General features: G+C 57.7%; 406 protein-coding genes, 8 tRNA genes and 2 riboswitches (1 of these 416 only partly in view). Of the genes, 212 read left to right on the top strand and 202 right to left on the bottom strand.

Annotated features, from left to right (window positions below):
* Positions 1 to 305: 305 nt before the first annotated feature.
* The 7 genes from RDA78_RS23165 (at position 306) to RDA78_RS23135 (ending at position 7838) form a co-directional block, all read left to right on the top strand.
* Complete coding sequence (locus RDA78_RS23165) at positions 306 to 1661, top strand: substrate-binding protein (RefSeq protein WP_306146133.1); 1356 nt, start codon at positions 306 to 308, stop codon at positions 1659 to 1661.
* Between the two features lie 106 nt (positions 1662 to 1767).
* Complete coding sequence (locus tag RDA78_RS23160) at positions 1768 to 2799, top strand: branched-chain amino acid ABC transporter permease (protein WP_434052127.1); 1032 nt, start codon at positions 1768 to 1770, stop codon at positions 2797 to 2799.
* Positions 2800 to 2802: 3 nt separating this feature from the next.
* Positions 2803 to 4008, top strand: a complete 1206-nt coding sequence (locus RDA78_RS23155; RefSeq protein WP_434052126.1) for a branched-chain amino acid ABC transporter permease — start codon at positions 2803 to 2805, stop codon at positions 4006 to 4008.
* A gap of 11 nt (positions 4009 to 4019) precedes the next feature.
* Positions 4020 to 4775 (top strand): ABC transporter ATP-binding protein, encoded by a 756-nt coding sequence (locus tag RDA78_RS23150; protein ID WP_434052125.1) that lies wholly within the window; start codon positions 4020 to 4022, stop codon positions 4773 to 4775.
* Positions 4772 to 5551 carry an ABC transporter ATP-binding protein gene (locus RDA78_RS23145; RefSeq protein ID WP_434052124.1) on the top strand — a complete coding sequence of 260 codons (780 nt, stop codon included), beginning with the start codon at positions 4772 to 4774 and terminating at the stop codon, positions 5549 to 5551. The genes RDA78_RS23150 and RDA78_RS23145 overlap by 4 nt, the downstream gene beginning before the upstream one ends.
* 140 nt (positions 5552 to 5691) lie before the next feature.
* A complete protein-coding gene (locus RDA78_RS23140) occupies positions 5692 to 6792 on the top strand; it encodes a calcium:proton antiporter (RefSeq protein WP_434052123.1) in 1101 nt (366 codons plus the stop codon).
* Positions 6793 to 6893: 101 nt separating this feature from the next.
* Positions 6894 to 7838, top strand: coding sequence for an ornithine cyclodeaminase family protein (locus RDA78_RS23135; protein WP_434052122.1), 945 nt, complete (start codon positions 6894 to 6896; stop codon positions 7836 to 7838).
* 19 nt (positions 7839 to 7857) lie between these two features.
* Here the strand turns inward: RDA78_RS23135 and RDA78_RS23130 are convergent, their stop codons facing one another.
* On the bottom strand, positions 7858 to 8709 hold the full coding sequence (locus RDA78_RS23130) for a GNAT family N-acetyltransferase (RefSeq protein ID WP_434052121.1): 852 nt from the start codon (positions 8707 to 8709) through the stop codon (positions 7858 to 7860).
* A 366-nt stretch (positions 8710 to 9075) separates the two neighbouring features.
* Between RDA78_RS23130 and RDA78_RS23125 the strand changes: the two genes are divergently transcribed.
* From RDA78_RS23125 to RDA78_RS23100, 6 genes are all read left to right on the top strand, one after another.
* Positions 9076 to 11718: a caspase family protein gene (locus RDA78_RS23125; protein WP_434052120.1), complete on the top strand. Its 2643-nt coding sequence runs from the start codon at positions 9076 to 9078 to the stop codon at positions 11716 to 11718.
* A gap of 18 nt (positions 11719 to 11736) precedes the next feature.
* Entirely contained in the window at positions 11737 to 12027 is a 291-nt protein-coding gene (locus tag RDA78_RS23120; protein WP_434052119.1) for a hypothetical protein, read from the top strand.
* A 24-nt stretch (positions 12028 to 12051) separates the two neighbouring features.
* Positions 12052 to 13674 carry a caspase family protein gene (locus RDA78_RS23115; protein WP_434052118.1) on the top strand — a complete coding sequence of 541 codons (1623 nt, stop codon included), beginning with the start codon at positions 12052 to 12054 and terminating at the stop codon, positions 13672 to 13674.
* Positions 13675 to 13810: 136 nt separating this feature from the next.
* Entirely contained in the window at positions 13811 to 14491 is a 681-nt protein-coding gene (locus RDA78_RS23110) for a hypothetical protein (protein WP_434052117.1), read from the top strand.
* A gap of 2 nt (positions 14492 to 14493) precedes the next feature.
* Positions 14494 to 16422 (top strand): adenylate/guanylate cyclase domain-containing protein, encoded by a 1929-nt coding sequence (locus RDA78_RS23105; protein ID WP_434052116.1) that lies wholly within the window; start codon positions 14494 to 14496, stop codon positions 16420 to 16422.
* A 274-nt stretch (positions 16423 to 16696) separates the two neighbouring features.
* Positions 16697 to 18691, top strand: a complete 1995-nt coding sequence (locus RDA78_RS23100; RefSeq protein ID WP_434052115.1) for a M23 family metallopeptidase — start codon at positions 16697 to 16699, stop codon at positions 18689 to 18691.
* Between the two features lie 135 nt (positions 18692 to 18826).
* Here RDA78_RS23100 and tssH read toward each other — a convergent pair whose 3' ends face one another.
* The 9 genes from tssH to RDA78_RS23055 all read right to left on the bottom strand — a co-directional run bounded on the left by tssH (position 18827) and on the right by RDA78_RS23055 (position 31015).
* The gene (gene tssH, locus RDA78_RS23095; protein WP_434052114.1) at positions 18827 to 21637 is read right to left on the bottom strand and encodes a type VI secretion system ATPase TssH; all 2811 of its coding nucleotides are present in this window, start codon (positions 21635 to 21637) and stop codon (positions 18827 to 18829) included.
* A 25-nt stretch (positions 21638 to 21662) separates the two neighbouring features.
* The gene (gene tssG, locus RDA78_RS23090) at positions 21663 to 23216 is read right to left on the bottom strand and encodes a type VI secretion system baseplate subunit TssG (protein WP_434052113.1); all 1554 of its coding nucleotides are present in this window, start codon (positions 23214 to 23216) and stop codon (positions 21663 to 21665) included.
* Positions 23213 to 25210 carry a type VI secretion system baseplate subunit TssF gene (tssF, locus tag RDA78_RS23085; RefSeq protein ID WP_434052112.1) on the bottom strand — a complete coding sequence of 666 codons (1998 nt, stop codon included), beginning with the start codon at positions 25208 to 25210 and terminating at the stop codon, positions 23213 to 23215. Before tssF ends, tssG begins: the two co-directional genes overlap by 4 nt.
* Positions 25207 to 25758 carry a type VI secretion system baseplate subunit TssE gene (gene tssE / locus RDA78_RS23080; protein WP_434052111.1) on the bottom strand — a complete coding sequence of 184 codons (552 nt, stop codon included), beginning with the start codon at positions 25756 to 25758 and terminating at the stop codon, positions 25207 to 25209. Before tssE ends, tssF begins: the two co-directional genes overlap by 4 nt.
* Positions 25759 to 25897: 139 nt before the next feature.
* A complete protein-coding gene (locus RDA78_RS23075; protein ID WP_434052110.1) occupies positions 25898 to 26383 on the bottom strand; it encodes an Hcp family type VI secretion system effector in 486 nt (161 codons plus the stop codon).
* A gap of 200 nt (positions 26384 to 26583) precedes the next feature.
* Positions 26584 to 28107 carry a type VI secretion system contractile sheath large subunit gene (gene tssC, locus RDA78_RS23070; protein WP_434052109.1) on the bottom strand — a complete coding sequence of 508 codons (1524 nt, stop codon included), beginning with the start codon at positions 28105 to 28107 and terminating at the stop codon, positions 26584 to 26586.
* Positions 28108 to 28662: a type VI secretion system contractile sheath small subunit gene (tssB, locus tag RDA78_RS23065; RefSeq protein WP_434052108.1), complete on the bottom strand. Its 555-nt coding sequence runs from the start codon at positions 28660 to 28662 to the stop codon at positions 28108 to 28110. It abuts the gene before it with no gap.
* A 278-nt stretch (positions 28663 to 28940) separates the two neighbouring features.
* On the bottom strand, positions 28941 to 30227 hold the full coding sequence (locus RDA78_RS23060) for an ImpA family type VI secretion system protein (RefSeq protein ID WP_434052107.1): 1287 nt from the start codon (positions 30225 to 30227) through the stop codon (positions 28941 to 28943).
* A gap of 68 nt (positions 30228 to 30295) precedes the next feature.
* Complete coding sequence (locus tag RDA78_RS23055) at positions 30296 to 31015, bottom strand: OmpA family protein (protein WP_434052106.1); 720 nt, start codon at positions 31013 to 31015, stop codon at positions 30296 to 30298.
* A gap of 387 nt (positions 31016 to 31402) precedes the next feature.
* Between RDA78_RS23055 and RDA78_RS23050 the strand changes: the two genes are divergently transcribed.
* The 11 genes from RDA78_RS23050 to RDA78_RS23000 all read left to right on the top strand — a co-directional run bounded on the left by RDA78_RS23050 (position 31403) and on the right by RDA78_RS23000 (position 48048).
* Complete coding sequence (locus RDA78_RS23050; RefSeq protein ID WP_434052105.1) at positions 31403 to 33229, top strand: type VI secretion system Vgr family protein; 1827 nt, start codon at positions 31403 to 31405, stop codon at positions 33227 to 33229.
* Positions 33230 to 33275: 46 nt separating this feature from the next.
* The gene (locus RDA78_RS23045) at positions 33276 to 33866 is read left to right on the top strand and encodes a DUF6931 family protein (protein ID WP_434052104.1); all 591 of its coding nucleotides are present in this window, start codon (positions 33276 to 33278) and stop codon (positions 33864 to 33866) included.
* A gap of 22 nt (positions 33867 to 33888) precedes the next feature.
* Positions 33889 to 35604 carry a type VI secretion system-associated FHA domain protein TagH gene (tagH, locus tag RDA78_RS23040; RefSeq protein WP_434052103.1) on the top strand — a complete coding sequence of 572 codons (1716 nt, stop codon included), beginning with the start codon at positions 33889 to 33891 and terminating at the stop codon, positions 35602 to 35604.
* 74 nt (positions 35605 to 35678) lie between these two features.
* Positions 35679 to 37013, top strand: a complete 1335-nt coding sequence (gene tssK, locus RDA78_RS23035) for a type VI secretion system baseplate subunit TssK (RefSeq protein WP_434052102.1) — start codon at positions 35679 to 35681, stop codon at positions 37011 to 37013.
* Positions 37013 to 38638, top strand: coding sequence for a type IVB secretion system protein IcmH/DotU (gene icmH, locus RDA78_RS23030; RefSeq protein WP_434052101.1), 1626 nt, complete (start codon positions 37013 to 37015; stop codon positions 38636 to 38638). Before tssK ends, icmH begins: the two co-directional genes overlap by 1 nt.
* 40 nt (positions 38639 to 38678) lie before the next feature.
* A complete protein-coding gene (tssM, locus tag RDA78_RS23025) occupies positions 38679 to 42332 on the top strand; it encodes a type VI secretion system membrane subunit TssM (RefSeq protein WP_434052100.1) in 3654 nt (1217 codons plus the stop codon).
* Positions 42333 to 42342: 10 nt separating this feature from the next.
* On the top strand, positions 42343 to 43029 hold the full coding sequence (gene tagF / locus RDA78_RS23020) for a type VI secretion system-associated protein TagF (RefSeq protein WP_434052099.1): 687 nt from the start codon (positions 42343 to 42345) through the stop codon (positions 43027 to 43029).
* The gene (locus RDA78_RS23015) at positions 43026 to 43793 is read left to right on the top strand and encodes a PP2C family protein-serine/threonine phosphatase (protein ID WP_434052098.1); all 768 of its coding nucleotides are present in this window, start codon (positions 43026 to 43028) and stop codon (positions 43791 to 43793) included. The genes tagF and RDA78_RS23015 overlap by 4 nt, the downstream gene beginning before the upstream one ends.
* The gene (locus tag RDA78_RS23010) at positions 43790 to 45688 is read left to right on the top strand and encodes a serine/threonine-protein kinase (RefSeq protein WP_434052097.1); all 1899 of its coding nucleotides are present in this window, start codon (positions 43790 to 43792) and stop codon (positions 45686 to 45688) included. The genes RDA78_RS23015 and RDA78_RS23010 overlap by 4 nt, the downstream gene beginning before the upstream one ends.
* 36 nt (positions 45689 to 45724) lie before the next feature.
* Entirely contained in the window at positions 45725 to 46147 is a 423-nt protein-coding gene (locus RDA78_RS23005) for an ExbD/TolR family protein (protein WP_434052096.1), read from the top strand.
* On the top strand, positions 46144 to 48048 hold the full coding sequence (locus tag RDA78_RS23000) for a hypothetical protein (protein ID WP_434052095.1): 1905 nt from the start codon (positions 46144 to 46146) through the stop codon (positions 48046 to 48048). The genes RDA78_RS23005 and RDA78_RS23000 overlap by 4 nt, the downstream gene beginning before the upstream one ends.
* On the opposite strand, the gene RDA78_RS22995 is transcribed toward RDA78_RS23000, so the two are convergent.
* The 3 genes from RDA78_RS22995 to RDA78_RS22985 all read right to left on the bottom strand — a co-directional run bounded on the left by RDA78_RS22995 (position 48040) and on the right by RDA78_RS22985 (position 49676).
* The gene (locus tag RDA78_RS22995) at positions 48040 to 48711 is read right to left on the bottom strand and encodes a MotA/TolQ/ExbB proton channel family protein (RefSeq protein ID WP_434052094.1); all 672 of its coding nucleotides are present in this window, start codon (positions 48709 to 48711) and stop codon (positions 48040 to 48042) included. The genes RDA78_RS23000 and RDA78_RS22995 overlap by 9 nt on opposite strands.
* A 35-nt stretch (positions 48712 to 48746) precedes the next feature.
* Entirely contained in the window at positions 48747 to 49178 is a 432-nt protein-coding gene (locus tag RDA78_RS22990) for a hypothetical protein (RefSeq protein ID WP_434052093.1), read from the bottom strand.
* A gap of 69 nt (positions 49179 to 49247) precedes the next feature.
* Positions 49248 to 49676 (bottom strand): DUF1036 domain-containing protein, encoded by a 429-nt coding sequence (locus RDA78_RS22985; protein WP_434052092.1) that lies wholly within the window; start codon positions 49674 to 49676, stop codon positions 49248 to 49250.
* A gap of 176 nt (positions 49677 to 49852) precedes the next feature.
* Between RDA78_RS22985 and RDA78_RS22980 the strand changes: the two genes are divergently transcribed.
* On the top strand, positions 49853 to 50278 hold the full coding sequence (locus tag RDA78_RS22980; RefSeq protein ID WP_434052091.1) for an ExbD/TolR family protein: 426 nt from the start codon (positions 49853 to 49855) through the stop codon (positions 50276 to 50278).
* 55 nt (positions 50279 to 50333) lie between these two features.
* Here RDA78_RS22980 and RDA78_RS22975 read toward each other — a convergent pair whose 3' ends face one another.
* Positions 50334 to 51905: a caspase family protein gene (locus RDA78_RS22975; RefSeq protein ID WP_434052090.1), complete on the bottom strand. Its 1572-nt coding sequence runs from the start codon at positions 51903 to 51905 to the stop codon at positions 50334 to 50336.
* A 476-nt stretch (positions 51906 to 52381) separates the two neighbouring features.
* Between RDA78_RS22975 and RDA78_RS22970 the strand changes: the two genes are divergently transcribed.
* Positions 52382 to 53233 (top strand): hypothetical protein, encoded by an 852-nt coding sequence (locus RDA78_RS22970; RefSeq protein ID WP_434052089.1) that lies wholly within the window; start codon positions 52382 to 52384, stop codon positions 53231 to 53233.
* A 49-nt stretch (positions 53234 to 53282) separates the two neighbouring features.
* On the opposite strand, the gene RDA78_RS22965 is transcribed toward RDA78_RS22970, so the two are convergent.
* Together RDA78_RS22965 and gloA are read right to left on the bottom strand one after the other, a co-directional pair.
* Positions 53283 to 53358 (bottom strand) — tRNA-Glu (locus tag RDA78_RS22965).
* Positions 53359 to 53483: 125 nt separating this feature from the next.
* The gene (gene gloA / locus RDA78_RS22960; RefSeq protein WP_434052088.1) at positions 53484 to 53924 is read right to left on the bottom strand and encodes a lactoylglutathione lyase; all 441 of its coding nucleotides are present in this window, start codon (positions 53922 to 53924) and stop codon (positions 53484 to 53486) included.
* Positions 53925 to 53962: 38 nt separating this feature from the next.
* Here gloA and RDA78_RS22955 point away from each other — a divergent pair, with 38 nt between their 5' ends.
* The 5 genes from RDA78_RS22955 to RDA78_RS22935 all read left to right on the top strand — a co-directional run bounded on the left by RDA78_RS22955 (position 53963) and on the right by RDA78_RS22935 (position 57381).
* Positions 53963 to 54739, top strand: a complete 777-nt coding sequence (locus RDA78_RS22955) for an SIR2 family NAD-dependent protein deacylase (RefSeq protein ID WP_434052087.1) — start codon at positions 53963 to 53965, stop codon at positions 54737 to 54739.
* A 155-nt stretch (positions 54740 to 54894) separates the two neighbouring features.
* A complete protein-coding gene (locus tag RDA78_RS22950; protein ID WP_434052086.1) occupies positions 54895 to 55476 on the top strand; it encodes a cold-shock protein in 582 nt (193 codons plus the stop codon).
* A gap of 176 nt (positions 55477 to 55652) precedes the next feature.
* On the top strand, positions 55653 to 56135 hold the full coding sequence (locus RDA78_RS22945) for a DUF192 domain-containing protein (RefSeq protein ID WP_434052085.1): 483 nt from the start codon (positions 55653 to 55655) through the stop codon (positions 56133 to 56135).
* 97 nt (positions 56136 to 56232) lie between these two features.
* Positions 56233 to 56309 (top strand) — tRNA-Pro (locus RDA78_RS22940).
* A gap of 730 nt (positions 56310 to 57039) precedes the next feature.
* On the top strand, positions 57040 to 57381 hold the full coding sequence (locus RDA78_RS22935; RefSeq protein WP_434052084.1) for a hypothetical protein: 342 nt from the start codon (positions 57040 to 57042) through the stop codon (positions 57379 to 57381).
* Positions 57382 to 57807: 426 nt separating this feature from the next.
* Here RDA78_RS22935 and RDA78_RS22930 read toward each other — a convergent pair whose 3' ends face one another.
* The 16 genes from RDA78_RS22930 to RDA78_RS22855 all read right to left on the bottom strand — a co-directional run bounded on the left by RDA78_RS22930 (position 57808) and on the right by RDA78_RS22855 (position 73015).
* Positions 57808 to 58113, bottom strand: a complete 306-nt coding sequence (locus RDA78_RS22930; protein WP_434052083.1) for a YciI family protein — start codon at positions 58111 to 58113, stop codon at positions 57808 to 57810.
* Positions 58114 to 58121: 8 nt separating this feature from the next.
* Positions 58122 to 60083 carry a TRAP transporter large permease subunit gene (locus RDA78_RS22925; RefSeq protein WP_434052082.1) on the bottom strand — a complete coding sequence of 654 codons (1962 nt, stop codon included), beginning with the start codon at positions 60081 to 60083 and terminating at the stop codon, positions 58122 to 58124.
* A 14-nt stretch (positions 60084 to 60097) separates the two neighbouring features.
* Positions 60098 to 61150 (bottom strand): C4-dicarboxylate TRAP transporter substrate-binding protein, encoded by a 1053-nt coding sequence (locus tag RDA78_RS22920; RefSeq protein WP_434052081.1) that lies wholly within the window; start codon positions 61148 to 61150, stop codon positions 60098 to 60100.
* A gap of 26 nt (positions 61151 to 61176) precedes the next feature.
* Positions 61177 to 61569, bottom strand: coding sequence for a YciI family protein (locus tag RDA78_RS22915; RefSeq protein WP_434052080.1), 393 nt, complete (start codon positions 61567 to 61569; stop codon positions 61177 to 61179).
* A gap of 12 nt (positions 61570 to 61581) precedes the next feature.
* On the bottom strand, positions 61582 to 62175 hold the full coding sequence (locus tag RDA78_RS22910) for a malonic semialdehyde reductase (RefSeq protein ID WP_434056198.1): 594 nt from the start codon (positions 62173 to 62175) through the stop codon (positions 61582 to 61584).
* Between the two features lie 82 nt (positions 62176 to 62257).
* Positions 62258 to 63094, bottom strand: coding sequence for a 3-keto-5-aminohexanoate cleavage protein (locus tag RDA78_RS22905; protein WP_434052079.1), 837 nt, complete (start codon positions 63092 to 63094; stop codon positions 62258 to 62260).
* 1 nt (position 63095) lies between these two features.
* Positions 63096 to 63983 carry an intradiol ring-cleavage dioxygenase gene (locus RDA78_RS22900; RefSeq protein WP_434052078.1) on the bottom strand — a complete coding sequence of 296 codons (888 nt, stop codon included), beginning with the start codon at positions 63981 to 63983 and terminating at the stop codon, positions 63096 to 63098.
* Between the two features lie 10 nt (positions 63984 to 63993).
* Positions 63994 to 65751, bottom strand: a complete 1758-nt coding sequence (locus RDA78_RS22895; RefSeq protein WP_434052077.1) for an FAD-dependent oxidoreductase — start codon at positions 65749 to 65751, stop codon at positions 63994 to 63996.
* Positions 65752 to 65772: 21 nt separating this feature from the next.
* Entirely contained in the window at positions 65773 to 66351 is a 579-nt protein-coding gene (locus tag RDA78_RS22890; protein ID WP_434052076.1) for a VOC family protein, read from the bottom strand.
* Position 66352: 1 nt separating this feature from the next.
* Positions 66353 to 67426 (bottom strand): branched-chain amino acid ABC transporter permease, encoded by a 1074-nt coding sequence (locus RDA78_RS22885; protein WP_434052075.1) that lies wholly within the window; start codon positions 67424 to 67426, stop codon positions 66353 to 66355.
* A 12-nt stretch (positions 67427 to 67438) separates the two neighbouring features.
* Positions 67439 to 68302 (bottom strand): branched-chain amino acid ABC transporter permease, encoded by an 864-nt coding sequence (locus RDA78_RS22880; RefSeq protein WP_434052074.1) that lies wholly within the window; start codon positions 68300 to 68302, stop codon positions 67439 to 67441.
* Positions 68299 to 69006 (bottom strand): ABC transporter ATP-binding protein, encoded by a 708-nt coding sequence (locus RDA78_RS22875; RefSeq protein ID WP_434052073.1) that lies wholly within the window; start codon positions 69004 to 69006, stop codon positions 68299 to 68301. Before RDA78_RS22875 ends, RDA78_RS22880 begins: the two co-directional genes overlap by 4 nt.
* The gene (locus tag RDA78_RS22870) at positions 69006 to 69725 is read right to left on the bottom strand and encodes an ABC transporter ATP-binding protein (protein ID WP_434052072.1); all 720 of its coding nucleotides are present in this window, start codon (positions 69723 to 69725) and stop codon (positions 69006 to 69008) included. The genes RDA78_RS22875 and RDA78_RS22870 overlap by 1 nt, the downstream gene beginning before the upstream one ends.
* Positions 69726 to 69776: 51 nt before the next feature.
* The gene (locus RDA78_RS22865; RefSeq protein ID WP_434052071.1) at positions 69777 to 71057 is read right to left on the bottom strand and encodes an ABC transporter substrate-binding protein; all 1281 of its coding nucleotides are present in this window, start codon (positions 71055 to 71057) and stop codon (positions 69777 to 69779) included.
* Positions 71058 to 71081: 24 nt separating this feature from the next.
* On the bottom strand, positions 71082 to 72143 hold the full coding sequence (locus RDA78_RS22860) for a maleylacetate reductase (protein WP_434052070.1): 1062 nt from the start codon (positions 72141 to 72143) through the stop codon (positions 71082 to 71084).
* Positions 72140 to 73015, bottom strand: coding sequence for a dioxygenase (locus RDA78_RS22855; RefSeq protein WP_434052069.1), 876 nt, complete (start codon positions 73013 to 73015; stop codon positions 72140 to 72142). The genes RDA78_RS22860 and RDA78_RS22855 overlap by 4 nt, the downstream gene beginning before the upstream one ends.
* A 97-nt stretch (positions 73016 to 73112) precedes the next feature.
* Between RDA78_RS22855 and RDA78_RS22850 the strand changes: the two genes are divergently transcribed.
* Positions 73113 to 74063, top strand: coding sequence for a LysR family transcriptional regulator (locus tag RDA78_RS22850; protein WP_434052068.1), 951 nt, complete (start codon positions 73113 to 73115; stop codon positions 74061 to 74063).
* 159 nt (positions 74064 to 74222) lie between these two features.
* On the opposite strand, the gene RDA78_RS22845 is transcribed toward RDA78_RS22850, so the two are convergent.
* The gene (locus RDA78_RS22845) at positions 74223 to 74642 is read right to left on the bottom strand and encodes a hypothetical protein (RefSeq protein ID WP_434052067.1); all 420 of its coding nucleotides are present in this window, start codon (positions 74640 to 74642) and stop codon (positions 74223 to 74225) included.
* Between the two features lie 225 nt (positions 74643 to 74867).
* Here RDA78_RS22845 and RDA78_RS22840 point away from each other — a divergent pair, with 225 nt between their 5' ends.
* The gene (locus RDA78_RS22840; protein ID WP_434052066.1) at positions 74868 to 75272 is read left to right on the top strand and encodes a RidA family protein; all 405 of its coding nucleotides are present in this window, start codon (positions 74868 to 74870) and stop codon (positions 75270 to 75272) included.
* Between the two features lie 47 nt (positions 75273 to 75319).
* Here RDA78_RS22840 and RDA78_RS22835 read toward each other — a convergent pair whose 3' ends face one another.
* The 6 genes from RDA78_RS22835 to RDA78_RS22810 all read right to left on the bottom strand — a co-directional run bounded on the left by RDA78_RS22835 (position 75320) and on the right by RDA78_RS22810 (position 81463).
* Entirely contained in the window at positions 75320 to 75901 is a 582-nt protein-coding gene (locus tag RDA78_RS22835) for an NAD(P)H-dependent oxidoreductase (protein WP_434052065.1), read from the bottom strand.
* 4 nt (positions 75902 to 75905) lie between these two features.
* Entirely contained in the window at positions 75906 to 77312 is a 1407-nt protein-coding gene (locus RDA78_RS22830; RefSeq protein WP_434052064.1) for an FAD-binding oxidoreductase, read from the bottom strand.
* A gap of 2 nt (positions 77313 to 77314) precedes the next feature.
* Entirely contained in the window at positions 77315 to 78619 is a 1305-nt protein-coding gene (locus tag RDA78_RS22825; protein ID WP_434052063.1) for a cytosine deaminase, read from the bottom strand.
* On the bottom strand, positions 78619 to 79482 hold the full coding sequence (locus tag RDA78_RS22820; protein WP_434056197.1) for an ABC transporter permease: 864 nt from the start codon (positions 79480 to 79482) through the stop codon (positions 78619 to 78621). The genes RDA78_RS22825 and RDA78_RS22820 overlap by 1 nt, the downstream gene beginning before the upstream one ends.
* Before the next feature lie 56 nt (positions 79483 to 79538).
* Complete coding sequence (locus RDA78_RS22815) at positions 79539 to 80300, bottom strand: ABC transporter ATP-binding protein (RefSeq protein WP_434056196.1); 762 nt, start codon at positions 80298 to 80300, stop codon at positions 79539 to 79541.
* Between the two features lie 152 nt (positions 80301 to 80452).
* Entirely contained in the window at positions 80453 to 81463 is a 1011-nt protein-coding gene (locus RDA78_RS22810; RefSeq protein ID WP_434052062.1) for an ABC transporter substrate-binding protein, read from the bottom strand.
* 172 nt (positions 81464 to 81635) lie between these two features.
* Here RDA78_RS22810 and RDA78_RS22805 point away from each other — a divergent pair, with 172 nt between their 5' ends.
* Positions 81636 to 82607, top strand: coding sequence for a LysR substrate-binding domain-containing protein (locus RDA78_RS22805; RefSeq protein ID WP_434052061.1), 972 nt, complete (start codon positions 81636 to 81638; stop codon positions 82605 to 82607).
* Here the strand turns inward: RDA78_RS22805 and RDA78_RS22800 are convergent.
* Positions 82584 to 83384 carry a creatininase family protein gene (locus RDA78_RS22800; protein ID WP_434052060.1) on the bottom strand — a complete coding sequence of 267 codons (801 nt, stop codon included), beginning with the start codon at positions 83382 to 83384 and terminating at the stop codon, positions 82584 to 82586. The two genes, RDA78_RS22805 and RDA78_RS22800, sit on opposite strands and share 24 nt — an antisense overlap.
* Positions 83385 to 83927: 543 nt before the next feature.
* Here RDA78_RS22800 and RDA78_RS22795 point away from each other — a divergent pair.
* The gene (locus RDA78_RS22795; RefSeq protein ID WP_434052059.1) at positions 83928 to 84725 is read left to right on the top strand and encodes a hypothetical protein; all 798 of its coding nucleotides are present in this window, start codon (positions 83928 to 83930) and stop codon (positions 84723 to 84725) included.
* Between the two features lie 218 nt (positions 84726 to 84943).
* On the top strand, positions 84944 to 85984 hold the full coding sequence (locus RDA78_RS22790; RefSeq protein WP_434052058.1) for a PLP-dependent cysteine synthase family protein: 1041 nt from the start codon (positions 84944 to 84946) through the stop codon (positions 85982 to 85984).
* A 70-nt stretch (positions 85985 to 86054) separates the two neighbouring features.
* Here the strand turns inward: RDA78_RS22790 and RDA78_RS22785 are convergent, their stop codons facing one another.
* Positions 86055 to 86288 carry a hypothetical protein gene (locus tag RDA78_RS22785; protein ID WP_434052057.1) on the bottom strand — a complete coding sequence of 78 codons (234 nt, stop codon included), beginning with the start codon at positions 86286 to 86288 and terminating at the stop codon, positions 86055 to 86057.
* 321 nt (positions 86289 to 86609) lie between these two features.
* Between RDA78_RS22785 and RDA78_RS22780 the strand changes: the two genes are divergently transcribed.
* Positions 86610 to 86915: an ETC complex I subunit gene (locus RDA78_RS22780; protein WP_434052056.1), complete on the top strand. Its 306-nt coding sequence runs from the start codon at positions 86610 to 86612 to the stop codon at positions 86913 to 86915.
* A gap of 140 nt (positions 86916 to 87055) precedes the next feature.
* A tRNA-Arg gene (locus tag RDA78_RS22775) sits at positions 87056 to 87132 on the top strand.
* A 95-nt stretch (positions 87133 to 87227) separates the two neighbouring features.
* On the opposite strand, the gene RDA78_RS22770 is transcribed toward RDA78_RS22775, so the two are convergent.
* Together RDA78_RS22770 and RDA78_RS22765 are read right to left on the bottom strand one after the other, a co-directional pair.
* Entirely contained in the window at positions 87228 to 87530 is a 303-nt protein-coding gene (locus RDA78_RS22770) for a hypothetical protein (RefSeq protein WP_434052055.1), read from the bottom strand.
* A gap of 327 nt (positions 87531 to 87857) precedes the next feature.
* Positions 87858 to 88409 (bottom strand): hypothetical protein, encoded by a 552-nt coding sequence (locus RDA78_RS22765; RefSeq protein WP_434052054.1) that lies wholly within the window; start codon positions 88407 to 88409, stop codon positions 87858 to 87860.
* A gap of 170 nt (positions 88410 to 88579) precedes the next feature.
* Between RDA78_RS22765 and RDA78_RS22760 the strand changes: the two genes are divergently transcribed.
* A complete protein-coding gene (locus RDA78_RS22760) occupies positions 88580 to 89269 on the top strand; it encodes a hypothetical protein (protein ID WP_434052053.1) in 690 nt (229 codons plus the stop codon).
* 228 nt (positions 89270 to 89497) lie between these two features.
* Here RDA78_RS22760 and RDA78_RS22755 read toward each other — a convergent pair whose 3' ends face one another.
* From RDA78_RS22755 to RDA78_RS22740, 4 genes are all read right to left on the bottom strand, one after another.
* On the bottom strand, positions 89498 to 90766 hold the full coding sequence (locus RDA78_RS22755) for a PQQ-dependent sugar dehydrogenase (RefSeq protein ID WP_434052052.1): 1269 nt from the start codon (positions 90764 to 90766) through the stop codon (positions 89498 to 89500).
* Between the two features lie 158 nt (positions 90767 to 90924).
* Positions 90925 to 91326 carry a c-type cytochrome gene (locus tag RDA78_RS22750; protein ID WP_434052051.1) on the bottom strand — a complete coding sequence of 134 codons (402 nt, stop codon included), beginning with the start codon at positions 91324 to 91326 and terminating at the stop codon, positions 90925 to 90927.
* Between the two features lie 14 nt (positions 91327 to 91340).
* Positions 91341 to 93092, bottom strand: coding sequence for a B12-binding domain-containing radical SAM protein (locus RDA78_RS22745; RefSeq protein ID WP_434052050.1), 1752 nt, complete (start codon positions 93090 to 93092; stop codon positions 91341 to 91343).
* A gap of 1020 nt (positions 93093 to 94112) precedes the next feature.
* Positions 94113 to 94361 (bottom strand): hypothetical protein, encoded by a 249-nt coding sequence (locus RDA78_RS22740; protein WP_306145079.1) that lies wholly within the window; start codon positions 94359 to 94361, stop codon positions 94113 to 94115.
* 306 nt (positions 94362 to 94667) lie between these two features.
* Here RDA78_RS22740 and RDA78_RS22735 point away from each other — a divergent pair, with 306 nt between their 5' ends.
* Together RDA78_RS22735 and RDA78_RS22730 are read left to right on the top strand one after the other, a co-directional pair.
* Complete coding sequence (locus RDA78_RS22735) at positions 94668 to 96344, top strand: BTAD domain-containing putative transcriptional regulator (RefSeq protein ID WP_434052049.1); 1677 nt, start codon at positions 94668 to 94670, stop codon at positions 96342 to 96344.
* A gap of 36 nt (positions 96345 to 96380) precedes the next feature.
* Positions 96381 to 96536 (top strand): hypothetical protein, encoded by a 156-nt coding sequence (locus RDA78_RS22730; RefSeq protein WP_434052048.1) that lies wholly within the window; start codon positions 96381 to 96383, stop codon positions 96534 to 96536.
* Here RDA78_RS22730 and RDA78_RS22725 read toward each other — a convergent pair.
* A complete protein-coding gene (locus RDA78_RS22725; protein ID WP_434052047.1) occupies positions 96528 to 96824 on the bottom strand; it encodes a hypothetical protein in 297 nt (98 codons plus the stop codon). The two genes, RDA78_RS22730 and RDA78_RS22725, sit on opposite strands and share 9 nt — an antisense overlap.
* Before the next feature lie 68 nt (positions 96825 to 96892).
* Complete coding sequence (locus tag RDA78_RS22720) at positions 96893 to 97072, bottom strand: hypothetical protein (RefSeq protein WP_434052046.1); 180 nt, start codon at positions 97070 to 97072, stop codon at positions 96893 to 96895.
* Positions 97073 to 97457: 385 nt separating this feature from the next.
* On the opposite strand from RDA78_RS22720, the gene RDA78_RS22715 reads away from it, so the two are divergent.
* Positions 97458 to 98843, top strand: coding sequence for a YcaO-like family protein (locus tag RDA78_RS22715; RefSeq protein WP_434056195.1), 1386 nt, complete (start codon positions 97458 to 97460; stop codon positions 98841 to 98843).
* Positions 98844 to 98978: 135 nt separating this feature from the next.
* On the opposite strand, the gene RDA78_RS22710 is transcribed toward RDA78_RS22715, so the two are convergent.
* A complete protein-coding gene (locus tag RDA78_RS22710) occupies positions 98979 to 99527 on the bottom strand; it encodes a CAP domain-containing protein (protein ID WP_434052045.1) in 549 nt (182 codons plus the stop codon).
* Positions 99524 to 100363: a phosphodiesterase gene (locus RDA78_RS22705; RefSeq protein ID WP_434052044.1), complete on the bottom strand. Its 840-nt coding sequence runs from the start codon at positions 100361 to 100363 to the stop codon at positions 99524 to 99526. Before RDA78_RS22705 ends, RDA78_RS22710 begins: the two co-directional genes overlap by 4 nt.
* A 109-nt stretch (positions 100364 to 100472) precedes the next feature.
* On the opposite strand from RDA78_RS22705, the gene RDA78_RS22700 reads away from it, so the two are divergent.
* The 4 genes from RDA78_RS22700 (at position 100473) to RDA78_RS22685 (ending at position 104434) form a co-directional block, all read left to right on the top strand.
* A complete protein-coding gene (locus RDA78_RS22700) occupies positions 100473 to 102404 on the top strand; it encodes an ArnT family glycosyltransferase (RefSeq protein WP_434052043.1) in 1932 nt (643 codons plus the stop codon).
* On the top strand, positions 102388 to 103299 hold the full coding sequence (locus tag RDA78_RS22695) for a phosphatase PAP2 family protein (protein ID WP_434052042.1): 912 nt from the start codon (positions 102388 to 102390) through the stop codon (positions 103297 to 103299). The genes RDA78_RS22700 and RDA78_RS22695 overlap by 17 nt, the downstream gene beginning before the upstream one ends.
* Positions 103296 to 104057 (top strand): glycosyltransferase family 2 protein, encoded by a 762-nt coding sequence (locus RDA78_RS22690; RefSeq protein ID WP_434052041.1) that lies wholly within the window; start codon positions 103296 to 103298, stop codon positions 104055 to 104057. The genes RDA78_RS22695 and RDA78_RS22690 overlap by 4 nt, the downstream gene beginning before the upstream one ends.
* A 62-nt stretch (positions 104058 to 104119) precedes the next feature.
* Entirely contained in the window at positions 104120 to 104434 is a 315-nt protein-coding gene (locus RDA78_RS22685) for a lipid-A-disaccharide synthase N-terminal domain-containing protein (protein WP_306145069.1), read from the top strand.
* Between the two features lie 101 nt (positions 104435 to 104535).
* On the opposite strand, the gene metC is transcribed toward RDA78_RS22685, so the two are convergent.
* Complete coding sequence (metC, locus tag RDA78_RS22680; RefSeq protein WP_434052040.1) at positions 104536 to 105714, bottom strand: cystathionine beta-lyase; 1179 nt, start codon at positions 105712 to 105714, stop codon at positions 104536 to 104538.
* Positions 105715 to 106179: 465 nt separating this feature from the next.
* On the opposite strand from metC, the gene RDA78_RS22675 reads away from it, so the two are divergent.
* The 4 genes from RDA78_RS22675 to RDA78_RS22660 all read left to right on the top strand — a co-directional run bounded on the left by RDA78_RS22675 (position 106180) and on the right by RDA78_RS22660 (position 110667).
* Entirely contained in the window at positions 106180 to 107199 is a 1020-nt protein-coding gene (locus RDA78_RS22675) for an amino acid ABC transporter substrate-binding protein (RefSeq protein WP_434052039.1), read from the top strand.
* 228 nt (positions 107200 to 107427) lie between these two features.
* Positions 107428 to 108633 (top strand): amino acid ABC transporter permease, encoded by a 1206-nt coding sequence (locus tag RDA78_RS22670; protein ID WP_434056194.1) that lies wholly within the window; start codon positions 107428 to 107430, stop codon positions 108631 to 108633.
* Between the two features lie 12 nt (positions 108634 to 108645).
* The gene (locus tag RDA78_RS22665; RefSeq protein ID WP_434052038.1) at positions 108646 to 109797 is read left to right on the top strand and encodes an amino acid ABC transporter permease; all 1152 of its coding nucleotides are present in this window, start codon (positions 108646 to 108648) and stop codon (positions 109795 to 109797) included.
* 66 nt (positions 109798 to 109863) lie between these two features.
* On the top strand, positions 109864 to 110667 hold the full coding sequence (locus tag RDA78_RS22660) for an amino acid ABC transporter ATP-binding protein (protein ID WP_434052037.1): 804 nt from the start codon (positions 109864 to 109866) through the stop codon (positions 110665 to 110667).
* A 123-nt stretch (positions 110668 to 110790) separates the two neighbouring features.
* Here RDA78_RS22660 and sseA read toward each other — a convergent pair whose 3' ends face one another.
* The 6 genes from sseA to RDA78_RS22630 all read right to left on the bottom strand — a co-directional run bounded on the left by sseA (position 110791) and on the right by RDA78_RS22630 (position 117000).
* A complete protein-coding gene (sseA, locus tag RDA78_RS22655; protein WP_434052036.1) occupies positions 110791 to 111636 on the bottom strand; it encodes a 3-mercaptopyruvate sulfurtransferase in 846 nt (281 codons plus the stop codon).
* Positions 111637 to 111645: 9 nt separating this feature from the next.
* Complete coding sequence (locus tag RDA78_RS22650) at positions 111646 to 112119, bottom strand: GFA family protein (protein WP_434052035.1); 474 nt, start codon at positions 112117 to 112119, stop codon at positions 111646 to 111648.
* A 22-nt stretch (positions 112120 to 112141) separates the two neighbouring features.
* Complete coding sequence (locus RDA78_RS22645) at positions 112142 to 112858, bottom strand: alanyl-tRNA editing protein (RefSeq protein WP_434052034.1); 717 nt, start codon at positions 112856 to 112858, stop codon at positions 112142 to 112144.
* A gap of 82 nt (positions 112859 to 112940) precedes the next feature.
* Positions 112941 to 113840, bottom strand: a complete 900-nt coding sequence (locus RDA78_RS22640) for an NAD(P)/FAD-dependent oxidoreductase (protein ID WP_434052033.1) — start codon at positions 113838 to 113840, stop codon at positions 112941 to 112943.
* A 584-nt stretch (positions 113841 to 114424) separates the two neighbouring features.
* On the bottom strand, positions 114425 to 115939 hold the full coding sequence (cls, locus tag RDA78_RS22635) for a cardiolipin synthase (protein ID WP_434052032.1): 1515 nt from the start codon (positions 115937 to 115939) through the stop codon (positions 114425 to 114427).
* 26 nt (positions 115940 to 115965) lie between these two features.
* Positions 115966 to 117000 carry a cysteine synthase A gene (locus RDA78_RS22630; RefSeq protein ID WP_434052031.1) on the bottom strand — a complete coding sequence of 345 codons (1035 nt, stop codon included), beginning with the start codon at positions 116998 to 117000 and terminating at the stop codon, positions 115966 to 115968.
* 315 nt (positions 117001 to 117315) lie between these two features.
* Here RDA78_RS22630 and RDA78_RS22625 point away from each other — a divergent pair, with 315 nt between their 5' ends.
* Both RDA78_RS22625 and RDA78_RS22620 read left to right on the top strand, forming a co-directional pair.
* Complete coding sequence (locus tag RDA78_RS22625) at positions 117316 to 117960, top strand: ChrR family anti-sigma-E factor (protein ID WP_434052030.1); 645 nt, start codon at positions 117316 to 117318, stop codon at positions 117958 to 117960.
* A 59-nt stretch (positions 117961 to 118019) separates the two neighbouring features.
* Positions 118020 to 118862 (top strand): SDR family NAD(P)-dependent oxidoreductase, encoded by an 843-nt coding sequence (locus RDA78_RS22620; RefSeq protein ID WP_434052029.1) that lies wholly within the window; start codon positions 118020 to 118022, stop codon positions 118860 to 118862.
* A gap of 23 nt (positions 118863 to 118885) precedes the next feature.
* Here the strand turns inward: RDA78_RS22620 and RDA78_RS22615 are convergent, their stop codons facing one another.
* The 7 genes from RDA78_RS22615 to RDA78_RS22585 form a co-directional block, all read right to left on the bottom strand.
* Entirely contained in the window at positions 118886 to 120115 is a 1230-nt protein-coding gene (locus tag RDA78_RS22615) for a class I SAM-dependent methyltransferase (protein WP_434052028.1), read from the bottom strand.
* Between the two features lie 19 nt (positions 120116 to 120134).
* On the bottom strand, positions 120135 to 120980 hold the full coding sequence (locus RDA78_RS22610) for a DUF1365 domain-containing protein (RefSeq protein ID WP_434052027.1): 846 nt from the start codon (positions 120978 to 120980) through the stop codon (positions 120135 to 120137).
* Positions 120977 to 122275, bottom strand: coding sequence for an NAD(P)/FAD-dependent oxidoreductase (locus RDA78_RS22605; protein ID WP_434052026.1), 1299 nt, complete (start codon positions 122273 to 122275; stop codon positions 120977 to 120979). The genes RDA78_RS22610 and RDA78_RS22605 overlap by 4 nt, the downstream gene beginning before the upstream one ends.
* Positions 122276 to 122555: 280 nt before the next feature.
* Positions 122556 to 123152 (bottom strand): hypothetical protein, encoded by a 597-nt coding sequence (locus tag RDA78_RS22600; protein ID WP_434052025.1) that lies wholly within the window; start codon positions 123150 to 123152, stop codon positions 122556 to 122558.
* 473 nt (positions 123153 to 123625) lie between these two features.
* On the bottom strand, positions 123626 to 124372 hold the full coding sequence (locus RDA78_RS22595; RefSeq protein ID WP_434052024.1) for a copper homeostasis protein CutC: 747 nt from the start codon (positions 124370 to 124372) through the stop codon (positions 123626 to 123628).
* A complete protein-coding gene (locus RDA78_RS22590) occupies positions 124369 to 125280 on the bottom strand; it encodes an ROK family protein (protein WP_434052023.1) in 912 nt (303 codons plus the stop codon). Before RDA78_RS22590 ends, RDA78_RS22595 begins: the two co-directional genes overlap by 4 nt.
* A gap of 124 nt (positions 125281 to 125404) precedes the next feature.
* Positions 125405 to 126307 carry an N-acetylmuramic acid 6-phosphate etherase gene (locus RDA78_RS22585; RefSeq protein ID WP_434052022.1) on the bottom strand — a complete coding sequence of 301 codons (903 nt, stop codon included), beginning with the start codon at positions 126305 to 126307 and terminating at the stop codon, positions 125405 to 125407.
* Between the two features lie 167 nt (positions 126308 to 126474).
* Here RDA78_RS22585 and RDA78_RS22580 point away from each other — a divergent pair, with 167 nt between their 5' ends.
* The 3 genes from RDA78_RS22580 to nagA are packed head-to-tail and all read left to right on the top strand — an operon-like array spanning position 126475 to position 129433.
* Complete coding sequence (locus RDA78_RS22580) at positions 126475 to 127236, top strand: GntR family transcriptional regulator (RefSeq protein WP_434052021.1); 762 nt, start codon at positions 126475 to 126477, stop codon at positions 127234 to 127236.
* A 5-nt stretch (positions 127237 to 127241) separates the two neighbouring features.
* Positions 127242 to 128282: an SIS domain-containing protein gene (locus RDA78_RS22575; RefSeq protein WP_434052020.1), complete on the top strand. Its 1041-nt coding sequence runs from the start codon at positions 127242 to 127244 to the stop codon at positions 128280 to 128282.
* Positions 128279 to 129433, top strand: a complete 1155-nt coding sequence (nagA, locus tag RDA78_RS22570; RefSeq protein ID WP_434052019.1) for an N-acetylglucosamine-6-phosphate deacetylase — start codon at positions 128279 to 128281, stop codon at positions 129431 to 129433. Before RDA78_RS22575 ends, nagA begins: the two co-directional genes overlap by 4 nt.
* Positions 129434 to 129657: 224 nt before the next feature.
* Here the strand turns inward: nagA and RDA78_RS22565 are convergent, their stop codons facing one another.
* The 4 genes from RDA78_RS22565 to RDA78_RS22550 all read right to left on the bottom strand — a co-directional run bounded on the left by RDA78_RS22565 (position 129658) and on the right by RDA78_RS22550 (position 132483).
* Positions 129658 to 130200 (bottom strand): cytochrome b, encoded by a 543-nt coding sequence (locus tag RDA78_RS22565; RefSeq protein WP_434052018.1) that lies wholly within the window; start codon positions 130198 to 130200, stop codon positions 129658 to 129660.
* Between the two features lie 29 nt (positions 130201 to 130229).
* Positions 130230 to 131291 (bottom strand): DUF3500 domain-containing protein, encoded by a 1062-nt coding sequence (locus RDA78_RS22560; RefSeq protein WP_434052017.1) that lies wholly within the window; start codon positions 131289 to 131291, stop codon positions 130230 to 130232.
* A gap of 251 nt (positions 131292 to 131542) precedes the next feature.
* The gene (locus tag RDA78_RS22555; RefSeq protein ID WP_434052016.1) at positions 131543 to 132049 is read right to left on the bottom strand and encodes a hypothetical protein; all 507 of its coding nucleotides are present in this window, start codon (positions 132047 to 132049) and stop codon (positions 131543 to 131545) included.
* A gap of 358 nt (positions 132050 to 132407) precedes the next feature.
* A tRNA-Asn gene (locus tag RDA78_RS22550) sits at positions 132408 to 132483 on the bottom strand.
* Positions 132484 to 132796: 313 nt separating this feature from the next.
* Positions 132797 to 133007, top strand: a riboswitch (cobalamin riboswitch).
* A 33-nt stretch (positions 133008 to 133040) separates the two neighbouring features.
* Here RDA78_RS22550 and cobU point away from each other — a divergent pair.
* From cobU to RDA78_RS22515, 7 genes are all read left to right on the top strand, one after another.
* A complete protein-coding gene (gene cobU / locus RDA78_RS22545) occupies positions 133041 to 133592 on the top strand; it encodes a bifunctional adenosylcobinamide kinase/adenosylcobinamide-phosphate guanylyltransferase (protein WP_434052015.1) in 552 nt (183 codons plus the stop codon).
* Positions 133589 to 134701 carry a cobalamin biosynthesis protein CobW gene (gene cobW / locus RDA78_RS22540; protein WP_434052014.1) on the top strand — a complete coding sequence of 371 codons (1113 nt, stop codon included), beginning with the start codon at positions 133589 to 133591 and terminating at the stop codon, positions 134699 to 134701. The genes cobU and cobW overlap by 4 nt, the downstream gene beginning before the upstream one ends.
* Before the next feature lie 80 nt (positions 134702 to 134781).
* Positions 134782 to 138540, top strand: coding sequence for a cobaltochelatase subunit CobN (gene cobN / locus RDA78_RS22535; RefSeq protein ID WP_434052013.1), 3759 nt, complete (start codon positions 134782 to 134784; stop codon positions 138538 to 138540).
* Positions 138537 to 139175 (top strand): cob(I)yrinic acid a,c-diamide adenosyltransferase, encoded by a 639-nt coding sequence (cobO, locus tag RDA78_RS22530; protein ID WP_434052012.1) that lies wholly within the window; start codon positions 138537 to 138539, stop codon positions 139173 to 139175. Before cobN ends, cobO begins: the two co-directional genes overlap by 4 nt.
* 58 nt (positions 139176 to 139233) lie before the next feature.
* Positions 139234 to 139542, top strand: a complete 309-nt coding sequence (locus RDA78_RS22525; RefSeq protein ID WP_434052011.1) for a YrhK family protein — start codon at positions 139234 to 139236, stop codon at positions 139540 to 139542.
* On the top strand, positions 139539 to 141023 hold the full coding sequence (locus RDA78_RS22520; protein WP_434052010.1) for a cobyric acid synthase: 1485 nt from the start codon (positions 139539 to 139541) through the stop codon (positions 141021 to 141023). Before RDA78_RS22525 ends, RDA78_RS22520 begins: the two co-directional genes overlap by 4 nt.
* 72 nt (positions 141024 to 141095) lie before the next feature.
* Positions 141096 to 141539, top strand: a complete 444-nt coding sequence (locus RDA78_RS22515) for a protein-tyrosine phosphatase family protein (RefSeq protein WP_434052009.1) — start codon at positions 141096 to 141098, stop codon at positions 141537 to 141539.
* Here the strand turns inward: RDA78_RS22515 and cbiB are convergent.
* Positions 141531 to 142502 (bottom strand): adenosylcobinamide-phosphate synthase CbiB, encoded by a 972-nt coding sequence (gene cbiB / locus RDA78_RS22510; protein WP_434052008.1) that lies wholly within the window; start codon positions 142500 to 142502, stop codon positions 141531 to 141533. The genes RDA78_RS22515 and cbiB overlap by 9 nt on opposite strands.
* A gap of 71 nt (positions 142503 to 142573) precedes the next feature.
* Positions 142574 to 143575: a threonine-phosphate decarboxylase CobD gene (cobD, locus tag RDA78_RS22505; RefSeq protein ID WP_434052007.1), complete on the bottom strand. Its 1002-nt coding sequence runs from the start codon at positions 143573 to 143575 to the stop codon at positions 142574 to 142576.
* A gap of 192 nt (positions 143576 to 143767) precedes the next feature.
* On the opposite strand from cobD, the gene RDA78_RS22500 reads away from it, so the two are divergent.
* Positions 143768 to 144019, top strand: a complete 252-nt coding sequence (locus tag RDA78_RS22500; protein WP_434052006.1) for a hypothetical protein — start codon at positions 143768 to 143770, stop codon at positions 144017 to 144019.
* A gap of 8 nt (positions 144020 to 144027) precedes the next feature.
* Here RDA78_RS22500 and RDA78_RS22495 read toward each other — a convergent pair whose 3' ends face one another.
* The 3 genes from RDA78_RS22495 to RDA78_RS22485 form a co-directional block, all read right to left on the bottom strand.
* Positions 144028 to 145158, bottom strand: coding sequence for a carboxylate-amine ligase (locus RDA78_RS22495; protein ID WP_434052005.1), 1131 nt, complete (start codon positions 145156 to 145158; stop codon positions 144028 to 144030).
* Positions 145159 to 145246: 88 nt separating this feature from the next.
* Positions 145247 to 145678 (bottom strand): hypothetical protein, encoded by a 432-nt coding sequence (locus RDA78_RS22490; protein ID WP_434052004.1) that lies wholly within the window; start codon positions 145676 to 145678, stop codon positions 145247 to 145249.
* A gap of 118 nt (positions 145679 to 145796) precedes the next feature.
* Positions 145797 to 145870 (bottom strand) — tRNA-Cys (locus tag RDA78_RS22485).
* Positions 145871 to 146230: 360 nt separating this feature from the next.
* Here RDA78_RS22485 and RDA78_RS22480 point away from each other — a divergent pair.
* The 9 genes from RDA78_RS22480 (at position 146231) to RDA78_RS22440 (ending at position 155156) form a co-directional block, all read left to right on the top strand.
* Positions 146231 to 147148, top strand: coding sequence for an ATP-grasp fold amidoligase family protein (locus tag RDA78_RS22480; RefSeq protein WP_434052003.1), 918 nt, complete (start codon positions 146231 to 146233; stop codon positions 147146 to 147148).
* A gap of 582 nt (positions 147149 to 147730) precedes the next feature.
* The gene (locus RDA78_RS22475; RefSeq protein WP_434052002.1) at positions 147731 to 147961 is read left to right on the top strand and encodes a transposase; all 231 of its coding nucleotides are present in this window, start codon (positions 147731 to 147733) and stop codon (positions 147959 to 147961) included.
* A gap of 54 nt (positions 147962 to 148015) precedes the next feature.
* On the top strand, positions 148016 to 148333 hold the full coding sequence (locus RDA78_RS22470; RefSeq protein ID WP_434052001.1) for an integrase core domain-containing protein: 318 nt from the start codon (positions 148016 to 148018) through the stop codon (positions 148331 to 148333).
* Between the two features lie 172 nt (positions 148334 to 148505).
* Entirely contained in the window at positions 148506 to 149789 is a 1284-nt protein-coding gene (locus tag RDA78_RS22465; protein ID WP_434052000.1) for an arylsulfotransferase family protein, read from the top strand.
* A gap of 29 nt (positions 149790 to 149818) precedes the next feature.
* A complete protein-coding gene (locus RDA78_RS22460; RefSeq protein WP_434051999.1) occupies positions 149819 to 150058 on the top strand; it encodes a hypothetical protein in 240 nt (79 codons plus the stop codon).
* Positions 150058 to 151518, top strand: coding sequence for a sulfotransferase (locus RDA78_RS22455; protein WP_434051998.1), 1461 nt, complete (start codon positions 150058 to 150060; stop codon positions 151516 to 151518). The genes RDA78_RS22460 and RDA78_RS22455 overlap by 1 nt, the downstream gene beginning before the upstream one ends.
* Positions 151519 to 151893: 375 nt before the next feature.
* A complete protein-coding gene (locus RDA78_RS22450; RefSeq protein ID WP_434051997.1) occupies positions 151894 to 152556 on the top strand; it encodes a protein-L-isoaspartate O-methyltransferase family protein in 663 nt (220 codons plus the stop codon).
* A 251-nt stretch (positions 152557 to 152807) separates the two neighbouring features.
* Positions 152808 to 154160 carry a TolC family outer membrane protein gene (locus RDA78_RS22445; RefSeq protein ID WP_434051996.1) on the top strand — a complete coding sequence of 451 codons (1353 nt, stop codon included), beginning with the start codon at positions 152808 to 152810 and terminating at the stop codon, positions 154158 to 154160.
* A gap of 273 nt (positions 154161 to 154433) precedes the next feature.
* Positions 154434 to 155156 carry a PopZ family protein gene (locus RDA78_RS22440; protein WP_434051995.1) on the top strand — a complete coding sequence of 241 codons (723 nt, stop codon included), beginning with the start codon at positions 154434 to 154436 and terminating at the stop codon, positions 155154 to 155156.
* A gap of 1 nt (position 155157) precedes the next feature.
* On the opposite strand, the gene RDA78_RS22435 is transcribed toward RDA78_RS22440, so the two are convergent.
* On the bottom strand, positions 155158 to 155601 hold the full coding sequence (locus RDA78_RS22435; protein ID WP_434051994.1) for a DUF1284 domain-containing protein: 444 nt from the start codon (positions 155599 to 155601) through the stop codon (positions 155158 to 155160).
* A gap of 182 nt (positions 155602 to 155783) precedes the next feature.
* On the opposite strand from RDA78_RS22435, the gene RDA78_RS22430 reads away from it, so the two are divergent.
* The gene (locus tag RDA78_RS22430) at positions 155784 to 158714 is read left to right on the top strand and encodes a valine--tRNA ligase (RefSeq protein WP_434051993.1); all 2931 of its coding nucleotides are present in this window, start codon (positions 155784 to 155786) and stop codon (positions 158712 to 158714) included.
* A 106-nt stretch (positions 158715 to 158820) separates the two neighbouring features.
* Positions 158821 to 159369 carry a DUF2155 domain-containing protein gene (locus RDA78_RS22425; protein WP_434051992.1) on the top strand — a complete coding sequence of 183 codons (549 nt, stop codon included), beginning with the start codon at positions 158821 to 158823 and terminating at the stop codon, positions 159367 to 159369.
* A gap of 10 nt (positions 159370 to 159379) precedes the next feature.
* On the opposite strand, the gene RDA78_RS22420 is transcribed toward RDA78_RS22425, so the two are convergent.
* Positions 159380 to 159853, bottom strand: a complete 474-nt coding sequence (locus RDA78_RS22420; protein WP_434051991.1) for an N-acetyltransferase family protein — start codon at positions 159851 to 159853, stop codon at positions 159380 to 159382.
* Between the two features lie 41 nt (positions 159854 to 159894).
* Positions 159895 to 160563 carry an alpha/beta hydrolase gene (locus RDA78_RS22415; protein ID WP_434051990.1) on the bottom strand — a complete coding sequence of 223 codons (669 nt, stop codon included), beginning with the start codon at positions 160561 to 160563 and terminating at the stop codon, positions 159895 to 159897.
* A gap of 298 nt (positions 160564 to 160861) precedes the next feature.
* Here RDA78_RS22415 and RDA78_RS22410 point away from each other — a divergent pair, with 298 nt between their 5' ends.
* The 9 genes from RDA78_RS22410 to tenA all read left to right on the top strand — a co-directional run bounded on the left by RDA78_RS22410 (position 160862) and on the right by tenA (position 168942).
* Entirely contained in the window at positions 160862 to 162031 is a 1170-nt protein-coding gene (locus RDA78_RS22410) for a cysteine desulfurase family protein (protein ID WP_434051989.1), read from the top strand.
* Between the two features lie 104 nt (positions 162032 to 162135).
* Positions 162136 to 163608, top strand: coding sequence for a Fe-S cluster assembly protein SufB (sufB, locus tag RDA78_RS22405; protein ID WP_434051988.1), 1473 nt, complete (start codon positions 162136 to 162138; stop codon positions 163606 to 163608).
* Positions 163609 to 163641: 33 nt separating this feature from the next.
* Positions 163642 to 164004, top strand: coding sequence for a hypothetical protein (locus RDA78_RS22400; protein WP_434051987.1), 363 nt, complete (start codon positions 163642 to 163644; stop codon positions 164002 to 164004).
* Positions 163997 to 164752 (top strand): Fe-S cluster assembly ATPase SufC, encoded by a 756-nt coding sequence (gene sufC / locus RDA78_RS22395; RefSeq protein ID WP_434051986.1) that lies wholly within the window; start codon positions 163997 to 163999, stop codon positions 164750 to 164752. Before RDA78_RS22400 ends, sufC begins: the two co-directional genes overlap by 8 nt.
* 26 nt (positions 164753 to 164778) lie before the next feature.
* Complete coding sequence (locus RDA78_RS22390) at positions 164779 to 166086, top strand: SufB/SufD family protein (RefSeq protein ID WP_434051985.1); 1308 nt, start codon at positions 164779 to 164781, stop codon at positions 166084 to 166086.
* Between the two features lie 38 nt (positions 166087 to 166124).
* A complete protein-coding gene (locus RDA78_RS22385) occupies positions 166125 to 167381 on the top strand; it encodes a cysteine desulfurase (protein WP_434051984.1) in 1257 nt (418 codons plus the stop codon).
* A 13-nt stretch (positions 167382 to 167394) separates the two neighbouring features.
* Positions 167395 to 167790: an SUF system Fe-S cluster assembly protein gene (locus tag RDA78_RS22380; protein ID WP_319387356.1), complete on the top strand. Its 396-nt coding sequence runs from the start codon at positions 167395 to 167397 to the stop codon at positions 167788 to 167790.
* A gap of 100 nt (positions 167791 to 167890) precedes the next feature.
* A complete protein-coding gene (gene sufA / locus RDA78_RS22375; protein WP_434051983.1) occupies positions 167891 to 168244 on the top strand; it encodes a Fe-S cluster assembly scaffold SufA in 354 nt (117 codons plus the stop codon).
* Positions 168245 to 168279: 35 nt separating this feature from the next.
* Positions 168280 to 168942 carry a thiaminase II gene (gene tenA, locus RDA78_RS22370; RefSeq protein ID WP_434051982.1) on the top strand — a complete coding sequence of 221 codons (663 nt, stop codon included), beginning with the start codon at positions 168280 to 168282 and terminating at the stop codon, positions 168940 to 168942.
* Positions 168943 to 169008: 66 nt separating this feature from the next.
* Here tenA and RDA78_RS22365 read toward each other — a convergent pair whose 3' ends face one another.
* From RDA78_RS22365 to parE, 3 genes are all read right to left on the bottom strand, one after another.
* A complete protein-coding gene (locus tag RDA78_RS22365; RefSeq protein ID WP_434051981.1) occupies positions 169009 to 170070 on the bottom strand; it encodes a GGDEF domain-containing protein in 1062 nt (353 codons plus the stop codon).
* Positions 170071 to 170192: 122 nt separating this feature from the next.
* Positions 170193 to 171635: a DEAD/DEAH box helicase gene (locus RDA78_RS22360; RefSeq protein ID WP_434051980.1), complete on the bottom strand. Its 1443-nt coding sequence runs from the start codon at positions 171633 to 171635 to the stop codon at positions 170193 to 170195.
* A 358-nt stretch (positions 171636 to 171993) separates the two neighbouring features.
* Positions 171994 to 174039: a DNA topoisomerase IV subunit B gene (gene parE / locus RDA78_RS22355; protein ID WP_434051979.1), complete on the bottom strand. Its 2046-nt coding sequence runs from the start codon at positions 174037 to 174039 to the stop codon at positions 171994 to 171996.
* A 621-nt stretch (positions 174040 to 174660) separates the two neighbouring features.
* Here parE and RDA78_RS22350 point away from each other — a divergent pair.
* A complete protein-coding gene (locus RDA78_RS22350; protein ID WP_434051978.1) occupies positions 174661 to 175497 on the top strand; it encodes a tetratricopeptide repeat protein in 837 nt (278 codons plus the stop codon).
* Positions 175498 to 176086: 589 nt separating this feature from the next.
* On the opposite strand, the gene xth is transcribed toward RDA78_RS22350, so the two are convergent.
* Positions 176087 to 176869 carry an exodeoxyribonuclease III gene (xth, locus tag RDA78_RS22345; RefSeq protein ID WP_434051977.1) on the bottom strand — a complete coding sequence of 261 codons (783 nt, stop codon included), beginning with the start codon at positions 176867 to 176869 and terminating at the stop codon, positions 176087 to 176089.
* A 66-nt stretch (positions 176870 to 176935) separates the two neighbouring features.
* Positions 176936 to 177277, bottom strand: a complete 342-nt coding sequence (gene erpA / locus RDA78_RS22340; RefSeq protein WP_434051976.1) for an iron-sulfur cluster insertion protein ErpA — start codon at positions 177275 to 177277, stop codon at positions 176936 to 176938.
* Between the two features lie 145 nt (positions 177278 to 177422).
* On the opposite strand from erpA, the gene RDA78_RS22335 reads away from it, so the two are divergent.
* The 3 genes from RDA78_RS22335 to RDA78_RS22325 all read left to right on the top strand — a co-directional run bounded on the left by RDA78_RS22335 (position 177423) and on the right by RDA78_RS22325 (position 183202).
* The gene (locus tag RDA78_RS22335; protein ID WP_434051975.1) at positions 177423 to 178640 is read left to right on the top strand and encodes a deoxyguanosinetriphosphate triphosphohydrolase; all 1218 of its coding nucleotides are present in this window, start codon (positions 177423 to 177425) and stop codon (positions 178638 to 178640) included.
* A gap of 98 nt (positions 178641 to 178738) precedes the next feature.
* On the top strand, positions 178739 to 180508 hold the full coding sequence (argS, locus tag RDA78_RS22330) for an arginine--tRNA ligase (protein WP_434051974.1): 1770 nt from the start codon (positions 178739 to 178741) through the stop codon (positions 180506 to 180508).
* A 207-nt stretch (positions 180509 to 180715) separates the two neighbouring features.
* Positions 180716 to 183202: an SPOR domain-containing protein gene (locus tag RDA78_RS22325; protein ID WP_434051973.1), complete on the top strand. Its 2487-nt coding sequence runs from the start codon at positions 180716 to 180718 to the stop codon at positions 183200 to 183202.
* Between the two features lie 47 nt (positions 183203 to 183249).
* On the opposite strand, the gene RDA78_RS22320 is transcribed toward RDA78_RS22325, so the two are convergent.
* Positions 183250 to 184164 carry a LysR family transcriptional regulator gene (locus RDA78_RS22320; RefSeq protein WP_434051972.1) on the bottom strand — a complete coding sequence of 305 codons (915 nt, stop codon included), beginning with the start codon at positions 184162 to 184164 and terminating at the stop codon, positions 183250 to 183252.
* Between the two features lie 132 nt (positions 184165 to 184296).
* On the opposite strand from RDA78_RS22320, the gene RDA78_RS22315 reads away from it, so the two are divergent.
* On the top strand, positions 184297 to 185226 hold the full coding sequence (locus RDA78_RS22315) for a DMT family transporter (RefSeq protein ID WP_434051971.1): 930 nt from the start codon (positions 184297 to 184299) through the stop codon (positions 185224 to 185226).
* A gap of 10 nt (positions 185227 to 185236) precedes the next feature.
* Here the strand turns inward: RDA78_RS22315 and RDA78_RS22310 are convergent, their stop codons facing one another.
* The gene (locus tag RDA78_RS22310) at positions 185237 to 186253 is read right to left on the bottom strand and encodes an alpha/beta hydrolase (RefSeq protein WP_434051970.1); all 1017 of its coding nucleotides are present in this window, start codon (positions 186251 to 186253) and stop codon (positions 185237 to 185239) included.
* Positions 186254 to 186374: 121 nt separating this feature from the next.
* On the opposite strand from RDA78_RS22310, the gene nagZ reads away from it, so the two are divergent.
* The 11 genes from nagZ to RDA78_RS22255 all read left to right on the top strand — a co-directional run bounded on the left by nagZ (position 186375) and on the right by RDA78_RS22255 (position 196290).
* Positions 186375 to 187394: a beta-N-acetylhexosaminidase gene (gene nagZ / locus RDA78_RS22305; protein WP_434051969.1), complete on the top strand. Its 1020-nt coding sequence runs from the start codon at positions 186375 to 186377 to the stop codon at positions 187392 to 187394.
* An 11-nt stretch (positions 187395 to 187405) separates the two neighbouring features.
* Entirely contained in the window at positions 187406 to 188245 is an 840-nt protein-coding gene (locus tag RDA78_RS22300) for a segregation and condensation protein A (RefSeq protein ID WP_434051968.1), read from the top strand.
* Entirely contained in the window at positions 188235 to 188933 is a 699-nt protein-coding gene (gene scpB / locus RDA78_RS22295) for an SMC-Scp complex subunit ScpB (RefSeq protein WP_434051967.1), read from the top strand. The genes RDA78_RS22300 and scpB overlap by 11 nt, the downstream gene beginning before the upstream one ends.
* On the top strand, positions 188933 to 190072 hold the full coding sequence (locus tag RDA78_RS22290) for an ABC transporter ATP-binding protein (RefSeq protein ID WP_434051966.1): 1140 nt from the start codon (positions 188933 to 188935) through the stop codon (positions 190070 to 190072). Before scpB ends, RDA78_RS22290 begins: the two co-directional genes overlap by 1 nt.
* 132 nt (positions 190073 to 190204) lie before the next feature.
* Positions 190205 to 190429 (top strand): twin-arginine translocase TatA/TatE family subunit, encoded by a 225-nt coding sequence (locus RDA78_RS22285; protein WP_305985536.1) that lies wholly within the window; start codon positions 190205 to 190207, stop codon positions 190427 to 190429.
* A 40-nt stretch (positions 190430 to 190469) separates the two neighbouring features.
* Positions 190470 to 190922: a Sec-independent protein translocase protein TatB gene (gene tatB / locus RDA78_RS22280; protein WP_434051965.1), complete on the top strand. Its 453-nt coding sequence runs from the start codon at positions 190470 to 190472 to the stop codon at positions 190920 to 190922.
* Positions 190919 to 191719, top strand: a complete 801-nt coding sequence (gene tatC, locus RDA78_RS22275; protein WP_434051964.1) for a twin-arginine translocase subunit TatC — start codon at positions 190919 to 190921, stop codon at positions 191717 to 191719. The genes tatB and tatC overlap by 4 nt, the downstream gene beginning before the upstream one ends.
* 71 nt (positions 191720 to 191790) lie before the next feature.
* On the top strand, positions 191791 to 193071 hold the full coding sequence (gene serS / locus RDA78_RS22270; RefSeq protein WP_434051963.1) for a serine--tRNA ligase: 1281 nt from the start codon (positions 191791 to 191793) through the stop codon (positions 193069 to 193071).
* 117 nt (positions 193072 to 193188) lie between these two features.
* The gene (surE, locus tag RDA78_RS22265; protein WP_434051962.1) at positions 193189 to 193947 is read left to right on the top strand and encodes a 5'/3'-nucleotidase SurE; all 759 of its coding nucleotides are present in this window, start codon (positions 193189 to 193191) and stop codon (positions 193945 to 193947) included.
* A gap of 20 nt (positions 193948 to 193967) precedes the next feature.
* Positions 193968 to 194660, top strand: coding sequence for a protein-L-isoaspartate(D-aspartate) O-methyltransferase (locus RDA78_RS22260; RefSeq protein ID WP_434051961.1), 693 nt, complete (start codon positions 193968 to 193970; stop codon positions 194658 to 194660).
* 451 nt (positions 194661 to 195111) lie between these two features.
* Entirely contained in the window at positions 195112 to 196290 is a 1179-nt protein-coding gene (locus tag RDA78_RS22255; RefSeq protein ID WP_434051960.1) for a peptidoglycan DD-metalloendopeptidase family protein, read from the top strand.
* Between the two features lie 46 nt (positions 196291 to 196336).
* Here the strand turns inward: RDA78_RS22255 and RDA78_RS22250 are convergent, their stop codons facing one another.
* Complete coding sequence (locus tag RDA78_RS22250) at positions 196337 to 197209, bottom strand: ATP-binding protein (RefSeq protein WP_434051959.1); 873 nt, start codon at positions 197207 to 197209, stop codon at positions 196337 to 196339.
* 238 nt (positions 197210 to 197447) lie between these two features.
* Here RDA78_RS22250 and yajC point away from each other — a divergent pair, with 238 nt between their 5' ends.
* From yajC to RDA78_RS22225, 5 genes are all read left to right on the top strand, one after another.
* Positions 197448 to 197780, top strand: coding sequence for a preprotein translocase subunit YajC (gene yajC / locus RDA78_RS22245; protein ID WP_434051958.1), 333 nt, complete (start codon positions 197448 to 197450; stop codon positions 197778 to 197780).
* Between the two features lie 67 nt (positions 197781 to 197847).
* Complete coding sequence (gene secD / locus RDA78_RS22240) at positions 197848 to 199458, top strand: protein translocase subunit SecD (protein ID WP_434051957.1); 1611 nt, start codon at positions 197848 to 197850, stop codon at positions 199456 to 199458.
* 15 nt (positions 199459 to 199473) lie between these two features.
* Entirely contained in the window at positions 199474 to 200424 is a 951-nt protein-coding gene (gene secF, locus RDA78_RS22235) for a protein translocase subunit SecF (RefSeq protein ID WP_434051956.1), read from the top strand.
* 9 nt (positions 200425 to 200433) lie between these two features.
* A complete protein-coding gene (locus RDA78_RS22230; protein WP_434051955.1) occupies positions 200434 to 200811 on the top strand; it encodes an Mth938-like domain-containing protein in 378 nt (125 codons plus the stop codon).
* Positions 200812 to 200838: 27 nt separating this feature from the next.
* On the top strand, positions 200839 to 201690 hold the full coding sequence (locus tag RDA78_RS22225; protein WP_434051954.1) for a phytoene/squalene synthase family protein: 852 nt from the start codon (positions 200839 to 200841) through the stop codon (positions 201688 to 201690).
* A 25-nt stretch (positions 201691 to 201715) separates the two neighbouring features.
* On the opposite strand, the gene trmFO is transcribed toward RDA78_RS22225, so the two are convergent.
* The gene (gene trmFO, locus RDA78_RS22220; RefSeq protein ID WP_434051953.1) at positions 201716 to 203134 is read right to left on the bottom strand and encodes a methylenetetrahydrofolate--tRNA-(uracil(54)-C(5))-methyltransferase (FADH(2)-oxidizing) TrmFO; all 1419 of its coding nucleotides are present in this window, start codon (positions 203132 to 203134) and stop codon (positions 201716 to 201718) included.
* Positions 203135 to 203723: 589 nt separating this feature from the next.
* On the opposite strand from trmFO, the gene RDA78_RS22215 reads away from it, so the two are divergent.
* Positions 203724 to 204239 carry a hypothetical protein gene (locus tag RDA78_RS22215; protein ID WP_434051952.1) on the top strand — a complete coding sequence of 172 codons (516 nt, stop codon included), beginning with the start codon at positions 203724 to 203726 and terminating at the stop codon, positions 204237 to 204239.
* 131 nt (positions 204240 to 204370) lie between these two features.
* Here RDA78_RS22215 and RDA78_RS22210 read toward each other — a convergent pair whose 3' ends face one another.
* From RDA78_RS22210 to uvrA, 3 genes are all read right to left on the bottom strand, one after another.
* A complete protein-coding gene (locus RDA78_RS22210) occupies positions 204371 to 204520 on the bottom strand; it encodes a DUF1127 domain-containing protein (protein ID WP_434051951.1) in 150 nt (49 codons plus the stop codon).
* A 390-nt stretch (positions 204521 to 204910) separates the two neighbouring features.
* A complete protein-coding gene (locus tag RDA78_RS22205) occupies positions 204911 to 205063 on the bottom strand; it encodes a DUF1127 domain-containing protein (RefSeq protein WP_319387387.1) in 153 nt (50 codons plus the stop codon).
* Between the two features lie 229 nt (positions 205064 to 205292).
* Complete coding sequence (gene uvrA / locus RDA78_RS22200) at positions 205293 to 208223, bottom strand: excinuclease ABC subunit UvrA (protein WP_434051950.1); 2931 nt, start codon at positions 208221 to 208223, stop codon at positions 205293 to 205295.
* A gap of 452 nt (positions 208224 to 208675) precedes the next feature.
* Between uvrA and RDA78_RS22195 the strand changes: the two genes are divergently transcribed.
* A complete protein-coding gene (locus RDA78_RS22195; protein WP_434051949.1) occupies positions 208676 to 209203 on the top strand; it encodes a single-stranded DNA-binding protein in 528 nt (175 codons plus the stop codon).
* A gap of 54 nt (positions 209204 to 209257) precedes the next feature.
* Here RDA78_RS22195 and RDA78_RS22190 read toward each other — a convergent pair whose 3' ends face one another.
* Positions 209258 to 209737: a hypothetical protein gene (locus tag RDA78_RS22190; RefSeq protein WP_434051948.1), complete on the bottom strand. Its 480-nt coding sequence runs from the start codon at positions 209735 to 209737 to the stop codon at positions 209258 to 209260.
* Between the two features lie 434 nt (positions 209738 to 210171).
* On the opposite strand from RDA78_RS22190, the gene RDA78_RS22185 reads away from it, so the two are divergent.
* Positions 210172 to 212166, top strand: coding sequence for a L,D-transpeptidase family protein (locus RDA78_RS22185; protein WP_434051947.1), 1995 nt, complete (start codon positions 210172 to 210174; stop codon positions 212164 to 212166).
* Positions 212167 to 212246: 80 nt separating this feature from the next.
* Here the strand turns inward: RDA78_RS22185 and RDA78_RS22180 are convergent, their stop codons facing one another.
* Complete coding sequence (locus tag RDA78_RS22180; protein WP_434056193.1) at positions 212247 to 213395, bottom strand: zinc ABC transporter substrate-binding protein; 1149 nt, start codon at positions 213393 to 213395, stop codon at positions 212247 to 212249.
* A gap of 285 nt (positions 213396 to 213680) precedes the next feature.
* Here RDA78_RS22180 and RDA78_RS22175 point away from each other — a divergent pair, with 285 nt between their 5' ends.
* Both RDA78_RS22175 and RDA78_RS22170 read left to right on the top strand, forming a co-directional pair.
* The gene (locus RDA78_RS22175) at positions 213681 to 214163 is read left to right on the top strand and encodes a DUF3291 domain-containing protein (RefSeq protein ID WP_434051946.1); all 483 of its coding nucleotides are present in this window, start codon (positions 213681 to 213683) and stop codon (positions 214161 to 214163) included.
* A 299-nt stretch (positions 214164 to 214462) separates the two neighbouring features.
* Complete coding sequence (locus tag RDA78_RS22170) at positions 214463 to 215740, top strand: HlyD family type I secretion periplasmic adaptor subunit (protein ID WP_434056192.1); 1278 nt, start codon at positions 214463 to 214465, stop codon at positions 215738 to 215740.
* A 240-nt stretch (positions 215741 to 215980) separates the two neighbouring features.
* Here RDA78_RS22170 and RDA78_RS22165 read toward each other — a convergent pair whose 3' ends face one another.
* Complete coding sequence (locus tag RDA78_RS22165; protein WP_434051945.1) at positions 215981 to 226267, bottom strand: cadherin domain-containing protein; 10287 nt, start codon at positions 226265 to 226267, stop codon at positions 215981 to 215983.
* A gap of 188 nt (positions 226268 to 226455) precedes the next feature.
* Here RDA78_RS22165 and RDA78_RS22160 point away from each other — a divergent pair, with 188 nt between their 5' ends.
* Together RDA78_RS22160 and RDA78_RS22155 are read left to right on the top strand one after the other, a co-directional pair.
* Positions 226456 to 228186, top strand: a complete 1731-nt coding sequence (locus RDA78_RS22160) for a peptidase domain-containing ABC transporter (RefSeq protein ID WP_434051944.1) — start codon at positions 226456 to 226458, stop codon at positions 228184 to 228186.
* A complete protein-coding gene (locus RDA78_RS22155) occupies positions 228183 to 230396 on the top strand; it encodes a peptidase domain-containing ABC transporter (protein ID WP_434051943.1) in 2214 nt (737 codons plus the stop codon). The genes RDA78_RS22160 and RDA78_RS22155 overlap by 4 nt, the downstream gene beginning before the upstream one ends.
* Before the next feature lie 44 nt (positions 230397 to 230440).
* Here RDA78_RS22155 and RDA78_RS22150 read toward each other — a convergent pair whose 3' ends face one another.
* The 9 genes from RDA78_RS22150 to RDA78_RS22110 all read right to left on the bottom strand — a co-directional run bounded on the left by RDA78_RS22150 (position 230441) and on the right by RDA78_RS22110 (position 240437).
* Complete coding sequence (locus RDA78_RS22150) at positions 230441 to 231127, bottom strand: phosphatase PAP2 family protein (RefSeq protein ID WP_434051942.1); 687 nt, start codon at positions 231125 to 231127, stop codon at positions 230441 to 230443.
* 242 nt (positions 231128 to 231369) lie between these two features.
* Positions 231370 to 232665 (bottom strand): BatD family protein, encoded by a 1296-nt coding sequence (locus RDA78_RS22145; RefSeq protein ID WP_434051941.1) that lies wholly within the window; start codon positions 232663 to 232665, stop codon positions 231370 to 231372.
* Entirely contained in the window at positions 232662 to 234194 is a 1533-nt protein-coding gene (locus RDA78_RS22140; protein WP_434051940.1) for a VWA domain-containing protein, read from the bottom strand. Before RDA78_RS22140 ends, RDA78_RS22145 begins: the two co-directional genes overlap by 4 nt.
* Entirely contained in the window at positions 234191 to 235174 is a 984-nt protein-coding gene (locus RDA78_RS22135) for a VWA domain-containing protein (protein WP_434051939.1), read from the bottom strand. The genes RDA78_RS22140 and RDA78_RS22135 overlap by 4 nt, the downstream gene beginning before the upstream one ends.
* Positions 235167 to 235643: a DUF4381 domain-containing protein gene (locus tag RDA78_RS22130; RefSeq protein WP_434051938.1), complete on the bottom strand. Its 477-nt coding sequence runs from the start codon at positions 235641 to 235643 to the stop codon at positions 235167 to 235169. Before RDA78_RS22130 ends, RDA78_RS22135 begins: the two co-directional genes overlap by 8 nt.
* Positions 235636 to 236643: a DUF58 domain-containing protein gene (locus RDA78_RS22125; protein WP_434051937.1), complete on the bottom strand. Its 1008-nt coding sequence runs from the start codon at positions 236641 to 236643 to the stop codon at positions 235636 to 235638. Before RDA78_RS22125 ends, RDA78_RS22130 begins: the two co-directional genes overlap by 8 nt.
* Before the next feature lie 10 nt (positions 236644 to 236653).
* Positions 236654 to 237661, bottom strand: coding sequence for an AAA family ATPase (locus tag RDA78_RS22120; RefSeq protein ID WP_434051936.1), 1008 nt, complete (start codon positions 237659 to 237661; stop codon positions 236654 to 236656).
* A 65-nt stretch (positions 237662 to 237726) separates the two neighbouring features.
* A complete protein-coding gene (locus RDA78_RS22115; RefSeq protein WP_434051935.1) occupies positions 237727 to 238704 on the bottom strand; it encodes an HAD family hydrolase in 978 nt (325 codons plus the stop codon).
* A 128-nt stretch (positions 238705 to 238832) separates the two neighbouring features.
* On the bottom strand, positions 238833 to 240437 hold the full coding sequence (locus RDA78_RS22110) for an arylsulfatase (RefSeq protein WP_434051934.1): 1605 nt from the start codon (positions 240435 to 240437) through the stop codon (positions 238833 to 238835).
* Between the two features lie 629 nt (positions 240438 to 241066).
* Between RDA78_RS22110 and RDA78_RS22105 the strand changes: the two genes are divergently transcribed.
* From RDA78_RS22105 to RDA78_RS22085, 5 genes are all read left to right on the top strand, one after another.
* Positions 241067 to 241789: a response regulator gene (locus RDA78_RS22105; protein ID WP_434051933.1), complete on the top strand. Its 723-nt coding sequence runs from the start codon at positions 241067 to 241069 to the stop codon at positions 241787 to 241789.
* Between the two features lie 5 nt (positions 241790 to 241794).
* The gene (locus RDA78_RS22100) at positions 241795 to 242964 is read left to right on the top strand and encodes an FIST N-terminal domain-containing protein (protein ID WP_434051932.1); all 1170 of its coding nucleotides are present in this window, start codon (positions 241795 to 241797) and stop codon (positions 242962 to 242964) included.
* Entirely contained in the window at positions 242961 to 245204 is a 2244-nt protein-coding gene (locus RDA78_RS22095; protein WP_434051931.1) for an ATP-binding protein, read from the top strand. Before RDA78_RS22100 ends, RDA78_RS22095 begins: the two co-directional genes overlap by 4 nt.
* 75 nt (positions 245205 to 245279) lie before the next feature.
* Positions 245280 to 246002: a hypothetical protein gene (locus tag RDA78_RS22090; RefSeq protein WP_434051930.1), complete on the top strand. Its 723-nt coding sequence runs from the start codon at positions 245280 to 245282 to the stop codon at positions 246000 to 246002.
* Positions 245999 to 246409: a hypothetical protein gene (locus RDA78_RS22085; RefSeq protein WP_434051929.1), complete on the top strand. Its 411-nt coding sequence runs from the start codon at positions 245999 to 246001 to the stop codon at positions 246407 to 246409. Before RDA78_RS22090 ends, RDA78_RS22085 begins: the two co-directional genes overlap by 4 nt.
* A 124-nt stretch (positions 246410 to 246533) precedes the next feature.
* On the opposite strand, the gene RDA78_RS22080 is transcribed toward RDA78_RS22085, so the two are convergent.
* A complete protein-coding gene (locus RDA78_RS22080; RefSeq protein ID WP_434051928.1) occupies positions 246534 to 247238 on the bottom strand; it encodes a quinoprotein dehydrogenase-associated SoxYZ-like carrier in 705 nt (234 codons plus the stop codon).
* 386 nt (positions 247239 to 247624) lie between these two features.
* Here RDA78_RS22080 and RDA78_RS22075 point away from each other — a divergent pair, with 386 nt between their 5' ends.
* A complete protein-coding gene (locus RDA78_RS22075; protein ID WP_434051927.1) occupies positions 247625 to 248662 on the top strand; it encodes a quinoprotein relay system zinc metallohydrolase 2 in 1038 nt (345 codons plus the stop codon).
* Between the two features lie 350 nt (positions 248663 to 249012).
* Here RDA78_RS22075 and RDA78_RS22070 read toward each other — a convergent pair whose 3' ends face one another.
* A complete protein-coding gene (locus RDA78_RS22070) occupies positions 249013 to 249636 on the bottom strand; it encodes a hypothetical protein (RefSeq protein WP_434051926.1) in 624 nt (207 codons plus the stop codon).
* Positions 249637 to 249802: 166 nt separating this feature from the next.
* Here RDA78_RS22070 and RDA78_RS22065 point away from each other — a divergent pair, with 166 nt between their 5' ends.
* The 7 genes from RDA78_RS22065 to RDA78_RS22035 all read left to right on the top strand — a co-directional run bounded on the left by RDA78_RS22065 (position 249803) and on the right by RDA78_RS22035 (position 256472).
* Positions 249803 to 250915 (top strand): S-(hydroxymethyl)glutathione dehydrogenase/class III alcohol dehydrogenase, encoded by a 1113-nt coding sequence (locus RDA78_RS22065; RefSeq protein ID WP_434051925.1) that lies wholly within the window; start codon positions 249803 to 249805, stop codon positions 250913 to 250915.
* 11 nt (positions 250916 to 250926) lie between these two features.
* A complete protein-coding gene (fghA, locus tag RDA78_RS22060) occupies positions 250927 to 251790 on the top strand; it encodes an S-formylglutathione hydrolase (protein WP_434051924.1) in 864 nt (287 codons plus the stop codon).
* Complete coding sequence (locus RDA78_RS22055; RefSeq protein ID WP_434051923.1) at positions 251787 to 252209, top strand: c-type cytochrome; 423 nt, start codon at positions 251787 to 251789, stop codon at positions 252207 to 252209. Before fghA ends, RDA78_RS22055 begins: the two co-directional genes overlap by 4 nt.
* A 139-nt stretch (positions 252210 to 252348) precedes the next feature.
* Positions 252349 to 254148, top strand: coding sequence for a lanthanide-dependent methanol dehydrogenase XoxF5 (xoxF5, locus tag RDA78_RS22050; protein ID WP_434051922.1), 1800 nt, complete (start codon positions 252349 to 252351; stop codon positions 254146 to 254148).
* Positions 254149 to 254442: 294 nt separating this feature from the next.
* Positions 254443 to 254973, top strand: coding sequence for a c-type cytochrome, methanol metabolism-related (locus tag RDA78_RS22045; protein WP_434051921.1), 531 nt, complete (start codon positions 254443 to 254445; stop codon positions 254971 to 254973).
* A gap of 94 nt (positions 254974 to 255067) precedes the next feature.
* Positions 255068 to 255889, top strand: coding sequence for a substrate-binding domain-containing protein (locus RDA78_RS22040; RefSeq protein ID WP_434056191.1), 822 nt, complete (start codon positions 255068 to 255070; stop codon positions 255887 to 255889).
* Position 255890: 1 nt separating this feature from the next.
* Positions 255891 to 256472 carry a PQQ-dependent catabolism-associated CXXCW motif protein gene (locus tag RDA78_RS22035; RefSeq protein WP_434051920.1) on the top strand — a complete coding sequence of 194 codons (582 nt, stop codon included), beginning with the start codon at positions 255891 to 255893 and terminating at the stop codon, positions 256470 to 256472.
* A 57-nt stretch (positions 256473 to 256529) separates the two neighbouring features.
* Here RDA78_RS22035 and plsY read toward each other — a convergent pair whose 3' ends face one another.
* The gene (gene plsY, locus RDA78_RS22030) at positions 256530 to 257183 is read right to left on the bottom strand and encodes a glycerol-3-phosphate 1-O-acyltransferase PlsY (RefSeq protein ID WP_434051919.1); all 654 of its coding nucleotides are present in this window, start codon (positions 257181 to 257183) and stop codon (positions 256530 to 256532) included.
* Positions 257184 to 257344: 161 nt separating this feature from the next.
* A complete protein-coding gene (locus tag RDA78_RS22025) occupies positions 257345 to 257845 on the bottom strand; it encodes a DUF3280 domain-containing protein (RefSeq protein ID WP_434051918.1) in 501 nt (166 codons plus the stop codon).
* 108 nt (positions 257846 to 257953) lie between these two features.
* Between RDA78_RS22025 and RDA78_RS22020 the strand changes: the two genes are divergently transcribed.
* Genes RDA78_RS22020 through RDA78_RS21995 form a run of 6 tightly spaced genes read left to right on the top strand, consistent with a single transcriptional unit; the run spans position 257954 to position 263088 of the window.
* On the top strand, positions 257954 to 259162 hold the full coding sequence (locus RDA78_RS22020) for an ABC transporter substrate-binding protein (RefSeq protein ID WP_434051917.1): 1209 nt from the start codon (positions 257954 to 257956) through the stop codon (positions 259160 to 259162).
* Positions 259163 to 259183: 21 nt separating this feature from the next.
* Positions 259184 to 260194 carry a PQQ-dependent catabolism-associated beta-propeller protein gene (locus RDA78_RS22015; RefSeq protein WP_434051916.1) on the top strand — a complete coding sequence of 337 codons (1011 nt, stop codon included), beginning with the start codon at positions 259184 to 259186 and terminating at the stop codon, positions 260192 to 260194.
* A gap of 37 nt (positions 260195 to 260231) precedes the next feature.
* On the top strand, positions 260232 to 261275 hold the full coding sequence (locus RDA78_RS22010; protein ID WP_434051915.1) for an ABC transporter substrate-binding protein: 1044 nt from the start codon (positions 260232 to 260234) through the stop codon (positions 261273 to 261275).
* 6 nt (positions 261276 to 261281) lie between these two features.
* Positions 261282 to 262028, top strand: coding sequence for an ABC transporter permease (locus RDA78_RS22005; RefSeq protein WP_434051914.1), 747 nt, complete (start codon positions 261282 to 261284; stop codon positions 262026 to 262028).
* Entirely contained in the window at positions 262025 to 262657 is a 633-nt protein-coding gene (locus tag RDA78_RS22000; protein WP_434051913.1) for an ABC transporter ATP-binding protein, read from the top strand. The genes RDA78_RS22005 and RDA78_RS22000 overlap by 4 nt, the downstream gene beginning before the upstream one ends.
* Entirely contained in the window at positions 262654 to 263088 is a 435-nt protein-coding gene (locus tag RDA78_RS21995; RefSeq protein ID WP_434051912.1) for a hypothetical protein, read from the top strand. The genes RDA78_RS22000 and RDA78_RS21995 overlap by 4 nt, the downstream gene beginning before the upstream one ends.
* 154 nt (positions 263089 to 263242) lie before the next feature.
* Here RDA78_RS21995 and RDA78_RS21990 read toward each other — a convergent pair whose 3' ends face one another.
* The 3 genes from RDA78_RS21990 to RDA78_RS21980 all read right to left on the bottom strand — a co-directional run bounded on the left by RDA78_RS21990 (position 263243) and on the right by RDA78_RS21980 (position 265659).
* Positions 263243 to 264229 carry an aminopeptidase gene (locus tag RDA78_RS21990; RefSeq protein WP_434051911.1) on the bottom strand — a complete coding sequence of 329 codons (987 nt, stop codon included), beginning with the start codon at positions 264227 to 264229 and terminating at the stop codon, positions 263243 to 263245.
* Positions 264230 to 264232: 3 nt separating this feature from the next.
* Positions 264233 to 264631, bottom strand: coding sequence for a cupin domain-containing protein (locus tag RDA78_RS21985; RefSeq protein WP_434051910.1), 399 nt, complete (start codon positions 264629 to 264631; stop codon positions 264233 to 264235).
* Positions 264632 to 264765: 134 nt separating this feature from the next.
* The gene (locus RDA78_RS21980; RefSeq protein ID WP_434051909.1) at positions 264766 to 265659 is read right to left on the bottom strand and encodes a LysR family transcriptional regulator; all 894 of its coding nucleotides are present in this window, start codon (positions 265657 to 265659) and stop codon (positions 264766 to 264768) included.
* Between the two features lie 66 nt (positions 265660 to 265725).
* Between RDA78_RS21980 and RDA78_RS21975 the strand changes: the two genes are divergently transcribed.
* Entirely contained in the window at positions 265726 to 266934 is a 1209-nt protein-coding gene (locus RDA78_RS21975; protein ID WP_434051908.1) for an amidohydrolase family protein, read from the top strand.
* A gap of 25 nt (positions 266935 to 266959) precedes the next feature.
* On the top strand, positions 266960 to 268384 hold the full coding sequence (locus RDA78_RS21970) for an amidase (protein WP_434051907.1): 1425 nt from the start codon (positions 266960 to 266962) through the stop codon (positions 268382 to 268384).
* On the opposite strand, the gene RDA78_RS21965 is transcribed toward RDA78_RS21970, so the two are convergent.
* The 9 genes from RDA78_RS21965 to RDA78_RS21925 all read right to left on the bottom strand — a co-directional run bounded on the left by RDA78_RS21965 (position 268316) and on the right by RDA78_RS21925 (position 280745).
* Positions 268316 to 269995 (bottom strand): ABC transporter ATP-binding protein, encoded by a 1680-nt coding sequence (locus RDA78_RS21965; protein ID WP_434051906.1) that lies wholly within the window; start codon positions 269993 to 269995, stop codon positions 268316 to 268318. The two genes, RDA78_RS21970 and RDA78_RS21965, sit on opposite strands and share 69 nt — an antisense overlap.
* A gap of 3 nt (positions 269996 to 269998) precedes the next feature.
* On the bottom strand, positions 269999 to 270937 hold the full coding sequence (locus tag RDA78_RS21960) for an ABC transporter permease (RefSeq protein WP_434051905.1): 939 nt from the start codon (positions 270935 to 270937) through the stop codon (positions 269999 to 270001).
* Positions 270934 to 271884 (bottom strand): ABC transporter permease, encoded by a 951-nt coding sequence (locus RDA78_RS21955; RefSeq protein ID WP_434051904.1) that lies wholly within the window; start codon positions 271882 to 271884, stop codon positions 270934 to 270936. The genes RDA78_RS21960 and RDA78_RS21955 overlap by 4 nt, the downstream gene beginning before the upstream one ends.
* A gap of 74 nt (positions 271885 to 271958) precedes the next feature.
* On the bottom strand, positions 271959 to 273587 hold the full coding sequence (locus tag RDA78_RS21950) for an ABC transporter substrate-binding protein (protein WP_434051903.1): 1629 nt from the start codon (positions 273585 to 273587) through the stop codon (positions 271959 to 271961).
* 551 nt (positions 273588 to 274138) lie between these two features.
* Positions 274139 to 275146: a helix-turn-helix domain-containing protein gene (locus RDA78_RS21945; RefSeq protein ID WP_434051902.1), complete on the bottom strand. Its 1008-nt coding sequence runs from the start codon at positions 275144 to 275146 to the stop codon at positions 274139 to 274141.
* A gap of 108 nt (positions 275147 to 275254) precedes the next feature.
* Positions 275255 to 277276: an ABC transporter ATP-binding protein gene (locus RDA78_RS21940; RefSeq protein WP_434051901.1), complete on the bottom strand. Its 2022-nt coding sequence runs from the start codon at positions 277274 to 277276 to the stop codon at positions 275255 to 275257.
* Positions 277277 to 277291: 15 nt separating this feature from the next.
* On the bottom strand, positions 277292 to 278200 hold the full coding sequence (locus RDA78_RS21935; RefSeq protein WP_434051900.1) for an ABC transporter permease: 909 nt from the start codon (positions 278198 to 278200) through the stop codon (positions 277292 to 277294).
* Between the two features lie 5 nt (positions 278201 to 278205).
* A complete protein-coding gene (locus RDA78_RS21930) occupies positions 278206 to 279123 on the bottom strand; it encodes an ABC transporter permease (RefSeq protein WP_434051899.1) in 918 nt (305 codons plus the stop codon).
* 95 nt (positions 279124 to 279218) lie between these two features.
* Entirely contained in the window at positions 279219 to 280745 is a 1527-nt protein-coding gene (locus RDA78_RS21925) for an ABC transporter substrate-binding protein (RefSeq protein WP_434051898.1), read from the bottom strand.
* 295 nt (positions 280746 to 281040) lie between these two features.
* Here RDA78_RS21925 and RDA78_RS21920 point away from each other — a divergent pair, with 295 nt between their 5' ends.
* Both RDA78_RS21920 and RDA78_RS21915 read left to right on the top strand, forming a co-directional pair.
* Positions 281041 to 282477 (top strand): M20/M25/M40 family metallo-hydrolase, encoded by a 1437-nt coding sequence (locus RDA78_RS21920; protein WP_434051897.1) that lies wholly within the window; start codon positions 281041 to 281043, stop codon positions 282475 to 282477.
* A complete protein-coding gene (locus RDA78_RS21915) occupies positions 282467 to 283855 on the top strand; it encodes an MmgE/PrpD family protein (RefSeq protein ID WP_434051896.1) in 1389 nt (462 codons plus the stop codon). Before RDA78_RS21920 ends, RDA78_RS21915 begins: the two co-directional genes overlap by 11 nt.
* On the opposite strand, the gene RDA78_RS21910 is transcribed toward RDA78_RS21915, so the two are convergent.
* Positions 283828 to 284784: a LysR family transcriptional regulator gene (locus RDA78_RS21910; RefSeq protein ID WP_434051895.1), complete on the bottom strand. Its 957-nt coding sequence runs from the start codon at positions 284782 to 284784 to the stop codon at positions 283828 to 283830. The genes RDA78_RS21915 and RDA78_RS21910 overlap by 28 nt on opposite strands.
* 413 nt (positions 284785 to 285197) lie before the next feature.
* Between RDA78_RS21910 and RDA78_RS21905 the strand changes: the two genes are divergently transcribed.
* Entirely contained in the window at positions 285198 to 285995 is a 798-nt protein-coding gene (locus RDA78_RS21905) for an MBL fold metallo-hydrolase (RefSeq protein ID WP_434051894.1), read from the top strand.
* A 9-nt stretch (positions 285996 to 286004) separates the two neighbouring features.
* On the opposite strand, the gene RDA78_RS21900 is transcribed toward RDA78_RS21905, so the two are convergent.
* The 6 genes from RDA78_RS21900 to RDA78_RS21875 form a co-directional block, all read right to left on the bottom strand.
* Positions 286005 to 286817, bottom strand: coding sequence for a hypothetical protein (locus tag RDA78_RS21900; RefSeq protein WP_434051893.1), 813 nt, complete (start codon positions 286815 to 286817; stop codon positions 286005 to 286007).
* Positions 286817 to 287434, bottom strand: coding sequence for a cysteine hydrolase family protein (locus RDA78_RS21895; RefSeq protein ID WP_434051892.1), 618 nt, complete (start codon positions 287432 to 287434; stop codon positions 286817 to 286819). The genes RDA78_RS21900 and RDA78_RS21895 overlap by 1 nt, the downstream gene beginning before the upstream one ends.
* Positions 287435 to 287453: 19 nt before the next feature.
* Positions 287454 to 288260, bottom strand: a complete 807-nt coding sequence (locus RDA78_RS21890; RefSeq protein WP_434051891.1) for an ABC transporter permease — start codon at positions 288258 to 288260, stop codon at positions 287454 to 287456.
* Positions 288257 to 289279 carry an ABC transporter permease gene (locus RDA78_RS21885; protein WP_434051890.1) on the bottom strand — a complete coding sequence of 341 codons (1023 nt, stop codon included), beginning with the start codon at positions 289277 to 289279 and terminating at the stop codon, positions 288257 to 288259. The genes RDA78_RS21890 and RDA78_RS21885 overlap by 4 nt, the downstream gene beginning before the upstream one ends.
* Positions 289276 to 290391, bottom strand: coding sequence for an ABC transporter ATP-binding protein (locus tag RDA78_RS21880; protein ID WP_434051889.1), 1116 nt, complete (start codon positions 290389 to 290391; stop codon positions 289276 to 289278). The genes RDA78_RS21885 and RDA78_RS21880 overlap by 4 nt, the downstream gene beginning before the upstream one ends.
* Positions 290392 to 290543: 152 nt before the next feature.
* The gene (locus tag RDA78_RS21875) at positions 290544 to 291656 is read right to left on the bottom strand and encodes an ABC transporter substrate-binding protein (protein WP_434051888.1); all 1113 of its coding nucleotides are present in this window, start codon (positions 291654 to 291656) and stop codon (positions 290544 to 290546) included.
* Positions 291657 to 291987: 331 nt separating this feature from the next.
* Here RDA78_RS21875 and RDA78_RS21870 point away from each other — a divergent pair, with 331 nt between their 5' ends.
* Both RDA78_RS21870 and ppk2 read left to right on the top strand, forming a co-directional pair.
* The gene (locus RDA78_RS21870; protein WP_434051887.1) at positions 291988 to 293106 is read left to right on the top strand and encodes an isopenicillin N synthase family dioxygenase; all 1119 of its coding nucleotides are present in this window, start codon (positions 291988 to 291990) and stop codon (positions 293104 to 293106) included.
* Between the two features lie 261 nt (positions 293107 to 293367).
* The gene (gene ppk2, locus RDA78_RS21865) at positions 293368 to 294378 is read left to right on the top strand and encodes a polyphosphate kinase 2 (protein WP_434051886.1); all 1011 of its coding nucleotides are present in this window, start codon (positions 293368 to 293370) and stop codon (positions 294376 to 294378) included.
* 75 nt (positions 294379 to 294453) lie between these two features.
* Here ppk2 and RDA78_RS21860 read toward each other — a convergent pair whose 3' ends face one another.
* The 5 genes from RDA78_RS21860 to RDA78_RS21840 form a co-directional block, all read right to left on the bottom strand.
* A complete protein-coding gene (locus tag RDA78_RS21860; protein WP_434051885.1) occupies positions 294454 to 296886 on the bottom strand; it encodes a GcvT family protein in 2433 nt (810 codons plus the stop codon).
* Between the two features lie 8 nt (positions 296887 to 296894).
* A complete protein-coding gene (locus RDA78_RS21855) occupies positions 296895 to 297770 on the bottom strand; it encodes a choline/ethanolamine kinase family protein (RefSeq protein ID WP_434051884.1) in 876 nt (291 codons plus the stop codon).
* 3 nt (positions 297771 to 297773) lie between these two features.
* Complete coding sequence (locus tag RDA78_RS21850; protein ID WP_434051883.1) at positions 297774 to 299759, bottom strand: ABC transporter permease; 1986 nt, start codon at positions 299757 to 299759, stop codon at positions 297774 to 297776.
* The gene (locus tag RDA78_RS21845; protein WP_434051882.1) at positions 299756 to 300769 is read right to left on the bottom strand and encodes a quaternary amine ABC transporter ATP-binding protein; all 1014 of its coding nucleotides are present in this window, start codon (positions 300767 to 300769) and stop codon (positions 299756 to 299758) included. Before RDA78_RS21845 ends, RDA78_RS21850 begins: the two co-directional genes overlap by 4 nt.
* Before the next feature lie 117 nt (positions 300770 to 300886).
* The gene (locus tag RDA78_RS21840; protein WP_434051881.1) at positions 300887 to 301819 is read right to left on the bottom strand and encodes an ABC transporter substrate-binding protein; all 933 of its coding nucleotides are present in this window, start codon (positions 301817 to 301819) and stop codon (positions 300887 to 300889) included.
* A 160-nt stretch (positions 301820 to 301979) separates the two neighbouring features.
* Between RDA78_RS21840 and RDA78_RS21835 the strand changes: the two genes are divergently transcribed.
* Positions 301980 to 302801, top strand: coding sequence for an inositol monophosphatase family protein (locus tag RDA78_RS21835; RefSeq protein WP_434051880.1), 822 nt, complete (start codon positions 301980 to 301982; stop codon positions 302799 to 302801).
* On the opposite strand, the gene RDA78_RS21830 is transcribed toward RDA78_RS21835, so the two are convergent.
* Together RDA78_RS21830 and RDA78_RS21825 are read right to left on the bottom strand one after the other, a co-directional pair.
* The gene (locus RDA78_RS21830; RefSeq protein WP_434051879.1) at positions 302788 to 303714 is read right to left on the bottom strand and encodes a phosphotransferase; all 927 of its coding nucleotides are present in this window, start codon (positions 303712 to 303714) and stop codon (positions 302788 to 302790) included. The genes RDA78_RS21835 and RDA78_RS21830 overlap by 14 nt on opposite strands.
* Positions 303715 to 303740: 26 nt before the next feature.
* Complete coding sequence (locus RDA78_RS21825) at positions 303741 to 306158, bottom strand: GcvT family protein (protein ID WP_434051878.1); 2418 nt, start codon at positions 306156 to 306158, stop codon at positions 303741 to 303743.
* 137 nt (positions 306159 to 306295) lie between these two features.
* Here RDA78_RS21825 and RDA78_RS21820 point away from each other — a divergent pair, with 137 nt between their 5' ends.
* Complete coding sequence (locus tag RDA78_RS21820) at positions 306296 to 307051, top strand: DeoR/GlpR family DNA-binding transcription regulator (RefSeq protein ID WP_434051877.1); 756 nt, start codon at positions 306296 to 306298, stop codon at positions 307049 to 307051.
* Positions 307052 to 307152: 101 nt separating this feature from the next.
* On the opposite strand, the gene RDA78_RS21815 is transcribed toward RDA78_RS21820, so the two are convergent.
* A complete protein-coding gene (locus RDA78_RS21815; protein ID WP_434051876.1) occupies positions 307153 to 307599 on the bottom strand; it encodes an Lrp/AsnC family transcriptional regulator in 447 nt (148 codons plus the stop codon).
* Positions 307600 to 307719: 120 nt separating this feature from the next.
* Here RDA78_RS21815 and RDA78_RS21810 point away from each other — a divergent pair, with 120 nt between their 5' ends.
* Positions 307720 to 308559 carry a PhzF family phenazine biosynthesis protein gene (locus tag RDA78_RS21810; RefSeq protein ID WP_434051875.1) on the top strand — a complete coding sequence of 280 codons (840 nt, stop codon included), beginning with the start codon at positions 307720 to 307722 and terminating at the stop codon, positions 308557 to 308559.
* Between the two features lie 67 nt (positions 308560 to 308626).
* On the opposite strand, the gene RDA78_RS21805 is transcribed toward RDA78_RS21810, so the two are convergent.
* Complete coding sequence (locus RDA78_RS21805; protein ID WP_434051874.1) at positions 308627 to 309835, bottom strand: helix-turn-helix domain-containing protein; 1209 nt, start codon at positions 309833 to 309835, stop codon at positions 308627 to 308629.
* 183 nt (positions 309836 to 310018) lie between these two features.
* The gene (locus RDA78_RS21800) at positions 310019 to 311935 is read right to left on the bottom strand and encodes a serine hydrolase domain-containing protein (protein WP_434051873.1); all 1917 of its coding nucleotides are present in this window, start codon (positions 311933 to 311935) and stop codon (positions 310019 to 310021) included.
* 823 nt (positions 311936 to 312758) lie between these two features.
* On the opposite strand from RDA78_RS21800, the gene RDA78_RS21795 reads away from it, so the two are divergent.
* Positions 312759 to 318062 (top strand): calcium-binding protein, encoded by a 5304-nt coding sequence (locus RDA78_RS21795; RefSeq protein WP_434051872.1) that lies wholly within the window; start codon positions 312759 to 312761, stop codon positions 318060 to 318062.
* Positions 318063 to 318564: 502 nt separating this feature from the next.
* Here the strand turns inward: RDA78_RS21795 and RDA78_RS21790 are convergent.
* Both RDA78_RS21790 and RDA78_RS21785 read right to left on the bottom strand, forming a co-directional pair.
* Positions 318565 to 318638, bottom strand: a tRNA-Gln gene (locus RDA78_RS21790).
* A gap of 286 nt (positions 318639 to 318924) precedes the next feature.
* The gene (locus RDA78_RS21785; RefSeq protein ID WP_434056239.1) at positions 318925 to 319257 is read right to left on the bottom strand and encodes a hypothetical protein; all 333 of its coding nucleotides are present in this window, start codon (positions 319255 to 319257) and stop codon (positions 318925 to 318927) included.
* Here RDA78_RS21785 and RDA78_RS21780 point away from each other — a divergent pair.
* The 5 genes from RDA78_RS21780 (at position 319153) to RDA78_RS21760 (ending at position 324693) form a co-directional block, all read left to right on the top strand.
* The gene (locus tag RDA78_RS21780) at positions 319153 to 320601 is read left to right on the top strand and encodes a Ppx/GppA phosphatase family protein (RefSeq protein WP_434056190.1); all 1449 of its coding nucleotides are present in this window, start codon (positions 319153 to 319155) and stop codon (positions 320599 to 320601) included. The genes RDA78_RS21785 and RDA78_RS21780 overlap by 105 nt on opposite strands.
* 2 nt (positions 320602 to 320603) lie before the next feature.
* A complete protein-coding gene (locus RDA78_RS21775) occupies positions 320604 to 321314 on the top strand; it encodes an RlmE family RNA methyltransferase (protein ID WP_434051871.1) in 711 nt (236 codons plus the stop codon).
* A gap of 35 nt (positions 321315 to 321349) precedes the next feature.
* Complete coding sequence (locus RDA78_RS21770) at positions 321350 to 321703, top strand: YunG family protein (RefSeq protein ID WP_434051870.1); 354 nt, start codon at positions 321350 to 321352, stop codon at positions 321701 to 321703.
* Positions 321704 to 321851: 148 nt separating this feature from the next.
* Positions 321852 to 323354, top strand: coding sequence for an IMP dehydrogenase (guaB, locus tag RDA78_RS21765; RefSeq protein WP_434051869.1), 1503 nt, complete (start codon positions 321852 to 321854; stop codon positions 323352 to 323354).
* A 49-nt stretch (positions 323355 to 323403) separates the two neighbouring features.
* Positions 323404 to 324693: an RsmB/NOP family class I SAM-dependent RNA methyltransferase gene (locus RDA78_RS21760; RefSeq protein ID WP_434051868.1), complete on the top strand. Its 1290-nt coding sequence runs from the start codon at positions 323404 to 323406 to the stop codon at positions 324691 to 324693.
* Positions 324694 to 324731: 38 nt separating this feature from the next.
* Here the strand turns inward: RDA78_RS21760 and RDA78_RS21755 are convergent, their stop codons facing one another.
* On the bottom strand, positions 324732 to 325934 hold the full coding sequence (locus tag RDA78_RS21755) for a tetratricopeptide repeat protein (RefSeq protein ID WP_434051867.1): 1203 nt from the start codon (positions 325932 to 325934) through the stop codon (positions 324732 to 324734).
* Positions 325935 to 326200: 266 nt separating this feature from the next.
* Here RDA78_RS21755 and guaA point away from each other — a divergent pair, with 266 nt between their 5' ends.
* The 3 genes from guaA (at position 326201) to RDA78_RS21740 (ending at position 329331) form a co-directional block, all read left to right on the top strand.
* Complete coding sequence (gene guaA / locus RDA78_RS21750; RefSeq protein ID WP_434051866.1) at positions 326201 to 327757, top strand: glutamine-hydrolyzing GMP synthase; 1557 nt, start codon at positions 326201 to 326203, stop codon at positions 327755 to 327757.
* A 94-nt stretch (positions 327758 to 327851) separates the two neighbouring features.
* Complete coding sequence (locus RDA78_RS21745; protein WP_434051865.1) at positions 327852 to 328742, top strand: hypothetical protein; 891 nt, start codon at positions 327852 to 327854, stop codon at positions 328740 to 328742.
* Between the two features lie 52 nt (positions 328743 to 328794).
* Complete coding sequence (locus RDA78_RS21740; protein ID WP_434051864.1) at positions 328795 to 329331, top strand: hypothetical protein; 537 nt, start codon at positions 328795 to 328797, stop codon at positions 329329 to 329331.
* Here the strand turns inward: RDA78_RS21740 and RDA78_RS21735 are convergent.
* Positions 329315 to 329647, bottom strand: coding sequence for a TraR/DksA family transcriptional regulator (locus RDA78_RS21735; RefSeq protein ID WP_434051863.1), 333 nt, complete (start codon positions 329645 to 329647; stop codon positions 329315 to 329317). The two genes, RDA78_RS21740 and RDA78_RS21735, sit on opposite strands and share 17 nt — an antisense overlap.
* Positions 329648 to 329797: 150 nt before the next feature.
* On the opposite strand from RDA78_RS21735, the gene RDA78_RS21730 reads away from it, so the two are divergent.
* Entirely contained in the window at positions 329798 to 330175 is a 378-nt protein-coding gene (locus tag RDA78_RS21730) for a hypothetical protein (protein WP_434051862.1), read from the top strand.
* A gap of 10 nt (positions 330176 to 330185) precedes the next feature.
* On the opposite strand, the gene RDA78_RS21725 is transcribed toward RDA78_RS21730, so the two are convergent.
* The gene (locus tag RDA78_RS21725; RefSeq protein ID WP_434051861.1) at positions 330186 to 330821 is read right to left on the bottom strand and encodes a MarC family protein; all 636 of its coding nucleotides are present in this window, start codon (positions 330819 to 330821) and stop codon (positions 330186 to 330188) included.
* A 214-nt stretch (positions 330822 to 331035) separates the two neighbouring features.
* Between RDA78_RS21725 and gyrA the strand changes: the two genes are divergently transcribed.
* A complete protein-coding gene (gene gyrA / locus RDA78_RS21720) occupies positions 331036 to 333876 on the top strand; it encodes a DNA gyrase subunit A (RefSeq protein ID WP_434051860.1) in 2841 nt (946 codons plus the stop codon).
* 112 nt (positions 333877 to 333988) lie between these two features.
* On the opposite strand, the gene RDA78_RS21715 is transcribed toward gyrA, so the two are convergent.
* Entirely contained in the window at positions 333989 to 334405 is a 417-nt protein-coding gene (locus RDA78_RS21715) for a phosphopantetheine adenylyltransferase (RefSeq protein WP_434051859.1), read from the bottom strand.
* 161 nt (positions 334406 to 334566) lie between these two features.
* On the opposite strand from RDA78_RS21715, the gene coaD reads away from it, so the two are divergent.
* The 5 genes from coaD to tgt all read left to right on the top strand — a co-directional run bounded on the left by coaD (position 334567) and on the right by tgt (position 338572).
* Entirely contained in the window at positions 334567 to 335073 is a 507-nt protein-coding gene (gene coaD, locus RDA78_RS21710; protein ID WP_434051858.1) for a pantetheine-phosphate adenylyltransferase, read from the top strand.
* Between the two features lie 36 nt (positions 335074 to 335109).
* Entirely contained in the window at positions 335110 to 335649 is a 540-nt protein-coding gene (locus RDA78_RS21705) for a peptidylprolyl isomerase (RefSeq protein ID WP_434051857.1), read from the top strand.
* A 49-nt stretch (positions 335650 to 335698) separates the two neighbouring features.
* The gene (locus RDA78_RS21700; RefSeq protein ID WP_434056189.1) at positions 335699 to 336163 is read left to right on the top strand and encodes a peptidylprolyl isomerase; all 465 of its coding nucleotides are present in this window, start codon (positions 335699 to 335701) and stop codon (positions 336161 to 336163) included.
* A gap of 175 nt (positions 336164 to 336338) precedes the next feature.
* Positions 336339 to 337415: a tRNA preQ1(34) S-adenosylmethionine ribosyltransferase-isomerase QueA gene (gene queA / locus RDA78_RS21695; protein ID WP_434056188.1), complete on the top strand. Its 1077-nt coding sequence runs from the start codon at positions 336339 to 336341 to the stop codon at positions 337413 to 337415.
* 5 nt (positions 337416 to 337420) lie between these two features.
* Positions 337421 to 338572, top strand: a complete 1152-nt coding sequence (gene tgt, locus RDA78_RS21690; protein ID WP_434051856.1) for a tRNA guanosine(34) transglycosylase Tgt — start codon at positions 337421 to 337423, stop codon at positions 338570 to 338572.
* A 25-nt stretch (positions 338573 to 338597) separates the two neighbouring features.
* Here the strand turns inward: tgt and RDA78_RS21685 are convergent, their stop codons facing one another.
* Positions 338598 to 339032, bottom strand: a complete 435-nt coding sequence (locus RDA78_RS21685; protein ID WP_434051855.1) for a DUF4864 domain-containing protein — start codon at positions 339030 to 339032, stop codon at positions 338598 to 338600.
* A gap of 429 nt (positions 339033 to 339461) precedes the next feature.
* A complete protein-coding gene (gene galU, locus RDA78_RS21680; protein ID WP_434051854.1) occupies positions 339462 to 340361 on the bottom strand; it encodes a UTP--glucose-1-phosphate uridylyltransferase GalU in 900 nt (299 codons plus the stop codon).
* A 374-nt stretch (positions 340362 to 340735) separates the two neighbouring features.
* On the opposite strand from galU, the gene kdsA reads away from it, so the two are divergent.
* Both kdsA and eno read left to right on the top strand, forming a co-directional pair.
* Entirely contained in the window at positions 340736 to 341572 is an 837-nt protein-coding gene (gene kdsA / locus RDA78_RS21675; protein WP_434051853.1) for a 3-deoxy-8-phosphooctulonate synthase, read from the top strand.
* 139 nt (positions 341573 to 341711) lie between these two features.
* A complete protein-coding gene (gene eno, locus RDA78_RS21670; protein ID WP_434051852.1) occupies positions 341712 to 342986 on the top strand; it encodes a phosphopyruvate hydratase in 1275 nt (424 codons plus the stop codon).
* A gap of 86 nt (positions 342987 to 343072) precedes the next feature.
* Here the strand turns inward: eno and RDA78_RS21665 are convergent, their stop codons facing one another.
* The 4 genes from RDA78_RS21665 to RDA78_RS21650 all read right to left on the bottom strand — a co-directional run bounded on the left by RDA78_RS21665 (position 343073) and on the right by RDA78_RS21650 (position 348656).
* Positions 343073 to 343738, bottom strand: coding sequence for a DsbA family oxidoreductase (locus RDA78_RS21665; RefSeq protein ID WP_434051851.1), 666 nt, complete (start codon positions 343736 to 343738; stop codon positions 343073 to 343075).
* A 240-nt stretch (positions 343739 to 343978) separates the two neighbouring features.
* Positions 343979 to 345160, bottom strand: coding sequence for a hypothetical protein (locus RDA78_RS21660; RefSeq protein ID WP_434051850.1), 1182 nt, complete (start codon positions 345158 to 345160; stop codon positions 343979 to 343981).
* 115 nt (positions 345161 to 345275) lie between these two features.
* Positions 345276 to 346907 (bottom strand): AMP-binding protein, encoded by a 1632-nt coding sequence (locus RDA78_RS21655; protein ID WP_434051849.1) that lies wholly within the window; start codon positions 346905 to 346907, stop codon positions 345276 to 345278.
* Positions 346908 to 346931: 24 nt separating this feature from the next.
* Positions 346932 to 348656 carry an extracellular solute-binding protein gene (locus RDA78_RS21650; protein WP_434056187.1) on the bottom strand — a complete coding sequence of 575 codons (1725 nt, stop codon included), beginning with the start codon at positions 348654 to 348656 and terminating at the stop codon, positions 346932 to 346934.
* 413 nt (positions 348657 to 349069) lie between these two features.
* On the opposite strand from RDA78_RS21650, the gene RDA78_RS21645 reads away from it, so the two are divergent.
* Complete coding sequence (locus RDA78_RS21645; protein ID WP_434051848.1) at positions 349070 to 349681, top strand: invasion associated locus B family protein; 612 nt, start codon at positions 349070 to 349072, stop codon at positions 349679 to 349681.
* 74 nt (positions 349682 to 349755) lie between these two features.
* Here the strand turns inward: RDA78_RS21645 and hspQ are convergent, their stop codons facing one another.
* From hspQ to RDA78_RS21630, 3 genes are all read right to left on the bottom strand, one after another.
* Positions 349756 to 350079 carry a heat shock protein HspQ gene (gene hspQ / locus RDA78_RS21640; protein ID WP_029065428.1) on the bottom strand — a complete coding sequence of 108 codons (324 nt, stop codon included), beginning with the start codon at positions 350077 to 350079 and terminating at the stop codon, positions 349756 to 349758.
* 102 nt (positions 350080 to 350181) lie between these two features.
* Entirely contained in the window at positions 350182 to 351222 is a 1041-nt protein-coding gene (locus RDA78_RS21635; RefSeq protein ID WP_434051847.1) for an HpcH/HpaI aldolase/citrate lyase family protein, read from the bottom strand.
* Positions 351223 to 351312: 90 nt separating this feature from the next.
* Entirely contained in the window at positions 351313 to 352278 is a 966-nt protein-coding gene (locus tag RDA78_RS21630; protein WP_434051846.1) for a lysophospholipid acyltransferase family protein, read from the bottom strand.
* 223 nt (positions 352279 to 352501) lie between these two features.
* Here RDA78_RS21630 and RDA78_RS21625 point away from each other — a divergent pair, with 223 nt between their 5' ends.
* Positions 352502 to 353455 (top strand): AEC family transporter, encoded by a 954-nt coding sequence (locus RDA78_RS21625; RefSeq protein ID WP_434051845.1) that lies wholly within the window; start codon positions 352502 to 352504, stop codon positions 353453 to 353455.
* Between the two features lie 72 nt (positions 353456 to 353527).
* Positions 353528 to 353935: a DUF1801 domain-containing protein gene (locus RDA78_RS21620; RefSeq protein WP_434051844.1), complete on the top strand. Its 408-nt coding sequence runs from the start codon at positions 353528 to 353530 to the stop codon at positions 353933 to 353935.
* A 33-nt stretch (positions 353936 to 353968) separates the two neighbouring features.
* On the opposite strand, the gene RDA78_RS21615 is transcribed toward RDA78_RS21620, so the two are convergent.
* Entirely contained in the window at positions 353969 to 355171 is a 1203-nt protein-coding gene (locus tag RDA78_RS21615) for a UbiH/UbiF family hydroxylase (RefSeq protein ID WP_434051843.1), read from the bottom strand.
* A gap of 200 nt (positions 355172 to 355371) precedes the next feature.
* On the opposite strand from RDA78_RS21615, the gene RDA78_RS21610 reads away from it, so the two are divergent.
* The 12 genes from RDA78_RS21610 (at position 355372) to RDA78_RS21555 (ending at position 369289) form a co-directional block, all read left to right on the top strand.
* A complete protein-coding gene (locus tag RDA78_RS21610) occupies positions 355372 to 356292 on the top strand; it encodes a DUF2182 domain-containing protein (protein WP_434051842.1) in 921 nt (306 codons plus the stop codon).
* A 181-nt stretch (positions 356293 to 356473) separates the two neighbouring features.
* Positions 356474 to 357190: a CDP-alcohol phosphatidyltransferase family protein gene (locus tag RDA78_RS21605; RefSeq protein ID WP_434051841.1), complete on the top strand. Its 717-nt coding sequence runs from the start codon at positions 356474 to 356476 to the stop codon at positions 357188 to 357190.
* A gap of 122 nt (positions 357191 to 357312) precedes the next feature.
* The gene (locus RDA78_RS21600) at positions 357313 to 358290 is read left to right on the top strand and encodes a quinone oxidoreductase family protein (protein ID WP_434051840.1); all 978 of its coding nucleotides are present in this window, start codon (positions 357313 to 357315) and stop codon (positions 358288 to 358290) included.
* A 15-nt stretch (positions 358291 to 358305) separates the two neighbouring features.
* Entirely contained in the window at positions 358306 to 359265 is a 960-nt protein-coding gene (locus tag RDA78_RS21595; protein ID WP_434051839.1) for a LysR family transcriptional regulator, read from the top strand.
* Between the two features lie 92 nt (positions 359266 to 359357).
* Positions 359358 to 359708 (top strand): hydroxyisourate hydrolase, encoded by a 351-nt coding sequence (gene uraH, locus RDA78_RS21590; RefSeq protein WP_434051838.1) that lies wholly within the window; start codon positions 359358 to 359360, stop codon positions 359706 to 359708.
* 3 nt (positions 359709 to 359711) lie between these two features.
* Positions 359712 to 361193, top strand: coding sequence for a xanthine dehydrogenase small subunit (gene xdhA / locus RDA78_RS21585; protein ID WP_434051837.1), 1482 nt, complete (start codon positions 359712 to 359714; stop codon positions 361191 to 361193).
* On the top strand, positions 361177 to 363516 hold the full coding sequence (xdhB, locus tag RDA78_RS21580; protein ID WP_434051836.1) for a xanthine dehydrogenase molybdopterin binding subunit: 2340 nt from the start codon (positions 361177 to 361179) through the stop codon (positions 363514 to 363516). Before xdhA ends, xdhB begins: the two co-directional genes overlap by 17 nt.
* On the top strand, positions 363513 to 364523 hold the full coding sequence (gene xdhC / locus RDA78_RS21575) for a xanthine dehydrogenase accessory protein XdhC (RefSeq protein ID WP_434051835.1): 1011 nt from the start codon (positions 363513 to 363515) through the stop codon (positions 364521 to 364523). The genes xdhB and xdhC overlap by 4 nt, the downstream gene beginning before the upstream one ends.
* 24 nt (positions 364524 to 364547) lie before the next feature.
* Complete coding sequence (locus RDA78_RS21570; protein ID WP_434051834.1) at positions 364548 to 366128, top strand: ABC transporter ATP-binding protein; 1581 nt, start codon at positions 364548 to 364550, stop codon at positions 366126 to 366128.
* Complete coding sequence (locus RDA78_RS21565) at positions 366128 to 367216, top strand: ABC transporter permease (protein ID WP_434051833.1); 1089 nt, start codon at positions 366128 to 366130, stop codon at positions 367214 to 367216. Before RDA78_RS21570 ends, RDA78_RS21565 begins: the two co-directional genes overlap by 1 nt.
* Complete coding sequence (locus RDA78_RS21560; RefSeq protein ID WP_434051832.1) at positions 367209 to 368123, top strand: ABC transporter permease; 915 nt, start codon at positions 367209 to 367211, stop codon at positions 368121 to 368123. The genes RDA78_RS21565 and RDA78_RS21560 overlap by 8 nt, the downstream gene beginning before the upstream one ends.
* 101 nt (positions 368124 to 368224) lie before the next feature.
* Positions 368225 to 369289, top strand: a complete 1065-nt coding sequence (locus tag RDA78_RS21555) for a BMP family ABC transporter substrate-binding protein (RefSeq protein WP_434051831.1) — start codon at positions 368225 to 368227, stop codon at positions 369287 to 369289.
* A gap of 50 nt (positions 369290 to 369339) precedes the next feature.
* On the opposite strand, the gene RDA78_RS21550 is transcribed toward RDA78_RS21555, so the two are convergent.
* On the bottom strand, positions 369340 to 370548 hold the full coding sequence (locus tag RDA78_RS21550; protein ID WP_434051830.1) for a mandelate racemase/muconate lactonizing enzyme family protein: 1209 nt from the start codon (positions 370546 to 370548) through the stop codon (positions 369340 to 369342).
* A gap of 226 nt (positions 370549 to 370774) precedes the next feature.
* Between RDA78_RS21550 and RDA78_RS21545 the strand changes: the two genes are divergently transcribed.
* Complete coding sequence (locus tag RDA78_RS21545) at positions 370775 to 371716, top strand: patatin-like phospholipase family protein (RefSeq protein ID WP_434051829.1); 942 nt, start codon at positions 370775 to 370777, stop codon at positions 371714 to 371716.
* A gap of 14 nt (positions 371717 to 371730) precedes the next feature.
* Here RDA78_RS21545 and RDA78_RS21540 read toward each other — a convergent pair whose 3' ends face one another.
* The 8 genes from RDA78_RS21540 to RDA78_RS21505 form a co-directional block, all read right to left on the bottom strand.
* Entirely contained in the window at positions 371731 to 373380 is a 1650-nt protein-coding gene (locus RDA78_RS21540) for an alpha/beta hydrolase (protein WP_434051828.1), read from the bottom strand.
* Between the two features lie 141 nt (positions 373381 to 373521).
* The gene (locus tag RDA78_RS21535; RefSeq protein WP_434051827.1) at positions 373522 to 373734 is read right to left on the bottom strand and encodes a hypothetical protein; all 213 of its coding nucleotides are present in this window, start codon (positions 373732 to 373734) and stop codon (positions 373522 to 373524) included.
* Positions 373731 to 374210: a hypothetical protein gene (locus RDA78_RS21530; RefSeq protein WP_434051826.1), complete on the bottom strand. Its 480-nt coding sequence runs from the start codon at positions 374208 to 374210 to the stop codon at positions 373731 to 373733. The genes RDA78_RS21535 and RDA78_RS21530 overlap by 4 nt, the downstream gene beginning before the upstream one ends.
* A gap of 4 nt (positions 374211 to 374214) precedes the next feature.
* The gene (locus tag RDA78_RS21525) at positions 374215 to 375453 is read right to left on the bottom strand and encodes an agmatinase family protein (RefSeq protein ID WP_434051825.1); all 1239 of its coding nucleotides are present in this window, start codon (positions 375451 to 375453) and stop codon (positions 374215 to 374217) included.
* Positions 375454 to 375462: 9 nt separating this feature from the next.
* Positions 375463 to 376299, bottom strand: a complete 837-nt coding sequence (locus RDA78_RS21520) for an ABC transporter ATP-binding protein (protein WP_434051824.1) — start codon at positions 376297 to 376299, stop codon at positions 375463 to 375465.
* The gene (locus tag RDA78_RS21515) at positions 376296 to 377117 is read right to left on the bottom strand and encodes an ABC transporter permease (protein ID WP_434051823.1); all 822 of its coding nucleotides are present in this window, start codon (positions 377115 to 377117) and stop codon (positions 376296 to 376298) included. Before RDA78_RS21515 ends, RDA78_RS21520 begins: the two co-directional genes overlap by 4 nt.
* Before the next feature lie 73 nt (positions 377118 to 377190).
* The gene (locus RDA78_RS21510; protein ID WP_434051822.1) at positions 377191 to 378261 is read right to left on the bottom strand and encodes a putative urea ABC transporter substrate-binding protein; all 1071 of its coding nucleotides are present in this window, start codon (positions 378259 to 378261) and stop codon (positions 377191 to 377193) included.
* 111 nt (positions 378262 to 378372) lie between these two features.
* A riboswitch (guanidine-I (ykkC/yxkD leader) is annotated at positions 378373 to 378490 on the bottom strand.
* 202 nt (positions 378491 to 378692) lie between these two features.
* Positions 378693 to 379094, bottom strand: coding sequence for a hypothetical protein (locus RDA78_RS21505; RefSeq protein ID WP_434051821.1), 402 nt, complete (start codon positions 379092 to 379094; stop codon positions 378693 to 378695).
* 536 nt (positions 379095 to 379630) lie between these two features.
* On the opposite strand from RDA78_RS21505, the gene RDA78_RS21500 reads away from it, so the two are divergent.
* Entirely contained in the window at positions 379631 to 379894 is a 264-nt protein-coding gene (locus RDA78_RS21500) for a hypothetical protein (protein WP_434051820.1), read from the top strand.
* Positions 379895 to 379937: 43 nt separating this feature from the next.
* Here RDA78_RS21500 and RDA78_RS21495 read toward each other — a convergent pair whose 3' ends face one another.
* Entirely contained in the window at positions 379938 to 380195 is a 258-nt protein-coding gene (locus tag RDA78_RS21495) for a hypothetical protein (RefSeq protein ID WP_434051819.1), read from the bottom strand.
* 239 nt (positions 380196 to 380434) lie between these two features.
* Between RDA78_RS21495 and RDA78_RS21490 the strand changes: the two genes are divergently transcribed.
* Both RDA78_RS21490 and RDA78_RS21485 read left to right on the top strand, forming a co-directional pair.
* Complete coding sequence (locus RDA78_RS21490; protein WP_434051818.1) at positions 380435 to 380683, top strand: hypothetical protein; 249 nt, start codon at positions 380435 to 380437, stop codon at positions 380681 to 380683.
* A gap of 117 nt (positions 380684 to 380800) precedes the next feature.
* The gene (locus RDA78_RS21485) at positions 380801 to 381481 is read left to right on the top strand and encodes an SOS response-associated peptidase (RefSeq protein ID WP_434051817.1); all 681 of its coding nucleotides are present in this window, start codon (positions 380801 to 380803) and stop codon (positions 381479 to 381481) included.
* A gap of 157 nt (positions 381482 to 381638) precedes the next feature.
* Here RDA78_RS21485 and RDA78_RS21480 read toward each other — a convergent pair.
* Together RDA78_RS21480 and RDA78_RS21475 are read right to left on the bottom strand one after the other, a co-directional pair.
* Positions 381639 to 381728, bottom strand: a tRNA-Ser gene (locus tag RDA78_RS21480).
* A 702-nt stretch (positions 381729 to 382430) separates the two neighbouring features.
* Positions 382431 to 382673, bottom strand: a complete 243-nt coding sequence (locus RDA78_RS21475) for a hypothetical protein (protein WP_434051816.1) — start codon at positions 382671 to 382673, stop codon at positions 382431 to 382433.
* On the opposite strand from RDA78_RS21475, the gene RDA78_RS21470 reads away from it, so the two are divergent.
* From RDA78_RS21470 to RDA78_RS21430, 9 genes are all read left to right on the top strand, one after another.
* Positions 382654 to 383568: a septal ring lytic transglycosylase RlpA family protein gene (locus RDA78_RS21470; protein WP_434051815.1), complete on the top strand. Its 915-nt coding sequence runs from the start codon at positions 382654 to 382656 to the stop codon at positions 383566 to 383568. The genes RDA78_RS21475 and RDA78_RS21470 overlap by 20 nt on opposite strands.
* Before the next feature lie 125 nt (positions 383569 to 383693).
* Positions 383694 to 384815, top strand: a complete 1122-nt coding sequence (locus RDA78_RS21465; protein ID WP_434051814.1) for a D-alanyl-D-alanine carboxypeptidase family protein — start codon at positions 383694 to 383696, stop codon at positions 384813 to 384815.
* Positions 384816 to 384938: 123 nt separating this feature from the next.
* Positions 384939 to 385625 carry a dTMP kinase gene (gene tmk / locus RDA78_RS21460; protein WP_434051813.1) on the top strand — a complete coding sequence of 229 codons (687 nt, stop codon included), beginning with the start codon at positions 384939 to 384941 and terminating at the stop codon, positions 385623 to 385625.
* Positions 385625 to 386686 carry a DNA polymerase III subunit delta' gene (locus tag RDA78_RS21455; RefSeq protein ID WP_434051812.1) on the top strand — a complete coding sequence of 354 codons (1062 nt, stop codon included), beginning with the start codon at positions 385625 to 385627 and terminating at the stop codon, positions 386684 to 386686. Before tmk ends, RDA78_RS21455 begins: the two co-directional genes overlap by 1 nt.
* Positions 386687 to 386761: 75 nt before the next feature.
* On the top strand, positions 386762 to 387568 hold the full coding sequence (locus RDA78_RS21450) for a TatD family hydrolase (RefSeq protein ID WP_434051811.1): 807 nt from the start codon (positions 386762 to 386764) through the stop codon (positions 387566 to 387568).
* The gene (locus tag RDA78_RS21445; RefSeq protein ID WP_434051810.1) at positions 387565 to 388401 is read left to right on the top strand and encodes an MBL fold metallo-hydrolase; all 837 of its coding nucleotides are present in this window, start codon (positions 387565 to 387567) and stop codon (positions 388399 to 388401) included. Before RDA78_RS21450 ends, RDA78_RS21445 begins: the two co-directional genes overlap by 4 nt.
* Positions 388391 to 388915: a regulatory protein RecX gene (locus RDA78_RS21440; protein WP_434051809.1), complete on the top strand. Its 525-nt coding sequence runs from the start codon at positions 388391 to 388393 to the stop codon at positions 388913 to 388915. The genes RDA78_RS21445 and RDA78_RS21440 overlap by 11 nt, the downstream gene beginning before the upstream one ends.
* A 339-nt stretch (positions 388916 to 389254) precedes the next feature.
* The gene (locus tag RDA78_RS21435; protein WP_434051808.1) at positions 389255 to 389881 is read left to right on the top strand and encodes a LysE family translocator; all 627 of its coding nucleotides are present in this window, start codon (positions 389255 to 389257) and stop codon (positions 389879 to 389881) included.
* A gap of 174 nt (positions 389882 to 390055) precedes the next feature.
* Entirely contained in the window at positions 390056 to 390523 is a 468-nt protein-coding gene (locus RDA78_RS21430; protein ID WP_434051807.1) for a hypothetical protein, read from the top strand.
* A gap of 17 nt (positions 390524 to 390540) precedes the next feature.
* Here the strand turns inward: RDA78_RS21430 and arfB are convergent, their stop codons facing one another.
* Both arfB and rutR read right to left on the bottom strand, forming a co-directional pair.
* Positions 390541 to 390963 carry an alternative ribosome rescue aminoacyl-tRNA hydrolase ArfB gene (gene arfB / locus RDA78_RS21425; RefSeq protein ID WP_434056186.1) on the bottom strand — a complete coding sequence of 141 codons (423 nt, stop codon included), beginning with the start codon at positions 390961 to 390963 and terminating at the stop codon, positions 390541 to 390543.
* Positions 390964 to 391004: 41 nt separating this feature from the next.
* Entirely contained in the window at positions 391005 to 391679 is a 675-nt protein-coding gene (rutR, locus tag RDA78_RS21420) for an HTH-type transcriptional regulator RutR (RefSeq protein WP_434051806.1), read from the bottom strand.
* Between the two features lie 485 nt (positions 391680 to 392164).
* Between rutR and RDA78_RS21415 the strand changes: the two genes are divergently transcribed.
* The 11 genes from RDA78_RS21415 (at position 392165) to RDA78_RS21365 (ending at position 403775) form a co-directional block, all read left to right on the top strand.
* The gene (locus RDA78_RS21415) at positions 392165 to 393493 is read left to right on the top strand and encodes an aspartate aminotransferase family protein (protein ID WP_434051805.1); all 1329 of its coding nucleotides are present in this window, start codon (positions 392165 to 392167) and stop codon (positions 393491 to 393493) included.
* 26 nt (positions 393494 to 393519) lie between these two features.
* Positions 393520 to 393807: a cupin domain-containing protein gene (locus RDA78_RS21410; RefSeq protein ID WP_434051804.1), complete on the top strand. Its 288-nt coding sequence runs from the start codon at positions 393520 to 393522 to the stop codon at positions 393805 to 393807.
* Between the two features lie 10 nt (positions 393808 to 393817).
* Positions 393818 to 395074: a Zn-dependent hydrolase gene (locus tag RDA78_RS21405; protein ID WP_434051803.1), complete on the top strand. Its 1257-nt coding sequence runs from the start codon at positions 393818 to 393820 to the stop codon at positions 395072 to 395074.
* Between the two features lie 102 nt (positions 395075 to 395176).
* Entirely contained in the window at positions 395177 to 395464 is a 288-nt protein-coding gene (locus tag RDA78_RS21400; protein WP_434051802.1) for a GIY-YIG nuclease family protein, read from the top strand.
* 203 nt (positions 395465 to 395667) lie between these two features.
* On the top strand, positions 395668 to 397125 hold the full coding sequence (gene hydA, locus RDA78_RS21395; RefSeq protein WP_434051801.1) for a dihydropyrimidinase: 1458 nt from the start codon (positions 395668 to 395670) through the stop codon (positions 397123 to 397125).
* A gap of 341 nt (positions 397126 to 397466) precedes the next feature.
* Positions 397467 to 398258 (top strand): ABC transporter ATP-binding protein, encoded by a 792-nt coding sequence (locus RDA78_RS21390; protein ID WP_434056185.1) that lies wholly within the window; start codon positions 397467 to 397469, stop codon positions 398256 to 398258.
* Positions 398248 to 398727 carry an N-acetyltransferase family protein gene (locus RDA78_RS21385; RefSeq protein WP_434051800.1) on the top strand — a complete coding sequence of 160 codons (480 nt, stop codon included), beginning with the start codon at positions 398248 to 398250 and terminating at the stop codon, positions 398725 to 398727. The genes RDA78_RS21390 and RDA78_RS21385 overlap by 11 nt, the downstream gene beginning before the upstream one ends.
* A 53-nt stretch (positions 398728 to 398780) precedes the next feature.
* Positions 398781 to 399650, top strand: a complete 870-nt coding sequence (locus tag RDA78_RS21380; protein ID WP_434056184.1) for an ABC transporter permease — start codon at positions 398781 to 398783, stop codon at positions 399648 to 399650.
* A complete protein-coding gene (locus RDA78_RS21375) occupies positions 399647 to 400792 on the top strand; it encodes an ABC transporter permease (RefSeq protein WP_434051799.1) in 1146 nt (381 codons plus the stop codon). Before RDA78_RS21380 ends, RDA78_RS21375 begins: the two co-directional genes overlap by 4 nt.
* A 608-nt stretch (positions 400793 to 401400) precedes the next feature.
* The gene (gene mazG / locus RDA78_RS21370) at positions 401401 to 402237 is read left to right on the top strand and encodes a nucleoside triphosphate pyrophosphohydrolase (protein ID WP_434051798.1); all 837 of its coding nucleotides are present in this window, start codon (positions 401401 to 401403) and stop codon (positions 402235 to 402237) included.
* 299 nt (positions 402238 to 402536) lie between these two features.
* The gene (locus RDA78_RS21365; protein ID WP_434051797.1) at positions 402537 to 403775 is read left to right on the top strand and encodes an MFS transporter; all 1239 of its coding nucleotides are present in this window, start codon (positions 402537 to 402539) and stop codon (positions 403773 to 403775) included.
* Between the two features lie 379 nt (positions 403776 to 404154).
* On the opposite strand, the gene hflX is transcribed toward RDA78_RS21365, so the two are convergent.
* The 9 genes from hflX to dusB all read right to left on the bottom strand — a co-directional run bounded on the left by hflX (position 404155) and on the right by dusB (position 415847).
* The gene (hflX, locus tag RDA78_RS21360; RefSeq protein WP_434056183.1) at positions 404155 to 405504 is read right to left on the bottom strand and encodes a GTPase HflX; all 1350 of its coding nucleotides are present in this window, start codon (positions 405502 to 405504) and stop codon (positions 404155 to 404157) included.
* Positions 405505 to 405579: 75 nt separating this feature from the next.
* Positions 405580 to 405837: an RNA chaperone Hfq gene (gene hfq / locus RDA78_RS21355; RefSeq protein WP_172670818.1), complete on the bottom strand. Its 258-nt coding sequence runs from the start codon at positions 405835 to 405837 to the stop codon at positions 405580 to 405582.
* Positions 405838 to 406027: 190 nt separating this feature from the next.
* Complete coding sequence (locus RDA78_RS21350) at positions 406028 to 406891, bottom strand: D-amino-acid transaminase (protein ID WP_434051796.1); 864 nt, start codon at positions 406889 to 406891, stop codon at positions 406028 to 406030.
* Between the two features lie 103 nt (positions 406892 to 406994).
* Complete coding sequence (trkA, locus tag RDA78_RS21345) at positions 406995 to 408371, bottom strand: Trk system potassium transporter TrkA (RefSeq protein ID WP_434051795.1); 1377 nt, start codon at positions 408369 to 408371, stop codon at positions 406995 to 406997.
* A 49-nt stretch (positions 408372 to 408420) separates the two neighbouring features.
* Positions 408421 to 409788 carry a sigma-54-dependent transcriptional regulator gene (locus RDA78_RS21340; protein ID WP_434051794.1) on the bottom strand — a complete coding sequence of 456 codons (1368 nt, stop codon included), beginning with the start codon at positions 409786 to 409788 and terminating at the stop codon, positions 408421 to 408423.
* A complete protein-coding gene (locus RDA78_RS21335; protein ID WP_434051793.1) occupies positions 409778 to 412048 on the bottom strand; it encodes an ATP-binding protein in 2271 nt (756 codons plus the stop codon). Before RDA78_RS21335 ends, RDA78_RS21340 begins: the two co-directional genes overlap by 11 nt.
* Before the next feature lie 264 nt (positions 412049 to 412312).
* Positions 412313 to 413752: a nitrogen regulation protein NR(I) gene (gene ntrC, locus RDA78_RS21330; protein ID WP_434051792.1), complete on the bottom strand. Its 1440-nt coding sequence runs from the start codon at positions 413750 to 413752 to the stop codon at positions 412313 to 412315.
* 2 nt (positions 413753 to 413754) lie between these two features.
* Positions 413755 to 414870 (bottom strand): two-component system sensor histidine kinase NtrB, encoded by a 1116-nt coding sequence (locus tag RDA78_RS21325; protein WP_434056182.1) that lies wholly within the window; start codon positions 414868 to 414870, stop codon positions 413755 to 413757.
* Positions 414871 to 414902: 32 nt separating this feature from the next.
* Complete coding sequence (gene dusB / locus RDA78_RS21320) at positions 414903 to 415847, bottom strand: tRNA dihydrouridine synthase DusB (protein WP_434056181.1); 945 nt, start codon at positions 415845 to 415847, stop codon at positions 414903 to 414905.
* 225 nt (positions 415848 to 416072) lie between these two features.
* Between dusB and RDA78_RS21315 the strand changes: the two genes are divergently transcribed.
* The 5 genes from RDA78_RS21315 (at position 416073) to RDA78_RS21295 (ending at position 419604) form a co-directional block, all read left to right on the top strand.
* Positions 416073 to 417326: a bifunctional 2-C-methyl-D-erythritol 4-phosphate cytidylyltransferase/2-C-methyl-D-erythritol 2,4-cyclodiphosphate synthase gene (locus RDA78_RS21315; protein WP_434051791.1), complete on the top strand. Its 1254-nt coding sequence runs from the start codon at positions 416073 to 416075 to the stop codon at positions 417324 to 417326.
* 7 nt (positions 417327 to 417333) lie between these two features.
* Positions 417334 to 417858, top strand: coding sequence for a CinA family protein (locus RDA78_RS21310; RefSeq protein WP_434051790.1), 525 nt, complete (start codon positions 417334 to 417336; stop codon positions 417856 to 417858).
* An 81-nt stretch (positions 417859 to 417939) separates the two neighbouring features.
* Complete coding sequence (locus tag RDA78_RS21305) at positions 417940 to 418404, top strand: hypothetical protein (protein WP_434051789.1); 465 nt, start codon at positions 417940 to 417942, stop codon at positions 418402 to 418404.
* A gap of 193 nt (positions 418405 to 418597) precedes the next feature.
* Positions 418598 to 419074: a hypothetical protein gene (locus tag RDA78_RS21300; protein WP_434051788.1), complete on the top strand. Its 477-nt coding sequence runs from the start codon at positions 418598 to 418600 to the stop codon at positions 419072 to 419074.
* Between the two features lie 95 nt (positions 419075 to 419169).
* Positions 419170 to 419604 (top strand): hypothetical protein, encoded by a 435-nt coding sequence (locus RDA78_RS21295; protein ID WP_434051787.1) that lies wholly within the window; start codon positions 419170 to 419172, stop codon positions 419602 to 419604.
* 19 nt (positions 419605 to 419623) lie between these two features.
* Here the strand turns inward: RDA78_RS21295 and RDA78_RS21290 are convergent, their stop codons facing one another.
* The 11 genes from RDA78_RS21290 to RDA78_RS21240 form a co-directional block, all read right to left on the bottom strand.
* Positions 419624 to 420076: a type II toxin-antitoxin system RatA family toxin gene (locus tag RDA78_RS21290; protein WP_434051786.1), complete on the bottom strand. Its 453-nt coding sequence runs from the start codon at positions 420074 to 420076 to the stop codon at positions 419624 to 419626.
* Positions 420077 to 420095: 19 nt separating this feature from the next.
* On the bottom strand, positions 420096 to 421070 hold the full coding sequence (gene lipA / locus RDA78_RS21285; protein WP_434051785.1) for a lipoyl synthase: 975 nt from the start codon (positions 421068 to 421070) through the stop codon (positions 420096 to 420098).
* A gap of 56 nt (positions 421071 to 421126) precedes the next feature.
* Positions 421127 to 421924 carry a thioesterase family protein gene (locus tag RDA78_RS21280; RefSeq protein WP_434051784.1) on the bottom strand — a complete coding sequence of 266 codons (798 nt, stop codon included), beginning with the start codon at positions 421922 to 421924 and terminating at the stop codon, positions 421127 to 421129.
* Positions 421925 to 422122: 198 nt separating this feature from the next.
* Positions 422123 to 422362 (bottom strand): GlsB/YeaQ/YmgE family stress response membrane protein, encoded by a 240-nt coding sequence (locus RDA78_RS21275; protein ID WP_434051783.1) that lies wholly within the window; start codon positions 422360 to 422362, stop codon positions 422123 to 422125.
* A gap of 54 nt (positions 422363 to 422416) precedes the next feature.
* Positions 422417 to 422665 carry a GlsB/YeaQ/YmgE family stress response membrane protein gene (locus RDA78_RS21270; RefSeq protein ID WP_434051782.1) on the bottom strand — a complete coding sequence of 83 codons (249 nt, stop codon included), beginning with the start codon at positions 422663 to 422665 and terminating at the stop codon, positions 422417 to 422419.
* Between the two features lie 15 nt (positions 422666 to 422680).
* Positions 422681 to 423145: a hypothetical protein gene (locus RDA78_RS21265; RefSeq protein ID WP_434051781.1), complete on the bottom strand. Its 465-nt coding sequence runs from the start codon at positions 423143 to 423145 to the stop codon at positions 422681 to 422683.
* 60 nt (positions 423146 to 423205) lie between these two features.
* Positions 423206 to 424648, bottom strand: coding sequence for a dihydrolipoyl dehydrogenase (gene lpdA / locus RDA78_RS21260; protein WP_434051780.1), 1443 nt, complete (start codon positions 424646 to 424648; stop codon positions 423206 to 423208).
* 73 nt (positions 424649 to 424721) lie between these two features.
* Positions 424722 to 426047, bottom strand: coding sequence for a pyruvate dehydrogenase complex dihydrolipoamide acetyltransferase (locus tag RDA78_RS21255; RefSeq protein WP_434051779.1), 1326 nt, complete (start codon positions 426045 to 426047; stop codon positions 424722 to 424724).
* 16 nt (positions 426048 to 426063) lie between these two features.
* Positions 426064 to 427443 carry a pyruvate dehydrogenase complex E1 component subunit beta gene (locus tag RDA78_RS21250; protein ID WP_434051778.1) on the bottom strand — a complete coding sequence of 460 codons (1380 nt, stop codon included), beginning with the start codon at positions 427441 to 427443 and terminating at the stop codon, positions 426064 to 426066.
* Positions 427444 to 427457: 14 nt separating this feature from the next.
* Positions 427458 to 428507: a pyruvate dehydrogenase (acetyl-transferring) E1 component subunit alpha gene (gene pdhA, locus RDA78_RS21245; protein ID WP_434051777.1), complete on the bottom strand. Its 1050-nt coding sequence runs from the start codon at positions 428505 to 428507 to the stop codon at positions 427458 to 427460.
* A 174-nt stretch (positions 428508 to 428681) separates the two neighbouring features.
* Positions 428682 to 428921: an FtsB family cell division protein gene (locus RDA78_RS21240; RefSeq protein ID WP_434051776.1), complete on the bottom strand. Its 240-nt coding sequence runs from the start codon at positions 428919 to 428921 to the stop codon at positions 428682 to 428684.
* 227 nt (positions 428922 to 429148) lie between these two features.
* On the opposite strand from RDA78_RS21240, the gene RDA78_RS21235 reads away from it, so the two are divergent.
* Positions 429149 to 429802, top strand: a complete 654-nt coding sequence (locus RDA78_RS21235) for a protein-L-isoaspartate(D-aspartate) O-methyltransferase (protein WP_434051775.1) — start codon at positions 429149 to 429151, stop codon at positions 429800 to 429802.
* A gap of 201 nt (positions 429803 to 430003) precedes the next feature.
* On the opposite strand, the gene RDA78_RS21230 is transcribed toward RDA78_RS21235, so the two are convergent.
* From RDA78_RS21230 to RDA78_RS21220, 3 genes are all read right to left on the bottom strand, one after another.
* Positions 430004 to 430612 (bottom strand): hypothetical protein, encoded by a 609-nt coding sequence (locus RDA78_RS21230; protein WP_434051774.1) that lies wholly within the window; start codon positions 430610 to 430612, stop codon positions 430004 to 430006.
* Positions 430613 to 430673: 61 nt separating this feature from the next.
* Positions 430674 to 434204, bottom strand: coding sequence for a transcription-repair coupling factor (gene mfd, locus RDA78_RS21225; protein ID WP_434056180.1), 3531 nt, complete (start codon positions 434202 to 434204; stop codon positions 430674 to 430676).
* Positions 434176 to 434493 carry a succinate dehydrogenase assembly factor 2 gene (locus tag RDA78_RS21220; RefSeq protein ID WP_434051773.1) on the bottom strand — a complete coding sequence of 106 codons (318 nt, stop codon included), beginning with the start codon at positions 434491 to 434493 and terminating at the stop codon, positions 434176 to 434178. The genes mfd and RDA78_RS21220 overlap by 29 nt, the downstream gene beginning before the upstream one ends.
* 248 nt (positions 434494 to 434741) lie before the next feature.
* On the opposite strand from RDA78_RS21220, the gene recG reads away from it, so the two are divergent.
* Positions 434742 to 436844 (top strand): ATP-dependent DNA helicase RecG, encoded by a 2103-nt coding sequence (recG, locus tag RDA78_RS21215; protein ID WP_434051772.1) that lies wholly within the window; start codon positions 434742 to 434744, stop codon positions 436842 to 436844.
* Here recG and RDA78_RS21210 read toward each other — a convergent pair whose 3' ends face one another.
* Complete coding sequence (locus RDA78_RS21210) at positions 436845 to 437552, bottom strand: DUF502 domain-containing protein (RefSeq protein WP_434051771.1); 708 nt, start codon at positions 437550 to 437552, stop codon at positions 436845 to 436847.
* 173 nt (positions 437553 to 437725) lie between these two features.
* Here RDA78_RS21210 and RDA78_RS21205 point away from each other — a divergent pair, with 173 nt between their 5' ends.
* Positions 437726 to 438100 (top strand): YbaN family protein, encoded by a 375-nt coding sequence (locus tag RDA78_RS21205; RefSeq protein WP_434051770.1) that lies wholly within the window; start codon positions 437726 to 437728, stop codon positions 438098 to 438100.
* 9 nt (positions 438101 to 438109) lie between these two features.
* On the opposite strand, the gene RDA78_RS21200 is transcribed toward RDA78_RS21205, so the two are convergent.
* The 3 genes from RDA78_RS21200 to glmU all read right to left on the bottom strand — a co-directional run bounded on the left by RDA78_RS21200 (position 438110) and on the right by glmU (position 441846).
* The gene (locus RDA78_RS21200; RefSeq protein ID WP_434051769.1) at positions 438110 to 438547 is read right to left on the bottom strand and encodes a GNAT family acetyltransferase; all 438 of its coding nucleotides are present in this window, start codon (positions 438545 to 438547) and stop codon (positions 438110 to 438112) included.
* A gap of 4 nt (positions 438548 to 438551) precedes the next feature.
* A complete protein-coding gene (glmS, locus tag RDA78_RS21195) occupies positions 438552 to 440378 on the bottom strand; it encodes a glutamine--fructose-6-phosphate transaminase (isomerizing) (protein WP_434051768.1) in 1827 nt (608 codons plus the stop codon).
* Positions 440379 to 440478: 100 nt separating this feature from the next.
* Positions 440479 to 441846 (bottom strand): bifunctional UDP-N-acetylglucosamine diphosphorylase/glucosamine-1-phosphate N-acetyltransferase GlmU, encoded by a 1368-nt coding sequence (glmU, locus tag RDA78_RS21190; RefSeq protein ID WP_434051767.1) that lies wholly within the window; start codon positions 441844 to 441846, stop codon positions 440479 to 440481.
* Positions 441847 to 442026: 180 nt separating this feature from the next.
* Between glmU and RDA78_RS21185 the strand changes: the two genes are divergently transcribed.
* Positions 442027 to 443250, top strand: a complete 1224-nt coding sequence (locus RDA78_RS21185; protein WP_434051766.1) for a hypothetical protein — start codon at positions 442027 to 442029, stop codon at positions 443248 to 443250.
* Between the two features lie 80 nt (positions 443251 to 443330).
* On the opposite strand, the gene RDA78_RS21180 is transcribed toward RDA78_RS21185, so the two are convergent.
* The 4 genes from RDA78_RS21180 to RDA78_RS21165 all read right to left on the bottom strand — a co-directional run bounded on the left by RDA78_RS21180 (position 443331) and on the right by RDA78_RS21165 (position 446987).
* The gene (locus RDA78_RS21180; protein ID WP_434051765.1) at positions 443331 to 444074 is read right to left on the bottom strand and encodes a cytochrome c biogenesis CcdA family protein; all 744 of its coding nucleotides are present in this window, start codon (positions 444072 to 444074) and stop codon (positions 443331 to 443333) included.
* 123 nt (positions 444075 to 444197) lie between these two features.
* Positions 444198 to 445136: a TAXI family TRAP transporter solute-binding subunit gene (locus RDA78_RS21175; protein WP_434051764.1), complete on the bottom strand. Its 939-nt coding sequence runs from the start codon at positions 445134 to 445136 to the stop codon at positions 444198 to 444200.
* Between the two features lie 318 nt (positions 445137 to 445454).
* Positions 445455 to 445748, bottom strand: a complete 294-nt coding sequence (locus RDA78_RS21170) for a hypothetical protein (RefSeq protein WP_434051763.1) — start codon at positions 445746 to 445748, stop codon at positions 445455 to 445457.
* A 918-nt stretch (positions 445749 to 446666) separates the two neighbouring features.
* Positions 446667 to 446987 (bottom strand): hypothetical protein, encoded by a 321-nt coding sequence (locus tag RDA78_RS21165; RefSeq protein ID WP_434051762.1) that lies wholly within the window; start codon positions 446985 to 446987, stop codon positions 446667 to 446669.
* Positions 446988 to 447468: 481 nt separating this feature from the next.
* Between RDA78_RS21165 and RDA78_RS21160 the strand changes: the two genes are divergently transcribed.
* The 3 genes from RDA78_RS21160 to RDA78_RS21150 all read left to right on the top strand — a co-directional run bounded on the left by RDA78_RS21160 (position 447469) and on the right by RDA78_RS21150 (position 448709).
* A tRNA-Lys gene (locus RDA78_RS21160) sits at positions 447469 to 447544 on the top strand.
* Positions 447545 to 447779: 235 nt separating this feature from the next.
* Positions 447780 to 448049, top strand: coding sequence for a hypothetical protein (locus RDA78_RS21155; protein ID WP_434051761.1), 270 nt, complete (start codon positions 447780 to 447782; stop codon positions 448047 to 448049).
* Positions 448050 to 448136: 87 nt separating this feature from the next.
* Entirely contained in the window at positions 448137 to 448709 is a 573-nt protein-coding gene (locus RDA78_RS21150) for a glutathione peroxidase (protein ID WP_434051760.1), read from the top strand.
* A gap of 9 nt (positions 448710 to 448718) precedes the next feature.
* Here RDA78_RS21150 and RDA78_RS21145 read toward each other — a convergent pair whose 3' ends face one another.
* From RDA78_RS21145 to tpiA, 7 genes are all read right to left on the bottom strand, one after another.
* Positions 448719 to 449123 (bottom strand): thiol-disulfide oxidoreductase DCC family protein, encoded by a 405-nt coding sequence (locus RDA78_RS21145; protein ID WP_434051759.1) that lies wholly within the window; start codon positions 449121 to 449123, stop codon positions 448719 to 448721.
* Between the two features lie 161 nt (positions 449124 to 449284).
* Positions 449285 to 452434 (bottom strand): efflux RND transporter permease subunit, encoded by a 3150-nt coding sequence (locus RDA78_RS21140; protein WP_434051758.1) that lies wholly within the window; start codon positions 452432 to 452434, stop codon positions 449285 to 449287.
* Entirely contained in the window at positions 452435 to 453598 is a 1164-nt protein-coding gene (locus RDA78_RS21135) for an efflux RND transporter periplasmic adaptor subunit (protein ID WP_434051757.1), read from the bottom strand.
* Between the two features lie 187 nt (positions 453599 to 453785).
* A complete protein-coding gene (locus tag RDA78_RS21130; protein ID WP_434051756.1) occupies positions 453786 to 454613 on the bottom strand; it encodes a VOC family protein in 828 nt (275 codons plus the stop codon).
* Between the two features lie 24 nt (positions 454614 to 454637).
* Positions 454638 to 456266, bottom strand: coding sequence for a CTP synthase (locus tag RDA78_RS21125; RefSeq protein ID WP_434051755.1), 1629 nt, complete (start codon positions 456264 to 456266; stop codon positions 454638 to 454640).
* Positions 456267 to 456386: 120 nt separating this feature from the next.
* Positions 456387 to 456770, bottom strand: a complete 384-nt coding sequence (secG, locus tag RDA78_RS21120; protein WP_434051754.1) for a preprotein translocase subunit SecG — start codon at positions 456768 to 456770, stop codon at positions 456387 to 456389.
* 110 nt (positions 456771 to 456880) lie between these two features.
* Entirely contained in the window at positions 456881 to 457639 is a 759-nt protein-coding gene (gene tpiA, locus RDA78_RS21115; RefSeq protein ID WP_434051753.1) for a triose-phosphate isomerase, read from the bottom strand.
* A gap of 229 nt (positions 457640 to 457868) precedes the next feature.
* Here tpiA and RDA78_RS21110 point away from each other — a divergent pair, with 229 nt between their 5' ends.
* The 3 genes in view from RDA78_RS21110 to trpC are tightly spaced (at most 18 nt apart) and all read left to right on the top strand, a layout consistent with a single transcriptional unit that may run on beyond the window.
* On the top strand, positions 457869 to 459758 hold the full coding sequence (locus tag RDA78_RS21110) for a SurA N-terminal domain-containing protein (protein WP_434051752.1): 1890 nt from the start codon (positions 457869 to 457871) through the stop codon (positions 459756 to 459758).
* Positions 459759 to 459776: 18 nt separating this feature from the next.
* Positions 459777 to 460790, top strand: coding sequence for an anthranilate phosphoribosyltransferase (trpD, locus tag RDA78_RS21105; protein ID WP_434051751.1), 1014 nt, complete (start codon positions 459777 to 459779; stop codon positions 460788 to 460790).
* A gap of 4 nt (positions 460791 to 460794) precedes the next feature.
* Positions 460795 to 461373, top strand: partial view of an indole-3-glycerol phosphate synthase TrpC gene (trpC, locus tag RDA78_RS21100; RefSeq protein ID WP_434051750.1) — the 5' portion only. 234 nt of this gene lie beyond the right edge of the window; only the first 579 of its 813 coding nucleotides appear in the window; the start codon lies at positions 460795 to 460797; its stop codon lies off the right edge, out of view.

Below are 461373 nucleotides of genomic sequence, written 5' to 3'. Positions count from 1 at the left end.
CAACATTTAAATGCTTAAGTCGCTAAAACTAGTATGAAAAAAAGATATTGCGCTGCGAAAAAGCAAGGTATTTTTCTGCCGGGACGGGCGTGAATACTTCGAAAGTCTAATAAAGCGTTTAGCCGGCACGATCCGATAGTCGTATTGCTGATTTGTAATGACTTTTTCTACAGTCCCCCCAGCTTGCGGTTTTGACGTTGAGGAACCGGTTTTCCGGTCGGGGAACACTCCAGAACTGCTAGCGGCTGTACAGCTACCGCAGGTGCGTCCGAAGGGGACGCGCCGATCCTTTCTGGGAGGAAAGTATGAGTTTAATACGTAAACCCCTCAATCGTCGCTCGATCTTGCGCGCTGGTGCCCTCGGCGGCAGTGCTCTTGCGATGCCAACGATCTTCACGAGCCGTGCATGGTCTGCCGGCTACCTGAATGAGCCGACTGGTGCGACGGTGACACTGGGTTTCAACGTGCCCCAAACCGGCCCTTATGCAGATGAGGGTGCTGACGAACTGCGCGCCTATCAGCTCGCCGTCGAGCATCTGAACGGCGAAGGCGACGGCGGCATGCTCAACACATTCTCGTCCAAGGCGCTCAAGGGCAATGGTATCCTTGGCAAGAAGGTCGAGTATGTAACGGGCGACACGCAGACCAAGTCGGATGCGGCACGTGCATCGGCCAAATCCATGATCGAAAAAGACGGTGCCATCATGATCACCGGCGGCTCGTCGTCGGGTGTGGCTGTTGCCGTTCAGGCGCTCTGCCAGGAGGCAGGCGTTATCTTCATGGCCGGTCTGACCCACTCCAACGACACCACCGGTAAAGACAAGAAGGCCAACGGCTTCCGTCACTTCTTCAACTCCTACATGTCCGGTGCCGCATTGGCTCCAGTGCTTAAGAACGCGTATGGCGATGACCGCAAGGCCTATCACCTGACCGCGGACTACAACTGGGGTTACACCACCGAGCAGGCTGTTCGTGAATCCACCGAATCTCTGGGTTGGGAAACGGTTGAAACCGTCAAGACGCCTCTGGCTGCAACGGACTTCTCGGCATACATCACGCCGGTTCTGCAGTCCGATGCGGACGTGCTCGTGCTGAACCACTACGGCGGCAACATGGTGAACTCGCTCACCAACGCCGTTCAGTTCGGTCTGCGCGACAAGCAGGTGAACGGCAAGAACTTCGAGATCATCGTTCCGCTGTACTCGCGTCTGATGGCCAAGGGTGCCGGTGAAAACGTTAAGGGTATCTTCGGGTCCACGAACTGGCACTGGTCTCTGCAGGACGAAGGCTCCAAGGCATTCGTTCAGTCCTTCGGCCAGAAGTACGGCTTCCCGCCGAGCCAGGCAGCCCACACGACTTACGTACAGGCTCTTCTGTACGCTGATGCGTGTGAGCGCGCAGGCACGTTCAACCCGTGCGGCGTTGTCGAAGCCCTCGAAGGTTTCGAATTCGACGGTCTGGGCAACGGCAAGACGCTCTACAGGGCTGAAGATCACCAGTGCTTCAAGGACGTTCTGGTCGTGAAGGGTAAGGAAAACCCGAGCTCCGCATTCGACCTTCTCGAAATCGTCGAAGTGACACCGGCTGCTCAGGTTACCTATCCGCCGGATCATCCGCAGTTTGCGGGCGGTGCGCTGGGAACCTGTAACCCGGGCGCTTAACATCCATGAAAACGGAGGGACGGGGCGCACGTCGCCCTGTCCCTTTTATTCGAAATAGTGCGTGGTTGGGGATTTTGACTCGCGCTGATGATCCGAGTTGATAGCGATGGACGCGATACTTCTTCAAATTCTGAACGGTCTCGACAAGGGGTCAGCCTACGCGCTGATTGCCTTGGGCCTTACCCTCATTTTCGGAACGCTCGGCGTGGTGAACTTCGCCCACGGCGCGCTGTTCATGATCGGGGCGTTCTGCGCGGTCACGCTGAGCCGTTTGCTCTCATTGTCTTTCGTGACAATCGATGAAACCCAGAAAGACTTTCTTGGCAATCCCCTGAAGGTCGAAACCCCATATGTCGAGGCTTGGTTCGGGCCGGAGACGGGGGCGGCGATAATAGACTGGTCGGTTCCGCTCGCGATCCTGTTTTCAATACCGATCATGGCGCTTGTCGGGCTCTTCATGGAACGCGGCCTGATCAAGTATTTCTACAAGCGTCCGCATGCGGACCAGATCCTGGTGACCTTCGGTCTGGCCATCGTGCTCCAGGAGATCATCAAGTATTTCTTCGGTGCGAACCCGATCCCGACCCCGGCGCCCGACGTCTTCGCAGGCAGCCTCGATTTCGGCGTGATGCTTGGCATGGATCCGAACATCATCATCTATCCGTACTGGCGTATCGTTTATTTCCTGTTTGCCGCAGTCATCATCGGTGCGGTCTTTGCCTTCCTGCAGTTCACGACCTTCGGAATGGTCGTCCGAGCGGGGATGGCGGACCGGCAGACAGTCGGGCTTCTCGGCATCAATATCGACAAGCGCTTCACGGTGATGTTCGCTCTGGCTGCAGTGGTTGCCGGGCTTGCCGGCGTGATGTATGCGCCCATCAACTCGCCAAATTATCACATGGGCATGGATTTCCTGGTCCTGAGCTTTGTCGTTGTGGTTGTCGGTGGGATGGGGTCGCTCCCGGGTGCGGTTCTGGCTGGCTTCCTGCTCGGAATTCTTGAAAGCTTCGCGTCGATGGCGCAAGTGGTCCAACTGCTTCCTGGCATCAACCAGATCATCATTTATCTCGTTGCAATCGTGATCCTCCTGACCCGCCCACGGGGACTGATGGGCCGCAAGGGCGTTATGGAGAGCTAAGTCATGTTTGGACTCAACAAAAAAGACACGTCGCTCTTCTTCCTGGTGTTGCTTCTGGTGGCCCTCGCACCGTTCCTGCTCAACCCGTTTCCGGAAGGTTCGGAGCTTGCACAGTTCAACGCCGGTTATCCGGACCTGATGCAGAGGTTCCTGATTTTCGGTATCTTCGCGATCGGCTTCAACATCCTTTTTGGTCTGACCGGCTACCTGAGTTTCGGTCATGCTGCCTTCCTGGGGGTCGGTTCCTATGCCGGTGTCTGGATGATGAAGCTGCTGACCATGAACGTCATTCCGGCGATCTTCATGTCAGTCGTCTTTGCCGGGTTGTTCTCTTTGCTGGTCGGCTACATCTCGCTTCGCCGCTCTGGGATCTACTTCTCGATCCTGACGCTCGCCTTCGCGCAGATGTCGTTTTCGCTGGCCTACTCGGTTCTGACACCGATCACCAACGGGGAAACAGGCCTGCAGCTTGCTCTTGACGATCCACGCATTCTTGGCGTCGGCTCCGAAAACGGAGCTATTCCGGCCGCAAACTTCTTCGGCATTCCGATGCGCGAGAGTTTCGAGTTGAGCATGGGCGGATGGCTGTTCACGTTCAACGCCGGGTACTACCTGTGCGCCGTCGTCATGATGATCGCATTCTATATTGCGATCCGGATCTTCCGGTCGCCATTCGGCATGATGCTTCGTGCGGTCAAATCCAACCAGCAGCGCATGAACTTCACCGGTCTGAACAGCAGACCATACACGCTGGCAGCGTTCGTCATCTCCGGAATGTATGCCGGACTGGCCGGCGGGCTCATGGTTGCGATGGATCCGCTGGCAGGTGCGGAGCGCATGCAGTGGACGGCGTCCGGTGAGGTCGTCCTGATGACGATCCTCGGCGGGGCAGGCACCCTGATCGGTCCGGTTCTCGGTGCGGGCTTCATCAAGTATTGCGAAAACATCTTCTCCAAGATCAACGACAATATTCTGTATGACTGGTTCGCCGCGCTTCCGCAGGGGCTTGCCGACTTCCTCGTCTTCGTCATTCATCCGTTCATCGGCAAGGGCTGGCATCTGACGCTCGGTATCATGTTCATGCTGATCGTGATCTTCCTGCCGGGCGGCATCATGGAAGGCGTGGAGAGGATCGGAAGGCTCTTCAAGCGCAAATCGACCAAGGACGAGAATTCCACTGCGCGTCCCAAGGCCGCACCAGCTGAATAAGGTGAAATGACATGGAAATCTTGCGTGTCGAGGGCGTGAACAAATCGTTCGGCGGACTGAGAGCCCTGAATAACGTCAACTTCTCCGTTGAAGAAGGCACCGTTCAGGCGATCATTGGCCCGAACGGAGCCGGCAAATCGACCTTCCTGAACTGCCTGATCGGAAGGCTTGCTCCGGATACCGGAAGCGTGATGTTCGGTGACATCTCGCTCACCGGGATGAAGCCCTTCGAGATCAACCAGATCGGTATTTCGCGGGTGTTCCAGACGCCGGAGATCTTCGGAGATCTCACGCTTCTGGAAAACATCATGATCCCCGCGCTGGCAAAACGTGACGGCGAATTCAAGTTGCATGCATTCGCGGATGTTGGAAAGGACACCGAGATCCGTGACAAGGCGCTGCATATGCTGGAAGACGTTGGTCTTGTCGAAAAGAGAGACACGGTCGCCGACAGCCTGTCGCGCGGAGACAAGCGCCGCCTGGAACTGGCCATGTGCCTGTCGCAGGATCCGAAGCTTCTTCTTCTGGACGAACCGACAGCCGGCATGTCGCGGGCCGACACCAACAACACGATCGATCTTTTGAAGCGGATCGGCGATCGCGGCATCACCAAGGTGGTCATCGAGCATGACATGCATGTCGTGTTCTCGCTTGCCGACAAGGTGACCGTTCTTGCCCAGGGCGCGATCATTGCCGAAGGCAAGCCGGAAGACATCAAGGGTGATCCGCGCGTTCAGGAAGCCTATCTCGGAGGAGCACACCTGTGAGCATTCTTGAAGATCAGTTTGCGGGCAAATCGGCACCTGCGGTCAAGCCACAAAAGGCCCGTGGAACTGCACCGGCCTATTTTTCAGCCTGGGACCTGCATTCCTACTATGGCGAAAGCTACATCGTTCAGGGGATCAGCTTCGACGTTCGCGAGGGTGAAATCCTGGCGTTGCTCGGGCGCAACGGCGCCGGAAAAACGTCGACGCTCCGCACCATCGCGCGCATGGATGATCCCAACCTGAAGCATGGGGAAATCTGGCTCGATCACCAGCCGCTTCACGACATGCAGAGTTATCAGGCAGCCCGTGTCGGCGTCGGCCTCGTGCCGGAAGACCGGCGGATCATCCAAGGGCTGACGGTACAGGAAAATCTCGAACTCTCACAGATTGCCGAGCCGAAAGGCTGGTCGATAGAGCGGATTTACGATCATTTCCCAAGGCTTGCCGAGCGCCGTGCGCAGGAAGCGGTGACGATGTCAGGCGGTGAGCAACAGATGCTGGCCGTGGCGCGGATCCTCGCCCGCGACATCAAGCTGCTGCTTCTGGACGAACCCTACGAGGGCCTAGCTCCCGTGATCGTTCAGGAAATCGAGCGGATTCTCGAAGGCGTCAAGGAACTCGGGATCACCACGATCATCGTGGAGCAGAACGCTATCGCCGCGCTTCATTTGGCCGACCGCGCCGTCATTCTCGATATGGGCGAGGTCGTGTTCGATGGAACGGCTCAGGAAGTTCTCGACAACGAAGAACTGCGTCAGGAGTATCTTGCGATCTGACGAAACAATAATCTGAAATTTTTTGGCCGGCGCACAGCGTCGGCCTTTTTTTGTCTCTGCCGGTTTTCGGTGTGGTCATATGCGGCAGAGAACGGCTAAATAACATCCACGCAGTTTCCCGAGTCGGAACGGTGGTTTCAGTGTCCATTTTCAAATCCGAATTCCCGAGTTTGTTCGGTTTCCTCGTATTTGCGGCATTTATGGTCGCCGGCGACCTTCTGAATCCCGCAGCCGTTGGTGTCGGTCCGTCTCTCGGCTTGCTCGCCGTCATCTTTCTGACGGTGATGTGGTGCGCATTTTCCGTCGTCCGACATGCCGAGTGCCTTGCAACCATTCTTGGCGAGCCGTTCGGCACGCTAATTCTGACACTTGCCGTTGTCGGGATCGAGGTTGCGCTCATCGTCGCGATCATGGTGTCCGGCGAGGCCGCGCCTACAATGGCGCGGGACACGATGTTCTCGGTCATCATGATCGTTCTGAATGGGCTGATCGGTCTTTGCCTGCTTGCCGGCGGACTGCGGCACAGGAACCAGAGCTACAATCTTCAAGGTGCAAATGCGTTTCTCGCGGTACTTTTGCCGCTGGCGGTCTTTGCACTGGTCCTGCCACGCATGACCCACTCTGCTCCAGGGGGTGAATTGTCTCCCTTGCAGGCGAGTTTCGAAGTCGTGATGTCCGTTTTGCTCTACGGTGTCTTCCTGGCGATGCAGACCGTGACACACAGTGATATTTTCCGTCAGCCGGACATGGGCGAGGACAGCAGTGAGCATCATGGTGCGGTCGTCAGGTCGATACCCTTTCACGTTGCCGGTCTCTTTGGAGCCCTGGTGCCGATTATCCTGCTCTCCAAGAAACTCGCCCTTTATGTTGAATTCGGTATCGCCGGCATCGGGGCCCCTCTGGCGCTGAGCGGCTTTATCGTTGCAGCCCTCGTTTTGATGCCGGAGGGAATGAGCGGGTTCCGTGCCGCTCTGGAAAACAAATTGCAGCGTGCAGTCAACATTTGCCTTGGTGCTGCCGTGTCGACGATAGGTCTCACCGTGCCGGCTGTGCTGGTCGTCAGTTGGGTGACGGGACACAGGATCGAACTGGGACTGGATTATCCAGAAATCGTGCTGCTTGCCCTGACCCTTGTTGTCAGCCTGATCACGTTCGGAACACGAACAACGAACTATCTTCAAGGTGCGGTTCACCTTACGCTCTTCGCGGCCTACGTGATGATGATCTTCGATTTGTCATGAATTTGCAGGCAAAATCGTATTTCTTTTCGGGAGATAGCTTGGTCCGGAACGTCTTCTGTGATTTGGTCTAACCGTGATTACCGTAATTTGAATGATCTTGTATGTTACTGCTTTCCGAAGACCAGACTCGTGATGCCCTGCCGTTCCCGGACCTGATAGACGCATTGGCGGAAATGTTCAGGTCTGGCTGTGTGATGCCGACACGGCATCATCATGATTTTGAAATTCCCGGAGAACCGGCTGGCACAATGCTGCTCATGCCGGCCTGGGTACCTGGCGGTTACGCAGGTGTGAAAGTCGTGAATGTCGTTCCTGGAAACGCGGAGCGGAACCTTCCAGCAGTGCATGGCCAATATCTGCTATCCGACGCCAGAACCGGCGAAATGCTTGCCATGATCGATGGCGGAGAGCTGACGGCGCGCCGGACGGCGGCAGCCTCTGCGCTTGCTGCGCGCTACCTCGCGCGATCCGATGCGCGGCATCTGCTTGTGCTTGGCACCGGTCGCCTCGCACCTAATCTGATTGCCGCCCACATGGCTATCCGGTCGATCGAACAGGTGACGATCTGGGGGCGTTCGAGGGAAAAGGCAGAGCATTTCGCTGCGGAAATGAAAGCGTTGTTTCCGATCAGCGTCGAAGCGGCTTCCGGTCTGCGCGACGCGCTTGGCAAGGCTGACATCGTCAGCGCTGCAACGCTGTCCAGTGAACCGTTGATCAAGGGCGACCTGCTGAAATCAGGTGCCCATGTCGATCTGGTCGGCGCCTTCAAGCCGACCATGCGGGAAAGCGATGACGAGCTTATCAAACGCGCCGAAATCTACGTTGACACGCGCGCAGGGTGCCTGGTGGAAGGTGGCGACATCGTTCAACCGCTCCAGTCGGGGCTGATTTCGAAGGGCGACATCCGCGCGGATCTTTACGATCTGTGTCGCGGTGATCACGCCGGCCGTCAATCGGATGACTCGATCACAATGTTCAAATCCGTAGGCGCTGCGCTGGAAGACCTCGCAGGTGCAATGCTCGCGTATCAGAGCGTGGAGCACTGAACGCGCGACTCAGCACCTGTCAGCCAAGTTCGAATGTCGTGATGCCATAGATCTGGTCAAGCGGAAGCTCCGGAACCGCACCCCGATACATGCGAAAGGTTTCGAATTCCGGCGACAATTCGTATCTCTCTGCAAGAAGCAGCGCTGCAGCGTTCGGCTCCGGCGTGTCCAGGATGACGAATTGCCCTTTGACTTGTCCGGCGAGTGTCCGGAACAGCGTATCGGCAATTTCGGGCGTGTCGGCGAAAAGAGGGCCGATCTTGAACCCTTCATGGCACGCCCGCAAAACGCCGTATCCCTTGACATTGCCGTCTTCCACAAACGCAAAGCCCCGGCGCGTTTCAAGCATGGGCGCCGCCCAGAGTTTCAGGAAGTCTTCACGCGGCGCCGGGAAGAAACGCTGATCGTAGCTGTTGACCGCGGGGAAAATGCCGTGACCCAAAGGAGCAACACGCGGGTCCGTGGGGGCATCGCAGAGTGAAATGCCGGTCTGCCGTATGTTGCGGTAAACCGGCTTGAAGCCGTGCTCAGCATAACTCGCCGTCTGTTCGTTGACTGCGTCGAGACCGATCAGCCTTGTCCCGAGATGCGACATCGCCTGGGCCCAGATCTGATGTCCGTAACCGTGGGCTCTGAACTCGCGCTTGCAGATGTAAAACCCGATGAAGCCGAATTCATCGCCGTAACGAACCGCGGAAACAACCACGGCCAGTTCACCGTCCAGTTCGCCGCCGAGAAATCCCTGTGGATCGGCCGCAAAGAAAGCCTGGCCATCATCCAGTCCTGGATTCCAGCCTTCCTGCATGGCCCAGTTCAGCGGAATTCTAACTTCAGCTTCACTCAAATGACGGATTTTGAGCTTTTTTGTCATGAATTCGGGGCCTGTTGGGTTATGAAACGGCAGGGTCGCAAGCTGCAAATACAGCAACTGCCTTTGCAATTTTCAACGGCTTTTGTACCCGCAAAGACAAAAAGTCGAAAAAAGTCGGGTGTTTAAACTGATCACGCGCTTGCCTAGCTTGGGCAAGTGTGCATCACTTTACTCTGGGTTATCTGGGCGAACGGACTGATCCATGGGGCGGATCGGCAAAGCTGTGAGCTTCGTCACAGCCTGATTTCAAAAACTGTGAGAATTTCCCGTGCACGACATGGCGCTGAGGACGATATGCAAAAACGGAAAAACCTGCCAGCTTTGATGCGGTCCGCGAAAGAGAGCGTGACGGTCCCGGTTACGAGCTTGGGCCAAGCCGTAAGAGGCGGCGCGGTCGCTCTGACCTTCGGCGTGATGGCGGTTGTAACGCCCGCACTGGCCTCGACGGCGGAAGACCCTGGTAGACGCGTCGCACTTGTGATTGGAAACCAGGACTACCAGTTTGTCGAACCCCTGGTTAACCCGATCAATGATACCAAAGAAATTACGAGGGTTCTGCAGGAAGCGGATTTCGATGTAACCGTCGGCACGAACCTCAGCAAGAAAGAGCTTGAGAAAGTCGTCCGCCGGTTCCTGCGCGAACTCAACGACGGCGACACGGCACTCTTTTACTATTCCGGACACGCCTTGCAGGTCGGAGAATCGAACTTTCTGCTGCCGGTCGATGCGAAGCTCGCGTCTCAGTACGATCTGGAGTTCGAGAGCCTCAAGGTCTCGCATCTCCTTGATTACATGAAGGCGGCGTCCAGCCTGCAGATTGTTATGCTCGACGCCTGCCGGGACAATCCGTTCGAGATCGGAAGTCTCTTTTGGGGCGAACAGGAATATGCGCTCGGCAAGACCCGCGGCCTGCGCAGAATTCCGAACAAACTCGGCAGTTTCATTTCTTATGCGACCCGTCCCGGGCAGGTTGCTTATGACGGCGAGGGGCCTTTGAGCCCGTTCACGTCTTCCGTCGTCACAAACGCGCTGGATCCCTCTCTTGAAATCAAGGACCTTATGACCAAGGTCCGTGACGAAGTCGTGCGCAAGACCGGCGGCCAGCAGATCCCTTATGAAGATTCGACTTTGGTGACGAATTTCTACTTCGTGCCACCGAAACCCGAGCCGATCGTCACCGCACATCACCGTGTAAGTGTTCCGATTGGCAGTGATGCAAGCCCGCTATCGATACCCGAACCCGTTCAGCCCGAAGGCGGCGCGATCGTCGCGACCCTGACGCTGTCACCGGAAAAGGGCGTGCTGCGGCTGCCCGGCGGCAGGACCGTCAGCGAAGGCGATACGCTGGACGCGGTCGAGTTGGCGAGCCTTGAATTTCTGCCCGATGGATCGGGAGCCGGTGACGTCGAGCTCATAGGTTATCAGGTCAAGGATGACTGGGGCGGCTCGGCTTCCGCAATCGCCTCCATTACGGTCGTTCAGGCAGCCCCGGTACCGGACGATGGTGCCAAGGAACTCGAGCGCAAGGAACGGCTGGAACAATTGGTCGCCTGGCTCTCGCAAACCTCGCAGGGTTCTGCGGTCGAAGCCGACATCGGTGTTGGCCCGGTACAGGTCTACGCCGATGCGCCGGATGAAGGTTTGCCGGCGACCGATGATTGGCTGAAGGTGGTCTCGGTCGACAGCGATCTGCAACTTTCCTCTGATGGGCGTCTGCTGCGCCCGGGCGATCGTTTTCCGATGTCCGGCCTGTCGACATTGACCGTACGACCGCAAATCGGTTCGGAAACGCAGGCGCGACGCTTTTCCCTGGAACTGCCCGCCGAGAGCGGCAGCGCCGGACAAACGCTGACCCAGATCGTGCAACCGCGCGTGACACAGTGCGATCAATTGGCGACACAGCCGTTCGATCTTCAGGCCGTGACCGAGGGGCGCCTGGCTAATGATATCGACTCAGCAGCCGTCGACAGGGTCTGCGCCGATGCAATGGAAGCCTATCCGGAGATTGGGCGTTTCGTATTTCAGCGCGGACGCGGCGCGTTCGCTGCCGGAAATCTGACGCAGGCCGCCGACTATTTCCAGCAGGCGTACCAGATGGGCCATGTTCGTGCGGGGCAGGTTCTCGGCCGGATGTACTTCCTGGGAGCTGGCCGGGACCGTGATCGGGAAAAGGCGGTTGAACTCTACAGCAAGGCAGCCGAGCGCGGTGACGCTTATGCGCTCCATTCGTTGGGAATGGCGCAAATCAAGGGTGAAGGAACCGAGCAGAACGAAAAGGCCGGTCTTGAAAAACTTCTGCAGTCCGTGGAAGCAGGTCACACGTTTTCTTTCAATGCGATCGGCGGATTTTACCTGAACGGCAACCACGTGGATGAAAACGTCGACCGAGCTGTCTACTACTACAACCGGTCTGCGTCCCGCGAGGACATCTACGGCTATCTGAACATGGGCACGCTCTACCGTGACGGTCTGGGTACGCCGCAGGACTTCGAAGCCGCGCTTGGCTGGTTCAAAAAGGCTCATGAAGGCGGTCATCCCGCGGCAGGTACCGCGATCGGACTTCTTTACTTCAACGGCCAGGGTGTCGAGAAGAGTGCAGAAGAGGCGACCAGGTGGTTCCGTGAAAGTGCGGAACGCGGCGATGCCTGGGGAGCGTACAACACTGCCTGGATGCTCGGACAGCAATCCGGAGAAGCTGCAGGGCGCGACCGGATCAGAATGCTGGCGATGGCAGCTGTTGTCGACCCGTCCTCGTCAGCGGCCGGAAAAGGCCGAGAGGACCTGAAGGGTGCCAACAATCGCCTCAAGGCCATGGTGTTGCAACAAGCATTGACCGACCTCGGGTTCGAACCCGGACCGGTCGACGGCCAGCCCGGCCGGAAGACGAGAGATGCGTTGAACAAGTTTTTCGATAGTTCTGATCTCACACCAGTTCAGGGCGATGAAGCCTTGATCGCTCTCGTCAAGTATCAGTGGGAACAGAGCCGTCCCAGATATGATTTGTTCTGATTTCTTAAGGAGGAATCGATGAAACACATTAGACTAGCATTGCCTTCAGCAGGCTTGATGGCGCTATTCCTTGCAGGATGCGCAACTCAGCCGACTGTCTCGACGGGAGCGCAGCCGATCGCCGCAACCCCTTCCGTTGCGACGACGACCTCTTCGGCACCTGCACCTGCACCCGCACCCGCGGCCGCAACCCCGGTTTCCGACCCGATCAACGACCCGCTCATTCGCGACAACGACAATGGCGGCGGCGGCGGCGGCGGTGGTGGTGGTGGCGGACCTGGCGGCGGCGGCGGCGGCTCCTGGGGCTAGATCGCGCCAACAGGTGAGGCTCTCATGAATCTGCTTTCGAAGGTGGCCCTGGGTTTCAGGACGCTACGCCACCTCACCCTTGCACTTCCGCTGCTTTTCGTCTCCCAGGCGGTCGCAGCGGGAGAGTGGCGGGCGCTGGTCATCGGGATCGACGCGTACGAACACGTTTCGCCGCTCAAAGGTGCGGTCAACGATGCAAGGGACATTGCCGAGACATTGCAGGCCGCCGGCGTTCAGGATCTTCAAACCTTTTACGACGGTGCAGCAACAAGACAAGCCATTCTGGATGCATGGCAGGGTCTGATCGAACGTTCCGCAGAAGACGACGTGCTTGTGCTTTCCTACGCCGGCCATGGCGCACAGGAAGCCGAATGGGTCGAAGGCTCGGAAGCGGACGGTCTTGACGAAGTCTTTCTCCTGGCTGGATTTGATGTTTCAGCGCCCGGTAATGCCGAGCGGTTGCGGGACGATGATCTTGCCGCAATGCTGCGGGCTGCTGGCGATCGAAGCGTTCTGGTCCTCGCAGACAGCTGCCATTCCGGCACGATGACGCGCTCCATCGATCCCAGAATTGTGCGTCTCGGGACACGGCTGGTCGGACTGCCGCCATTCGAAAACGATGTGCTCAGATCGCAGCCCGGCCATCCGCTCTTGAAGCAGCAGAGCAATCACACGTCCGATCTGCAGGAGCTTTCCAACGTGATTTACGTCGGCGCCACTGTGGACGGACAGGTGATTCCCGAACTCATGATCGCGGGCGAACCCAGAGGCGCACTGAGCTGGTCCTTTGCCCGCGGTGTCGAGGGACGCGCCGACCTTGACCGGGATGGCGGCATTTCCATGGAGGAACTGACCCTGTTCCTGAAGGAAACTGTGCGTGTTGCGACCGAAGGCAGGCAGACGCCGAGCCTGACCGTCGGCGGTGCATCGCGTGCAGCTGTTTTGCCCAGGGTGAAGGATGACATTCTGGCACGTGGCACGACCGGACTGACCATTTCGGCAAGCACAGATATCGCGCTTCCGGTCCTGAAAAACCTGAAACAGCGCCATGGCGGTGCCGTTGAGATCGTTGATGATGGCAGCGCCGACCTCTTTTGGGATGTCGAGGAAGGCGACGTTCTGACGAAGTTCGGAGATATCGTGCTCCGCAACAGCGCCGGGAACGCTGACCGGTTTTCCCAAGTTGTTTCCAAGTGGCTGTTCTTGTCGGAGCTATATGCGCTCTCTCGGGAACGCAAGCCGGTCGAGGGTACCTTGAAACCGGCTGTCGGGCACATACCGGAGGGATCACCGCTCAGGGTCGGGCTTCGTTCCGAAGAAGGTGGCTTCATGGCCGTGTTCGCTCTGGAAGCGGACGGAACCGTGCGGCTGCTCGCGCCGAACAGGAAAGCGGACCCCTTGGGAGAGGATACGAAACTGGAGGCGGATTCTCCTTATGTGCTCAATCTTCGCGCTGCCTTGCCGTTCGGTGCAGATCACATCGTGCTGATTCGATCGCGTGAGACGATGCCGCAACTGGTTGGCGTGTTGTCCGCAATGGAGGGAAGGCCGCTCGATCCCGCACTTGCACCGAAATTGCTGAATTTGATCGGAAAATCTGCAGAGGCGGTCGGGATAACAGGAGTCTACACCGAACCTGCCGGATAGGTCATTCCGGCCAATTCGCGTTTATGTGACCGAAGCCACATTCAAACTGCGATTTTCTGGTATTATTGGGAAACAAATTGGCGCTTGGACTCCCGGAGAGCTCAGGCGCATCAAACCATTGACCCTGGAGACCGTTATGAAAGATTTGTTTAGTCTATTTGCAAAACGAAGTCTGAAAGCGACCGGTTTGGTCGCAGCCCTCGGGGTCGGCACGATTATGTCCGGCGCCGCACTTGCGGACCCCATTGCGCTGGTCCTCGACAGGTCCGAGGGAGTGTCCGTGTCCGCATTTTCGGAGTTGATGCCGGGAGACGTGATTGACCTGGGGGCTTCCGGACATGTCGATCTTCTCGATTATTCGGCCTGCCAGGAAGTGAGGATCAAAGCCGGCACCCTGACGGTATCCTCCGGAGGCTTCGTGCTTGACGGCGGTGAAGAAAAGGTATTGCGCGCAGGCAACTGTCTGCAGGCCGACAGCGGATCGAACTCGAACACGGCTGACAAGGGATTGACCGTCACCTTGCGGGGGCTCACGCTCGAGAACAAGAAAGCCGCTTCCCTGATGCTTCGTTTCGATGACGAGGCGAAGGATCAGTATGGTTCGGTTTTCGTCTCCTTTGGCGGAGGCGAGCCCATCCGGTTCGACGTGCTCGACAATATTGTCACCGAGATGCCTGAGCGCGAAAGCGATGAAGACGCTGTAGAAGTCGAACTTTTCCTTCAGGGCAAAGCGCCGGACTTCGGTGTCGAAATGCGAAAGATCACCATTGACCCGGCCCAGGTCGGTCGCAAAACCGCGGTCGTTCTCGTGAAATGAAGTTGAACGGCCGAATCGCGGATTCGGCTCTCGGCCGAAGGCAACTGGTCCTGCTGATCGCCGTGGTAGCGTCATTGGCTGGACTGGTTGTCGGCTTATCGGCAAACAAGGCGATCTGGGAAGGCTGGGTGACGGACCGGCTGTTCCAGATCCGTGCCAGCTTCTTTCAACAGGGCCCGCCCGCTTCTTCTCCGGTTGCGGTCGTGGGCCTGGATCAGTTGTCGCTTGATTCGGAACGTCTTTCCCGGATACCACGTGTACTGATGACCCCGGTCATGGCCGAGGCAGGTCAGGCCGTGCTCGACGCGGGGGCGACTGCTCTCGGCTTTGATTTTGTTTTTGCCTACAGCGCCGACTCCTTTGTTGATCCGAGCACCGGTGAGGCGCGATTGAGCGGTTTTGACCGGCCATTCCAGAGTTTCGCCTACAGGAACAGGGGCAAGGTCTTCATCGCGCACACGGAAATCGGTGTTCCTCATCGCAGTTTCACCGCGGCGATCGGAGCAGGCGGCGTGCGTTCGGTGATTGTATCCACCGACAACGACGGCATCGTGCGCAAACATACGCCTCAGCTTCCGCTTGCCGAATCGCCGCATCTCATCGACGCCCTTTTATCGGCGGCCGGCGCAGACATATCGGAGGCTTTCGTATCGATACCCCCATCGAGACTGGCGACGTCGCTCCCCTACATGTCCCTGATTGATGTTCTTGACCTCAGTCAGAGTGAGGAGGGACGCGCCAGACTGAAGGAGTTTTCGGCTGGTCGGATTGTTCTTTTCGGCGGTCTGTTGCCCTTCGAGGACGAACATCTGTATTCCGACCGTTTCCTGCCCCACGACACCGATGATGCCGTTGAAACGGGACCTGGCGGCAGGCCGAGAGTTCAACCGCAGACCGCAGGCGTTTTCATTCTGGCCGATGTGATTGGCGCAGCTCTTTCGGACCGGTTTGCCGTGGCGCCGCCACCGGGGGTTCTGACAGCATTGTCTGTCGTCTTTGCAATTGCCGGCGCCGTTGCCGGCCTCTTCTTCCCGCTTATGATTTTGCCGGTGATCGCGGTCGTCGGCGTTGCAGCCGGTCTTGGCCTGAGCATGGCCGGTCTTGAGACCGGCATCCTTCTCGCACCGGGTGTCGCCCCGGTCAGCTGCGTCATGGCGATGGTGACTGCCGCGGTCGGCAAGGTCAGCATCCTGCAACGCCGGCAGAGATCGCTTGTCAGACTGTTCGGTCACTACCTTGCGCCCGACGTCATCAGGCACATGGCGACCTCTGAGGAGCTTCCGGAACTTGGCGGAGATACAAGGCATGTGGTGGTTGCCTTTATCGACATTGTCGGCTTCACGAAAATGTCCGAAAAGCTCGCCGACAGGGACGTGGTCCGCGTGGTCAATGCCTGTTTCGACAGGATCGGACAAACGATCACGAAACATCAGGGCTACATCGACAAATACATCGGCGATGCGATCATGGCGGTCTGGAATGCACCGAACACGGTCGACAATCCGGAACAGGCAGCGGTTGATGCCGCGCATGAAATCATCGGGAGCCTTGACGAGATAAAACAGATCACGGGCGAAGCGGAACTGGATCTCAGGATCGCGCTGAATGCCGGCCCGGTTCTGGTTGGCGATATCGGCGGTGAGCACCGCCGGTCCTTCACCGTCATGGGTACAACCGTGAATACGGCCAGCAGGGTCGAATCTGTTGCCAAGGACAAAAAGGTTCGCCTGGCGCTCAGCCAGTCGGTCGCAGACGGCCTGCCCACGCGTTATCCGCTGGAGGAGATCTGGACCGGTCAACTGCGGGGACTAAGCACTAAAATATCGGTTTTCACCCTGGATGTGCCTAAAATATACATGGAAAAAACCAAGAAAGACGTTCCGGCGGAAAAAGGGCGGCAAAATTCGAACCTTGTCGAATTCCCCCGTTGATCGCTTTGCGCGCTGTTTTGGCCGCGTGTTTTTTGCATCTGACGGGTTCATCCGGCATGATCGGCCTTGCAACTGAAAATAAAGAGAAACTGCTGTAGCCTGGTCACTTGAAACTGAAGTTCGGCTCATTTTGCAGCGGGCTTCGAACGACCTTCAGATTCAACAAGGTGACTAGCAAATCTATGTTTCTAATGCGGTTTACGAATTTGAAGTTCGCTTCGGAGAGCGCAGAAGCAATGATGCGAACTTCAAATTCACCGCACTAGGGTGAGCGATGGTTCAGTGGTCGGACAATAACAGCCACGGTGCACACAGGCCCGAATTCGACCGGACGGTGATCCGCCCTGCGGGCAAACCTGCTGCGCCTCCACCCAGGCCGCCAGACCCAACGCCTCCACATCCACCCAAGGCAAAGGCGGAAAAGCGTGCGAGTTCACCCTTCCTGATGTACGGGATACTCGCGCTGTCCTTTCTGGTTATTGGCGGCGGCATTGGTGGTATCGCGCACCTGATTTCCTCCGGTGCGATCTCGCTTTCAGCACCACAGCAGATTGCAGGTCGGACAGAGGATCCACTGCCTGCCGCTTCGATCGACCCGGATCAGGTCCCTGTTGATGACGATGACACGTCCGTCGAGCGGAAGGTCGAGACTGGTGGTGCCGACAATGCGCAGGTTGCCGACGATGCCACGGTCGAGGATCTTGACGTTCCTGCAGACCCGTTTTTTGACATGGCCGTGTCGGCCGTCATTCCGCTGGCCGGCGATCCGGTTCTGCTGAGCGACGGTGCGTCGGCGGAGCGCATTCAATTGTCGGAACGCGCAATTCCGGAAAGTTCGAAGTCCAGCGGCGTGACAGCTTTGCCGTCGTTGAGTGCATTCGTCCTGGACAGCAGGATGCTGAACGACGATGGCGACCTTGTCATCCGGGCGCCCGGCAGCGAGGCTGACTTTCAATTCGGAAACTTTGGCGGTGGTGAGGAGTCCGATGGACTGGTCGTTGACGAACCGGAGGCGGGCGACGACGGCGGGACATCTGATCTGCCGGTGTTTCTGAAACCCTCAACGGATACGCTCGATCTCTACCTTACGGAACGTCCGATCGGGCAGGGGCCAGGCCGCATCGAGCTGCGCAAGGCGATCACGAAAACCGTGCCGATCGGAACCCTTCTGAAAGACAACGGATTTGATGAAGACGTTTCAAAAAGGCTTCAGGACTTCATCCAGGAAGAGTTTGACCGATCCGATTTGATCGCGGGCGACAAGATCGCCGTGCGCGGTGTACGTATGCCCAATCGACTTGGCCGCATTGGAGACTATTACAGGCCCGTCCAGCTGTCTCTCTATTCAGCTGATGGCTATGTCGGGACTGCGGCTTATTCGGCCACACGCGAGGGAGAGGGATACATTCACGGCGCGGATCCCTGGTTTGGAAAAGAGATTGTTCAGGATAGGGTGGCAGCCGATCAGAGCGGAGGCGCTGGAAAGACGCACCGGTTGATCGATGGCCTTTACGCGACCGCGGTTCGCAATGCGGTTCCCGCATCGATTGTCGGGGAGGCTATTGCCTATCTTGCGCCGACGACGGATCTGAAAAGGGCCATCAAACCGGACGAGCGGTTCACGCTGGTATTCACCGACATGGCGCGGGACGAGAAACGTGGTGGTGGACGCGTACTGTTTGCCGGGGTCCGGAAAGGGGACAACTGGTCTGTGCGCTGCTACGTTCTAAAGGCGCCCGGGAACCGGGGATTCGCGTGTGTGAGCGAGGGTGGCAAGATCAGCCTGTCCGGCGCCATGCTGGTGCCTGTCAAAGGGGTTCTGACGTCGAAATTCGGGATGCGCTTCCACCCGATCAAGAAAGTGTCCCGGCTGCATGCCGGCGTGGATTGGGCTGCACCCACCGGCACACCTATTCGCGCTGCGTTTTCCGGCAAGGTCACCTACAAGGACGTGCGTGGCGGCTATGGCAATTTCATCGAATTGACCCACAAGGACGGCATCACCAGCCGGTATGCGCACATGCATGAATATGCCGATGGCATCGAGCTCGGATCGGTTGTCCAGGCCGGAGACCTGATCGGCTATGTCGGCACGACCGGATTGTCCACGGGCCCGCACCTCCATTTCGAGATCCGCCAGCGAGGTGAACCTGCTGATCCGTTATCGTTCGAGATGGAAACCGGCGCAGATGCTCCCCAGTCCGTTGCGAGCAAGGATCTGAAGGCCTATCAGGGCGTTATTGGCGAGGTTCTGTCGGGAAGCCAGTAAGGCGCTCAACAGCCAAGTTTGCAGCCGAGCGGCAATGGTGCCTGACCGGGTCAGGCTGACACATCTGACTTCCGATTCGGACATCCAGGGAAAATGGCGGCGCCGGAGCACCGCCACACATGCTGGCGGCGCGCGTTATGCGTCGCCTGTTGCAATCTCCAAGCCGTCTTCTCCCGCAGTGATTGCCACGGAAGCCAGTTCCTCTCCGTTCATTTGCGCGGTCAGGAATGCTCTGGAGAGCTTCGGCAGGAGGTCGTTGGTCAGGATGTTGTCGATCATGCGCCCACCGCTGTCCGGGTCGCGGCAAAGCGAAACGATATGGGCGATGACATCGTCCCCGAAGGTCAATTCCGCGTCCCTGTTCTGCTTCACGCGCTTGACGATGCGGTTGAGCTGCAGGCGGATGATGAAGCCGAGCATGGACGGCGATAGCGGATAATAGGGGATTGTCACGATACGACCGAGCAATGCCGGCGGGAACACGTCGAGGAGAGCCGGGCGCAAGGCTTCGGCGAGTTGCTCCGCATCGGGCGCGTTCGGGTCGGTGGCGGCAAGATCCGGGTCGCTGGAAACAGGAGCGTCCAGCATGTGGCTCGCGGCATTCATGATGATTTCCGTGCCGACATTCGATGTCAGCAGGATCAGCGTGTTGCGGAAGTCGATCTTGCGGCCCATGCCGTCTTCCATCCAGCCCTTGTCAAAGACCTGGAAGAAGATTTCGTGGACATCCGGGTGCGCCTTTTCCACTTCGTCGAGAAGCACGACCGAATAGGGTTTGCGGCGGACCGCTTCCGTCAAACGTCCGCCTTCGCCGTATCCGACATAGCCCGGAGGCGCGCCCTTCAGACCCGAGACGGAATGGGCTTCCTGGAACTCCGACATGTTGATCGTGATCAGGCTGTCCTCGCCGCCGTAGAGCGTTTCGGCGAGCGCGAGCGCGGTTTCCGTCTTGCCGACGCCCGACGGGCCACACAGCATGAAGACACCGATTGGCTTGTCCGGGTTGCCAAGCTGGGCACGGCTCGTCTCGATCCGCTTGGCAATCATCGCCAGGCCGTGCGCCTGACCGATGACACGCTTGTTGAGGCTGTCCGTCAGGTTCAGAATTGTCGCCATCTCATCCTGCACCATCCGGCCGACAGGAATGCCGGTCCAGTCCGAAATGATGCTCGCGACAGCTTCATCGTCCACATAGGCATAAACCATGCGCTCGTCTTCCGGAATTTCCGAAAGTTCCGCGCGTTTTTCGTGGAGTGCCGCGCGAATTGCGTCTTCGTCTTCCAGGTCGACACCGAGATCGAGTTCAATGTCATCGATCGAGACAAGAGCCGTGCCATCATGCTCGGGATCCTCGATCTCCGCGCTTTCCGGGTGAGGCGCGGGATCACCACCCTTGAGCTGTGACAGGGCAGCATTCAGGCGGCGAATGGCAGCGACAAGGCCGCGTTCGCGCTCCCATTCCTCCCTGACCGTCTCAATGTCGCGCTCCGTGTCTTCGATCGCCTCGTTGAGCGCACCCAGCTGTTCCTGATGCTCCATTCCAAGTTCGGTATCGTTCGTGAGAGCGCTTTTCTCGGTCTCGAGAAATCCCTTTCGTGCAACGAGGTCGGACAGTTTGGCGGGCTGTGCTGCTTGCGAGATATTGACCCGGGCAGATGCCGTATCCAGAACGCTCACCGCCTTGTCGGGCAGTTGCCGGGCCGGGATGTAGCGATGGGAGAGCGAGACCGCGGATTTGACGGCGCTGTCCAGAATACGCACCTGATGGTGTTCTTCCATGGGGTCGAGCAGGCCGCGCACCATGGCGAAGCACTTTTCCTCATCCGGCTCATCGACCTGCACCGGCTGGAAACGGCGTGTGAGGGCAGGGTCCTTTTCAAAATGCTGGCGGTACTCCGACCATGTCGTGGCCGCGACGGTGCGCAGCGTCCCGCGTGCCAGCGCCGGCTTGAGCAGGTTCGCGGCATCACCGGTTCCCGCGGCGCCTCCGGCACCGATCAACGTGTGTGCTTCGTCGATAAACAGGATTGTCGGCACGATCGAGGCGTGCACGGCGTCGATGACGGCGCGAAGCCGTTTTTCGAATTCGCCTTTCATGGAGGCCCCGGCTTGCAGCAAACCAAGGTCGAGCGCACACAGACGTGTTCCAAGAAGGGCGGGAGGGACGTCGCCGGCAACGATTTTTTGGGCAAATCCCTCGACAATGGCGGTTTTGCCGACGCCTGCCTCGCCGGTAAGGATGGGGTTGTTCTGGCGGCGGCGCATCAGGACATCGATGACCTGACGGATTTCCTCGTCCCGGCCGACGATGGGGTCAAACTCCTCGGCGCGGGCGCGTGCGGTAAAGTCGACCGTGAACTGGGAAAGGGCATCTTCTCCAACGCCGCTCCCGGGTGCCGCTTCCGCGGCCTCGCCGCCTGGTGCTGCCGCAGCTTTCGGACCGGAACCGTCGATCGGACGCGCTCCGACTTCACTTGAAGTCCCGGCAATCTTGTCGAGGTCGCGCACGAGCACGTCCCGGTTCAGTCCCTCCAGCGCGGGTGAATAACTGCGGAACTGGCGCCAGGTCGTCTTGTCGCCCATCGCTGCGATCAAGACATATGCGGACCTGATTTTGTAGTCGCCGTAGCGCAGCGTACCTTCGAACCAGGCTCTCTCGAGTGCTTCCTGGAACGGTGTCGCCATGGACGGAAGCTCGGTCTGATTGATCTTCAGGTCGCCAATGGACTTTTGCAGGTCGCCGTGGACGTCGCCGACATCAATGCCGAAATGGCGCAGAATATGGACGAAGTCGGTGTTTTCATCGCGCGCGAGATAATAGAGCCAATGCAGAATCTCAAGGTGCCGGTGACCGGAGCTCTTGGTGAGCCGCATGGCTTTTTCGAGACAGTCGTAGCTGACTGTCGTGAGTTTGTTGGCAACTGTTTCAACCAGAATGTCACTCATGGAACCGGCCTTTCAAATTTGAGACCTATTGATAAACGGTGGTATGCCGACGAACCGGGCGAAACCGGGTATCGGTCAACATTTCTTCTTGATCTTCTAGGGTGTCTTCGTCTTCAGGGGCCGCCTCGACCGGCTTCAGCCAACCGATATGGCCGAGCGTTGCGGAGCTGCTGCTGTCCATCCTGACGGAAGAGGCGCATCTTTTCGGAAGTGCGAGTTCGATTTCGTACTCGATCTCCAGTCCAAGATAGAAATCGATGAGATCGAAGAGCTGTTCCGTCCAGGGATTTGGTCTTGTTCGCGTCGGCGGCAAAAACTTGCGGTATTCCTCAAGCGAGTTTGTGAAGATCCGGATCCGGATCTTGTCGCTGACACTGTAGACCTTGGAGCCGACGATCGTGTCCATGCCGAGTTGCCCGGCACCGCCCGGACCAAATCCCCCGATGCTGAGCTGATCATCAGGATCAAGGTGAAGCCAGGTGCCGACGCACTGGTCAATCTCGACTTCGACACCGAAGCCCCCGGTGATCAATGCTTTCAGGCGCGCTGCGCTCTTGACCTTGGAAGAGGTCAGACCGGCAAACAGCAGTTTCAGCCGATCGTCGATCCGGTCCAGTTCCTGGTAGACGGGGCTGCCTATTCCGATGCTGGAACCGAGGTAGGATAGAAAGCGGTCATCGTCTGGCCGGTCGTGCTGCACAATCGGCCGGGCGTCCGCCCAGGCCCGGAAAAACAACTGCACGAAGCGATTGTTGAAGACATCCAGGAACCGAGGAAAACTGTCGTCGCCGCGCAGTCCGCGCACAATGGCCTCGTCGGTATAGGCCGACGGCAGGGCACCATGCGGTCCCAACAACCCCAGAAACCGCTCCAGCAGAACGAGGCCGTCATCCGCATCGCGGGTTGCGCGTTCAATTGTGGACGTTGCGAACTCGCCGGTCGGGTCCTGTCCGAACCGGACAATGTCCTCCATTGTCCGGCGGCTCTTGCCGATACGCGGTGGTGCCGGTTCATCGAGCTTCTTCGGTCCCATGCCGGACTGCGCGCCATCCGGTCCGGTCTGGCCTTCAAGCATGCGCAGTACGGCCAGGAGATCGTGCCCGCCCGGGTGCTTTTGCACACGGTCGCTCAAGGCGGCAAGCAGGGAGGCGAATTGCTGCTGGACCGGAACTTCTATCCTGGCTTCTTCAACCGGCTCCTGTTCCTGTTCGTCCGCTGCATCCAGATCCGGCGGCGGCGCATCATCCGTTTTAGAAACCGTTTCTTCGTCTTGAGTTTCTTCGGGTTCCAACGCTGCCGTTTCGGAAGAAGGAGGCGCTTCTATCGCGTGCGACAAGGTTGCGTCGGGCCGCTGGTCTTCCTCTGCTTGGGATGTAGTGTCTGTATCGGCATCAGGGGTGATATCCGGAAACGCGGCAGTGTCCTCATTCTCATGGACAGATGTTTCCTCGGGGCCTGATGGCGTTTCCGGCCAGACAGTTGGATCTGTCGCCACCTGCACGATTGTCTTGTCGGCAGCCTGCTTTTTGTTTTCAGGCACGACTTTCGTCTTCTCGTCGTTTTCGTCGGCGTCGCTCATAGGATGCCTCTTGCCCCGATCCTGGGAGGCCATCTCATGATCACGCCGCGTTCCGTCGTTGCAATCACGCATTGGGTGAAATGATTGATCGACGCGTATTCCGCAATGAAACGGTCCAGGACGGCGCCCATGAGAAATGCGCTTGCCCCTTCGAACGCCTTGTCGTCGAGCGTGATCGTCACCTCCAGCCCGCGTGCGACGCCGGTTCCGGACTTTTGCTGCAGGCGCCGCACCACCGGTCGCGTCGATACCGAACGCACCGATTGGGCCTGCCGATCAGCCGCGTTGTCCGCGAGCGGTGCAAACAGGCTCAGTACATCCCTGAAGGATCGGCCATCCTGGCCCGCAGCATCATGCACCAGCCCCGTATGATTTAGCGCAAGCACGTTGATCAGCCGCCACGCAATCGCCCCTGCATGGCCTTCTTCTCCGAGCCTTTCATTGTAGGAAATGAGCGGAGGGCGCGGCTGCGTCGGACCTGCGACGCAATCGACTTTCAAGCTGACGTCTTCAAGGATGCGGAGATCTCCGATCGACGACTTCTCCGGGTTCGTTCCGACGGGAAGTTCCGCCGCCAGCGCCCGGTTGGATGCCATCACTTTCAGCGACAATTCCGCCAGCCGCTTGTTTCCGCTTTCCAGAAGCGCCGCAGCCTGCGCGCCGCTCGATATCATGATGAACGTTTCCGTGCCGATGTAGGAACTCGGCTGCATTCTTCTCAGTTCGCTGGAAGATTGCCTGCGGGGCAGGCGCCTTATTGTATAAAACCATTCGTGGCCGGCTTTTTCCGTGTCCGGTGCGACGCTGTAAAGCGGTTCCACGGAACGTTTTTCACCGCCTGAGAAATGCGCATTCACTTCTGTTACGGAGTGAATTTCGTAGTCGAGGGGACGGGTGCGATCAGCGATGACGGCAAACTCATGCTGTCCCTTCTTGATCGGTACCCGGTCGGTTGCACGCTCGAAAAGATTGACTGCCGGCGCAGTGTGGAGTGCGAATATCTTGTCCTCGACATGAGAGGGCAGGCGCGAATCTGCCTCGTCGAACACGAACACGACCTCGAACGACTTTGCGTTTACGCGGTCCAGATACTTCCTCATTCCCGTCAGGCGAAACCCCAGGAAGCTGCGTGGAAAGTTGAAATAGTCCCGCAAGTGGTCGAACCCGACAAACAGTCTTCTGTCGTTGCGCAGCAGCGCATCGTCTTCGTCGAAGCCGAGTTGTGTGACCGCGTCGACCGGAAAGCGCTGCAGCGTTGTCTGTCCGAACGCATCTTCCGTGCGCAGGTAGACCGCGATCGTATGGCCGAAAATCTGCTCGTACACCTTCGCGGCAAGATCAAGCGGGCCGACAAGCTGTATCGGCAATTCATCTATGCGGCAGCCGGCAACCTGATATTCCGGCTTCTTCAGCGCTTCGTCATCTGAAACCTCCAGTTCCGGATCCTCGGCCATCCGGTGAGTCAGCTTGATTGAAAGGCCTGCGCGCACGCGGCGATCCTCGGCCATCGCGGCTCCGAGGCCGGACACCTGGGCAGCGGAACTCAGATACTTTGCGCCAGTCAGTTGCAGGGGCGTAAGGACAATCGGGGAGGCGAGCGTAAACCGGCATCTGACCTCGCCTTGACGCTCCCGAAACACCGCTTCCATCGGGGCGTGCCTGTCGATCTTGATCCCTGAACGGAGGTTGGCGTCGCCGTATTTGGGAGTGACGCGGGCCAGCACCATGGAAGGTATGGGGGCCAGGGCCGATGGATACAATTGTTCGAAAAGGTTGGAGGTGAATTCGGAAAATTCGTGTTTCATCTTGAGTTGAACACGAGCCGAAAGAAAGGCTGTGCCTTCCAGCAACCCGGACAACATGGGGTCGGACCGGTCCTCCAGGAGGCCGCCCAGCCGCTCGGCGACAGCCGGGTAGGATTCGGCGAACGCGGCGCCCTGCTCACGCAGATAGGTGAGTTCCTGATTGTAAAGGTCCAGAAATTCGCGGTTCATGAAGTCGCCCCGATGATCTTGATGCGTCCGAATGCCGGGTCGACATCCGCAATGAATTCACTGCCGATACGAACGGGGTCGCACCGAATTTCAGCCTTGATCAGAAACCTGACTTTGAAGGTGTCGCTCTCGATCGCGTCGTCCCGAATGACTTGAAGTGACCGGGGGTCCATGCGCGGCTCGAAACGGATAAGGGCTTCACGGATATCGTCTGCCAGCCGGTCGATCTTGATCGAGTCGACCACATGCACGGACAGGTCGGGAAGGCCGTAATTCAGAATTGAATTCTCGACTTCCGGAAAGTCGGAAAGGTTCTGGGTGGAGTTCAGGTTGACGGTGTTCAACAGAGCCTGAAGATCACGCCGTACTTCCGACAACAGCGTCTGTTCGGTGACACCGTAACTTCTGGAAAGCCGTCGCCCGGACTTGAGGTTCTTGTCCTTGCTGTCATCTTTCTGGCGCTCTTGAGCAGCTTTGTAGTCCGGGTCGTCCATCGCGCGGAAAGCCCACATCAAAGGCGCGTGAATCTTCACAGTTGATTTTGCCATCGGCAATGCCCAGGAAGTAGCTGCTGTCAAGGAATTCCGGGGGGAGCAAGACGCGGTGCATCTTCGATCTGTTTGAATGGAGCCCCCAAAAAGAGAACGGCTGCCGCCCGACGGGGCGCCAGCCGTTTCGGCGAATGCCTTACTTCTTTTCGGCCGCTGCGATGTCCCAGGCGAACTCGGGCGCTGCGCCCTTGGAGCCGTCCTTGCCCTGTTCGGTGTAGATGATCTTGTACTCACCGAAGTTCACCGAGCCTGTCGCGGTGAGCCGGTCTTCGGATCCTGCACCGCCCGTCTGGTAACTCGAGATGATAAGGTCGGTCATTTCGATCTTGAGATACTCCAGCTGAGTGTCGCCGGCGGCCTTGCGGCAGCACAGGTATCCCTTCGGAATGTGTTTTCCGGTCGTCAGGTGCTGGAGCAGGGGCGGCGTAGCCTTGTCTACATACATGGTCCAGGTCAGGTCCTGAAAATGTGCTTTACCACCACCGGAACCGGAACCCATGTGGGTCGTCGCGGACTGGGACGCACCCCAGGACCAGGACAGAACGTCGATCTCGTCCTTGTGGGACTTGTCCTGGGATTCACCTTTGATGCCTTCAAGCTTCAGAAAAAAATCAACAGCCATTTTGAATAATCCTCTTTGTGTTCAGACCGGTAATTGCCCGGTTCTGTGTTTCCAATACTTGCATCTAACTCAGACCTTATGGTCCGAACCCCTGAGCGCTTTCGCGTCTCTTTAAGACCTCCACCCGGTTGTCCCGGGCCGCACCCTTTCTGGATGCGTGCCGTTCGGACGGGCAGGCGCCCGAACGGCATTCTCGTTGATCAGTTTCCGTCTTGCGGAATGCGTGAGGCAAGGCTCATGCCGATATCCATGCCTTCAAGCTGATAGTGCGGACGAAGGAAGAACTGGGCCCTGTAGTAGCCGGGGTTTTCTTCGTCCGGAACAATCGTCACTTTTGCCTCGCGCAGCGGTTTGCGAGCCTTGGTCTCCTCGGTCGAGTTGTCCGGATCACCGTCGACATAGTCCATGATCCAGTCGTTCAGCCAACGCTGCAGCTGCGGCGCTTCCTTGGTCGACCCGATCTTGTTGCGCACCATGACCTTCAGGTAGTGAGCGAACCGAGTGGTTGCGAACATGTAGGGCAGGCGTGCGGACAGGTTGTCCGAAGCCGTTGCGTCCTTGCCGTCCGGACCCGAGAACTGCCGCGGTTTGAAGACCGACTGCGCACCCAGAAAGGCCGCCTGATCGGTGTTCTTGCGGTGGATCAGCGGGATCAGGCCGAGGCGCGAGATCTCATGTTCGCGGCGATCGGAGATCGCGATCTCGGCCGGACACTTCTGGTCTACGCCACCATCGTCGGTTTCGAACACGTGTGTGGGAAGTTCCTCGACCAGACCGCCGCTTTCCACGCCGCGGATGCGAACCGTCCAACCGTATTCCTTGTAGGCACGGTTGATGTTGGTTGCCATTGCATAGGCCGAGTTCATCCACCCATAGTTGTCGTGACTGTCCTCACCGAATTCCTCCTCGAAGGCGAACTCTTCGACCGGATCGGACTTCGCACCGTAGGGCTGGCGAGCCAGCACGCGCGGCAGGGAAAGTCCCAGGTAACGTGAGTCTTCGGACTCGCGCAGCGTGCGCCACTGGGCGTGAATTTCAGTGTCGAACACCTTGGACAGGTCGCGTTTCGTCGGAAGTTCGGTCCAGCTTTCCATCTGCATGAGCTGCGGATCGGCTGCCGCCAGGAACGGTGCATGTGCCGCCGACGCGATCTTCGACATTCCGCGAAGAACCGTGATGTCCTGCGGGTCGTACCCGAATTCATAGTCTCCGACCAGGCATCCGTAGGGCTGACCGCCAAGCTGACCGAACTCAGCTTCGTAGATCTGCTTGAACAGGGGGCTCTGGTCCCATTTGGCACCGCGGTAGCTTTTGAAAACCCCGGCAAGTTCCTTCTTGGAAACGTTCAGGAACTGAAGTTTCAGCGACGCATCGGTCTCCGAATTGTGCACCAGGTAGTCGATGCCGCGCCACGCGCTTTCCAGTTTCTGGAAGGAAGGCGCATGAATGATCTCGTTGACCTGCGACGTCAGCTTTTCGTCCAGCTTTGCGATCATCTCGTCGATCGTGTCATACACGTCGTCCTTGATGAGCGCCTGGTCCGAAAGTGCTTCCGAAAGAAATGTCGACATCGCGTTATCGACAAGTTCGTTGGCCGTTTCATTTTCGCTCTTGATGCGGAAGTTCTGCTTCAAAATGGAAGCAAACTCCTCTGGGCTCTTTTCACCTGCAGCTTCCGCAGCAGCCGCGCCACTCGTTTGAGCGCTTGTGTCGGTGTTGCTCATTTATGCCTCCTCTTTGTCCCCGTCCTCGGCACCATCGCCTTTTGTAGCGGTGGTTTCGGCTTCCATCTTCTGAGCAAGGGCCTGCATCAGGGCCGGATCGCGTGTCAGTTCCTCGAGCTGGCTGATCGCCTGAACCCGGCCGTCCATCATCGTGCGCAGGGCGGCAAGACTGTTGCGCGCATCAAGAAGCTTTTTCAGCGCCGGCACCTGTTCGGCAACTTTGCCCGGGGTGAAATCGTCCATGTTCTTGAACTTCAGCTGAACGCTCATCTTGGTGTTTTCTTCACCCGAGAGCTTGTCTTCGACCGTGAACGACGTTCCCGGTTCAATCGCCTCCATGCGCTTAGAGAAATTGTCCATGTCGATATCGAGAAATTTGCGCTCATCGACGTCGTCTTTTTCGACGCCCGGGGTATCGCCTGAAAGGTCGGCCATGACCCCCATCACGAAAGGCAGCTCGACCTTCTGTTCCGCATCAAACGGATCTTCGTAGAAGATGTGCACCCTCGGAGGTCTGTTACGCTTGATAAAGCCTTGCCCGCTATTTGATGCCATTTTACTTGCCTTTCGTGTTTCTGACCTCAGAAAAAAGATCGAATATTGTCAAAAATCTGCAGAGCGTAGAATAGGTTGCGACGTTGTTTGCCATTCATCGTGTCTGATGAAATTATATTTACTGCGATTGCCGCTGAATTGAAGTGACGGCAGTCACACGTATGTCGCTTTGAAAAATTTCCCCAAAGATTGAGAACCCGTTGCGGCGTTGAGTCAAGGACAACTGTGCGAACTCTAGGGAATTAAAGGTCTTTTGCAGTGCCATAATCGTTCTGGCCTCACTCATCTTCCGGGCGAAGAAACAGGTTCAGGAGACCTGTAAACGAGCCCGAGCTCATGTTCTGCGCTTCTTCCAGCAACATCGGAATCGGGCTGGTAGGTTCATTTGCGGAAAAGTAGCCCTTCACGGCCCCGATTCCCTTGATCGCATCAGCACGATTCTCGATGACCATGACCGAGAAATCGTCAATGTTGCCGAGCTCGCGGTCCTCGCCCTCGTTGAGTTCAAGCAGCCGGTCGTTGGAAAGCTGCAGCCCGCTGGCACCAAGGAGGAGGGCGACTTCGTCGAACCTCCTAGGCATGAGGATCTTCAGGGCGTCGAGATAGGACTTGCCGACTAGCCCTCTGGCTTCGCGCACCAGGAACAGTGCAGGGTGTGACGGCTCGCGCGAAGAGAAGTAATCCTCGACGGCATCCAGGATCAGTTTCGCCTGAGCGGCATTTCTGATTTCGAGGCTGGACGTTGCGCCGGTGTCGGAAGCAAGGGGCTGCTCCGATTCGCCACTGTCCGGATCTGCCGCTTCGGCCTCGTCGGAGGACATGCGGCCTAGGCGCACATTCAGTTCTGTGTTGATGTCGTCGATGAGCGTCGCCAGCGCGTCATAGTTCGGAGCGCTTGCCTTGGCTTCCGCCGCCTTTAGCTTTTCGGCGCAGGTTTCCGAGATGGCGCGAAGTTCGTCGGGGAGTTCGGCGAGATCCTTGAGAACCTGGTCGATGACATCCTGTTCAAGCTCACCGGACGTGAGCGCCGCTTCGATCGCGCCAAGTGAAATGGTATGCTCGTCCTCGCGGGCGGCAATGTCCCCGGTTGCGATCTTTATTGCGCGGTAACTGATCGGGCCGCTCCGGCGCGTCTTCAGAAGCGGAGCGGCTTCAAGCGGCAGAATGACCGTTGGGCGGCTGTTGAAGGATTCAAGTGCACCGACACGTTCCATGAAGCCGAAATCGGCATCCATCGGATGAACTTCGTCCCAGTGGTTTTCGAGCAGCTTGCGCAGGATCCTGACGACGTCGGCGAATTGTTGCAACTGGCCGCTGAGCAGAGAAAATTGTCCGAGCAGCACGAACAGCCGGATATCGCGGGACTGCTTTAGAAAGCCGTCCATCTGCTTGAAGATGTCCGAGAACTCGATCTCGGAACGATCGAAATCACTGAACCGTTCCGGCAGCATCTCTTCGCAGGAATCCATCAGCGCCGCGAAGGCCGGTTCCGTGTCGTAGAGGTCGGGTCCGCATCCGGCGCCGGGAGAGATTTCGACGCCATATTTCTCCGGATCGAAATTCATTGATCTGTTTGCCCCACTTCAAAAACCCTGCCGGAGAAAACCCGGCAGGGCTACCGCCATTTCTGACGTTATTCGAAAACCAGCTTGCTTTCGACGCGCCTGTTTGCCGGATCGTTGACATCTGCAACTTTCGGGCGCGTCTTGCCGTAGCCGACCGTCTTCAATCTGTTTCTGCCGACACCGAGAGAAACAAGATACTCTGTGACGGCCTGGGCGCGATCTTCGGACAGGCGCTGATTGTAGTTGATCGATCCAATGCCGTCGGTGTGGCCTTCGATGACAAACACCGCACTGGCAAGTTCAGGATCGGCGATGCCCTTGGCGAACTCTTTCAGATTCGCCCTCGCAGACGGGCTGAGGCGCGCCGACGCGTATTCGAAGGACACGAGCAGATTGAAGCCTGCGTCGATTGCTTTGGTTTCCGGATCGACGACAAGGGTTTCCGTGCTTGCGGTTTCGCCGGCCTGGCCGTCCGGATTTTCGGGTTTCACGGCCACCTGGCCGCCTTCTCCCTTGGCGGCGTTGGGATTGCATTCATCCCTTGTACCGATGCAAAGGGCACGGGTAGCGCCGGTCGGCTTCAGCGACCGGGTCTTTAGCTGCTTGAAGTGCTTGCTCACTTCATCGGCAGAATAGGTTGCGTCCTGGGCAAAGGCAGTCCCGGGGGCAAATCCCGTTGCGGCAACCGTCAGCGAAAGCAGGGTGGCAGCCAACAGGGTACGTGCTTCGAACGAAGCTGTTTTGACTTTCACACTGCACACGCCGGAGACGATTTGGCGATGGGTCACGATCTCAATCCTCCCTTTCGGAGCTTGCGCGAGCGAACTCGCTGTGGATGTTGAAATATATCGTGCCATAACCTGAAAATATTAATGTGGTGCAAGTCACTAAAGTACGTTTTGATGTCAGTATGTCGATTTGTGGGGAATAAGCAAGAGGATCAAAGCGTGAGATATTCGTGAGATAGTTAACAGAATAATGTGATTTTTCTCGAGTCTTCTTAATTGGACAGTTTAATGCCGAACAACTCTTGGTAATTTTTGAATTCGGTGTTTAAATTTTTGCAATAACTGTGTTCCCTAGCACATCGGTTTCGCCAGATTCGTCATAAATGAAGATGCAGGTGCCTGTGATCGGCAGCCATATTCAAGCCAAGTTTTTTTAAGGAGACTTCCGTGGCCACTGGACAACTCAGACAAACCGATCGGATGGCCGAACTCAAGTCGGTGTTTGGCGAAGATGAGCTCTCCCTGGTCACGCTGGAATGCGACGAGGGATTGAGCGACGAATTCGATATTCGCCTGGATGTCGTCAGCCAAAAGGAAGACCTGGATTTCGATCAGGCCCTGGCGACACACATGACGGTCAAGGTCAAGACGAACAACGGTGATACCCGGTATTTCGACGGTCTGCTCACCAATGCCCGCTGGCTCGGCCACATGGACGGATATTACCGCTACAAACTGAACCTGCGTCCGTGGTTCTGGCTGCTGACCAAGAACTCCAATTGCAGGATGTTCAAGGACAAGTCGGCACCGGATATCATCGCGGAAGTTCTCGGAGAACATGATTTCGCCGATTTCGAGAACAAGCTCACCGAGAACTACGATCCGATTCATTACTGTGTTCAGTACAGGGAATCAGACTACGACTTCTGCTGCCGCCTCATGGAGGAATTCGGTATCTCCTATTGCTTCGAGCACAAGGACGGCAAGCACACGATGATTCTTGCCGACTCCAAATCATCCTACAGCCCGATCGAAGGCGATTCGAACGTGCCCTACATCGCCCTGGGAGGCGACAATCGGCGGGACGAGGAACATCTTTACCATTGGGTCGGAGGCCGGGCGTTCCGGACCGGAAAATTTGCCATAAATGATTACGACTTTGAAAAGCCGAGCGCGTCTCTGGAAGCTGACAAGGACGCCGGTTCTTCGTATCGGGCCGGATCGCTGGAAAAATACGATTACCCTGGCCGTTACATCGAGAAGGACAAGGGAACGAAATACAGCAACATCCGCCTCCAGGCAGAGCAGGCCGGCGACAATCGTGTCGAGGCGGCGGGTCAGGTGGTGCGCTTTTACGCTGGTGGGCTCTTCACACTCAAGGACCATCCGCATCAGCCACAGAACAAGGAATATCTCATCATTCGAGCGAGCCACCAGATCATCACGGAAAGTTACCGTTCAGGCGAATCGACCGCACAGGGTGAGGCCTATACCGGTACCTATGATGTCTTGCCGTCCGATGTTCCTTTCAGAACGCCTGCCACCACACCCAAACCGAGCATTCCGGGACCGCAGACGGCCAAGGTGGTCGGGCAGGGCGAAATTGATGTCGACGAGTATGGTCAGATCATGGTCGAATTCCATTGGGACCGCGACAAGACACAGTCGCGCCGCGTACGCGTGGCTCAGGTCGTTTCCGGAAAGAACTGGGGTGGTATGTATATTCCCCGCGTGGGCCAGGAAGTTATAATTCAGTTCCTTGAGGGCGATCCCGACCAGCCGATCGTAATCGGAACCGTGTATAATGCGGATAACATGCCGCCTTATCCGTTGCCGGGAGAAAAGAACAAGTCCGGCATCAAGACCGATTCGACCGTCGGCGGCGGAGGCTACAACGAGTTCGTCATGGACGATTCGAAGGGGCAGGAGTTGGTTGGAATCCACGCGGAGAAGGACATGGAGACCGTCGTAGAGAACGACGACGATCTTCACGTCAAGAACAATCGCACCACCAAGATCGACAGAAATCGAACCGAGGATGTGGGCATAAATGTCACCGAAGACATCGGTAATGTCTGGAAAGTGAAAGCGGGAAGTAAGATCGAGTTCATATGCGGTCTGAGCAAGATTACGATGTATCCGAGCAGGATCGTGATCAAGTCCCTCATGATTGATGTCAAAGCGGATATGAACCTGAATGCGACGGGGTTGAACACAACTGTGAAGGGGGATGCGTTTCACTTTGTGAAAGGCGGACTCGTCAAGATCAACTGACGATAGAGCGCCATGAACCGGCAAGAATTCAGACGGAGACACGGGAATGGGATCGCGTATCCGATTTACAAGCGCAAATCAGGTTTTTCAGACCTACCCGGATCTTGGGGAGGACCTGGACCCGCCTGCGAGTGACATCTCCCCCCAGGACTTCGCACTGGACATCCTGAAGGGCGAGGACCCGTATGCCGCAATCCTGTTTTTCGCACATGCGCTGCCCAAACGGGAGGCTGTGTGGTGGGGATTACGCTGCGTCATAGGACTTGATCAGGGCAAAACCACAGAGGACATGAAGTTGCTGGAGCTGGTCACTTCCTGGGTGCAAGATGGAGACGAAGAGGCACGTCTGGCAGTGCAGGCCGCCACCGATGACTTTGTGGGCGATAGCCCGTCACTTTGGATTGGCCGTGCGGCAAGCCTGTCAGGCGGTTCCTTGTCACCGAATCCCGAGTTTCGGGTGGACACGCTTCCGCATCTGACGGCTGTTTGCGCCAGCGGCGCGGTTCAGCTTGCCATAACCGGACTTCGGCCTGGCCCACGCGAAGAAGCGATAGGAGACTGTATTTCAGCTGGGATTTCCTTTGCAGAAGGTGGTGCCATGCCTGTCGTGCTTGCAAAGCAGCAAGCTGCAGTTTGAAGTGATCAGGGGACCTGTGGGCATGCGGATAACGCTCCAGATCGAAAACGTTGACCAGCTCGAAACCGGAGGCCAGGTATCCTATTCCTGTGCCGATCGCGGCTTCGACATCGGGCGGCATGAGCACCTTGACTGGAGCCTGCCGGACCCGCAGCGCGTGATATCCGGCAAGCACTGCGAGGTCCGATTTGAAGGCGGGCAATTCGTTCTCTACGACGTTTCCACCAACGGGACATTCCTGAACGGCAGTGCGAACCGCATGGACAAGGCACATGCGCTGCGTTCCGGCGACCGGCTCATGATCGGCGACTACATTGTTGCCGTCACGCTCGATGCCGGCGAAACTGCCGGCGCCGGTTTTTCCCATTCGGCGCCCACGGGCCAAGATGCTGCCTATCAGCCTCAGCCGGCACCGTGGCAATCACCCGCGCAGGCGCCGCCAGCACCGGCAGCTCCAGCCGAATCGCAATGGCCGTCCGCGCCTCCTGCTGCGACACCGTCTTACCCGGCCCAGGACGCGAACAGCCCATGGGGCGCACCGTCTTCAACGGGCATGGAAGGCCGCCATGCACCTCCTTCTCAAGCACCCGGTATAGGGACGCCTGCGGATGATGTCTGGAGCCAGCAGGGCCACGGATGGGGGAGCGCGGATCCGGCGCTCTACGACCCTCAGGCGAGGCAGCCAGACGTCCAGCAGGCGCGCCCGGCACAGGCGGATCCGCTGGATCACCTTGCCGCGCAACCGAGCGTGCAGCCGCAGGAAACACCGTCATTGCCGGTACCGCCTCCGGCGCAGCCTGACACTTCCGAACCTCTGTTCAAGATGCCGGCGCTAGAACAGGAAACGGCCGCTGATTCTCTTGAGGGAGCCCGGCAACCGGATCCTGCAGGCAATGCCTTTCCTGAACCCGCGGCGGTCTCACCTGAAATGGACACCCCGGAGGCCTCACCTTTTCCGGAGAGTGCGCCTGTTTCCGAACCTGCTCCCGAAGCGCAAGTAGCAGATAGTTTATCTGAACCACCTGCAGACCCGGTCGAGCCTCCGCAGGTTTCTGAGGCACCGGTCGTGGAAACCGTACCCGAACCGGCTGCTCCGGAACCTGTTTCGAAATCGCCGCGACCCGCCGTGAAAGCGTCCGGCAAGCCTGTCGGGCCGGACATCCTGAAAGCGTTTGCGGAAGGGGCAGGGATACCTGAAAGCGTCCTGGCGGATCGGGACCCGGAGGAGTTCGCCCGTGAAATGGGTTCAATCCTCAATGGAATTACCGGCGATGTGATGGGATTGCTCCAGGCGCGGAGCAAGGTCAAGGCGATGACCCGGAATGCGAACAGGACACTGATCAGCAGAAGCGGCAACAACGCGCTGAAATTCTCGCCGACACCTCAAATGGCGTTACAAACCATGCTCGCGCAAAATGTCGAGGAAACCGGCTATCTGCCGCTGCCAAAGGCAATGTCTGAGGCATTCAAGGATATTCAGAAGCACCATGTCTGGACCTACGCCGCCATGCAGAAGGCGGCCGCCAGATTTGATGAAACGCTGTCGCCGAACGCGGTTGAGGAAGAAGGACAGGTTTCCAAGAGTACCTTTGGGAACCAGAAGGCGAAGCTTTGGGAGCGGCTTCAGGAAAGATGGACGTCGCTTACCGGCGCTTATGACGATGGCGTCGTGGGCGTATTCACGCAGTATTTTACCGAGAGCTACGAAGAATTTTCCAATGATGAGTCAGAGCAATAGGACGAACAGTCATTTTGAAGCTTTCGGGTGTCAAGGACGCATCGGCGTCATCAAGGTAAGGGAGCAGTACCTTAATGTCATGGTATAGCAAGGTTGCATGGACAGAAGGTCTGTTTCTGAGACCGCATCATCTTCAGCAGAGTGACCGGTACGCGGAACACCTGCTGGATGAGCGCGTCAGACTTGCGTCTCCCTATCCCTGGGGTTTCTCCGACATTGAAATTGATCAGGACGTCGGCCAGCAGTGTCGCTTTGCTCTGCGGTTCGGCCGCGGGATCTTTCCTGATGGAACTGTCTTCAACTTTCCAGCGGACGGAACACCGCCGCCGGCGATCGACGTTCCGGAAGACGCAGCCGGGCAGATCGTCTGGCTTGGCATCCCGGAAACAACGGTCAATGCGGTCGAGGTTGCGGACGGACGGGAAGACGCCGCAACGAGATACGTCCAGGGGCGGGAAACCATTATCGATTCAACGTCCGCGATCCGGCAGGAAGAGGAAATCGACGTTGCCCATCCCCGGCTGACCTATTCCATCCGTTCGACACCGCATCCCGGTCACGTCTGCCTTCCGGTCGCGAGAATCACGGAAATCAAGGATCGCATTGTCATTACCGATGGCACCTTTGCACCGCCGGTTCTCGCGTGTCACGTGCATCCGGTCGTAACCGGCTGGATCGATTCCGTGATCGGCTGGGTCGAGAGAAAACTGAGTGAACTGGCACGCTACGCCGCGGATACCTCCGCAGGCGGCGGACTGCAGAATTTCGACTACCTGACGCTGCAGATGCTCAACCGGCTCCATCCGCAGCTGATGCATTTGCGAAAGTCGGCTTACGTTCATCCGGAGCGTCTCTATTCAGAGTTTCTTCAACTCGCCGGTGAACTTGCGACTTTCGCAACGGAGGAGCGCAGGGCACGCAACTATCCCGTCTATGACCATGACAAGCTGCACGATATCTTCAAACCGGTCCTGGCAGACATTCAGGCCTTCCTGTCCGCCGGTTACGACAGACGCGCGATCCGCTTGCCGATCGAGCAGCTTGCGCCGAACGCCTTCAAGTCGACCATTGTTGACCGCAACCTGTTCTCTCAGGCAAGCTTCGTCATCGAGGTTGCGGCACGCCGTCCGCTGACCGAAATCCAGAATGAATTCCCGCGTCTGTTCAAGGTCGGCCCGTTCGGCCAGATGCGCCAGATCGTTTATTCAAACCTTCCGGGCATTCCGCTGATCCACATGCCCGTTCCGCCCGCGCAGATACGTGCCCTGACGGACAGGGTCTATTTCAGGCTCGACAAGTCGACGCCTCTCTGGCGCGAGTTCAGCCAGGATTCGGCGATCGGCCTGCAGTTCTCGGGGAACTGGCCTGACCTTCAACTCGAGTTCTATGCCATTCGGGAGGGACGCTGATGTCGGACAACGACGATCCCTTCGGCGTGTCCAAGCGCAAGGGAAAAACGATCGTCCGGCCAAACCCGGGAGGGCGCTGGAGCGAGACCTCACAGCCAGGCGCGCCGCAGGGGCAGCCTCCCGCTGCAACTCCGCCTGCAGGTGCCCCGGCGCCGGGGCAGGCAGCTCCGCCACCGCCACCTGCCGGCGCGCAACCGGGAGCGCCGGATCCCTGGCAGGGAGGGCGTGGCTCAGGGCCTGATCCCTACGCTCCAACACCGGCCGGTTACGAGTACGGCCAGCAAAAAGCGCCGGATATCAGAACACCGCCGCCCGCGCAGCCGCAAACTCCGCCGCCGCCGCCGCAACAAGCGCCTGCTCCGGGGGCGGCGCCCGGTACGCCTCCAACCGGACAGCTGGCTCAGACGCCGGACATCAACCAGATCCGCGTTGCGAACCGGAATCCCATATCGCGCGCCGCGGCTCCCTTGCTGCTGCTGCTTGGTCGTCTGCACCTGACCATGACGGACGCGCAGTTCGATGCCCTGATGCGTGACGTTTACAACGCGATCAAGACTTTCGAGAAGGATTTGCGCAGCGCCGGAATCACGGACGATCAGATACAGTCGGCTGCTTATGCGCTCTGCGCCACGTCGGACGATATCGTTCAGAACCTGCCTTCTTCCGGACGGCACCAGTGGACGCAGTATTCCATGCTGACCCAGTTTTTCGGTCAGGCGACCGGAGGCGTCGAATTCTATCAGGTGTTGGAGAAAGCCAAGCAGGATCCTGGCCGGAACTACGGCGTTCTTGAAGTCATGCATGCGTGTCTGTCGCTCGGGTTCTACGGCAAGTACCGCGCAATTCAAGGCGGCCAGCAGGGGCTGGAACGGGAGCGCCGGGATCTGCACGAAATCCTGAGGCGCGTCAGGCCGCGCCCCGGAGACGACCTGTCTCCCCACTGGCGCGGCCTTGAACTTCTTCAAAGGCGGACCGGGTTTTCCGTGCCAATCTGGTCTGTTGCCGCTGTTGCCGGGGCCCTTCTGCTTGGTGGCTATGTCACGTTGATGCTTTTGCTGGCCAGCGGCAGCGAAGTGATCGCCAGCCGCTCCAGCGCGCTTTACCCGACAGGTCCGATCGAACTTGCGCGCGAGGGATACCAGCCGAAGCCGCCACCGGCGCTGGCACCTCCCGAAGACGCGCCGATCGATGCGATTTCCGAGCAGTTGGCCGGGATCGACGGCCTGGAAATCCAGCAGGCCGGTCCTGCAATCATGCTGCGCATGCGCGCGCAATTCGATGTGGCCGCCGCAACTCTGCGTCCTGAATTCCAGCTTCTGGTCGAACAGGTCGCGCAGACCCTGAACGACGTTGACGGTGAAATCCTTGTCGTCGGTCACACGGACAGCGACCCGATCCGCAACAATCCGAGATTTCCGAGTAACTGGCATCTGTCGGTCGAAAGAGCGAAGTCGGTTGCGGCTGTCATGCAGGCATTGTTGCAGACGCCGGACAGGGTGGAGGTTGAAGGCCGCGGCGCGGAAGAGCCGATTGCACCGAACACCAGCCGGGATGGCAAGGCGCTTAATCGCAGGGTGGAGGTGTTCCTGAAACCTCCTTCCAAGGGACTGTTGATCGACAACTAGACGTCAAATCCGGGGCAAATTTAGAAACAAGGTTTTATCAATGAAGTTCTGGCTCGGAATAACGGCAATAGTCATAGGCATTTTGGCCTTGATTGCACTGATCTGGTTCGGGGGACCGTTCCTGGCGATTGCCGGGGTGCGTCCATTCGAACCCCTTTGGGTGCGCCTTCTGCTTGTCCTTTTCATTCTTTTGACCATCGGCGGCTGGACCGGTTACCGGATTTACAAACGCATTGCAGCGAACCGCGCTCTGGAACAGGAAATACTTCAGCCAAAGGCGAGCGAAGAGGATCTTCAGATCATGTCCGAGCGCATGAAGGATGCGCTGAAGACCTTGAAGACGGCGAGCGGGAACACACGCACCTATCTTTACGATCTGCCCTGGTACCTGATGATCGGACCTCCCGGAGCCGGCAAGACGACGGCCTTGATGCATTCCGGGCTCAAATTCGCCAACGCGCGCGGGAAAGGCGAAGCGCAGAAGATCGAAGGCCTGGGTGGAACCCGGTATTGCGACTGGTGGTTTGCGGAAAACGCCGTCTTGATCGACACGGCGGGCCGCTACACAACCCAGGATTCCGACGAGGAACATGACAGCGAGGCGTGGCTCGGGTTCCTCAAGATCCTGCGAAAGGCAAGGCCGAGACAGCCGGTGAATGGTGTCATGGTGTCGATCAGTCTCGAAGATCTGATGACCTTGTCGGACACGGAACTCAAAGAGCACACCGATGCCATTCGCGCGCGCCTGATCGAACTCTACAAGACGCTCAAAATTGATTTCCCCGTCTACGTGATCTTCACGAAGGCCGATACGGTTGCCGGTTTCATGGAATTCTTCGGCTCCTATCCCGAGAGTAGGCGGAATCTGGTCTGGGGCGCTACGTTCCAGACCCGTGAGAAGAACAAGAACATGGTCGCGGAAACGCCGGCCGAATTCGACCTGCTGATCGAGCGTCTGAACGAAGAGCTTGCCGACCGGCTTCAGGAAGAACCGGATCCGCGAGCGCGCCTGATGCTCTACGGCTTCCCAACCCAGATTGCCGCCCTCAAGGACCGCATCACCGGCTTTCTCAACGCGATTTTCGAGCCGAGCCGCTATTATCCCAACGCAGTTCTGAGAGGCTTCTACTTCACGTCAGGCACACAGACAGGCACGGCGATCGACCGGGTCATCGGCTCCATGAGCCAGGCATTCGGAACTTCCTATCAAGCGGCTGCCTTGTCAGGGCAGGGCAAGAGTTACTTCCTCCGCGATCTCGTCAACAAGGTGATTATCGGTGAAGCCGGCTGGGTGACACACAACCGTCAGGCCGTTCGTATGGCCACCGCGTCACGGATCGCGGCCTATTCGGCGATTGTGTTGCTGACGCTTGGTCTCGGCACGCTCTGGACCATGAGTTACCTGAACAACAAGGCACTCATCGACGAAACGGCAAAGGCGGTCGCGACCGTGCGCGCTGAAGGTGAAGGCGTTCTGGATCAAAGGGTCGTGCGCGATGATAGCTTGCGCGATTCTGTCTATATCCTCTCGCTCTTGCGTGGTCTTCCCGTTGGCTACGACAGCCGGAACGATCCGGCTCCATTCATGGAAAAACTGGGTCTGAGTCAGCGTGAGCGGCTCGAAGCAGCGGGTGTCACGTCCTATCGCAGCGGCCTTGAACGGCTACTGCGTCCGCGTTTGCTATTGCGGATCGAAGAGCAGATGACCGACGTCCTGGACAACCGCACCGGTCCCGGCGGACAGGATATAGACACGCTCTACAACCTCACGAAACTCTACCGGATGGTAGCCGGAGACGCGCCCGAGATCGACAAGGATCAGATCAAGAACTCGTTCCGTGCCGACTTTCTGCAGAGTTTCCCGGGCCCACAGGGACAGGTACTGCGCAACGAGCTGAATTCCCATGTCGCGGCCATGCTGGATCTGGATTTCGGTGGCAATGTTCTCACCGATCAGCTTGATGGTGTTCTGGTGGCTGAAGTACAGCGCGAACTGGCGCGCGTGAGCCTTGCCGAAAGGGGTTATGCACTTCTGAAATCAAGGTCCAAAGGCATCACGAGCGAGGATTGGATTGCCGAGCAGCGCGGCGGACCTGACATGGAGACGGTGTTCGAAACGGTGAACGGCGACACCCTGGATACGGTTCTGGTCGACCGGTTCTATACCTATCCGGGCTTTCATCTGTCGGTTCTGCCGAACCTGGCCGGCATTCGCGAGGAACTTGAACGTGACAAATGGGTCTTCGGCAACATAGGCGACGCCAATGCCTTTGCAGACCAGTACGAGTCTTTGCCGGGTGAAGTTCTTGCTCTTTACACCAAGGACTTCATCGAGGCATGGGAAGAGGCGCTCGGCAATCTGAAATTCAAGTCGATGCGCAACGACAAGCCTCTCTACACGACGCTGCAGGCGGTGTCCGCACCGACGTCGCCGGTGGTTCAACTGCTGGAGAGCATCCGGAACGAGACCCTCCTGACGCAGGACTTGTCTCAGGATGGCGTTGCCGGTGCCCTCGGTGGAGGAAACGCCGGAGATGCAGGCAAGGAAGCCAGCCAGAAGGTCTTCCAATATTACGTCCTGGACCGGGCCGGTGGCCTGAAACGGATCGGTATCGAAGCCGGCCTGAAGGCTCTGGCGCCCGGTGGTGTTGGGGACGCACTCAACGCTGCCGCGGGTGGCGGGAGCCCGGCAATTATCCCCGGCAAGGCCATTGAAGACCATTTCCGGCCCTATCACGTGTTGGTCGAAGGAGAAAACAGCCGCAAGATCGATGCGCTCCTGGTCAACTTCAAGAACATTCTCGATAATCTGCTCGTCGTTGCGAACAATCCGATCCAGAGCGAAACGGCCAACTCCAACGTGCAGATACAGGCCTCGCTGCTGCGGAGCAACGCAACCCGGTTCCCGAAACCTTTCGACCAGCTCATTTTGCAGGCCGCCAAGGAGTTTGACGAGGAATTCAAGGAAACCTCGATCACGCAGCTGAACGAGAAGCTCAAGGCTCAGGTTGTCGATGAATGCCGCCGCATCGTTGCGCGCAACTACCCGTTCACCAACGGCCGTTCAGAAGTCCCGATGACAGAATTCGCAAAACTGTTCTCCCCGGCGGGCATCATGCAGCAATTCTTCGATCAGAACCTGAAGGCGCTTGTGGATACGTCGTCACGGCCTTGGAACTGGAAACCCGAGGTGGCACAGGCGGACCGGTTGTCCAACGCCACACTGCGCCAGTTCGAACGGGCCGACCTGATCAAGGAAGCTTTTTTCCCGACCGGCAATGCATTCCCGTCGATTGGCCTGCAGGTCGTTCCGCGCGCCTTGTCTCAGCAGGCCGACGCAGCAAGCCTTGAAGTGAACGGCAATCTTGTTCTGGTCACAAGGGGGCCGGGTTTTAATGCGGACATTCAGCCGCTGCCGGCGAGTTTCGACTGGCCGAGCAACACCGCGACACCGCGTGTTGTCCTGGTGATCCAGCCGGAGGTCCCCGGTTACAGGTCCCGCCAGGAGGTTCACGGTGACTGGGCGTTCTACCGGTTCATCAGGGCCAACCGGGTCAGCTCGGGACAGAACAAGTTCGTAATCCGCAAGACGCTCGGCGGGCGGCAGGTTGCCTTTACGGTAACGCTGCGCACCAAGCCGAACCCGTTCTTCCTGTCGGCGGTCGGCGATTTCAAGTGCCCGACAAGTTTCTGAGGGGAGCCGGATGCAGCGAAACCTGACCGGATATTTCGGGAAGCTGCCGGACCGCGCAGACTTTGTAACAGGGAGCTGTCCGGACGGGTTTTTGAAGCTGTGGGAACCGTTTCTGATGGGGGGGCTCGCGCAGTCAAGGCAACAACTTGGAGGTGACTGGGAGGACGCCTACATGACGATGCCCATTTGGCGTTTCTGGCTGAAATCGACTGCACCGGACGGTGCTGCGGCTGCGTGCGCAGCCGGTGCCCTGATGCCGAGTGTCGACAAGGTGGGACGCAAGTTTCCGCTGACAGTTGTCGGTGCCCCGAGCGGTGCTGAATCCATCGGTGAACCACCACAAACCTGGTACGACGACGTAGAAGCAGTGCTGCTGGGCGCGCTTGAAGACGACGCGACACTGTCCGGTTTCAAGGAGTCTGTGGCAGGTCTTGCCGCACCGGCGGCGAACACTGAAACAGATGATGCTCTCCAGTGTGGGAGCATGGTGCCCGAAGCGGACACGAAGGGCCGTGTCATATCGCGGTTCTGGTGCCAGGCCGGCGCGCAAGCGATTTGTTTCGGCTGTGACGGCTTGCCGGCGCAGGAGGAGTTTCGCTGGTTGCTGGTGCCGGAAGCATTCGAGGCACGCTCGGACAGAGGAGATGAGGCAGGGCAAGAACATGGGCGATATCAGGCGGAGGATCATCGAACATGAATCAGCAGATTTCGGAGGCACTGCAGGGATTTTCGATCGGACTGACCCACGTCGGTTGTGTACGAAGTGAAAATCAGGACACGTTTTACTGCGACGAAGCAAAGGGCGTTTTCGCAGTCATGGATGGTGCAGGTGGCATGCATGCCGGCGCCATGGCATCAGGGCTGGTCAAGAACGCACTCGGTTACATTCGCAAGCCGCACAGCGCAGTCGACCTTCTTGACCAGTTCGAGGGCCGGGTAATCGATGCGAAGAAAGATATCGAACGCGCATCGGACAAGGCCAATGGGGCCGCAATGGGCACGACAATTGCCGCCCTCCTGGCCTATGGGTCCGATTTCGCCTGTCTGTGGGCGGGGGACAGCCGCGTTTATCGATTGCGCGACGGCACGATGGAACAGCTCACGACCGACCACACGGAGGCACAGGAACTCGTGGATCAGAACGTGCTGACCCCGGAGGAAGCAAAGAACTTCTCAAGAAAGCATGTGATCACGCGAGCGATTAGCTCCGGGCTTGAACTCGAACTCGAACTGGTATCGGGCAATCTCAGGCACGGTGACCGCTTTCTGCTTTGCTCCGATGGCCTGACCGGTCATCTGGATGATGCGGTTATCTCGAACATGCTTCTTGACGGCGCACAGAAATCGGTGGCACAGCACCTTCTGGACGGGGCCTTGGAAAGAGGCGGTTCGGACAACGTGACGGTGGTCGTGGTAGATTTTGACCAAGTCAATCGGGGTGAAGGAGTGGGCCTCATATGAAGCCGGATGACCATTTGCTGCCGACAGGAACCAGGCTGAACAACCTCTATGAAATCGAAGAGCATATTGCCGACGGCGGTATCGGGATCGTCTATCGTGCGCGCGATGTGGAAAGCGGCGATCCGGTGGCCATCAAGGTGCTTCTCGCGAATTTTGCCAAGGATGCCCTGATCCTCGATCTGTTCAAGCGCGAGGCCAAGATCCTCCGGAAACTCAAGCATGACGCCCTGACACACTACTTCGTTTTTGCGAAGGAGCCGACGCTGGGTGTCTATTATCTTGCAATGGAATTCGTGGGTGGTCCCTCGCTCAAGTCACGGCTTGAATCGGGGCCCCTGGAACCTGAAGCGGCCTACCGGCTGGTCATACGGCTGGCGTCCGCCCTGCAGGATGTGCACGACAGCGAAGTCATCCACCGCGATCTTTCGCCGGACAACATTATCCTGCAGAACGGCGATGTCGGCCAGGCGAAGATCATCGATTTCGGTATCTCGAGAGCCAACACCGGAGGGCCCACGATTATCGGTGACGGTTTCGCCGGCAAGGTGAATTACGTCTCGCCTGAGCAAGTTGGCCTTTTCGACGGCAAGGTTACCGCCAGAAGTGACATCTATTCGCTCGGTCTTGTGATCGCGGAAGCGCTGACCGGCAGACAGCCCGACATGGGCGGCACGCAGGTCGAAATGGTCGAAAAAAGGCGGATCGTGCCTTCGCTGGACGGTGTCGACAACCGGTTCCGCCCGCTGCTGGAAGCGATGTTGCAACCTGATCCGGCGAACAGGCCGGCATCGATGGCTGACATCGCCCAGTGGACGCTCGGTGCGCCCATGTTCCAGCCACACCAGGAAAAGACGATCATCAGACCGTCTGCGCCGCCTCCCGAGCAAACCTCTCTGGACCTGCCGCCTCCTCAGGCGCGTTGGGGACGGCGCATTCTGATCGGTCTGTCTCTGCTGGGGTTTGCCGGTGTCGGCGCTGCCGGTGTCTACTTTCTGGCAGGCCAATCGGTCCCGCAACAGGATCAGAAACCTGTTCTGGTGGCGCAACCAAGAGACAATGCGCCCGATGCGCCGGATCAAAACACGGGACAGGGGCCTGACACCGGATCGCAGGGCGGTTCCACGGACAACGGCACGACCGGTCAGGCACCGGACAACACCGTTCCGGACATTCCGATAAAGACGAACGGTCAGGACAACGTCGCCGATCTGTCGCTGACAAACCAGGACAAGCCGGACAACGACACGGTCCAGGATGCAGTGCCTCAGCAACCGGTGTTGCCGGAAGACCGCGTGCGCAATTACGTGAACAACTACCAGGCAGACGAGTGCATGTATCTGCAGCCTGTCCGGATTGCAGCAAATTCCGCCGAAATAGAGGGTTTCGCGTCCCGCACACCGCCCTTTATCGCATTCGACAGCGACTTTACCCAGACCCAGGGGTTCGAAGCCAAGATCCAGGCCAACCTCGTGACGGACGCGCAGTGTCCGGCTGTTGCCTTTCTGAGGGCGACGCCCCACGGCAGTGAAAAGACGGAACTTCGGCTGGACATGCAACGGACCGTGGTGCCGAACGGTGAGAACATGGCCGGCAGAATCTCCGGCTTCGATGCATCGACAGGTGAACTCGGGCTCCTGTTCGTTGCGAGCAGTGGCAGTGTTGTCAACCTGTCTCCCTTTCTTCAGTCTGACGATGGCGGTGCCGGTTTTGTCGTACCGCTCAGCCTGAAGACACCTTCGGAGGAAACCGGCCTGGTCATTTCCCTCGTTGGAGACGGTCTTGTCGCGAAGTTGGCAGGCCGGAGAGAAAAGCAGGCCGACGCCTATTTTGAGGCGCTGATGGAGGAGCTCCCGATCTTGCGGGCAACGGCAACCACGGTCAAAGTGGTTCCATAAACGACGAAGAGTGAGGGGAGCGGATCACAGGTCGCGATGAAACGTTACACGAAGCCGATCCATCTGCCGAAGCCGCTGCCCAGCCGGTCAGCGGACAGTTCACTCGCGCTGATCAACGTCGTCTTTCTGCTTTTGCTGTTTCTCCTCGTGTCTGGAACTCTGCGCCCGCCGCTTCCAGATGCGTTTGAATGGGCCGAAACCAACGAGACAACAGGCGAGGGGCAGGTTCGGAACACTCTCGTGCTGACCCGCGCGGGTGACATCTGGTTCGCGGGTGAAGTGCTGGACGAAGCTGACGTTGCCGGTTTCCTTGATGAAGGTGCCGGAACCAGTGACACCTTGTCGGTTCAGGTTGATCGACATGCGCAAATGGAAGACGTGGCGCGCCTGGCCAGCTCGTTGCGGGCGGCTGGGATTCGCCGATTGAGTTTCGTTACGATCGAGGCAGAGGACCCGTGACGGTCGCCGTCTACAACCTGACCGGCGAAGCACGCATTCCGGCCTATGTCTGGACGGCCGTTCTCGGCGTATCGGTTGCGTTGCACATCGCACTGCTTGCCTACGGAATTTCGTTGAAATTCAACAATGACGCGCAAGATCCCGATTTAGCACAAACAGAAATCGTCATTGAGAGTGAAGGACCTGTTTTCGAAACGGCAGAGCAGGTTCAGTCCGTCGTCGCCGACGTGGCGCAGCCCGACTCCGTCCCGCTGCCAGCGCCGAACCGGACAGAACTGCAGCCGGTCACGCCCGATGTTGCAGAACAAACCCTTTCCCCGGCAGCAACCGAACAGCCGTTGACGCCGGCGGTCTCCGAACTGCAACCAGCGCAGGTCGAAGCAATTCGTCCGGTTGAAAGCGAGACGGCGGTTTCGGGCGCCGTGCCGCCGCGCTTGCAGGATGTGGTCGCGGCCGAAGTCGTCCAATCAAAACCGGTTGGAGCGGAAGAGGCGGAGACTGCGGCGCAACCGATCGCTGATACTGCAGTCGCCGCGCCGGTTGAGAAGGTGGTCGCGGCCCGGCCGGAGACGGCGGTCGAGGTTCAGCAGAACAGTTCAGGTGTCGCGTCCCCCGCAGCGACCGTGGTGACCGGCATTTCCCCGGACGTCGTTGTCGTCGAAGCTGTTCCCGAAGAAACGGCGCCAAGTGCGGCGGAGCCCGACACCGTTGTCGCGATTGAAAGCGCAGTCCCGGAACTGGCGGGAAATGAAGTCGCCGTGGTGACGTCCGTGCAGCCTTCGGTCCAGGCAGCACAAGATGCGATTCCCAGCGCCGTGACACCGCCCCAGGTAAGTGTTGCGCCTCCGGTCGAGACGGTGACGGCAGCGACAAGTCCGGTCCCGGTTACGACGACCACGAGTTCTGCGCCGCTTGCTGCAATAACGGCGGGCACCAGTGCGGTGCAAACCGTCACGTCGACTGAAGCAACGCAAAGTGTTGCAGTTGCTGCGAGCGCTCCAGTCAGTCAGGTAGAGAGTGAAACGGTCGCGGCGGCGAACGCCGAGCCCGTCCAGGCGGCCCCCGCTAATGTGCAGGCAGTGACACCTGCCGAAGAGCAGCTCGCCGCGGTTCAACCCTCGCAGATCATCTCACCATCCGTGCTTCCGAGCGACCCTGAAACATCCAGCGTCCCTCCCGCGCCGACAGTTGCAGTTCCCGAGCCAAGCGTGCCGCCGGAGGATGTGCCGACGATCGACCCGCTGGCGAAAGTCACAAAATATGTAGCCAACTATGATATCGGGAGCTGCGCACATATCACTGTCCTTGCAGCCGGAACCGACACGGCGGAGATCCTTGCATTTGGTGTCGGTATCCCCCGCTTCATGGAGTTCTACAGCAAGTTCCAGGGAGCGCAGGGCTACGATCCGGACATGCAGGTGCGTCCGATCTCGAACGGCCAGTGCGCGGTGCTCGATACGCTCGAAACCTCAAAGGGGATCGAAGCGCCGGGATTGGTTCAACTGGCGAGAACAAACATCAGAAGCGGATCTCAATTGGCGGGCGTGATCCAGCGCGACTTGCCGATCGGACGTATTGCACAGGCGGAAGCCGCCGGGCTGGAGTTGAACGGGAAGGGGCCTCCGGAACTTTACCTCATTGACAGGGATGGACAGATTCACGATGCCCGAGAGTATGTTCAACCGGAAAACAGCACGGACAGAATTGGAGGGTGGCGTTTCAGTTTTCCGCTCTCTTTTCCAGGGAACGAAGAGAACGAATACAGTCTGATCCTGACCATCTGGAACAGGCCCAAGGAGAACCAGCCCGCTCCGTTCACAAAACGAGCGGCAGGGCGCATCGCCAGCGTTCTTGAGAAGCCGGGGGTTTATTCGATCGAGGCATTCAAGGTGTCAAGATGACGGCTGCTGTGCCCCTGTGCCGGCCGTGAACACACCCGTCAAAAGAACCTCAAGCGCCGCCCGCTCTTTTTCAAGGCGAGTCTCGAACCAGGTGACGGCAACGGAGACCGGAATGGCGACGGCGAGCCCGCAGGCGGTGGTGAGGAGCGCAACCCAGATGCCGCCGGCCAGAGTGCCCGGGTTCGCTGCTGACCCGGATTCCTGAAGTGTCTGGAATGTCTCGATCATTCCCAGAACGGTGCCGAACAGTCCGAGCAGCGGCGCAATCTGGGTGACGAGGTCGAGCGCCTTGAGCCAGCTTGCCAGCCCGAACAGCCGGTCGGCCGCCCGAGCGGAAATCTCCTCCCGTAACCGTTCCTCGCGAATGTCGCGTTCCTGTGGTCCGAGCGGCTGGTTTTCCAGCATCTGGATTGCGTCCATCGCGCTGCGGATGAGCCCGGCTGAGAGCGACCGGTCCTTCAGCAGAACCTGTGTCGCTTTCGTGCGGTCTCCGGTGCGCCACATCGTGACGGCCTGCCGCACCAGCGTATGCCGGCCGACGCGGGCGTTGGAGAACTGGAACGCCTTCGCAAGGATGACGGCGAGCGCCAGGATCGAAATCCCGAGCAAAACGAGAACAACCGGCCCGCCAAGTTCAAGCAATGAAGAAGACGACTCAGGCATTCAGGTCCGGCTCCATGCGGTCTTGTGTGACAGGATCAGTTGCCAAACTGAATGGCTGTCCTGTTTTGAAGATCCAGCAAATCCGGGCAGTAAACGTCCGTGACGCTTGCCGGCACACAGTTCAACACGTCGTTGATGTGAAGCCTGGACAGGCTGTCGCAGGCCTTGCCCGCGAGATCGAATTGCAGAACCTTGGTTTTGCCGGCGGAGATGCGCGAGAATTCAAGGCGCAGAAACTGATCGACAAGACCTTCCGTGTTGAAGGCAACGATCTCCAGTCCAAGCTGGCTCATCGGACGCTCGAGGCCGTTTGTAGCGATGATGGACAGCCGGCAACCACCGTCCTGCGTTGGCTGGACGTGGTTCAGTTCAAGGCTGATCTTTCCCGTCGGCGCCTGCGCCAGGGCGGGCGCAATCGCGGCGGCACTCAGAAAACAAATGGCGACGATCTGCGTCAAAAACCGCATGTAATTCCCCCGAAAACATCACGTTGAAACAATAACGAAATCAGCACTCAACGCCATCTGACACAAAAATCAGTCATATGACAACAAAACTGTCCAGTCTTCTGCGCCTTCAGTCTCAATCTTGAAAAAATCTGCCTCGATCAGACCCCTTTGCCAGCATTGATCGCCATCGAACAAAACGAATTTTTCCTGCCGGATGCAAAGCGTCACGTCACCACCGAGCCGTCCTTCGCCGAAGCCGTCGGAGACGTGAAGATAGTAGTTGTTGGCCTTGAGCGGTTCCTGCAGCACCTGGCTGCAGGCATTCGAGGTGATGGTCCACCAGCCTTCGGTGCGCAAACCTTCCTCGGTGTCGTATCCAATGGCGACGTTCACCAGATCGACGGATCCGTTGCACACCCGCAATCCCGCATGAGCGGTGTCTGCTCCCGTCAGGAAGGACACTGCCGCAGCAATCGTTAGAATGGCGGTGCGACTGGCTTGCACGGTCTTGTTCATCCGATGTCCGCTATGCGTGGCTGTCGCCATGGTGAAACACGTTTTGATTATTTCCGACTTACGCTAAGCAAGAGTGACTTCCTGGTCAATTTACGACCACCGATGCCGTTTGACGCAAGCCGACGGAACATGACAAGGTCAACTGAACTTCGGCTTTCTGATTGAATAAACAGCACATGATCCTGATCCATCCTCCGATTGGAAAACGCAGGCGAATACCGCTGACACCGCTCATCGATGTGATCTTCATTCTCGTGATGTTTTTTCTGCTGTCGTCGACTTTCGGTATCTGGCGGCCGCTGGACGTGGCTCTCGGCGGTGGAGACACCACCGGCGTTGCCGATGCTGTTCCCGTAAAAGGCGCTCCTGCCGTGTTGATCAATCTCCGGGCCGGCGCGGGGGGCACGCAGCCGCAACTCGTGGTGAACGGGATAAATGTACCCTTGAACACGCTTGCGGCGGAACTCAATCGGTTGGCGGAAGCAGGTGCGCAAACCGCTGTGCTTATTCCGGATGCCGCAATCGACTTCCAACAAGTGGTCAGGGTTCTGGATGAGGCAAAAACTTCGCGGCTCAAGCGTGTCAGTCTCAAGCTCGACTGAATGAAAAAACCCGGCGTTGCGCCGGGCTTTGTTTTTTGTTGATGCACCGGTTGCTTTAACGCCCGATCGCTCCGCCGATGATACCACCGACAACACCGCCGATAAACGCTGCTCCCGCCGGGTTGACGCCTCCGCCGCTGTTCCGCCGCTGCGTGTTGGTTGCACGCTGGGGCTGGGTGTTGTTGCGACGGGTCGTGGTGCTGCGCGACGCGGACGCGGCCTGCTGCTTGCGCTTGATTTCGGCGATATAGGCCGAGTATTGCGTCGCGGTCTGGTTGGTCAGCAGCAACTGCTGAGACGCGGTGAAGAAGCCGGTCGGCACCAGGCCGTTCGCCGTCTGCCACGCCGTGATACCAGCCCGCGTTTTGGGGCCGAAGGCACCATCCGGGCGGCCAACATTGTTGCCGGTCAGGTTCAGCCGCGTCTGGATCTCACGCCGTGCGGTCCGGTTCCAGCCAAGCGCCGCTTCCGTTTCGGCTGTACCGGGAACGGCTGTCTGCGGGTTCGGCAACGATGTAACCGCAGCACCTGGAGCCGCTCCTTGCGCGGTTGTCGGGGCTGTCGCCGCCGGATTGACGGCAGCAACCTGGGCACCACCTTGCAGGCGCTTGATCGAATTGCGGGCGAAGTCCGCAAACGTTCCATTCGGATAGGCCGACAGGTAGGATTCGTAATCGGCAACCGTGTCGCTCGATTTCGCTGCTTCCCAGATCAGTTTCTCGCGTTCCCAATCCAGGTTCGGCTGGGGCGTGGCCGCGGCTGCGGTGGCAGCATTGGTCACGGCCTGATTGGGCACAGGTGTCGTTGTCGCCGTGCTTCCGAGCGAAGCAACCTCGGTTCCGGCCGCCGGTGCGGCCTGCTTGTTCAGGAACACTTCGCCGATCAGCGATGCATTCACCCAGGGGCGCTGACGCTTTTCGGTCGCGTCATAGACGTCGCCGGTGACACGTGTCATCACGGTCTGGATTGATGCGTTCGGCGTATCGATGTGACGGATGAGAGCAGACGTGAACGGAGAGTTCTGACCTTCACCGTCGAGCGCGACATCGCCCGGGCTCGTCGCAAAGGCGATCACGGAGCCTTCGCCGCCGGTCTCCGCCACCTTGATTTCCGCAAGGCCCGTACCGAGGTTGCCGGAGCGGCTTGGTCCCATGCGCCGTGCGAGCGTGCGCGCCAGCGGATTGTCGCGGCATGCGTCAAGAAACACCATCTGAACCTTAACGTCCTTGGACATCTGGCGCATGATGAAGTCGACGGAAATGGTCTCGAAATCAAGCGACGTCTCGTCTTCTATCTTTGCGTCAATCGGAACCAGAAGGTTCTGACCGGCAACCTGCATGCCGTGGCCTGCGTAAAACAGAAGCGCGATTTCGGCACCGTAGGCTTTCTTCGCGAAATCCAGGACCGAGCGTCGCATGTCGGTATAGGTCTGATCCTGGCCAGCAACGACTTCGAAGCCAAGGCTCCGCAGCTTCGCGGCCATTTTTTCCGCGTCGTTGGAAGGGTTGGGTAGGGGAACCGTGTGTTCGTATGCACCGTTGCCAATGACAAGGGCAACGCGTTTTGCCAGTGCCGGTACAGTCCCAGCCAATAAGATTGCCAGCACGGCGATCATTCGTGTGAACATGTCCTGTCCTCTCGTAAGATCAATTTTGCCCGTCGGTTCGTCCGATCTTTATTTGAGGCCTGTTTCCATATCTTCTTAAACCTACCTCTGCGGCATTAATCGTTGTGTAATACGTGTCACAAGTATGCGTTTTAGTGAAATTGGTCTTAAAAAATGCCTGCCTGCCCGAGTACGAAGGTTTCAAGAAAACTCGAATTCGCGCAGTGATCATATCCAAACTCTTTTTGCGATTCCACTGCTCTCACAGTTGCTTCAACGATTTTTGTATCAACTTTTTGTCGTTGAGCGGCAAATGCGGGTATCGATACGCAAGGGTTGAAGACGAGCGGTTCGGGGAAGCGCAGCTATTCTGGTCTCATCGTGGAACAAGCGTGACGAAGATCACGCATGTTCCGTAGCGGATCTTGTTATGATGTGATGGTCCAGACGGTAAGTCCGAATTGCCGTCACTCGGCTCAAGCAGGAGCGCTTTCTTGATGGCTGGTCGTTCAGATATTCTTTCTCACATGAAAGCTTCACACATCGGCGTCTTCCGGACCGCGGCGAAGCTTTACAATGTCGCGATTCTGGTGAGGCGCACCAACACCGCGTCGCTGCAGCACATTGGAGAGACATATGCGGTGCCCAAGAGACTGGACTGCAAGGCGAAAACGGCGGATTTTGATGTCGCTCCAATCGGTGCCCGCTTGCCTGAAGCGAAACGCGGCATCATTGCCGGTCTCGTTGTCGATCCAAGTCTTTTCGGGGAAGGCGCATACAAGGACGGTAAATATGCAAAGGCGATGACTGCATGGCGCGAGTTCTCGGGCATGTTGCATCCCGACATGACCTCTCACGAAAAACAGAAGAGCTTTACCTACATTCCTCGGGGCGGTCAGTACTTTGTGGAACGCAACCCTGAAGATCCGTACTACGGCTGCGTGAAATTCACGTCGGGATCATTGATCACGGCTGGTAAATGCATCCACGGTGACTTTGATCTCTATGGCATCGTCGACATGGACGCACCGGACCGTATCGTCAGGGTGAAGGAACAAAGGCTTGGACAGATCCATGCGCGTTCGCCGAAGTTCGTCGATGTACAGAATTTCGTGAACAGCCGCATCGGCGTCAACATGATCCTGCACGGGTCCCAGGAAACCTACGCCTCCGATCACGAGGATGACGATCTCGATGTCTTCTTTCCAGATGGCAGGGTTGAATATGCCGGCCCGGCCGCAAGCGACCTTGCCGCATTTTATCAGCGCGAATTCCCGGGGCGGTTGTTGTTCGGCAGTGACGATCCGGCACAGGCTGTTGAAGGCCGCTACGTGTCGCCCACGCGCTGACGCGCCGATGAGTGCGTTTGGTGCCGAATGCGGTAACACTAGGGGAAAGTGGCACGCCCAACGGGACTCGAACCCGTGTTTCCGCCGTGAAAGGGCGGCGTCCTAGACCGCTAGACGATGGGCGCGCGGTCGACGCGGCTGCGTCGTGGGGAGGCTTATAGGCGGGAATGGACTTGCCCGCAAGAGCCTTTGCGACAATTTTTTGCAGGCCCGGAATTCCGGACCCGCAGATGTTGAAAGCCGGGTAAAATCACCACTCGCCGGTATTCGGCATGGACGCCCAGGGCTCTTTGATTTCAAGGGCTTCGCCCTTTTGAAGCAATTCAAAGGAAATGTTGTCCGGCGAACGAACGAAAGCCATGTGCCCATCGCGCGGCGGACGGTTTATGGTGACGCCCTTGGTCTGCAGGTTTTCACAGAAGGCGTAAATGTCGTCGACCTCGAAAGCCAGGTGACCGAAGTTGCGGCCGCCACTGTATTCTTCCGGATCCCAGTTGTAAGTCAGTTCGAGCAGCGGAGCCTTGTTCGCCTTCGCGGCATCGATATCTTCCCCACCGGCAAGGAAGATCAGGGAGAAGCGGCCCTTTTCGCTTTCATGACGGCGGATTTCCGTCATGCCCATCTTGTTGCAATAAAAGTCCAGGGACTCTTCAATGTCGGTTACACGAACCATCGTGTGCAGATATCGCATAGCTTGTCCTTTTCCTCGATCGAGGGATCTATCCAGGGGTGCCCGACCGGCTCATGACCTTTATCACTAGCCTTGCCGAAGCCAGAAACTTTGTAGCCGATTTTTTTCAGGATGACGGCCTTCGCATCGTCGCGTTGACCGGCGCGGGAATTTCGACTGAATCGGGCATCCCGGATTTCCGGTCCCCGGGAGGGATATGGTCCCAGCGCCAGCCGGTTCAATACCACGATTTCATTGCTTCGGAAAAAAGCCGCCTGGAGGACTGGGACCGCCGTTTCGAGATGGCCGACTTCTTTGAAGCGGCGACGCCGAACGCCGCTCACAGGGCTCTCACACGAATGGCTGAAACGGGGCAACTGAAATGCCTGATTACGCAGAATGTCGACGGCCTGCACCAAGCGGCAGGTTTTCCTGAGGACAGACTGATCGAAATACACGGCAATTCGACTTACGCCACGTGTCTGGATTGCGGCAGGCGGGCTGAACTTGCCGACCAGAGAAAAGACGTGGAAGAGAGGCGGTCGCCGTGCTGCACGGCTTGCGGCGGCGTGCTGAAAGCTGCGGTCATCAGTTTCGGCCAACAGATGCCGGAGGCAGAACTGGAAGCCGCCTTTGAGGCGGCGCAGGCTTGCGACGTCTTTCTCGCGATGGGAACATCGCTCGTGGTTCATCCTGCGGCCCAGTTGCCGGTAAATGCTGTTCGTTACCGCGCAGAACTGGTGATTCTCAATGGACAAGAAACGCCGCTTGATTCGCTGGCTTCTACTGTCATTCGAACGCCGCTGGCACAAACTTTTTCAGGTTTTTGCGAATAAATTGATCAAAACCTGTAAATGGTCTGTGGTTAGTTCCACAATTTCGCTTCTCGCTATAAGTCGCAATGTTATCCTTTTATTAGGAATCGGTCGTGAGGTGAGTCGCAAACTGCCCTCGGCCAAATGATGCGGACCAGAGACGGGACAATATCGCTATGGGGGTGAAAACCGCACGGGAACCCCGCGCGCTCGAGACGACGACAGAGGACGTTGCCGTCGACGTATTCGAGATTGCCGGAACAATAAAGTGGTTCGATGTGGGCAAGGGCTATGGCTTCATCGTACCCGACAGCGGAGACGGCGACATACTTCTTCATGTGACCTGTCTCAGGCGGGACGGTTACCAGACAGCCTACGAGGGCGCACGCGTTGTCTGCGAGGTGCTTGATCGACCGCGGGGCTTGCAGGCGTTTCGAATTCTGTCCATGGACGAGACGACGGCGACCCATCCCTCGCAGTTACCGCCCTCCAGAACCCATGTTCAGGTCGTGCCTGAAGGCGGCTTCGAAACGGCGACCGTCAAGTGGTTCAACCGGGTCAAGGGCTTCGGCTTCTTGACCCAGGGTGAGGGGACAGAGGACATCTTCATTCACATGGAGACGCTGCGCCGTTTCGGCATTACGGAACTGCGGCCCGGACAGGACGTCCAGGTGCGCTTCGGTCAAGGACCGAAAGGGCGTATGGCGGCTGAAATCCGGCCGATGGGAACCGGAACACATATCCCGGCCTCGCACTGACAAGACAACGCGAGAGCGCACTTTCCTTCCGGCCGGACTTGCTCCGGCCTTTTTGTTTGCCGAATGTCCGCAATCATGAGGCCGTTTCCGCAATGGTCACAGACCTGAATTTTAATTGACCGGCGGACCCGCGATGGCGACCCCGCCGATATGTAACTGAAACAAGGTGAAAATCAGTGTCCCGATTTTTCCGCTCAGCCGCCCAGGTGTTCGTTGCCTTGATCCTGGTCACGGGCCTGACCGCAGGTGCCCATGCGCAAGACGACGGCAAGCGGTTGCGCACCGAACCATTGACCGTTCAAGGCACCGGCCAGACGCACAGTTTCACCGTGGAAGTCGCTGTCACTGCGCCTGAACGTTCGCGCGGCCTGATGTTCCGCGAGGAAATGGCCGCTGACCATGGCATGCTGTTCATTTTCGAACAGGAAGGCGACCGCTATTTCTGGATGAAGAACACGCCGCTGCCGCTCGATATCATCTATATCGATGCTGCGGGCAAGATCGTCAGCATTGCCGCCGATACGACGCCGTTCTCCGAACAGACGATTCCCTCTGCTGCGCCCGCAAAGTACGTCCTGGAACTGAACGCCGGAACGTCGGCAGAGCTCGGCATCGGCGTCGGCGATACGGTTTCCAGCGAGTCGATGACGGGCGGGTGAATAACCGAGGACGCCGCCGTCAACAGACCTGGCGATTAAGGTTTTTCCGGTCTTGACGTTGTCTGCGAACCTCTGTACATCCCCCAAATCAACGGATCGGGGTATAGCGCAGCCTGGTAGCGCATCTGGTTTGGGACCAGAGGGTCGCAAGTTCGAATCTTGCTGCCCCGACCATTTTTCCCAAGAAGTGAGACAACGAAAACGACTGCATCACGGTCTGCGGATGCTTTGGTGTGCGTGATTGACACCACGTGGTCGTCGGCGCTGATTTGGCGGCACGGACACAGCCGCACTGGCGCTCCGCAGTCCGAAGCGAGCCGAGTAACGCCGCGTTACCCCTTGAAGAACACCGATGGATCCGGCGGCATTTCGTCAAAGGCCGGTATTTCTGATCCCTCAAGAACGCCGGGCAGGGCGCGGGAGGCATAGACATTCGCCCTGGGAACCACAAAACCTCCGTCGTCGATCGTGCCAGCGCGTCCGACCTTGATGGCCGGGCGGCCAGCACATGAAGGAGCGCAGAAACGCTTTCGCACTGCGCCATACAAGCAACCGATCAGGACTGGACGATCGGATGAGATCTGGCGACAACCAGCCGGACCGCTTGGAAACTTTTACTGTCAAACCCCCACCCTGGATGATGTTCAATCGCCAAGATCAGGCGTGTGGTACCAGTGCATAATTCCATCGCCAAATTTGTGGGGATGCTTATCAGCGACAAGCTATTGTTTTCAAAATGAACTGTGACTCATAAAGAGCCTATTGGCCTATTTTTGCCAATCGATGTTTTTGTCAAGCTTCCCTAAGGTTACTTATTGACATGCAAGCTAGAATTGTAGAACTTTTACTATGTGCGAAAATTGGACTTCGCACGCTCATTTTTTTGCGACTGGAGTGTTTTACAATGGTCAAATTAATCTCATTGGTCTTGGGTTTTATGATTATTCTGAGTGCAGGTGCTTTCGCCAATGATACCGAGATTGCTGCTAAATTTTCTGGCAAGAATCTTTCCGGTAATGGTGTCGATATGAACATAAACGCAGATGGTACCTTCACGGGAAAAGTAGGAAAAAACCTAGATCAAGATTTTGCCGGAACCTGGGAAATCAAGAACGGGCAATGGTGCCGTACAATTTCAACGCCTGATAGATTCAAGGGTTCTGCTTGCCAAGATCTTACTTTCAACGGAGATGGTACCGTTACTATTGATGGTAGACGCGGTCCCGCCAAATACGCGTTGAAGTAGTTCAGCCTGCATTCATCTTCAATCTAGTTTTCAGGGCGTGGCGAACACTGCGCCCTGAATTTGTTTGGGATAGAAAACCATAACTCGGCAGGAGCCAAGCCATTGATTGAACGGATTTTCTCGCCGAGTGTCTTCACGTCATCGGATTGGGTTTACGTAACCTCCGGTTTGGTCCTCAAGTAGGTTTGTTCTTAAGTTGCTGCACCAGCAGAAGACGGCAAAGAGCCAATAGAGAAAAGTTTCTCAATAGGAGCCGAATAGTGTCTCAGAAGGTTGCGGACTGGACAGCCCTTTTGAGGTCTCGCTAACATTGATAGGAACTGCGATAAAGGTTTGGGCTGTGATACTGCGGCCCGCTGATGCTATGTGAATTGCCGTTCCAGGGTGGGCGAAAAGTGATCTGACGCTCGTCTCCATTGTCTGGTTTCAGGAACCTGTCATGTTGTTCTGGCGGACATGGACGGCGGAAATCTCGACCGTTTCCCAGACATCCGCCGCCCGGAGCGGGTCGCCGGCAAAAAGCCCTTCGATCGAGGCGCGGTCCGGCGCATCCAGCAGGAAGAAGGAGCCGCGCATGGTCTCGCCGTCATCCTTTGTCAGCGGCCCGGAAAGCAGCACCCTGACGCCATGGCGGGCAGGGGCCTCACCGAGATAGGCACGGTGAAGATCGATGACTTGAAGGTGTTGGCGCAGGGCGTCAGGACGGTCTTTTGCAAAGACGACGAAATGCATGACGGTTCCTACTCAAAGACAAGGCTGAGCGCCGGGATGAAAGTTAGCAGCAAGGTGACAATCGTCATCATGACCACGAATGGAAATGTGCCGATGAAAATGTCACCGAGCGTTGTGCTGCTGTCCGATATCGTCGCCTTGACCACGTAGACAGTCAGTCCGAACGGGGGTGTTAGAAGGCCGATCTCCACGGCGATCACCGTGACGATGCCGAACCAGATGAGATCGCCGCCAAGCCCGGTCACGATGGGCAGTGACAGCGGCAGAAGGATCAGCATGATCGACGTGGAATCAAGGATCATGCCCATCACGATCACCAGCAGCAGATAGATCATCATGAAGCCCATCAGCCCGAGCCCGGCATCGGAAAACAGCAGGGTGATTTCCTGGGGGATCGTCGACAGCGTCAGCATGCGCGAATACATCGATGCGGCAATGATCAAAAGCAGGATCGAGACGGAAACGAGACCGGTGTCGACCAGCACCTTCCAGAACCGCGCCCAGGTCAGGCTGCCCTTGGCAACGGCAACGGCAATCGACGCCGCTGCACCTGCCGCACCAGCCTCCGTCGGCGTGAAAAACCCGGAATAGATGCCGCCGAGAACGATGATGACAAGCACCGTGATCGGGATCAGCTTGACGACGGCGGTGCCCCAGGTCTCGCCCTCGATCACGGCCGGGCGGTCGCTCTGCATCACCATTTTGGGCCGGAAACGCGCCATCAGGTAGATACCGACGCCGAAGACCAGCGCCAGCAGGATGCCCGGCACGATCGCGGCGAGGAAGAGGGCGCCGACGGACTGTTCCGCCAAAACGCCGTAGATGATCAGGAGCAGGCTCGGCGGGATCAGCATGCCGAGGACGGAAGAGCCGGCAACCACCCCGAGCGCAAAGCGGTTGTTGTAGCCGTTGGCCACCATCTGCGGCACTGCGACCCTTGAAAAGACCGCCGCTGATGCAATGGAAATGCCGGTAATGGACGCGAAGACGGCATTGGCGGCAACCGTCGCCATGCCGAGACCGCCCTTGATCTTCTGAAGCATCCATGCGGCGACCCGGTAGGCGTCGCGCCCGATATCTGCCGTGTCGACGATGAGCCCCATGAGCACGAACAGCGGCACGACACCAAAGAGATAGCGGTTGATGGCCCCGTCGGCGGCCAGCGCCAGCGAGCGCATGGCGACGTTCGGATTGTCGCGGATCAGCCAGATACCGAGAAAGCTGAGCAGGATAAGAACAACCGCGATATGCGCGCCGGAGAAAATCAGCATCAGCATGAAGAAGATGGCGGCGACCCCGATTTCAATCCGCCCGAGATCGGCATAGAACACGCCGTAGCCGAGCACCAGAAGCAGCGCGATGCCGATCAGGATCGGCAGTCCCTTCGGCGGCAGATCGACCGAATGGCGGACGGTGAGGGGTTCGACGCGCGAGGCGTTCAGGATTTCCTTCACATCCGTGAGCACCTGCGTTGCGAACGCGAGACAGGTCAGGATCGAACCGCCGAAAAGACAGGCCTTGATCGGCCAGACTGGCGCGGTGAAGACGCCCTGCGCGCCGAAAAACTCGTTCTCGACCCAGGCATCCACGAGCTTTGGCCAGGTCCCCCAGGCGATCAGGGCAAACACGAATATGCCCGCAAGATGAAAGAAAACCCGCATGACGGCGGCAGCAAAAGGCCTGTGTTCCTCGATGCTGCCGATCAGGATATCGGTGCGGGTCATGCGCCCGCTCATCACCGTGTGTCCCGCCTGCAGGAATACGATTGCTACGATGGAGTTGGCAACGATTTCCGCAACACCCTGAACGGGCGAATTGAAGAAGGTGCGGCCGATGATGTCGGAGCAGATCAGGAGCATCAGGCAGAAGATCCAGATCGAGGCGGCCGCACTGACGGCGCCGGTGAGCGAGGAAACCCCGTTCACCGTCCGGTCGGCGCCGTGGCGGAATTGTCTAGATGTGATCGCCACGGCGAACCCTCCCGTTACTTCTGGGTCCAGTCGATGCGCGGTTCAAGACCGGCATCGCGCACCTTGGCCATGTAGGCCTGAAGCACGTCTTCCGCGCCCTTCGACGCGTTGGCGTCAGCCCAGTCCTTGGCAAGGTTCGGCAGCCCGTCGGCCCAGGTGCTGACTTCTTCCGCCGGAAGCGTGGTCACGGTTGCACCGGCTTCCGGAAGTTTGGCCAGGAACGCTTCGTAGCGCGCCATGACTTCCTCGGCATGGGCGACGGTGTATTCCTCACCAAGCTCCGTCAGGACCTTGCGGACATCATCCGACAGTCCGTCCCAGACATCCTTGTTGATGCCGAGACCGCCGGTCATCTGCGCGCCGATCCCCACCAGCGTTACGTAAGGAGCAACTTCGTAGTGCTTGTTCGGAAAGGCGCCGGTCACGATGACGACCATGCCGTCGGCCACGCCGGTCTGGATCTGGTTGTAATAGGTCGGCAGTGCGCCATTCACCGGCACTGCGCCCAGATGCTTGATCCAGTTGGCAGACGGGCCGGGGGCCAGGATCTTGCGGCCTTCCAGGTCCTTCAGGGAGTTCACCGGAAAATTCGTCAGGAGATGGTAGGTTTCCACCCCGCTGGCTCCGAGGAAGACAACGTTCTGATCGTCCCATGCCTTTTGCAGTGCGGGCAGTTCACGGTGCAACTCGTTCATGATCTTCAGGGTCGCAACGAGATCATCGGAAACGAACGGTGTGAAATAGGTCATGTTCTGGAGCGGCATCTTGGAGCCTTCCCAGAGCGTGCCGACCCAGCCGGCATCGGTCAGACCGTCACCGACGGCTTCCAACGTGTCCTTGAAACCATAGAGCGATCCGCCATAGGCCTCCGTCCATTCGATGCGGTCTTCAGACCCCATTGCCTCGAGACGCTTGTTGGATTCGCCAACGACCAGCGTGGACAGTTGTCCCACCCAGGGCAGCACGGTTGGGTGGCTGGATGCCATGGTCAGGTTGTATGTTTCGGCCTGCGCCGGTGCCATGGCCGCTGCCGCGGCCAGGCTGAGTGCAGCTATCATGCGTTTCATCGTTGTTCCTCCCAAAAGTGCGGTCATCAGGCGACCGCGTGGCGTCCTGTCGAGAAATTCACCTCGACCGTGATCCGGCCCTCGTTGAGCAGCCAGGGCCGGATCGTGAAACTGCGTGCACCCGAGGAGTGCATCGGGTCCGTCTCGGCGATTTCTCGTGCGTGAGCGAGGCTGTCGGCGCGGATGATCACCATGCCTTCGCCGTTCCAGGTATGTTCGTCATCGGCCCAGAAGGGACCGGCTCCGAGCATGATGCCGCGTTGTTCCAGTTCGACCTGGAACTTCAGGTGTTCCTCGATGTTGTCCATCACCGGGCCCATGCCGTTGGTCGGGCTGGTGAACACGACGAAGAGTTGCTTCTGCAGCATCCCCGCCGAAGCTTTCAGGATGTCGTCCTTGGTAATGTGCGGGCCTGACATGGCATCCTCCTCCTAAAGCGTCTGGCAGACGTCGGCGTAGTCGAACCTGGGCAGGCGCCGGAATATTTTCGACGTGTCGGCGTACCCGAGATTCACCAGGAAATTCGATTTGATGGACGTCCCATGGAAGAACTCCTCGTCCACCTTCTTGTTGTCGAAACCGGACATGGCCCCGACATCGAGCCCGACGGCTCTTGCCGCGAGCATGAAATAAGCGCCCTGCAGCGTACCGTTCCTGAAGGCGTTGACCTGCGCCGCCGTCGAGTTGTTCCGGAAGATGTCCTGGGCGTTGGGATTGGGTGGGAACAGCTTCGGCAGTTCCTCCCAGAAGTTGAGGTCATAGGCGATGATCGCCGTTACGGGGGCGGTGCGCATCTTGGGCCTGTTGGCCTCCATCAGGCACGGCTCGAGCCTGTCCTTGGCATCTTCCGAACGTATGAACAGCACCCGCATGGGCTGTTGATTCATTGAGGTCGGGCCCATTTTCGCAATGTCATAGAGCGCGTGCAGCGTCTCTTCGGAAACATCGCGGTCCTGCCAGCCGTAGTGGGTTCGGGCCACGGTGAACAAGAGCTCGAGGGTTGTCGGGTCTGCCGCATGTTCCATTGCCTGAAAGGCGCGCGCGGCCTCCCGGGCTTCAACATGTGCGGCTTCGAAGGGATCGCTCATGGATTGGGTCCTGGCTGTTTCAGAGGGATTGCTGTGCAAGGCCGAGCAGTGCGCGGGCCTCGGATGGGGTGGCAACAGGCCGGTTGTTCGCCGCGCAGATCTCGGCCGTTCGCCTGACAAGCGCGGCATTCGACGGCGCGAGCCGGTCCCGGTCGAGGCGGATATTGTCCTCAAGGCCCGTCCGCGCATGACCACCGGCGGCAATCGACCATTCGTTCAGGGCGAGCTGGTTCGCACCGATACCGGCAGCGCACCATTCGGCATCCGGCATCAGGCGCTCGACCGTTTTCACGTAGTAGTCGAACACATCCTTGTCCGCGGGCATGGCGTTCTTCACGCCCATGACGAACTGGATATAAATGTCGCCCGGAATGCGGCCGTCCCGGTTCATTGCCGCTGCCTGGTGGATATGGCTGAGGTCGAACGCCTCGATCTCTGGCTTGACGTTGTGGGTCCGCATTTCCCTGGCAAGCCAGTCGACAAGGTCGGGTGCGTTTTCATAGACGCGGGTCGGAAAGTTGTTCGAGCCGACCGAAAGCGAGGCCATGTCGGGTTTGAGGGACAGCATGCCGCCGCGTTCCTTGCCCGCCCCGGATCTTCCCCCGGTTGAGAATTGGATGATCATGCCGGGACAGTGCGTTTCCAGTCCTTCCTTGAGGCGGGCGAATTTCTCCGGATCCGAACTCGGGGTCTGATCGTCGTTGCGCACATGCGCATGGCAGATCGTTGCCCCGGCCTCGAACGCCTCATGGGTGCTCTCGACCTGTTCGGAAACCGTGATCGGCACGGCCGGATTGTGCTCCTTGCGCGGCAGGGAGCCCGTGATCGCGACACAGATGATGCAGGGTTTGGACATCTTATGCCTTTTTCGGTGCCAGCACGAAGTCGAACTCCACGTCCCAGAAAGAGGGGCCGCTGAAGCCGGCTTCCCTGGTTTTTTCCGGATCTTCGACCTTGCGGAAATCCGCGATCAGGCTTTTCTTCACGCCAAACACGCTGTCAGAATCGATGTACTCGTCGTCCGGGTCGAAGATGTGTGTGGTGAGTTCGTCGTAGCCATCCTTGGAGACGATGTAGTGGAGGTGAGCCGGGCGGAACGGGTGCCGTCCAAGACGGTTCAGCATGTCGCCGACAGGACCATCCGCCGGGATGGAATAGTGTTTCGGCTTGACCGCCCGGAACCAGTACTTTCCATCCGCTCCGGTGCGGAACACGCCGCGCAGATTGAACTCCGGCTGGATGCCCTTCTGCTGCACGTCGTAGAAGCCTTCGTCATTGGCCTGCCAGACATCGATCTTGACCCCTTCCATCGGGTTGCCGTCGATATCCTTCACCATGCCGCGCACCAGAAGGTCTTCGCCTTTTTCGTCCAGGCATATGTTGTGGCCCATCTCGTATTCCGGCGCATCGCCCAAGTGGAACGGACCAAGGACCGTGTTTTCCGACGCTCCTGTCGGACGACGCGAGTTGACGGCGTCCACCAGCATGGAGACGCCGAGAACGTCCGATAGCAGGATGAACTCCTGGCGCCAGTCGTCGCATTTGTGCCCGGTTGCCGTCAGGAACTGGATGGCCTTGAACCATTCTTCCTGCGTCGGCTCGATCTCCTTGACCGCTTCGTGCAGCTTGCGCGTGACCACTTCCATGATTTCCTTCAGACGCGGGTCGCTGGCATTCTTGTTCCGGCCCGTGACAACTTCGGCGGAGTTTTCTTCAGTGAAATAACCAAGCTCATGAGCTTCCATGGGGCTCTCCTTAGCGTGCGAGAATTTTGGAAAAGACGCGGCGCAGATCACCGGCGGGATCGCTTGTCAGCCCCGTGCTGCGCCAGGCGACATGCTGATCCGGGCGCACAAGGACGCAGCCCTTGTCGCTGACCTCACGTGCCCGCGCCCAATCACCGGTATGATCGACATATTTCCGGCGCGGACCGATCACATGCACGACGACGTTGAGACCGAACTCCGCACCGGCGGATTTGGCAACTTCTTCCCAGGTTTCACCGCCGATGCCGGTGAAGACGGTGAAGGTTCCACTGCCGCACAGGTCGAGCGTAGAGAACTTGTCGCCGCTGTCGTGATCGAACAGCCAGCAATGGGGAATGCGGGCGCCTGGCCAGGTCGTTGCCTGATAGTGCAGTTCGGCATCGCGTTCGAAGGCCGGTTCCGGCTGACCGTCCGTTTCGACCGCAGTCGACTTGTAACGCTGATTCATTTCAACGCCATGGGCGTCGAACTCGTATTTCTTGAAGGCAATGGCCTTGCGGATCGCCTCACGCTGTGTCTCGGCGGCATCAGTGCTGTCGCAGCGGGCAACAAGGTTCTGCTGCATGATTTCCGGGTCGACGCCTTCGCCCATGCCGAGCGCCTCGAAGATCGGTCCAAATTCGGCAATCGACTGGTTGGCGCGAGTCACGATCTGCTTGGCCACGGGTGCCCGTTCGACGCTGTAGCTGTCCAGCAGTGCTTCGCCCGCCTGACCCTTCAGAACCGCGGCAAGCTTCCAAGCCAGGTTGAAACTGTCCTGGATGGAAGTGTTTGAACCAAGTCCGTTTGACGGTGGGTGCCGGTGCGCCGCATCGCCCATGATGAACACGCGGTCCTTGTGCATATGCGTCGCGTACATGTTGTTGACGGTCCATGTGTTCGCCGAGATCAGCTCGATCGTGAGATCGGGATCTCCGACAAGCTGACGGGCAACATCGGTCGCCATGGCTTCATCGACTTCCGGGGCCGGCTGGTTGATGTCGTAACCCCAGACGATCAGCCACTCGTTCCAGGGGCGCACCATCCTGACAAGACCCATACCGATGCCGCCGACATCCGCACCGGGCTGCATCACCCAGTAAAGAACGGACGGTCTATGGGCGACATATTTGGAAAGATCTGCCCTGAAGAGAATGTTCATCGAGCCGCCAACACCCATCTTGCCTTCAAATGGCAATCCGGCATGTTCGGCAACTAGGGAATTTCCGCCGTCCGCACCAACGAGATATATTGATCGGACAGTGAATTCCTTTCCCGAAAGTCGGTCGAGACAGGTGGTCGTCACACCCTCCGGGTCCTGTTCGTGGGAGAGGTACTCTGTCGACATGCGCGCCTGGGTTCCCCGCGAGCAGGCCGTTTTGAACAGAAGCGGCTCCATGAAGGTCTGCGGCAGGTCGTTCATCATCGTCGGCGAGGCCATCAGGTGTTCCGCCTTGGAGAGCGGGTGATTGCCCCAGCTTTTCATGCGCCCGATTTCTTCGCCTGCAAGGCTCTCGCAGAAGACATTCTCGCCCATGAGTTCCTGGTGCGCGGCGAAGAGGTATGCTTCGTCCTCGACCTCCCGTCCAAGATCCCTGAGGACCTCCATCGTTCGCTGGTTGGTGATGTGGGCGCGCGGCGTGTTGGCGAGCCAGCGATAACGGTTGATCGCCATGTTCTCGATGCCGTAGGTCGACAGAAGTGCCGCTGTCGCGGAGCCCGCCGGGCCAGTGCCGATGATCAGGACATCGGTGCTGAAATCAGCCATGTGCAATTCCTCCAAAATCGATCAGGACCGTGGATCCCAGAGACGCGCGTCGAAATCAGCCTCATAGGCCTTGCCGCCCGGGTAACTCACGAGTTCGAGCTGCATGCCCCAGGGCGCGAGGAAATAGACCCACGTCTCGCCGGCGGACGGGCCTTCGGTCATTTTCGTCGGCGCTCCCAGCACCGTGATGCCCTTGTTCTGCAGGTAGGCGACCGCGCCATCCATGTCGGTCGTGTAAAACGCCAGGTGATGCCCGCCGATGTCGGAATTGCGCGGCAGTTCGCTGTTCTGGTCCGGCGCGGTGTACTGGAAGACTTCCAGGTTGGCGCCGTTCGCGCAGCGCACGAGACGCATGGCCGGAATGGTCGCCTTTGGGTCGACATTCAGTTGATCCTGCATCCAGGTGCTGTCGCCACCTGAAAACGGGCCGAGTGGATAGAACGCCTGACAGCCGAGCGTGCCGGTGAAGAACGCAACGGCTTCTTCCAGGTCGGGGACCGTAAAACCGATATGGTCCATGCCCTTCATGCCGGGCAGGCCTTCGGCTGCCGCCACGGACCCGCTGGCGATCAGGCACAGGGCTGCAAGTGTTTTTTTCATTTCAACCTCCCGTTTTTTCGGTGGAGCCGCCGGAGAGCCTGCGGCGGATGGGAAAGAGTTCGATGCCGGTGCGGTCCGTGAAGAGGCCCCAGAGGCCGCGCGGCGCAAACAGCATGATGATGATGCCCAGCAGACCGAGAACCAGCAGGTACCAGGAGCCGTATCCGGACAGGGAGTTCTGCAGAGCGAAGTAAACGAGGACGCCGATGATCGGTCCCTCGATCGTGCCGATGCCGCCGATGACGACGATGAAGATCACGTAGGCGGTCCAGTCGAGCACCGAGAAGGCGGCATCGGGAGAAATCCTCGCCTTCTGCACGTAGATTAGCGCCCCGGCGAGACCCGTGATGAAGGCCGTGCTGAGATAGACGATCGTCTTCAGGCGCTGCGCGTCGACGCCGACGGAGCGCGCGGCATTCTGGTTGTCGCGCACGGCCGCAAGCCCGAGACCCTGACGCGAGCGCAGCAGCCGGTAGACGACACCAACCGTGGCGACTGCCAGAACAAGCGCAAGCCAGAACGTGATGACATCGGTTGCCGCGGAAGTCTTGAAGCCGAAGGTGTCCTTCAGGAAATCGAGGCCGAACATGTCACGGGTCGCGCTGCGAGGCAGGGACGTGCCCGTGCCGCCGCCAAGTGCCTTCCATTGCGCAACGGTAAGGCGCACGATCTCCGCGACCACCCAGGTTCCGATGGCGAAATAGGCGCCTTGCAGACGGAATGTGAAGAAAGCGGTCGGGATGGCGAGCAGGGCCGCAGCGATTCCTCCAAGGAGGATCGAGAGCAGTGGATCGAGGTCCAGAAGAATGACACCACCGAACATGGCGTAGGCACCAATGCCGACGAAGGCCTGCTGGCCGACGGAGACAAGGCCCGCATATCCGGCGAGCAGGTTCCAGCCCTGCGCCAGCACCAGCATGGTGAGAATGAAGAAGAGGTCCTGGATCAGGCTGCGCGAGGCATAGAAAGGAGCAAAGACCAGAACGATCACGAGGGCAGCTGCGAGACCAAGGAACATGGTCGACGTGCGTGTCCGGGTTTCAACGGTCCAAGCGGTTCGGGCGGACGTGGCCATGGCGTGTCTCCCTTAATCCACGGCCCGCGGAAACAATCCGCGTGGTCTGAGCAACAAGACGATGACGAAAGCGACGTGACCGGCAAGGATCTGCCATTCCGGGTTGATGGCGGCTCCGAGCGTCTGCGCGATGCCGATGATGATGCCACCGGCAAGCGTGCCCCAGAGCGAGCCGAGCCCGCCGATAATCACGGCCTCAAAGGCATAGATCAGGCGCGCCGGACCGATCGTCGGGTCGAAATTGGCACGGGTGCCGAGATAAAGCGCGGCAATGGTCACAACGACCATCGCGATACCGGTTGCCGTCGCAAAGATGTTTTGCGGACGGATGCCCATAAGGCTCGCTGTCACGGCATCGTCCGAAGTCGCCCGGAAGGCACGGCCAAGTGACGTGCTGTAGAAAAGCCTGTTGAGCGCCACAATCACCAAGACGGCAGACACGAAGGTCAGGAGCGGCATGACGCCGACATTGATGGGGCCAATTGCAAGCGACGCGGTTTCGAGCGGGCCGACGGAGAGGCGCTGACTGTCTGCCGAGAAACCTTCCAGAAGCGCGTTCTGGATCACGATCGACAGACCGAAAGTCACGAGAAGAGGCGGCAGGATATCGGGGCCGAGCGTCCGGTTGAGAACATGCATCTGCAGCAGCCAGCCGATACCGAAAAGAACCGGAGCCGAGATCAGGGCGGCCAGAAACGGATCGGTGCCAAGCAGGGTCACAAGCACCAGGATCAGGTAGGCGGCCATGACGATGAGATCCCCGTGGGCGAGGTTCACCAGCCGCATGATCCCGAAGACGAGGCTCAGTCCGGCGGCAAAGAGGGCATAGAGGCCGCCGAGCAGGACCCCTTGGACGATTGTGTCGACCCAGATCATGCGGTAGCTCCGAAATAGGCGTTGTGAATAGCGTCGCGACTGAGGTCGGCGGGAGCGCCTTCCAGCGTGATCCGGCCTTCCATCATGCAGTAAACGCGGTCGGCCACTTTCAGCGCCTGACCGATGTCCTGTTCCACCACCACAATGGACGTGCCGGTCTCCTTGATCTTCGGAAGCGCGGCGTAAATGTCCTTGATGATCACCGGCGCAAGACCAAGGCTGATTTCATCGCACAGGAGCACGCGCGGGTTGGACATCAGCGCCCGCCCGATCGCCACCATCTGTTGCTGTCCGCCGGAAAGGGCTGTCCCTGGGTTGAGCCTGCGTTCTTTCAGGACCGGGAACATGTCGTAGACGGTTTCCAGGGTCCATGTGCCGCCGGCCTTGCGGCCGTAGGCACCGATCAGAAGGTTTTCCTCGACGCTCAGCGAAGGGAAGAGTTTGCGTCCCTCTGGCACCATGGCGATGCCTTTTTTCACGATATCCGCCGCGTGGGTGGAACCGATCTGATCATCTTCGAACGTGATTGCCCCGGGCTGGTTGCTCAGGACGCCGGAGATCGAGCGCATCAGCGTGGTCTTTCCCGCCCCGTTCGCGCCGATGATCGCAACCGTTTCACCTTCCTCGAGCCGGATATCAACCCCGAAGAGCGCCTGGAAGTCGCCATAGTGGGCGGTCAGCTTGTCTGTTTGGAGCAACGCCATCACACATCGATCCCGAGATAGATTTCGCGCACTTCCTGCGAGTTCATGATGGCGTCCGGTTCGCCAATGCCGATCACCTTGCCGAAGTCGAGCACCAGAAGGCGTTCGGCCACCGATGTCAGGGCGTGGAGAACGTGCTCGATCCAGATGATCGACATGCCGCCCGAATGTATTTTCGTGATAGTCGCGACCAGCGCGTGACACTCGCCTTCGGTGAGACCGCCCGCGATCTCGTCGAGCAGAAGCACCTTGGGCCGGGTTGCCATGGCACGGGCCAATTCCAGGCGCTTGCGTTCCAGAAGGCTGAGCCGGCCGGCAACTTCGTTCGCCTTGCCGATCAGTCCCGTCTCGACAAGAATATCCGCGCATTCATCTGAAACGGCGCTTTCCGGCAGGCGATTGCCGAAGGCTCCGGCAACGATCAGGTTTTCGAACACGGTCAGCTTCTCGAAAGGCTGCGGGATCTGAAAGGTGCGTCCCAGGCCGCTGAGGCACCGTTCCATCGGCGGAACATTGGTTACGTTCCGGCCGAGAAAGTCGATCCGGCCCTCGTCAACCGGCAGATTGCCGGTGATGAGGTTGAACAGGGTCGATTTGCCGGCGCCGTTCGGTCCGATCACACCCAATGCCTCGCCTTCGGCGAGATCAAAGGTGATGTGTTGCGAAACGCGCAGCGCGCCAAAGGCTTTCGACACGTTGTTGAGTGCCAGGATCGTCATGGCTTCAGTCCCTCAAGCGGGCACGGACCCTAAGTCCGCACCAGCCGGTCTTCAGGTGATCGGTTCCATTTTTCCGCCGGTCGGAATCTCCGGCGCGGTCTGGTTGTCGGTGATGACCAGGTCGTAGCCACCTCTGTCCTTCAGGCGCCATTGGCCGCCGACCAGAGGTGTCTTTGCAACGTTCTTGGCCGCGAACGGAGGCAATCCTTTGCCGTCCCAGGCAATCGGACCGACGATGGTGTCGAGCTTTGTGGCGGCGATGACTTCCGAGACTTCGTCCGCGTCCGTCGGGTCACTGGCGCGTTTCATGACATCGGCCGCCAGTTCGAACAGCGCATGGACAAAGCCGATCGGCTGGGTCCAGGGCCGCCCCGTGGCTTCAGTAAAGCCCGACGCGAGCTGGGCGGAGCTGTCACCCGTCAGGGAGGACGAGAACGGATGTGTCGGGCTCCACCAGACTTCGGACGAGAGATTGTTGCCGGCATCGCCAAGGGCCTCGACGGCCTGGGGGAACAGAATCGCCTTGCCGATCGACGCAACCTTGGGCGCAAAACCCCGTTGTTTCGCCTGCGTCCAGAACGTCGTGAAATCCGGCGGGATCATCACGCCGGTGACGATGTCCGCATTCGCCTGTTTGAAGGCGTTGATCTGCGCGGTGAAATCGTCGGTCAGGTTCTGGTAGCGGCCGGGGTCGGTCAGGCCGTAGCCGAGTTTTTCAAGAACCGGCGGAAAGCCCACATTCGGATCGCCCCAGGCGTTGCCGTCACCATCGTTGGGGAAGAGACCGCCGACTTGCTTGTTGGTGTCGAGCTGTCCCCACATGTTGGTGAAGACCGCAATGACGTCCTCAAGGCCCCAGAAGAAGTGATAGGAGTAGTAGAACGGTTCCCAGCTACCCGGGTCGCCGGGGTTGCCTTGCTGCCCGATGAACCAGGGCTGCCAGGGAGCGACCGTCGAGATGCAGGGAATTTCTTCGCTCTCGCATGTCGTCGTGACGGGATTTGTGGTTTCAGGCGTAGAGGCCACAAGCATCAGGTTGATTTCATCATCGATGATCAACTCGCGGGCGACTTCGGCGGCACGGTTCGGGTTGGACTGGCTGTCCTTGACGATCACCTCGATGTTAAGGCCTTCGGCTTTCGCGGCGGCGTTGAAACCGCTGATGATGAAATTGTCGGCTTCTGCAAAGGCGGCGAGGGGACCGGTTTGCGGGCTCACGTAGCCGAGCTTGATCGGTGTCCCTTGCGCGCGGGCGGGCAGAGCCAGACCCGACGAGCCTGCAAGCGCGGCGGTTGCCGCAGTCGATTTCAGGAATGTGCGTCTATTCAACATGTTGGTTCCTCCCAGACCAGGTGGTCAGACTGCGGGCCGCGAGCCTTCCCAGGCGTCCTGCAGCAGATTGCGGATGGATTCGCGGTCGATCGGGCGCGGGTTCCAGTAAGGGTTCTCGGTGGCAATGTCGGCGGCGCGATCCAGATCGCCTTCGCTCAGCCCAAGGTCCCGGAGCGCCAGCGGCGCGCCGATTTGTGTCGAGAAGTCGAAGAGGCCTGCGCCGGGCGTCGCGCTGAAGAGATCGGCAATGGGCTGCAGCTGTTCGGGAACCGCGCCGGCATTGAAGCCGACCGTGTGCGGGAGCATGATCGCGTGGGTTTCCGCATGCGGCGCGTCGAAACTGCCTCCGAGCGTGTGGCAGATCTTATGATGAAGCGCCATGCCGACAGTACCGAGGACCGTGCCGCAGAGCCACGCACCATAGAGCGCTGCGGAGCGGGCCTCGGTATCTGCTGGGTCTGCCTTGAGCAAAGGCAGAGCTTCGCTGAACGCAGCCAGACCTTCGGCCGCCATCAGGCTGGAAACAGGATTGCGGTCCTGCGCGTAAAGGGCTTCAGCGGCATGGGCCATGGCATTCAGACCGCTGGTGATTGTCATCGAAAGCGGCAGACCGGTGGTCAACTCCGGGTCATAGATTACGACCTCAGGCAATATGCTGTCGCCGCGGATCGTCGTCTTGCGCCCGCCCTCCGTCTGGCCGAGGATCGGGGTCACTTCAGATCCGGCGTAAGTTGTCGGGATGACGATCTGGGGCAGGTCGGTCCGGTAGGCGATTGCTTTGCCGAGCCCGGTTGTGGAACCGCCGCCGAGCGAGACGACACTGTCTGCGCCGGACGTTCTGACGAGGTTCATAGCCTCCTCAGTGACATCGACGGGCGTGTGCATCGCCGCTTTCGCGAAAACACCGACGGCAAGAGCGCCAAGATCGTCGGCCAGCCGGGCGGCATCGTCTGCCTGATGCGGCGTGGACAGCACCAGGGCTTTCCGGCACCCGAGCTTTTCCACCCATGCCCCTGTTTCGGCGCGTTTTCCGGCTCCAAAAACGATATGGGCTGCGCTGCCCCGGTAGGTGAAGGCGCGGGTCATGCATCAGGCTCCTGTCTGGTCGGGTTCAGGTAGAAGTCAATCTCCAGCATCAGCGGCGCGTCCGATCCGCCCTTGGAATCCTTGAAGCATGCGACGAGGCCGGGCTTGACGCTGAAAAGCGGGTCCTTGCCGAGGTTCGGGTCTTCCCTGTCGAAGATCTGTGTCGTCAGGGTCTCGAAACCGGTGGCCGTTACCTGGAAATGGACATGGGCCGGCCGGCAAAGCGGCGCGCCGAGTTTTGCAAGCAGATCGCCGAGCGGGCCGTCCTTCGGCACTTCGTAGCCGGATGGGCGGATTGTGCGGTAGGAAACGCGGCCAGTTTCGTCCGAAACGAAATGTCCGCGCAGATTTTGCTCTGGCTGCAGATCAGGCTGCTGGTTTTCGTAGTACCCTTCGGCATTCGCCTGCCAGGTTTCGACACGTGCACCGGAAACAGGACGGTCGTCGAGATCCCTGAGGTGAAGGGTGACGTCAACCGGTGTTCCTGCGCGATCCAGGGAGATGTTTTCGCCGTGTTGCATGAGCGGCACGTCCGCCCGGTAGAACGGCCCGCGCATTGTGTTTGGCGTTGCCCTTTCGGGCCGATCCGAGTTGAGCGCATCGACAAGCGTGGACATGCCGAGAAGGTCGGATACCAGAACCCATTCCTGGCGCCGGTCGTCGCACAGATGGCCGACTTCGGTCAGGAACGCGATTGCCGCACGCCAGTCCTTGAGGCTTGGCCGTGTTTCCCGGACAACCGCGTGAAGATGTTCGGCGATCTTGCTGAGCACCAGGGCAAGCCGTTCATCCGAAGCCGTGTCGAGCCGCTCGGCAAAGAGCCGGTCGGACGTTTCCGTCTTGAAATAGGCGATGTCGGACATGCCGGCCATGGTTCCTCCCAACGGTCATTTCCTGACCTCTGGGAAAGGTTATCTGCCGGAACAGTGCAGTTGATGATTTCTAATGCGAAGTTTATAACATATTGCTATGAAGTTAGATGAGCGACATCTGATCCAGCTTGCCGCGGTCGTTCAGACCGGCAGCGTGACGGAGGGGGCCGAACTGCTCGGCATGACCCAACCGGCGGTGTCACGCACCCTGTCTTCGTTCGAAAAGCGACTTGGCGAACCGCTCTTCCAGAAGGGGCAAAGGCCGCTTTTGCCGACCCCGCTGGGACAGGCCCTGGCCGATCAGGGAATGGTGATGTTGGCGGCCTCGCGCAAGGCGTCGGAGACGGTTCGGAATTTTCAGGAAGGCAAGGCGGGGACTGTGCGGGTTGGCGGAACCCCGTTCTTCATGGATGCGCTGATTTCCAGCATGACCGCGGATTTCCAGAACACCTACCCGGAAATCCGGGTCGACCAGAGTTACGGTTATGTCCGGGATCTGCGCGAAGCGGTTCATGCGGACAGGATCGATCTCGCGATCTGCCCGATTGACATTCTGGGGGAGGGATCCGGTCTTGTGTTCGACGAAATCCTGCCCGGCCGGAACGTCGTTGCCTGCAGCGCCTTGCATCCGCTTCTGGGCAGTCGCAGGACCGGAGCCCAGGAACTGCTCGAATATCCCTGGATTGCCCCGCCACCCGGCAGTCCGCTCTACGCGGACCTTCACTCCATCCTGCTTTCGCTCGGAGCCACCGAAATCAAGGTCCGGTACTCGGGCGGGTCGCTTGCCAGCGTCATCAACTACATGACCCGAACCAATGCCCTGACCGTGCTGCCGCACAGTGTGGTCTTTGCTTACCGGAAGGAGCGGTCAATGACCGCTTTGCCGTTCCAGATCCCGCACCCTGACAGGGCGCTCGGAATCCTGCGCTTGGCCAACGCGCCATACCTGCCCGCCGTCGACAAATACGCACAGCACGTCGCGAAAAGCTTCGAAAACCTGCGGCACCTGATCAAGCGGCACGAAGATGCCGTTGTCTGGGGCGGTTGACCGTGGTCGCCGCCATCGCCGTCCTCGGTCCGTGGCAAGTCTGCGAATGTTCTTCAAGGAGCCGGAACAAATCAACCAGCCAAGCGGCAAAGCGAGGTGCCTCCTTCCGTCGCAGACACACGGTCAGTGAAGTCTTTGTCTGTGACACAAACGTGTTTTCTAGTCAGCGTTCAGCGTGTAGTGCGGGTCATGATCAGAACAATCATTGTGACTGCCAGTCATGTCAGAGGGCTTGGTTATGCTGCAGTCGTAACTCCAGGAAAACGTGCTGTTTTTGGCTTCCCAGTTGAATGTTACGCTCTCTGTATTGGCGTTATCCGCCGTATAAGAGGCATACATCTTCGGATGATTTGCCTTGTGCATATTGTAGTGAAACTCGATCTGCCCGGTCTGGCCTGACGGAATGGTAGATGAGTATTCCTTTACACTGGTCTGGTGACGCTCCATCACAAGGTTCGAAAGTTTCCACGGTGTCTTGTTGATAATGTGAATGGTGATTGTTCTGCTGTCATCAGCTATTGCGGATACGGGCAGGACAGACACAGCCGCGACGGCGGCAATCAGGGGAATTCTGAGCATGGGACACACCTCGTTAATGGAACACACGAGGATCAGATTATGAGAATAAACAACGCGTGAAAATTGTCAAATTAGATAATGCAATTTAAGAGAGAATTTACGCTCTCAGGTGCAGAAAAACTGAGTGTTTGCTGTTGGTTGACCCACTTTTCACGCAAGAGAATGATATGAATGGACTTGGATCGATAAAGGTCCGGCAACTCGAACAAAAGAGCCTTTCAATTCATGTCCAGCGATCCGGGAAAAAGAACATTCAATCCGCCATCGGTGCGCACGCCCTTCGGCGCCTATAATCACGGCCTCTGCGTGCCGCCGGGGGCGAGCCTGTTGGTGACATCGGGACAGCTCGGCATCAGACCGGATGATACAATTCCGGCGGACGTCACCGCGCAGGCCAAGATCTGCTTTGAAGCCATTGGTGCGATACTGCACGAAGCGGGCATGAGCTTTGAAGACGTCATCCGGATCTCGGGTTTCGTCACCCGGCGTGAGGATTTCGCCGACTACATGGCAGTCAGGGACCGGTACACCGGATCGATCAAGCCTGTCTCAACGCTTCTGGTCGTTGGCGGTTTTACCCGTGCAAAATTCCTGGTTGAGGTGGAGGTCACGGCCGCGAAGGTCTTCTAAAGAACGTTCGCGGCCCGGTCGCACAAGACGGTCAGGAACAGTCGGCCTCAGAAACGCTCCATTTCCGCACCGACCTTGTTCAGAAAGGCTGAGGTCGTTTCCGGCGTGCAGTTGTTCATGTCGTAATGTGCGAGATATTTCACCGGCGCACCGATCTTGATCTGGGCACGGATCACGCGCTTGACGATCTTGCGTGGTGGGTCGCCGACGAGCAGCGCACGCCATCGGCTGCCGCCATAGGTCATCACGGCGCCAAGCTTCTGGATATGGCGCAAGGTTGGTGTCAGCTTGCCGTCTTCCAGATCGAAGGAAACGCCCGGCAGCCAGACCCTGTCGAAATAGCCTTTCAGGATCGCGGGAAAACCGAAGTTCCAGACAGGCGTACACAGGACAAGCCCCTCACAGGCCAGCAGCCGCTCGCAATAACCGTCGACGAGTTTTCGGTTGTCTGGAACCGTGTGATAGACGTCCCGGTCATGGGCGGACAGGACTGGATCGAAGCCTTCTTCGTAGAGATTGCACCGGTCGATCTCGTGCCCTGCCTTTTCCAGGCTTTCGCATGTCTTGTGATAGAGGGCGCGGCCGAAGCTCGCCTCCTGCGGATGGGAGTGAAGGACCAGAACGCGCATCAGCTCACGCCTCTGCGAAGGACTGGAGGCCGGGGAAGAGGTAGGTTCCACCGGCATCAAAATCGAAATCCGGGTTCTCCCACGCGATCATCTTGCCCGGATTGAGCAGGCCTTTCGGGTCGGTTTCCTTCTTGAAATCCAGTTGCACCTGATCCGTGCGCTTCATGCCGCCTTCTTCCAGCGTGTACCTGTGCGGATTGAAGACCGGGCACCCGTTTTCCTCGTGCAGGCGGATGATCTCGTCGAGCCGTTCTTCGGTGGTGAAGCGGATCAGCGGCAGGCCCGAGCATTGCACCTGACCGTCAAACCGCAGAAACTCCAGGTGGCCGAAGATCTCACCGGGAAACATCTCCGTCGTCTTCTGAACGAGCTCCACGTGGTTCGGGCCCGGATACTGCGTTTGCAGATAGGTGAACGAATTGTCGAACTTGAGCGCGCGCAACGTTGTGTGGTTCCAACAAAGCTCGTAGGCGTGGGGAATACCTTTCATGCTTTCCACATCGTCAGAGCGGAACCGAAGGCTTCCATTCATCCGGTCGGCAAGCGCCAGGACGGCAGACATGGACTGCGGAGCGACCATGAGCACCGTGACCGCTTCACCTTCTTTCAGCCAGGGCTTGTGCCGCGTGAAGTAGTCAAACGGGATCGGAGCGGCTATCGGGGCGACTTCCTTAAGGAGAAGGCCGTTGCTGCGCGCGAGCCTGTCGGAAAAGACGACCGCATCCATGAACGTGTCGTGACCGACGATCACGTCAACCCAGTCATAGGCCGTGGTCAGGGGCATTTCGACTTCGGTGATGATGCCGTTTGTGCCGTATGCGTGGCTGACCTTTTGCAGGTCCCAGGTGGACAGCTCGATCACGCGCGGTTCGGCTTCCATCGTGACAATACGCAGCCGCAGGATATTGCCGAGGTCGCGCAGTCCGCCCCAGTGGATGGAGCCGACCCCGCCGGAGCCGCCGGCAATGAACCCGCCGATTGTCGCCGTTTGTGCCGTGGAGGGATGAAACCGGAGTTCCTGGCCTGAATGCTCCTTTGTCTGTGCGTCCAGTTTGGCCATCACGATACCGGGTCCGCAGACGACGCGCCCCGGCGCGATTTCCTTGACTTCATCCATGCGCGACATATCGAGCACAATGCCGCCCGAAAGCGGCATGGCCTGGCCGTAATTGCCCGTGCCCGTTCCACGGGGTGTGACCGGAACACCATGCGCAAAGGCCGTCTTGAGGACCCGGATTACCTCGTCTTCGTTCTTCGGCGAGACGAGGAGATCACCGGTAACGTTATCGAGCTGGCGTTTCAGAATGGGGGAATACCAGTAGAAATCCCGGCTTTTCGCCTGAACGAGGCGCGGGTTGTCTTCCATCGCCACACCGTCGAGTTCAGCCTTGATCTGTTCGTAATCGGCCATCGTCAGCCTCTCATCAGTGGGTCAAGTTCACGATAATCCGGCAGACGGCGGTCGATGCCCATGCCATTCCGCATCACGATGCGGTCCGCCTGCGGACGGGATAGAAATTCGCTCCAGGTTCTGGCGTTGAAGATCACCAGATCGGCCACGCAGCCCTCTGCGATGCGGCCGAACTCCGGCTCATTGAGGATATCCGCGGGAACCCGTGTTACAAGTTTGGCCGCATCATCAAGCGGGTGGTCTAGATGAGCGATCCTGACCGCCTCGCGGAACACCTCCACCATGTCGAGATCGCCGTAGGCGTAAAACGGATCGCGCGTGTTGTCCGAGGCAACCGCCACCGGAATGTCAGCTTCCATGAGTTCATGCAAGAGCGTGATCCCGCGCGAGCGCGGCGTCTGGCTCGCCTGCCGGTCCTGCAGATACATGTTGCACATTGGCAGGGAGACGACCGACAGTCCGGTTCTGTTGACCTTCTCGATGGTTGCTTTTGCCGTGTCTTCATCCTGCTGTGCGAGTGAACAACAGTGGCCGACCGTAACCGCGCCTTCGAAACCGTTGCGCTGTTTCGCCTCGGTGATCTGAGCGAGCGTGAGAACGCTGGCATCCTGTGTTTCATCAACGTGCAAATCGACATCCAGTCCCTTGTCAGCCGCGGCCTGAAACAGTCGGTCGAGACGGATCTCGAGATCGGGCATCGGATAGGTGACACCACCGAGCAGCGCACCATGTTCGGCAACGACATTCACCAGGTCCGTGAAATAGGCGTCGTCGTCGATTGCATCGATGGGGAAGAGGGCAACCGCCTGAAGCTTGATACGATCGCTCCAGCGCGCACGCATGTCCGAGAACACCTCGAACGAGATCCGGTGTTGTGGCGCGAGGCTGTCGATATGGGTTCTCAGAAGGTTTGTTCCGTGGGCATGGGCGCAGCGCAGGGAGAAGTCCATGCGGGTTTCGACATCTTTTGCATGCCAGTTCGCCTTCGTGTCTGCTCTCACTGCAGTGAGAGCGCCCTCGAAGTCGCCGGTCGGGTTGGGTTGCCGGTCCCAGATATGGCCCTTGTCGATATGCGTGTGCATGTCCACGAAGCAGGGCCAGACCATCCGGTCTTCAAGATCCACGCTCTCGATATCCGGCGGGGCTGTCCCAGGGGTCAGAACGGCTTCAATCCTGCCATCGGAAACAACAAGGTCGGCCATGCAAAGCCCGTGTTTCTCCGAAGTCAAACTCTCTGGAGCAAGCACGCTGGGAAGCGTCGCGCTGAGCAGGGCAAACCTGGGTCCCTTGGGAAGATCAAGCTGCATCAGTTTTCCCGTTTCAGGCTGCTTTCATGCCAGCGATGCAAGGTCCACCAGGAAATGAACGAGGTGAGCGCAAAGATCAGGACACCGAGGCTGGCAAGAAGGAAAAGAGACGCGAACAAGCGTGAGATATTCAGGCGGAACTGCGATTCAAGGAGCCGAAAGGCGAGGCCCGAACCGGCCCCGGCCGACCCCGCGGCAAACTCTGCAACGACTGCAGCGATCAGGGCGAGCCCACCACCGATCCTGAGACCGGTCATGAAGTAGGGCAGGCACGAAGGCAGCTTGAGGTAGATCAGCGTTTGCCAACGCGTCGCACCGTAGAGCTCATAAAGATTGAGCAGGTTGTGATCGACGCTTTTCAGCCCCTGAACCATGTTGGAGAGAATGGGGAAGAACGCGACCACGAAGGCGCAGATCAGAAGTGCGGCCTGTGTTGTCGGGGCATAGATCAGGATCAGCGGAGCAATGGCGATGATCGGCGTGACCTGCAGGATAACCATGATGGGATAAAGGGCCGTTTCGATCCAGCGCGACTGAACCAGCAGGATCGCCATGCCGCCGCCGCCGATCAGGGCGAGCGCCAGCGACATGAGCGTAATCTTCGTTGTCACCCAGAGCGCGGGCAGAAGGATGTGCCAATCGTTGACAAGAGAGTTCACGACCAGCCAGGGGCCGGGCAGGATGTAGTGCGGGATTTCGTTGACGGTCACAACAACGTGCCAAAGCACGATCAGGGATGCGATCACGCCAAGCGGAATGCAGATCGTGAGCAGGCGCTCGCGGCGTTTTTGAGCTGCCGCTGTTTCTTGCGTCGGCAACTGAACGGCGGCAGGCCGTGCGTCACCTCGGGAGATGCTGTCCATATCGTTCGTCGCGTCACCTGTTTCGGCGCTCACCCGCAACTTGTCGACCGGGATTGTCATGCGTGTTCTTCGCCCCCCATTGCGTCGGACAATCTGGCAGAGACCTCGGAGCAGGCCTGGCGGTATTCTTCCGAGGTCCGGTAGTGGCTGTCCCGCTCCAGGCTTGTGTGCAGCGGGAAGTCGGAATCGACCCGGCCCGGGCGAGCCTTCATGACGACGATCCGATTGGCAAGGTAGGCGGATTCGAACACCGAATGCGTGACGAAAACGACCGTGATCCCCGTTGACTTCCAGAGCGCAAGCACATCGTCGTTGAGTTTCTGGCGGGTGATCTCGTCGAGGGCGGCGAAAGGTTCGTCCATGAGAAGAAGCTTGGGCTCCGTGACAAGCGCGCGTGCAATCGAGACCCGCATCTTCATCCCGCCGGACAACTCCCTTGGATAGGCCTGCTCGAAGTCGGCAAGCCCGACACTTTCCAATGCCGACATGATACGGTCACGAGCCGCTTTTTTCGATACCCCCTTCAAACGCATCGGCAGGTAGACATTGCCGAAGACAGTCTGCCAGGGCATCAGGGTCGGTTCCTGAAAAACGAAGCTGATATCGCCGTCAGGCAGGCCGCGCGAGTTGATCCGGAAACTCGGCCAGTCGATGGTCCCCTCAGAAATGCCGCCAAGGCCCGCGATGATCCTCAAGGCGGTTGACTTGCCGCAACCGGACGGGCCGAGCAGGCTTATGAATTCGCCCGGCATGACCGTCATCGTCATGTCCGAAAGGGCAACGGTGCCGTTGGAGAAGACCTTGGTGACGTTCTTCATCTCGACAAGAGCGCGAGATGATGTGAGGTCAGCAGTCGGTTGCAGGTGCGATTCTGAGCTGCCTTGTTCGGCTATGACCATGTTGAACTCTGGAAAGTGTGAGCGCCGCCCCGCACGGGTTCGCGCGGAGCGGGAATAAATCCGGTTCGACCTTACTTCTTCAGGTCGAGCCCAACCCCCTTACAGACGAACTCAAGAGTATATGACTGCGTGTAGTCAAGGGAAGCATCCACAACGCCGATCGAAGAGAGCGTGTCGAAGAAGGTCTTGTAATGCGCGTCGGTCATGCACCCGATGCCATTTTCAAGCGTATCGCCCGAATCCACGATGCCGTACTCCTTCATCTTGGCGAGGGAATAGGCGAGCTGCCCGTCTGTCATTTCGGGGTTGTCTTTCTTGATCAGCTCGTTTGCGGCAGCATTGTCGCCGTAAAGATAGTTGTACCAGCCTTCGATGGACGCATCGACGAAACGCTGAACCAGATCCGGGTTCTCATCGACGAGCGCCTTGGACGTCGTGATCATCGTGGAGTAGGGCGTCCAGCCTTCATCGGCGAGAAGGAACACCTTGGGTGTCCAGCCGGCCTGTTTCTCGATCTCGTAGGGCTCGGACGTCAGGTAGCCCTGTTGCGCAGATTTCGGATCGACGATGAACGGTGCCGGATTGAAGGTGTAGGGCTTGTATTGCGCATCGGTGAATCCGTCGAAATTCTTCTTCATCCACTCGAAGTATGTGACGTAACCGTCCTTGCCCATGAAGATGGTTTCGAGTTTCGTCAGGTCGGTGAATTTCTCGATCCCCTGATCCGGGTGCGCCGTCAGGATCTGCGGGTCCTTCTGGAACATGCTGGCGACGTTGATGAAAGGGATGCCTTCCTTAACGTAGTCGAACCCCTTGAGCGCTCCACCCATGTAGAAGTCGATCTTGCCGGAGATCAGGAGGGCGTCATTGGCAGCCTGCGGGCCGCCGGGCGCGATGGTGACCTTCAGGCCGTATTTTTCGTAGGTGCCGTCGGCAACCGACTGATAGAAGCCGCCATGCTCCGCCTGTGCGAGCCAGTTGGTGCCGTAGGTAACTTCGTCCAGTGCGAATGCCGGGGCAGTCGCGGTTCCAGCCAAGAGAACAGTTGCAAGAAGCGTCCTTGCAGACGGGAAAACGGTCATTTCATACCCTCCAATAAAGCAAATCTGCCGCGTAACCGCACTTTTCGACAATATTTGAGCCCTTGAAGTGCACGTTGAAAAGCATCAAAATTCGCCTGCAGCGATGACTATTAGTCATCACCAAAAATGAGTGGCGATGATTTGTGCTTCATGCACAAAAAGGAGGCGATTGTTGACGCAGCTACATTCCCGCAAACTTCAGTATCTTGACGAGATCGCCCGGTCCGGTTCGATCCGGAAAGCTGCCGACCGGCTTAATGTCTCTTCCTCGGCAATCAACCGCCAGATCCTTTCGTTGGAAGAAGAATTCGGTGTGCCGCTATTTGAACGACTGCCCCGTGGCCTTCGTCTCACCGCCGCCGGGGAACTGTGCATCGAACATGTCCGCGACGTCCTGAAAGACTTCTCCAAACTTGAAACCCGCATCAGGGCACTCAAGATGCCCCAGGCCGGGCGCATATCGCTGGTCACGACAGTCGGGCTTGCGTCCGGCCCGCTGCCGGAGATTATCGGGCGGTTTATCGAACAGAACCCGAGGGTTCACATCAAGCTGCGCAGCGATGGCGGCACAACGACGGTCAACCCGGTCCTGACGGGCGATGTGGACATCGGGCTGGGGTTCAACATTGCGGCGATGCCGGGCATTCGCACGCTTGCGACTTTCGATATTCCGATCGGCGCGGTCGTGCCGCCGGAGCACAAGCTTGCCGAAAGCACGGGTCCCGTCGATCTCGTCGACCTTGTGCAGGAGCGCATGGTTCTGGCGCAATCCGGAACCAGCCTCAGGGACGTGATAAACCTTGTTTTGTCCTCGGTTCCGGTTCCGGTCGAACCGGTCCTTGAAACAAACTCGTCTGAAACGGTCCGCCAGCTTGTGCGCAGGGGAATTGGCATCAGCCTGCTGAATCCGCTTGACGTGGTTGCCGAGTGCCGCCGCGGTGAACTTGTTTTCCGCCCGCTCGCCGCCATGCAGACGCATCATCAGCCCATGAAGCTGTTTACCCGGGCGAGGGCCTCGATGGACGCATCAACGAGCCTCTTTATCGAGTTCCTGTTGAAGGAACTCGGCGCGCTGGTGGCGGACCTGCAGAAAGATGGAAATCTGCCGGCACAAAGGGGTTCATTCGGGCCGATAAAGACCTGAAAGCGGGTATGCGACGAAGTCTTTCAGCATGTCGATGAAACCGGACACCTGGTAAGCGCAGATGGCGGAGCCCTTGTCTGCCGTCGCGTTGGAGGCATCTCCGACGACACCTGCCGGATTGAGATCGTGCGCAATCCATGCCAAGGCATGCGGCGGTGTCGGCTGGATGTATTTCGAGGCTTTCTTCATGTCCTCGGCCCTGGACCGGAAGTTCTCGGCGTATTCCATCCGCACGAGGTCGGGACGGAAATGCAGCATCAACGAGGTTTCGACATCGCCGCCATGAATACCGAAGCGGGACTCGTGCTCGGAGATCATGCCTTCAGGATGTCCGAAACGGCTCCAGTGGGTCACCAGAACCGCCATGTCGAAGCGCACGCGAAGTTCTCGGGAAACGATACTGATAATGTCCGTGTTACCGCCATGCGAGTTCACGACGACCATTTTTCGAATGCCGGCCTCGCACACCTTTTCGCCGATCGCAGTCCAGGCCGGTATCAGGAGGTCCGCGCCTAAGGAAAGTGTTCCGGGACCGTATTTGTGTTCGTTGGCCTTGCCGATTTCCTGGACCGGCAGTACCAGAACATCCAGTTCGTCGGGCAGTTGCCGGCGCGTTTCATCCAGCATTCCGCGTGCGATCGAAACATCCGTTGAGATCGGCAGATGCGGCCCGTGCTGCTCGGTTGATGCTGTCGGAAGAATTGCGATGACACGTTCAGGGTCAAGGTTGGCAAAGTCGGACGCGTTCAGTTCGTTCCAGTAAAAACACTTGGCCATCTGCGTTACCTCAAATCACCTAAACACTCTCCATGATTGAGGTATGAAAATAGGCGCAGCATGAGAAGCATCATTATGTCTACGGGATGCTGCCTTTTTGCGGACGCTGAGCGTGTTTGGATGCGGTGTGCATTGCGGCGTGCGGACCGGATGACACGCGCAATCACGGGACGCGCGGACTGAGCTCCTGTATCCTTCAGCTGCATCCAGACGCTTGCGCTTTCTTGCCCGAATCTTGGCATTACCCAAAGGTAGGCGTTGCGTTACTCAGGGAAATTGGCTGATCGTGTCAGGATTGCCAGTTGTTAACGGGCATGGTTAAATGAAGTGCCGTAACGGGAACTGTTTCAAGAATGGAATGTTCAATTTTGAGATTTGCTTTGCCCATTAAGTAATCTCATTAATGAAAGTTTTTGCAGGTCGCGAGATTTCGCTCGCGCAACATATTGAAAAAGAACGAAAAAATACAAAACCAAAAGTCCAGTCGATTCTGGCAAAAGAATTGCAGTTCAGTCCTCACGAAAGAACCGGAGGAGATTTTTTATGCTTTCCCATACCGAGTTTACATCATATGAAAGCCGGTCATTGTCCAGCGGTGAAGATGTCTTCGTTTTTGACCTAGCGGCGCTGGTCCCAGGAACCTGCTGCCAGATCGATCATGACTTTGCCGTTTATCTTCGCACCTTTGCAAACGCGAAGCCGTGTTACCTCCTGACGAGCGTCTCGTACAACGAACTGATGGCGCGCCTTCCAACCAGCGTCAGAAAAGCATTCAGGGGTGTTTTTGCGTCTTCCGGTGCCGAGCTCTGGAGCAGCGATGAGGCGGTCGAACGCGTCGAACACACGTTCTCCGATGATCTTTACGAGTACCTTGTGAAGGTCGTTCAAAACAGCGCTTACCCTGCCAAGGATGCGCCGCTGATAGAGAACGGTCCGGCGACACTGAGGGTTTGTCTTGCCGGTACGAAGGCCTCGATTGGGCAGCTGAGCACCTATCTCACCTGGGAAACCGAGCATCGCGAACTGCCTTTGATCGTCAACGAACTGAAATCGAAGTTTCCTGACCACGATGTGCACCAGGACAGCGATACAAGTCTGCTGGTTGCGCCCGTTACGATGTCAACGTCGCGCATTCATCGTCACATCACATCCGAGCACTCGAATGCGCGGGTTATTTCCTGTATGTCCCGGCGTTCGGCAAACGGCTTCGCCGAACCGTTTTGCAATGCGCTTTCAGAATCTGATCTCGTCACCGAAGTCGGCGGTCCGAGCGATCTGAGTCAGCTCATGAGCTACGAAATGCGCCGAAGAGTGACCAACGGACTGCTTGCTGCCGAGTAGAGCCTGCAAAGCGTCGCACGCCTGCGGCATCAGCGATTTCATTTATAACCCCGGGCCGGCATGCCCGGGGTTATTTGTGCCGTTCGCAATCGGTGTACTTCAAAGATCAATCGGGGACTTGCTGCGCGAGTGCATATGACCAGCAAGATGAAGAGCCTGTCCTCTTGTCAGGGCGTGCTCGAGATGGAAGGCTGTCGGTTCATGGGAAGGGAGGCCGCATGGATCACTGGGTAGCCCAGGCCGTTGGAAAGATCACGGCAGACGCGCATCGTTCGGCGGATACGCATCTCTTCAAGTTGCAGATACCCCGCCTGGAAGGGGTCGATCTATACCTGAAAGACGAAAGCACGCACCCGACCGGAAGTCTCAAGCACCGCCTTGCGCGATCCTTGTTTCTCTATGCGCTTTGCAACGGGAAAATCCGGGAGGGGACCACAGTGGTCGAGGCGTCATCGGGCAGCACGGCTGTGTCGGAGGCCTATTTCGCCAGAATGATCGGCGTTCCCTTCATTGCGGTTATTCCCGAAAGCACAGCGCACAGCAAAGTCCGGTTGATCGAGCTTTATGGCGGCAAGGTCCACTATGTCGCGTCTGCGCCGGAAATGCACGGCGCGTCAGTTGAACTTGCCCGTTCGATCGGGGGCTATTTCATGGACCAGTTTGTGTTCGCCGAACGGGCAACGGACTGGCGCGGGAACAACAACATTGCGGAGAGCATCTATCGTCAGATGGAGTTCGAGCCCCATCCCGTGCCCAGAAAGTTCGTCATGAGCGCGGGCACCGGCGGAACGTCGGCGACGCTCGGCCGGTATATTCGCTACAAGGGCTACGATACGGAACTTATGGTGGTCGATCCGGAATATTCCGTCTTCTATGACAGCTACATCTCCGGTGACCGCGGTCTCACGTCCGGAAGATCAAGCCGGATCGAGGGCATAGGCCGTCCGGAAGTTGAGCTGTCCTTTCAGCCTGATGTCATCGATTCCATGTTGAAAGTGCCCGATGCAGCGAGCGTCGCGACAATCCTCTGGCTGGAGAAACGGATCGGAAGACGGGCAGGAGGATCAACGGGCACCAACCTTTGGGGCGCCTTGCAGGTCGCACGTGAGATGATGGAGCGCGGTGAGCAAGGGTCTGTCGTGACCCTGATGTGCGACAGCGGAGAACGCTATCTGGATACCTATTTCAATCCCGACTGGGTGGCGCAGCACATCGGCGATCTCGGTGCATATTCACAAGCGCTTGAAGAATGGGGGTGATCACTGGCGCGTGTCGCGAGTCCGTTGGCTTCGGTCGCAATCGCACTTCGCCGCGTGCGGCGTGTTCGGTCTAGCGGTCGAAAGCCTGCAAGAGAAGAGACATTACATTGAGAAACTCGTCGCGCCTTTCGAGCGGCAGTTCGTTCACGTTCGAAACGCCGTAATCGAGCGTCAGGATCATGTCCCACATTTCTCCGAGATTTGCCTTTTCGACGTCTGACTTCAGTTTGAGAGGCGATGTCGTAGATGGGGTGACGTGTTCGGGAACATAGGCCCCAAGCGTCTTGTGAAACTGATGATGCATGAGCCCACTCTGTAGCCTGGATGTTGTGTTTTGCGCCGGCCATTCCGATCGGCATTTTTCTTGAGCACGAGAAACTTAAGGGTAGAAAGAAGTATTCCCGCCTTCACGCTAAAGTAGCTATTAGCACATGTTACGTGTCGCTGTCATCTCACCTTAGGGTCAATAATCAGAAAGTTTGCCGCCTGTTCACTGATCATCTGTACGTTGGGCGGCCGTCTGACCGGGGCAACATCACGAGAACAGAGTTGACTTCGACGCGAAAGACGGGAAAAAGCATTTCAGAAGGTTGAAACACCGACCATCGGATCAGGGAACGTAGACATGGTTGCGCGCATCTATCGCCCGGCAAAAACCGCGATGCAGTCCGGCAAGGCAAAGACCCAGCGCTGGGTTCTCGACTATGAGCCGGAAGTTGCCAAGTCGGTCGAACCGCTCATGGGCTATACCTCGTCTTCCGACATGAAGCAGCAGGTCAAGCTTTACTTCGACACGCAGGAAGAGGCGGTTGCCTACGCCAAACGCCACGGTATCGCGCACCGGGTGGAAAAGGCGCAGGAGCGCAAGGTGCGCGGCGCTGCCTATGCTGACAATTTCAAGTTCACCCGTGTCGCGCCCTGGACCCACTGAGACCCGGATCCGGCATCTCGTGTTCGTGGCATCGAAACGGTTTCGGAATTGCCTGTTGAAACCTTCAAACCCACATCGACACGAACGCAAAAACAGATTTTAAAACGAACTCCGACCGGTCTTGCGGTTGGTTTGATTTAGGCCCCGTAGCTCAGCTGGATAGAGCACTCGCCTTCTAAGCGAATGGTCGCAGGTTCGAATCCTGCCGGGGTCGCCAACCTTCTGATTTTGTTTCTAAAAAGTATCTACCCTCGTTTAGTGTACGGTGCACCAAACCCGTTCGGTTGAGCGACCTGCACACTTGGCAAACCTTCAAAAAAGCAAATCACCAACTGTCGCACCGTTCTGTTGAGCACCGGAGAAATCGAAGTCGTTGGTGTCGACATCGACGGAAGGTCCCGGACCTTGCGGCGGAACGGGCGGTTCTGACGGGATGAGCACGGGCGGGGGCACTTTGTCATCTTCGTCGAAAACATGGTTCGGAAGGTCTTCAAATCCGAACACGTTGTTGCCCCTCGACTGGGGCACTGACGCTGCGTCTTCGCTGCTGCTGAAATGGAATGCATCAGTTTCGTCACCGGCGTTCCTGAAAAAGAATGCGTTTGAAATCGCCATTGGTCTCAATCCCGTTCTAAACAGAATGACCTTGCCTCATCCGTCCTGGCCGGTCCGTGATGACGGTTACAGAGCGGCGCGGCCGTGGGAGGAAGATGCGTCGCAGTGCCCGGATTCTCCGAATTGACGGTGGTGTTTTTCGAACGATTTGAAACGCAAGTAGGCGCGGCGGTGCAAATGCCTTTCCGCGCGCCTTCGAATTCGACAGCCAACCTTCGATAAGGTGCGGCGCTTCCTCAGGATGAGGAAGGGTCTCTTGGCGTCCTTTCGAGCCTTGTGGCGGAGATCCGAGGGGTGTTGACGGAGCAAGTCAACGAGGACACGTGGTCACTGAATTCCGATATAGATGATCGCCCAGACCTGCTGGCCGGACTGTTTGTCCGCAAGGCCGGTATCTTCTGTGGGCGGAAAGACAATCATCGTCGGCCCGAAGCCGCCGATACCCATCGGTTTTCCGTCTGCGTGTGTAGCCAGGATGGGCTGGTGCGCCTTTATGCTCTCCCACGTTATCTCCGACTGGTAGCCGTCCATGGCCAGGGGCAACGCGGTCTTGCCTTCCGCTCCCGCGGATCTCATGACATCGGAAAGAAGGGGCCCCGAGAATGAAATGTCCCGGCGATGGTCTTTGGGGCCATAAGGGATCCTGATCTCGAGCTGATCCATGGCGTTCAGCATGGCTTCGTCGAAGCCGACCGCCTTCTCGTAGGCGATGTCGTGGAAGTCGAAAAGCCCGCCTTCAGTCCCGCTTCTCGCGGGCAGGTTGGTTTCGCTCAAGGCCCCACCCAGCGTCACAAGCACATGGCCCTGAGGCGCTTTGACGTCAGCAAAGGCCGGCAATGCAATCAGTGACAGCAGCAGGAAGGACAGGAGAGGGCGCATGGGTCTTTCCTCGTGTATTGATTGTTATTGGCGTTACTACAGCTAATGCTTGGCTACTTGTCGCGCAATGGTGTGTTGGGGTCGAGCCGCAGGAAAAGGCAAAGGATGCAAACGCGTAATCTGATAAGGTAGCTTATGTGCTGTCGAATTCTCTCCAGGGAACAGAAGACATGGATTGGCTGCATGTTGCACTGTGGACAAGTCTGATCGGTTTCGTTGCCGTCCTGCCGGTGCCTGGCAACACAGCACTGGCGCAAGACACCGCGAAGCTGGGAAATTTCAAGCCGCCTCGGGAGGGCGGCGTGCGACGGTGGGAAGTGGCCGGATCTGGGGCTCAGGTGTTCAGGGAACCGGCAAAAGGAGCGGACCTGGTCACGACGCTTGATGCGGGCGCGGTTCTGCAGAACAGGGGATGCTCAGAAAGTGCAGGTGTGGTGTGGTGTGAGGTTCGCTCACTCCGTGGAGACGTCAGGGGTAACATCGTGGCCAGCCAGTTGAGACCGGTAAAAGGACCGGATGGCATCGTCGCGACCGGTCTGGACGACAGCCGACGGCGTGCGGACAGGCGGAATTTTGATGCCGACGACGTGATACCTTGCGCACAGGAGCAGGGACAGGCACTTGGAAAATGCGAAGCCGCAGTTGCGCGCGGTGTCGGCGGCGATGCGACTGTCGTAGTCACCTTTCAGAACGGTTTTGCCCGCAAACTCTACTTCCTGCATGGTGAGTTCGTGAAGGCGAGCGCGACAATGTCCGGGGTCGGTACCGATATGGAATGGCGTTTTGACAAAGCGATCCACCATGTGCGGGTGGACGATCAGCGCTTCGAGCTTCCCGACCGGTTTGTGTTTGGAGACTAGTCACCTGAATCTGAAGTTCGACTCATTTTGCAACGGTTTTCGAACGAACTTCAGATTCAAGAAGGTGACTAGCAAGTCTATGTTTCTAGTGCGGTTTACAAATTTGAAGTTCACTTCGGAGTTTGCTGAAACAATGATGCGAACTTCAAATTCACCGCACTAGGGTCTGGGCCCCGGCATGGTCAGCCGCACCGTTTGGCCCGGTGCGGCTGAATTTGTTTCAGTGTCTTATGGTGTGATCTTGTGGATCATGCCCTCATCAACAGCTGCATAAAGGCTGCCGTCCGGACCGAAGACCAGCGAGCGGAAACGTCCCGATTCCATCGGCAGGGTCATTTCGGTCACGTCGAGCAGTTCCGTCCCGTCCTCGGACAGTTGCAAAACGTCAATCCGTTGGCCGAGAGGAGTTCCACCGAAGCCGATGCCCATCAGGCCGACGACCATCGCACCGTTCCAGTCACCCCAGTTGTCACCTTCCAGGAACGCAGCCGAGGAGGTGCCCTGCGACCAGCCATTGTTGTTCCAGATCGGCGGCATGGCACTTGGATAGGTTTCAAAGTCCGTCATCGGCATCCAGGCCGCACGCTTGAACCTGTTTTCGCCGACCATCTGGTTCGGGCTGTAGCCGCAATAGTCATCCGGACAGGCACCGCGGCCTGCCATGTTCGGGCGTGGATCCCATCCCGCATTGCCGCCGTTGCGCAGAACGGTGATTTCATCTGAATGCCAGGGTCCGTGTTCCGCGGTGATCGGCGTGCCGGTATTCGGGTGGAAGGCGATCCCCTGAACATTCCGGTGGCCATAGGTGTAGGTCCGCTTGTCGAACCCCACGGGCGGTGTGTTGCCGGGCGCGGCGGTTCCATCCGTGTCTATCCGCAGCACCTTGCTGCCCATCAGCGTCGGGCTTTGCGGTACGGCGCTGTTGTGGTTGTCACCTGTGGTCAGGTACAGGAACCCGTCGCCCGGATTGAACCTGACGCGTCCGCCATTATGGGCACCGGGGCCGCCAAAGGGATGGTCGGATGCCTTCATCTTGTACGGGACATCGTCAACGATGTCGTTGCGGTCGGAGACGTTCGAGAAGTCATCGGCAACCACCAGCCGCATCAGCCTGTTGGTGTGCGGGTCGGACATCTTGGAAGTCGAGTAGACGTAAATCCGCCGGTTGTTGGCAAAGTCGGGATCGACGGCAACACCCATCATGCCCGCCTGGCCTTCACAGAACAGGTCATCGGCCGTGGATGCATAGCCCTGAACACCGCCCATGCCCAGAAGCGCTTTTGTTTCGCCGGATGGCATGCGCACCGAAAGGCCCTTGCACTTCTCGGTGTAGAACATTGTCCCGTCATCAAGGAAAGCCATGTCCCAAGGGTTTTCGAGATCTTCGATGATGACCTCGTGTTTCAGGCTGGTCGTGTTCTGTGCGAACGCAGGAGCGGACAAGACGGTCGCGCCCATGAGGAGCGCCACAAGACTGGTTGTTTTCCCAATTTCCATAAGATCCTCCCAGGTTGGTGCCGCCCGGGAAATTATGAGAATTGTTTTGTTTCTATCCCCGGACGCAGGGGAGAGTAAGCTGTATTTCTGGTCACATCAATTAAATTAACCCAGCGTAACAAATAGTAGTTTCCAGTTCGCAGGTGCACAAAAATTGCCTATTCAAATGTCACCACAATAAAAGTCACTATATTCGTAATGTCTTCGTCCGAAAGGGACTTCGCCCGGGGCGCCATCAACGGTGTATTCGGTCCAAATCGTTCGCCGGCACGATATCTTTCGAGCCGGTCAGTCAGATATTCGGCAGTCTGCCCTACCAGTTTCGGGTAGCTGGCGAGACCTTTTGCGGTTGGGCCGTGACATTGCCTGCAGTTCTTTTTGTAGAGATCCTTGCCGATCTCGACGTCCTGCGCCTGGACCGGCAAGCCGCCAAGAAAAACCAACAAGATCGCTGCGCACGATGCTCTGGTATGCATTTCAAATCTCTCCCCTAGAAGTCCGGCGCCTTTTTTGTTTTGCACCGCAATGGTGACGCCTTTCCGGCGGTGGGCCGGCAACACTACCCTTGTCTCCGCTATTTCATCGCAGCCGCTTTTCTGGCAACGTCGGGTGCACCGTGCGTATTGGGAATGGCTTCCTTGAACACCTGGATGAGTTCCATGTCCTGTTCTTCAGCATCGCTTGTCACGGTGAGCGCGAGATCCGTGTAGGTACTGCGATCCTCGTCCTGAAGAACGCGATTCATTGCGGGCCGGAACTTGAGAAACAGCCGTGCCCACGAAAAGGCCACCCACGCCGCTTCGACAGCACGCCTTGGGTAGAAAACGAGCGGATGTTCCAGCTTCATTCCGTATCTGCGCTGATCGCGGTGTTTGCGCCGGACGATGCCGCATTCCAGCGGGTGAACCTTTTCAATCAGGATTGCGCCCAGGAAATGGATCATCGATGAATAAAGCGCCTTGGTTCTTGCTCCCCGGGCCGCGTCTCGCCGAAGAACCGTCTCGACATGTTCCGGGGTGTAGAACTGCTTCCAGCTGTCGAAGTAGACCTTTTCCCACTCCGCATCGCTCATGATCGGGTGATGGGTGACCCGGTGGTTGAGGTCATACTTGTTGAAGTCCGGATCCTTCCAGACGTCCTTGGATGCAAGGACTTTGTGATCTTCTGAGCCAGGCAGGGGTGTCAGGAAGAAGAACTCGATGAGATCAAGAGGGAGTTCCTTTTTGATGATCTCGATGTTGCGCCTGATTTTTTCCGGAGTGTCGTCAGGAAAGCCGAGAATGTATCCGGCATAGGTGATCACGCCGGCATCCTTCCAGGCCTGGAGCATCTTGCGGTATTCCCAGATCTTGTTCTGGCGTTTCTTTGCAGCTGTCAGGGCATCGGGATCAATGTTTTCCAAGCCGATGAACACCCGTGCACAGCCGGCACGCGCAGCCTTCTCGATAAAACCGGGCAGGCGGTAACAGAGCGTGTCCACCTGGAGTACCAGCTTGAATTTTAACCCTTCTTCCTCACGGAGCCAGATCAGCCGGTCCAGAATCACTTCCCAGTTCTTGTTCCTGGCAAAGTCATCGTCCGTTATGAAGAAACGCCGAATTTTCTGGGCCGCGTTAGCTCGAATAATCTCCTCGACGTCATCGGGAGTTCGGAAACGCGATTTTCGTCCCTGCACATTGATGATGGTGCAGAACGAGCACTGGAAGGGACAACCGCGTCCGGCATCGAAGCTTGTGTAGGCACCTGCCATTTTGCGAACCGAGTCTGCGGGCAGGATAGGCTGGACAGCACCTTCCAGGTGGGGAAGGTCCTTCATGAAATTGTAAAGCGGCTTGAGTTCGCCGGCCCAGGCGTCCGCCAGCAGTGCGTCCATCCGGCCTTCGGCTTCCCCGGCATAGATGCTGAGCCCCATCTCCTGCGCTTCAACAATCTCCGGCGGGACGTCCGGCAGCATCGAAATGCTTCCGGCAGCATGAAAACCGCCGGCCACGATCGGAATTCCTTCCGCGATGAATTCCCTTGCGATATCGACTGCGCGGGGGAACTGGTTTGTCTGAACGCCAACAAGACCGACCAGGAAGCCGTCGGCCTGTTTCAGCGATTTAGCCAATTTTGCGACGTCCACCTTGGTGTTGGTTTCGTCGATGACCTCGATTTCGATCGAAACATCTTCACCAAGCGTCTTGCGGTCTGCACAATCCTTTATGAGACCGTAGACGGAGGCGAGGGAATTCGATGGGATGGGCGCGCGCAACCACTGTATCACGTACCCTTCATCATCGTAGTGAGAAGGTTTGATCAGCAGGACTGCAAAGCGCTTGGACATTAAACCCCTGACTCCAAATGAAAATCGGTTTGAAGGCGTGTCCTCGATAGGGAGCACACGGCATCATCTTTGCGGAACGTGAGTTCTGCCGCAAGGGAATAATCGTCTTGCTCACTTTGGAGAACGGGAACACTTGCTGCGATTTGTTGCTACCGGAACAGATTCTCGTTTTCGTTTTCGGCAACCAGCCTGAGTTCGCGCTGCAAAACAAATTTTCTTTGAAGTTACATCAGGGTATGCGCGCAATCTTGTGCAGCGCAGTATTCGATCGTTTTACTTATCAACAAGTTATCAACAGACGTAGTGTAATCTGTTGAAATACAGTACGACTACTGGACAGGCTAAAGTAAAATCGGCACTATCATATTTACTACTGATTCGGTGCTGAGCGCGGATTGGCAAACGCAGTCAAGGCCCAAAGATCGGTAGCTCACGCCAGGGTTTGACGAGAGGTCCGTCTGACGGGTTTCGAGCTGGTCCTGGGCGCCACGTGGGGAACGCCGGACGCATTCACGTGAAGCGAAGGGCGTCCCGGTAAACCGATAACGGCGGGTTATCCGTTTGATCGGCGCGAACTTGAAAGCTCATGTTTTCACGTTTGTGGATCTGAGGTCTCTCGAGGCACCAGGTCGGTGTAAAAGTGGAGAGTTTCGACAAGCGGTGAATGCTCAGCGCTTTTTGTCAAAACACAATCTTCCTTTAACGCAGGGGGGCGCTGGTTTAGGCCAGCGTCCTTTTTCTTTGTTCAGTTCCCAAAAGACGTGACCCTGCCGACCGAACAGCGCGGTCGAGCGGCGATCCCTTTCCGCAAAGGCGGGATCGGGAAAAAAACCAGGTTTTCGAAGTGGAAGAAATGGGCGTCCAATTGCGCATTGAGTGGCTGCTCCGCTAAGGGAACAGCAGGACCGCCGAGACCGGAAAAGAATGCCGTTGCGTTCAGCAGCGCATCTGAGGATGGAACACCGGCTCGCTCGGAGCGTGCCGGCATTTCCAACGAGAATCGCCGATCAACGGGTGTCTTCAGGACTTGCGTTGTTCCGAGTTCGGCTGACCGACCATCAGCGGAGTGATCTTCGTCTTGAGAATCATGTCAAGCTCTTCGGAGCCGTCTTCGAGCGACTGAAGCGCCATGTCGAGGCAATATGAACAGAACGTACGACCGTCTTTGTCGGCCTCTTTCTTGGTATAGCGGATCATCCGTTTGATCGCTTCTACCGCGGGTTCCTGCTCGTTTGAAATGCGTTCAGACTTACTAACTGTCTTTGACATTGGTATACCCACCAGTATTCGAATTTCCGTTTGCAGCGTCGCTGCCGTAACCATCCACGAGAAGCATGCTGTTGCAGCGTGATACTAGCGTGATAAAGTATTGTTGTATATCAGGTTGTGAGACATTCGTTACCGGGTGTCCAACCAAACGACAACGCGTGATGTAAATACGGGGAATGAATGGCAAACGCGTCATGCTTTGCATGTCTTGGACGCCCGCTTCTTTTGAGCGAAAGTGGTGAGCCCGCTGCGGTAAAGACACGTAAAGCTCTGGCAATTATGGGGTATCTCAGTCGCGTAGGCGGCTTGAACGCCCCCAGAGAGACCCTTGCGGACCTCCTGTGGAGCAACGCGGAACGTCCCAAGGCAATGCAGTCCCTTCGCCAGGCGCTGCGGCAGTTGAAAACCGCTGAGCAAGCCGTCGGGCATGATGTTGTCCACGCCTCGAGCAGTCACGTGAAACTCGACCAGGAGTGCTTCGAGTCCGACTTTTCTCAAGTCATGAAGTTGCTCGAACAGGATAATGCGCAGGGGTACGAGCAGGCTGGCGAACTCTGGCGGGGGGAATTCCTGACCGGTTTCGATGAACTCGACCCCGAATTCACCGACTGGCTTCAGGTCGAGCGTGAACGCGTCCGGTCTGATATCGTTACAGCAGCCTTCAAACATCTGAATGATGTTTCGACACTCGATGGCGGAAAGAAGACCGAAGCGGGTGCCAGGTTCCTTCTGAAAATCGATCCGGCACTCGAAGCGGCGCACAGAGTGCTCATTCGCCTTTATCTGAAACTGGGTCAGCGTGAAAGGGCCGAGCAGCAGCTCAAGACATGCGAGCGGGAGATGCGCCTTCACCTGGATGCAGCACCCGATCGGGAGACCTATTCGCTTCTTGAAGAGCGGGACGACGCCGGTCTTCAAAAGAAGGAATTTTCGCAGCCAGGCGTGGGCGGCGCCGTGCAGGTGCCCTTGTCGAATTCCGACGGCATTGTACGTCTTCCGGAGATTTACGTCGTCTCCGCATCGCTGGCGAAAAGCAGTTCCAACGATGCTATCTATCTTCGCGAGGAGATCGTTTCCGGTCTCTCCTCTTTCAGGTCGTTTGAGCTGTTTCAATCCGAGTATTTTGGCGAGGCCAATGCGCCGCACGCGGCTCTGGTCGAAGGCTACGATATGGGAAGCTACCTGCTGAGGTTTCGGCAGGACGAGCGATCAGGAAAGGTCGTTGTGCAGTTTGAGGATCGGGACAACGGTCAAATCGTCTTCAACGAAATTGTCGACCTTCTCATGTGGGATGGCATTCTTCCGGCAGCCAGTCACATCGTGAGCCGCATCAATGCCCATGCCATCGAGAAACTCCGGAACCCGTCCAACACGTCCGTTTTTGCACGCTGGTGCCAAGCTGACGCACTGTTGTGGGAGTTTACGCCCCAGTCTGACGCAAAGGCCATGCGTTTGCTGGACGAGCTGGAGAGATCGAACCGGCGATTCTCGAGAACCTATGCCGGCAAGGCTTCGATAATAATGAAGCAGGCGCTGCATTTTCCCATGAACGACAGGACATCAGCGCACGGCTTGAACGATCTGTTGAAGCTGGCGGAACAGGCAATCATGCTCGATCCCTGGCAGGCCGTGAACCAGCGGGTTTACGGCTGGGCGCTGATACTTTCCGATATGCCCCTTGAAGCAAAGAGAGCTTTCCAGAACGCGGGCCGCTTGAGTTCGTCGGACCCCTCCAATCTCATGTCCGTCGCAGAAGGGCTGGCTTTTTCCGGTGACGTCGTGAAAGCCCGGGACATAGCTGAAAGGGCCTATGATCTGTTTTCATACGTCCCGCGCGTTTTCTATGAATACATGGCGAATATCTCGTTCGCAGAAGAGAACTATGAAGGCGCGCTCCAGCATATTGAAAAGAGTGCAGGGACCAGCCTGAAAGGGTTGACGACGCGGGTTGCCTCCCTGGTCTGCCTCGGCCGCCACGCATAAGCGATACAGACCCTGCGCCGCTACGAAGAGCATCGTTTGTCGCTGTTGAGCGCCTCCAAGCTCGGAATGCGAGACCCGGAAGACTGGCGCAGGCGCGTGAATTTCTTCCAGAACAAGAAGGTTCATGCCAGCTACGACAAGGGGGCAGAGCTTGTGAAGAAGTTTCTCTTCGAAGGCGAACTGTCAGTTTAGGCTGCGACTTGGGAACAGATGGGACAAGCGCCCGAGATATTCGGCGTCTCCGTTCGTCAGCTTGCTGTCGTTCAAACGGTACGGAAGCGTCACGGAACCTGTTGTGACGTCATCTGAAACGACCTTGAAATCGAAAAGTTCGGTTGTTTCTTCCGGCAGTCCTATCTCCCGCAGGAAAGCGGCGGGATCCTGCTGAAATGCCTTTTTCACGCCCGCATCGGTGGCAGCGAGTGCGAGCAGTTTGCCAAGACTGGCTACATTGCTCTTGTAGTGTGGAAATCTTGCCATCCTGCAGCCTCCGTGAAGCAGCCGCCTGAGGCTTAGACTCAGGCGGCAGAAGATTTAAACAGTGTGACTTACTCGGGAAGGTCCTCGTAGTAGCAGCTGCCCAATGCTGCCCGGCCGAGCTCCTCGAAGTAGGCTTCGTCACCAGCAGCAACTTTGGCCTGGTCGATATCTGCCGGAATGACAAGATGAACCATGTCCGCTGTGTCGGCATAGATCTTCACATCAGACTTTGCGTCGATTTCGTTCAACACGACCTCGGGGCTTTCAATGAGCTGCTCACGTGCGCTAGCATCTTGAATAATAGCGCCAATTTTCGCGCCAACTTCCATTTCTTTGCGTGAGGTAGTAGTAGCGTGCATAGTGAAACTCCTGAATTTAAAGTTGATATTTGACCTGGTAGGTGTTTGGATGGCTACACGATCAAATAGAGAGCAAGTAAATTTGTAGCAAGATTCCGAAAAAGATCGAAGTTACTACGTGTTTGCTGCTTTCGACTAAAAATATAGAACGAATAAAAAAACGACATCAATAGAACAACATGTTTTTTACATGATATGCAATTTATGGTAGAGTGGGTGCGGTGTATTGAGTTCGGGTGTGGATCTGAAGCGGTTCAGGTGAGGGCGTTTGAAAATGGCGGAGCCGGTATCATCTCCGATAGAGCTGCCCGAACGGTGTGTGTCGGATCTTGTGCGGGTCGGCCTTGCCTCGCGGCCAGAAAATGCGGTTGACGGAGACCAGTTTCATTTCGATCCTGATCTCGATCTGTTCCTGCCGCTCTTGTCGCAATTCAATGTCCGGCTGGTGCCGATGACGGTGAGCCAGTGCCCTGTCAAATTTTGCACCGGCACGATAAACTTGCCTTCCGTGCAAGGTCGGAGTGAGGGCTCTGCGGTCACCACGATACCAGCAGGTGGCCAGGCCGATACATCCTCATCTGCAGCTTTAAGTTGTTTGGGTGAAATATCTGAGCGACTGAGTCTTTGTTCTCTCGGGGTGCAGGATTCAAGAGTTGAAGTAGGCTTAAATTTGCAATCAGGGATCGCATTGACGGAGGCCCTCGGCTTTAGCGAGGGGCAATGGAATTCAATTGCCCGCCGGTTCGATTCTTATTCTGGTAATTCGGGCGCCAAGGATCATGGTTTGCGCTGGTTTTCTGGGAGGGCTGTAAACATAAGGCGCTTGGGTGGTGGCATGCGTTCCATCTATCCGAGTGCGGGTGTTCTCTTCGGTGAAGTCGAGCAGGTGACCGTCCGCTCCGGCGGCTTTGCTTCAACTGTCGGCTGCGCTGTCTGGAGGGACCGTGAAGGGGCGCGGCGGCGCGCGCTTCTGGAGTTTGTGGAGCGAGATGCAGTCGCTCAAGCCTGGTACAACCGTCTGGGGATAACTCGGATTGCGAGAGAGCAAGTTGCAGCTCTGCTACCGCAGCCTTTGGTTGACTATCTGGAGGAAAGCAAACGGTTCTGGGGGCTCTATTCGGTTGCAACCGATTTGAAGGTTCATATCGCAATGTCTGTTTCTTGTGAAGCCGATGGGCGCAGAACCGCCTTCGGTTCCGCTGCAGGATGGGATCTCGGGTCGGCAGGTAAGTCAGCTGTCACCGAGATGCTTCAATCGGAAAACGCTCTGCAACTCATGGAAAACGCCTACCCGGGAGATAGCGGCATTCCAGGTGAAGCGCGAAAGCAGCCGCGGCACCTCATCTATGCGAAGGAAAAATCGGTTTTCAGTGATTTTCTGTCGGCGGCGGTCGGTGAAGGTGCCGCTCCTGATGCGGAAACCGTCTTCACGTATGCCGATCTTCTCGATAGCTGTGCTGACAAGGGTATCGATATCTGGGAATTCGATGCGACGCGCTCCGACATCGGGATTCCATGCATCAAATTGATTTCCCGGGCTCTGTGCAGTTGGGAACCGCGTTTCGGAAAAGACAGACTGTATCAGGGAGTTGTTGACCGTGGACTTCGCAAGGAACCGGCAACCGAAGCAGAGTTCGAGAGGCGGCCGTTTCCGTTTTGAACCTGGTTTGACATCAAGGATAGACTGGGATACTTAAAATATGAGTTCAAGACTCATGTTTTGATGCTCGTTTCGGATGATGACTGGGTCATTCGATCTCTGGAAGAAACTGGGCGGGTTAATCCCGCCCTTTTTTCACCTGACCGCCGGGCGCCCGTCCGACGTGGGCCTTGCAAGTGTTAGAACCCAGAAATTGCGCCACTTGCCGGTATTCCGGTTTGTTCTGGCAACCCCGACACGCGTTACGTGGGGATTGAGAAGGTTCTTGTTGTGGCCTTCGGATCCCTGCCAACCCCGGAAGGCGGCCGGCAGGTCTGCATAACCCGCTCCAAGGTTTTCCGCTCCTGCGTAGTTGGCGTAATTTGCCTTGCTCAGCCTTTGCGAGAGGCCAAATGAACTATGCTGCCAGGTATCCATACTGTCGCGTTCCGCGATGTGGCGCGCCATTTTTTGAGAGACGTCGTCCAGGACAGGGTCGTGCTTGAGCGCAGGTAAGCTGTTCTGGCGCCGGTAGGTGTTGATGAGCGACAGCAACTGGCTCTTGTCAACGCTCTGGTCGGTTAACACGACCTCGTCTTCAAGATCGCCACTCCCGGGCAATGCTCCGCAGCCGTGAAGCGAGACCGCCAGGGCGAGGAAAACAAGCAACCGCATTCCGGGCGCGAACACGTTCCGCGTTCTCATCTGGTTTCGTCTCCTGGCCATGAAACTCCTTCATCGGCGAAAAAATGATAGGGACCGGGAAAGCTTTCAACGTAGGCCATGTGAGTTACCAGTCCCGTCGTTTCGGTGTGGGTGTGCACGAAATAGGACGGCGGTTCAAAACGGAACATGGCTGCTCCGTCGGGTGACAGGTCCAGTTCCACCTGATGACCGGTGCTTGGGGCCAGTGTCATGATCTTGCCGGCGAACTCGGCAATGATCGGACGGTGCAAATGCCCGCACAGCAACCGTTGAACCTGAGAATGCGGTTTGATCACCTCAGCGAATGCCGGTGCATCGAGAAGGCCCATGGCGTCCATGTGTGCGATGCCGGATAGGGCAGGCGGGTGGTGCAGAGCGATCATCGTGGGCGCGTCGTTCCCGGAAAGTGTTGTGTCCAGCCAGGCGAGTTGCGCATCGCCGATTTGTCCGTGGGGCCGTCCCGGCAGGTGCGTGTCAAGAGCGATAACACGCACTCCATTGACCATTGCCGCGTAGTGGATCTTTCCGTCTCCGGAACCGCTGATGCCGGGATAGCCTGCCATCTCGCGGCGCATCCCGTCGCTGCTGTCATGGTTTCCCGGCATCAGATAGACCGGCACCTCGAGACGTTCGAGAAGCGCGCGGGCAACGGCATACTCGCGCGGGTCGTCACGGTCCGTAAGATCCCCCGTCACGATGACCGCATCCAGCCTCGGCGAAAAGGCAAGAAGGGATCTCACGGCGCGCTCCGCCATCATGTTTGTGTCGGAGACCCTGTAGCAGGCAAGGCCTCTCGGACGAAGGTGCAGGTCTGTTATTTGTGCGATCAGGGTCATCTGGATTCCCGGGATTCGGAGCTGTCAAAAAACCTCCGGAACGATAGCTTAGCTCTTGATGAGAGCAAGCACTTGTTTCCCTTTTCCGAAAGCTCATGTAGGAGAAGCTTTGCGGAGGTGGCGCTCGGTCTGCCACGTGAACGCGCATGAATTCTACCAGATGGCGATTGTGGCAGGTATGAGCGACATTTCGAAGGTGCACATGCAAGGTAAAGCTGATCCGGCGGAACATGAAAGTGTCGGCGCGTCACGGAGCGATCCGGGGTCTGGCGAGGGTAATGCCTCAGCGCCGGAGAGCTCTGCTTCCGAACAGGTGACACTGCGCAAACCGTTTTGGCTCAAGGTTTTCGGTCATGACCTGACCGCGCCGTTTCTGCTCCTGCTTCTGTCGCTCCTCCTGTTCGTGCCGGGTCAATGGACCGTGCCGCCGCTTGACCGCGATGAGCCGCGATACACGCAGGCAACCAAGCAGATGCTTGAGACGAATGACTACATTGACATCCGCTTTCAGGAACAGGCGCGCCACAAGAAGCCCGTCGGGATTTACTGGCTGCAGGCTGCTGCCGTGAAACTGACCGGACATGATGTCGATGCCCCCCTCTGGGTCTACCGTCTGCCGTCGATGATCGGAGCCGTGCTCAGCGTCCTGGCCGCATTCTGGATGGCACGTGCTTTCCTCGGGCCCGCCGGTGCGTTGCTCGTTGGCGGTTTCGTAGCACTTGCAATCATTGTCGGCGTGGAAGCCCGTCTCGCCAAAACCGACGCGATGCTGTTCGCGACCGTAATCATTGCGCAAGGTGCTCTTGCCCGTATCTGGCTCAAGGGCACAGAACAGCGAATGTGGGGGCTCAGTTTCCTGTTCTGGACCGCTCTTGCGGCAGGCGTCCTGATCAAGGGGCCGGTCGGGCTTATGGTCGTCGGTTTCACGGTTGCCGGCTTGATGATCATGGGCCGGAAGGCCAGATGGTTCAAGGCCGCGTCACCCCTCATCGGATTTGTCTGGTTCGTGTTGCTCGTGTCGCCCTGGTTCGTGGCCATCTGGATTGCGACGGATGGTACGTTCTTCACGGAAGCGATCGGCAGAGACCTTCTCGGCAAGGTCGGTCAGGGACAGGAAGGGCACGGGGCACCGCCTTTTACCCACCTGGGCGCGATGTTCGGCATCTTCTGGCCATTGCCGGCATTCTTTCTGATTTCCATTCCATTGATCTGGCGGGAGCGCAAAAGCCCTCTTGTGATATTCTCGGTCGCCTGGTTCCTCCCGACCTGGATCGTTTTTGAACTGGTTGCGACGAAGTTGCCCCACTACACGCTGCCGATATTGCCCGCGCTGGCATTGCCGGTCGCGGCTGCGCTGATGGAAGGGGCGGGTCAGAATTCCGGGAAATGGACAAGGCGGATCGCTGCGGTGCTGCTGGCACTTCCTCCGGTGGGACTTGCGGCGATATCGTTTGCCGGGCCATTTGTCCTCGGGGCGTGGCCATCGCCGCCCGGAGCCGTTGTTGTGGCCATCGGCGCGGTTTTCGGTATCGCTGCCGCCTCACGGCTGTTTCAGGGAGCCGCTTTGCACGCGTTTCCGGCTGCCACATTGAGCGCCGTTTGCGTGGCGCTTGGCGTCTGGGGCTTCGTCGGTCCCGCGTTAACGCCGATCTGGGTCAGCCCGCGCCTGGTTGCCGCACTCGATGAGATTCCAGGTTGCGGCAACGGTGCGACGAGACAGGTCGTGACTTCCGGTTTCCACGAACCGAGTTTTATTTTCCTGGAAGGGACGGGCACACGGATCATTTCACCCAAAGGAGCCGCCGAGTTTCTTGCCGATCCGCAGTCGGTGGACAGCGGCGCATGCCGCGTTGCAGCGATCGAAAGCCGGGAAGAAACCGCGTTTTTGGAGGCCGCAAAGGAGATTGGTCTTGTGCCTGAGGTCCGAAAGAGGGTAGACGGCCTCAACATAAACGGCGGCGACGACGTGGATATAGCACTTTATCAGAAAGCCGACACGACAACGGGTGCAGAAGATAACGGCAATGTCGAACAGCAGTAACAACGTCTGGCGGGTACTGGCGCGCATGCGCGGAAATATTCGACGGGCGGAGATGCTGTTTTCGGGACGAAAAGAGCGGGCAGGCCACACCCTTGATCCGCTGCCGCCCGGACAAAGACCGCAGGATATTTTCGCTATTCTTCTGCTGACGGTCGGGATTGCCGTGGTCGTGTTCGACGTACCTACCTATCCGTGGCTTCGCTCATTGCCGAACGAGTACCGGAATGCGTTCCGCGCCTTCACGGATTTCGGCAAGGCGGACTGGATCCTGATTTCGACGGGCCTGACGTGTCTTTTTCTGCTGGCACAGGACGCGGGCCGCTATGCCTTCCGGATCCGCATGGCGATCGGCTCGCTATTTACCTATGCAGCCTTTATTTTCTACTCGGTCGCGGCAACAGGCCTTCTTGCCATCGCGTTCAAGTGGTCACTGGGAAGAGCGCGGCCGAAGCTTTATGAACAGGTCGGACCGGTTCGTTTCGACTTTCTGGCCTTCGACGGTACCTACACGAGCTTTCCCTCCGGCCATTCGACGACCGTTGCAGCACTGGCAACAGCGCTCGCGTTCATTTTCCCTGCCTATCGCTGGCTGATCGTTGTTGCTGCCTTCTGGCTCGCATTCAGCCGCGTCATGGTGGGCGCTCACTATCCCAGCGATGTCATCGCCGGAACACTGCTGGGCGTGACTTTCACTTTCTTTACCGTCAGGGCGATGGCGCGACGCCGGATCGGTTTCCACCTTTCTTCTTCGGGAAAAATCGAACCGAATATGAACGCCCGGTCCGCACGCTCTTGCGCGCGGGCAGTCTGGAGGGTCATTCGCGGTCAGCGCGGTGTCTACCGTGTACCGGTAGAACCTGCGCCGCTCGAAGAGACAGATCGGACGACTTCATGACAAAAAGTTTTATCGAAGATCTGGCGGCTGGAACGGGCACGCTCGCCGTGACCGTTGTTGTGCCCGCCAAGGATGAGGCGCAGAACCTTCCAATTCTTCTCGACGAGATCGAAACGTCGCTTCAGGGGCGTCGATTTGAAGTGATCGTCGTCGATGACGGCTCGTCTGACGGCACGGATATCGTTCTTCAGGATTATGCAGCATTGCACGAGTGGCTGCGGCCTGTGCGGCATCAAACGTCTTGCGGGCAAAGCTGTGCCGTCAGAACTGGTTTGCATCACGCGCGCGGAGATATCGTGGCCACGATCGACGGAGACGGTGAAAACGACCCCGCTTACATTCCTCAACTTTTGGACGCGCTTGATCAGGCGGGCACATCAACCGCTCTTGCTGCCGGACAGCGGCTCGGACGAAAGGCAAGCCTGGCAAAACGCTACGCATCAAAATTTGCCAACAAGATCCGCGGTGCGATCCTGAAGGACAAGACCCGGGACAGTGGCTGCGGTCTGAAAGCCCTTCGGCGCGAGGTCTTCCTGCAATTGCCTTATTTCGACAGCTGGCACCGTTTTCTTCCCGCTCTTGTCATTCGGGAAGGCTTTGACGTCGTGCACATCGACGTTCAGGACAGGCAACGCCGTCACGGCTCTTCGAAATACGGGATTTTTGACCGCGCGCTGGTCGGTGTGCTTGATTTGTTCGGCGTCTGGTGGCTCAGGCGCCGACGCAAGAAGGTACCTTCCGTCCGGCCACTGACGTGACCGGTTTCTGAAACATCAAATATGACGGGTTTCATTCCCGACCGGACCAATTGGACGTGCCAATGAGTGCTCTTTACGACTGGATCTACGCTGTTTTCGTCGAACAATTCGATTTCTGGATCATCCTGGGCTTCTTTGCCCAGGCCATGTTCATGATGCGGTTCGTCATACAATGGATCGCATCGGAGCGCGTCGGCCGGTCGATTGTTCCAGTGGCCTTCTGGTTCTTCTCCGTTGCCGGCGGTTCGCTTCTGCTGATCTACGCAATACAGCGCCAGGATCCCGTTTTCATCGCCGGGCAAGGACTTGGTCTCATCATCTACTTCAGAAACCTGTGGCTGATTTTCAAGGAAAAGCGCGAAGACCCGACCATCTGATGCAGTCGCGACCGGCGATCAATTGTAACCTGGTCCGGCAATACCCTATGCAGCGGTTGGGGATCGGCGCAGCCGTCGGGTAACAGCTGCGCCACAAAGCCTTATCCGAATGCCTTTTCGAGCGCCTGGTTCAAATCGTTGATGAGATCCTCGGGGTCCTCCAGGCCGATATGCAGCCGGACCGAACACAGTTTCTTGTCGATCGGCGTCACCGAGCGCGAGCCCTTGAGCTTGACCGGAATTGCGAGGCTTTCGAAACCGCCCCAGGAATACCCGAGCCCGAAGAGCTTGAGGGCGTCCAGGAAAGAGTTTGCCTGGTCGCGCGTGGTTCCCTCGGCGAAAGCGAAGGCGCATAGGCCTGTAGCGCCGCTGAAGTCGCGTTTCCAGAGCTGGTGGCCGGGATCCGTTTCCAATCCCGGATATCTGACATTCGCGATCAGGGGATGATTGTTGAGCCAGCCCAGAACCTCGAACGTATTGCGTTGGTGCCGCTCCAGACGAACGGACAAGGTTCTGAGGCCGCGAAGTCCGAGATAGACGTCGTCCGGCGCGACATGGCTGCCCATGGCTCCGTGGAGCACGTGCAGGTCTTCCCAGGCACGTTCACTTGCCGCAATCGTTCCCAGCATGACATCTGAGTGTCCGACGATGTATTTGGTTCCAGCCTGGATGGAAAGGTCAACGCCAAGCGCGATCGGCTGGCAGAAGATCGGCGTCGCCCAGGTATTGTCCATGAGCACCACAGCCCCGATCTTGTGAGCCGCATCGGCGATCGCGCGAACATCCTGCATCTCGAAGGTGAGGGAACCGGGCGCCTCGGTAAACACCGCGCTCGTGTTGGGCTTGAACAGTGCCGCGATATCTGCGCCGAGCGCCGGGTCATAATAGTCGACATCAACACCGAATTTCGGCAGCACCGTGTCGGCGAAATGGCGTGTTGGATAGTACGCGGTGTCGGTGATCAGGATATGGCCGCCTGATTTCACACAGGACAATATCGCGAGAGACACCGCGTTCAATCCCGAATTGGCAAGCAGGACCCCTTCGGCTCCCTCGAACTCCCTGACCGCTTCTTCCAGGGAATCGGTGGTCGGGTTGCCGCGTCTTGCATAGGTGTATTTCTGGCCGCCAGGGCGCATGGTTTCGACATCCGGGAACAGCACGGTTGATGCGTGCACGACCGGAGGATTGACGAAGCCATGGAAACTCGCGGGATCGCGACCGGCATGTGCAAGCTTCGTGTCCGTTTTCAGGGAAATTTTGGGATCGTTATCTGACATGAGCGAAGGATTTCGGATTTGAGGGGAGTGATCTCAGGGTTGTACCCGGTAAGACGGGTTTATTCCAGCTGCCTCTGATGCGTGCGAACCAGCCCTTTGCGGGGACGTCTACACGTCACTTCACTTGATAACCTTGTTTTAAGGTTAACGCTGTGCGGCAGGTGGAGAAAATGGGATGAACTCTTTTTGAGCATTGAATGATTTCGAAATAGCCATGTTCGCTATTTGTGCATATCCGGCCGTTCAATTTGGACGTTCTGTTGCGATATTTGACGAGATAATGACAGCAAGTACTTGACCCGAACAGCCAAATGCCATCGTATGGGCGCGTTGGGTGGAACGGGAGAAATCTGGAGGAAGCCGCAGCGCGGCAAGCGCTCGTCCGCAAACGAGACGCAGAAGAGGCCTCCCGCTGAGTTCCAACACTAAAAAAAAGTATGGGTAACAAATAAAGGCTGCATATCCATGTCCAAAAAAATCCTTCCACTCGTTCTCGGCGCTGCAATGGGCGTCGCTGCTTCGACAGCTGCGGGTGCGACAACCTTGGAAGATGTCAAGGGGAAAGGCTTCATCCAGTGCGGTGTGAGCCAGGGTCTGCCGGGCTTCTCCAATCCGGATGCTCAGGGGAACTGGACCGGTCTCGACGTTGATCTCTGCCGCGCCATGGCCGCTGCAGTATTCGGCGACGCTACCGCTGTTAAATTCACTCCGCTGTCCGCCAAGGAGCGCTTCACGGCTCTGCAATCTGGTGAAGTCGACGTTCTGTCGCGTAACACCACCTGGACGATGTCCCGTGACACCCAGCTCGGTCTCAACTTCGCTGGTGTGAACTACTACGACGGTCAGGGCTTCATGGTCCGCAAGGATCTCGGCGTGACGTCTGCACTTGAGCTCTCCGGCGCATCCGTGTGCACGAACACCGGTACGACAACCGAGCTGAACGTTGCTGACTACTTCCGTGCAAACAACATGCAGTACGAAATCGTCGCCTTCGAAAAGGCCGACGAAGTTGTCGCAGCATATGACGCCGGCCGTTGTGATGTTTACACCACGGACGCTTCCGGTCTGTATGCACAGCGCCTGAAGCTGACCAACCCGGGCGATCACATGGTTCTGCCGGAAATCATTTCCAAAGAGCCTCTTGGTCCGGTTGTCCGTCAGGGCGACGATGAGTGGTTCAACATCGCGAAGTGGACTCTCAACGCGATGATCAACGCCGAAGAAATGGGCGTCACCTCCGCAAACGTTGATGAAATGAAGGGTTCCGACAATCCTTCCGTCAAGCGTCTGCTTGGTGCTGAAGGTGCTTTCGGTGAAAGCATCGGCCTGTCCAACGACTGGGCGTACAACATCATCAAGAACGTTGGTAACTACGAAGAAACCTTCAACGCCAACGTTGGTCCGGACACTCCGCTCGGCATTTCCCGCGGCGTGAACGCACTGTGGAGCGACGGCGGTTTTCTCTACGCTCCGCCGGTACGCTAATCCTCATTCCTTGTGGGGAAAAAGGGGTTCCGGCAAACTGCCGGGACCCTCAATAAAACAAATCCGCGCATCACAAACCGGAAAACCGGTGAACGCGTGGGGGAACACCTGCTTCATAAGCCGATAGGGAGCACGCACCAGCGTGTTGCAGAAGCAGATAAAACGTGAAAGAGGCGAGGCGACAGGCCAGGCTCTTTTCGTGAACTTGGGCGAGGTTCTATGTCAGTAATGGAGCAGGACTCGGCGGGGGCGCCGGCGCGTGCTTCGCTGATGAACGATCCAAAAGTCCGCGGCTATTTCTATCAGATGCTTCTGGTGGTGCTGCTGCTGACCTTCGGATACATCATCGTGACGAACACTGTCGCCAACCTGGAGCGGCAAAACATTGCCTCCGGTTGGGGATTTCTTGAGAATACTGCCGGCTTCGGCATTATTCAGTCGCTTGTACCATACGCAGAAACGTCGAGTTATGGACAAGCCATCTTCGTAGGTTTCCTGAATACGGTTCTGGTTGCGGTCGTCGGAATTTTCATTGCGACGATACTCGGCTTCCTCGTCGGGATCGCGCGACTTTCGAACAACTGGGTCATCAGCCGCATTGCGTATTGCTATGTCGAACTGATCAGGAACGTTCCGCTGCTTCTGCAGATTTTCTTCTGGTATTTCGCGGTTTTGCGCGCAGTTCCCGGCAAGCGGGAGAAGTGGTCGCTCTTCGACACCTTCCATCTGAACATTGCAGGCCTTCGCGGTCCCAAACCGATCTGGGAACCGGGGGCTGAATTTATCGGCTATGCGCTGATCATCGCGATTGTCGCGTCGATATTTGTGTCCAGGTGGTCGCGCAAGCGTCAGGAAGAGACGGGACAGCAGTTCCCGGTATTCTGGACCGGTCTCGGGCTGATCGTCGGTCTGCCGGTGATCACCTACTTCGTCACCGGCATGCCGATGACACTGGAGCACCCGAACTTCGTCGAAACGGGACCGGCACTGCGCAGGGGATTTGAGCTGGGTGTCGGCATCAACCTCATTCCGGAATTCCTCGCTCTGACGGCTGCTCTTGCGATCTACACCGCGGCCTTCATTGCGGAAATCGTGCGCGCGGGTATTCAGGCGGTCAGCCATGGACAGACGGAGGCCTCGCATGCGCTGGGTCTGCGCCAGGGACCGACGCTGCGTCTTGTGATTATCCCGCAGGCGATGCGCGTGATCATTCCGCCACTGACGAGCCAATACCTGAACTTGACGAAAAACTCGTCGCTCGCCGTCGCGATTGCCTTCCCCGACCTCGTGTCGGTTGGAGGAACCGTGCTCAATCAGACTGGTCAGGCAATTGAAATCATCGGTATCTGGATGGCAGTTTACCTGTCGCTCAGTCTGATCACTTCGGCCTTCATGAACTGGTACAACCAGCGCATGGCGCTCGTGGAAAGATAGGGAGCGCACATCATGGCTAACACTGATATCTTTCAGATCAGAACGGAAGAAGCGCCGACACTGCCGGCGCCGGTTTCCACCACCGGCGCGATCGGATGGATGCGCAAGAACCTGTTCTCCTCGATCAGCAACACGATCCTGACCGTCATAGGTGTCCTGCTCGCTTATTGGATCATTTCCCCCTTCATCCAGTTCGCGTTCATTGACGCGGTCTGGACGGGGGACAACCGTGAAGCATGCCTGCCGCAGGATGGCGGACACGGCGGAGCCTGCTGGGCATATGTCGAGGCATATTTCCCGCAGTTCATCTACGGGCGCTATCCGTCCGTCGAGACCTGGCGCGTCGATATCGTCTATGCGCTCTTCGCGCTTCTTCTCGTGCCGCTTGCCATTCCGAGCGCACCGTTCAAGCGGACCAACGCCATTCTATTCTTGGTGATTTTCCCGATCGTCGCTTACTTCCTGCTGACCGGTCTCGTGATCGGTGACACGGTTGTGCTTCCGATCGTTGAAACCGCTGTTTGGGGCGGTCTGCTTGTGACGCTGGTGATCGCGGTGACAGGGATCGTCGCATCCCTGCCATTGGGGATTGCCCTTGCACTCGGACGGCGGTCTCAGATGCCGATCATCAAGCTGGTTTCGATCATCTTCATCGAGTTCTGGCGCGGTGTTCCGCTCATCACGGTGCTGTTCATGTCGTCGGTGATGCTCCCGCTGTTCCTGCCGGAAGGTGTGACCTTCGACAAGCTGTTGCGTGTTCTGATCGGCGTGACGCTGTTCTCCGCAGCGTACATGGCGGAAGTTGTTCGAGGCGGTTTGCAGGCTATTCCCAAGGGACAGTATGAAGGCGCGATGGCACTGGGACTGCGGTTCTGGCCAATGATGTATCTCATCATTTTGCCTCAGGCGCTGAAGCTCGTGATCCCCGGCATCGTCAACACCTTCATCGGGTTGTTCAAGGATACCACGCTGGTCCTGATCGTCGGCATGTTCGATCTTCTCGGCCAGATCCAGTCGTCCTTTACAGATCCCACCTGGTCGACACCTAGTCAGGGCCATACCGGGTATCTGTTCGCGGCGATCGTATTCTTCGTGTTCTGTTTCGGGATGTCGAGATACTCCATTTTCATGGAGAACAAACTTCATACCGGACACAAACGCTAACGAACTGCAGCCGGAGCGCGCGCATCGCCGCTGCGCTCCGGTCCTTCGAAATTTTGGAGTGAACCCATGAGTGAAAATGCAGTAAACGCGGAAGAACTCTCCGCCGACCGTTCGAAAATGCAAGTGTCCGACACGGATGTTGCGATCGAAATCAACAACATGAACAAGTGGTACGGCGACTTTCACGTGCTCCGCGATATCAACCTGAAAGTGATGCGCGGCGAACGGATCGTTATCTGCGGGCCTTCGGGCTCCGGCAAGTCGACCATGATCCGTTGCATCAACCGGCTGGAAGAGCATCAGGCCGGACAGATCATGGTTGATGGGATCGAACTGACGAACGACCTGAAAAAGATTGACGAGATCCGCCGGGAAGTCGGCATGTGCTTCCAGCACTTCAACCTGTTCCCGCATCTGACGATCCTTGAAAACTGCACGCTGGCCCCGATCTGGGTGCGCAAGATGCCGAAGAAGGAAGCTGAAGATGTTGCCATGCATTATCTTGAGCGCGTGAAGATCCCTGAGCAGGCACTGAAATACCCCGGTCAGCTTTCCGGTGGTCAGCAGCAGCGCGTTGCGATTGCGCGCTCCTTGTGCATGAACCCCAAGATCATGCTGTTCGATGAGCCGACATCGGCACTCGATCCGGAAATGATCAAGGAAGTTCTCGACGTGATGGTCGGTCTTGCCGAAGAAGGCATGACCATGCTTTGCGTCACCCACGAGATGGGCTTCGCCCGCAAGGTGGCCAACCGCGTGATCTTCATGGATGCCGGCCAGATCGTTGAACAGAACGAGCCGGAAGACTTCTTCGTGAACCCGCAACACGAGCGCACGAAACTCTTCCTGAGCCAGATCCTGCATCACTGATTGCAAGCGCGTTTCGCGTTCGACAGCCTGCCACAACAACAAAAGGCCCTGGAAAGCGTTTTCCAGGGCCTTTCCTGTTTTCATCAACGGTGCCCGCCGAAGAATATTGCAATTGACAGGTGGTTATGGTTCCCCGGTCAGGACCTCTGTGTCGTCACGGCCGCCCCATTCGGTCCAGGATCCGTCGTAGACGCTGACATCCCGGATACCCAGGATTGTCAGTCCAAGGGTGAGAATGGCGGCCGTCACGCCTGATCCGCAGGTCGTGGTAATCGGTTTCTGCAGGTCGACGCCCGCGTCCTGGTAAATCGTTTCCAGGTCGGCGCGTGCGCGAAACGTACCGTCTTCGTTGATCAGGCGCGTGAACGGCAGATTGAGCGCGTTCGGCATGTGGCCCTGGCGCAGTCCGGCCCTGGGCTCAGGCGCGGTACCGGCGAAGCGGTCGGCAGACCTGGCGTCGAGCAACTGGCGATCTCCTGTCTCTGTCGAACGTCTCACCTGTGACAGATTGGCGACCGCGCCGTGATTGAGTCTGGACGTGAAATGGCTTTGCGGTTTGCGCGGCACCTCGTCGGTGACAGCCCTGTTTTCGGCGCGCCATTTCGGAAACCCGCCATCAAGCACGTACACGCTGTCAGCCCCCATGGTGCGCAGGGTCCACCAGACCCGCGCCGCGGAATAGAAGCCGAAATCGTCATAGACGACGACTGTCTGTCCGTCGCCGATCCCGAGCTTGCGCATGGCCGAGGAAAAGACGTGCGGCGCAGGCAGCATGTGCGGCAGATCGCTGTTCTTGTCGCAGATTTCATTGACGTCGAAGAAGACCGCACCCTGTATGTGTGCGTTCGGGTAAACCGGCGGGGCATCCGGATGCGTGACCGGCGGCATCCAGGCGTTGACGACGACCAGGTCCGGGGAGTCGAGATGATCGGCCAGCCATTGGGTTGAAACAAGCGGGTGGTCGGACATTGAAACTCCTCAACTCTGGTAGAGCCCCTTGGACTTGTGCCATTCCTCAATGGACAAATCGGGATAGGACTTGAAGTGGACGTGACCGATGCCGAGCGGCACCTCGATCCAGTCGGGCTTGTAATCAAGCATGATATGGACGGTTTCAGGCGGCTTTGGCAAGGGGGTATCGATGACACCGGCATGCGGATGGACAAGGTCCGGCCAACGCGGATCCCAGACCCAGAGATGTGTCCCGCATCGCCCGCAAAAGTGCCGCTCGGCAGGACTTTCTGTACCATCGATCCGAGCGTGATAGACGGCTTTCGCATCCGCGCCTTCTGTCTTCAAACTGTCGGCTTCGCCCATCAGGTTTATGGCATATCCGGCACTGCCGCCGACCTTTCGGCAGATGGAGCAGTAGCATCGCATGTAGGGGTAGGGGTTCTTGCTCTCCAGTTCAAAACGGATCGCCTTGCAGTGACAACTGCCGGAAAGGTGCATGATCTTGCCTCCAACAGGACGTTCAGTCGGTAAGACGAATGCGGACGCGCCTGTTCTGTTTGCCTTTCTTTTCGGTTTTCCCGATTGAAAGCTCGCCTATTTCCGATGTCCGGGAAACATGGGTGCCGCCGCACGGCTGAAGATCGACATCCCCACCGATCCTGACCAGCCTGACCCGGCCGGAGCCCCGGGGCGGTTTGACGGACATGGTTTTAACAAGCGCGGGGTTTGCGTCGAGTTCTGCGTCGGTGATCCACTCCGTTGTCACCTCGTAATCGCCGGCGGCGAGGTCATTGAGCACCTGGTGCAAAGTTTCCTTGTCCACGGTTTCATCACCCATGTCGAAATCAAGCCGTCCTTCCGTGTCACCAATCTGGCCGCCGGTGACAGGATAGGGAAGGGCAACAGAAAGGAGGTGCAGCGCCGTGTGGACGCGCATCATCTTGTAGCGCCGCGCCCAATCGACGTGCGCGATCACCTCGCTACCCGGTTCGGGCAGCGTTTGGCCCTCCGAGGGGACGTGGACAATGGAAACACGGTCGTCGTCATAGACCGTTGTAGCGATCTCGATCTGCGTCCCGTCGGCGAGTTCAAGGTGACCGCTGTCGCCCGGCTGACCGCCGCCGGTTGCGTAGAAGACGGTTCGATCGAGCACGATGCCGCCCCGTTCGGTCACACCCGTTACTCTTGCTTCGCACGTGCGCAGGTAGGCATCATCACGAAACAGAGGTGCGGACATTGTTGTCTCCTGGTCATTATATCGTATTTTCGCAGCGTACAGAGCCAAGTGTGATCCGTCGACCTCTCCTGAGGGCCGAAAATCATTTGCCGAAGCACTGATCCATCACGATGCTTGCCGCGGCCATGTTGCCCATGTGAAGGGCTGTCGGTGTGTTCTGGTGTCCCGGATAGGTGAGGTCGCCGGCGGCGTAAATCCCGGGCAATGACGTGCGGAAGCCGTCATCAACATTCACATATCCCGCATCAGTCATCGCCACACCCAACGCATCAACGAAGCTGGTTTGACGTTGATGGGGAAACACAAGCAGGCAATCGAGGGTGATTGCCGTGCCGTCAGAAAGTTCCGCTATTTGCAGGTTGCCGTCCTTGGAGTGCAGTCTCTTGGGAAGGCCTCCAACAATGTCCGCACCGAGGTTGGCGATCTGCCGTCGCCGTTTCTGGCTCAGGGACAGCGTAGGGCCGACGAAATAGGTGAGGTACCCTGTCCAGTTGCGGTAGATCTCTGCAGCATCGAGAACCTCCGGACGATGCGCATGGATCCCCCAGCGCGCGTTTCGCCACTCGATCCCATGACAGAAAGGACAGTTTATGACGCTGCGGCCCCAGCAGTCCTCCAGTCCGGGCAGATCAGGCAAGACATCAACCATGCCTGTTGCGAGCAGCACCTTGTCAGCCGTGACGAGCGATCCGTCATCCCGGATCAGCGTGAACCCGTCTGCTTCGCGCTTGATGCCTGTAATCGCCTTGTCGTCAAGGACGGCAAAAGGATAGGAACTGATATCATCGCTTATAGCCTTCCTCACATCGACAGGCGCTTTTTTGTCCAAACCGGGCAGCGCCGCCACGAAGGGCGATGCCGCATTTCTGGGAGGTGCTGGCGCATCGAAAACAATCGACGTCATCATGGACCGTGACAGCGTCAGCGCCGCGGCAAGGCCTGCCGGACCGCCGCCAATGATTGCCACCTGCGTTTTTTCCATGTTGTTTCCCTTTGGTTCAGTAATTGGCCTTCGCGGCAGGGAGCGTCGGCCCAATGTTTCCCGTTAAACCGGTAAGCGGCCGGTCGAATGCACCTGTGATCAAGAGTGACGGCCTGCGAACACCGTTGGACGCGGCCGCTTCCAGGAGCATAACAATGCAGATGGGTATTACGAGCGCAACGAAATATGCGCTCAATGATCCGGCTCACGCTGCACTTCGCGGGGATGATCCGTGAGAGAAGCCTGAACCTCATCCTGAGGAAGCGCGTGAGCGCTGTCTCGAAGGATGCGCCGCGCGGTCCGAGTGTGCCGCCATCCTTCGAGACGTACGCAAGCGTGCTCCTCAGGATGAGGCCGGCGATAAACGAAGCCTCGAATTAGGCGCAGGTTGTCGGAACAAACTGTTTGGTTCCCTCCGTCGTCACCCCGGGCGAACAACGTGAGACCCAGGGCCGGAGAGCCTGAGCATATCGTCTGGGAAAGTGGACGAGTCGCGAGGGCAACCAGCAAAGTTTTGCGACTTCGCAGCATCATCCCCCGGCGAAACGTCAATCCCGAGGTCGCAATCCAATGAGCGCAATGATCTAGAGAATTGGAGACAGCAACCGCGCGCCCTGGGCAAAAACGCGGAAGACGTAGCTTCTGGAACGGAATGCATCCGGCCATGTCAACCTTGCATTCTCAAAATCGGTTTCCAGCATAGCCTCGACATTCCCGATCATCCGTTCGTGCGTGAACCAAAGGGTGAGTTCGAAGTTGATCTGGAAGGATCTGTTGTCGAAATTCACCGTCCCGATCGAGACGAGGTCTTTGTCGAGCAAGGTCACTTTCTGGTGCAGGAAGCCGTCCGTATAGCGGTAGACCTTTACACCGCGCTGAACGAGCGTGTCTTCATAGGCATGACTTGCGAGCCACACCGTCCAGTGGTCCCGTTTCTCGGGCAACAGGATGCGCACGTCCACGCCGCGCATGGCCGCGGCTGCGAGCGCCGTCTGCACATCGAGGGACGGCACGAGATAAGGTGTCGTGATCCACAACCGTTCCTTCGCCCTGGCAGCCGCCTCGACAAACGCGATTGCGCATTCCTCGAGTTTGTCGGCAGGACCGGTTGGCATGACCAGCACCGACTCGTCACCTGGCATTGGGATGTCGCGCACTTGCGGCAGGTCGATGCGCTCGCCGCTGGCCCACAGCCAGTCTTCCACGAACGAGAGAGCGCACGCGACCGCTGCGGGGCCTTCGACCTTGACGTGCGTATCCCGCCAATGACCGAACCAGCGGTCGCGGCCGACATACTGGTCGGCGACGTTGTGGCCGCCGACGAATGCGGTTCTGAAGTCGATGACAACCAGCTTCCGATGATTGCGGTAGTTCAGCCTCATCGGGCCCAGGAGCCGCAGGAACTTGTGATTTTCGTTGAAACCGCAAACCTCGACCCCGGCATCCCTCAACCGGTTTAGAAACTTGTGGGAGAGGGAATGGCTGCCGACGTCGTCATACAGAAACTGGACCTTGACGCCGTCTCTGGCGCGGGCGATCAGGGCATCCGCCATTTCACGACCGAGCTGATCATCGTGAATGGCGAAAAACTGAAAGAAGATGCTGCTTTGCGCGGCAGCGATCGCATCCTTGATTGCGGAAAAGGTTTCATCGCCGTCGATCAGCAGCTCTGACGTGTTTCCTGCAAGAAACGGAACGCCGGCGACACGGGTCAAAACGGGCCAGTCCCGTGTTTCGTCGTGATCGGTCAGCCCGAGTTCGTCTGCTCGGCGCGCTCTTTCTGCTCGCCCCAACGACGCCTGGATCTTCGCGTAGTCCGAAAACGACCGCCAGCCGAAGACAAAATAGAGCGGAACGGTCAGGTAAGGCAGGAAAAACAGCGATAGCAGCCAGGCGACGGACCCTTGCGACGTCGTCGAGTTCATCACCTCTCGCACTGCGCAGATAACTGCAGTGATATACATCAGGGCAACGAACGCGGCGACGAGACCGAGATTGTTCGCCATCATGTCGAGGATGCCGACATCCGTAACGGCATCCTGGATCACGGCCTGAGCATCGGCGCCGTCTTTTGCAAGTGTCGGGTCGTCCTGCCCCATGGGAATTCAAACCAAGCTGTTCAGGCTCACGCGAAGGGTGGTTGAAGTGTTACCTTCTTTTCGAGCCAATCGGGCACCGGCAAATTCTTGGATCTCAGAAAATCCGGGTTGTAGAGCTTTGAATGGTATCTTGTTCCATGATCGCACAGGATGGTCACGATCGTTTTCCCGGGTCCGATTTCCTTTGCGAGACGGCGTGCCCCGGCAAGGTTGATGGCGCTCGAACCGCCAAGGAGCAGGCCTTCGTTTTCGGCCAGGTCAAAAACCAGGGGAAGCGCATCTTCGTCAGCGATTGTGTAGGCGTAATCAACTTTCACGTCCTGAACGATCGGTGTCTTGCGGCCGAGTCCAATTCCCTCGGAGATGGACCCGCCCTCGGAAGCGACGGCTTCGCCTGTGGTGAAAAGCGACTGCATCGCTGCTCCGCGCGGGTCGGCGCAGCCGATCACGATGCCCGGCTTGTTTTCCTGCAGGTACTGGGACACGCCGGACAGCGTGCCGCCCGAACCGACAGCGCAGATGAAGGCATCCACACGGCCACCGGTCTGGGCCATGATTTCCGGCCCGGTTGTCACGTAGTGCGCCTTCTTGTTGTCAAGATTGTTCCATTGATCGGCGAAAATGACACCATTGGGTTCGCTCTTGGCCATCTCTTCGGCCAGACGGCGCGCGACATGCTGATAGTTATTGGGGTCCCTGAAAGGTTTTGCAGGGACTTCAACAAGCTCAGCGCCGCAAAGACGCAGCATGTCCTTCTTTTCCTGGCTCTGTGTCTCCGGGATGACAATCACGGTTCTGTATCCGCGCGCGCTTGCAACAAGTGCAATTCCGATCCCGGTGTTCCCGGCGGTTCCTTCGACAATTACGCCTCCGGGCTTCAGGTCGCCCCTTGCTTCGGCTTCCAGGATCATTTGTCTGGCCGGCCTGTCCTTAACCGACTGTCCCGGGTTCATGAATTCGGCTTTGCCAAGAATTTCGCAGCCTGTTTCCTCCGAAAGGGTTTTCAGGCGAATCAAGGGAGTATTGCCAATCGCGTCGACAACGGAAGCGGACACTGTCATTTTTTTATTCCTGGCTGATCTGGCCACCGAGCGGGAAAAGGCCAAATGGTATTCATAGGACCGGGACGCTAAAGGCAGCAGCATCCCGGATCAAGCTTGCAATTTAAGTGCTTGTCCTTGGAATGCCAGCACCGGGAACCGTTTTGCGGTGTATTTTCCGCTAATTCATTGAAAGTGAGCATGGAGTTGTTCTGCAAACCCACTGGATGAAATTTTAAATTGGAATATTTTTAGTGTAGAAGTTGATCCGGAAAACATTGCACAACGTACTGGCAATACAGCTAATCAGGTGCTTGGAGTTAAATGAGAGCGGAAATGGAAAAGAACGTGACCGGAATGGACGAACTGCTTGCTGGCTATGCCGCCGGTACGTTGTCCTACCCGGCGCAGGCGCTGGTGGGAGCGCATCTGGAACTGAGCGAGCAGAACCGGGGCTACGTCTCGTCTCTGGAAAGCCTCGGCGGCGTCAGCTTGAACGATGCCGATCCGGTTGCATTCGATGACCGGGATTCCATTTTGTCGTCAATCTTCAGCGACGATGCGCTGCTTTCCAATGACAACGCGCCTTTGGTGCAGGATGGAACCAATGTTCCGCATTCCTTGCAGAGCATCGTCGGAAGGTCGCTGGACGGGCTTCCCTGGAAAACGCTCCTTCCCGGAGTGAAGGAGTGCAAGTTCGGCGAGATTGACGGTTGCACGAGCAGTCTGATCTGGGTGCGGGCAGGGCGTGCCATGCCGTCGCACACACACCACGGTACGGAACTGACGCTTGTGCTGCAGGGCGGGTTCAGCGACGAAGACGGGCATTTCGTGTCCGGAGACCTTGCATTCGCCGATGGCGATGTCGACCATAAGCCGATTGCCGACGAAGGCGAGGACTGCATTTGCTTTGCGGTTACGGCGGGTCGCCTCGAACTGACCGGCCCGGTCGGCCGCTGGTTCGCACCTTTTATGCGATAATCACCAATCCGCACTCCGGGGCCTGTGCGTAGAAAGAGTACAGGCCAAGGAGATCGTATTTGCCTCAGACACAATTCGTTGCCCGTCCCGAACATGGAGCTGCCTGGATTACAGGCGCAAGTTCCGGCATAGGGCATGCACTTTCCCTCGCTTTGGCGAAGAACGGCTGGCGCGTTGCGGCGACGGCCCGCTCTGAAGATGCGTTGCAAGCGTTGAGCGAAGCCGCGCGGGAGTTCCCCGGAGAGATTGTTCCCTATCCTGGCGACGTTACGGACACGTCGTTGATGGCGGAACATTGCCGTTCGATCGAGAGAGATTTGGGCGGGATTGCGCTTCTGGTGGCAAATGCCGGAATTTACCTGCCGCAAGATGGACTGGATTCGCGCATCGATGCGTTCCACAAGAGTTTCGACGTGAATCTGATGGGTACGGTCAACGTGCTTCTGCCTGCGATCGACGTTATGAAGTCGAGATCCCGCGGTCAGATCGCGATCGTGTCATCGGTTGCCGGATACAGCGGTTTGCCGACTTCAGCCGCCTACGGCGCTTCGAAGGCCGGTCTGATCAATATGGCTGAGTCCCTGAAATTCGATCTCGACCGTGCCGGTATTCGCATCCAGCTGATCAATCCGGGGTTTGTCGATACGCCAGCCACCAAATCCAATCCGTTTCCTATGCCGCATCTGATCACGAGGGAAGAGGCTGCAGAAGAGATCATCAGAGGTCTGGAGCATCCTTCGAAGTTCGAAATAGCGTTTCCGAAAGCGTTCGTCAGGCAACTGAAAGCACTCAGGATGCTGCCTTACCGCGCCTATTTTGCGCTCGTGTCCAGGTCGACCGGCTGGAACAAGAAAAAGCCCGCACCCTTGGAAAAGAGAAGGCCGGCTGAAGAGCCGGCCTGATCGTCGGGAATGCGGGTGCCTCCTCAAGAGGCTTTGACGTAGACCATCTGCCGCACATCTATGTTCCCGGCACGGAAACCGGCTTCGCAATAGTGAAGGTAGAATTCCCAAAGACGCTTGAAACGTTCATCGAAACCCAGGGGCCGGATCTGCGGCCACGCATGGCGGAACCGCTGTCGCCATTCTGCAAGCGTACGCGCATAGTCTTGGCCGAAGATCTCCTGCTCGGCAAGATCGAGGCCGAGCGATTTACCGATGTCGACCAGCCTGCCTGGGGGTGGAAGCATCCCGCCCGGAAAGATGTAGCGCTGGATAAAGTCGGTACCGCGCCGGTAATCCTCGAACATCGTGTCCTGGATCGTGATGATCTGCAGCCCGGCTTTGCCGCCCGGTTTGAGACAGTTGGATAGCTGGCTGAAATAGGTCGTCCAGTACTTCTCTCCAACGGCTTCGAACATTTCGATGGAGGCAATCCGGTCGTAGACGCCGCGTTCATCACGATAGTCCTGGAACACCACGTCAACCTTGTCGTTCAGTCCGGCGTTGAAGATGCGTTCGCGCGCATAATCATATTGTTCGCGGGAAATCGTCAGCGCCTTGACATTGGCCCCGACTGTCTTCGCGACATGTTCTGCAAAACCACCCCAGCCGCAACCGATTTCAAGAACCGAATGACCGGGTTCAATACCCGTCTGCTTCACGAGCGAAGCATATTTTTCCGCCTGGGCCTGTTCCAGATTGTTTGTTTCGTTGCTGTAGATCGCGGACGAGTAGGTCATCGACGGATCCAGCCATTCCTTGTAGAAGGCATTGCCCAGGTCGTAATGCGCAGAAATGTTGCGTTTTGAACCGCGGCGTGTGTTTGAATTCAGCCAATGCCGGACCGACAGCAGAATACGGGTCAGCGGCCGTCCCTGAATGGCTTCCAGGGTCGATTCCTGGTTGATGCAGAACACTTCCAGGAATGTCGTGACATCGGGCGATGACCAATATCCGGCCATGAATGCTTCGCCGACGCCAACATCGCCTGCCTTGACTACCATGCGGAAAAACCGCCAGTCGTGGATGTCAAGCACGCCGCGAGGACCGTTTTCACGACCCTGGATGCTGAACCTCCGGCCATCGGGAAAGCTGATTTCCAGCGACCCGTAGCGGATTCGCAATGCAAGGCTGGCAGCCATTCGTGCAAGGCGAGGGGCGCCCTTGAGTTGTTTGCGCAGATTGTGTTTGTTCAGTGCAACAGGCTCACTCATCGCAAAACCTCTTGATATTTTACTTGTCTGAGGCCAGTGAAACCGGCCGCTCTCCCAACCCGCCCTGACTTGGACGTTCTGCAGGCCGGGGATGGAATGGTACACGCTTGAGCCAAATTTTAAAGGCTTCCCAATGGATTGCCACAATCACCTTGGCGGTCAGGAAAGGCACGCGCGCGCATTCCTTCAAGATTGCTCTGGAGGTCAGCGGAGTGCCGGATCCTGAAAATGTCGCGGACAAGAGCGGGCCCCTTGCATCCGTTTCCAGTATCCTGACCCTGACGGCGTCACCTGGTGGCAGCATGCGGAAATGGTAGTGCTGCTCCATGCTGATGAACGGAGAGACGTAGAACTCTTTCGTCTGGTGCTGGCGCACGCCTGCATCGCTCATCTGTCCGGTTTCGACCGGCAGGACGTATGTGTGCAACCCGCCGAAGGTGTTGCGCACCTCGTAAACGATTGCCGTCAGTTGATCGGTTTCGTCATAGGCGTAATAGACGCTGAGCGGGTTGAAACCATAGCCAAGGAGCCTGGGATAGGCGAGAAGCAGCACTCTGGAGGGCCGGTCGACCGACTTCTTGTCGAGCAGCATGTCGATATGCCGTCTGAGGTTGGAACCATCCCGCTTTCCGTGGTCCTTTTCGTGGAACGAAAGGACATTGAACCGGTTTATGGAAAAAAAGCGGGATTGTTTGCGGGCGCTCTCCAGCTTGTCGAGGTCCAGCAGCACGGAAAAAACAGAGTAATTGAACCTGTGTTCCGCCGGCTTCATGCGGTGATGCATCACCTGGCCGGAATAGAGTGATGCCGCTTGTTTCGGCGGATCGCCATTGTCGCTTACGGTGTTCCGGGTTTGCCGCGTCATTCGGCAGCTTCCAGAAACGCGGTTCCAGATGATGTTTTTTCCCAGGGCAGTTCCGCACCGAGCCGCTTTGCCACCGCAAGGCCGGAGGCGAGGCCATCCTCGTGGAACCCATGACCGTTCCATGCGCCGCAATACCATGTGTTGTTCACGCCCTGTATCTCGCCGATGCGTTTTTTGGCACTCAGGGCGGCAGCATCGAATTGCGGATGGTCGTAGATGTATTTCGCAAAGGTTTTGTCCGCGCTTGGAGCTTCAAACGGGTTCAACGTTACGAAAACGGGTTTGCTGCGATCGATGTTTTGAAGTCGGTTCATCCAGTAGCTGACGGTGACATCGCGCGTTTCACCGGCATCGCGGTCCGACATGTAGTTCCACGACGACCAAACCTTCTTCCGCTTTGGCATCAGGCGTTCGTCGCGATGGAGATAAACCTCATTCGGACGGTATCTGATGGCGCTGAGTATTTCATGTTCCTGCGGGCTCGGATCGCCGAGCATGGCAAGGCTCTGGTCGCTGTGACTTGCGAGAATGACGTGGTCGAAGACGTCGCTATGCCCGCTTTCATCCTTCACGACGACCTTCTGGTTCTTCCGCATGATCTCGGCGACCGGTGTGCCAAGTCTGATTTTCCCCGCAAGGGGGGCGAGCAGGCGGTTCACGTAGTTTCGGCTTCCGCCGGATATTGTGCGCCAGAGCGTAGGCTCGAACGACAGCAGACGGTGATTTTCGAAGAAGGCGACAAAACTCTCCGCCGGATAGGAACGCATTTCGTTGATCGGGGTGGACCAGATCGCAGCTCCCATGGCGAGCAGGTAGTCGTTGATGAAACCCTGCGAATAGCGGTTGTTCTCCAGGTAGCCACCAAGCGTCTCACCTGCAAGACGGCCCGCGTGCAGGTCAACTACGGACTGTTTGTTGAAACGGAATATGTCCTTCAGCATGAAAAGAAACCGGGGCGAGACCAGGTTTGAGCGTTGCGCAAACACAGTGTTGATCGAGTCGCCCGACCACTCGAGACTTCCACTGTCGGCGGAAAGCGCAAAGCTCATGTCGCTCGCTTCGGTCCGGACGTCGAGGTGATCGAGAAGGGCGGTAAAATTGGGGTAGTTACGTTCGTTGTAAACAATGAAACCGGTGTCGACCGATATCGGCGTTCCGTCGTAGTCGATGTCGGCTGTCGCACTATGACCTCCGGCGCGTGCGCGTTTTTCGTAAAGTACGACGTCGTGCTGTTCACTGAGGGCCCAAGCAACACTGTTTCCGGAAATCCCGGAGCCGATGACGGCTATCCGCATGTTCAATCCTTTTCGAGTCTGGGCAGTCCGCAAGGACTTGCGGCCAGGCGAGATTTTATTGGTTTTGTAAGTGGGTTACGGCAAAGAAATAGGCTCGGATCACGCAGAGCGATGAATTTAATAAATTAATTTTTCCGGCAAGTCTGCGCGCTGTTGACCGGCAGTGGGACTGCCGTGGCTTTACCGGCCCGCCAGCGCAAACACGCGGTGACCGCAAACGCAAAACGGGTCCGCTGGAGTAGCGGACCCGTTCTTTTGCTTATGAACGAAAAAAGTCTGATCAGGCTTGCAATGTATCCACGAGCCAGTTCCAGGCAATTTCAACACGTGTTCTGGCCGCATCAAAAAACGCGACGATATTGTTCCAAACGGACTGGCCAAAATCGGCCACCTGCAACATCGTCCCACGCTCGATGGGCTCGTTTTCAGTTTCGATGAGTTCGACAGTCGTCGCGTCGGTGCCCTCGTTGACAACCCGCCGGGTCACCATGAGAGCGCCTTCAGTCACGAGACGGGACTCGTCCTTACCGGCAACGACCGTTTCCTGGTCCATTGAACGCACGACAACAGCACGTCCATCCGGCAGCAGGTGGGTTTCGTTCTGGCTCACCTCGGAATCGTAGATGACCTCACCATAGGAATCGATGAGTTCCACCCAGACAGTGTTCCTGCCGTCGAGTTCAATTTCACCGACCCAGATGGTCAACTCGCTCTCAAGCGGATCCTTTTGGTCAACCGTCGCAGACGCCACGGTCACCGCGAGACGATCCTCGGGCAAGGTGATGGTCTCTTGGGGCAGTTGTTCGGCTAATGCGCCGCTCGCCATGGCGAGGATGAGACCGAGCGCAATAGTTCCAGCTCTGGTATTCCGTTGCATGTTCGCCTCCCAAGGCTAATACAACCAGCTCAACCGCACTTGGGGCACTTGCGGATACGGTCCATTTTGGGCTCTTTTCCGCAGGGTTTCTGTATTTTGTGAGCGTGCGCCCCACGCTGCGCGGTCACGATTTTGCCATTATCGCACCACATTCTACGTTTTGAGTGTAACGAACATCACATTTTTCGGTGATTTCATTTACTTTCTGTAAATAAATGTGGTTTCAGGCCGGTTATTCAAGGTCATTCACCGTGACGTGACCGAAAGTATCCTGTTAAAAATGCTGATAAGTTGAAGCTGATCCTGTCATAATTGGCAATTGGTACGTTTGAAAACATGCCAAAGATAGCTTTGTTTAAAATTTTCGGCAATCGTGAATCGTTCCTTAACGTAAATTTTGATGGTTTACGTCAGGTTTGCTGCCTTAACAGAAGACAGCGAAGACAAGCAATGTGGAACGCCTACGCGACATCTTATGGGCCTTTTTCGTCGAATGCGTCGATTGTAGCTCTGAGCTGCTGCACCTGCTCGGCACTGGTCACCTTCATGCCATTTTGAGCGATGAACCCCAGACGCATTTCGACCTGGTCCCGGCCGGCCACCTTCTCGCGCACGGAGCAGGACGCGTGCAACTCGCGAACACCGGTTGCGGTCAGGATGCGCGTTGCATTCAGGTGAGTGACGCCAGACCCTGCCATGATGGAGATTCGTCCGTCAGCGATGCGAACGATCTCGGACAGGGCCTGCAAGTGTTGTTCCGCTTTCTGTCCCTGGCCGGACGTGAGAATGCGTTCGAAGCCGAGGTCGATTGCTCCTTCGATCGCTGTTTTGAGGTTCTTAAATGTGTCGAATACCCGGTGAAGGGTGCTCGCCAGCCCGCTTTGACGAAGAGCAGGGGCGAGGAACTCGACGTCGAGACGGCCTTCGGAAGTCACCGCACCGGTCACGATGCCGCTCATGCCGTATTGGACGGCAAGCTGAATGTCCCTGAGCATGATCGTCTTTTCGGCGTCCGAGTACCTGAAATCGCCCGGTCGCGGTCTGATCATTGCGAAGACCGGAACAGGTAGCCTCGATGCAGCGGCCATCATGCCGGCGGACGGGGTCAGACCGCCTTCCGAGAGCGCCGCGCAAAGTTCGATGCGATCAGCACCGTTTTCCGCGGCGATCCAGGCACCTTCTATGGTATCGACGCACACCTCCAACTTCGTGCAAGTCATTGTGCTTCGCTCCCGAACGTCTTGAGTGCGAAAATACCGGCGCCCTGCAATCCACCATTTGCGGCGAAGGCGCCGCGGACAATCAGCGGATCCTGGTAATGGGCCAGAACGAGATCCCGCGTTTTCCTGTCGATGAGTCCGAGAAGCTTCTCGTCATTGGATAACCCGCCGCTCACCGGAATGACGTGAGGTCCTATTGTGTTGACCAGACCGGAGAGCGCGCGCGAAACAAGCGTCGTGAACGCATCGACCGTATCGCCTGCGTCTTTTGCACCCAGGTGCCAGTGGTGGGTTATCTCGCGGCTCGATATCTTGACGCCGTGCAACGAGGCGTGAATCCGCTCCATGCCGCGCGCCGATCCCACCGCATCAACACAACCGACGAGACCGCAACCACACGTGTAGCGGTCAACCCCGCTGAGTGTTCCACCCGCTGTGGGATCAATGATGGGGCCGTGTCCCCATTCTCCTGCAATGCCGCCGAATCCGGTGACGAGTTCGCCGTTGATGACGAGGCCACCGCCGACACCCGACCCCAGGATGATCCCGAAAACGACTGGCTTACCCCGACCGGTGCCGTCAACGGCTTCGGCAAGTGCAAATGCATTGGCATCGTTGATGATTGCGACCGGGAGCCCTAGTGCGGCGCTGAGTTCTTTTTGAACCTCGCGCCCGTGCAGGCATGGAATGTTGGCGACATCGGCGATACCCGTTCGTTCATCATAGGCGCCGGCCAGCGAGATCGAAATCCTGGAGGTACCCGGAGCGGCAGCGTTCCTCACGGCCATCACAAATTCTTCCCAGTCGTGCCGGGGCGTCTCGATGCGTTCGCTTTCCGAAACGGTGCCGGTGGCAACCAATGCTCCGGACCTTATGAACGAACCTCCAATGTCGTAGCAGGTTATCATCGCCAGTACACAGCTCCTCGCGCGCGACAATTACGAGCCAATTTAAATACCAATATGCAACCAATTGGCCGGGCAGTAAATGAAAAACTCGCAGTCCGTTTCGGACGCTTCAACTGGACCGGTGTCAAAGAAATGGACGCAGGTTGCCGTCGGAGCGAGCCAGTGCAGCGTCGGCGGCATCGACATCCAGGCCCCTGAGCACCATCAGGATCGCGGTTTTAACCCTCCCGTCCGCTTTGTGCAGCGCGTCCGCAGCAGCGTCGGGAGTGCAATCGGTCAGGTCCATCAGAATACGTTGCGCACGCTGCCGCAGTTTGTCGTTGTCGGCAACGAGGTTGACCATGTGTCCCCTGACAGCATGTCCAAGCCTGAGGGCCACCAGCGTCGACATCATGTTCAGCGCGGCCTTCTGGGCGCTGGCAGCGCCAAGCCGTGTTGAACCGGCAATGATTTCGGGCGGCGTCTCCAAGAGGATGGCGTGGGTGACGTCATGCAAAAGGGGTGTATTTGCGTTGTTTGCAATACCGATCGTCACTGTGCCTGCGCTGTTTGCCGCTTGAACCGCAGCGAGTGTGTAGGGTGTCTTGCCGCTCGCTGAAACCGCAATCAGAACATCTTCGGCGCCTAGTCCGGAGTCCTCAAAGTCTTTGCGGCCGGCTTCCATGTCGTCTTCATGTACTCCGGCCAGGTTCAGGAGGTTTTCAGCGCCGCCCGCATAAAGCATGCGCATGCGATCCGCTGGGAAGCCGAAGGTGCCGGGCAGTTCGAGGCAGTCCGTCAAGGCCATGAGACCGGCGCTGCCGGCACCTGCGTATCCGATTTTGCCGCCTGTATCGGCGGCCATGTGAAGAGACGCCGCGGCCGCACTGATCTGTGGGAGCGCATCGCGGGTTGCTTCAAGCGCATCGACCTGCCGTTGAAGAATAACCGCGAGCACATCTTCATCCGGCCTGGTCGACAGGCCGATGGATTGCGGATCACGGTCTTCGGTTGTCGGCAGGGTCATTTTCCGGAAACTCGAACACATGCGGTACTTCCCCGAGACACCGGCAAAACGTGGTCGCCGATGAGGTGGCAGCAGACGCTGACGGTGCCCCGCGGTCGGGTGAATTTCTTTTAACACTTGATTTTAGGTTTCGATAGAGTTTAAATTGGTATCTGAAAGGTATTATTTTAGCCAAGGCGCCACGCGCAATGACAGACTTCGTTTCCATGCTGGAAAAAGGTGACTGGCTTGCTGCCTCAAGCGGGCCCAGATACCTGTTGTTGCGTCGGCGCATCCTGCAGGCAATCGACGAAGGCGTGTTGAAGGAAAACGAGCCTCTGCCGTCGGAAAGAGATATTGCCGCCATGACCGAGCTTTCCAGGGTCACGGTGCGCAAGGCGGTTGCCGGTCTGGTTGAAGATCAGGTCGTGGTGCAGAAACGGGGAAGCGGCTCGTTTGTTGCGCCCAAGGTGCAGAAGGTTGAACAGCGCCTGTCAAGCTTGACCTCCTTTAGCGAGGACATGGCGCGCAGGGGAATGGAGGCCAGCAGTGAATGGCTGAAGAGGGGGCTCTTTCCTGCATCGCCTGAGGAGATGTTTACACTCGGACTGAGTTCGGGTGAACGGGTTGCGCGTGTCGAGCGTCTCCGTAAGGCGGACGGCACACCGATGGCGATTGAACGGGCTTCGCTTTCAGAAAAGGTGCTGCCCAGTCCGGAACAGGTTTCGACTTCACTCTATGCCGTGCTGCGCATCTCGGGAATGCAGCCGGTGCGCGCCATTCAGCGCATTTCCGCGCGCAGCCTTGACCAGACGGATGCCGATATTCTCGGCGTGCCGGCAGGTTCAGCCGGCCTCAAGATCGAACGTGTTTCCTATCATGCCTCCGGCCACGTCATTGAGTTCACGCGGTCGGTCTATCGAGGCGATGCGTATGATTTCATCGCAGAGCTGCAAATAACGGAAGACTAGTTTCAATGTCCGACAGCTTGTCTGTGAACAAACCCACGCATATGCGGCGGGAAATCGAGGAAATACCGGACGCTGTGAGCCGCCTGCTTTCAGAGGCGCGTCCCGGCATTCGGAAAATCGCTGAAACTGCCGGTTCACCGGTCTTTCTGGCCAGCGTTGCACGTGGCTCGTCGGACCACGCGGCCATGTATCTGAAATATGCCTCCGAAATCTATCTCGGACTTGCAATGGCGTCGCTGGGACCGTCCGTTTCCTCGGTTTACGGCGGGAAGGTTCAGCTTGCAAACGCTCTCGTCGTCGCGATCTCGCAATCGGGCGCCAGCCCCGACATTTTGTCCGTTGTCGGCGCGGCCGTGAAACAGGGCGCAACCGCGATCGGCTTCACCAACACGGCTGACAGTCCGCTCGCACAGACGTCTACGGCGACAATAGATATTTGCGCAGGGCCCGAACAAAGCGTTGCGGCCACAAAGACCTATGTCAATTCGGTGATCGCCGGCCTTATGCTGCTGGCCGAGATAGGACAGGACTCCGAGCTTTCGCGGGCGCTTGAACTTGTGCCTTCAAGTCTTGAAAAGGCGATTGAAACCGATTGGTCCGTCTTGGCGGATCCGATCGAAAAGCGAGGATCGCTCTACGTGGTCGGGCGAGGTCCCGGTCTCGCGGTCGCCAATGAAGCGGCTCTCAAATTCAAGGAAACCTGCCAGATACACGCGGAAGCCTATTCTTCTGCCGAGGTGCTGCATGGTCCGGTCTCGATTGTCGAAGATGGATATCCGGTCCTTGTGCTCGGTGTGCGGGATGCTGCCGAGGCGGGCCTTGCTCAAACGGCGGATCGGATGGCGGCACAGGGCGGAATCGTCTTTGCCACTACAGATAAGGTTGCACGCGCGAGACGGCTCGATTTTGAAGCGGCCGCGCATCCGCTCACCGATGCGATCACACAGATTGTTTCATTTTACGCTTTCATAGAGTGGTTTGCCCGCCGCCGCGGGTTTAATCCGGATGTTCCGCGGCATTTGAAGAAGGTGACGCAGACGGTATGACGGACAGGGCGGCTTACACCGCGCAGCGGATATTCGACGGCGGCACGATCCGGGAGAATGTGGCGGTGCTCGTTGAGGACGGGGCCGTGGCAGGAATTGTGTCAGCGTCCGACATTCCGGGTGCCTACCCCGTGGACGATTTGGGCAAAGGGCTCCTTTCACCGGGGCTCGTCGATCTTCAGGTAAACGGTGGCGGTGGGCTCATGCTCGGGGACGCCCGGTCGCTTGACGATTTGTCCGCGATTTGCGCCGCGCATGTGCAACTTGGCACCACCGCGATGACGCCGACACTGATCACGGACACCCCTGAAACGACGCACGGGGTCGTCGAACTGTGTGTTCAAGCTGCTGCTCGCGGAGTTCCGGCCTTTCATGGCCTGCATCTGGAAGGGCCGCACCTGTCGGTGAACCGGAAAGGGGCGCATGACGCCGGTCTGATCAGGCCTATGACGGCGGACGATCTTGCATTTTATCTTGAAGCAGCAAGGCGACTGCCCAGCCTGATGATGACTGTGGCACCGGAGACGGTGACGCCCGATCAGATCGAAGTTCTCCGTAAAGGCGGCGTCCGTGTCAGTCTCGGTCATACCGGAGCGGGGTTTGACGTTTGCAAAAGGGCCGGGGAGGCGGGTGCGACATGTGTTACCCACCTCTTCAATGCAATGAGCCCGCTTCAGCACCGTGAACCCGGGCTCGTGGGCGCAGCGCTCGATCTGGGAGGCTTCGATGCCGGATTGATTGCGGACGGGATCCACGTTGACCCCGTCGCGATCCGGATTGCGATGAAATCAAAACGCGGTCCAGGGCGGATCTTCCTCGTAACCGATGCCATGTCGCAAACCGGAACGAATGTGAACACCTTCACGCTTGGCGGGCGGACGATCTTCCGGAAAAACGGTATGTTGTGCCTCGAAGATGGCACCTTGGCTGGAGCGGATATTGATCTGCCTTCTTCGCTGCGATTCCTGTGTGAGGTCGTCGGTGTCGACAGGGCAACCGCGCTGATGATGGCAACGTGCCATCCTGCGGATGTGATCGGCCTTCCTCTCGGTCGTCTGAAGCCGGGCTCTGCGGCCGACATGGTTCTTTTCGGACCCGACTTTGCCGTCAAAAAGGTCTGGCTTGGAGGAAAAGCCGCCGGTCCGTACTAGGGAACGGCCCGATAAATGAAGCCGATCTAGCTATCTGCCACGTCGCGAAAGGCTTGAAAATGAGCCATATTTCCTGCGCTTTCGTCTCTCGCAATCGATCAAAACGATGCAAACCAAATTGACTTCAGTGATGAGTCCATACCCTGGGAATCACTCGCTGTGAGGCTCGACTGGCAACGACTTCGTTCGCAAATCCATCATGGTGCTCTCCGGGGATTGAACCGTCAGGAACGACCGACCATACGCTTGAGTGTGCTGTCCTTGTCGATCATGTGATGCTTCAGGGCACCCGCCACATGCAAGACGATTGCCGCGATCAAGGCATATCCGGAAAAGTGGTGGATCTCTTCGGCGATTTCCGCAAGACCCTCATTGATGGCTTGTGGTCTGCCGGTGTCGCCCGGGTTTCCGGGAACCAGTTCCAAGCCGAAAATGCTAAGCCCCTGTCCGCTCATAACCGCATCCATCATTCCCGACAGCGGCATGATGAGGGTTCCCAGGATCAGGACCCAGTGAACGACGCGTGCGACGCCATGTTCCCAGGCCGGTCCTTCGCTCACGCTGTCCGGCCAGCCTTTGTTGAGGCGCAGCACAACGCGCACGACAATGACCGCAAACAGGAGCAACCCGATCGACTTGTGAACATCGTAGAGCGCAAAGGCGCGCGTCTCAGACATGTAGATCCCGAGGCAAATCAACGCGATAATCCCCGCTGCCACCACCCAATGCAGCGCAATCTCTACTTTTGAAACAGGTTTGCTTTGCATAAATTCCTGCCTTCCCCGTTACGGCTTTTCTAGCGTCCGTAGTCGGATTTTGGATTGCGGTACATGGTGTGATAGTGCCCGCCACCGGACGCATTGCTTCCAACATTTCCGCCCGTCGAAAGAAGTTCGATGATCACGCTGGGGCCCTGGATGCGCATGTATGTCGGCGTGTTCAGTTCATCAGATCCGGTCCAGGCGAAATTGATGCTGTCCAGTTCGGCATTCAGTTCAGCCATCCGCCGTTCGGCAGCCGCTTCCGGCAGAATGGACACCCAGTGGCGAATGGCCCTTTTCAAAAGGTTCTTCTGCTCAATGGACATCTTGGACGCTTCAAGCCCGATGACAGGCGGGACCACGCCATCTTTGCCGGGGCCGGTCAGCACGTTGTCCGGCACTGCGCCGGCATCGGCAATAGCCTGTTGTTCACCGTCGAGCGCACTGAAAACCGCAAAACCCGCCTGATGCATGTCGAAGCCAACCTCGTAGTCGATTCCATCGAGAGTGAAGATCGACGGCTCCGTACCGATGAAGGAGGGAGACAGCGATGTGATTTCATCGCCGGCGATGGAAACGTTCAGGCCGAGATGATGGCCTCCGAATTGCCAGCCCCACGGTTCGTGCGACGATGGTTTTCCATAGATCGCAAACCAGTAGTTCTCCGGGGACCATTGGAAACGGGCGGCGCGTGCGTCGTGGTTCAGGAAGGCTTCCGCTGCCATGATTCCTGCCACACGTTCATAGCCGTCTTTGCTGAGTGCTGATGCGAGAAAATCGAAAAGGGAGGACCGCTGGTTCGCGTCCATTTCTCCGACCGAAATGCCCACGCGCTCTACCATGGCGGCGGGCAGGTTCGACCACGTCTGCCGAATGTCCGCATCGAAATCGAAAACGAATCTTGCGGTTTCGGCGTCGCTGAATTGTGACAGCAGCTCCGTTGCCGCCTGAAGCGCCGTTTTGGCGGAGGCATCGCCGTAGGGCTGCGAATAGTCTGGTATTGGAACGACGCTGTGACTTTGCTGGTCCGGTGCGTCATGGGCCGCCAGCGGCGTGATAAGCAGCATCGTGATGGCTGCAAATGCCGGAAATCGCATGATCAGTCTCCGTAGGGTGCTTAATGGGCCTCAAGGCGCGAACTGCAGGAACAGATCCGTGGCGCCGCGCAGTCTTGCCATGATCGCAAGCGTTCATGAAAAGGCATGTGTCCGGCGCGCAAGACCTCTTGTCACGGCGATTAAACCTCATGCCGACCACAGGGGATTATGACGTTTGCGAATCTTCTCGCGATGGCTTTCAGGTTCCGGCGGGACGGGCGCAGCGAGACCCCAAACGGCATCCCTTGCGGTTATTCCTCAGGGGGTTGCATCCGCCTGAGCCACGCATGATATCTGGACATGTCCGCCCGGAGTATGTCGACAACACTGCCGAGCGCATCAGCGAATGCCTGTGTTTCCCTGAGTTTTCTTTCCATGATCGCGACCGGATCGTCGAGGAAAGACTCGCCTTTCGGTTCGGAAAATCCGCTGTCGGCGGTTTCGACCTCTCCGAGGGCAGGACCGTCGCACAAGGCACGCGCCTGTGCATCAAAGTTCAGCGCATCATGGATGGTTTCGGCCAATTCGGTAAATCCGATCACGAACCCGCCCGAAGCCAGGTCGTTGTCGCTCGGATTGATCTGCATCAGGATCCGATGGTCGCTGCCTTTGAAGTCACCATTCAGGATCGTGCCAAACGGCTGTCCGGTCGCCGAGTTTTCCCTGTAGTGTACGACTGCACGCTGAAAGTCGTTTTCTCTCAAGGCGTCCGCGACCTTTTTCTTGGTCTCAGCAGTCTCAACTACGATCTTCGCCATCTGTTCCTTCTCTGAAATGAAATCAAAGGTTGTGCACTGCCGAACGCTATCTCATAGAGTTTGGAATGTGAAGTGCTGTTATCGGGAAATAAAGGCCGGTGCGCGCGAAAAAAAAGCAGGCGTAGAGCGATCATACTATTTGGATTTACTTTATTTCGCAGGCGGTATCAGTAAATCTGACGGGTTTAGTCTTGCTGTTTCGGGAGCAGGCGGGCCGCGCGATACCTGAAAGGCTCGCTTTGAACCCGGTGACAATCACACCGCATTGCGAGCGAGGCCAGGCGCATACGTGCCTTTGCGAACACAAAAACTGTTCGCTTCGCACGTTCCGAATTGTCATTTGAAAGAAGGGTGGTGATGGCTCCCCAGGCCGGACTCGAACCAGCGACCCAGCGATTAACAGTCGCTTGCTCTACCAACTGAGCTACTGGGGATCACCACATTGGGGCCGGTTAGCGACCGCCCCGCCGATGGGCAAGCGTATATCAAAGGCTTGATCCGTTTGCCAAGCCCCAGCACGCGTTTTTTTCATCCGGCCGTCATTTTTTTGTGCCCGGTGTGGAAAAAGGCAAAAAATCCATACACTTCGCCGCCTTTGCCGATTTGAGCGTCCTGTGGGGACGGAGGTCTCAGACGGCAGGATTTTCGTCAGATCTTGTGGTGATTTGGCTTCGATTGTGCCGAGACCCTCCAGGTGCAATTGTTTGTCTGCGCGATTTCCGAAGCTTGTCACTTGCAGAATATGAGTTTAGGAAGGATTCCGACGGTTCCGGAAAGGCTTCGGCCTGATCCGGATGAAACGGGAATCCGGTGACAGCGCTCGGCGCCAATCCGGAGCTGCCCCCGCAACTGTAAACGGCGAGCGATTGCACATAAGCCACTGGTCCGGCGGGCCGGGAAGGGGTGCATGAGGCCACCAGCCGTGAGCCAGGAGACCGGCCGTCACAAGACTAACCCTTGCAGCTGTCGGGTGGACGGCCGGGAGATTGTGGTGATTGAACGAACAGGGCCCAGGTCCACTCTTGTCTTTGGGGGCGCACGCTCCGGCAAAAGCACGTTTGCCGAACGGCTCGCGGAGCAGTCCGGCCTTCAAAAGATCTACGTTGCGACAGGAACCGCGTTCGATGCCGAAATGGCCGACCGCATCGCGGCTCATCAGCGTCAGCGCGGCGACGGTTGGCACACCATCGAAGAACAGTTCGATCTTACAACGATCCTGCAGCGGGAGTGCCGGCCGGGACGGGTTGTTTTGGTTGATTGCCTCACGCTCTGGCTCTCCAATCTGACATTCGCTGGAAAGGACATCGCTGGCGAAACAGCAAAGCTCTGCGATGCTGTCCGCGAACTTCCGTCTGCATGCGTCTTCGTATCCAACGAGGTCGGCATGGGGATCGTGCCGGACAACCGTCTTTCCAGGTCGTTTCGAGATGCGCAGGGACGGCTCAATCAGGATATCGCTCAAGCATGCAGCCAGGTGGTCTTTGTTGCAGCCGGACTGCCCTTGCTGATGAAACCCAACCCCTACATGGACATTGCCCTATGAACACGCCCAGCCCGCAAAAAGGACAGAAAATACCGGCAACGATCGTGACCGGGTTTCTGGGTGCAGGAAAAACGACACTGATCCGCAACCTTCTGCAGAACGCCAACGGACGCAAGATCGCATTGATCGTCAACGAATTCGGAGATATGTGCTTTGACGGGTCGCTGGTGAACGGCTGTGCCGACCCCGACTGCGCCGCCGAAGAAGTGGTCGAACTCACCAACGGCTGCATCTGCTGCACAGTCGCGGATGACTTCCTGCCGACCATGGAAATGCTGCTGTCGCGTGAAACTCCGCCCGAGCACATCGTCATCGAGACATCCGGTCTCGCGTTGCCGCAACCGCTCGTCCGGGCGTTCTCGTGGCCCAGTGTGAAGACGAAGGTAACCGTGGATGGCGTTGTGACGGTTCTGGATGCGGCTGCACTTGCCGAGGGCAGGATCGCACTGGACGAAGATGCGCTTGAGGCGCAGCGCGCTGCCGACGAAGCGCTGGATCATGAAAGTCCGGTGGAAGACCTGTTCCAGGATCAGCTGCGCTGCGCTGATCTGGTTGTTCTGAACAAGGCCGATCTCGTCTCGGGCGACACGCTGAAATCGGTCGAGGAGAAAATCCAGGCGGACGTTCGTTCCGCGGTTCACATCGTATCCTCAGAGAAGGGCACGCTGCCCATCGAAGTCTTGCTGGGCCGCCAGTCCGCGGCCGAAGACGATATGGCCGCGCGTCATGAGCATCATCATCATGACCACGACCACGACCACGATCATGAACATGAACATGAACATGGCCAAGAGCACCATCATCACGACCATCACCACCATGATGACTTTGAGAGCTTTGTGATTGATGTACCTGCATTCCACAGTCTGAAGGTCGTGGAAGAAAGAGTGCTTGAAGGAATGGCACTCGAAGGCGTGCTTCGGATCAAGGGAACGGTTGCGATTGAAGGCAAGCCGGCGCCTGCCATGGTGCAGGCGGTCGGACCAAGGGTTGAAACCTGGTTTGCCGCCGGGGCGGAAAGCTCCGGAAGGCTGGTCGTCATCGGTCTGAAGGGGTTTGACCTGGACGCCATCCGCGCGCTGTTCGGCAGTGTGAAAGCTGCCGCCTGAACACTCAAAAAGACTTGGAGCGGGCTAGCCTGAAATAGCCTGGCCGCCCGACGCTTCAGACAAGAAGAAGACCAGCAAGCATGCATATACTGGCCAGTCAGACACGACGGATTGACGACGGGGGAGATGCCGTCGATCTCGGCCAATCACCCGCCGATATCCTTTTCCTGTCGGCGGCGGACACCGAGCTTGGCAGTTTTGCATTGTCCCATGCCGGGCTTGGTGCGGATCGTGCAAGCCTGCGCCTCGCCAACCTTATGGCGCTGTCACATCCTTATTCGATCGACCTTTACGCCGAACAGACGGTCAGGGGGTCCAAGCTCGTGGTCCTGCGCATTCTGGGTGGGGTTGAGTACTGGCGCTACGGTCTTGAACGCATTGGTGAGGAAATACGCGCGAACGGCGGCGAACTGATCGTCGTGCCAGGCGATGACAAGTGGGATGACAAACTCACGGCGCATTCGACCCGACCCGCCGACGAGGTCCACAGGTTTTGGCGGTACTGTGTTGAAGGCGGAGCCGAAAACTATGCCAACGCACTGCGTTTCGCCGCGTTCCTGATCGGTCTTTCCGAGGAGCCGGCGCACCCTGTGCCGCTCCCGCGTGCCGGGGTGTACCTGAAGGGGCAGGCCTCGCCGGATCTGCAAAGCGTGACGGCCGAATGGAGGGACCGGTCGCGCCCCGTCGCGGCCATCACCTTTTACCGTGCGCTCATCCAGGGGGCACAGACCGCGCCCATTGATGCGCTCGTCGAAGCGCTTGATCAGGCCGGCATCAACGCGCTGCCAGTCTTCGTTTCCAGTTTGAAGGAAGTCGAATCCGTCGCAATACTGGAAAGCCTTTTCGACGGGGCGAAGCCTGATGTTGTTCTGAACGGGACCGCCTTTGCCGTGTCGAAAGCGGGAAGCGCGCATCAGCCGACACCGCTCGACAGGATCAACAAGCCTGTGCTGCAAGTGGTGTTTTCCTCGTCTTCGAAACAAGGCTGGGAGGAAAGCGACCAGGGATTGTCGGTCAGGGACCTGGCCATGCATGTCGTTCTGCCTGAGATCGACGGCCGTATTCTCACGCGCGCCGTTTCCTTCAAGGAGGAAGGCACATTCGATGAGGCCACTCAGTCGACGCCGGTGCGTTTCGTGCCCGTCGCCGACAGGATCGATTTTGTTGCAAACCTTGCTGCAAACTGGGCAGCGCTCGGCAGGAAACCGGCGGCACGCAAGAAAACGGCGCTGATCCTGGCGAACTATCCGAACAAGGACGGCCGGCTTGCCAATGGAGTCGGTCTCGATACCCCGGCATCCTGCACGGCGCTTCTGGGTGCCATGACGGCTGCAGGTTTTGACACCGGAAACGTGCCTCAAACATCCGCCGGTCTCATGGACATGCTGACCTCAGGCGTTACCAATGCGCTTGAAGGGCGTTCGCGCCGGAAGACATACGAAGAGCTGTCGCTCTTTGATTATCAAAGGGCCTATGGAGGATTGCCGGAGCAACTGAAATTGGCTGTGTCTGCGCGTTGGGGGACGCCGGAGAGCGATCCGCATGTGGTCGATGGAAAGTTCCGGCTTGCGCTGCACCGCTTCGGAAACCAGGTCGTCGGTATCCAGCCCGCGCGGGGCTACAACATCGATCCGAAAGAAACCTATCACGATCCGGACCTGGTTCCGCCGCACCACTACTTCGCGTTTTACATCTGGCTACGCCAGAGTTTCGACGTCGATGCGATTGTCCATCTCGGCAAACATGGCAATCTCGAATGGTTGCCGGGCAAGGCACTCGCCCTTTCGCAAACCTGCTTCCCCGAAGCTGTTCTTGGCCCGGTTCCCAATATCTATCCCTTCATTGTCAATGACCCCGGCGAAGGCGCACAGGCCAAGCGGCGCACGTCCGCGGTTATCGTCGATCACCTGACACCTCCACTCACGCGCGCGGAAAGTCATGGCGTTGCCGAAGAGCTGGAAACGCTGCTGGATGAGTATTACCTCGCCAGCGGCTTAGATCCGCGCCGTTTGAAACTCTTGACGCGCGAAATCCTCGACGCGGCGGTCCGCCACGGTCTCGACCGGGATATCGGCCTCGATGACAACATGGATGAAGAGACGCGTCTCGCCCGGCTCGATGCACATCTTTGCGACTTGAAAGAGCTGCAGATCCGCGACGGTCTCCATATTCTCGGACAAAGTCCGCAAGGCGGTCAGCTTGTCGATCTGCTTTGCGCGCTTGCCAGGGTGCCGCGCGGTTCAGAAATGCATCAGCAAAGCCTGCAAGGGGCGCTCGCGCGTGACCTTTCCCTGGATGACTTCGACCCGCTCGACTGCGATTTTTCTGAGGTCTGGTCCGGTGTGAAACCCGAAGCGCTCTTGTCGGTTTCCGCTTCTCCCTGGCGATCGAACGGCGATACGGTTGAAAGGTTGGAGCTACTGAGCAGCGACCTCATCGCCGGGATTCGCGCAGCACAACCTGAATGGCAGGGCACCAGGGCGGTTCTTGATGCGATCGAAACGACACTCAAGACCGCCGTCCAGGACTCGGGACCTTCGGAAACGGCATCGGTGTTGAAAGCGCTGAACGGTCACTTCGTCGAACCGGGACCGTCCGGAGCGCCGTCGCGCGGTCGCCCTGACGTGCTGCCTACCGGAAAGAATTTCTATTCGGTCGACGTTCGTGCTGTCCCGACCGAAACAGCCTGGCGGCTCGGTTGGCAGTCTGCCGGCCTTGTCGCGGACCGGTATTTTCAGGAAGAAGGCGAATGGCCGACATCGCTGGTGCTGACCTGTTGGGGCACGGCCAACATGCGCACGGGCGGAGACGACATTGCACAGGCTCTGGCGCTCATTGGCGCAAGACCGGTCTGGGAACAGACTTCGGGCAGGGTGACCGGGTTTGAAATCCTGAAACTGTCGGAACTGGGCCGGCCGCGTATCGATGTGACTCTGCGGGTGTCGGGCTTTTTCCGCGATGCATTTCCGCACCAGATGGATCTGTTCGACAGTGCGGCGCGGGCGGTCGGTGCATCGAACGAGCCGGACGAAGCAAACCCGATCGCAGCGCGCATGAAGGCGGATGCGCATAAATTGCGGGTGGAGGGTTTGGAAAAGGAAGAGGCGGACCGGCGCGCGGGGTTCCGCGTCTTTGGGTCAAAGCCCGGCGCCTATGGAGCCGGGCTGCAGGCATTGATCGACGAAGGCCTGTGGCAGGACCGCTCCGATTTCGCGGAGACGTTCCTCGGGTGGGGCGGATACGCCTATGGCGGTGGCGCGGGCGGCGAAGGAGCAAAAGAGCAACTGACAACACGCCTGACGTCGGTCGATGCGGTTCTGCACAACCAGGATAACCGCGAACATGATCTTCTCGACAGTGACGACTACTACCAGTTTGAAGGCGGTCTGGCGGCGACGGTCGAAACTCTGAAGGGGGCGGCCCCGAAGGTTTTTCACAACGACCATTCCCGTCCCGAGCGTCCGGTCGTCCGGACACTTTCGGAGGAAATCGGCAGGGTCGTACGTGGACGCGCCGCCAATCCGAAATGGATACGCGGTGTGATGCGGCACGGCTACAAGGGCGCTTTCGAGATGGTCGCAACGCTCGACTACCTGTTTGCCTTTTCGGCGACGACGACGGCCGTTGGCGACCATCACTTCGATCAGCTTTACGATGCCTACATCGACGCTGACGAGGTTCGCGATTTCCTGAGAGATGCCAATCCGGCTGGATACGCAGAGATGTTGACCCGGTTTCTGGACGCAATTGAACGAGGCCTCTGGACGCCGAGGCGAAATTCGACTCATGCTGTCTTGAACGATCTGAAGACGAGTTTTGAAGGGACACCCAAGCCGTGACTGCCGAAAGCGAAAAGCCCGAGCTGACCGAAGACGAACTGAATGCGCGTCACGCAGAGAAGATGCGCAAGAAAAAAGCGGCGCGCGACAAGATCATGGCCACCAAGACCATCGAGAAGGGGTTGCTCATCGTTCATACAGGCAAGGGAAAAGGCAAGTCGACCGCCGGATTTGGCATGGTGTTCCGCTCGCTCGGCCATGGGCACAAGGTCGGGGTCGTGCAGTTCGTGAAAGGCCGGATTGAAACCGGCGAGCGCATGGCACTGGAACGGTTCTCCGATCTGGTGACGATCAAGCGCATGGGTGAGGGCTTTACGTGGGAAACGCAGGACCGGCAGCGCGATATCGATGCTGCGGAGCAGGCCTGGGAAGCCGCCAAGGACATGATCACATCAGGGGATTACCGGCTGATCCTGTGCGATGAACTCAACATCGTTCTGCGCTACGATTACATCGACATCGTCGAGGTGGTCGATTTCCTCAAGAACGAGAAACCCGAAGACGTTCATGTCGTTGTGACCGGCCGCAACGCAAAGGATGAGCTTATCGAGATTGCCGACCTTGTCACCGACATGACCCAGGTAAAACACCCGTTCCGGTCCGGCGTAAAGCCGCAGGAAGGGATCGAATTCTGAGCTGTTGTGTCAGCCTTTGTACTTAGCGCAGACAGAGAATCGGGAAGGATTGGACACAATGAGCAAGCTCTTCGATGACGGTCTGCGTTCCGCGTCACCCCATCATGCCGAACTTGTGCGCAAGTACGAGCTTTACAGAACCATCGTCGAGTTTTTGGCGGCGCTGACATTCATTGTCGGAAGCGTATTCTTTTTCTATCCCAAACTCGTGTTCTCCGGGACCTGGCTGTTTTTGATCGGGTCCTTTCTGTTTGCCGTGCGGCCCTCCATAAGGCTGCTGCTCGAACTTCGTCTCGCCAACCTGCCGGTTCCCGTCGAGTTTCGGCCCTACGGCGCCGCGCCTGTTGATGGCGATGAGAAATCATGACGCGATTTCGTGCGGAGGCAAGAACGCCCGCATTGATGATCCAGGGAACCGGTTCGAATGTCGGCAAGAGTCTGATCGTTGCCGGACTGTGCCGGCTCTTTGCCAACCGGGGTCTCGCCGTTCGACCGTTCAAGCCCCAGAACATGTCGAACAATGCAGCTGTTACGGAAGACGGCGGCGAAATCGGCCGCGCTCAGGCGCTTCAGGCGCTCGGCTGCAGAGCGCCATCCTCGGTTCACATGAACCCGGTTCTCCTGAAACCCGAGACCGACACAGGCGCGCAAATCATCGTCCAGGGCAAACGCTTCGGCACAATGCGAGCCCCGGAGTACGGAAAGCAGAAAGCAACGCTTTTACCAAAAGTTCTGGAAAGCTTTTCAACCATTGCCTCAGGAGCAGATCTGGTTTTGGTCGAAGGGGCAGGCAGTCCCGCCGAGATCAATCTCAGATCGGGTGACATTGCCAATATGGGGTTTGCGGAAGCAGCTGATCTGCCTGTGATTCTCTGCGCCGATATCGACCGTGGCGGCGTAATCGCTTCGGTCGTCGGAACGCACGCAGTTCTCGAGCCGGACGAGCAGACGCGGATCAAGGGCTTTTTCATCAACCGCTTCCGGGGAGATCCAAGCCTTTTCGACGAGGGTATGCGCGAGATTGCAGACAGGACCGGGTGGCAGGGACTTGGCGTGGTTCCCTGGTTTGCCGATGCGGGAAAACTGCCTGCGGAAGATGCGCTCGGCCTGGAAGACGGGTTTGGGCAGGGCAGCCTCAAGATCGTTGTACCGGTGATTTCCCGGATCGCAAATTTCGATGATCTCGATCCGCTGCGTCTCGAAACCGGTGTCACCCTGGCACTGGTTCATCCGGGCGAACCTTTGCCGGGTGATGCCGATGTCGTTTTGTTGCCCGGCTCCAAATCGACGATTGGAGACCTGGCGTTTTTCCGCAGGCAGGGGTGGGACATCGATCTTCTGGCGCATCACCGGCGCGGCGGTCAGATTCTCGGGGTATGCGGCGGCTATCAGATGCTTGGAAAGACGATTTCCGATCCGGACGGCATCGAGGGTACACCGGGAACCGTTGATGGTCTCGGCTTGCTGGATGTCGAAACCGTTCTCACGAGCGAGAAATCAACTGTTTATGCTGAAGGAACGCACATCGCCAGCGGCGCGGCGTTTTCCGGCTACGAAATTCACATCGGCCAGACGGCCGGTCCGGATCGCGAGCGTCCGATGATGCGGCTGAAAGATGGCCGAACGGATGGGGCGGTGTCAGCGGACGGATTGGTCTGTGGAACCTATGTCCATGGCCTCTTTACCAGCGACAATTTCCGGTCGGCCTATCTGACCTCACTCGGTGCGTCATCAGATCTGGCTTATGGAAGAAGCATCGACCGCATACTGGATGATCTGGCGGGTCATCTGGAATGCGTGCTGGACGCTGAGACAATCTACGAAATTGCCCGCGATCGCTTCAAATAAACCTGGAAACTGTTTGCCATGTTGCCGTCATTGTATGAGATTCCCGTCTCATGTTCGGGTCGATTGTTCATCATGCCCAAACCATCAAGCGATTGGCTGTGCGACGACTTGAGCAAACTGAAGGAGTTCGGCGTAAGCAGGCTTGTTTCCATGTTGACGCTTGACGAAATCATCGAGCTTGGCCTGCAGGATGAGCCCAGGCTCAGCCGAAATCTTGAATTGGAATTCACCAATCTGAGTGTGCCGGATCGCGCTGTCCCCGGCGCGGTGAAGGTTTCTGGACTTGTCGCGTCCATTCGAAAAGACCTCGCCCAACACTTGGGAGTCGCCATTCATTGTCGCGCAGGAATTGGACGTTCAGGATTGGTTGCCGCATGCGTCTTGATTGCTGAGGGTATGGACGCCGATCCAGCAATGGATTTGGTCACTGAATCGAGAGGTGTAAAGACGCCTGACACGCAAGAACAGGTAGAGTTTGTTAGGGAATTCAGATTTCAAGGAACAGGTTCAGGCTAACGCTGCGATCAACAAAATCAGCAGCGCCTGAACTCCGCACGCGCCGATCATGACGATGACCGCGCGGTCGATATCGTTCGCCGTCGCCTGTTTGCGACCGGCTTCGTTCATGTAGGGATCGTCGACCGTGTAGCCGGGATAGTCGCGTGGACCGGCCAGGGCGATATCCAGCGCGCTCGCCATCGCGGCTTCCGGCCAACCGGCATTGGGCGACCGGTGCTTTCGCGCGTCTGTGACCATGCAGGAAAGGCTCCGTCCGGCAGACCCGTGTGCGAGCGGTGCGGACAGCGCGATGAAAAGACCGGACAGCCGGGAGGCCGGCAGGTTGATGAGGTCATCGAACCGCGCCGAGGCCCAGCCGAAATCCTGATAGGTTTCGTTCTTGTGTCCGATCATGCTGTCGGCGGTGTTTACCGCCTTGTAGGCGATGAGACCGGGCAGGCCCAGAAGCGCAAACCAGAAAACGGGTGCCACGACGCCGTCGGAAAAGTTCTCGGCACAGGATTCGATCGCCGCTCTGGAAACGCCGGCTTCATCGAGCTGTTCCGGATCGCGGCCGACGATCATGGCAACGGCCGTACGGCCACCTTCGAGGCCACCTGATTCAAGTCCGTCGCGGACAGCGGCAACGTGTCGGTAGAGGCTGTTCTGCGCAATGAAAACTGCGGCGATGACCACAATGAACGCGTCGCCGAAGGGCAAGTGGGCCAGGAATACGTGCAGAATTGCTCCCAGTGCCAACCCACCGAGAACGAGCACAAGAAGCAAGACTATTCCCGCGTTCTTTCTCTTTCCGGAGCTCAGCGAAGCGCGGTTCATCTTTCTGTCGAAGAACGCGATCACTTTGCCGATCCAGACAACCGGATGCGGCAAGCGGCGCCAAAGCCAGTCCGGATCGCCGACCACTGCATCGAGCAGCAGCGCGGCGAGAAGCAACCACAATGCGTTCTCGTAGATCAGCATGAGAGTTTGCTAGAGCAATTCCCGGGAAAGGGGAACCGGCTTTGCCCGTCTGTCCCGCGTGGAAACGGCCGTCACAATTCGCCGCGGGCTTCTGTCAGGGCATCTGACAACCGCTGAAGGTTGTCAGCACCGCCCGGGAGACCAAACCGGATCCATGTAGGCGCATAATCGAAGATCCGTGTCCATATGTGCCGCCGCGCCAGCGCTTCGTGCAACGCATGCGCCTTTCGGAGGCCTGCCAACGCGTACAGCGGTGTTCCTCCGAAAACACTCAACTGGTGTTCCGACAGGGTGATCGTCAGATCAGCCATTTCATCGACCAGGCGGCGCACTGTCTGTTCCTGCCATTCCTGGTCTCGCAGCGCCATTTCCCCGATTTCCAGGGCAGGCCCGCTGACACTCCAGCTCTCAAGGCGGGCGCCCAGCTTGTCAACTGTTTCCTGCGGGCCGGCCAGGAAACCGAGCCTCAAGCCTGCAAGCCCAAAAAACTTGCCGAATGATCTTAAGACGACAATGTTCTCCTCGCCGACATGGGGCAGGACGCTCGCACCCGGCATGACATCGGCAAAGGCTTCGTCCAAAACAAGGAAACCACCCCGTTCGGTCAGTATTCTTGCGATCTCCAGAATGCTCTTCACATCGATCAACTGACCGTCGGGGTTGTTCGGATTGACCAGAACCACAATTTTTGCCTCTGCAGGCAGTGCGTAGACGCTCGACAGTTCAACCGGCTCTCTGCCGTCTCTTTGCCAGACCTCCTTGTGGCTTGAATAAGTTGGTGCTGCCAGAGCCGCGGGGCCTTCGGGTAGAAGCGTCGGCAAAAGCGACAGCAAAATCTGCGTACCCGGTGCTGCGACAAGGCCAAGATGATCGGGAACCTGGTAGGCGCGCCGCGCGGCAAACAGCAGCTGTTCTTCCGCCACGCGGTTTGGCAGTGCCGACCAGGCGGTGGCCGGAAGCGCCTCAGTGAAAGGATAGCTGTACGGATTGATCCCGGTCGACAGATCGAGCCAGTCTTCCGGTTTTCCGCCAAAACGTTCGATCGCGAGCGACAAGTCACCACCGTGTTTCACGAAACCACCCTTTGTTTTCTGCCTGGCGATTCAAATTGCCGGGGCATCTAGTCGTTGATTTGCCAAGCATTATCCGATTTGGAGACCCGGGGCAGCACGTGAAACGACACTTCCCTTGTCAGAAACGCAAATTGACAGGAAAATTTCGGAAATTATAAGAACAAAACAGGAACAACTTATGTGGGGTAAAACATGGCTGCTGAGCGTAGATCAAAGGGGCCCAGAGAGTTCGACAGGGATCTTCTCCTGGGAGCACTGGCGCAGGCCAGAAAGGCGCTGATTGAAGCGCAGCGCGCAATGAGACCAAAATCCGGCCTTTCCAGATCAGCCGACGCCGTCATTTCGGAAATCGACGAATTTGCCTTTGTTCTGACCGGAGACAGGAGCCACTTTCACGCAAGTGCGCACGGGTCTCCGCCCAGATCCGAAAAAAAGACCGCTTAGTCAGACGATCACAGGTCTGCGAGTGTTTCCGCTATGAGATGGTCGACGACGCGACCGAGCTTGTCCGGGGCGATCAGCCCGTCATCGGGTATGTCTCCGGCAATTTGCAGCTGCTTGTCCGCTGAAGTACCTTCCACTGCAATTGTCCGGATATGCTCAACCTCCGCCTCGCATCCAAAGAAGATCGCGTCCGGCCTGACCAGTTCGATCAGTTCTTCGACAAGATCGACAAACGGTGCTGTCTCGTTTCGGCCGAAGTCGATCAGGCTCGCCTCGGTTCCATAGCGCTGCGCCTGCCAGCGGTTTTCCGCGAGCAGAAACCTCGAGTAGGGACGCCAGCTCTGGTTGGCCCGCCTTAGCCTGTAGAGCATCCGGCACAGGCAGCGGTAAAGCGCAGCGATTGCAACTGCATCATCGAGACGTGGGCAGACATCCGTGACGCGCAGCTCCAGTGTCGGAAACCGGTCGGAAGGTCTCAGGTCCCACCATATCTTGGTGGCGTCCTCCAGAACTCCGGCACTGCTCAGAATATCGACGATGTGCCGGTATTCGTGATGGCTTTCGAATCTCGGCGGCAGACCGGTCCGGGGCATCTCGTTGAAAACCGCGAGACGGTAAGATTTCAGTCCGGTGTTCCTCCCGCGCCAGAATGGGGACGACGTGCTCAAGGCCAGGAGATGCGGCAGAAAATAGGCAAGCTGATTGAAGAGATCGAGGCGCAGTTCTTCGTCCTCGATACCGACGTGGACATGCATGCCGCAGATCAGCATTCGCCTGGCAACGACCTGCATCGTCCGGGCAATCTGGTTGTATCGCTCCTTGTCGGTGTGCGGCTGATCGGTCCATTCCGCAAACGGGTGTGTCGAGGCCGCAATCGGCGCAAAATTGTGCGCCGCTGCTTCCTTGGCAACGGTTTTGCGAAAGTAGGCAAGTTCCGCGCGCACTTCGGAAAATGTGAGGCAGACCGGCGTGCCGACCTCGATCTGACATTGCAGGAATTCCGGGCTGACACGACCCTCAAGCGCGCTTTCGCAGGCCGAGAAGAGTTCCTTGGGCGGCGAACTCGCCAGCTTTCGGCTGGATTTGTCGACCAGCAGGTATTCTTCCTCGACGCCGACACTGAAGCTAGGATCTTTCATCGGCTCAGCATCGGCGGATTTGAAGGCTCAAGTCAAGCTTATGGACGGCGCAAGCGCTTGCTGCTGTTGGGAATATGTTGCTCTGCTCTTACCAGATGTTGCCGGCGCCCGGCGTGTATACCGCGGCAATGACGGTGTTGGTCTGAAGCACGTCGCATTCAAGAATTCCTGAAAATTTTGCGACGGGAACGTTGGCCTCGAACATGGTCGCGGCAGCCTTGACCTTGCTCCCGGCCGACAGTTCCACCGTATCCATGCCCTGGATGAGAACACTCTTCGAAGAGCTTATAACGACGTCCTGACCTTGAACCGAGATGATGTTTTCGAGCGCGGCGACTCGCGCTTCCAGATCGTTGATCCTGTTGCGCAGGGTCTCGACAAGCGCCTCGATATTGGGGCTCTGCGCCACCATTTCGGGGGACTTTTGTGGCCGTGGCGGCTGCACCCGTTTCATGGTCGATGTCTTTATTTCACGGGCCTGCTTGGCCGGGATCGAAGGACTTCCGCCTGGTGTTTTCATGTCACGTTTCTCCTTATGTCCAATCCTGAGAAAACGCTAACATGACGCATCGGAAACAGATAGCGAGCGTCGATCCGAAAAAGGAAGGAAGGAACACAGCTGGGCATCTAGGAGAAAGTGGAGGCCCCGACCGGAATCGAACCGGTGTACACGGATTTGCAATCCGCTGCGTCACCACTCCGCCACAGGGCCTTTTGCCGTCTTTTCAATGACTTAAGCGATTGCCTCAAGTGGTGTCAGGCAGTTTCGCAGCAAGTGTTAGGCAAATATCTGCTAGCGCCCTGTTCGTCAACCCGTCTTTGCACTTTTCGCACGCAATGCGAATTTGGGCTTTCCGCACGCGCGTGCCCGTGCAGGCAGAGACGGAACATTCTGCGCTCGTTGTCTAACCCAAGCCGCGGAAAGCCGCTAACTTGGGTGCCGTACTGCTGGAGTGTGGCGGTAACCTTTGCCGGGCGCCCTAAGCACTTGGCAACTCTGGTGCGCCGTTGATGGGCATTGCGGCGCACCTTTGTTTTTTAAAGAAGTTTATAATAGGCAACGGGGTCAAACATGCGAAGCATCGTGCTCTCGAATGGCGGTCCAATCGGGTTCAGGCAGCGGCTGAAGCACCTTGTCTGGCGGATGATCCAGGTCCTGCCGGATCGCAGCTTCATTTCGCTCAAATTCTTCTCGATCGGCGGCCGGTTTCCAAACCTGGACGTTCCGAGAAACTTCACCGACAAGGTGCAGGTACGAAAGCTGTATGACCGCGACCCTCTCTTTCCAATTATGGTGGACAAACACGCTGTAAAGAAGTTCGTCTCTGACCGGGTCGGTGAGGACTACGTAATCAAGACGCTTTGGGTCGGACGAGATCTTTTTGAGGTCGATTGGAGCGCGATCAGGCTGCCCGTCGTGGTGAAGCCGACCCACGGAAGCGGGCAGGGCGTTTTCGTTGAAAAACAGAAGGATATCAACGCTCTGCTCGAAAGCGATCTTCCCGGGAAATGGCTGGAAACGAAGCACCATCGCCATAACAGGGAATGGGCGTACGGAGAATTTGAGCCGCAATTAATCGTTGAAGAAATGCTTCAGGGGTTGGCGGATGCGCCGGATGATTATCGTTTTTTCGTGTTTTCCGGGAAAGTCCGTCTGATTGCGGTCCGGTTGCGGCGCAAGGGCGTCTCCTACGAAGCGTTTTTTTCACCTGATGGGGTCCGTCTTGATCTGCGGTCTGGCTATCGTGCACCTGCTTCAGGTGAAGTCGAACTGCCGGCGAGCCTCTCAAAAATGATCTCGGTTGCCGAGAAACTGGCATGTGACACCGATTTCGTCCGTGTCGATCTCTATGCATGTGAAGACCGTGTTTTTGTCGGCGAGCTGACGCTTTATCCCGGGGGCGGATTTCCCGGTTGCGTTCCGGACGCCTGGGACAGAAAACTCGGCGACATGTGGAACTTGCGCACGAAGCTTCTTCAAAAAAAGTAAAAAGCTTCCCCGGGGTACGGATCCATAAATGCAGCCGATTTGGCGGCAGAAATGGCAATATCTCGGGAAGAAGCGCGTGCAGAGCGGGCTTTTTGCCCGGTCAAGCGCGGTGCGCGGCGAGGTACATCCATGTTGCCGTCCTTCGGATTTGGCCGTTTTGGCCATCTGCCACGTCGCGAAAGGCTTGAAAATGCACCACATTTCCTGCGCTTTCGCTTCTCGCAGTTGGTCAAAACGATCCAAACCAAATTGACTTCATTTATGAGACCGGACTCTAGTGCGGTGAATTCGAAGAACGCATCATTATTTCTGCAGTCTCCGAAGCGAACCTCAAATTCGTAAACCGCATTAGAAACATAGACTTGCTAGTCATCTTCTTGAATCTGAAGTTCGTTCGAAGCTCGCTGCAAAATGAGTCGAACTGCAGATTCAAGTGACTGGTTGGTTGAGCTACTCCCCCAAAATCGGACACTGACGTAAGCTGCGACTTGTTGTCTACTGGTCTTCAAGTGCAGGGAGATCAAAGATGTCGAAACGCAAGCAGAACTCGCCGGATTTCAAGGCGATGCCGCCCGGCAAGCCTTGCAACGCGAGGAGACGGTATCGGAACTGGCAAGCCGCTTTGGTGTTCACCCAACCATGATACATCAATGGAACCGTGCTTTTCTTGAATGCGCCTCGGGCGTGTTTTCACATTCTGGCAAACGAAAGCCGGAGATTGACGAGGACCAGGTGAAAAAGCTCCACGCAAAGTTTGGGTTGCTGGCGGTCGTCAATGTTATTTGTCCCGAAAGCTCAAGCCTTGGGGCGTGAATTGAGGCGCGGCATGATCGAGCCGGGACATCCCGACCTGTCGTTCGGCAGGCAATGTCTTCTGCTGTCGATCTCGCGCTCGTCTTTCCATTGCATGCCGAAGGGCGAGAGCGAGACGAACCTCATGCCGATGCGTCAGAGCGACGAACAGTTCCTGGAGACGCCGTTCTTCGGCGAGCAGCTTGGCGTACGCTCAAATCCGAGTGCGTCTACCTCCACGCCTGGGAACCCCGATCGCAGGCCAGGGCCGGCGTCCGAAAGTGGGTGGATTTCCATAACCGGAAGCGACCGCATTCAACCCTTGGCGGCAAGCCGCCTACCGTGGTCTATTGGCAGCGCAAAGAACAAAATCAACCCGATCAGCAGGTGTAGAGAGGCGCTCAATTTACGCCCAAACCTGTCCAACGACCGGGGAGTAGCTCAGACAGTCTTGTAACAAACCGATACTCTCAACTGGGGTGTGATCTAAATGTCTGATTTCGACAAAATTGCAAAATATGTTTTTGTGGGGTCTTTGGTTATTGTAGGTTTGGGCAGCTCATTCTTGTATGGCGTTGCTGCCTATTGGAAGGATCTTCCCCCGGTTCCAATATTGCGGACGGTTCTGAACGAATTGCGCTCCGGCGCTCTCTTTGAATCAGCGCTGAGCACACACCTGCAGCCAAACCGCGGTCAGGGGGACGGGGTTGTCACAAACCAGGTCGCGGATGACTCTCTGGTCTTGATGGTGGGCTTCTTCGACGGCGGCACACAGGCGCGGCTGGTTGAACGCGATGGGACGGTGGTGCACCAGTGGTCGATGGACTATTTCGATCACTTCCCGGACCCGGAGCAAAGATATTGCGACCTTAACTCGAGGCTGAGGGTGGATACCCATGGCGCGGTTTTGACCGAGGCGGGCGAGTTGGTGTTCAACTACGAGTATTGCGGCACTGTAAAGCTGAACCAGTGCGGCGAGGTCATGTGGAAGCTCTCGGACGACACCCACCATTCCCTGACCCGCGCCGAGCAAGGCGGATACTGGATCCTGGGGCGGCTTGTCTGGCCGTCTTCCGAAGATCCTGACCGCTTCTCTCCCTTTGCGCACCCATTCAATGGTGACGACATCCTGGAAGACACGATCATGCGTGTCTCAGAGGACGGGGAGGTGCTCGAAGAGGTCTCGATCCCGGTCCTGATGCGCGACAACGGTCTGATGCCGATCATGACGGCAACAGGCGAAAGTTTCACATCCGGTGGGCGGGCTGAGCTGGTACATTCCAACAAACTGACCGAATTGCCGCAAAACCTGGCCGATGCCTATCCACTGTTCGAGGCCGGAGATCTCGCCATTTCGATGCGTGGATTGAACCTCGTCATGGTGCTTGATGGCGAAACGCGCGCCGTGAAATGGCACCATGTAGGACCGTGGCTGCGACAGCATGATCCAGAGTTTCGCCCGGACGGCCGTATTTCCATCTTCAACAATAATGTTTTCCGGAACGCTTATGTGAACGAGCAGACGAACCTGAATACGCCGTTTGACACGAATATCATCGTGATCGACCCTGTGACAAATGAAACAGAGGTTGTTTTTGGACAGGCGCCGGGCCAGGAAATGCTGTCCGTTATTCGTGGACAACACGAGCTGCTCCCAAATGACGGCATGATCATCACGGAATTCGATGCGGGGCGTGTATTGGAAGTCAATGCCTCCGGAGACATCGTCTGGGAATATGTCAATTACTACGACGAAGACCATGTGGGCGAGATCCGGAACGCCGATGTTTTTCCCCGGTCGTATTTCACAAATGGCGTTCCCAGCATGGCGTCTTGTGATAAAGGCTAAATCCACGAACTCGAATGAAAGGTAGCGAAATGTCTCACTCCCTCTTCAAAACCCTCCTCCTCTTGGCCCCTCTCCCCTTGCTCACGGCGTCCCCCGCTCTGGCCTATATCGGACCTGGGGCCGGTGTCGGCGCGATCGTGGTGACGTTCGCCCTGGTCATCGGGGTCGTGCTGCTGCTGGTGGGGCTCGTCTGGTTCCCGTTGAAGCGGATGCTCAAGGGCAAGAAAGGCCCTGAAACCGCCGCTGACAGTTCGTCCCAGAAAGAATGATGCTTCAGATCCTGATTTCGCTCTTTGCGGTGGCAGGCTTTGGCCTGGGCATCTGGGCCACCGGGTTGCTAGGCACATCACAAAGGGCGTTGAAGGACACCATGGCGGGCGTCTCCGCCATGGTGGACTCCGATCTGGATGACGACGCCAAGGAGATTGCGGTGCGGCGGGCCGGCCTGGGCCTGATCGTTTCGGCGTTTCGCATCTTTCTGAGCTTTGCAGTGGCGCTGACGGCGGCTGCCCTGCCGATCTTTGCGGGAGACCTGCTCGGGATAGCGTCCCGCAATGACGTTTTCGCCTTGATGCTGCGGTTGGATTACATCGTGATCGTGTCGGTCGTGGCGATCCTGATCGGCGAGATAATCCGACGCCGCAAGGGCCGGAAAACCTCCGACGAGGCGGCACAGGGCCAATATTCCATCGGGGATCAATCGGTTCATATCATTGCGTTTTCGAGCCCAGCTGTGCTCAAGGGCGCTTCGTGGATCGAAGATCGAGTGATCGGAAGCCCGACCGTATCGGCGTCGGACAGGCCGATCTTCGTAACATCGCTCGCCCGGGGTGGCACCACAGCCTTTCTGAACGCGATGCACGAGCTACCACAAGTGGCCACGCATCTCTATCGGGATATGCCTTTTTTGACCGCGCCCACGCTCTGGAACCGCCTGGCAGGAGGCGCGAAGCGCGCAGTGGACCGCCACGAACGGGCCCACGGAGACGGGTTGGAGATCGATCTCGACACGCCGGAGGCTTTTGAGGAAATCATCTGGAAGATGTACTGGCCGCAGAAGTATCACAGCGGCATCGACCTGTGGCGGCCTGAACACGATCGCATGCCCAAGGCCGAAAACTTCCTGCGGCACCATATTGACAAGGTAGTGCAGGCGCGCCGCAGCCAGGGACGCCCGGAGGCGCAGCGCTATTGCTCGAAGAACAACGCCAATATTGGCCGCATTCCTTTCTTGCGAGCGTCCTTTCCCGAAGGAAAGATCATTATTGTCGTTCGCCAACCCACCAGCCACGCGGCATCGCTCTTACGGCAGCACAAGAACTTTCTGAAGCTACATGCCGAGGATGCTTTCGTCCAAAGATACATGAGAGACATAGGGCATTTTGAATTTGGTCGACTTCACAAACCAATTTTGTTTCCCGGTTTTGTGCCTGATATGTATGACGCTATGTCCGGGGATTATTGGCTTAACTACTGGATCAAGGCATTCGAGCATGTCCTGCAGTTCAAGACCATATGTTCCTTAGTCTTTCAAGATGACCTGCGCGCCAGCCCACAAGACACTATGCGTCGCATCTGCGAGGGTGTTGACATCGATTCCAAGGCAGAAAAATTCTCGGGATTTTTTCATGATCATCCCGACAGGATTGTCAGCGAAGGCTTCTCACCAGAGTTGCTGCGAGATGCTGAACAAATATATGCAGAGCTAAAAAGCACCACTGCAATTTGACTTTTTTCTATCTCTCGTGGCTTCGTTTCAAATGACAGACATGCACTTGCCGCTCTACATCGACAGTCGCTCGAACCGTTATTGCTGGCGATGAAATCCGTAAGTGCCTGTCTCTTCCCTCGCGCCGATCATTGAGTGCGATGCGGCTGGGACGGGACAAACCGGGGCGGCTCCTGTTCGCTCTGCCTCGTTGGCGCGTCGTCTGGGTCTGCACTTGGCGCGCCCTATTCTTGGTATTGGGTCTCCTGTTCCCGGCAGGTTCGTCACCGGACTGGCTGGGGCAAGCGCGCGTGACACTTGTCAGGCCGTGTCTGCGTCGTTAATGAACCATCTTAAGAGGCGCCGGAGTTCCGGCTAGTCAGAGTGAGGGCCGAAATGACGGACTACAGTCAGTCCCGCCGCAAGATGGTGGATAACCAGTTGCGGACCAACGATGTGACCGACCACCGGATTCTGGACGCAATGGAAGAGGTGCCCAGGGAGAGGTTTGTCCCGGCATCCAAGAAGTCGGTGGCCTATATCGACGAGGACATTCCGATCGGAGCGGACGGGGGTGGCCGTGTTCTGATGAAGCCGCATATCTTCGGGAAGATGCTGCAACTTGCCGATATCCGTGCTGACCATGTTGTCCTCATCGTGGGCGCAGGCTCCGGTTACAGTTCCGCCGTGATTGCCAAACTCGCCGCGTCGGTCGTCGCCCTGGAAGAGGACGAGGCCCTCTTCAACTCAGCTTCCGAATCGCTGGTTGAACTCGGCATCGAAAACGCCGTCGTCGTCGACGGGCCGCTGACCGAGGGCTACGCATCCGAAGGCCCTTACGACGCTATATTCGTTGATGGAGCCGTCGAGCTACTCCCCGAAACGCTGACGAAGCAGCTGAAATCATCCGGTCGGCTGGTGGTGATCGAAGGGCAGGGCGGTGCAGGTGTGGCACGCCTTTACCAGAAGTCCGGGGAAGCCGTCAGCAGCCGATTCGGTTTCAATGCTGCGGTCAGTCTTCTGCCGGGTTTCGCGAAATCCGAGGAATTCGTGTTTTAACGAATTGGTAACCACCTTAAACCAGTCTTCATCCGAAGGTGGTGGGTTTCGCAATGCGGCAAAGGGCTTATCCCGCTTACGGATTTGTTGCCTTAAAGCCGCAGTCACTGAAAAACTGATTAAATCGGCCTCAAACGCTTGAAGAGTAAAGTTCTTCGGTTTAGTCAACTAGCCTAAGTGTCGTGATCCGGAAGGAGCGTTGGGTGTCGTGTCGTTCAACATTTAGGGCAGCCACCATTGGGTTTATGCTGATGAGTGGGGTCGCTGCCGTTGCGCTGACAGGTCTTGGAGCGTCCTCTGCGAGGTCGGAGACGATCTGGCAATCGCTCGCATTGGCGTACGCCAACAATCCCAGTTTGAATGCTGCACGGGCCACGTTGCGCGGCACGGATGAGGGTGTTCCGCAGGCTTTGGCTGGATGGAGACCCACAGTGTCATTGGGCGCGAGCATCGGACGCACCTGGGAAGATTCAGGTTCGCGGAACCTTGCGGCCGTTCAGAACAATGCGGCGATTTCTTTGACGGTCAGCCAAACTGTATTCGCAGGCTTTCGAACCGTAAACTCCGTGCGCCAGGCGGAAGCAATTGTGCGCGCACAGCGCGAAAGTCTCATTTCCACTGAGCAGGATACGCTGCTGTCGGCGGCGACTGCTTATGTCAGTGTGATTCAGGACACGGCACTCGTATCGCTTCAACGCAGCGACCTTGCCTTCCTTCAGGAACAGGTCCGTGCGGCGCGTGACCGGTTCGATGTCGGCGAAGGAACGCGGACGGACGTGAGCCAGGCGGAAGCACGTGCAGCCGAGGCCCAGGCGAGTCTGAACTCCGCACTTGCGAACCTGAATGCCAGCCGGGCCGTCTACCGTCAGGTGATCGGTATCGAAGCGAAAAATCTGTCTGCTGACACGGGCATTTCGAAATTCATTCCGAAGTCGCTCGACACGGCATTGAAGACGAGCGAAGTCAAGCAGCCGCTCATCCGTCAGGCACAGCATCTGGTGGACGCCGCGATCTTCAACGTGAAGGCCATCGAAGGCCAACGGTTGCCGACCGTTACGGTTGATGGCTCGCTGAGCAGAAGCGTCAACCCCAGCACTTTCTTCGCCGAAAACACCGACTCGGCCTCGATCACGGGGAGTGTGAATATTCCGCTCTACCAGGCCGGTTCTGTATCTTCCAGCATCCGGCAGGCTAAGGAATCTCTGGGCGAGACGCGGCTTCAGCTTGACGTGACGCGTGATCAGATCCGCGCCAACGTAATCTCTGCCTGGGGCAACTACCAGGCAGCCGAAGCTTCGATTGTTGCGGCCCAGGCCGCCGTCGAGGCGTCGCAGCTTGCCCTTGAAGGCGTCATCGAGGAACAGCGCGTTGGCCAAAGGACGACACTGGACGTGCTCGACGCGCAGCGCGAATTGGTGACCCAGCAATCGAACCTGGTTCAGGCACAAAGCAACCGGATCATCAGCGGCTACCAGCTGGTCTCTTCGGTTGGTGCGCTGAGCGCGACAGACCTTGGACTTCATGTTCAGATCTACGACCCGACCCAGCATTACAAGGCGGTTCGGGGCAAATGGTTCGGTTCGCGGACGCCTGACGGTCGATAAACGATCCCTGCAAAGAAACACGAACGGCTGGAAACATCGTTTTCCGGCCGTTTTTTTTTGTTGAGGTGGACGTGTCCGCCGGTTGATCATGAGTGTACGTGGCCGCTGTACAGCATTGTTAAGCGTCGCAAATTTCGGACATATGAGGGGATAAGACAATCGGAACAGGCGCGTTTGCTTTGCGGGTTCGCCTTCCAGACGCATAATTTCGATTAACGAATCATTTGCAATTCCGAATGTGCTGCAGCGCGGACGAAGTACACGGGGGAAGTCATGGCAGAGGCGAAAAAGGCCGACGAGCCGTCGATGGAGGAAATCCTCGCATCGATCCGCCGTATCATTTCCGATGAAGATGCCCAGGCCGACGCCGGCAGCGAAGAGGATGAAACCGAACAGCCTGATACTCCAGTAGAAGAAGCGGTAGAAGATATGGGCGACGCTGCCGAAATGTCACAGGACGACCTCGACAAGCTGTTCGATGTGGAACCGAGCGGCGGTGGCGGGAGCAGTTCGTCCGACGACGAAGCCGATGATATGGCGGCGGCAATGGAGGCGGATGCCGCGGATGACGAAGCGGACGACGACGTTCTTGAACTGACGGAAGAACTCGCGGTTCCGGACGACATGGAAATGGTCGAAGGCCTCGCGGAAGACTTTGACAGCCCGGGTGGCGACCTGTCGTTTGCAGAAGCTACCGAGGCTCCGCCGGCCCCGGCGCCGATACCTCCGTCTTCCATGGAAACCGAGCCGGTTCCCGATGACTTGCCTGATGTCACGGCCGATGCATTTCTGACCTCCGACAATACCGGCGAGGCGGTGCATGCGGCATTTGATAACTTGTCCAACATGTTTGTCGGGTCGCAGGCACAGACGGTTGAAGAACTGGTCAAGGAAATGCTGCGGCCGATGCTGAAGGCATGGCTGGATCAGAACCTGCCGGGCATGGTTGAGCAGATGGTCCAGAAGGAGATCCAGCGCGTGACGCGCCGCCGCTAACTCACCCGCTGTTCGGTTCCTGGCCCGGGTCCAGGTGGCAGCCTCTATAGTCCCGCACCGCGATTGAGGCACACATCTCCTGCCACTGACAGCCGTTGCAAGCGATACGGAATACACCGTCCTCGTAGGCGCGTCGGAGCGTATTGACTTGCGAACGGGGCAAGGAGAGCTGCCTGACGGACGCCAGATCGACCTGAAGCACTTCCGATATCTTGTCAGCCGCGGCGATGTCGCGCGCCTTGACGCTGCCATTGTGGCAGTGGTGGTCGGGTTCGTGGAGCATCGGTTTGCAAATGTCGTCGGGACCGTCCACGATTTTGATGTCTTCGCCCGAATTCAGGCGTTCCACGATCTTGGCGTAGTTCTTCACGAAGGCGGCCGAATAACCTTTTCCCATGAAGGTTAGCATGCAGAGAAAATGATGAGGCCGGATCAGGATCGTCATTGCGGCTTTATGGCAGCAAAACTCTTTGTACCCAAGTCCCGGAAGCTGCGCGCGGACAAAGATCTCTCAAGCCTTCGTATCCTTGCCGCAATCAACGCATAACCGGTTGACTTGCGCGGACGCTTCCGATTTACACGGGGGCTCACGAAATTCGATAGACATCTTCCCTTCGAGTGACCCTGATGCTTGAAAAGACTTACGACGCGGCCAGCGTTGAGCCGCGGATTTACGAAACCTGGGAAAAGGCAGAGGCCTTCAAGGCCGGAGCAGGTGCGAAGAATGGCGCACCGGCCTTTTCAATCGTGATTCCGCCGCCGAACGTGACCGGCTCGCTTCACATGGGTCACGCGCTCAACAACACGTTGCAGGATATTCTGGTGCGCTGGAAGCGGATGCAGGGCTTTGACGTCCTGTGGCAGCCCGGCACCGACCACGCCGGGATCGCAACCCAGATGGTCGTTGAACGCGAACTGATGGAAACCCAGCAGCCCGGCCGCCGCGAGATGGGCCGCGAAGCCTTTGTCGAGCGGGTCTGGGAACAGAAGCGTAAGTCTGAAGGAACGATCCTCGGCCAGCTGAAACGCCTCGGCGCATCCTGCGACTGGAGCAGGACCGAATTCACGATGTCGCCCAACCTGTCCGCCGCGGTTCTGAAAGTCTTTGTCGACCTTTACAACGAAGGCCTGATCTATCGCTCCAAGCGGCTGGTCAACTGGGATCCCAAGTTCGAAACGGCAATTTCCGATCTTGAAGTCGAGAACATCGAAGTCGATGGCCACATGTGGCACTTCAAGTATCCGCTGGCCGGCGGGGAGACCTATGAGTATGTCGAAAAGGACGAGGACGGGAACATTACCCTCCGCGAGACCCGCGACTACATTTCGATTGCGACCACACGCCCCGAAACAATGCTTGGTGACGGTGCCGTCGCGGTTCATCCCGGCGACACGCGCTACGCTCCGATTGTCGGCAAGCTGTGTGAAATTCCGGTCGGGCCGAAACAGCATCGCCGCTTGATCCCGATCATCACCGATGATTATCCGGATCCGGATTTCGGGTCGGGCGCGGTGAAGATCACCGGCGCGCACGACTTCAACGACTACGGCGTTGCCCAGCGGAACAAGATCCCGATGTACCGGCTCATGGACACCAGGGGCGCGATGCGTTCCGACGGTGCACCTTATGTCGAGGAGGCAGCGAAAGCTCAGTCGATCATCGACGGGGCTGAGATGACCGTCAACGAGGTCGACGAGATCGATATCGTCCCGAACGATTTGCGCGGTCTTGACCGGTTTGAAGCCAGAAAACGCGTCATCGAACAGATCACCGCGGAAGGCCTTGCGGTCATGGTCCCGGCGGATCATCCCGAGGTTGCCTGGATGAAGGGCCAGGCACCGGATTGGCATCCCCAGGGCCGGGCGATCATTCGTGCGCTCGGCGAAGATGAAACCGGGCCGACCGAGTTGCCGATGGTCGAATCCAAAAAGATCATGCAGCCTTTTGGTGATCGCTCGAAAGTTGTTATCGAACCGATGCTGACCGACCAGTGGTTTGTCGACGCCAAGACACTGGCGGCCCCGGCGCTCAAGGCGGTTCACGATGGCAACACGAAATTCGTGCCCGAGAACTGGGACAAGACCTATTACAACTGGCTGAATGACATTCAGCCATGGTGTATTTCGCGTCAGCTCTGGTGGGGACACCAGATCCCGGTCTGGTATGACGAAGACGGCAACGAGTACTGCGCGCAAACCGAGGAAGAAGCCGTTGCGAAAGCCGGCGGCAAGGCTCTCACGCGCGACGAAGACGTTCTCGACACGTGGTTTTCTTCCGCACTGTGGCCGTTCTCGACGCTCGGATGGCCGCACGTGACGCCCGAACTGGAGCGCTACTACAAGACGGATGTCCTCGTCACCGGCTTCGACATCATCTTTTTCTGGGTTGCCCGGATGATGATGCAGGGCATTCATTTCATGAAGGAAGTCCCGTTCCACACCGTCTATATCAACTCGATCGTCGTCGACAAGAACGGGAAGAAAATGTCGAAATCGCTCGGCAACGTGCTCGACCCGCTTGAACTGATCGATAGCTACGGTGCCGACGCGACCCGCTTCGCGCTTGCGAGCCAGGAAGTCCAGTCGCGCCGGACACTGCGCATGTCCGATCAGGCAGCCGAGGGTGGTCAGCGTTTTGCGACGAAGCTCTGGAACGCCTCCCGTTTTGCTGAAATGAACGGCTGTACGCGGGTCTCGGACTTTGATCCCGCCACCACGAAACACACGCTCAATCGGTGGATTGCGACCGAAATGGGCCGCTGTATCACCGAAGTGACTGCGGCGCTTGACGATTACCGGTTCAACGATGCGGCCGGCGCCGTCTACAAGTTCACCTGGAACAGCTTCTGCGACTGGTTCCTGGAACTCGCCAAACCGATCTTCAATGGTGAAGACGAAGTCGCGAAGGCCGAAACCCGGGCGACGACTGCATGGGCGATCGACGAGATCCTGAAGGTTCTGCACCCATTCATGCCGTTCCTGACCGAGGAACTGTGGGAGCGCCTTGGCGAGGAAGGTCAAACCGCTGGTGACTTGCTCATGCTGACGGCCTGGCCAGAAGCAAAGGTTTCGGACGATACGGCGGCCGCTGAAATCAACTGGCTGGTCAACCTGATATCCGAAATCCGCTCGGTGCGTGCGGAAATGAACGTTTCGGCAGGTGCCAAGGTTTCGGTCGTGATCACGGGTGCAAGCGAGGAGACCAAAGGGCGTCTTTCTACACATGAATCCGCGGTCCTCAGACTCGCGCGGGCCGAGAAGGTCGAGCTTGCGGATGCAGCGCCGAAGGGATCGGCGCAGATCATCGTCGGGGAAGCGACCGTCTGCCTGCCGTTGGCAGGTGTCATCGACCTTGGCGCTGAAAAGGCGCGTTTGGAAAAGGAAGTCGGCAAACTGGACGCCGACATTTCCAAGATCGAGAAGAAACTCTCCAATCCCAAATTTGTTGAGAAGGCCCCGGCGGACGTCGTTGACGGCGAGCGGGAGAAGGTTTCCGAATTCAAGGAAAAGCGCGCGAAGGTTCATGTCGCGCTCGATCGTCTGGCGGAGATTGGCTGACAACAAGCTACGGCCCCGGGACAAGCCTGTCTTGCCGGGGCCGTAATTCGGTGCTAGCGCCACCATTCCCGATAAAGCTATTCTAACCCCAGCGACTCAAACACCGATGGCAGACGTGGTCAAAAACTGGAATACTGCAGGACGGATACTCGCTGGTGCGGCCTTCGCAACGCTTGCGTCGTCGGTGTTTCCGGCGTCAGCGCAAACCGAGAAAATTGAAAACCCGGTGGCGGTTTTTTCCGGGCTCGACAAGATCACCGGCCGGATTATTTCGTTCGACGTCTATATCGGAGAGACGGTCCAGTTTGGTGCGCTTCAGGTCACACCACGCGTATGTCATACGCGGCCGCAGACAGAATCGCCCTTGACGACAGGCTTCGTGCAGGTTGACGAGATTACGCTCAACAATGAAGTGCGGCGGATTTTCTCCGGCTGGATGTATGCAGCCAGTCCGGGACTGCACGCAGTCGAACATGCTGTCTACGATATCTGGCTGACCAACTGCAAGCTCGCGTCAACCGTACCGCCGCCCGAAGACTATGACGGGCCGCCGATCCAGGGTGTCGTTGCCGACGGAGAGGACCCGCTGGCTGGACCCGACGACGGCGTTGAGTCGGGACCCGGCATTCCTCGGAAGAAACCATTTCAGGGCTGATGGAGCAGTGCTAGCGGATCTTGCGGGGCGCATAGCCCGGCTGCCGCAGTTCAAAACCGATCTTGCTGCGCTTGAAGCCCATGTCTTCATAGAACATGTGCGCGGGCAGGTTAGCAGACCCGGACATCAGCATGATCTTGAAGCAACCGGCTTGCCAGGACCGGTCGATTGCGGCCTTCATCAGCTGTTTGCCGATACCTTTGCCCCGGAACGATGTCAGCGTGACCACATTTTCCACAATGGCGTAGGACGCGCAGCCGCGCGTGAGATTGGGCACGATCACGAGCGTCAGTGTGGCAACAGGGTGTTGGCCAAGAAAGGCAAGCAGGATCGTCAGGCCAGGCTGGCCGAGCATCTGCGCGTACGTCTGTTCCTGCCTGAAGGCGTCGGCCTTGAGATCCTCCGGATTGAGATCTTGATAGAGCGACAACAGGACCGCAAAGTCGGAAGCTGTGGCTGGACGGATCAGAAGATCATCAGACATTAAAAAAGCCCGCCGGTTCGGCGGGCTCCTCCTGGAAAAGGTCAGTCGATGTCGACATAGTCGTCGGGAGAAAGGCCGAGCCGCCCGTCGACGTAGGTTCCGCAGCGCTCGAGCAATTCGTCCATGTCGTTTTCGAAGAAGTGGTTCGCGCCGGGGATCGTCTCGTGGTCGATCACGATTCCCTTTTGCGTCTTCAGCTTGTCGACGAGAGTCTGGACATCTTTCTGGGGCACGACCTTGTCGTTGTCGCCGTGAACGATCAGCCCCGAGGAGGGGCAGGGGGCGAGGAACGAAAAGTCATGCAGGTTTGCCGGCGGCGCAACCGAGATGAAGCCCTCGACTTCCGGGCGGCGCATCAGAAGCTGCATGCCGATCCAGGCACCGAATGAAAATCCGCCGATCCAGCACGCCCGTGCATCGGGATGTACGGTCTGGACCCAGTCAAGCGCCGCTGCCGCGTCGGACAGTTCCCCCTGGCCATGATCGAAGGTTCCCTGTGACCGGCCCACGCCCCGGAAGTTGAAGCGCAGCACCGCAAAGCCCCGGCGTGCGAACATATAGTACATCTGGTAGACGATCTGGTTGTTCATGGTCCCGCCGAATTGCGGGTGCAGGTGCAGAACCAGTGCGATTGGGGCGTTGCGTTTTTTCGCGGGGTGGAACCGGCCCTCGAGCCGGCCGGCGGGACCGTTGAAGATCACCTCAGGCATGAAGCGCTATGTCCTTGTCATATTGTCGCGCCGTGACGGGAGGCGCTGAAATTTGGAATCTGTATACGTGATTTCCCGTAAGTCTAAACTTGACTCTTAGCCTCCGAGTTTCTAGAACCTTGTTTAGAATTATTCGAAAGTTCGCATCATCCGCCCAAGGCAGGCAACACTCGGTTCGACCGGTTGGGGGGTGTTATCGTCATCACAGAGAAGAATTTCAAGTTTTTCGAACATGTGTTTGGCAATAAAGCGAAATTTCGACGCCGTCAAACTTGTCGTTTCTGGCTTTTGAGGTCTCATGCCGCGTTTGTCCACCCCGATCTATCTCGATTACAACGCTGGTTCGCCGCTGCGCTCCGGTGCGCGGGATGCCATGATCGAGGCGTTGAACGACACGGGCAACGCGTCTTCGGTGCATAGCAACGGCCGCAAGGCACGCGGAAGGGTTGAAGCGGCGAGGGACAGCGTCGCACGTATTTGCGGCACGAGTGCCCGGTCCGTAACCTTCGTCTCCGGCGGTACGGAAGCAAACATGACCGCGCTGTCCCGCATCTGGCAGGATGGCGGCAATCCCGTTTATCTGGACAAGCTTTTCATCAGCGCCATTGAACACCCCTCCGTTATGACAGGCGGCCGGTTTGCCGTGGCGGACAAGGTGATCGTACCGGTGGATACAGACGGCATCATTCAGCTCGACGCGCTGAAACAGGCCGTGGAAGGCGCCGAGCCGGGCCTTGTCTCGGTTATGGCGGCAAACAACGAGACCGGGGTCATCCAACCACTTGCCGAGATTGGTGCGATCGCAAGAGATCACGGACACTTTTTCCACGTCGACGCCGTTCAGGCCGCAGGCCGCATGAAGATCGATATGGAAGACTGGCAGGCGGACGCGATCACGCTTTCCGCACACAAGGTCGGCGGACCGCAGGGCATCGGCGCGGTCGTAACGAGGTCGACGTCAAAGTCTCCAGCTCCCCTTATGATCGGTGGAGGCCAGGAAAACTGGCGCCGCGGCGGAACAGAGAATGTCGCTGCGATCACGGCGTTCGGAAATGCGGCGGAGGCCGCCCTTCTCGATCTGGATTCCCCATTGCGCTTGCATGACATGAAATCAAGGCTCGAATCCGGATTGAAATCGGTCTGCAAAGATACAGTTATCTTCGGTGAGAGGGCTGAAAGGCTTGGCAATACGACATGTTTTGCCGTTCGGGACATTCCAGCCGAAACAGCGCTGATCGCTTTGGATCTGGAGCGCGTATCAGTTTCATCCGGGTCTGCCTGTTCGTCGGGGAAAGTGTCGGTGTCGCATGTCCTGACTGCAATGGACGTGGACGAGACCATGGCGCGCTGCGCGATCCGCATAAGCACGGGTTGGAACACCCGGCCTGAAGAGATCGACGCATTTCTGGAGCTCTGGCCGGCGATTGTCGACAGGCTCAACCCGGAGGCGCGCAGCAGGGCTGCGTGACGCGGTAACTCGGCGGGAGACCGCCAAAGCTGTGGCCGGAACGACAAGACCGCTCCGGCGTATGTTCAAGATGCGGACATGGGTCCGCCAGATGGAGGCAAGGGATGCCAGCTGTACAGGAAACCATCGATCAGGTGAAAGCTATCGATGTTGACCAGTATAAATACGGCTTTGTGACCGATATTGAGTCGGAAAAAGGCGCCAAGGGTCTGTCCGAAGAGACAATCCGGTTTCTGTCCGCAAAGAAGAACGAACCGGAATGGATGACGGAATGGCGTTTGGATGCGCTGCGCCGTTTCCAGCAGATGAACGAACCGGACTGGGCACGCGTTTCCTATCCGAAGATCGATTTCGATGACCTTTATTACTGGGCCGCTCCGAAATCCGTTGAAGGCCCGAAAAGCCTTGACGAGGTCGATCCGGAGCTCCTCGCGACCTACGCGAAGCTTGGTATTCCTCTTGCGGAGCAGGAAATCCTGGCTGGCGTAGAACCGAAAAACCGGGTCGCCGTTGACGCGGTTTTCGATTCCGTCTCCGTTGTCACGACCTTCAAAGAAGAGCTGAAGAAGGCCGGTGTCATCTTCTGTTCCATTTCCGAGGCGGTGCGCGAATACCCGGACCTCGTCAAAAAGTATCTCGGCTCCGTGGTTCCGGTGACCGACAACTACTACGCAACGCTGAACTCCGCCGTATTCTCCGACGGGTCATTCGTCTATATCCCGGAGGGCGTGCGCTGCCCGATGGAGCTGTCGACCTATTTCCGTATCAACGAACAGAACACGGGTCAGTTCGAACGCACGCTGATCATTGCCGAAAAAGGCTCCTACGTCTCCTATCTGGAAGGCTGCACGGCGCCGCAGCGCGACGAAAACCAGCTCCATGCTGCTGTTGTTGAACTGGTTGCGCTGGACGATGCCGAAATCAAGTATTCGACCGTCCAGAACTGGTTCCCAGGCGACAAGGACGGGAAGGGCGGCATCTACAATTTCGTCACCAAGCGTGGTGATTGCCGCGGCAAGAATTCCAAGATTTCCTGGACACAGGTTGAGACGGGGTCTGCGATCACGTGGAAGTATCCGTCCTGCATCCTGCGCGGCGAGAATTCGCGGGGTGAGTTCTACTCCATCGCGGTTTCCAACGGTTACCAGCAGGTCGACAGCGGCACCAAGATGATCCATCTGGGCAAAAACTCGTCCAGCCGGATCATCTCCAAGGGCATTTCCGCCGGCCGGTCCCAGAACACCTATCGCGGTCTCGTCTCCGCGCACCGGAAGGCGTCGAACGCCCGGAACTTCACACAGTGTGATTCGCTGCTGATCGGTCAGGACTGCGGTGCCCACACCGTCCCCTACATCGAAAGCAAGAACGCGTCGGCACAGTTCGAGCACGAGGCGACCACTTCGAAGATCTCGGACGACCAGATGTTCTACTGCCTGCAGCGCGGATTGTCGGAAGAAGAAGCGGTCGCCCTGATCGTCAACGGCTTCGTGAAGGATGTCATCCAGCAGTTGCCGATGGAATTCGCCGTTGAGGCGCAGAAGCTGATTTCGATCAGTCTGGAAGGATCGGTGGGCTGAACCGGGTTTGCCAATGCGAGGTTGAAGGCAAGTATGGGTCTCGGTTCGGAGTTTGAAGAGTCGGGCACTGCAAAGGCGCAGATCAAGGCGACGGATCGCCTGTCGCAGGTTGAAGATGGTCTCGAAGCTCAACAAAGATACAAGCGCACGTATCACGTTGAAGAGTTCTTCGGACTACTGATTGGAACTCTTCTACTCGCAACTTTGGTGTTCCTGATCTTCGACCGGAGCCTCGCTGGATATGCCGGTGCGATGTTTGTGGTCGCCACTTTTGGCTACGCCGGTGTCAAAATTTGGAGCATTCGCTCGATGCGCAAGAAGAGAGCAGAAGATCTTCGCCTGCTGGCGATTGAAAGAGACGCAACGGAAAAAAGTACGGAAGCAAAAGATGCTTGAGATCAAGAACCTTCACGCCCGCATTGCGGAAGACGAAACGGAAATCCTGCGCGGGGTCGATCTGACCGTCAAGGCAGGTGAAGTGCACGCCATCATGGGGCCGAACGGCTCCGGCAAGTCGACGCTGTCCTATGTTCTGGCCGGCAAGGAAGACTACGAAATCACCGAGGGCGAAGTGCTGTTCAACGGTGAGAACATGCTGGAGATGGAACCGGACGAGCGGGCTGCGGCCGGCATGTTCCTGGCATTCCAGTACCCGATCGAAATTCCGGGCGTCGCCACGATGGAATTCCTGAAGACTGCCATGAACGCCCAGCGCAAGGCGCGTGGGGAGGACGTCCTCTCCATTCCGGACTTCATGAAGCGGGTCAAAAATGCGGCAAGCCATCTGAACGTTTCCATGGATATGCTGAAGCGTCCGCTCAACGTCGGCTTTTCGGGTGGCGAGAAGAAGCGCGCCGAAATCCTCCAGATGTCGTTGCTGGAGCCGAAACTCTGCGTGCTGGATGAAACCGACTCCGGCCTCGACATCGATGCCCTGCGCATTGTTTCCGAAGGTGTCAACAAGCTCCGCGGACCGGATCGGGCGATGGTCGTCATCACGCACTACCAGCGTCTGCTTGACCACATCGTGCCGGATGTCGTCCACGTTCTGTCCAAGGGCCGGATCGTCAAGACCGGCAACAAGGATCTGGCGCTCGAGCTGGAGAAGAACGGTTACGCGGACTACGTCGACGCAGCCGCTTGAGGGAGCAACGGGATATGAACGCCAGCATGCCTATCAGACATACTCAGGCCGAGAGCGATCTGTTCGACCGCTACGAGGCTGCGAAATCGGATCTTGCCGGTTCTGTTGCAGTTTCCGCATTGCGAGAAGCAGCCGTCGACCAGATCCGGGACCGCGGATTGCCGCATCGGCGCGTGGAAGAATACAAGTATTCGGATCTGCGCGCGTTCATGAAGTCCGCAGCGCAGCTCGGCTCGAAATCCGAGATTGCCAGGGCGGAGGAACTGCTGTCTGAAGAAAACCTGTTCGGCGATCTGGAGCGCCACAGGCTCGTTGTCGCGAACGGAGCTTTTGTGGCCGAACTGTCCGACATCGAGGCGCTTGCTGCCGAAGGTGTCACGGTGACTGACCTCAACGACGCACTTGCCGGGGAACACGGATCGCAGCATCTCGCGTTCCCGAAAACCGGACCGAGTGACGGTGTCGTTGCCCTGAACACGGCTTTTGTTCAAGGCGGCGTGGTTGTCGAGGTCGCCGAGGGTGCAGAAGTAGCCAAACCTGTTGAGCTTGTTCACGTGGCAACTTCAGCCGGTGCGCAGGTAACAAGGAACAGTGTTCGCGTTGGTGCCGGTGGAAACCTGAGGCTGCTGGAAACGTTCGTCGGTCAGACAGGCGAGGGCGAACTCAATGCGGTTTTCGATTACGACGTGGCGGACAAGGGGGTCCTTGCAGCGACCCGTCTGATCGTCGGATCGAATAGTGGCGCACGCTTGTTGACTTCAATTGCAACGATCGGGGCCGAAGCGGAATTCAAGTCGCTCGGCTTCATGGCAGGTCCACGCTTTGCGCGGAACCAGCAATTCATCAATTTTACGGGTGAAAACTCGGAAGCGAAGATCTACGGCGTGACCATGGCAGGCGGTGACGACCTCGCTGACCAGACGCTGATCGTCGATCATGCGGTGCCGCATTGCAACAGCCGCGAGTTCTTCAAGACCGTGCTCGACGGCAACGCCAGGGGTGTTTACCAGGGCCGAATCAATGTCGCCCAACATGCGCAGAAGACCGACGGCGAGATGATGACGCAGGCCCTGCTTCTGTCAGAAAACGCCGAGATGGCAAACAAGCCGGAACTCGAGATCTTCGCAGATGACGTTCTGTGCGCCCATGGTGCGACCAGCGGTCAGATCGATGAGGACCTGCTCTTCTACCTTCGCGCCCGCGGCATTCCGGAAGACGAAGCAAAAACACTCCTCGTTCTTGCCTTCCTGTCGGAGGCGATCGAGGAATATGGCGAAGACGATGTGACCGAAGGACTGGAAGCGCGCGTGCGCGACTGGCTTGCCGGCCACTAGCTTGCGCCGAAGGGTTTGGAGATGAGGATCAGCGCCGAATGACCGCCGCGACTGCAGAAAAAGAGCCCGTCACAACGGGATACGACGTGGAAGCCATCCGCCGGGATTTCCCGATCCTGTCGCGCGAAGTGTATGGCAAACCGCTGGTTTACCTGGACAACGGCGCATCGGCCCAAAAGCCGAACGCCGTGATTGATGCCGTCTCCAAGGCGTATTCCGAAGAATATGCCAATGTGCATCGCGGACTGCATTTCCTCTCGAACACGGCGACGGACAACTACGAGGCGGCGCGCGAGAAAGTGCGCCGGTTCCTGAACGCCAAGTCTGTTGACGAGGTCGTCTTCACGAAATCGACCACGGAGGCCATCAATCTGGTGTCCTATGGGCTCGGCCCGGAGTTTTTCGGTGAGGGTGACGAGATCGTTCTGTCGATCATGGAGCACCATTCCAACATCGTGCCGTGGCATTTCCACCGCGAACGGCACGGCTCGGTTCTGAAATGGGTGTATGTGCGCGAGGACGGAACGTTTGATCTCGATGCCTTCGTGGACACGTTGAGCGACCGGACAAAGCTTGTTGCGATCACGCACATGTCCAACGTGCTCGGGACTGTCGTGCCGATCAAGGAAATCTGCGAGATCGCGCACGAACGCGGCATTCAGGTGCTGGTCGACGGTAGCCAGGCTGCGGTCCATATGCCCGTGGATGTCGAAGACCTCGGCTGCGACTACTATGTTTTCACTGGCCACAAGGTCTACGGCCCGTCAGGGATCGGTGTCCTTTGGGGCAAGCCGGAGCGATTGAACGCCTTGCGGCCGTTCAACGGGGGCGGCGAAATGATCCTTGATGTCACCGAGGACGTCATCACCTACAACGACCCGCCGCATAGGTTTGAAGCCGGGACGCCGCCGATCGTTCAGGCGATCGCTCTGGGTGCGGCGCTCGATTACATGGACACGATTGGCCGTGAGAACATTGCGCGCCACGAGGCTGACCTCAAGAACTACGCACACGAAAAGTTGCGCGAGATCAATTCGCTGAGGATCTTCGGCACTGCACCCGGCAAGGGGGCCATCGTCTCTTTCGAGGTCGAGGGCGCGCATGCACACGACGTGGCCACGATCATAGATCGTGCCGGAGTTGCGGTGAGGGCAGGCACACACTGCGCACAGCCGCTCTTGGCAAGATATGGTGTAACCTCTACATGTCGTGCAAGCTTCGGCCTCTACAACACGCGCGAGGAAGTGGACGCGCTTTATGAGGCCCTATTGAAGGCACAGAGCTTTTTCGGGTAAGGACGGACCCACTATGGAAAACGCAACCACGATTGATACAGCCGCGGACGGCGCGGAACTGCAGGCGGAGGTATCGGCGAAAACGACGATCCCGGAGGCTGAACTCGACAGGCTGACGACGGACATCGTCGGTGCGCTGAAATCGGTCTACGATCCGGAAATCCCCTGCGATATCTATGAACTCGGACTGATCTACAAGGTCGACATCGAGGACGATCGCTCGATCAATATCGACATGACGCTGACTGCGCCTGGATGCCCCGTTGCCGGAGAAATGCCGGGCTGGGTCGAAAACGCCGTTTCGGCTGTGGCCGGTGTCGGTCCGGTCAATGTCGATATGGTGTTCGATCCGCCCTGGACGCCCGACCGCATGTCGGATGAGGCAAAAGTCGCGCTCAACTGGTATTGAGTTCGAAACCTTTTTTCCGATAATCTGAATTCCTATATCAGGTTTCGAACCTTAGAAGCAGATAGAGGACCGAATGGCTTCCGCCGGAAAATTTCAGGTCATGAGCATGACCGACAGCGCCGCCGAACGCGTGAGGGAACTCGTCGAGAACGCCGACAAGGATGCCATCGGATTGCGCGTCGGAATCAAGAAGGGCGGCTGCGCCGGCATGGAATACACCATGGACCTGGTAGAGGATGCTAAGCCGGGCGACGACATAATCGAGGACAAGGGCGCAAAGCTCTTCATCGATCCCTCCGCAGTGCTGTTTCTGCTCGGCACGGAGATGGATTTCGAAGTCACGAAGTTCCGTTCCGGTTTCGTCTTCAAGAACCCGAACGAAGTTTCCGCATGCGGTTGCGGCGAATCCGTGTCGCTTCAGGCGGCCGACGAAGGTGCGTTACCCCTCAACTGATCCGTGTTCGTGATCAATCTGCGACGAGTGTTCCCATGACATTGTTTGAACGGCTCAAGACGCATGCAGCGTCGCAATGGGCTGACTACACACGCCATCCCTTTGTCGAACAGCTTGGCGCCGGCGATTTGCCGATTGCGTGTTTCAAGCACTATCTCGTCCAGGACTATCTGTTCCTGATCCAATTTGCCCGGGCCTATGCGCTTGGTGTCTACAAGAGCCCGACACTTGCCGACATGCGGCATTCACTTGAAGGGGTGAAAGCCATCCTTGATGTCGAGCTTGAGCTTCATATCGAGATTTGCGGCCGTTGGGGCATGGAGCGTCAGGATATCGAGAACGCCCCTGAAGACACGCCGACCATGGCCTACACTCGCTTTGTTCTGGATGCTGGCATGTCCGGTGATCTGCTGGACCTGCAGGCCGCACTGGCCCCGTGTATCCTGGGGTATGCGGAAATCGGCAAGCAACTGCAACAGGACGGATGCGACAATGCCGGCAACCCCTATCAGCGCTGGATCCAGGAATATGCCGGTGAAGGCTACCAGGATCTGGCAGAGGGGTTCGAGGCGTGGTTCGAAGCAACTTCAGACCAGGTTCTGACGGATCACAGATATCCGCGTGTCCTGTCACTTTTTGAAAAAGCGTGCCGGCTGGAAAGCGATTTTTGGCAGATGGGTCTTAACGCGAAAGCGTGAACGATCAGGCAGGTCTGGAGGGCGTGTTCGCATGGTCGCGAGCAAGCTCGTCGTGGTCTAAACGCGTCAGGCGACGTTTTCAGAGGCCTTGGCAGCGGGCAAGTCCAGTTCGGTTCTGACCAGGTTCCGACCGGCATTCTTGGCCGCATAAAGTGCCTCATCGGCGCGCGACACGATCGAATGCGCCGTATCGATCTGGTCAAAGATCGCAATGCCGACCGATATCGTCACACGTCCGAGGTTCTCACCCGTGGACCGCTTTACCAGTTCCTTGGACATCACCGCGGTTCGAATGCGCTCCCCGATCTCTCCCGCCTCTTCAAGGTTGGATTGCGGCAGGATGATCGAAAACTCTTCACCACCGTACCGGCAGGCAATGTCCTGGGTCTTGATGTTTTGTTTGACAGCCAGTGCGACAAGACGGAGTACCTGGTCACCGGTCTGGTGCCCGTAGGTGTCATTGAATTTCTTGAAATGATCGATGTCCGTCATAAGGAGCGCAAAGCTGCGTTTGCTTTCCTTTGACTGGTCGACGATCTTTTCCAAAGAAACTTCGAAATGTTTACGATTGTTCAGCGTCGTGAGCTCGTCAGTCAGCGACTCATAGCGAATCGCCTCCAGAGACGATTGCAGGTTCTCGATGTGCTTTTTCGATTCCAGGAGTTGGCTCTCGAGCTTCCTGTTGGAAGCGACAGCATTCTGGGTCGATTTGACGAGATGTGTGACGTAAAGCTGGAGTTTCTGAGGATCGTCCAGCCGTTTGATCTTTTCTCCGGCCTGTTCAAGCGAACTGCCGTAGTCGGACGTCGCGTCCGCGCTGAGTTTCAATGACTCAATCAGTTCTTCGACTTCCCTGGAGACCTTGGTGCCGACTTCATCGAGACGGTCCCCGAGACGGGTGGGGGAAAGGAAACGCCCGTAAAGGTTCAGCATTTCATCCGTGCTGACCCGGCCTTTTTCCTTGATTGTCTCGTTGACGGCCCTGTTGAGCCCATGGTTGTAGCCAGCAGCGTACGTGTACCAAAGCTCATAGGAGCGCGGGTAAGCCGGTAGCGTGTTTTTTCTTATGTATCCGACAGCGGACTCACCATACTTGATGGTCCGGCTATGGTCGTCTTCTTCAGACATAGAACTTCTCTCACCTTCATCCAGCGAATCCGCCCCACACGGTCACAAGATATAGGTCCCAAGTTCTGATGGAAGATTTAAGGAGCGGTTAAGCTTAAGGGAAAACCTTGTGAAAATTGACGTTACGACGCCTTTTTCGGACGAGGTTCGCGAAGCAGGAACGCCGGTATGTGAACACCTGCACTGAATGCAGGTTCGAGTTTCTCGTTTCTGGACTTTTTGCTCGCGGGTTTCTGCGGAAGTTCGGAAACTGATACCGGGCTCATCGCGTCTTTCTGCTCCTGTCTGCTATCTGTGTCGGCGTCGCGCTGTTTGGATTGCGAGCGTCGCCTGCCAGACGATTTCGCCTGCGGGGCGTCGTTGTCGTTGCTGGATTCGCTCTTCGAAGTTTTGCCTGATTTACGGCGCGCCTTGCGCTCCTTGGCCGCTGCCTCGAAATCGATCGGCTCGCCAAGCCAGTCGATTGTCTTGTTGATCAGCGTTTCGATCGCGTCGAGATACTTCTTGTCTTCGCCTGTTACGAGCGTGTATGCGGTGCCGCTGCGGCCCGCGCGTCCCGTTCGGCCAATGCGGTGAACGTAGTCTTCCGCGTTGATGGGCACGTCATAATTGAACACATGGCTGACTTCGGGAATGTCAAGCCCGCGGGCAGCGACATCGCTGGCAACGAGAAGCTTGATGCTCCCTTTCCGGAAATTGTCCAGCATCATCATGCGGGTGCGCTGGTCCATGTCTCCGTGGAGCGTGCCGACATTGTACTCGTGCCGCTCGAGCGAGCGGAAGAGGGTCGAGACATCCCGCTTTCTGTTGCAGAACACGATTGCGTTCTTCAGATCTTCGGCACCTTCGAGAAGTTCGCGCAGTGTTGCGCGCTTTTCGAAATCCTTGGACGGAGAGGCCCTGAGCTGCTGGCTGACATTGTCAGCTGTCGAGGATGTCGGGGCAACCTCGATGCGCGCGGGATTCTGCAGGAACGTGTCCGTCAGACGTTGGATTTCCGGCGGCATGGTCGCGGAAAAGAACAGGGTCTGCCGCGTAAACGGAATCAATTTGCAGATGCGTTCGATATCCGGGATGAAACCCATGTCCAGCATGCGGTCGGCTTCATCGATCACCAGGATTTCAACACCCTGCAGCAGAAGCTTTCCGCGCTCGAAATGGTCCAGAAGCCGCCCGGGCGTTGCGATCAGCACGTCGGTGCCGCGATCGAGTTTCCGGTCCTGTTCCGCAAAGGATACGCCACCTATCAGCAAAGCGACGTTGAGTTTGTGATTGGTTCCGTATTTTTCGAAATTCTCTTCGACCTGGGCTGCAAGTTCGCGCGTCGGCTCCAGGATGAGCGTGCGCGGCATGCGTGCCCTGGCGCGTCCCTTTTCAAGGAGCGTCAGCATGGGCAAGGTAAAGCTCGCCGTCTTGCCTGTCCCGGTCTGCGCAATGCCGAGAATGTCCCGCCTTTCCAAAACCTGCGGGATCGCACCGGCTTGGATGGCTGTGGGTTCCTTATAACCTGCTGCATCAACTGCAGCGAGCACCTTCTCGCTAAGACCGAGAGTATCAAATGACATGGAGCGTTTCGCCCGAATGTTGTGATTGTTAAACGACAGAACTACCGAGAACCCGGGCGCTATCGTGCGCACACACTACATTCATGCGCTCCAGTGTCAATGCGCCTTAGAGGTAAATTTCCAACAAAATCGAGTATTTCTGAGCAATAATTTTCAACTGAGTTAATAGTGCCGAGCTCTGCACTTGATTTTCTGCTTCGCGGCGCCTTCAATTGCCGCAATAATTTGCAAAATGATTGCCTATTTTTGCAACAAAAATTCAGATCCGACTATGCGGCAAGCAACCAAATATCTGTGAAAGAGCTTATGTAACAGAGTGTTCGTGCAAAATGAGGGAAGCACCGGGTGTCGGGTTCATCTAGATATCGAGATCATCGGCAAACTCGGCGTTCTCCTGTATAAAGCGGAACCTCGCCTCAGGCTTGTTGCCCATCAGCCTTTCAACCGTATCGTTAGTCGTGCCGATATCCATCTCTTCGACCGCGACCTTCAGCATTGAGCGTTTTGAAGGATCCATGGTTGTTTCCTTGAGCTGCGCCGGCAACATTTCGCCCAGACCCTTGAAGCGGCCGATTTCCACTTTCGACTTTCCCTTGAAGACAGTCTCAAGCAGTTCATCCTTGTGCGCATCGTCTCGCGCATACAGCGTTTTTCCACCCTGGCTGAGGCGGTAGAGCGGGGGGACGGCCAGGAACAGGTGTCCGCTGCGTATCAGCTCCGGCATTTCGCGGTAGAAAAAGGTGATCAAAAGGGAGGCGATGTGCGCCCCGTCGACATCCGCATCCGTCATGATCACGATCTTCTCGTACCGAAGATCGGCATCTCGGTACTGTGACCGCGTTCCGCAGCCAAGTGCCTGAATGAGGTCTGCCAACTGCTGATTTGCCACAAGTTTGTCACGGCCTGCATTGGCCACGTTCAGGATCTTGCCGCGCAGCGGCAGGACCGCCTGGTTCGAGCGATTGCGTGCCTGTTTGGCAGAGCCGCCGGCCGAGTCGCCCTCAACAATGAAAAGTTCGGTTCCATCCGCCTGATTGGCCGAGCAGTCGGCGAGCTTGCCGGGCAATCGGAGCTTTCTGACCGCTGATTTGCGGGCAACGTCCTTCTCCTGACGACGTCTCAGACGTTCGTCTGCGCGGTCGATCACCCACTCAAGCAACTTGTTCGCCTGGTTCGGTGAAGCCGTGAGCCAGTGGTCGAACGCATCGCGTACCGCGGCTTCCGTCACGCGGGTTGCCTCGTTGGTGGCAAGCTTGTCTTTGGTCTGGCCGACGAATTCAGGTTCGCGGATGAACACGGACAGCATGCCACCGGCCGAGGTCATCACATCGTCGCCGGTGATGATGCTGGCTTTCTTGTTGTTCGTCAGTTCACCATAGGCTTTCAGTCCGCGAAGCAAAGCGTATCTGAAACCTGCTTCATGGGTTCCACCTTCCGGTGTCGGCACCGTGTTGCAGTATGAATTGACGAAGCCATCGCCTGCGAACCAGTTCACGGCCCATTCGACGGAACCGTGTTTCCCCGTCTTGTCGGTCCGCCCCGCGAAGATTTCATCGACAACGCGGCGTTCACTCGTGAGGCGTTCGGCCAGAAAGTCCTTGAGGCCGCCGGGAAAGTGAAAGACCGCTTCTTCCGGCGTCTTATCCTTGCCGTCGATCAGGTCGGGATCGCAATGCCACCTGATTTCAACGCCGCCGAAAAGATACGCCTTCGAGCGTGCCATCTTGAGCAGACGTGCAGGTTTGAACCTCGCATTCTTTCCGAATATCTCTTCATCAGGCTTGAAGCGGACGAGCGTCCCACGCCGGTTTTGCGTGTCGCCGACCATTTCGAGTGCCCCTTGGGGGTGGCCTCTGCGGAATGTCTGTCGGTAGAGCTTCCGGCTGCGGGCAACCTCCACGACGAGTAATTCGGAAAGTGCGTTCACCACCGAGACGCCGACGCCGTGCAGGCCTCCCGATGTCTCGTAGACCTTGCTGTCGAATTTTCCGCCCGCGTGAAGCGTCGTCATGATGACTTCAAGAGCGGACTTGTCCTTGAACTTGGGATGAGGATCGACCGGAATGCCACGCCCGTTGTCGACAATCGTGAGATAGCCGTCGGCCGAGAGAGACACATCGATCCATGTGGCGTGGCCGGCAACCGCTTCATCCATGGAATTGTCGATCACCTCCGCGAACAGGTGATGCAGCGCTTTTTCGTCGGTTCCGCCGATATACATGCCCGGACGGCGGCGAACCGGTTCCAGCCCTTCTAGAACCTCGATATCAGCAGCTGAGTAGTCTTCGGTATTGGGTACAGCGGCGATTGGACGCTTTTTCGCAGGCGCGGTCTGGGGGCTGCTATCGCTAATGGGTGTTGCTCTTGCCGCGTTCCCGGCAAACAAATCGTCTTTTGCGCTCATTCCGTCTCGCCTGAAGGATCTCATACCCGATGGAATCGGGCCGAGTGCTGTCGGTTCAATGTCGATACCTACACCGAATCATAAACTAGTTTGAAGGACAAATGCAGAACGGGGAAAGGATTTTGCCCCAAAGCCCTTGTTTTCAACAGAGACAGGCGAATTCAGTCAACGGAAACCGATCATCAACGCACTCATGTTTATCTGGGAAGCAAGGAGCCTGTGGGCAATCCTGCAATGTGCTAATTCGGCAACACTCCCGGACGGAGTCATGGTTGTGAGCATCGAAAATCAAAGTTGCCCATGTTCAGCCATGTTTGGGCAGCAACCGTTACGCTACCGTTCGGTTGTCCGGGAAATGATGCATGCATTGTTCTTTGAGCGATCGCTAACGGAAGAAACCCGCAAATCGTCTTAATTGAGCCAACAATGGCCAAACTTAAGCCGGATTGCTTGGCCAGTTTGGGCACCTCAATAAGAAAACCGTCCGCGCATGAGGACGGAACGAAGAGACAGGAAATGCGCGAGGCGCGAACAACATTAATAGCCGTCAATGACACGCGGCCGGATGTCAGCTTTCGGCCTGGCGTTCATCGTGTATCAGGTGGGCGCGGGTGGCTTCCAGTGTTCATCGGCATCGGAAAGCGCGGTGTGTTGTGCACTGCATTGTCCCTCGGCCTGAGCGCTTCAGCTGTGGCGTTCGACGGTCAATCCAACTCTGACGTCACGATCGGTGGTGAAACCCTTTCGCCGACAGAAGCCCTGCGCGCTGGTGCCCGGCAATATTACTCGGGTGACAAGGAAGGCGCTCTCAGCTCTTTGCAATATGCTGCGGAGAACGGGCAGCCGATGGCCGCATGGAAGCTTGGTGAAATGTACGCCAAGGGCGACGGGGTCCAGGAAGACGATCTCAAGGCATTCCAGTATTACAGCCAGATCGTGCGCGAGCATGGCGACGACAGTCCGAGCGCCCCGGATGCGCCGTTCGTGTCCAGCGCGTTTGTTGCGCTCGGCTCATATTATCTTGACGGCATAGAAGGTGCTGTTCCGAAAAATGAAGTGCGCGCGCGCCAGATCTTCACGCACGCAGCATCCTATTTTGGGGACGCAGACGCCCAGTATCAGTTGGGACGCATGTACCAGGACAACAACCACCGCATGGCGGTGCGCTGGTACAATCTTGCTGCCCTTAAAGGCCATGTAGGTGCTCAGGCGCGACTGGGCGAAACGCTCTACACGATCGGCACCTCCGAAAAGAAGAAAGCGCGCGGCCTCATGTGGCTCACTGTTGCGCGCGAGCAGGCGGACGGCGCGGATGCCGGCTGGATCAACGCAATGCACGAGCAGTATTTCGCGGTTTCACCGGAACCTGTTCGTGAAAAGGCGCGCTCGCTTGCAGATGGCTGGATCCAGCAAAACCGTCCGGACATGCTTACCGCGCAGCAGCTCAAGACCCAGTAGTCGGGTTGAGGGACGGAAGGAATAGGACGTGCGGATCAGTACCGCGCGTCAGCCGAGCTCTTCTTGCACTCCGTCCGTGAGCGTTGAAAGTGTTCTGTCTGCAGGCTCTGCCGACTTTTCTAGCAGACCTGTGTCGTTGCCAGGTTTGAATTCCGAAAGCGGACACGGTGCGTTTGAAAATTTCCACGACGTATTGTTAAGGACCATCGAACAGGTCGCCATCTTCATTCCGCTTGGGCTTTTGAGACAGATCGATTCCCCGATACCGTAATCGGACCCCTTGTATCGGCAGGTGCAGCTGATGTTCTGTGCATGTGCGAGAGGACTGAGGAAGACAACGCAGAAGCCGGCCAGCAACGCTGACAGTCTTGCAGCTTTCGCATGTGAGAACACGCTTGCGGGGCGTGTCCGCACCAAGGAGCGATGCCTGCGTTTAGCCGATGCAGGCGAGGAGTGGCGTAGCGTTATCCCATTGCGAAAAGAGTACCACGCAAAAGATAAACCGCAAGTACTCCGGGCGATTTGTAATATTCACAAGAATAACGGTATTGCTGCCACTCCGGACAAAAAGCCGGACGGGAGCGCGGCCCTAGGCAGCCAGTTGAACCCAGACGGGCACATGGTCTGACGGTTTTTCCCAGCCGCGCACGTGTTTGTCGATACCGCACCCGGACATCCTGTCGGCTGCTTGGGGAGACAGCAGGATGTGGTCGATCCTGATCCCGTTGTTCTTCTGCCATGCCCCCGCCTGGTAGTCCCAGAACGTGTAGGTCTCCGGAGCCTCTGTGCAGGCTCGAACCGCCTCGGTAAGCCCGAGATTGGTGAGGGTCCTGAACCGTTGCCTGCTTTCAGGTTGATAGAGAGCGTCGTCAAACCAGTTCTGCGGATTCTTTGCATCGATCGGATCGGGAATCACATTGAAGTCGCCCAGCAGGATATAGGCGTTTTCTTCGCGAAGCCGGTGTTCGGCATGCGAAATCAGCCGGTCCATCCAGCCGAGCTTGTATGGAAATTTCTCGGTGCCAAGAGGGTTTCCGTTGGGCAGGTAAAGGCACCCGAAGCGCACGGAACCCTGGTCCGTGGAAACCGACGCTTCGATGAAGCGTGCCTGTTCGTCGCCTTCGTCACCTGGAAGCCGTCGCATGACATCCTCGAGCGGCAGCTTGGAGAGCAGAGCAACGCCGTTGAAGCCCTTCTGGCCATGCGTTTCCACGTTGTAACCCAGGTCCTCGAACGGTTGACGCGGGAAGTTTTCATCGACCGACTTGATTTCCTGAAGACAGGCAATATCCGGAGATGTCTCCTTCAGCCACTCAAGGACGGTGTCGATGCGCGCCTTGACGCCATTGATGTTCCAGGTGGCAATCCGCATCAGCCCGTGTTTCCTGTGTGTGAGTGTTTTCAGCTCAAGCCGGTTTGCGGCGAAAAGATATTGGCCTCAGATCGTGAAGCTGGTGCCGCATCCGCAGCCGGCAGTCGCATTCGGATTGTTGATCTGAAACGACTGTCCGATGAGGTCATCCACAAAGTCGATCTCCGATCCGCCCATATACTGGAGCGAAACAGAATCGACCAACACCGTTGCACCGGGTTTTTCAATGACCAGATCGTCGTCCTCCGTGCGATCAACCACGTCGTACTTGTACTGCAAACCGGAGCAGCCTCCGCCTTCGACGCTGACCCGGAGCATGCTTCCCGCTGGTTCACCGGACAAAATCTTTGCAATGCGCTTGGCAGCGCGATCGCTCACTGTTACTCGATTTTCAAGTGTTTCGGTCATCTTCTACCGACTCGCTGTGCCCTTGTAAGTGGCCAAGGGCAGGAAACCTGACTTATTCAGATAAGTAAGTTTTGAATGGGCTCGCGTCAATCTGCAGCGCACGATAAGACTGGGTGTAACAGCTTTGAACAGTAACTGGTCGCAGATGAACACGGACATTGGCTACGGCGCACAGTCGCGCGCCATCTACGCGGAAAACCCGGAAGCGAGCAGGGGACGGCTGTTCGCGGAGACGGAAAGCCCGACGCGGACGCCGTTCCAGCGTGACCGTGACAGGATTATACATTCCGCGGCCTTCCGAAGGCTGAAACACAAGACCCAGGTTTTTGTCTATCATGAAGGCGACCATTATCGCACGCGCCTGACCCACACGATCGAGGTTGCCCAGATCGCGCGTTCCCTGGCCAGGGCGCTGCGTCTGGATGAAGATCTCGCCGAATGTCTGGCGCTGGCACATGATCTTGGTCACACGCCGTTCGGCCACGAGGGCGAAGACGTCATGCATGAGTGCATGGCACCCTACGAAGGATTTGACCACAATGCCCAGTCGCTGCGCGTTGTAACCAGCCTGGAGCACAGATACGCCGAATTTGACGGTCTGAACCTGGCCTGGGAAACGCTCGAGGGTCTTGTCAAACACAACGGTCCGCTCGTCGCGTCTGACGGGACACCGCTTGGCAAGTTCAAGGGTGGTGAACTGCCCTTCGCGATTCGGGAGTATGCCGGAAAGCAGGACCTGTTGCTGCAGACCTGGCCGTCCGGGGAGGCCCAGGCTGCCGCAATCGCGGATGACATTGCCTACGATGCGCACGATCTCGACGACGGCTTGAGGGCAGGGCTCTTCGCCATTGAAGACATGCGATCGGTTCCCTTCCTTGCCGACATACTCCAGGAAGTCGACACGAAGTATCCGGGCCTGGAAGAAGGCCGGCGCATACATGAGATTGTCCGGCGTTCAATCACACGGATGGTTGAGGATGTGATCCGGCATTCCCTTGCAAATCTCGCCGAGTGCGCGCCCCGGAGTGCGGCTGACATCAGGTCCGCGGGTAAGGGCCTGATAGGCTTCTCCGCTGCAATGGCGCCGGCAGAAAAGGAAGTAAAACGCTTCTTGTTTGCGCGCGTGTACAGGCACGACGACGTTCTGGCGGTGCGCAAGATCGTTGCAAGGATCGTAAAAGATCTGTTCGACAAGTTCCGGTTCAAGCCTGGTCTGATGCCACGGCCGTGGAACGAAGGTCTGGACGGATTGAGCGATCCAGAGATCGCACGCCGCATCTGCGATTACATCGCCGGAATGACCGACCGGTACGCAATTGACGAACACCGCAGATTGTTTGACGACACTCCGGAATTAGGGTAGGCGCTTGATCGACTTCAACGCCCTGTTGCGCCGAGGGGGATACCCTTCGATGCGCTCGGGTGTTTTGTGCTTACACGACCAAGCTCGATCGGTGCGAAATGAACATCTTTGCTGACTTCACCCAACGCGTGAAAAATGCACTCCAAAGCTTAGAGTTAAAAGATACAAATGGGAATGCGCCGGATCTTTCGCGTGTGGTGGTCGAAGCACCGAGAGACCCTGCGCACGGTGACCTGGCGACCAATGCCGCGATGGTTCTGGCGAAGCCTCTTGGCATGAAACCCAGAGATCTGGCCGAAAAGCTCACCCGAAAGCTCGATGAAGACCCTGATGTCACGGAAACGACAATCGCCGGACCCGGGTTCATCAACATGCGTGTCGCTCCGGCCGTTTGGCTCGGCGTTCTGAAAGGCGTACTTCAAGCCGGTGACCGCTACGGGGCGATCCGGCAGGATCCGGCTCCAAAGGTGAACGTCGAGTATGTGTCGGCCAATCCGACCGGTCCGATGCATGTCGGCCACATCAGGGGCGCGGTGGTTGGCGACGCACTTGCCAATCTGCTGCAGTTTGCCGGAAACGATGTGACCAAGGAATACTACATCAACGATGCAGGATCGCAGATCGACACATTGGCCCGAAGTGCCTTTCTTCGATACCGCGAAGCACTTGGCGAGGAGATCGGGGAAATACCGCCGGGTCTTTATCCCGGCGATTATCTCAAGCCCGTCGGTGAGCGGCTGAAAAGCGAATTTGGCGATACGCTTCTGGAAAAAACCGAAAGCGCGTGGCTCCCGCTTGTGAAGGAAGTTGCGATTTCGGCGATGCTGGACCTGATCCGTGAGGATCTGGCTGCGCTTGGCGTTGAGCACGAAGTGTTCTTTTCGGAAAGAACGCTTCATGAAAGAGACGTGGCGAACGGGTCCAAGATCGACATCATGCTGGACGGGCTGCGCTCGAAGGGCCTGATCTATCAGGGAACGCTGCCGCCACCAAAGGGACAGCTTCCGGAAGACTGGGAAGACAGGGAGCAGACGCTCTTCCGCGCCAGCGATTTTGGCGACGACACCGATCGCGCGCTGAAGAAGTCGGATGGATCCTACACCTACTTTGCTGCAGACGTCGCGTATTTCCAGGACAAGTTCGAACGTGGCTTCGACGAGACGATCTACATACTCGGAGCAGACCATAGCGGATATGCGAAACGCCTTCAGGCCGTCGGCAAGGCCGTGTCAGATGGCAAAACGGAGGTGATCGTCAGGTTCTGCCAGCTCGTGAAACTGATGCGGAACGGTGAACCGGTGAAGATGTCGAAACGCTCCGGTGACTTCATCACGTTGAGGGAAGTGGTCGAGGAGGTTGGACCGGACCCCGTCCGCTTCATGATGCTCTACCGCAAAAACGACGCTCCGCTCGATTTCGACTTCAAGAAAGTGACGGATGAGACAAAAGACAATCCCGTCTATTACGTCCAGTATTCGCATGCCCGATTGAGGTCCAATCTGAGAAAGGCGAAGGAAGAATTCCCGGAAATGGGCATTGAGGATGCGGACTTGGAAAAAGCCGATTTGGCGTTGCTGAACGATCCGGGTGAAATTGAATTGATGTCCAAAATTGCGGAGTGGCCCAAGGTGGTGAATGTCTCAGCCAATACTCATGAACCGCATCGGATTGCGTTTTATCTCTATGAGTTGGCAACAACTTTGAGCAGGCATTACACCAGAGGCTATGATTCGCCGCATTTAAAGTTTATTCAGACTGGTAACCCGAAATTAACCCTGGCACGTCTTGCATTGGTTCGTGCAATATCTTTGGTACTTGGTGCGGGGTTGTCGATTCTGGGGGTAAATGCGCCCGAAGAAATGCGCTAACTTAGTACAACGTCCTCTGCGGCAAAGTAGAGGATGCCAAGTAGAACGGGACCGGTTTTCGTAAAGCTCATGGCCAATGATTACGAAAATGAAAAATCGGATTTGCACGGGTCGGCCGAAGCGGCTGGCACGGAGCGTCCGGCTATGGACGATCCACTTCTCGAATTGGCAAGAATCGTCCACAAAAACAATCAATTGGGTGCAAATGTGAGCAGCGGTCGCGTCGGAAGTACAGATTACTTTGCGGGGCTTGACGATTTTGCGGACGATGCGGCGGACACATCGGCGCCGCAGCCACAACGCGTCGAACCGTCTTTTCCTGACGCAGGTTTCAAACGGGAGAACATCGAGCGTTCAGCGCACGGTCCGGACAATCATCCCGCTCCCATCGTTGGAGAAATCCGGAACCAGTTTTTTGCCCGCAGCGGTGACGAATCGGCGCAGCCCGCCGCAGAGGCCCCATCTCTGGATACGCTGCAGCGTGGCGGCGAGAGTGCCGAAAACGTCTCTCCCTTGTGGCCCAAACTCACTAATCCACAGGCTGACGCACCAACTCCCTTCTCACCACCTGGCGCACCAATTCCGGACACGCCTGTCGAACCGCTTTTCGAGCCACAGGCACTGCAGCCGGAAGCTGTGCTCCATTTCACTGAAGAGGCCGGCAGTCAGAACCAGCAACCGGTCGCGACGCTTTCACCCAATTTTGCGATGGACATCGAGCAAAGCCTGACGGCGGAACTCGAAGACGAATTGATTGGCGCACTAAGGCAATCGGTAGACGAAGAAACCGGAACGCCGTCTCAGGAAACTGTTGATGACGTCTCTCCGGCCGACACCTTTGCGGACATCACCGAAGCTGTCGATCATCAAGACGTGCGCTCCAGTATCGATGCTGACGTGGCTCTGAAGGACAACGGGTTTCATCGGAGCGAAGAGAGCGCGACGCCGAATGTAACCGCCAAGGCGGCTGCACCCTTCCAGGAGACGGAACCGGCCGCACATCCCGCTGCGGAAGAGGTTCGTTCTGCAAGCGCAGACTTGTCCGCCACGCCGCAAGTCATTGGCGAGAAACGTGCAGCAGACGGTCTGGAAAACCGCCGCAGGCCCGAAATTGACGAGAATGATTTTTTTGCTGCGTTGAATACGCAGGACACGGCAGGCGCTGCTGACACGGGCGCATCCATGACGCGGGGTGCCAAGGAAAGTCCGGCGGGGATTGATGCCCTTTTTGCCGACCTCGATTTTCCGGAACGGGAAAAGCGGCCCCCAATTGAAATTCAGCCAGACTTTTCCGAACCGGAGCCCGATCCGGTTGTTTCGGCCGATGAAATCGACGACATGGCCTGGCCCGCTGCTGCGAACGCCGTGCCGGACGTCGAGGAGCGCGAGGACGAGACGGCTCCGCCGCCGGAAGGCTACGATCTTGATGCGGTCGCACGTGCGATGCAGGAAAGCGACCCGAGTCTCAGCGGGGCCGGCGTTCTGCCGCCGCATTCGGAAACCGAAAGGGTGGTTGCCGAACAGTCGGCTGGCAAGTCTCGCCGTGGCCTCTACGTGGCCTTGGGTGTTGTCGGTGTGGCCGCCCTGGGTGGGGCAGGTTTCTTCCTCTATGACGGAAATTCCGTTCAGGTTCCAAGCGGACCGCCACCGGTGATCAGCGGACTTCAGGAACCTTTGAAAATCTTTCCTGCCGACAGCCAGTCGAATGCGGCCGGACAATCGGCAACCAAGATTACAGACCGCCTGCAGAGCACCGGGGAAAGCGTTCCTGAGCGGCTGAACATTCAAGAGACGCCTCAGCCTGTTGAGTTGCCGCCCGCGCCGGCGTCGTCGGATGGCGATTCAGAACTGGCGCCTGGCACGCCGAAACAGGTGCGGACGGTCATTGTACGCCCTGATGGAACGATCGTCTCCGGGGACGACGCGCCGGTCATCAGTGCGCCGACGTCGGCGGAAGCGCCCACACTGCAAGCGCCAGAAGTTGCTGCGCCGTCTGTGACTGCGGAGGCACCTCAAACAGCGCTCACAGAAACGGTGAATGCGGTACCTGTTCAAACGGAGCCGATCGTGGTGGCGCCGCAAACGCAAAACACCACTGCGACGGAAACGGTTGCCGTCGAGCCGCAAGTGGAGGAAACACCCGAACCCGCGCCGGTCGCTGTCGAGACGGCGTCTCCAGCGGTACCTGAAATCGTGACCCAGACGGAAGAGCCCGTCCAGGCGGAAACCGAAGCAGCGGCTCCTGCGGCACCGGTCCCGACGGTCGTTCCGCGGAAGAAACCGCAAGCGCCTGTGCAAGTTGCGGCTGCTCCCGTTGCGCAGACCGCGCCCGCTGCGCAGACGGCACCTGCTGCAACGCAGCAGCAGGATGCACCGACGAACCTCGCGAACACGGGCAACGCGCAAACCCAGCAAGCGGCACAGCCGAGCGGCTCCATCCCATCCGGGACGTACATTGTCCAGGTGACCTCGCAACGCTCCGCAGCCGCGGCTCGCGACGCCTATGCCGGTCTGCAGAGAAGTTATCCAGGTGTCCTGGGCAACCGGAACGCGGTGATTGTTTCTGCCGACCTGGGTGATCGCGGGGTTTTCTACCGCGCGCGTATCCCGACCGGATCTCGAAGCGAAGCCAATACGCTTTGCGAAAGTCTGAAAGGGGCCGGTGGAGACTGCTTTGTCCGGCGCCAACCCTGACCCGGCAGGCAACAAGTACTCGACCTGAACGTCAGGTTTAGGCCGGACTATTCCGCTGCCTGCCTCACACCATGGATCGTGCCGGACAGGCGCGGTCCCATTTGCTTGTAGACACGCGAAATCGCGTTCATCGCAGTCTGCACGGCGGGTTCGCGTCGAACGTCGCGATGAACAATGATGTGTTCGGCGTTGGTCAGTTCGGCAAGGGGGCCGGTAATCCCGACCAGGGACGGATGGCTGTCTCCCATGAACACGGGAAGCAAGGCCAATCCCTGGCCGGCGGCCGTCATGTTCATGAGGGTCGTCATTGTGTTGGTGCGCATCCGGGGACGGCTGATGTTGCGCGCCTCCATCCAGCGGGCCTGCGCAGGGTACCAGAGGTCATCCGGAGCAAAACCGAGCCAGTCACATTCTGCGCATTTCAGATCATGCGAGATCTCGGGCTTTGTCTCCACGTATTCCCTGGAGCCGTAGACGCCGTATGCGACATCGCCGACTTTTCGTGAAATCAGCGTGTCAGTTTCAGGCAGACAGTTCCTGATCTGCAATTCTATGCCACGCGATTGATGGTCCGCGTGCAGGTGGCTGGAGATGATCTCCAGTTCGACACCCGGCATGAACGCGCAAAGATCTGCGAAACTGTCAGTTAGTATTCTGGCGCGCACCTCATCGACGGCAACACGCACCACTTTTAGTGCAGATCCCGAAAGGTCCGGTAAAACCCGGCTGGCCGCATCCGCCGTCTTGCGCATCTCGGCCGCCAGGGGGATGAGACGCAGACCGGCTTCAGTTGGCTTGAGCCCGGTCGGTGTCCGATCAAACAGCCTCGCGCCGACCTGTTCTTCAAAAGTCTTCAGACGGCGGCTCAGTTGCGGCTGACTCAGTTTCAGCGCCTTTGCCGCGCCCGACAGAGATCGCATGCGCGCAGCCGCGTCGATCAGTTTCAGATCATCCCAGTTCATGATCGACTCATACAAAATTACAAGGAGGGGCGCAATTCCATGCGTTTATGTATGGCGGGCATGATGAATTGGCGGCTGATCGGCATGCCCGATAGCTGATAGATATCGGATCCCGAGAAGGCAGGAGATGAGATGCCGCCGCATTCCGACTACATACGCCGCGAAAATACGGCCCTGGCCTATGGTCTCGCAATCGCGGGCATGGTCGCGTTCACGCCCGTCTTTGCAGCCGGCAAGATCGCGGATGGCCTTCTGCCGGTTGTTGTCCTGGTCTGGCTTCGGTTTTTGGGAGGGGCCGTCACGATCGTTGGGTTTGGTGCGATAAGACGGGTGCCGATTGTCTCGCAGCTGAGTCCGCTCTGGAAACTTCATCTGATGCGCGCCTTTTGCGGGATCGGGGGTCTCGCCTGTTCGATACACGCGGCCAGCATCCTGCCGCTTGCGGACGCGACTGCGATCGGTTTGACAAAGGGCATCATCGCGATCGCGCTTGCCGGGCTGATCCTGAAGGAACTGATTACGGGCCGCCATTGGCTTTCCGGTGCACTTTGCGCGATCGGTGCCTACCTGGTGGTCAGGTCGGTCAGCGGTGGCGGTGGCCAGACGACGCTCGCTCTGGATGGCGTTGTTGCGGCGTTGATGGCTGCCGTCTTCATGGCGTGTGAAGCACTCATCATGCGCTATATCGCCCAGCGGGAGAACACGGTTACGATCCTGGCCTATGTCAACGTATTTGCATCGGTTCTGCTGACACTGCCCGTCCTTTGGATCATTCGTGAGCAGCAGATCCCATTGTCCAGTCTTTGGGCGTTTGCCTGGCTTGGACCAGTTGCCATTATCGGTCAGTCTCTCAATATCTCCGCCTACAGGCGCGCCGGTGCGGCAACGCTTGCGCCGATCTACTACAGCAGCGTCGTTCTGGCTGCCGTGTTTGCCTATGTGGTCTGGGGCGAGGTTCCATCACCCATTGCCGCAGTTGGAGCCGGTCTGATTATCCTGGGTGGTCTTGTTCTGTCCTGTCCGCTGCCTTTCCGGAAAGTGCAGGGATCGAGGAGAGGATAGGCGCTTCCGGTCAGCCGCCCAACAGCTTGTTGGCAAGAAACGGCAGGCTCAGATCGAGCCGGTAATCGATCGAGGAATGATTGTCGTTGAATTCCTCGTAGACGCAATCAACACCATGTCCGTCGAGTTTCCGGCGCAAACGTCTCGCGCCATAGACAAGGTTGTATTGATCGACGGAACCGCAATCGATCCAGAGCCCCTTCAGCGACTTCAGGGCATCGACATGGTCATCGACCATCTCGACCGGATCCCAGGAAAGCCAGGCCTGCCAGCGTTCCCCGATGATCTCGCAGGTCTCCATGTCGACGGGTAGCCTGATCCCGCAGAAGACTTCCGGGCTTGGATCCGGATCGTAGGTTGCCGCCATCGCCAGCGTCATGAGGTCATGAAGCGCATTTCCAGGAAATTTCGGCCCCTGCTCGAAACCGGTCACGAAAGCTTCGATGGATCCGGCCTTCGCGATGGCCCGCACGGCGTTCGGCATCTCCGGCAGGTAACACAATTCGAACGCCATATCGCCGGAGTGGCAGGCCGCTGCCGACCAGACATTGGCGTGGAGCATCGCATGAACGATAGCGCCGTAGCCACCTGACGATTTGCCGAACAACGCGCGCTTCCCGGTGCCTCCGCATTTGAACCGGCCTTCGACATCTTCCAGCATTTCGGTCGTCAGCCAGGTCGCCCAGGGTCCCATTACGTTGCTGTCGATATACTGGTTGCCGCCAAGCCGGGTGAAGCAGTCAGGAAACGCAACCACGACCGGCGGCATCTCTCCGTCATGTATCAGCCTGTCCAGTCTCTCCGGAACATTTTCGCCGAAATTCTTCCAGTTTGCATGGGCAGGTCCGCCCGAGGTAAAGCCGACAATATCGACCAGCAGCGGCAACCCCGCGCCATCATGCCCATGAGGCACGTAGGCGACGATCTCGCGTGTTGCCGTGTCACCGAGCCTGTTCTGGCCCAGAATTTCGGACCGGTGGGAGACCCTGTGGAGCGTACCGGCCGGGATGTCTAGTCGTGCACGCATGGGGGTCTCCAATCCTGACTGAGTGAGCTTTCGAGCGTCTAGATTGCAAGTTCGGGGGATGGACGCAAGAGGAAGTGTCCGGTTTCTTGACGCGTCATGAGGTGCCGGTTAAGCCGGAATAATGACCAAGGCTTTTGTGTCCGGCTGTGCCGGAGTGAAACTCACGCAGGATGAAATCGCGTTCTTCAGGGAGGCTGATCCCTGGGGCCTCATTCTGTTCGCGCGAAACGTGGACACGCAGGACCAGATTCGGGCACTGACATCTGCGTTTCGCGACGCGGTCGGAAGGCAGAACGCCCCGGTTCTTGTTGACCAGGAAGGCGGCCGGGTTCAGAGGCTGAAGCCGCCAAACTGGCCCAAGTATCCGGCACCGAAACTCTATGGCGACCTCTTCCGGTCGGACCCCGGCAAAGGCGAGCGCGCAGCGTGGCTGGGTGCGCGGCTGATCGCGTCGGATCTGGTGGAGGTCGGCATAACGATCGATTGTCTACCCTGCCTGGATGTACGGTTCCCGGACACGGTCGATGCGATCGGTGATAGAGCGCTCTCAGCCGATCCGGAGATCGTCACGCGGCTTGGCCAGGCGATGATTGACGGCGCCTCTGAAGGCGGTGTCCTGCCGGTGATCAAGCACATTCCGGGCCACGGGCGCGCACGGGTTGACAGTCATCTGGAGCTGCCGCGCGTCGAAGCGGACCTGGTGGCGCTAAAAAGCGTGGATTTCCGCCCGTTCAAGGCACTTTCGGGCGTGTCATTGGGAATGACAGCCCATATCATCTACACTGAGATTGATCCTGACACTGCCGGAACGCAAAGCACGAAGGTCATCCAGGATGTGATCCGCAAGGAAATCGGGTTTGCGGGCTGCTTGATGAGTGACGATATCTCGATGAAGGCTCTTGGGGGTGACTACGTCGAACGTTCTCGGAAGATAATTGACGCTGGATGCGACATTGTCCTGCATTGCAACGGTGAGATGAGCGAGATGGTTGCCGTGGCCGAAGCGGTACCCGACTTGTCTGGCGAGTCAGCGCGGCGATGCGAAACGGCGCTCAATGGGTTGAAACCGCCCGAACCCGGGTTCGACATCGCTGCGGCCCGGGACGAGTATCGCGAAATCACCGGGCTGCAGGGCGCCTGACCGGAGCTTGAATGGCTGAACTGGAAACGCATAGACAGATTTCAGACGACGGGTCCTACGACCTGCTGAGCAACGTGAGTGCTGACGAAGATCGTGCGATTTCCGAACCCCAGCTGGTTGTGGACGTTGAGGGTTTCGAAGGCCCCCTGGATCTGTTGCTCGGCATGGCGCGCACGCAAAAAGTTGATCTGGCGAAAATTTCCATTCTGCAGCTCGTCGAACAGTACCTGACCTTTGTTGCCGAAGCGCGGCGGATGCGCCTGGAACTGGCGGCGGACTATCTCGTCATGGCAGCGTGGCTCGCCTTTTTGAAATCAAAACTGCTCCTGCCCGATCAAAAGGATGAAGACGAACCGACCGGGGAAGAACTGGCGGCGGCGCTCGCGTTCAGGCTGAGGCGGCTGGAAGCAATGCGTGAGGTTTCCGAAAAGCTGATGAACCGGAGCCGCCAGGGGAGGGAAGTCTTCCACCGCGGAGATCCGGAGACCATGTCGGTGCAGCAGAAGAGCATCTGGGATGCCTCGATCTACGATCTGCTTTCCGCATATGCCATCCAGCGGCAAAGGCAGTCGGTTACCTCGGTCAGGGTATTGAAGAGAAAAGTCTGGTCTTTGCAGGAGGCGAGGGTCCTCCTCACAAGGCTCGTTGGCCGTGTCAGCGAATGGGCTCCGTTGAACGCTTATTTGCGAGACTATCTTTACGACAACAAGGACTGGGCAACGGTCGTTGCCAGCACGTTCTCCGCAAGCCTTGAAATGGTGCGCGAGGGTCAGGTCGAGATTCGCCAGGGCGAAGCATTCTCACCGGTCTATATCCGTTCCATCGTGAAGGACGACGCCCATGACGTCTGAGGACGAGCATCCGGATCTCGTCGAACAGGCTGGAGATGATCTCAATGTCGACCTGGCCGGTCAGCGGATGGTTGAAGCCTTGCTGTTTGCCTCCAATGAGCCGCTGTCGCTTGAAGAGCTGACCCTTCGCGTGCCTGAGGGAACGGACGTGCTTGCGCTTCTGGAGCGGCTGCAAAGACTCTATGAACCGCGGGGTGTCAACCTCGTCCGTCTAGCGGGGAAATGGTGCTTCCGGACGGCCGAAGACCTCGCCTACCTGATGCATCGCAATGTCGAGGAACAGCGCAAACTCTCCAGGGCGGCGCTCGAGACGTTAGCGATCATTGCCTATCATCAGCCGGTGACGCGCGCGGAAATTGAGGAGATCAGAGGGGTTTCCACGTCCAAGGGCACACTGGATGTCCTGCTTGAAACAACCTGGATCAGAATGCGGGGCCGTCGGCGTACACCGGGGCGGCCCGTGACCTATGGAACGACAGAACAGTTTCTGGTCCATTTCGGGCTTGAAAACGTCAAAAATCTGCCTGGTCTTGAAGAGCTGAAGGGAGCGGGGCTGCTCGACAGCGCGGTGCCCGCATCATTTGTTGTTCCGACCCCGAACGATGAAGTGGCATTGACGGAAGACGAAGATCCTTTAGAAGACGGATCTTTCTTTGATGACGACGCGGAAGAGACCGCCGGAGCTTGATGCCACAGGAAGACAAGCCGCAACTTGCCAGCGGAAACGGACACTCGCTGAACTGGGGCGCGCCCGGAACCGCCGGTGCGACCATCGCTGCAGGTCTTGTCTTCGAAGATATCTCGCACGACTATGATGGCGTGCCGTCGGTCAGGCATCTGAGCCTTTCGGTTGCGCCCGGTGAAATACTCTGCCTCCTGGGGCACTCCGGTTGCGGCAAGACAACCTTGATGCGGATCGCCGCAGGGGTTGAAAGACAAAGCGAGGGCAAGGTCCTGATCAACGGCCGCGAGATCGCCGGCGATTCGGTGTTCCTGCCCCCGGAAAAGCGTGGTGTAGGTTTGATGTTCCAGGACTACGCCCTGTTTCCGCACATGAGCATTCTGGCAAACGTCATGTTCGGGTTGACGGGCCTGACGAAAACGGAAGCCCAGGCTGCCGCCTTCGCGGCACTCGGCCGAGTTGGTCTTTCGGACTACGCCTCGGACTATCCGCACGCATTGTCCGGCGGCGAGCAGCAGCGGGTCGCGCTTGCGCGAGCGCTGGTTCCGCGTCCCGGGATACTCCTGATGGACGAACCGTTCTCCGGCCTCGACAAGCGTCTGCGCGACAGTGTGCGCGATCAGACGCTCGCAGTGATTCGGGAAACACGCGCAACCTGCATCATCGTGACCCATGATCCGGAAGAAGCGATGCGCATGGGTGACAAGATCGCACTCATGCGCCACGGGAAGCTTGTGCAGCACGGCACGGCGGCGGAGCTTTACAACAAGCCGGTCGATCTGTTCGCTGCCCGTTTCTTTTCCGAGTTGAACCAGATCGAGGGAAAGGTGACTTCGGCAGGCGTTGAAACCGCGCTTGGACTTATGAAAGTGGGCACGGGCGAGCAAGGCGATCGGGTCGATGTGTGTATCCGGCCGCAGGGCATTTGCCTGAACAAGGCGGGATTGTGCGGTGTGCCGGGCCGGATCACGTCGAAAAGATTCGTTGGCGAGGTCGATTTGCTGTCCGTTGCGATTGAGGGCCTTGATCATCCGGTGCAGGCAAGAGTTCGTGCCGGGAGCACCTGGGAAGCCGGAATGGACGTCGCGGTTGATACTGATCCTAAAGACGTGCTTGTTTTTTCCCGCAAGGAGTCCCAAGTCTAGGGAAAGTGGATGCCCTGAGTGTCATCAATCTGTTTAACGGCGAAAAATGTTCTTCAGGTGTATGTTGCAGGGCGAGGGCCGTTTTTGTAAAAGGGCCAAAGGGCTTTAAGCCGTTTATCAGGAGTTTGGCGTATGGGCATTAGTATTTGGCAGATCTTGATCATCGCAGTGGTGGTGGTTCTGCTGTTCGGACGTGGCAAGATTTCCGAACTTATGGGCGATGTAGCCAAGGGTATCAAAAGCTTCAAAAAAGGCATGGCCGAAGACGACACTGCCGATGCTCCGAAGACCATCGATCATCAGGCCGGCGACGCGGCACCGTCTGCGAAAGCTGAAGATCAGACCAAGGCGAGCTGATCTAATCTGCATCGCGTCTCCTTAAGGGACGAGAGTTCTCATGTTCGATATCGGCTGGACCGAGCTCATGGTGATTGCGTGTATTGCAATCATCGTCGTAGGGCCAAAAGACCTGCCGCGCATGTTGCGCACGCTTGGGCAGACACTGGGAAAAATGCGGCGAATGTCGCGTGAATTCCAGTCGACGTTCAACGACGCCTTGCGGGAGGCAGAGCAGCAGGCCGACATTGCCGACATGAAGAAGCAGGTTGAAGACGTGGCCAATTTCAATCCGCTCGGCGATCTGAAGAAGTCGATCGAGGAAGACGCTGCGCAAAAGGCGTCCCGGCCGATGACGACCAAACCGGCGTCTGCCGACGAGGAACCGGCCTCGGACACGGCCCCGCCGGTTGAAACCGGAGCTGCGGATGCTGAACCGAAACCGGCAGCTGCCAAGGCCGATGCCGCGAACACGCCGGACAAGGCTCCGGCGACGGAAGATGTTAAGGCATGAGCCAGGATGATATCGACGCCTCAAAGGCGCCCTTGATCGAACATCTGATTGAACTGCGGCAGCGCCTGATGTGGTCCATCGGCGCAATCCTTGTGATGTTCATTGTCTGCTTCTATTTTGCGCAGGACATCTACAACATCCTGACGATCCCGTATCTGCGTGCCGTCGGCGAAGGACATCCTGTCGAGATGATCTTTACCGCGCCGCAGGAGTGGTTCTTCACCCAGCTGAAACTTGCCTTGTTCGGGGCGCTGTTTCTGGCCTTTCCTGTTATCGCAAGCCAGATCTACATGTTCGTGGCTCCCGGCCTGTACAAGCACGAGCGCGGCGCATTCCTGCCGTTTCTCATGGCAACCCCGATCCTGTTCCTGATCGGTGCGTGCCTCGTCTATTTCCTCGTCATGCCGATGGCGATGGGGTTCTTCCTGTCGCAGGAACAGCTTCCCGGAGAGGGCCAGGTCGCGATCCAGCACCTGGCGAAGGTAAGCGAATATCTCGGTCTGATCATGATCCTGATTTTCGCTTTCGGGCTGGTCTTCCAGTTGCCGGTCGTCCTGACCTTGATGGGGCGGGCAGGGCTGGTCAGTTCCGAAGACCTCAAAAAGAAGCGCAAATACGCAATTGTCGGGGCATTCGCAGCTGCTGCAATTTTGACACCACCTGATCCGATCTCGCAGATCGGTCTTGCGCTCCCCACTTTGCTTCTCTACGAAGTCTCCATTCTGTCCGTGAGGCTTATAGAGCGACAGCGCGCGCAGCGGGAAGCTGAACGCGAAGCGGAAGACGCGACGGCTTGATCTAGTCGGCACGCGTTTTCCAGTCTCCCGGACGGATTGTTTTGACAACGACCGTCGTTCGGGAAGCGAAGATGTTTGATATTAAGTGGATACGGGAAAACCCAGACAGATTTGACCAGGCATTGGCCAGACGCGGCTTTGAAGCGTCTTCGGCCAGACTGATCGCACTGGATGATTCCCGCCGCTCCCACATCACGAAGCTTCAGGAAGCACAGGAGCGTCGCAACGCAGCCTCGAAGGAAATCGGCAAGGCCAAGGGCTCGGGTGATGACGCGCGTGCGCAGGAGCTGATTGATGAAGTCGCCCAGATCAAGGCCTTCATTCAGTCCGGCGAAGAGGAAGAGCGCCGGCTGGTTGGCGACCTGGAAGTTGCGATGGCGGTGATACCGAACCTGCCGCACGAGGATGTGCCGACGGGCAACGACGAAAACGACAACGTCATTCTGAAATCGCACGGCGAAAAGCCGACCTTTCAGTTCAACGAGGCTCCCAAGGAGCACTATGAACTTGGGGAGGCGCTTGGTGACATGGACTTTGCGACGGCCGCAAAGCTGTCGGGCTCGCGCTTTGTCGTTCTGAAGGGGCAGATTGCGCGCCTTGAGCGGGCACTCGGTCAGTTCATGATTGACCTGCATACCGGGGAGCATGGCTACACGGAAGTGTCGCCGCCGCTTCTTGTCAATGACAGTCCCCTGTTCGGGACGAGCCAGTTGCCGAAGTTCGAAGAGGATCTCTTCAAGACGACCACGGATCACTATTTGATTCCGACGGCGGAAGTTCCACTGACGAACCTGGTTGCCGGCGAAATCGTTGCTGAAGATACGTTACCGTTGCGCGTGACGGCATTGACTTACTGCTTCAGATCGGAAGCCGGATCTGCCGGGCGCGACACGCGCGGGATGTTGCGCCAGCACCAGTTCCAGAAATGTGAACTGGTTTCGGTGACAACGCCGGACAGGTCTCTCGACGAACTTGACCGGATGCTCGGCTGTGCGGAAAAGGTGCTGCAGAAGCTCGGGCTGCACTACAGGGTCATGACCTTGTGCACCGGAGACATGGGTTTCGGAGCGCGCAAGACCTTCGACATTGAGGTCTGGTTGCCGGGGCAGGATGCATATCGCGAGATTTCGTCCTGCTCTGTCTGCGGCGATTTTCAGGCAAGACGCATGAACGCCCGGTTCAGACCCTCGGACAGCAAGCAGCCCGTTCACGTTCACACCCTGAACGGATCCGGCATCGCCGTTGGCCGGGCCCTGATCGCGGTTCTCGAAAATTACCAGAATGGTGACGGGACAGTCACCGTGCCGGATGTTTTGCGGCCCTATATGGGCGGCCTGGAAAAGATTGGTTGATTTTGAAGAACCGAACGGGCGGCGCGCGCAACTGTTCCGCCGTCCGTTGCTCTTTCATTGCGACATGGGCCCTTGGCCCGCGTTGAATTATCTCACTCCTGAGGGGGAAATTTCCGCATGCGTATCCTGATCACGAACGATGATGGAATTCATTCTCCAGGACTGACGGCTCTGGAGCGCATCGCGCGCACGCTGTCGGACGACGTATGGGTCATTGCACCGGAAACCGACCAGAGCGGTGTCGCGCATTCCTTGACACTGAACGATCCGCTGAGATTGCGTGAACTTGATGAGCGCCGTTTTGCCGTCAAGGGCACACCGACGGACTGTGTGATCATGGGCGTGCACAATGTCCTGAAAGGCAAGCCCGATCTTGTTCTGTCCGGGATCAATCGCGGACAGAATATCGCTGAAGACGTCACCTATTCGGGAACGGTTGCCGGGGCAATGGAAGGGGCCATCCTCGGAATTCGTTCCATCGCCGTGTCCCAGGCTTACGACTGGGATGTCAGGGCTGAGCCGAACTACGCCGTCGCGGAGACCCATGCCCCGGACCTGTTCGCGAAACTCATCGATTTCGAACTGCCGCCCTATAGCCTGCTCAACGTAAATTTTCCCGCCTGTCGCCCGGAAGACGTCAAAGGCGCCAGGGTCACGGTTCAGGGGCATCACGAGCAGAGCGGATTGACGATCGACGAGCGTCAGGACGGTCGGGGATACGCCTACTATTGGCTCCGGTTCCGTGAAAGGGGCAAATCCGTATTTGATAATTCGGACCTGCAGGCAATTGCCGATGGATATGTTTCCGTTTCCCCGCTACGCATAGACCTGACGGCGCACGATCTTCTGGATCACCTGAACGATGCGCTGAGATAAGCCCGCGAAGGGAGTTGTGCATGGCCGGTCTCCCGCCCGGCGAGGAAGGGGCAAAGCAATCTTCGGCACTGCCGGACGAGGCGGAAGCACGTGCGGCGCTCGTCCTGACGCTGAGACGTCGAGGAGTTGGCGCAAGAAACGTTCTGACAGCGATTGAACGTATTCCGAGGCGACTGTTCCTGCCCGCGCGCCATCACGGTCTTGCCTATGATGATGTCACCTTGCCGATTGAATGCGGACAGACCCTGTCAGCTCCGTCCATGGTGGCCTACACGGTCCAGGCCCTGGACATTTCACCGGAGCATTCGCTGCTGGAGATCGGAACCGGATCCGGCTATCAGTCGGCGGTGATGGGACATCTTGCTGCGAGGGTCGAAACCGTTGACCGGTTTGCCACTTTGACAGATCTGGCCAATCGGCGTTTCGCGGCTCTCAAACTGGACAACGTTACGGCAACCCAGGCTGACGGTTTCGATGGATTGAAACAGAAGGGCCCGTTTGACCGAATCGTGGTCACGGCTGCAATCACCTCGATCCCGGACAACTGGGTCCAGCAGCTCAAACCGGGTGGCATACTTGTGGCACCCATCGGACAGGCAAAGCAACCGCAATCGCTGATCCGGTTCACCAAATCCGAGAGTGTCATGACGGCAGACACGCTGATACCCGTGCGAACGGTGATGCTGCAACCTGGGATGGCGTTGAAGCTGTGAAGCCGCAAAAAGAATCTTGAGGACGGGTATCGCGAATCCCGAGCAGGTGAGTCGTCTCCGGATTTACTATGTTGAGCGTGGCAAAACAGGTATTCCATATGAAAAATCGACGGAAACAGGCCGATTTCGTGGTATTCGACCAGCATCTTTAGTCTTTATAAACCTTACTGCCGTTTACTCTTAACCATAACAGCCATTGTTAGCGGTATGAGTATAGGCGATGAAAAAGCGGATGCGTTCCCTCCGCGGGGATCTACTGAGTAAAGCAGCGACAGTATCACTGGTCGCAGTATTTCTCTCGGGTTGTTCCAGCGCCGTTGAGCGGTTTGGAGAACCTCCTTATTACACCGGCAATACGCAGAACCAGCGCGAGATACTGAACGGTGCACCCGCTCCCGCGCAGCCAACATATCAGGACATTGCCAACGGCCCGGGTGGGACAGCAGCCGGGTTGCCGCAGTCAAGTGCGGCGCCGGTCACGACCGGTTCGGTTTCCAGGCAGCGCTCGGATATCCAGTCTGCACCGTTGCCAGCGCCTGCAGCGACGTCTGCACCCGTGAGCCAGGCGGCGCCGGTGTCGACGCTTCCGGCACCGGAAACGGTCAGTTCCGCAAATGGAAAGAACTGGAAGGGTTGGACCGCTGCCGGCGGAACGCGCGTCACGGTTCGCCAGGGCGACAGCCTCAATTCAATCTCCCGGCGCTACGGCGTTCCGGTGCAGGCCGTTGCCTCGGTCAACGGCATCAGCGACCCAAGTCAGGTCAAGCCCGGACAAGGCATCATCATACCGACCTACGTCTATTCCGAACGCAACGGTCATTCCAGTGCGACGGAAGGCGAGAACGGCAAGGTGAAACTGCCTGCCGTTGCCCGGAACGAGACAGTCGTGACAGGTTCTGTCCCGACGAGTGCGGGCAGCGCCCCGCAGCCCGGACGCAAGCCTGCCCAGCAACCGACGTTCACGCAGATCAGTGTCAGTGAGGCCGTCGTCGAGGAAGTGGATGTCATTCAGATTACCGCGCTGCCGAAGCGCAAGCCTGCCGTTTCCAACGCCGGCCTGACGACAGCATCCATTTCGTCCGTCGCACCTGCTAAAACGAAGACCGTTGCTCCACCGGCAAATGCCGCGCCGTCCGCCCCCGTGCAGAAGGTCGCACTGCCGCAGCCGGCTCTGACACAGGAGCCGCGTCCGACGGAGCCGATCAAGACGCCGAAAGCCAGCAACAGCCCTCAAGATGCGGTGTCATCCGACGCGAAGTTCCGCTGGCCGGTCCGCGGTCGGATTATCTCCGACTTCGGCACGAAGCCGGGCGGCGGCAAGAATGAAGGCGTCAACCTGGCCGTACCGGAAGGCACACCGGTAAAGGCCGCTGACGACGGGACCGTGATCTACTCCGGCAACGAGCTGAAGGGTTACGGCAATCTTGTTCTTGTCCGGCACAGCGAGGGATGGGTTTCGGCCTATGCCCACAACAGCGAACTGAAGGTCAAGCGCGGTGACACGATCCGCCGTGGTGATGTGATCGGCCTTGCCGGTGCGACCGGATCGGTGAACCAGCCGCAGGTGCATTTCGAATTGCGCAAGGGCAACAAACCCGTCGATCCGCTGAACCACCTGCCCAAGCGGTAACGGACCTGGTTCAAAGAGTTGGAAGCCCGGCCTATGCCGGGCTTTTTCACGTCAGGGGCTTTCCCAGTCTGCCCGCGAGATCCTGGATGAACTGGTAGGCGACGCGGCCGGAACGGCTGCCGCGTGTTGTTGCCCATTCCAGGGCCTGAGGCCGCCAATCTTCCTCGGGCATATCCAGTTTGTGAAAGGCGACATAGCCACGAACCATCTCGAGATAGTCGTCCTGGCTGCATTTGTGGAAGCCGAGCCAGAGACCGAACCGGTCGGAAAGGGAAACCTTTTCCTCAACGGCTTCAGCCGGGTTGATCGCTGTCGAGCGCTCGTTTTCGATCATGTCGCGCGGCAGCAGGTGCCGCCGGTTGGACGTTGCATAGAAGATCACGTTGTCCGGGCGGCCCTCGATCCCGCCCTCAAGCACGGCCTTGAGCGACTTGTAGGACGTGTCGTCGTTGTCGAAGCTCAGATCGTCGCAGAAAATGATGAATCGGAAGGGGGCCGTCCGTATCAGGGACATGAGCCCGGGCAATGATTCGATGTCTTCGCGATGTATCTCGATCAGTTTCAGGTCAGAGCTTTGCTTTTCCTGATTAATGGCCGCGTGCGCCGCCTTGACCAGCGAGGATTTGCCCATGCCGCGAGCACCCCACAAAAGGGCGTTGTTGGCGGGCAGTCCTTCCGCGAACCGTCGCGTATTGTCCATAAGCAGGTCGCGGACGCGCGAAACAGCGCACAGGAGGGAGAGTTCCACCCGATTGACCTTCTTCACCGCTTGAAGGTTTCCAGGCTCTGGAACCCAGACAAAAGCCTCTGCGCTCGTCCAGTCCGGCGCCTCGGCGCGAAGGGGCACCGCCCGGCCGATCAACTCAATCAGGGAATCGAGTTTGGCATTCAAAGATGCAAGGTCGTTTTGCGAGCTCATTTTTCTTGCAACCCTATTCAAAAAGGCCCATGTGAGGCCCTGAAGCATGTGGCGGGAGGAGTAGCATGGGGCAGGGAAGGCGAAAACATCTGTTATTCCCATACCGGTACGCCAGAATCCGCTTGCAAAGCTTGAAATGAGGCGCGCCGCCGTTATAGTCCGCGCCACCAGAATTCAGTGCGTTTGACCGTTTGGCCAACAGGCAAGACGCCTAACAAACGCCACCTAGGAGAGTTGAATGTTCATCACCCCAGCGTACGCGCAATCCGCCGGAGCTGTAGGTCCGGGTTTCCTGATCCAGATCCTGCCTTTCGTGGCCATCTTCGCGATCATGTATTTCCTGATCATCCGGCCCCAGCGCCAGCGGATGAAGCAACATCAGGAAATGGTGTCGAACTTGCGCCGCGGTGACACCATTGTGACCACCGGCGGGCTTATCGGCAAAGTCTCCAAAGTGGTAGATGACAGTGAACTTCAGGTGGAGTTGTCCGAGGGGGTCAAGGTTCGCGTGGTTCGTTCGATGGTATCGGAAGTGCGCTCCAAGTCCGAGCCCGCCAAAGACAATTCCTGAGAGAACGGCCCGCTCCGATCTATTTGCCGGCCGGACAGGGTCCGACCTGCCGCATTAAGGCTTAAACATGCTCCATTTCGCCCGTTGGAAAATTGTGCTGATCCTGGTTGTCGTCGTAGCCGGTTTCATCATGACATTGCCCAATTTCTTCTCGGCCAAGCAACTGGAAAGCTGGCCGGACTTTCTGCCGAAAAACCAGATGGTTCTGGGGCTCGATCTCCAGGGCGGGGCGTATCTGCTTTATGAAGTGGATCAGGCGGACTATATCGAAAAACGCTTTGTTGCTTTGGAAAGCGACGTGCGTAACGTGTTGCGGGATAACCCGAGAATTGGCTACACCGGACTGGACGCGAGACCGGACTCCGTACAGGTCAGGATACGGGATCTGACGCGTCTGGATGAAGCTAGGGAACGCCTCGTACCGCTCGTCAATCCGCTTGTTTCGAACCTGTTCGGGGGCCAGCCCGTCGACGAATTCGACATGACGGTCGAAGACAATGGCCTCGTCCGCTTCACCTATTCCGATGCCGGCCTGGAAAATCGCTTGCAGGCCATCGTTCAGCAGTCGATCGAGGTCATCCGCCGCAGGGTGGATGAACTCGGCACGACAGAACCCAATATCCAAAGACAGGGCACGGATCGCATTCTCGTCGAGGCCCCGGGCGAAGGCGACCCAGAGCGTCTCAAGGACATAATCGGCACGACTGCAAAGCTCACGTTCCATCTCGTGGACCGGAACATGAGCGGCGAACAGGCCATGCAGAGCAGGCCGCCGGCGGGCACGTCTGTTTTCATGTCCGTCGACGATCCTCCGATTCCCTACCTGCTTGAATCGAGTCCCCTGCTGGAGGGCGAAGACCTGGTCGACGCCCAGGTTGCGTTCGGTCAGTATTCAAATGAACCGGTCGTGACGTTCCGGTTCAACCAGTCGGGTGCAAGGGAGTTTGCAAGGGTCACGACCGAGAACGTGAACTACCCCTTTGCGATCGTCCTCGACAACGAGGTTATCTCCGCTCCCGTGATCCGCGAGCCGATCATCGGTGGTTCGGGGCAGATCTCAGGAGACTTTACCATCGAGGCAGCGCAGGATCTGTCCACCTTGCTGCGTGCGGGCGCACTGCCGGCCGAACTGACCGTTATCGAGGAACGCTCAATCGGGCCGGGTCTGGGCGCAGACTCAATCGAGGCGGGCAGGATTGCATCAATCATCGCGGGCGCTGCCGTCATCATCTTCATGATCCTTGCCTATGGCCGCTTCGGCATCATCGCCGACCTGGCATTGATGACGAACATCTTCCTGATTTTCGGTGCATTGACGGTGCTTCAGGCCACGCTCACGCTGCCTGGCATTGCCGGCATCGTGCTCACAATCGGTATGGCGGTCGACGCGAACGTTCTGATCTTCGAGCGAATACGAGAGGAATCCCGCGCCGGGCGATCCGTGATATCGGCCATCGACGCAGGCTACAGCCGGGCTCTTGGCACCATTCTCGATGCGAACATCACCACGTTGATTGCGGCTGTCATCCTGTTCCAGCTCGGTTCAGGGCCCGTTCGCGGCTTCGCGGTCACGCTCGCGATCGGCATTTTCACGACTGTCTTCTGCGCGTTCACGTTCAGCCGATTGCTTGTCGCGCTGTGGATACGGCGCCGCCGTCCTTCCGAACTTCCGATCTGATCCGGGGAAAAAGAAATGTTGCTAAGACTCGTTCCGGACAACACACACATCAAGTTCATGTGGCTGCGGAAGTTCAGCTTTCCGTTGTCGATCGTGCTCGTGATTGCGTCCCTTACCGGTTTTTTCACCGTCGGCATGAACTACGGGATCGATTTCAAAGGCGGGACAATCATCGAGATCAAGACGGACGGACCCGCCGACATCGGAGTGATCCGGTCCGAATTGTCGTCGCTCAATCTCGGGGATGTGCAGGTTCAGGAGTTCGGTGCTCCTGACGATATCCTGATCCGCGTCGAGGAACAGCCGGGTGGAGAACTTGCCCAGCAGACCGTGGTACAGAACGTGCGCACGATCTTTGCCGATGACAATGTCGACTTCCGCCGTGTTGAAGTCGTTGGCCCGAGGGTGTCGGGAGAACTTGCCCAGGCAGGTGCCATTGCAGTCGCAGCCGCGCTGCTGGCGATCATGATCTATATCTGGTTCCGCTTCGAGTGGCACTTCGCGGTGGGCGCGATCCTGACGACAGCAAACGATGTTGTTGTGACAATCGGTTTGTTCGTGCTGTTGCAACTGGACTTCTCGTTGTCGAGTATCGCGGCAGTCCTGACGATCATCGGTTATTCGCTCAACGATACCGTTGTGGTCTATGACCGGATTCGCGAGAACCTGCGCAAATACAAAAAGCGGCCTTTGACCGATATTCTGGACCAGTCCATCAACGAAACGCTGTCGCGCACGACGATGACCTCCGTAACGACGCTTCTGGCACTGATTGCGCTCTACGTCTTCGGGGGCGAGGTTATCCAGTCATTCACGCTGGCGATGATCTTCGGCATCGTGATCGGGACCTATTCTTCGATCTTCCTGGCGGCACCGTTCCTGATCCTTCTGAAACTGCGTCCGGACGCCATGTCGCGGAATGACGGTGATGATGAAAAGGACGCAAAAGCCAAGGTAACGGCCTAAGGACGTTCGATGGAAATCCGCGACGCGCATTTCCCGGGCCGGGCGCCCATCGATGCCTATGGCAATGGCGGGTTCCGCTTCGCGAACATGTCACATCAGGGGGCGCTTCTCTGCGTCCCCAGCGGCATCTATGGCTGGCACGTGAGCGATCCATCGCAATTCGGCGAAGAAGCCTTCGAGCGGGTTTTTCAGGAACAGGCTGATATTGAAGTCCTTCTGGTCGGGACGGGACCGGATCTGCGCCCGCTGTCCCCGGATCTGAAAGCATTGTTCCGGGAGGCATCGATCCTGGCTGACCCGATGTCGACCGGCGCTGCGATCAGGACTTTGAACGTTCTTTTGTCCGAGGACCGGGCCGTTGCCGCAGCCCTTCTGCCGGTAGACTAATTTCTCACCTGTGCCATATGGGCGTTCATGACCTCTGATTTCGATCATGCAGCTGAAACGGTTCGCCGATATGACAGGGACAGGTACCTCAGTGCGCTTCTGGCACCGGAGGCGCACCGGCCGGGGCTGATGGCGCTGTACGCATTCAACGCGGAAATCGCACGTGTTCGGGAGGTCGTGTCGGAACCGCTACCCGGCGAAGTCAGGCTTCAATGGTGGCGCGATCTTCTGGAGGGGACCGAGCACGGGGCGGTTGCCTCCCATCCCGTCGCCAACGTTCTCCTGTCGACGGTTCAGAAATACAATTTGCCGCGGCAGGGTCTGATTGCAATGACCGAGGCCCGGATCTTCGATCTTTATGATGATCCGATGCCAAGTCTCAATGATCTTGAAGGGTATGCCGGGGAAACCGTCTCCGGCCTGATCCAGCTGGTGTGCCTCGTTCTCAATAAGGGCGTGGACCCGAAGACATCAACCGCTTCAGGGCATGCCGGCGTTGCCTATGCGCTTACGGGGCTCATGCGCGCGCTGCCCTGGCACGCGTCGCGCAGGCAGATGTTTCTGCCGACAGATATCTGTGAAAGACATGCGCTCGATCCGGAAACCGTCTTCCGAGGAGAAATGACGCCGCAGCTTCAGGCTGTGCTCAAGGAAATGCGTGACCATGTCCGGCACCATCTGAACCGTGTCCGCAACGAAGCCCAATCAGTTCCTGAGACTTGCCGCAATGCTTTTCTGCCACTGGTTCTTGTCGAACCATATCTCAAGAGATTTGAGGGACAGGGCACAGACGCGCTGAAACAACCCATTGAAATGTCTCAGCTCAGGACGCAATGGCTGTTGTGGCGCGGTTCGCAGCGTCCATTCTCACGCATCTGAGACGTTCAGATCGTCGGCGTTGCCGTCACTCGGCAGCAAGGACGTCCATGCCGAGGCCCGACTTCCAGTGCGCGAAATCCTGTTTGGCGCGGTTGGTCATCGCCAGTTTCTTGGCTTTTGCCTTTTCCTTGCCCTTGAGCCGGTTGCCATCCGAGTCCCTGGTGGGTGTTTCGATCGGTGGAAACAGACCGAAATTGACGTTCATGGGTTGGAATGACCGGGGTTTTCCAGCACCGTCCTCGCGTGAGATATGTCCACCGGTGATATGACCGAGCAGGGCGCCCATTGCCGTTGTGGCGGGAGGCGTGACGACGCCGCGTCCCCGGGCTTCCATAACGGCGAAAAGTCCTGCCATGCAGCCAACGCTTGCCGACTCGACATACCCCTCACAGCCCGTGATTTGACCCGCAAACCGGATGCGGGGATCTGCGTTGAGGCGCAGAGATCCATCCAGCACTTTCGGAGAATTCAGGAACGTGTTGCGGTGCAGCCCGCCAAGCCGCGCAAACTGCGCGTTTTCAAGTCCCGGTATCATGCGGAAAATGTCGGCCTGGGCACCGTATTTCAACTTCGTTTGAAACCCGACCATGTTGTAGAGCGTGCCGAGTGCATTGTCCTGGCGAAGCTGAACCACGGCATAGGCTTTGATGTCCGGCTGATGTTCGTTTGTCAGCCCCATGGGCTTCATGGGACCGTGACGGAGCGTTTCCCGTCCCCGGGACGCCATGACTTCGATCGGCAGGCATCCGTCAAAATAGGGAGTGCTGGCTTCCCATTCCTTGAAATCGGCGGTTTCACCGCCAAGAAGCGCATCTATGAAGGCCTCGTAGCCGTCCTTGTCGAGAGGACAGTTCAGGTAGTCCTTGCCCGTACCGCCTGGGCCGACCTTGTCATATCTTGATTGAAACCAGGCCTTGGACAGGTCGACCGTGTCAAAATGAACAATCGGCGCGATCGCGTCGAAAAATGCCAGCGAATCCTCGCCGGATTTCTCAAGTACGGCGGCAGACAAAGCGGGCGAGGTCAGGGGCCCGGTCGCAATGATGACCTTCTCCCAGTCCTCTGGCGGTAGTCCGGCTACTTCCTGCCTGTCGATCCGAATGAGCGGGTGCTTCTCAAGTGCGTCTGTAACCGCGTTTGAAAATCCATCCCGATCCACGGCCAGCGCGCTGCCGGCAGGGACCTGGTTGGCGTCTGCGGACTGCATGATCAGGGACCCGAGCTGACGCAGTTCGTGATGGATCAGTCCGACGGCGTTCTGCTCGGAATCGTCTGAACGGAAAGAATTCGAACAAACCAGTTCTGCAAGTCCATCCGTCTGGTGAGCGTCGGTCTTGCGGACGGGACGCATTTCGTGAAGGACAACATTCAGTCCGGCCTGTGCCATCTGCCACGCGGCCTCTGATCCGGCCAAGCCGCCACCAATGACGTGAATCGGGGTCATGTGTGTTTCCTGAGGTCAAATTCGGGCCCTCGGGACAACGCTCGTCCGCCTGGCGGCCCGTTCAAAATCGTTATGCCCTGATTACAGGCAACAGCCTGTCTCTGCAATGTCTTCACCACGAAGTTCGCGTGCGCACTGCAATTCGAGAAGCGCTGATTCTGACAGGCAGCTGCAAAATTACACCAAGCCTGCACGACAGGATGCTTACGATGTGGGCATAACAACAGTCATGCGACACCTCGTGAGAGCATAAATTACTTTAAACAAAAGGGATTTTGATTTTTTCTCAACGCCAGAAAAAGCGCAACAAATGCGCTTGTGAGGAGCGGGCACTTACAGCGACACTTTTATGACGGTGGGAAGGAATGCGAAGGCATATATTATGCACTCAATTGCGCAAGATAACCCGGGTGTCGCGGCGAAATTCGCTGCGCTTTGCCGCAGCGCTGCGGCGCTTACAGTGAAACGGATGTCCGCCGGAAAAACTCTGACGCCTTGTTTGCTCACGGCCATCGTTTTGGGCACGGGAGCGACAGGAGCGAATGCCTTTGATGTCGAAAGAAAGGGCAATCATCTCACGGTTTCTGGAGTGATCGGACCCGAAAGCCCCTCATCGTTCAATAGAAATCTTGTAGAAGCCATTCTTGAACTGGCGCTTGCCGAGGACCAGGACAGTCCGATCCATTTACATCTCAACTTGCCGCGCGGTGGTGAGGCAGGGGCGTCATTCAAACTTGTGGAGTTGATGAGGACGGCACAGTCGCACGGAACAAAGTTCGTTGCGCATGTGGACACAGGATCGACATGCATGTCCGGCTGCACCTTCATGTTTCTGGCTGCAGACGAACGATGGATGGCGCCGGAGGCAAGGCTCGTCTTTCACGGGTTCAGCCAGTCCAATCCAGACAAGCCGGTCGAAGTTCCAGAAACATACCGGATCGCGTACGCGGATCTGCTGAAATCAGCGAACCCCGAGTTCTATCATTTCTTCAAGATGGCGCGGATCATCGAGGACGATAGGAAAATCGGGTTTACCGGAAAGACGCTTTTTGAACAAAAGGCCTTCGCGGGATTGATCACAGGTCTGAAACCGCAGCTCCCCTGACCGTACAAACAAAAAAACACCTGCCGGTGGGAGGAGGTACCGGCAGGTGTTTTTTATGAGCATCTGCGCTTGCGCAGAGCAAATGCGGTCCGGAAGCTGGGAGGAGGATGCTTGCGGACCGCAATCAGGTGTTACTTGATGGCCTGACGTGCAAAGCGGCTGATGTCGCCACGTGCGATGCCGAGGTCGTCCAGTTCACGGTTGGTCAGGCTGGACAGCTCGTCATAAGTCTGACGGAAGCGTTTCCAGTTATTGTATTTGCGTACAACAGCATCAATCATGGTTTAGGCCTTTCGCTATCTCATGGCCATGGCACCGCGGATCGGCGTCTGGCCCGTTCATCTCTTACAATCGGTATATAGAAAAATTGTGCACTGCGAGGTAGAGGGGAAAACGCGAAGCTGATATGCAAAAATTGCAAGGATACAATTAGTTAACAAATCAATGGATTTTCAGAAGGCACGTCTGATCTACCTTTGTTTCGCAGTTGCGAAGAAAGTGAAGGCGCACAGGGTTTTCATGGAACAGGATGCCGGACAAACGAACGCCCGCCAGTGGGAGGAGGTACTGGCGGGCGTCGTTTCGACGATGCAGGACTGGGAGGAGGATGTCCTGCGTGTCACACGTCGTTGGGCTGGGAGGAGGATGCCCTCGGACGCGATCTCTAATTCTTAGCCGTCAAATCCCCGGCGAGCGACGAACTTGATGTCGCTACGGCTGATGCCGAGATCCTGGAGTTCTCTGACCGAAAGGCGGGACAATTCATCAACCGCACGACGGTAGCTTACCCAGTTGCTGTACTTTTTGCGCACAGTGTCGAACATTCTCTTATTCCTTGTTGCGCAGCACGTTCTGCCGTCTGCGTCATTGTTGAATCCATATATAATTCACCAACTGAAATAAAAGAAGTGCCATATCCGCATGACAGGCATGCAATTTGTGCAATGCAATAAAGATTATGTGATCGAAAATGCGTACATCAAGAAATGTCTCTTTATTCAGTCACATAAAGAGATAGGTGCGCCGCACAAAGATTCAAGGAGTATGATGCCGCTATTCAGCGGCATCCGGTGTTCGCTGGGGACGGCGGTGAAGCAGCTCTCTCAGGAATTGTCCGGTGTAGCTTGTGTCAATCTCGGCAACATCTTCAGGCCGGCCCGTGGCCACAACGGTGCCACCGCCGTCTCCACCTTCCGGCCCGAGATCTATGATCCAGTCCGCTGTCTTAATGACTTCAAGGTTATGCTCGATCACCAGAACGGTATTTCCCTGGTCGACGAGTTCGTGCAGGACATCAAGCAGTTTGGCCACGTCGTGAAAGTGCAGACCGGTCGTCGGCTCATCCAGGATATAGAGCGTGCGGCCTGTTGATCTCTTCGACAATTCCTTCGCAAGCTTGACGCGTTGTGCTTCACCGCCTGAAAGGGTAGTCGCTTGTTGGCCCACCTTGATATAGCCGAGGCCGACGCGCGACAGGGTTTCCATCTTGTCCCGGACCGCCGGTACCGCAGAAAAGAACTTGGCCGCTTCTTCGACGGTCATGTCAAGCACATCTGCAATCGACTTGCCCTTGAACTCGACTTCAAGTGTTTCGCGATTATAGCGTTTTCCCTTGCAGACGTCGCATGTCACGTAAACGTCCGGAAGGAAGTGCATTTCGATCTTGATGACGCCGTCACCCTGGCAGGCTTCGCAGCGTCCGCCCTTGACGTTGAAGGAAAAGCGGCCCGGCTGGTAGCCGCGCGCCTTGGCTTCCGGCATGCCGGCGAACCACTCACGGATGGGTGTGAAGGCGCCGGTATACGTCGCCGGGTTTGAGCGCGGTGTGCGTCCGATCGGCGACTGGTCGATGTCGATAACCTTGTCGAGCACTTCAAGGCCCTCGATGCGGTCATGCGGGGCCGGGTTATCGCGGGCACCGTTCAGCCGCCGCGCTGCCGCCTTGTAGAGTGTGTCGATCAGGAAGGTGGATTTTCCTCCTCCCGAAACACCGGTGACACAGGTGAAGGTGCTGAGCGGGACATCGACGTCGATGTCCTTGAGATTGTTGCCGCGTGCGCCGCGAACCGAAATCTTGCGCTTCTTGTTGATTTTTCGCTGACCATCAGGGCGTGAAATCATTCTGTTGCCTGACAGATATTCGCCGGTCAGCGATTTCGGGTTCGCCATGACCTCTGATGGCGAACCCTTTGCAACGACTTGCCCGCCATGAACACCCGCACCCGGTCCGACGTCGACAACGTAATCCGCCGTCAGAACCGCATCTTCGTCATGCTCCACGACGATCACGGTATTCCCGAGGTCGCGCAGGTGCTTCAATGTTTCCAGAAGACGCGCGTTGTCCCGCTGATGCAGACCGATGGACGGTTCGTCGAGAACATAAAGAACCCCGGTCAGACCCGAGCCGATCTGAGATGCCAGGCGAATACGCTGGCTCTCTCCGCCCGACAGCGTTCCGGAGGAACGCGACAGGGTCAGGTACTCAAGGCCGACATCGTTGAGAAATTTCAGGCGTTCCCGGATTTCCTTCAGGATCCTGCCAGCGATTTCCGACTGCTTGTCGTTCAGCTTCTCCGGCAATGCATCGAACCAGTCCCTTGCCGCACGAATGGAGAGTTCCGTGATCTCGCCGATGTGGCGCCCGGCAATCTTGACCGCCAGCGCTTCGGGTTTCAGGCGGAAGCCGCCACATGCCGGGCAGGCATGGTCGGACTGGAAGCGCGCGAGTTCCTCGCGCACCCATGAGGACTCCGTTTCGCGCCAGCGGCGCTCGATATTGCCGATGACGCCTTCGAATGCCTTTTCCGTCCTGTAGCTGCGCACGCCATCGTCATAGACGAATTCGATCTCCGTCTTTCCGGTTCCATGCAGGATCGCGTCCTGGACGTCCGCCGGTAAATCTTTCCAGGGAGTCGACATGGTCACCTTGTAATGCCTGCACAGCGCCTCCAGGGTCTGTGCATAGTAAGGAGATGTCGATCCGGTTTTCGCCCATGGAAGAACCGCACCTTCGCGCAACGATAGCGAATGATCCGGAACGACAAGATCCTCTTCGAAAGCGAGCGTTGTACCCAGGCCGTCGCAGGTCGGACAGGCGCCGAACGGATTGTTGAAGGAGAATAGACGCGGTTCGATTTCCGGGATCGTGAAGCCGGAAACCGGGCAGGCGAACTTTTCGGAAAAGATGATCCGTTCCGGGTCGCCCTTGTCATCCGTCTTGTCGGCAAACTCCGCAATGGCGATGCCGTCTGCGAGCTTGAGCGCCGTCTCAAGCGAGTCCGCAAGCCTGCCCGCGATATCATCGCGCACGACAATCCTGTCCACGACAACATCGATATCGTGCTTGAACTTCTTGTCGAGGGCAGGGGCTTCGGAGATCTCGTGGAAGGTTCCGTCGATCTTGACGCGCTGGAACCCCTTTTTCATGAGTTCTGCAAGTTCCTTGCGGTATTCACCCTTGCGCCCGCGCACCATCGGCGCCAGCAGGTAGAGCCGGGCTCCCTCTTCCAGTTCCATGATCCTGTCGACCATCTGGCTGATGGTCTGGCTTTCGATCGGAAGGCCGGTCGCCGGCGAGTAGGGAATGCCGACCCGGGCGAACAGAAGCCTCATGTAGTCATAGATCTCGGTAACCGTGCCAACCGTCGACCGGGGATTTCGCGAAGTGGTTTTCTGCTCGATGGAAATTGCCGGCGACAGTCCGTCGATCTGATCAACGTCCGGCTTCTGCATCATTTCCAGAAACTGCCTTGCATAGGCCGACAGGCTCTCCACGTACCGTCTCTGTCCTTCAGCGTAGATCGTGTCGAAAGCGAGCGAGGATTTTCCCGAGCCGGAAAGGCCGGTCATGACGATGAGCTTGTCCCGCGGAAGATCGAGATCGACACCTTTGAGGTTGTGCTCGCGGGCTCCGCGAATGCTGATCACCCTGGTAGGGTCATGCGTCCAGCTATCCTGGTTCCGACTGTTTCCGGACTTCGACATTCTCAAGCTTCCTGCCGTGAGGAGCGCCAGGTCCCTGCTTGGCGCTGATTGGATTGCAACTGGATTTGACCGCGTCGCACCAGATCGCTTCTACCCGATATAGCAGCTATGCGCGCAACATCCAGTGAGACGGATTGGCCACCTGAAAAAATATGCGACGCGCGTCCATCAATTGAATTCCTTTTACAGAAATGGTAAGAACAAAACAAGTACATCAAACGTCGTGCAGACCGGATTTGTGCTGTCACTTGCAAGAATGCGGGGCGCAATGCGGTTTTCCCGGTCCTGCCTTGTGGAAAATGAGGGCAGCTTCCGGAAAACTGCGGCGAAACGCTTGGAGTGTCGTTACGGTTCTGCTTTCTGGCCGCTTCAGAGGCAGCCGGTCTGCCGAAGACACGTGAGTGAACGGCGCGAAGAGCCGGAACGGCCGTGGTAATGAACAGGAGTACACGATGGCGGGCAGCGTCAACAAAGTCATATTGGTCGGCAATCTGGGGGCCGATCCCGAAATCCGCCGGACTCAGGACGGTCGTCCCATCGCCAATCTTCGTATCGCGACGTCCGAATCCTGGCGTGATCGCAACAGCGGTGAGCGGCGTGAAAAAACCGAGTGGCACCGCGTCGTGATTTTCAACGAAGGCCTGTGCAAGGTCGCCGAACAATACCTGCGCAAGGGCTCCAAGGTCTATCTGGAAGGCCAGTTGCAGACACGTAAGTGGCAGGATCAGTCCGGTCAGGACAGGTACTCCACCGAGGTGGTTCTGCAGGGGTTCAACTCAAACCTGACCATGCTTGACGGACGCGGCGAAGGTGGACAGCCGGGTGGCTTGCCCGATTATGGCAACGACTCCCAGGGCGGCGGCGGCTTCGGTGGCGGCGGTGGCTATGGCGGCGGTGCGGGCGGCGGCTCCCAAGGTGGCGGGTTTGGCGGTCAGGGCGGCGGCGGCGGTGGCCCGATGGACGACGAGATACCATTCTAGTTGCTGCTTATTGCAGGTTTTGCATCGATCGGGGACCCGGCCGCCTGAGCCGGGTCAGTCCCCGTATTCGGGATTGTAAGGTGTCCGAGGGTCATCGACACCCCCGTAGTACTCCTCTGACGTTCCAAGTCCGCAATGGTAGACAGCTTCCTCGGCACGTGTGTCCCCGCCGTGACCAGGCGCACCGTTAAGGTGTGCAAATTCGTGAATGATTGTGGCCAGGACAGTCCATTTTCCCATCCTGAACGCCCGCTCCGCAATACCGATTTCGCCATTTGCGAAGTAGGCTTTCCCGTAATAGGGCGCTTCGATCAACGGTCCGAAATTGACCCAGATGCTTCTGTCGTTGATCATGTTGGAAAGCGATCTGCCACGGGGCAGGGTCCGGAAATATGCATTGCAGGCCGGGTTGTTTTTCACCATCTTGAACAGCTTGTTGCGTGACCATTTCAATTGGCTGTACTGCGCCGAATTGAAATTTGTAAAGCCGGCTTGCGGCGAAGCGTGATCGCCGATGTTAAATTGAAACGGCATGTTTGGTACTCCTCGTGAACAGTGTCATTTTCTGCGCCGAGGTTTATTGGAACGAGGCTCCGGAGGCCGTGACGGAAATCACGATGGGAGCGATTTGACCGTTTTGGAACTTATGCGTGTGGCCGGTTTCCGGTTCCGCAGGAGGGTATCAAGCAAGTTAGCGGCAAATTCGTCACACTGATTTGAATTCAAAAGCTGTGAATGAAGCTTGCTCTTAACCATCTCATCAAGACTGATATAGTATTAACCAGTTTGCTTTTCGTATTTCGCGGCGGTTTCCCGGAAAATTTCCGAACAAACATCGCCGTAACGCGAGGGGACTTGGTGCGGGAGGGCAGCCTTCCGGGCAAATGATATTTGTCGGTGTGCGATGTGTGACGGCTTTGGGTTGCGTACCGATTTTTGACCGGTTTACGAATTCGTGGGTTGAGACAATGCAGGCAAACAAGATGAAGAATGCAGCGCGCGAGATTGGTGTTTCGAGAAATGACGGCGTTCGAAAACGGACCGTCAATTCTCTGAAAGCCTGTTTAATGGCAACTGTTCTGGCATCCGGATTCAGTGTTGCGGTACCGGAGACCGCGTCGGCGCAGGGTTTGTTCCAGCGCCTTTTCAACCCTGAAAATCACCGCAGACAGCAGGAACGCCAGCGCCAGCAAGAGCTGCAGAAGAAGGCCGTTTCCGTGAAGGTCGCGGCACCGCGCTATCTCAACTACACGCCTGACACGATGAAAAAAGTGTCTCTCGCCCCGCTCTCGGAAAAAAAGACTGCGGAACTCCAGCCGGCGGCCGACACCACAGAAGGCGGTGACCCGGCAAAGGTTGAAACGGATATCGCACCGGTGGAGCCGGTGGTCCTGACGCCATTTGATGAAGCCCGTCCGGCACTCAAGGGTCTTTCGATCACCGCTCTTCCCGAAGTCGGCGAAGCTTTGATTTCCTATTATCGCGAGCACCCTGGCTTTGTCTGGGTCGACGAAAACGGTGTCACTCTGAAAGCTGCAAAAGCACGCAAGAAAATGGCATCTGCCGATCGATACGGCCTGATCCCGGAAGACTATTTCGTGCCACTACCGGCTCTGTCAGGCCTGGAGGAAGCGGATCGCAACGCCGCGCTGATGGGTTTTGAAATGCAGATGAGTGCGGCCGCACTGTCATATGCCCTGGACGCAACACGCGGCAGGGTTGATCCGAACAAGATCTCCGAATACCACGATCTTCCGCGTCACGAATTGGATCTGGTTGCGGCCCTTGAAAGTCTGGCAGCAACTGAGGACATGGAAGCCGAGTTTGCCTCCCATCAACCGCAAAACGAACATTTCCGGGCACTTGTGGCAGAACGGAAGCGTTTGAAGGCCGAGGACGAAGACGCCAACCAGATCGTCATTGCGCCCGGAACATTTTTGAAGGCCGGTAAATCGAGCCCGGAAATGAAGAACATCGTCGCCGCGATCGGGAAAAACGGCTCGGACGCGTTGAAAGCGGCTCATGTCGAAACGCTGAACCTCTATGACGGGTCCGATGAATACGCTCCGGCACTGGTCAATCTGGTAAAGGCTTATCAGAAAGAATCCGGGCTGACACCGGATGGCATCGTCGGCAAGAACACGATCAAGGCACTTGTCGGTGAAACCAACGCGGCCAAGATCGCGAAGGTCGAGCTGGCAATGGAGCGCAGCCGCTGGATTCCCGAAGACCTCGGGAACCGCAAGGTATTCATCAACCAGGCGGCGTTCACGGCAACCTACACCGCACCGGGCGATGAGCCACTTTCAATGCGCGTAGTGGTCGGCAAGAAGTCCAATCAGACCAACTTCTTCTACGACAAGATCGAAATCGTTGAGTACAATCCCTACTGGGGTGTTCCGTATTCCATCATTGTCAACGAGATGGTGCCCAAGCTTGCGCGGGATCCGTCCTATCTTGACCGGTCCGGTTACGAGGTGACAACGCCGGGTGGGCGAAAGATTTCGTCGGCCTCGGTCAACTGGTATGCCGTCGCCGCGAAGCAGACATCGGTGAATGTGAGACAATATCCGGGACGTTCCAACGCTTTGGGCGAAGTGAAAATTCTCTTTCCGAACCGGCACCACATTTACATGCACGACACTCCCGCGAAGAACCTGTTCAACAAGGATGTGCGCGCCTACAGCCACGGCTGCATTCGGCTCCACGATCCCAAGGGCATGGCTGCGGCCGTTCTCGGCAAATCCAAGGAATACGTGACGTCCCGGATCGCAGCCGGGCAAAACGAGCAGGAGCAGGTCGCGGGTGACATCCCCGTCTATGTGTCCTACTTCACCGCCTGGCCAGAATTGGATGGCAGCGGTATCGCCTACTATTCGGACATTTATGATCGCGACCGCTACCTGCTGAAAGCGATCGAGAAAACCGAGGCAGAACGCAAAAAGGCACGGACTGCCGGTTGAAACAGGACACATGAACGACAAACGCCGGGCGATTAGCCCGGCGTTTTTGTTTCGGCAGTGTGTCCGGGTCTCTGTTTACGTCACGACTGTCCGGACAGGCAGTCAGCGAGAGACTGCGACATGCTTGTCAGGAGGCTGGGATAAAGATCCGGTCCGTTTTCCAATCCTGTTCCCAGCGGATCCAGGGTGCCCTTGCGAGCGTCAGTCCCTTCCAGCACGACATCAACGAGCTTGGCTTCGAACTGCGGTTCCTGGAACACACAGGTTACGTTCAGGTCGGACATCTGATCCCTGATTTCAGCGACACGGCTGGCACTTGCAACCGTCTCGGGCGTGAGCGTGATCGCACCGCTGGCCTCGATGTCGAAATGATGTTCGAAATAGTGGTAGGCATCGTGGAATACCACGAAGTTTTTGCCTTTTGCGGGTTCCAGCGTTTTGGCGAGATCGCCTTCGAGCGTTTCGATCCGTTCAGCAAAAGCCGCAGCGTTCTGTTTGTAGGTCGCAGCGTTTTCAGGGTCGACTTCTGAGAGCGTCTCCGCCATGGCTGCGGCGATCGCGATTCCGTTGTCCGGATTCAGCCAGATATGCGGATCCATGCCGCCCTCATGATCGTGCCCGTCGTGGCCAGCATGTTCTTCGTGTTTTTCGTGGTCATGCTCCGCATGTTCTTCATGCTTTTCATCGTCGTGATCATCGTGCCCAGCATGCTTTTCATGATCATGGTCGTCATGATCATGCTCCGCGTGTTCTTCATGCTTGTCATGGTCATGATCATCGTGCCCAGCATGCTTCTCATGATCATGGTCGTCATGATCATGCTCGGCGTGCTCTTCGTGCTTGTCATGGTCATGATCGTCGTGATCGGCGTGCTTCTCATGATCATCGTCGTCGTGATCATGCTCTGCATGTTCTTCGTGCTTGTCTTGATCATGATCGTCGTGGTCTGCATGCTCCTCGTGATCGCCATGATCGTGGTCGTGTGCGTCGAAGTTGGCACCTTCCCGGTAGGGCAGCAGCTCGATACCCTTGGCATCAAGCAATTCAACTTCGACCGCGTCCCCGGCGATGGCTTCGATTGGTTTTGCCAGCGACGATGACAGGGATGGTCCAACCCAGAAAACAACATCGGCCCCCTGGATCAGGGCTGCCTGAGATGGCTTCAGGGCAAACCCGTGTGGAGATGCCGACCCGTCAATGATGATTTCAGGTTCGCCAACGCCTTCCATGACTGCAGAAGCGATCGAATGGATCGGTTTGATCGTCGTGACGACGCTGGGTGCGTCGGCGCTAGCTGCGGACATACCCGCAGCCAGAACGAAGGAGCCCGCAAGCACAGATCCAGTCAGCTTGCGACCGGATTTTCTTGCGGAATTTGAGAGCGTATTAGAAGGTGTCATGTGTCGACCGATCGGCAGGGTTATTATGTAACGTGTAATTTTATAACGTTGCTTCAATTCTGACGCAAGCACTCATGAGAGTGCGCTGAAATCCAGGAACGAGGACGAGACGGGATGGCCGAGACCTACATTGCGGAATTGAACGTCGCCCGGCTCAAATACGACATCAGCGATCCACGTGTTGCCGATTTCGTCAACAACCTCAACAAGGTGAACGCCGTTGCCGAGCGGAGCGAGGGATTTGTCTGGCGTCTTGCGGAAGATGCGAGCAAGGGCGAGACGACCGTGATCATGGACGATCCCAGGGTGATCCCGAACCTCTCGGTCTGGAGGGATGTGGTTTCACTTGAGAAGTTTGTGTTTCAGACTGTGCACAAACGCGTCTATGCGCGCAGGGCCGAATGGTTCGGGGCCATGGAGAAAATGCAATTTGTCATGTGGCCGGTCCCCGCCGGGCACCGCCCCGATCTGGCCGAAGCCCTCGACCGGCTTGAAAGGCTCAACACGCAGGGTCTCTCAGAGGAGGCGTTCGGCTGGGATTATGCCAGGACAAACGAAATCTGGCGGACCGGCCGTTGCTCGCAGACAGCTGCCTGACGCAGGTGACCGGAGCCGGAGTGCACCGATTAATGAACTTCGCAACTGAAGAGCGGAATAGCTGACAAGCACTCAGATTCTTTCATTTTGGGAAACGTCGGAATTCAGACAGTTAGGCGAAAAAGTCTCACAAATACAATAACATGTGACCTGATTCGAAGAACATGATAAGCGCGCATGCCGAGGTTTGATTCAGCAGATGTTTACTTTAATGGCGCACTGTCAGGGCACACGTTTCAAAGTGGTGCCAGTACAGTATGTTTCGCCGCAAGTCAGCCAAAGAAGACTATTCATTGGATATGCCCCTGGAGTTGGAGGAGGGACCGCCACCCTTTGCGTACAGGCGCATTCTGCAGGTGCTATCCCTGGGCGCAGCCGCGTTTCTTGGCTGGTCGCTTGTCGGACAGGTCCGTGAGGTCGCCAAGGCATCCGGGGAGATTGTGCCTGCCGGAAAAGTGCAAACTGTCGGCCACCTGGAAGGCGGCATAGTCGCAGAAGTTCTGGTTCAGGAAGGCCAGTTGGTGGAAAAGGGGACGCCGCTTGTCCGATTGCAGGAAACGGCAACGTCGAGCGACCTGGAACGGGTGCGGACACGGCTTCAGTTTCTGGAGCGCGAAGAGCAGCGTCTCGTCCTTAATCCGGATTTCTCGAACATAAGCGATTTGAGATCGGGCGGGAGTTTCGATTTCAGCGAGGCACAGCAGGCCGCCTCCGAGGCGCAGCAACGTGCGTTGGAGCAGGAACTGCAGGCCCTGAAGGCCAGGATCGACGAACGCGAGGCCGAACTCGCCAGCGTTGTCGAACGGATCGCGTTCCAGCGGACACAGGTCGAGATCGAACAGGAAAAGTTCACGATCCAGCAAACGCTCTACGATCAGGGATATTCTTCCAAACGCCGTTTCCTCGACGCCAAATCCGCGCTTCAGCTCGCGCAAAGCGAATTGAGTGAAATTGTTGGCAGGAAGGGCAGAACCGAGGCCCAGCTAGCCGAAGCAATGGCAAGCCTCGAGCGGTCGATCGCGGCAGCTGCGGAAGAACTGGCAGAAGAGCGGAGCAAGGTAGTTCAGGAACGCAATGAACTTGCCTTTGAGGCGGAAAAGCAGAGAGACAGGTTCGACAGGCTTTTTGTACGGGCACCGGCAAGCGGTCACATCAAGGCTCTCAATCTCAAGGGGCCTGGCAGCGTTCTGGCCCCTGGCGATGTTGTAGCCGAAATCGTACCGAGCAACAGTGACCTGGTCGCTGAAGTGCGCGTGTCTCCGCGGGACATCGGCCATGTGGAGTTGGGTGACGAAGCCGAGATCGCCGTGACCACGTTCGATCCCAATGTTCAGGGAACGCTGAAAGGCGAGGTAGCTGTCCTGTCGGCTTCCAGTTTCCGAGACGAATACGGAAACTATTACTTCAAGGCGTCCATCCCGCTGTCGTCCAACATGATCGGCAGCGGTGCCCAGGCGGAAACGATTTCGCCGGGCATGGTCGTCGACGCGAAGATTGTCACCGGGTCCAAGTCGGTCATGCAGTATCTGCTCAAGCCTGTAACGCGCGCGATCGGGGACCCGTTGAGCGAACGCTAAGCGGGATCAGATCCCCGGATGCTGAAGCAACAAGGCCCGGTCTGATCGACCGGGCTTTTTCTGTTTCTCTGTTTTGCATTCATTTTCGACCGAGTGCTACGCCAAAGCACGAACTCGCCGCCTGGACGTCAAACAGGAACGACAATTTCGGCAACAAGTAACGTGGCGGCAGACACAATTGTTCCGCGTTCCCGATGACATGAAATCAACAGTACTTTCCAAACCGGTCAGCAGTACGCGTTACCAGCGGATTTCCTCAATCTGGGCGAAGTCGATCTTGCTGCCATCGCTGAAATCGATGGATCCTTCGGCGTCTTTCGACAATTCGAGCCGGCTGTTTTCGGTGTCCGTCTTTTCAACAGAACCGCTGGTGATCGTCACGGTCCAGTCTGTGCCGTACTCTCCCGCTCCGGTTATCCCCGGGCCGCCGCCGAGATCAATGACATCGGTCCAGGCTGTGCCCACACCGCCCTCGATGACATCATTGCCGTCGCCAAGACCGTGCATGAACAGGTCCGAGCCGTCGCCTCCGTAAAGTGTATCGTCGTCCGAACCGCCAACAATGATATCGTCACCGCCCCCGCCGGAGATCGTATCCTGTCCGCCTTCTCCAAAAAGAAGATCGCGCCCGCCATTCCCGGTGATCTGGTCGTTCCCAGCCACTGATCCGCCTTCGATACGGTCATTCTGATCGCCGGTTGTGATCGTGTCGTTTCCGCCGATACCGTCGACGGAATACGAACGGTCTTCGGAACCGGTGAAACTGCCGTCGCCGAGACCGCCCGTCATTTCGTAGCTGTAGGAGCCATTCACGTTCACCGTGAAGGTTTCGGAAGCTTCCTTGCCGTCTTCGGCCGTTGCCGTAATGGTCAGGTCGATCGAGCTTTCGACCTGACTGTCGAAAAAGGCGTGATCGGAGACTGTCACGACACCATCGGCATCGATGCTGAAGCGGTCATCGCTCAGCGCGTAGGTGAGGGCACCATCGCCCGGGGTCAGAGCTGAAACGGATATCCCGACCTCTGAACCCGCATCCGCGACTTCATGAAGCTGGTTACCGGTCGCATTCGAATCGAGCAACGTGATGTCACTGCTGAATGACAGGTCGCCGGCTGCGACCTTGCCGTCTGCAAAGGTGAATTCTTCCACGTTGCTGACGGTTTTCGTACCGTCCGGTGCCCCGTCGCGCGTGTCGACGATCGTATGGCTGCCGTCGTCATTGTTGTAGATCGCATAGTCGGACTGGCTGCCGGACAGAACGAGCATGTCGTCCCCGGCACCACCATCGACGCTGTCATCTCCACTGAACCCGAAGACGATGTCGTCTTCATCCGTTCCGATGATCCGGTCGGAGCCGGCCGTACCCAGTTCTATCCCGACGGTCTTGTCGAGAGTTGCTCCGGCGGTATCCGTGACCTGAACCGTGACCGTGTCACTCTTGGCCGCGCTCGCATCGTGTTCGCGCGCGAGCGAAACAGACCCGGTGCCTGAGTCTATCTGGAATGCACCGTCGCCATCGTCAAGGAAGCTGAAGTGAAAGGAATCACCCGAATTCTCGTCGGTGATGGTCTCGATCCCGGTCAGTTCCGAACCGGCGGCGATTGTGTCTTCGCCGGCGCCACTCGAAACGACCACGGCGTTGCTTCCCGGATCACCCCAGTTTCCGCCTGATGCCGGGTTCTCGGTAAGACCGGTGATGGTGGCATCGCCGCTGACCGTGATCTGGTAAGGCCCTGTCGATGAACCGGAAGCCGGATAATCCGATCCGCTGTCCAGGGCCTCGGTGCTGTCAAGCGGATAGCTGCCGATGACCACCATATAGGTCCCGGCTTCGAGGCCGGTCTGGGACAGGTAGCTGTCATATGAAGCTGTGCTGCCGTCACTTCCGGCAGCGCCGTCATCGTTGCTGGCAACGAGCGTGAAATCACCGCCGCCATTGTCACGATAGAGATAGATCTGGCTGTCGAGGCTGCCTGACTGATAGCCGTCAGCCAGAACGTCGATTGTCAGGTCGCCGCCATCATGGCTGATTGACCAGTGATCAACCGACTGGTTGCCCGAACCGTCGGAAACGATCTCGCCTGTGACCACGGCATCGCCGCCAACGACCTCGTCAATCGTCAGGCTATCATTCGCGGTGAGTGTGATGCCGGTCGGCGCCAGGTTGACGATATCGCCGAGAGAGTAGGTGCCGTCGGCGAATTCGAAGTTCTCGATATTGGTAAGCGTGTCAGTCCCGTCCGGCGAGCCGTCCCGGTTGTCGACGATCGTGATCGTTCCAGCGTCTTCGGTCACGGTGTAGTCGGCAAGATTGCCCGAGAACCTAGCCGTGTCGGTACCCGTACCGCCGTCAATGGTATCGTCACCCTCACTGCCGGCAAGCGTATCGTCACCGGCGCCGCCAAGGATATTGTCATCTCCTGCAGAGCCGGTAATGGAGTCGTCCCGGTCGCGGCCCTCGATCTGATCGACACCAGTCAGGTCAACACCCGTAAAGTCCCAGTCGATCTCCGAATTGCTGCGCTGTGCTCTCAGTGTCTCGCCCGCGACACCGCTCCCATCGATTTCCTCAATGCCCTGCGTCGCCGCATTGAAGGTGTCTTCCAGTTCAAATTCGGTGCCGGTGTTTTCAGCCAGAACGATCCGGTCCGTGCCCGTTGCCCCGGTGTCCGAAATGATGTCCGCCCGGCCATCGCCGCGGAGCATGTAGGTGTCACTGCCTTCACCGCCCTGGAGCGTGTCGTTGTCGGTGCCCGCACCACCATCGAGCGTATCATCGCCGGCGCCGCCCACGACCGTGTCGGTGCCGTCGCCACCATCCATGTCACCGCCGTCATCATGCGCGGTGATGGTGTCGTTACCGGTTCCACCCGAAATGGAACTTTCGGCAACCCCGGTATCTGTCATCGTGACGCCGCCGTCTTCGAGCTCCATGCTTTCGGCGACATCAGCCACATTGATGGTAAATGTTTCCTCGGAGGTTGATCCGTCCGTGGAAGTCGCCGTGACGACAACGTCAATGCTCGGCTCTGTCTCGTAATCGAATTCCGCACCGGTTGCGACCGTCACCGTGCCATCGGCCGACACCTCGAAGCGGGCGTCATCGACGGAATAGGAAACGCTGTCTGAAACGTTTGTGTCCAGTGCGCTCACCGTGACACCAACGCTGTCTCCCGCAGCAGCGTTTTCTGAAAGGGTGTTGTCCGATGCATCCGTGTCGCTTACCGACCCGACTTGCTCCGCGATCAGGTCACCCGCAAGTACGTCACCATCGGCAAAGGTAAAGACTTCAACGTCATAGACCGTGTCCGTACCGTCCGGAGAGTCCGGCCGGGTGTCGGTGATGGTATAGGACCCGTTTGAATTCTGGACGATGTCATAGTCGTCCCGATCGCCGGAATAGACGGCGGTATCCGTGCCGCTTCCACCGGAAATCCGGTCATTGCCGGCGTCCCCCTGGAGCGTGTCGTCATCTTCTTCGCCTGACAGGGAATCACTCCCCGTTCCCCCGAGAAGCGTGTCGCCGCCGCCACCGCCGTAAATCGTGTCGTTGCCGGCGCCGCCATCAAGCAGGTTCGCTTCGGTGCTTGGCCGGGTGCCTACCTCATCGTCGATGAAGTCGTTGCCATCACCGCCGTAGACCGTATCAGCGCCTGTGCCGAACTCGATGTGATCATCGCCTTTGCCGCCGTGGATCGTGTCGGCACCGCCGCCACTGAAGATCCGGCTGCCGTCGTCGTGCGCGGTGATGGTTTCCGCGGCATCCGTTCCGTAAATCGTCGGCTCAGCGACGCCTTCATCAACAAAGACGGTTTGTCCTGCGTTCAGGCTGAATGTCTCGGCAACGTCGGAAACGCTGATGTCGACAACCTGCTGCGAACTCGTTCCATCGCTGGAGGTTGCCGTGATCGTGAGCTTGATTGCCGGTTCTGTTTCAAAATCGAACGACGCTCCGGCGGCGACTGTGACGGTGCCGTCATCGGCAACCTCGAAACGGTTATCATCGACGGAATAGGAGACAGTGTCGCTGACATCGCCGTCATCGGCGGAGGCTGTGATCCCGACCGCTGTTCCTTCAACTGCATCCTCGGCGATTGTGTTGTCTGCAGCATCTGTGTCGGAGACAGCCGAGACCGATGTCTCGTTAACGTCGGATACGTCGATGGTGAAGGTCTCTTCGGACGTTGATCCGTCCGAGGAGCGAGCCGTCACGGTGACATCGATGGAGCCCTCTGTCTCGGCATCGAAGGACGCATCGGCGGCGACTTTGACGGTGCCGTCGCCGGCGACCACGAAACGGTCATCGTCGACGGAATAGGAGACCGTGTCGCTGACATCGCCGTCATCGGCGGACGCTGTGACGCCGACCGTTGCGCCTTCTGTGGCATCCTCAGCAATCGTGTTGGCGCTGGCGTCCGTGTCGGAAACAGCCGAGACCGAGGTTTCGTTAACGTCGGACACATCGATGGTGAAGGTCTCTTCGGACGTTGATCCATCTGAGGAGTTAGCCGTTACGGTGACGTCGATGGAGCCTTCTGTCTCGGCATCGAACGATGCATCGGCGGCGACCGTTACGGTGCCGTCATCGGCAACATCGAAGCGGTTGTCATCGACGCTGTAGGAAACCGTGTCGCTGACATCGCCGTCGCTTGCGGAGGCAGTAATCCCGACCGTCGTTCCTTCATTTGCATCCTCGGCAATCGTGTTGTCAGCAGCATCCGTGTCAGAGACAGCCGAGACGGAGGTCTCGTTAACGTCTGATACATCTATGGTGAAAGTCTCTTCGGACGTTGATCCGTCCGAAGAATGCGCCGTCACGGTGACGTTGATGGAGCCCTCTGTCTCGGCATCGAACGATGCATCGGCGGCGACTGTGACGGTGCCGTCGTCGGCGACCTCGAAACGGTCATCGTCGACGGTGTAGGAAACGGTGTCGGTGGCATCGTCGTCGCCGGCGGATGCTGTGACGCCGACCGTTGCGCCCTCCGTGGCATCCTCGGAGATAGTGTTGGCGCTGGCGTCGGTGTCCTGAACAGCCGAGATTGTGAACTCGTTGATGTCGGCGACCGTTATTGTGAAAGTTTGCTGCGAAGAGGAGCCGTCGGTCGACGTGACTGTAACCACGACATCAATTGTGTCTTCCGTTTCGGCGTCAAATGCCGTCCCGGCTGCAACGGTGACTGTCCCGTCATCAGCAATGTCAAAGCGATTGTCGTCGAGTGAATAGGACACAGAATCGCTAATGTCGCCATCCGATGCGGACGCCGTGATCCCGACTTCGCTGCCTGCATCCGCGTTCTCGGCAACTACGTTGGCAGATGTGTCCGAGTCCGTGACCGCTGAAACATCCATTTCGTCGACGTCTTCAATCTCTACCTCGAAGGTCTCCGATGAGGTCGACCCGTCGCTGGATTGCGCCGTGACAGTGATGTTGACGGTGGCTTCCGTTTCAGCGTCGAACGTCGCGCCCTCGGCGACGGCTATCGTGCCATCCGCATCAATCGTAAACCGATCATCATCGACGGTATAGGAAACGGTATCGGTCGCATCCTCATCGGTCGCGGCAACGCTCACGCCAATCTTGTCTCCCGCACCGGCATCTTCACTCAGCGCATCGGTCGCCGCATCCGTGTCCGTGATTGCCGATACGGAAAACTCCGAAATATCGGCAATCTGAACAGTCACGTCTTCGCTGTAGGTGAGGCCGCCGCTATCGGTTGTCGTGACCGTCAGCGTGATGCTGTCGGAGCTTTCGCGATCGAGGCTCTCGGTGTTCTTGAGTTTGAGCACCATCATGCCGATGCCGTTCGCGACGATCTCGAAACGGTTGTCAGAAACGGTGTATGTGTGTTTGTCGGCGACGTCGGCGTCGGTTGTTGTCACGCTGCCAACGACCGCACCATTCATGCCTTCCGCGATCGTCAGCGGAATTTCCGTCAGCGAAACATTGTCGAGCAGCGCGCCATAGCTGTTGTTGTCTTCCGCCGTTTCCCGGAATTCGAGAACGTCGTTCCCGCCCGTACCGACAACCTGCAGATCGATCGACTCCCAGTCGCCTGTTTCCGGATCAAAGCGGGTGACCAGTTCGTCATTCCAGTACACCTCAACCGTGCTGGTCTCTGAGCTTGACCGCGCCATCGCATCAAAGGAAAGATCATAAACCTGGCCGAGTGTCGTTTCGACAGACTGCGAGATCGAGTTCACACCGCCGTCTGAATCCAGTTCCAGATGCTTGTCGCCATCGGTGGCGTCCACGCTGCCGAGATTGTTCCAGACTTCCACGGGTCCGTCTGAAGACCAGGCGCCGCTCGGATCTTCCTTGGAGTGGGTCCAGGATCCCTTGGAAACGTCAAAAGCCTCGAAACTCCCATTCCGGATCAGGTTACCTGGATTACCTGTGATCAGAATGTCCGTGGGTGCATTGTCGTTGACGTTGCCGACTTCAACGATGAACGTTTCCGAGGACGTGGATCCGTCGGTTGACTCGGCGGTGACGGTGACATCGATCGTCGCCTCCGTATCCGCGTCGAACGCCGCGCCCTCTGCGACCGTCAAAGTGCCGTCTTCTGCAATCTCAAAGCGGTCATCGTCGACCGTATAGGCAACCGTATCCGAGACGTCGTCATCAGCAGCAAATGCTGTCACGCCGACTGCTGTTCCCGCATCTGCATCCTCGGAGACGAGGTTTTCAGATGCATCGACATCCTGAACGGCAGAAACGTCGAATTCGTCGACATCGGCAACGGTGATCGTGAATGTCTGCTGGCTTGACGTTCCATCGCTCGAAACAGCCGTAACCACGACATCAAGCGACCCTTCGGTCTCGGCATCGAAGTCCGCACCATCCGAGACCGTCACCTTGCCGTCTGCGTCGATGTCGAAACGATCGTCATCGACAGAATAGGAAACGGTATCGCTGACATTCGGATCATCGGCAACCGCGGTAATTCCGACGGTGGAGCCGGCACTCGCACTTTCCGAAATCACGTTATCGGTGTCGTCTTCGTCTGCAATGTCAGTTATATCTTGCGCGACAAGATCGCCAGCGAGAACATCGCCGTCGGAAAAACGGAAAGTCTCGACGTTGCGCACCGTGTCCGTGCCGTCCGGAGCGCCGTCGCGCGTATCTGTGAAAGTAAAGCTGCCATCCGGGTTCCGGACGACATCGTAGTCATCGAGCTCACCGCTGAAGACCGCCGTATCAAGACCGGTGCCGCCATCAAGATCGTCATCTCCGGCGTTTCCGATCAGCGTGTCGTCGCCCTCGTCGCCGTCAATGATCCCGCCATCTTCATGCGCCGTGATCGTGTCGTCACCGGAACCGCCGGTGATGCTGGTTTCGGAAACACCCGCATCTGCAAAGACAACCCCACCGTCACTCAGGACAAGATCTTCGGCAAGATCATCAAAGTCGACAGCGAAAGTCTCCGACACCTCCGCGCCGCCGGAATCGGTCGCCGTTACGGTGACGTCAACAGACGCTTCGCTTTCAAAATCGATCCTCGCATCGTTCTTGAGCTTCAGGGTGCCTCCGAGTACCTCGAAGCGGTCATCGGAAACGGTGTATGTGTGCGTGTCGCCGTCATCGGGGTCCGTAACGGAGAGCGCGCCGACAACCGACCCGGCAGCATTTTCAGAAAGAGCACCGCCGTTGAATGTGTCCAGCGTGGCGTCGGCGTAGACGGAGAGGCCTTCGTCATGGATTTCTCCCAGAAAATCGCCACCGGCGTGGCCCTGGCTGTGCCCCGCAATATTGCCGACGCCGATGTTGTTGCCGCCGTCCCAGTCTCCATCCGGCCATCCGGAGCGCTGCGCCGCAAGACTGTTGCTCTCATCCATCTCTTCGATTGCGAGTTCATCGGAGAGAAGAAGCGTGATTGTGCCGGCGTCCTTGCTGAGCTCCAGAAGAAAACTGTAGTCGGTTCCGGGAGAAACTTCCGCGCTCAGCTCCAGATTGTTGCTGTCACCGGCATAGATGTTGAGGTGACCGTTCTCGATGACGACGTTGAGCCCGTAAACATTGCCGCCGGTCTCGAACAGCGTCTGTGCCGTTGCAACATCGTCCGCCGTCGTGAATGACATGGCGAAGACATTGTTGTCGGTCTCAAGCCCGAGTTCGGAGATGCTGGTGCTGGAGGAATAGCCGTCTGCTGCGGTAAAATCGGCCTTGTTGGCGGTGTCCAGAGTGAGTGCGGTTGGTGCTTCGTTTACGTCCTGGACCGCGATCGAGACCTCTTCTGTATGGCTCAATCCGCCTGAGTCTGTAACCGTGACCGTGATCAGGTGGTTTTCTGCCGTCTCGTGGTCGAGCAGGGCGTCTTCCTTGACGCGGATTTCACTCCCCACGATCTCGAAGAACCCGGACGGGTCGTTCGTGATCTCGTATGTGTGTGTGTCACCTTCATCAGGGTCAGAGGTTGAAAGCGTGGCGACGACCGTACCGCCCGTGCTGTTTTCATCGACAATGGGCTGCATGTAGCTGTCAAGGGTCGCGCCCGAATAGACCGAAACGCCATTGTCGCTGATTTGCCCAAGGAAATCGCCGCCGACATGACCCTGGCTGTGGTCCGCCATGATGCCGACGCCGAGGCTGTTGCCTCCGTCCCAGTCCTGATCGGTCCAACCTGATTTCTGGTCGGCGAGACTGTTGTCCGCGGTCATTTCATTGAGTGGTAATTCGTCCGACATCAACAGGGTGAGGGTGCCGGTCTCCTTGTTGAGTTCAAGCGCGAGATTATAGTCCGTTTCTGTCTCGACAGGTTTGCTCAGTTCGACGTTGTTGCCTTCACCCGCGTAGACATTGAGGACGCCGTTTTCGATAACAATATTCAGGCCATAGTAATTCCCGCCGGTCTCGAACAACGTTTGCGCGGTGTCGACGTCTTCGGAAGTCGAAAAGGAGACGGTGACAACGGTTGTGTCGGCTTCAAGGCCACGGTCAGAGAGGCTGGATGCTGATGAATAGCCGTCGGATGCGGTGAAGTCGGCTGCAGTATAAGGGGCGCTCAGACCAATGCTGACGGGCGCTTCGTTGACGTCGTTCACCGAAATCGTCACATCTTCGGAATGGGAGTGACCGGCCGCGTCCGTCACCGTCAAAGTGAGGACATGTTCATTCGCGGTCTCATGATCAAGCAGAGCGCCTTCCTTGACCCGAATCTCGTTCCCAACGATCTCGAACAAACCGGAAGGATAAGCGGCGATTTCATAGACATGCGTATCGTCCAGATCCGCATCGGTCGCAGTCAGTGTTGCGACAACTGTTCCAGCAGAACTGTTTTCATCAACCGAAGCGTTTGAAAGCAGGATATCGGACGGACTCTCGTCGTTGATATCCGTAACATTGATCAAAAACGTTTCGCTCGAACTGGACCCGTCGCTTGACGTTGCGGTCACCGTGAAAGAGACATCGCCTTCCGTGTCCGCGTCGAAGCGGGCTCCCTCCGCCAGTGTGACGACACCGTTGGCATCAATCACAAATCGCGGGTCGTCAACTTGATAGGCGACGGTCGCCGTAGTGTCCGCATCAACCGCCTGAGCCGTAACGCCGACGGAGGTTCCTGCCGCAGCATCTTCCCTGATCTGATTGACCGTCTCGTCAACATCGGTCACGGCCGAAATGTCGCTCTCGTTGACGTCGGCCACCGTGATCGTGAAAGTCTCGGTGCTTGATTGACCGTCCGCTGCAAGGGCGCGCACGACAATATCGTGCGATCCTGCCGTTTCAGCATCCAGTTCACCCGCGACGGTGACGACGCCGGTCGATGGATCGATCGCGAACAGGCCATCCGCGTCGTCATCCAGGCTGTAAGTGACACCGGAAGCATCCGCCGTTTCCGCATTTGCCGTAATCCCGGTCAACGTTCCGATCGCCGCATTTTCGTCGACGGCATTCTGCACAGTGTCCACGTCCGAAACGCCGGACAGGTCGGAGTCCGGTTCACTTGAAGGTTTTGGCTCCTCCTCCGAACCGGCATCCGGCATGGTATCTGGATTAGGGATTGCGGCAGATTGCGCTGTTGGTTCCGGCTGATTGCCAGCCGGATCTCCCGTGGCAGGAACATTCCTGACAACGTCCGCTGGATTGATTCGGTCAAAAACGGGCGTCGTGGAGGAGCTGCCGCTGCTCTTGACCGGAGCGTCAGCAGATGTGCGTTCGAAAGGCTCAGTTTCGGTGCCTTGTTCCGCTGGCTCTTCAACGGCGGCCGCAACGGCAACCGCATCATCGCGCATATCCAGAGGGCTGTCTTCGAATTGCTGTGTGGACGTGCCCTTGCGAAGCTCTTCTTCCGGCAGGGGTTTGTCCTGATGGCTGCCCAGGTGCAGGTTGGACATGACCTGCTCGCTGGAAACACCCATGTCCTGGTCAAGATGATAGTCGTGCGCCTTGTCGAGGTGGCGGTCCTTGGTGTCGAGAAGCCCGGAATGGAGATAATCGTTGGATCCCAGCGACGAACCGGAATCACCGCTATCGTCATTGCTCCGTGGTTTGTCCTGGGGAACCCGATTTTCGGTGTCTTTTGCCATACGGCTGCCTGCTCACACGATTTCCACAATGCGAGTGAACGACGTCGTCCTTAATAAAGCGAAAAATTTTCACAGAAATTCTTTTTAATTTCAGAAATATATTCGGTGGAGGAATGCTTAAGGTAAACGTTTTTTTAAACCGGATCGGAGCACTCTTGGCGCAACGTGGGGTCGACTCTGGTTAGTCAATGTTAAGGTCATTTCTGTCTTCTTTTTTTCTGCGCAGGATGCATATCGAGCATTCGCCTAGCGGCAAATGGATTTCGTCGCCACGGCTGCCGCGTGACGTCGTGGTTGCGTCGATCTTCGCAAACGTCCTTGGGTTGGCAATGCCGCTTGCGGTTCTGCAGGTCTATGACCGTGTTTTGCCGAACGCCTCAACGGATACATTGCTGGTCCTTACCCTGGGTGTTGTTTGCGTCCTTGCTGCCGACGGATTGATCAAGGTCGCCCGAGCGGCGGTTGTGGGAAGATTGGGGGCAAGCTTCAATCATCAGGCTCACAAGGAGCTGTTTCGGCGGATTCTGGATGCAAAACCGGAAAACTTCGCAGGAACGCCCGTGTCCCTCCAGGTTCACAGGCTCCGCTCGCTTCAATCCATAGCGGACCACTACGGCGATCAGGGGCGATTGCTCGCGATCGACCTTCCGGCCGGAGGCATTTTTCTGGCGGTTCTGGTCTTCATCGCAGGTCCGCTGGCGTTGGTTCCCGTGACCATGCTGGCGGTTTTTATCCTTTTTGCTCTCACGAGAAGCCGCATATTGCAGAAAGTGGTTGCGGATCGGGCGACACAGGACGACCGGAAGTCAGACTTCGTGCTCGAAGTCCTGTCCGGCGCAAAAACCGTAAAATCCCAGGCGATGGAAGCGCTCATGATCCGGCGCTTCGAAAGGTTGCAGAAAGAAACCGCGAACCTCAGCGCGAGATACATGCGCCTTGCGGGACAGGCCAGGGACGCGTCTGCCGTGTTCGCAACGCTTACGACCGTTTTTGTGGTTCTGTTTGGCGCCGTGATGGTCATCAACAATGGCTTCAGCATCGGTGGTGTTGCGGCAAGCACTCTGCTGTCCGGGCAATTCGTCCAGCCGTTTCTGCGAGCGATCAATCACCTGACGGACATGCAGCGCCTGAAACACGATTACGACCAGGTCGAAAGGCTGTTTGATCTGCCGACGGTCAAAGCCGGTGAAGAACTCAAGTCGGAACCGGTGGGCTCCATCCAGTTGGTCAATGTCACCATGGACATCCAAAATGCGCGCCGTCAGGTTTTCACGGACCTGAACCTGACGATCAATCCGGGAGAGTTCGTTGGGGTCAGTGGTGCGGATGGGAGCGGCAAGAGCACATTGATGAAGCTTTTTGCCGGCGAGTTATCTCCGCTCAACGGGGAAATCCTGATCGGAGGTCATGACCTGTCCGGCCCCTTGAAACGCGCATTGCGCAAGCATATCGCCTATGTCGACAGCCGATCAGCCGTGTTCAACGGCTCGATCATCGAGAACCTGACCATGTTCGGTGCTGTCTCCGATATTGCGCATGCGCGCATGGCGGCAAAGCTGATCGGATTGGAAAAGGAGATCCACCTGCTTCCGAAGGGATATGACACCCAGCTTGGCGCAGACCTTGGCGGGAAAGTGCCCGCTTCGACATTGCAGCGGATCTGCATCGCACGCGCCCTGGCGGGGGAACCGAAAGTCCTGATCCTCGATGAAGCCAACGCGCAACTGGATCAGCAGGCTGAAAAAGGCCTCGTTGATGCTCTGTATCGCCTCAAGGGACACTTGACCGTCGTGATCGTCACGCACCGGCCATCCATGCTTGCGGTTGCCGACCGGCAGTACAGGCTGGAGGATGGAAGGATCCACGAGATCATCAAAGAGAGCGTCCCCGGTTCTAAGAATGCGGGGATGTCGGCGTGACCCGTGCATTGTTTGATCTTCAGGATCTGAGCCCGCAAACCAATCCCGTCCACAGGCAATGGAACGAATTGTCGGATGAATTGGAAACCGGGGCCGGCGATACGGCCTTCAACAAGCTGAGTGAGGGCAAAACACCGGCGGAAAAATGTTTGGTTCCACTGCTGCGGGAAATGAACTGGCAGGGCAATGACCGCCTGTTGTTTGAGGCTCTGCCGCACTTCGATCAGATTTGCACAATCCAGGACCTCAGAACGGTTCTGAATCGGATCAAGGTCTCGTCCGCGCGCTATCGCTCCAATCCTGCCGAAATCTCGGTCTCGCAACTGCCATGTCTGAGCGTGACGGCTGACGATGTTCTGGTGCTTGCCACCAAGACCGAAAATGGTGAATTCCGCGCATATTCGGGTGTGAAGGGCGAAGCCGTGATCGTAACGGCGAAGGAGATAGCCCGCCACGAGGTCTATACGGTCTCCGAAGAAACCGAAACAGCAAACAACGCTGCGGGCAATCGCAGGTGGTCGTCGCTCGCCTCGAAACAGTTCCGCGCCAGCATTGTGTCCATCCTAGCAATCGGGTTCGTGCTCAACATTCTCGCGTTGGGGCCGCCATTGTTCATCATGGCGATTTACGACAAGGCAATGGGTGCCAAGTCAATCGAAGTCCTCCTGACAATGGCAGCTGGTATTGGGATCATCATCTTGAGCGAGCTTGTGCTTCGCAAAACCAAGAACAGCCTGCAATCCTATCTTGGGGGACGCATCGATGCGATTGTCGGGAACAAGACCTTTGAAAGGATCCTGCATCTTCCCTATTCGATGCTTGCTGAAGCCCCGATCGGGACACAGGTCATGCGGCTGCGCTATTTCGACAGCGTCCGAGACATTTTTCAAAGTGCACTTTTCACCGCGATCGTCGACATACCATTTACGCTTATCTTCATCGCCGCGATCTTTCTTATCGGCGGGCCCGTGGCCTATCCTCCGCTTGCGCTGCTTGTGACCTACTCCGTTATTGCCATCTATGTGTTGCCGAAGGTGCAGCGCGAGGTGGCCGCCGTAGGAGAGCACAAGTCGAAGCTGAACAGTTTCATGATTGAAACTCTTCGAAATCAGCGCACCCTGCGGGACCTGTCTGTTGAAGAGACATGGCTGGAGCGGTTTTCGGGTCTTTCGGCCACCTTCAACAAGATGAACATACACGCGCGCAATCTGACCCACCTGTTGCAGACGACTTCGCAGACACTCATGACCATCTGTGGCGTCTTCGTCCTTGGGATCGGGGCCCTGCAGGTGATGAACGGCGACATGAGCCTTGGCGCACTCATTGCGACGATGGCGCTTTCCTGGCGTGTTCTCAACCCTATGAACCAGGCTTTTTTGAGCATCACGCAACTGGCACAGAGCAGAACCGTGCTCGAACAGATCGACAACCTTATGAAGGTGCCGCTGGAGCGCGAACCCGGCTATCTTCCCAAGATCACCCGTGACATTCAGGGCGACCTCAAGATCACGTCGCTCGTGCTGAGGTATCCGGGCGCCACAGAAGCATCGCTGAAAGGCGTCGATCTGACTGTAAAACAAGGCGAACTGGTTGCAATCACAGGCCCGAGCGGTTCCGGCAAATCGACGCTCTTCCAGGCCATCACCGGCCTCTACCAGCCGCAGGTGGGCTCCATTCTCTTTGACGGTCTGGACGTTCGCCAACTCGATTCAGCCGAATGGAGATCGCGGATCGGTTACGCACCCGATGACCTCGATTTCTTTTACGGCACCGTAAAGCAGAATTTGCTCCTTTCCGAACCCGGTGCCAGCGACAGCCGGATTTTTGAAACCGCCGAAGGCCTCGGTCTTCTGTCCTATCTTGAGGCGAACTTCGACGGGCTCGAGACACGACTGAACAGCGAAGTTCTCAAGCAAATACCGGACAACATGAAGCAGCGCATCGTACTTGCCCGCGCGCTGGTCAAGAGAGTGCCGCTATATCTCTTCGACAATCCCGGCATGCATCTTGATTTTGAAGGCGACCGCAAATTCATGGACATGATCGGAAACCTGCACGGCAAGGCCACGGTTCTGATCAACACGCAGCGCCCCAGTCACATGAAACTGGCGGACCGCGTGGTCGTGTTCAATTCCGGACAGATAGCGATGATGGGGCCGCCGGATCAGGTCGTACCGGTTTTGATGGGACAGACGGCCAAGGCCGGCTGAATCTGGTGCGCAATGCGGCTTGGCGGGCGCGCCAGGATCGAACCTCACGATGCTTCGCTTGACCGGACACTCGCAATCGCTTCCTGGAATGCCGGCCCGGCGATGATTGCGTCGGCGTAAGCATGTCCAAGCAACTGGCCTTGAGAGACATCCATCGGATAGTGAACGCCCGCGATGACACGGCCATGTCCGATGCGGGTGGCGAGATCCATCAACTCGTCTGCTTTTTCCGGAAAGACTTCTGCCAGCAGCCTGGCGTAAACGATCGCCCGGATCGAGTGTCCGCTCGGGTAGGAGGCAACGGGCCGCGCGTCGCCGAGGGGATTGACCGCGCCGTTGATTTCGAACGGTCGTGGATAGTCATAGACGTCTTTCACGGCGTCATAGTCTGCACGCACCGCGTCAATCGCGTTGTCTATAACGGTTTTCAGTGTCAGGCCGTCCACCTCGAAAATCGCGTCCCCGATTATGGGTGCAAAGCGTTCCGTGTTCAACGTTGTCTCGACGAATTCTGCCTGCTCCGGTGTTCTTGTTTCCTGCAGCCAAAGCACAGTCGACATTTCCTCGTGAAACCTGGGTGAGCCAAGCGCGGGCGGCTCCATGATCATGCTGTGGGCATCCACGCTCGCGGGTGGCAGCAAAGGCAGGGCAGGCTCTGCAGCCTTGGCCGGCGCCGCAACGATAACGAACCCGACCGCGATCGCGGAAAGAGCGGCGAGGGATCTGTTCATGTTTTTGCACCTCCACAGTGATTGAATGGGACGAGTCAAGTCAATCGCCTGCACATGAGATGAGGTGTGAGCGGCTCGATACAAATTAAGTTGTCTTAATCTTTGCGCTGAGAAAGTCTTACAAAGACAAAGGGTATCCGGATCCCGGCCATTCCCTTTTTGGCGTTGTTTCGCACCTGTAAACCATCAACTGGCCTGTTGATTGCCACCGGCACGTAACCGCAGCATTATCGCAGCTCAGGTTACCCGGGATTGATGTCGGGAAGACAAACATGCGCTGTCGACCGCATCGACTTGCGCCTGTTCCGGCGCATTATCCGAGCCGTTTGTTGAAGATGGATCCAACGCGTTTCGATTTCGGTGCGCGTGATGTCTTTCTCGTCTGAGAAAGAGAGCGCACTGCAGGCGTGAAGCGCGCTTTCAAAGGTGGCCCAGTCAACGGTCTGGACCCCGTTTAAAGCGGCGCGTTTCCAGGCAGAACTGCACTGGATCGTTCCGTTGAGATCGCGACGCTTGATAGCTTCGACGAGGTTCCTGAACAAATAGCCTTCCGAGGCCCTGTAACGCGTCTTGAGTGTCTCTGCGAGGCGCGTCAGTCCGGGAGAGAAACGTCGCCACAGAAACAGGGCAAGTGAAAGCGCCAATCCCAGGAGCACCGCTGCCAGAGCGGCTCCTCTCCAGTTGAATTCCGTTGCTTTCTGGTACGGCGGAGCAGGTGCCGTCCCGGTGACGTTGAACGAGATTTCCGGCACAGTGGCGGTTTCAACGCTGCCGCTGTCGAGATTGTACCAGGAGAGGGTCTTTTCAGGGATGGAGTACGTTCCGGGAGCTTCCGCAACCAGTGTCGTTTCCTCTGTTCGGGTGCCCGAAAGCAGACCCCTGTCTTCCTTTTCATCGAGCACCGGCTCTTTCGGATAGGTGGCAACACCTTCACCCGGGCTTTCCTGCGCCAGCGGGGGTACGAACATTGGGGCGACACCGCTCACCTTGGCGACCGTCGTCACCGTTAGCGCATCGCCGACCTTCATATCCTCTACCGCCCCCTCGACGGTCCGGTCCAGCGTGAGCGACTTTGCCGCCAGAAACGGATCAAGCCCGTCAGCCCCATCCGGGATCTTCCCCGTGATCTGGAATCCCTCTGTCTGTGCGTCGACCACGACGGGTTGCTGGTTGTCCGGATCCGCATAGGTCACCTTGATGGTGCCCGGCGGGATCAGGAACGTTCCGGCTGTCATCGGATAGAGACGGTATGACCGTGTCACACCGGACCAGGTCTCGCCATTGATGGTTTCGCTTGTCGGGCCCGACGCCCGCGATGGCAGCCTCACGACGACATTGGCGGTTTCGTAGCTCGGGAACACGGGAGGTGAGGGGAGCCACGTGGGCACCAGCACGGTAATCCTGTAGATCAGCGGCTGGCCGGGGACGGCAGTGTCCTCTTCCAGCGACGTTCTGATTTCAGGGATCTGCGTGTCCTGCGCCGAGGCGGGGGCACCTGCCAGAAACAGGAGAACGATCAAAGGCCTTACGAAAGTCATTGAGCCCCCTGAGCGTTTTCAAGGGCGAACCGGCTCTTCAGAAAATCACCAGTCTGCGTATCGACCGTTCGCATCCATTGCTCGGCCGTTTCCGGCATCGTCTCTCCTGTCTGCTGCTGGGTCTCGGTTCCGCGGCCCGCCTCGTTGTCATAAACGGTGTCGTCGGCACCAATTCCCGCTTCTTCGCTGGTATCGGACTGTTCCCGTGTTCTTTCGATGTACTCAAGAATGTATTTTGCAAGCTCCAGGTTCTTCCGCGCGGCTTCATTTGCCGGATCGCGATCAAGTGCTTTTTGAAACGCGTCGATGGCATCCCGGTAGGACCGCGACTTGATCAGGGACATGCCTTCACCCAGTGCTGCGTCCGAACTGTCCTGCCAGGCGTAAAGCTCGGCGGCTTCCTCGTATTTGCCGGACTTGTAGAGCGCATAGGCTTTCCTTGAGGGGTCGGTGAAGAGCTCTGCCGCTCTTCCGAAATCCTTGGCGTCGAAGGCCATTTGACCCTGTTGATCCGGCGTGAAGAACCAGTCGCGCCAGCCATCGGCGTTGGCCCGCTCGACAGGTTGAGACAGAACGGCCAAAAACACGATAACCGACCAGCGCATCGACCATCCCCGCCGGAACCAGAACAGCAGGATCAGGGCTGCGGGCCAGGCAAGCAGGACGCCCTGATCACGCCACTTGGCTTTGTCGTCCTGTGACAGTGCTGCCTGATAGGCTGCATCTATGCTCCGGATGACCTGGTCCACGTCGCGCGTGTCTGCGGTCACATTGACCACGCGGCCTGAAGCCAGGTCACTCATGCCGGCTCCATTGCTGGCGTCCCGATTGAAAACCCAGAAACTGAGTGATCCTCCGTTTGCAGGATCTTCTCCGGCAATCGCTGTCTGTTCATCGCTCGTGAGCGTATCCAGCATGAACAGGATCGAGCCGGGTTCTTCCTGTCCATCAAGCAGGGTCCGGGCAAGCCTCAACGCGCCATCTGCGTCGCTTCCTTTCTTGGGCATGACGCCTGGATCAAGACCCTCAAGAAAGGGCTTCAGGACTTCAGGGTCTTCGGTGAGCGGGACCACTTGATGGGCAGAGCCGGCGTAGGCAATCAGACCTGTTTTTGCACCTGCACGTTCCTTCAACAGATCCAGGATCTTGTGTTTGGCACGTTCCAGGCGTGTCGGCGGAATGTCCGGTTCCATCATCGATTCTGCGACTTTGAGCGCGATCACGAGCGGCGCCTCGTCCGATACGAGCGGGTTTGCCTGCCGGGACCATGTCGGCCCGGCAGTTGCGAGCACAAGCAGCGTCAGAACAAGGGCGACGGTATCGATGGGTCGAAGCATCTGGCGCTTGTCCGCCCCTATTGTCAAAGCAGCAGCAAGGTGTGGTGCGATGACGGAAGGCATCTCGCTCAAGCGGCCTAATCTGAAACGCGCAATCCACCAGAGAACACCGACGATGGGCAGCGCCAGGAGCCACCAAGGTCTGAGAAAGTGAAACTGCGAAACGTCCTGCAACAGCCAATCCGGGGTCATGCGGCCCTCCTTCGGCGAGAGCCCAACAGGATCGTTGCAAGTGCGAGAAGTCCGATGCACACGGCTAGCCCGAGAAAATACTGGCCGAGCGCGTCCCTTGGACGATAGCTGGCCGTATCCACTTCACGGGGCGCGAGCGCATCGATCCTGGTGTAAATTTCACTCAGCGCATTTTCGTCGCTCGCAAAGAAATATTGTCCACCTGCGGCGCTCGCAATGTCTTTCAGGCTCTGTTCGTCGAGGCGCTGCTCTCCACTGCCTGCCGGGTCGCCGACGCCGATGGTGACGATGTCGATACCTTCCTTGGCAGCAATTCCCGCAGCGTTGATCGGTGTCATCCGGCTGCCCGTGTCTGCTCCATCGCTAAGCAGGATGAGCAGCCGTTCCTCGATCTGACTTGCCTGAAAGGTCTTGATGGCGAGGCCTATTGCATCTCCGATGACCGTTTGCGGACCGGCCATGCCGACTTCGGTCTGATCGAGCAGGGCACGAACCGAACCGAGATCTTCGGTAAAGGGCGCTTGCACGTAGGCTTTGGACCCGAAAACGATCAAGGCAACCCTGTCACCGTCGCGCTCGGAAATGAAGGCACCGACGACGCGTTTGATGGCGTCGAGCCGCTGCGTTCGCTGACCGTCGCTGGAGGGAAAGTCGACCTGATCCATCGACCCCGAGATGTCAATGGCAAGCATGACATCGCGGGCAGCTTTTTCCTGTACGATCGGATCGCCGACGCGCACCGGTTCGGCCAGGGCGCACACAATCAGGCACCAGACCAAAACGGCGGCAAGTGACTGTAGAAAAGAGCGGCTAACCACGACGGAGCCCGAGGTCGGTTGCTGTCCTGTCGCTGAGGCGATGCTGCGGAAATACGGAAACCGGACGGAGGAAACCCGCTCCTTGTGCGCCGGCAACAGAAAATAGACCAGCAGCGGTAGCGGAAGCATCAGAAGGGCGAGGGGCTGATCGAATTCAAGCATCCGGAAGCTCTCTTCGATGTTTCTTGATCCACTCTTTCACGAGCAGTCTCAGGGGTTCGCCGGACGTTTCATCCTGGTAGGGCGCTGTGGCAAGCGCCTTTCCCGGGCCATCGGAAAAGCCGCTGCCCCCGTAGGTCTTGTCGAGGAACGTCAGCCATGCGTCACCGAAAAGCGAAGCAACGGCGGCCCGTGGATAAGCTGCGAGCGCGGTTCGGCGCACAAGGAGCGCGAGAGAGGATGCATCCGGAGCGGAGCGGGTGAGTTCGCCGAGGGCCGCCCGCCGGTAGGCGTTCCTGCGCCAGCGCTTGAGAAGGTGCCACACCAGCACGGACAGCAGCGCAAGGGCGAACAGTCCCAGCCACACCCAGCCCAGTGTCTGCGGCGCCATTGAGATTGGCGCCGGTTCGGGAGCGGGCTCCAGCAGATCGATCAACTCGGCCAGACTAAGGCCTTTCCACTCCTCATTCATTTGGTGCTTCCCGAGGCCTGGAGCGAAGACCCATGAGGCGGCGCAACTGATCGATCGTATCACTGCCGGCGCTGAGCGGCAGCACGGGCGTTCCGTACTTCTGTTGCCATCTCAGAATCTCCGCGATGCGGCCAGAGGCGAAGTCGGAAAGCTTTCGAAAGGTTTCCGTCGTGCCCGTATCGAGTTCCACCTGGAGTTCCCCGTCAGAAACGACAAGCTTCATGTTCCTGGGTACGTCCTCCGAGATCGGGTCCGTGACAGGGCACAGAATGACATCATTGTTTCTGGCGATGGTGCCGACGAGCTTTCCGGTCCTGTCGTCGAGGCCATCAAAGTCGCTGATCACGATGACGAGATGATCGCGGCGGGCGAGGCGGGCAACCGAGGTGAGCGGCTGGTTCAGGAACAACGGATGCTCGACGCGGGGCGCTTCGGCGTGGAGCATCCGGTTGGCGCGGTCCAGTGCGGTGAGGAAACGGTTCACGGCGGTCCGGCCGCGTTTGGGACGGAATTCGGAGACGTAACCGTCTCCGAAGATGACAGCTCCGACACGGTCTCCCCGATCGATGATACGGAACGCGATAAGAGCCGCTGCCTCTGCGGCTGTCACGGACTTCATGTTCAGCCGGGTTCCGAAGAACATCGACATACGTTGGTCGACAACAAGAAGAGCAGGGCGGTCGCGCTCTTCGCTGTAGACCCTGACATGGGCTTCGCCCGTCCTGGCGGTAACTTTCCAGTCGATCGTTCGCGGATCGTCGCCTGGCAGGTAACCCCGCAGCTCCTCGAAATTGAGACCCCGGCCTCGCAGCCTGGACGCGTGCCGTCCGTTGAGGACGCTCGTGACAGGCTGACTTGGGAGTAGGGTCAGTTTTCTGGCCCGGCCTTCAAGCGATCGCAAATGGTGCAGGCTGACCTTTACTCTCGTGTCGGCTTGTTCTGGCGTTTGCGGGCTTTTTGAATTGAGCCCGGTCCGGGACCTTGCAGCGGCGTCACGCATCCCAGCCTCCTCACGTCAACGCGACCTGGGCGATGATTTCGTCGATGACCTTGTCCGGTGAGATACCGTCGCCATCGGCCTCGAAACTCAGACTCAGGCGGTGACGCAGCACATCATGCGCAATGGCCCTGATATCGAGCGGATCAACGTAGTCACGCCCGGCCAGCCAGGCATGCGTCCGGCTGCACTTGTCAAGTGCAAGCGAAGCTCTCGGGCTCGCCCCGATTTCAATCCAGCGCGCAAGATCCGCTGAAAACCGGTCAGGCGTCCGCGTTGATTGAACGAGGTCGGCCATGTAGCGCTCGCTCGCCTCGGATACGTGAACGGCGCCAATCTCGGACCGCGCTGCGAAGATCGCCACCTGTTCGATTGCATCAGGGGCGGCGGCGCCGTCGGATTTGGTTTCGCCCTCGTCGGCCGCGGGTGCAAGCGCTGCCGTTTCTTCCGCGCGAACCAGACGGATAATCTTCACTTCGTCTTCAACCGGCGGATAGGTGATCAGGACGTGCATCAAGAACCGGTCCATCTGCGCTTCGGGAAGGGGATAGGTACCTTCCTGTTCGACGGGGTTTTGCGTCGCCATGACCATGAACAGCGGTTCCATCTTGTGGGTCTTGCCGCTGACGGTGACCTGGCGTTCCTCCATCGCCTCCAGCAGCGCCGCCTGCACCTTGGCCGGTGCCCGATTGATTTCGTCCGCCAGGACAATGTTGGCAAAGATGGGACCTTTTTCGAACCGGAATGTGCCGGTACCGCCCGACTGGTGGTAGACCTCCGTGCCCGTCACGTCGGACGGCAGCAGGTCAGGGGTGAACTGGATGCGGCTGAAGTCGGCCGTCATGTTCTTGGCCATCGCCTTGATCGCACGGGTTTTCGCCAGTCCCGGCAACCCCTCGACCAGAAGATTGCCGTTTGCAAGCAACCCTATGATCAGGCGGTCAATGACATCTTCCTGACCGATGATGGAGCGTTGCATGCGCTCCTTGAGTTGTTGCACCTGCTGAAGTGCTTCTGACATCTTGGACAATCCGTGAAACGATTATGGGTAGAGGTTGCGGGAAAGGAAGCCGGCCCTGATCACTTTCAGTTGCCGTTACCCGACCAGACGCTCTTCCAGTCCTTCGCCATATCGACGAGCAACCAGCCGCGTGCTTCGGCTTCGTCAAGCCCTCTGACCAGCTTGCCCACGTGGCTGTCCCGGTCGTAAGCCCATTCCCGTTCTGCGTCAGTGTGATGCACGATCAGCCCAAGGCTCGGACCGTCTCCGGAGGTTGACCATTCGAGCATCTCGAAGTCGCCATCGGAATTGCCGCCAATGAAAATCGGTCGTTTGCCGATCTTGCTGTCGATACCGACAGGTTTCCCTGCCTTGTCGTCGATGAAGGCGATCCCGGGGTCCTTGATGATCGTCGGTACGCCATCAACGACCTCGTAACGCGTTTTTCCTGCGCTGCCGATTACATTTTCCGGAGGAACACCATAGGCTTCTTCGACGAATGCTCGCATGAAGTGGACGCCACCACCGGAGACCAGGTATGTCTCGAAACCCTCATCCCGCAAGTATCTCAGAAGCTCTAGCATCGGCTGGTACGTCATGTCGGTATATGCGAGATCTTTTGTCGGGTGTCTTGCCGTTTCAATCCAACTGGCAACGTCAGCCTGGAACTCCGGAACGGAAAGCCCGGAGTGTGACACCATCACGATTTCCAGCAAGCCTTCTTCACCTGCCTTCGCAACGGCTTCCATGTCACCGGCCGCCGCCGCCTTCAAGACATCGCTGGAAAGAATGGACGGATCTTTCGCTGCCATTTCCTTCAGGCGGTCGAGTGCATAAAAGAGCTGGAAATAGACCGGTTTTTCAGACCAGAGCGTTCCATCGTTGTCGAACACCGCAACCCGGTCCGACGGCGTGACGTAGGTGTCGGACGAAGGATCGGTGATGCCGCTCACGAATTCGACAATTCGGGATTTCGTTTCACCTTCCTGCCAGGAGGGAAGCGGGTCGGCGTAAGCGGAACCCACGGAAAAAGCCACAACGGCAACATACAAAAAAAACCTCATACCGCACTCCCGGAAGATGACCTGCGAAAAATCGTGCGCAGTCACGATACCCGGACGCGTTCCCGCGTCATGTTCAAGATCCACCGGCGGCAGACTGATGGTGCCGCCGGCAGATGTTTCGGTTTTAGCTATTGGGCGCCGTGCGGCGTGCTCAACTTGTCCATGACCTGATCGAGCGAGAAGCTCGCCGCCTTCTGCCTGGGCGGAAACTCCTGGAATGTCGCCAGGAATTCGCCGACATACTGCTGGGCGGGAACCAGCAGATAAGCCCGGTCGATCAGCCAGTCATAGTAGGTATTCGACGTCTGGTATGAGCGCTCGTACGGATCTCGGCGGAGGTTGAAGATCAACGGAACACGCAATGCCGTGAACGGCTCGATCCAGGCGCGGAAGGTCTTGTACGCCTTCTGCTCCAGGAAGATCATTTTCCAGTCGTTGTAGCGCAGGGCCGTCAGGTCGCCGTCATCGGAGAAATAGAAGATTTCCCGACGCGGACCCTGATCGGCTTCACCGAGCAGGACAGGCAGGAAGTTGTAGCCGTCGAGATGGACCTTGTATTCCCGGCCGATGGCCTGAACGCCGCCTTCCTTCAGCTGTTCCTTGATATCCGGCACACCGGCTGCTGCAAGATATGTCGGCAGCCAGTCCATGTGATGCATGATCTCGTTAGAAATGGCACCGGCCTCGATCTTGCCGGGCCAACGCACCATGGACGGCACGCGCCATCCGCCTTCCCAATTGGTGTTTTTCTCACCGAAGAAGGGCGTTGCGGCAGCATCCGGCCACGTATTGTAGTGCGGTCCGTTGTCGGTGGAGTAGTGAACGATCGTGTTGTCGGCTATGCCGAGTTCGTCCAGAAGGTCAAGCAATTGGCCCACCTGCATGTCGTGCTCGATCATCCCGGCCGTGTACTCATCGACGTGACGGCCTGCGATCTCGTCCGCCTTTTCGCGCATTTCCGGTTTCACATGAGTGCGGAAATGCATGCGCGTTCCATTCCACCATACGTAAAATGGCTGGCCCTGTTCGTTTGCACGCTTGATGAAATCGATTGCTGCGGTAATCGTTTCCTCATCAACCGTTTCCATGCGTTTCTTCGTCAGCGGGCCGGTATCTTCGATGGAACCGTCTGCCGAAGACTTGATCACGCCCCGCGGGCCGAACGTTTCGCGGAACGTGCGTCCATCCGCCATGACCGCATCGCCCGGGTAGTCTTCGTTTTCGGGCTCTTCTTCCGCGTTGAGGTGATAGAGGTTGCCGAAGAACTCGTCGAAGCCGTGATTGGTGGGCAGGTGCTCATCCTTGTCGCCAAGATGGTTCTTGCCGAACTGACCGGTAACATAACCTTGCGCCTTGAGCAGACCGGCAATCGTCGGGTCTTCTTCCTGCATGCCGAGATCGGCGCCTGGAAGGCCAACCTTTGAGAGGCCCGTGCGGAAAACACTTTGGCCCATGATGTAGGAGGATCTGCCCGCGGTGCAGGATTGCTCACCGTAATAATCGGTGAACATCATCCCTTCTTTCGCAACACGGTCGATGTTCGGCGTCTGGTATCCCATCAGACCGAACGTATATGCGGAAATATTCGACTGCCCGACGTCATCGCCCCAGATGACGAGAATATTGGGCTTGTCTTCCGACTGCGCCAGAGCTGGCGCAAAATCCGCCAACGCAAGCGCGCCGAAAGCGCAAACGGCCAATCTGGCCGTCTTCAATCTATGCCTGAATTTCATGACTCATTCCTTCCCCTGCGCATTCGCGGTGTGTCAAAAAAGTGAAACACACCAATGCCTTGGTGATCGGCAGAACAATCAGAATGTGAAATTTCCGCATCGTCAATGATTGGCGCGGCATTATGTGGCCCGCATGCCAAGAATAAGTCGCCGAACGCCAAACAAATTAATGTGGAACTGGATGGATGGTGTTCGCTCCCGGAACATGCGGAGTTGGACAATGTCTATTTTACGGAGGTTGCAGAAATTTTTCGTACGCCTTCGCCCCAATTCAGCTATTCACCCGCGCTGGCCCGAGGCGCCGGGTCGAACGCGACGGCATGCATCGATACAACGACTGATTGAGTCGGGGCGGAAATGTCTATGCCAGCGCACCACATTCACTTAAGTCTCGAAAATGTAGAACGGTTTGGTTTCAAATTATGATAAAATTAATTCCAAATTTCGGATAACGAACATTCTCCTGACCATCTAATTCAAGAGAAAAAAAGTTGCGAAAAATCTGCGTGATCGCAAACCAATACTTAAGTATCGGTTTCCGCAGCGTCTCCTAATTTTGTCAGTATTATCCTTGCAACTTTTACAAGGTAACAGCTACTTTGTTCATCAGACTGGGAGGAAACAGTCTCATGAACACCACAGCGAAAAAACGCGAACCCGTTCAGATCCGTTCTATCCTGGTGATCGACGATCATCCGCTCTATTGCGATGCACTAGCGTCAACCTTGGAGAAGCTCTTCAAATCGAGGACGGTAAAGAAGGCAAACTGCCTTCAAGACGGATTGAGGCAGGTGAATGCACGACTGCGTCCCGATCTGGTAATCCTCGATCTGAAATTGCCGGACGCCACGGGTATCAGCGGTTTCTTGAAGGTGAAAAACAAGCTTCCGGACGTGCCGGTTCTCGTGATTTCTGCGGAATCATCCGACGAGTCGGTCAGCGCTTTGATGTCGGCCGGTGCAGCCGGGTTCATTCCCAAGGATGCCTCTGTCACGGTCCTGCAGGAGGCCCTGTTTGAAATCCGTGAAGGTCAGCGCTTTTTTCCGCCGGGTTTCACGCCAACCAAGAGAACGGCGCAGTCGGATCTGTCGTCTCAGGAGATTGCTCGGAAGATCGCCGATCTTACGCCGCAGCAGAACCGCATCATGAAATTGATCTGCGCCGGCAAGCCCAACAAGCAGATCGCCTATGAAATGTCGCTCGCGGAGGCGACCGTGAAAGCCCATATCACGGCCTTGCTGCGACGGTTGAACGTCAGCAATCGCACGCAGGCAGCTGTCATGGTCAAGAGCATCAGTCTCGATGGGGCGCCGCCGATCTCCGAAGCAGATGCCAGGGCGATGCTGAGCTGACTTCCATGACGGTTTTACTGGAAAAAAGACTCAACAAGCCAAGGGCCGTCCAAATCGGACAATCGCATGCGAAAACGGAAGCCGCTGCGGTCCGCGAGGCAATTGCGGAATTCAAGACCGAGGCAATCTGCTTCGTTCTCTTCTTCATGCCTGACCATCTTGATCCGGAAATCGTCTCGGGCGAATTCGCGCGGCAAATGTCCTCGGCCACCGTGTTTGGCTGCTCAACGGCGGGACAGATCACGGCGCAGGGATACGAAAAGGATGCCTTGCTGGTGATGGCCTTTCCAAGGCGTCACTTCCGCTGTTCTTCCACCCTCATCAAGCCGTTGAAACCGCTCTCGATCGAACGCACCGCCAACCGGGCAAAAGTGCTCGCAGACCGGTTTCCGAGAACCGGAAACTGGAAAACCGTGGCGCTTGTCATTGCGGATGGTATGTCCAAACAGGAAGACCTCCTCGTAGCAGCACTGAACGCCGGATTGCGGGATATCCCGGTATTTGGCGGCTCTGCCGGCAATGGGCTCGCCTTTGGGGAAACCCATGTGTCCCACGGAGGACATGCGCACCGGAACGCGGCGCTCGTTCTGCTTATCGAAACCGATTTGTCGTTCAGGGGCATCGGTTTCAATCACTTTCAACCAACCGGCCGGCAAATGGTCGTGACGCGCGCCGTGCCGGAAGAAAGGCTCGTGCTCGAACTGAACGGCGTTCCGGCCGCGCGCGAATATGCTCGTTATGTCAACTGCCCCGTGGAACAGCTTTCACCTCAGGTTTTTGCTGAAAATCCGGTTCTCGTGCGAAGCGGGAAAAGCTGGCACGTCCGGGCGATCCAGCAAGTCGAAGACAGAGGGGGCCTGTGGTTCCTGTCCGCAATCGACGACGGTCTTGTGCTCACGCTTGGACAGGGAAGGGAGATCCTGCAGACACTGGATGCGGGGCTCGAACATTTTCGCGAACGCAGCCTGAAACCGGACTTCATTGTCGGGTTCGACTGCTACCTGCGCAGGCTCGAGATCGAGCAGAAAAATCTGGCCGGCGACGTTTCAGCGATCTTGCGCGAAAACCGCGTGTTCGGATTCAACACTTATGGAGAACAGCACCTTGGCGTGCATGTGAACCAGACATTTGTCGGCGTTGCGTTTTTCCCGCCCATCGACGGAGCGCTCTATTGATCGATCCCGATGAACCCCTTGAACGGCAACTTGAGCGCCAGGGCAAGATTATAGCAGCCCTGATGCAGCGCGCCGCGCGGGAAGATGACGTCGGCCGGTCCGCCTATTCCCTGTTTCAGTCCGCGATTGCGCTTCAGGGAGAGGTCTGGGAAAAGACGAAGCATCTCGAACAGGTTCTGGATACGCTCGGTCAGGCCAGCAGCCGTCTCAGGAACTCTGAATTTGCGCTTGAACAGACGGAACGCAACCTTGCCGATGCACTCGACGCGATGGAGGGAGGTTTTGCTCTTTTCACCGAGGAGGGCCTTGAAATCTGCAATGCCCAATTCAAGAGCATGGTGCCCGGGATATCCCGTCAAATCGTCGCCGGGCTCAGCATTGCCGACTATTTCGCAGCCCTGGACGGCAGCCCGCAAGTGACAACAAAAGGCGCGTCGTCAAAAAAATCGGATGTCGCGAACAAGAACAGCGCGGACACATCTCCCAAATATCCTTCCGTCTTCGGCCTGAGAAACGATCGCTGGTTTCAGATAACGCAAAAGCGCGCGTCGCCGAGGAAAACCGTCCTGCTCTCAACGGAAATCACGAACATCGTTCTGCAGAACCGGATAGAAAAAGACCAACTCATCGACAAGCAGTCGGTTTTCCTGAAGGCCGCGTTCGAGCATATTTCTCAAGGGGTATGCACGTTCTCGCCGTCCGGTTCCCTGATTTTGCGGAACGAGCGTTTCCGTCAACTTCTGCGCCTCCCGCTGACGCTGGTCAGGAAGGGCACGCCGCTCAGTCAGATCCTTGCCTTTTTCGCACGCCACGAAATGGCACCGGAGACGGGAGCTTCCATTGAGTCGGAGTTTCTTTTCGCAATTGAGCCGGACCGCGACGGAATCGAACGCAAGGTCAGGCTGACATCGGGTGACATCCTGAACATCTCCATTCACCGTCTTCCCGATACGGGGCTCATCATGAATGTCTTTGACTTCACGGCCGAAGCTCAGATGACGGATGTGTTGGAACAAAAAGTCGGTGAGCGCACGCGCGAGCTTACGGAAGCCAATGAACTTCTCCAGCGCCAGCACAAAGAACAGATCCGGATCGATGAACAACTCCGCCAGGCCAAGGAACGCGCAGAAGAGGCTGTGTCGTCAAAGACCCGGTTTTTCGCTGCCGCGAGTCATGATCTGCTGCAGCCCGTGAACGCGGCGAAACTCCTGATTTCGACGATGACCGAAAGTGCGCAGGACAAGGCGGTTTCAGACACGGTGTCCCGCCTGGAACGTTCGTTCAAATCGATCGAGTCTCTGCTGCACGCATTGCTGGACATCTCGCGATTGGACTCCACGGGAACGGAACTCAGTCTCAGCACGTTCAACATCGGCGAATTGCTGTCGACCGTTCAAAGAGATTGCCGCCAGCTCGCTGAGGAAAAGGGCATTCGACTCGATATCGTGCCAAGCAGCATATGGGTCAAAAGCGACCAGCGTTACCTTGTCAGGTCGGTGCAGAACCTGATCGTGAACGGCATTCAATACACGCAGGAAGGCCGTGTGCTGGCCGGGTGCCGGCGCAAGGGTTCAAACGTCGTCATAGAGGTCTGGGATACCGGGATCGGCATATCCAAGAAGGATCAGAAAAGAATATTCAACGAATTCACAAGAGCCGGTCCGGAAAGCGCCGGCGGCGGCATGGGGCTTGGTCTTTCCATCGTGGATCGGGCCTGCAGGCGGCTCAATCATTCGGTGAATGTGCGCTCAAAGCCGGGTGTCGGATCTGTCTTCTCGATAACCATACCCATTTGCGACGCACCGGTTGAAACCGGGCACAGCGAGAACGCGGCGCTTCCGCCTGCATCGGGTGCGATGGATGTCATCGTGCTGATCGTGGAAAACAATCCGGATGTCCTGTTTGCGACGACGCAACAGATCGAGTCCTGGGGTGGCAGCGTTCTGACGGCCGCATCCACCAAGGAGGCGTTGACCGCCGTCCGGGAGCTTGGCATGCCGCCGGACATTATCCTGGCCGACTACCAGCTCGACGAAGAGGATAACGGCGTCAAGACAATCGTTGAATTGAGACGCGCAACAAAAACCGACATTCCCGCAATCATGATTACCGCCAACCGGGAGGAAGACCTTTCGGAGCAGAGCAGGGCGCATCGCTTCACGATTCTGACCAAACCTGTTGAGCTTTCAAGACTGCGGCCGCTGATCGATTGGGAAACGAGGCGGGTGAACGCCGGTTGAACAATGCCGGAAGTCAGAGAATACAGACAAATGTCTGTGCTGACTTACCTGTTAGTGCACGTAGATTCTGAAAGCATGGCTTCTCGACCGACTGAAAACCTTTCGATTGAAACAGGAAAGATCCGGATCGCCCGGTGCTTCCTGGTGCTCGCGCTCTGCTGCGCGATGGTGTCCCCCAGCGCTGCGGCCGGGTCCCATGAACTCTTGTTCAGGGAGGGAACGCTCGACGCCATTCCGGCAAGTGCGACGCTTGAGTACCAGCGCACCGTGTCGGCGCCGGCCAGCCGGCCGCTCGAGCAAAGAAATACCGGCCCGATCAGCCTTCGGCTGACCACCGACAATATGGCTGAAATCCATTTCGGGTCTCAAGACGCGCGCAGGCGCGTGGGCGCATTTCCTGCCAGCGTAGGCAACCCGCTCATCATGTACTTTCTGGAAACCATCGTCAGGGATCTGTCCGGCCTTGCCGGGGGCAGCCCCTTTTACATGCGCAACAGGATCAAGGCGGAGCTTTTGAAGCAACACCCGGTGCAGGAGACCGTCCTTCAACTGGGTGACCGCCAGATCTCCGCGCAATCAATTGTCCTGTATCCCTTCAAGGATGACCCGGCCAGCGATCGGATGCGTGGGATTGAAACCCTCGCATTGTCACTCACATTTTCCGCTGAAATCCCGGGCTGGTACTATTCCTTGAAGGCCGAAACGACCGAAGAGCGAGGAGACCGCTCGGCGCTTCCTGACACGCTCCCTGCATATACCAGTACAATCCAGTTCTTGGGCCTGGAGGGCGAAAAATGACCCGCACCCTCACTTTGTCGCTGCATGGATATGCCAGGTCGGCCAGACATCTGACTGTTTCGTTCTTTCTTCTTGGACCACTCCTGCTCGTGGATCCTGCAGGTGCTCAATCAGACCTGCAGTTGCAGCAATTGAACGACTATCCGACGGAGGCGCGGGCTGAGTACGTGTTTGCCTGCATGGCAACCAACGGCCAGAGCAGCGATGTCTTGCGCCGGTGTTCCTGTTCGATCGATATTATTGCGACCATCATTTCCTATGAAAAATACGTTGAAGCCGAGACGGTGTTGTCCATGCAACTGGTCGGAGGCGAACGGATGTCCTTGTTCCGCACCGCGGCCAGCGCCAAGAAACTGGTCTCGGACCTCAGAAGGGCACAGGCGGAAGCAGATATCCGCTGTTTCTAAAACATTTTCCAAAAAAGCTGTCTGAGTGGCCTGGGATCGAACCGGAATTCTTTCGGCAAGAAAGGATTTGCGCAGCAGAGGGGCCGCCCGAGGTCAACCGGGATCATTGATCAGACGTTTTCGCTCAACTCTGCCTGTCTTTCAAAATGGTCTTTTCCCACTCATTGCCATCCGTATCTTCCGCCCTGATAATCAGATCGTCGGCACCGTTGTCAGTGTACTGGAAGCGGATCACCGGGTTCTCGGACAGCGAGATACCGCCTTCGATGGTGAAAAGGGTATCTTCTCCCTGCCGGACCTCGATGAAATTGACGAAATGCGCGGAAATGAAAAGCTGTGTGACCTGGTCGCGTTGCAGTCCCGAGTAGTTGGGGTGCCTGATCATGATCTGGGCCTCCCGCCGGTTGGTCGACTTCTCGACACCCGGTGTGAAGTGTTTTGCCCGGATTTGACCCATTTGCGACATCGCAAGTTCCGGAGACTTCGTTGCCGGTGCGGAGCAGCCTCCGGACGCTTTGACAAATCGACCCGCCATCACGGGACCATCAGCCGTATCGGCGACCACCCGGACATTGGAGTACTGGTTCACGCGAACCCTGATCTCCATGTCGATCGGATGCATGGCGTCGCCAAAAGTCAACTCTGCAGCGACAGGTGCCGGATTTTCGTCAATGATCAGGAGTGCTTTCCCGATCGAGGGTGAATTCGGGGACGACTGGTGTATGACGACAGGAACGGTCGCCGCATCATGCGCGCGGTAGGGTGCCTCGAGGTCGACGACGCCATTGGCGGGCTTCGGCAATGTGTCGCCGACAATGTCGCCGCGCAATTCGTTCCAGCTCCCCTCTGGCTGAAGAGGGTTGCTTTTTTCATGTGTATCGGCCGCCGCAAAACTTGCAAAAAACAGGAAATGCAATCCCAAAATGCTAATTGCTATTTTGGTAGTCTTGTTTTTAAGCAAGTATTCTCGATCTCTTGTCATTTTACCGGTCTCACTTGTCGACCCACCAAACTGTTCTCCGCGCGTTGCTGCCTGCCATCCAGCGGAAAAAAGACGTGCACACTTTTCACCATTTCCGATTTCGCGGAAATATTAGCATCTTTGCGGTGTCACCGAAATTGATCCTTTGGGATGTATTGCGGCGTGCTTTGTCAGTTGAAAGACTGGTTGGAGCCGATCAAGAGGTCGGACATCACGGGCAAGAGGCAGGACAGATGTACGAAATCCTGATCAGCTTGTGCCTTATGGAAGATCCGGGCGTTTGCCGGCAGCAACTTCTCGCCGGCTATGAAACGCCCTCCGAACAAGAGTGTCTTGAGCGCAAACGAAACCTGGATGCCGCTGCCATTGCGTTGGACGGTTCAGGATATCTGGCGTCCGGCGCGGTGTGCCGGCTCGCTCCTGCTGGTTTGCCTGTGCAGGAAATTGCAGACGGCATTTATGTGCATACGGGAGAAGTCTCAGAGCCGGGTTCCGCCAACAGGGGGGACATCGCTAATCTCGGTTTTGTTGTGGGCGAAAGATCCATCGCGGTTATCGATGCTGGGGGATCACGGGCCGTTGGGGAAGCACTCTACAGGGCAATCCGTTCTGTCAGTTCGTTGCCGATTTCACATCTCGTATTGACGCATGTTCACCCGGACCATCTTTTCGGCGCCTCAGTCTTCGCTGATGCCGGGGCCAAGGTCATCGGCCATCCAAATCTGGAAAGAGCCCTCAGGGACAGGGAAGAAGCCTATTTGCTGACATTCGAAGCGGAAGTCGGCCGGGCCGGGTTTCTGGGAACCGATACGGATTTTTCGGTGTCAGTCGAGAGCGAAATCGACCTCGGCGGGCGCGTCCTTGAATTGATGTCCTGGCCGGTTGCCCATTCGACAAGTGATCTCACCGTCTGGGACGCTTCGACGGAGACGTTTTTTGCCGGTGATCTTGTGTTCGACCGTCATGTTCCGGTTCTCGACGGATCGTTGAGCGGTTGGTTGCAGGCTCTTGATCGAATTGTGGAAATCGGTCCGGAAAAAATCGTTCCGGGTCATGGCGCTCCCGTTATGTCAACAGCAAACGCGATCGCACCGGTCCGCACATATCTCAAGCAGCTTGAAATGGATACACGCACGGCTCTGGACGACGGCAAACGCATGAGCGATGCGGTTCCGGTCATTGGCCTTTCGCAACAGTCCGAATGGGAACTTTTCGATGTCTACAACGCGCGAAACGCGACCGTCGCCTATACCGAGCTTGAATGGGAATAACATGCAAGTCCGTAGCCGAGGTGATGGACCCATAAATGGGGCCGTAATGGTTTGAGGCGGCTTGCTTCTCGTCAAGGCGCGGAAGCGCAGGAAATGTGGCTCATATTCAAGCCTTTCGCAACGCCGAGGAGGAGCAAGCCGGTCAAATCCGAAGGACATGGAAATGGTGTCACCCCGCGGCGTCAGCGTGCGTGACCGGGCAGGAAGCCCGCTCCGCACACCCTTCCTAACGGGATTTCGCCATTTCGCATGCCATTTCAGTCTCATTTATGGGTCCATCACCTAGTGCGGTGAATCTGAAGTTCGTTTGAAGACCGCTGCAAAATGAGTCGAACTTCAGAATCAGGTGACTAGCGCGCATGTTTCAGAAGCAGCTGAGCAATGGCGTAAAGACGTTTTTCGATAAGGACCGGTGTTTCGCAAACGTAGGTCAGTGACCTGGCCCGGTCGCGAAAGACGCGCTCGTCCCAATCCAACTGCTCTTCCAGGCGGTCAATCCTGTCGTAGTCCGGGTTTCCGGCGTCCATCAGTACCCGCATTTCAGACCGCCTGGCTTTAATTCTTTCGGAGAGCGCAATCTGTTTCAGCGAATATCGCTCAATGCCGGCAATGACATCGCGGCGGGTGTCTCCAAGCGTCTCGAAAACATCGGCAAAGACTAAAAACATGATGTCCGCATCCGCAGGGTCCGCGTTTTCGACAAACGAGAGAACGGCTTCTTCCGCTTCCTGAAGCGGGATTCGGCGCAATGACAGGATCAAGACCAGATCCCGCGCCTCTCCGGTGACAGAGCGGTTTGTTTCAATATCAAAGCCTTGCGGAAGAGGTTCGGTCCACATGATGCCCAAGGACAGCATCTCGACCTTTCGCTGTTGACACGGCCAGGTGGGATCGTTGAATGCGGCGGCATTCACGCCTGATCCGCCCCATGTCACTGCAAGTAGTGTCACAATAAAGAATGCCGATAATTTCATTCTATTTTTCATATTCACCACCTTCAATCGTAATAATTTTAGCGAACAGAGCCATTTTGTCTATGGATTGAAATACACACTAAGGTCGCAATTGTCTCAAATGGGTGCGGGAATATAGTCCCTGTAACAGTCGGGTATTCCAATATTGCCGACGCGGAGACTATGTATGGAAACTCGTGCAGCAGTTGCAGTTGCCGCGGGGAGCCCGCTTGAGGTGACCACGGTCAATCTTGAGGGTCCGCGTGCCTTTGAGGTTCTTGTTGAGGTGAAGGCGACGGGTATCTGCCACACGGACGAGTTCACGCTGTCCGGTGCTGATCCGGAAGGACTGTTTCCGGCGATCCTGGGCCACGAGGGTGCCGGTGTCGTTGTGGAGGTGGGGCCGGGGGTGACCACGCTGAAGCCTGGCGACCATGTCATTCCGCTCTACACGCCCGAGTGCCGCAACTGCGAATACTGTCTGAACCCGAAGACCAATCTGTGTCAGGCGATCCGCTCCACCCAGGGGCAGGGGCTGATGCCGGACGGTTCGTCCCGTTTCACCACGCTCGATGGCGATCCGATCCTGCATTACATGGGTACCTCGACCTTTGCCAACTACACGGTTGTTCCGGAGATCGCGCTCGCCAAGATCCGTCCCGACGCACCGTTTGACAAGGTCTGCTACATCGGCTGCGGCGTGACCACCGGCATTGGCGCGGTCATCAACACGGCCAAGGTGGAAGAGGGATCGCGGGCGATCGTCTTCGGCCTTGGCGGCATCGGTCTCAACGTGATCCAGGGCCTGCGCCTTGCCGGTGCGGACCAGATTGTGGGTGTGGACCTGAACCCGGCCAAGGTGGAGTTGGCGACCCGTTTCGGGATGACGGATTTTGTCAACCCGTCCGAGGTCGAGGGCGACCTTGTGCCTTATCTTGTTGACCTGACCAGCGGCGGTGCGGACTACACCTTCGATGCGACGGGCAATGTGAGCGTCATGCGGGGGGCGCTTGAATCGGCCCACAAGGGCTGGGGCGAAAGCATCATCATCGGTGTGGCACCGGCGGGTGCGGAAATCGCAACGCGTCCGTTCCAGCTGGTGACGGGCCGCTCCTGGCGCGGCACGGCCTTTGGCGGTGCCCGCGGGCGTACGGACGTGCCCAGGATCGTCGACTGGTACATGGACGGCAAGATCGAGATCGATCCGATGATCACCCACACCATGCCGCTCGAAGACATCAACAAGGGCTTCGATCTCATGCATGCAGGCGAATCCATCCGGTCCGTCGTTCTTTTTTAGGTAGCCAAGCAATGGAAACCCTGGCGGAAAGCAAATGTTTTGGCGGTGTGCAGACAGTCTACAAGCACCAGTCTGCCACCTGTCGCTGCCTGATGACGTTTGCAATCTTCCTGCCGCCTCAGGCGGCGGACGGATTGGTGCCCTGCATTTGGTACCTGTCCGGTCTGACCTGTACCCACGAAAACGCGATGACCAAGGCAGGGTTACAGGCGCACGCTGCCAAACACGGCGTCGCGCTGATCTTTCCCGACACGAGCCCGCGCGGTGAAGATGTGGCCGATGATGAAGCCTACGATCTCGGTCAGGGGGCCGGTTTCTACGTCAACGCCACCAAGTCGCCCTGGAACACCCATTTCAGGATGTACGACTATGTCGTCAAGGAATTGCGGGAACTCGCCCAGCTATCGTTTCCGTTGAGCGAAAGCCACGGGATCACGGGTCATTCAATGGGCGGTCACGGTGCATTGACGATCGCACTGCGCAATCCCGGGCTTTACCAGTCCGTGTCCGCCTTCGCTCCAATCACCAATCCGACCCAGTCGGCATGGGGCCGCAAACAGCTGACAGCCTACCTGGGAGACGACGAGGCCGCGTGGGCGGACTACGACGCCACGATCCTGCTGCGCGAACGGGGCTGGAATGGTGACATTCTGATTGATCAGGGTGCGGACGACCAGTTCGTCAATCTTCTCAGACCGCAGGCATTTGCCGGTGTCGTGACTGAAACCTGTCAGCCTGCCGTGATCCGGATGCAGAAACGGTACGACCACTCCTACTTCTTCGTTTCAACGTTCGCGGGTGACCACATCGCGTGGCATGCAGAACGGCTCAGGAGCAAGTCCCCGGAACACGCAAACGGGAAGGGGGCTCCATGAGAGTACCGGTCCCATCACGACGGAACCTGTTTCTTTGCGCCCTGTCTTTCCTCTGGTTTGCGCACCCGTCCGCCGCCTCCGAAACAGGCGATCCGGTCAGGGGTGAGAAGGTTTTTCGAAAGTGCAAGGCCTGTCATTCGGTTGGAGCGGATGCAGCCGTGAAGACAGGGCCGGTCCTGAACGGAATGGTTGGAGGAGCCGCGGCCGCGCAGCCGGACTTCAGCTATTCCAAGGCGCTGCGGGAGGTCGCGGATCGGGACCAACTGGTCTGGACCGTCGACAATCTGGACATCTTTCCGACCAAACCGAAGGAATTTCTGCCCGGCACGAAAATGAGCTTTGCGGGGCTTCGCAAGGAAAAAGACCGGCAGGACATCGTCGCCTTTCTGGCGACGTTCGAAGAAGAGGGAGGAAACTGAGACAAACAGTGAAACAGACGGCCTGTTTGAACGCCGGATTGGGCCCGGGCGCATGCAGTCGCGCATCCCGGTTGCCCCCTATGGCCATCAACCCAGGCCCGACGCTTGAAACGCCCCAGTCTCGTTACGGGAGGAAGACATGAGACACATACTCATTTCCGCAGCTGTCCTGGCCTTGGGAGCCGGAACAGCCTACGCGGATGCAAATCTGCAAAAAATGATGGACGATCCGAACCAGTGGGTCATTCAAACCGGTGATTACAAAAACCAGCGGTTTTCCAAACTTGATCAGATCAACAAGGACAACGTCAAGGATCTCCAGGTTGCCTGGACCTTTTCCACCGGCGTGCTGCGCGGCCATGAAGGGTCTCCGCTTGTCATCGACAACGTCATGTATGTGCATACACCCTTCCCGAACACGGTTTATGCGCTCGACCTCGACAATGACGGCAAGATCATCTGGAAGTATGAGCCGAAGCAGAATGCCGACGTCATAGCGGTGATGTGCTGTGACACGGTCTATCGCGGCGTTGCCTATGCTGACGGAAAGATCTTCCTTCACCAGGCCGACACGAAACTGGTCGCACTCGACTCCAAGACTGGTGAGGAGGTCTGGAGCGTCGTCAACGGTGATCCGGCAGTCGGCGAAACCAACACCGCCACCGTGATGCCCGTGAAGGACAAGGTTCTTGTCGGGATTTCCGGCGGTGAATTCGGCGTTCGCGGATCCGTGACAGCCTACAACACCAAGGACGGTTCTCTCGCCTGGCGGGCTTATTCCATGGGTCCCGACAGCGACATTCTGGTGGATCCCGAAAAGACCACGCATCTGGGGAAACCGGTTGGCAAGGACTCAGGTCTCAATACCTGGGAAGGTGATCAGTGGAAGATCGGAGGCGGAACCACCTGGGGATGGTATTCCTATGATCCCGAAGAAAACCTGATGTACTACGGGACCGGCAACCCCTCGACCTGGAACCCGGCCCAGCGTCCCGGTGACAACCGCTGGTCCATGACGATCATGGCCCGCGATGTCGACACCGGCGTTGCACGCTGGTTTTACCAGATGACGCCGCATGACGAATGGGACTACGACGGCGTCAACGAGATGATCCTGACCGAGCAGGAATTCGGTGGCGAAACACGCAAGCTGCTGACCCACTTCGACAGGAACGGTTTCGGTTACACGCTCGACCGCGTGACCGGCGAGCTTCTGGTTGCCGAAAAATTCGATCCCAAGGTCAACTGGGCGACGGAAGTGGTGATGGATCCGAACTCCGACCAATACGGCCGGCCGCAGGTGGTTTCGCAATACTCGACCAGACAAAACGGCGAGGATGTCAACACCACAGGCGTTTGTCCGGCTGCGCTTGGATCGAAGGACCAGCAACCGGCCTCGTTCTCACCCGAAACGGGCCTGTTCTATGTGCCAACAAACCATGTCTGCATGGATTACGAGCCGTTCCGCGTCAGCTACACGGCTGGGCAACCCTATGTCGGCGCAACACTGTCCATGTATCCGGCAGGCGACAGCCACGGCGGCATGGGCAACTTCATTGCGTGGGACAATGAAAAGGGCGAGATCGTCTGGTCCATTCCTGAGCAGTTCTCGGTATGGTCCGGCGCCTTGGCGACGTCCGGAGACATTGTCTTCTACGGCACGCTCGAAGGTTATCTGAAGGCTGTCGATGCAAAGACCGGCGAAGAGCTTTACAAGTTCAAGACACCGTCCGGCATCATCGGCAACGTCATGACCTATACGCATAACGGCAAGCAGTACGTTGCCGTGTTGTCCGGCATCGGTGGCTGGGCAGGCATCGGGCTTGCAGCCGGACTGACCAACCCGAACGAAGGACTGGGCGCTGTCGGCGGTTATGCGGCATTGAGCGACTATACAGCCCTCGGCGGTCAGCTCACGGTCTTCGCCCTTCCGAATTGAACGGCATCCCTGAGAAAATGACCGGCGCGGCGTTCCGCGCCGGTCTTCGCCGAATTCAAGTGAACCGAAGCCGGAACACGGTCTCCAGGGTACGGACTCATAAATAAATGAAGTCGATTTGGTTTGGATCACTTTGACCAACTGCGGGAAGCGAAAGCGCTGGACATGTGGTTCATTTTCAAGCCTTTCGCGACGTGGCAGATGGCCAAGTCGGCCAAACCCAAAGGACGGCAAAATGGCTGTACCCTGGCCGAACCAAAATGTAACCGGCGAGACGGACCCAAAGGACAATTGATGCGCTCAAACAGTCTTGCCAGCATTTCGGCAGCCGCGATCTTTTTCTTGACGACGGCAGCTGTCGCGACCGGAGAGGAAACCTTCGACGAAGCCCTGGTTGCCGTCGCCTATGAAGAGGGTGGCCGGTACTTCACGGACGACGACATCCCGACTTACAAGATCCAGGAAGACGGAACCGTCGACTGGCTGACTTATTCGGGTTTTCGCCGCTATCACTCCGAGTGCCATGTCTGCCACGGACCCGAAGGCGAGGGGTCGACCTACGCGCCGGCCCTGAAGGTGTCCGCCATAGAGATGGACTACTATGACTTTGTCGATGTGGTCACGAACGGACGGAAAAAAGTGAATGCCTCCGCAAATTCGGTCATGCCCGCGTTCGGCACCAATCCGAATGTGATGTGCTATCTGGACGACATCTATGTCTACCTGAAAGCACGGGGCACAGACGTGGTTGCACGCGGCCGTCCGAGTAAAAAGGAAGCAAAGTCAGATGATATCCGTGAGCAGGAAAATGCCTGCCTCGGTTAGCAGGCAATGGTGGGAAGGCAACCGTGAGCGGCACAACATGGCCGGCCATCCTGGTGCCAGGCGGCGGACAGCATGGCTTGCACCCGCTTTGCTGATGGCCCTGTTTGCTGCGGCCACAGGCTTGTTTCCCGGTGACGTGAGCCGTGCCGTTGCGCAAACGTCGGATCTCGTGTCCAGGTCCGAGTTCCGCGTGTGCGCCGATCCCGCGAACCTTCCCTTGTCGGACGACACCCTGTCCGGCTACGAAAACCGACTGGCGGAACTGTTTGCCGAAAAGCTCGAGCGCCCCGTCGCCTATACCTGGTTCCCTATGGCCACCGGTTTCGTGCGCAATACGCTAAGAGCAAACCGTTGCGACGTGATCATCGGCTACGCGCAAGGGCATGAACTGGTTCTGAACACGAACCACTACATGACATCAGCCTATTCGCTGATTGTACCGAGACAGGGCAGTCTTTCAGGCGTCAATACGCTTTCCGACACTGCCCTGAAAGGAAAGCGGCTGGGTATCGTGGCAGGCTCGCCGCCGGCGTCACATCTCGTGCGGAACGGTCTGATCGCGAAGGCAAAACCCTATGCCCTGTTTGTCGACCGGCGGGTCGAGTCGCCCGCTATCGACATGCTGAAGGACTTGCGGGCAGGCGATATTGATGCAGCTGTTCTTTGGGGGCCTATCGGCGGGCCTCTTGTAAAGACGGAATTCAAGGAGTTTCAGGTCACACCACTCTTGCAGGAAGATCACCCGCCGCGGCTGTTTTTCCGCATTACGATGGGCGTCAGGCCGGGTGAGAAGGTCTGGCAACGTAAACTCAACTCGCTCATCCGCAGAAACCGGAGTGAAATCAACTCCATTCTTCTGGACGCCGGCGTACCGCTCCTCGATGACATGGGCACGGAAACCCTGAAGGAGCAATGACATGGTTTCCACGAATGTTCGAAGACAGATGGCCGATGCGCCGGTTTACGTGACCGCATTTGTCCTGACGCTGCTCGTGACCCCGCTCTCGGCGCAGGGCGTTCCGGAACCGGAGGAGTATCGCGGCAAACCCTACCGGGCGCCGGTGCCGGACACATTGGCTGGCGCTACGGTTTTGACGACGGAGACGGCACACCGGATCTGGGAGACCCGGTCGGCGCATTTCATCGACGTGTTGCCTCGGTTGCCCAAGCCTGACAAGCTCCCTGAAGGAACCGTTTGGCGCGACAAGCCCAGAGACAGCATCCCCGGCAGCATCTGGTTGCCGAATGTCGGTTATCAGTCCATCCCGGAAATTGACGCGGACTATTTCAGGAAGGGACTGGAGAAGGTCACAGCTGGCGAGACATCTGATCCGGTGGTGATTTTTTGCCGCGCGGACTGCTGGATGTCCTGGAACGCGGCAAAGCGGGCGATTGAATTCGGCTACACGGACATCCATTGGTTTCCGGATGGCACCGATGGCTGGCGTGCGGCAGGCTACCAGTTGGAACGGGTTAAACCGGAGGCATACGCCGACTGAGCCTGTGTGGTTTTGACACGTTCGCGACATTTGGTTTTGGTCGCAGAAATCTGACACTTATTCGAAGGTGCGCCTTCCAATTCTCGGCTCAAGTCCGTTGAGCATTCGGTGAATATTCATGCGATGAAGTACAAAGACGTAAGTGGCACCAAGCACGACCAAGATACGGAAAGGAAGCGGTTCTGCGAACGCATTGACAAGTACGACGGCGGCTAAAGCTGCGACCAGTGAACTCAAGGAGACAATCCTGAAAGCAAATAGTGTGATGACGAAAGCGAAAGCTGTACCCAATCCAATAGGTATGGACATCGCGCATAAAACGCCGAGCCCTGTCGCAGCGGATTTTCCTCCACTGAACTTGAGCCAGATTGAGCGGCTGTGGCCAAGCAGGGCAGCAGAGCCTGCCAGTGCAATTAAAACATTTGCGTCTGTTGCAGTTGGTTGGGCACTTTCCCATATGGAAAGCAACAGTGGGCTCATCCGGTCAGCGATAAGTACCGCCGCAAATCCTTTAAGAAAATCAACGCAGAGAACGATGATTGCGGCCGAAGGACCGAGCGTGCGCAGCACGTTTGTCGCCCCTGTCGATCGCGAACCGTGTTCTCTAATGTCGATGTTCTCCTTGAGCCGACCCGCCAGATATCCAGTCGGAATGGATCCCAACAAGTAGCCAACCAATACTGCAAGGCAACAGTCCACCACCATCAACATTTTGTTTAATCCCAGGGCGTGAAGGTATGCCCGGTTTGTTCTGTTTCTGGAGTGTGAACCGGACTCTTCGTTGTTTGGACTACCGACTGGAGTGATATCCGATTTCAACACGGATTGCATTCAGCAAACCATTGCCGTTTATGCGCCCAAGACAAGCACGCCTAGTCCTGAAAAACCCCATTCTTCAGAATGTAGGTCATGCCGCGTTGCCATGAGCGATCGGTGTTCGATCTGACGTCGACGGCTTTGGCGCGCAGGGTTTCACCTGTGCGGACATCGCGCACGAAGAGGTTCATCGAGATTATCAGGTTCGAGATCTTGTGGACGGCTCCAACCACGACATAGTCGGCATCGAGAGCCCGGCCAAACCGGACATCGCAGCCGTAACACTGGCCAGGATTGGCAATGTTGGCAAGCTTGTCTTCAATCGGCGCAAGATCGACAAGCAACAGTCCTTTTTCCAGAAAAGACTGTTCGACCAGCCGTTCGATCAACGCCAGTCTCGCAGTTTCGTCCGCGCGCGCCCCGTTATAGGCACCTTCGGTGGACAGATCCACGAACCCGAGCCCCAGGAACGCGACCTTTGCGTCTGGCCGCAGGTCCCCGGCGGATGCTGCGGACACCGATATCATACACGCCAAGGCTGCAATGAACTGTTTCATCATGGCACCTTACGGCGTTAACAGTGCACGACAATCGATCCTAAAGTATCGATTTTGCTCCGAGACTATCTTTGGCAAAATTTGTCATCGCACGGATCGGACATGTTCATGACACGCTCATTGATTGTAGTCGCCGCTTGCTGCCTCGGTTTCGCGGCCGGTCTTTTCAATCCTGGAAGTAACAGTTCGGCCTGGGCACTGGACATCAACGTCGCTGTGCTTCGCGTCGACTACCCGGTCCTCGTACCCGTTTCCCGATTTGACAGAAAACCCGACAATCTCGGCTTTGCCGGAGCCCTGCTCGGAAATCAGGACAACGAGACGACCGGTTCGTTTCTAGGGCACAGTTTTACCTTTGAAACAGTGGCCACGTCACCGGAGCAACTGCAAGCGCACGCGGCGGGTCTGGTTGAAGACGGGTTCAGGATCATCGTCGTTCTGGGCCGGGGAGGCGACGTCCTGAGCGTGGCGGACGCGGCCGGTCCTGATGCACTTGTCCTTAACGCCGGAGCTCCGGAAATCGAACTGCGGAGCGAAAGCTGCCGCCCCAACCTGCTTCATGTAGCACCGAGCCGGGCCATGCTCGCCGACGCTCTCGCCCAGTTTCTTGTCTGGAAAAGATGGAACCGCTGGCTCTTGATTTCAGGGTCAAATCCGGATGATCAACGGCTTGCGGAGGCCTATCGGCGTTCAGCAACGAAGTTCGGCGCTGAAATCGTTGAGGAACGCGTCTTCGAGGATACCGGAGGCTCGCGCCGGTCCGACAGCGGACATGTGCTCGTGCAACGCCAGATCCCGGTCTTCACGCAGGAAACCAAGGAACACAGCGTCGTTGTGACCGCCGACGAAAGCGACGTCTTTGCACTTTATCTGCCGTTCCATGCCTGGACGCCGCGCCCGGTCGCCGGATCGGGAGGTCTGCGGCCCGTGAGCTTCCATGCCGCGCATGAGGCCTGGGGCGCGACGCAGTTCCAGAGACGGTTCGAAAAACAGAACGGCAGGTACGTACGGCCGGAAGACTACAATGTCTGGGTCGCTTTTCGGGTCATCGGAGAAGCTGTTGCCCGGTCTTCAAGTGACGACGCCACCGTTCTTCGGGAATACATCCTCAGCGACGCGTTCGAACTGGCAGCGTTCAAAGGCCAGAAGGTAACGTTTCGCGCCTGGAACGGCCAGCTTCGCCAACCCGTGCTTCTGACAGACAGCAAGATCACCGTCAGTGTATCGCCGCAGGAAGGCTTTCTGCACCACCGGTCTCCCCTGGACAGCCTGGGGATCGACGAAGCGGAAAGCGGCTGTTCGGCCTTCGGCAACTGATGCCAATGGAGGAATGAAACGATGAGTATGATCCCGCCAAGGGTCGCGCGGTACGGCCTGATCGCCGCTTTGTTCCTTTTTGCGCAACCGGTGTTTTCGGTTTTTCCCGCATTTGCCAACAAGATCTATGTCAGCAACGAAAAGGGAAACACGGTCACCGTCATCGACAGCGAGACCTGGGAGCAGATTGCCGAGTTTCCGGCCGGCAACCGGCCAAGAGGTATCGGCATCAGTCCGGACGGAGAACACCTTTACGTCTGCGCATCCGACGATGACACGATCAAGGTATTCGATGCACACACATACGCATTCTTGTGGTCCCTGCCGTCGGGACCGGATCCCGAACTCTTCGTGATCAGCCCGGACGGGAGCAAACTCTACGTGTCCAACGAGGACGACAATCTCGTAACGGTGGTTGACACGGAGATGAAGACGATCGTGGCGGAGGTGCCGGTTGGCGTCGAACCGGAAGGTATGGCGATCAGCCCGGATGTCCGCTTTGTGGTCAACACGTCGGAAACGACGAACATGGCCCATTTCATTGCCACCGAAGACTACAAGATCAAGCACAACATCCTGGTGGATCAGCGCCCGCGTTACGCGCGCTTTACCAGTGACGGCAGAACACTTTACGTCAGCTCGGAAATTGGAGGCACGGTTTCCGTCATAGACATGCTTGGCGAAACCGGTCCGGAACTCACCGGGAAGATCGGTTTTGAGGTCTCGGGCGTTCAGCCGGAATGGCTTCAGCCGGTCGGCATGAGGATCACGTCGGACAACAAATGGCTGTTTGTGGCACTGGGACCTGCGAACCGGGTGGCTGTCATCGACACCGGCACCAACGAGGTTGTTCGCTACGTGCTTGTCGGACAGCGGGTCTGGCAACTCGCATTCACCCCCGATGAAAAATACCTGCTGACCACGAACGGCAATTCCAACGACATTACCGTCATCGACGTCGCCAAACAGGAGGCGGTGAAGTCCATTCAGGTCGGGCAGCAGCCATGGGGCGTAGTGGTTGCGCCCGATTGACCGGACAGGTCAGGCAGGCCGATACGGGGAGGACACAATGCTACGAATACAAACGGTTGCCGACACACGCCGATCACGGAACAGCGGGCACGCGTTTGCGCCGTTCCTTGTAAATCTTGTCCTTGCCTTCGTCGCCTGTGCGGTCTGCGTCACACTCGCAGGTGCAGCGATTGCCTCGGATCGGCCGGTGCTCCGCGCGGCCGTTCTCAAGATCGGTACGGTCAACTGGGAACTGGATACGATCAAACGCAACAGCTTCGACACCGAATTGGGTTTTGAGCTGCTTGTCCGGCCATTTGCGGACAATGGCGCGACGCGTGTCGCACTAGAGGGCGGCGAGGCGGATGTCGCCGTTGCCGACTGGATCTGGGTTGCCCGTCAGCGCGCCGCGGGCAAGGACTATGTTTTCATCCCTTATTCCAAGGCCGTGGGCGGACTTGTCGTGCCGGAAGACAGCACCGCGCGCACTCTAGCGGATCTCAAGGGACAAAAGATCGGCATAGCGGGCGGACCCGTCGACAAGAGCTGGCTGATCCTGCAGGCCTACGCTCAAAATGAATACGGCTTCGATCTTGCGGAGGAAACCGAGCAGGTTTTCGGCGCGCCGCCACTCATTTTCAAGACCGCTTTGCAGGGTGAAACGGCGGGCGCGATCAATTTCTGGCATTTCCTCGCCAAGATGAAAGCTTCCGGTATGCGGGAATTGATTTCGGTCGAAACAGCCGCGACTTCGCTCGGATTGGATCCTGACATCCCGCTGTTGGGATACGTGCTGAAGGAAAGCTATATCGAAGAGAACCCATCGGTCGCGGCCGCGTTCTACACCGCGTCCCGAAGGGCCAAGGATCTGCTCGCCAGGGATGACGCGGCCTGGGAACCGCTGCGGCCGCGCATGAATGCAAAAACAGACGCGCAGTTTGAAAGCCTGCGCCGCGATTTCCGTGCCGGCATACCGGCACCGGGAAATGTCAGCGAAGACAGCGCCGCAACATTCTTCCTGCTTATGGCGCGCCTCGGAGGAGAAAAGCTCGTTGGGACCACGAGCGAACTTCCTGCCGGGCTTTTCGTAGACCTCGAGTAGTTCAAGGTGCCGGTCTCGATCATCCGACTTGTGTCCCTGGCCGTCTTCCTGACGGCCTGGGGTTTGCTGGCGAAGATCGGCAACGATCCAACGGTTCTTCCGTCTCCGGCCGACCTGATTGCGCCGCTCTATCACGAGGCGGCAACGGGCGAGTTGTTCGAACACATGGGCGCAACGATCCTGCGGGTGATCGCTGCTTTCTGCATCGCCATGACGGCGGGCACGTGCCTGGGACTGATCATGGGAACTTATCCGCAGATCGATCGTTGGCTCGACCCCTGGCTTGTCGTCTTCCTGAACCTGCCGGCCCTTGTCCTGATCGTGTTGTGTTACCTCTGGATCGGTCTGACCGACGTCGCAGCCGTCGCGGCGGTTGCGCTCAACAAAATACCCGGGGTTGCGACTGTTCTTCGCGAAGGGGCGCGGGCACTCGATCCGGATCTGAAGGACATGGCCCGGGTCTACCGGGTGCGGCGGGTGGCGGTATTGCGTCACTTCGTTCTGCCTCAGCTCGCACCTTACATCGCAGGTTCTGCCCGCTCCGGGCTGGCGGTTATCTGGAAAGTGGTTCTCGTTGTTGAATTCCTTGGCCGATCCAACGGGATCGGGTTTCGGATCCATCTGTATTTCCAGTTGTTCGATGTGGCGATGGTTCTGGTTTATTCGCTCAGCTTCATTGTCTTCATGCTCGCTGTCGAATGGCTTCTGGTGCAGCCCACAGAAGCCAGGGTGAGAGCCTGGAGGCAGGCATGATCACCGTCGACATAAAGACCAAGAACTTCGGCGCGAACCCAATTTTGAAAGATGTGTCCTTCGAAGTGTCCCAGGGCGAATGTATGGCCATTCTCGGAAAGTCCGGAATTGGCAAATCGACATTGCTGCGCCTCGTCGCCGGCCTGGATCCGGGCTTCGAGGGGACAGTCCGCCGGCCTGATCGGATGGCGTTTGTTTTTCAGGAACCGACGCTTCTTTCCTGGCGGACGGCAATCGACAATATCCTGATCGTTCATCCCGAGCTGCAACGCGCCGCTGCTCTCAACATGCTGAAAAAAGTCGGACTTGGCGACAAGGCGGCTCGGTTTCCGCGGCAAATGTCTCTTGGGCAGCAGCGCCGTTTGTCGCTGGCGCGCGCCTTTGCCGGACGTCCGGAGCTTCTGATCCTGGACGAACCGTTCGCCTCGCTCGACAGAGCCACCGCATCAACAATGATCACCTTGACCCGCGAGCTGATCATGGAACACGCGCCGTCAACGTTGTTCGTCACCCACAGCGGAGAGGAAGCGGACCAGTTGGCCGACCGCACGCTGATACTCGCCGGTACACCGGCGACCGTCATGCGGAACGGAAATCTGCTTGATTATCAAAGGGAGAAAGCGTCATGAAGAAACTGTTCGGACTGTCTGTTGCACTCTGCATGCTGGCGGCACCTGCTGCCATCGCGCACGATTTCGGTTTCGCCGGAATTCTCGACAAATCGAACCGGGAGGAATTGCCGGAACTCATTCTGTCATCCGGAAAGCCGATTGCGGACGCACCGCTCATCCTGAAATCGGGTACGATGTACGAAATGGAAATCGTTTCGGATGGAAGCGCTGAGCTGGCTCTGGAAGGGCCCGGTTTCTTCCGCGCGATCTGGGTCAACGAGGTCGTGATCAACGGTCTCGAAGTCCGGCCGTTCGGACTTGAAAGTGTCGAGTTCGATGACGAGGGAACCATGGAAATCGAATTCCTGGCCATTAAGCCCGGCCGGTACTTCCTGCGTCAGCCCGGCTCGACAGGCGAAAATCAAAGGGTTGAAATCACGATCCAGTAGCGCTTGTCGACAGTGCATCAGACCACGCAAATGCCGTGTTCATGTTAGGCTGTTTGCGAAGATCCGGAAACAGAAGCTGTGCTTCCAACGGACCGGGATCTTTGCAAACAGTTACCAGGTAGGTAATGATGAACTCAGCGTAAAAGGACGGCGGTCAGAACAGGACGTTTCCTCTCTCGACGACCATACGATTGTCCAGGAAGACAGTCGGGTTCAGCAAAACGAGGTCGATGTGCACGTTGCATCTGACCGTGCCGCCATAATAAACATTATCCCCGATCGCGATGTGAACCTGGCCCTGCCGTTTCTTCACTTCCTGAAAAATCCCGTCCGGACGGGACGCAGGATTGAGACCGATGCCAAATTCCGCAATGTTGTCGGCCTGCGGAACCGTTGAGACTATTTCCCTGAGTTCTTGGGCCTGCGGACAATCTCCCGTGATCTCGACGACCTTTCCCATTTCGACACGGATCTTGATTGGAACCTCCGGTTTTCCAACGATCGCCGCAGGCCCATCGACAACAAATACGCCATGGGCCTGTCCCTCGACGGGACGAGAGGAGACTTCCCCGTCAGGCAGTCCTGCCATATACCCGGCTTCATGCACGTAGCCGCACTCGATGATCACATCGTCGAAAGCGATGGGCGCGCGTATATCGGTTCCTGCTTCGGATGTGATGCGCATCTCCCTGCTGTTCCGCCAGATCTCTGCCAGCGTGTCGCCGGATCGCTGTATGGAAGCATAGTCGGCCGTTGCCCCACCGGCGGTGAGCGTATCCAGGTCACGCATGGCCAGAGACATCACCCTGAGGCGTTTCGCCGCCAGCAATTCCTTCACCTTTGCCGCATAGACAGGTGCGCCGCTGGACTTGGTCAGGCCAATCAGGACATCGGCTCGCTCGAGGGCGCGTTCTATCATGGGGTTCATCTGGTTCTTGTTCGCAGCCGACCGCGAAGGTTGCAGCAAAACGGCATATTCGGCGCCTATGTTCCGCATCTCGCTCTGCAGCGCTGATACCATTTCCGAGGGACTGTCTTCGTCACACATGATGGCAACCAGTTCGTCTGCCCGGATCGCCATGAGTTCCCCCGCAATCTTGTTCGCGGCTTCCTCCGGCAACAGTTTCGTGTTGTCTGCCATCTTCTATGACTCCGCGGCCTGTAGGTTTTTTGCCGGCAAAATATCAGACACGCTCAATCGCGGCATGTACATGACGATGATGTTTGCTCCATCTTGCGAAAGCACTTCAACACGGTGCTCCAAGCCTTTGGGAATGAATATGAACTGACCAGCCTGCATTATAACACTGTCTTCGTTGCCAATGATTTTCAGCTCACCGGACAGCATGTAGACCATCTGATCGGACACCGAGTGGAAATGCGGGTCAGCGCCGCCTCCGTGACCGAGAAAGCCATGAATGACCTCGATATCCGAAGGGTTCTCGTGCCTTGGCCACAATCGGTGATTCAAGGTATTCGCATGTTTTGGAGGTGAAAACGGATACAATTGATCAGGATCCACAAGCAGATCGGCAAGTTTCATTTTCAAGTCGTGTCTGTTTGAAATGTCGTGATGTCAGATTTCTGACAGGCCACCCAAAACTAAGCCGAACGCAGTTCTCAAGTGTATCAATATTATCGAATGGGTTGTTCAGTTTTTCTGAATTTGGCGCAGGATTAGTCCGGCGCGATCGATTCAATCAGTGTTGAACGAAACACTTCGGCCGCCGGCGACAGGGATCTCCCCCTCACGGTCAGGATGCCGACTTCGCGCTTCAACTCCGGCTTGACGAGAGGAACGCAGACAATTGCAGAATTCACAGGACAGGCAGACCTGGGCAATGCGGAAACGCCAAACTGCTTCTCGACGAGGCCCCACAGTGTTCCCAACTGCGAGACCTCGTGCACAGGGGTGGGTATAAGGTCCGATATCGTGCTCGAGGATCTCAACTGCTGCCCGATATTGGTTTCAGAACTCAGGGAAATGTAGTTGTACTCGAAAAGATCTTTCCAGCAGACAGGTTTGGAGCTGGAGGCCAAGGGATGGCCCCTTGGACACAAAAGGCAATATTCTTCCTTGAACAATGGTTCGAAACTCAATTCCGGACTTCGCACGGGGCCCCCTGCGATTCCGAAATCCGCATCGTGATCAAGGACAAGATGTTCCACGCTTGATCCCGTGCCATCGCGGATAGCCACCTGTATATCAGGGTACTTTTCCTTGAAGCCAAGGATGGCCGACGGCAGGATGTTGATTGCGATGGAGGCAAGGCTCGCGATCTTTACGCGCCCCTTGCTAAGCTGACCCTGGCTCGACACTTCCTGGAAGGTCGTTTCCATTTCCTGCAGCCATCTCTGAATACGCGGATAAAGTTGCTCACCGATCATCGTGAGCTGCATATGACGTGTCGTGCGGTCAATCAGTCTGGTGGAAAGTATGTCCTCAAGCTGACTGATGTTCTGGCTGAGCGCAGAAGGCGAAATACACAATTCGTCCGCGGCATGCGCGAAACTTCCAAGCCGTGAAACACTTTCGAAGGCACGCAGGTGCCGGATCGTTGGATATATCATGATTGCTTCATAATAGCTCGAAAACTTTAATTTTACAAATTAATGCCGATTGACTGTAGTGCTCCCATGATGCTGATCAAGAATGCTACTCTTTACGCACCCGAATACCGCGGCCTTGCCGACATACTCGTGGTCGGCGAACAAGTTGTTCAGGTTTCGGCTCCAGGTGGGTCGTCTGCTTTGCCGAACACAAAAGAGATTGATGCCCGCGGCCGCGCGGTCTGTCCCGGATTCATAGACAACCATGTTCATGTCCTGGGCGGCGGCGGCGGCCTGGGGTTCCGCTCCCGCGTGCCTGAGCTTCAGACAAGTCAGTTGACCCGGGTTGGCACGACGACCGTCATCGGCATGCTTGGGTATGATCAGTCGACCAAGGACATGCGTGGGCTTCTCGGCAAAACGAAAGGGTTCATCGGCGACGGTATCTCGGCGTTTGCACTGACGGGCGCGACATTGAGGCATCCGGTTCCGACGCTCACCGGGGATCTGTGCGACGATATTGCCTTTATCGATTCCATTATCGGTGTCGGGGAAATTTCGATTTCCGAGCTAGGCTACGGATATGACAGTCTGGGACCGGGCGCGCAGTATATCGCCGAAACCCTGGTACAGGCCTTGCTGGTGGGGCGTCTTGCAGGGAAGGGCGGGATATTGTGCCTGCAGGTGCCGCCCTATTTCGAGCAATGCCTGAAACCGCTTTTTGAGATGCTCGACAAAAGCCACATGCCGATCGAGCAGATGGTTCCCTCTCACGTCAACCAGACCGATGGCTACATGGCGGACGCAATCACATGGGGCAATCGAGGCGGTTGGGTGGATGTTGGTGCAAATTACCGCCCGGACAATCACTATGCACGCTCGACCCAACCTGCCGAAGCCGTGACACAGCTCATAGAGGCAGGGGTTCCGCTGCAAAAGATCCTCATAAGTTCAGACGGCAACGGGGCGCCTCCCAAGGAGGAGAAGGGTGAAGCCGTGCCAACCCGCGCCAACTATGGACACGTCGGAAGCCTGCATATGGTTTGGCGGCAGTTGATCGAGCAGGATCGCCTCAAGCCGGAAGAGGCGCTGACCCTTGTCACAAGCAACGTGGCAACCGCATACCACCTTAAGAACAAGGGACGTGTTGACGTGGGAATGGATGCCGATCTGGTATTTTTTGACGAAAACTGGAATGTCGACACCGTCGTCGCGCGTGGCAAAGTCATGGTCGAAGATCGTAACATCGTGGTGCGGGGCATGTTTGAGACAACGATCCTCGAGGGTCTGAAGTAATCCGAACCGGCTTGAGAGGTCTTCCTTGTCGCTGAGCAACACAGCTGAAAAACTGGCACGCAAAGAGATTTCTTCCGCTGAAATCACGGAGGAATGTCTGGCAAAAATCGCCGAGTTGGACGGAAAGCTCGGCGCCTTTGTTTCTGTCTTTGAAAATGAAGCTCGTGATGCCGCGAAAGCCGCCGACGCACTGCGCTCAAAGGGTGTGGATGTCGGTCCCTTGCACGGAATTCCGGTCGCGGTGAAGGATCTGTTCCACGTCAGGGGACACGAAACGCGGGCAGGGACCCGGAGCCATTCGATACCGCCGGACTTGGGAACCGCCGCAGCGGTCCGGAAACTGACCGATGCCGGCATGATCGTGATCGGCAAAACGCACACGGACGAATTCGCCTACGGCGCCTGGGGAGTGAACAAGTTGTTCAGTTCTCCCTGGAACCCATATGACATGGACACGCACCGGGTTGCGGGAGGTTCCAGCAGCGGATCTGCGGTCGCTGTCAGCGCAGGACTTGTACCTTTCGCGCTCGGGTCGGATACAGGTGGCTCTGCGCGGGTGCCGGCATCCTTTTGCGGCTGTGTCGGCGTAAAGCCCTCGTTCGGACTGATAGACAGGAAAGGTATGGTTCCACTCAGTCCAAGCCTGGATGTCGTCGGATTTTTCGCCAACACGATTGGCGATGCGTCCTTGTTGTTTGACGAACTTGTGAGCGTGGAAAAAACCGGTGCCAGGGAGGAAAAAAGTGCGGACGTCAAACGAAGAGGCGCGACGGTTCACAGCCTCGAAGGAGTGCGTATCGGTTTTCTTCCGTCTCGGTTCCTTCAGAACGTGAACAGCGACATCTTGCGGCTCTACGAAACGTCGCTGGATGCACTGAAGTCGTCCGGAGCAACACTATCAGAGTTTCGGCCGCCGCGTCCGTTCAGCGCCTATCTCACCGATACGGTCAGCCTCGTCAGCGCTGAAATCTACACCACCTTTGGGCAATTGGCGGAGAGGCTTGATAGTAAAATGCAGCCCTTCATTCGCGAGCGTATCCTCGATGGCAAGGTAGTATCCGCCTCTCAATACTCGGTCCTGTTGAACCGCCGCAATGATGCCGTTGCGGAAATGCGCCTTGCAATCGACGGATTTGATGCACTCGTGACCCCAACATGCGCTGAAGCTGCGATACCGGTTGCCGAGGTCGACTTGACCGCTCCGGCAACACCTTACGCCCGGTTTGTGAATTATCTCGACCTTGCCGGATTGTCCGTGCCTTGCGGATTGACGCGTGCCGGTCTGCCTGCCGGGGTGCAGGTCGTCGTCAAGCGTTTTGAGGATCGAAAGATGTTTGAAGTCGGCGCGTGCATCGAGAGCGCCCTGGGCGTACTGCAACCCTCAGCCCTCGGGAACATGTGGCGCTGCTTGCTTCAATCTCGCGGAAACCGTTTCCTCCAGCCATCCTAGCCGCATTTCCGGTACCGAACTGATCAGCAATTTCGTGTAGGGGTGTTGCGGTCGTTTCAAAATTTGCCGGGTCGGACCATTTTCAACAATCTGCCCTTTATTCATGACCACGACGTCGCTGGCCAGAGAGGCGACGGTAGACAGGTCATGACTGATGAAAACAATGGAAACACCGATTTCCCGCTGAAGTCGCTTGAGCAGCGCGATGACATTTCCGCCGACAATCGTATCCAGTGCCGAAGTGACTTCGTCGCACAGAATGATTTCCGGATCCGCTGCCAGCGAGCGAGCCAGGTTCACACGTTGTTTCTGGCCACCCGAGAGAGCGTCTGGATACCGGCTTGCGAACTCCGGGGTCAGATCAACCAGCTGCAGCAGTTCGTTCACGCGCGATCGTTTTTTCTTGCCCTTGAGGCCGAGATAGAACTCCAGAGGCCGGCCAATAATGTCGCCGACCCGTTGCCGCGGATTGAGCGCGGTGTCTGCCATCTGATAAACAAACTGGACTCTTCTCAACTGGTCGATGGAACGCCGCCGATAGGACGGTTCGATTTCGCGGCCATTGAGGAGAAGAGATCCTTCCGAGGGTGGAAGCAGGCCGGCATAGACCCGCGCCAGTGTCGATTTCCCGCTTCCCGATTCACCGATGACCCCGACAGTCGACCGCTTTGGAACCGTGAAGTTGATGTTGTCCAGAACGTTGACGGCAGGCTTGCCGTTCCAGGTCTTGCCATATCCGGCAGAGACATCGAGCATGGTGGCAACGTCTTCTTTTTTCTCGTTCGCACGTTGAGTGTCTTCTGCGGCGGCATCTGCATTCCAGGGGTTTGCGGCCGCCATAAGCCGCCTTGTGTAGCTATGCTTGGGGTTGTTGATGATGGCTTCGGCCGGGCCTCTTTCCATCACCTCTCCACCGTAAAGAACCACGATATAGTCTGCGATCTGCGCAACGACAGCGAGGTCATGACTGACATAGATTGCAGCGGCGCCTTCTTCGTGAATAACCTTCTTGAACGCCTTGAGAACTTCAATCTGGGTTGTGACATCGAGTGCGGTTGTCGGCTCGTCCAGAACGAGCAGATCCGGCTTGCCGCAAAGCGCCATTGCCGCCATCAGCCGCTGCAGTTGACCTCCTGAAACCTGGTGCGGATAGCGGTCTCCGATCGTCTCCGGATTTGGCAGGTCGAGCGATTTGTAGAGTTCCAGGGCTCTTGCGTCGGCCTCTTTTCGGGACATCAGGTTGCGCGTCACCGAAGCTTCGACAACCTGCTCATTGATCTTGATGGACGGATTGAACGTCGCAGCAGCACTTTGCGCGAGGTACGCGACCTTCCGTCCTCTCAACGGGCGCAATTCACTGGTGGATTTTTGGCAAAGGTCGTCTCCGAGCAGACGCGCCTGGCCGCCTGAAAACTTCAAGCCAGGCTTGCAGTAGCCGAGCGAAGACAGGGAGATCGTCGTCTTCCCGGACCCGGATTCTCCGATGAGCGCAACAACCTTGCCCTTCGGGACCTGAAAATCCACGCCCTTGACGATTTCCAGTTCGCTTCCGTCTGATTGCGGCGCGCTAACACGAAGTTTCTGTGCTTCGAAAACAATTTCGGTCGACATGGTCTAGATACGCCCGGAGAGTTTGCCGCCCGCGAAGGCTGATATGTCGTCTACTATGAGGTTGATCCCGATCGTCAGCGTCGCAATCGCAACCGCAGGTGCGACGACCGGAAACAGGGATCCCTCATATGATTGGAACGCACCAAGGTTCTCGCGCACCATCGACCCCCAGTCTGCGCGCGGAGGCTGCACGCCAAGCCCGAGGAAACTGAGGCTGGAAACAAACAGGATCACGTAAATCAGGCGCAGGCCGAAATCGGAGATAAGCGGCATCGCGGCATTGGGCCAAATTTCCCGCACAACCAGCCACCAGGTATTCTCTCCGCGCAACTTGGCAGCCTCGACAAAATCCATAACCATGATTTCGACACCGAGCGCGCGCGCGAGGCGATAGACGACCGTGGCATAGACAAGACCTGCGGTGACGATGAGGATTGGAATGGATGACCCGACCGCAGCGACCACCACGAGCCCGAGCATGATCGTCGGCAGGCTCAGAAAGGCGTCGTTGATGCGACTGAGCACCATGTCGGTTTTGGGGCCGGCCACAGCTGCTCCGACCCCGAGGATGACGCCGACAAAATAGGCGAGCAAGGTTGCCGCGATAGAGATGCCGATGGTTCGGCTTGCGCCGTACATCAGCCGGCTGAGAATGTCGCGGTCACTGAAATCGGTTCCAAGCGGTGCTCCGGCCTTTGGGTGCTGGAATTCGCTGTAATCGTCGGGAAACGGGAGATCGTTTTCGCCGTAGGGCGCAAGCCACGGTCCAAAGATCGCAACCAGCAGCCAGAACGTCACCACCGTTGCTCCGACCCATCCGCTGAACGTCAGACGGAATTTTCTGCGTGGAGGACTGTCCTGCAATTCGGAAAACGGTGCTTCGTCGTCCTCCTGGGCAACGAAGTGCGTATCCATGTAGGTGTTTTCGTCTTTTTGGGTCACTTTGAGTACCTCAGCCGAGGATTTGACGCGATCGCGGCGATGTCGGCGATCAGCATCAGACAGACGTAAGCCGAGCAGAAAATCATTCCAACGGCCTGGACCACCACGAAGTCACGCGTTTGCACACCCTGCACGATCAGGGTCGCAAGTCCCGAATAGGCGAAGAAAATCTCAACGACGATCACACCGGTGACCAAGTAGGCAAGGTTCAGCGCCACCAGGTTCACGATCGGGCCGACAGCGTTCGGCAAGGCGTGTCTCAGGATGATCCTTTGCCGGGACAAACCCTTCAAGATGGCCATTTCGATGTAGGGTGAACTCATGACATTCAAGACGGCCGCCCGGGTCATCCGGACGAGTTGTGACGCAATAATCAGGCACATGACCCCGATCGGAAGCGCGAAATGTTTGATCAGTTCCCAGAAACCCAGTCCTTCGATACTGCCGATAACGACCGAATTTCCCACGCCGAGCCAGAAGACGAAGATCAGAACCAGGAGTGTCGCGGTGAAAAACTCCGGTGCTGCAACAAGGCTGACTGTCACGAGTGTCAGCAGCCGATCGTAGAGGCTTCCGGGAAACATGGCGGCAAGAATGCCGAAGGCGAGGGAAATGGGTACGCCGATCATGGCCGTCAGCAGGCTGACGAAAAGCGTATTCTTGTAGCGGTCGGCTATCAACTCGCTGACCGGCGCATCTCCGGCGAGCGAGTTTCCGAGGTCGCCCTGCAAAAAGGCGAAAAGCCAGTTCAGGTACTGTTCCCACAATGGCAGGTCGAGCCCCAGTCTGGCGCGTAATGCAGCAAGGTTTTCCGGAGTTGCCTCCTGGCCAAGGCGGATCTGAGCCGCGTCGCCGGGCAACACTTTGGTCCCGAGAAAAATGATGATCGACACCGCACAGATCGTGATGGTGCCGATCACAAGCCTCTTAAAAATCAGATACAACATGGGAGGCGGCCTTTGGGGTGAACCAGGTCAGTGTTTCGTCGAAGGCCGCTTGTCCAAGTTGCATTCGATGTCTCCTAGGCGTCGTCCCGCCACAGGAACGGTGGGCTTTCACAACCGCCGAAATTGTTCAGTGGCACATGCGTCCGGCCCTTCACGTGATCGGCGGCACCGTCGATGTAGTTTGTGTGCGCCGGGAAAATGCTGCCACCCGTCTCGTGAATGAGTGTCTGCATGTCGCAATACATCTGTTTGCGCTGCGCCGGATCGGTGACCGCCAGAACATCTACCAGAAGTTTGTCGAATTGCTCGTTCTTCCAGTAGGACTCGTTCCACTTGGCCGTCGAGGCGAAGGCAACGGACATCATGATGTTTGCGGTGGGACGCATGTTCCACTGGGTGGCACAGAACGGTGCGACTTTCCAGACCGAACTCCAGTACCCGTCGGTCGAAACTTTTTGCACGTCTATGTTCAGGCCGATTTTCTGCGCTTCGCGCTGAAGGAAGAGAGCCTGATCTACGGCGCCTGGCGTGACATCGGCCACGACAATCGGAACGGCCGTGTTTCCGACGCCGGACTTGTCGAAGTGGTACTTCGCCTTGTCGGGGTCCAGCATTCGTTGCGGAATGTCCGCGCAGTGATCGGGGTAGGCCGGGCCGATCGGCTGGTCGTTGCCGAGCGTGCCCTGTCCTTTCAGGACACCCTTCACGATCCGTTCGCGGTCCATGAGATACTGAATCGTCCGAATGAGATCGGTATTGTTGGAAACGGGCAGGTCACGACGCGCCGCGATCCCCATGAAAGCACCCGATTGCAGCGCCCAGATACCGACACCGTCCGTTGACTCGATTTTTCCGATCGTCCTCGGGTCGACGTTTGCCATCGCGTCGATCTCGCCTGAAAGGAGCGCGTTGAGACGGGCAACAGGGTCGGGGATTGCAAAATGCTCAAGCTCGTCCAGGTATCCTCCGTCTTCCCAGTAGTTGTCGAAGCGCGCACCGATACAACGGACGCCGGGCTTGAACTCCTTCACGGTGTAAGGGCCGGTACCAACCGGGTTTGCGAAGTCGGTCCAGCCGTCCGGTATGATCTTGAACTGGAAAGTACCGAGCGCGATCGCAAAGTCTGCATTCGGCGAATTCAGGATTGCGCGCACTTCGTAGTCGTTCACCTTCTCCCAACGGTCCACCATGCTGAACAGCGTCGCGCCGGTGGACGCGGAGTCGGTACCGACATGCCTGTTCATGGAATAGAGCACGTCATCGGCGGTCATCGTCTTGCCGTTGTGAAACTCCACGCCCTTACGGAGTTTGAACGTCCACTCGGTCGCATTTTCGTTCGTTGAAACCTCTTCTGCGAGTTCGGGCTTGTAACTCAGATCGTCCTGAAGCCGAACCAGAGACCCGTAGAACATCCGGCCGCGGAAGTAATCGATATTTGACTTGAAGGCGGCGGGATCAAGAGTGTCGCCGGGGCTATGAGCCTCGATCGCCATAACCAGCCTGCCACCCTTCTTCGGAGTTGCCGCGATTGCCTGTTTGGTGGATGCGAAGATCGAGCCTGCTGCCGCTGTCGTTGCACCGGCCGCAATCATCCATGCCAGGAACTCTCTCCTGGAAGCACCCCGCTTGATCATTTCCCTGACAGTCGCCTCGTCAGCCTGCGTCAGGTCAAGGCGGTTGGTATTCTTGTATTCGTTTTCCATTTGCTTGATCTCCGTGAGACTGCCTGAGGTACTGCTCCCAGCAAAACGCAGAAACTCGGATTAAAAAAATTAAAATTTCCGACGGATTATTCAGTCAAGCTAAAAAGAAAAGAAGTGCCCAAAGTTTAGACATCGGACTCTTGTTGAGTCCACGCCCATAACCACGTCGCTGCACATCAGGTAAGCAGTTTTCGGTGTGCCATATGCTGGGTATCCCGAAAGACAACAAACGGAATTTCACGGTGGCAACTGACAAAGCTGCACGACCATTCATTCGGCCGCGCCCTAGGTGACGGACCCATAAATGAGACTGAAATGGTTTGAGGCGGCTTGCTTCTCGTCAAGGCGCGGAAGCGCAGGAAATGTCCCTCATTTTCAAGCCTTTCGCAACGCCGAGGAGGAGCAAGCCGGTCAAATCCGAAGGACATGGAAATGGCGTCACCCCGTGGCGTCAGCGTGCTTGACCGGGCAGGAAGCCCGCTCCGCACACCCTTCCTAACGGGATTTGGCCATTTCGCATGCCATTTTAGTCTCATTTATGGGTCCATCACCTAGGCACAGGCTTTCATGCGTTCTTGACTGCTTCGCGTTTCGGACGGCAATTCGCCAAACTGTTTGCGATAGTAACTGGTGAACCTGCTCCAGTCCCAAAAGCCTTCTTCGGCCGCAATGTCACCTATGCTTCTGTCGAAATAGGCTCCATCTTGGATCTTCCTGCGCGCCCGGTTCAGTCTCAGGATGCGCGCATACATGACCGGCCCCATATCGATGAGTTCAGAGAACGCTTTTTCGATCGTGCGTCTGGATCCCAGATCTGCAACTTTGCGCGGATCTGTACCAGTGAGCGCATCATGACGCTGTAAAAGCAGGCGCCTTGCGGATTGAAAGTGGCTGAGCGCGCTTGGTCTCCGATAGGTTTCAAAGTCCTTGTGCGGCAACCATGAAAGTGTCAGGCCGGTCACAAGACCCAAGACAAGGTTGCTCTCGACCAAATGCAGTTTCTCAAGCCAAGGCTCTCGCTGCGAACATTCCAGAGCAAGTCTTCCGATGTCCCTCAAACGATTGGCAACCAGGTTGGATCTCAGAAATTCGCCATTCTTTTTCAGGCGCTTGATCCAGTCACAAATCTCGGGCATCGAATCCAGTTGCTGCAACAGAAACTGGTAGCTGACTTCAACTGTCAGTTGGATGCTCGAAGCCGGTGAAATCAAAACGCTCTTTGCGTTGGGTGGTTGCACCAACACCCAGTCTGTTTCATCAGTCATACCGTTGTAGGACAGCCGCGGACGGTTCTTGTCGGCGCAGACATTGAAAACCAGCATGTCCGAGCCACAAGACACTTCTTTTTCGACCACCTGATTGCAGCGTTCCAAACGAACGCAAAACCTTCCGACATCGGCTGAAAGAACTTTCCCTGCAAAACTGCCCGGACTCAATTGAGCAATCCTTGCGGTGTCGCCGTAGAAGGATTCGTACGGTTCGAAAGCAGTCTCTGTTGCAGTACTCAACAGGTCATGAAAGCACGTCGCGTGTTCCGCATCGCTCAGATAGCCGTGCATCTTGGATCTCCCTGGTCACAAGGTTCAAGAAAACAAAACTCAGAGGCCGTTTTTCCTTTCTGTCCGGTCGACATGTCCGGCATGCACATCGACCCACCAAACTTGCGGTTATTCCGCTGCAATCACCTCGGCGGCAACATTGTGGCAGGCGGTCTCCGTTCCGCCGACGTGACGCAGTTCGGGCGCGGATCGTTTGCACAGATCGGTGGCGATCGGACACCTGGGGTGGAACGTGCATCCGCTTGGCGGGTCGATCGGGTTCGGATAGGAGGTGCCGAGTTCAATATCAGGCACATCCGCGTCGGGTTCGGGTGTCAGCACGGATCCAAGCAGCGCCTTCGTGTATGGATGCCTGGGGTTGTCGAAGAGGGTGCGCGCATCCGCGATTTCGACCACCCGTCCCAGATACATCACCACCACGCGCGTCGCGATGTGTTCCACGACGGCCATGTCGTGCGTGATCAGCAGATAAGTGAGCTGCATCTGCTCCCGCAATTCCAGAAGCAGGTTCAGGATTTGTGCCTGGACCGAGACATCGAGGGCCGAAGTCGGTTCGTCGCAGACGACGATCTCGGGCTTGAGCACCAGTGCACGGGCAATCGCCACGCGCTGCCGCTGACCGCCTGACAACTGGTTGGGATAGTTGTGATAGAGCCGGCGTGGAATGCCGACCCGTTCCATGATCGCTTCGACTGTTTTCTGCTGTTCGGCCGGCGTTTCCGAGCCATGCAGTTGCAGCGGCCTGCGAATGATCTCGCCGATCGTTCTACGCGGGTTGAGCGAGGAGTAAGGATCTTGAAAGATCGATTGGACACGCCGGGACTTTTCAACATTCGAAAGGCCCGAAATGTCCTCGCCGTTGAGCGTGACGCTGCCGGAAGACGGGCTGCGAAGGCCGAGCAGCATGCGGGCAAGTGTCGATTTCCCGCACCCACTTTCCCCCACGACCGCAACGACTTCTCCCCGGTGAAGGTCGAGAGAAATACCGTCGACGGCGCGCAGCAGTTTCGGTTGCGAAAACATGTTGGGCTTGATCCGGAACACACATTCCGCGTTCTTCGCCGAGAGCACAGGCGTGCCTGACATGTCGACGTCTGTGCCATATCCAGATGGTGCGGAGCCCGTTTTGTCCCGTTCGGCCTGAAATGCCCGGATGGCCGTTTCCTCCGACAGAAGGCATCTGCTTTGGCGTCCGGGCGCTGTTTCATTCAGCGTGACGAGCGTTGAATGACAGTCCGCAAAAGCCCTGTTGCAACGGTTTGCAAATCGGCATCCTCTGAAATTGGTCTTGAGCGATGGCACGAGCCCGGGAATGGATCCCAGTTCCTCACCGGGATTGATCTCACCGGGGATCGGGATGCTTTCAAGGAGGCCTTGCGTGTAAGGATGAAGCGGCGCGCCGAAGACTTCGTCGACCTTGCCGGTTTCGACGATCTGTCCCGCATACATGACCGCGACCTTGTCGGACACACGGGCGACAACGCCGAGATCATGCGTGATGATGATCATCGCCATGTTCATTTCACGCTGCAGTTCGCGCAGCAGTGTCAGGATCTGTGCCTGGATCGTAACGTCCAGAGCAGTCGTCGGCTCGTCCGCGATAATCAGTTCCGGCTCGCACATCAGCATCATCGCGATCATCACGCGTTGCCTGAGACCGCCGGAGAGCTGGTGCGGATACTGGGACAAACGGCTGCGCGCAGCGGTGATCCCGACCTTCTCCAGGAGCTCTACCGCGCGGTCTCGCGCGTCCGACCGCGAGACACCCTTGTGCAGCATCAGGAGTTCGGTCATCTGCCGCCCGATCGTGTAGACCGGATTGAGTGAGGTCATCGGCTCCTGAAAAATCATCGCGATCCTGTTGCCCCGCAAGGCCGCCATTTGTGCCGGGGTCGCGGAGAGCAGGTCCGTTTCGCCGAACTGCATCTTTGATGCCTCGCGGATGGTACCCTTGGGCAGGAGATCCATGACGGCGAGCGACGAGATCGACTTGCCGGAACCGGATTCTCCCACGATCCCGAGTGTTTCACCTCTCTCAATGGAAAGCGAAATGTTGGAAACGGCTGTCAGATCGCCTTCCGCAAGCTTCAGCGTGACGGACAGGTCTTCCACTTCGAGTAGGGGGCTCATCCTCACTCTCCTGATTCAGTTGCGGCCTTCGGGGGCGGTGATGTCGCGTATTCCATCGCCCAACAGGTTGACGGCCAGCACCAGGAGGAACAGCGCGGCGCCCGGAATTGCGACAAGATAGGGTTTGAAGTACATCGCCTCCTTGCCTTCGGCGATCATCAGTCCCCAGGAAGCGGTCGGCGGCTGAACGCCGACACCGAGGAAGGAAAGCGCGGCCTCGTGGATGATCACAACGGCCATCTCCAGGGAGAAAACGACGATGATCTGGTTCGAGAGATTGGGCAGGATTTCATAGAACAGGATCTGGCGGTCGGTGCTGCCGATGCTGCGCGCCGCTGAAACGTATTCTAGTTCACGGATCTGCCGGGTCATCGTGCGTGTGACGACCATGTAATAGGACCAGTGGAGACACCCCAGAACGACAATCAGCGTCGTGATCGATGCACCGACAAAGAAGACCAGTGCCATGGCCAATAGAAGCGAGGGCAGGGCCAGCTGGCACGTGAGCAGAAACGACGCGGCCCGATCCGCACGTCCACCAAGATACCCTGCGACGAGGCCAATGGTCACACCGATGACGCATCCCAGAAGGGCCGCGCCGAAGCCGACGCCCATGGAAACACGCGCACCGTAGATCAGACGACTGAGGTAATCGCGGCCGAGTTGATCTGTCCCGAGAATATGTTCCCAGCTGCCGCCCTCGGCCCATACCGGCGAAATCAGGCGCTTTGCAAGGTTCTGCTCAAAGGGAGAGTAAGGTGCGAGGACAGGTGCGAGCAGGGCGACCAGTGTCATGATCAGAACAACGGCGCCACCAAACTGAAGGCCACGATGGGATTTGGCCTTTTTGATCATCCGTTCTTTTGGAGTCAGGTCGATAATGTCGCCGACCATCTGTTGCGGACTGGTGCTTGCGGTGGTCATCGGTATCACTCCAGGCGCAGTCTGGGATCGAGCCAGGCGTTGAACACGTCCCCGGCAACGGTCAGGAAGATGAAAATGAGGGCGAAGATGAAGACCAGCATCTGCACGGTCGGGATGTCGGCTCCCAGGATACTCTCATAGGCGAGGCGCCCCAGTCCATTGAGCGCAAAGACCGACTCGGTCACTACAGACCCGCCGAGCTTGTAGCCTAACTGGATCGCGATCACGCTCACCACCGGCAGGAGTGCATTTCGCATGGCATGCTGGAACAGGATCCGGCCCGGACCGAACCCCTTCGCGCGCGCTGTCCTGATGTAATCGGACCCGAGAACATCGATCATGCCTGCCCGTGTGAGCCGCAGCACCTGCGGTACCGCGCTCATGCCCAGGACAAAGGATGGAAGGACGAAGTGTTTCCAGCTCGTATCGCCTGACACCGGGAAAATCGGAAACATCACCCCCAGAAGAATGATCATCATCAGCCCGAGCCAGAAATTCGGAACCGCCTGCGCGGCAGTTCCAAGGCTCAGCGCGAACCGGTCGAGCCAGCCGTTCGGATTGAGGGCGGCCAGCACCCCCAAGAGGAGACCGACAACCGTGGTGATGGTCAGGGCACTGAATGCGAGGGTCAGGGTGACGGGAGCACGTTCCAGGAAAAGATCGAAGACGGGACGCTTCCAGTAGTAGCTTTCGCCGAAGTTGCCGACAAAAACATTGCCGATCCACTCCACGTAGCGGACTGCGAGTGGCCGGTCGAAACCGTATTGCACGCGCAGTTCCTCGATCGCTTCCGGGGAGGCGTCTTCACCCGCGACCATCGCAGCCGGATCAGCGGCAAGGTTGAGCATCAGGAAGGTAGCGAGCGAAACCGTAATCGCTACCAGAAGCCCCATTCCCAGCTTTCGGAGAATGAATTTGTACACGTCCTGTCTCCCTCGTCACCCGGTTGTTGTTTTGGATTGGGGTGCTGACCGTCTTGGGTGCCCCGCACAAGGGGCACCCGACGCTCCGAAATCGCCTATTTCCAGGTAATTTCGTTCAGCCGCACGAGGCCATCGGAAGGCGGCGCAAAGTCAACGTCCTTGCCGGCAACATAGTTTTCCGTGAACCGGTAGATCGGGACGTGGTACGCCATATCGGCTGACATCTGGAGCGCCTGTTTGTAGAGGTCGGTGCGTTCCTCGTCATCAATTGTCGAGAGGGCGGCGTCGAACAGCGCTTCCAGTTTCGGATCACGGTTGAGGTTACGGTTTGACCCTGCCGCGAAATGGTTGTGAATGGCACCGACATCTGGCGTGGCGTAGTAACCCCAGGTGCCATGCATGGACGGTGCTTCTTCTGCCGCACGTGCCTTGGAGAATGCCGAGAGCTTTACGTAGTTGATTTTCGCCTTGATGCCGATCTTTGCAAGATCCGCGGCGACGGCTTCCGTGACGGGTTTGTCGCGATAGGCCCAGAGCTCAAGGTCAAACCCGTCCGGGTAGCCCGCTTCCGCAAGAAGGGCCTTGGCCTTTTCAACGTCATATTCGTAAGTCGTGACATCCTGCGTGCATCCGAACATGCCGTCGTAGCAAAGGGAGTTGATCACCAAGCTCGAGCCGCCGACAAGATGGTCCACGATGGCCTGTTTGTTGACGGCGTGGTTCATCGCCTGGCGGACCTTGAGATGAGTCATGGGGCCTTCGGGATCAGTCACGCCGCCGGCATCGAGGATCAGGAAGCCGATGCGGGTTGTCGGGCCTGGAATGTGGTCGACCATCGGCAACGTGCCGAGGTTCTGTGCGGTGTCGTCAGGCACGGTATAGGAGAACTGGACCCCGCCTGAAATCATTTCCGCGGAAACTGTGCCCCATTCGGGAATGGGTCTTATGACGATCGTCTTTGCGCCATCCGTGGATTTTGGGCTGTCGGCATAATAGCCGTCATACTTTTCCAGGGTGACACCGGCACCCATGTCGAAGCTGACCACGCGGTACGGGCCGGTTCCGTTGAACTCCTGCGTCAGCGCGTTTGTGTTCGGTTCCGACGCCGATCCGTAGCTTCCGGCCTTGCGTGTCTGAACGAACATGGCAATGTCGCGCAGCATCAGCGGGTAAGGTTTCTTGGCGGTGATGCGAACTGTCTCGCCGTCCAGCGCCTCGGCACTTTCAAACCAGCCGCGGATGAAGGCACCGCGCTTGGTCGCGGCCTGATCGCTTGCCGTCCATTCGAACGAAAAGACAATATCTTCCGCCGTAACCGGTGACCCGTCGTGAAACGTCACGCCGTCTCGCAGTGTAAAATCTACCGTCCTGTCGTCGACATAGCTGTAGGAGGACGCGAGCGCGGGCAGATACTCGTTGGTTTCAGGATCCCTGACAACCAGTTGATCCGAAGTCAGATAGGAGAGAATGACATTCTCGCGAGCCGTCGAATACAGACTGTCGAGGGTCTGTATCTCCTTGTTGGCCGCAACAACAAGTGTGTCGTTCACCTTGTCGGCAAGTGCAGGCGTGAAAAGGGATGACAGCAGCGTCGCTGCGAGGAGTGTTGATTTAAGTCTCATGGGTCCCTCTTTATTGTGATTTTTGGCTTTCACTACGCTAGGACCGGGACGCTTAATGTGTCCAATGCATGCTTTGTATTTTAAACATGCACAAAACGAATATTCAGGGATGCAGACTCATGCATGGAGTGCATACGTAAAATAGAAAAAATTCATTTTACGTATTCAAAACGGCTTCCATAGACTTCAGCCAACGGTCGGAACTCCTTTTAACAATCCCCCAAAGGTCGTTCCGAACCGGCAACGACGCCCGAACAGCGGCTGTCCTCATACGAAAAGTCTGGATCCTGTCCGAATGCACCCCAGTCCTGATCAGAAGTCCGACCTTCGAGGCCGTGAGGCCGCGATTGCGTCAGCCATGCGTTACATTGAGGAAGGGGGTTTCAAGTCGGATCTGGCGCAACTGGTCGCATGCCGGACCGAGACATCCAAGCAAGGTGACGCGGTTCAAAAGCTAACCTATCTCACCGATCTCCTGGCACCGCATCTCGCCCGTCTCGGTTTTTCCGTGCAGGTATTCGACAACCCGGACGCCGGTTCGGGCCCACTTGCGATCTACCAGCGCATCGAGGATACAAACCTGCCAACCGTGCTGATGTACGGCCATGCTGATGTTGTTCCGGGGCTGGACGGCCAATGGGATGCAGGCCGGTCTCCGTGGAAACTCGAACAGTCGGACAACAGGCTGTACGGGCGTGGCACGGCGGACAACAAAGGGCAACACTGGCTGAATATTGCGGCGCTGCGCGAGGTGATCGCCGCCCGCGGGCACCTGGGTTTCAACTGCAAGATCCTGCTCGAAACGGAAGAAGAGTCCGGATCACCCGGCTTGGAACTCTTTTGCGAAACTCACAGGAACGATCTGGCGGCCGACGTTCTGATTGCCAGCGACGGCCCCCGGATACGAACCGGCCGGCCAACCGTTGCGCTCGGTTCAAGAGGCAATTTCAATTTCGACCTTGAGATCAGGTATCGCGACAGCGGACGGCACTCCGGCAACTGGGGCGGTTCGATCAAGGATCCTGTCATCCGTCTCGCGCATGCCATAGCCACTATTGCGGACGATCACGGACGCATTCTGATTGATGAATGGCGGCCGGAAAAACCGTCAGACCGTATTCGGGATCTCTTGAAGGATTGCCCGATCCTGCAGTCGAACGGCGTCAGCAGGATGGATGCGGACTGGGGGGAAACCGCGCTGGCGCCGGCCGAGCGGGTGCTGGCATGGAACAACTTCGCCGTTCTTGCCATCAAGGCAGGGTCTCCCGAGCGTCCGGTGAATGCGATCGCGCCGATGGCCTGGGCACGCTGTCAGTTGCGTTTTCTGGCTGGGCTCGACCCGGAGAGCATCCTGCCAACCTTGCGCGCGCATCTTGACGCAAACGGTTTTGAAGATGTGGCTCTGAAACCGGCACGAAGCACATGGTGGAGAGGAACGACCACCAACCCGGACGATCCCTGGGTCCAGCAGGTTATGTGCTCCCTGGAAAAGACGGAGGGGCACACGCCGGATCTCATTCCCTGCATAGGGGGATCGCTTCCCAACCATGCCTTTCAGGGCATTGTTGGAATGCCGGCGGTCTGGATCCCGCATTCCTATTCGGATTGTTCACAGCATGCGCCGAATGAACATGTGCGGATTGACCTGTGCCTGAGCGCCATTCGGGTCATGACCGGCCTGTTCTGGGACATCGGGCAGAACGGCGAGGAAGGTGAACGCGATGCTTATTGAGGAAATTTGCACCTGGCTTGCGGAGCATCCTGGCAACTGGAGCGAAACAGGTCTTGAAAGGGCGCGCTTTGGCATTGCGGATACGGTCGGCTGCATCGTTGCGGCATCCGATCATGACGTTGTGGTCAGGGCCGCCAAATCCTGTGATGGATATGGCGCCGGCAAATCCACATCTGTCGCTGGCGGGAGAACATGTTCTTCGTCCACAGCTGCTTTCGTCAACGGCACTGCAGCCCATGTTCTGGAAATAGACGATAACTTCTATCCCGCGCTGACACATGCCTCGGCGCAAGCGGTTCCCGCATTGCTTGCCCTTGCGGAAGAGTACCGTTGCACCGGCAGACAGGTGCTTGATGCCTATCTGTACAGCCTGGAAATCCAGGCAGCCATTGCCAGTGCAATGGGAAGAAGTCACACCCTTGCAGGTTGGCATGCAACCGGGACCCTTTCAACCATTGCAACGGCTGCTGCCGCTGCAAACATGCTCGGCCTTCCGAAGGCAGAAACCGCCAACGCAATGAGCATATCTTGCAGCATGGCTGCAGGTTCCAAGGCGCAATTCGGCACTATGACAAAGTCCCTGCATTGCGGATTTGCCGCCCGCAATTCCGTCGACGCGGTGTTGCTGGCCGCATCAGGCATAGAAGGGGCTGCCGACGCCCTGGATGGACCCCATGGGTTCCTCGAGATGCATTGCGGCGATGGAACGCCGGAATACCAGAGCGTCCTTGAAAGCCTTCATGCGTCAAGCGCAGTCGAAACCTACGGTCTTGCGCCGAAGAGGCATGCCTGTTGCGCGTCGGCGCACAAGGGGCTGGATGCGGTAGAAGATCTGAAAAAGGCTCACGATTTCGACCTCGCGGATATCGAACGCATCGATGTCTCGGTTGGAACGACAAATCGCCAGAACCTGCGCTATGACCGCCCCAGGGATGGAATGGAGGCGCGTTTCTCTTTGCCCTACGCAATGATTGTTTTCCTGCAGACAGGGAAATTCTGGCTGGACGACCTGAAGGACGAAGCGGTGCAGCGTCCCGGGATCCGCGAACAACTTGAAAGCGTCCACGTGAGCGTTCTGGATCTGGACGAAAAGGTCCTGCCGATAACAAAGCCGCTCGAACACCGGGTCAAGGTGCGCCTGAAACGGGGTGACGAGTTTTTTGCCGGGCGCGCGTTTGCGAAAGGCACGGTGGCAGACCCGTTCACGGAACAGGACTATTTCGAGAAATTTATTAATTGCTGTGCGCAGCGGCTTGGAACGCGGCAGACAGAGGAACTCTGGTCAACTCTGCGGACGATCGATACTCAAGCGGATGTTCAGGCGATTGCCGCCAGGGCTTTCCGGTGCATTCAGGCCGCTTCATCGAGTTCCCGGTAGCTTTCCGAAACAGTCTGGCGAAGCCACTTGTGCAACGGGTCTCCATCGCGCGTCTTGTGCCAGACCAGATTGAGATGCCGCACGGGTGAACGAAACGGCAATTCTCTTACCTTCAGGCCATACCGGGCGCGCGCAATCGGCGCAATGATACGCGGGATGCTGGTGATCATGTCCGAGGCCGATACAACGCTCATCGCCGCTGCGAAATGCGGCACGCGCAGTTTCACATTGCGGCTGTGACCGGTTTCCGCGAGCTGCTGGTCCAAACGGGTCCGGTTGGCATCGATGGTGGTCGTACTGACATGGGGGGCCGTCTCGTAATAGCCGATATCCAGGTCCCGATCGAAGTGTGCATTTTCCTTTGAACCGGCACATACGTAGTCAACTTCGCCGAGCTTGTGCCAGGAATAGCGGCTTGGAACATCATAATCCCAGAAGAAAGCCAGATCGATGCGTCCGGTATCCAGATCGGAATGAAGGCTCGATTCCACGACTTCCTTGGCAAGTCCGAGGGCCGGGAGAAAGCGGAATTCGATATTGGGAGCAATCCGGCTCATTTTCGGCACGAGCATGCCGGGCAACAAGCCTGTCAGAAGGTCGCTCATGGCAATGCGTACGATCGCATTTGCCTCGGAAGGATCGAAGTCTTCGTCAGACTGGATCACGTTGACAAGTTCGGCGACGCTGACGGAAACCTTCTCTGAAATCGCAAGACAACGTTCCGTCGGCTGCATGCCCTGGGGCGTGCGAACAAAAAGATCATCATTGAAAAGTGACCTCAGCCGGTTCAGCGCATGGCTCACGGCAGGTTGCGACATCCCGAGAGACTGCGCCGCCAGTGTCACGTTCTGCTTTTCGATCATCGCATTGAGGATCTTGAAGAGATTGAGGTCAACGGAGTTGATGTTTTTCTTCTGCAAACCGGTCACACGTGCTCTTGATTGCTTTTGTTCCTCAAAGGTTACTCCGAATGCGCAGGGGCGGAAAGGGGACCGATTTGCCCAAATAAGCATCATCGAAGCTGATAATATGATCTGTCACTTGTGTTGCAGGGGGTTAGGGTACGGTTTCATAAAGGAAGCCGAATTGGCCGTTTTTGCCATCTGCCACGTCGCGAAAGGCTTGAAAATGAACCACATTTCCTGCGCGTTCGCTTCTCGCAGTTGGTCAAAACGCTCCAAACCAAATTGACTTCATTTATGAGACCGTACCCTAGATTAGCTAAGAGTTGTGAGGCCAGCCGTTTTCCCGCCTCAAGGATGCCTGGCATCTTTCATGCGCCAAGTTGTGCGACCGGAAACCGAGACTGTTCCCTTTGAGCGACTGCACCATCGGAGTAAACATGCCCGACGTTTCACACTACCCGATTGCACCGGACTGGTTTTCGATTTCCAGGGTCGATGAATCCACGGACATGCTGATGGAACCGCACGTCCATGTTCTGGAACAGGCAAACATGTTTTTCGTGCGCGGATCCGATCGCGACATGATCATCGATACCGGGATGGGCATCGTCCCGATTGCACCGTATGTCGATCCGCTGTCTGCCAAGCCTCATTCCGAGATCATCTGTGTTTCGACCCACACGCATATCGACCATATCGGCGGTGTTCACGAATTCGATACCCGCCTCGTGCATCCGATCGAAGCGGACGAGATGGCGTCTCCCTCCATCATGAACACGATCATTCGCGATGAAATCGACCCGGTCCTGCTGGAGCTCTTTGCCTCGGCTGGCTATCCGCCACTTGACGAACTTCTCATCACGGCTCTGCCCCATGAAGGCTATGACCCGGCCACTTATGCCCTCAAAGGCGCGCCCGCAACCGGGCTGCTTGAAGAAGGCGATACCGTCGATTTGGGAGACCGGCAATTCACTGTCCTGCACGTGCCGGGGCACTCGCCGGGCAGCATCGCGCTGTTTGAGGAAAAAACCGGAATCCTGTTCGCGGGAGACGCGATTTACGATGGGCCGCTCATCTATGACGGTCCGGGAATGAGCGTTGACGATTATGTGGTGACCATGAAAAAGCTGCAGGCGCTCGACGTGACGATTGTTCACGGTGGTCACGATCCGAGCTTCGGCAAGAAAAGGCTCGACGAAATCGTGGAAAAGTACTTCCGGATCTGGGGCGCTTGAGAGGATGTTTCACCGGGAAGCGTTGAGTTTGGCAACGGTCCAGTGATGCGTAAGCGCGGCACCGTCAAAACTTGCGTGGTGGGTAACCAGATGCCCGCTCGCTGCACTGAGAGTGTCGCAGAGTACTTTTCCGACCCGGTTCGGGTGGCTCGACAGCTCGATCACTGCAGTGTCATGTTCAATCCGGCCGAAACTGTACTCCGCTAGGAACAGGTCAGCGAGTTGATTTCGGTCTGTTGGTGTCAGGGCCCGGGCAAGTGCGTCCTTCCATGGGAGAGCCAGGTTTTTCCGAGTCGGCCGATCGCAGGCAAACAGAAACCGCGTCGGTGAGCTGATCAGGAATCCCCAAAATCCGCCATCGCATGTAAACACACGGCCTTCCGGCGCACGATCGTCAATTTGCTGCTCCAGCCACAGTTCGACAAAATCCGCGTCGACGCCGTACTCGAAAAGACCGCCCGGGGTTCGCTCCAGACGGCCGATATCCCTCCCGGATTCCGGACCCTGAAGATTTATTGCCCTCTGCCAGGTGCAGATTCCGTCTTCCACCGCCGCCCAGCCGGCAAATCCCTCGCAGGCGGAAAGTGCAAGCAAATCTTCCTGCGGGAGTTCGGCAAGGCAGGCAGCTGATATCCCTTTGGAAAACCCCTCCGGAATGCGCAAATCGGCGTAGAGACCGTTGGCCTGAAACCAGTAGACGTGCGTCTCATGATCTTCAGAGTCAGGTGCTTCTGCCGGAGCCTTGATGTATGCGCGGCGCCACAGGCCTCGTATCGTGTCATCGGTAACCGGACAGGATGCTGCATTTGCAGTGCCCTGCATCAGGCCGCTTCTGCGCTATGCGAGCCGAACGCGGAGATGATTTCCTCCGAAGAGCGCACAGCACCCGTTTGCAAGTACTCCATCGCATCAAGAGCGGCTGAATGTGCTTGCGGATCGGACCCGCCGACGCAATCCTTGATAACGCGGCAGTAAAAATCCTTCTGGTGGCCGTCTGCGAACGTGTAGTGGACACACACATTGGTCAGCCCGCCGACCATGACCAGAGTGTCGGCCTTGAGACCGCGCAGCAAGATGTCGAGATCGGTTCCGATGAAGCAGGAATACCGCCGCTTCTTGATGACGTAGTCATCGGCCCTGAGACCGACGATCTCCTCGGCTATTTCCGTTCCTTCGCGTCCTTCAACGCAATGCACATCTTCCGTTCCGTCGAGTTCGCGGCCGAAATCCACCATGTCAGGGCGATGCGCTTCCTGAAAGAAGATCACCGGGATATCGTTCGCGCGCGCCGCATCAATCACGGTGCGGGCCCGACGCATGGCAGTCGTATAGGCGGACATCTTCGGAATGCCGCCGTCATAATTTTCAAGAAACGCACTCTTCTGGATGTCGATCACCAGCAAGACGGGTTTGCCGACGATCATGGGCTGTTCGGGCATGGCTGTTGTCCTTTTCTGGTCAAGTGTCTTTTCGCGCCGGATCCGCACCGAGCAGGCGGGGCAGGTCGCCGTAGTGGGCAACGGCACTGAACACGGCGATCGAAACCAAAAGGAAGGTGATTGCCCCGACAGCCATTGTCGGCGTGAAACCGTTGCGCAGCGAGTTGAAGATCTGCAGCGTCACCGTGCTGTAGGAAGATGCCGAGACGAAAAAGATGACGATGAATTCGTGGAAACTCAGAACCACCACGAAGAAGAAACCGGACAAGGTGTATGACAGCGTCTGCGGCAGGATGATCGTCCGCAGGACTGTCGCTTCATCGGCGCCCATGGTTTGCGCCGCGTCCAGGTGGTACTTGTCAATTGATTGCAGCCCGATCGAAATTGTCACGAGCGGAAGCGCTGCAAGCAGTGCCGTATGGCTCAGGATGCCGGTGAAGATGTTCCCCAGTCCGCCGACGAAGGTCCACAGGAAGCTGAGACCGACGCCGAACACGATTGGCGGCAAGGCGAAGGGCAGTCCAGCAAGACCGGTGAGCGCACGGGAAAGCGGTGTGTTCCGCTTCCACTGATCATATGCGATCGGCCAGGTGATCAGGACCGCCAGTGTCGCACTCGCGAGCGCGACGATCACTGAGTTTTCCAATGAGCGCAGCCACACCGGTTCCGATACGAAAAACTCCCAGAACCGTGCAAACGTCGGATCTTGGGGCGGAAACAGCATCGAGCGTCCGCCGTTAAGGGCGGACAGGCAAACAATGACGATCGGAAGGCTGATATAGGCCGCGCAAATCAGCATGAAACCGTGTTTGAAAGCAGCTTTCATCGGCTCCGTTTCTCCGCAAGTCGGCTGAGCCAAAGGCTTGCCAGAATGAAAACCCCGGCCGTGCTCAGCAGCACCACTGCCTGAGCGGCGCCAAACGGCGCGTTGAGTGTCGCACCGCGGATCGCCTCGTAGATCGAAACGGGCAACGTCTGATGGGCGGGCTCCGCGAAATAGGTCACCGTGACATAGGCGCCAAGCAGATAGACGAACAGCAGCAGCAAGGTGCCCATGACGGGAATGCGGACCACTGGCACAGTCACCGTGCGCATGACTGTGAAGGAGCCCGCTCCCATGGTGCGCGCCGCCTCGATCATGGAGCGATCGATGCGCGACAGCGGAGCGTAAAGCAGGATCACCGCGTAGGGCCAAACCAGGTATGCCATGGTCAGCACGGTGGCCAGTTGCGACGTCTTGAACTTCACGTTGCGCGGGTTCGCCAGACCCCAGTCCTTGAGCACGGCGAGCCATCCGGTCTCCTTCAGCCACTCCGTTACGCCTGTCGCCTTGAAAAGAGCCGGCAGTCCCGAGCGGTTGGACAGCATGATGTCCCAGCCCATCACGATGAAGACTTCAGACATGGACAGGCTTGCAAGAATGAACACCAGCCAGGCGGCCTGGACCGGGCGTGAGCATTGACTGAGGAAATAGGTAAAGGGAAAAGCGAATGCGATGGCGATCAACGAACCGAGGACGGCATAGGCGAGCGTGTAGCCGAGCTTGTAGGCGTAGAGCAGCGTGATCTTGTCAGGCCATCCGATGCCTACGAAAACCCGCGCATAATTGCTTGGGTCAAATGCCCAGACCCAGCTCGCACCCTCGATCTTTTCGCCGAAACTGACCGCGACGACAAGCAGGATTGGCGACAGGAAAACAAACAGAAGGACAGCCGTTATCGCAGTCGTGACGACCGAGCGGGTGCCAAACCGTTGCAGCGTACCGGAAGAGGGGCTCAGGCGGCTTTGCCGCCGGGGACCCTTGTGCGAATGCGCAAGAGAGGCAGCTGCGGTCAGATCGCTCATGCGGCGACATTCTCGCGCTGGTCATCGGTTTGCGCTGTCGGATCCGCAGCGGCGCCGGTGGCTTGCCCGGGGAAACAGAGCAGGGCGCTGGCCTTCAGCCTGACACCCGTCGTCTCGCCCTGAACCACGGACGTGGCCTCCGAGGACGGCATTTCACAAATGACCCGCCCCGCGCTCGTCTCCACAAAGACTTCCCGGGTCGGGCCCACATCCCTCACGAATGTCACAGGACCGGACAAGGTGTTTGAGACGGTGCCGTCGACCGGACACAAGTCCACATTCTCCGGCCTGCAGACAAGTTGGACCGGGGAGCCATCCACGAAGGGGGCGGGTTTCTCCAGATCAAAAGGACATTCGCCTGCATAGACGCGGCCTCCACGAACCACACCGTCAAGGAAGTTCGCCTTGCCGATGAAGGACGCAACGAAAGGCGTTTCCGGGCGTTGATATATGTCCGTGGGTGACCCGATCTGCTCCGAAACCCCGTTGCTCATGACAACAATCTCGTCGGCCATCGTCATCGCTTCCCGCTGATCGTGGGTGACAACGATCGTCGTGATGTTCAACTGTTGCTGCAAAAGGCGGAGCTCTACCTGCATGGTTTCCCGCAGTTGAGCGTCCAGAGCTGACATCGGCTCATCAAGCAGGAAGACGTCCGGTTCCTGGGCGAGTGCCCGCGCTATCGCCACGCGCTGGCGCTGGCCGCCGGAGAGTTGACCGATCCGGCGGTCCTGGAAGTCCGCCATCTGCACGAGATCAAGCAGTTCCTGCGCCCGCTTCGAACGCGTTCTCTTTTCGATGCCTGAAATCATCAGGCTGTAGGCGACGTTCTCTCCCACCGACAGATGGGGGAACAGGGCAAAAGACTGAAACACCATGCCGAATTTCCGCTTGTTGGCTGGCAGCGTCGTGATGTCGTTGCCATTGAGCGAAAGGCTTCCCCGGGTCGGTGTTTCGAGCCCGGCGATGATGCGCAGCAGGGTCGTCTTGCCGCAGCCTGAGGGCCCCAGGAGCGCTGTCAACTTGCCCGTCGGGAAGACCAGGTCGATGTTCTGAAGGGCAGTTACCTCGCCATAAGTCTTTCTGACATCCTTTAGGACCAGTCCGGCCATAAAATCGCTACTCTCTAAATCTGGGTGTTGCGGGATATCCGCCTTTTGCGGCCGGATTCAACCGGCCACAAAGGTCTCGTCAGAACGTGTTGTCTGAGGCGGGTGGGATCAGTGGAGTGAAATCCATGTCTCCCGCCCGGACCAATATGCCGTCAGGCCCCGGCGAGCATCGCGTCCCACCGTTCCTTGATGAAGGTTTCGTTGTCGAGATAGGATTCATAAGCCGGCGTAATGATCGGCGATCCCGATACGAAGGCGAACTCTTCTTCCGTCAGGTCGGTGAGTTCCCTGTTGACCAGTGGCGCAGTGCCGATGTTGCGCGACATGAGTGCCTGCGTTGCGGGATCGCTTGAGAACGCCATGAATTCGTAAGCTTCACCCGTCTTTTCCGAAAGCGGGCTCAGGCACCAGGACCCGTAACCGATCGGGTTGCCTTCGGCAGGGAACAGCGGCTTGATCGGGAACCCGTCGGACGCCATGATGTTCGCGACGTCCAGATAGTAGGACCCGCCAATGACGTCTTCGTTTTTCATAGCCTGTTCCATCTGGCTTTCAGCTGACCACCAAAGCGCCACTTGCGGCTTCAACTCTGCAACCTTGTCCAGAACCGCGACGATCCCGTCTTCGGTCATCAGTGTTTCGGCTCCGTCGAAGAATGTCTTCGCCGTGATATCAAGCAAACGGCCGTCGATCTTCTTCGATATTCCGAGCGAACCTTCGAACGCGGGGTTCTCCCAGAATTCTTTCCAGCTCGTCGGAGCGGGTGTCACCTCATTCGGATTGATCACCATCGCGTTGAACCACGCCATCGAACCGACACCGACGAGACCGTCAGGACCTTCATAGAGGAACTCGGCATCCAGATTGGTCACGCCCGGAATCTTGGAGGCGTCGAGCGGCTTGAGCATATCGCCGATACGCGTTGCCTTTATCATGGTGTCCTTGCCGTAGAGCGACACGTCGGCCGGCACTGTTCCGGACGCAGCCGCCTGCTGCATCGTTACCAGCCAATCGCTGGAATTGGGTTGGGTAACGGACTCAACGGTTATGCCGGTTGCCTCGGTGAAGGCCGGATAGACGAATTTCTTGAAGCTGTCCTCAAAATACCCCCCATAAGACCCGATCTTGATCGACCGTGCCTGGGCGATCGCCGGCATGGCAAGCATCGAGCTTCCCGCCGCCAGCGCTGCGGCGCCCGCCGCGCCCTTCAGGATCGAACGGCGTGTCGGATAGCCAGCTCCCTGCGTTTTGAATTTCTGCGTCATCCAGCGTGTTCCTCTCAGTTTTCGGCGGCCCCTCGTTCGCCTACCTTGGTGGAACCTCATTGAGTTTGAGGCATGTATCCTCGCGAAGCACATTGCATGCCAAACAAAAAAGATAATAAAAACAGATAGATAAAAAGAAAGGCGATCACACGTAATTCGTCACCTGTGCGAATGCTAGGCGTTTTGCCTATTTTTTCTACATATACATTTATTGTGCAAATAAGTGTAGATGATATTCTGAATTTCAGCACGGACATTGATCGTTCACTCTTGGATGGATCGGGTCAAAGCTGGCTACATCCATTGTCCTGCCAAACGTCGGAACTTCATGATGCGCGATCTTTCGGACCACAACATGCTTGCTCAAAAGGCTGGAGGTGATGGAACCGATGATCAGATCGCGCTGAGTTCGGACGATGTTGCCCTCCCGGTCATCGACCTGTCGGGGCTCCACGCTGACGATCCGGCAGCTCTCGAGGCAGTGGCCGGCGAACTCGGAAAAGCGGCGAAAACGTCCGGTTTCTTCTACATAAAGAACCATGGCGTCGATCAGGCCCTGATTGACGAAGCGTTTGCAGCTTCGCGCGCCTTCCACACCAGGTCACGGCGTTACAAGATGAAGTACTGGTGCGGCTACAGCACCAATCATCGAGGTTACGTTCCGTTTGAAGAAAACGGCAGTGCGTTTCCGAAGACGATAAATTACAACGAAGCCTGGGACATGTCGTTCGAAGCACCGGCCGATCACCCGGACCATCTGGCCGGATGGCGGATGACGGGTCCAAACGTCTGGCCTGACCTTCCCGGTTGGCAGAGCACGATCTCGCAGTATTACGACGCCGTCTTCGGGCTCGGACTAAAGCTTCTGGGCGCGCTCGAGCTTGAACTTGGGGTGGAGGCCGGAACGCTCCGAAAACATGTCAATTGCCCCACATCCCAATTGCGTCTCCTGCGCTACCTGGAAAACGATGTTCCGGCGAGCAAGGATTTTGTCGGCATCGAGGCCCATTCGGATTTCGAATGCTTCACAATTCTCCTCCAGGGTGGCCCCGGCCTCCAGGTCCTCAATACCGATGACTACTGGATGGAGGCCCCGCCGATCCCCGGTACGTTCATTGTCAACATCGGAGATATTTTCGAAACTTGGTCCGGAGGGCTTTACAAGTCCACGCAGCACCGCGTGGTGAACACCGGCAAGGAGCGGTATTCGATGCCGCTTTTCTTCGGTCTTGACTATGACGCGGTGGTTGAACCTTTGCCGAAGTTCAAGACGCCCGAGACAACCGCAAAGTATCCGCCGATCAAGGCCGGTGACCACCTGATGCGCATGACCGTCGGCGCTTTCCGGTACATATCCGACGCGGTCGACAAGGGCGAGATCGAGCTTGATTTCGCGGTGCCCGAATCCAACCCGTTCAAGCGTCCGGCGAAGTCGATTTCCGACAAATAGCTGAAGCTGCAAGCATGCTTGAGGCTTGCTCCTGATCGCGTGCACCCGTGGACACGCGGGTTAGGGTCAGTACCCTCGGGCATTACGCCTGTGCTTTTCAGGTTGTTTGCGCAGAAAACGCCACCTCATTTGCCTGATGTCAATGCGCAGGGATCCGTTTTGGTCTTTGGTCCTGCCCGGGTTCGCTCCTGGCAAAGGACTATTTCCAGGAACATGGAAGCGTTCCCGAAGACGGCTCACCTTACCGACGGAAGGCACATCATGGATCAGACAGTGAAATCGGTCTCCTTACCAGACCGGGAAGCAGCGACCCCCGGCGCCGGCACATCGCTTGAGAGCTCCTCCGGGAAGACGTCCCGCACGTCTGCGAAACCCAAATCTGGTCGTCAGTCTGCAGTTCACAAGAGCCATTCCCTGCTGTTGCATGAGCGTTCGATTTCCAAGGGCAACAGAGCCGGTTTGCCCGACAACTACCCGTACAAGCGGCGTATGAACCGGGCGCAATACGAGGCGCGCAAACAGGAGCTCCAAATCGAGCTTCTGAAGGTGCAAAACTGGGTAAAAGACAGCGGCCAGCGCATCATCGCGATTTTTGAGGGTCGCGACGCGGCCGGCAAGGGAGGCACGATAAAACGGTTCATGGAACACCTGAACCCGCGCGGAGCGCGCGTCGTGGCGCTCGAAAAACCGACGGAAGAAGAAAAGGGACAGTGGTACTTCCAGCGCTACGTGCGGCATCTGCCCACCAAGGGGGAGATCGTGCTTTTCGACCGTTCCTGGTACAACAGGGCAGGCGTCGAAAAGGTCATGGGGTTCTGTTCCCCCGCCGAATACATGGAATTCATGCGCCAGGTTCCCGAGTTTGAACGCATGCTCGTCAGAAGCGGAATCCGGCTGTTCAAGTTCTGGTTTTCAGTCAGCCGCGAGGAACAATTGCGCCGGTTTCAGTCCCGCAACAGCGATCCCCTGAAACACTGGAAACTCAGCCCGGTCGATGTGCAATCCCTGGACATGTGGGACGACTATTCCGAGGCGAAGGAAAGCATGTTCTTTTACACCCACACCGCGGACGCACCCTGGACTGTCGTGCGATCAGACGACAAGAAACGGGCCCGGCTGAATTGCATGCGGTACTTCATCCGATCAATGTCCTATCCGGCGGCCGATACGGAAATCAATCTGGAAGCGGATGCGAAAATCGTCGGACCGGCAGACACGTTTTATCAGACCCTGCAGGATTTCGACGCGAGCAGGCAATTCAAGGTCGAGTAGAGCCCGCGTTCGACGGGCAATCAAAGGGAAGAGCCGGTGCGCAGCAAGCTGCGCACCGTCCGTCCGTTGAGTTCATCAGGTCTTGACCCGTTCCATTTTCGGATCAAGCAATGGTGCGAGCGTGACGTCGGCCTTTATGCGCTCGGTGCCGACTTCGAGCTCGTAGTCTGCCGCCAGAACATGGTCTTTCGTGACGCCGTCCGGATGCCGGACATAGCCGATCCCGATGCTCTTGCCGAGCGTGTGGCCATAGCCGCCTGAACTCAGCCAACCGCAGCGTTCGCCGTTGCGGTAAATCGTTTCCCGGCCGGACAGGATGACGTCGCCATTCGTCGTGAAGGTTACAAGCATCTTTTTCACGCCGTTCTCGCGCTGTGCCTGGACGGCGCTTCGGCCCTTGAAGTCGGCATTGGTCTTCATCTTGACGGCCCAGCCGAGCCCGGCCTCGTCGGGCGTATGGTCCGGCCCGATATCAGCCCCCCAGGCGCGATAGCCTTTTTCCAGGCGCAGCGTCTCGATTGCCCGGTAACCGGCGTTGCGCAGACCGAACTCTTTTCCTGCCTCGTGCAGGGCGTCATAAACCGTCTGTGCATATTCCGTTGGCAGATGCAGCTCCCATCCGAGTTCGCCGACATAGGTGATGCGCAGTGCAAGTACCGGACACCCCGCAATGCCGATCCGCTTAGCCTGAGCGAACGGAAATGCCTCGTTGCTGACATCGGCCCGGGTGCACTCGGACAAAATGGCACGCGCCTTGGGCCCGAACAGCGAGAGCACGGAATTTGAGGACGTGACATCTATGAGCTGGGCGTTCAGACCCTCGGGAATGTTGCGTCTGATCCAGTCGAAATCGTGCGTTGCAAAGCCGGTTCCGGTCACGATGTAATACTCGTCGATGGCCGTGCGCACACAGGTCAGATCGCACTCGATGCCACCGCGGTCATTCAGCATCTGCGTATAGATGATCGAGCCGGCCGGCTTGTCGACACGGTTCGCGGCTATCCAGCTCAGCGCGGCCTCGGCATCCGGTCCTTTCAGAGTGAACTTGGCGAAAGAGGTCTGGTCGAACAGAACCGCCGCCTCACGCGCAGCCTTGTGTTCGCGGCCGACCGGACCGTGCCAGTTTGGGCGCTCGAATGTGTAGATATCGCGTGCTTCTTCGCCGGCGTCTGCGAACCAGTTGGGGCGTTCCCAGCCGAGTTTTTCTCCAAAGACCGCTCCGGCGTCTTTCAAACGGTCATAGAGCGGTGAACGGCGGCAGGGCCTGCCGCTGTCGTGCTCCTCTGACGGCCAGGCCATGGTGTAGTGCTTGCCGTAGGCTTCCAGCGTGCGTGTTCTGACCCAGTCGGTGTCCGTGTGGGGGCGACCAAAACGGCGGATATCGACCGGCCAGAGGTCGTAAGGGGGGGCTCCTTTTGCAACCCATTGGGCCAGGGCCATGCCTGCACCGCCGCCGGCCGCAATTCCAAACGCGTTGAAGCCGGCGCCAACGAACACATTCTCCACTTCAGGCGCTTCACCCAGAATGAAATTGCCGTCGGGTGTGAAACTTTCCGGTCCATTGACCAATTGCTTGACGCCGACCTTTTCCAGGTCGGGCACGCGCGGCAAGGATAGCTCCATCAGCTGTTCGAAATGATCAAAATTGCTGTCCAGAAGCTGATAGTCGAATGGGTCCGGAACTCCATCGATGGCCCAGGGAATGCCGTTCGGCTCATAGCCGCCCATGACAAGACCGCCGACTTCTTCCTTGTAATAGGTAAGCCGGTCCGGATCGCGAAGTGTCGGCAAGTTGGAAGGAACACCGAAGGCCTCGGTAATCATGTATTGGTGCTCGACGGACGCGAGCGGCACGGTAACGCCGATTGTTGCGGCGAGATCGCGTGTCCATTGCCCGCAGCACAGGACAAGTTTCTCGCACGCTATCTCACCCGCCCCCGTTCGCACGCCCGTCATTTTTCCGTTTTCTGTCAGGATCTCCAGAACCGGCATGTTTTCGACCAACTTGGCCCCTGCAGCCCGCGCACCCTTGGCAAGCGCCTGCGTAATGTCAGACGGGCTCGCCTGGCCGTCTGTCGGCAGATACGCGGCCCCGACCACATCGCTGATATCCATCAATGGCCACAGGTCCTGCGCTTCACGCGGTGTCAGCAACTGCATGTCGAGACCGAAACTGTGCGCAGTCGTCGCCTGGCGTTTGACCTCTGTCCAGCGTTCCGTGTTGCAGGCGAGCCGCAGCCCGCCATTCATCTTCCATCCGGTCGCCTGACCGGTATCTGCTTCCAGCTTGTCGTATAGCGAGATCGAGTATCCCAGAAGCTGGGTGATGTTGGCGTTGGAGCGAAGCTGACCGACCAGACCCGCAGCGTGCCAGGTGGAACCGGATGTGAGCGCCGCCTTTTCAAGCAGCAGAACTTCCTGCCCCATCTGCGCCAGATGATAGGCCGTCGAACAACCGACGATGCCGCCGCCGATGATGATGATCTTCGAAGAGGAGGGGAGTGTCATGAAGGCTCTCACAATTCACGGAATTCGGAGAGGGCGGCGTTCAGCCGGCCCATGTTCTCGCTTGTGTAGGCGGCGTAATCGAAATCGAGATCCGAGTGGATTTCCGATGTCATCGACCAAAGTGTTTCGCGCATGAGAGATGCGCATTTCATCGCCGTGTAGGCGCGCCGGTGTTTTTCGGCAGGTGCCTCGAAATATTGCTCGAGCATTTGGTTTTCCTGGGCATCGCTGAGACCGTTGTTTGAGGCCAGACCCGCAAGATCGAACAGCGGCGAGTTGAAACCGCCATATTCCCAATCGATCAGCCAGAGCCGCTGGCCGTCATCAAGCAGATTGGCGGCGAGGAGGTCGTTGTGGCCGACGACCAGTTCCACCGGTCCGACGGCCTTTTCCAGGTCGCCAAGCGTATCCATAAGTGCCGGGAGCAATTCCGAATGGACCGATCCGTCGGCCTTCAGGCGTGTCGCATAGGTCCGGTTCACCTGAAACGGCCAGAAGGCGAGCACAGGCCCGGTGAGATGGTTCCCAAGGTCCCGATGTGCTCGGGCAACCAGATCAATGATCTTCACAAGGTTGGCGGGATTGCGGACATCGGCTTCCTCGAAAGTTTTCGCGTCCACAAAGTCAAGTACCAGAACGCCTTGCTCCTGGTGGACAACTGCCGGAGAAACTCCGGCCATCTCGGCAGCCCTGCTGAGCGCAAGTTCGTTCCAGCGCATGACCCCGTGCTCCGGAATGTCATCTCCCAGGCGCACGACAAACCGGCGGCTGCCGTCACGCACGAGAAGATTGACATTGGTGATGCCGCCGCCGAGCGGGGTGATGTCCTGAGGATCGGAAAAACAGGCAAGCGCGGCAGCGCGGGCAATGGCAGTTTCAGACATGCGTTACACCCCCAACCTTTCGCGCTGGCCTGCTGCAAGCGCATTGATGATCCTGTCGGTTATGATCGCGATAAAGGCAACGGACAGGCCGGCGACAATGCCTTGTCCTGCATTGGCCTTCGTCAGCGCGATATAGACTTCCTGACCCAGATCCCTTGTGCCGACGAGCGCCGTGATCACCAGCATGGACAGCGCCAGCATGATGGTTTGGTTGAGCCCCAGAAAGAGATGCGGTGTGGCCAGCGGCAGCTTGATTCGCCAAAGCAACTGCCGCTTCGTACAGCCTGACATCAGACCTGCTTCGATCAGCGGCGGCGGGACCTCCCTGAGCCCGTGCGCCGCGTAACGGACAGCCGGGGCGAGGGCATAGAGGATCACCGCAATCATCGCGCTGAAATCGCCCACCCGGAACAGCATCACGACCGGGATCAGGTAAACAAAGCTGGGCAGCGTCTGCAGCGTGTCCATGACCCCGAGGATGACGCGTCCAGCCCGTGGGCTTTCCGCGGCCCAGATGCCAAGCGGAATGCCGATGATCGTTGCAATCAGAACCGAGACCCCGCACAGGTAGATTGTCACCATGGCCTTCGGCCAGAGACCGGAGCCCGCGATGAAGGTCATCAGGAGAGCTGCGAGCAGGCCGATCTTCCAGCCACCGACGCGCCATGCGATCAGGGCGGTCGCGATAATGCCCCAGGCCCATGGTATGCCCGCGAAAAACTTCTTCACTGGCAGCAGCAGCCACTGAAGGATCACGGTCTTGATTGCCTCGAACGTGTCGAAAAAATTGACGTTGATCCATTCCATCGTGTTCGACCAGAACGGACCGGTCGTGATCGTCAGGGCATCCGGATAGGTTTGGACCGCCGGGATGAACTGACCGAGAACCAGCGTGGATGCAATGACAAGGAAGACGGTTCCGGACCAGGGGTGACGTTGCAGCATGTTGCCTTCCAGCGGATGACGTGTACTGCGTTCGGCGAAGGCTTGACTTGCGCGGTCGAGCGCGATCGCCATGGCCACGATGCCGAGACCGGCCTCGATGCCGCCACCGATATCAAGCCGCCGTAAGCTCGACAACACGTCGAAGCCAAGGCCGCCTGCACCAATCATGGAAGCAATGATCACCATGTTCAGCGTCAGCATGATCACCTGGTTTACCCCGACCATCAGCGTCGGGACCGCAGAGGGAACAAGAACCTTCCACATCATCTGCCGGTTGCGGCAACCGGCCATGCGACCCGCTTCGATCACCTCCGTCGGCACCGAATTCAGCGCAATGATCGTGACGCGGACCATGGGCGGCATGGCATAGATCACCGTGGCAACCAGAGCCGCGACCGGACCGAAGCCGAACAGGATCAGGATCGGAACGAGATAGGCAAAGACCGGGACGGTCTGCATGAGGTCCAGAACCGGCCGCAGCAAACGTTCAAACCAGCTGACACGATAAGCCAGGATACCGAGAAAGAGACCGCCGACGACACCGATCGGTACCGAGATCAGCACAGAGGCGAGTGTGACCATGGCGCTTTCCCACTGACCGAAAACGGCGAGGTAGAGAAAACAGGCACCCACGAGGACAGAAAGGAACCAGTCGCGGGCGTAGTGTCCGATTGCCATGATCGTAACGATCACCGCGATCCAGCTGAGCGCCGGCGCAATCTGGATGGCTGCATCGCCGACACCGCTGCTGAAGCCTTCGACCAGCAGGTTGCGCAGTATCTGGTAGGGAGCTTCGATCAGTGCCGAAATGGCCCGGGTGACATCACGGAACGAAAAGAAGTAGAAACCGGCGCTCTCGACCAGCCAGTCGAGAAAGGTGCTGATGTGGTCTTCGAGGGGAAACTCCCAGGCCTTGGGGTAGCGGACAATCCAGCGCGCGTCGAACGCCTTGTAGAGCTGAAAGGAATAGGTCGACAGCAGCCAGGTCGCCGCGAACAGTGCTCCCCAGAACAGCCAGCCCGACCGTGCAGCGCGTGAAATCATCTGCGCCCCACCAGCACGTCGATGACCGCCTTGCGGGAAATCTGCCCGACCGGCTTGTCACCCTCCATGACCTTGTGGGGCAGTTCCGAGGCTTCCACCGGATCGGCAATGGCGTCTATCACCGCATCGTGAGAAACCTCGCCAGCAAAACTGTCTCCGCTTAGCGGTTCCATGACCGATGCGGCGCGGATCACCTTCGCGCGGCTGACATGGCGCGTGAATTCGGCGACATAGTCTGTTGCGGGCTGCAGCACGAGTTCTTCCGGGGTCGCCACCTGCTCAATGATCCCGTCCTTCATCACGGCGATGCGATCCGCGAGGCGGATGGCTTCGTCGAAGTCATGGGTGATGAAGACAATCGTCTTGTGCAGAATGTTCTGGAGGCGCAGGAACTCGTCCTGCATTTCCCGCCGGATCAGCGGATCGAGCGCGGAAAACGGCTCGTCCAGGAACCAGATTTCCGGTTCCGCCGCCAGACTGCGGGCAATGCCGACGCGTTGTTGCTGGCCACCGGAAAGCTCGCGCGGGAAATAACCTTCACGCCCCTTGAGGCCCACCAGTTCCACGACTTCCCGGGCCCTGGCTTCCCGGGTCTTCTTGTCGACACCCTGGATGTCGAGCGGAAAAGCGGCATTTTCCAGAACCGTCAGATGCGGCAGCAGGGCGAACTGCTGGAACACCATGCCCATTTTCTTGCGCCGGATCTGGATCAGTTCTTCTTCGCTTGCACTGAGCAGATCCTTGCCCTCGAAGCGGATCTCGCCGGCGGTCGACTCCACGAGCCTCGACATGCACCGGACCAGCGTTGACTTGCCGGAACCTGAGAGGCCCATGATGACGAAAATCTCGCCCTTCCGGATCTCGACATTCACCGCCCGCACCGCTCCGATAAGATTGGCTGCTTCAAGATCGGCGGAAGAGGGGGTGGAATTGGTACTTAAAAACGTCTCTGCCTGTGCGCCGTAGAGCTTCCATACGTTCCGGCAATCGAGAATTACGGGCGTCGTCATCCAGTCCTCGGTGGAGGTTCTTTCCCGGCAATGGGGAAACTCTTTGGGCAGTCGTCCGGACAGGTGCCCGGCGCGCACGGGACAAAGGCCCTTGCGCACCGGAAGTATGGGACGATCCTACTTGGCAATCCAGCCCGACCAGGTGTCCTTGTTGTCGGCCATCCATGCTGCAACCGTGTCTTCAACAGACTTTCCGTTGAGGTCCACCTCGGTGACCATGGCGCCATAGTCGGCATTGGAGAGATTGAAGTTCTCGATTGCCTTTTTGGCTCCGGGCCACTTGTCGCCGACGCCCGCCCAGCTGACCTTCCAGATCGGGCCGCGCGGCTTGCCGCAGTCGTAGGCGGCATCCGGGTTCACGCCGACGGACGGATCGGCGTAGCATTCGGGCGAGAATGGCGGAAATTCAACAAATTCACCATCGTACTTGGCAGGAGCCCAGTGCGGTGCATACACCCAGAGCATGATCGGGTCCTGGCGCTGATAGGCAGCTTCCAGCTCTGCAAACAGGGCGGCATCCGTGCCTGCGTGAACGACTTCGAAGTCCAGTCCGAGCGCTTCGACGCGCTCCTCGTCAAACCCGCCCCAGGTAACCGGACCACCCAGGTAGCGGCCGAAGGGTGCGGTTTCGGGTGTCGCGAATTCCCCGGCGCAATCCTTGAGGGCTTCCCAGTTGGGAAGGCCGGGGCAGCGCTCCTTCATGTAGGCGGGATACCACCATTCCTCGATTGCCTGAAGGCCGGTTTCGCCAAGATTGACGACATCACCTGTCGCGAAAGCTTCGTCCATCGCCTCGCGGCCGGTGGTTTCCCAGATTTCCATGGCGACATGCAGATCGCCTGTTTTCAGGCCCGCGAATTGAGCGATGTAGTCGGCCTGAACGTATTCAACGTTGTAACCGGCTTCCTTCAGGATCTCCCCCATGAGCTTGGTCGTGATCAGCTGTCCTGACCAGTCATGAAGAGTGAGCTTGATCGGATCGCTGGATTCGGCTGCGAGCGCAGGCGCAACAGCCAGCATTGCGGACAGTGCCAATGAAACGCGCTTCATATTTTTCTCCCCGTCTGAAATTGCCAATGCATGACTGACCGGGCATCCCCCCAGCAGCTGCCAGCTCGGCACGACACCCACATAGACTGTCAGCATAAATCAACAAAAAGCAACATTATGGTTCCACTTTTGTGGTTTTTGGATACATTTTGAGCATTCGATGATCAATCGGATGACACAGATGGTCGGAATTGCGGGAATTCACAGGATGCCGGATTATTCAAGCAGGCTGGAACGGGCAGTGGCGATGACCGAAGCAGCTGCCGGCGTCAGTCTTTCCTATTTCAGGTGTGATCCTGAGATTGAAATCAAAGCGGACGAAAGCCCGGTAACCCTGGCGGACAAGGCGACCGAAAGGTCTCTCAGAGACAGCCTCCGCCAGTATTTTCCGCAAGACGCGATCTTCGGAGAGGAGTTCGGTCAGTCCGGTGAGGGGACCAAAACATGGATCATTGATCCGATCGACGGCACGCGCTCGTTCATTGCCGGATTGCCGTTGTTCGGCATGCTGCTCGGATACCTGGTCGAAGGCCGGCCGAAGCTGGGTGTGATTCGTATGCCTGCGCTTGGCGAAGTCTATTCCGGAGGCGAAGGTCTGAACGCGAAATGCAACGGCACGCAAATCCAGGTGAGCGCTTGCAGGGCATTGTGCCAAGCCCGCCTGTTCATCAACGAGGGAGACAAGCTCGCGGTTTCGGAACCAGCGGTGTTTTCGCGGCTCGTTCGATCTGGACAGTTGCGCCGAATGGCAGCCGATTGTTATCCGCACGCCCTGGTCGCGTGCGGTCTTGCCGATGCCGTCGTGGATTACGATCTCCAGCCTTACGACTATCTGCCGGTATCTGCCGTTGTCGAAGCCGCCGGAGGGCTGATGACCGACTGGCAGGGCAACCCGCTGACGATGACGTCGGATGGACGCACGGTGACGGCGGCGACGCCCGAACTGCTTGCTGAATTGCTGGAGCTTCTCAACCGGCCCTGACGGCGGCCACGTGTGCGTTGAACAACGGGTCCTGCATCAGCTTTCGGCAGCGGTCGAACCGGCCGGTCGCGTAGGCCCAGAAGTCCTCGGCCGGGTTATCGTCAGCCAGTTGGATCAGCCCCCAAAGGGTCCACAGCAGATCGCACATCGCCTTGTAAATGACGACCCGGCCCAGTTCCGCAGCCGTGGGGTTTCGGCCAAAATAGGCCTCCAGCATCTCCGCATCCTGATCGGCGGACATACCGGCTTCGACAGAAAGATCTCCAAGGTCCCAAAGGGGATCGTTCATGCCGGAATACTCCCAGTCGACGATCCACATCTTCTCGCCGTCATCCAGGAAATTCTCGCACAAGGGGTCGCAATGGCAGGGTGCAAGCGGCAGATCCGCCGCAGCCAGCACTTCACCAACCGGCATTGCGGCGGCGACGACATCCTCGTATCCGTCCGGAAGCGAAACATCCTTCGTCGACAGAACCTTGAGATAGTCGTCGATCATGGAGAACAGTTCGAAACGAAACCGGAAACTTTCCCCCGACTGGTGCAATCGCGCCAGGGCAGCGCCGGCCCGGCCCGGTGAGCCGCCGCGCGACCTGAAGAGGTCGGGCGTCATCGTCTCAATCCCTTCAATCGTGCGCGTGATCATGATGCCGGACGTGGCGTCTGCGTGAAGCACCTCGGCGGAAACGCCGGCTCTGGCCGCCGCCTCCGCATTGATCTTTTCAACGCCGCGATCAATGTACTCTTCCGTGTTTTCGCCGGGGATGCGCACAATGACGGATTGGCCGTCGAGGTCGACACGGTGCACGAGATTGGTCAGGCCTCCGAGACGGGTTATCTGCCTTGCCGAGGTGACATCAGAAAATTGGGGCGAGGAGCGCAGGGCCGCGAGTACCTTTTCAGCGTGTTCCGTCATCTTTCCGCGTCCATCCCTTTTTTTCCCTATCCTTTGAGCGCCGCGTTCTCCGGATCGTAGAGCGGGCTTTCAGCCTGTGTGACCGGATGCCGCTCGCCGAAAACCTCAAGGCTGAAATCTGAGCGGTCCCAGTGGGCCTTGTCCAGATAACCGCGTATGATTGTCCGGCCCACAGTGTAGCCAAAGCTGACAGAAGTTGCTGAAGAGACGACCCGATCTTCAAGCAAGATGGTCTCGCCGCCCGTCAGCGGCAGATGCTCAGGGCTCACGAATGTGCAGAGTTTTCGCTCTACGCCATTGTTTTTCTGAGCTTCCAGAACCGAGCGTCCGAGAAAATCGTCCTTTGATTTGAGATGCACCCGGAAGCCGAGACCTGCCTCTATGGGCGTGTAGTCCGGCGTGACATCCCCGGACCAGTAGACATAGCCCTTTTCCATTCTGAGGCTTTCGATCGCCCGATATCCGACGTTGGCAATCCCGTGTGCGTTGCCGGCAGCCCATAGCGTGTCATAAACGTGGGCGGCAAATTCCGTTGGAACATGCAGTTCGTAGCCAAGTTCGCCGACATACCCGATACGCGCGGCACGGACCGGAGCAGCGCCGACGATGACGTCACGCATCGTGGAAAAGGGAATTGCCTCATTGGAAACGTCGCTTTCAGACGCTGCCGCCAGCACGTCTCGTGACCTTGGCCCGACAAGGTTGATGACCGCATATCCGCTTGTGACTTCAATGATGTGCACCGACGCGTTGGAAGGAACGTTTCGTTTGATCCAGTCGCTGTCGTGAACGCCAAACCCGGATCCGGTGACCAGGTAGAACCGGTCTTGTCCAAGACGGATGATCGTGACATCCGCTTCGACACCGCCGCGTTCATTGCACATCTGCGTGTAGATGACCGAACCGGTCTGCTTGTCCACGTTGGAGACGGTCAACCGTTGCAGGACGGCAAGAGCGTCGGAACCGACAATCTCGAACTTCGAAAAGCTCGACTGGTCGATCAACGCGACACGCTCACGTACGGCCTTGTGTTCCTCGGCTGCATATGCCTTCCAACCCGGATCGAGAAAATCCAGCTGGTCCACAGGTTCCACACCGTCTGGAGCAAACCAGAGTGGCCGTTCCCAGCCGTTCTTCGAGCCGTAAACGGCACCCTGATCCTTCAGCCTCTGATAGAGCGGCGACAGGCGCAACTGCCTGGCGCTCTCGTGTTCCTGGCCGGGATATCGTTTCTTGTAGTGATGGGCATAGTGCTCGACCGCGCGCGGATACATGAATGTCCGCGTGCCGTGATGCGGTCCGAAGCGGCGCACATCAAGCGGCCAGAGATCGAGGGACGGACGGCCATCAACGACCCATTCGGCAATCATTTCTCCCGCACCGCCGCCGGCGGCGATGCCATAGAGAAATCCGGTGGCCATCATCAGGTTCTCGAAACCGGGTTGCCAACCCATGACGAAATCGCCATCGGCGGAGTAGGGGATCGGTCCATTGATGACCTGTCGGATACCGACTTCATTGACGATCGGGGTTACCTGGCTGGCGAGATCGGCCAGCGGCAGAAAACGGTCCAGGTTTTCCGGCAGCAATTGACGCACGAAAGCACCGGGAATGCCATGGTCGCCAAAGGGCAGTGTATCCTCCTCGTAGCCGCCTATGACCAGCCGTCCGGCCACGTCCGGCTTGTAATAGACCAGTCGCTCCGGGTCGCGCAGCGTCGGAAAATGGCCGACTTCGGTTCCGGTGGGCTCGGTGACGATGTACTGGTGCTCCACCGCGCAGGCGGGGACGCGGATGCCCAGTTTTGCACCCAGTTCGCGGCTCCACATCCCGGCTGCCAGGATCACCGTTTTCGCCTCAAAGAAACCTTCGTTTGTCTCGACCGCCGTGATCCGGCCATCGGAGACGGTGAAGTCAAGCACTTCTACGCCCTGACGGATGTCTGCGCCCTGACGGCGGGCGGCGCCCGCGACGGCCTGGCACAGCGAGGCCGGGTCAACGTAGCCGTCGCTGGGGATGAAGGCCGCACCTTCAAGTCCACGCGCCTCGATCAGCGGAAAGAGTTTCTTTGCCTCCTCCGGTGCAATGATGTGCATGTCCAGGTCGAAGCTCCGGGCCATGGTTGCCAGGCGCTTTGCTTCCAGAAGACGCTCTCGCGTTGCGGCGAGCCTGAGGGACCCGGTTTTCTTCCAGTCGAATTGAAGACCCTCTTCGTCCTGAAGCCGGTCGTACATCTCGACGGACTTCTTCAGCATGCGGGTCGTGTTGCGGGAGGAGCGCAATTGTCCAACCAGTCCGGCTGCATGCCAAGTCGCGCCTTCCGTAAGGGCGGCACGCTCCAGCAGGACCACGTCTTTTTCCCCCATCCGGGTCAGATGAAAGGCGATCGAGCACCCGATGATGCCGCCGCCGATGATCAGGTGTTTGGCCGAATGATGGATCATTTCGCAGGTCCGCATGATGTCAGTCGGCTCAAATGCTAACAAAAACCAACAACGTGACAACAGAAATGTTGATTTTTGTTGAAATACAGGTGCAGAATAGCCTTATTCGACCAGAAACTTTGGTGTAAACAGGCTTCATGTCGAAATACGAAACAACGCTCCTGCAAACCGTTGATATGCGTGGCACCGTCAGCGTGCAAGAGCTGTCGCGTATCCTCGGGGTCTCGGATCAGACCATCCGGCGGGTCTCGCGGCCCCTGGTCGACCGGGGCGCCTTGCAGAAAGTGCACGGTGCGCTGGTCTCGACGAAGTCGGCCGCTGATCTGCCTTATCTGGCCCGCATGAATCTGAACCGGGAAGCGAAGGTCGCTATCGCCGAAGAGGTTGTGAAAATCATCCAGGATGGCGACAGCATCGCCATCGACACCGGATCGACGTCAGGGTTCGTCGCACAGGCCCTGCGAAGCCGCCGCGAACTTACGGTCGTCACCAACTCGGCCTACGTGGCAAGCACGCTCGCGATGATCCCGGGCAACAACGTTTCCATGGCCGGCACGCAACTCAGAGACCATGACGGCGCTTCTTTCGACCGGTCCGCGTTTGACGTCATCGACCGTATGCAGGTGGACTACGTGCTTCTCTCGGCCTCGCTGGTCGATGCAAGAAAAGGGTTTCTGGTCCATGAGCAATGCGAGGTCGATATCGCAAGCGCGATGCTGGCAAATGCCGGTCGGGCGATCATGGCCGTGGATCACTCCAAGTTCGAACCGCAGATGCGTAAGCCGGCACTCCGTCAGCCGTCGCTCAAACCCGGCGACCTTCTGGTGACCGACAAGTCTCCGCCGGCGGATTTTGCCGGATTGTTCAAGGATCTCGAAATTCGCTTTCCTTAGGTGATGGACCCATTACCGGGCAAAAGCCCGCTCTGCACAGGCTGCCTCCCGAGATCCTGCCATTTCTGCCGTCAAATCCGCTTCATTTATAAGGACGTACTCTAGTCCAGAGGCGGCAGCCGGTTCTCGAAAACGAAAGACTTCACGATCGAGGTGTTTGTCTCGGCGCGGTCGTGAAAGGGCAACAGGATGTCATCCAGCTCCGCAACGTCCCTCAGCAACAGACGTGCAACATAACAGTCGTCTCCGGTGACACGATCACACGATATGAAACGAGGCTCTTCGAGAATCATGTTTTCGACTGTGTGAAGCTGGCCGCTGCGCGGCTTTATCCAGACGAGGGCCTGAATGGTGTACCCGAGCCGGCGCAGATCAAGCCGCGCACCGAACCCCACGATGTAGCCACGCTCTTGCAAACCGCGCAGCCTCTCACCGACCGCCGGCCCCGAAAGACCGACCTCTTTGCCGACATCGGCGAGACTGGTACGGCCATGAGATTCGAGTATTTCGACGATCCGGCGGTCTGTTCGATCAAGATCTTTCGACATGAAAACAAGTTAGGGCACAGAGAAACGATACGAAAGGAAAATTGCAAAAACACTATCGGCACCATGGGGACAATGAGGTCATCGGGAGTTAAGTTTCCATCAGAAAAACAGGAGCTTCCAATGGATATTCAACGTATAGCCGCATTCAGCCAGGGAACCGAAGGCGGCAATCCGGCAGGTGTGGTGTTGTTGCAGCAGGCGATCAGTGCAGAGGAAATGGCGCGGGTCGCGGCTGAAGTCGGGTATTCGGAGACCGCTTTCGCCACCGCACAGGGAGAGGATCGCAACACATGGCGCGTGCGCTACTTCTCACCGGAATCAGAAGTCCCTTTCTGTGGGCATGCGACAATCGCCCTTGGTGCGGCCTTGGGCAGACACGAAGGGCCCGGAACCTACAGTCTGGTTCTGAACGACGCCACGATCACCGTCGATGCAAACGCGACGCAGGAAGGGATGATGGCGACCCTGTCGTCACCCCCGACGAACAGCCGGGTCATGACTGATGACGAGATGGAAGACGTCATGAGTCTTTTAGCCCTTACGTCGGATGACCTTGATCCTCGCCTGGCGCCCGCGTTTATCCACGGCGGAGCCAACCATGTCGTGCTGCCACTGAAGGAGCGTTCACGGCTCGCGGCCATGGCATACGATCTCGACCAGGGACGTACCGTGATGCGTCAGCATGATCTGGTAACGGTGATGCTGGTCTATATCGAAGGAAATCAGGCTTTTGTTGCGCGCAACGCTTTTGCTTCCGGCGGCGTTCTTGAAGACCCGGCAACCGGTGCCGCTGCCGCGGCCTTTGCGGGATACCTGCGAGACTGTCAGTGGCCCCACAACGGCAGCCTTACAATCCGACAGGGTGAAGACATGGGCAGTCCTTCGCTGATCAGGGTCTCGCTTGACGACACGAAAGGCGCGTCCGTGCAGGTTTCCGGCAGTGTTCGGGACATTCTTTGAACAAGTTGAAGGTCGTCTGAGCACCGGTGAACGCCGACAAACTTCCGCCCGGAAACAGCCATGCGGTTCAACGGCTGTAAGCATCGCGAACGCCGGCGAACTCCTGTGAACGGGACATCTTGTAGGCACTCGGGGTTTGGCCCGTCTCGCGCTTGAAAGCGGAATAGAATGCGGATCTGGAGTTGAATCCAACTTCGTAGGCAATCGAAAGGACCGTTGTTTCACCCTTTGCGACCAACGGCATCGCTTCCTTTATGCGCCATCTGTTGACGAACTCGAAGAAGGATTGACCCAGATGCTGGTTGAGGGTCTGTGAAACATAATTGAGGGACACGCCAGCGTGCTGTGCCAGCATGCCGAGCGTCAGGTTCGGGTCGCGATAAAGGCAATCCTCTTCCATGGCCCGCAATAGCTTTCGGGCGATGCGCTCGGCCTGTGCGGAATCCAGGGCGCTTTTTTCGTATCTCTTGTCTTCCGTATCGTCGATTTCAGCAAGCGATCTGGTTGCGCTGTCGAGATCCGTTGAGGGCCGCAAACTCCACAGCGCGAGAGACAGGACAACAATGAAAACCAGGAAACTGTCGAGCAGGGGGCCTATGAAGTCTCCCGTTCCCTGAAGGATCAGGACCTGCCCGACTAGGTGTTGCAGAACGTAAATGCCCAACGCTGTGGCGAGGATTGAAACCCACCGCAATTCCAGCCCTTCGGTGCTGGCATAGTATTGTTTGAGGCGTTCTACATGATGCGCCTGTGTGTACAGAACCCAGACACAGTAGAGCACCCATTGCAAAGCAAGTGCCAAAGACAGGAGCAAGAATCCATAGTGGAGAAACGACGCGAAGAACGCCTCCATGCCTGACGAACCGGCCTTCAATGGCGCACCGCTCGCGACTTCCAGATGCAAAAACGCACCCAATGCAAAGAGTGTGGCCACGGAAGGCAGCAAGAAATGCCCGGCGAACCTTGCGTGATCACCGACGCCGCGTGGCAAGCCCGCTATATCTCTGATGTAGATGAAAAAGAGAGGGCCGAGCCAGAAGTTGATTGCAAAACCTGCAAGCTCTGCTCCGGCATGAAGAAATTGCGGTGAGGATTGGATCATGACCGCAACAACGGAATCGACCTCGCTGGCGCCGAAGACCGCGAAGAACATCGCCAGAACCTTGCGCGAGGGATTGATCCGTCTTTGGGACCAGCTGAGCAGGGTGGCCAAAATGGCAACCGACAGCGTCGCTGCAACCGATGCGGCCAATAGTACGTGAGTGTCAAAGGTCATTTTCAGGACCGCCGGCGGATGGGGAGGCAGATTAAGCACCATGACTATCTGCAAGTTCCTTGCAGCTCAACGGTGCTCTCGAAGGCCCGTGTCCGGGTCGCATAGGAAAGACCTTGCGCTGGCGCGAGCGGACGGCTCAGGGCACGCCTTGTGCAACAATGGAACGGCGGCTTCCGCTGGCGCTCACCAAGCCAACGCCGCCGTTGGCAGGTTCCACTTCCAGGTCGCAAACAACGACCACGCAAAGAACGGCAATGCGCAAAGCATGGCGAGCCGCTCTGAGTTTGGATTGCGCTGCGTTTTGGCGGTGAAAAAGACCCGGATTGTGACCGGCAGCAACGATACGAAGCCAGCGGCGTAAAGGAATGTCATGGTCCACACCCTGGCGCCCGGCGTCGCTGCCGCGGACAGGTCAACTCCGTGCGTGACCTGCTCAAGGATCTCCGCTATCCCGATGATGAGACCGATCCACAAAATCCCCTGACAGAACGACATCGACAAAATGCGTCGACGTTTCCGCCAGCCAATTGCCGCACCTGCCAGACAAAGGAGCGATCCCGCAATCGCCGCCCATAGGGCCGAGTCCAGCGACGCGGACGTTTGCCAGAAATCCAACCTGTCGAAGCTGTGTATCCCACCATTCACAAAAGCGCCGACGACGCGTCCGTCCTCGTTGCGCCGGAACCCGAGGCGTGCGTCACCCTCAGGAGTTTCAAATTCGTCCTCGGCGATCGACTCGAAACGGCGCGAGTGGCCAAGGCCGGTCACCAGAAGCGCGTTATCAGCACTGGCGGTTACGGTGAAGGTCGTGACGTAGGGTACAAGAATACGGTCCAGCCCTGTCTCGTTTCTCCGCGTGCTGATATAGCGCCCCTCGTAGGCCCGCAGGCAAGTCTTGTCGCAGCCGGTGCGTTCCGCCGCGTACCGTTCGTTTGGTGCGATCACCTCGCGAAGGAGCCGGCGCGGCAGCGCCATCAATGAACTGCCCGTCGGACTGTTGGCTGAGACAAAGATCCCGAGATCCAGCTCTGGTACGAGGGTCATGTTGCTGTGAAATCCGAAATGGCTTCCGCCATGATGATAGACCTGATGCCCCGCCCAGGTCTCGGTCCAGTATCCGAGGCTCCGCCCGGCGAATTCTGTACGGTCAGGAAATGTGGGGTTTTTCATATCGGCAACGGCCCTGGCGATTGACGTTGCGCCTACATCTTCAGAACCGGTGCGAAGGAGAAACCGCATCACCATCCCCATGTCGCGTCCGCTCAGGGCAAGCCCCCCGGAGGGCGTATGGATCGAAGGAAACGGTTCGGGATCGATGGCCGCATAGCTTCCGTCCTGCCAGATATGGAAAGGGGAGACGATGGCAGCATCCAGATGTTCATGCATAAAATGGGGGGAGGCGATCCCCATCCGGGCAAGGACCGCTTCTGCAACATATTCCTCGAATGATTGACCCGAGACATGAGCCACGATCGCGCCAAGCAGAACAAAGCTCGCATTCGAATAGGAAATCGCATCTGCCGGCGGGCGAACCTGTTCGGGCAACACCGCTGAAATCTGGTCCAGCAAAGACGCATCTGCACGGTTGCCATGATCTGCGAAGTAGCCCCGATAGCGGTCTTCAAGTCCGGCCGTGTGGGCCAGCAAATGAAGAATCCGTATGTCTCCGTAGGGTTGGTCAAGCTTCAGGTCCGGCAGATGCATTGCGATCGGGTCATCGAGCGCGAGCCGGCCGTCCCTTGCAAGCTGAAGGACCGCAAGCGCGGTAAACACCTTTGTTACGGACGCCAGCGGCACGACGTCAGAAGGTGCCATCGGCCGTCCGGTCCTGGCGTCCGCAAGCCTGTACCCTTTTTCGAAAATGACATCTTCGCCGGCAACAATCACCACGACCGCGCCGGCAACCGCTTCCTGATCAAGGCCGGTCGTGATCAGCCCATCCACGAACCCCTCCAGGCCGGGTTGCCACGGAGCGATCTTCTGAGCCGCGACCGTCGATACCGTTCCCAAAAACGAAAGACCCATCCACAAGAACAGGTGCATCACACTGAGTGCGCTTTGACCTCGACAGAAGATCAAATCGATGAATCGTTTATGCATTGTCGGCTCTGGAAGGCGAGGTTGATGACGGTGGCTGATTGGGCAGCGCAGATACCCCTGAGAACCTGTTACGCGTCGTCCTGCTGTATCGGCTGAGACAGAAATTTCACATCGAGACGGACTTGGGCCCGACGACATCATTCCCCAGGCGCGACTACACCGGATCATACGGAGGGCTGATCAGAGGCAATTTCCGGGATTCATCACGAACAATACGGCAGCGTTTCAACTGGAGAAGAGGCGCACGGCTCGTGCAACGGAGGGGGCAATCAGCTTACTCCCACTCCAGGCCTGATGACCCGCCAGATGCGTTTACTTCACACGCCGGGACGCGCAACACACCTTGAATATGGCGCGCCAAGCGATCGTCGACACAATCAGTTATTGCAATGGAAGTCAGTATAGGTGTGGATTTCACCCCTAGGGTCGTTGGCACGCAAAGGCGCAATTGATGGCTTCATTGCGCTTGGTGAAATCGTCACGAACGCGTCCAACTGGCCTTTCAAATCGCTGCGCAGGCAACCGATTTCTCAGTCCCAAGGGACTCGACGGTACTCCCGACGCGCCAGCAAATGCTTCAGGTTTGAACGTCAATTTCGGGAACCACAGTGCTCAAACGTCGCGCACTGCCCCTTTGGCTGAATGTCTTGCTCGACAGTGGCCAGCGGAGTACATTGATGCATCTAGAAGCAGCATGCACTCGTCGAACCGAGGTTCGGTCGGTACGTGGCACCTGCCGTCGCTCTAAGAGCATAATCAAGACAATGGAGCCTTGGATGTCGTTACGTCAGTGTTAACCCTGTGATCCGAAGGAGGTCTGTCGTTGCCATTTTCGATAAGCTTTGATTTTCGCTTTGACGATGGCGGTTTCTTCAACGATCCGAACAGGAGAGCAATACTAGAACTCGCTGCCGAAGAGTGGGAACGCGTCATCAATGACGAGTTCGACGACATCCCTGAAGGTGCCGCCCTTTCTGTTGTCGACCCAGATGACCCCTCCCAACTTCTTACGGTCGAATTGACTGAGCCAATTGATGATCTTCTGATCTTCGTCGGCAGCAACGATATGGGAGGCTATAACATGCTTCCCGATGGTTCACTGTCTGCAACGATTGGGCAGGCCTATAGCGTTTTTGGCGGTGATGGCGATGCGATGCGCCTACGTACCGTCGCAGATTTTCGTTCCCAAGGGCCGACATCAGATTTCGAACCGTTCGTGGGTTCAATTGCCCTGAACAATAATAACGAGATCAATTGGTCTTTTAGTGCAGATGGTCCGGTCGACGGGTTCGCGGACGCTTACAGCACAATCGTTCACGAGATCGGGCACATCCTTGGTATCGGCGCTAGTCCGACCTTCGACGCGCTCATTGTGGGTACCGGCTTTACCGGCCCAAATGCCCGCGGCGCAAATGGCGGTGTGCCTGTGCCACTGGAACCAGACGGCAATCATGTACGTGAAGGCTTCGCCGGCGACTCGGTTGTTATGGACCCGATACTCGCACTGGGCACTCGGACGGTTCCGACGGCAATCGACCTCGCTCTACTTGTCGACATCGGCTACGAGATCGACGGTTACGTCAAGCAGGGAACGGCGTTTGCGCTGACGACACCGGGTGACGACAATCCGGTCTTTGGATCTGAGGCGGCTGACTCAATCGACGGTCTCGGCGGCAATGACTGGCTCCAAGGAGAGGGCGGCAATGACGCGCTCGATGGCGGTGACGGGGCTGACACCCTGTTTGGCGGCTTTGGTGCCGATGCGCTGGTTGGCGGTGATGGCGATGACCAGGTACTGGGCAATCAAGGCGAGGACGTCATTGATGGCGGTTCAGGCGACGACAATTTGTTCGGCGGCAGCGACTACGACACATTTGTCTTTGTGGATGATTGGGGCGCCGACTCCGTAATCGATCCTGATGCAAACGGCCGTTTGCTGTTCGTCGGCTACGATGAAGCCGACCTCAGTTTCTCTCAATCTGGAGGCAATCTGTTTGTTGACGCGGGCACAAACCGCGTCGTCTTCTTTGATTACTACAGCAATGGCTCGTCATACGATTTCGTGTTCGAGCCGTTCGCTGACATGGTTAGTGAAGGCACGGACACATCCGTAAACCTGAGCGTTGGGTCGTGGACCAACGGAACGATCAATGCCGAACCCATCGTCGGTGACGGAGTGACGTTCGACCTTGTCGGTGGCTTTGTGGACAAGGACTGGTATCGCGTCACGCTGGAGGCAGATCGGTCTTATTCATTTGACGCTCAATCCCTGTCGATGACGACTGGCAACGTCTTCATAAGGCTCTACGACAGCGCCGGGAACGAGGTCGGGGGATCGTCGGAAGCCGAAGGCGCTGCGCCGAGCTTCACGTATGCCACCGCGGGCCAGCCTGGCAGCCAGACCTACTACCTCGCCGTCAGCGCTGGTGACAATGGAGAGGCAAGCGAGCCATTCCGCACAGCAACGGGCGACTTTCAAGTCAGGTTCACCGACGGGGGTGCAGTCACAACGAGTGATGTGGCTGGCAATACCTCAACGACCGCCGACCTTCTGGTCGGCGGGACGGTGGTTGGGGAAATACAGCAGAACGATGTCGGTGGAAGCTACATTGATACTGACTATTTCCGGGTAACCCTGACCGGCGGCCAACGCTACACGTTCAGCGCTGACGCGGCTGTGGACAGCGGGGACGCACTCGATGAGGTGTTCATCCGCCTCAGAGACGTGCAGGGGCGGGTACTGTCGCCGGATATCCGGGATGAGGGCGCAACGCCGCAGTTCGTCTTCGATGCGCCCGGGAGCGGACCGCAGACATTCTATCTGGCGATCAGTGCGGGTGGCAACGGCGCGTGGTGGGACGATGTCGGCGCCTATTCCGTCAGCCTCGCCGCAGAGGGAGCCGTCCCGCAACCGGTCAACTACCGACCTGTCGCCGAAGCGACCGATTTTGTCGGCGACCCGGCTGATGATGTCCCGTTAACCGATCTATTCAGTTACAGCGATCCGGATGGGATTTCGGACATCGTGAACTTTGCGGTTCAGGACCGCACGCGGGAATGCGGGCATCTGACCTATCTGGGTCAGCGGATGGACCCGAACGTTGTCTACGAGCGTCCGATCGGCGAGATCGGAGACTGGGCCTTTGTCGTGGGGCCACATGGCACCGACTATGTCGGGTTTAACGCCATCGATAGTGAGGGAGCGTTCAATACAAGCGCCGTCGCAGCAGTGTCTGCAGCACAGTTTCAAGGCCCCCAACTTGCGTCGGCGGAGGACCTGTTCGGGCAGCAGAAGCTGAGTACTTTGGCGCAGTTTTCAAATGCGGCGTATTACTTAGGAGGTACGGAAGCTGTTGATGCCTTGAGCGACAAGGGATGGCGGATAATTGACAGTGTATATGCGGGCTCACTCGGCATTAACAATATAAGTGACAAGCACTACATCAGTAATGCTCTTAATCTGTTTCCTGGTTCAGGTGAGCGCGGTTCGGCCCTGTTGGCTGAGGCCCCGGATGGCAAGTCGCTAGTCTTATCGTTTACCGGTACGGATCAACACTGGCCCAGCGAAGGGTTTGAGATAGGCTTTGACTGGTTGAGCTTTACGACAAATCACTTCGATCTGTTTCTCCCGCTATTCAATGACATCGACTTCGCCAAATACGAAAAGGTATATGCAACTGGCCACAGCATGGGCGCCGCTATGGCCCAGGCGTTTGTGGCGCTTAGCCAACGCGGTTCACCCGTCACATACGGAGAACAAGTAATCTCTCTGCCGACACCATTCAAGGTTGAGGGTGTTGGCTTTGCCAACCCTGGCTTCGGTTTCGGTTTTGACGTTTTCGACTTTCAGTTACCGCATCTTGAAGAATTTACTAATATTACAATCAACGGAGATCCAATTCAATTTGCGCAAGTCCTGTCCAACAATGCAGGCGACATAATCAACCTAGAGATTTCAAGAGAATTAGCTGTCAACCAAGAGTCGCTGCACGCTATGGACTTGTATGAAGATGCGGCGAGGTTCTTCGATGAGCGTAGTGTTGATGTTTTCGCGCTCCAATCGAATGGAAGACCGGACTCAAAGACATACTACTACACGCCTCTCGGAGAGATCTATGTGGGAGGCGAGGGCTCGGCATTCTCTGTTGTGGGCTCTCCAAACGGGGCTTTGGTCAACCCGGACGGCGTTATTCATTTGGGACAGCCCACCGTTCCAACAGTCGCTGATCAATGGACTTTCAGCACCGATAGTGATGATCCATCCACGTTGACCATCGACGCAAGTGCGTTCACGAACACAGACTGGACTATTTCGGCGGATGGAGGCGAAGTTGTCTTGACTGATGCAGCCCTGCAGGAATTGCTTCGCTTCGACGATTTCGGGTCCTTCCAGGTCAACTCCTCGTGGGCAGACCTCGATCTGAAACTTTTGCCATACGATGGCACTGACATTCTCCCGAACACGGTCTATGTCTCCGCCGGTATCGGCGACGATAACATCGACGGAAGCGCAACTGACCGACGTATTGTTGCCACCGGTGGAGGCGGCAACGACACCCTGATCGGCGGCGCACCCGGCGACCACCTCTCTGGCGACGACGGTGACGATACAATTGATGGCGGGGGTGGTGACGATTTCCTCGAGGCTGGTCAAGGAAACGATGTTGCTTTTGGCGGCGACGGCAATGACACAATTCGCGGTCGAGGTGGAGATGACGATATCGGCGGAGGCGACGGCGCGGATGTTCTGTTTGGAGGCGCTGGCGCTGATGCGCTCAATGGAGGGGCCGGCGGCGACCGCGCCCAGTATTCCGACGCGACGGCCTGGGTGACAGCGGACCTGGCCAACTCGGCGAACAATACCGGCGAGGCCGCCGGCGATACCTATGTCAGTATCGAGCACCTTTACGGCACGCATTATTCCGACAGCCTGAGGGGAGACTCGATCGGGAACTGGATCTGGGGTGGAACGGGCAATGACACGCTCCGCGGCTGGGGCGGGAACGACCGGCTCGACGGCGGCGATGGCGCAGATGTTCTGTTTGGTGGCGCAGGTGCGGATATCCTGATCGGCGGGGCAGGTGGCGATCGCGCCCAGTATTCCGATGCCACGTCCTGGGTGACAGCGGACCTGGCCAACTCGGCCAACAATACCGGCGAGGCCGCCGGCGACACTTATTCCGGAATTGAACATCTATATGGCACGCACTACTCCGACAGCCTGCGGGGAGACTCTGTCGGGAACTGGATCTGGGGTGGAACGGGCAATGACACGCTCCGCGGCTGGGGCGGGAACGACCGGCTCGACGGCGGCGACGGTGCAGATGTTCTGTTTGGTGGCGCAGGTGCGGATATCCTGATTGGCGGTGCCGGTGGCGACCGCGCCCAGTATTCCGACGCCACGTCCTGGGTGACAGCGGACCTGGCCAACTCGGCCAACAATACCGGCGAGGCCGCCGGCGACACTTATTCCGGAATTGAACATCTATATGGCACGCACTACTCCGACAGCCTGCGGGGAGACTCTCTCGGGAACTGGATCTGGGGTGGAACGGGCAATGACACGCTCCGCGGCTGGGGCGGGAATGACCGGCTCGACGGCGGCGACGGCGCGGATGTTCTGTTTGGTGGCGCCGGAGCGGATATCCTGATCGGCGGGGCAGGTGGCGACCGCGTTCAGTACTCCGATGCGACGTCATCCGTGACAGCGGACCTGGCCAACTCGGCCAACAATACCGGCGAGGCCGCCGGCGACACTTATTCCGGAATTGAACATCTATATGGCACGCATTACTCCGACAGCCTGCGAGGCAACTCAATCGGGAACTGGATCTGGGGCGGCTCCGGAGATGATCATATCGCAGGTCGCGAAGGCAATGACTATTTGTTCGGTGGGACAGGTGCCGATACTTTTGAGTTTTTCTTCGGTGATGGTGATGATGTCATCGCTGACTTCAGTGTCGGCGAGGATCTGTTGGATTTCGCAACGACCCTTGGTGTATCGAGCGTTTCTGAAGCCGATATACACGGCGGCACTGACCTGGATACGATCCTTGCTCTAAACAGTGGAGACACACTAATCCTTACAGATGTAAACGGAATTTCTGTTTCTGAATTGTTTGCGTAAATTATTGAAGATTTTGCAAAATTGGCTTCTATTATCGACCGTGATCGGTGCGTTTTTTATCTGGTAGTGGTTTGCGAAGGAACACTCATACGCTCCACTTTACGGCCCAAACAAGTCTGCTCCAGTTGCATAGGAGGCGGACGCAGTAACGGGCTGCGGTCAGGATTGGAATTGCGGCGTTGCCTGTCTTTGAGGCGAGGTCATTCCAATCCATGCGATCGACACTTCGCAGGTCGCCAATCCTCCCTGTATCGACTTGTCAGGGATAACGACAAAACACGTCGGCCCATCTTCCGTCACCTGCAGATACCCGGCAATTCGGAACTTTTTCGCAAAGAACTGTCTGAAGAGTTTGTTGCCTGCAGGCTTCGAACATTCCCATTTGATGTGGTGAGGCTTTTCGACACTCTCTTTGACCGGGTCTTTGTGCTTTCCAATGTATCTGGAGACTTTTCCGAAACGGCCGTTCGGCTGGAAAGTGGCTATTTTTTGAAATAGAGAGTGGCTGGGGAACCTGGATTCGAACCAGGACTAACGGAGTCAGAGTCCGTGGGTCTACCGTTAACCTATTCCCCAATAAGGCCTGCTGGCGCAGCCATTGGTCCGGCTGCAAAGCGAACGCACCGCGTTGCGACCTGAGTGTGCCGCATATACATCCATCACAATCGCGATTTCAAGTGCCGTTTTCGACTTTTTTGTGAAATGGGAAAACGGGCCGGCCGGCAAGCTGCAAGATTATGAGACAGAAAGCTTTTCCAGCGCCGGGCAACCTGATACAGTTTTTGCAACGACACATATGGCCACGGTCGCAGCCTCGATAAGGCTGAGATCGGGTGGCCTGAAAGGCAAAAACGTGACTGAGTCAGGTCAGGAACCGCCCGAATTCGGGCGACGTACCGCTGACGAGTCCGGGAAAAGCGGAACTCGATCCGAGTTCAACGGGCCGAACCGACGGCGGCGCAAGCGCCGGTCCGGTCAAGGCCCGAAAAGCGGCGCCGCAGACGAAAACAGATTCGCTGCCGCGCCGGCCGACGGGGCAAAGGATGGTTTGCCGCGTCACGCTTCCGGACACGTCGACAAAACGCATTCTGTGCGGGACGCGCATGCGCCCGTCCAAAAGGAGGGTGCGAAGCGCCGTAAAAAGAGGCGCCGTGGCCGTACCGCCGCCGAGGCGCGGACGGACGCTCCCGCGCATGCTGCACCCGACCACCTCAACACTTCGGAAACTGTCACCAGTCCGAAGGGTAAAAAGGCGGCCAACAGACGCGGCAGGCGTCGCTGGCAGGCGTCCAAGAATTCAAGAAACGGCCGCAGTCCGAAACCGGAGACCGAAAGCACTCATACCGTCACCGACGCAATGCGTTTGAACGGCCAGTCCACGCAACTTCTGAAGGACGACAACAAGGGCCTCGATACCCGAGAGGCGCGCTATCCTCCGTCCTCAGCTGGAGCACGCGACGCGAACACGAGGAGCGGGCCCGGGCGCCGCTTCAGGAACAACGCCAGCAGATCACCTCTCTACGCCGCACTGGATCTCGGCACCAACAACTGCCGCCTGTTGATTGCGCGGCCGGAAGAGCGCGGCTTTCGCGTTGTCGATGCCTATTCGCGTATTGTCCGTCTGGGAGAGGGCGTCGGCTCGAACAAGCGTCTCAGCCCGGCTGCGATGGACCGTGCCATTGATGCCCTTGCAAACTGTCACCGCAAACTGGCTGACCGAGGTGTCCTGAGATCGCGGCTGATCGCCACAGAGGCCTGCAGGGCTGCAGAAAACGGAACCTCATTCATCGAACGCGTCAGGTCCGAGACCGGTCTTGCGCTTGAGGTTGTCAACAGGGAAACCGAAGCGCGTCTTGCAGTCGCCGGCTGCGCCTCACTCGTCGATCATGACGCGGACGGTGTCATTCTGTTTGATATCGGCGGCGGTTCCTCGGAGATTGTCTGGCTCGACCTGCGCAACAGGTGCGGCGCACGCGGATACGCGTTGACCAAGTTTATACGCTCCTGGATTTCGCTGCCTGTCGGCGTTGTCAATCTTGCCGAACGGCACGGCGGTGTTCATGTGACGCCTGACATCTTCGAGGCCATGGTCGATGACGCAGCCGATCACCTTGCCGCGTTCAGTCTCGCGGACACGCTCTCCGAAGCGATTGCATCCGGACGCGTTCACATGCTCGGCACATCCGGAACCGTGACGACGCTTGCAGGCGTCCATCTTGGTTTGCGCCGCTATGACAGGCGCAAGGTCGACGGAACCTGGCTCGAAGACGACGACGTGTCGAAGATGATTGATCAGCTGCGTGACATGCCGTATGAGGCGCGCGTAGAAAACCCCTGTATCGGCGCCGACAGGGCAGATCTTGTTCTGGCAGGGTGTGCAATTCTGGAAGCAATCAGACGTCGGTGGAGCTGCTCGCGGCTGCGCGTTGCAGACAGGGGTCTTCGTGAAGGCATCTTGACCGAACTGATGGCCGCCGATGGTGTCTGGGCAAATCGTTCGCACCGCAAGCGCCAGGACAGACGGCGCTGGAAGGACTGAAAATGAGCCGTTCGAAAAAGGGATCCGGCGACCGCGGCCTGCACGTGAAGGTGAAGACAGCGGCCGGCAGAAGGGAATCGTCTACCCGCTGGCTCGAACGGCAGTTGAACGATCCCTATGTGCGTCGTGCGAAGGCGGACGGCTACCGCTCCAGGGCCGCCTACAAACTCATTGAAATAGACGACAGGCACAAACTGCTGAAGCCGGGCTACCGCGTTGTCGATCTCGGCTGTGCTCCGGGTGGATGGTGCCAGGTCGCCGTCGAGCGGGTTCAGTCGAGTATCGAGTCCCCGAAAGTGGTCGGCATCGACTACCTGGACATGGATCATGTACGGGGCGCGATTTTCCTGAAAAAGGATTTTCTTGATGACGATGCGCCCGCGGCGCTCATGGAAGCCCTTGGAGGGCAAAGACCCGATGTCGTGCTTTCGGACATGGCTGCTCCGACGACCGGGCACAAACAGACGGACCATCTTCGAACGACACATCTCTTCGAAATCGCGATCGACTTCGCGAGGCAAAACCTCGTTCCGGGCGGATCATTTCTCGCGAAGGTGTTTCGGGGAGGAACGGAAAACGCCTTGCTGCAGGAACTCAAGCGGGACTTCAAGACCGTCGCACATCTGAAACCTCCGGCGAGCCGGAAGGAGAGTCCTGAGCTTTACGTGATTGCCAAGGGATTTCGCGGAAGCAGCCCGGATCAAGCGGACTGATAGCGCTCAAACGAATTTGTGAAGGAAACTCTTGAATGCATGACATCAAGACGTTTGCACAAGCCCTTGAAAAGTCTTGGAGCAATGAATCGAGCACGCTCTGGACAGCTGACAATCCGGCTGCCGGCCAGTGTGGCGTCACCGCACTGGTTGCAAGTGATGAGCTGGGAGCTGATATCCTGAAGACACGCTACGGCTCAATCTGGCACTTCTACAATCGCATCAATGGAAAGCGACACGATTTTACGGAGAGCCAGTTCGGGCAAACGATTGAATATGATGACATTCCGTCATCACGCGACGAGGCGTTCGGTGACACCAACGAACGCCAATACGCTTACTTGAACAACGCGGTGAAACGGCGGCTGGCGCAGGCAAGGGCCGATTGACACGCACAAGGTGGGAATTCCACTTTGCATTCTGTCACCTGCATGTTATTCACCCGCGCCAACTTCTCCGGCACAGCCGAAGCGACTCGCCAGACGCAGTCTTCCCTATCAAGACTGCGTCTCTAGCTATTTTAAAGGGGAATTGGCCATGGCATCCTTTTTTGTCCCGTCGACCGGACAACAAGCACTGACCTTTGATGATGTCCTGCTGATGCCCGGCCACTCGGAAGTTCTGCCGGGAGAGGTGGACCTGAAAACAAGGGTCACCCGCGAGCTGGAACTCAATATCCCGATCCTGTCCTCGGCCATGGACACTGTCACGGAGGGCAGGCTTGCCATTGCCATGGCCCAGGCAGGCGGAATTGGTGTCGTTCACCGGAACCTGACCCTCGACCAGCAGGCCGAAGAAGTCCGGATGGTCAAGAAGTTTGAATCGGGCATGGTCGTCAATCCGCTGGTCATAGGCCCCGAGGCAACGCTGCAGGACGCCCTGGGCCTGATGAAGCGATTTGGCATATCCGGCGTTCCGGTTGTCGAGAACGGTGGAACCGGCGGACAGGCGGCCGGCAAACTGGTTGGCATCCTGACCAACCGCGACGTCCGCTTCGCCTCCGACAATCAACAAAAGATCCGTGAGCTGATGACGAGCGACAACCTGGTCACGGTGAGCGACAATGTCAGCCAGGACGAGGCAAAGCGCCTCCTGCACCAGAACAGGATCGAAAAACTGCTGGTTGTCGATGACGCGCGCAACTGCATCGGCCTGATAACCGTGAAGGACATGGAAAAGGCACAGCTGAACCCCAATGCCTCGAAGGACGCACAGGGCCGGTTGCGCGTTGCAGCGGCCACGAGCGTCGGCGAGGAAGGTTTTGCCCGTGCCGAACGATTGGTCGATGCGGGCGTCGACATGGTGGTCGTGGACACCGCGCACGGTCATTCGCAAAAAGTGCTCGATATGGTCAGCCGGGTCAAAAAGCTGTCCAACTCGGTCCAGGTTCTTGCCGGGAACGTCGCCACGTCGGAAGCGACGAAAGCGCTCATTGACGCCGGCGCCGATGCCGTGAAGGTCGGCATCGGTCCGGGCTCGATCTGTACGACACGTATTGTTGCGGGCGTGGGCGTACCGCAGCTCACCGCGATCATGGAATCCGTCAACGAGGCGGACAAGCAGGGCGTGCCGGTGGTCGCTGATGGCGGCATCAAGTATTCGGGCGATCTGGCCAAGGCCATTGCGGCCGGTGCCGCTTCGGTCATGGTCGGTTCGCTGCTCGCCGGTACGGAAGAAAGCCCAGGCGAGGTCTATCTCCATCAGGGCCGTTCCTATAAGTCCTATCGCGGTATGGGCTCTGTCGGTGCCATGGCGCGCGGTTCGGCAGATCGATATTTCCAGGCCGAGGTCCGAGACAGCCTGAAACTTGTTCCCGAAGGCATTGAAGGGCAGGTGCCCTACAAGGGCGCGCTTGGAAGCGTTCTCCACCAGCTTGCAGGCGGCTTGCGCGCTGCGATGGGATATGTCGGCGGCCGCGACATCCTCGATTTTCAGGAAAAGGCGCGGTTCGTGCAGATCTCCGGTGCTGGACTGAGAGAGAGTCACGCACACGACGTCACCATCACGCGCGAAAGCCCGAACTATCCATCCAGCGTTTGAGTTTGATTTTCCGCGTGCAAACGATGCGGGACCAGGACCAAGGGTCGACATGAAAGACGGCGGACGCCTCGCAGCTGCAATAGAAGTACTCACTGAAGTCGAGAACCGCCACCGGCCGGTTCAGGCTTCGTTGAAGGATTGGGGAACATCGCACCGCTTTGCCGGGTCGGGCGATCGGACCGCGATCGGCAATCTCGTATTTGACGCGCTGCGCAACCGGGCCTCGCTTGCTGCAGTCATGAAAAACCCATCTCCACGGGCGGCCGTGCTGGCAACCTATGCGCTGACGTGGGACAAGGGACTTGAAGCACTCGGCCAGGCGATCGGTCAGGACAGGCACGCACCGGAGCCGCTGACACCAGCGGAAACAGCGAATCTGACTGAGGATGCCGACGCCATGATGCCATGGGAGCGGGCGGACGTTCCCGAGTGGTTGTGGTCCGATTTCGAATCCTTCTTCGGCGATGACGCGGTGACGGAGGGAAGGGCGCTTGCCGCCCGGGCGCCGATCGATCTTCGTGTGAACACGCTGAAGGCAGACCGGGAAAAAGTACTCAAGCGCATCGCTCATACCGGGGCCGTCGCAACAAAACTGTCGCCGCTCGGTTCACGCATCATTGCCAAGCCCGGACCTGGCCGCCTGCCGCATATTCAGGCGGAGGAAGGTTACCAGAAAGGCTGGTTCGAGCTGCAGGACGAGGCGAGCCAGTTGGCGGCCTGCATCGTGCAAGCAAAACCGGGAGAACAGGTTCTCGATTACTGCGCCGGCGGCGGCGGCAAAACCCTCGCGCTCGCGGCCTCGATGCAGAACAAGGGCCAGCTTTACGCATATGACGCAGACCGCCTGCGTCTGGCGCCTATCCACGATCGGCTGAAACGGGCTGGCGTGCGCAACATTCAGGTCAGGGATCCGGCCTCGACCACTCTGGATGATCTGAAGGGTCAGATGGACCTTGTATTCATCGACGCGCCGTGCACGGGGACCGGTGTTTGGCGCCGCCGCCCGGATTCAAAATGGCGACTGACGGAAAAAGCTCTGAGCGATCGGATTGAGGATCAGCGAACTGTGCTTCGGCATGCGCGTGAATACGTGAAGCCGGGCGGAAGGATCGCATATGTGACCTGTTCGCTCCTTCAGCAGGAAAACCAACACCAGGTGGACTGGTTCTTGAAGGAGTACGAGGACTTTGAGCTGGGTTCACTCAGTGATGCCTGGCGGGAACTGTTTCCCGCAAAGCCGCTTCCCAAATATGCGTCTGTGCGCGGCGAATTGCTGCTCACGCCCGCATCAACCGATACTGACGGCTTCTTTGTCGCGTTGCTGAAGCGCAGTTCCTGACGCCGAACCACGGTCACAACCGGACAAGCGATTTCAAGTCACGTGAGGTCGCGCCGCTGAAGACCGAGCACTTTCGAGGCATGCCCGTCTCCGGAAGCAATAGCCGCAGTTTCGTCCGGCTTCCGCGCTTTTGGCATTTCTTCTCCGCGTGCATTGCCCTTCGTTAGCGTGTCCTCAACCTGGTTTTGCACCGGCACTCGCCCGCTTTCAGGCAACGCACCATTGCCCGCATCCCTGGAGGCCGCGTCGTCGTGGGATGGACCGGCGACGTTCGCAGAGACGAGTTTGACGGCCGCGTTCCGGACCTGCGGATCCAGACCCTTGCCGGCTCTCAGGCCGGTCAGGACAGACCTTGCCTCTTCAGCATGTTTCAGGGCTGCCAAGGCTGCTCCGATCGCGTTAAGCGGGTCGTGCGCTTTCATGCCCAGATCATGTGCCTTCAAGGCGTAGTCGAGTGCGCGTACATGTTCTCCGCGTTTGCGGTTCAGGATGCTCAAACGCACCAGGCAGGACTGAGAGGAAGGGCGCAGCTTGAGCGCGGCTTCAGCGGCCAGCAGCGCATCCTGCAGCTCTCCCTTTCCACCAAGGGCATCGGAAAGCAATTCCAGCGCGAGGGGATCAGTGGGGACAATCTCGTTTGCCCTGATCGTGCATTCGATCACTTCGTCATACCGCTTGCGCTTGAGCAGCACCTCGGCAAGGCCCAGCAACGCCCCATGTTGCATCGGATCAGCTTTCAGCGCCTTTCGGAATGTCGCGATCGCCGCCGCGCCATGCCCCGTTTTCGCCTGCGTTTCCGCCTGGAGTGTCAGGACGGCAGGCGAATTCGGCATGAGGGTGGTGAGTTTCTCCACGCTTTCCGCGGCTGCATCTGCCCTATCTTCCTTCAGACAAACGGTGGCGTAGCCGAAGAGCGCGTTCCGGTTGTCGGGTGACCGGTCGAGCACGTCCTTGAAGTTCTGCGCCGCGTTTTCCAGATCGCCGATCAGCAGCTGACAGTTTCCAAGGCTCGCACGGGCATCCAGATTTTCAGGCTCGGTGAACACGATGCGCCGAAGTTGGGACTGCGCTTCTTCAAGATACCCTGCCTGCATCAGCGCGGCTGCTGTGCGATATGCAATTTCGCTGTCCTGTGGGGACATTTCCTGGGCCCGCAGATATGACACCAGCGCCTTGTCGAGCTCACCGGATTTCTCCAACGCGAGGCCTTCTTCGAATGCTGATCGTGCATTTGCGGTCATTTGATTTCCGAGCTGCCAGAGGTTCGGTCCTTGTCAGACATCAAGAAACCGTTTTCAAAATGGTCTGCGGAGCTTAGTTGACCGACGTCGCGGGGGTCAAAACGGAAATTCCTCCGTACACAGGCTTGTGGCCGCGTGAAACCTGAGGCCGCAAGCGGAGCTCTGCCGGAGCCCTTTGTTTTGTCCGGCTCCAAAATGTTGTGAGGCATCCAGTTTGCCGACGAATCCGGGTTCTCATTCCCAAAAAGACCGGTTAGAAGCTGGCCATGACCCATCATGATCGCCTCCTTATCATTGATTTCGGTTCCCAGGTTACGCAGTTGATCGCCCGGCGCCTGCGGGAATTGAACGTTTACTGCGAAATTCATCCATTCCAGAACGTCACCGATTCATTTTTGGCGGAGTTCAGGCCAAAGGCGGTGATTTTCTCCGGCGGGCCTTCCTCGGTGTTCGCCGAAGGCGCTCCCATGCCGCCGGAAAGCGTTTTCGAACTGGGCATACCGATCCTGGGCATCTGCTATGGCCAACAGGTCATGATGCACTGTCTGGGTGGGATGGTTGAAAGAGGACACGGAACCGCCGAGTTCGGGCGCGCCTATGTGACACCGACACAGGCTCAACTGACCCTTCTTGAGGGCTGGTTTGAAGCGGACAAAGAACAGGTTTGGATGAGCCACGGCGACCATGTTAGCGAAATTGCTCCGGGTTTTGACGTCTACGGCACATCTCCCAACGCGCCTTTTGCCGTGACCGCAGACACGGTCCGCAATTTCTTTGCGGTGCAATTCCATCCCGAGGTTCACCACACGCCAAACGGCAAGAAGCTGTACGAGAATTTCGTCAAGCTGGCAGGCTTCGAGGGCGACTGGACCATGGGTGCCTATCGCGACGATGCCATTGCGAAAATCCGGGAGCAGGTCGGTGACAAGAAAGTCATTTGCGGGCTTTCGGGCGGTGTCGACAGCTCCGTCGCTGCAGTCCTGATCCACGAAGCCATCGGTGATCAACTGACGTGCGTCTTCGTCGACCACGGCCTTCTGCGTCTCAATGAGGCGAGCGAAGTCGTCACGATGTTCCGTGACAACTACAACATTCCCCTGATCCACGCCGATGAATCCGATCTGTTCCTGAACGCACTGGATGGTGTGTCCGACCCGGAACAGAAGCGCAAAACGATCGGCAAACTGTTCATCGACGTGTTTCAGAAATACGCCAATGACATCGAAGGTGCGGAATTCCTCGCACAGGGGACACTTTATCCTGACGTGATTGAAAGCGTGAGCTTCTCGGGCGGACCGTCCGTGACCATCAAGTCCCACCACAACGTCGGCGGCCTGCCGGAAAAGATGGGGCTCAAGCTCGTCGAACCGCTTCGTGAGTTGTTCAAGGACGAGGTGAGGGAACTTGGCCGCGAACTTGGCCTGCCGGACAGTTTCATTGGCCGTCATCCGTTCCCGGGCCCCGGACTTGCAATCCGCTGCCCCGGAGAAATCACGCGGGACAAGCTGGAAATCCTGCGCAAGGCCGACGCGGTATACATCGACCAGATACGCAAACACGGTCTTTATGACGAGATCTGGCAGGCTTTTGTCGCCATCCTCCCGGTCCGCACGGTTGGCGTCATGGGCGACGACCGGACCTACGATTACGCCTGTGCCCTCCGAGCCGTGACGTCCGTCGACGGCATGACGGCGGATTATTACCCCTTTACGCACGAATTCCTGGGCGAGACGGCAACCCGGATCATCAACGAAGTGGAGGGGATCAACCGGGTTACCTACGACATCACGTCCAAACCACCCGGCACAATCGAGTGGGAGTGACGCATCACCAACAGGAAAGCATTGAACTCGTGGGGAACATGTTCGTGCCTAAGTCCGCCGAGAACTGGTTGCGCCAGTCAGACCGGACTTCGACATGGCCGTCGATTTCAGGCGACCTCGGCGCGAAGAATCAAACCCCTTGCGAGGTTGTCGTGCAATGGTCGAACCAAGACAGCGAAAATTCATCCTGGGTGTGGGTGCGCAAAGATCCGGCACAACGTGGCTGCACAATTACCTGAGCAACGATAAACGGTTCAACCCAGGCTTTCGAAAGGAATATCATGTCTGGGATTGGGTCGATCTACCCGAAATGAGCTACGCAGGCGCTTCAAAACCAAATGCATGGAAAAATCTGCGGCGGAAACCCGAAGCCCTGCGTTACCGAATGCAGACTTCTGATGATTTCTATTTCGAGTACTTCGCCTCCCTCCTGAATTGCTCGTATGACCTGACAGGAGACATCACTCCCTCATATTGCGGGCTCGATGAGAGGCGCTTCAAGTTCATAAAGGACGGGTTTGAAAAACGGGGCATAAGCTGCCGGGTCGTCTATTTCCTGAGAGATCCTGTCAGCCGAATAAAGAGCGCCCTCAAGTACCAGATCGGCAGAAGAAACTTCAGGGAAGTCGGGGGGACTCCTGACGCGAGTTTCATAGATGCGCTCAGACAATATTACCCACTGGACCGGGTAAGGTTTCGGACCTCGTATCACGACACGATCCGGAAACTGGAACGCGTCTTCGATCAATCGGATATTTACATCGGCATTTTCGAAAGCATGTTCGACGCAGTATCGATTGAAAGACTGTCCGGTTTCATCGGCGTTGAAGCCCGAAAAGCAGCGGCTGGGACAAAGGTCAACACGGCCGAGTTCAAAGGCAAGGTTTCTGATGACGTGGACCAGGAAATTCGCGAGTACTACAAAGATGTCTACGCGTACTGTTTCCGGAGGTTTCCAGAAACGAAAGCGTTGTGGGGCGCGTGATGTTCAAACCCGGGGCTGACGCGCATGCCCACAAGGAAAGGCAGGTGTCGCAGTGATCAGCAGGGAAGTGGACCTGGCACCGGAATGTGAGAGCTGCGCTGCGCTTTGCTGTGTCGTCTTTGCCTTCGACAAGTCGGGGTCATTCGGTATCGACAAGGCCGCCTGCGAGGTTTGCCCGAACCTGGACGAACACGATCGCTGCCGCATTTTCGACAAGCGCAGCGAACTGGGGTTTGGTGGCTGCGTTGCCTACGACTGCCATGGTGCCGGCCAGCGTGTGACACGCGAAGTCTTCAAGGGAAAGCATTGGCGCAACGAACCGGCGCTCAAGGAGCGCATGGGCGAGGCATTGTCTATTATGCGCCGGATTCATGAATTGCTGTTGCTGCTCGCCTCCGCAAGACGCTTTCCGCTCTCGATCGAAGAAAGGCAAAGGCTTGACGATCTGGAAGACCTCTTGAACCCCGAGGCCGAATGGACCGAAAAGACGCTCCAGAATTACCCCATTGCCGAAGTCACCGGTCAGGTGAACGCCTTTTTGCGCTCCCTGCGTCGCCACGCCGGTCCGTCTTCTACCGTGCGCACCTGATACAGAAGGCGGCTGCAGGATTGACCTCAAGCCGTTTGGCGGCGATCTCTTCACCGCATTCGACACAGTCCCCATATTCACCGGCGCTCAGGCGGTGAAGCGCTGCCTCGATTTTCTGGATATCTGCGCGTCTCTGTCTCTCGGACGCCTGCGCCATGGCCTGGCCCTGAAGCGCATCCATTCGCGACAGACGGCCGACCGACTGCTGGTCGAGCGTCACGGGTGCGCGCGCTTCCTCGGATATGTTGCTGTAGGCTTCCAGTTCGGTTTTCATCGCCGTCAGCTTTTTTCGGACACGGTCTTCGTCGAGCGGCATAACGTTCCTCCATGCGACAGCATGAAGAATTCGGCCAAAGCCTGCAAGCAGCAGACCGGTTCGCGCTCCAGAGTGCGGATGACATACTCGTGACTTTGTACGGGAAACCGGAATTTGCAAGTATGCCCGAATGCCGGTGGGAGTTCACAAATGCTTTTTCAAAGATTGAGTTTGTTTGCCGCGCAGCTGCTTCTCGCTGCTTCAATTGTCAGCCCGGCAACGGCCGATGACGTGGAAATCGTGGACGCGAGCGCGCGCCAGTCGGGAAGCACCTGGACATTTTCGGTGACGCTGAAGCATGGCGACACTGGCTGGGACCACTATGCCGACCTGTGGCAGGTCTTCACACCCGACGGAAAGCTTCTGGGAGAGCGTGTGCTGCTGCACCCGCATGTGGAAGAGCAGCCGTTTACGCGATCGCTCTCCGGCGTGGAAATACCGGACGACGTCACCGAGGTTGTCATCCGCGCCAGGGACAGCGTGCATGGCGTTGCAGAGCAGGAATACAGGCTCGCGCTGCCGCGCTAGGGTCCGCACCCTAGCCCCGCAGAAGCACCAGCACACCATCGGCAACGAACTGGACCGACAGAGCGGCGAGCAGAACACCCAGAAGGCGTGTAATGACGAGCTGCGCCGTCTCGCCAAGCAGCCGTTCCAGCCTGTCCGCGAGCAGAAACGCGCCAAGGCAACTCAACAGGATAACCGCGATTACGCCGCCGAGACCTGCATAGGCGATCGTATCGGGCGCCTGGCTGGACAAAAGAATGATCGCCGAGATTGTTGCAGGCCCCGATATCAGCGGGATTGCAAGCGGAAAAATGGCGACTTCGTTGACCGTTCCGTGGTGCCCCTGGGCTTCGACGGCTTTTTCCGCGGTTTCCGCCTTTCGCTCCTGTCTCTTGCCGAAGACCATCTCGATGGCAATCAGAAACAGGAGTATTCCGCCGGCGACCCGGAATGCGGAAACGGATATGCCGAGAACATTCAGGACCGTTTGTCCCGAGGCATAGAAAATCAGCAAAATTCCTGCTGCCGTGGCGGTCGCCCGAACAGCCACCTTGCGCCTGTCGGAAGCGCTCATTCCGGCGGTCACGGCAAGAAACATCGGAGCGAGACCGACCGGGTCGATCGTCACGAACAGCATGGCAAACGCATTGATGAAATAGTCCAGCATTCGAGGCTTCCGATGCAGAATTGAGACCGTGGATTCGGCCTTGTTACATGGGAATTGGCGGCACTTCGAGGGGCGGCGAAAAAATCATTTTTCGTGCCTGTGAATATGCTTTGTAAGCAATTGAAAAAATTGAAGAAAAGACACTAGGAAAAACTGCCGGAAATTTGGCCCGGAAACCTGAATCGGATATAAAAGAGACAGCAATAACAATGAAATGAGTTCTTCCTTGTCCGACCAGGATAACAACACCCCCTCGGACGGCCTCCCGTCTGATATCAAACCGGTCTCCATCGTCGATGAAATGAAGAGCAGCTACATCGAATATGCGATGAGCGTGATCGTTTCGCGTGCGCTGCCTGACGTCAGAGACGGACTGAAACCGGTGCACCGGCGTATTCTCTATTCGATGCACGAAAACGGCTACGACTGGAACAAGCCGTATCGCAAGTCAGCCCGTGTGGTCGGCGACGTCATCGGTAAATATCATCCGCATGGCGACAGCGCGATCTACGAAGCGCTCGTGCGCATGGCGCAGAACTTTTCACTTCGGCTGCCTCTGATTGACGGACAGGGCAATTTCGGCTCGGTAGATGGCGACCCGGCGGCAGCGATGCGCTACACCGAATGCCGCCTTGAAAAGGTCGCCCACAAGCTTCTGGACGACATCGACAAAGACACGGTCGATTTCCAGGAAAACTACGACAACTCGGAAACCGAACCGGTCGTCCTCCCGGCGAAATTCCCGAACCTGCTGGTCAACGGTGCCGGCGGGATCGCCGTCGGGATGGCGACGAATATCCCTCCGCACAACCTCGGCGAAGTCATTGATGCTGCGATCGCCATCATGGAAAACCCCGCCATGACGCTTGCCGAGCTCATGGAAATCGTTCCAGGGCCGGATTTTCCTACGGCAGGCATCATTCTCGGCCGCTCCGGCATTCGAAGCGCCTATGAAACCGGCCGCGGCTCCATTGCAATGCGCGCGAAGGTCGATATCGAGGAAGTCCGTAAAGACCGAAACGCGCTCATTGTCACAGAGATCCCCTATCAGGTGAACAAGTCGACGATGATCGAGAAAATCGCCGAACTTGTGCGTGACAAGCGCGTGGAGGGCATTTCCGACATCCGTGACGAAAGCGACCGATCCGGTATGCGTGTCGTGATCGAACTGAAACGCGATGCGGTTCCGGATGTCGTTCTGAACCAGCTTTACCGCTTCAGCCAGCTGCAGACCTCGTTCGGCGCAAACATTGTCGCGCTCAACGGCGGCAAGCCGGAGCAGATGAACCTCTCGGATATGCTCAAAGCCTTTGTGGCCTTCCGGGAAGAAGTTGTCGGGCGCAGGACGCGGTACCTTTTGAAGAAGGCGCGGGACCGGGCCCACATCCTGGTAGGCCTCGGGATTGCCGTTGCGAACATCGACGAAGTCATTCACCTGATCCGGACAGCGCCGGATCCGGCGACCGCCCGCGCCCAGTTGATGGAACGTGACTGGCCGGCCCACGACGTGGAACCCCTGATCAGGCTGATCGACGATCCGCGTCACCAGGTTCAGGAAGACGGAACCTACAAGCTGTCCGAGGAACAGGCGCGCGCCATCCTCGACTTGCGCCTGCAGCGCCTGACTGCTCTCGGCAGAGACGAAATCGACGACGAGTTGAAGAAAATCGGCGCCGAGATTTCCGAATACCTCGATATTCTGCGGTCGCGCGCCCGTATTCAGGAAATCGTTCGCAACGAAATGCTCGAAATCAAGGAAGAGTTTGCGACGCCGCGCCGGACCGAGATCATCGAGGGCGGGGCCGACTTTGACGATGAGGACCTGATCCAGCGTGAAGACATGGTGGTCACCGTGTCTCATGGTGGCTATATCAAGCGCGTCCCGCTTGCCACTTACCGCGCTCAGCGTCGTGGCGGCAAGGGCCGGTCAGGGATGGCGACGAAGGACGAGGATTTCGTTACCCGTCTCTTTGTCGCAAACACGCATACGCCGGTTCTGTTCTTCTCCTCCAGGGGCATCTGCTACAAGATGAAGGTCTGGCGCTTGCCGCTTGGCGGGCCGACCTCTCGCGGCAAAGCCCTGGTCAACATGTTGCCGCTTGAACAGGGAGAGCAGATCACTTCCATTCTGCCATTGCCGGAAGACGAGGAAAGCTGGGCAAATCTTGACGTGATGTTCGCCACGGTGCGCGGCACGGTTCGCCGCAACAAGCTGTCCGACTTCGTCAACATCAACCGCAACGGCAAGATAGCAATGAAGCTGGAAGACGGCGACGGAATTGTCGGCGTCGATACGTGTTCAGAGCACCATGATGTCATGCTGACAACCAATTCCGGACAGTGCATTCGCTTTCCGGTCACGGATGTCCGGGTCTTCGCAGGCCGGAATTCAGTCGGTGTGCGTGGCATCCGGCTGGCGGACGCCGACCGGGTGATTTCCATGCAGATCCTGCATCACATCGATGTCGATGCGGAAGAGCGCGCCGCCTACCTGAAACTGTCGCGCGCCATGCGCGGAGAAGCCGACGAAAACGGCAACGGTGCGGATGAAGACGGTGTTGTTGCCGGCGATCTGCCTCAGGAACGCTACGCGCAGATGAGTGCAGCCGAGCAAATCATCCTGACCGTTTCCGAGAACGGCTTCGGCAAGAGAACATCCTCCTTCGAGTACCGCGTGACCGGACGAGGCGGCAAGGGCATCACGGCGATGGCCGTGAACGATCGAAATGGCGGCCTCATTGCCTCATTCCCTGTCGAGGACAGCCACCAGATCATGCTCGTAACAGATGGTGGTCAGTTGATCCGCTGTCCGGTCGACGGCATCCGGATCGCAGGTCGTGCGACCCAGGGCGTGATCGTCTTTAAAACGGCCACGGACGAGAAAGTCGTCGCGGTTGAGGGCATCTCTGAAGTCGATGATGAGGACTTCGACGAAGACGGCGAAGAAACAGGCGCTGAAGGCGAAGCGGGTGAGACCCCTGACGGGAGCAGCAGTCCTGATTCTTCGACCGACAAACCGGAAAGCGGCGAGGAAAACGGAAGCCCGGAAAGCTAAGCTTGAAGCGCTCAGGATTTCGGAAACCGTAAGCATAAACGACAACAGCGGCCAGGGTGGAACCTGCGCCGCTGTTTGCCGTTCGGGGGAGAAAACTTGGAGGTATGAAAACTCAGTTCGTGGTCGGGTAACGCGCCAGGATGGTCTGATTGGCAGTCGCCGCCTTTTGCTCAACGGTGACGAAAGAGACGTTGCGGACCTTCGACGCACCCGTCAGCGATGCAGCGCATTCCTCGCTCCATGCACCCCATGCCTGGGACGTGCAGTTTTCAGAAGCGGTGGAAGCCGCAATCCGGTCGGTCTTGGTTGCCGAAAGACCCTGTGTTGCCAAGCTGGTCAGGTTCTCGGTCTGCGACGCGTTGCTCGGGTGCAGGCTCATCATGCCCGCGGCGACCATTGTCATGAGAGCAAGCACAAAAACCGCTGCCATCTTGAAATGGACCGATACGTCCGCTGCCTTGCCCTGGAAAGTAAACGGTGCGCCCGATTTGTTCGAAACGGTTGCGCCCTGTGTAATGTAGCTCCTCATCATCCTGGCTCCTGCTCACGCCTTGTTTGTGATGAGCTCACTTTGGACCATTGAGGAAAAGACTGATGTGACGGCAATCACAAAATGTGCCCGAATTGGAAAAATACCGATTTCGAGGGTTTTTCTTGTGAGGGGCCGGTTGGCGGAGTATGCAGTGGGCCATGACACGTATCGCGCTTTACCCAGGGTCCTTTGATCCCGTCACCAATGGCCATATGGACATATTGCGTCAGTCACTTGCGCTGGCAGACAAGGTTGTCGTTGCCATTGGTATTCATCCAGGAAAAAAGCCGCTGTTCTCATTTGATGAGCGACAGGACCTGATTCACACGTCGGCGCAGGCTGAATTCACGAAGGAAGAAGCCGAGCGCATCGATGTGATTTCCTTTTCCGATCTTGTCATCAACACGGCACGGGAGCAGGGGGCCGCCTATCTGGTCCGCGGACTGCGCGACGGCACCGATCTCGACTACGAGATGCAAATGGCCGGCATGAACGCCACCCTCGAGCCGAACATCAAGACCGTATTTCTGCCCGCGTCTCCCTCGGTGCGCCATATCACCGCCACCTTGGTCAGGCAAATCGCGCAAATGGGGGGCGAAATTTCTGAATTTGTGCCGGAACCGGTTGCGTCACCGCTTCGGCGCGTTGCGCGTCCACAGGGCTGAAGACAATTTCCCCGATCTGAACTTTAGGAGCTTCCAGTGTCACGACTACTTGCAGTTTTCGCCGTTCTGGCGTCGATCGTTTTCCTCCCGGCTTTGGCGAATGCACAAGTCAAGGATCCTGAAAACACGCTCTTTTTGGACCTCAAAGATGGTCGTGTAACCATACAGCTGCGCCCTGATCTGGCTCCGCAACACGTTGAACGCATTAAGAAGCTTACCCGTGACGGGTTTTACGACGGGATCGTGTTTCACCGCGTGATCGACGGCTTCATGGCGCAGACAGGTGATCCGACGGGCACCGGCAGCGGTGGCTCGAGCGAACCGGACCTTGCAGCCGAATTCACGAATGCACCCTTCAGGAGAGGCACGCTCGGCATGGCCCGTGCTGCCAGCCCGAACAGCGCCAACTCCCAGTTCTTCATCATGTTCAACGATGGTGACTGGCTGAACGGCAAGTATACGGTCTTCGGCGAAGTCGTTGACGGAATGCAATTTATCGACAATATCACGCGCGGTGAACCGCCCGCGAATCCGGACAAGATCGTCAAGATGCAAGTTGCGGCAGATGCGCAGTAAGTCGGAACAAACCCCGCTTTAAAGACCCAAGGAGTCAGAGATGGCAGAAATCAAGGATGCCGAGAACACCCTTCTCATGGAAACGAGCCAGGGACCGATCGTCATTGAAATGAAACCCGATCTTGCGCCCGGACACGTTTCCCGGATCAAGGAGCTTGTTCGCGAGGGATTTTACGACGGCATCGTTTTCCACCGCGTGATCGACGGCTTCATGGCACAGACCGGCTGCCCGCAGGGAACCGGCACGGGCGGATCCGGCCAGAAGCTGAAAGCCGAATTCAGCAACCACAAACATGTCCGTGGTACCTGTTCCATGGCACGGGCAATGGATCCCAATTCCGGCGACAGCCAGTTCTTCATCTGCTTTACGGATGCGCCCTGGCTCGATGGCCAATACACTGTTTGGGGCGAAGTGGTCGAAGGCATGGAAAATGTCGACAAGATCAAACGCGGCGAACCGGTTGTTGATCCGGACAACATCGTTTCATTGAAGCTCGCAGCCGACGCAAGCTGATCGGCACACGGAACATTCATTCGGCAGCGCGGGCACCATGCCTGCGCTGCTTTGTTTTGAGACCTGTTTCCGGTAGTTGACCTTGCATTGCCATGGCGATATGAGCGCCAAAAGCGCGGAAAAATGTCCGCAGCGGCTTGTTGCCGACAGCAAACACTGGATTGATCTGAACGCCATGCGCGTTGATGACTTTGACTTTGAGCTTCCCAATGAACGCATTGCCTTGCGGCCCGCAAAGCCACGCGACGTCGCACGTATGCTTGTTGTCCGCCCTGACCAAGGTCAGGTGATCTCGGACATGGGCGTCCGGGACCTGCCAGTGCTTCTGGAACCGGGCGATGCGCTCGTGTTCAACGACACCAAGGTCATACCCGCCCAGTTGGAAGGAAGGCGTCTGAGAGGCGAAGTCTCGGCAGGAATTGCCGTGACGCTGCATATGCGCTGTGCACCTGACCAATGGCGCGCCTTTGCCCGGCCCGCGAAAAAGCTGCAAATTGACGATTTGGTCGAATTTGAAAGGGCAGAAGCAAAACTGACGGCAACGGTCAGGGAAAAATCCGACGCAGGCGAGGTCCTGCTGCGTTTTGACGTCTCCGGTCCGGACCTGGATGTTGCGATTGCGTCGGTCGGGCACATTCCACTGCCGCCCTATATTGCCCAAAAGCGCGCAGAAGATGCGCAGGACAAGCAGGACTACCAGACGATATTTGCCGAAAAGGATGGTGCCGTCGCGGCGCCCACCGCCGGCTTGCACTTCACGCCGCAGCTGCTCAAGGCGCTCACCGAACGCGGCATCGAACAGCACATCGTCACGCTGCATGTCGGCGCCGGCACATTCCTGCCGGTAAAGGCCGACGATACGGACGATCACAAAATGCATGCCGAGTGGGGTGAGGTGTCCGAGAAGACGGCCACAGCTCTTCGAGAGGTGAAGGCGCGGGGCAACAAGGTCGTAAGCGTCGGAACAACGTCACTCAGGATCCTCGAAAGCGCCGCGCAGGCCAACGGCTCCATTCAGCCATTTGCGGGAGAAACGGCGATCTTCATCACGCCGGGCTTCAGGTTCAAGGCCATCGACGCCCTGATGACCAACTTCCATTTGCCGCGCTCGACGCTTTTCATGCTGGTGTCGGCCTTGTCCGGGCTTGAAACAATGCGGGCGGCCTATGTGCATGCGATAGAAAGCGACTACAGGTTTTACAGCTACGGGGATGCGTCTCTTCTCTTCCCCGCAAAAACGGAGCCAGTCTGATCGCTATGTCTGCGCCGAAGAAAACGTTCGATTTCAAATTGCTGGCGACTGACGGAGATGCGCGCCGCGGCGAGATCACGACTCCGCACGGCACCGTCCACACACCCGCCTTCATGCCGGTGGGAACGCAAGGTACGGTCAAGGCCATGTATCCGGGTCAGGTTCGCGAAACCGGCGCGGATGTGGTTCTCGGGAACACGTACCACCTGATGCTGCGCCCGACCGCAGAAAGGGTGCATGCGCTCGGCGGACTGCACACGTTTATGAATTGGCCGCATACGATCCTGACCGATAGCGGTGGCTTTCAGGTCATGTCACTCGCCCAGTTGCGCAAACTCGACGAAGAAGGCGTGCGCTTTCAGAGCCACATCGATGGTCGGAAGCACCATTTGACACCTGAGCGATCGGTCGAAATCCAGGGCCTCCTTGGATCGGATATCCAGATGCAGCTCGACGAATGCATCCGCCTTCCCAGTCCGAGGGAGGAAGTGCAGCGGGCGATGGAACTGTCGCTGCGATGGGCGGAACGCTCGCGCGCCCAGTTCGAAGCCATGCAAGGTCCGCAAAAGGGGCAGGGACTTTACGGGATTGTGCAGGGCGGCGATCAGCCGGACCTGCGCATCCGCTCGGCGGAAGAACTTGGAAAGCTGCCATTTGAGGGCTATTCGGTCGGCGGCCTGGCTGTTGGAGAGCCGCAGGACGTCATGCTTGCCATGCTGGACATCACCACGCCTGTCATGCCTGCCGACAAGCCCCGCTATCTCATGGGGGTCGGAACTCCTGACGACCTGCTGGAAAGCGTCAAACGCGGAATCGACCAGTTTGACTGTGTCATGCCTACACGAGCGGGCAGACATGGTCTGGCCTATACCAGGTATGGCAAGGTCAACCTGAAAAACGCGCGGCATCAGGACGATCCGCGCCCGCTTGACGAGGAAAGCGACTGCCCGGCGGCCAACACCTACAGCCGTGCCTATCTGCATCATCTTGTCAGGGCAGGTGAGGGTCTCGCAGGCATGTTGCTCACCTGGAACAACATTGCCTACTACCAGAACCTCATGAAAGGCATGAGAGACGCCATCGGAGAGGGACGGTTTGCCGACTTCTATGAAGACACCAAGGAAAACTGGGCGCGCGGGGACATCGCGCCCGTTTGATCCGCGACTACAAGGCTGCCAGCCGTCAGGCGGCAAACCCGTCGGACTTGGTCAGGTAACAGCCTGAGATTTTCCAGGAACCGTCTTCCTGCTGTTCGAAGCTGTAAAGAGCAAGCCAGTTCTTGCCTTTCGGGCCAACAACGTAGACCTCCTGCGTCGGGCCGAGTTTGGTCATTTTGGATTGGCCGAACGTCACACTTTGCGGTCTGTAAACAGGCTGGTATCCCTGTTTCACCATCTGCATGAAGATTTCAGGGCTCTGGAACTTCTGCTGCAAGGAGTTCGTCGCGAACGAGAAAGCCGCCTGCGCATTCCCCGCTGCAAATGCGCTCATCTGATCCTTGATGATCCCCTGAAAAGCGCTCGTATCGAGGCTTTCCTCTGCTGACGCGGAACCCGCCATCAGCACACTTGCAACACCCAAACCGGCCAAAGACCTTAAGAAACTGAAACCCGCCATGATCAATGTCTCCTTCTCTGGAACATGACCAAGTATACGGCGCAATCGGTTTCCCGGATCGAGACCACCTCAAGCTTTCCACCATGAAACAGCGGTCAAGCTGCTCAGACTACCCAGAATTCCTGCTTGTAATTCCGGTAGTTAATGAGACGCAGCAATTTCAAGCGGAAATAAACTCAATAAAAACAATGATTCATTTTGTTTTTATTGACGCGATAGACGCCCGTCGAAAATCAAGTGCGGAACAGGCGAGACATTATTCTTTCTGCAAATCATCTAATCCGGCTGCACAAAGCATGCAAAAATATCGTTAAAAATACAGATAAAGCACGACGCCGTCTAAGCGTGTGAAATCAAAAAAGAGGCCTGATCACACCGTGAAAAGGCCTCTCTGAAGGCTGACATCCGATCTCAACCGGACGCGAACCCTTACTCCGCAGCGACCTGTTGTTGCTGCTGGAGGATCTCCCTCATGAACGGTACAAGGTCTTCAGCAAGTTTCGGATCATCCATGCCGAAGGCAATGTTGGCACTCAGGAAGCCGGTCTTGTTACCGCAGTCGTAGCTTTTTCCCTCGAATTTAAGGGAGGAAAATTTCTGGTTCGACATCAGCGAAATCATGCTGTCTGTCAGCTGGATCTCACCACCAGCACCCTGACCCTGCTCGGAAAGCAGATCGAAGATTTCCGGCTGAAGGATATAGCGTCCTGTAATCATGAGATTTGATGGCGCAGTGCCCGGAGCCGGTTTCTCGACCATGTTCGAGATCTCGCTGGAGACGGAATTGATCTGTCCGGCCAGTTCCACGATGCCATACTGGTGCGTCTGATCTTCCGGGATCTCTTCAACGGCAATGATGTTGCCGCCAGTTTGGTCATAAAGGTCAACCATTTGCCGGAGACAGCTGACCTTCGACTTGATGATCACATCGGGAAGAAGGATCGCAAAAGGTTCGTCGCCGATAATGTCGCGTGCACACCAGATCGCATGACCAAGGCCAAGCGGAGCTTGCTGGCGTGTAAAACTGGTTGATCCCGGTTGCGGCCGATTTTTCTCGAGAAGGTCAAGCGCTTCCGTCTTGTTGCGGGACTTCAGGGTATCCTCGAGCTCATAGGCCATGTCGAAGTGATCTTCGATAACGTGCTTGTTGCGGCCCGTAACAAACGCAATATGCTCGATCCCGGCGGCACGCGCCTCGTCAACAACATACTGGATGATGGGCCGGTCCACGATGGTCAACATTTCCTTTGGAACGGCCTTGGTTGCGGGCAGGAACCGTGTCCCAAGCCCGGCGACCGGCAGCACTGCTTTGCGAATGGGTTTGTTCATGTGGCGGTCTCACTTTTACTGACAGACGACGTGGCGCCAATCTGTTCACGAAAGTACAAAACAGACAATAAACTCAGGGTTCTGAGTGGGTATATACGGGATGATAACGTCTGGGAATTGCATTGCGGTTAAGTTTCAGGACGATCTCAAAATAAACAGCTTCCGGTTCATTCAAATACACATAACGGAAAAATGCTACATAAATAAGTTAGGCACTCCGGCTGTTTTAATCGATTTAATCGCACAAAAGAAGTGCAGAAAACAGACTGTTGCAGCTTTTCCAAAAGAGCGCTATGCAACACGCGAAATCGATGCGGCATCGCTGTTTGCGAGTGCTGGCGCGCTATAAGCGGTGTTACGAAGCAAGGTTGAGAATGACTGAGACGAACCGGGAAGTTCAGGTCGGAAACGTTACGTTCAGCAACGAGGCGCAATTTAGTCTCATCGCCGGTCCGTGTGCGCTCGAAAGCCGCGATCACGCGTTTGAATGTGCCGCCGCCATCAAGGAGATTTCGGATCGCGTCGGCATAGCAACAGTCTACAAATCGTCCTTTGACAAGGCCAACCGGACGTCTTTGGCAGGTGGGCGCGGTATCGGCCTGAAGGATGCCTTGCCGATCTTTGCAGAGGTGAAGGAGCGCTTTGGCCTTCCGGTTGTGACCGACGTGCACTCTGCAGACCAGTGTGCTCCGGTGGCAGAGGTCGTTGACATACTCCAAATACCGGCTTTTTTGTGCCGGCAAACAGATCTGCTGATTGCAGCGGCGAAAACCGGAAAGACTGTCAACGTCAAGAAGGGGCAGTTTCTCGCCCCTTGGGACATGAAGAACGTGCTTGCAAAGGTGACCGGTTCTGGAAATCCCAATGTACTGTTGACGGAGCGGGGCGCCAGTTTCGGCTATAACACACTCGTCAGTGACATGCGCGCGTTGCCGATCATGGCCCAAACAGGAGCGCCTGTGATTTTCGACGCCACCCATTCTGTTCAGCAGCCGGGCGGACAGGGCGGGTCAACCGGTGGCGACCGGACGATGGTTCCTGTTCTGTCACGCGCCGCAGTGGCAGCTGGCGTCGCAGGCCTGTTCATTGAAACACACCCGGACCCGGACAAAGCTCCGTCGGACGGACCGAACATGGTTCCACTGAAGGACCTCGAGGCTTTGCTCCGGCAGCTGAAGGCGATTGACACCGTCGTCAAAACCAACGCTTAGGAACGGAATCGACCACGCCCGGTCAGAACGTCATTTACTGGAGCAGGTCTCCAGGCCAACAGCCGAATTCGCGGCACCAAACGCGCCGGTATGTCATCGGCGGATGCCAATAAATGTCCATGCGACAAGGAGTTATTCCATGACCGCCATTATCGATATTGTCGGACGCCAGATTTTTGACAGCCGGGGAAACCCGACGGTCGAAGTCGACGTCTTTCTGGAAGACGGGTCTTTTGGACGTGCCGCCGTGCCATCGGGCGCATCCACGGGTGCACACGAAGCCGTTGAACTGCGCGATGGCGGTGATCGCTACATGGGCAAGGGCGTTCAAAAGGCGGTCGAAGCCGTGAACGGTGAGATCTTCGAGACTGTTGGAGGTCTCGATGCCGAAGATCAGCTCCAGATCGACCAGGCCATGATCGACCTGGACGGCACCAGCAACAAGGCGCGTCTCGGCGCAAACGCAATACTTGGCGTTTCGCTGGCGGTCGCAAGGGCGGCGGCACAAGCGTCCGGACTGCCGCTTTACCGCTATGTCGGCGGCACCTCGGCAAGAACCCTGCCGGTACCGATGATGAACATCATCAATGGCGGGGCACATGCCGACAATCCGATTGACTTCCAGGAATTCATGATCATGCCGGTCGGAGCGGAAACGCTTGGCGAGGCGGTGCGCATGGGCTCGGAGATTTTCCATACGCTGAAGAAAGCGCTGAACGCGGCCGGTCACAATACCAATGTCGGCGACGAGGGCGGCTTTGCTCCGAACCTGGAATCGACCGATGCAGCAATCGGCTTTGTCATGAAAGCCATCGAGACCGCTGGCTACAAGCCCGGCGACGACGTTTTCCTGGCACTGGATGCTGCCTCCACCGAGTTTTTCAAGGATGGCAAATACGTTCTGGAAGGCGAAGGCAAGTCGCTTGCGCCTGAAGAAATGGCTCAATACCTGGGCGACCTCGTTTCCCGCTACCCGATCATTTCCGTCGAAGATGGTCTTGCCGAGGACGACTGGGATGGCTGGAAGGCGACCACGGACCTGATCGGCAACAAGTGCCAACTCGTCGGAGACGACCTGTTCGTGACCAATTCGGAGCGTCTGCGCAAGGGAATCGACCTGGGCGTTGCCAACTCCATTCTGATCAAGGTCAACCAGATCGGGACGTTGTCCGAAACACTGGATGCCGTGGAAACCGCGCACAAGGCAGCCTACACGGCAGTCATGTCGCACCGGTCCGGCGAAACGGAAGATTCAACGATTTCCGACCTGGCGGTCGCGACGAACTGCGGTCAGATCAAGACCGGGTCGCTGGCCCGCTCTGACAGGTTGGCGAAATACAACCAGTTGATCCGCATCGAAGAGGAACTCGGACCTCAGGCGATCTACGCGGGACGTTCGATCCTCAAGGGCTGATGCCGACCGCGGAGCAATCCCCTTGCAAACACAAACCCCGCCCAAAGGCGGGGTTTTTTGTTTTGCCGCAGACCTGAATTTGCCGATCAGATGGCGTCCGGGTCCGAGCGAGTTTCCTCGGCGTGCATCAGGGCAGCTGCGATCGTTTCCGCTCTTTCTGCACCGGCAAGAACGAACCGCCCGTCAATAATGAAACAGGGTACACCGGTAATCCCGGATTCCTGCGCCTTGGCAATTTGAGCTTCCGTCTTGTCGAGATCTGTTTCGGTTTCCAGAAGCTGTTCGACAAGATCGGATTCCATGCCTGCTTCATCCGAGATCCTCACGAGTGTCTCGGCTTTTGTCAGGTCCTCGCCATCAAGAAAATAGGCCTTGAAAAGCCGCTCAACAACGTCGCTCTGCACACTATCTGCGCGTGACCACAGCACAAGACGATGGCAATCCAACGTGTTGGGTGAAAGCTTGATCTCCTCAAACGCGAACGGAATACCTTCCTGCGCGCCAGCTTCCCGAATCCGGTCGTAAATCGCTGCAGCGTTCGCCGGACCGCCGAATTTGTCGTTCAGGTATTGCTGTCTGTCCTTTCCGGATTTCGGCAAAGTCGCATCAAGCTGGAAGGGGTGCCAGCGCACTTCGACGTTCAATTGGGGCACGCTTTTCAGTGCTGCCTCGAGCCGCCTCTTGCCGATAAAACACCATGGGCACATAACGTCCGAGACGACGTCGACGGTAAGCGGAGCGGTTTCGTTCATGTCTGACCCGATTTGATCTTTTGAACGAGACTAGTGATTTGCGCTCGAATTCCAAGTGTGTTTTTCGGACTAGGGTGCGGACCCATACAGGAAGCAGTTTTGCCGTCCTTCGGATTTGGCCGTTATGGCCATCTGCCACGTCGCGAATGGCTGGAAAATGAACCACATTTCCTGCGCTTTCGCTTCCCGCAATTGGTCAAAACGATCCAAACCAAATTGACTTCATTTAGGGGGCCGCACCTAGCGTACTGTATGGGTCAATATGGAGCTTATGCGTTTTTGGAGGCGGACGGTGCCTGCCTGGTTTTTGAGAACGGCAACCGGACCGAGATCCTTCACAAGGCAGACCAGATCTTCATCGCGGCTGGTCGCATCGGCTATGGAAAGCAGTGTTGTGTAGATCTCGTCGAGATCCGTATCCGGAGTTATCTCGATCCCGAAACTCTCAGGTTCGAGACGCATCTCCCAAAGGTCCAACCCCCTTGCCGCCAGAGCATCGCTGCAGGTCTTCAGGTAGTTGGCGTAGTATTCTCTTCCGAGACCGCCGTCCATGATCTGTTGACGCAGCCACATCTGGCTTTCGGCAAGAATTCTGTCAGCCAGGCGGCGCCTTTTCCCGAAACGAATGGCTGTGATCATGCGCTGCGTCAGGGTCTCTTTGCAGTTCTGCCCGATGATGACATCCGATGCGCCGTTGCGAAACAGAAGCGCGGAGTCTTCCTCGTCCTCGCATACGGCGAGTACCGGAAGGCCTGCGAACCTGGCATCTCTTCGGATCTGCCGGATGTAGTCGATCGCATCTTCAAATGCCGCATCGATGACAACGGCGTCGAACGCACGCATGGACATGTATTCGACGGCCATCTTTCCGTCAAAGGCACCGACAACTTCGACTTTTTCGTCGCTGGCATCCTGCCACTCCAGGAAGCGACCGCTCAGACCCACCACCATCAAACTGCTGCTGCCGGTATGGTGCGGTGCTGACCCGAAACCCGGAATACGCCCGAATATCTTCCGGCGAAGCTGCGCTTCTTCAGATCGCATCAATGCACGCTGATGAATGCATATGAGCATCAGCAGAACATCGTCCGGAACCACCCGATCGACGATCGCCGTGGCCTGAATGTCTTGTGGCAGGCCCTTGCCGCCGTCCGTCAGCACGTATACCGGCACGGCGCAGGGAAGGCCTTTTATGTGAGGCGACAACCAATCCAGAAACGCCTTCGGATCCTGATCGCCCAGACACTCCATATCGATCACCACCGCGGCCGGTAGCGCTGTCGGCGGAACAGAATTCCGCTCGAACATGTTCAACAGCGAAACGTCAAGATCTTCGGGCGCGTCGACATTGCTGTTTCGCTTTGGCCGCCGCCCCGCATACCAGTAAGGTCCACGCCACGATAGCGACGTTTCATAGTCCATGCACAGTCCCCACCTGGAGCATCAATGCTCGTTCATGCGCCACATGATGACCACTCTATACGGATTCGATCAACCTGCAGATGTCCGAAAGGTTGCGTTTTGATTTTGTTCGCGTTTAAGCCACTGCGGCGGGCAACCTTTGAGTCCGCATCGTAAGTTTCTCCCGGAAAATCGTTCCGTCCGGATTGCGTGGCAGCGATTGAAGGATCAGGACGCGGTGTGGAATTTTGGCCAGATCGACCCCTTCGGCGTCGAGATAGGCAAAAAACGATGCCGCATCCGGTACGTTTGCCGAGTCAGGTACAATGGCCGCGTAAAGCCTTGAGCCGAGAACGGGGTCCTCGACGGTAAACGCGGCGGCTTCTTTCGTTCCCGGATAGCTTGAGTAGATGACGTCGATCGTCTCGAGATTGCCGGTTCCGAGCGCATAGGCGCCGGGAATGCCAAACCCGGAAATGCCGTCCTCCACACGTTCAACCTTGATGTTCGTGTTCAGGAATCCCGTTCCCTCCCAGCGGACCCGTCTTTGCTCCCCGTTGATTGTCCGCCAGCCTATTTCCGGAACCATCGGCCCCTTTACGAGAAGACTTGGCAAACGTGCCTCAATCTCCTCTGTGACTTCGATTTCTAGGAGGGCTGGCCCGCTTTCGCACCCGTTCGACCCGTCATGCTTTCCCAAGGCGGTCGCCTTGACCTTTGCTGAGGGCCCCCTGGCCTTGGCAACAAGCGCAAACTCATCGGCGATGTGAACATCGACGAGGGGACGCTTTGCAACGAATGTGTTGGGATGTGGCGAAGAAATGTTCCAGGCTGCCAGGATCGTTGTTTCCGCATTCGTGAGTTTGCGGTCGAGGGTCTGCGCCAGCGGTCCGGGGGTCATGACCACATTTGCACCGACTTCGTTGGCATGCGCGGCCAGGTTGGCAAGCGATGTCGGATGATGAAGATGCAGTGTGCTGCCGGTCGCCAGAAAGGGAACCAGTCCGCCGCCCAGTCCCGTCAGGCCACTGAGCGAATAGGGAACCAGGATTGTACTGCCATCCTGAAGTTCAGCTTCGTTGATCACCATCTGCGCGGCCGAGACCCAATGGTTGTGGCACCGGCTCACCGGCACGTTTTCCTCTCCGCTCCGGCTCCAGCATATCGTCGCGGTGTGATCCGCCGGATCAGGACGCTCCTGAGGCGTGAAATCGAGTCCGTCGCCCATCTCGGCCAGCATCGGAGCGAGTTCAATCAGCCCGTCCGGGACGTCCTTGCCGAGCCCGAATACAAATCTGAGAGCAAACAGGTCACCTGCCACGTCACGTGCCGCGGTTCCCACATCGCGCGTCTCGATGCGGTCCGCAGCAATAAAGCCCTTGGCGCCAATCGAGTTCAGTGCATCAAGGACGTTTTTCTGCCGCCAGTGAAGCGGCAGGGGCGAAACGATCAGGTCCGCGCGCAGGGCTGCAAGAAAAGCGATAACGGTGTCAACGGTATTGGGCGCCTGAATACCTATGACATGGTCGGCCGACAGGCCGACCGTGTTGTAAAACGCGGCAAGCCGGTCGATTTCCCTGTCGGCTTCAGCATAGGTCAGGCCACGCGGTTCCCCACCTGTCCACGCAGCCCTGTCGGGCGCATCGACCAACGCGAGCCTGTCAGGGTGTTCTGCCGCCGTTCTGCGAAAGAGTTCATCAAGCGGCACATCGGACCAGGCTCCGCTTTCATGGTACTCCTTGGCGAGATGTTCTTGCGTGACTTTCATGTTTTCCTTCGTCCGTTGGTCCGATTATTGTGTTGCCGTTGTCCACCAGGTGTCGAATTCATGACCGTATAGAGAGTTGGTCTCGGGCGCGGAGACCTTCGTCCAGTGCGCGACCCAGTCATCGGAGACATGATAGAGCGGGACCGCATAGGCACCGGAGATCAGAACCCTGTCGAACGCACGCACGGCGTCGACAAAGTCCTCGCGGCTTCGAGCCCCCACGATTTCATCGATCAGGGCGTCTATGGCCGGTTCCTTCGCACCCACGAAGTTGAAAGACCCTTCGGTATCCGCAGCCTTGGAACTCCAGCGCCCATATTGCTCGGCTCCCGGTGACAGCGACGCGTACCAGGTGTTGAAGACCATCTCGAAGTCCCGCTTGGTGCGGCGTTCCTCGAACTGGGAAGGATCGACGCTGCGCACGTTCACGGCTATGCCCAGGAGTTCGACGGTTCTGACATAAGCGAGTGCGAGCTTTTCCTCGTCCTCGTTCTTGGCCAGTATTTCGAACGCCAGCTGCTGGCCGGTCGCCTCGCTGACCAGTTTTCTGTCTTTCAGCGCATAACCCGCATTGTTCAGCTCTGACAAGGCGGCGCGCAAAACCTGGCGGTCGCGCCCGGATCCGTCCGCATCCGCCGGTCTCCAGCTGCCATCCATGACCTCGGGGTCGACGGCATCCGGGTAGGGGGCCAGGAGCTCGCGCTCGCGATCGCTGGCGGGACGCCCGATCGAGGACAGTTCAGAATTGTCCCAGTACCCGGCAGTCCGCGAAAAGAGATCGTAGTAAAGGTTGCGGTTCACCCAGTTGAAGTCGAACAGCATGCGCAGCGCCTTGCGGACGCGTGGGTCCGCGAACTGGTCTCGCCGCGTATTGAAGGCGATGCCCTGCATGGGAGCCGGAACCCCTCTGGGAATGGACATCTGCACCACGTCACCGTCTTTCGCGGCCGGAAAATCGAACCCTGTGGCCCAACGGGCCGGGTCGCGGAACTGCAGCGCATTCACGAGGCCTTTCTTGAACGCCTCCTGCAACGTGGTCTCGTCTCTGAAATACTCGATCCGGATTTCGTCGAAATTGTCGAAGCCGGCTTTGACCGGAAGGTCTTTGGCCCAGTAGTCCGGGTTCTTTTCATAAACGACCAGCCGGCCCGGTTGGATCGTCTTGAAGGTATAGGGACCGGAACCAACCGGCGGCGTCAGCGATGACTTGTCGAAATTCTCTGCATCCGTATTCGTCTTGGAGAAGATTGGTGCGAGCGCGATCAACAGCGGCAATTCCCTGTTTTCGCCGTTTTCAAACACAAGCTTGATACGGTTCGGTGCCGTGATTTCCTTTTCTGTAATCGCGCCATACCAGTTCCGGAAGGGGGGGCGCCCCTTGTCCCGGATAATGTCGAGCGAAAACGCGATATCCTCGACAGTAACCGGCGACCCGTCCGAGAATCTCGCATCGGGATTGAGCTCGAACTCGATCCATTCGCGGCTCTCCGGCATGCGCACCCGTTGTGCAATCAGCCCGTAGAGCGAAAACGGCTCCGCGTAGGACCTCACCATGAGACTTTCCAGGATATTGTTCCCGAACTGACGCTCCCTCATGCCGCGCGCGGACGTCCATCCGCCCTGCACGATGAAGGAGTTCATGCTGTCGAACGTGCCTTGCACACCGAGACTGATCGTGCCGCCCTTTGGTGCACTCGGATTGGCGTAAGGGAAAGGTTCACCGGGTCCCAGGGCAGGGGATCCGTGCATCGAAATCGCATGGGTCCACGGTACGTCTTCATCGGAAGCTGACACCTGGTTGGCAAACAGGAGCACGGCCGCCAAAGACAGGACAAAGGCGCGCTTTGATTTGCTCAAAAGACGTTTAACGGTCCAGACGACGTCAAAAATACGCATAACCACCACCGGAGATCTCTTTGATTCTCATCCTGAAGCGTAGCATAAGCCTCCAAAAAACGCGCCTGGCGCCAGCCACAAAGACACAGATATACAGATTTGAATCGAACTGGAGCTTTGCGTTGCAAATCGGCCACCCTCTTGCCCTAATTGGGTGCCTTACCATGCAATTCACGGATCAATTGTTCGAACGGGCCTTGCGGATGCTTCCGGAATGCCTCAGAACAACGCAAAGAATTCGCATAAGCACGATTGAGGACGTTTCAATGACGAGTGTTATTAAAAGAGGATTGTTCGGATGCGCGACAGCAGCATTCGTGGCCGTGTCTTCTTTTGCAGCTGCTCCTGCAATCGCCCAGGAAGAAAAGAGCCCTTGGACGAAGGCGTGCAACACCAATCCGCAGACGCAGAAGGAAATCTGCTTCATTTCAATTGAGTTGCGCACGAACACCGGCCAGTTCCTGAGCAATATCGCGATCCAGGAAACCGAAGGCGAAGCCCGGAAGAAACTTCTCGTGGCTGTACCGACCGGTGTCCTGATCCAGCCGGGTCTGCGCATCCAGATCGACGACAGCAAGCCGGTTCAGGCCAAGTACAGCATTTGCGCCCCGAACGCCTGCTATGCCGAACTGGCGATTGACGACACCTTCATCAGCGCCATGAAGCAGGGCGGTGAAATGCGGGTATCGCCGTATAACCAGCAAGCCAAGGAAATCGTCTTCAAGATGACCCTGATCGGCTTCACAAAGGTATATGACGGCGAACCTATGGATCTCGCCGAACTGCAGAAGCGTCAGGAAGAGCTGCAGAATGAACTGCAGAAGAAAGCCGACGATGCCCGCCAGAAACTGATCGACGCCCAGAAGGCCTCCCAGTAACGGGGTTTACGCAACAGACAAAAGAAAAGGCCGGAACGATCGTTCCGGCCTTTTTTGTATTCGGGATCTGATGTTCAGTGGATCTCAACGCTTCGCGGCAGGTAAGATCCGTCTGTCTGTTCTTCGAAAATTTCTTCCACTTGCGGGTGCCGGACCGGTTCCCCGGTCATGTCGGGTTCCAGGTTCTGCTCGCTGACATAGGCGACGTATTCCGTCTCCTCGTTTTCCGCAAGAAGGTGGTAAAAGGGTTGGTCGCGAACCGGCCGCACGTCCTCGGGAATGGCGTTCCACCATTCTTCCGTGTTGCTGAATGTCGGATCGACATCGAAAATCACGCCCCTGAAAGGGTAAATCCGGTGCCGGACGACCTGACCTATTCTAAATTTTGCCGTACGCATGGTTACTCGTCCGCCTGCTGCATGCATTGCCGGGATAGCGTGTCGACCGCCGGCTTGCAAGCATTGTAATATTAAAGTCTATACAACAGGCCTTGCGATTTCCTAAAAACCATAAACCTCCGCAAGGCCGGAGTCTTTACTCGCGACGAGCTTGGCGAGATCAACAATGACCTTGGCCTGCTTCCACGTCGCATCATCCTGCATCTTACCATCAATCATGACCGCGCCGGTACCGTCGGGCATGGCCTCAAGTATTTTTCGTGCAAATTCAACTTCTTGCGGATCAGGCGAGAACACCTTTTTGGCAATTTCGATCTGCGTCGGGTGCAGCGTCCAGGCACCGAGACAACCCATCAAAAATGCGTTACGGAACTGGCTTTCGCACGCTTGCGGGTCCGAAAAGTCACCAAACGGCCCGTAAAAGGGCTTCAATCCGTTTGAAAGACAGGCGTCGACCATCTTGGCAACAGTGTAATGCCAGAGATCCTGCTGGTAGGCCGTGCGGGCAGCTGCGTCTGTCTCGTCGGAAAGGACGGCGTAATCGGGATGTCCGCCGCCGACCCGCGTGGTCTTCATGCCTCTCGAAGCGGCAAGATCGGCCGGCCCCAGGCTCATGCCATGCATGCGCGGGCTGGCAGAGGCGATCTGCTCGACGTTCTTTACGCCTTCCGCCGTCTCCAGAATAGCATGGATCAGGATCGGCTTGGAAAGGCCGCCCTTTGCCTCCAGTTGGGCAAGCAACTGGTCAAGATAGTGGATGTCCCACGCCCCCTCGACCTTGGGCAGCATGATGACGTCCAACTTGTCGCCGATGGACTGGACGATCTCGAGCACGTCATCCAGGAACCAGGGACTGTTCAGGCAGTTCACACGTGTCCAAAGGCCGGTTGATCCGAAGTCGTTGTCTCGGGCCATCTGAATGAAGCCGGAGCGCGCGTCCGATTTTGCATCCGCGGGAATGGCGTCTTCCAGATTCCCGAGGACGACATCGACCTTATCAATCAGATCCGGGACCTTCGCGCGCATCTTCTCGATATGCGGCGGAACGAAATGGATCATGCGTTCCAGGCGGACCGGTATGTCGCGATACGGGGCAGGGGCGCCTATGGCGAGTGGCTTGTAAAATGCACTGGGCGCTTTCATGAGACTGGCTTCCTCCTGCTGCTGTACCCTAGCTATAGCGTCAATGCTGCGCTGCAACCATTACCCGATAGGTGAACGCAGCGCATGTGCTCAGCCATTGAACGACTTCGCAGCGGCGGCACGATGCTGCTGCCTTTGGATGAGACTTTTCCCCGGCGGTGCCCACTTCTTGTGGATCCACATCCACTGCTCGGGATGCTCCCTGATCCAACCCTCGAAGATCTCATGCATCTGTGCGGTGGCAGACTGAATATCTGCTTGCCGGTCCTGTGTATGCGGAACGGTGATCGCCCTGCCTTCGACACGAAAGTGAACGCCTTTCTTGCGAACGACGCGGCCGAGCACAATCGGCACGTGGCACGATCGTGCAAGTGAGGCGGGCACCGTGTTGGCATATGCCATCTGCCCGAAAAACGGCACCTGAACGCCGCGCGCCTCCCTGAGGTCACCCATCATGGCAACGACGCCGCCGCCTTTGAGCGTCGCCAGTATCTTGCGCGCTGTTTGAGGTCCCTTGGACAGCAGTCCACCGCGGTAGAGGTCCTGTCGAAGGCTCCGCACGGCCTTGTCGGCCTTCGGGTTCCGCAGTGCCTGGTATACGCCGGTGATATCAACGCCGCGCCTGACGGCGGGCTGCACGCACAGTTCCCAATTGCCGCTGTGAAACGACACGAGAAGGCAAGCCTGCTCCCCTTCGAGAACAGCGTTGGTTATCTCGTCGCCGACGGCTTCAAACCGGTGATCCTGTTTCAGAAGCCTGTCGATATGAAAGGTCTCGGCTGCGACGCGGCCCAGATTGTCCCACATACCGCGCACCGTTTGCTCCCGTTCGCGTGCGCTCATCGACGGAAAGGCTCTTTCAAGGTGCTCGAGCGCGCGCTTGTGGCGCGCATTGAAAGGCGCGAACAGCCGCCAGCTTTTGCCCATCAGGTAGGAAGCCGCGTCCACGGGAATGAGCCGGAACAGAAACATCGCGGCGTTCAACACCAGGCTTTCCAGCCGGTTCTGCAACGCGAGCCGCGTCGGATGTTTCCTCTGTCTTTTTTTTCGCGACATTTCGGAGCGGTCACTTTCGGTTTTTCTGGCCCAGTCCGCACATGGGTTTTCTTCAGGTCATTTTGGCGGTATTGAGACCTTGCGGTTCCCGTTCAGACCTGTTTGGTATGCGGGGCACGACGCGCTCCGCAGGTGAAGCGTCCATATCCAAGCTCAATGACAGATGCAAGTTTCTTTCGATGCCCGCTCCGCGCCTATCGACCAGTCAGAATACAGGACCTGAATGCTGGAAGTCATAAGTCTGGCACTGCCTTTTTTTGGCTTGATCATTCTGGGTTTCGGCGCCGGGAAAATCAGGCGTTTGCCCGAATCCGGCCTCGCCTGGATGAATTTCTTCGTGATCTACCTTGCGCTTCCGGCGCTTTTTTACCGGCTGCTGTCCGAGACGCCATTCGAGCAGTTGGCAAATGTTTCCTACATAGCGGCCACGACATTCACGACGTATATCGTCTTTGCCGTGTCATTTTGCATCGGCGTGGCTGTCACGCGCGGGAGCATCGGGGAATCGACAATCCTGGGGATCGCCGGGGCGTACTCCAATATCGGCTACATGGGACCCGGACTGACCCTGGCCGTTCTGGGAGAGCAGGCCACTGTTCCCACGGCCCTGATCCTGACCTTCGACAATGCCCTGATGTTCACTCTGGCCCCCTTGCTCATGGCGCTTGCGGGCACGGAAAATGAATCGATCGCCAGTACTCTCAAGCAGATTGCCATCAAGATTTTCACGCATCCATTCATTCTGGCGACTATTGCCGGCGTAGCGGCAGCAGCCCTCGAGCTTCGTCCCCCGCAGGCGATCAACACGCTCCTGCTTTACCTCAGCAACGCGGCGGCCCCGTGCGCCCTGTTTGCGATGGGTGTCAGCATTGCGCTCAGACCGATGGGCAGGGTACCGGTGGAACTCCCTCTCATTCTCGCGGTCAAGCTGCTGCTGCATCCGGTCCTCGTCTTCCTGCTTCTGACGTGGCTCGGCGGGTTCGATCCGACCTGGATCGCAACGGCGGTGCTGATGTCCTGCCTGCCGCCGGCGACGAACGTATTCGTGATCGCTCAGCAATACGGCACCTATGTCCAGCGAGCCTCGAGTTTCGTCCTTGTCGGCACCGCCGTCTCAATCATTACGGTGACGGCATTCATCTGGGCGCTCACGACCGGATTTCTTCCGATCGGTTGACCGCCAGCCCGTGAAATCAGAAGCTTTCGCCACGACGCACCGGTTTCCAGCCCCAAGGTGATGCACGGACCAATGAACGACGAACCTCGAACCGACGATGTTTACAGCGGGTATGCCCAGCCTGTGAGGCAACGTTTATTGCATCTGCGCAGGCTGATACTGGAAACGGCTGCGCAGATTGACGCCGTTGGAGACGTTGAGGAGACGCTCAAGTGGGGGCAACCAAGCTTTCAGACGGCACGGCCCAAAACGGGAACGGCCATTCGCATCGATAAGGTCGGGCCGGAAACTGCGGATGTGGCGCTCTTCGTCCATTGCCAGACATCCCTGGTTTCCGAGTGGCGCGTGCTGTATCCGCATCTTTCCTTCGGAGGAAACAGGAGCGTTCATTTCCCCACGGGTGAGCCGCTTCCCGAGGCCGAAATATGCCAGATGGTCTCAATGGCTTTACGCTACCATCTCGACAAAGCGCGCCGGTAGGTCGCCTGCGGGCGCCGAAAGCCGATACGCGGGTCAACCAGGACGCCGAAAGCCGGAAGCCGGAGCCATGCCTTCACGCATCAGGAACCTCTTGAGCGGTGCAATCCTGTCGACAACGTAAAGCCCAAGTCCACGAGCGGCCTGCACGGGCAGGAACGGCGTTAGAAGCGATCGGTTCAATATGTCGACAACGTTGGTCCTTGTCGCGATATCACGCGTGCGCTTGTTCTCGTAGGACTGGAGGATGGCCCGGTCACCTGGATCAGTGTTCCTGAGACGGCCTCCCTCGACAACCGCGGTCAGATCGATGATGTCGCGCAAGGACAGATTGAGACCTTGCGCACCGATGGGCGGGAAGACGTGGGCTGCCTCGCCGATCAGGGCAATTCTCTCTCCCACGAGGCGGCTCGCATTCATTCCGCTCAGTGGGAAACTCTTGACCTCCGACGCCAGTTTGTAGGACCCGAGGATGGAATGCGCGCGGCGCTCAAGTTCGCGCTCCAGTTCCTCCGGCTGCATCGCACACAGACCTGCAGCGCCCTCCGACGTTTCAACGCAGACGATCGACGACATGTTGCCCGGCAGGGGGACAAGCGTAAACGGCCCGGTCTTCGTGTGAAACTCGGTCGAGATACTGTTGTGTGGCAGCCTGTGTTCGACATTGAGCACAACAGCCACCTGAGGATAGGTCCAGGTCTTTACGTCGATCCCGGCCGCGTCACGAACCATGGACTTGCGGCCATCGGCTGCAACGGCCAGCCTGGCACGAATGCTCACCCCAGATGTGGTTTTGACTTGAATATGATCCGGCGATGTTTCTATGGAGACAGCCTGTTCCGGTATCGTGGTCAACGTCTTTTCGGAGCCGCATTTTTCCTCAAGTGTCTTGTTAAGTTTGTCATTCAGTATGTTGAATCCGAACTCACTTAACTCAAGATCGGAAGAGTCGAAAACGACTTCCGGAGCCCTGATCAGTCCACCGGTGGCGTCAACCATGCGCATCTTTGCAAGCGGCGCGGTGCTCTGCGAGAGGTCGCTCCAGACGCCTATTTTCTCAAGGAAGGAAATCGACTGCTGCCAGAGCGCGGTGGTGCGGCCGTCCGGGGGATCGGAAACGGGCGCGACAAGCGTGACCGACAGGCCGAGCCGCGCCAGTCCGATCGCGGCGATTCTGCCGGACGGACCGCCACCGACGACAACGACGTCTTGAACATTTGAATGACCGGATTTTGACATGATGTTCGCCTGAAGTTCGCTCTTTGACATATCAACATGCGCTTTTGCGCACCTTATTCAACGGGGCGAAACCACGCAGGTTCGAGAACGCAGGATAATTAAACCAAAAAACGCCCCCAAAATGCGCGAGATCAATGGCCGTGTCGAAAGCTTTGCTATCTTGGTGCAATTCTTACTGATCCGTGTAACAGACTGGCCCGATGACCACAGCAGCGACTGACAAGAATGACCTGGATCGGCAACCGGAAGAAAATTCCGGCGGGCGAGGGTGGCCGTTCGTTCTTTTGGTCATTGTCGCGCTGACCATGACCGGTTGGGCCTATCTGCTGGTCATGGTTGCCGACATGGTTCCGATGATGGACATGACCCGGGCCGGACCCGGTATGGGTGTTTTCAATCACTTCAACATATTCAGCGGACTGTCCGAGGAGGCGCGCGCGGCTCTGGCGGTCATTTGCCTGCCTGAGGGCGCGACATTCGGTATGCCTTCAACCGTCATGTCGGGTCTCGATCTGTTCAAGATTTTCCTGATGTGGGCAATGATGTCGATCGCCATGATGCTGCCGACGGTGATTCCGATGGTCAGGGCCTATCAAACCTGGCTCGAAAGCAACCGCGCGCCAGCGGAAAGCACGATTGTTCCATCCGTGTCCGCGATCATGGGTTATCTGTCCATCTGGCTCGGATATGCAGCCGTTGCGACACTTGCGCAGTGGGGTCTATCCGTCGCCGGAGGCCTGAGCGACATGATGGCACCGGCCAGCCTCGCGCTGACGACATCCGTTCTCTTCTTTGCAGGTCTTTATCAGTTTACACCTGCAAAGGCAGCCTGCCTGCACCGTTGCTGGTATCCACGCTGGAATTTTTCGGCCGGCCCGGCCACACGCAATCGCGTGTCGGGATATCGCGAGGGCCTGATCCAGGGGCTGATCTGCCTCGGATGTTGCTGGGCGGTCATGACCGTCATGTTCGCGGTTGGTCTTATGAACATCATCTGGATCGCACTTTTGGGAGGCGTCATGGCGCTCGAAAAGACCTTCCCCAGCAAAGTGGTTCCAAAACTGATCGGCGCCGGACTGATTGGCTGGGCGGGACTTCTTGTCGGGCTCATCTACGCGTGACCGCGCCGGTCTGGCCGAGAGATTTGCGGCAAGGGCTGTTTTTTCGGTTCACACTGTCATACGATTGCAATATTAGTCCCCGGGCGCGGTAGGCAAAGGCAGATCGGGGATGGTGACCGGTGCCCAACATCAGCTTTTCAAAACAAACGGCATCGTGCTGCATCTAGTGTGAGGAAATCCCGTGACGGACGTAACCCCGGGCAAAGCGGCGCCCGAACCCGCATTGTTTCTGATTCACGTTCTGACAGCGTCCGGCGCACCTATCGCCCTTGTCGCGCTGCTGGCAGGTGCTCAGGGCAAGTGGGCCGAAATGTTCGCCTGGCTCGGATTGGCCTTCTTTGTCGACGGTATCGATGGGCCGCTCGCACGCAAATACAACATTGCCGAACGCCTTCCCCGGTGGTCGGGGGCCTCACTCGACTTCGTTATCGACTATGCAACCTATGTCTTTCTCCCGGCCTTCGCTCTTTCCTGGAGCCTCATGCTGTCGCAGCCGTGGAACTGGATCTGTGGCGGTCTGGTCGTCTTCACAGGCGCGCTCTACTTCGCCGACAATGGCATGAAAACGCCTGATGGATCCTTCAAGGGCTTCCCGGCAGGCTGGAACATGGTCGTTTTCGGCCTGATGGTGCTTTCGCCGTCGCAGGCCTTCACCATAGCCATTGTGATCCTGTGCTGCGCGCTCACCTTCGCACCGATCCGGTTTGTGCATCCCGTGCGTGTCCGCCGCTGGCGGATCGTCACGCTTCCGGTGACGCTCGGCTGGATGGGACTGGCCGCTTACGCGATCATCAACGACATGTCGCTGGGTGGAAGCCTCGCCGTGGTCTTCACGGTTTCGAGCCTCTATCTGTTTTCGGTCTCGGCGGTTCAGCAACTGCTGGATCGTGTTGATTAACCAACAGATTCTCCTTTTCCGCGCGTACCGATGCCGTTAGTGTGCCCGGGTCCGTTCCCCATCGGCATCGCCTGCCGCTTGACGAACGCAATTTACAAGGCTTTCAGCCCCCGGAGGTAGAAATGGTTCAGGCTATCCGTGTCCACGAAACCGGTGGTCCCGATGTCATGCGTTGGGAACACATCGATGTCGGAGAACCCGGTCCCGGCGAGGCGCGGATCAGACACACGGCGATCGGCCTGAATTTCATCGACACATACTTCAGATCCGGGCTTTATCCGGCCCCGTCCGGAACCCCGTTCTCTCCCGGAAACGAAGGGGCAGGCATTGTTCAGTCGGTCGGGGAGGGTGTAACCCATCTGAGTCCTGGCGACCGTGTTGCCTATGCGGGCCCCATCGGCTCCTATGCCCAGGAACGCATCATCTCCGCAGACAGTCTTGTCGCGGTACCGGAAGGAATCGACGACAAAACCGCCGCCGGAATGATGCTCAAGGGAATGACCGCACAATACCTGCTGCGGCAGACATTCCAGGTCGGGCCCGGCACGACGCTCCTGTTTCACGCTGCCGCAGGCGGCGTCGGACTGATCGCGGGACAATGGGCCGCTCATCTCGGGGCAACGGTTATCGGAACCGCCGGTTCGCCGGAAAAGATCGAGCTTGCGAAAGCTCACGGCTACGAGCACATGATCAACTACCGCACCGAAGATTTTGTGGAGCGGGTGAAAGAGATAACCAACGGCAAAGGCTGCGACGTTGTCTATGACTCGGTGGGCAAGGACACTTATCCGGGCTCTCTTGATTGCCTCAAGCCACTTGGGCTGTGGGCAAGTTTCGGACAGTCCTCCGGACCGATCACCGATTTCAATTTGGCGCTTCTTGCGCAAAAGGGCTCCCTTTTCGCGACCCGGCCAACCTTGTTTACCTACATTGCGACCCGCGCGGCACTTGAGAAAACAGCGGCTGAACTCTTTGACGTGGTGCAGAAGGGAATCGTGAAAATCGGCGTGAACCAGGAATACCGCTTGGCGGACGCGGTGCAGGCACACAAGGACCTTGAAGGCAGGAAGACAACAGGTACCACCGTTCTCATTCCCTAGGAGGTGACAGGCGCGATGCTTAGCGGCCGGGCCCAGGAACTCTCCCGCAATCTCTACAGCCCCGCCATGAGATACTTCATGGCGGCTGCGGAGGCCGGATCGATCCGCGCGGCTTCCAGAGAGCTGAATGTGGCGTCCTCTGCTGTCAATCGGCAGATCCTTTGGCTGGAAGATGCTTTGGGAATGCAGCTGTTTGATCGGGTCGGGCGGCGCATAAGACTGTCCCAGGCAGGGGAGCTTCTTCTTGCGCACATTCGCCGCACCTATTCCGATTTCGGAGGCACGGTGGCGGAGCTGGATGCCCTGAAGGGATTGAGACGCGGGTCCGTATCGATCGCCAGCGTTGAGAGCGTGTCCGAAAAACTGTTGCCTGCACTGATCAGCAGTTTCAGAAAACGGTACCCGGGCATCCATGTCAGCGTTTCGATCTCATCGTCGCAGGACGCTGCTGCCAAGGTGGAAGCTGCCGAAGCGGATGTCGGCTTTACCTTCGACCCGCCCGAAAACTCCGCACTTACGGTGGCCTTCGAACATGAACTGGTGATCGGCGCCCTGATGTCCCCCAGGCACCCGCTTGCAGACCAACAAGTGCTGGGTCTCCACGACTGCCTAAAGTTCCCCGTTGCCTTGCCGGCAGAAGGATTGTCCCTGCGTACCCGGCTGGATCTTGTCCGCAGCCGGATACCCGGAGCATCCCGTACCTATGTCGAGGCAAATTCTCTCCGGCTGATGCGCGCTCTTGAACGCGAGGAGGACGTTATCGGATTTCAGACGATGATCGGATGCGAGGACGATCTGGCTTCGGGATCGCTGGTCTTCAGACCTCTAAACGATGCACCGCTGCAGGCAGACAGGTTATGTGTGATAACCTCGTCCTTACGCGCACTGGCCCTTGCGCCGGGAATGTTTTTTGATCATGCAGTGTTGACCATGAAGGACAATCTTCCTTCTATTGATGCCAAAACGGCATCATGAAGGTCTCAAATGAGCGCTTTGGTTCCACGCTTTTTTAAGGCACATTTTTTGCCAAGGTTTTGTGACGTTTTGTCACGCGAGGGAGAATGTTGATGGGTCGTTTGACGACGCATGTACTCGACACGGCACTGGGAAAGCCTGCAAACGGGCTCAAGATCGATCTGTGGCAACACGGGGAAACCCCGGTTTTCATATCGTCTCACGTAACGAACGCGGACGGACGTGTCGACGGCCCGATCCTCGACGGCGACGCGTTGAAGACGGGGACATATGAGCTCACATTCCATGCGGGCGACTATCTGAGATCCACCGGGCAGGACCTGCCGGATCCGCTTTTTCTCGATATCATTCCCATTCGCTTCGGCATCGCTGAGATAGATGGCCACTATCACGTTCCGCTATTGCTCTCGCCCTTTGGCTATTCGACCTACAGGGGGAGCTGACAGATGCGCGATACCATCCGCTTCCTCAGGAGCGGCGAAATCGTTGAACTCGCCAATGTTGGCCCGACGGAAACTCTTCTGGATTACCTCCGGCTTCGCCAGGGGCAAACCGGAACCAAAGAAGGCTGCGGCGAGGGCGATTGTGGAGCCTGCACGGTAGCGCTGGGACGCCTTGTGAAAGGCAGGCTTGTCTATCAGCCTGTGAACAGTTGCATTCTGCTTCTCGGCATGGTCGACGGAGCGGAACTGGTGACGGTGGAGGACCTTGCACAGGACGAACGCTTGCATCCCGTTCAGCAGGCCATGGTGGATCTGCACGGGTCTCAATGCGGCTTCTGCACACCCGGCTTCATCATGTCGCTGTTTACGCTTTATCACGCGGATGAGGTCTCCAGGACCCGAAAGACGGTGACGGACTGGCTGGCTGGCAATCTTTGCCGCTGCACCGGGTATCGCCCGATTGTCGACGCAGCCCTGGAGACGTGCTTCGAAGCAACGGACGATGCCTTCACCTGGCGCGCCAATGAAACGAGAGAACAGCTTCAGTATCTCGCCGACAGCCGGGACATCTTCATGGAAGACGGCGATGGGTTCTTCTCCGCACCCGCCACACTCGACGGTCTCGCCGCATTGTACAGCCAGCATCCCGATGCAACGCTGATTGCCGGCGGCACGGATGTCGGTCTTTGGATCACCAAGCACTTGCGCGAACTTCCGAAAATGATCTGGCTTGGCCGGATTGAAGGCCTCGACCGCGTTGAAGACAGCCCGTCGGGCGTCCTGATCGGGGCAACGGCAACCTATACGGCGACGGAACGTGCCGTCACGGGGATTTCCCAAGACCTCGGGGAACTTTGGAGACGGATCGGCTCGAAACAGGTGCGGGCATCGGGCACCGTGGGTGGGAACATTGCAAACGGTTCTCCGATCGGCGACACACCACCGGCCCTGATCGCCCTTGGCAGCACGCTCGAACTGCAATCGGTCGACGGATCGAGAGCGATAGCGCTGGAAGACTTTTTCCTCCAGTACGGAAGGCAGGATCGAAACCCCGGCGAGTTCGTCACGGGTCTCTTCGTGCCCCGGCTGTCCGCCAATCAGGCGTTCCGCTGCTACAAGATTTCCAAGCGGTTCGACCAGGATATTTCCTCCGTCATGGGAGCATTCCGTTTCACGGTCGAAGAGGGCCTCATCGTTGCTTCCAGGATCGCCTATGGCGGCATGGCAGGAACACCGATGCGCGCGTCAAACGCCGAAAAAGCACTGTCTGGTGCGGAACTCGACGATCCCTCGACCTGGGGGGACGCGATGAAAGCGCTTCTGTCAGATTTTGATCCTTTGACCGACATGCGGGCGAGCGCAAGCTACCGCATGGAAACGGCGCGGGCGCTTCTGGCGAAGGCCTTGATGGAGATAAGCGGAACGGCACCCGGAGACATACGTATTTCGTCGCGGCGGGGGGCTGACAATGACCGCGCAGCCTGACCGTAGCCAGGAACCAACTGCCTTCAAGAATGTCCGCAAGGCGTTGCCCCATGACAGCGCGGAAAAACACGTTTCGGGAACGGCGATCTATATCGACGATGCCATCGAGCCGACGGGAACGCTTCATGTCGCGCCCGGCTGGGCCCGGCACGCCGTGAGGGGAAAACTGCTCTCGATGGATCTTGCCGACGTCAGGTCGACACCCGGGGTCGTCGCAGTGCTCACATATGAGGATATCCCGGGAACCAATGACTGCTCGTCGGCCTTTGGCGACGACCCGGTTCTTGCCGAGGACGAAATCCTCTTTTTCGGTCAGGTGGTCTTCGCCGTCGTTGCAGAAACACGGGATATCGCGCGCAAGGCCGCGCTCAAGGGAAAGATCGACGTTTCGCCGATCACGCCGATCCTGACGCCGGACGACGCTGTTGCCGCGGATATCACGGTTCTGCCGGACTACCAGTTCAGGAGGGGGTCTCCTGAAACCGGACTGCAGGCGTCGAAAAACATCCTCTCCGGGTCGATGAATATAGGTGGCCAGGAGCATTTCTATCTGGAGGGGCAGGTCGCAATGGCCACCCCGCAGGAAGATAATGGCATGCTGGTCCTGTCTTCCACCCAGCATCCGACCGAGATCCAGCACACGATTGCAAAGGTCCTGGGCCTGCCGGACGCAACTGTCACCGCTGAAGTGCGCCGGATGGGCGGTGGTTTCGGAGGGAAGGAGTCCCAGGCGAACCAGTGGGCGGCGCTGGCAGCTCTTGCTGCCCGCAAGACCGGAAAAACCTGCAAGGTCCGCCTTGACCGTGACGACGACATGATCATGACCGGCAAGCGTCACGACTTCAAGGTCAACTGGAAAGTCGGTCACGACGGTGCAGGGCAGATCCGCGCTGTTGACCTGGAGTTTCTGGCACGCTGCGGATACTCCGCCGACCTGTCCCTCGGCGTGAACGACCGCACGATGTTCCACGCCGATTCCAGCTACTTTTATCCCGATGCGTCGATCCGCTCACGCAGGCTCAGAACGGATACGTGTTCCAACACGGCATTCCGGGGATTTGGCGGCCCGCAGGGCATGCTCGCCGCCGAAAGACTGATCGACGCGATCGCGATCAGTCTCGGCAAGGATCCTCTGACAGTCCGCAAGCTGAATTTCTACGACGGCGAGCGCAATATCACGCCCTACGGAATGCCGGTTGAAGAATTTGAGGTGATGCACGATCTCATCTCGACACTGGAGGCACGCAGCGAATACTGGATCAGGCGGGAAGAAATCACCGCGTTCAACGAGAACAACGCGGTGTTGAAAAAAGGGCTCGCCCTGACACCAGTCAAGTTCGGCATTTCCTTCACGCTCAAGCACCTCAACCAGGCCGGCGCACTCGTCCATCTCTACACGGACGGATCCATCCACCTGAACCACGGCGGCACCGAAATGGGGCAGGGCCTCTATCAGAAGGTCGCCCAGGTCGTCGCCGAGGAGTTCGGCGTGACGATGGACAAGGTGGTGATCACGGCGACCAACACGTCCAAGGTTCCGAACACCGGGCCGACAGCCGCGTCTTCCGGCACGGACCTGAACGCGATGGCGGCAAGGATCGCCGCACAGGAGATCAAGTCGCGGTTGATTTCGTTCCTGTGTGAAATGCACCAGTGCGGACCCGATGTGATTTTCTTCGGTGAAAACAGGGTGCTTGTCGGCGACAGGGGCTACACGCTTGCCGAGGTTGCAAAACAGGCGCATGCCGGCCGGATCCAGATGTCCCATGCCGGCTTCTACGCCACCCCCGGCATTACCTGGGATCGGGAAACGGTGTCCGGCAGGCCGTTTTACTATTTCGCCTTCGGTGGCGCCTGCTCGGAAGTAACCATCGACACGATGACCGGCGAGATGATCGTGGATCGCGTCGACATTCTCCACGATGTCGGCCAATCGCTGAACCCGGCCATCGACCTCGGGCAGATCGAGGGCGGTTTCGTCCAGGGGATGGGGTGGCTGACGACGGAAGAACTCGTGTGGGATGAAGAGGGACGGCTCAGAACCCACGCACCGTCAACCTACAAGATTCCGACGGCATCGGACATACCGGAACACTTCGACGTTCAGCTTTATGACAGCAGCGGCAACCCTCAGGACACGGTCTATCGCTCCAAGGCGGTCGGTGAACCGCCCGTGATGCTTGCCAATTCGGTTTTCTGCGCAATCAACGATGCGATCGCGAGCCTCGCGCCTTTCGAGGTGCCGAACCTCGATGCGCCGGCAACGCCCGAGGCCATCATGCGTGCCGTGCAGGACATGCGCCGCAGAAAGGCGGGTGCATGAAGGTCTGGACGCACATTGCCGACAGCCTCGAAACATGTGGGTCCTGCGCCCTCGTGACAGTCGTGCAGGTGGAAGGTTCCGCACCGCGCGAGGAAGGCGCACGCATGGTGGTTCGCCCGGACTGTTCCTTTTTCGGAACAATCGGAGGCGGAACGCTCGAACTTGAGATCATCCGCAAGGCCGCCCGCCTTGCCGGTGAAAACGATGCTCTCCTGGACATGCAGAGCGTCGCCCTGGGTCCGGATCTCGGACAATGCTGCGGTGGCCGTGCAAAGCTGGCTATCGAGGTGCTGACGGCCAAAAATGTCGAAACAGCCCGCTTGCTTGCACGGCATGAGAAGGACGGCGAGGCCTTTGCCACCTTCGCTGAGGTCAAAAACGGTCGGATCGGATCACGCCACCTTCTGGCGCAACCGGTCGATCATCCATTCCGGTTGCTCGAAGCTTCGGGCAAGAACGCCGACAGGGTTATTGAGCGCTTCGGCGAAACCAGAACACCGCTTGTGCTTTTTGGTGCCGGACATGTGGGCAAGGCGCTGGTCCTTGCGCTTGCTCCGCTTCCGTTTTCCGTCACGTGGATTGACAGCCGTCCCGATCAGTTTCCCGGAGCGGTGCCTGCCAATGTGACCAAAGTTGCGCTCGACAATCCTGTCTCTGTGCTCGGTGAAATGCCGTCCGGCGCATTTGTGATTGCAATGACCCATTCCCATGCACTTGACGAGGAAATCATGGCACGGGCCTTGCTCCTGCAAAGGTTCGATTACTGTGGTGTGATCGGTTCCAAAACAAAACGGGCCAGGTTTGTGAAGCGATTGAAAAACCGGGGATTGCACGATCTTCTGATCCCGAAAATGATCTGCCCGGTCGGCAAAGCGACAATAAAATCAAAACACCCCGCCGCAATCGCTGCCGGGATTGCGGTGGAGCTTCTGGAGCGGGCCGAGGCGGAACAAAAACACGAAACGATCGGGCCAAGCCTTGCTCAAGACATGACACTTGGTCAATAAGGCGGCATTCAGGTGGGGGAAGACGTGGCAGAAACAGACAGTGCGAATGAAGGCGGCGCGTCACCGACAGACCGATCCGGCAGGGAAACACTTCTGGACGCCAGAGGACTGACCAAGCGGTTCGGCGACATCCTTGCCAATGACCGTGTGGATCTCGTTCTCAACAAGGGCGAAATCCACGCTCTCCTGGGCGAAAACGGTGCTGGCAAGTCCACGCTGGTCAAAATGTTCTACGGGTCACTCGACCCTGATGCAGGCGATATTTCCTGGAACGGAAAACCGGTCTCGATCAACAATCCTGCAGCGGCCAGAGAGCTCGGCATCGGCATGGTTTTCCAGCATTTCTCGCTGTTCGAGGCCCTGACGGTGGTAGAAAACATCGCGCTTGCACTCCCCAATCCGGGAAACATGCAGAACCTTGCAAAGCGGATTGAGACCGTTTCAAGAGACTACGGCCTGCCATTGAACCCGGGGGACATCGTCGCCGATCTCCCGGTCGGCATTCGCCAACGCATCGAAATCGTCCGATGCCTGCTGCAGGAGCCGCAACTCATCATCATGGATGAGCCGACCTCGGTCCTGACACCCCAGGAAGCGGATCAGCTCTTTGTCACGCTGCAGCGCCTTGCAAAGGAAGACTGCGCCGTACTCTATATCAGCCACCGGCTGGAAGAAGTGAAACGGATCTGCCATCACGCCACGATCCTGCGGCATGGCAAGGTCGTACGCGAATGCGACCCGACCAGGGAAACGGCAGCGTCTCTTGCGAGCATGATGGTTGGGGCCGACGTCGCTTCCGTCAGTTCCGGAGACGGGGAGGCACAGGTCGGGCAGACCCGCTTGACGCTTCAGCAACTGAATGCGCCGGCTGCAACACCCTTCGCCACCGCGCTCAACGGAGTTTCCCTGGACTTGAAAGCCGGTGAAGTGGTCGCGATCGCCGGTGTCGCCGGCAATGGGCAGGGAGAACTCTTCGATGCCATTTCCGGCGAAATGCGCGTTTCGGCGAATATGGTGCAGATAGACGGCACGCCTTGCGGCAACAAAAGCATCACCTGGCGAAGGAAGCAGAACGCGGCTTTCGTGCCCGAAGAGCGGCTCGGACATGGTGCTGTGCCGGGCATGAAACTCTCGCAGAACATTGTCCTGACCCGCCACAGTACCGGTGACAAGCTCGTGGGCGGCGGGTTCGTCTCCAATGCCGAGGCAAGCAATCTGGAGCAGCGGATCAAGAAAACCTTTGATGTGCGCATGTCGCATGACGACCCCGAGGCGAGATCCCTGTCAGGTGGCAACCTGCAGAAATTCGTTGTCGGCAGGGAACTGGACCGGGAACCCGGCGTGCTTGTCGTCAACCAGCCGACATGGGGCGTCGACGCCGGCGCGGCCGCGCTGATACGCCAGGCCCTGATCGACCTGGCAAGATCGGGATCCGCTGTTCTCGTGATCAGTCAGGACCTCGATGAAATCTTCGAAATCGCCGACCGGATCGCCGTTATCTCGCGTGGCTTCCTGTCCGCCGCAGAACCGGCCACACAGATGACGCGCGAACGTGTCGGTCTGCTGATGGCAGGCGGCGCCGAAACGCAAGGAGAGGTGGCCTGATGCGTCTCGAGCTTGTCAAACGAAAAGAACACAGCCAGGCGATGGCCCTGTTGTCTCCGTTGATCGCGGTCTCTCTGACAGCCCTCACAGCCGCAATCATTTTCTCAATAACGGGCCATAATCCTCTGGTTGGACTTTATAAATTCTTCATTGAACCGTTGACACAGCAATGGTCCTTCGAAGCGACCATCGACAAGGCGACACCACTGATCCTGATCGGGTGCGGCCTCGCTGTCTGCTACTTGTCGAACAACTGGAACATCGGCGCAGAAGGCCAGTTTGTGGTCGGCGCCTTGTTCGGCTCCGTGCTGCCGGTGCTTTTTCCGTCTTTCGAGAATGCCGCCACTCTACCGCTCATGCTGCTCTTCGGCGCAATTGGCGGAGCGCTCTGGGCGCTCATACCAGGACTGCTGAAAACCCGGTTCAACACAAATGAAATCCTGACCAGTCTGATGCTCGTCTATGTCGCCGGACTGCTGCTGGACTACCTTGTTCGTGGTCCATGGCGCGATCCAGGCGGGTACAATTTCCCGGAATCCCGTATTTTCTCGGACGCAGCGACATTGCCACAGGTGTTCGGCGGCACGATGAGCCTGGCCGCTCCAATCACGATCGTCGTCGCGATCATTCTTGCGGTGGTGCTTGCCAAAACGCTGAAGGGTTTCGAAATCAGGGTCATGGGGGAAAGTCCGCGCGCGGGGAGCTTCGCGGGTTTCTCCGCCAAGGGTTTGACCTTGTTTTCCTTCGCCCTCGCCGGAGCTTTGGCCGGACTAGCAGGAACCATGGAAGTCTCCGGGGCGCTGAACCAGCTGTTGCCGTCGATTTCGCCCGGATACGGCTTCACCGCAATCATTGTCGCCTTTCTCGGGCGGCTCAATCCGATCGGCATCATCGTTGCCGGTTTCGTGCTTGCGCTGTCCTATATCGGCGGAGAAGGGGTTCAGTCCGCGATGGGTGTTTCCAATGAAATCGCGAGCGTGATCCAAGGCTTGTTGCTGTTTTTCGTTCTCGCCTGCGACACGCTGATCCTTTACCGGATACGCATGGTCACCAGGCGTTCGGCATCAGGGGAGGCGTCCCATGTTTGAAGCTGTACTGCTGACGGTCATCACGGCTGCAACCCCGCTTCTGATCGCTGCCGTAGGCGAACTCGTCGTTGAACGCTCCGGGGTGCTCAATCTCGGCGTTGAGGGCATGATGATCATGGGTGCGGTGATCGGGTTTGCCGTTGCCAACCAGACTGGATCAGGTTCCCTTGGCGTGATTGCCGCCATTGCCGCCGGCATGGCCATGTCTGCTCTGTTCGCTTTCCTCGTACTGTTTTTGGTGGCAAACCAGGTTGCCACCGGCCTGGCACTGACGATCCTGGGCATCGGCCTGTCCGGAATGATCGGCGAAGCTTTCATCGGCGTGCCGGGCCTCGATCTGCCCCAGCTTTATATTCCCGTTCTCTCCGAAATACCGTTTTTCGGACCGGTATTCTTCCAGCAGGACGCACTTGTCTACGTGAGTTTCGTACTCGTTGCCGTTGTCGCCTACGGCCTGTTCCGCACGAGGGTCGGGCTCGTCCTGAGGGCTGTAGGGGACAATCACGGCTCGGCGCATGCGCTTGGCTACTCGGTCGTAAAAGTCCGCTTCGCAGCCATCTTGTTCGGGGGGGCCTGCGCCGGGCTCGGCGGGGCGTATCTGTCGTTGGCCTATACGCCCCAATGGGTGGAAAACATGACCGCAGGGCGCGGCTGGATTGCTCTGGCACTGGTCGTCTTTGCGTCCTGGCTCCCGCTGCGTGTCGTTATCGGGGCCTATCTTTTCGGTGCAGTCAGCGTCTTGAACCTCCATGCACAGGCGCTTGAGTTCGACATTCCGTCGCAGCTCCTTTCGAGCCTGCCGTATCTTGCAACCATCCTGGTTCTCGTTCTGATATCGGCAAATCGCAGATTGACTTTGGTGAACACTCCGGCATGTCTGGGGAAACCGTTCGTACCGGACCGCTAAACCGGCCGGACAAAGCAACGGTCCTGGCCTGAACGCGATCACGGCCTGGGCCCAACAGGAGATCGCAAAGACAAGAGATCAAACAAGAGGGGACTACTCGTATGAAATCTCTTTTGAAGACCACGGTCGCAGCGTTTGCCCTTGCTGCACTTGGAACCGCCGCCAATGCAGCAGATGTGAAGGCCTGCTTCGTCTATGTCGGCCCGGTCGGTGACTTCGGCTGGACCTACCAGCATGACCAGGGCCGTCTTGCCGTGGAAGAAAAATTCGGTGACAAAGTCGAAACCGCTCACCTTGAGAGCGTAGCGGAAGGACCGGATGCGGAGCGAGCGATCGAGCGTTTCGCGCGTGAAGGCTGCAACATCATCTTCACCACTTCGTTTGGCTACATGAACCCCACAATCAAGGTTGCGAAGAAGTTTCCGGACGTGAAATTCGAGCATGCCACCGGCTACAAGACGGCTGACAACGTCGCCACCTATAACTCCAAGTTCCACCAGGGCCGCTACATCATCGGCCAGATTGCCGCCAAACAGTCCAAAACAGGAACCGCAGGTTACATCGCATCCTTCCCGATCCCGGAAGTGGTCGCCGGCATCAACGCCTTCCTGCTCGGAGCTCAGTCCGTCAACCCGGACTTCAAGGTAAAGGTGGTCTGGGTCAACACCTGGTTCGACCCGGGCAAGGAAGCGGACGCGGCGAAGGCCCTGATCGACCAGGGTGCGGACATCATCACGCAGCACACCGACTCCACCGCACCGCTTCAGGTCGCACAGGAGCGCGGCGTTCACGGCTTCGGTCAGGCATCCGACATGATCAACTTCGCCAAGGATGCGCAGTACACGGCCATCATCGACGACTGGGCACCGTATTATGTCGAGCGCGTACAAGAAGTTCTCGATGGCAACTGGCACACTCACAGCTCCTGGGAAGGGCTGGCTGAAGGCCACGTCGTGATGGCACCCTACACCAACCTTCCGGCGGATGTCGTTGAAATGGCACAGGCAACGGAAGCCAAGATCAAGGATGGCTGGGAGCCGTTTACCGGGCCGATTACCAAGCAGGACGGGTCGGTTGCGGCCGAAGACGGCGTACGGCTGGACGACGGCGCCATACTCGGCATGAACTGGTACATCCAGGGCATCGACGACAAGCTTCCTGAGTAAGCTGTTCTAAAGCGGGCCGGATCTCATGATCCGGCCCGTTTCCGTTTCACTCAATCCAATCTGGATACCCGGTGAATCGCGTCTTCGCGCGTGAAGAGACCGGGCTGCAGCTCAAGTCCGAGCCCCGGTTTCTCGGAAACCGAGATCATGCCGTTTTCAATTTGCGGTAAATCATCAACCAGGTCCCGATACCAGTTGAAATAGAAGCCCCGGGCGATTTCCTGTTCCCTGACATTCCTGAGACCAAGCGCCAGATGCGTCGAGACCGCGAGTGTGACCGGCCCGGAGCAGTCATGAAACGCGACCGGACGTGCGCTCGCCTCGGCAAGAGCGGCAACCTTCCGGGCAATTGTGACGCCGCCGGCCCAGGTGACATCCACAATCGGAGTTGCGATGTCACCGTCCTCGATCAGCGCCTTGAACTGGCCGAGGCTCGCGAGCGTTTCCCCGCCGGCAAAAGGCACGCGCGCGCTTTCCGTCAGCTTCCGGATGTCATCCGTCCGGTCCATCCAGACCGGATCCTCGATCCAGTCGATGTCAAGCGGTTCGAGGCCGCGCACGATTTTCCTGGCCGCGTTCAGGCTCCAGAGACCATGCAACTCCGCCTTGAGCCGCATCCTGTCGCCGTGCGCCTTGCGGATGCGTTCAAACGGCTCCAGCCCTTTCTTGAGATCCGTTAGCGAGATATCGATGCCGTCCGCCGCGCCTTCGGCCAGATCAAACGGCCAGATTTTCATGGAAAAGATTCCCATCTCCATGAGCGATGCAGCAACGTCTTCGGGATGGTTCAGGAAGCCGTTCAGATCGTCATAAAGCACGCCGGATCCGGAACCTTCGTCCGTTCCGAAATTGTCCGGCCTGACGGCAGCTGTCTTCGAGACATAGGCCGGACCGGCGCAGGTATTGTAGACCGCGATCTTGTCGCGTGTGCGTCCGCCGAGGAGGTCGACGAGCGGCTTGTTCGCCGATTTCGCAGCCAGATCCCAGAGCGCAACGTCAACCGCGGCGACCGCCCGGATCTCGGCACCGGTTCCAGTGAACCCGACATAGGGTTGCATCTGCATGTTCAGACGTTCGACCTGACGCGCATCCTGCCCAAGCAGTATAGGCGCGATCCGGTCATGAATATCCGCTTCGCTCGGGCCGGCACCGAAATAGGTTTCACCAAGTCCGGTCAATCCGTCCGACGTGCGAAGCTGTACCCATAACAGGTTGGGGTGCTCTTCGAGACGCAGCGTTTCAACGGCTTCTACTTTCAAGGCACTGTCCTGTTTTTTTCGGGTTCAGATAGGGATCGCAGGCCGGAAGTCTGGTCCACGATGGCATTGTTGCAAAGTCCGGTCGTGTTGCAAGGTCCGTTACAGCGATATCGTCTGGTGTTCCAGGTGTCCGGTCGCTACCTTTTGAGACTGAGTTGCAATTCGGCTGCTCCAGCGCGTGCAGAAAGCACTTGCCCAGTGGCCCTTGCCAGGCGAAGGACAGGCGATGATAAAGAGACGCGAACTCATGCTCGGCGCGATCGCCGCCGGAGGAACAACCCTTCAGACCATGACAACAGCCCAGGCCACGACGGACAGCTCCACCCCAGACACCGAAGGCAGACCGGCTGACAGGTTCGCGCTCGCTCTCGGCGGCGGTGCCGCAAAGGCATTCGCGCATATCCCGATCCTCGAAGGTATGGATGAGCTCGGTGTCAAACCGGCGGAAATGGCCGGAACCTCTATGGGCTCGATCCTGGGCGGACTTTATGCTGGCGGCATGTCCGGCGTTGAAATCAGGGAGTTTGCAGTCGAGCTTTTCACGAAAAAAAGCCAGCTCTTTCAAAAACTCTTCTTGAAAGACGGGCGCACCTGGTCGTCGCTTTTCAACGTGGTACGGCCTGCAATCATCGATCCGATCATCCTGTTCGAGACGGTCTTTGCCAGCACCATGGCCGAGACGTTCTATGAACTCGACATCCCGCTGAAGATCATCGCGACGGATTTCTACACGCAGTCCCAGGTCGTTCTGGAAGATGGTCAGTTGCTGCCGGCGATCGCGGCTTCTTCCGCCTTGCCGATGCTACTGACCCCGGTCGAACTCAAGGGCCGCGTTCTGATTGACGGCGGCTTCGTCAATCCAACGCCCTTCGACGTGTTTCAGGATCAAAACCTTCTGACCGTCGGCGTTGATGTCACGGGCAGCGATTATTCTCACAAAAGCGGGCTTCCGAGCGGTCTGGACACCTGGATCGGATCGTTTTCCATCACGCTGCATTCCCTCGTTGCGGCCAAGCTCGCGTGCTCGCGCCCCGATCTCCTGATCGAGCCGCCCATCGGAAAGTTCAAGACGATGGATTTCTTCAAGATCGAAGACATCCTCGAAGCGGCGGAGCCCGCCAAGGACGTCTTCAAACGGGAACTTGGAGCACTCTTGGAAAAGGCCTAGCCTTGCCCTGGTGATCAAAAGGCGGGTCCGCGCCGGGAGAAGATGTCCTTCAACTCATCCGCGCGTTCGGTTGACCACCCTTCGGGCTCGACAACTGCAGCCCATGCGTCGATATAGTCGGGCGCCACATAGTAGTGGCCGAACCTCGGTACATCGAGCGCGAACATGGAATCGAGCGCCAGTTGCAGCATCGTCACCACCGGAAACCATGACAGCCTTTCGGAAACGTCCGGGGCGCGCGGCTCATTGAGCCAGGCTGGTGGCCGCACCGCACTGTCGAATGTGAAATTGACGATCGGGTCGCTGCCATAGTTGAGAAAGACGGCTCTGATCGGACCCCAGGATCTGTAGTCGCCGTCGAGCCCGCCATATTGGTCCATCACCCGCACAAGCGAACCGTTTCCGAATGTCGGCCGCCAAGCCGGACTGCCCTCGTTCCGCTGGTCGCGCACTTCGGTCCAGTACCTGGAGAAGAACGGTGACCCGGCCCACATGGCCCCCTGGATCGGATCTCCGAGCATGTCGAACAACGGCAGTGTCGCCTGGGAATTGAACGCCCCCTGGCTGAGACCGTGAACATAAAATTTCGGCCTCGTGTCCTTGGGCAGCTCGGTCCAGTAATCGTAAACCTTCTCGAACAGCGCCTGGGACTGTGCAACGCCGTAATCCGGATGCGCGAGCAGGGCCAGCATGCTGGTCAGATAGGAGTACTGCACCGAGACGGTCGCGACATCGCCTGCGAGCATGAACTCAAGGGTGTCGTGGGCGCCCGGATCCATCCAGCCGGTACCGACGGGAACCATTACGACAAGAACCGACCGTTCGAAACCGCCGGTCCGGACCAGCTCTTCAAGCGCCAGGTCAGCACGCGCTTCCGCCGTATCGGCCGAGCGGCGGCCAACATAGACCCTGACAGGCTCCATCACTGAACCTGATTGAAATTCCGAAATTTCATCAATCGTCGGAGCGGATGCAACGAAATGACGTCCCCAACGTCCCATCTCGTCCCATTTTACCAGGGAAGCAGCACTCCCGGTCTTCGACGGATCCTGTGGGTGAGCGATGTTCGGTTCGATCAGCACGTCGGCTGCCTCGAACGACGCATCCGCCGCACGAAGTGTGGACCGCACCAGCGCGCCGTCGATCAGGGCCCAGAAGAACCAACCGACGAGGCCCACAGAAAGAACCACGCCAACCCTTTTCGGCACAACACGGTCAAGCTGACGGGCAACGAAGCGTCTGAGCACACCGGCAAGTCTGAAAGCTGCCCACAGGCCCAGAAACATCACGCCGCCAACGGCAAAAATGAAGAAAGGGGCGGCGGTGTCGAGCGGCGGCAGATCAACGGCCGAACGTGTTGCATTTTGCCAGGAAGCGGCTTTCGACAGCGAATAGACGAGAATTCCGGTGCTCATCAATAGCGCGGTCGCCCACCAGACCCATAGAAAGCGGCCCCTGATATCCGGGATTTCCATGTAACGCCAAAGAGCCCTGACGAGCATGGCAGTTTCGTAGCCGAAACTTGCCGCAACGGCTGCGAGCGCTGCCTGGATCAGGGGATCTCTCGGCATCAGGGACGGCGTCAGGGCAGCCCCGAAACAGCTCACGGCAACAACAAGCGCGGTTGCCGACAAACCATTTCGAATGACCTGCATCAAGACCATGTCTTTCCCGGCCCCAAATCACGCTTCGGACGGATGAACCAAGGAATGAGCATGACAAGTGCACACTTGTCTATCGGCTTTTTCAGAAGCGGCAACGCAATTCCGGGTGGAGGAAAGTTTTCCACCCGGAATTGCACATCGTCAGCGTTTGTCGGCCCGGCGTTTGGACGAATGCACCTTGAAGATACCGAAACCGAGCACGATCGCTCCGGCAACCAGCGCCAGGTGAAACGGCGAACCCAGAAGGTGTTGAACGAACTCAAACCAGCCCGAAACCTCGTGGTGGTCGCCCGGATGGGCAAGGGCAGGGGATGCAAGAGCGGTCAGAGCCGCTGTGGTGATCAGCTGTTTCATTCTGCAATGTCTCCTGTTTTCAGTCTGTTCGTGAGAATGTCGATGAGATCCATGTCGAGACGCTCCGTCAGCGAGACATAGGTGAACGTCATGGTTTCGCGCTCCGATACCATCGAGCCCGGAAAGGGCATGTAGGCGAGTTCGCGCGAGGCAAAGGCAGGAGAGGCCGTGCCGATCTGCCAGTTCGAAACAATCCTGGCATCCACCAGATGCTGAACGAGGCCGTCCTTACCGGCCCGATGAAAGGGAACGCCTGCCAGCCTCAGGTAACTCGTCTTGTCTTCCGCGGAACGAAAGCCATCGATGAAGCTTGTGGCAAGGGCCTGCAGTTCATCAGCTCTTTCGGCATCGGACGCACCGTGCACGTGGGAATGAAGATGGTCTGCGCCCGCGTGATTGTGACCATGGTGGTGATGATGATCGTGATCGTGGCTATGGTGATCATGACTGTGGGAATGGTGATGGTCATGCTGCATCGGTTCACTCCACTTCCGGACCAGCCGGGATCGAGACCGGCTTGTCGATGATCGACTTGTGCGAGCCCATCTTGCCGTGGGAAACCAGCGTACCGAGCACATCGACGATCACCCGCGTTGCCAGCAGTGCCGTGATATCGGAGCAATCGTAGGGGGGCGAAACCTCGACCACCTCAAGCCCGCAGATGCCCTCCTTGGCGACGAGCGAGACCAGTTCGAGCGCTTCTCTCGGCAGGAAGCCGCCCGGTTCCGGCCAGCCGGTTCCCGGGACGAAGCCGCAATCGACGCTGTCGATATCGAAGGAGATATAGACGGCATCCGCATCCTGCCACGCAAGTTCAAGCGCACGCGCGGCTGTCTCGGCCAATCCGAGTTCCTCGACATCACGTATCGTGAAGATGTTGGTATTGCGCTCGCGCGCGATCTCGACGCCTTCGCGGGGAACCTGCCAGCCGCCGATGCCGATCTGAACCAGGTTGACCGCCGGCACATTGACCAGATCCGTTGCGTGGAACCAGGGTGTGGTGTGCATGCGCTCGTCGAGGTCTTTCTCCTGAATGTCGATGTGACGGTCGAAGTGAACGATGCCGATCCGTTTCGACGTGCATTCTGCGATACCGCGAACACAGGGAAACCCGATCGAGTGGTCACCGCCGATCATGATCGGCAGGGCGCCGGACGAGGCGACATGAGACACCGCGCGCGTGATCTGGTCGAAGGTCTTTTCGATGTTTGCCGGGATCGTGAAGATGTCACCCACATCGCACAGGGTCATCTGTTCACGCAGATCGACACCCATTTCGTAGTTGAACGGCGTGTAGAGAGCAGAGATCTTGCGCACGCCCTGCGGTCCAAAGCGCGTTCCGGGACGATAAGTCGTGCCGCCGTCGAACGGGATGCCGATGATAGCGGCGTCATAAGCGCCAACCTGGGTCACGTCTTCGATATAGGGCGCCTTGAGGAATGTGTTGATGCCGGCATAGTGCGGCAGCTCTCCGCGTGCAAAGGTCGGGATCGATTTGTCGGTCAGGCTTTCGGAACCGGTAAGGCCCATGCGCAGTGCCCAGGCCTTTTCTTTTTCCCAGGCGGCAGTCGGCAGAGTTCCTTCCTTTTCGGCGGACTTCCACCCGCGCAACTGAAGCTTGTCGAAATCAGGATGGTGATGCCGTTCCGTCGGCCGCCGCGTGGCGGTCCCGGCAGCCTTGTGCCGTGTCGTCGGACCGGAAGGATCAAGAATAGTCATGGACGTTCCTCATGATGGGTTGGATTGTGAAATTTGGACTGGACCGCGTTGGGCACCCGCACCGATCGTTTCGGCGATATCGTCCGGACGAACCGCTTTGTCGGAGATTTCTGGTGCCTCGAGCGGCAGGTCGTAGGTGATCGTGGCCCCGAATGCGTCGGGTGCCTGCGGATCATGCCGCACCTTGTCAAAGACAAGCAGCCGCGTGCCCAGCTTGAAGGCCTCGTGAATGTCATGGGTGACCATGAAGATGGTCATGCCGAGTTCTTTCCAGAGATTGAGAAGGAGTTCGTGCATGTCGACCCGAATGCCCGGATCGAGCGCCCCGAAGGGTTCGTCAAGCAACAGAATGCTCGGCTTCTTGATCAGGGCCTGCGCGATGGCAAGACGCTGTTGCATGCCGCCGGAAAGCTGTGCCGGATAACGGTCGGCAGCTGCTGTGAGACCGATGCGGTCAAGCAGATCGTCTATGTCGGACAGTGCCGTCTGTTTGCGGGAACCGAAAAGCTTGCCGGCAAAACGCGATGCCTCGAATTCCTGCGCAAGGATCAGGTTTTCCGCGACGGTCAGGTGCGTAAAGACGGAGTATTTCTGGAAAACGATGCCGCGGTCGGGTGTCGGTTCCTCCGGCAGATCGTTTCCATCCAGCTGGATCGAACCGCGGGTCGGGTGCTCCTGGGACAGCAGCATGCGCAGGAAGGTGGATTTGCCGCAGCCGGACGCGCCGACGATCGTGCAGAAGGCTCCCGCCTCGATATCCAGATCAACACGCTCAAGAACAGGTGTCCCATCGTAATACTTGGAAACGCCCTTGACGGAGAGCTTGCAAGGGGAGGTGGGCGTCATAGTGCGTCGCTCCCCAGATGGTGCCAGCGAAAGGCGCGTCTCGAGATCAGAAGCAGCAATCTGTCGAGAAGAAAGGCCAGGAGAGTAATCCACACCACGTAAGGGAGGATCACGTCCATCGCCAGATAACGCCGAACGAGGAAGATCCTGTATCCGAGACCGGTTGTCGATGCGATGGCTTCTGCCGAGATCAGGAAAATCCACGCAGGCACAAGGCCGAGCCTGAGCGCCGTGATCAGCTTGGGAAGCACCTGCGGCAGAACCAGCCGCGTGATCATCTGCCAGACCGACGCGCCGAGCGTCTCGGCCTTGATGATCATCTCCCGAGGGATGTCGAGAACAGCCTGCGCCGTCGACCGGATCATTACCGGCGCTGTTCCGATGACGATCAGGGCGATCTTGGCAACCTCACCGAGGCCGAACGTGATGAACAGGATCGGCAGGATCGTGATCGGCGGGATCAGGGAGAAAGTGGCCAGATAGGGCGCGAGCGCGCTTCTCACATGCGGAATGAAACCGATGGCGATCCCGAGACACAGGGCCAGCATGGTCGAAACGGCCATCCCCGTTCCAAGGCGCCAGAGACTGTCGAATGTGTCGACCCACAAGAGGAGATCCCCGGATCGCCGGTCGGGAACCGCTGCCATGCGCCAGAAAGCCTCTCCCATGCGTTCGATCGAGGGAAGCAGTTTGTCGGCCGGGTTTTCAAGCCGCCGGTAGTGGCTTGCGATCGCGTAAGTGACGATCGTTGCAACAAACGGCACAATGCCGAGGGCAAGGGCGGTCACCCGGGACGGTTTCCGGTTGATGATGCGCATGAAGGATCCTAACGGCGAGCGTTCAAGCGACCCGGCCGGAAAACGGCCGGGTCACGGTGTCTGTTCCGAACGCTCAGAGCGCTCCGTCTGCTGCCATTTGCATGAAACTCGGATCGAACCGCAGTTTGACATTGTTCGTATCGCCGTAGATCGAGCCGTCCGCGAACGCCACACCAACAAATTCGGGGCTCGGCGCGCCTTCACCGAGGATGCCCTTGTCGTAGAGAAACTCCGCAACGAATTTCATCGTGGCCGGCAGTTCCGCTGCCTTGGTGAATTCAGCGGCTTCGGCCGGCGTATAGAACATCTTGGTTGTTGCCAGCTGTGCATCATATCCGGCGAGATCGGTTCCGGAGGCTTCGGCCATGGCCGTGCGGGCGGCGATGCCTTCGTCACTGTCCGAGGACATGATCGACATCAGCTCATACCATGCACCGACGAGAGCCTTCCCGAATGCCGGATTGTCGGCGAGCGTCTCGGTGTTGACCATCATGACATCGATGATCTCGCCGGGAATACCAGCACTGTCGAACACTTTGGTCGCGTTCGGCTGTGCCTCGATTTCCGAAAGCAGCGGGTTCCAGGTCACGACCGACGTCACGTCCGCTGTTGCATAGGCAGCAATCATGTCGGCGTCGGACGTGTTAACGACCGTCAGGTCTCTCTCCGACAGCCCCACGGTATCGAGTGCGCGGGCGAGCAGGTAGTGTGAAACCGAAAGCTCAACGAGATTGACGGTTTGTCCCTTGATATCGGCAAGGTCCGACTTGTCTTTCAGGATGATGCCGTCATTGCCGTTGGAATAGTCACCGACAATCAGGGCTGTCGTGTCGACGCCGCCGCCGGCCGGAATCGAGAGCGCATCCATGTTGGTCATGGAGCAACCGTCATATTCACCGGCTGTGTACTGGTTGATGGACTCGACATAGTCGTTGATCTGCACGATCTCCACGTCGATCTCGTATTTGTCGGCCCACTTTTTCATGATCCCGCTGTCTTGCAGGTAGCCCCAGGGCATCCAGCCGACATAGATCGACCAGCAGACCTTGAAGTCTTTCTTTTCCTCGGCCTGAACCGAGGCAACGGACAGCGGCATTATCAACGCAGCTGCAAGAAGGGAAGCTTTGGCTATGGATTTCAACATTCGTGCGCGTCTCCTGTCTTAAGCCCGCTGGAAGGAACCGGTCGGGCTTTGATCATGAGTTTCTTGCGCACGGCCGGGAGCAGGTTCGCGCGCGCGAAACCTCGTGCAGTAGTCTCCCGGGTTTTTGTCCCGCCGTGTCACCGGACAATGCTGGCTATCGGCCTTTTGCGTCCGGCTTGCGCCTCTTGGTCCTGCGTCGTGGTCGACCGGATCCCTAGGCGCGCTGCACGAGCTGAACTTAGCAATCTGGATGCCAGTTGCTTTAAACAGTAAGAATTATAATGAAAAACAGTGTGTTACAGCGAAAGCCCAAGCGCTGTCGAAACCAGTATCTTCGCCGGAATGAGTGTTTTTGTCCAAAAAACAGGCAAGGGTGACCACTTTTCAGTCAGTGCCATCCGGGAAGGTCCGGTCGCAGGGACGAGACATGCTCAGGTCTCGCTGGACGCCGATCGCTTGTAGTCTTTCACTTCGCAAAGATCGGACCCGAGCACCTTGTCGATCTCGCTCTTGATATCAGAACGGCAGTCCCGGTTTTCATAAAGCGCACGCGAGGCGTCTACGAAGGCGGGGCCGAAGTCGTTTCTGCGGATGAATTCCCTGACCAGGTTTTCTAGATCCCACAGCGCCACATTCACCTGTCTGAGTTTGTCGGTGAGGGAGGACACCTCAGCGGCCCCGGGGATCGAGCAGAAAACGATGGACCGATACTCCGCCAGCGCCTCCTTGATGATCTCAAGCTTGTCCGCATCGGTGATCTTTTCGCGCTTGATCTCAAGGATCGTCAGCCGATCGAAGAATTCGCCGTGTGACACCGGAATGCTAAGCGACATGTTCACCAGCCGGTTTCAAAAAACATCGTGTCATGCGTAATCAAGCCGAAAAATCGCATCCTCAGTCAAGCAGTTTTTCCAATTGTGCTTAACTCCTGAAAATTACCAACAAGTTTATTGACGATCACTAAGTAAATATAGCGAAGGCGGAACCAGATAAGCTTTCTCAATGTTGGCAGATGTTCTTTCTCTTTCGGCTTTGCCCGGAACCATCGCCGCGCCGGACCCACTCCTTCAAGCGCGCGCGGAAGAAGAGCTTCTTGAGTTCATGCATCGATGCGGTGTCCCCAAGGAACGTGTCGAGGGTGACACCCGGTTCAGGCGCGCATCCCGCAAGAGGCCATATTGCGGATCAGGAAAACGGCTGATACACCTATAAATTGTGTCTTGTGGGGAAGCACATCTCATTCCGTCAGCGGCAACGCATCACGCGGGACCGGCGCAGCGGACAAAATCTGCGGGAACTTCGGCAACACACGCCGTAAATGGCCTCTCTGATCGCTGATGACCTGCCGACCCACAAAGGAATTCATACAATGACGCAGACCGACAGACCCAGTGCAGGGCAGATCGTTTGGGAAGATCTGGAATTCAGAATGGGGCTTCTCAACGGGTTGGCTCAAATCGTGGGTGTATTGACCAGCCACGTGGCGGCTGCCAGCGAAGACCCCGATGAAACAACGGAAGAAATTCTCGCAATCATTGTCAAGGAACGTGCAAACTGGCACGGCCATCCCTATGGCGAAGGTCTCGAATGCGCCATCGATGCGGTTCGTGAGCACAAGATTCCTGATCGGTAAAGAAAATGGCTGCGCCGGACAGGGCGCAGCCCTGTTTCTGTCTTCAGGACGTGTGTTCCCGGGAACTCAACCTGAGGCGTCTGATTTCACTTCGGCGCCAGTTCCTGATGTTGCCGAATGCTTCGACATCATGCCGCTGCACGAGGCGTTCAAGGGCAGCGTCGACGATCGTCTCCGATGGCATCGTCCTGCCGCCGAATGTCATGGCCAAAAGCATGGCAATCTTCATCTGATGCCTGCCCGGCACCATCCAGTCATACAGCTCGGTTTCAAGTTGAATGATTTCGTCGCTGTCGGTCATTCAAGCAAATTGTCGGCTCGCGCTTCCAGGTCAACCGGATGCCAGAGCTGGCATAATCTCATCGAATGCGGTCCGTTAGGTTCGTCTGATACAATTTGCGCAATACGCTTAACACTCAAAAAGCGCCCACTGTAAAAATCGTTTCCGTATTTTTCGCAATGCCATTCGAAACACGCCGCGCAAGCTGTCACAAGATCAGCGCGCAAGGGGTCTGCCCAATCGCCACATGAAGGCTCTCAATGACCGAAGACAAGTACGTGATTGACGCAAGCATGGGTGTGCCGCAGGGAATGCTGTATCTCTGTCCGGCCAGGTTGGACGAGGAAGGAGACTTCGTTCCCGACACATCAAAACCTCGCATCTTGAGCGATAGGGTCGAGGATCGTGAGATCGTCGGTATCTTCCACAAAGACGGCGCCGAGGCCCTCGACGCCTTCTGCGAAGAGCACAGGGACACGATCAGGAAAGTTCTGGCGCAGCTTTTGTAAGCGTAGCACCGGCCAGCACGACAACAGACCCACAAGGGGCTGGACGGGGGCGGCAGCGGCTTTCAATGATCCTGCAATTCGACTTTAATGCCTGCGTGAACTGGAGAATGCTCTGTCATGTGTGGCCGCTACACCCAAGTCCGACCGTGGCGTGAAATCGTCAGGCTTTACCGATTGACGGATCAGGACGCCGAACGCAACACCGCGGCCCGCTACAACATCGCACCGACGCAGGAAGTGCCTTTCATTCATCTGGGGAGGGAAGGATCGCAGACTGTTTCACAGGGCCGTTGGTGGCTTGTTCCGCATTGGGCAAAGGAACTGCAGAGCAAGTATCCCATGTTCAACGCACGCTCCGAAGATGCTGAGAAGAAGCCCGCATTCCGCGAATCCTACAAGTCGAAACGCTGTTTGATCCCGGCAGACGGCTGGTATGAATGGACCAAGGCGGAAGACGGTGGCAAGGACCCCTGGTTCATTCACTTGGGCGACATGGAACCATTTTCATTCGCAGGTCTCTGGGCTTACAACACCAACCTTGAAGTCACATCATGCACCATCCTCACTGCTGCAGCCGTCGCCCCGATTGACACGGTTCACGGCCGCATGCCGATCGTTCTGTCCCCGGAGCACTACGACGCCTGGCTGGATCCGGCGACGTCGGTTCAAGACGCCAAGGCCCTGTTGAGCGACAACCTTGGTTCGAGCTTCCAGTTCCATCGGGTCGGGCGCGCGGTAAACTCGTCCAAGACAGAAAGTGACCCGAACTTGGTTCGGCCACTGGATGATGGGAACTAAGCCGGACCATCACGAGGCGCCGGTTTTTCTCACCACATCAACTTCGCTAAAAGTCAGTGCCACCTGAAAATCAAATTCCGTAGGCGAAACCAGTCGTTGCCTCGGATCTGCACCCGGTCCGCCACGGAGAGAATTAAAGGAACAGAAAAGAGAAAAATGGCGGTGAGGGTGGGATTCGAACCCACGGTACGCTCTCACGCACGGCGGTTTTCAAGACCGCTGCCTTAAACCACTCGGCCACCTCACCAATGCAGCTTGAGTGCGTGTGCGCTCGCTGCTTGGGTCCCCGTTTCGGTTGTCTGGACGGGAAAGTCAAGAGTGCGTTCGCCGCGGGGCGGCAAATTCAAAAAATTCGTGTGGAATGCGGCAAGCCTTCAGGTGGGAAACTTTGGCATGTTCCGGTGCCGGGCGCTGTGGGTTGGGTAGGGCAGGGTGCGCAAGCGGCACCGGAACATGACCAAAGTGTGGGGCCGCCGGTCCGGTGTCGTGGGCAGGGTTTGAACCGGCGGCCAAAGCTGGAGGTGGGATCCAGCGTTGCTGTGACAGGGCGGTCATCAGCAATGAGGACACCTTAGGCCGATCCGCGGACAACGGATGTGACCTACGTCACAACCTGATCATTTGACGATTTTTTGCAGACTGTCACTTGTCTGCAACAATTCAGGCAACGCATAAAAGATATGTTTTTCAGCAAGTTACCGCAACGGAATGCAATCTGAGCCCGTGAAACCGACCAAAACCTGTGACTGCCTTGAAAAGGAGTCTCTTGTAACCTCGACGGCTCGTTTACTTTGCAGTAAGACACTTGCCATTAAACAGGCTGAATGTCTGAGGCGTGCCGCGGGGGCAGCACGTCGACAGTGTAAGAACTGACAGACAGGAAGTGTAGCCTGGAACCGGCCTGTTTTAGGGCTGGAGTATCGCGTGAGCTACGGGGCCGCCAGCGCGTTTATGAGTAGGACGGCAGGATGCTAGGGATGGGCGTAAAAACTTGCCGGTTGGCAGGAACGTCTTCGGGGAAAAACCGTTGCGGATCAACGGGGCGCAAGACCGGAAACGGCTGGACGCAATTGCGCGCCGCGTTTGTGACCATTGCTGCGGTTTCATTTGTTGCCGCCTGTAGCTCCGCGCCTGAAAAACCCAAGGCGAAGTTCAGCCCAGAGAAGTACGGCGTGAAGGCCAGCCCGCGCATGGTTGCCTCCGGCAAACCGGTGCCGAAAGGCGGCGGTCGCTATGTCATCGGCAAGAAATACAAGATTGCCGGCAAGTGGTACTATCCGGAGCACGACCCGGACTACAAGAAAACAGGGCTCGCATCCTGGTACGGCCCGACTTTCCATGGGCGGAAAACGGCGAACGGTGAGATCTTCGACCGCAACGCCCTGACGGCCGCGCACACGACAATGCCGCTGCCCTCTTATGCACGCGTCACGAATACGTCCAATGGCCGCTCCATGATTGTCCGCGTGAACGATCGCGGCCCCTTCCACGGCAATCGCGTCATCGACCTGTCCGAACGGGTTGCGACAATGCTGGGCACAAAGTCCGCCGGTGTCGGCAAGGTAAAGGTTGAGTATGTCGGGCGCGCACCGCTTCACGGCCAGGATGAAGAATACCTGATGGCCTCCTACACCGGCCCAGGTTCCGTCGCTCCGGGCGCATCGCGGCCGGGCACCCTGATCGCGCAAGTACCGGCGGAACTTATTTACGGCAAGGTACCGGCACCTGCGGCAAGGCCTTATCTTTCCGCAACAACACTTGCTTCGGCAAAGCGGGGGCAGTCCAGCGTTCAGGTCGCAGCGTTTGACCCGGCTATCGCCTTTGAAGCCGGAAATCCGACCATCAAGGTGGCATCAAACAACCGCTTCCAGCAGACCGCAGGGTCGCTCTCTTCCAGTTATGCACCCGCCAGCAAGCCGGTGCATGTGCCTTTCCCCGGCTCGGCAGACAGCTTTCTCTCAGGCAGCGCAATTTCGTCCTACGCGGCAAACCAGCGCGTTTCCGGGGCTCACGCGGTCTTGTCCACAACGGTTGCGCAGGGCCTTTCCATGCGTCAGCTGGCTGCTACAATCCCTTCGGGCAATTAGCTACCACGTGATTTGAACGCTTTGCCCGTCGACCTTTGAAAGGAAGCGGCAGGGTGATCGGTCCATTCGTGTGTTCATCGTACAGGCGTTTGAGAAACGCGGTTGTTTGCAGCGCGCTGATATCCGTGGCGATCGGTGCAGCCGGGTCTGCACAATCTGTTGAATCCATTGTCACAAAGGCTCCGAAAGCCTTTCTGCTCGAACCGGATTCCGGCACCGTTCTTTTTTCGAAAGCGCCCGACGAGCCGTTTACACCGGGCTCGCTCGTCAAGGTCATGACCGCAGCGACGATCTTCAAGCTCCTGAAGGACGGCGAGGCGCAGATGGACCAGCTATGCAATGTCAGTGAACATGCCTGGCGAACCGGCGGGGCGCCGTCACGCAATTCGACCATGTTTGCCGCCATCAAGTCGGACATTGCAATCGAAGACCTTTTGAAGGGACTGCTCGTCCATAACGCCAATGATGCCGCGATTGTCCTTGCCGAATGCATCGACGGCTCCGAGGAAGCATTCGCACAGCGAATGACAGAGCTGGCGGCGTCAATCGGCATGACCACAAGCACGTTCTCGAATGCAACGGGCTACAACGAATCGCCCAACAAAACGACCGTCCGTGACCAGGCCCGGCTTGCCGAATACATTGTTGAACAGCACCCAGGCCTCTACGACCTGTTTGCCATTCCGGAATTTACCTGGAACAAGATCTATCAGCGGAACAAGAACCCGCTTCTGGGAGAGATCAGAAACCTCGACGGACTGGGCGGCGGCAATCATCCGGAGGACGGCTATTCCGGCCTGGCCTCGGTGGACCGCAACGGACGAAGGATCATTGCAGCCGTCGCCGGACTGAATTCCGACAAGCACCGGCTGCAATCGCTCAACGAGGTGATTGGCGGCGCCTGGGAATTCTATGCCATCAAGACGATTTACCCGGCGGGCGAAACGATTGCCGATGGCCGCGTCTACGGCGGGGTCGAAGGAACTGTGCCACTTGTGGCAAAGTCGGATGTCGATGTCCTTCTGGCGCGGGGCGGAAGCCTCGACTACAGGCTGCGCGTGGTTTACGACGGTCCGCTCTCCGCGCCCGTAGAGAAAGGCACGCCTGCGGGAGAACTGCGTGTAATCGGCAAGGAGGGAATTGTCTACAGAGCTCCGCTGGTTACCGGTGCGGATGTCCCGGAAGGCACGTTGATGAACCGCGCCATGGACGGTCTCCAGGAATTATTGTTCGGCTGGATCGGGTAAGTCCCCAGCTGCGTGCAGCCAATGGCAATTCCCTGTTTGAAAGCGCCGCGATTGCCGGGTAACAGTTGGTGAGCAGTGCCATGCGCTCATCCGATGGGCCGGCCTGAAGGAGACGGGAACAGCTTGTCGGGACATTTCATTACCTTTGAAGGCGGAGAGGGCGCAGGCAAGTCGACCCAGATCGCCCGACTGAAAGCCTTTCTGGAAAGCAGCGGAAAGTCTGTCGTCGTCACGCGGGAGCCAGGCGGCTCGCCGGGAGCGGAAAAAATTCGATCGCTGCTGTTGTCGGGGGGCGCGAAGGATCAGGGGCCGCACGCGGAAGCCATGCTGTTTGCCGCTGCCCGTGCGGATCACGTCGATGCGACGATCAACCCAGCCCTGCAGCGCGGTGATTGGGTGCTTTGCGACAGGTATTCGGACTCCACCCGCGTTTACCAGGGCGAAGCAGGCGTCGAACAGGATTATCTCAAGTTGTTGGAACTTGCGGCCGTTGCCGGCTTGCGGCCCGACATGACGCTCCTGATCGATGTGCCGCCGAAAATCGGTCTGAGCCGTGTTGCCAAACGATCTGCAACCGACGACAGCGGCGGTCCTGACCGGTTTGAAGACGAAGCCGTTGCGGTCCATGAACGCCGCCGGAAAATGTTCCTGCAACTCGCACTGGACGAAGCCTACAGGTTCACGATCGTCGACGGATCACGGGACGAGGATTTTGTCGAGCGCGAAGTCCGCGAGGCCGTATTGAACACTTTCCCGGAGGAATTCGATATTGATCTCGACCAGGCGGTTTCACCCGCGAGGCCGTTCTGATGGCACGCCGGGCCGAACCAGTCGATATCCCCGAGGTCGACGCCATTCCAGGTTATCCTCTTCCGAATGAACAGATGCATCTCTTCGGGCACCGCGGGACCGAAAAGTCGCTGCTGGACGCCTATCGGTCGCAGCGCCTTCATCACGCCTGGATCCTCGGCGGTGCCAAGGGCATTGGAAAGGCGACCCTGGCATTCCGCTTTGCGAAGTTCATCGTTGTCAATCCCGATCGCTTCGGAGCAGGCGTATCCGCCGCAACCGATTTGTCGGTCCCCGCGGACCATCCGGTATCAAGGCAGATGACAGCCGGCGGGCACCCGAACATATTGCATCTGCGCAGACCCTGGGACGAAAAGTCGAAACGGTTCAAGTCCGATCTCCCGGTGGACGAGGTGCGCAGAACCGTCTCCTTTTTTGGAACAACGGCTTCAGCGAAAGCATGGCGCATCTGTATCGTGGATGCTGCGGACGACATGAACGCGAGCTCCGCCAACGCCCTCCTGAAGATCCTCGAAGAGCCACCCGAGCGATGCCTTTTTCTCGTCCTGAGCCATGCACCGGGCCGCCTCTTGCCGACCATTCGCTCCCGATGCCGCCGCCTGGGAATGGACGCGCTTTCTTCAGCTGAGATTGCCGACGGTCTGCGAGTGCTTGGCGTGGACAGCTTGCCCGCGCCCGATGACTTGGCTGAACTCGCAGCAACCGCTGACGGAAGTCTGCGCTCAGCCATATCGCTCTTGTCCGGCGACGGGCTCGCAATCGCGAAAGGGGTCCGGCAGTTGGCGGACAATGTCGCCCGACTGGATTTGAGCGCTGTACACGCGCTTGCCGACCTCGTTGCCGCGCGTGGTCAAAATGATAACTGGTTGAATTTTCAGCATGTTCTAGAGCGCATGTGTCATGAGCGTATGCGCCAGGATGTGCGCACAGGCGTACCGGCAGCCTATCGCCACGTGGAACTTTGGGAAAAGACCGGCCGCGCGATCCGCGATGCGGACGCCCTTAATCTCGACCGGAAACAAGTGGTGCTCGACTTTTTCTTTGCCTTGCGGACGGCCTGAGCGACACCGCTCTTGGGAAATGTGCGGTTTCCGGCTATCAAGGCGCGCCGAACAGTCTCGATTCCAGGATCCTTCATGCTTGTCGACAGCCACTGCCACCTTGATTTTCCCGATTTCGACAACGAACGAGCCGACCTGATCTCCCGGGCTCACGCCGCGGGTGTCGATCTGATGGTGACCATCTGCACCCATATCCGCAAGTTCGACCGGATCAGGGCAATCGCAGAGACCTATGATGAGGTCTACTGCTCTGTCGGCACGCACCCGCACAATGCCGGCGTCGAGCGCGGTATTCCGGTCGAAGAGATCGTGTTGCTGGCAGCACATCCGAAAGTCGTCGCGATCGGCGAAGCAGGTCTCGACTATTTCTATGACAAGGCGCCGCGCGACGCTCAAGCCGAGGGTCTGCGCACGCATATCGAGGCCGCCCGGCAGACCGGTCTGCCGCTGATCATTCACGCACGCGATGCCGACGACGACATGGCCGCGATCTTGCGCGATGAAATGGGGAAGGGGGCCTTCCCCGCCCTCCTGCACTGTTTCTCGTCCGGCCGGGATCTGGCGCTGACCGGGATCGAACTCGGTCTTTACGTCTCCTTCTCCGGAATTCTGACCTTCAAGAAGTCCGATGAATTGCGTGCAATAGCACGAGAGCTTCCAGCCGACCGGCTTCTGGTCGAAACAGATGCGCCCTACCTTGCGCCTCAACCCAGGCGCGGCAAACGCAACGAGCCTGCCTATACGGCCATGACCGCCGCGGTGCTCGCTGAAACACGGGGCGTCTCCGGAGAAGAAATGGCGCGACAGACAACCGAGAACTTTTTCCGCCTGTTTCAGAAGGTGCCGAAACCAGACGCGTTTCCCGGGGCCGCGCCACAATGAGCGTCCGGCTGACGATCCTCGGGTGCGGGTCCTCCGCAGGGGTGCCGCGCATCGGCAATGACTGGGGCGCATGCGACCCGAATGAACCGAGAAACCGCCGACGGCGCTGTTCGCTTCTTGTCGAAAAGCGCGGTGAATACGGATGCACGACGGTCCTGATCGACACCGGTCCGGACCTGCGCGAACAGATGCTCACCGAGAATGTCAGTCACGTGGATGCGGTTCTCTACACTCATGCACATGCCGATCACCTTCACGGGATCGACGACTTGCGCGCCTTCTGGCTGCTCAGCCGCCGCCGGACGCCTGTCTATATGGACAAAGAAACGCACCAGCGTGCCCTGGAAGCCTTCCGCTATTGTTTCGAAAAACCGGAAAGCTCGAACTATCCGCCGATCCTTGAGCATCATCTGATTGGAGACGGAAAGCCTGTCGAGATCGTCGGAGACGGCGGCACACTGACATTCGAACCGATCACGGTCACACATGGCGACATTGATGCACTTGGCTACAGAATAGACAACGCGGCTTATATTCCCGATGTATCTGACATCTCAGAAACTGCTCTCAAAAGCCTGAAAAAATTGGATATTCTCATCCTGGATTGCCTTCGTCGCACGCCGCATCCAAGCCATTTCTGCCTGGAGGACGCGCTTCGATGGACAGAGAGAATTAAGCCGAAAGATGCGGTTTTCACCAATCTGCATTGCGATCTCGATTACATGGAATTGAGCAACGAACTGCCTGAGACGATCCAGCCTGCCTATGACGGTCTGCAGATCGATCTGGCCGTGCCTGAATACCGAAAAGATCCCTCGAGACATGGCGGGTAAACCGGACCCGAAGCTGCCGACGATCGAACGCCTGACACGGTCAGCCGTTCACTATCTGGAGCGTTACAGTTCGTCTGAAAGCAATCTGCGCAAGGTATTGGAACGCCGCGTCCTGAAAGCGTGTCACCATCATGGGCGCGATCCGGCCGACTTTACCGAAATGATTGAAACCGTTGTCGGAAAATGCACCGGATCCGGTCTTGTCAACGATCGGACCTATGCCGAGACCAAGACGGCAAGCCTCAGGCGCCGTGGCGGTTCGCGCCGCAAGATCGAAGCGCAACTGGCGCACAGAGGCGTTGACCGAGAGACGATCCAATCCGTGCTGGACATGGGCAGCGTGCCAGAGGAAGAAGCCGCCGCGGTCTATGCACGGCGGCGCCGGCTTGGTCCGTACCGAAACGTCGCTGACAGACAGGCACGCAGAGAAAAAGATCTGGCAGCGATGTGCCGCGCGGGCTTTTCATTCGATATTGCCGCACGGGTGATCGATGGGGCAAACGAGGACGAATAGTGACACAGGTAAGCGCGGGACCAAGCGAGATGTACCAAACGCCCGAGAACGCACCGCTATTTGGCCCATAAAAAAATGTTCCATAATATTGATTATGCGAATTACTGACTTTCCTACGGGTGTGCACGCAACGGCCCTGATCTTAGCGCTCAACTTGCGCCTCCCCAGTGCCGGCCTTCGCTCGTGAGCTTCGTCCTGGCCACCACATCGCTCCGCACATTCCGATTGCAGCGCATGAAGTGCGTTGCGCGTGGTCACACAGGCATGCATGACATTTCCCTTTCCTGATCGCCGAACATCGCGTTTAGTTGTCCGACCCGGCAACCGGCAGGATGAAGAATGACCTATGAAACATGGATTGCTTTTGTTGTAGCGAGCTTCGTCGTTGTCCTGATCCCGGGTCCGAACATCGTCCTGACTGTCAACTACGCGATCACTGACGGCAAACGATCCGGGTTGGCGACCGTTCCGGGCGTGGTGCTGGGAGCATTCTTGGCGATGTCCGTTTCGCTGCTGGGAGCCGGTGCAGTCCTGGCGACATCGGCATTTTTATTCACGCTGCTGAAGATCGCCGGTGCGGTCTACCTGATCTGGCTTGCCTACGAACTCTGGATATCTACAACAGACGATTTGTCACCGGGCGCCAAGTCCGAGCCAAAATCGCTGCGGATCCTGTTTTGGCAATCGTTTCTGATCAGCGTTCTCAATCCCAAGGGACCTGCCTTTTACGTTGCATTCGTTCCCCAGTTCGTCAGCGCCTCTGGCCCCGTTTTCACCCAGTTCGCCATTCTTGTTGCGACGTTCCTTGTCGTTGCGGCTCTGAACAGTCTTGGATGGCTTTTCTTCGCTGACGGTTTGAGATCCTGGTTTCGGAAACCATCAGCAAGAAAAGCCCTGAATCGAGCGGGCGCGAGCTGCCTCTTTCTCGCAGGCATCTTCACACTGCGTCTGGGTAAGTCTGCCTGATCGGCACTCCAGCAGACGGTAAGCGCAACCGGAAAACGCTTGAATGTGATCCAAACCACAGGACACAACGCTGCGCTCTTCTATGTTAGGTTTGCACTGGGGTGCCGACCCAAGTGTCGGGCTCGCGCCCGGCCGGTTTGATCATTTGAACAATAGACACGCGAGAACACTTTCATGTCCTCGACATTTCATGCATCTGATTGGGAAGTATCCGGCTATATGGACGGTGGCGTTGGTGCAGGCATTGCCGGCGGATACTGGACGTTCATTTTCAGAAGCCGTGCTGCCAACTATGCAGGCATTTATGGCTTTGCTGGCGGCGGACTGGGCTTCGGCGGGCGCGGCGGATCGATTTCCCTTCCCGAGTTCGGCGGTGAAGCGGCGCATTACTCGTACACACGCATTCACTGCAATCGCATTTTCACCGCCAACGACCTGGACGGTTGCTACGGGCGTTTGACAACGGCGGGTGCAGGCGCGGGTGCCGGATACGGCCTGTGCAGTATCACCGCGGTCAACATGGGCGGCACGCTTTTCAGCAGCCAGGATGTCAACGGACCTGGCTTCACTGCAGGTGCGTCTGCAATGACGACGATGGGTATTTGGGCACGGATCACGGTGTTGAGCTATTCAATGACGTGACCCAAGGGTCCATCCACCTAGTCGTCGTACCTCGCCCCTCGCCCGCGCATCTTCTTGATCTGTCCGCGCTGTTTCTTGGCATCCAAACGCCGTTTCTTGGCCCCCAGCGTAGGTTTGGTCGCCTTGCGCGGTTTCGGTTTCTCGGTTGCCTTGCGCAACAGTTCCAGCAACCGCTCAAGCGCATCTTCGCGGTTTCGTTCTCTGGTTCTGTAACGGTCGGCCTGAAGAATGATTTCGCCATACTGGGTAAGCCGGCTTCCGGCTATTCTGGCTGCGCGGGACTTGACGTCTTCCGGCAGCGTCTCGTTGCCCGCAAGGTTGAACCGCAACTGTACGGCGGTGGAGACCTTGTTGACATTCTGGCCGCCCGGTCCGGACGCCCGGATGAAGTCCTCGGAGATATCCTCTTTTCTGATATGGATTTTTCCCAGGACCGTGATGCGCGACGCGGAAAACGGGTCTGCAGGATCGTCGTCCACGACTAGGCACCGCCATCCATCGGTGCCGTCAGACCAATACCGTTCAGAAGCAGTGCGGTCACCGAGGCAACCGTCTCTTCGAAGAACTCGGGATCACTCAGGTCCCTGCCCGTCAATGCTTTTACCTGTATGGAGAAATCCGCATAGTGCTGCGTTGTCGCCCAGATCGTGAAAATCAGGTGCACGGGGTCTATCCGTTGCATCCTTCCCGTATCGATCCAGTCCTCGATGACCTGGGCTTTTTCTTCAACGAGGCGCTTCAGATCACCTTCCAGGATCGGCAGGATCTGGGGTGCGCCCTGCATGACCTCATTGGCGAAAAGCCGCGAAGCTTCGGGGTAGTCCGCCGACATTTGAATCTTCTGGCGGATATAGGCCGCAAGCTCCTGTGCCGGTTCGCCGGACGCATCAAGCGTTTTCAGAGGCGCCAGCCAGACTTCAAGGATATGCGCAAGCGTTGCCTTATAGATCGCTTCCTTGGACGAGAAATAGTAGAGAAGGTTAGACTTCGACATCCCGGCTTCGGCCGCGATGCGTTCGACCGTTGCACCCGAGAATCCCTTCCTGGAAAATTCGCTCAATGCCGCATCCAGAATAAGCGATCGGTTTCGCTCCTGAATCCGGCTAAGGCCTCCATTTTTCTGAGAAACCGGTCCCTGCCCATCAAGACTTGTCATAAAATACGTCCGCTTCCAGCCTTAAACTGCCCCTGCCGGGCATGTGCCGCAATCGGCCAAATCCTTCGTATTCGGCCATTTCTCCTGGGACATGACTGCTTCTGAAGCTGATTGACCACAAATTGGTCATGCCGAATGGAATTGCATCTTGACCATTTGGTCAAATTACTCCTAGGGTAAATTGACCAACTGGTCAGAAGGCTAGTCGAACATCTGGTTGCCTGCAACGGGGAACTCTTGAAGCTTCGCACCTATCTGATCATCATAAACAAAACCGGTGAATACCGGACAAGGCCGAAACGGCCATCCAGAGATCGATCGGCGCTTCTTTGCCTGGAGTTCTCCAGAAGAAGAACCGGGAACAGTGTGGTGAGAGGACCAGCATCGCCGGACGCTTGCACTTCGCAGGCCGGCAAATCGTGGGCGTTTTCTCCAGCACGAACAGATGAAACGCCAGCCCTTTGACCGGGCTGCAAGGAGGACGCATGTCAGCGCCGGCACAGGCAGCAACCAACAACCTCGAAGCCTTCTGGATGCCCTATACGGCGAATCGACAGTTCAAGAAGGCACCGCGCATGTTTGTCGCGGCCAAGGACATGCATTACACGACCGCCGACGGCCGTCAGGTCCTCGACGGAACGGCAGGCCTGTGGTGCTGCAATGCAGGTCACTCGCGCCCCAGAGTGGTCGAGGCAGTGCAAAAACAGATCGCGGAGCTGGATTACGCGCCGGCGTTCCAGATGGGTCATCCAAAGGCCTTCGAACTGGCCGCCCGCCTGTCGGCGATTATGCCCTCGCCGCTTGACCACGTCTTCTTCACCAATTCCGGCTCCGAAAGCGTCGACACGGCCCTGAAGATCGCGTTGGCATATCAGCGAGCCATCGGACAAGGCACGCGCACACGCCTGATCGGCCGTGAACGCGGCTATCACGGCACCGGTTTCGGCGGCATTTCAGTCGGCGGGATCGTTGCCAACCGCAGAACCTTCGGCACGATGCTGACTGGCGTCGACCACATGCGTCATACCCATGATCCGGCGCGTAATGCGTTCTCCCGAGGTATGCCGGAGGAAGGTGCCGAATACGCCGAAGACCTGATCCGCATCATCCAGCTGCATGACCCGTCCACAATTGCGGCAGTCATCGTGGAACCTGTCGCAGGGTCGACCGGTGTCCTGATCCCGCCGAGGAATTACCTGGAGCGGCTGCGCGAGATCTGCACGGAAAACGGCATACTCCTGATTTTCGACGAAGTGATTACCGGTTTCGGACGTCTGGGATCGCCGTTTGCGACCGATTTCTTCGGCGTGACGCCGGACCTGGTAACCACCGCCAAGGGGCTGACCTCTGGCGTCATCCCGATGGGGGCGGTGTTCTGCTCCTCCCACATCTACCAGGCTTTCATGACCGGTCCGGAACACCTGATCGAGCTGTTCCACGGCTACACCTATTCCGGACACCCGGTTGCCTGTGCCGCAGCGCTTGCAACGCTCGACACCTACGACGAGGAAGACTTGCTGACCCGTGCCGCGGGGCTGGCGCAGCACTGGGAAGACGGATTGCACGCGCTCAAGGATTGTCCGCATGTCATCGATATTCGCAATCTCGGTCTGATCGGCGCGGTCGAGCTTGAACCGATCGCCGGCGAGCCGACAAAACGCGCCTTCTCCGCCTTCCTGAAAGCCTATGATGATGGCATTCTCATACGCACGACCGGTGATATCATCGCCCTCTCCCCGCCGCTCATCATCTCGAAGGAACAGATCGATGAGCTCTTCGGGAAGCTGCGCGCGGTTCTTCACGCGATTGATTGAATTGATCAAAACGAAGGCTGAACGTCATGAAACGGGAACAGGCAACGGCCACGCAGCTGATTGACGACGACAGGGTCCGCGTGACCCGCTTCGATTTTGCTCCCGGTGCGGAAACCGGCTGGCACCGGCACGAAATGGATTACGTGATCACGGCGCTGACCGACTGCCAGATGCTCCTTGAAGAGCCCGGTGGGGAAAGCCGCGAGGTGCTTGTTCCGGCCGGAACCGTCTATCGCCGTGATGAAGGCGTTGAGCACAATGTAATCAACGGCGGGGACGCGCTCATGTCCTTCGTCGAAACAGAATTGAAATAGGAGATTTCAGATGGCAGCTCCGGGCGAAAACCTTAGGATCAACGCGGACCGTCTTTGGGACAGCCTGATGGAAATGGCCGAGATCGGCCCGGGCGTTGCCGGCGGCAACAACCGGCAGACCCTGACAGATGAGGATTCCGAGGGCCGCAAACTGTTCCAGAAGTGGTGTGAGGAAGCCGGCATGACGATGGCCGTCGACACCATGGGGAACATGTTCATGACGCGCCCCGGAACCGATCCGGATGCCCTGCCCGTCTATGTCGGCTCCCATCTCGACACCCAGCCGACCGGCGGCAAATATGACGGTGTCCTCGGCGTCCTGGGCGGCCTCGAGCTGGTTCGCTCGATGAACGACCTTGGCGTGAAGACAAAACACCCGGTCGTGGTCACCAACTGGACCAACGAGGAAGGCACACGCTACGCTCCGGCCATGCTGGCCTCAGGTGTGTTCGCAGGTGTTCACACCCAGGACTGGGCCTACGAGCGCGAAGACGCGGAAGGCAAGGCATTTGGCGATGAACTGAAGCGCATCGGCTGGGTCGGTGACGAGGAAGTCGGTGCCCGCAAGGACAAGATGCACGCCATGTTCGAGCTTCATATCGAACAGGGTCCGATCCTGGAGGCGGAAGGCAAGGATATCGGCGTCGTGACCCATGGCCAGGGCCTTTCGTGGACGCAGGTCACCGTCACCGGCAAGGACAGCCACACCGGCTCCACGCCCATGCTGATGCGCAAGAATGCGGGTCTCGGCATGGCAAAGATCCTCGAACTTGTTGACGAAATCGCTTGGTCCCACGCCCCGCACGCGGTTGGCGCTGCCGGACATATTGATGTCCATCCGAACTCGCGCAACGTCATACCCGGCAAGGTGGTCTTCACGATCGACTTTCGCTCACCTAACCTGGCCGTCATCCAGGGCATGGAAGAGCGGTTGAAGACCGGGGCAAGGAAGATCTGTGACGACATGGGCCTTGAGGTGGACTTCGAAAAGGTCGGCGGGTTCGACCCGGTCGAGTTCGACAAGGGCTGTGTTGAAGCCGTGCGCAATGCAGCCGAACGTCTCGGCTACAGCCACCGGGACATCATTTCCGGCGCCGGACACGATGCCTGCTGGATCAACAAAGTCGCCCCGACGGCCATGATCATGTGCCCGTGTGTCGACGGCCTGTCGCACAACGAAGCAGAGGAAATCACCCGGGAGTGGGCCAAGGCCGGTGCGGACGTCCTCTTCCACGCGGTTGTCGAAACGGCAGAGATCGTGGGGTAACGATAGCTCTTTGGTCCCGGATCAGGTCCGGGACGACGAAGAAATTGATGCGCCGTCCCGGCCTCGAGCCGGGACCCAGATCACGAACGTCAGAAAGGACCGATGACCTATTTCGTCTACATTCTGGCAAACAGGCCGAGAGGGGCGATCTACATAGGTTCAGCGCGGAATCTGCGGAATAGGATCGAACAGCACAAAGCAGGAATACGCGGCAGTCACACGGAGAAATACAACATCAAGACGCTTGTTTACTTCGAGGTCCATGAGGGAGCAATTGATGCAGTCCATCAGGAGCGAAGATTGAAGAGATGGAGACGGGCCTGGAAGGATCAGTTGATTGAAAGCACCAATCCGGACTGGTCAGATGTGAGCGATCAGATCCCCTATTAGAGGATCTTGTGAGCAATGGTCCCGGATCAGGTCCGGGACGGCGCAACGGGAGCGTAGGAAGCCTGAACAGAGCGGGCAAAACCGATTGAAGAATTGCTGTCCCGGCCCTGAGTCGGGACCTCGACAGGTAACCATGGAATTGTCCCGAACCCGGATCGGGACCTGAAACGTGACAGAACGCGGCAGAACAAAGGGGAACGATGATGGCAAGCAAAGTGATCAAAGGCGGCACGGTTGTCACCGCTGACCTGTCCTATGAAGCCGATGTGAAGATCGAGGGTGGCAAGATCGTCGAGATCGGCCCCAACCTCTCTGGCGATGAGACACTCGACGCAACCGGCTGTTACATCATGCCGGGTGGCATCGACCCGCATACACACCTGGAAATGCCCTTCATGGGCACATTCTCATCGGACAATTTCGACAGCGGAACGCGCGCGGCGCTTGCTGGCGGCACCACCATGGTTGTCGACTTCGCCCTTCCCTCGCCGGGCCAGTCACTGCTCGAAGCGCTGCAGATGTGGGACAACAAGTCGACGATGGCCCATTGCGACTATTCCTTCCACATGGCGATTACCTGGTGGGGCGAGCAGGTCTTCAACGACATGCAGGACGTCGTTCAGAAAAAGGGCATCAACACCTTCAAACACTTCATGGCCTACAAGGGCGCGCTGATGGTGAACGACGACGAAATGTACGCTTCGTTCCAGCGCTGTGCCGAACTCGGCGCCCTGCCCCTGGTTCATGCCGAAAACGGCGATGTCGTCGCAAGCCTTCAGCAGAAATTGCTCGCAGAGGGCCACAACGGACCGGAAGGCCACGCCCATTCCCGTCCGCCGGAAGTGGAAGGCGAAGCCACCAACCGCGCAATCATGATCGCCGACATGGCGGGTGTTCCGGTCTATATCGTCCACACGTCGTCAGAACAGGCACATGAGGCCATCCGCCGCGCGCGCCAGAACGGCATCCGCGCCTACGGCGAACCGCTCATTCAGCACCTGACGCTGGACGACAGCGAGTATTACCACCACGACTGGGACCACTCGGCGCGCCGCGTGATGTCGCCCCCGTTCCGGGACAAGAAACACCAGGACTCGCTCTGGGCGGGTCTTGCGGCGGGCTCTCTCCAGGTCGTTGCGACCGACCACTGCGCCTTCACCACCGAGCAGAAGCGCACCGGCGTCGGCGATTTCACCAAGATCCCGAACGGCACCGGCGGTCTTGAGGACAGATTGCCGATGCTGTGGACCTACGGCGTCAACACAGGCCGCCTGACACCCAACGAATTCGTCGCCGTCACTTCAACCAACATCGCAAAAATCCTCAATATCTATCCGAAAAAAGGCGCAGTTTTTGTTGGAGCAGATGCAGATCTGGTTGTCTGGGACCCGGATAAGGAAAAGACGATCACAGCCGGCAACCAGCAGTCGGCGATCGACTACAACGTCTTCGAGGGCAAGAAGGTCAAGGGCCTGCCACGCTACACGCTCACCCGCGGTCGGGTCGCCGTGGAAGACGGTACGGTCAACCACAAGCAGGGCCATGGCGAGTTCGTGGCACGCGAGCCGTTCCACGCTGTCAACAAGGCGCTCAGCACCTGGAAGGAACTCACCGCGCCGCGCAAGGTGGAACGCACCGGCATTCCCGCCAGCGGGGTTTGATGGAAGACCAAAAAAGTTCGGTGAACACCAAAGTGATCGAGGGCAGCGCGTTGTTCCCTCTCCCCGTGGGAGAGGGCTAGGGTGAGGGAACGAATGGGAGTGGGGACCGATAGTTTTGTCCCCTCACCCGGACCTGCGGTCCGACCTCTCCGACCGGGAGAGGTAACTTGGGGCAAACCTCGCTGCCGCAACAAACCGGAGCCGGCATAACTTTGCCATCTGTGTCTGATCGCTGCCACCACCTGCCTTGAACGCCGAACTGCGAGGCATGTGCTGGAAAACGAAAAACGGAAAAGAGAATGTTGACCGCCGCTGAAATCGAATACGGACTGGACGATGCAATGAAGGAACAGGCCAAGCGGGTGATCGATATCGACAAGCTGTCGCTCACCTTCCAGACCAATGACGGCCCGGTTCATGCGCTGTCCGATATCGATCTGAAAATCGACGAGGGCGACTTCGTTTCCTTCATCGGGCCGTCCGGGTGTGGAAAGACCACGCTGCTGCGCGTTATCGCTGATCTGGAACAGCCGACGGCAGGCTCGATCACCGTGAACGGGAGTTCACCGCAGGAAGCCCGCCTCAACCGGGCTTATGGCTACGTTTTCCAGGCAGCTGCGCTTTATCCATGGCGCACGATCGCCAAGAACGTCGCCCTTCCGCTGGAAATCATGGGGCTCTCAAGGGCCGAACAGCAGGACCGCATCGCGCGGAACATGGAGCTGGTGAACCTTGCCGGTTTCGAGCAGAAGTACCCCTGGCAGCTTTCCGGCGGCATGCAGCAACGCGCCTCAATCGCCCGCGCTCTTGCAGTCGAGCCGGATCTCCTGCTGATGGACGAACCCTTCGGCGCGCTCGACGAGATTGTCCGCGACCACCTCAACGAACAGCTCCTGCAGCTCTGGGCGAAAACCAACAAGACCGTGGTTTTCGTTACCCACTCCATCCCGGAAGCCGTCTTCCTGTCTACGAAGATCATCGTTCTCTGTCCGCGCCCGGGACGCATCTACGACGTCATTGAGAGCGACCTGCCGCGCGACCGGACCCTGGACATCCGCGAATCCCCGGAATTTCTGAAAATTGCGCACCGTGTCCGCGACGGTTTGCGCGCGGGGCATTCCTATGAGGATTGAACCAGAGAACATATTCGAGATCCGCAACGCGCGCCGTCAGGACATGACAAGATGCGGAGAGATCCTGAACGACTGGATCGACGAGACCCCTTGGATGCCGCGCGTTCATTCACATGAAGACGTTGTTCGCTACCATACTGATTTTGTTTATGAAAACCGGAATATCCTTGTCGCGGAAAACAGCGGCGAAGAGATCAAGGGCTTTGCAGCGACAAGCTCCGATGCTTTCGTCACAGGGTTCTACCTTGCTCGGGACATCCGGAAAAAGGGTCTGGGCCGGCGCTTGTTGGATCACATCAAACACGAGCACCCGTCGGGTCTCAGTCTCTGGACCTTCGTGGCCAACACACGGGCGCAGAGATTTTACGTGCGCGAAGGCTTTTCCGAAAAACGCCGGACAGACGGCGACAACGAGGAAAACCTGCCGGACATTCTCTATAGCTGGCACCTGAAAGGAGCAGCCGCGTGACCGACACTGCCCTCTCCTCACCCCGCACCAACCTCAGCCCGTTTGCCGGGCTCATGTCCGGCACGGTCGGACCAGTGACGGTGGTTGTTCTCGTAATCCTGGCGATCTGGTACATCGCGGCCGCTGCGCTCAATACGCCGTTTCAGCAGGAGATGTATGAACGCGCCGGGCAGGAACATGTCCAGTTCACGCAGCTCCTTGCCGACACCTGGGCGCAGGAACGGCCGGTCCTGCCCGCACCGCACCAGGTCGTCATAGAGATCTGGAACACGACGGTTGAAAAGAAGATCACCTCCAAGCGCTCGCTGATCTATCACAGCAGCATCACCCTCTCCTCCACGCTGCTCGGTTTCCTGATCGGCACGACGCTGGGCATTCTGCTCGCCGTCGGCATCGTGCATTCCCGCGTACTCGACAAGTCTCTGATGCCCTGGATCATTTCCTCGCAGACGATCCCGATCCTGGCGATCGCGCCGATGATCATCGTCGTTCTCAATGCCATCGGTATCTCCGGGCTCTTGCCGAAAGCAATGATCTCCACCTACCTGTCGTTCTTTCCGGTTACCGTCGGCATGGTGAAAGGTTTGAGATCGCCTGAAGTCATTCACATGGACCTGATGCACACCTATTCGGCAACCCGCATTCAGGCCTTCTGGAAACTGCGCCTGCCCTACGCGGTGCCCTATCTCTTCACCTCCATGAAGATCGGCATGGCCGCCTCGCTCGTCGGGGCCATCGTTGGTGAGCTGCCGACCGGTGCCGTGGCGGGCCTGGGCGCGCGCCTGCTGGCGGGCTCCTATTACGGACAGACGATCCAGATCTGGTCGGCGCTGATCGTCGCGGCAATCCTTGCCGGTTCCCTGGTGGCCCTGATCGGCGTGATGGAGAAGGTCACACTCAAACGGATGGGGATGGCGCAATGACACCGGCCACAGTCTCCAAGCGGCGTTTCGACATGCCCGCCATTCTCGCCTGGTTCATCGTCGCCATGGTAATCGTCGGCCTGTTCAGCCGCATCTTTGAGCCCGACCTCGGCGTGATGGACGTGCCTCGCCTGTCGATCTGCCTGGTGATCCTCGGCATTGCCGCAGTCCGCTACGAACTGGGCTTCATGCGCAACCGGATCGGCGATCTCATACTCGGACTCGTGACCGCAATCGCCGCATGGCTGCTCATCAGCGTCGCGACCAACCACGAGGGTGAGGCCGCGCTCGGCTTTTGGGCCCTGACGGCTGCCACCTGGGCGGCGTCCTGGCTGTTCGTGGAAAGACTGGCGATCTGGAAGACCGCCTCACCTGCCGCCACGCGCCTCGTGAACCTTGCCATTCCGGCCCTTTTCGGCATTGCCATCCTGCTCCTTTGGGAAGTCATCGTCACCGGCGCAGGCGTTCCGAAAGTCCTGCTCCCGGCACCGTCCGAGATCTGGGTGCGTCTGGCGAATTCGGTACCAACCCTTTGGGCGGACTTTCAGCAGACCTTCCTGAAAGCCGTACTGGCGGGATACGTAATGGGCTGCGGCTCCGCCTTCCTCATCGCCATTCTGGTCGATCGCGTGCCGTTCTTGCGCCGCGGCCTGCTCCCCATCGGCAATCTCGTTTCGGCCCTTCCGATCATCGGAGTTGCCCCGATCATGGTGATGTGGTTCGGCTTCGACTGGCCCTCCAAGGCCGCCGTTGTCGTGATCATGACCTTCTTCCCGATGCTGGTGAACACGGTCTCAGGGCTGGCGGCTTCCGATGCGATGCAGCGCGATCTGATGCGCACCTATGCCTCGAACTACTGGCAGACCCTTTTCAAGCTGCGCCTGCCGATGGCAATGCCGTTCATTTTCAACGCCTTGAAGATCAATTCAACCCTCGCCCTGATCGGAGCCATCGTCGCCGAATTCTTTGGCACACCGATTGTCGGCATGGGTTTTCGTATCTCCACCGAAGTCGGACGCATGAACGTGGACATGGTCTGGGCGGAGATCGCGATTGCCGCGCTCGCGGGCTCGCTCTTTTACGGCGTCATTGCACTCCTGGAACGGGCCGTCACCTTCTGGCATCCGTCCATCCGGGGATAATGGACAACGTCATTTTCAAGGACACTGACAATCGAACTCAGCGAAAAACTCCGAACCACTCATCTCCACCGTCATTGCAGGAGGTGATCCTGCAATCCCTACCGTGCCGGGCCAAAGTGGCATGCCTGCTGTGACTTGACCTGCTGTTGTGCGGTTCACGTTGAACTGAGACCTGTGAGATCACTCAAGACAAGTGAATTGTCATTCCGGCTGAAGCGCAGCGGAAGGCCGGAACCTAGTAACCCCTTATTTCACAGCCACCTTTCTACCGCTGGCCACATGGGGTACTGGTTCCCGGTCTCGCCGCTTTCGCGGCAAACCGGGATGACAAGTCCGGGAAAAAATTGTGTCTCCCGACACGATGTTTGGTGGACGGAATCTTGCTGCTTTCTCAACGATATGGATTCGTCTGCAGTCTCTAACACGAATAGCAGTGGGCAAACCTCTGGCATGACGCGGATGGTCCCTGGTTCCAAAATTCTTGTGCTCTCGGGGTTTCCTTCTTCGTTTTCGTTGTTTCGTGACCTGCAAGAGTGTCTTAATGCTGGCTTTCAGAACGGCATCACCCCGCCGGACCGACCTGACAAGCAAACGGGAACCACGCCTTCATGACACCCAGCCGTGACATTGCCCGCCTCATCGAGATCATGGCCGCGCTGCGAACGCCCGTCACAGGCTGCCCTTGGGATCTCGAACAGTCATTCGAAACGATTGCGCCTTACACGCTTGAAGAGGCCTACGAAGTTGCGGATGCGATAGCAAAGAACGACATGCTCGACTTGCGCGAGGAACTCGGAGACCTGCTGCTCCAGGTCGTCTACCACGCGCGCATGGCCGAGGAAGAAGACCACTTCGATTTCGCAGACGTGGTCGAAGGCGTCACCAAGAAAATGATCCGGCGCCACCCCCATGTGTTCGGCGATGAGAATGGCGAGAAGGCAGAACACGTCAAGGGGATCTGGGAACGGATCAAGGCCGAGGAAAAAGCAGAGAAGCTGGCCGAAAGGCAAGCACACGGTCTTTTGGAGGACAGCAGGAAATTCCTTGATGAGGTCCCGACTGCCTTTCCCGCACTTCAGGAAGCGGACAAATTGCAGCGCAAGGCTTCGAAAGTCGGCTTCGACTGGAACGACGCGCGTCTCGTGCTCGACAAGATCCGCGAGGAAACCCATGAACTCGACGAGGAACTGTCCAGGAGCGCGCCGGACAAGGCCCGCATCGCCGACGAACTCGGAGACACGCTTTTTGCTCTCGCCAATCTCGCTCGGCATCTCGATATCGATCCGGAAGAGGCATTGAGGCGAACCAACCGGAAATTCAGATCCCGGTTCGCGGCAATCGAAGACCATGCCGATAGTGCTGGAACCACGCTCCAGGCGATGACCCTCGAGGAAATGGAAGCAGCGTGGCAGGCAGCAAAACAATCAAAAGATGTAGATGGGTAGTGATACTAGACAGTTGAATTGAAGAATATTTCCAATAGCAATGTTTTCGCATCATCGGCCAAGTTCAACACTGGTTGTAGCGATACCATCCTTCTGCGCCTGCTGCCACACCTATGGGCATCTCAGAAAAACCACGATCATTACCCGAAGTGAACGCCGCGGAACCTCTGTTTTGCTTTCAAACGAACCAATTTCAACACAAAGGCATGAAATTCACGGACAATTCTTAGCGTTGAAGTAACGATTGCTGAAACAAGAATGGGAACCGCACACCATCCGACGGGACACCTGGCAACACGATGACGCGCGACGCCGACAGAACAAATGACAGAAACCTCCCGCTTCTGACCGGGCAAAGCACGCTTGCAACGGCGGCCTGGATGATGGCAAGCCCGTCCATCGTGCTCACGTTTCTGGCAGTGTCCCTGGATATGCCGATTTTCCTGATTGGCGCGCTGGTCTCGATACGGCAGCTGGCAAGCTCGCTGACGGACATCTTTCTTTTCAACGCCATCACCAGAATTCAAAACCGAAAGCGGGCGTTATCCCTGACCGACTTGACTCTGGCGATTTGCTTCGGGGCCACCATCATCGTCGTTCTTTTCGGTGACAGGTCGCAAGCGATGGTCGTTTTCGTTGTCTGCGTATTCATCATGGGGATCGTCGACGAATTCCAGCAATTGCTGCTGACGGATTTCATCAGCGACAACCTGAAGTCTCACGCCCGATTGAAGCTGAAATACGCGCAGATGGCACTTGGCGGCATATTCGCCGTGGCGCTGACGTGGGTCGCGCACGAAATGACGCTAGAACTGCCGCCTCTGCACCGGCACTCAATCATCGTTGCTATCGGGGTCCTCTGCTTCGCCCTGTCCGCATTTGCGGTCCTTGCGGTCAGGGACCTGGCGGAAAAATCGGCTCTTCCAGATCAGACCAGAACGTCCCCCTACAAGGCCCTGATGGTCTATGTCTCAAATGCCATCCAGATGCTGGAATTCGACTGGTTCCGCAAGTTCGTGACGCTGAGGATCGTCTTTGCCAGCGTCATTCTGGCTGTTCCCTTTTTCTCGCTGATATCGGCGGAAGCGCATCATGCATCCAACAAGGGACCGACCGCACTCATCATTTCCTATGCGCTGGGCTATATCGTCGCCGGCCCGCTCTGGGGGACCCTGAACAACATATCGCACCGGTTGGTCATGTTTTCCTGTGCCGTTCTGGTCGGCGTTTCCGGCGCGACCCTCGCAACCCTGCATTTTCTGGATATTGATCACGATGTCAGAATACACGCCGTGGCGATATTCACCGTGAGCGTTGCCGTCAGAGGCATTGGTGCCGTTCTCAGCCTCTACTACATGGATATTGCACCGAAGGAACAGCGCGTGAATGGCATCGCCGTCGCGAGATCGTTCGTGCGCATTGCCATGATCTGCCTTTCAGCGATCCTGGCGGCCGTCGCCCATCTCCATGAAACAGCGTGGGCCATCCTGTTCATAACCCTGGCAAGCTTCGGCGCGGCAATCTTCAGTTTCTTCTGACCCGGAAGAGCGTGGCCCCCACAACGTCCGGGACCGCTGATGCCTAGTGCGGCGAATAGGAAGTTCGCATCATTGCTTCTGAAGTCTCCGAAGCGAACTTCAAATTCACCGCACTAGGGTACGGACTCATAAATGAAGTCAATTTGGTTTGGGTCGTTTTGACCAGCTGCGAGAAGCGAAAGCGCGGATAATGTGGTTCATTTTCGAGCGTTTCGCGACGTGGCAGATGGCCAAAACGGTCAAATCCGAAGGACGGCAAAATGGCTGTACCTCACAGCGTCACCGCGCTTGACCGGGCAAAAAGCCCGCTCCGCACACGCTTCCTCCCAAGATCCTGCCATTTATGCCGCCAAATCGGCTTCATTTGTCAGTCCGTACCCTAGTCAGCGGTGTCGGATTCTGGCTGGACATATTGAGAGAACTGATCGCGGAACGGCCCGCGCTGCTTGTCGGAAACGCGCACTTCGGCCGTCACCACGTCTTCGCCGTCCACCCGGTTGAGAACCTCGGACATCTGGTAGAGTTTTGCCAGCAGAGCCCCCTCTGCGACAGGCAGGCTGACGCTCATAATGTCGTCATGCTGTGCAATGAACCGGTCTATCCGGGACGAGAGCTGTTCCACGCCAGCGCCCGTCAATGCGGATACCGACACAGGACCATCATCCCCGGCTTCTGCAAGCAGCTTTTCCCTATAGGCCGCGTCGAGGCAATCGATCTTGTTCCAGACCTCGATGACCGGCGCTCCGGTCAACGCATCCACACCCAGTTCGTCGAGCGTTTTCTTGACGTCCTCCGCCTGCGCATCACTGTCCGGATGGGAAATGTCGCGCACATGCAGGATCAGGTCCGCCTCAAGCACCTCCTCGAGCGTCGCCCGGAAAGCGGCAACCAGATGTGTTGGGAGATCCGAGATGAAGCCCACGGTGTCGGAGAGGATAATCTCCTTGCCATGCGGCAGCGTGACCTTGCGGAGCGTCGGGTCGAGCGTGGCAAAGAGCAGGTCCTTGGCAAACACGTCCGACTCCGTCAGCCGGTTGAACAGCGTCGATTTGCCGGCATTGGTGTAGCCGACAAGCGCGACAACAGGTTGCGGAATTTTCTTACGCTTTTTCCGGTGAAGGTCACGTGTGCGGCGCACACTCTCCAGTTGCTTCTGAAGTGCAATGATACGGTCCTGGATCTGCCGTCTGTCGGCCTCGATCTGGGTCTCACCGGGACCACCCATGAAACCGGCTCCGCCCCTTTGCCGCTCAAGGTGCGTCCATGACCGGACCAGACGGCTCTTTTGCCAGGTCAGGTGCGCGAGATCGACCTGCAACCGGCCTTCCTTCGTGCGCGCCCGGTCGCCAAAAATCTCAAGGATCAGGCCGGTCCGGTCGATAACCTTGGTCTTGAGCCGCCGTTCGAGGTTTCGCTGCTGCACGGGAGACAGCGGATGATCTATGACCACGAGATCCAGATCTTCGCTCGCAACCATGCCAGCCAGTTCGGAGACCTTGCCTTCACCAAAAAGGGTGCCCGGCTTGGGATTGTTCACCTTGACGACACCTGAGTGAATGATTTGCAGGTTGATCGCCGCGCTGAGACCGATCGCCTCTTCAAGGCGCGCTTCTGGGCTTCGGTTCCCGCGCAAATCCTGCTGTCCGGCGTCTCCGCGCAGCTGCAGTACTGGTTCTATGATTAACGCGCGAAAGGGCTGAGGCAGGCGATCCACCCCAGTGTCTTTTATCCTGAGCGTATTGTGCCCCGGTTCTTCGGGCCCGTTTGATTTCGAAAAATCGTCTGCGCGAGACTTAGGTTTCAATCAGCCAGCCTTTTCAGCGTTTTCCTCAGCCTGATCGAATAGTTGAACAGGGCCGTTTGGCATAATTGTGGAAATCGCGTGTTTATAAACGAGCTGGGAGTGCCCGTCGCGGCGCAACAGGACGCAAAAATTGTCGAACCAGGTCACGACACCCTGCAATTTCACACCGTTGATGAGAAAAATTGTTAGGGGAGTCTTTTGTTTGCGAACGTGGTTGAGGAAAGTGTCTTGGAGATTTTGTGCGCGCTCAGCCATCAGTGTTTTTATCCTGTTTTACCCCCGGATGCGGCCGAGCATCCGGCTTTGTCGGCAGCTTACCGTCAAAAGCTATTGAATTTCAAACATTAAGGTTTGAAGTTCTGCCCGCGTTTTGTTTCGCCCACTCAAAGAGCTGTCTGCCTCAGCTCCTTTTACGTCGTATTTATATCCATAGACAAGACCAATTGAGTCAAGCCGTCTGCAAATCAGTAGCAGTATGGAACAGTTCACGCAATCGCAATGCAACAGAACCCGGATGACCGTTGCCGACAATCCTGCCATCGACACGTGTCACAGGCATCACAAGAGTTGACGCTGCGGTAACAAATGCTTCCTTGGCCTCGAAGGCCTCTTGGAGACTGAACGGCCGCTCTTCGAACGTCAGGTCTTCCCTTTTAACAAGATCAAGCACCACTGCGCGCGTGATCCCGCGGAGGATACCGTTCTCGGCTGGCCGCGTCACGAGCGCCCCGTCCTTTGTCACGATCCATGCGTTGGTGGAACCGCCTTCCGTGACATTTCCCTCTGTATCGATGTACCAGGCTTCCTTACCGCCGTTTTCCTTGGCGTGCTGTTTCGCCAGAACGTTTGGAAGCAGCGCAACAGTCTTGATGTCGACGCGCGGCCAGCGGTTTTCCGGATAACTGACAACAGAGATACCCTTTTCGGCCTGGGCTTCCGCTGCAGCGGGACTGGTGGACTTGGCGGTCACGACAATTGACGGTGCAACATCATCGGAGGGGAAAAAGTGATCCCGTTTCGCCACGCCGCGCGTGACCTGGATATAGACCAGCCCGTTCTTGACGAGATTTCTGCGAACGACCTGCCTTAGAACAAATTCGACCGCGTTCCGGCTCATGGGCCAGTCGATCTGGAGTTCGCCCAGGGAACGGCTCAGACGGTCGAGATGTCTGGGCATGTCGACAATCTTGCCTTGCCAGACTTCGCACACCTCATAAACACCATCGGCGAACTGATATCCGCGGTCTTCCACATGGACCGCGGCATCGCCATGACGAACGTACTGACCGTTGACATAAGCAATCCGGCTCATGAGCACTCCAAAGCAAGTAAAAAACATACCCGGCCGGCGGGCCGTCAGCACATTTTTGAACGTACGGTCAGATAATTGCAAGCTCAGATTGGAGGCAATTCGCCTAAAAGAAATCGAGGCTCACGCGGAACATTTGCTCCACCTGCCGGACACGATTGGCAACCGCAAAGATGACTATACGATCCTGCGCCTGGATCTGCAGTTCCCCGTTCGGCGTGAGCACTTCGCCTCCCCTGAAAACGGCCCCGACACGAATTCCTGATGGCAGATCGATCACACGCAAGGGTTTGCCAACCAGTGGAGAGGTATCGAGCGCTTCTGCCTCCACGATCTCTGCGGCCCCGTTCTGAAGCGAGTGAACACCACGTATCCGGCCGCGCCGGACGTGCTGAAGGATCCTGGAAATCGTGACGGCACGCGGATTGATGAACGCATCGATCCCCAGAGCGTTGGCAAAGGCCGGGTAACTCGGATTGTTCAACAGCGACAGGGAGCGCCGGCATCCGAGTTTCTTTGCCATCACCGAAGACAGGATGTTGACTTCGTCCTCGTTCGTGAGAGCGACCATCGTGTCAGCATCACCTGCGTCGGCTTCGTTCAGGATGATCTGGTCGAGTGCGCTGCCATGCAGGATAACCGATCGCTTGAGTTCGTCGGCAACCGACATCGCCCGCTCGCGGGACGCCTCGATAAGCTTGATTTTCGTTCCGCTCTGGCGTTGTTCAAGTGCCTTGGCAACATAGAGCCCGATGTTTCCGCCTCCGGCGATCACCACTTTGGCGGCCTCCGGCTCCTCGTGTCCGAAGATGCTCAAGGTTCTGCGCACCTGATCGCGCCGCGCCACCACATAGGCAAGATCCCCCGTCAGGATGCTGTCGCTGCTCTTGGGAACGAACAGGCGGTTGTTCCGGTAGAGACCGACAACGACGGCTCCGAGATCCGGGAAGAGTTCGGTCAGCTGCCGCAGCGGTGTGTCCACCACCGGACAGTCCTCTTCGCACATGATCCCGACCACGACGACATGGTCATCGGCAAATCGGACGGTTTCGACGGCTCCCGGAAGTGCCAGCCGCCGCAGTACCATCTCGCCAACCTCGATCTCGGGCGAAATGATCACGTCGATCGGCATGTTGTCGCGCGAAAACAGATTGCGCCACCGGCCCTGGAGGTAGGATTGCGCCCGGATCCGGGCAACCTTGGTCGGAACATTGAAGAGGGAATGCGCCACCTGGCAGGCGACCATATTCACCTCGTCGTAAAGCGTGACGGCAACGATCATGTCCGCTTCTTCCGCTCCGGCCTGCGCCAGAATGTCCGGATGCGCACCGTGCCCGACAAACCCTCTCACGTCGAGCTGGTCACCGATCGCATTGATCAGCTGGGGCGAGGAATCGATGACGGAAACGTCGTTTTGCTCCGCGGCAAGGCGCTCTGCAATCCCGTATCCGACCTGACCGGCGCCACAAATGACGATTTTCATGGAAAGACCTCTATCCCGCTTCGCAGTTCGTTGTTGGACTTTACCGTTTTCAGGTCATTCCAAGTGTTTTCAGTTTGCGATGCAAGGCAGACCGCTCCATCCCCACAAATTCTGCCGTTCTTGAGATATTGCCGTCAAACCGCTTTATCTGGGCTTGCAGGTACTCCCGCTCGAAGATCTCCCTCGCTTCGCGCAGGGGCACCGACATCAAATGCTCCCCGGTACCGGACGTCGGAAGGTTCGGAAGCGTTTCGCCGATTTCAGCAGGCAAAAGGTCCGCGGTGATCGTACTGTCCGGCTCGCCCCGGCTCAGGATCATCAAGCGTTCGACATTGTTGCGCAGCTGACGAACGTTTCCGGGCCAGTCATGCGTCTGCAGGACCGCCATCGCGTCGTCCCCGATCGGTCGAAGCGGAATACCCGAGGCTGCGGAAATCTGTTCCATGAAATGATGAACCAGCACCGGTATATCCTCTCGCCGTTCAGCAAGGCCCGGCACCCTGAGCGGCACAACGCTGAGGCGGTGATAAAGGTCCTGGCGAAAGAGACCGGAGGCAATGTGCTCTTCCAGATTCTTGGACGTCGATGAGAGTATCCGGATATCGACCTGGACCTTCTGGGTACCACCGACCCTTGCGAAACTCTGTTCCACGAGCACGCGGAGAATTTTTCCCTGCGTCTCAGCCGGCATGTCGGCGACTTCGTCGAGATAGAGCGTCCCGCCATGCGCTTCCTCGAGCGCACCGATCTTTCGCAGGTTGCCGTTTTCATCCTCGATGCCGAAGAGCTCTTCCTCCATGCGTGAAGGCGTTATGGTGGCGGCATTCAGGACGACGAAGGGGCTCTTGGTCCGTGGCGACTGGTCATGGATCATCCGCGCCGCCCTCTCCTTGCCGGCACCCGACGGTCCGACGATCAGGATCCGGCTGTTTGTTCCCGAGATCTTCTGAATTGTCTGACGCAGGTTGTGCGCGGCAGAAGAGCCTCCGATGATTTCGCTGGTCTCGCCGCTGCGTTGCTTGAGATCCCGGATTTCACGCTTGAGGCTGGACGCTTCGAGCGCCCGTTCAACAATATGAATGAGCCTGTCGGCCTTGAACGGTTTCTCGATGTAATCATAGGCGCCGCGCTTGATCGCGGAAACGGCGGTTTCGATGTTGCCGTGACCGGAGATGATGACAACCGGCAGGTCCGGATCGGTTTCCTTGAGAACGTCAAGCAGGGCAAGTCCATCGAGCCGGCTCCCCTGCAGCCAGATGTCCAGAATCACGAGAGACGGCTTGCGTTCCTTGACGGTCGCAAGCGCACTGTCGGAATCATGCGCCGTCCGTGTCCCGTAGCCATCGTCATCCAGGATGCCGGCAATCATTTCCCGGATATCGGTTTCATCATCTACAACTAGAATATCATGCGCCATGAGCTGTCACTGCTTGCTCTTGTTCGTTGCTCTCGGTCTCGGCCTCCAAACTGGCAGAAGCTGCCAGTGTGAGCCGCACCAGAGTGCCTGTTGCATCAGGGGTTGATTTCGGGGCATCCAGCAATTCGACGCCGCCACCGTGGTCTTCCATAATTTTCCGGACGATCGCGAGACCGAGGCCCGTGCCCTTCTCCCGCGTCGTCATGTAGGGTTCAAGCAATCTGCTGCGATTTTCCTCAGGCAGCCCGATCCCGTTGTCGATCACATCGACGACGATCCGTCCGGGCGTTTCATCGCTTTCTCCGCGCAGTCGAACCAGTACCTTGCCTTTAGGCAGTTCGTCGCCTGTCCTAGCGGCAACGGCCTCGGTGGCGTTCTTCACCACGTTCGTGAAGGCCTGGCCGACAAGACGCGGGTCGAACACGGCAGTTACCGCCGTGTCGGGCACGTCCGCCGTGACGGATATGTCCGGATTGGCAACAGATTGCATGAAGGCGGCATCCCTCACCGCTTCGCGGAGATCGGAACTGATCTTGTTGGGCTTCCGCATTCGGGCAAAGGATGAGAATTCATCGACCATCTGGCCGATATCGCCAACCTGCCTGACAATCGTGTCGATACACTGGTCGAACACCTCCCGGTCTTCCTCGATGCGTTTGCCGTAGCGCCGCCGAATGCGTTCCGCCGACAGCTGGATAGGGGTCAGCGGGTTCTTGATCTCATGGGCGATCCGGCGCGCCACATCAGCCCATGCAGAATTCCGCTGCGCCGAGACGAGATCGGTAATGTCATCCAGCGTCACCACAAAGCCATGCTCGCGGCGCGTCGACTGCTCGCTTGTGATGCGCACGTTGAGCGTTCGCAGGCGCCCGTGTCGCGTTACCTCGATCTGCGTTTCGGGGAGTTTGTCCGCGCTGTTTTCCAGAACGCTGTCTATGCATTCGGCAAGCTCCGGCACGACCTCCGTCAGCGGCTTGTTGAGGATCTGAACCTCGTCAAGCTGCAGCAGTTCAAGCGCTGACCGGTTGATCAGCATGATCGATGCTTCATCATCAACACCTATCACACCGGTCGACACCCCGGACAGGACTGCTTCATTGAAGCGACGGCGGCGATCGATCTGCTCATTGGCGGCAAGAAGAGCATCGCGCTGCCCCAGGAGCTGACCAGTCATCTTGTTGAACGTCAGCCCGAGATTTTTCAGGTCCCCCCCTGATTTCTCCGTCTGCACCTTGACCGCTAGATTGCCTTTGGACACCTCGTCGGCGGCGGATATCAGGACCCTGATGGGGGAAACCAGGCGGTTTGCGAAACCGAACCCGATCCAGATGGCGGATAACAGCAGGATGAGCGCAACACCCAGATAGACCAGCGCAAACGCGACCTGAACGCCGAAACGGCTGTTTTCCATTTGCTGATACTGCGATGCACCAGTTTCCGCCAGGCGCAGATATTCGACCACTCTCGGGTCGATGACGCGAACAGCGTAGAGATAAAAATTGTCGTATGCCGAGAGCTTCATCACGCCACCGACGAGATTCGAACTTCCCGGGGCAATCAGGATGGGATCGCCAGACTGGGCCTTGAAGAAACTGTCTGCCGGCGGAAGGGGTATCTGCGCGTTCGGATCGAGAATGACACGCGTGACGACGTCGCCATTCTCGTCAAGGATCATTGCGCCGAGAATGCCGCGAAGCGAAACCTGTGTCGCGAAGAATTGATCGAACCGGGTTGGCTCGAACTCATAAATCGCCTTGGCACGGTCTATGTCCTTCGTCATGGCGATCAGATCGCCCCTGAGAACCCGCGCGTGCTCCTGCAGGTAGGCCTGCGCAACCGTCAGGGCATTATCGATGATCTGCCTGGTGCGGTCTTCGAACCATCTGTCCAGCCCCCGGTCGAGCGTAACGGCGGCCAGAATTGCCATCATCACTGCAGGGACTGCAGCAACAAGGCTGAACAGCGCGACGACCCGCACGTGCAGACGTGCAGCCGCCCGCCCGCGCCTGCGCGCCTGCCATAGCTTGTAGATTTCGACGGATACCACGCCAAGCAGAACGGCGGCCAGTGCGCCGTTGATGGCCATCGCCGTCATAATGACTTCACGGGTGGGATCTACGGGTGTCAAACCCATCAGAATGACGAATGTGATCGCAATCGAGATAAGCGCAAACACCATGACGGCAAGCCCGGCACGCCGCCATAACTTGCCCGAAGCGCTGGATTGCACAACGGATTGCTGAACTGTCTCCAGTATCATGCAGCCTCTAAAACACGGCAAACCATTCAATAAAACCGGCTTGCTAAAACATTCGCTGCAAACTTATCACACAATGTTGCGAAATTGCGACAGACCTGTCCTCGCCCTGCATTTTGCAGTGGAAGAGCTTGAAGTCTCTAACAGTTCTCGAGAAGTTTGAGAACCTTGAAGGCATAAAAGGCACGGCTTCTCACGTGCTCCTGGCCACAATGTCACCATCTGCCACCCAAAATCGGCAGCACCTGACAACAGGGAGCAAGTCACTCACCTTGCCGAACGCATTACCTGGATATCGAGATCCCTGATCTTCTTGCGCAAGGTGTTCCGATTCACCCCAAGCAACTCCGCCGCCTTGATCTGATTGCCGCGTGTCGCGGCCAGAGCGGCGCTGATGAGCGGGTACTCCACCTCGCGCAGGATCCGGTGGTAAAGCCCGGGCGGCGGAAGCGCTTCTCCGAACGTGTCGAAGTAACCGGAGAGGTATTTCTCGACCGAGCCTCCCAGATTGACGTTCTCGTTCACGTCCTCCGAAGCCGAAACGGCGCTCGGCTGGCTGAGTTCCTGATCGAGAAGACTTTCGCTGATGACGTCCTGGGGATAGAGGGCCGCGAGGCGGCGCACCAGATTCTCCAGTTCGCGCACATTTCCCGGCCATCTGTAGCGGCGCAACATGTTGAGCGCACCGACATCGATCTGCTTTGCCTGCAGGCCTTCCTTTTCGACCAGGGAAAAGAAATGCCGGACAAGATCCGGAATGTCCTCCACGCGTTCGCGCAGCGGCGGCAACCGGATCGGGACCACATTCAGCCTGAAATAAAGATCTTCCCGGAAGAGGCCCTGATTGATCAGGTGGCGAAGATCCTTGTTGGTCGCCGCAACGATGCGAACATCGGTCTTGATCGGGGTTCGTCCGCCAACGGTGGTGTACTCTCCCTGCTGCAACACGCGCAGCAATCTCGTTTGCGCTTCCATCGGCATGTCGCCGATCTCGTCAAGAAACAGCGTACCGCCATCCGCCTGCTCGAAACGGCCCGAACTCCGGTTTTGAGCCCCTGTGAAAGCTCCCTTTTCATGACCGAAAAGCTCTGCCTCGATCAGATCCCGCGGAATGGCCGCCATGTTGATCGCAACGAACGGGCCGTTCCGCCTTTTGCCGTAGTCATGAAGCGCGCGGGCAACGAGTTCCTTGCCTGTTCCCGATTCCCCGTTGATCATCACCGTTAGGTCGGTCTGCATCAACCGCGCGAGAATGCGATAGATTTCCTGCATTGCCGGCGACCGGCCTACCAACGGCATCCCCTCACCGGCATCATCGATGTCAAGTGCGGGTCGCTTCTTGGGTTCCTCGAGCGCACGCTGCACAATGTTGGTGAGTTCCTTCAGATCGAAGGGTTTCGGCAGATACTCGTAGGCTCCCTTTTCCGACGCCTTGATCGCGGTCATGAACGTGTTCTGCGCACTCATCACCAGGACTGGCAGCTCCGGCCGCATTTTTTTCATGCGCGGCAGAACATCGAAGATGTTTTCGTCCGGCATGACAACATCGGTGATCACAAGATCGCCGTCTCCGGAAGACACCCACCGCCAGAGCGTGGAGGCATTCGACGTCAGGCGGACCGTGTAACCGGCCCGCGAAAGCGCCTGGTTGAGCACGGTGCGAATAGCCGCGTCATCATCTGCAACAAGGATCGTACCTGTCGGCATCGTTATTCAGTTCCCTCGCTCGCCGTGTCGGTATCCGGTGTTGTGTCACCGGCATACGCAGGCATTAGGATGCGAAAAATGGTGCGCTCACGCTGGCTGTCACACTCGATGACACCACCATGATCGCCGATAATCTTTGCCACGAGTGCCAGACCGAGCCCGGACCCGTTGGTTTTCGTCGTGATGAATGGCTCGAACAGATGCGGCAACAGGTCGTCGGGAACGCCCGGGCCGTTGTCCTGCACGCAGAATTCGAGCGGAAGACTCACACGTTGCTCGGTTCCGGGCACCGAGAGGCGGACACCCGGACGGAACGCGGTTGAAATCCGGATCTCGCCATCAGGATCATCACCGATCGCCTCGCTGGCATTCTTCACCAGGTTGAGAAACACCTGTATGAGCTGATCCTTGTTGGCGAAGACCGGCGGCAAGGACGGGTCGTAGATCTCCACGATGCGCTTGTTGCGCGCGAAGCCGTTGTCGGAAAGGCTCTTGACCCGGTCCAGCACCACGTGGATGTTGACCGGCTCCCGCTCGATCGGTCTTTCGTCGGAAAAGACTTCCATGCGATCGACGAGTTTCACGATCCGGTCCGTCTCGTCCATGATGAGCCGGGTCAGAGAGCGGTCATCATCGACGACCGATTGCTCAAGCAACTGCGCAGCGCCGCGTATGCCGGACAGCGGGTTCTTGATTTCATGCGCCAGCATCGCCGCAAGACCCGTTACCGTCCGCGCCGCTCCGCGTGAGGTCAGCTGACGGTCGATTTTCTCGGCCATGGTCCGTTCCTGGAACATCAGGACCACGGCGCCCGGCCGGTCCGTCACCGGAGCGGCATTGATATCCACCATCTTCGGAGCGCCGATCCGCGGCGATCCGATATCAACCTTGTACTCGTTGACCGGAGCGGCGCGTTCTCGAACCTGCTCGATCAAGGTCAGCAACGGGCTGCCGAAGGGAACGAAGTCGCTGATCGGATGCCTGCGCAGCACCGAGGCACTGGAGCGCATGAAGATCTCGGCGGCCATGTTCGCCGATTCGATCACACCGTCCGGTGCAACCAGAAGAACCGGGTGCGGAAGCGTGTCCAGGATGGTCGGGCCATCACTCGCGAGCATGGCTATACGGCCTGTTTCGACAGTCACTTCGCTCACGCGGCTATCCGTTCGTTGGAAGTTGAGAACCAGTCCATGACCAAACGCAGAACTTCTGAAGGAGAACTGGATGTCATGAGTGTTTTTCTCTCATGTGAAGGTATGTCTGCTCCGCGAGCGACGGCGTCATCGAGATACCAGCCCAGGTGCTTTCGCGCGATCCGGACACCGGCAAACTCCCCGTAGCGGCTTAGGATATCCTCGTAATGGCCTGCGACCAGATCTGCGAGTTCACGCCCGATAGGGGCTTCAAGCCGTTCACCGGTTGCAAGATAGTGTCCGATGTGACCGGGCAACCAGGGCCGGCCATAGGCACCGCGGCCAATCATGATCCCGTCAGAACCGCTCACTGAAAGCATGGTTTGCGCATCTTCAATGGATTTGCAGTCACCATTTGAAACCAGCGGGATGGAAACGGCGTCCTTCACACTCCGAATCGCTTGCCAGTCTGCTGCCCCTTTGTAGAACTGGCAGCGCGTCCTGCCGTGGACCGTAACGAGTTGGACGCCAGCATTCTCTGCCCTCGCCGCCAGATCGGCCGCGTTCAGCGACCTGTCGTCCCAGCCGAGCCGCATCTTGACCGTAACGGGTATATCGACTGCGGCAACCGTTGCATCAATCAGGGTCAGGGCGTGATCGAGGTCCCGCATCAATGCAGAGCCCGAATAGCCGGATGTGACCTTTTTTGCCGGGCACCCCATGTTGATATCGATTACATCAGCACCGAGGCCGGCAATCACCTTCGCCGCCTCGCCCATCCAGCGCGCTTCCCTGCCGGCCAGTTGGACCACATGCAGCCCCTTGTCCTGGGCTTCGGCTCGCATCTGCGTTTCCGCGTCCCCTTTCACGAAGGTTTCGCTTGCAACCATTTCACTGACAACCATGCCGGCGCCGAATCGAGCAGCAAGCCTGCGAAACGGCAAATCGGTAACACCCGACATGGGAGCCAGGACGGCCCTGTTGGAAAGTGTATGCGGTCCTATGGAAAGAGAGTTCGAAGCTATCGACACACAGTTCTCTTTTCTGCTCATTACCTGTGCAAAACGCTAATTGCCTATATTGTAGCCAATTTGCGCATCGCAACAAGTCTAAATTTGCGTATTGATCAGGTTCATCGTTAATGGCGGTCAGCGATTTTCGCCTCAATTGCCTTCGAGGAGACCACAATGAAGAAAACGGCCGCCGCATTGATCGTCGCGGCAGGACGTGGAACACGCCTATCGGACCCGGACAATCGTGAGCCCAAGCAATACAAACATGTCGCCGGACGTCCGATCCTGTCTCATACACTGGACGCCTTTCTGAATCATCCTCGAATCGCAAAAATCGTGACAGTGATACACGCAGACGACGCAAGTCTTTACGACGCAGCCGTCGATGCGACGCATTTTGGCGCAAATGGCAAGGAACTTCTGACGGCAATCGGCGGCGACACCCGCCAGCAATCCGTGCTCGCAGGTTTGAAGGCACTTGCGATCACCGGCTGCGATTTCGTGCTCATTCACGACGCGGCGCGGCCTTTTGTTTCCGAGCCGGTGATCGATGGCAGTATCGCTAAACTGGACGAAGGAGCAGAGGGCGTGCTTGCAGCCGTGCCCGTTGTCGACACGCTGAAACGGAGCGAGGAAGCAGGCAGGCAACTGCGGACGATCGATCGCACCGGCCTCTGGGCTGCACAAACGCCGCAGGCTTTCCCGTTCGAACCGATCCTGAAAGCACATCTGAAAGCCGCGGACGCCGGTCGGCATGATTTTACCGACGATACCGGTCTGGCCGAATGGGCAGGCATGACGGTAGAGTTGAGCCACGGCGATCCTGCCAATTTCAAGATCACGACACGGCAGGATCTCGCGCGAGCCGAAACACAGGTGAAACAGGTCCCGATGACACAAGAAGACCAGACCCGTCCCCGTTTGTCGGAACTGTCAGACGTTCGAACCGGCATCGGATACGATGTTCACGCGTTTGAACCTGGTGAGACCGTCATTCTGGGCGGGCTGGACATCCCTCACAACATGAAACTGAAGGGCCATTCCGATGCGGATGTCGTGTTGCATGCGATCACCGATGCCACGCTCGGAGCGATCGGGGACGGCGATATCGGCAGTCACTTTCCTCCAAGCGATCCGGAGTGGAAAGGCGCATCTTCAGACAAGTTTCAGCATGATGCCATTGAGCGGCTGACACAGCTTGGAGGCCGGCTTGCTCATATCGACGTCACCATCGTCTGTGAAGAACCCAAGATCGGTCCGCATCGGCAAGACATCAGACAAAGACTGGCCCAAATCTGCGATATGCCGGTCGAGCGCGTTTCCGTTAAGGCGACGACATCCGAGCGGCTTGGTTTTACCGGACGCAAGGAAGGCATCGCCGCGCTCGCAAGCGTGACGGTTCGGTTGCCGTTTGCAAAGAACGAGTGAAATGACAATGAATGAGAGACACCTGGAAAGCCTTGATGACCTCGCTCCCCTCGTTCAAGACGTTCTGGAAGAACTGAAGGCCCAGGGCAAAATGATTGCAACGGCGGAATCTTGCACAGGCGGGCTGATTTGCGCGGCCCTGACGGAAATTGCAGGCTCGTCCGCCGCCGTGGATCGGGGGTTTGTGACTTACTCAAACGAGGCGAAAACGGAGCTCGTCGGGGTTCCGGAAAATCTGATCACGAGCTGGGGTGCCGTCAGCAAGGAAGTGGCGGTCGCAATGGCGGAAGGTGCCCTGGAACGCTCGAATGCCGACATAACAGTTTCGGTGACTGGCATTGCCGGACCCGGCGGCGGTTCGGAATTCAAGCCTGTCGGCACCGTTCACATCGCGGTCGCCTCGGCCGGTGAACCGACACAGCACTTTCATTGCTGGTTCGCGGATAATGGCCGCCGATCCATTCGGCTGGAGACCGTAAAAACTGCCCTTGCGTCAGTTCTAAATGCATTGAGAACTGCAAAATCTCATTAACGATCGAAAGTGTTCGCGCTGGCGTTGTAGCGCAAATCCCCATATGACTCATTTTGGGTTGAACATCGATTGCTTTCACGAATGATTTCACGTCTCGCGATATTTCTCGCCGCAATATGCGCGGCCACAGCCGTTCAGGCGGACTCGCTTCCCAAACCAGGGGATTTCTACCTGATATCAAGAGATCAGGCGGGCAAATTCCTTGGCAGTCACAAGCTGTTCAAGCACGCGAGCGCAGACATGAAGCATGTCACCTATTGTGGAAATGAATATTTCGTGCGTGACAGTTCTGTTGCCTGGACGGAGCTTCAAGCGGAGTTCGGCCACGTCGTCCATGTGGAATTCAACTTCGGTAAGGGTTGGCGTCCGATATGCGCCAATCCTGAGCGCGAAGTCACGCTCGCGGATATTGGCATCTCCCTGGATGCACGCGAGGTCCTGGCCGGCGCGTCCACGGAACCCTCAACCGCCAAGCGGCTGGCGACGATCGGCGCCATGTTCCGCACAAGCGTCTTCGAAGAATCCAACAGCGGCCTCGGCATGTAACCGCTCTTTTGCTCAAAAAAGTCCGGTGAATCTTTGTCCCGGCACCCTTTTTACGAGCATCTAAATATTTAATAAAACGCCTGCACGGCTTTCAATCTGATGTAGAAACTCGCCCTCTACCCTGCGAACAAACACTTAAAATTTCGCTCGACCAACCGACATGCAAGCGGCTTCGCAGCAGGGATAACGGACAATGCAATTTCAGAAAATTCTTCTCACGATTGGCTTTCTCCTGATTTCATCAACACATGCCGGCGCGCAGGGCGAAATCCCGAGAATTGGCGACACCTACATCATTTCCAGGGATGATGGCCGAAATTTTCGCGGGTCGCACCGGATCTACAACAGACCGTCGGACGGTCTCGTCGAGGTCGAATATTGCAACCGTTCATACTGGGTGCGGTATGCAACGGTTGCCTGGACCCAGCTTGAGGTGGAAAACAATTACAAGGTGCGGGTCGAATTCAACTGGGGCAAAGGCTGGCGGCCGATTTGCGACCATCCGGAAGAACAGGTGACGCTTGAGGGTCTTGGCATTTCCGATGATCCGAGGGTGATCGTGCAAAATGGCGGCACCTCCATCGACAAGGCCAACCGGTTCGCCGCAATCCGGGATGCTTTCATGTCGCAGGGCAAGGATAAGGCGGCCAAATCGTTTCACGACGAATGAATCGAATCGTAACCAATACGGTAACGGATAGGTAAACAAGATCGCTTAAGATAAATGCGTGGGGGCGAACCTTTGCTCGGGAGAGGAGCACACGCATGAAGCGCTCTTTTGCATGTCTGACAGTATCGGCGCTGACGGTTGTCTGCAGCGCAACGGCAGCGTTCGCCCAGAGCGATTTCTACATCCGGTCGCAATACTCCAACGGAAAATTCACCGGCTTCCATGAAATCCTGATCGAACCGAAGAAGGGCTACCACCAGGCCAGCTATTGCAATCGTGTCTTCTGGGTTTCTTCCGGTACGGTCGTCTGGACCGAGGAACAGAACGCGGCTGGACGTACCCTTGTCCTTGAAGAAAATGATGGCAAAAGCCGGACCATTGTCTGCAAGGACAATGATGCCTTCGCAACACTCGAAGACCTCGGATTGTCAAAAAGGGAAGTTGCGAAGATCCGCCAGGAAAACGAACCGCTCGACATGAAGTCAAGCCGCCTGAGGACCATCCGGGACGCCTTCAAGCAATACAAATAACGCAGGCCGGTTATCCGCTTCAAACGCCGTAGACTTCGTCCGCACGCGCTTCGAACGCGCTTGAGAATTTCCGGAAAGCCTTGTCGAACATCACCCCCATGAGTGAGCCGAGCGTGCGGCTCTTGAACTCGTAGGTGATGAAGAAACCGACATTGCAGACCCCTTCCCCTGCCTCTTCGAACGTCCATTTGTTCTCAAGATGCTTGAAGGGACCGTCCAGATATTCAACCAGGATGGTCTGATCCTCCGGTCGCAACTCGACGCGGCTCGTGAACGTTTCCTTGAACAGCTTGTAGGCCACGGTCATGTCGGCGACGAGCACTGTCCGGCCGCCCTCCAGCTGCTTCTTGCCGCGAACATGAAGGTCCTGGCAAAGCGGTACGAACTGAGGATATTTTTCCACGTCCGCGACAAGACGGAACATGTCGTCCGCCTTGTGTTTGACTTTGTGCGTTGAAGAAAAACTTGGCATTCAGCGTTTCGGCGTCCGTTTAATGACCAAGTTTGGCTTTACGCGCTGCACGCAGGTCCGCAAAGTCTTCACCCGCATGATGGGAAGACCGCGTGAGCGGACTTGCAGAGACCTTCAGGAAACCCTTCGCATAGGCGATGCGTTCATAACCCTTGAACTCCTCAGGCGTCACGAAAGACATCACCGGATGGTGTTTCTTCGAAGGTTGCAGGTACTGGCCCACGGTCAGAAAATCCACATCTGCTGCCCGGAGGTCGTCCATGAGCTGCAGCACCTCGTTGCGAACCTCTCCGAGCCCAACCATGATGCCGGACTTGGTGAACATTTCCGCGTCAAGTTCCTTTGCCTTCTGCAAAAGGCGAATGGAATGAAAGTAGCGGGCACCGGGCCTGACTTTGAGATACTTGGAAGGCACGGTTTCCAGGTTGTGATTGAACACGTCCGGCTTTGCTTCGACCACAATCTCCAATGCGCCGTCTTTCCTGAGAAAGTCTGGTGTCAGAACCTCCACAGTCGTCGTCGGAGAGGTTTTGCGGATTGCCGAGATTACATCGGCAAAATGCCGGGCGCCGCCATCGTCGAGATCGTCACGGTCCACGGAGGTGATGACGACATGTTCCAGACCCATGGTGGCAACCGCATCTGCGACGCCCTGCGGCTCCTTCGGATCGACCGGTCCCGGCATCCCCGTTCTGACATTGCAGAACGCGCATGCGCGCGTGCAGGTATCGCCCAGGATCATGAAGCTGGCGTGTTTCTTCGACCAGCATTCGCCAATATTCGGGCAACCGGCCTCTTCGCAGACAGTGACCAGATTGTTCTCTCGGACGACATTCTGGGTCTCACGGTAGACAGGCGATGTCGGTGCCTTCACGCGGATCCATTTCGGCTTGCGTTGCACCGGGTTGTCCGGACGGTGTTCCTTTTCCGGATGGCGCGGGCGCACATCGGATTTCTGCTGCGGGCGATTGAGCGTATCTACGATCGTAACCATGGCACCTAAGTGTCGTTATTCCTATGAAAGGTCAAGGCATATCGGCGCTGCGCCAGCTATGTCCTGAGCGCGGGTCTTAGCAATTCTGAAAATCTCTGGCGCGCCGTTTCCGACAACGGCAGGGACTTTCGCGTGGCTTCGTTCATCTGGACAATCACAGTCACCGCATGAGCAACGGGCCTTCCATCCTGGTAAACACGTTGAACGAGCTTGAAGGAACTGCTGCCGATTTCCTTCACCGCCGTACCGATCTGCACCTCACCGGGCCAGTTGACCTCGGACAGAAAGTCGAGCTCGAGCCTGGCAATGACAAAAGATGCGCCCTCGCACATCAACTCGTCGCCAAAAAGCAGTTCAACCCTGCCCGTTTCGAGAAAGGTATTGAAAACCGCATTGTTGATATGCCCCTGACGGTCGGTGTCCGCATACCGCAGCTTGTCTGTCGTGATCAATGGAAAGACATTTATTCCCGGTTCGGTATTGTCGCCCGAGGACCGCGGCGGCTTGTCTGAAACCACGTAAATATAGGCCGGGAGGTCTCCGCGTTCCGTGCGCACGAGGGTTTCGATCCGCTCGTAGCCCTCACCCTCGAAGGCGTCCAGCCGATCCCAGTGTTCGATCAGCTCGGAAGACTCGAAAACGAGCACCTCGATCGTCTGGCCCTCGGGATCGAGTACGAGACCCGGAAAACCGAGGGCAGCTCCCCAACCCGTCTGCACGAGACGGCCTCGCACGCTTCCCTCGCTCCAGCGGCCCGGAATGTCGGCGAGCTGCCCATGGTTGGCACGGCCTGGTGAGAGCGTCCCATACGTGGCCAGCCTGAAGTCCGGAGTTTCCGGCTCTCGTTCTGTCAATTGCTCATGCTCCCCGTCCACCTGTCTCCTCCCATGGCAAGTTCCGAACGCGTGCCGAACAATGTGGCCTGCCGGAACAGGGAGGCAGGAAACAGACTGTCCGCGCCTGAATAGTTCCGCAACCCGTCAAAACTGCGGGCCCCGGAGACGGTCAGACAAACAGGCAGGCCCTCATCGCAGCAGCCACACGTGGACACGTCACTTGAAAACCTTCTTCCAGACAAACAGGAACAGGATCGCACCGACGATCGCGACAATCAGCCGGTCGATGACACCTCCCGCCAGGTTCAGATTGAGGATCGACGCCAGTTCTCCTCCCAGGAGTGCACCGATCAGGCCGACGACAAGGCTGCCGAGAAACCCTCCCCGGCTGTTGAGAACGCGGTGGGCAACCGCACCTGCGATCAGACCTATAATGGCGGAAATTATGAGCCCCATACCTGTTCCCTTTCAAACAAAGAAACGCAGAGCCCGGAACATCCGATCAAGGACTCAGGCCAGGATCCGCGCGATCAGCACGACGACGACAGCTCCGATGGCCGCCACGAGTATTTCGTTGAGATAGGGATTTCCAAGGTCGATGTTAATCCCGAAAAACTTGAAGATGAACCCACCGACGAAAGCGCCGATGATCCCGGTCAGCAGATACCGTATCAAGCCACCGCCACCGACCAGGACACTGGCAAGCCAGCCGGCGATAATACCGATCGCAATCCAGATCAGAATTGATTTTGTATCCATGACAACCCTCCCACGTCAGTCATTCGCCCCGGCTCCGTGCTCCGCCCGGTTCAGAACCTCAGTGTAGCTGAACCTTGTGGTATCACAACTTACCGAAACGACATCAACGGCATGGCCTTTGAAGAAACGCTCCGGCTTGGGAAACTCCAGACCAAAAACGATCCCCTCGTGCAGGACGCACTTGGCTGAAAACTGTCGCGAGGCGGTCTCAAGCCTGACATTTATGTAGTGCGTGCCTCCGCGGAACGGGTCGTCAAGCAGCGCGTTCTCATGAGCCCGATAGTAGCGGAAACAGGGAATGCGTCCGTCCGACTGTCTCTCGATGAAGTATCGTTGCAAGAGCTGCCGGCGCGCGCGCTCTGCGTTCTCCGGCGGGAGCCAGCCGATGGCCGCATCGAGTGTCTTGGCCTCGTGCGGCCTGAGGGACCAGCTCCCTTCCTGACAGACAAACCTCAACCCATCCAGAAGATACGCAAACACCTTGGAGCCTCCGCCCGGCGTTGTGCCCCGCGGCCGTTACGGGACCACCACATCGCCGAGTTACATGTTCAGAACACGTCCATAGGCGTCGAGCACCGATTCTTTCATCATTTCCGAAAGCGTCGGATGCGGGAACACCGTATGCATCAGGTCCTCTTCCGTCGTCTCCAGGTTCATGGCGACAACATAGCCCTGGATAAGCTCGGTGACCTCGGCCCCAACCATGTGGGCTCCCAGCAGCTGTCCCGTCTTCGCATCGAAGATGGTCTTGATAAGACCATCCGGTTCGCCGAGTGCTATCGCCTTGCCGTTTCCGATGAACGGGAAGCGCCCGACCTTGATGTCGTAACCGGCTTCCTTGGCCTTGGGTTCTGTCAAACCGACAGATGCGACCTGAGGATGGCAGTAGGTGCAGCCGGGGATCATCGACTTGTCCATGGCATGCACGTCTTTGCCGGCTATCTTTTCAACGCAGATCACGCCTTCATGTTCGGCTTTGTGAGCGAGCATTGGCGGACCGGCGACATCGCCGATGGCATAGATACCTGGAACACTGGTGCGTCCGTAACCGTCGATCACGACACAGCCACGGTCGGTTTTGACGCCGAGTTCCTCAAGACCGAGTTTTTCGATGTTGCCCACGACACCGACAGCCGAGATCAGTTTCTCTGCAGTCAGGTCCTGTTTCTTGCCGTCTTTTGTTTCCACGGTCGCGGTAACGCCTTTGGCGCTTTTCTTGACTTGCGAAACCTTGGCCTCAAGCAGGAACTTGATGCCCTGTTTCTCCATCTGCTTCTTGGCAAGCCCGGAAATCTCGGGATCCTCGACCGGCATGATGGTTGGCATCATTTCGATGACCGTCACATCCGCGCCCATGGTCTTGTAGAACGATGCGAACTCGATGCCGATCGCGCCAGATCCCATCACGATCAGGGATTTTGGCATCGTCGGCGGCACCATGGCCTCGAAATAGGTCCAGATGTCCTTGCCGTCCGGCTCGATGCCCGGAATGACACGCGGACGCGCACCGGTCGCCACAATGATGTGCTTGGCCTTGTAAACGCCTTCACCCTTGGTGCCCTTCGGGGCGGGGTGCTGGGGTTCCATAGCCTTCTTGGAGGTCTTTGACACGGTGACTTCACCGGCCTTGGTCACCTTGCCTTCGCCCCAGATGATATCGACCTTGTTCTTCTTCATCAGAAAGCCGACGCCACCGGCAAGCTGCCCGGAAACGCCGCGGGATCGATTGACCACCGCTGCCGGATCGAAGGAGATCTTCTCGGCGGACAGGCCATAGTCCTTGGCGTGCTGCATGTAATGGTAGATCTCGGCAGACCGCAGAAGCGCCTTGGTCGGAATGCAGCCCCAGTTGAGGCAGATGCCCCCCATGTGCTCGCGCTCGACGATCGCGGTCTTGAAACCGAGCTGCGCGGCACGAATTGCAGTTACATAACCACCCGGCCCGGAGCCGATGATGATCACATCGTAGTTGGTATCAGCCATGGTGTTCTTCCCCGGCGAAAGAAATCATCGTTCAGATACGGCGCGGCATCAGTACCGCGCCGCAGAGCATGCGTCAGACCAGCATGCTCATCGGGTTTTCGATGTAGCCCCTGAAGGCACCCAGCAACTCAGCACCCAGAGCACCGTCAACGCAGCGGTGGTCCGTGGAGAGCGTGACCGTCATGACCGTGGCAATCGCCACCGCGTCGTTCTTGACGACAGCGCGCTTCTCGCCGGCCCCGACCGCAAGGATCGTCGCGTGCGGCGGGTTCACCACCGCCGAGAAGTCCTTGACGCCCATCATGCCCATGTTGGAAACGGCCGTGGTGCCGCCCTGGTACTCTTCCGGCTTGAGCTTGCGTTCTTTTGCCCGTTTGCCCAGATCCTTCATCTCGTTGGAGATAACCGACAGGGGTTTTTCTTCCGCGCGCCGGATGATCGGAGTGATCAGACCGCCCGGGATCGAAACGGCGACGCCGACATCTGCATGCTTGTGCATGACCATGTTTTCGTCCGTCCACGAGACGTTTGCATCCGGGACATCGCGCAATGCCAGTGCGAGCGCCTTGATGGTCATGTCATTCACCGACAGCTTGTAGGCAGGCTTGCCGTCCTTGTCGGTTGCAGCAGCGCCATTGAGCTGAGCCCGGAGCGCCAGAAGCGCGTCGAGTTCACAATCCACCGACACGTAGAAATGCGGGATTGTCTGCTTAGATTCCGTCAGACGTTTAGCGATGGTCTTGCGCATGCCGTCATGCGGCACCAGTTCATAGGATTCGTCGTCGAAGAGCTTGAGAACCTGGTCGGCTGACGGACCCGCTGCAGGTGCCGGCGCAGACGCGGCGGCCTTGGGTGTTTCGGCTGCCGGAGCGGCCTTGCCGGTTCCAGCCGCTATGGCAGCTTCAATGTCGCGCTTGACGATCCGGCCGTGCGGACCGGTACCTGCGAGCGCGGCGAGATCGAGGCTGTTCAGCTTGGCAAGACGGCGCGCCAGCGGCGATGCAAAGATGCGAGAACCGTCGTTGGCCACGGGTGCCGGACCCGCAGGTGCAGGTGCTGCCGGAGCAGGCGCTGCAGCAGCAGGAGTTTCAGCCGGTGCAGCCGCTGCGGCAGGTGCAGGACTTGCAGCGGCCGTATCGATGGATCCGGCATCTTCGCCGTCTTCCAAAAGCACGGCGATCAGTTCGTTGACCTTGACCCCGGCGGTTCCTTCGGGAACCACGATCTTGCCGACGGTTCCCTCGTCCACTGCCTCGACTTCCATCGTGGCCTTGTCGGTCTCGATTTCCGCGATGACATCGCCGGCGGAAACCTGGTCGCCTTCCTTGACCAGCCATTTGGCCAGGTTGCCCTCTTCCATGGTCGGAGAGAGGGCCGGCATGGTGATATTGATTGGCATGTCCGTCTCCCTCGCCTCAGGCTGTATAGGTCACGGCCTTGACCGCTTCGATGACTTCCGGAACGCTCGGCAATGCAAGCTTTTCAAGATTTGCCGCATAAGGCATCGGAACGTCCTTGCCGGTCACGCGCAGGATCGGCGCGTCCAGGTAGTCGAACGCCTGTTCCTGGACCTGATAAGCGATCTCCGACGATACCGAGCACATCGGGAAAGCTTCCTCGATCGTGACGATCCGGCCCGTCTTTCTGACGGAAGCAAGCACTGTTTCGATGTCGAGCGGACGGATTGTGCGCAAGTTGATGACTTCCGCGGAAATACCCAGCCCGGCAAGTTCGTCGGCGGCTTGCAACGTGTAGGTCATGCCGATGCCCCAGGAGACCAGCGTGACGTCGGTGCCACCGCGTTCGACCTTCGCCTTGCCGATCGGCAGCACGAAGTCGTCCACGTCCGGGATCTCGAACGAATGTCCGTAAAGGATCTCGTTCTCCAGGAATATGACCGGATTGGGGTCACGAATGGCCGCCTTCAGAAGCCCTTTCGCGTCCGCTGCCGAATAGGGCTGGACAACTTTCAGGCCCGGCACGTGTGCATACCAGGACGCATAATCCTGCGAGTGCTGCGCGCCGACGCGGGCTGCGGCTCCGTTTGGACCGCGGAACACAATCGGAGCACCCATCTGTCCGCCGGACATGTAGAGCGTTTTCGCAGCCGAATTGATGATCTGGTCGATCGCCTGCATGGCAAAGTTGAATGTCATGAATTCCACGATCGGCTTCAGTCCCGCCATCGCGGCACCAACGCCCAGACCGGTGAAGCCGTGTTCGGTGATCGGTGTGTCGATCACGCGTTTTGCGCTGAATTCATCAAGCAAACCCTGCGTGATCTTGTAGGCACCCTGATACTCGGCGACTTCCTCACCCATGACGAAGACATCACCATCGCGGCGCATTTCCTCGGCCATCGCATCGCGCAGTGCTTCGCGGACCGTCGAACTTTTCATGGCCGTTCCTGCCGGAATCTCCGGATCATCGGCAGGCTCGGAAACAACCGGAGCGGCCGGCGCTGCCGGTGCACTGGGCGCTTCGGCAGCCGCCGGAGCAGGTGCTGCGGCAGCAGGCGCGGCGGCTGACGTATCTATCGCACTTGCATCTTCGCCTTCGCCGAGAAGAACGGCAATCTTCTCGTTGACCTTGACGTTGTCTGTCCCTTCCGGGACCAGGATCTTGCCAAGCGTGCCCTCATCGACCGCCTCGACTTCCATCGTGGCCTTGTCAGTTTCAATCTCGGCGATCACGTCGCCTGCGGTCACCGTGTCGCCCTCGGCCTTCAGCCATTTGGCGAGCTTGCCCTCTTCCATCGTCGGCGAGAGCGCCGGCATCAAAATATCAATCGGCATATTGTCCCCCGGCCTTAGAGCAGAATGTCGGTGTAGAGCTCGGATGCATCCGGCTCCGGATCGTTCTGAGCGAATTCGGCGGCCTCTGCGACCCGTGCGCGCACATCCTTGTCGATGGCCTTCAGATCATCTTCCGACGCCCATTTCTTCTCGATCAGACGCGCCCGGACCTGTTCGATCGGGTCGTGCTCTGTCCGCATCTTCTGGACTTCGTCCTTGGAGCGATATTTCGCCGGGTCCGACATCGAATGACCACGGTAGCGGTACGTGATCATTTCGAGAATGTAAGGACCCTTGCCTTCGCGGCACCAGCCAAGCGCTTTTTCAGACGCGGCCTTGACCGCACGCACGTCCATGCCATCGACCTGCTCACCCGGAATGCCGAAGGACGCACCACGTTGCGACAGATCGGTGGTCGCGGACGCACGCGAGACGCTCGTGCCCATGCCGTACTTGTTGTTCTCGATCACGTAGACAACCGGGAGCTTCCAAAGCTCCGCCATGTTGAAGCTTTCGTAGACCTGACCCTGATTGGACGCGCCATCACCAAAGAAGGCCATGGAAACATTGCCATTTTCGCGATACTGGTTCGCAAATCCAAGACCGGTGCCAAGCGACACCTGAGCCCCCACGATGCCGTGCCCGCCGTAGAAGTGCTTTTCCTTGGAGAACATGTGCATGGAACCGCCCTTGCCCTTTGACAGGCCGCCGCGGCGTCCGGTGAGCTCGGCCATGACAGCACCCGGATCGAGATCCATTGCCAGCATATGGCCGTGGTCGCGATAGCCGGTGATCATCTGATCGCCGTCCCTTTTGGCCATCTGCATACCAACGACGACAGCTTCCTGCCCGATATACAAATGACAAAATCCGCCAATGAGGCCCATGCCGTATAATTGTCCGGCTTTTTCCTCAAATCGGCGGATCAGAAGCATTTCGCGGTAAGCGTGGAGTTCATCGTCCTTGTCGAACTCGGCGATCGCAGGTTTCGCTTTCTTGGCGGTGCTGCGGGTCCGGCTGGCGCTCTTGGAGCGAGCGGAAGTGGTCTTTGATGCTGTGGCCATAACCCTCTTCTCGGCGTGACGTTTCCCCTAAGACAGGTAGCTGCAACTTATCCTGTTGCACATGTCAATCCAATCATATTTAGCGGGGGATATGAAGCGATTTAAACCGCTGCTTTCATTAATTAATTTTTATTTTAACTGAAAGTTTGTTAACATGTAAAAATGAACTGAATATCAGTTCACTTCGTAACGGCGCCCTGGACGCAGAACGACCAGTTCGTTCGTATGGACCAGATTGAGGTTCAGTCGCGCACGTTCGTCGAGCATATCCGGGTCGAGACTCTCCGGACGAAGCAGACTGACCCGTGCAACCAGGTCTTCCCGCTCGGCAGTCAGCTCTTCCAGGTCCGTTTCCAGTTCCGAAACACGGCTTTCGATCATGGCTCGCCCGACCATTCCAAGTTCGCCGCTCATGGCATGAAACCCGAAATATCCGAGGGCTGCAATCGCAATTGCAGGCGTAATGAGACGGCGGAGGAAGGATTGTTTACGCTGACGTGTCGCTGCTCGGGGCACTCTTGAGGACCTTGACGCTGTACTGATGGCCGCTTGGTTTCATCACTATGGGAGGTTAGGTTTAATAGAGTCTTGAGATTGCTATTCAAATGCGTCCAAATTTGCGGGTAGTCCGGAGAAACCGAATGGACCCCTTTGAAAGTGAACGCGAAGCGATGGTGCGCGAACAATTGGAGCGCCGCGGCCTCGCAAACCCGCGTGTACTTGATGCGATACGCGCGGTTCCACGGCACCTGTTCGTGAAGAACAGTCTGCTGAAGCACGCCTACGCGGACAGACCTCTGACCATCGGCCACTACCAGACAATTTCTCAGCCCTATGTCGTCGCGCTGATGTGCGACAGGCTCAAGCTAGAAGAAACCGACAGGGTCCTCGAAATCGGGACCGGTTCCGGTTATGCCGCGGCCGTGCTTGCGCAACTCTGCGAGCGCGTGGTTACCGTGGAGCGCATTCCCGAACTTGCAAAAAGGGCTCGGGAAACACTGGCAAAAGTTGATTGCCGCAATGTCACGGTGCATTGCTCAGACGGAACGCTGGGCCGTCCCGAAGAAGCCCCATTCGATGCAATTCTTGTGTCGGCCGCAGCCCCCGCAGTCCCAGAGACCTACAAACAGCAGTTGTGCGTTGGCGGACGGCTCGTCATCCCGGCTGGCAGATCCAGATCGTCCCAGTCCCTTTACCGGGTCAGAAAGAAATCCGACAGCGAGTTTGCCGTGGAGGATCTCGGCGGTGTCGCTTTCGTACCGCTGATCGGTGAGAAAGGCTGGCAAAACGGATGACAATCGTGAAGTGCTTTTGCCACCGCTACAAGGATCCGGTCTTTCCAAAGTCACGATTTTTCGCAAACTTAAGCGTATGCGATAACGTGCATTTGGCGGCATTTGCCGAACGATCACTCGCGTATGGATAAATTGATCGATTACAGTTTTTAAGTTCCAAAAATTGACTTTGAAATGCGGAGTTTAGGTGAAAGCCAGTGCTTAGTAGGTCCCTGAAACGATAAGTTTAGCGAGTTCTTCCGGTCTCATCTCCGCTAGTTGACCTAAACGCTCTTTCGTCACACCGAGCCCAGTGAGTGTCCCCAAGTAAAGACAAACCAACTGTTCCCGGACGCTGTTATCTTGGTTGTTGAAGACTGCTATCGTCGTCAAGTCCTCCCCAACGACCTTTCCTTCGGCATTCACATTCGGTGTTGTTACTCGACCGATACGGCATTGTGAGTGCTCAACAACCGGAAAAGCTGCTTTGAAAAGCTGAAACCAACTTTCATCAATTTCACGGAATCTGATTTCGTTCAAAACGCCACCGACAAGAGCATCTTCGACCGAAATAACAATCACACTGTTTCTGGAAGAGACATCGAATTTGATCTCAATATCATTCGCAAATCCAAACACTTCCATCGTAGCGTAGTAGATCTCTTCTACTCTCTTATCTTCTATCCAATAGGCAACTCCAAGATCATCTTTGTCGTTTTCAGATGAAAACGAAGGTTGTGTGCACAACGCATTGAATGAAAATAAAATTACCGCAAAAAGAAAAGATCTATTCTTCATCATCGAAAATGATGAAATGAGATTATTTTCCATCGCAAAACTCCCAACACATAAAATAATGCCTATTTGGACCGGAAATTCTAGTAGACTCTCTTTATGCAGCAGCCAGCTTTGCCAGTTTCGTAAGGATCGTCGCGGTGCCCTTGAGGCGCGAGTCGGTCTTTTCCCAATCTCTTGAAAGCACGACGCGCTGGTCAGGACGGATCTTGGCAAGCACGCCCTGCTCTGCAATGTAGGACACAAGACCAGCAGGATTGGCAAACTCGCTGTTGCGAAACCCGATGACCATCCCTTTCGGTCCGGCGTCGACCTTCTCCACGTTCGCCTTGCGGCACAGCCCCTTGATATAGACGATCTTCAGAAGGTGCTGGACTTCCTCCGGCAAAGGCCCGAACCGATCGATCAGTTCCGCACCGAATGCGTCGATCTCCTCGGCCTCGGCAACGTCGCCGAGCCGCCGGTAGAGCTGGAGACGAAGTTGCAGGTCCGCAACGTATTCCTCCGGGATGAGCACCGGCGTTCCGATATTGATCTGCGGCGACCACTGCTCTTCGCCGAAATCCGCGCCGCCATCCTTGAGTTGCGCAACCGCCTCTTCCAGCATTTGCTGATAGAGCTCGAAACCGACTTCCTTGATGTGACCGGACTGTTCCTCTCCGAGCAGGTTCCCTGCCCCTCGGATGTCCAGATCGTGGCTGGCAAGCTGAAAGCCTGCTCCGAGCGTTTCGAGCGACTGCAGTACTTTTAGACGCCGCTCAGCGGTCGCGGTCAGCGTCTTGTTCGCCGACACGGTGAAAAGAGCATAGGCACGCGTTTTCGATCTGCCAACGCGCCCGCGCAACTGGTAAAGCTGGGCAAGCCCGAACATGTCGGAGCGATGAACGATCAGAGTGTTGGCCGTTGGAATGTCGAGACCCGATTCCACGATCGTGGTGGACAGGAGAACATTGTACTTGCCCTCGTAGAACGCGTTCATCACGTCCTCGAGTTCACCCGGTGGCATTTGCCCGTGCGCAACGGCAACCTTCAATTCCGGCACCTGTTCTTCCAGAAACGCCAGCCGCTCTGCAATGTCCGAGAGTCTCGGACAGACATAAAAGCTCTGTCCGCCACGGTAGTGTTCGCGAAGGAGCGCTTCGCGAACCACCAGAGGATCGAACGGAGAAACGAAGGTGCGAACGGCCAGCCTGTCGACGGGTGGCGTCGCGATCAGCGACAACTCGCGCACACCGGTCAGCGCCAACTGCAGCGTACGTGGAATGGGTGTTGCCGACAGGGTCATGACGTGGACGTCTGACTTCAGCTCCTTAAGGCGTTCCTTGTGTTTGACCCCGAAGTGCTGCTCTTCGTCGATGATCAGAAGTCCGAGGTCACGGAACGTGATTGACTTTCCTAGAAGCGCGTGGGTTCCGACGACGATGTCGACAGAGCCGTCGGCGATACCCTTCTTGGTCAGGGTCAGCTGTTTTGCAGGAACGAGCCTGGACGCATGGCCGACATTGATCGGCAGGCCATGAAATCGCTCGGAAAAAGTCTTGTAGTGCTGGCGCGCCAGCAAGGTGGTCGGCACCACGACCGCCACCTGGCGGCCCGACATGGCGGCAATGAAAGCCGCGCGCAGCGCGACTTCCGTCTTGCCGAAGCCAACGTCACCGCAGATCAGGCGATCCATCGGTCGGCCCGAGGACAGATCGTCAAAGACCGCGTCGATCGCCGTCATCTGGTCGTCGGTTTCTTCATACGGGAACCGGGTCGCGAACTCGTCGTAGACCCCTTCCGGTGTCTCAACAACGGGCGCGGTTTTCAATGCCCTTTCGGCGGCGGTCTTGATCAGGCCGTCCGCGATCTCAAGGATACGTTTCTTGAGTTTCGCCTTGCGCGCCTGCCATGCTCCGCCGCCCAACTTGTCCAGCTGCGCTTCCTGGTCCTCCGACCCGTAGCGCGACAGCAGCTCGATATTTTCCACCGGCAGGTAAAGCTTGTCTCCGCCCGCATATTGCAGCTCCAGGCAATCATGCGGTGCACCAACCGCCTCAATGGTTTTCAGTCCGATGAACCGGCCGATACCATGCTCAACGTGAACAACAAGATCGCCTTCGGAAAGCCCGGTTGCCTCGGTGATGACGTTGGCACCCTTGGACTTGCGCCGGGACTTGCGCACAAGCCGGTCGCCGAGAATGTCCTGCTCGCCGACAAAGGCAATATCCTTCAGCTCAAAGCCGTGTTCGATACCAAGCACGCACAATGCAGTCGTCTTGGCGGGGAGCTGGGCTGTTTCCTTGAGCGTTCCGACTTCCTGCACGGCGCCAAGGCCGTGATCGCCCAGGATCTGGCCGAGACGGTCCCGGGACCCGTCGGACCAGCAGGCGATGACCGTTCGTTTACCCGAAGATTGAAGCTCGCGCACATGCGTTGTCAGGGCATCAAAAATATTGACGTCACCGGCGGTGCGTTCCGCTGCAAAACTGCGCCCCTGTTTGCCTCCCAGTTCAATGACTGTCTTTCCGGTTCCAGGCGGAGGTGTAAACGGATCGAGCGTGGCGCTTGCCCGGTCGGCTATGGTGGCAGTCCACTCGCTCTCCGAAAAATAGAGTTTGCCCGGCTCGACCGGCATGTAGGGTACCGTCCCGGCGCTCGTGCCCATCTCCCTTGCGTCCTGGCGCGCGGTGAAGTGCTCGCTGATCTGTTCCAGCCGTTCCCGGACAGCGTCGGCCGCGTTCGCGTCCAGCACAATCGGTGTACCGCCGATATAGTCGAACAGCGTTTCGAGCCGTTCATGGAACAGAGGCAGCCAGTGTTCCATACCGGCATAACGCCGGCCATCACTGATCGATTGATAAAGGACGTCTTCTCGGCTGGTTGCCCCGAACATCGCCAGGTAGGACCGGCGAAACCGCGATATTGCTTCTTCCGACAAGACGACTTCGCTCATCGGCACCAGGTCCAGGCGTTTCAGCTGCTTCGACGTCCGTTGGGTTTCGGCATTGAATGAGCGGATGGATTCGAGCGTGTCGCCGAAAAAGTCCAACCTGACAGGTTCCTCGGAGCCAGGTGCAAAAAGATCAATGATACCGCCACGCACGGCGTACTCGCCGGTTTCCCGAACCGTCGGCGTGCGCGAAAACCCGTTCATTTCCATCCAGTTGGAAATAGCGGTCATATCGACCTGATTTCCCGGCGCCATCGAAAACGTCTGTTCCGCCATGAAACCGCGTTCCGGCATTCGCTGAACGGCAGCGTTGAGCGTCGTCATCAAGACAGTTTTCCGGCCTTCGGGAAGCCCGCGGGCCAACTGCCCGAGCGCCAGGAGCCGCCTTGCGCTGATCGAAGGATTTGGCGAGACGCGATCGTAAGGCAGGCAGTCCCAGGCGGGCAGCTGCAGGATGTCGACGTCAGGTTCGAAAAATGCAAGTGCTTCGCTGACCATTGCCATGCGGGTTGCATCACGCGCCACGAAAACAAGCGCAAGGCCATCGGTGTTGCCCTCAGCAAGCAGCCTGGCAAGTGCGTAGCTTTCCGCGCCATCGGGCACACCGGCCAGCGTTACATTGGCCTGGTCGTTCAGCAGGCTGTCAAACACGGCAATTCTTCCTGTCTTAACTGACGAAACCGGCTGGACCGGCAGACTCGTGATAGGCAATGATCCGGCGGTAGAGCGGCCCATCCCATTCGGGGGGCAAAGGCTTTCTCCCCGTCATCCAGGCATAGAGATCCTGGTCATGCGCGGTCAGAAGATGCTCCAGTTCCAGGAGTTCTTCTTCCAAGAGCCGGTCGATTTCCGCATTTGCAAACCCGCCCAGCAAAAGATCCATTTCCTTCATGCCGCGATGCCAGCAGCGAAACAGGATTCGCTTGCGTCGCGGGTCGCGCCCGGTTTCGGAAGTGTCGCTGGTGCTGCCGGTCGGATCTGACATGAGTGGCCTATCTGGAAACGGGCCTGCGGAGACCGGAGACGGAACGTCTCGACACGGTGCAGGCCCAATATGAATGCGTGACGGTTATATAACGCTGCCGAACAGGATTGTCAGCGCTTTCTCGCTTGCCGAAGCACTAATTTGTTCTCACATTGTTCCTCCTGTTGCACCGATCCTCCGCTTCGTGGCAAAACTGTCAAAGAATTCAATCAAGCGAATGCCTCAAGGCAGAGGTTTCTTCACCCAAGATGCGCCCGCCGGTTCTCGATCCCCTGTTTGCCCCTGTCTCGACACTGCCGGGCATAGGACCCAAGATCGCCAAGCTCGTTTCCGGGCTCGTGGGCGGTCAGCCGGACAGGGATGCAACGGTCTCGGACCTGCTGTTCCACATTCCGCACAACCTCATCGACCGGCGGCACAGACCCGGGATCGCCTATTCGGAAAACGGGGACATTGTCACCCTGGATGTCACGATTGGCCGCCACCAGGCGCCGCCGAGACATTCGAAAGCACCCTACAAGATCCCCGCCTATGACGACACCGGGCAGATCAGCTTCGTGTTTTTCCATCCAAGACGGGACTGGCTGGAGAAGACCTTTCCTGAAGGCGAGCGGCGGATCGTATCGGGCAAGGTCGAGTGGTTCAACGACCGTCCGCAAATGGTTCATCCGGACTATTCGCTCAAACCGGAGGAAGCGGCCCAAATGCCGGCAATTGAGCCGGTCTATCCACTGACGGCAGGCCTCGCCTCCAAGACACTGCAAAAGGCCATGCGCGCGGCGATCGAACGGGTTCCAAAGCTGCCGGAATGGTTGAACCAGCCGCATCTCCAGCAGAACGGCTGGCCGGACTTTTGCGACGCACTGCAGACGCTGCACCTGCCGAAAGAGCGCCAGGATATCGAGCCTCAGTCGCCCTATATGCAGCGCCTCGCCTATGACGAACTGCTGGCCAGCCAGCTCGCGCTGGCAATGGTCCGGGCCAACATGCGCACACTCGGCGGCGTTTCCCGTAAACCGGAAGGAAAATTGCAGAAGGCCGTCATTGACGCCCTGCCCTTCCAACTGACCGGCAGCCAGTCAAACGCCATAAGTGAAATAAACCAGGACCTTGCCGAACCGACCCGCATGCTGCGCCTTCTGCAGGGTGATGTCGGTTCGGGCAAGACGGTGGTAGCGCTTGCAGCACTGGCGCAGGTGATCGAAACCGGCGCGCAAGGCGGCCTCATGGCCCCGACTGAAATTCTCGCGCGTCAGCATTACGCCTCCATGGCCCCGCTGTGCGACGTGACCGGTATCCGCCTTGCCCTGATGACCGGCAAAGACAGCCAGAAGGAGCGGCGCTTGCTGCAGGAAAAGCTGGATGCAGGCGAAATCGACCTTGTCGTCGGAACCCATGCACTTTTTCAGGGCTCGGTGACGTTCAGGAATCTGGGCATGGTTGTCGTCGACGAGCAGCATCGCTTCGGCGTCCACCAGAGGCTCGCCCTGTCGGGCAAGGGCCAGGGTGTCGATGTTCTGGTCATGACGGCGACACCGATCCCGCGCACGCTCGTCCTGACCTGTTTCGGGGACATGGACGTTTCCCGCCTCACCGATAAGCCTGCCGGCCGCAAACCGATCAAGACGGTATCCGTCTCGCTCGACCGTCTGGACGAGATCATCGCCCGCGTCGGTGCGGCCGTTGCGGATGGGCAGAAGGTTTACTGGGTCTGTCCACTGGTTGAGGAATCGGAAAAGATCGATCTCGCCGCGGTGGAAGACCGGCACCGCGTTCTTCAGCACGCCTTGCGCCAGCCTGTATCGCTGGTCCATGGCCGCATGAAAGCAGACGAGAAGGATGCCGCCATGTCCGCCTTCAAGAACGGCGACACGAAGGTTCTTGTCGCCACGACCGTGATCGAAGTCGGTGTCGACGTTCCAGACGCGACCATCATTGTCATTGAACATGCGGAACGGTTCGGCCTCGCGCAGTTGCATCAGCTCCGCGGACGTGTCGGCCGGGGCGACAAGCCGTCTTCCTGTGTCCTGCTCTACAAGGGGCCGCTGGGCGAGACAGCTGGCGCGCGCCTCAACATCATGCGCGAGACCAACGACGGTTTCCTGATCGCGGAAGAAGACCTGAAATTACGTGGCGGCGGAGAAATTCTCGGAACCCGACAGTCCGGCACCCCCGGTTTCCGCATCGCGCGAGCAGACGAGCATGCAGACCTCATGGAAGTGGCGCGGGATGATGCGAAACTCATTCTTGAGACGGATCCGGAGCTGAACTCAGATCGGGGCCAGGCACTCAGGTGCCTGCTTTATCTCTTCGGCAGGGATGCGGCAATCAGATTGCTGAGGGCCGGCTGATCAGGCATCCTCACGTTTTCGGATACGCTCCAGCTTTTCCGGCTCGGCGATCACATCCTCGAGAATTTCGGGGAGCTCCGGACTGACGAGACCTGCCGAAATGACGAGCTTCGCGGCGTCTTCGACCCCCATGGACAACTCGACGATGTCCTCTTTGGGAACAAACAGCAGGAACCCGGATGTCGGGTTCGGTGTCGTCGGAAGGAACACCGAAACCGTACTTGCCTTCTGCCTCAGCCGTTCCGCAACCTCGCCCTTTGTCTCGGTCGAGATGAACACGATCGCCCACAGGCCCTTGCGCGGGTATTCGATTAGCGCGGCCTTGGTGAAGCTGTTGCCGCGCTCATCAAGAACAGTCTCAAAGATTTGCTTCAAGCCACTGTAAACATTGCGTACAAGCGGCATGCGGCCGACGATTCCCTCGCCCGCCGAAATCAGGCTGCGACCGAGGAAATTGGCAGCCAGAAATCCGACGATCGTCAACACGAATATCGCGACGATCAGTCCGAATCCGGGAACGGAGAACGGCAGATATGTCTCCGGATTGTAGATTTTCGGCACAAACGGCTTGACCCAGCCGTCCACCCACTTGATGAAAGTCCAGGTAAGCCAGAGCGTAATGCCGATCGGCCCGGTGATGACCAGTCCGGTCAGGAAATAGTTGCGAAGGCGCGTTGCCGCACCCGGCCTGTGACCTTTGATCGACATGTCTTCTGATCTATGCTTGTTGCGGCTCATAAGTGAAAACGACCGGAATCCTGTTGAGTGCTCGTCTTACAGTGTGATCCACACTACATAATTATCTTTATCGCAGTGCGGTATACTTCGCTCGATTAATTTTTCGGCGATATACCCTAAAATTGCCGATTGCGGAGGCAGGATTGCGACGTTTCACATTCAAACTTCTGGGAACTGGATGTGTCGGTCTGGGCATCATCGGCGCGTTTCTGCCGATCTTGCCGAGCACGATCTTTTTCATCCTGGCTGCCGGATGTTTCGCGCGGTCTTCACCCGCGCTTGAAGCAAAGATCCTGAACCACCCCATTGTCGGTCCACCTGTGATCGCATGGCGAGAGCATGGTGCCATTCCCGTAAAGGCCAAGGCGATCGCAATTACGGGCATGGCAGTCGGGTACAGTTTCTTTTACTGGTCGACCGCTCCCGCCCCCTGGCTGGCTGCAGGCATTGCCGTGATTATTCTCGGATGCGCAACCTATGTCGTCAGCCGTCCATCGGGACCGAAGACAGAATCTTGAGCGCCGCAGTCAATCGTCGGGAATAAGTCTCCTTCCGAGCGCGACCGCTTTTTCCGGAGCGTACCCGAGTTCGTCATAAAACTTCATGACGGCCTCGTTGCCCTGACGAACGAAGAGATTGATCTTGGGGCAGCCAAGCCCAATCAGAAAGTCTTCGCAATGCTCCATAAGCCGCCGTCCCAACCCGGCAGACTGATGCTCAGGGTCGATGCTGAGATAATAGATCGCGCCGCGATGCCCGTCATAGCCTGCCATAACGGAGCCAATCACCTTCTCACCGAGCAACAGGACGAAAAAGCCGCCCTGGGGGTCGCTCAGCTTGCGGTCAATGTCCTTGTCCGGGTCGTTCCATGCCCGCGTAAGCCCGCACGCCTGCCAGAGCGCGATGACGTTCGGCCGATGGCGTTCTTCAAATGGAGCGATGACCGGTGCAGCCTCATCCGTCATCGGTTCATTCCACCGTTACCGATTTGGCCAGATTGCGCGGCTGATCGACATCCGTTCCCATGAATACCGCGGTGTGATACGCAATCAGTTGCACCGGCAACGCGTATATGATGGGCGCAACAATGTCGGACATGTCTGGCATGATTACTGTGTTTTCGGCAGCCCCGCCGCTCTCCTGCGCGCCCTTGGCATCCGTGATCAGGACGATCCTGCCGCCGCGCGCGGCGACTTCCTGCATGTTCGAGACCGTTTTCTCATAGATTGCGTCATAAGGTGCAATCACAAATACCGGCATGTTTTCGTCGATCAGTGCAATCGGGCCATGTTTCAGTTCACCTGCGGCGTAGCCTTCGGCATGAATGTAGGACAGTTCCTTGAGCTTCAACGCCCCTTCAAGCGCAAGCGGGAAATTTGTCGAGCGACCGAGATAAAGAGCATTGTCGGCCTTGGAAAGCGGCTGCGACAATTTTTCGATCTCGGCTTCTCCCGCAAGCGCCTTCAGAGCCAGGCTCGGGACTTCGGTCAACTCTCCGACAAGAGCTTTTTCGCTTTCGGCCGAAAGATATCCGCGCTCCCGTCCCGCCTGGATCGCAAGGGCGGCAAGAACGGCAAGCTGACAGGTGAAGGCCTTGGTTGACGCCACGCCGATCTCCGGTCCGGCAATCGTCGCAAAAACCATGTCGGCTTCGCGCGCAATGGTGCTTTCAGGCACATTCACGACCGCGCCGATCGCCGCACCGTTTTCCCTGCAATATCTGAGTGATGCCAGCGTATCCGCCGTTTCGCCCGACTGTGAAATGAACAGGGCAGCATCCTTGTCACTCACAGGCGTTTCGCGGTAGCGGAATTCACTTGCAATATCGATTTCAACCGGAAGCCGCGCGTATTTTTCGAACCAGTATTTCGAAACGAGACCGGCAAGGTAGGCTGTGCCGCACGCCGAAATGATCAGCCTGGACAAATCCTTGAACCCGAGCCTGTCCGCACCGGGCACATTGGCCGTGTTGCTGGTGTAATCGAAGTAGCGCGACAGGGTGTGACCAAGCACCTCCGGCTGCTCATGGATCTCCTTGGCCATGAAATGCTTGTAGTTGCCCTTCTCCATGAGGCTCGACGTGACGGAGGATCGTGCCTCGGGGCGCTCCACCGGATCATTGTTCAGATCAAAGACCTGCGCACCGGACCGGGTCAGCACTGCCCAGTCACCCTCGTCCAGATAGGTAATCCGGTCGGTAAATGGCGACAGCGCGATGGCATCGGAGCCAAGAAACATCTCGCCTTCGCCGTGACCGATGGCCAGGGGTGATCCTTTGCGCGCACCAATCATGAGATCGTTTTCGCCTCCAAAAAGCATGGCGAGGGCAAACGCACCCTTGAGGCGCGGCAGGGTTTCGGCGACCGCGTCGCGGGGAGACATCCCGTTCGCCATCGCTGCGTCAATCAGATGCGCCACCACCTCGGTATCGGTTTCGGTGGACAGAATCGCACCGTTGGAAATCACCTCGTCGCGCAGCTCCAGGTAATTCTCGATAATGCCATTGTGGACAATTGCAACAGACCCGGCCTGGTGCGGATGAGCGTTGGAAACGGTCGGCGCGCCATGCGTTGCCCATCTGGTGTGGCCGATGCCGGACGAACCTGCCAGGGGCGTTGCATCAAGCGCAGCTTCGAGGTTGCGCAGTTTGCCCTCCGCCCTGCGGCGCACAAGTGCTCCGTCGACCAGGGTGGCAACACCGGCGGAATCGTAGCCGCGGTATTCCAGGCGTTTCAAAGAATCGACTATGCGTGGAGCAGCTTCAATTTTCCCCAGAACGCCAACAATACCGCACATGAAAAACCCCTATCAAAATTTAGAAAAGCCACTCTGCTTTAGACGACGGTGTGCCAATATTTGAAATCAATACGTGTTTCAGAAAATGTCAGGACACATGTCAGGTCGAAGACTTCACCTTCCCATCCTTCTCGGCTTTCAGCCGCTCCCTCAAAGACTTGGCACGGCCGCTCTTGATGTCCTGACGCGCCCTACCGAAGGCCATTGCATCCGACGGGACATCCTCCGTGATGACGCTTCCGGCAGAGACAAATGCCCCTTCACCCAGCACAACCGGAGCAACCAGCGTCGAATTGGACCCGACGAAACTGCCCACGCCGATTTCCGTCCTGTGCTTGAGAAACCCATCATAATTGCAGGTGATCGTGCCGGCCCCGATATTGCTCGTTGAGCCCACGTTTGCATCACCGATATAGCTTAGGTGATTTGCTTTTGCGCCAGCTCCGAATGTCACGTTTTTCGTCTCGACGAAGTTCCCGATCTTGGACCCTTGCTTCAGAATCGTGCCGGGCCGCAAACGCGCATAGGGACCCACAATACAGCCGCTCGCGACGTCCGCTCCTTCGAGATGGCTGAATGCGCGAATGGTCGCGCCCGAGGCAACCCTGACACCGCGCGCGAAAACCACATTTTGTTCAACGGTCACACCTTGTTCGAGTTGCGTGTCATGGGAAAAAAACACGGTTTGCGGGGCGAGAAGCGTGCAGCCTTCGTCCATCGCGGCGCGGCGCATGCGGTTCTGGAAATCCTGTTCGCACGACGCAAGCTGGGCGCGCGTATTGATTCCCTGCGTTTCCACTTCCGAGCCCGAGACCGCGGAGACCTTTAGACCGCGCCGGTTTGCAATTTCCACGGCATCGGTAAGGTAGTATTCGCCTTTGACATTCCCGTTGCCGATTTCCTCCATCAGCGAGAGCGCATGTTTGCCCGAAAAGCCCATGATCCCCGAGTTGCAGAACGTGACCATTCGTTCTTCGTCCGAGGCGTCCTTTTCTTCGCGGATCGCAAGGAGATTGCCGTTTTCCGTAAGCAGGCGTCCATATCCGAACGGGTTTTCGGTCTCGAACCCAAGAACGACGAGGTCGCTTCCTTCCCTGAGCGCGTTCCGTACTTTGAGTACGGTCTCCGCCGTCACGAGCGGCGTGTCGCCAAACAGAACCAGAACGTCATCCGCGTGCCGATGCAGCGCTTCTCTGGCCGCGAGCGCCGCATGAGCCGTACCCAGTCTTTCCGTCTGAACATGACACAGCGCGGACGGCATCAGTTTGGCAACGAGATCGGAAAGAGCCGGCATATCCGGGCCGGTAACGACCGAAACACGGTCCGAGCCGGCGCTGTCGAGCGCCTTGAGAACGTGACCGACCATTGCCAGACCGCCAACCTCGTGGAGGACCTTCGGCAAATCCGATTTCATGCGGGTTCCAAGACCTGCGGCGAGAACAATTGAAAGACAAGTACGATCGGACATTCAAAATCCAACTCAGATTTCCGGACTATGGGCGAACGCGCGGGCTCTTATATGCCCCGATCCACAGAACATTGAAAGATGTGAAGTCCACACCATTCCTGTTTTGTTTTCATTAACCATAATGAGCGCCTGATACAGTATCATCGCGCAGATTCGCGAACAGGACCCGGAACAGACGCCTTGCTTGAAACCCAGGCTCCAAAAACGACCAGAGACATCGTTCGGGAGACGCTTACGCCGTCCCGTGTCGGGATCCTGTCCTGGGCGTTCGCGGCTGTTTTCATGGGAACCATCGGGCTTGCATCCTATCAGTTCGCCAGCCGCCCGTTTGCACCATTCCCGGACAGCCGGACACTCCCCTCCGGCATCCCGCTGGCTGCCGGTTCGACAGTCGAAACGACGGCGTCGATCAATCGTGGGACCCCGGTTGCAATCGCAACCGTTCCTTCGCCGCTCAGCGGAACCGAAGGCGGACAGAACCTGCAGCAAAGCCAGATTGAGGTTCTGCAGCAGGAAGTGGTGGGCCTGCGCCGCCGTCTGACGGGCCTGACGGAGCAAAACCTGATTTATTCCAGCCGGATCGCAGCCCTGGAGCAGGAAGTCGCTCTGGCGAAACTCGCTTTGTCTGCACGGACAAAGACGCTGGATGCACCACCCGTGGCACCGCAGCCCGGAAAGATTGTCATGAACGACCCCGACGCAGGCTCGGCCGGAAAACCGGCGCCAGGCGAAGCGATGGCAAAACCGCAGATTGGAACGCAGACGGAGGCCGCCGGCACAGGAACGCCAGCTCAACAGGAAATTGAGCCCACCGCAAAGAAAACCGAATTCCGACTGCAGCCCGCGAATATCGGCGAACTGCCGCCGCCGAAGACAATGCCCGCTCCGGAAAACGGCGATCCCGACCCGGTCAGGATCGTATCGCCCACTCCCGGGGACACCTCCACCATCACCACGGCGTCGATCCCGGATACAACGGCAACGGACCCGCAGACATTCGACAGCACACCAACGCGGACGGGATTGGCTCCCAGGATCATCAGTCCCTCCGCTCCCTCCGGTCAGATCCGGGGAACGGGAAGCGACGGCCAGATCAGGCGGAGCGACTTCGGAGCCGTCATCGGACACTATCGCTCCCGGGCTGGAGCGGCCAAAGCCTGGGCGGATTTCAAGGAGCAGAACGAGGAGCGTATGCGCGACCTCCGTCCGCTCCTGATGGAAAGGCAGACGGACGAAGGCGGAATTGCACTGATGATCGGTCCCTTTGCCAATGCGGCGGACGCGTCCGTCGCCTGTGTGCATCTGCTCGACGTCACCGAGTTGTGCCGGCCCGCGCTTTATGCGGGTGACCCACTTGTCACCGCCGCCGAGTTCAGGGACAACGCGTTCTCACCGCAGCAATAAGAACTTGTTTTGTGGTTGAACCAACAGCGCAGCTTGAAAGCCGTGGCCTTGCCGGACACGGCCAGGACAACCCGAATCCGCTAGCCGATCGTCTGAAAGGCCGGGAAGGTCTCCAGCAGCCAGTAGGAGAAAACGGCCATCTGACCGGTCAGGAACAGGACACCGGTAACCACCAGCATCCCCCCCATTGTCTTCTCGACAGCACCCATGTGCTTGCGAAACCGTTTCATGAAGTGGAGGAACGGGCCGGCGAACAGGGACGCGATCAGGAACGGTATACCCAGTCCCACAGCATAGGCCGTCAGCAGCATCACGCCCTGTCCGACCGTATCCTTCGCGGCTGCAAAGGTCAGAATGCCGGCCAGAACGGGACCGATACAAGGGGTCCATCCGAAACCGAACGCGAGCCCCATCACGTAGGCGCCAAGCGGCCCTGCGGGTTTGCGCGTGACCTGGAACCGCGCTTCTCGGTAAAGAAGCCCGATCCGGAAAACGCCAAGAAAATGCAGTCCCATGACGATGATGACCGCACCTGCAATATAGCCGAGAAAGTCGAGGTATTGCCGGATGATTTGCCCCAGGAGACTGGCGGTGGCTCCGAGCATGACGAACACGGTCGAGAAGCCCAGCACGAACACAAGCGACGTGAGAAACACTCTTCGTGCGGCCGCGCGGTTGTCTTCCTCTTCGTCGGCCAGTTCTTCCAGCGAAACGCCGGCCATGTAACCGAGATAAGGCGGTACAAGGGGCAGCACGCAAGGGGAAAGAAAGGATACAACTCCGGCCAGAACCGCAATAAGTATCGACGTTTCTTGGAGGATCATCTGTTTTTCCGGTCTCGCTCAGTTTCATTCCGGTATAGACCGGCGGGAATTTGGAGCATTGATTTAGCCCCGGAATCACCAAACTCCAAGACAATTGCGTGTCACCTTTTGGAGAGCGGGCGATTACTTCGCTTGGCTTTCGTCGCCTGAAGACAGCATCCCGCGATCCACGAAGTATTTCATGGCCCCGGGGTGGAGCGGGACCGACACGCCCTCGGCGACCATGTCTTTACGGCTGAGCGTTCCAAGTGCCGGGTGCAGCGTTGCGAAGTCATCAAAATTCTCATGTACGGCAGCGACAAGGGCTTCGACGATATCATCCGGCATCGCGGCCGAAGTCACCACGGTGGCCAGAACTCCAAACGAACGTGTCGGCGCATCCTGCCGATACAAACCCGCAGGTATCGAAGTCGGCCTGTAGTAAGGCTGTTCCTTCAAGAACGCTGCAACATCTTCGCTGCCAACGCCAATCAGACGAATGCCGCATTGTTCCATGGTTTCTTCGATCAAGGCGGCGGGGTGACCGATCAGCTGGAAATAGGCATCAATCTCGTCGTTGCACAAGGCTTCGGCCAGTTCGGAACTGCTTCGGTTCGAAAAGCCCTTTCGGTCCGCGCCGGTCCATCCCAGGCTGGAAACAAGGGTGTTCCAAGAAGCTTCTGATCCCGATCCCTTGCTGCCTATGTTGATCCTGGCACCCTTGAGGTCGTTGAAAGACCGGAAACCCGACGAAGCTTTTACGACAATCGTTGCCACTTCCGCATGCAAAGCAAAGACCGACCGAAGCTCATCAAAAGGCCCTGCCTCCTCAAAGACGGATGTTCCAAGAAAGGCATGATGCTGCCAGTCCGATTGCGCGAAACCGAAATCGAGTTCTCCTGAGCGGATCTGATTGATATTGGAAATGGAACCAAGCGTCGCCTCAACGGAACAGCGAACGCCGTGTTCGGCTCTCTGCTGGTTGACGAGCCTGCAGGCGGCGCTCCCGGAAGGGTAGTAGACCCCCGTGACGCCGGCCGTTCCGATGGTGATAAAACTCTGTTCTGATGCGCTGACAGACATCGCCTGCAATACACCTGTCAGCAGAAGCAAAGCAGTCAGCAGGAAACGGTGCAGACCTGTGAAATTTCCCGAAGGGAAACTGTCATCAGATTTGCAAAAAACGGACAATCGCATGGAACAGACACCTGACGTCCCGTAGACCACGTACACACTCCCGACCAGAAATATCAAAGCCGCCTGATTTTGACCAGCACAAGCGCGAGCTGCGGCGCGCAGGCAATCAGCATCGGGCGGGAATCAAAAAAGGCGCCTGAGCGCCCGTTCCGTTTGCGTCACCCGGAGGATGAAACGGCCCTGCCCGGCCGCCGGCACGGAAACCTATGTGGACTGTCCCCCGCTGATGACTTCGAAAATCATGCCCTTCAGCTCTTCTTCCGGCTCGCCCTCTTTCAGGCCCTGACGCCACTGGTCCAGAATCAGACGCAGACCAAGTGTCTCGCGGTTGTGTGGCAATTCTCCAATAAAAGAAGCAAAAAAAGCATCGAGCTGCTCACGATCGATAACACCCTGATCAATGAGCGCATGGATAAGAGTCATCGTCGCAGCGATGTGCCCTTTCACAAAATCAAACTCGACGGAGTTTGTATGAGTATCTATTGTCGTCGTACGCATGCGACCTCCTGATGACGCTCCAAGGTACAACACAAATCTATATTGCGCCACCTGACAGTTTTTGCAGTAGAATATTCTTTATCTTCTTGAATGTGAACATATCTCACAAACGTTAAATCACTATATTTGCGCATCCTGTAATTAGTTTACCAGTTGGTATTGTTATTTAGCAATTAATACTCATGGATGTAATTTCATGGCGAATTTTCTCGTTGTTTATATATATGACCCATCGGCATATTTTCTTTTTCACCGCGCTGTTGAAAAGTGAATTTTGCCTGCAGAGAAGAACTGACTGTCGGCAAACTTGCTCGTCGCTAAGGCGGCAACCGCTCACTGAATCACCGCAACACCTCGCAAACAAATTGAGATAAGGCAGCTCGACTGGTCGCGCAACCGGCTTTGGGAGACGGGACATTCAAGTCGATCCGGAATGCCGTGATCTCTCCAAGTGTTCCGCCTGACGCCAATCGCCGGAAGATCACATAAATTTCGCCTTGTATGCGACCTTAGCGCGGGGTTGTGGACCTCCAATACGGCGACTCGGAAATCGCTCGAAACGCTTTGCCGATGGCGAGTGCTCCCCGAGAACGCGAGCCTGCGCTAACTGACTAACGCTGGCTCCCTTCCCTGTCCTACCGTTGCGAGACCATACAGCGAAGGAAACTCTCGCAATGCGCGATAACCCGGCCGACTTCAAATGTGTCAACGCCCCCCGTAGCGTGCTCTCGGTGCTCACTGAAAGCGACCTCGCTTCCACGCCGCCCGATGGTGCCTCCTCAATATTGCAAAATACCTTTGTCGTTCCCGGGCCGCAAAGAAATGTTGCCTGCGAGGTTCCCTGCAACGTGGAGCGGCAACCAGACACTGGTTTTTCGTGACACTGGTCCGGATGCCGAACCATTGCCCGGGCGCAAACTAAAGTGAGCACCTTTCATGATGTACGAATTCAGAACGAACACCGATGAAGCCATATTCAGATGTGAGTTGGATATGTGCCCGCGGATCGGTGACGGTATAATGCTGTTGCCGGAAGAGTTTCAGGTTCACGGAAGGACCGATTTCCGCAATTCCTGCCTCAGAGTTGTGGATGTTGTCCACGTCATCGAACAGTACGGTGACACTGTCGATGCATCCATCATCGTTCATGTCGAATTCGATCAGGCAGAAGACAATAAAGTGATCTGTCGCAAAAATAACCGAGTAGGTCGGGTATTTGCCTTCGGCCGCTAGCCTCACACGGGCGCAATCTCCGCATTTCGACGAGCCAGCGCAATACTTCCCTCCTGGGTATCGCGGGAACACATCGGCCGGACGCCGTATCCGGTGACTGTAAGGTCGTTCGTATCCCAAACCGACGTTCCAACAACACATGCTCCGCAGAGTGGTTGGATTCACCCTCCGAAAGGTCACGCGGATCTCCGGGGCCAAAGAAGCGGCACCACCACCTCTGCGAGACCGGTGAACACACCTTCATCAGCACGCAATTCAGTGCTGCTGAGACGACCGCGCTTATCATTTGGAAAACCAATGATCTCAATGCCATCAGGTGCAAACGAACCGACCACGCGGCTATTGTCGAGGCGGCATTCACCCGCCTTTCGCAGACCAGAGAGCGAACACGGGAGTGCAAGCCGGCAAAAAAACTGTCAACCGGCAAAAAGGATGCAAAATGCCTCTTGCATTAACCCACGGACTTCATTACACCCCTCGCCATTGGGAGCCGATAGCTCAGCTGGTAGAGCAACTGACTTTTAATCAGTAGGTCCAGGGTTCGAACCCCTGTCGGCTCACCAAAAAATCTCTGAACATTGACCGTCATTAAAAAACGCATCGCCGGGTCGGCACGCAGCGGCCGGTTTCCCTTGTCCGATGCTGTCCGGCGGCAGTGCCGCCTCCTTCACGTCGCTTACCCATTCAAACTTCTTCCGGTAATCGGCTTGCGATCACCTATATTGACAATATCGCGCTGTTCGGATGCACGCAGCACTGCGCAGGAATGGATCGCCAGATACGAGGAAACTGACGCGGATGAAAGTCCCGATACCGGAAGAACCGACTCACATGGTCACAGCAATCGTTGCCTATGCCGGCATTGCGAAGCGGCTTCATGTAGAGCTTGAAAAGCGTGCGGCGGAAACCGGCGTCGACCTTGATGCCATCCGCTCGGATCTGCTTCAGGAAGCCAAGAAGGCCATCCCGCATGGTGACTTCGCCAAGGATGAAATCGGCGTCTACAAGACAATGTTTCAGGCAATAGAAACGATTTTCGACCCGGTAGACCCGGCCACTGGCGCATAGAAAGTCTGGCTGTCCGTCAGACGGCAAACGTGTGAACCAAACAACCTCCATCTTGCGTAAAGACTACAGCCAGTTGGAGATGTGACTATGCCCCGGATCGGAAACATTCTCAGCCTCGTCGCGGGCGCGACCGTCGCCATGACGGCAAGCGCGACGCAATCACCTGCCGGGCAGGCCAGGCAAGGCGCGCAGCAGTTTTCCTTCGAGATGCCGGATGGAAGTCCGCTGCCGCTCGATCAGTTCTCTGGCAAGCCGGTCCTCGTCGTCAATACGGCAACAAAATGCGGGTTCAGCAAGCAGATTGCCGGACTTCAGGAACTCCACGAACGGTATCATTCGCGCGGACTGGTCGTGATCGCGGTGCCATCAAACGATTTCGGCAATCAGGAACCCCTGAACGACAGCGAAATCGCCGGATTCTGCGAAGCCAAATACGGTGCGAAATACCTGATGACTGCAAAGACGCAGGTGAAGGGAACCTTGGCCCATCCATTCTACAAGTGGGCAGCTGAAACCCTGGGACCGGCGGCCCGCCCCTATTGGAACTTTCACAAGTATCTGATCGGGCCGGACGGTTCGCTCGTTGCCTGGTTTTCGACACCGACCAAACCGACGTCTTCGAAGATCATCAGCGCTATCGAAAAACAGCTTGGAAGCTGAACGGACGGTCTAAGCCCGGAACCTTGCCGGCGACACCGAAGCCTGAAGGCTCGCCTGGCAGTGTGCATGCCGTTTGAAACGGTGATCGGCAAATCGCTTGTAGGCGAAAGAAACGCCGCGATAAATCCCCGGTAACGCCGCCAGCCGTGCAAGCAACTGCCATCCTCTGAACTGCCGCCAGATCACCAGGAAGGCGTCCAGGCCGGTTTGGATCGCACCCTCTGCATCGCGCACACGGAGATAGAGCAGCGCCTCCGACTGGCTCATGCCGGTGCCCTGCAACAGCTCCGGATGGGTCGCTATATCGTTCCAGACAATGCTTGATCTCGGAGTCAGCCGCTTGTAGTAGCCGATCTCCCGCGAACAGAGCCCGCATTTGCCGTCGTAGTAAACCTCGATCAACGATCTCACCATCTGTTTGCCTGACTGATGGTACCTACGATGGTGATGGCTGTGTGGATTGCCGGAATGCCCCGGCAAAATCCGCCCCGATTGATGCGGCGACAGGATCAGAATCGAAAGGCCGGTCGGACCTCACGAGTCGACCGGCCTGTCTTTTGTTGCTGCGATTTGGCCTATCCGGCCGCCGCGCTCCGGCTGACATGCCCCTGACCGCCGAACATCTTTTTGGCTTTCTCGCGGATGTATTGGAGGCACACATAAAGCACTGGGATCATCAGGACGCCGATCACGGTTGCAAACAGCATTCCGCCGAATACGGCAAAGCCGATGGCCTTCTGACTGGCGGCACCGGCGCTGGACGCGGTCATGAGCGGCACAACGCCGAGCAGGAATGACAACGCCGTCATCATCACCGCACGGAAACGCAGATGAGCCGCTTCTGTCGCAGCGTCCATGATCGACTTTCCGCTGTCACGCTGTTCCATTGCAAATTCCACGATCAGGATGGCGTTTTTCGCCCCCATGCCGACAAGCATGATCATGCCGATCTGCGTATAGAGATTGACATCCCCGCCGGTCACAAACACCGCCACGAGCGCACCCATGATCGCAAACGAGACCGACATCAGGATCGCAACAGGCATGGACCAGCTCTCGTACTGGGCCACCAGGAAGAGATAAGTGAACAGGATCGACAGCATCAAAATGAAGAGAACGATGTTGCTGGCACCCTGCTGCTGCTGCGCCGTACCCGTCCATTCATAGGTATATCCCGGCGGCATGGCTTCTTCGGCTGCCGATTCCATTTCGTTGATGACAACACCCGTGGAGGCACCCGGAGCCGGATCGCCCATGACGGCCGCGGCCCGGAACATGTTGTAGCGGGTTAGGATTTGCGGCCCGAGCACATTTTCGGTTGTCAGGATACTGCGCAGCGGCACCATGGTGCCGTCCTGCGAGCGGACATAGAGCCGGCCGATATCCTCGATCTTGTCGCGGTACTGGCCGTCGGCCTGGATCATGACCTTGTAGACACGTCCGAAGATGTTGAAGTCGTTGATGTAGAACGAACCGAGATAGGCCTGCAGCGTGGTGAAGACGTCCGAGACACCGATCCCAAGGGTCTTGGCCTTTTCCCTGTCGAGGTCGACAAACACCTGCGGAACATTCGCCCGGAAGGTCGAATAGGCCCGGGCGATTTCAGGGCTCTGGTTGGCCGAATAGACCATCGATCCGACCGCGGACGCCAGGTCCTGAGGGGTGCCTCCACCGGTTTGCTGCATCATCATCTGAACGCCGCCTGTGGTTCCGAGACCGGGAATTGGCGGCGGGTTGAAGGCAATGATATTGGCACCCGGGATGGTCGAGAAGTCGGCCCAGAACTTTGCGAGAATGGAATTGATGCGAAGGTTCGGTTCCTGCCGTTCCTCCCAGTTGCTCATCGTCGCAATAACAAGCGCAGCATTCGATGAGGTCGCGCCGTTCAGGATGGAATATCCGTTCACGATAACGACATTCTCAACGCCCGGAACAGCCTGGGTCAGTTCGACCACGCGTTCCGTAACCGTTTCGGTCCGTTCAAGCGCCGCACCGTCCGGCAGTTGGACGTCCACCATCAGGTAGCCCTGGTCCTCGGACGGCAGAAAGCCCTGGGGCAATGTGCTTCCGAGCGACATGATCACGGCAATTGCACCAGCGACAATGATCAGGCCGACGAAAGCCACGCGCACGAGGCGGCGAATGATGGCTGTGTAGCCGTCGCGCACGCCGGTGATGCCGCGATCGAACAAACCCATGAGGCCCTTTGGCGGGCCGGAGCGTGCTTTCAGGATGAGACCGCACAGTGCTGGAGACAGCGTCAGGGCGTTGATCGACGAGATGACGACCGACACGGAAATCGTTACGGCGAACTGTGAGTAGAGACGTCCGGTGATGCCGGGCATGAAGATCGTCGGCACGAACACGGCGAGCAGAACCAGCGTCGTCGCGATGACCGGGCTGGTGATTTGCTCCATCGCCTTCGCGGTGGCTTCCTTGGGTGCAAGCCCCTCCTCCGCGATGATGCGTTCCACGTTCTCCACGACAACGATCGCGTCATCGACCACGATACCGATGGCCAGAACCAGCGCAAACAGGGAAATCGTGTTGAGCGACATGCCGAGCGCAAGCAGCACCCCGAACGTTCCGATCAGCGAAACCGGGATGGCAACGGTCGGAATGATCGTCGCGCGCCAGTTCCCGAGGAAGATGAACACCACCGACACAACCAGCAGAAACGTTAGGAACAGCGTTGCGATCACGTCGTCCAAAGAGGCCTGAACGAAGTCTGTCGTGTTGAAGGGAACCGCGTACGCGACATCGTCCGGAAACGCCTGCGCCAGGTTTTCTAGGCGCGCAAGCACGTTCTCGGAGACCTGGAGCGCATTGGCACCCGGAGCCTGATAGATCGCGAGAACGGTGGACGGCTGCCCGTTGTACTCACCTGAGGCGTTATAGAACTGGGCGCCGAGTTCGACACGGGCAACGTCCCCGATCTTCACAATGGCTCCGTCCTCGCCGGTTCTAAGAACGATGTCCTCGAACTCTTCCGGAGTTGCGAGCCGGCCTTTTGCCTTGATCGTATACTGAAACTGCTGTCCGTCCGGCACCGGCGGTGCACCGATCTGGCCCGCGGCGACCTGAATGTTCTGGTCCTGCACAGCGGCGATGAAGTCGGTCGGCGTCATACCGAGACTTGTCAGCCTGTCCGGGTCCAGCCAGATGCGCATGCCATAGGCGAAATCCGTCATCACGTCCGCACGGCCGACGCCCTGAACGCGGGCAAGCGAATCCTTCAGGTTGATGGACGCATAGTTCGAAAGAAAAACCGGGTCATAGGTGCCGTTGGGCGAATAAAGCGTGATCACCAGCAGCATGTTGGTGCTGGCTTTTTGAACGGTCACCCCGTTCGCGGTCACTTCGCTCGGCAACTGGCTCGTCGCCTGCGACACCCGGTTTTGAGTGTTGACCGTCGCGATATCCGGGTCCGTTCCGACCGCAAAGGTCACGTTGAGCGAATAGTTGCCGCTGTCGTTACTGGTCGACTGCATGTAGATCATGTCGTCGACGCCGTTGACCTGCCCCTCGATCGGAGCCGCAACCGTTTCCTCCAGAACCTCGGCATTCGCGCCTGTATAGGTCGCCGAAACGTTCACCACCGGTGGCGTAATGTTCGGAAACTGCTCAACGGGCAGCGACACGTAGCCGAGAATGCCTGCGATCGTGATGACAATGGAAATCACCAGCGCGAATTTCGGCCGGTAGATAAAAAAGCGAGAAAACATTTAGCTCTGCTCCGCCGGCTGGGACGCGAGGACGGGGTCGACCTCGACACCCGGTCGGACTTTTTGCAGACCTTCCGTTATGACTTCATCCCCCTCGGCCAGCCCCTTGGTGACGACAAAATTCGTCCCGATCTGCTGGCCAAGCTCGACGTATTTCTGCTCGACCTTCTTGTCCGACGTGATCGCGAGAGCAAATGACCCCTGCTGGTCCCGCTGGATCGCAGCCTGGGGAACCACGAGCGCGGTTTCCGTATTTGGAGCTTCCAGGAGAACGGTGACATAGGTTCCGGCAAGAAGACGCACGTCCTTGTTCTCGAATTGCCCGCGGAAGGAAATCGTGCCTGTGGTGGCGTCGATCTCATTGTCGATATAGACGATTTTCCCTGTCTCGCCGTATTTGTCGCCGTTCGGAAGCATGAGGCTGATGGAGGGCGCCTCGTCGGGAGACAGATCGGCGGGGCTGATATTGTGTGTCTGCACCGCATTCAGATACTGCGCTTCGCTGACCGAGAAGTTGACATAGACCGGTGCCAGCCTGATCAGCTTGGCAAGCGAACTGGTATTGGGCCCGACGAGTTCCCCGACACTGAATGTGCTCTTGCCGATCTGTCCCGGAAACGGTGCGGAAATGTCGGTGTAACTCAGGTTGAGCTCAGCCTGCTGCAGAGAAGACTGAGCAGCTTCAACCGATGCCTCGGCCTGTTGTTTCTGCGCGAGCGTCGCCTCATAGGCGGCTTCCGAAACGTGCCCCTTGTCCAAAAGGTCCTTGTCCCGTTTTTCATCGGCCGCTTTCAGCGCCGCGTCCGCCTTTGCGCTGGCGAGATCCGCTTTTGCCTTCGTTAGCTGCGCTTCGTACTCGGCCTTTTCGATCGTGAACAAGAGGTCATCCTGCTTCACGAACGACCCGTCGGGAACGGCCTTGTCCTCCAGAAAACCGCTCACGCGGGCAACGAGATCGACCTGATCGACTGCCGCGATCTGGCCAACAAACGACTCGCTCTGGCGCACATCCTGCGAGGTCACCTTCGCGACAGTAACGGAAGGTGGTGGCGCCGCAGGTGCTTCGGCCTGCTTCGAATCGTCAGAGCAGGCTGCGAGCAGGCTCAGTGCAGCAGCAGCAAAGAGAAGATGACGGGGACGGGAAGCGATACGCTGAAATGGCATTCGGGAACTCCGCTGTCTGACCTTTGGGTCGCGCGCTTGATCGGAGTTCACTATAAAAGGACTGATTGATTCAACAAGCGAATTTTCTCATTGAACGGGTCAGACCGGGTGATCGTCTGACGCTGCGTTTTCAATCCGCAATTGCCCTTGGTTGTTTTCCCAATGGTCGTTGGGAATGCGGAGCATGTCAGCTGTCTTGCGACGACAGGATCACCGTGAGACCATGCAGTCTGGAGGCAGGAAACACTCCTGTTCTGTCTGCCTTACGTGTCCCGATCTCAATTGCCGCAAGTTGCGGAAGCTCCCCCTGAATCGCATCGGCCGCGCTTTCGCCGACGAGAGATCGATACGCCGCCGGATTGAGAACACGAACCCTGCCCCGTGCCGTTTCGACTTCAAGACCAAGGCTCGTCGCGCGCATTTCCCGCTGACCGGTGAAGCCCCCCAGGAACTCGTGATGGTCCGACGGGTCTTCGGCAATCAGGTAGATCGTCTTGATCTCCCGTGCGCCGTTGTCATGCGTCTGAAACGCCGGCTTCCAGAAATTTTCCGGAAACTTGTTGTGGCAGGTGAAGTAGCCTATCTCCGGACTCAAGGGATCGCGGAGAATGGTCAGGTCGAAGGCAACCTCTGCCGTTTTCCCGTCAGGCAGGTGCGCGATGCGTTCGAACGAAAACGGTTCGAAAAGGGAGAGACCCACTCTTTCGAAATCTTGCCGGTCGGAGTTTGCATCCCGGCTTTCCATGACCAGCATGCTCGCGCCCTCGCGTTTGGCGAGAAACGTCCGATTGAAGGCTCCGAAGGAAAACTGACTGCCGACCGTTTCCGTAATGAGATCTGGCTCCGCCACGCTGAGCAACTCAATGAAAAACCCATCAAGCTGAATCAGCCGGTTGGCTGTTCCCCAGGGGTGTCGGTTCTCGGGTGTAACCGTGAACCCCAGCGCTTCATACGCCTTGCCGGCCACAGCCAGGTCGTTCACCGCAACGACGATATGATCCAGACCTCTGAGCAAGACATCCCCTCCCGGCAAACCGGCCTAGACCAGGCGGCTCTGCTGCAGCGCCGCTCCGATGAACGACGCGAACAGCGGATGCGGCTCGAACGGGCGTGACTTCAGTTCCGGGTGATACTGCACGCCGATGAACCAGGGATGGTCCGCAATCTCCACGGTTTCGGGAAGGATGCCGTCCGGAGATGTCCCGGCGAAAATCAGTCCGCAATCTTCCAACTGGCTGCGGTAACCGATGTTCACCTCATACCGGTGCCGGTGGCGTTCAGAAACGCTTGTCTCGCCGTAGATTTCGGCGATCTTCGAACCCGGCTTAAACGTGGCAGGATAGGCACCGAGCCGCATGGTGCCGCCCAGGTCGCCATCTTCGTTGCGCACTTCCTTTTCGTTACCCTTGGTCCATTCCGTCATCAGTCCGACAACCGGTTCACTTGTCGGCCCGAACTCGGTGGAATTGGCGTCCGTGATGCCGGCCATGTTGCGCGCGGCCTCAAGCACTGCCATCTGCATGCCGAAACAGATGCCGAAATAAGGTATTTTCCGGTTTCGGGCAAAGCTTGCCGCCGCGATTTTTCCTTCTGCCCCGCGTTCGCCGAAGCCACCCGGTACGAGTATGCCGTGAACGCCTTCCAGATAGGGACTGGGATCCTCTTTCTCGAAGGTTTCCGATTCGATCCATTCCAGGTTGACCTTCACCCGGTTCGCGATACCACCATGCACCAGCGCTTCGATAAGCGATTTATAGGCGTCCTTCAGTACCGTGTATTTGCCGACGATCGCGATCTTGACCTCTCCCTCGGGATTGGCCACGGCCTGCGAGATTTCCTGCCAGCGTTGAAGCACCGGTGCGGGCGCGCCCTTCAGCCCGAATGCAGCAAGGACCTCGTCATCAAGCCCTTCCTGATGATAGGCGATCGGCACATCGTAGATCGACTTTACGTCATAGGCCGGGATGACGGCGCTTTCGCGCACGTTGCAAAAGAGGGAGAGCTTCCGTTTTTCTGTCTCGGGAATAGGACGGTCACAACGAATCATCAGGATGTCGGGCTGAATGCCGATCGAGCGCAGTTCCTTGACCGAGTGCTGCGTCGGCTTCGTCTTCATTTCCCCCGCGCTCGGAATGTAGGGCATCAGGGTCAGGTGTACATAAACCACGTCTCCGCGCGGCAGATCGTTGCCGAGCTGACGGATCGCCTCGAAGAACGGCAGCCCTTCGATATCGCCGACGGTGCCGCCGATCTCGACCAGAACGAAATCATAGCCGTCGTTTCCGTCCAGTACGAAGTTCTTGATCGCGTCGGTCACATGCGGGATGACCTGCACCGTGCCGCCGAGATAATCGCCCCGGCGTTCCTTTGCGATGATGTTCTGGTAGATCCGGCCCGTCGTGATGTTGTCCTGCTGATTGGCAGGCCGTCCGGTGAAGCGTTCGTAGTGACCAAGGTCGAGGTCGGTCTCAGCCCCGTCGTCCGTGACGAAGCATTCGCCATGCTGATAAGGGCTCATGGTGCCCGGGTCCACATTCAGGTAGGGGTCGAGTTTGCGAAGCCGCACCTTGTAGCCTCGCGCCTGGAGCAATGCACCCAGAGCCGCTGAAGCAAGACCTTTTCCAAGCGAGGAAACCACGCCGCCGGTAATGAAAATATATCGCGCCATGGACCAATACCATATCCTTGCCGAGAGCCGTTTGGCCACTCGGGAGTTGCGTTCTTAACACATAAAAATGCCCTGCGAACCAAGCCGCAGGGCAGATGTCTTTGGAAGTGGCCGAAGCCCTTATTGTGCGGCCGGCACCTGCGGACCTGAAGGTTCGCTCTGGGGTCTCAGCTGATCGAGAATTCCGCCGGAGCCACTGGGGGCACCGTCCGTGGTTCCAGGAGTGCCGTCAGTCGCGGCAGGTGCGGCGTCGAGAATCGAACTTGGCGCTTCTTCATTCTGTGCGATGAGGCTAAGCGTCAGCGATGTTGCAAAAAACGCGACAGCAAGCACAGCCGTTGCCCGTGTCAGTACGTTCGCAGTGCCGCGGCTCGACATGAGGCCGCCTCCGCCACCGCCGCCGCCGCCGATACCGAGCGCGCCGCCTTCAGAGCGCTGCAGGAGGACAACAAGCACCAGGGCCAGCACGACCATAAGGTGGATAACGATGACTACGGTTTCCATCGAATGCCATTCTATCTGAATTTCAGGTTTGGCGGCCTTCTACACCAGTCGGCGCGCGCTTTCTACCCTTCAATTGCGACTTCGCGACGAAAGCTTCAAGAGCAGAGCGCTCAGGAATAGGCCGCAAGGATGCCGAGGAAATCGTCGGCCTTCAGGCTGGCTCCGCCGACAAGCGCTCCGTTGACATTGCTGACAGACATGAGTTCGGCCGCATTGGCCGGCTTCACGGATCCGCCATAGAGCAACTTCATGGCGCTTCCCTCGCCGCCGAAGCGCTCCGTCAGCGTCTTCCTCATGGCGGTGTGCATTTCCTCCACATCTCCGGCGGTTGGCGTCAGACCGGTACCGATCGCCCAGACCGGCTCGTAGGCAATAACGCTGTTTTCCGCCGTCGCGCCGTCGGGAACAGAACCGGCCAGCTGTGAGTTCACCACATCAAGCGCCTGCCCGGCCTTGCGCTCGGTCTCGGTTTCACCAACGCAGATGATCGCAACAAGGCCTGCGCGCCAGGCAGCCTGGGCCTTTTCGTTGACATCGGCATCTGTTTCACCGTGGTCAGTCCGGCGCTCGGAGTGCCCGACGATTACCGCCCCGGCGCCCGCATCCTTGAGCATCTCGGCGGAGACGTCTCCAGTATGTGCCCCCGAAGCGGCAGGGTGACAATCCTGCCCGCCAACGCCAGGTGCGCCCTTACCGGCGATTTCTGCAAGAGCGGCGACAAGTGTCGCCGGGGCACAAATCATGGTTTCCACCGCATCAGACATCTCGTCGCTCAAGCCGGCTTTCATCTTGTGGAATTCGGCGAGGCTGGCGCGCAGCCCATTCATTTTCCAGTTGCCGGCCACAAGCGGTTTGATCTTGGCGCTCATCTGTTTTCGTCTCCCAGATACCCGGTGATTGGACTGGCGCTTTTAGAGCAGATGCGCAACTACGTTGCAATCACCTTGGTTTGCGGACTTTCCTTCTTCTTCGAACTTTGTTCGCGACTGTCTTGCGGGGAAGCCGCCACCTCATTATGATCCGCCCGCCCCGGACAGAGCGGTCTGGTAAAGCGTCGTCGGAAACGGCCTTGAACAAGAAAATAAAACGGAAGTCTTCATGCTTGACTCACTGCGCAAAGGCGCCGGCACCTGGGTTGCCAAACTGTTTATCGCATTGCTGATTTTTAGTTTCGCCATCTGGGGCGTCACTGACTTCCTGCAGGGCTTCGGCCAGAACACGGCAGCAAAAGTCGGTGAGACCGAAGTGAGCATCTTCGAGTTCGACCGCACCTACCGGCAGGATCTGAACCGGCTTGCGCAGCAATTCGGACGACCGCTGACGGCAGATGAAGGCGCTGCGCTTGGTGTTCCACAGCAGGCTCTCGGAAGATTGATCGCGGAAGCTGCCCTGAGCAACACGGCACAGGACCTGAAGCTGGGTGTTTCCGACGAACGTCTTGCTACGCTGATCCAATCGGATCCCGCCTTTCGCGGCCCGGGCGGCAGCTACGATCGGGCTCGGCTCGATCAGGTCCTGCGCGCCTACGGCTATCAGGAAGATGAATATGTTGTGCAGCGTCGCAGGACCGCAGAACGCAACCAACTGTCCGAAGGCATTGCCGGCAGTTTCGCCGCCCCGGTCAGCTACCTGGAAGCCTTTTCAGCCTATCAGTTCGAGTCGCGCAGCGCCGACTATGTTCTCCTGACGGATGAAACCATTGGAGAAATTGAAGATCCGACCGACCCTGCACTGACGTCGTACTTCGACGAAAACAAGGCCAACTTCCGCGCGCCGGAGTTTCGCGAAGTCAAGATCCTTTCCCTGACCCCGGAAACGGTCGCAAGACCCGATGACATTGCCGAAGAGGACGCGCGCTACGAATACGAGCAAAGAGCCGAGCGTTACTTCCAGCCCGAAAGGCGCAAGGTTCGCCAGATGTCGTTCCCTTCCAGTGAAGCGGCCGTAGAAGCCGCTGCCGAACTGGACGGAGGAAAGACCTTTGAAGATCTGATGAACGATCGCGGGCTGAGCAACAACGACGTCACGCTCGGTGTCATGGCCAAGGAAGACTTTCTTGATGAAACGCTCGGCGACACGGCCTTTTCACTTGGACAAGGAGAGACAAGCGGTGCGGTGGAAGGACGGTTCTCAACCGTCATCGTGAATGTCGAGGAAGTTCTGCCGGAAAGCACACGTCCGTACGACGAGGTCAAGGACGAGATCATCCAGGATCTCGCGGCGGAGCAGGCTGAACGGGAAATCCTCGACCTGCTTGACGAAGTCGAAGATGCACGCGCCGGCGGCGCGCTGCTGGACGAGATCGGCGAGCGGTTCTCCCTCCCGGTCGAAACGCTCGCGGCCTTCGACCAGTCCGGCAAGTCCGCGTCCGGCATCGATGTCGAGCTTCCCGCAGCTGAAGGCCTCGTCGCAGCCGTGTTTGAGAGTGACGTCGGCATCGAAAACGATGTGCTCTCGTTCGGCGAACAGGGCTTCCTCTGGTACGAGGTCGACAACGTGATCCCGGAACGCGACCAGACGCTCGATGAAGTCAGGGAAGATGTCATCGCAGCCTGGAAAGCCGACCAGATGAAGACGCGCCTGAGCGAAAGGGCCGAAGAGATCCGGACGAGGCTGGAAGGCGGCACACCTTTGGAAACACTGGCGGGCGAAGCGGAGCTTGAAGTCAAACGCGCCGAAAATCTGACGCGCAATGCGCCTTCGGGCGATTTCGATGCGGAAGCCATGACGGCCGTGTTTGGTGGACCCCTCGGCACAAGCGCTGTCGCCGTGTCCGACAATGGTCAGGTGATCGTCTTCAAGGTTGCTGAGGTTTCCGTCCCCGACTTTGATGCCGGAGCGTCGGAAAACGCTGCTCTTAACCAACAGCTGTCGCAACAGATGCGCGATTCCCTGCTCGGACAGTTCATTTCCGACAGGGAAAATGAGGCAGGTGTTGAGATCAACCAGGTCGGAATTGCACAGGCGATTGGTTTGAACCAGCAGTGACGCGGACGGACGATGATCATGACCACATTCAAGGAATTCATAGCCAAGGTCGCAGATGGTCAGACGCTGACGCCGGAAGAAGCCAGACAGGCGTTTGACGTCATCCTTTCAGGTTCGGCCACCCCGTCGCAACTTGGCGGCTTTCTGATGGCCTTGCGGGTACGCGGCGAAAGCACGGCGGAAGTGACAGGCGCGGTCGCAACGATGCGTTCCAAGATGCTAACGGTCGAGGCACCGGCTGATGCCATCGACATCGTCGGCACCGGCGGCGACAGCTCCGGCAGCTACAATATCTCGACCTGCACGGCGATCGTCGTGGCGGCGTGCGGCGTGCCGGTCGCAAAGCACGGCAATCGGTCCCTGTCATCCAAGTCGGGGGCGGCAGAAGCGCTTTCCGAGCTTGGGGTGAATATCGACATTGCGCCGCGGAAGATTTCCGACTGCATTCGCAAGGCCGGTATCGGTTTCATGTTCGCGCCGCTCCATCATGCGGCCATGAAGCATGTCGGCCCGACCCGCATGGAACTCGGAACGCGCACGATCTTCAACCTCCTTGGTCCTCTGTCGAACCCGGCCGGGGTCAAGCGCCAGATGGTGGGCGTGTTTGCGAAAAAGTGGCTCGACCCCGTGGCGCATTCCCTGAAAGAACTCGGCTCCGAGAAGGCGTGGATCGTCCACGGATCGGACGGAATGGACGAGATCACGACGACCGGCCCGACCTATGTGAGCGAACTCAAGGACGGTTCGGTAAACACATTCGAGATTTCCCCTCAGGATGCGGGTCTTCCCCTTGCCCGAGCCGAGGATCTGAAAGGCGGATTGCCGGTCGAAAACGCCAGCGCCCTGCGCGAGGTCCTTGGCGGTGCCAGGAACGCCTATCGCGACATCGTCCTCGTCAATTCGGCAGCGTCCCTCATGGTGGCCGACAAGGCGAAAGACCTGAAGGAAGGCGTTGAAATGGCGGTGGCGAGCATTGACGACGGCTCATCGGCCGACACGCTGGAAAAGCTGGTTGCAGCATCAAACGGGTAGGAACATGGCTGACATCCTTCAGAAAATTGAAGCCTACAAACGCGACGAAATCGCAGCGTCCAAGGCCGCAACATCTCTTGAAGATCTCAAGAACCGGATTGCGGACCAGGCACCTCCCCGCGGCTTTGAGCGCGCAATCGAGGCAAAGCATGCAGCCGGAGACCAGGCGCTGATCGCCGAAATCAAAAAGGCAAGCCCATCCAAGGGCCTGATCCGGGAAGACTTTGACCCGCCGCTGCTTGCGAAGGCTTATGAAGACGGCGGCGCCGCCTGTTTGTCGGTCCTGACGGACACTCCATCGTTCCAGGGAAGACCCGAATTCCTGACGGCTGCGAGAGAAGCGGTGTCGCTTCCAGCATTGCGCAAGGACTTTCTCTACGATCCTTACCAGGTCTACGAAGCGCGTGCGTGGGGCGGAGACTGCATCCTGATCATTCTGGCCGCCGTGGACGATGATACTGCAAAAGAACTGGAGGACACCGCCTTCAGTCTCGGCATGGACGTTCTACTGGAGGTTCACAATCAGGAAGAGCTTGAGCGCGCACTCAAACTGTCGTCACGGCTTTTCGGCATCAACAACCGG

It is taken from the genome of Roseibium sp. (assembly GCF_051016195.1).
GTDB lineage: Bacteria > Pseudomonadota > Alphaproteobacteria > Rhizobiales > Stappiaceae > Roseibium.
Note: the sequence above shows the minus strand (reverse complement) of the source record. Positions and strands in the feature narration are given on the sequence as shown.

What these genes read in the sequence shown, in the direction of transcription:
- RDA78_RS23165 (WP_306146133.1), top strand. Translation starts at nt 306, where the DNA reads ATGAGTTTAATACGTAAACCCCTCAATCGTCGCTCGATCTTGCGCGCT.
- RDA78_RS23160 (WP_434052127.1), top strand. Translation starts at nt 1,768, where the DNA reads ATGGACGCGATACTTCTTCAAATTCTGAACGGTCTCGACAAGGGGTCA.
- RDA78_RS23155 (WP_434052126.1), top strand. Translation starts at nt 2,803, where the DNA reads ATGTTTGGACTCAACAAAAAAGACACGTCGCTCTTCTTCCTGGTGTTG.
- RDA78_RS23150 (WP_434052125.1), top strand. Translation starts at nt 4,020, where the DNA reads ATGGAAATCTTGCGTGTCGAGGGCGTGAACAAATCGTTCGGCGGACTG.
- RDA78_RS23135 (WP_434052122.1), top strand. Translation starts at nt 6,894, where the DNA reads ATGTTACTGCTTTCCGAAGACCAGACTCGTGATGCCCTGCCGTTCCCG.
- RDA78_RS23130 (WP_434052121.1), bottom strand. Translation starts at nt 8,709, where the DNA reads ATGACAAAAAAGCTCAAAATCCGTCATTTGAGTGAAGCTGAAGTTAGA.
- RDA78_RS23120 (WP_434052119.1), top strand. Translation starts at nt 11,737, where the DNA reads ATGAAACACATTAGACTAGCATTGCCTTCAGCAGGCTTGATGGCGCTA.
- RDA78_RS23115 (WP_434052118.1), top strand. Translation starts at nt 12,052, where the DNA reads ATGAATCTGCTTTCGAAGGTGGCCCTGGGTTTCAGGACGCTACGCCAC.
- RDA78_RS23110 (WP_434052117.1), top strand. Translation starts at nt 13,811, where the DNA reads ATGAAAGATTTGTTTAGTCTATTTGCAAAACGAAGTCTGAAAGCGACC.
- RDA78_RS23100 (WP_434052115.1), top strand. Translation starts at nt 16,697, where the DNA reads ATGGTTCAGTGGTCGGACAATAACAGCCACGGTGCACACAGGCCCGAA.
- tssH (WP_434052114.1), bottom strand. Translation starts at nt 21,637, where the DNA reads ATGAGTGACATTCTGGTTGAAACAGTTGCCAACAAACTCACGACAGTC.
- tssG (WP_434052113.1), bottom strand. Translation starts at nt 23,216, where the DNA reads ATGAGCGACGCCGACGAAAACGACGAGAAGACGAAAGTCGTGCCTGAA.
- tssF (WP_434052112.1), bottom strand. Translation starts at nt 25,210, where the DNA reads ATGAACCGCGAATTTCTGGACCTTTACAATCAGGAACTCACCTATCTG.
- tssE (WP_434052111.1), bottom strand. Translation starts at nt 25,758, where the DNA reads ATGGCAAAATCAACTGTGAAGATTCACGCGCCTTTGATGTGGGCTTTC.
- RDA78_RS23075 (WP_434052110.1), bottom strand. Translation starts at nt 26,383, where the DNA reads ATGGCTGTTGATTTTTTTCTGAAGCTTGAAGGCATCAAAGGTGAATCC.
- tssC (WP_434052109.1), bottom strand. Translation starts at nt 28,107, where the DNA reads ATGAGCAACACCGACACAAGCGCTCAAACGAGTGGCGCGGCTGCTGCG.
- tssB (WP_434052108.1), bottom strand. Translation starts at nt 28,662, where the DNA reads ATGGCATCAAATAGCGGGCAAGGCTTTATCAAGCGTAACAGACCTCCG.
- RDA78_RS23060 (WP_434052107.1), bottom strand. Translation starts at nt 30,227, where the DNA reads ATGAATTTCGATCCGGAGAAATATGGCGTCGAAATCTCTCCCGGCGCC.
- RDA78_RS23045 (WP_434052104.1), top strand. Translation starts at nt 33,276, where the DNA reads ATGGGATCGCGTATCCGATTTACAAGCGCAAATCAGGTTTTTCAGACC.
- tagH (WP_434052103.1), top strand. Translation starts at nt 33,889, where the DNA reads ATGCGGATAACGCTCCAGATCGAAAACGTTGACCAGCTCGAAACCGGA.
- tssK (WP_434052102.1), top strand. Translation starts at nt 35,679, where the DNA reads ATGTCATGGTATAGCAAGGTTGCATGGACAGAAGGTCTGTTTCTGAGA.
- icmH (WP_434052101.1), top strand. Translation starts at nt 37,013, where the DNA reads ATGTCGGACAACGACGATCCCTTCGGCGTGTCCAAGCGCAAGGGAAAA.
- tssM (WP_434052100.1), top strand. Translation starts at nt 38,679, where the DNA reads ATGAAGTTCTGGCTCGGAATAACGGCAATAGTCATAGGCATTTTGGCC.
- tagF (WP_434052099.1), top strand. Translation starts at nt 42,343, where the DNA reads ATGCAGCGAAACCTGACCGGATATTTCGGGAAGCTGCCGGACCGCGCA.
- RDA78_RS23015 (WP_434052098.1), top strand. Translation starts at nt 43,026, where the DNA reads ATGAATCAGCAGATTTCGGAGGCACTGCAGGGATTTTCGATCGGACTG.
- RDA78_RS23010 (WP_434052097.1), top strand. Translation starts at nt 43,790, where the DNA reads ATGAAGCCGGATGACCATTTGCTGCCGACAGGAACCAGGCTGAACAAC.
- RDA78_RS23005 (WP_434052096.1), top strand. Translation starts at nt 45,725, where the DNA reads ATGAAACGTTACACGAAGCCGATCCATCTGCCGAAGCCGCTGCCCAGC.
- RDA78_RS22995 (WP_434052094.1), bottom strand. Translation starts at nt 48,711, where the DNA reads ATGCCTGAGTCGTCTTCTTCATTGCTTGAACTTGGCGGGCCGGTTGTT.
- RDA78_RS22990 (WP_434052093.1), bottom strand. Translation starts at nt 49,178, where the DNA reads ATGCGGTTTTTGACGCAGATCGTCGCCATTTGTTTTCTGAGTGCCGCC.
- RDA78_RS22985 (WP_434052092.1), bottom strand. Translation starts at nt 49,676, where the DNA reads ATGAACAAGACCGTGCAAGCCAGTCGCACCGCCATTCTAACGATTGCT.
- RDA78_RS22980 (WP_434052091.1), top strand. Translation starts at nt 49,853, where the DNA reads ATGATCCTGATCCATCCTCCGATTGGAAAACGCAGGCGAATACCGCTG.
- RDA78_RS22975 (WP_434052090.1), bottom strand. Translation starts at nt 51,905, where the DNA reads ATGTTCACACGAATGATCGCCGTGCTGGCAATCTTATTGGCTGGGACT.
- RDA78_RS22970 (WP_434052089.1), top strand. Translation starts at nt 52,382, where the DNA reads ATGGCTGGTCGTTCAGATATTCTTTCTCACATGAAAGCTTCACACATC.
- gloA (WP_434052088.1), bottom strand. Translation starts at nt 53,924, where the DNA reads ATGCGATATCTGCACACGATGGTTCGTGTAACCGACATTGAAGAGTCC.
- RDA78_RS22950 (WP_434052086.1), top strand. Translation starts at nt 54,895, where the DNA reads ATGGGGGTGAAAACCGCACGGGAACCCCGCGCGCTCGAGACGACGACA.
- RDA78_RS22935 (WP_434052084.1), top strand. Translation starts at nt 57,040, where the DNA reads ATGGTCAAATTAATCTCATTGGTCTTGGGTTTTATGATTATTCTGAGT.
- RDA78_RS22930 (WP_434052083.1), bottom strand. Translation starts at nt 58,113, where the DNA reads ATGCATTTCGTCGTCTTTGCAAAAGACCGTCCTGACGCCCTGCGCCAA.
- RDA78_RS22920 (WP_434052081.1), bottom strand. Translation starts at nt 61,150, where the DNA reads ATGAAACGCATGATAGCTGCACTCAGCCTGGCCGCGGCAGCGGCCATG.
- RDA78_RS22915 (WP_434052080.1), bottom strand. Translation starts at nt 61,569, where the DNA reads ATGTCAGGCCCGCACATTACCAAGGACGACATCCTGAAAGCTTCGGCG.
- RDA78_RS22910 (WP_434056198.1), bottom strand. Translation starts at nt 62,175, where the DNA reads ATGGAACATGCGGCAGACCCGACAACCCTCGAGCTCTTGTTCACCGTG.
- RDA78_RS22905 (WP_434052079.1), bottom strand. Translation starts at nt 63,094, where the DNA reads ATGTCCAAACCCTGCATCATCTGTGTCGCGATCACGGGCTCCCTGCCG.
- RDA78_RS22900 (WP_434052078.1), bottom strand. Translation starts at nt 63,983, where the DNA reads ATGGAAGCTCATGAGCTTGGTTATTTCACTGAAGAAAACTCCGCCGAA.
- RDA78_RS22895 (WP_434052077.1), bottom strand. Translation starts at nt 65,751, where the DNA reads ATGGCTGATTTCAGCACCGATGTCCTGATCATCGGCACTGGCCCGGCG.
- RDA78_RS22890 (WP_434052076.1), bottom strand. Translation starts at nt 66,351, where the DNA reads ATGAAAAAAACACTTGCAGCCCTGTGCCTGATCGCCAGCGGGTCCGTG.
- RDA78_RS22885 (WP_434052075.1), bottom strand. Translation starts at nt 67,426, where the DNA reads ATGGCCACGTCCGCCCGAACCGCTTGGACCGTTGAAACCCGGACACGC.
- RDA78_RS22880 (WP_434052074.1), bottom strand. Translation starts at nt 68,302, where the DNA reads ATGATCTGGGTCGACACAATCGTCCAAGGGGTCCTGCTCGGCGGCCTC.
- RDA78_RS22875 (WP_434052073.1), bottom strand. Translation starts at nt 69,006, where the DNA reads ATGGCGTTGCTCCAAACAGACAAGCTGACCGCCCACTATGGCGACTTC.
- RDA78_RS22870 (WP_434052072.1), bottom strand. Translation starts at nt 69,725, where the DNA reads ATGACGATCCTGGCACTCAACAACGTGTCGAAAGCCTTTGGCGCGCTG.
- RDA78_RS22865 (WP_434052071.1), bottom strand. Translation starts at nt 71,057, where the DNA reads ATGTTGAATAGACGCACATTCCTGAAATCGACTGCGGCAACCGCCGCG.
- RDA78_RS22860 (WP_434052070.1), bottom strand. Translation starts at nt 72,143, where the DNA reads ATGACCCGCGCCTTCACCTACCGGGGCAGCGCAGCCCATATCGTTTTT.
- RDA78_RS22855 (WP_434052069.1), bottom strand. Translation starts at nt 73,015, where the DNA reads ATGGCCGGCATGTCCGACATCGCCTATTTCAAGACGGAAACGTCCGAC.
- RDA78_RS22850 (WP_434052068.1), top strand. Translation starts at nt 73,113, where the DNA reads ATGAAGTTAGATGAGCGACATCTGATCCAGCTTGCCGCGGTCGTTCAG.
- RDA78_RS22845 (WP_434052067.1), bottom strand. Translation starts at nt 74,642, where the DNA reads ATGCTCAGAATTCCCCTGATTGCCGCCGTCGCGGCTGTGTCTGTCCTG.
- RDA78_RS22840 (WP_434052066.1), top strand. Translation starts at nt 74,868, where the DNA reads ATGTCCAGCGATCCGGGAAAAAGAACATTCAATCCGCCATCGGTGCGC.
- RDA78_RS22835 (WP_434052065.1), bottom strand. Translation starts at nt 75,901, where the DNA reads ATGCGCGTTCTGGTCCTTCACTCCCATCCGCAGGAGGCGAGCTTCGGC.
- RDA78_RS22830 (WP_434052064.1), bottom strand. Translation starts at nt 77,312, where the DNA reads ATGGCCGATTACGAACAGATCAAGGCTGAACTCGACGGTGTGGCGATG.
- RDA78_RS22825 (WP_434052063.1), bottom strand. Translation starts at nt 78,619, where the DNA reads ATGCAGCTTGATCTTCCCAAGGGACCCAGGTTTGCCCTGCTCAGCGCG.
- RDA78_RS22820 (WP_434056197.1), bottom strand. Translation starts at nt 79,482, where the DNA reads ATGGACAGCATCTCCCGAGGTGACGCACGGCCTGCCGCCGTTCAGTTG.
- RDA78_RS22815 (WP_434056196.1), bottom strand. Translation starts at nt 80,300, where the DNA reads ATGAAGAACGTCACCAAGGTCTTCTCCAACGGCACCGTTGCCCTTTCG.
- RDA78_RS22810 (WP_434052062.1), bottom strand. Translation starts at nt 81,463, where the DNA reads ATGACCGTTTTCCCGTCTGCAAGGACGCTTCTTGCAACTGTTCTCTTG.
- RDA78_RS22800 (WP_434052060.1), bottom strand. Translation starts at nt 83,384, where the DNA reads ATGGCCAAGTGTTTTTACTGGAACGAACTGAACGCGTCCGACTTTGCC.
- RDA78_RS22795 (WP_434052059.1), top strand. Translation starts at nt 83,928, where the DNA reads ATGCTTTCCCATACCGAGTTTACATCATATGAAAGCCGGTCATTGTCC.
- RDA78_RS22790 (WP_434052058.1), top strand. Translation starts at nt 84,944, where the DNA reads ATGGATCACTGGGTAGCCCAGGCCGTTGGAAAGATCACGGCAGACGCG.
- RDA78_RS22785 (WP_434052057.1), bottom strand. Translation starts at nt 86,288, where the DNA reads ATGCATCATCAGTTTCACAAGACGCTTGGGGCCTATGTTCCCGAACAC.
- RDA78_RS22780 (WP_434052056.1), top strand. Translation starts at nt 86,610, where the DNA reads ATGGTTGCGCGCATCTATCGCCCGGCAAAAACCGCGATGCAGTCCGGC.
- RDA78_RS22770 (WP_434052055.1), bottom strand. Translation starts at nt 87,530, where the DNA reads ATGGCGATTTCAAACGCATTCTTTTTCAGGAACGCCGGTGACGAAACT.
- RDA78_RS22765 (WP_434052054.1), bottom strand. Translation starts at nt 88,409, where the DNA reads ATGCGCCCTCTCCTGTCCTTCCTGCTGCTGTCACTGATTGCATTGCCG.
- RDA78_RS22760 (WP_434052053.1), top strand. Translation starts at nt 88,580, where the DNA reads ATGGATTGGCTGCATGTTGCACTGTGGACAAGTCTGATCGGTTTCGTT.
- RDA78_RS22755 (WP_434052052.1), bottom strand. Translation starts at nt 90,766, where the DNA reads ATGGAAATTGGGAAAACAACCAGTCTTGTGGCGCTCCTCATGGGCGCG.
- RDA78_RS22745 (WP_434052050.1), bottom strand. Translation starts at nt 93,092, where the DNA reads ATGTCCAAGCGCTTTGCAGTCCTGCTGATCAAACCTTCTCACTACGAT.
- RDA78_RS22740 (WP_306145079.1), bottom strand. Translation starts at nt 94,361, where the DNA reads ATGTCAAAGACAGTTAGTAAGTCTGAACGCATTTCAAACGAGCAGGAA.
- RDA78_RS22725 (WP_434052047.1), bottom strand. Translation starts at nt 96,824, where the DNA reads ATGGCAAGATTTCCACACTACAAGAGCAATGTAGCCAGTCTTGGCAAA.
- RDA78_RS22715 (WP_434056195.1), top strand. Translation starts at nt 97,458, where the DNA reads ATGGCGGAGCCGGTATCATCTCCGATAGAGCTGCCCGAACGGTGTGTG.
- RDA78_RS22710 (WP_434052045.1), bottom strand. Translation starts at nt 99,527, where the DNA reads ATGAGAACGCGGAACGTGTTCGCGCCCGGAATGCGGTTGCTTGTTTTC.
- RDA78_RS22705 (WP_434052044.1), bottom strand. Translation starts at nt 100,363, where the DNA reads ATGACCCTGATCGCACAAATAACAGACCTGCACCTTCGTCCGAGAGGC.
- RDA78_RS22695 (WP_434052042.1), top strand. Translation starts at nt 102,388, where the DNA reads ATGTCGAACAGCAGTAACAACGTCTGGCGGGTACTGGCGCGCATGCGC.
- RDA78_RS22690 (WP_434052041.1), top strand. Translation starts at nt 103,296, where the DNA reads ATGACAAAAAGTTTTATCGAAGATCTGGCGGCTGGAACGGGCACGCTC.
- RDA78_RS22685 (WP_306145069.1), top strand. Translation starts at nt 104,120, where the DNA reads ATGAGTGCTCTTTACGACTGGATCTACGCTGTTTTCGTCGAACAATTC.
- metC (WP_434052040.1), bottom strand. Translation starts at nt 105,714, where the DNA reads ATGTCAGATAACGATCCCAAAATTTCCCTGAAAACGGACACGAAGCTT.
- RDA78_RS22675 (WP_434052039.1), top strand. Translation starts at nt 106,180, where the DNA reads ATGTCCAAAAAAATCCTTCCACTCGTTCTCGGCGCTGCAATGGGCGTC.
- RDA78_RS22670 (WP_434056194.1), top strand. Translation starts at nt 107,428, where the DNA reads ATGGAGCAGGACTCGGCGGGGGCGCCGGCGCGTGCTTCGCTGATGAAC.
- RDA78_RS22665 (WP_434052038.1), top strand. Translation starts at nt 108,646, where the DNA reads ATGGCTAACACTGATATCTTTCAGATCAGAACGGAAGAAGCGCCGACA.
- RDA78_RS22660 (WP_434052037.1), top strand. Translation starts at nt 109,864, where the DNA reads ATGAGTGAAAATGCAGTAAACGCGGAAGAACTCTCCGCCGACCGTTCG.
- sseA (WP_434052036.1), bottom strand. Translation starts at nt 111,636, where the DNA reads ATGTCCGACCACCCGCTTGTTTCAACCCAATGGCTGGCCGATCATCTC.
- RDA78_RS22650 (WP_434052035.1), bottom strand. Translation starts at nt 112,119, where the DNA reads ATGCACCTTTCCGGCAGTTGTCACTGCAAGGCGATCCGTTTTGAACTG.
- RDA78_RS22645 (WP_434052034.1), bottom strand. Translation starts at nt 112,858, where the DNA reads ATGTCCGCACCTCTGTTTCGTGATGATGCCTACCTGCGCACGTGCGAA.
- RDA78_RS22640 (WP_434052033.1), bottom strand. Translation starts at nt 113,840, where the DNA reads ATGGAAAAAACGCAGGTGGCAATCATTGGCGGCGGTCCGGCAGGCCTT.
- cls (WP_434052032.1), bottom strand. Translation starts at nt 115,939, where the DNA reads ATGGGGCAGGACGACCCGACACTTGCAAAAGACGGCGCCGATGCTCAG.
- RDA78_RS22630 (WP_434052031.1), bottom strand. Translation starts at nt 117,000, where the DNA reads ATGACAGTGTCCGCTTCCGTTGTCGACGCGATTGGCAATACTCCCTTG.
- RDA78_RS22625 (WP_434052030.1), top strand. Translation starts at nt 117,316, where the DNA reads ATGGAAAAGAACGTGACCGGAATGGACGAACTGCTTGCTGGCTATGCC.
- RDA78_RS22615 (WP_434052028.1), bottom strand. Translation starts at nt 120,115, where the DNA reads ATGAGTGAGCCTGTTGCACTGAACAAACACAATCTGCGCAAACAACTC.
- RDA78_RS22610 (WP_434052027.1), bottom strand. Translation starts at nt 120,980, where the DNA reads ATGACGCGGCAAACCCGGAACACCGTAAGCGACAATGGCGATCCGCCG.
- RDA78_RS22605 (WP_434052026.1), bottom strand. Translation starts at nt 122,275, where the DNA reads ATGCGGATAGCCGTCATCGGCTCCGGGATTTCCGGAAACAGTGTTGCT.
- RDA78_RS22600 (WP_434052025.1), bottom strand. Translation starts at nt 123,152, where the DNA reads ATGCAACGGAATACCAGAGCTGGAACTATTGCGCTCGGTCTCATCCTC.
- RDA78_RS22595 (WP_434052024.1), bottom strand. Translation starts at nt 124,372, where the DNA reads ATGACTTGCACGAAGTTGGAGGTGTGCGTCGATACCATAGAAGGTGCC.
- RDA78_RS22590 (WP_434052023.1), bottom strand. Translation starts at nt 125,280, where the DNA reads ATGATAACCTGCTACGACATTGGAGGTTCGTTCATAAGGTCCGGAGCA.
- RDA78_RS22585 (WP_434052022.1), bottom strand. Translation starts at nt 126,307, where the DNA reads ATGTGTTCGAGTTTCCGGAAAATGACCCTGCCGACAACCGAAGACCGT.
- RDA78_RS22580 (WP_434052021.1), top strand. Translation starts at nt 126,475, where the DNA reads ATGACAGACTTCGTTTCCATGCTGGAAAAAGGTGACTGGCTTGCTGCC.
- RDA78_RS22575 (WP_434052020.1), top strand. Translation starts at nt 127,242, where the DNA reads ATGTCCGACAGCTTGTCTGTGAACAAACCCACGCATATGCGGCGGGAA.
- nagA (WP_434052019.1), top strand. Translation starts at nt 128,279, where the DNA reads ATGACGGACAGGGCGGCTTACACCGCGCAGCGGATATTCGACGGCGGC.
- RDA78_RS22565 (WP_434052018.1), bottom strand. Translation starts at nt 130,200, where the DNA reads ATGCAAAGCAAACCTGTTTCAAAAGTAGAGATTGCGCTGCATTGGGTG.
- RDA78_RS22560 (WP_434052017.1), bottom strand. Translation starts at nt 131,291, where the DNA reads ATGCGATTTCCGGCATTTGCAGCCATCACGATGCTGCTTATCACGCCG.
- RDA78_RS22555 (WP_434052016.1), bottom strand. Translation starts at nt 132,049, where the DNA reads ATGGCGAAGATCGTAGTTGAGACTGCTGAGACCAAGAAAAAGGTCGCG.
- cobW (WP_434052014.1), top strand. Translation starts at nt 133,589, where the DNA reads ATGAACACGCCCAGCCCGCAAAAAGGACAGAAAATACCGGCAACGATC.
- cobN (WP_434052013.1), top strand. Translation starts at nt 134,782, where the DNA reads ATGCATATACTGGCCAGTCAGACACGACGGATTGACGACGGGGGAGAT.
- RDA78_RS22525 (WP_434052011.1), top strand. Translation starts at nt 139,234, where the DNA reads ATGAGCAAGCTCTTCGATGACGGTCTGCGTTCCGCGTCACCCCATCAT.
- RDA78_RS22520 (WP_434052010.1), top strand. Translation starts at nt 139,539, where the DNA reads ATGACGCGATTTCGTGCGGAGGCAAGAACGCCCGCATTGATGATCCAG.
- RDA78_RS22515 (WP_434052009.1), top strand. Translation starts at nt 141,096, where the DNA reads ATGCCCAAACCATCAAGCGATTGGCTGTGCGACGACTTGAGCAAACTG.
- cbiB (WP_434052008.1), bottom strand. Translation starts at nt 142,502, where the DNA reads ATGCTGATCTACGAGAACGCATTGTGGTTGCTTCTCGCCGCGCTGCTG.
- RDA78_RS22500 (WP_434052006.1), top strand. Translation starts at nt 143,768, where the DNA reads ATGGCTGCTGAGCGTAGATCAAAGGGGCCCAGAGAGTTCGACAGGGAT.
- RDA78_RS22495 (WP_434052005.1), bottom strand. Translation starts at nt 145,158, where the DNA reads ATGAAAGATCCTAGCTTCAGTGTCGGCGTCGAGGAAGAATACCTGCTG.
- RDA78_RS22490 (WP_434052004.1), bottom strand. Translation starts at nt 145,678, where the DNA reads ATGAAAACACCAGGCGGAAGTCCTTCGATCCCGGCCAAGCAGGCCCGT.
- RDA78_RS22480 (WP_434052003.1), top strand. Translation starts at nt 146,231, where the DNA reads ATGCGAAGCATCGTGCTCTCGAATGGCGGTCCAATCGGGTTCAGGCAG.
- RDA78_RS22470 (WP_434052001.1), top strand. Translation starts at nt 148,016, where the DNA reads ATGTCTTCTGCTGTCGATCTCGCGCTCGTCTTTCCATTGCATGCCGAA.
- RDA78_RS22460 (WP_434051999.1), top strand. Translation starts at nt 149,819, where the DNA reads ATGTCTCACTCCCTCTTCAAAACCCTCCTCCTCTTGGCCCCTCTCCCC.
- RDA78_RS22455 (WP_434051998.1), top strand. Translation starts at nt 150,058, where the DNA reads ATGCTTCAGATCCTGATTTCGCTCTTTGCGGTGGCAGGCTTTGGCCTG.
- RDA78_RS22450 (WP_434051997.1), top strand. Translation starts at nt 151,894, where the DNA reads ATGACGGACTACAGTCAGTCCCGCCGCAAGATGGTGGATAACCAGTTG.
- RDA78_RS22445 (WP_434051996.1), top strand. Translation starts at nt 152,808, where the DNA reads ATGAGTGGGGTCGCTGCCGTTGCGCTGACAGGTCTTGGAGCGTCCTCT.
- RDA78_RS22440 (WP_434051995.1), top strand. Translation starts at nt 154,434, where the DNA reads ATGGCAGAGGCGAAAAAGGCCGACGAGCCGTCGATGGAGGAAATCCTC.
- RDA78_RS22435 (WP_434051994.1), bottom strand. Translation starts at nt 155,601, where the DNA reads ATGACGATCCTGATCCGGCCTCATCATTTTCTCTGCATGCTAACCTTC.
- RDA78_RS22430 (WP_434051993.1), top strand. Translation starts at nt 155,784, where the DNA reads ATGCTTGAAAAGACTTACGACGCGGCCAGCGTTGAGCCGCGGATTTAC.
- RDA78_RS22425 (WP_434051992.1), top strand. Translation starts at nt 158,821, where the DNA reads ATGGCAGACGTGGTCAAAAACTGGAATACTGCAGGACGGATACTCGCT.
- RDA78_RS22420 (WP_434051991.1), bottom strand. Translation starts at nt 159,853, where the DNA reads ATGTCTGATGATCTTCTGATCCGTCCAGCCACAGCTTCCGACTTTGCG.
- RDA78_RS22415 (WP_434051990.1), bottom strand. Translation starts at nt 160,563, where the DNA reads ATGCCTGAGGTGATCTTCAACGGTCCCGCCGGCCGGCTCGAGGGCCGG.
- RDA78_RS22410 (WP_434051989.1), top strand. Translation starts at nt 160,862, where the DNA reads ATGCCGCGTTTGTCCACCCCGATCTATCTCGATTACAACGCTGGTTCG.
- sufB (WP_434051988.1), top strand. Translation starts at nt 162,136, where the DNA reads ATGCCAGCTGTACAGGAAACCATCGATCAGGTGAAAGCTATCGATGTT.
- RDA78_RS22400 (WP_434051987.1), top strand. Translation starts at nt 163,642, where the DNA reads ATGGGTCTCGGTTCGGAGTTTGAAGAGTCGGGCACTGCAAAGGCGCAG.
- sufC (WP_434051986.1), top strand. Translation starts at nt 163,997, where the DNA reads ATGCTTGAGATCAAGAACCTTCACGCCCGCATTGCGGAAGACGAAACG.
- RDA78_RS22390 (WP_434051985.1), top strand. Translation starts at nt 164,779, where the DNA reads ATGCCTATCAGACATACTCAGGCCGAGAGCGATCTGTTCGACCGCTAC.
- RDA78_RS22385 (WP_434051984.1), top strand. Translation starts at nt 166,125, where the DNA reads ATGACCGCCGCGACTGCAGAAAAAGAGCCCGTCACAACGGGATACGAC.
- RDA78_RS22380 (WP_319387356.1), top strand. Translation starts at nt 167,395, where the DNA reads ATGGAAAACGCAACCACGATTGATACAGCCGCGGACGGCGCGGAACTG.
- sufA (WP_434051983.1), top strand. Translation starts at nt 167,891, where the DNA reads ATGAGCATGACCGACAGCGCCGCCGAACGCGTGAGGGAACTCGTCGAG.
- tenA (WP_434051982.1), top strand. Translation starts at nt 168,280, where the DNA reads ATGACATTGTTTGAACGGCTCAAGACGCATGCAGCGTCGCAATGGGCT.
- RDA78_RS22365 (WP_434051981.1), bottom strand. Translation starts at nt 170,070, where the DNA reads ATGTCTGAAGAAGACGACCATAGCCGGACCATCAAGTATGGTGAGTCC.
- RDA78_RS22360 (WP_434051980.1), bottom strand. Translation starts at nt 171,635, where the DNA reads ATGTCATTTGATACTCTCGGTCTTAGCGAGAAGGTGCTCGCTGCAGTT.
- parE (WP_434051979.1), bottom strand. Translation starts at nt 174,039, where the DNA reads ATGAGCGCAAAAGACGATTTGTTTGCCGGGAACGCGGCAAGAGCAACA.
- xth (WP_434051977.1), bottom strand. Translation starts at nt 176,869, where the DNA reads ATGCGGATTGCCACCTGGAACATCAATGGCGTCAAGGCGCGCATCGAC.
- erpA (WP_434051976.1), bottom strand. Translation starts at nt 177,277, where the DNA reads ATGACCGAAACACTTGAAAATCGAGTAACAGTGAGCGATCGCGCTGCC.
- RDA78_RS22335 (WP_434051975.1), top strand. Translation starts at nt 177,423, where the DNA reads ATGAACACGGACATTGGCTACGGCGCACAGTCGCGCGCCATCTACGCG.
- argS (WP_434051974.1), top strand. Translation starts at nt 178,739, where the DNA reads ATGAACATCTTTGCTGACTTCACCCAACGCGTGAAAAATGCACTCCAA.
- RDA78_RS22320 (WP_434051972.1), bottom strand. Translation starts at nt 184,164, where the DNA reads ATGAACTGGGATGATCTGAAACTGATCGACGCGGCTGCGCGCATGCGA.
- RDA78_RS22315 (WP_434051971.1), top strand. Translation starts at nt 184,297, where the DNA reads ATGCCGCCGCATTCCGACTACATACGCCGCGAAAATACGGCCCTGGCC.
- RDA78_RS22310 (WP_434051970.1), bottom strand. Translation starts at nt 186,253, where the DNA reads ATGCGTGCACGACTAGACATCCCGGCCGGTACGCTCCACAGGGTCTCC.
- nagZ (WP_434051969.1), top strand. Translation starts at nt 186,375, where the DNA reads ATGACCAAGGCTTTTGTGTCCGGCTGTGCCGGAGTGAAACTCACGCAG.
- RDA78_RS22300 (WP_434051968.1), top strand. Translation starts at nt 187,406, where the DNA reads ATGGCTGAACTGGAAACGCATAGACAGATTTCAGACGACGGGTCCTAC.
- scpB (WP_434051967.1), top strand. Translation starts at nt 188,235, where the DNA reads ATGACGTCTGAGGACGAGCATCCGGATCTCGTCGAACAGGCTGGAGAT.
- RDA78_RS22290 (WP_434051966.1), top strand. Translation starts at nt 188,933, where the DNA reads ATGCCACAGGAAGACAAGCCGCAACTTGCCAGCGGAAACGGACACTCG.
- RDA78_RS22285 (WP_305985536.1), top strand. Translation starts at nt 190,205, where the DNA reads ATGGGCATTAGTATTTGGCAGATCTTGATCATCGCAGTGGTGGTGGTT.
- tatB (WP_434051965.1), top strand. Translation starts at nt 190,470, where the DNA reads ATGTTCGATATCGGCTGGACCGAGCTCATGGTGATTGCGTGTATTGCA.
- tatC (WP_434051964.1), top strand. Translation starts at nt 190,919, where the DNA reads ATGAGCCAGGATGATATCGACGCCTCAAAGGCGCCCTTGATCGAACAT.
- serS (WP_434051963.1), top strand. Translation starts at nt 191,791, where the DNA reads ATGTTTGATATTAAGTGGATACGGGAAAACCCAGACAGATTTGACCAG.
- surE (WP_434051962.1), top strand. Translation starts at nt 193,189, where the DNA reads ATGCGTATCCTGATCACGAACGATGATGGAATTCATTCTCCAGGACTG.
- RDA78_RS22260 (WP_434051961.1), top strand. Translation starts at nt 193,968, where the DNA reads ATGGCCGGTCTCCCGCCCGGCGAGGAAGGGGCAAAGCAATCTTCGGCA.
- RDA78_RS22250 (WP_434051959.1), bottom strand. Translation starts at nt 197,209, where the DNA reads ATGAGCTCGCAAAACGACCTTGCATCTTTGAATGCCAAACTCGATTCC.
- yajC (WP_434051958.1), top strand. Translation starts at nt 197,448, where the DNA reads ATGTTCATCACCCCAGCGTACGCGCAATCCGCCGGAGCTGTAGGTCCG.
- secD (WP_434051957.1), top strand. Translation starts at nt 197,848, where the DNA reads ATGCTCCATTTCGCCCGTTGGAAAATTGTGCTGATCCTGGTTGTCGTC.
- secF (WP_434051956.1), top strand. Translation starts at nt 199,474, where the DNA reads ATGTTGCTAAGACTCGTTCCGGACAACACACACATCAAGTTCATGTGG.
- RDA78_RS22230 (WP_434051955.1), top strand. Translation starts at nt 200,434, where the DNA reads ATGGAAATCCGCGACGCGCATTTCCCGGGCCGGGCGCCCATCGATGCC.
- RDA78_RS22225 (WP_434051954.1), top strand. Translation starts at nt 200,839, where the DNA reads ATGACCTCTGATTTCGATCATGCAGCTGAAACGGTTCGCCGATATGAC.
- trmFO (WP_434051953.1), bottom strand. Translation starts at nt 203,134, where the DNA reads ATGACCCCGATTCACGTCATTGGTGGCGGCTTGGCCGGATCAGAGGCC.
- RDA78_RS22210 (WP_434051951.1), bottom strand. Translation starts at nt 204,520, where the DNA reads ATGATTGATGCTGTTGTACGCAAATACAATAACTGGAAACGCTTCCGT.
- RDA78_RS22205 (WP_319387387.1), bottom strand. Translation starts at nt 205,063, where the DNA reads ATGTTCGACACTGTGCGCAAAAAGTACAGCAACTGGGTAAGCTACCGT.
- uvrA (WP_434051950.1), bottom strand. Translation starts at nt 208,223, where the DNA reads ATGTCGAAGTCCGGAAACAGTCGGAACCAGGATAGCTGGACGCATGAC.
- RDA78_RS22195 (WP_434051949.1), top strand. Translation starts at nt 208,676, where the DNA reads ATGGCGGGCAGCGTCAACAAAGTCATATTGGTCGGCAATCTGGGGGCC.
- RDA78_RS22190 (WP_434051948.1), bottom strand. Translation starts at nt 209,737, where the DNA reads ATGCCGTTTCAATTTAACATCGGCGATCACGCTTCGCCGCAAGCCGGC.
- RDA78_RS22185 (WP_434051947.1), top strand. Translation starts at nt 210,172, where the DNA reads ATGCAGGCAAACAAGATGAAGAATGCAGCGCGCGAGATTGGTGTTTCG.
- RDA78_RS22180 (WP_434056193.1), bottom strand. Translation starts at nt 213,395, where the DNA reads ATGGAAGGCGTTGGCGAACCTGAAATCATCATTGACGGGTCGGCATCT.
- RDA78_RS22175 (WP_434051946.1), top strand. Translation starts at nt 213,681, where the DNA reads ATGGCCGAGACCTACATTGCGGAATTGAACGTCGCCCGGCTCAAATAC.
- RDA78_RS22170 (WP_434056192.1), top strand. Translation starts at nt 214,463, where the DNA reads ATGCCCCTGGAGTTGGAGGAGGGACCGCCACCCTTTGCGTACAGGCGC.
- RDA78_RS22165 (WP_434051945.1), bottom strand. Translation starts at nt 226,267, where the DNA reads ATGGCAAAAGACACCGAAAATCGGGTTCCCCAGGACAAACCACGGAGC.
- RDA78_RS22160 (WP_434051944.1), top strand. Translation starts at nt 226,456, where the DNA reads ATGTTAAGGTCATTTCTGTCTTCTTTTTTTCTGCGCAGGATGCATATC.
- RDA78_RS22150 (WP_434051942.1), bottom strand. Translation starts at nt 231,127, where the DNA reads ATGAACAGATCCCTCGCCGCTCTTTCCGCGATCGCGGTCGGGTTCGTT.
- RDA78_RS22145 (WP_434051941.1), bottom strand. Translation starts at nt 232,665, where the DNA reads ATGACTTTCGTAAGGCCTTTGATCGTTCTCCTGTTTCTGGCAGGTGCC.
- RDA78_RS22140 (WP_434051940.1), bottom strand. Translation starts at nt 234,194, where the DNA reads ATGACCCCGGATTGGCTGTTGCAGGACGTTTCGCAGTTTCACTTTCTC.
- RDA78_RS22135 (WP_434051939.1), bottom strand. Translation starts at nt 235,174, where the DNA reads ATGCTTGAATTCGATCAGCCCCTCGCCCTTCTGATGCTTCCGCTACCG.
- RDA78_RS22130 (WP_434051938.1), bottom strand. Translation starts at nt 235,643, where the DNA reads ATGAATGAGGAGTGGAAAGGCCTTAGTCTGGCCGAGTTGATCGATCTG.
- RDA78_RS22125 (WP_434051937.1), bottom strand. Translation starts at nt 236,643, where the DNA reads ATGCGTGACGCCGCTGCAAGGTCCCGGACCGGGCTCAATTCAAAAAGC.
- RDA78_RS22120 (WP_434051936.1), bottom strand. Translation starts at nt 237,661, where the DNA reads ATGTCAGAAGCACTTCAGCAGGTGCAACAACTCAAGGAGCGCATGCAA.
- RDA78_RS22115 (WP_434051935.1), bottom strand. Translation starts at nt 238,704, where the DNA reads ATGAGGTTTTTTTTGTATGTTGCCGTTGTGGCTTTTTCCGTGGGTTCC.
- RDA78_RS22110 (WP_434051934.1), bottom strand. Translation starts at nt 240,437, where the DNA reads ATGAAATTCAGGCATAGATTGAAGACGGCCAGATTGGCCGTTTGCGCT.
- RDA78_RS22105 (WP_434051933.1), top strand. Translation starts at nt 241,067, where the DNA reads ATGAACACCACAGCGAAAAAACGCGAACCCGTTCAGATCCGTTCTATC.
- RDA78_RS22100 (WP_434051932.1), top strand. Translation starts at nt 241,795, where the DNA reads ATGACGGTTTTACTGGAAAAAAGACTCAACAAGCCAAGGGCCGTCCAA.
- RDA78_RS22090 (WP_434051930.1), top strand. Translation starts at nt 245,280, where the DNA reads ATGGCTTCTCGACCGACTGAAAACCTTTCGATTGAAACAGGAAAGATC.
- RDA78_RS22085 (WP_434051929.1), top strand. Translation starts at nt 245,999, where the DNA reads ATGACCCGCACCCTCACTTTGTCGCTGCATGGATATGCCAGGTCGGCC.
- RDA78_RS22075 (WP_434051927.1), top strand. Translation starts at nt 247,625, where the DNA reads ATGTACGAAATCCTGATCAGCTTGTGCCTTATGGAAGATCCGGGCGTT.
- RDA78_RS22070 (WP_434051926.1), bottom strand. Translation starts at nt 249,636, where the DNA reads ATGAAATTATCGGCATTCTTTATTGTGACACTACTTGCAGTGACATGG.
- RDA78_RS22065 (WP_434051925.1), top strand. Translation starts at nt 249,803, where the DNA reads ATGGAAACTCGTGCAGCAGTTGCAGTTGCCGCGGGGAGCCCGCTTGAG.
- fghA (WP_434051924.1), top strand. Translation starts at nt 250,927, where the DNA reads ATGGAAACCCTGGCGGAAAGCAAATGTTTTGGCGGTGTGCAGACAGTC.
- RDA78_RS22055 (WP_434051923.1), top strand. Translation starts at nt 251,787, where the DNA reads ATGAGAGTACCGGTCCCATCACGACGGAACCTGTTTCTTTGCGCCCTG.
- xoxF5 (WP_434051922.1), top strand. Translation starts at nt 252,349, where the DNA reads ATGAGACACATACTCATTTCCGCAGCTGTCCTGGCCTTGGGAGCCGGA.
- RDA78_RS22045 (WP_434051921.1), top strand. Translation starts at nt 254,443, where the DNA reads ATGCGCTCAAACAGTCTTGCCAGCATTTCGGCAGCCGCGATCTTTTTC.
- RDA78_RS22040 (WP_434056191.1), top strand. Translation starts at nt 255,068, where the DNA reads ATGGCCCTGTTTGCTGCGGCCACAGGCTTGTTTCCCGGTGACGTGAGC.
- RDA78_RS22035 (WP_434051920.1), top strand. Translation starts at nt 255,891, where the DNA reads ATGGTTTCCACGAATGTTCGAAGACAGATGGCCGATGCGCCGGTTTAC.
- plsY (WP_434051919.1), bottom strand. Translation starts at nt 257,183, where the DNA reads ATGTTGATGGTGGTGGACTGTTGCCTTGCAGTATTGGTTGGCTACTTG.
- RDA78_RS22025 (WP_434051918.1), bottom strand. Translation starts at nt 257,845, where the DNA reads ATGAAACAGTTCATTGCAGCCTTGGCGTGTATGATATCGGTGTCCGCA.
- RDA78_RS22020 (WP_434051917.1), top strand. Translation starts at nt 257,954, where the DNA reads ATGACACGCTCATTGATTGTAGTCGCCGCTTGCTGCCTCGGTTTCGCG.
- RDA78_RS22015 (WP_434051916.1), top strand. Translation starts at nt 259,184, where the DNA reads ATGAGTATGATCCCGCCAAGGGTCGCGCGGTACGGCCTGATCGCCGCT.
- RDA78_RS22010 (WP_434051915.1), top strand. Translation starts at nt 260,232, where the DNA reads ATGCTACGAATACAAACGGTTGCCGACACACGCCGATCACGGAACAGC.
- RDA78_RS22000 (WP_434051913.1), top strand. Translation starts at nt 262,025, where the DNA reads ATGATCACCGTCGACATAAAGACCAAGAACTTCGGCGCGAACCCAATT.
- RDA78_RS21995 (WP_434051912.1), top strand. Translation starts at nt 262,654, where the DNA reads ATGAAGAAACTGTTCGGACTGTCTGTTGCACTCTGCATGCTGGCGGCA.
- RDA78_RS21990 (WP_434051911.1), bottom strand. Translation starts at nt 264,229, where the DNA reads ATGGCAGACAACACGAAACTGTTGCCGGAGGAAGCCGCGAACAAGATT.
- RDA78_RS21985 (WP_434051910.1), bottom strand. Translation starts at nt 264,631, where the DNA reads ATGAAACTTGCCGATCTGCTTGTGGATCCTGATCAATTGTATCCGTTT.
- RDA78_RS21980 (WP_434051909.1), bottom strand. Translation starts at nt 265,659, where the DNA reads ATGATATATCCAACGATCCGGCACCTGCGTGCCTTCGAAAGTGTTTCA.
- RDA78_RS21975 (WP_434051908.1), top strand. Translation starts at nt 265,726, where the DNA reads ATGATGCTGATCAAGAATGCTACTCTTTACGCACCCGAATACCGCGGC.
- RDA78_RS21965 (WP_434051906.1), bottom strand. Translation starts at nt 269,995, where the DNA reads ATGTCGACCGAAATTGTTTTCGAAGCACAGAAACTTCGTGTTAGCGCG.
- RDA78_RS21955 (WP_434051904.1), bottom strand. Translation starts at nt 271,884, where the DNA reads ATGTTGTATCTGATTTTTAAGAGGCTTGTGATCGGCACCATCACGATC.
- RDA78_RS21950 (WP_434051903.1), bottom strand. Translation starts at nt 273,587, where the DNA reads ATGGAAAACGAATACAAGAATACCAACCGCCTTGACCTGACGCAGGCT.
- RDA78_RS21945 (WP_434051902.1), bottom strand. Translation starts at nt 275,146, where the DNA reads ATGCACGGCTATCTGAGCGATGCGGAACACGCGACGTGCTTTCATGAC.
- RDA78_RS21940 (WP_434051901.1), bottom strand. Translation starts at nt 277,276, where the DNA reads ATGAGCCCCCTACTCGAAGTGGAAGACCTGTCCGTCACGCTGAAGCTT.
- RDA78_RS21935 (WP_434051900.1), bottom strand. Translation starts at nt 278,200, where the DNA reads ATGACCACCGCAAGCACCAGTCCGCAACAGATGGTCGGCGACATTATC.
- RDA78_RS21925 (WP_434051898.1), bottom strand. Translation starts at nt 280,745, where the DNA reads ATGAGACTTAAATCAACACTCCTCGCAGCGACGCTGCTGTCATCCCTT.
- RDA78_RS21920 (WP_434051897.1), top strand. Translation starts at nt 281,041, where the DNA reads ATGCACCCCAGTCCTGATCAGAAGTCCGACCTTCGAGGCCGTGAGGCC.
- RDA78_RS21915 (WP_434051896.1), top strand. Translation starts at nt 282,467, where the DNA reads ATGCTTATTGAGGAAATTTGCACCTGGCTTGCGGAGCATCCTGGCAAC.
- RDA78_RS21905 (WP_434051894.1), top strand. Translation starts at nt 285,198, where the DNA reads ATGCCCGACGTTTCACACTACCCGATTGCACCGGACTGGTTTTCGATT.
- RDA78_RS21900 (WP_434051893.1), bottom strand. Translation starts at nt 286,817, where the DNA reads ATGCAGGGCACTGCAAATGCAGCATCCTGTCCGGTTACCGATGACACG.
- RDA78_RS21895 (WP_434051892.1), bottom strand. Translation starts at nt 287,434, where the DNA reads ATGCCCGAACAGCCCATGATCGTCGGCAAACCCGTCTTGCTGGTGATC.
- RDA78_RS21890 (WP_434051891.1), bottom strand. Translation starts at nt 288,260, where the DNA reads ATGAAAGCTGCTTTCAAACACGGTTTCATGCTGATTTGCGCGGCCTAT.
- RDA78_RS21885 (WP_434051890.1), bottom strand. Translation starts at nt 289,279, where the DNA reads ATGAGCGATCTGACCGCAGCTGCCTCTCTTGCGCATTCGCACAAGGGT.
- RDA78_RS21880 (WP_434051889.1), bottom strand. Translation starts at nt 290,391, where the DNA reads ATGGCCGGACTGGTCCTAAAGGATGTCAGAAAGACTTATGGCGAGGTA.
- RDA78_RS21875 (WP_434051888.1), bottom strand. Translation starts at nt 291,656, where the DNA reads ATGACGCAGAAATTCAAAACGCAGGGAGCTGGCTATCCGACACGCCGT.
- RDA78_RS21870 (WP_434051887.1), top strand. Translation starts at nt 291,988, where the DNA reads ATGCGCGATCTTTCGGACCACAACATGCTTGCTCAAAAGGCTGGAGGT.
- ppk2 (WP_434051886.1), top strand. Translation starts at nt 293,368, where the DNA reads ATGGATCAGACAGTGAAATCGGTCTCCTTACCAGACCGGGAAGCAGCG.
- RDA78_RS21860 (WP_434051885.1), bottom strand. Translation starts at nt 296,886, where the DNA reads ATGACACTCCCCTCCTCTTCGAAGATCATCATCATCGGCGGCGGCATC.
- RDA78_RS21855 (WP_434051884.1), bottom strand. Translation starts at nt 297,770, where the DNA reads ATGTCTGAAACTGCCATTGCCCGCGCTGCCGCGCTTGCCTGTTTTTCC.
- RDA78_RS21850 (WP_434051883.1), bottom strand. Translation starts at nt 299,759, where the DNA reads ATGATTTCACGCGCTGCACGGTCGGGCTGGCTGTTCTGGGGAGCACTG.
- RDA78_RS21845 (WP_434051882.1), bottom strand. Translation starts at nt 300,769, where the DNA reads ATGACGACGCCCGTAATTCTCGATTGCCGGAACGTATGGAAGCTCTAC.
- RDA78_RS21840 (WP_434051881.1), bottom strand. Translation starts at nt 301,819, where the DNA reads ATGAAGCGCGTTTCATTGGCACTGTCCGCAATGCTGGCTGTTGCGCCT.
- RDA78_RS21835 (WP_434051880.1), top strand. Translation starts at nt 301,980, where the DNA reads ATGATCAATCGGATGACACAGATGGTCGGAATTGCGGGAATTCACAGG.
- RDA78_RS21830 (WP_434051879.1), bottom strand. Translation starts at nt 303,714, where the DNA reads ATGACGGAACACGCTGAAAAGGTACTCGCGGCCCTGCGCTCCTCGCCC.
- RDA78_RS21825 (WP_434051878.1), bottom strand. Translation starts at nt 306,158, where the DNA reads ATGATCCATCATTCGGCCAAACACCTGATCATCGGCGGCGGCATCATC.
- RDA78_RS21820 (WP_434051877.1), top strand. Translation starts at nt 306,296, where the DNA reads ATGTCGAAATACGAAACAACGCTCCTGCAAACCGTTGATATGCGTGGC.
- RDA78_RS21815 (WP_434051876.1), bottom strand. Translation starts at nt 307,599, where the DNA reads ATGTCGAAAGATCTTGATCGAACAGACCGCCGGATCGTCGAAATACTC.
- RDA78_RS21810 (WP_434051875.1), top strand. Translation starts at nt 307,720, where the DNA reads ATGGATATTCAACGTATAGCCGCATTCAGCCAGGGAACCGAAGGCGGC.
- RDA78_RS21805 (WP_434051874.1), bottom strand. Translation starts at nt 309,835, where the DNA reads ATGACCTTTGACACTCACGTACTATTGGCCGCATCGGTTGCAGCGACG.
- RDA78_RS21800 (WP_434051873.1), bottom strand. Translation starts at nt 311,935, where the DNA reads ATGCATAAACGATTCATCGATTTGATCTTCTGTCGAGGTCAAAGCGCA.
- RDA78_RS21785 (WP_434056239.1), bottom strand. Translation starts at nt 319,257, where the DNA reads ATGCGCGGGAGCGTCCGTCCGCGCCTCGGCGGCGGTACGGCCACGGCG.
- RDA78_RS21775 (WP_434051871.1), top strand. Translation starts at nt 320,604, where the DNA reads ATGAGCCGTTCGAAAAAGGGATCCGGCGACCGCGGCCTGCACGTGAAG.
- RDA78_RS21770 (WP_434051870.1), top strand. Translation starts at nt 321,350, where the DNA reads ATGCATGACATCAAGACGTTTGCACAAGCCCTTGAAAAGTCTTGGAGC.
- guaB (WP_434051869.1), top strand. Translation starts at nt 321,852, where the DNA reads ATGGCATCCTTTTTTGTCCCGTCGACCGGACAACAAGCACTGACCTTT.
- RDA78_RS21760 (WP_434051868.1), top strand. Translation starts at nt 323,404, where the DNA reads ATGAAAGACGGCGGACGCCTCGCAGCTGCAATAGAAGTACTCACTGAA.
- RDA78_RS21755 (WP_434051867.1), bottom strand. Translation starts at nt 325,934, where the DNA reads ATGACCGCAAATGCACGATCAGCATTCGAAGAAGGCCTCGCGTTGGAG.
- guaA (WP_434051866.1), top strand. Translation starts at nt 326,201, where the DNA reads ATGACCCATCATGATCGCCTCCTTATCATTGATTTCGGTTCCCAGGTT.
- RDA78_RS21745 (WP_434051865.1), top strand. Translation starts at nt 327,852, where the DNA reads ATGGCCGTCGATTTCAGGCGACCTCGGCGCGAAGAATCAAACCCCTTG.
- RDA78_RS21735 (WP_434051863.1), bottom strand. Translation starts at nt 329,647, where the DNA reads ATGCCGCTCGACGAAGACCGTGTCCGAAAAAAGCTGACGGCGATGAAA.
- RDA78_RS21730 (WP_434051862.1), top strand. Translation starts at nt 329,798, where the DNA reads ATGCTTTTTCAAAGATTGAGTTTGTTTGCCGCGCAGCTGCTTCTCGCT.
- RDA78_RS21725 (WP_434051861.1), bottom strand. Translation starts at nt 330,821, where the DNA reads ATGCTGGACTATTTCATCAATGCGTTTGCCATGCTGTTCGTGACGATC.
- gyrA (WP_434051860.1), top strand. Translation starts at nt 331,036, where the DNA reads ATGAGTTCTTCCTTGTCCGACCAGGATAACAACACCCCCTCGGACGGC.
- RDA78_RS21715 (WP_434051859.1), bottom strand. Translation starts at nt 334,405, where the DNA reads ATGAGGAGCTACATTACACAGGGCGCAACCGTTTCGAACAAATCGGGC.
- coaD (WP_434051858.1), top strand. Translation starts at nt 334,567, where the DNA reads ATGACACGTATCGCGCTTTACCCAGGGTCCTTTGATCCCGTCACCAAT.
- queA (WP_434056188.1), top strand. Translation starts at nt 336,339, where the DNA reads ATGCGCGTTGATGACTTTGACTTTGAGCTTCCCAATGAACGCATTGCC.
- tgt (WP_434051856.1), top strand. Translation starts at nt 337,421, where the DNA reads ATGTCTGCGCCGAAGAAAACGTTCGATTTCAAATTGCTGGCGACTGAC.
- RDA78_RS21685 (WP_434051855.1), bottom strand. Translation starts at nt 339,032, where the DNA reads ATGGCGGGTTTCAGTTTCTTAAGGTCTTTGGCCGGTTTGGGTGTTGCA.
- galU (WP_434051854.1), bottom strand. Translation starts at nt 340,361, where the DNA reads ATGAACAAACCCATTCGCAAAGCAGTGCTGCCGGTCGCCGGGCTTGGG.
- kdsA (WP_434051853.1), top strand. Translation starts at nt 340,736, where the DNA reads ATGACTGAGACGAACCGGGAAGTTCAGGTCGGAAACGTTACGTTCAGC.
- eno (WP_434051852.1), top strand. Translation starts at nt 341,712, where the DNA reads ATGACCGCCATTATCGATATTGTCGGACGCCAGATTTTTGACAGCCGG.
- RDA78_RS21665 (WP_434051851.1), bottom strand. Translation starts at nt 343,738, where the DNA reads ATGAACGAAACCGCTCCGCTTACCGTCGACGTCGTCTCGGACGTTATG.
- RDA78_RS21660 (WP_434051850.1), bottom strand. Translation starts at nt 345,160, where the DNA reads ATGGACTATGAAACGTCGCTATCGTGGCGTGGACCTTACTGGTATGCG.
- RDA78_RS21655 (WP_434051849.1), bottom strand. Translation starts at nt 346,907, where the DNA reads ATGAAAGTCACGCAAGAACATCTCGCCAAGGAGTACCATGAAAGCGGA.
- RDA78_RS21650 (WP_434056187.1), bottom strand. Translation starts at nt 348,656, where the DNA reads ATGCACGGATCCCCTGCCCTGGGACCCGGTGAACCTTTCCCTTACGCC.
- RDA78_RS21645 (WP_434051848.1), top strand. Translation starts at nt 349,070, where the DNA reads ATGACGAGTGTTATTAAAAGAGGATTGTTCGGATGCGCGACAGCAGCA.
- hspQ (WP_029065428.1), bottom strand. Translation starts at nt 350,079, where the DNA reads ATGCGTACGGCAAAATTTAGAATAGGTCAGGTCGTCCGGCACCGGATT.
- RDA78_RS21635 (WP_434051847.1), bottom strand. Translation starts at nt 351,222, where the DNA reads ATGAAAGCGCCCAGTGCATTTTACAAGCCACTCGCCATAGGCGCCCCT.
- RDA78_RS21630 (WP_434051846.1), bottom strand. Translation starts at nt 352,278, where the DNA reads ATGTCGCGAAAAAAAAGACAGAGGAAACATCCGACGCGGCTCGCGTTG.
- RDA78_RS21625 (WP_434051845.1), top strand. Translation starts at nt 352,502, where the DNA reads ATGCTGGAAGTCATAAGTCTGGCACTGCCTTTTTTTGGCTTGATCATT.
- RDA78_RS21620 (WP_434051844.1), top strand. Translation starts at nt 353,528, where the DNA reads ATGAACGACGAACCTCGAACCGACGATGTTTACAGCGGGTATGCCCAG.
- RDA78_RS21615 (WP_434051843.1), bottom strand. Translation starts at nt 355,171, where the DNA reads ATGTCAAAATCCGGTCATTCAAATGTTCAAGACGTCGTTGTCGTCGGT.
- RDA78_RS21610 (WP_434051842.1), top strand. Translation starts at nt 355,372, where the DNA reads ATGACCACAGCAGCGACTGACAAGAATGACCTGGATCGGCAACCGGAA.
- RDA78_RS21600 (WP_434051840.1), top strand. Translation starts at nt 357,313, where the DNA reads ATGGTTCAGGCTATCCGTGTCCACGAAACCGGTGGTCCCGATGTCATG.
- RDA78_RS21595 (WP_434051839.1), top strand. Translation starts at nt 358,306, where the DNA reads ATGCTTAGCGGCCGGGCCCAGGAACTCTCCCGCAATCTCTACAGCCCC.
- uraH (WP_434051838.1), top strand. Translation starts at nt 359,358, where the DNA reads ATGGGTCGTTTGACGACGCATGTACTCGACACGGCACTGGGAAAGCCT.
- xdhA (WP_434051837.1), top strand. Translation starts at nt 359,712, where the DNA reads ATGCGCGATACCATCCGCTTCCTCAGGAGCGGCGAAATCGTTGAACTC.
- xdhB (WP_434051836.1), top strand. Translation starts at nt 361,177, where the DNA reads ATGACCGCGCAGCCTGACCGTAGCCAGGAACCAACTGCCTTCAAGAAT.
- xdhC (WP_434051835.1), top strand. Translation starts at nt 363,513, where the DNA reads ATGAAGGTCTGGACGCACATTGCCGACAGCCTCGAAACATGTGGGTCC.
- RDA78_RS21565 (WP_434051833.1), top strand. Translation starts at nt 366,128, where the DNA reads ATGCGTCTCGAGCTTGTCAAACGAAAAGAACACAGCCAGGCGATGGCC.
- RDA78_RS21560 (WP_434051832.1), top strand. Translation starts at nt 367,209, where the DNA reads ATGTTTGAAGCTGTACTGCTGACGGTCATCACGGCTGCAACCCCGCTT.
- RDA78_RS21555 (WP_434051831.1), top strand. Translation starts at nt 368,225, where the DNA reads ATGAAATCTCTTTTGAAGACCACGGTCGCAGCGTTTGCCCTTGCTGCA.
- RDA78_RS21545 (WP_434051829.1), top strand. Translation starts at nt 370,775, where the DNA reads ATGATAAAGAGACGCGAACTCATGCTCGGCGCGATCGCCGCCGGAGGA.
- RDA78_RS21540 (WP_434051828.1), bottom strand. Translation starts at nt 373,380, where the DNA reads ATGGTCTTGATGCAGGTCATTCGAAATGGTTTGTCGGCAACCGCGCTT.
- RDA78_RS21535 (WP_434051827.1), bottom strand. Translation starts at nt 373,734, where the DNA reads ATGAAACAGCTGATCACCACAGCGGCTCTGACCGCTCTTGCATCCCCT.
- RDA78_RS21530 (WP_434051826.1), bottom strand. Translation starts at nt 374,210, where the DNA reads ATGCAGCATGACCATCACCATTCCCACAGTCATGATCACCATAGCCAC.
- RDA78_RS21525 (WP_434051825.1), bottom strand. Translation starts at nt 375,453, where the DNA reads ATGACTATTCTTGATCCTTCCGGTCCGACGACACGGCACAAGGCTGCC.
- RDA78_RS21520 (WP_434051824.1), bottom strand. Translation starts at nt 376,299, where the DNA reads ATGACGCCCACCTCCCCTTGCAAGCTCTCCGTCAAGGGCGTTTCCAAG.
- RDA78_RS21515 (WP_434051823.1), bottom strand. Translation starts at nt 377,117, where the DNA reads ATGCGCATCATCAACCGGAAACCGTCCCGGGTGACCGCCCTTGCCCTC.
- RDA78_RS21510 (WP_434051822.1), bottom strand. Translation starts at nt 378,261, where the DNA reads ATGTTGAAATCCATAGCCAAAGCTTCCCTTCTTGCAGCTGCGTTGATA.
- RDA78_RS21505 (WP_434051821.1), bottom strand. Translation starts at nt 379,094, where the DNA reads ATGTCGCTTAGCATTCCGGTGTCACACGGCGAATTCTTCGATCGGCTG.
- RDA78_RS21500 (WP_434051820.1), top strand. Translation starts at nt 379,631, where the DNA reads ATGACGCAGACCGACAGACCCAGTGCAGGGCAGATCGTTTGGGAAGAT.
- RDA78_RS21495 (WP_434051819.1), bottom strand. Translation starts at nt 380,195, where the DNA reads ATGACCGACAGCGACGAAATCATTCAACTTGAAACCGAGCTGTATGAC.
- RDA78_RS21490 (WP_434051818.1), top strand. Translation starts at nt 380,435, where the DNA reads ATGACCGAAGACAAGTACGTGATTGACGCAAGCATGGGTGTGCCGCAG.
- RDA78_RS21485 (WP_434051817.1), top strand. Translation starts at nt 380,801, where the DNA reads ATGTGTGGCCGCTACACCCAAGTCCGACCGTGGCGTGAAATCGTCAGG.
- RDA78_RS21475 (WP_434051816.1), bottom strand. Translation starts at nt 382,673, where the DNA reads ATGCGCGGGCTGGCCTTCACGCCGTACTTCTCTGGGCTGAACTTCGCC.
- RDA78_RS21455 (WP_434051812.1), top strand. Translation starts at nt 385,625, where the DNA reads ATGGCACGCCGGGCCGAACCAGTCGATATCCCCGAGGTCGACGCCATT.
- RDA78_RS21450 (WP_434051811.1), top strand. Translation starts at nt 386,762, where the DNA reads ATGCTTGTCGACAGCCACTGCCACCTTGATTTTCCCGATTTCGACAAC.
- RDA78_RS21445 (WP_434051810.1), top strand. Translation starts at nt 387,565, where the DNA reads ATGAGCGTCCGGCTGACGATCCTCGGGTGCGGGTCCTCCGCAGGGGTG.
- RDA78_RS21440 (WP_434051809.1), top strand. Translation starts at nt 388,391, where the DNA reads ATGGCGGGTAAACCGGACCCGAAGCTGCCGACGATCGAACGCCTGACA.
- RDA78_RS21435 (WP_434051808.1), top strand. Translation starts at nt 389,255, where the DNA reads ATGACCTATGAAACATGGATTGCTTTTGTTGTAGCGAGCTTCGTCGTT.
- RDA78_RS21430 (WP_434051807.1), top strand. Translation starts at nt 390,056, where the DNA reads ATGTCCTCGACATTTCATGCATCTGATTGGGAAGTATCCGGCTATATG.
- rutR (WP_434051806.1), bottom strand. Translation starts at nt 391,679, where the DNA reads ATGACAAGTCTTGATGGGCAGGGACCGGTTTCTCAGAAAAATGGAGGC.
- RDA78_RS21415 (WP_434051805.1), top strand. Translation starts at nt 392,165, where the DNA reads ATGTCAGCGCCGGCACAGGCAGCAACCAACAACCTCGAAGCCTTCTGG.
- RDA78_RS21410 (WP_434051804.1), top strand. Translation starts at nt 393,520, where the DNA reads ATGAAACGGGAACAGGCAACGGCCACGCAGCTGATTGACGACGACAGG.
- RDA78_RS21405 (WP_434051803.1), top strand. Translation starts at nt 393,818, where the DNA reads ATGGCAGCTCCGGGCGAAAACCTTAGGATCAACGCGGACCGTCTTTGG.
- RDA78_RS21400 (WP_434051802.1), top strand. Translation starts at nt 395,177, where the DNA reads ATGACCTATTTCGTCTACATTCTGGCAAACAGGCCGAGAGGGGCGATC.
- hydA (WP_434051801.1), top strand. Translation starts at nt 395,668, where the DNA reads ATGGCAAGCAAAGTGATCAAAGGCGGCACGGTTGTCACCGCTGACCTG.
- RDA78_RS21390 (WP_434056185.1), top strand. Translation starts at nt 397,467, where the DNA reads ATGAAGGAACAGGCCAAGCGGGTGATCGATATCGACAAGCTGTCGCTC.
- RDA78_RS21385 (WP_434051800.1), top strand. Translation starts at nt 398,248, where the DNA reads ATGAGGATTGAACCAGAGAACATATTCGAGATCCGCAACGCGCGCCGT.
- RDA78_RS21380 (WP_434056184.1), top strand. Translation starts at nt 398,781, where the DNA reads ATGTCCGGCACGGTCGGACCAGTGACGGTGGTTGTTCTCGTAATCCTG.
- RDA78_RS21375 (WP_434051799.1), top strand. Translation starts at nt 399,647, where the DNA reads ATGACACCGGCCACAGTCTCCAAGCGGCGTTTCGACATGCCCGCCATT.
- mazG (WP_434051798.1), top strand. Translation starts at nt 401,401, where the DNA reads ATGACACCCAGCCGTGACATTGCCCGCCTCATCGAGATCATGGCCGCG.
- RDA78_RS21365 (WP_434051797.1), top strand. Translation starts at nt 402,537, where the DNA reads ATGACGCGCGACGCCGACAGAACAAATGACAGAAACCTCCCGCTTCTG.
- RDA78_RS21350 (WP_434051796.1), bottom strand. Translation starts at nt 406,891, where the DNA reads ATGAGCCGGATTGCTTATGTCAACGGTCAGTACGTTCGTCATGGCGAT.
- trkA (WP_434051795.1), bottom strand. Translation starts at nt 408,371, where the DNA reads ATGAAAATCGTCATTTGTGGCGCCGGTCAGGTCGGATACGGGATTGCA.
- RDA78_RS21340 (WP_434051794.1), bottom strand. Translation starts at nt 409,788, where the DNA reads ATGGCGCATGATATTCTAGTTGTAGATGATGAAACCGATATCCGGGAA.
- RDA78_RS21335 (WP_434051793.1), bottom strand. Translation starts at nt 412,048, where the DNA reads ATGATACTGGAGACAGTTCAGCAATCCGTTGTGCAATCCAGCGCTTCG.
- ntrC (WP_434051792.1), bottom strand. Translation starts at nt 413,752, where the DNA reads ATGCCGACAGGTACGATCCTTGTTGCAGATGATGACGCGGCTATTCGC.
- RDA78_RS21325 (WP_434056182.1), bottom strand. Translation starts at nt 414,870, where the DNA reads ATGCTCGCGAGTGATGGCCCGACCATCCTGGACACGCTTCCGCACCCG.
- dusB (WP_434056181.1), bottom strand. Translation starts at nt 415,847, where the DNA reads ATGTCGGGTGTTACCGATTTGCCGTTTCGCAGGCTTGCTGCTCGATTC.
- RDA78_RS21315 (WP_434051791.1), top strand. Translation starts at nt 416,073, where the DNA reads ATGAAGAAAACGGCCGCCGCATTGATCGTCGCGGCAGGACGTGGAACA.
- RDA78_RS21310 (WP_434051790.1), top strand. Translation starts at nt 417,334, where the DNA reads ATGAATGAGAGACACCTGGAAAGCCTTGATGACCTCGCTCCCCTCGTT.
- RDA78_RS21305 (WP_434051789.1), top strand. Translation starts at nt 417,940, where the DNA reads ATGATTTCACGTCTCGCGATATTTCTCGCCGCAATATGCGCGGCCACA.
- RDA78_RS21300 (WP_434051788.1), top strand. Translation starts at nt 418,598, where the DNA reads ATGCAATTTCAGAAAATTCTTCTCACGATTGGCTTTCTCCTGATTTCA.
- RDA78_RS21295 (WP_434051787.1), top strand. Translation starts at nt 419,170, where the DNA reads ATGAAGCGCTCTTTTGCATGTCTGACAGTATCGGCGCTGACGGTTGTC.
- RDA78_RS21290 (WP_434051786.1), bottom strand. Translation starts at nt 420,076, where the DNA reads ATGCCAAGTTTTTCTTCAACGCACAAAGTCAAACACAAGGCGGACGAC.
- lipA (WP_434051785.1), bottom strand. Translation starts at nt 421,070, where the DNA reads ATGGTTACGATCGTAGATACGCTCAATCGCCCGCAGCAGAAATCCGAT.
- RDA78_RS21275 (WP_434051783.1), bottom strand. Translation starts at nt 422,362, where the DNA reads ATGGGGCTCATAATTTCCGCCATTATAGGTCTGATCGCAGGTGCGGTT.
- RDA78_RS21270 (WP_434051782.1), bottom strand. Translation starts at nt 422,665, where the DNA reads ATGGATACAAAATCAATTCTGATCTGGATTGCGATCGGTATTATCGCC.
- lpdA (WP_434051780.1), bottom strand. Translation starts at nt 424,648, where the DNA reads ATGGCTGATACCAACTACGATGTGATCATCATCGGCTCCGGGCCGGGT.
- RDA78_RS21255 (WP_434051779.1), bottom strand. Translation starts at nt 426,047, where the DNA reads ATGCCAATCAATATCACCATGCCGGCCCTCTCTCCGACCATGGAAGAG.
- RDA78_RS21250 (WP_434051778.1), bottom strand. Translation starts at nt 427,443, where the DNA reads ATGCCGATTGATATTTTGATGCCGGCGCTCTCGCCGACGATGGAAGAG.
- pdhA (WP_434051777.1), bottom strand. Translation starts at nt 428,507, where the DNA reads ATGGCCACAGCATCAAAGACCACTTCCGCTCGCTCCAAGAGCGCCAGC.
- RDA78_RS21240 (WP_434051776.1), bottom strand. Translation starts at nt 428,921, where the DNA reads ATGAGCGGCGAACTTGGAATGGTCGGGCGAGCCATGATCGAAAGCCGT.
- RDA78_RS21235 (WP_434051775.1), top strand. Translation starts at nt 429,149, where the DNA reads ATGGACCCCTTTGAAAGTGAACGCGAAGCGATGGTGCGCGAACAATTG.
- RDA78_RS21230 (WP_434051774.1), bottom strand. Translation starts at nt 430,612, where the DNA reads ATGGAAAATAATCTCATTTCATCATTTTCGATGATGAAGAATAGATCT.
- RDA78_RS21220 (WP_434051773.1), bottom strand. Translation starts at nt 434,493, where the DNA reads ATGTCAGATCCGACCGGCAGCACCAGCGACACTTCCGAAACCGGGCGC.
- recG (WP_434051772.1), top strand. Translation starts at nt 434,742, where the DNA reads ATGCGCCCGCCGGTTCTCGATCCCCTGTTTGCCCCTGTCTCGACACTG.
- RDA78_RS21210 (WP_434051771.1), bottom strand. Translation starts at nt 437,552, where the DNA reads ATGTCGATCAAAGGTCACAGGCCGGGTGCGGCAACGCGCCTTCGCAAC.
- RDA78_RS21200 (WP_434051769.1), bottom strand. Translation starts at nt 438,547, where the DNA reads ATGACGGATGAGGCTGCACCGGTCATCGCTCCATTTGAAGAACGCCAT.
- glmS (WP_434051768.1), bottom strand. Translation starts at nt 440,378, where the DNA reads ATGTGCGGTATTGTTGGCGTTCTGGGGAAAATTGAAGCTGCTCCACGC.
- glmU (WP_434051767.1), bottom strand. Translation starts at nt 441,846, where the DNA reads ATGTCCGATCGTACTTGTCTTTCAATTGTTCTCGCCGCAGGTCTTGGA.
- RDA78_RS21180 (WP_434051765.1), bottom strand. Translation starts at nt 444,074, where the DNA reads ATGATCCTCCAAGAAACGTCGATACTTATTGCGGTTCTGGCCGGAGTT.
- RDA78_RS21175 (WP_434051764.1), bottom strand. Translation starts at nt 445,136, where the DNA reads ATGTCTGTCAGCGCATCAGAACAGAGTTTTATCACCATCGGAACGGCC.
- RDA78_RS21170 (WP_434051763.1), bottom strand. Translation starts at nt 445,748, where the DNA reads ATGCGTACGACGACAATAGATACTCATACAAACTCCGTCGAGTTTGAT.
- RDA78_RS21155 (WP_434051761.1), top strand. Translation starts at nt 447,780, where the DNA reads ATGAAAGTCCCGATACCGGAAGAACCGACTCACATGGTCACAGCAATC.
- RDA78_RS21150 (WP_434051760.1), top strand. Translation starts at nt 448,137, where the DNA reads ATGCCCCGGATCGGAAACATTCTCAGCCTCGTCGCGGGCGCGACCGTC.
- RDA78_RS21145 (WP_434051759.1), bottom strand. Translation starts at nt 449,123, where the DNA reads ATGGTGAGATCGTTGATCGAGGTTTACTACGACGGCAAATGCGGGCTC.
- RDA78_RS21140 (WP_434051758.1), bottom strand. Translation starts at nt 452,434, where the DNA reads ATGTTTTCTCGCTTTTTTATCTACCGGCCGAAATTCGCGCTGGTGATT.
- RDA78_RS21135 (WP_434051757.1), bottom strand. Translation starts at nt 453,598, where the DNA reads ATGCCATTTCAGCGTATCGCTTCCCGTCCCCGTCATCTTCTCTTTGCT.
- RDA78_RS21125 (WP_434051755.1), bottom strand. Translation starts at nt 456,266, where the DNA reads ATGGCGCGATATATTTTCATTACCGGCGGCGTGGTTTCCTCGCTTGGA.
- secG (WP_434051754.1), bottom strand. Translation starts at nt 456,770, where the DNA reads ATGGAAACCGTAGTCATCGTTATCCACCTTATGGTCGTGCTGGCCCTG.
- tpiA (WP_434051753.1), bottom strand. Translation starts at nt 457,639, where the DNA reads ATGAGCGCCAAGATCAAACCGCTTGTGGCCGGCAACTGGAAAATGAAT.
- RDA78_RS21110 (WP_434051752.1), top strand. Translation starts at nt 457,869, where the DNA reads ATGCTTGACTCACTGCGCAAAGGCGCCGGCACCTGGGTTGCCAAACTG.
- trpD (WP_434051751.1), top strand. Translation starts at nt 459,777, where the DNA reads ATGACCACATTCAAGGAATTCATAGCCAAGGTCGCAGATGGTCAGACG.